General features: G+C 56.1%; 439 protein-coding genes, 13 tRNA genes, 2 other RNA genes, 5 pseudogenes, 1 riboswitch and 1 other annotated feature (2 of these 461 cut by a window edge). Of the genes and pseudogenes, 244 read left to right on the top strand and 215 right to left on the bottom strand.

Annotated features, from left to right (window positions below; translation table 11 throughout):
- Positions 1-570 carry the beginning of a muropeptide MFS transporter AmpG gene (gene ampG / locus I6L58_RS07560; RefSeq protein ID WP_006176903.1) on the bottom strand. 906 nt of this gene lie to the left of the window's left edge, so 570 of the gene's 1,476 nt are visible here — the first part of the coding sequence; the start codon lies at positions 568-570; its stop codon lies beyond the left edge, outside the window.
- A 46-nt stretch (positions 571-616) separates the two neighbouring features.
- Complete coding sequence (locus tag I6L58_RS07555) at positions 617-1,195, bottom strand: lipoprotein (RefSeq protein ID WP_042320819.1); 579 nt, start codon at positions 1,193-1,195, stop codon at positions 617-619.
- A 305-nt stretch (positions 1,196-1,500) separates the two neighbouring features.
- On the opposite strand from I6L58_RS07555, the gene bolA reads away from it, so the two are divergent.
- From bolA to I6L58_RS07510, 9 genes are all read left to right on the top strand, one after another.
- On the top strand, positions 1,501-1,818 hold the full coding sequence (gene bolA, locus I6L58_RS07550; RefSeq protein WP_006176905.1) for a transcriptional regulator BolA: 318 nt from the start codon (positions 1,501-1,503) through the stop codon (positions 1,816-1,818).
- A 332-nt stretch (positions 1,819-2,150) separates the two neighbouring features.
- Positions 2,151-3,449 (top strand): trigger factor, encoded by a 1,299-nt coding sequence (gene tig, locus I6L58_RS07545; RefSeq protein ID WP_006176906.1) that lies wholly within the window; start codon positions 2,151-2,153, stop codon positions 3,447-3,449.
- Between the two features lie 259 nt (positions 3,450-3,708).
- Positions 3,709-4,332, top strand: a complete 624-nt coding sequence (clpP, locus tag I6L58_RS07540; protein WP_014069126.1) for an ATP-dependent Clp endopeptidase proteolytic subunit ClpP — start codon at positions 3,709-3,711, stop codon at positions 4,330-4,332.
- Between the two features lie 126 nt (positions 4,333-4,458).
- Positions 4,459-5,733, top strand: coding sequence for an ATP-dependent protease ATP-binding subunit ClpX (gene clpX, locus I6L58_RS07535; RefSeq protein WP_006176908.1), 1,275 nt, complete (start codon positions 4,459-4,461; stop codon positions 5,731-5,733).
- A 184-nt stretch (positions 5,734-5,917) separates the two neighbouring features.
- The gene (lon, locus tag I6L58_RS07530) at positions 5,918-8,272 is read left to right on the top strand and encodes an endopeptidase La (RefSeq protein ID WP_006176909.1); all 2,355 of its coding nucleotides are present in this window, start codon (positions 5,918-5,920) and stop codon (positions 8,270-8,272) included.
- 210 nt (positions 8,273-8,482) lie between these two features.
- Positions 8,483-8,755: a nucleoid-associated protein HU-beta gene (gene hupB, locus I6L58_RS07525; RefSeq protein ID WP_002444653.1), complete on the top strand. Its 273-nt coding sequence runs from the start codon at positions 8,483-8,485 to the stop codon at positions 8,753-8,755.
- Between the two features lie 212 nt (positions 8,756-8,967).
- Positions 8,968-10,842: a peptidylprolyl isomerase gene (ppiD, locus tag I6L58_RS07520; RefSeq protein ID WP_088207844.1), complete on the top strand. Its 1,875-nt coding sequence runs from the start codon at positions 8,968-8,970 to the stop codon at positions 10,840-10,842.
- Positions 10,843-10,990: 148 nt separating this feature from the next.
- A complete protein-coding gene (locus tag I6L58_RS07515; protein WP_088207843.1) occupies positions 10,991-11,371 on the top strand; it encodes a helix-hairpin-helix domain-containing protein in 381 nt (126 codons plus the stop codon).
- A 99-nt stretch (positions 11,372-11,470) separates the two neighbouring features.
- Positions 11,471-11,869 (top strand): YbgC/FadM family acyl-CoA thioesterase, encoded by a 399-nt coding sequence (locus I6L58_RS07510; RefSeq protein WP_006176913.1) that lies wholly within the window; start codon positions 11,471-11,473, stop codon positions 11,867-11,869.
- A 62-nt stretch (positions 11,870-11,931) separates the two neighbouring features.
- Here I6L58_RS07510 and queC read toward each other — a convergent pair whose 3' ends face one another.
- A complete protein-coding gene (gene queC / locus I6L58_RS07505) occupies positions 11,932-12,627 on the bottom strand; it encodes a 7-cyano-7-deazaguanine synthase QueC (protein WP_088207842.1) in 696 nt (231 codons plus the stop codon).
- Between the two features lie 66 nt (positions 12,628-12,693).
- A complete protein-coding gene (locus I6L58_RS07500) occupies positions 12,694-14,394 on the bottom strand; it encodes an SgrR family transcriptional regulator (protein ID WP_088207841.1) in 1,701 nt (566 codons plus the stop codon).
- 101 nt (positions 14,395-14,495) lie between these two features.
- Here I6L58_RS07500 and cof point away from each other — a divergent pair, with 101 nt between their 5' ends.
- A complete protein-coding gene (gene cof / locus I6L58_RS07495; protein WP_088207840.1) occupies positions 14,496-15,314 on the top strand; it encodes an HMP-PP phosphatase in 819 nt (272 codons plus the stop codon).
- 41 nt (positions 15,315-15,355) lie between these two features.
- Here cof and I6L58_RS07490 read toward each other — a convergent pair whose 3' ends face one another.
- Entirely contained in the window at positions 15,356-16,402 is a 1,047-nt protein-coding gene (locus I6L58_RS07490) for a PLP-dependent cysteine synthase family protein (protein WP_088207839.1), read from the bottom strand.
- A gap of 115 nt (positions 16,403-16,517) precedes the next feature.
- Between I6L58_RS07490 and I6L58_RS07485 the strand changes: the two genes are divergently transcribed.
- The 5 genes from I6L58_RS07485 (at position 16,518) to amtB (ending at position 22,434) form a co-directional block, all read left to right on the top strand.
- Positions 16,518-16,976, top strand: a complete 459-nt coding sequence (locus tag I6L58_RS07485; RefSeq protein ID WP_006176918.1) for an Lrp/AsnC family transcriptional regulator — start codon at positions 16,518-16,520, stop codon at positions 16,974-16,976.
- Positions 16,977-17,006: 30 nt separating this feature from the next.
- Positions 17,007-18,779, top strand: coding sequence for a SmdA family multidrug ABC transporter permease/ATP-binding protein (locus tag I6L58_RS07480; protein WP_088207838.1), 1,773 nt, complete (start codon positions 17,007-17,009; stop codon positions 18,777-18,779).
- Positions 18,772-20,553 (top strand): SmdB family multidrug efflux ABC transporter permease/ATP-binding protein, encoded by a 1,782-nt coding sequence (locus tag I6L58_RS07475; protein ID WP_006176920.1) that lies wholly within the window; start codon positions 18,772-18,774, stop codon positions 20,551-20,553. Before I6L58_RS07480 ends, I6L58_RS07475 begins: the two co-directional genes overlap by 8 nt.
- Positions 20,554-20,774: 221 nt before the next feature.
- Entirely contained in the window at positions 20,775-21,113 is a 339-nt protein-coding gene (glnK, locus tag I6L58_RS07470; RefSeq protein WP_006176921.1) for a P-II family nitrogen regulator, read from the top strand.
- Positions 21,114-21,147: 34 nt separating this feature from the next.
- The gene (gene amtB, locus I6L58_RS07465) at positions 21,148-22,434 is read left to right on the top strand and encodes an ammonium transporter AmtB (RefSeq protein ID WP_088207837.1); all 1,287 of its coding nucleotides are present in this window, start codon (positions 21,148-21,150) and stop codon (positions 22,432-22,434) included.
- A gap of 95 nt (positions 22,435-22,529) precedes the next feature.
- Here amtB and tesB read toward each other — a convergent pair whose 3' ends face one another.
- Positions 22,530-23,390 carry an acyl-CoA thioesterase II gene (tesB, locus tag I6L58_RS07460; protein ID WP_006176923.1) on the bottom strand — a complete coding sequence of 287 codons (861 nt, stop codon included), beginning with the start codon at positions 23,388-23,390 and terminating at the stop codon, positions 22,530-22,532.
- 205 nt (positions 23,391-23,595) lie between these two features.
- Between tesB and I6L58_RS07455 the strand changes: the two genes are divergently transcribed.
- Positions 23,596-24,126, top strand: a complete 531-nt coding sequence (locus tag I6L58_RS07455) for a YbaY family lipoprotein (protein ID WP_006176924.1) — start codon at positions 23,596-23,598, stop codon at positions 24,124-24,126.
- A 33-nt stretch (positions 24,127-24,159) separates the two neighbouring features.
- Here the strand turns inward: I6L58_RS07455 and I6L58_RS07450 are convergent, their stop codons facing one another.
- Positions 24,160-24,471, bottom strand: coding sequence for an MGMT family protein (locus tag I6L58_RS07450; RefSeq protein ID WP_088207836.1), 312 nt, complete (start codon positions 24,469-24,471; stop codon positions 24,160-24,162).
- Positions 24,472-24,650: 179 nt separating this feature from the next.
- Between I6L58_RS07450 and ffs the strand changes: the two genes are divergently transcribed.
- From ffs to I6L58_RS07435, 3 genes are all read left to right on the top strand, one after another.
- Positions 24,651-24,747: signal recognition particle sRNA small type (ffs, locus tag I6L58_RS07445), an RNA gene on the top strand.
- 277 nt (positions 24,748-25,024) lie between these two features.
- Positions 25,025-25,276 carry a hypothetical protein gene (locus tag I6L58_RS07440; RefSeq protein ID WP_006176926.1) on the top strand — a complete coding sequence of 84 codons (252 nt, stop codon included), beginning with the start codon at positions 25,025-25,027 and terminating at the stop codon, positions 25,274-25,276.
- Complete coding sequence (locus I6L58_RS07435; protein ID WP_006176927.1) at positions 25,273-25,488, top strand: hypothetical protein; 216 nt, start codon at positions 25,273-25,275, stop codon at positions 25,486-25,488. Before I6L58_RS07440 ends, I6L58_RS07435 begins: the two co-directional genes overlap by 4 nt.
- 72 nt (positions 25,489-25,560) lie before the next feature.
- Here the strand turns inward: I6L58_RS07435 and yczR are convergent, their stop codons facing one another.
- Positions 25,561-26,982, bottom strand: a complete 1,422-nt coding sequence (yczR, locus tag I6L58_RS07430) for a MocR-like transcription factor YczR (protein ID WP_042321407.1) — start codon at positions 26,980-26,982, stop codon at positions 25,561-25,563.
- 87 nt (positions 26,983-27,069) lie between these two features.
- Here yczR and yczE point away from each other — a divergent pair, with 87 nt between their 5' ends.
- The 3 genes from yczE (at position 27,070) to I6L58_RS07415 (ending at position 32,016) form a co-directional block, all read left to right on the top strand.
- Complete coding sequence (gene yczE, locus I6L58_RS07425) at positions 27,070-27,672, top strand: membrane protein YczE (protein WP_006176929.1); 603 nt, start codon at positions 27,070-27,072, stop codon at positions 27,670-27,672.
- 77 nt (positions 27,673-27,749) lie between these two features.
- Complete coding sequence (locus tag I6L58_RS07420) at positions 27,750-28,820, top strand: LacI family DNA-binding transcriptional regulator (protein ID WP_088207835.1); 1,071 nt, start codon at positions 27,750-27,752, stop codon at positions 28,818-28,820.
- A gap of 103 nt (positions 28,821-28,923) precedes the next feature.
- Complete coding sequence (locus tag I6L58_RS07415) at positions 28,924-32,016, top strand: beta-galactosidase (protein ID WP_088207834.1); 3,093 nt, start codon at positions 28,924-28,926, stop codon at positions 32,014-32,016.
- 33 nt (positions 32,017-32,049) lie between these two features.
- Here the strand turns inward: I6L58_RS07415 and I6L58_RS07410 are convergent, their stop codons facing one another.
- Complete coding sequence (locus I6L58_RS07410; protein ID WP_088207833.1) at positions 32,050-33,618, bottom strand: EAL domain-containing protein; 1,569 nt, start codon at positions 33,616-33,618, stop codon at positions 32,050-32,052.
- Positions 33,619-33,849: 231 nt separating this feature from the next.
- On the opposite strand from I6L58_RS07410, the gene I6L58_RS07405 reads away from it, so the two are divergent.
- Together I6L58_RS07405 and ykgO are read left to right on the top strand one after the other, a co-directional pair.
- On the top strand, positions 33,850-34,110 hold the full coding sequence (locus I6L58_RS07405) for a type B 50S ribosomal protein L31 (RefSeq protein WP_006176933.1): 261 nt from the start codon (positions 33,850-33,852) through the stop codon (positions 34,108-34,110).
- Positions 34,111-34,112: 2 nt separating this feature from the next.
- Positions 34,113-34,253 (top strand): type B 50S ribosomal protein L36, encoded by a 141-nt coding sequence (gene ykgO, locus I6L58_RS07400; protein WP_003859006.1) that lies wholly within the window; start codon positions 34,113-34,115, stop codon positions 34,251-34,253.
- Here ykgO and I6L58_RS07395 read toward each other — a convergent pair.
- Positions 34,250-34,960 carry a GNAT family N-acetyltransferase gene (locus I6L58_RS07395; RefSeq protein ID WP_088207919.1) on the bottom strand — a complete coding sequence of 237 codons (711 nt, stop codon included), beginning with the start codon at positions 34,958-34,960 and terminating at the stop codon, positions 34,250-34,252. The two genes, ykgO and I6L58_RS07395, sit on opposite strands and share 4 nt — an antisense overlap.
- A 101-nt stretch (positions 34,961-35,061) precedes the next feature.
- Between I6L58_RS07395 and pdxR the strand changes: the two genes are divergently transcribed.
- Positions 35,062-36,522, top strand: coding sequence for a MocR-like pyridoxine biosynthesis transcription factor PdxR (pdxR, locus tag I6L58_RS07390; protein ID WP_088207832.1), 1,461 nt, complete (start codon positions 35,062-35,064; stop codon positions 36,520-36,522).
- Here pdxR and I6L58_RS07385 read toward each other — a convergent pair.
- From I6L58_RS07385 to acrA, 6 genes are all read right to left on the bottom strand, one after another.
- Positions 36,473-36,961: a YlaC family protein gene (locus I6L58_RS07385; protein ID WP_042320836.1), complete on the bottom strand. Its 489-nt coding sequence runs from the start codon at positions 36,959-36,961 to the stop codon at positions 36,473-36,475. The two genes, pdxR and I6L58_RS07385, sit on opposite strands and share 50 nt — an antisense overlap.
- Positions 36,962-37,077: 116 nt before the next feature.
- Entirely contained in the window at positions 37,078-37,629 is a 552-nt protein-coding gene (gene maa / locus I6L58_RS07380) for a maltose O-acetyltransferase (RefSeq protein WP_088207831.1), read from the bottom strand.
- Positions 37,630-37,834: 205 nt separating this feature from the next.
- Positions 37,835-38,053 carry an HHA domain-containing protein gene (locus I6L58_RS07375; RefSeq protein ID WP_006176938.1) on the bottom strand — a complete coding sequence of 73 codons (219 nt, stop codon included), beginning with the start codon at positions 38,051-38,053 and terminating at the stop codon, positions 37,835-37,837.
- 27 nt (positions 38,054-38,080) lie between these two features.
- Entirely contained in the window at positions 38,081-38,455 is a 375-nt protein-coding gene (gene tomB, locus I6L58_RS07370) for an Hha toxicity modulator TomB (RefSeq protein ID WP_006176939.1), read from the bottom strand.
- A 510-nt stretch (positions 38,456-38,965) separates the two neighbouring features.
- Positions 38,966-42,112, bottom strand: coding sequence for a multidrug efflux RND transporter permease subunit AcrB (gene acrB / locus I6L58_RS07365; RefSeq protein ID WP_088207830.1), 3,147 nt, complete (start codon positions 42,110-42,112; stop codon positions 38,966-38,968).
- Positions 42,113-42,134: 22 nt separating this feature from the next.
- On the bottom strand, positions 42,135-43,328 hold the full coding sequence (acrA, locus tag I6L58_RS07360) for a multidrug efflux RND transporter periplasmic adaptor subunit AcrA (protein WP_088207829.1): 1,194 nt from the start codon (positions 43,326-43,328) through the stop codon (positions 42,135-42,137).
- Positions 43,329-43,469: 141 nt separating this feature from the next.
- On the opposite strand from acrA, the gene acrR reads away from it, so the two are divergent.
- Together acrR and mscK are read left to right on the top strand one after the other, a co-directional pair.
- Positions 43,470-44,123 carry a multidrug efflux transporter transcriptional repressor AcrR gene (acrR, locus tag I6L58_RS07355; protein ID WP_006176942.1) on the top strand — a complete coding sequence of 218 codons (654 nt, stop codon included), beginning with the start codon at positions 43,470-43,472 and terminating at the stop codon, positions 44,121-44,123.
- A 118-nt stretch (positions 44,124-44,241) separates the two neighbouring features.
- Positions 44,242-47,589, top strand: a complete 3,348-nt coding sequence (gene mscK / locus I6L58_RS07350) for a mechanosensitive channel MscK (protein ID WP_088207918.1) — start codon at positions 44,242-44,244, stop codon at positions 47,587-47,589.
- On the opposite strand, the pseudogene rsmS reads toward mscK, so the two are convergent.
- Positions 47,586-47,775: pseudogene (gene rsmS, locus I6L58_RS07345) on the bottom strand (pleiotropic regulatory protein RsmS). The gene mscK and the pseudogene rsmS overlap by 4 nt on opposite strands.
- A gap of 12 nt (positions 47,776-47,787) precedes the next feature.
- A complete protein-coding gene (gene priC, locus I6L58_RS07340) occupies positions 47,788-48,315 on the bottom strand; it encodes a primosomal replication protein N'' (protein ID WP_088207827.1) in 528 nt (175 codons plus the stop codon).
- A gap of 50 nt (positions 48,316-48,365) precedes the next feature.
- Between priC and I6L58_RS07335 the strand changes: the two genes are divergently transcribed.
- The 9 genes from I6L58_RS07335 to I6L58_RS07295 all read left to right on the top strand — a co-directional run bounded on the left by I6L58_RS07335 (position 48,366) and on the right by I6L58_RS07295 (position 57,754).
- Positions 48,366-48,743 carry a DUF454 family protein gene (locus I6L58_RS07335; RefSeq protein ID WP_006176946.1) on the top strand — a complete coding sequence of 126 codons (378 nt, stop codon included), beginning with the start codon at positions 48,366-48,368 and terminating at the stop codon, positions 48,741-48,743.
- A gap of 151 nt (positions 48,744-48,894) precedes the next feature.
- Positions 48,895-49,446, top strand: coding sequence for an adenine phosphoribosyltransferase (gene apt, locus I6L58_RS07330; protein ID WP_006176947.1), 552 nt, complete (start codon positions 48,895-48,897; stop codon positions 49,444-49,446).
- Between the two features lie 88 nt (positions 49,447-49,534).
- Positions 49,535-51,460 (top strand): DNA polymerase III subunit gamma/tau, encoded by a 1,926-nt coding sequence (gene dnaX / locus I6L58_RS07325; protein ID WP_088207826.1) that lies wholly within the window; start codon positions 49,535-49,537, stop codon positions 51,458-51,460.
- Positions 50,790-50,854, top strand: a sequence feature (DnaX frameshifting element). It overlaps the preceding gene by 65 nt.
- 53 nt (positions 51,461-51,513) lie before the next feature.
- Complete coding sequence (locus I6L58_RS07320) at positions 51,514-51,846, top strand: YbaB/EbfC family nucleoid-associated protein (protein WP_003858972.1); 333 nt, start codon at positions 51,514-51,516, stop codon at positions 51,844-51,846.
- The gene (gene recR, locus I6L58_RS07315) at positions 51,846-52,451 is read left to right on the top strand and encodes a recombination mediator RecR (RefSeq protein ID WP_006176950.1); all 606 of its coding nucleotides are present in this window, start codon (positions 51,846-51,848) and stop codon (positions 52,449-52,451) included. Before I6L58_RS07320 ends, recR begins: the two co-directional genes overlap by 1 nt.
- Before the next feature lie 111 nt (positions 52,452-52,562).
- A complete protein-coding gene (gene htpG / locus I6L58_RS07310; RefSeq protein WP_088207825.1) occupies positions 52,563-54,437 on the top strand; it encodes a molecular chaperone HtpG in 1,875 nt (624 codons plus the stop codon).
- A gap of 218 nt (positions 54,438-54,655) precedes the next feature.
- The gene (gene adk / locus I6L58_RS07305) at positions 54,656-55,300 is read left to right on the top strand and encodes an adenylate kinase (protein WP_088207824.1); all 645 of its coding nucleotides are present in this window, start codon (positions 54,656-54,658) and stop codon (positions 55,298-55,300) included.
- 124 nt (positions 55,301-55,424) lie between these two features.
- Positions 55,425-56,387 carry a ferrochelatase gene (gene hemH / locus I6L58_RS07300; RefSeq protein WP_006176953.1) on the top strand — a complete coding sequence of 321 codons (963 nt, stop codon included), beginning with the start codon at positions 55,425-55,427 and terminating at the stop codon, positions 56,385-56,387.
- Positions 56,388-56,449: 62 nt separating this feature from the next.
- Positions 56,450-57,754, top strand: coding sequence for an inosine/guanosine kinase (locus I6L58_RS07295; RefSeq protein WP_006176954.1), 1,305 nt, complete (start codon positions 56,450-56,452; stop codon positions 57,752-57,754).
- 81 nt (positions 57,755-57,835) lie between these two features.
- On the opposite strand, the gene ybaL is transcribed toward I6L58_RS07295, so the two are convergent.
- A complete protein-coding gene (gene ybaL / locus I6L58_RS07290) occupies positions 57,836-59,512 on the bottom strand; it encodes a YbaL family putative K(+) efflux transporter (protein WP_088207823.1) in 1,677 nt (558 codons plus the stop codon).
- 231 nt (positions 59,513-59,743) lie between these two features.
- On the bottom strand, positions 59,744-60,964 hold the full coding sequence (locus tag I6L58_RS07285; protein WP_006176956.1) for an MFS transporter: 1,221 nt from the start codon (positions 60,962-60,964) through the stop codon (positions 59,744-59,746).
- A 164-nt stretch (positions 60,965-61,128) separates the two neighbouring features.
- On the opposite strand from I6L58_RS07285, the gene ushA reads away from it, so the two are divergent.
- A complete protein-coding gene (ushA, locus tag I6L58_RS07280; RefSeq protein WP_088207822.1) occupies positions 61,129-62,781 on the top strand; it encodes a bifunctional UDP-sugar hydrolase/5'-nucleotidase UshA in 1,653 nt (550 codons plus the stop codon).
- Between the two features lie 120 nt (positions 62,782-62,901).
- Here ushA and ybaK read toward each other — a convergent pair whose 3' ends face one another.
- The 3 genes from ybaK to copA all read right to left on the bottom strand — a co-directional run bounded on the left by ybaK (position 62,902) and on the right by copA (position 66,925).
- A complete protein-coding gene (ybaK, locus tag I6L58_RS07275) occupies positions 62,902-63,381 on the bottom strand; it encodes a Cys-tRNA(Pro)/Cys-tRNA(Cys) deacylase YbaK (protein WP_058609274.1) in 480 nt (159 codons plus the stop codon).
- 200 nt (positions 63,382-63,581) lie between these two features.
- On the bottom strand, positions 63,582-64,376 hold the full coding sequence (locus tag I6L58_RS07270; protein WP_088207821.1) for a TraB/GumN family protein: 795 nt from the start codon (positions 64,374-64,376) through the stop codon (positions 63,582-63,584).
- A 50-nt stretch (positions 64,377-64,426) separates the two neighbouring features.
- Positions 64,427-66,925 (bottom strand): copper-exporting P-type ATPase CopA, encoded by a 2,499-nt coding sequence (gene copA / locus I6L58_RS07265; RefSeq protein ID WP_088207820.1) that lies wholly within the window; start codon positions 66,923-66,925, stop codon positions 64,427-64,429.
- A 108-nt stretch (positions 66,926-67,033) separates the two neighbouring features.
- Here copA and cueR point away from each other — a divergent pair, with 108 nt between their 5' ends.
- On the top strand, positions 67,034-67,444 hold the full coding sequence (gene cueR / locus I6L58_RS07260; protein WP_088207819.1) for a Cu(I)-responsive transcriptional regulator: 411 nt from the start codon (positions 67,034-67,036) through the stop codon (positions 67,442-67,444).
- Here cueR and I6L58_RS07255 read toward each other — a convergent pair.
- The 6 genes from I6L58_RS07255 to I6L58_RS07230 form a co-directional block, all read right to left on the bottom strand.
- Positions 67,423-68,145, bottom strand: a complete 723-nt coding sequence (locus tag I6L58_RS07255) for a DUF3142 domain-containing protein (protein ID WP_088207818.1) — start codon at positions 68,143-68,145, stop codon at positions 67,423-67,425. The two genes, cueR and I6L58_RS07255, sit on opposite strands and share 22 nt — an antisense overlap.
- Entirely contained in the window at positions 68,115-70,262 is a 2,148-nt protein-coding gene (locus I6L58_RS07250) for a hypothetical protein (RefSeq protein WP_088207817.1), read from the bottom strand. Before I6L58_RS07250 ends, I6L58_RS07255 begins: the two co-directional genes overlap by 31 nt.
- A 19-nt stretch (positions 70,263-70,281) precedes the next feature.
- A complete protein-coding gene (locus I6L58_RS07245; protein ID WP_088207816.1) occupies positions 70,282-70,740 on the bottom strand; it encodes an NfeD family protein in 459 nt (152 codons plus the stop codon).
- The gene (locus I6L58_RS07240) at positions 70,737-71,651 is read right to left on the bottom strand and encodes an SPFH domain-containing protein (protein ID WP_006176963.1); all 915 of its coding nucleotides are present in this window, start codon (positions 71,649-71,651) and stop codon (positions 70,737-70,739) included. The genes I6L58_RS07245 and I6L58_RS07240 overlap by 4 nt, the downstream gene beginning before the upstream one ends.
- A gap of 155 nt (positions 71,652-71,806) precedes the next feature.
- Positions 71,807-72,661 (bottom strand): hypothetical protein, encoded by an 855-nt coding sequence (locus I6L58_RS07235; RefSeq protein WP_088207815.1) that lies wholly within the window; start codon positions 72,659-72,661, stop codon positions 71,807-71,809.
- 449 nt (positions 72,662-73,110) lie between these two features.
- Positions 73,111-74,667 (bottom strand): hypothetical protein, encoded by a 1,557-nt coding sequence (locus I6L58_RS07230; protein ID WP_088207814.1) that lies wholly within the window; start codon positions 74,665-74,667, stop codon positions 73,111-73,113.
- A 387-nt stretch (positions 74,668-75,054) separates the two neighbouring features.
- On the opposite strand from I6L58_RS07230, the gene fetA reads away from it, so the two are divergent.
- On the top strand, positions 75,055-75,732 hold the full coding sequence (gene fetA / locus I6L58_RS07225) for an iron efflux ABC transporter ATP-binding subunit FetA (protein WP_088207813.1): 678 nt from the start codon (positions 75,055-75,057) through the stop codon (positions 75,730-75,732).
- The gene (gene fetB / locus I6L58_RS07220; RefSeq protein ID WP_058609956.1) at positions 75,719-76,501 is read left to right on the top strand and encodes an iron efflux ABC transporter permease subunit FetB; all 783 of its coding nucleotides are present in this window, start codon (positions 75,719-75,721) and stop codon (positions 76,499-76,501) included. Before fetA ends, fetB begins: the two co-directional genes overlap by 14 nt.
- A 46-nt stretch (positions 76,502-76,547) precedes the next feature.
- Here fetB and I6L58_RS07215 read toward each other — a convergent pair whose 3' ends face one another.
- From I6L58_RS07215 to tesA, 3 genes are read right to left on the bottom strand one after another with little or no spacing between them, the layout of a single operon-like run.
- A complete protein-coding gene (locus I6L58_RS07215) occupies positions 76,548-77,402 on the bottom strand; it encodes a co-chaperone YbbN (RefSeq protein WP_006176970.1) in 855 nt (284 codons plus the stop codon).
- Between the two features lie 58 nt (positions 77,403-77,460).
- The gene (locus I6L58_RS07210; protein WP_006176971.1) at positions 77,461-78,270 is read right to left on the bottom strand and encodes an SDR family oxidoreductase; all 810 of its coding nucleotides are present in this window, start codon (positions 78,268-78,270) and stop codon (positions 77,461-77,463) included.
- Entirely contained in the window at positions 78,260-78,883 is a 624-nt protein-coding gene (gene tesA, locus I6L58_RS07205; RefSeq protein ID WP_042320869.1) for a multifunctional acyl-CoA thioesterase I/protease I/lysophospholipase L1, read from the bottom strand. The genes I6L58_RS07210 and tesA overlap by 11 nt, the downstream gene beginning before the upstream one ends.
- Between tesA and ybbA the strand changes: the two genes are divergently transcribed.
- From ybbA to I6L58_RS07190, 3 genes are all read left to right on the top strand, one after another.
- Positions 78,854-79,540, top strand: a complete 687-nt coding sequence (gene ybbA / locus I6L58_RS07200) for a putative ABC transporter ATP-binding protein YbbA (protein WP_088207812.1) — start codon at positions 78,854-78,856, stop codon at positions 79,538-79,540. The two genes, tesA and ybbA, sit on opposite strands and share 30 nt — an antisense overlap.
- Positions 79,537-81,951 carry a putative ABC transporter permease subunit YbbP gene (gene ybbP / locus I6L58_RS07195; RefSeq protein ID WP_088207811.1) on the top strand — a complete coding sequence of 805 codons (2,415 nt, stop codon included), beginning with the start codon at positions 79,537-79,539 and terminating at the stop codon, positions 81,949-81,951. The genes ybbA and ybbP overlap by 4 nt, the downstream gene beginning before the upstream one ends.
- 182 nt (positions 81,952-82,133) lie before the next feature.
- Positions 82,134-83,279: a porin gene (locus I6L58_RS07190; protein WP_088207810.1), complete on the top strand. Its 1,146-nt coding sequence runs from the start codon at positions 82,134-82,136 to the stop codon at positions 83,277-83,279.
- Positions 83,280-83,367: 88 nt separating this feature from the next.
- Here the strand turns inward: I6L58_RS07190 and mnmH are convergent, their stop codons facing one another.
- The 5 genes from mnmH to ppiB all read right to left on the bottom strand — a co-directional run bounded on the left by mnmH (position 83,368) and on the right by ppiB (position 87,436).
- Positions 83,368-84,438 (bottom strand): tRNA 2-selenouridine(34) synthase MnmH, encoded by a 1,071-nt coding sequence (gene mnmH, locus I6L58_RS07185; RefSeq protein ID WP_088207809.1) that lies wholly within the window; start codon positions 84,436-84,438, stop codon positions 83,368-83,370.
- 84 nt (positions 84,439-84,522) lie between these two features.
- The gene (purK, locus tag I6L58_RS07180; protein WP_088207808.1) at positions 84,523-85,590 is read right to left on the bottom strand and encodes a 5-(carboxyamino)imidazole ribonucleotide synthase; all 1,068 of its coding nucleotides are present in this window, start codon (positions 85,588-85,590) and stop codon (positions 84,523-84,525) included.
- Positions 85,587-86,096, bottom strand: coding sequence for a 5-(carboxyamino)imidazole ribonucleotide mutase (purE, locus tag I6L58_RS07175; RefSeq protein WP_006176978.1), 510 nt, complete (start codon positions 86,094-86,096; stop codon positions 85,587-85,589). Before purE ends, purK begins: the two co-directional genes overlap by 4 nt.
- A gap of 119 nt (positions 86,097-86,215) precedes the next feature.
- Positions 86,216-86,938 (bottom strand): UDP-2,3-diacylglucosamine diphosphatase, encoded by a 723-nt coding sequence (gene lpxH / locus I6L58_RS07170; protein WP_058609960.1) that lies wholly within the window; start codon positions 86,936-86,938, stop codon positions 86,216-86,218.
- Positions 86,939-86,941: 3 nt separating this feature from the next.
- Positions 86,942-87,436 carry a peptidylprolyl isomerase B gene (gene ppiB / locus I6L58_RS07165; protein WP_006176980.1) on the bottom strand — a complete coding sequence of 165 codons (495 nt, stop codon included), beginning with the start codon at positions 87,434-87,436 and terminating at the stop codon, positions 86,942-86,944.
- Between the two features lie 174 nt (positions 87,437-87,610).
- Between ppiB and cysS the strand changes: the two genes are divergently transcribed.
- Entirely contained in the window at positions 87,611-88,996 is a 1,386-nt protein-coding gene (gene cysS, locus I6L58_RS07160) for a cysteine--tRNA ligase (protein WP_088207807.1), read from the top strand.
- Positions 88,997-89,086: 90 nt separating this feature from the next.
- Here cysS and I6L58_RS07155 read toward each other — a convergent pair whose 3' ends face one another.
- The 5 genes from I6L58_RS07155 to folD form a co-directional block, all read right to left on the bottom strand.
- On the bottom strand, positions 89,087-89,608 hold the full coding sequence (locus I6L58_RS07155) for a metal-dependent hydrolase (protein WP_088207806.1): 522 nt from the start codon (positions 89,606-89,608) through the stop codon (positions 89,087-89,089).
- A 73-nt stretch (positions 89,609-89,681) separates the two neighbouring features.
- Positions 89,682-90,698, bottom strand: a complete 1,017-nt coding sequence (malI, locus tag I6L58_RS07150) for a Mal regulon transcriptional regulator MalI (RefSeq protein WP_088207805.1) — start codon at positions 90,696-90,698, stop codon at positions 89,682-89,684.
- An 83-nt stretch (positions 90,699-90,781) separates the two neighbouring features.
- Positions 90,782-92,281 carry a PTS transporter subunit EIIC gene (locus tag I6L58_RS07145; RefSeq protein WP_042320878.1) on the bottom strand — a complete coding sequence of 500 codons (1,500 nt, stop codon included), beginning with the start codon at positions 92,279-92,281 and terminating at the stop codon, positions 90,782-90,784.
- A 356-nt stretch (positions 92,282-92,637) separates the two neighbouring features.
- Positions 92,638-92,850 carry a ribosome-associated protein YbcJ gene (ybcJ, locus tag I6L58_RS07140; protein WP_088207804.1) on the bottom strand — a complete coding sequence of 71 codons (213 nt, stop codon included), beginning with the start codon at positions 92,848-92,850 and terminating at the stop codon, positions 92,638-92,640.
- Position 92,851: 1 nt separating this feature from the next.
- A complete protein-coding gene (gene folD, locus I6L58_RS07135; RefSeq protein WP_058609965.1) occupies positions 92,852-93,718 on the bottom strand; it encodes a bifunctional methylenetetrahydrofolate dehydrogenase/methenyltetrahydrofolate cyclohydrolase FolD in 867 nt (288 codons plus the stop codon).
- A 308-nt stretch (positions 93,719-94,026) separates the two neighbouring features.
- Here folD and fimA point away from each other — a divergent pair, with 308 nt between their 5' ends.
- The 6 genes from fimA to sfmF all read left to right on the top strand — a co-directional run bounded on the left by fimA (position 94,027) and on the right by sfmF (position 100,056).
- Positions 94,027-94,590, top strand: a complete 564-nt coding sequence (fimA, locus tag I6L58_RS07130; protein WP_006176987.1) for a type 1 fimbrial major subunit FimA — start codon at positions 94,027-94,029, stop codon at positions 94,588-94,590.
- 68 nt (positions 94,591-94,658) lie between these two features.
- Complete coding sequence (gene fimI / locus I6L58_RS07125) at positions 94,659-95,201, top strand: type 1 fimbrial protein subunit FimI (RefSeq protein ID WP_006176988.1); 543 nt, start codon at positions 94,659-94,661, stop codon at positions 95,199-95,201.
- A gap of 34 nt (positions 95,202-95,235) precedes the next feature.
- The gene (gene fimC, locus I6L58_RS07120; protein WP_006176989.1) at positions 95,236-95,928 is read left to right on the top strand and encodes a type 1 fimbria chaperone FimC; all 693 of its coding nucleotides are present in this window, start codon (positions 95,236-95,238) and stop codon (positions 95,926-95,928) included.
- A 14-nt stretch (positions 95,929-95,942) separates the two neighbouring features.
- Entirely contained in the window at positions 95,943-98,504 is a 2,562-nt protein-coding gene (locus I6L58_RS07115) for a fimbrial biogenesis usher protein (RefSeq protein ID WP_088207803.1), read from the top strand.
- Positions 98,505-98,511: 7 nt separating this feature from the next.
- Entirely contained in the window at positions 98,512-99,522 is a 1,011-nt protein-coding gene (gene fimH, locus I6L58_RS07110) for a type 1 fimbria D-mannose specific adhesin FimH (RefSeq protein ID WP_390881727.1), read from the top strand.
- A gap of 9 nt (positions 99,523-99,531) precedes the next feature.
- Positions 99,532-100,056 carry a fimbria assembly protein gene (gene sfmF, locus I6L58_RS07105; protein WP_088207801.1) on the top strand — a complete coding sequence of 175 codons (525 nt, stop codon included), beginning with the start codon at positions 99,532-99,534 and terminating at the stop codon, positions 100,054-100,056.
- A 51-nt stretch (positions 100,057-100,107) separates the two neighbouring features.
- Here the strand turns inward: sfmF and fimZ are convergent, their stop codons facing one another.
- The 3 genes from fimZ to I6L58_RS07090 form a co-directional block, all read right to left on the bottom strand.
- A complete protein-coding gene (gene fimZ, locus I6L58_RS07100; protein ID WP_058609967.1) occupies positions 100,108-100,740 on the bottom strand; it encodes a fimbria biosynthesis transcriptional regulator FimZ in 633 nt (210 codons plus the stop codon).
- Positions 100,741-101,547: 807 nt separating this feature from the next.
- On the bottom strand, positions 101,548-102,267 hold the full coding sequence (locus tag I6L58_RS07095) for a helix-turn-helix domain-containing protein (RefSeq protein WP_006176995.1): 720 nt from the start codon (positions 102,265-102,267) through the stop codon (positions 101,548-101,550).
- 24 nt (positions 102,268-102,291) lie between these two features.
- Complete coding sequence (locus I6L58_RS07090; RefSeq protein WP_088207800.1) at positions 102,292-102,990, bottom strand: EAL domain-containing protein; 699 nt, start codon at positions 102,988-102,990, stop codon at positions 102,292-102,294.
- A 277-nt stretch (positions 102,991-103,267) separates the two neighbouring features.
- Here I6L58_RS07090 and I6L58_RS07085 point away from each other — a divergent pair.
- Positions 103,268-103,344 (top strand) — tRNA-Arg (locus I6L58_RS07085).
- Between the two features lie 71 nt (positions 103,345-103,415).
- On the opposite strand, the gene I6L58_RS07080 is transcribed toward I6L58_RS07085, so the two are convergent.
- From I6L58_RS07080 to I6L58_RS07035, 11 genes are all read right to left on the bottom strand, one after another.
- Positions 103,416-103,607, bottom strand: coding sequence for a helix-turn-helix transcriptional regulator (locus I6L58_RS07080; RefSeq protein WP_047063480.1), 192 nt, complete (start codon positions 103,605-103,607; stop codon positions 103,416-103,418).
- 8 nt (positions 103,608-103,615) lie between these two features.
- The gene (locus tag I6L58_RS07075) at positions 103,616-103,762 is read right to left on the bottom strand and encodes a hypothetical protein (protein ID WP_088207799.1); all 147 of its coding nucleotides are present in this window, start codon (positions 103,760-103,762) and stop codon (positions 103,616-103,618) included.
- Positions 103,759-103,983 (bottom strand): hypothetical protein, encoded by a 225-nt coding sequence (locus I6L58_RS07070; RefSeq protein WP_088207798.1) that lies wholly within the window; start codon positions 103,981-103,983, stop codon positions 103,759-103,761. Before I6L58_RS07070 ends, I6L58_RS07075 begins: the two co-directional genes overlap by 4 nt.
- Positions 103,984-104,406 (bottom strand): hypothetical protein, encoded by a 423-nt coding sequence (locus I6L58_RS07065; RefSeq protein WP_088207797.1) that lies wholly within the window; start codon positions 104,404-104,406, stop codon positions 103,984-103,986.
- A complete protein-coding gene (locus I6L58_RS22910) occupies positions 104,403-104,621 on the bottom strand; it encodes a ParE family toxin-like protein (protein WP_088207796.1) in 219 nt (72 codons plus the stop codon). Before I6L58_RS22910 ends, I6L58_RS07065 begins: the two co-directional genes overlap by 4 nt.
- On the bottom strand, positions 104,593-104,847 hold the full coding sequence (locus I6L58_RS07060) for a hypothetical protein (protein ID WP_088207795.1): 255 nt from the start codon (positions 104,845-104,847) through the stop codon (positions 104,593-104,595). The genes I6L58_RS22910 and I6L58_RS07060 overlap by 29 nt, the downstream gene beginning before the upstream one ends.
- Positions 104,840-105,205 (bottom strand): hypothetical protein, encoded by a 366-nt coding sequence (locus tag I6L58_RS07055; RefSeq protein ID WP_088207794.1) that lies wholly within the window; start codon positions 105,203-105,205, stop codon positions 104,840-104,842. Before I6L58_RS07055 ends, I6L58_RS07060 begins: the two co-directional genes overlap by 8 nt.
- On the bottom strand, positions 105,198-105,413 hold the full coding sequence (locus tag I6L58_RS07050) for a hypothetical protein (RefSeq protein ID WP_088207793.1): 216 nt from the start codon (positions 105,411-105,413) through the stop codon (positions 105,198-105,200). The genes I6L58_RS07055 and I6L58_RS07050 overlap by 8 nt, the downstream gene beginning before the upstream one ends.
- Positions 105,414-105,604: 191 nt before the next feature.
- A complete protein-coding gene (locus tag I6L58_RS07045; protein ID WP_254082151.1) occupies positions 105,605-105,940 on the bottom strand; it encodes a hypothetical protein in 336 nt (111 codons plus the stop codon).
- Complete coding sequence (locus I6L58_RS22905; RefSeq protein ID WP_254082150.1) at positions 105,937-106,338, bottom strand: hypothetical protein; 402 nt, start codon at positions 106,336-106,338, stop codon at positions 105,937-105,939. The genes I6L58_RS07045 and I6L58_RS22905 overlap by 4 nt, the downstream gene beginning before the upstream one ends.
- Before the next feature lie 166 nt (positions 106,339-106,504).
- A complete protein-coding gene (locus I6L58_RS07035; RefSeq protein ID WP_088207792.1) occupies positions 106,505-107,182 on the bottom strand; it encodes an XRE family transcriptional regulator in 678 nt (225 codons plus the stop codon).
- Between the two features lie 150 nt (positions 107,183-107,332).
- Between I6L58_RS07035 and I6L58_RS07030 the strand changes: the two genes are divergently transcribed.
- The 6 genes from I6L58_RS07030 to I6L58_RS07010 all read left to right on the top strand — a co-directional run bounded on the left by I6L58_RS07030 (position 107,333) and on the right by I6L58_RS07010 (position 112,503).
- Entirely contained in the window at positions 107,333-107,572 is a 240-nt protein-coding gene (locus I6L58_RS07030; protein ID WP_072057506.1) for a transcriptional regulator, read from the top strand.
- Between the two features lie 26 nt (positions 107,573-107,598).
- The gene (locus tag I6L58_RS22900) at positions 107,599-107,892 is read left to right on the top strand and encodes a hypothetical protein (protein WP_088207791.1); all 294 of its coding nucleotides are present in this window, start codon (positions 107,599-107,601) and stop codon (positions 107,890-107,892) included.
- A gap of 372 nt (positions 107,893-108,264) precedes the next feature.
- Complete coding sequence (locus I6L58_RS07025; protein ID WP_254082160.1) at positions 108,265-109,842, top strand: DEAD/DEAH box helicase; 1,578 nt, start codon at positions 108,265-108,267, stop codon at positions 109,840-109,842.
- On the top strand, positions 109,839-110,810 hold the full coding sequence (locus I6L58_RS07020) for a DUF7146 domain-containing protein (protein WP_088207789.1): 972 nt from the start codon (positions 109,839-109,841) through the stop codon (positions 110,808-110,810). The genes I6L58_RS07025 and I6L58_RS07020 overlap by 4 nt, the downstream gene beginning before the upstream one ends.
- Entirely contained in the window at positions 110,810-111,667 is an 858-nt protein-coding gene (locus I6L58_RS07015; RefSeq protein ID WP_088207788.1) for a helix-turn-helix domain containing protein, read from the top strand. The genes I6L58_RS07020 and I6L58_RS07015 overlap by 1 nt, the downstream gene beginning before the upstream one ends.
- Positions 111,667-112,503, top strand: coding sequence for an antitermination protein (locus tag I6L58_RS07010; RefSeq protein WP_088207787.1), 837 nt, complete (start codon positions 111,667-111,669; stop codon positions 112,501-112,503). The genes I6L58_RS07015 and I6L58_RS07010 overlap by 1 nt, the downstream gene beginning before the upstream one ends.
- Positions 112,504-113,018: 515 nt before the next feature.
- On the opposite strand, the gene I6L58_RS07005 is transcribed toward I6L58_RS07010, so the two are convergent.
- Genes I6L58_RS07005 through I6L58_RS06995 form a run of 3 tightly spaced genes read right to left on the bottom strand, consistent with a single transcriptional unit; the run spans position 113,019 to position 113,945 of the window.
- Positions 113,019-113,309, bottom strand: coding sequence for a hypothetical protein (locus I6L58_RS07005; RefSeq protein WP_047345198.1), 291 nt, complete (start codon positions 113,307-113,309; stop codon positions 113,019-113,021).
- A 37-nt stretch (positions 113,310-113,346) separates the two neighbouring features.
- Positions 113,347-113,757 carry a coiled-coil domain-containing protein gene (locus I6L58_RS07000; RefSeq protein ID WP_047345199.1) on the bottom strand — a complete coding sequence of 137 codons (411 nt, stop codon included), beginning with the start codon at positions 113,755-113,757 and terminating at the stop codon, positions 113,347-113,349.
- 2 nt (positions 113,758-113,759) lie between these two features.
- The gene (locus I6L58_RS06995; RefSeq protein WP_047345200.1) at positions 113,760-113,945 is read right to left on the bottom strand and encodes a hypothetical protein; all 186 of its coding nucleotides are present in this window, start codon (positions 113,943-113,945) and stop codon (positions 113,760-113,762) included.
- A 53-nt stretch (positions 113,946-113,998) separates the two neighbouring features.
- Between I6L58_RS06995 and I6L58_RS06990 the strand changes: the two genes are divergently transcribed.
- The 34 genes from I6L58_RS06990 (at position 113,999) to I6L58_RS06830 (ending at position 138,784) form a co-directional block, all read left to right on the top strand.
- Positions 113,999-114,304, top strand: coding sequence for a hypothetical protein (locus I6L58_RS06990; protein WP_052954575.1), 306 nt, complete (start codon positions 113,999-114,001; stop codon positions 114,302-114,304).
- Positions 114,304-114,834 (top strand): lysozyme, encoded by a 531-nt coding sequence (locus I6L58_RS06985; protein ID WP_047345201.1) that lies wholly within the window; start codon positions 114,304-114,306, stop codon positions 114,832-114,834. The genes I6L58_RS06990 and I6L58_RS06985 overlap by 1 nt, the downstream gene beginning before the upstream one ends.
- A complete protein-coding gene (locus I6L58_RS06980; protein ID WP_088207786.1) occupies positions 114,831-115,376 on the top strand; it encodes a hypothetical protein in 546 nt (181 codons plus the stop codon). The genes I6L58_RS06985 and I6L58_RS06980 overlap by 4 nt, the downstream gene beginning before the upstream one ends.
- 61 nt (positions 115,377-115,437) lie before the next feature.
- Complete coding sequence (locus I6L58_RS06975) at positions 115,438-115,845, top strand: hypothetical protein (RefSeq protein WP_140418798.1); 408 nt, start codon at positions 115,438-115,440, stop codon at positions 115,843-115,845.
- 68 nt (positions 115,846-115,913) lie between these two features.
- On the top strand, positions 115,914-116,918 hold the full coding sequence (locus I6L58_RS06970; RefSeq protein WP_088207784.1) for a tyrosine-type recombinase/integrase: 1,005 nt from the start codon (positions 115,914-115,916) through the stop codon (positions 116,916-116,918).
- A 246-nt stretch (positions 116,919-117,164) separates the two neighbouring features.
- Complete coding sequence (locus I6L58_RS06965) at positions 117,165-117,767, top strand: hypothetical protein (RefSeq protein ID WP_088207783.1); 603 nt, start codon at positions 117,165-117,167, stop codon at positions 117,765-117,767.
- A gap of 198 nt (positions 117,768-117,965) precedes the next feature.
- Positions 117,966-119,579, top strand: coding sequence for a TerL protein (locus I6L58_RS06960; RefSeq protein ID WP_088207782.1), 1,614 nt, complete (start codon positions 117,966-117,968; stop codon positions 119,577-119,579).
- A 5-nt stretch (positions 119,580-119,584) separates the two neighbouring features.
- Entirely contained in the window at positions 119,585-121,036 is a 1,452-nt protein-coding gene (locus tag I6L58_RS06955) for a DUF1073 domain-containing protein (protein ID WP_058690844.1), read from the top strand.
- Positions 121,037-121,106: 70 nt separating this feature from the next.
- Complete coding sequence (locus I6L58_RS06950; RefSeq protein WP_032629703.1) at positions 121,107-121,640, top strand: phage head morphogenesis protein; 534 nt, start codon at positions 121,107-121,109, stop codon at positions 121,638-121,640.
- A gap of 261 nt (positions 121,641-121,901) precedes the next feature.
- Complete coding sequence (locus I6L58_RS06945) at positions 121,902-123,104, top strand: DUF2213 domain-containing protein (protein WP_058690845.1); 1,203 nt, start codon at positions 121,902-121,904, stop codon at positions 123,102-123,104.
- 3 nt (positions 123,105-123,107) lie between these two features.
- Positions 123,108-123,602, top strand: a complete 495-nt coding sequence (locus I6L58_RS06940) for a structural cement protein Gp24 (RefSeq protein WP_088207781.1) — start codon at positions 123,108-123,110, stop codon at positions 123,600-123,602.
- A gap of 13 nt (positions 123,603-123,615) precedes the next feature.
- Positions 123,616-124,557: a DUF2184 domain-containing protein gene (locus I6L58_RS06935; RefSeq protein ID WP_058690847.1), complete on the top strand. Its 942-nt coding sequence runs from the start codon at positions 123,616-123,618 to the stop codon at positions 124,555-124,557.
- Between the two features lie 42 nt (positions 124,558-124,599).
- Positions 124,600-124,881, top strand: a complete 282-nt coding sequence (locus I6L58_RS06930) for an STY1053 family phage-associated protein (RefSeq protein WP_058690848.1) — start codon at positions 124,600-124,602, stop codon at positions 124,879-124,881.
- The gene (locus tag I6L58_RS06925) at positions 124,850-125,266 is read left to right on the top strand and encodes a DUF4054 domain-containing protein (protein ID WP_058690849.1); all 417 of its coding nucleotides are present in this window, start codon (positions 124,850-124,852) and stop codon (positions 125,264-125,266) included. The genes I6L58_RS06930 and I6L58_RS06925 overlap by 32 nt, the downstream gene beginning before the upstream one ends.
- Complete coding sequence (locus tag I6L58_RS06920) at positions 125,266-125,772, top strand: hypothetical protein (protein WP_088207780.1); 507 nt, start codon at positions 125,266-125,268, stop codon at positions 125,770-125,772. Before I6L58_RS06925 ends, I6L58_RS06920 begins: the two co-directional genes overlap by 1 nt.
- Positions 125,772-126,176, top strand: coding sequence for a hypothetical protein (locus I6L58_RS06915; protein ID WP_032666025.1), 405 nt, complete (start codon positions 125,772-125,774; stop codon positions 126,174-126,176). The genes I6L58_RS06920 and I6L58_RS06915 overlap by 1 nt, the downstream gene beginning before the upstream one ends.
- On the top strand, positions 126,169-126,714 hold the full coding sequence (locus I6L58_RS06910; RefSeq protein WP_088207779.1) for a phage neck terminator protein: 546 nt from the start codon (positions 126,169-126,171) through the stop codon (positions 126,712-126,714). The genes I6L58_RS06915 and I6L58_RS06910 overlap by 8 nt, the downstream gene beginning before the upstream one ends.
- Before the next feature lie 3 nt (positions 126,715-126,717).
- Positions 126,718-127,863, top strand: a complete 1,146-nt coding sequence (locus I6L58_RS06905) for a DUF3383 family protein (RefSeq protein ID WP_088207778.1) — start codon at positions 126,718-126,720, stop codon at positions 127,861-127,863.
- Positions 127,864-127,874: 11 nt separating this feature from the next.
- The gene (locus I6L58_RS06900) at positions 127,875-128,315 is read left to right on the top strand and encodes a DUF3277 family protein (RefSeq protein WP_000257260.1); all 441 of its coding nucleotides are present in this window, start codon (positions 127,875-127,877) and stop codon (positions 128,313-128,315) included.
- A 3-nt stretch (positions 128,316-128,318) separates the two neighbouring features.
- Positions 128,319-128,771, top strand: a complete 453-nt coding sequence (locus I6L58_RS06895; RefSeq protein ID WP_088207777.1) for a phage tail assembly chaperone — start codon at positions 128,319-128,321, stop codon at positions 128,769-128,771.
- 23 nt (positions 128,772-128,794) lie between these two features.
- Complete coding sequence (locus tag I6L58_RS22895; protein ID WP_023229521.1) at positions 128,795-128,959, top strand: DUF6889 family protein; 165 nt, start codon at positions 128,795-128,797, stop codon at positions 128,957-128,959.
- Positions 128,949-130,958 (top strand): transglycosylase SLT domain-containing protein, encoded by a 2,010-nt coding sequence (locus I6L58_RS06890; RefSeq protein ID WP_088207776.1) that lies wholly within the window; start codon positions 128,949-128,951, stop codon positions 130,956-130,958. The genes I6L58_RS22895 and I6L58_RS06890 overlap by 11 nt, the downstream gene beginning before the upstream one ends.
- Positions 130,958-131,545 carry a phage baseplate protein gene (locus I6L58_RS06885; RefSeq protein ID WP_016247449.1) on the top strand — a complete coding sequence of 196 codons (588 nt, stop codon included), beginning with the start codon at positions 130,958-130,960 and terminating at the stop codon, positions 131,543-131,545. Before I6L58_RS06890 ends, I6L58_RS06885 begins: the two co-directional genes overlap by 1 nt.
- Entirely contained in the window at positions 131,545-131,847 is a 303-nt protein-coding gene (locus I6L58_RS06880) for a phage baseplate plug family protein (RefSeq protein WP_088207775.1), read from the top strand. The genes I6L58_RS06885 and I6L58_RS06880 overlap by 1 nt, the downstream gene beginning before the upstream one ends.
- A gap of 2 nt (positions 131,848-131,849) precedes the next feature.
- Positions 131,850-132,914, top strand: coding sequence for a hypothetical protein (locus tag I6L58_RS06875; protein ID WP_088207774.1), 1,065 nt, complete (start codon positions 131,850-131,852; stop codon positions 132,912-132,914).
- Between the two features lie 2 nt (positions 132,915-132,916).
- Entirely contained in the window at positions 132,917-133,264 is a 348-nt protein-coding gene (locus I6L58_RS06870) for a hypothetical protein (protein ID WP_088207773.1), read from the top strand.
- 88 nt (positions 133,265-133,352) lie between these two features.
- Positions 133,353-134,105 carry a hypothetical protein gene (locus I6L58_RS06865; protein ID WP_088207772.1) on the top strand — a complete coding sequence of 251 codons (753 nt, stop codon included), beginning with the start codon at positions 133,353-133,355 and terminating at the stop codon, positions 134,103-134,105.
- A 1-nt stretch (position 134,106) separates the two neighbouring features.
- Positions 134,107-134,517: a hypothetical protein gene (locus tag I6L58_RS06860; RefSeq protein ID WP_140418797.1), complete on the top strand. Its 411-nt coding sequence runs from the start codon at positions 134,107-134,109 to the stop codon at positions 134,515-134,517.
- A 59-nt stretch (positions 134,518-134,576) separates the two neighbouring features.
- On the top strand, positions 134,577-135,230 hold the full coding sequence (locus I6L58_RS06855) for a Gp138 family membrane-puncturing spike protein (protein ID WP_088207771.1): 654 nt from the start codon (positions 134,577-134,579) through the stop codon (positions 135,228-135,230).
- 2 nt (positions 135,231-135,232) lie between these two features.
- Positions 135,233-135,586, top strand: coding sequence for a thioredoxin domain-containing protein (locus tag I6L58_RS06850; RefSeq protein ID WP_088207770.1), 354 nt, complete (start codon positions 135,233-135,235; stop codon positions 135,584-135,586).
- Positions 135,587-136,786, top strand: coding sequence for a baseplate J/gp47 family protein (locus tag I6L58_RS06845; protein WP_088207769.1), 1,200 nt, complete (start codon positions 135,587-135,589; stop codon positions 136,784-136,786).
- Positions 136,783-137,463 carry a DUF2612 domain-containing protein gene (locus I6L58_RS06840; RefSeq protein WP_088207768.1) on the top strand — a complete coding sequence of 227 codons (681 nt, stop codon included), beginning with the start codon at positions 136,783-136,785 and terminating at the stop codon, positions 137,461-137,463. The genes I6L58_RS06845 and I6L58_RS06840 overlap by 4 nt, the downstream gene beginning before the upstream one ends.
- A complete protein-coding gene (locus I6L58_RS06835; RefSeq protein ID WP_088207767.1) occupies positions 137,463-138,392 on the top strand; it encodes a glycine-rich domain-containing protein in 930 nt (309 codons plus the stop codon). The genes I6L58_RS06840 and I6L58_RS06835 overlap by 1 nt, the downstream gene beginning before the upstream one ends.
- On the top strand, positions 138,389-138,784 hold the full coding sequence (locus I6L58_RS06830; RefSeq protein ID WP_254082149.1) for a tail fiber assembly protein: 396 nt from the start codon (positions 138,389-138,391) through the stop codon (positions 138,782-138,784). The genes I6L58_RS06835 and I6L58_RS06830 overlap by 4 nt, the downstream gene beginning before the upstream one ends.
- A 45-nt stretch (positions 138,785-138,829) precedes the next feature.
- Here the strand turns inward: I6L58_RS06830 and I6L58_RS06825 are convergent, their stop codons facing one another.
- The 4 genes and pseudogenes from I6L58_RS06825 to I6L58_RS06810 form a co-directional block, all read right to left on the bottom strand.
- The gene (locus tag I6L58_RS06825; protein WP_088207766.1) at positions 138,830-139,972 is read right to left on the bottom strand and encodes an acyltransferase family protein; all 1,143 of its coding nucleotides are present in this window, start codon (positions 139,970-139,972) and stop codon (positions 138,830-138,832) included.
- 210 nt (positions 139,973-140,182) lie between these two features.
- Positions 140,183-140,449 carry a DinI family protein gene (locus I6L58_RS06820; protein WP_088207765.1) on the bottom strand — a complete coding sequence of 89 codons (267 nt, stop codon included), beginning with the start codon at positions 140,447-140,449 and terminating at the stop codon, positions 140,183-140,185.
- Positions 140,450-140,507: 58 nt separating this feature from the next.
- Entirely contained in the window at positions 140,508-141,737 is a 1,230-nt protein-coding gene (locus I6L58_RS06815) for a tyrosine-type recombinase/integrase (protein WP_047064173.1), read from the bottom strand.
- 205 nt (positions 141,738-141,942) lie between these two features.
- Positions 141,943-142,468: pseudogene (locus I6L58_RS06810) on the bottom strand (tyrosine-type recombinase/integrase); the annotation flags it as partial.
- Between the two features lie 513 nt (positions 142,469-142,981).
- Between I6L58_RS06810 and I6L58_RS06805 the strand changes: the two are divergent.
- Both I6L58_RS06805 and I6L58_RS06800 read left to right on the top strand, forming a co-directional pair.
- Positions 142,982-143,437, top strand: coding sequence for an acyltransferase family protein (locus I6L58_RS06805; RefSeq protein WP_088207764.1), 456 nt, complete (start codon positions 142,982-142,984; stop codon positions 143,435-143,437).
- Positions 143,389-144,141: a right-handed parallel beta-helix repeat-containing protein gene (locus I6L58_RS06800; RefSeq protein ID WP_140418796.1), complete on the top strand. Its 753-nt coding sequence runs from the start codon at positions 143,389-143,391 to the stop codon at positions 144,139-144,141. The genes I6L58_RS06805 and I6L58_RS06800 overlap by 49 nt, the downstream gene beginning before the upstream one ends.
- 29 nt (positions 144,142-144,170) lie before the next feature.
- Here the strand turns inward: I6L58_RS06800 and I6L58_RS06795 are convergent, their stop codons facing one another.
- From I6L58_RS06795 to I6L58_RS06785, 3 genes are read right to left on the bottom strand one after another with little or no spacing between them, the layout of a single operon-like run.
- Positions 144,171-145,652, bottom strand: a complete 1,482-nt coding sequence (locus tag I6L58_RS06795; protein WP_088207763.1) for a hypothetical protein — start codon at positions 145,650-145,652, stop codon at positions 144,171-144,173.
- Complete coding sequence (locus I6L58_RS06790) at positions 145,649-146,590, bottom strand: glycosyltransferase family 2 protein (RefSeq protein WP_088207762.1); 942 nt, start codon at positions 146,588-146,590, stop codon at positions 145,649-145,651. Before I6L58_RS06790 ends, I6L58_RS06795 begins: the two co-directional genes overlap by 4 nt.
- Positions 146,587-146,949, bottom strand: a complete 363-nt coding sequence (locus I6L58_RS06785) for a GtrA family protein (protein WP_088207761.1) — start codon at positions 146,947-146,949, stop codon at positions 146,587-146,589. Before I6L58_RS06785 ends, I6L58_RS06790 begins: the two co-directional genes overlap by 4 nt.
- A 112-nt stretch (positions 146,950-147,061) precedes the next feature.
- Between I6L58_RS06785 and I6L58_RS22890 the strand changes: the two are divergent.
- Positions 147,062-147,297, top strand: a pseudogene (locus tag I6L58_RS22890) (hypothetical protein).
- A 65-nt stretch (positions 147,298-147,362) separates the two neighbouring features.
- Positions 147,363-147,620 (top strand): hypothetical protein, encoded by a 258-nt coding sequence (locus I6L58_RS06780; RefSeq protein WP_302054646.1) that lies wholly within the window; start codon positions 147,363-147,365, stop codon positions 147,618-147,620.
- A 61-nt stretch (positions 147,621-147,681) separates the two neighbouring features.
- Here I6L58_RS06780 and I6L58_RS06775 read toward each other — a convergent pair whose 3' ends face one another.
- From I6L58_RS06775 to I6L58_RS06765, 3 genes are all read right to left on the bottom strand, one after another.
- On the bottom strand, positions 147,682-148,512 hold the full coding sequence (locus tag I6L58_RS06775; RefSeq protein ID WP_088207760.1) for an EAL domain-containing protein: 831 nt from the start codon (positions 148,510-148,512) through the stop codon (positions 147,682-147,684).
- A gap of 48 nt (positions 148,513-148,560) precedes the next feature.
- Positions 148,561-150,498 (bottom strand): methyl-accepting chemotaxis protein, encoded by a 1,938-nt coding sequence (locus I6L58_RS06770; RefSeq protein ID WP_254082147.1) that lies wholly within the window; start codon positions 150,496-150,498, stop codon positions 148,561-148,563.
- A gap of 141 nt (positions 150,499-150,639) precedes the next feature.
- Entirely contained in the window at positions 150,640-151,080 is a 441-nt protein-coding gene (locus tag I6L58_RS06765; protein ID WP_006176999.1) for a winged helix-turn-helix domain-containing protein, read from the bottom strand.
- 574 nt (positions 151,081-151,654) lie between these two features.
- On the opposite strand from I6L58_RS06765, the gene I6L58_RS06760 reads away from it, so the two are divergent.
- The 9 genes from I6L58_RS06760 (at position 151,655) to I6L58_RS06720 (ending at position 163,832) form a co-directional block, all read left to right on the top strand.
- Positions 151,655-152,452: a winged helix-turn-helix domain-containing protein gene (locus tag I6L58_RS06760; protein WP_088207758.1), complete on the top strand. Its 798-nt coding sequence runs from the start codon at positions 151,655-151,657 to the stop codon at positions 152,450-152,452.
- The gene (locus I6L58_RS06755) at positions 152,439-152,903 is read left to right on the top strand and encodes a hypothetical protein (protein ID WP_088207757.1); all 465 of its coding nucleotides are present in this window, start codon (positions 152,439-152,441) and stop codon (positions 152,901-152,903) included. The genes I6L58_RS06760 and I6L58_RS06755 overlap by 14 nt, the downstream gene beginning before the upstream one ends.
- 276 nt (positions 152,904-153,179) lie before the next feature.
- Positions 153,180-154,259, top strand: a complete 1,080-nt coding sequence (locus I6L58_RS06750) for a YncE family protein (protein ID WP_088207756.1) — start codon at positions 153,180-153,182, stop codon at positions 154,257-154,259.
- Between the two features lie 53 nt (positions 154,260-154,312).
- The gene (locus I6L58_RS06745) at positions 154,313-156,499 is read left to right on the top strand and encodes a TonB-dependent receptor (RefSeq protein WP_088207755.1); all 2,187 of its coding nucleotides are present in this window, start codon (positions 154,313-154,315) and stop codon (positions 156,497-156,499) included.
- Between the two features lie 100 nt (positions 156,500-156,599).
- Positions 156,600-157,988, top strand: coding sequence for a phenylalanine transporter (gene pheP / locus I6L58_RS06740; protein WP_006177004.1), 1,389 nt, complete (start codon positions 156,600-156,602; stop codon positions 157,986-157,988).
- A 1,382-nt stretch (positions 157,989-159,370) separates the two neighbouring features.
- Positions 159,371-160,609: an MFS transporter gene (locus I6L58_RS06735; RefSeq protein WP_042321419.1), complete on the top strand. Its 1,239-nt coding sequence runs from the start codon at positions 159,371-159,373 to the stop codon at positions 160,607-160,609.
- A 15-nt stretch (positions 160,610-160,624) separates the two neighbouring features.
- Entirely contained in the window at positions 160,625-161,650 is a 1,026-nt protein-coding gene (locus tag I6L58_RS06730) for a sugar phosphate isomerase/epimerase family protein (RefSeq protein WP_088207754.1), read from the top strand.
- Positions 161,643-162,785: a Gfo/Idh/MocA family protein gene (locus I6L58_RS06725; RefSeq protein WP_088207753.1), complete on the top strand. Its 1,143-nt coding sequence runs from the start codon at positions 161,643-161,645 to the stop codon at positions 162,783-162,785. The genes I6L58_RS06730 and I6L58_RS06725 overlap by 8 nt, the downstream gene beginning before the upstream one ends.
- 75 nt (positions 162,786-162,860) lie before the next feature.
- Positions 162,861-163,832 carry a LacI family DNA-binding transcriptional regulator gene (locus tag I6L58_RS06720; protein ID WP_006177011.1) on the top strand — a complete coding sequence of 324 codons (972 nt, stop codon included), beginning with the start codon at positions 162,861-162,863 and terminating at the stop codon, positions 163,830-163,832.
- On the opposite strand, the gene I6L58_RS06715 is transcribed toward I6L58_RS06720, so the two are convergent.
- Both I6L58_RS06715 and I6L58_RS06710 read right to left on the bottom strand, forming a co-directional pair.
- On the bottom strand, positions 163,833-165,077 hold the full coding sequence (locus tag I6L58_RS06715) for a mechanosensitive ion channel family protein (protein ID WP_006177013.1): 1,245 nt from the start codon (positions 165,075-165,077) through the stop codon (positions 163,833-163,835).
- Positions 165,078-165,143: 66 nt separating this feature from the next.
- Positions 165,144-166,580 carry an MFS transporter gene (locus I6L58_RS06710; RefSeq protein ID WP_088207752.1) on the bottom strand — a complete coding sequence of 479 codons (1,437 nt, stop codon included), beginning with the start codon at positions 166,578-166,580 and terminating at the stop codon, positions 165,144-165,146.
- Between the two features lie 107 nt (positions 166,581-166,687).
- Between I6L58_RS06710 and I6L58_RS06705 the strand changes: the two genes are divergently transcribed.
- From I6L58_RS06705 to I6L58_RS06690, 4 genes are all read left to right on the top strand, one after another.
- Entirely contained in the window at positions 166,688-167,557 is an 870-nt protein-coding gene (locus I6L58_RS06705; protein WP_006177015.1) for a helix-turn-helix transcriptional regulator, read from the top strand.
- On the top strand, positions 167,554-168,588 hold the full coding sequence (locus tag I6L58_RS06700) for a glycosyltransferase family protein (RefSeq protein ID WP_088207751.1): 1,035 nt from the start codon (positions 167,554-167,556) through the stop codon (positions 168,586-168,588). The genes I6L58_RS06705 and I6L58_RS06700 overlap by 4 nt, the downstream gene beginning before the upstream one ends.
- 138 nt (positions 168,589-168,726) lie before the next feature.
- Positions 168,727-169,065, top strand: coding sequence for a type II toxin-antitoxin system RelE/ParE family toxin (locus tag I6L58_RS06695; RefSeq protein ID WP_088207750.1), 339 nt, complete (start codon positions 168,727-168,729; stop codon positions 169,063-169,065).
- Positions 169,037-169,324, top strand: coding sequence for a helix-turn-helix domain-containing protein (locus tag I6L58_RS06690; protein ID WP_088207749.1), 288 nt, complete (start codon positions 169,037-169,039; stop codon positions 169,322-169,324). Before I6L58_RS06695 ends, I6L58_RS06690 begins: the two co-directional genes overlap by 29 nt.
- A gap of 49 nt (positions 169,325-169,373) precedes the next feature.
- Here the strand turns inward: I6L58_RS06690 and nfsB are convergent, their stop codons facing one another.
- From nfsB to I6L58_RS06675, 3 genes are all read right to left on the bottom strand, one after another.
- Positions 169,374-170,027, bottom strand: a complete 654-nt coding sequence (nfsB, locus tag I6L58_RS06685) for an oxygen-insensitive NAD(P)H nitroreductase (RefSeq protein ID WP_006177019.1) — start codon at positions 170,025-170,027, stop codon at positions 169,374-169,376.
- Between the two features lie 120 nt (positions 170,028-170,147).
- Complete coding sequence (locus I6L58_RS06680; RefSeq protein ID WP_088207748.1) at positions 170,148-170,516, bottom strand: MmcQ/YjbR family DNA-binding protein; 369 nt, start codon at positions 170,514-170,516, stop codon at positions 170,148-170,150.
- Positions 170,506-171,096 (bottom strand): TetR/AcrR family transcriptional regulator, encoded by a 591-nt coding sequence (locus I6L58_RS06675; RefSeq protein WP_042320908.1) that lies wholly within the window; start codon positions 171,094-171,096, stop codon positions 170,506-170,508. Before I6L58_RS06675 ends, I6L58_RS06680 begins: the two co-directional genes overlap by 11 nt.
- Before the next feature lie 191 nt (positions 171,097-171,287).
- Here I6L58_RS06675 and I6L58_RS06670 point away from each other — a divergent pair, with 191 nt between their 5' ends.
- The 3 genes and pseudogenes from I6L58_RS06670 to I6L58_RS06660 form a co-directional block, all read left to right on the top strand.
- Positions 171,288-172,391 carry an MBL fold metallo-hydrolase gene (locus tag I6L58_RS06670; protein WP_088207747.1) on the top strand — a complete coding sequence of 368 codons (1,104 nt, stop codon included), beginning with the start codon at positions 171,288-171,290 and terminating at the stop codon, positions 172,389-172,391.
- Positions 172,392-172,424: 33 nt separating this feature from the next.
- Positions 172,425-172,766, top strand: a complete 342-nt coding sequence (locus tag I6L58_RS06665; RefSeq protein ID WP_088207746.1) for a RamA family antibiotic efflux transcriptional regulator — start codon at positions 172,425-172,427, stop codon at positions 172,764-172,766.
- A 117-nt stretch (positions 172,767-172,883) separates the two neighbouring features.
- Positions 172,884-173,110: pseudogene (locus I6L58_RS06660) on the top strand (enterochelin esterase); the annotation flags it as partial.
- On the opposite strand, the gene I6L58_RS06655 reads toward I6L58_RS06660, so the two are convergent.
- A complete protein-coding gene (locus tag I6L58_RS06655; protein WP_006177025.1) occupies positions 173,096-173,344 on the bottom strand; it encodes a DUF1158 domain-containing protein in 249 nt (82 codons plus the stop codon). The pseudogene I6L58_RS06660 and the gene I6L58_RS06655 sit on opposite strands and share 15 nt — an antisense overlap.
- A gap of 485 nt (positions 173,345-173,829) precedes the next feature.
- On the opposite strand from I6L58_RS06655, the gene I6L58_RS06650 reads away from it, so the two are divergent.
- The 3 genes from I6L58_RS06650 (at position 173,830) to I6L58_RS06640 (ending at position 180,822) form a co-directional block, all read left to right on the top strand.
- Positions 173,830-176,538: a cation-transporting P-type ATPase gene (locus I6L58_RS06650; RefSeq protein WP_088207745.1), complete on the top strand. Its 2,709-nt coding sequence runs from the start codon at positions 173,830-173,832 to the stop codon at positions 176,536-176,538.
- Positions 176,539-176,652: 114 nt separating this feature from the next.
- A complete protein-coding gene (locus I6L58_RS06645) occupies positions 176,653-177,717 on the top strand; it encodes an efflux RND transporter periplasmic adaptor subunit (RefSeq protein WP_006177027.1) in 1,065 nt (354 codons plus the stop codon).
- Positions 177,718-177,726: 9 nt separating this feature from the next.
- Entirely contained in the window at positions 177,727-180,822 is a 3,096-nt protein-coding gene (locus tag I6L58_RS06640) for an efflux RND transporter permease subunit (RefSeq protein WP_088207744.1), read from the top strand.
- On the opposite strand, the gene I6L58_RS06635 is transcribed toward I6L58_RS06640, so the two are convergent.
- Positions 180,812-181,933, bottom strand: a complete 1,122-nt coding sequence (locus tag I6L58_RS06635; protein WP_088207743.1) for a YbdK family carboxylate-amine ligase — start codon at positions 181,931-181,933, stop codon at positions 180,812-180,814. The two genes, I6L58_RS06640 and I6L58_RS06635, sit on opposite strands and share 11 nt — an antisense overlap.
- A 231-nt stretch (positions 181,934-182,164) precedes the next feature.
- Here I6L58_RS06635 and I6L58_RS06630 point away from each other — a divergent pair, with 231 nt between their 5' ends.
- Positions 182,165-182,482, top strand: coding sequence for a YebG family protein (locus tag I6L58_RS06630; protein ID WP_006177030.1), 318 nt, complete (start codon positions 182,165-182,167; stop codon positions 182,480-182,482).
- Positions 182,483-182,591: 109 nt separating this feature from the next.
- On the opposite strand, the gene I6L58_RS06625 is transcribed toward I6L58_RS06630, so the two are convergent.
- The 3 genes from I6L58_RS06625 to I6L58_RS06615 all read right to left on the bottom strand — a co-directional run bounded on the left by I6L58_RS06625 (position 182,592) and on the right by I6L58_RS06615 (position 186,340).
- Complete coding sequence (locus tag I6L58_RS06625) at positions 182,592-184,424, bottom strand: glycoside hydrolase family 15 protein (protein ID WP_006177031.1); 1,833 nt, start codon at positions 184,422-184,424, stop codon at positions 182,592-182,594.
- A 246-nt stretch (positions 184,425-184,670) separates the two neighbouring features.
- The gene (locus I6L58_RS06620) at positions 184,671-185,258 is read right to left on the bottom strand and encodes a DUF4142 domain-containing protein (RefSeq protein WP_088207742.1); all 588 of its coding nucleotides are present in this window, start codon (positions 185,256-185,258) and stop codon (positions 184,671-184,673) included.
- Between the two features lie 200 nt (positions 185,259-185,458).
- On the bottom strand, positions 185,459-186,340 hold the full coding sequence (locus tag I6L58_RS06615; RefSeq protein WP_006177034.1) for a LysR family transcriptional regulator: 882 nt from the start codon (positions 186,338-186,340) through the stop codon (positions 185,459-185,461).
- Between the two features lie 103 nt (positions 186,341-186,443).
- Here I6L58_RS06615 and budA point away from each other — a divergent pair, with 103 nt between their 5' ends.
- The 5 genes from budA (at position 186,444) to I6L58_RS06590 (ending at position 191,114) form a co-directional block, all read left to right on the top strand.
- Positions 186,444-187,223 (top strand): acetolactate decarboxylase, encoded by a 780-nt coding sequence (gene budA, locus I6L58_RS06610; RefSeq protein ID WP_217060254.1) that lies wholly within the window; start codon positions 186,444-186,446, stop codon positions 187,221-187,223.
- A gap of 57 nt (positions 187,224-187,280) precedes the next feature.
- Positions 187,281-188,915, top strand: a complete 1,635-nt coding sequence (alsS, locus tag I6L58_RS06605; RefSeq protein WP_006177036.1) for an acetolactate synthase AlsS — start codon at positions 187,281-187,283, stop codon at positions 188,913-188,915.
- 20 nt (positions 188,916-188,935) lie between these two features.
- Positions 188,936-189,706 (top strand): (S)-acetoin forming diacetyl reductase, encoded by a 771-nt coding sequence (locus I6L58_RS06600; RefSeq protein WP_042320920.1) that lies wholly within the window; start codon positions 188,936-188,938, stop codon positions 189,704-189,706.
- A 130-nt stretch (positions 189,707-189,836) separates the two neighbouring features.
- Positions 189,837-190,310, top strand: coding sequence for a cold-shock protein (locus I6L58_RS06595; RefSeq protein ID WP_042320923.1), 474 nt, complete (start codon positions 189,837-189,839; stop codon positions 190,308-190,310).
- 108 nt (positions 190,311-190,418) lie between these two features.
- Positions 190,419-191,114: a GNAT family N-acetyltransferase gene (locus I6L58_RS06590; RefSeq protein ID WP_088207741.1), complete on the top strand. Its 696-nt coding sequence runs from the start codon at positions 190,419-190,421 to the stop codon at positions 191,112-191,114.
- A 51-nt stretch (positions 191,115-191,165) separates the two neighbouring features.
- On the opposite strand, the gene I6L58_RS06585 is transcribed toward I6L58_RS06590, so the two are convergent.
- From I6L58_RS06585 to I6L58_RS06540, 10 genes are all read right to left on the bottom strand, one after another.
- Positions 191,166-191,384, bottom strand: a complete 219-nt coding sequence (locus tag I6L58_RS06585) for a YgdI/YgdR family lipoprotein (RefSeq protein WP_006177040.1) — start codon at positions 191,382-191,384, stop codon at positions 191,166-191,168.
- 196 nt (positions 191,385-191,580) lie between these two features.
- Positions 191,581-192,540 carry a glycyl-radical enzyme activating protein gene (locus tag I6L58_RS06580; RefSeq protein WP_088207740.1) on the bottom strand — a complete coding sequence of 320 codons (960 nt, stop codon included), beginning with the start codon at positions 192,538-192,540 and terminating at the stop codon, positions 191,581-191,583.
- Complete coding sequence (gene cutC / locus I6L58_RS06575; RefSeq protein WP_088207739.1) at positions 192,503-194,884, bottom strand: choline trimethylamine-lyase; 2,382 nt, start codon at positions 194,882-194,884, stop codon at positions 192,503-192,505. The genes I6L58_RS06580 and cutC overlap by 38 nt, the downstream gene beginning before the upstream one ends.
- 11 nt (positions 194,885-194,895) lie before the next feature.
- Entirely contained in the window at positions 194,896-195,222 is a 327-nt protein-coding gene (locus I6L58_RS06570; protein WP_072208917.1) for a DMT family transporter, read from the bottom strand.
- A 15-nt stretch (positions 195,223-195,237) separates the two neighbouring features.
- Entirely contained in the window at positions 195,238-195,573 is a 336-nt protein-coding gene (locus I6L58_RS06565; protein ID WP_088207738.1) for a DMT family transporter, read from the bottom strand.
- Between the two features lie 102 nt (positions 195,574-195,675).
- Complete coding sequence (locus I6L58_RS06560) at positions 195,676-196,479, bottom strand: PhzF family phenazine biosynthesis protein (RefSeq protein ID WP_006177046.1); 804 nt, start codon at positions 196,477-196,479, stop codon at positions 195,676-195,678.
- Positions 196,469-197,137 (bottom strand): helix-turn-helix transcriptional regulator, encoded by a 669-nt coding sequence (locus I6L58_RS06555; RefSeq protein ID WP_088207737.1) that lies wholly within the window; start codon positions 197,135-197,137, stop codon positions 196,469-196,471. Before I6L58_RS06555 ends, I6L58_RS06560 begins: the two co-directional genes overlap by 11 nt.
- Before the next feature lie 1,029 nt (positions 197,138-198,166).
- On the bottom strand, positions 198,167-198,316 hold the full coding sequence (locus I6L58_RS06550; RefSeq protein ID WP_171007391.1) for a hypothetical protein: 150 nt from the start codon (positions 198,314-198,316) through the stop codon (positions 198,167-198,169).
- Between the two features lie 107 nt (positions 198,317-198,423).
- Complete coding sequence (locus I6L58_RS06545; RefSeq protein WP_088207735.1) at positions 198,424-198,846, bottom strand: DUF2000 domain-containing protein; 423 nt, start codon at positions 198,844-198,846, stop codon at positions 198,424-198,426.
- Between the two features lie 45 nt (positions 198,847-198,891).
- Entirely contained in the window at positions 198,892-199,056 is a 165-nt protein-coding gene (locus tag I6L58_RS06540; protein WP_153681403.1) for a hypothetical protein, read from the bottom strand.
- Positions 199,057-199,766: 710 nt separating this feature from the next.
- Between I6L58_RS06540 and I6L58_RS06535 the strand changes: the two genes are divergently transcribed.
- Genes I6L58_RS06535 through I6L58_RS06525 form a run of 3 tightly spaced genes read left to right on the top strand, consistent with a single transcriptional unit; the run spans position 199,767 to position 203,709 of the window.
- Positions 199,767-200,741 (top strand): GGDEF domain-containing protein, encoded by a 975-nt coding sequence (locus I6L58_RS06535; protein WP_088207734.1) that lies wholly within the window; start codon positions 199,767-199,769, stop codon positions 200,739-200,741.
- On the top strand, positions 200,734-203,301 hold the full coding sequence (locus I6L58_RS06530; RefSeq protein ID WP_176399411.1) for a bifunctional diguanylate cyclase/phosphodiesterase: 2,568 nt from the start codon (positions 200,734-200,736) through the stop codon (positions 203,299-203,301). Before I6L58_RS06535 ends, I6L58_RS06530 begins: the two co-directional genes overlap by 8 nt.
- Positions 203,302-203,352: 51 nt before the next feature.
- Positions 203,353-203,709 carry a hypothetical protein gene (locus tag I6L58_RS06525; RefSeq protein WP_006177056.1) on the top strand — a complete coding sequence of 119 codons (357 nt, stop codon included), beginning with the start codon at positions 203,353-203,355 and terminating at the stop codon, positions 203,707-203,709.
- A gap of 39 nt (positions 203,710-203,748) precedes the next feature.
- Here the strand turns inward: I6L58_RS06525 and betA are convergent, their stop codons facing one another.
- Genes betA through betI form a run of 3 tightly spaced genes read right to left on the bottom strand, consistent with a single transcriptional unit; the run spans position 203,749 to position 207,500 of the window.
- Positions 203,749-205,413, bottom strand: coding sequence for a choline dehydrogenase (gene betA / locus I6L58_RS06520; RefSeq protein ID WP_006177057.1), 1,665 nt, complete (start codon positions 205,411-205,413; stop codon positions 203,749-203,751).
- Positions 205,414-205,426: 13 nt separating this feature from the next.
- Positions 205,427-206,899: a betaine-aldehyde dehydrogenase gene (betB, locus tag I6L58_RS06515; protein ID WP_088207732.1), complete on the bottom strand. Its 1,473-nt coding sequence runs from the start codon at positions 206,897-206,899 to the stop codon at positions 205,427-205,429.
- 13 nt (positions 206,900-206,912) lie between these two features.
- Complete coding sequence (betI, locus tag I6L58_RS06510; protein WP_042320939.1) at positions 206,913-207,500, bottom strand: transcriptional regulator BetI; 588 nt, start codon at positions 207,498-207,500, stop codon at positions 206,913-206,915.
- A 128-nt stretch (positions 207,501-207,628) separates the two neighbouring features.
- Here betI and betT point away from each other — a divergent pair, with 128 nt between their 5' ends.
- The 7 genes from betT (at position 207,629) to I6L58_RS06475 (ending at position 214,117) form a co-directional block, all read left to right on the top strand.
- The gene (betT, locus tag I6L58_RS06505; protein WP_006177060.1) at positions 207,629-209,662 is read left to right on the top strand and encodes a choline BCCT transporter BetT; all 2,034 of its coding nucleotides are present in this window, start codon (positions 207,629-207,631) and stop codon (positions 209,660-209,662) included.
- A gap of 138 nt (positions 209,663-209,800) precedes the next feature.
- A complete protein-coding gene (locus I6L58_RS06500) occupies positions 209,801-210,187 on the top strand; it encodes a type II toxin-antitoxin system RelE/ParE family toxin (protein WP_088207731.1) in 387 nt (128 codons plus the stop codon).
- A gap of 2 nt (positions 210,188-210,189) precedes the next feature.
- Entirely contained in the window at positions 210,190-210,474 is a 285-nt protein-coding gene (gene nadS / locus I6L58_RS06495) for a NadS family protein (protein WP_088207730.1), read from the top strand.
- 235 nt (positions 210,475-210,709) lie between these two features.
- Complete coding sequence (locus I6L58_RS06490) at positions 210,710-211,621, top strand: metal ABC transporter substrate-binding protein (protein WP_088207729.1); 912 nt, start codon at positions 210,710-210,712, stop codon at positions 211,619-211,621.
- A gap of 2 nt (positions 211,622-211,623) precedes the next feature.
- Positions 211,624-212,427: an iron/manganese ABC transporter ATP-binding protein SitB gene (gene sitB, locus I6L58_RS06485; protein WP_088207728.1), complete on the top strand. Its 804-nt coding sequence runs from the start codon at positions 211,624-211,626 to the stop codon at positions 212,425-212,427.
- A complete protein-coding gene (sitC, locus tag I6L58_RS06480; protein ID WP_006177065.1) occupies positions 212,424-213,281 on the top strand; it encodes an iron/manganese ABC transporter permease subunit SitC in 858 nt (285 codons plus the stop codon). The genes sitB and sitC overlap by 4 nt, the downstream gene beginning before the upstream one ends.
- Positions 213,278-214,117 (top strand): metal ABC transporter permease, encoded by an 840-nt coding sequence (locus I6L58_RS06475; protein WP_088207727.1) that lies wholly within the window; start codon positions 213,278-213,280, stop codon positions 214,115-214,117. Before sitC ends, I6L58_RS06475 begins: the two co-directional genes overlap by 4 nt.
- Here I6L58_RS06475 and entD read toward each other — a convergent pair.
- On the bottom strand, positions 214,080-214,748 hold the full coding sequence (gene entD / locus I6L58_RS06470; protein ID WP_088207726.1) for an enterobactin synthase subunit EntD: 669 nt from the start codon (positions 214,746-214,748) through the stop codon (positions 214,080-214,082). The genes I6L58_RS06475 and entD overlap by 38 nt on opposite strands.
- Before the next feature lie 240 nt (positions 214,749-214,988).
- On the bottom strand, positions 214,989-217,238 hold the full coding sequence (locus tag I6L58_RS06465) for a TonB-dependent siderophore receptor (protein WP_006177068.1): 2,250 nt from the start codon (positions 217,236-217,238) through the stop codon (positions 214,989-214,991).
- A 250-nt stretch (positions 217,239-217,488) separates the two neighbouring features.
- On the opposite strand from I6L58_RS06465, the gene fes reads away from it, so the two are divergent.
- From fes to entF, 3 genes are read left to right on the top strand one after another with little or no spacing between them, the layout of a single operon-like run.
- Complete coding sequence (fes, locus tag I6L58_RS06460; RefSeq protein ID WP_088207725.1) at positions 217,489-218,691, top strand: enterochelin esterase; 1,203 nt, start codon at positions 217,489-217,491, stop codon at positions 218,689-218,691.
- A gap of 10 nt (positions 218,692-218,701) precedes the next feature.
- Entirely contained in the window at positions 218,702-218,914 is a 213-nt protein-coding gene (locus tag I6L58_RS06455) for an MbtH family protein (RefSeq protein ID WP_088207724.1), read from the top strand.
- Positions 218,911-222,768 (top strand): enterobactin non-ribosomal peptide synthetase EntF, encoded by a 3,858-nt coding sequence (entF, locus tag I6L58_RS06450; RefSeq protein ID WP_088207723.1) that lies wholly within the window; start codon positions 218,911-218,913, stop codon positions 222,766-222,768. Before I6L58_RS06455 ends, entF begins: the two co-directional genes overlap by 4 nt.
- 82 nt (positions 222,769-222,850) lie before the next feature.
- On the opposite strand, the gene fepC is transcribed toward entF, so the two are convergent.
- From fepC to fepD, 3 genes are read right to left on the bottom strand one after another with little or no spacing between them, the layout of a single operon-like run.
- Positions 222,851-223,645 (bottom strand): iron-enterobactin ABC transporter ATP-binding protein, encoded by a 795-nt coding sequence (fepC, locus tag I6L58_RS06445; RefSeq protein WP_006177072.1) that lies wholly within the window; start codon positions 223,643-223,645, stop codon positions 222,851-222,853.
- A complete protein-coding gene (fepG, locus tag I6L58_RS06440) occupies positions 223,642-224,631 on the bottom strand; it encodes an iron-enterobactin ABC transporter permease (protein ID WP_088207914.1) in 990 nt (329 codons plus the stop codon). Before fepG ends, fepC begins: the two co-directional genes overlap by 4 nt.
- Positions 224,631-225,635, bottom strand: coding sequence for a Fe(3+)-siderophore ABC transporter permease (gene fepD / locus I6L58_RS06435; RefSeq protein ID WP_058610628.1), 1,005 nt, complete (start codon positions 225,633-225,635; stop codon positions 224,631-224,633). Before fepD ends, fepG begins: the two co-directional genes overlap by 1 nt.
- 108 nt (positions 225,636-225,743) lie before the next feature.
- Here fepD and entS point away from each other — a divergent pair, with 108 nt between their 5' ends.
- Positions 225,744-226,979 (top strand): enterobactin transporter EntS, encoded by a 1,236-nt coding sequence (gene entS / locus I6L58_RS06430; RefSeq protein ID WP_088207722.1) that lies wholly within the window; start codon positions 225,744-225,746, stop codon positions 226,977-226,979.
- Positions 226,980-227,062: 83 nt separating this feature from the next.
- Here the strand turns inward: entS and fepB are convergent, their stop codons facing one another.
- Positions 227,063-228,022 carry a Fe2+-enterobactin ABC transporter substrate-binding protein gene (fepB, locus tag I6L58_RS06425; RefSeq protein ID WP_088207721.1) on the bottom strand — a complete coding sequence of 320 codons (960 nt, stop codon included), beginning with the start codon at positions 228,020-228,022 and terminating at the stop codon, positions 227,063-227,065.
- A 187-nt stretch (positions 228,023-228,209) separates the two neighbouring features.
- On the opposite strand from fepB, the gene entC reads away from it, so the two are divergent.
- From entC to entH, 5 genes are read left to right on the top strand one after another with little or no spacing between them, the layout of a single operon-like run.
- Positions 228,210-229,385: an isochorismate synthase EntC gene (gene entC, locus I6L58_RS06420; RefSeq protein ID WP_006177078.1), complete on the top strand. Its 1,176-nt coding sequence runs from the start codon at positions 228,210-228,212 to the stop codon at positions 229,383-229,385.
- A 9-nt stretch (positions 229,386-229,394) separates the two neighbouring features.
- A complete protein-coding gene (entE, locus tag I6L58_RS06415; RefSeq protein WP_088207720.1) occupies positions 229,395-231,005 on the top strand; it encodes a (2,3-dihydroxybenzoyl)adenylate synthase EntE in 1,611 nt (536 codons plus the stop codon).
- A gap of 10 nt (positions 231,006-231,015) precedes the next feature.
- Complete coding sequence (locus I6L58_RS06410; RefSeq protein ID WP_006177080.1) at positions 231,016-231,870, top strand: isochorismatase; 855 nt, start codon at positions 231,016-231,018, stop codon at positions 231,868-231,870.
- Positions 231,870-232,625, top strand: a complete 756-nt coding sequence (gene entA, locus I6L58_RS06405) for a 2,3-dihydro-2,3-dihydroxybenzoate dehydrogenase EntA (protein ID WP_006177081.1) — start codon at positions 231,870-231,872, stop codon at positions 232,623-232,625. Before I6L58_RS06410 ends, entA begins: the two co-directional genes overlap by 1 nt.
- Position 232,626: 1 nt before the next feature.
- Positions 232,627-233,040 carry a proofreading thioesterase EntH gene (gene entH / locus I6L58_RS06400; RefSeq protein ID WP_006177082.1) on the top strand — a complete coding sequence of 138 codons (414 nt, stop codon included), beginning with the start codon at positions 232,627-232,629 and terminating at the stop codon, positions 233,038-233,040.
- A gap of 92 nt (positions 233,041-233,132) precedes the next feature.
- Here the strand turns inward: entH and I6L58_RS06395 are convergent, their stop codons facing one another.
- Positions 233,133-234,245, bottom strand: a complete 1,113-nt coding sequence (locus tag I6L58_RS06395; RefSeq protein WP_088207719.1) for a M20 family metallopeptidase — start codon at positions 234,243-234,245, stop codon at positions 233,133-233,135.
- Positions 234,246-234,533: 288 nt separating this feature from the next.
- Between I6L58_RS06395 and cstA the strand changes: the two genes are divergently transcribed.
- Positions 234,534-236,639 carry a pyruvate/proton symporter CstA gene (gene cstA / locus I6L58_RS06390; RefSeq protein ID WP_088207718.1) on the top strand — a complete coding sequence of 702 codons (2,106 nt, stop codon included), beginning with the start codon at positions 234,534-234,536 and terminating at the stop codon, positions 236,637-236,639.
- Between the two features lie 60 nt (positions 236,640-236,699).
- Entirely contained in the window at positions 236,700-236,897 is a 198-nt protein-coding gene (locus I6L58_RS06385) for a YbdD/YjiX family protein (RefSeq protein ID WP_006177086.1), read from the top strand.
- On the opposite strand, the gene I6L58_RS06380 is transcribed toward I6L58_RS06385, so the two are convergent.
- The 4 genes and pseudogenes from I6L58_RS06380 to I6L58_RS06365 all read right to left on the bottom strand — a co-directional run bounded on the left by I6L58_RS06380 (position 236,894) and on the right by I6L58_RS06365 (position 239,298).
- Complete coding sequence (locus I6L58_RS06380; RefSeq protein WP_014069279.1) at positions 236,894-237,298, bottom strand: helix-turn-helix domain-containing protein; 405 nt, start codon at positions 237,296-237,298, stop codon at positions 236,894-236,896. The two genes, I6L58_RS06385 and I6L58_RS06380, sit on opposite strands and share 4 nt — an antisense overlap.
- The gene (locus I6L58_RS06375) at positions 237,279-237,575 is read right to left on the bottom strand and encodes a type II toxin-antitoxin system RelE family toxin (protein WP_058610637.1); all 297 of its coding nucleotides are present in this window, start codon (positions 237,573-237,575) and stop codon (positions 237,279-237,281) included. Before I6L58_RS06375 ends, I6L58_RS06380 begins: the two co-directional genes overlap by 20 nt.
- 184 nt (positions 237,576-237,759) lie before the next feature.
- Positions 237,760-238,128, bottom strand: a pseudogene (locus I6L58_RS06370) (SDR family oxidoreductase); the annotation flags it as partial.
- A gap of 81 nt (positions 238,129-238,209) precedes the next feature.
- Positions 238,210-239,298, bottom strand: coding sequence for an oxidoreductase (locus tag I6L58_RS06365; RefSeq protein WP_088207717.1), 1,089 nt, complete (start codon positions 239,296-239,298; stop codon positions 238,210-238,212).
- A gap of 158 nt (positions 239,299-239,456) precedes the next feature.
- On the opposite strand from I6L58_RS06365, the gene I6L58_RS06360 reads away from it, so the two are divergent.
- The 4 genes from I6L58_RS06360 to I6L58_RS06345 all read left to right on the top strand — a co-directional run bounded on the left by I6L58_RS06360 (position 239,457) and on the right by I6L58_RS06345 (position 244,332).
- Complete coding sequence (locus I6L58_RS06360; protein ID WP_088207716.1) at positions 239,457-240,959, top strand: sugar ABC transporter ATP-binding protein; 1,503 nt, start codon at positions 239,457-239,459, stop codon at positions 240,957-240,959.
- Positions 240,956-241,951, top strand: a complete 996-nt coding sequence (locus tag I6L58_RS06355; protein WP_006177090.1) for an ABC transporter permease — start codon at positions 240,956-240,958, stop codon at positions 241,949-241,951. The genes I6L58_RS06360 and I6L58_RS06355 overlap by 4 nt, the downstream gene beginning before the upstream one ends.
- Positions 241,952-241,962: 11 nt before the next feature.
- Complete coding sequence (locus tag I6L58_RS06350) at positions 241,963-243,027, top strand: sugar ABC transporter substrate-binding protein (RefSeq protein ID WP_088207715.1); 1,065 nt, start codon at positions 241,963-241,965, stop codon at positions 243,025-243,027.
- A gap of 63 nt (positions 243,028-243,090) precedes the next feature.
- A complete protein-coding gene (locus I6L58_RS06345) occupies positions 243,091-244,332 on the top strand; it encodes an LVIVD repeat-containing protein (protein WP_088207714.1) in 1,242 nt (413 codons plus the stop codon).
- A 100-nt stretch (positions 244,333-244,432) separates the two neighbouring features.
- Here I6L58_RS06345 and mtnK read toward each other — a convergent pair whose 3' ends face one another.
- Positions 244,433-245,632, bottom strand: coding sequence for an S-methyl-5-thioribose kinase (mtnK, locus tag I6L58_RS06340; RefSeq protein WP_088207713.1), 1,200 nt, complete (start codon positions 245,630-245,632; stop codon positions 244,433-244,435).
- A gap of 104 nt (positions 245,633-245,736) precedes the next feature.
- Here mtnK and mtnA point away from each other — a divergent pair, with 104 nt between their 5' ends.
- Positions 245,737-246,753: an S-methyl-5-thioribose-1-phosphate isomerase gene (gene mtnA, locus I6L58_RS06335; protein WP_088207712.1), complete on the top strand. Its 1,017-nt coding sequence runs from the start codon at positions 245,737-245,739 to the stop codon at positions 246,751-246,753.
- 42 nt (positions 246,754-246,795) lie between these two features.
- A complete protein-coding gene (locus I6L58_RS06330; RefSeq protein ID WP_058610639.1) occupies positions 246,796-247,266 on the top strand; it encodes an SRPBCC family protein in 471 nt (156 codons plus the stop codon).
- Between the two features lie 60 nt (positions 247,267-247,326).
- Here I6L58_RS06330 and I6L58_RS06325 read toward each other — a convergent pair whose 3' ends face one another.
- Positions 247,327-247,596 (bottom strand): helix-turn-helix domain-containing protein, encoded by a 270-nt coding sequence (locus I6L58_RS06325; protein WP_088207711.1) that lies wholly within the window; start codon positions 247,594-247,596, stop codon positions 247,327-247,329.
- Between the two features lie 106 nt (positions 247,597-247,702).
- On the opposite strand from I6L58_RS06325, the gene I6L58_RS06320 reads away from it, so the two are divergent.
- A complete protein-coding gene (locus tag I6L58_RS06320; protein ID WP_088207710.1) occupies positions 247,703-247,927 on the top strand; it encodes a helix-turn-helix transcriptional regulator in 225 nt (74 codons plus the stop codon).
- A 104-nt stretch (positions 247,928-248,031) separates the two neighbouring features.
- Here I6L58_RS06320 and I6L58_RS06315 read toward each other — a convergent pair whose 3' ends face one another.
- Genes I6L58_RS06315 through I6L58_RS06305 form a run of 3 tightly spaced genes read right to left on the bottom strand, consistent with a single transcriptional unit; the run spans position 248,032 to position 249,871 of the window.
- Positions 248,032-248,574: a 1,2-dihydroxy-3-keto-5-methylthiopentene dioxygenase gene (locus I6L58_RS06315; RefSeq protein WP_088207709.1), complete on the bottom strand. Its 543-nt coding sequence runs from the start codon at positions 248,572-248,574 to the stop codon at positions 248,032-248,034.
- Complete coding sequence (mtnC, locus tag I6L58_RS06310) at positions 248,571-249,260, bottom strand: acireductone synthase (RefSeq protein ID WP_088207708.1); 690 nt, start codon at positions 249,258-249,260, stop codon at positions 248,571-248,573. Before mtnC ends, I6L58_RS06315 begins: the two co-directional genes overlap by 4 nt.
- Complete coding sequence (locus I6L58_RS06305; RefSeq protein ID WP_088207707.1) at positions 249,257-249,871, bottom strand: methylthioribulose 1-phosphate dehydratase; 615 nt, start codon at positions 249,869-249,871, stop codon at positions 249,257-249,259. Before I6L58_RS06305 ends, mtnC begins: the two co-directional genes overlap by 4 nt.
- 126 nt (positions 249,872-249,997) lie before the next feature.
- Between I6L58_RS06305 and I6L58_RS06300 the strand changes: the two genes are divergently transcribed.
- Positions 249,998-251,158 carry a pyridoxal phosphate-dependent aminotransferase gene (locus I6L58_RS06300; protein ID WP_088207706.1) on the top strand — a complete coding sequence of 387 codons (1,161 nt, stop codon included), beginning with the start codon at positions 249,998-250,000 and terminating at the stop codon, positions 251,156-251,158.
- Here I6L58_RS06300 and I6L58_RS06295 read toward each other — a convergent pair whose 3' ends face one another.
- The 3 genes from I6L58_RS06295 to citR form a co-directional block, all read right to left on the bottom strand.
- Positions 251,159-251,785, bottom strand: coding sequence for an IbrB-like domain-containing protein (locus I6L58_RS06295; RefSeq protein WP_088207705.1), 627 nt, complete (start codon positions 251,783-251,785; stop codon positions 251,159-251,161). It abuts the gene before it with no gap.
- Positions 251,770-252,993: a phosphoadenosine phosphosulfate reductase gene (locus I6L58_RS06290; protein ID WP_042320951.1), complete on the bottom strand. Its 1,224-nt coding sequence runs from the start codon at positions 252,991-252,993 to the stop codon at positions 251,770-251,772. Before I6L58_RS06290 ends, I6L58_RS06295 begins: the two co-directional genes overlap by 16 nt.
- A 175-nt stretch (positions 252,994-253,168) precedes the next feature.
- Positions 253,169-254,068, bottom strand: a complete 900-nt coding sequence (gene citR / locus I6L58_RS06285) for a DNA-binding transcriptional repressor CitR (protein WP_088207704.1) — start codon at positions 254,066-254,068, stop codon at positions 253,169-253,171.
- Positions 254,069-254,736: 668 nt separating this feature from the next.
- Between citR and ahpC the strand changes: the two genes are divergently transcribed.
- The 6 genes from ahpC to I6L58_RS06255 all read left to right on the top strand — a co-directional run bounded on the left by ahpC (position 254,737) and on the right by I6L58_RS06255 (position 261,471).
- A complete protein-coding gene (ahpC, locus tag I6L58_RS06280) occupies positions 254,737-255,300 on the top strand; it encodes an alkyl hydroperoxide reductase subunit C (protein ID WP_006177103.1) in 564 nt (187 codons plus the stop codon).
- Between the two features lie 241 nt (positions 255,301-255,541).
- Positions 255,542-257,107, top strand: a complete 1,566-nt coding sequence (gene ahpF, locus I6L58_RS06275) for an alkyl hydroperoxide reductase subunit F (RefSeq protein ID WP_088207703.1) — start codon at positions 255,542-255,544, stop codon at positions 257,105-257,107.
- Between the two features lie 293 nt (positions 257,108-257,400).
- Positions 257,401-257,877: a TorD/DmsD family molecular chaperone gene (locus I6L58_RS06270; RefSeq protein ID WP_254082146.1), complete on the top strand. Its 477-nt coding sequence runs from the start codon at positions 257,401-257,403 to the stop codon at positions 257,875-257,877.
- On the top strand, positions 257,874-260,150 hold the full coding sequence (locus I6L58_RS06265) for a molybdopterin-dependent oxidoreductase (RefSeq protein ID WP_088207701.1): 2,277 nt from the start codon (positions 257,874-257,876) through the stop codon (positions 260,148-260,150). The genes I6L58_RS06270 and I6L58_RS06265 overlap by 4 nt, the downstream gene beginning before the upstream one ends.
- Complete coding sequence (locus I6L58_RS06260) at positions 260,147-260,704, top strand: 4Fe-4S dicluster domain-containing protein (protein WP_042320954.1); 558 nt, start codon at positions 260,147-260,149, stop codon at positions 260,702-260,704. The genes I6L58_RS06265 and I6L58_RS06260 overlap by 4 nt, the downstream gene beginning before the upstream one ends.
- The gene (locus I6L58_RS06255; protein WP_088207700.1) at positions 260,704-261,471 is read left to right on the top strand and encodes a dimethyl sulfoxide reductase anchor subunit family protein; all 768 of its coding nucleotides are present in this window, start codon (positions 260,704-260,706) and stop codon (positions 261,469-261,471) included. Before I6L58_RS06260 ends, I6L58_RS06255 begins: the two co-directional genes overlap by 1 nt.
- Positions 261,472-261,510: 39 nt before the next feature.
- On the opposite strand, the gene uspG is transcribed toward I6L58_RS06255, so the two are convergent.
- Positions 261,511-261,939 carry a universal stress protein UspG gene (gene uspG / locus I6L58_RS06250; protein ID WP_088207699.1) on the bottom strand — a complete coding sequence of 143 codons (429 nt, stop codon included), beginning with the start codon at positions 261,937-261,939 and terminating at the stop codon, positions 261,511-261,513.
- Between the two features lie 181 nt (positions 261,940-262,120).
- Between uspG and I6L58_RS06245 the strand changes: the two genes are divergently transcribed.
- A complete protein-coding gene (locus tag I6L58_RS06245; RefSeq protein ID WP_006177110.1) occupies positions 262,121-263,359 on the top strand; it encodes a zinc-dependent alcohol dehydrogenase in 1,239 nt (412 codons plus the stop codon).
- A 10-nt stretch (positions 263,360-263,369) separates the two neighbouring features.
- Here I6L58_RS06245 and yldA read toward each other — a convergent pair whose 3' ends face one another.
- Together yldA and rnk are read right to left on the bottom strand one after the other, a co-directional pair.
- Positions 263,370-263,459: a small membrane protein YldA gene (gene yldA, locus I6L58_RS23045; RefSeq protein WP_366928102.1), complete on the bottom strand. Its 90-nt coding sequence runs from the start codon at positions 263,457-263,459 to the stop codon at positions 263,370-263,372.
- A gap of 146 nt (positions 263,460-263,605) precedes the next feature.
- Positions 263,606-264,016: a nucleoside diphosphate kinase regulator gene (gene rnk, locus I6L58_RS06240; RefSeq protein WP_006177112.1), complete on the bottom strand. Its 411-nt coding sequence runs from the start codon at positions 264,014-264,016 to the stop codon at positions 263,606-263,608.
- A gap of 254 nt (positions 264,017-264,270) precedes the next feature.
- Between rnk and I6L58_RS06235 the strand changes: the two genes are divergently transcribed.
- The 3 genes from I6L58_RS06235 (at position 264,271) to I6L58_RS06225 (ending at position 266,649) form a co-directional block, all read left to right on the top strand.
- On the top strand, positions 264,271-265,101 hold the full coding sequence (locus I6L58_RS06235) for an alpha/beta fold hydrolase (RefSeq protein WP_088207697.1): 831 nt from the start codon (positions 264,271-264,273) through the stop codon (positions 265,099-265,101).
- Between the two features lie 89 nt (positions 265,102-265,190).
- Positions 265,191-265,805 (top strand): flavin reductase family protein, encoded by a 615-nt coding sequence (locus tag I6L58_RS06230; RefSeq protein ID WP_088207696.1) that lies wholly within the window; start codon positions 265,191-265,193, stop codon positions 265,803-265,805.
- Positions 265,795-266,649 carry an AraC family transcriptional regulator gene (locus I6L58_RS06225; protein WP_088207695.1) on the top strand — a complete coding sequence of 285 codons (855 nt, stop codon included), beginning with the start codon at positions 265,795-265,797 and terminating at the stop codon, positions 266,647-266,649. Before I6L58_RS06230 ends, I6L58_RS06225 begins: the two co-directional genes overlap by 11 nt.
- 3 nt (positions 266,650-266,652) lie before the next feature.
- Here the strand turns inward: I6L58_RS06225 and ptsP are convergent, their stop codons facing one another.
- The 7 genes from ptsP to dcuC all read right to left on the bottom strand — a co-directional run bounded on the left by ptsP (position 266,653) and on the right by dcuC (position 275,348).
- Positions 266,653-269,148 carry a phosphoenolpyruvate--protein phosphotransferase gene (ptsP, locus tag I6L58_RS06220; RefSeq protein ID WP_088207694.1) on the bottom strand — a complete coding sequence of 832 codons (2,496 nt, stop codon included), beginning with the start codon at positions 269,146-269,148 and terminating at the stop codon, positions 266,653-266,655.
- Positions 269,149-269,170: 22 nt separating this feature from the next.
- On the bottom strand, positions 269,171-270,211 hold the full coding sequence (gene ypdE, locus I6L58_RS06215; protein ID WP_058610650.1) for an aminopeptidase: 1,041 nt from the start codon (positions 270,209-270,211) through the stop codon (positions 269,171-269,173).
- Positions 270,211-271,296 carry an aminopeptidase gene (gene ypdF, locus I6L58_RS06210; protein ID WP_088207693.1) on the bottom strand — a complete coding sequence of 362 codons (1,086 nt, stop codon included), beginning with the start codon at positions 271,294-271,296 and terminating at the stop codon, positions 270,211-270,213. Before ypdF ends, ypdE begins: the two co-directional genes overlap by 1 nt.
- Positions 271,297-271,308: 12 nt before the next feature.
- Positions 271,309-272,553, bottom strand: coding sequence for a PTS fructose transporter subunit IIC (locus I6L58_RS06205; RefSeq protein WP_088207692.1), 1,245 nt, complete (start codon positions 272,551-272,553; stop codon positions 271,309-271,311).
- 24 nt (positions 272,554-272,577) lie between these two features.
- Complete coding sequence (locus tag I6L58_RS06200) at positions 272,578-272,904, bottom strand: PTS fructose transporter subunit IIB (protein WP_058610653.1); 327 nt, start codon at positions 272,902-272,904, stop codon at positions 272,578-272,580.
- Between the two features lie 173 nt (positions 272,905-273,077).
- The gene (gene rna, locus I6L58_RS06195; RefSeq protein ID WP_006177122.1) at positions 273,078-273,887 is read right to left on the bottom strand and encodes a ribonuclease I; all 810 of its coding nucleotides are present in this window, start codon (positions 273,885-273,887) and stop codon (positions 273,078-273,080) included.
- Positions 273,888-273,980: 93 nt separating this feature from the next.
- Positions 273,981-275,348: an anaerobic C4-dicarboxylate transporter DcuC gene (gene dcuC, locus I6L58_RS06190; RefSeq protein WP_042320960.1), complete on the bottom strand. Its 1,368-nt coding sequence runs from the start codon at positions 275,346-275,348 to the stop codon at positions 273,981-273,983.
- Between the two features lie 737 nt (positions 275,349-276,085).
- Between dcuC and pagP the strand changes: the two genes are divergently transcribed.
- Both pagP and cspE read left to right on the top strand, forming a co-directional pair.
- Positions 276,086-276,703, top strand: coding sequence for a lipid IV(A) palmitoyltransferase PagP (gene pagP / locus I6L58_RS06185; RefSeq protein WP_006177126.1), 618 nt, complete (start codon positions 276,086-276,088; stop codon positions 276,701-276,703).
- 190 nt (positions 276,704-276,893) lie between these two features.
- Positions 276,894-277,103: a transcription antiterminator/RNA stability regulator CspE gene (gene cspE, locus I6L58_RS06180; protein WP_006177128.1), complete on the top strand. Its 210-nt coding sequence runs from the start codon at positions 276,894-276,896 to the stop codon at positions 277,101-277,103.
- A 216-nt stretch (positions 277,104-277,319) separates the two neighbouring features.
- On the opposite strand, the gene crcB is transcribed toward cspE, so the two are convergent.
- Complete coding sequence (crcB, locus tag I6L58_RS06175; protein WP_042320967.1) at positions 277,320-277,706, bottom strand: fluoride efflux transporter CrcB; 387 nt, start codon at positions 277,704-277,706, stop codon at positions 277,320-277,322.
- A 67-nt stretch (positions 277,707-277,773) separates the two neighbouring features.
- Here crcB and I6L58_RS06170 point away from each other — a divergent pair, with 67 nt between their 5' ends.
- A complete protein-coding gene (locus tag I6L58_RS06170) occupies positions 277,774-278,562 on the top strand; it encodes a deaminated glutathione amidase (protein WP_088207691.1) in 789 nt (262 codons plus the stop codon).
- A 128-nt stretch (positions 278,563-278,690) separates the two neighbouring features.
- On the top strand, positions 278,691-278,894 hold the full coding sequence (tatE, locus tag I6L58_RS06165) for a twin-arginine translocase subunit TatE (protein WP_006177131.1): 204 nt from the start codon (positions 278,691-278,693) through the stop codon (positions 278,892-278,894).
- Between the two features lie 81 nt (positions 278,895-278,975).
- Here the strand turns inward: tatE and lipA are convergent, their stop codons facing one another.
- The 14 genes from lipA to leuS form a co-directional block, all read right to left on the bottom strand.
- The gene (gene lipA, locus I6L58_RS06160) at positions 278,976-279,941 is read right to left on the bottom strand and encodes a lipoyl synthase (RefSeq protein WP_006177132.1); all 966 of its coding nucleotides are present in this window, start codon (positions 279,939-279,941) and stop codon (positions 278,976-278,978) included.
- A 195-nt stretch (positions 279,942-280,136) separates the two neighbouring features.
- Complete coding sequence (locus I6L58_RS06155) at positions 280,137-281,090, bottom strand: YbeF family transcriptional regulator (RefSeq protein WP_058610656.1); 954 nt, start codon at positions 281,088-281,090, stop codon at positions 280,137-280,139.
- Positions 281,091-281,380: 290 nt separating this feature from the next.
- Positions 281,381-282,022, bottom strand: a complete 642-nt coding sequence (lipB, locus tag I6L58_RS06150; protein WP_006177134.1) for a lipoyl(octanoyl) transferase LipB — start codon at positions 282,020-282,022, stop codon at positions 281,381-281,383.
- A gap of 94 nt (positions 282,023-282,116) precedes the next feature.
- A complete protein-coding gene (gene ybeD / locus I6L58_RS06145; protein WP_006177135.1) occupies positions 282,117-282,380 on the bottom strand; it encodes a DUF493 family protein YbeD in 264 nt (87 codons plus the stop codon).
- A gap of 106 nt (positions 282,381-282,486) precedes the next feature.
- The gene (gene dacA, locus I6L58_RS06140) at positions 282,487-283,698 is read right to left on the bottom strand and encodes a D-alanyl-D-alanine carboxypeptidase DacA (RefSeq protein WP_006177136.1); all 1,212 of its coding nucleotides are present in this window, start codon (positions 283,696-283,698) and stop codon (positions 282,487-282,489) included.
- 139 nt (positions 283,699-283,837) lie between these two features.
- Positions 283,838-284,977, bottom strand: a complete 1,140-nt coding sequence (rlpA, locus tag I6L58_RS06135; RefSeq protein ID WP_088207690.1) for an endolytic peptidoglycan transglycosylase RlpA — start codon at positions 284,975-284,977, stop codon at positions 283,838-283,840.
- A 16-nt stretch (positions 284,978-284,993) separates the two neighbouring features.
- Complete coding sequence (mrdB, locus tag I6L58_RS06130) at positions 284,994-286,106, bottom strand: peptidoglycan glycosyltransferase MrdB (RefSeq protein ID WP_006177138.1); 1,113 nt, start codon at positions 286,104-286,106, stop codon at positions 284,994-284,996.
- Between the two features lie 3 nt (positions 286,107-286,109).
- Positions 286,110-288,011 (bottom strand): peptidoglycan DD-transpeptidase MrdA, encoded by a 1,902-nt coding sequence (gene mrdA / locus I6L58_RS06125; protein ID WP_088207689.1) that lies wholly within the window; start codon positions 288,009-288,011, stop codon positions 286,110-286,112.
- Positions 288,012-288,039: 28 nt separating this feature from the next.
- Complete coding sequence (rlmH, locus tag I6L58_RS06120; protein WP_003858701.1) at positions 288,040-288,507, bottom strand: 23S rRNA (pseudouridine(1915)-N(3))-methyltransferase RlmH; 468 nt, start codon at positions 288,505-288,507, stop codon at positions 288,040-288,042.
- 3 nt (positions 288,508-288,510) lie between these two features.
- Positions 288,511-288,828 carry a ribosome silencing factor gene (gene rsfS, locus I6L58_RS06115; protein WP_006177142.1) on the bottom strand — a complete coding sequence of 106 codons (318 nt, stop codon included), beginning with the start codon at positions 288,826-288,828 and terminating at the stop codon, positions 288,511-288,513.
- A gap of 269 nt (positions 288,829-289,097) precedes the next feature.
- Positions 289,098-289,763 carry a nicotinate-nucleotide adenylyltransferase gene (nadD, locus tag I6L58_RS06110; RefSeq protein ID WP_088207688.1) on the bottom strand — a complete coding sequence of 222 codons (666 nt, stop codon included), beginning with the start codon at positions 289,761-289,763 and terminating at the stop codon, positions 289,098-289,100.
- A complete protein-coding gene (holA, locus tag I6L58_RS06105) occupies positions 289,756-290,787 on the bottom strand; it encodes a DNA polymerase III subunit delta (protein WP_088207687.1) in 1,032 nt (343 codons plus the stop codon). Before holA ends, nadD begins: the two co-directional genes overlap by 8 nt.
- Positions 290,787-291,356, bottom strand: a complete 570-nt coding sequence (lptE, locus tag I6L58_RS06100; RefSeq protein WP_042320977.1) for an LPS assembly lipoprotein LptE — start codon at positions 291,354-291,356, stop codon at positions 290,787-290,789. Before lptE ends, holA begins: the two co-directional genes overlap by 1 nt.
- A 14-nt stretch (positions 291,357-291,370) precedes the next feature.
- Positions 291,371-293,953, bottom strand: coding sequence for a leucine--tRNA ligase (gene leuS / locus I6L58_RS06095; RefSeq protein ID WP_176399410.1), 2,583 nt, complete (start codon positions 293,951-293,953; stop codon positions 291,371-291,373).
- Positions 293,954-294,167: 214 nt separating this feature from the next.
- On the opposite strand from leuS, the gene I6L58_RS06090 reads away from it, so the two are divergent.
- Positions 294,168-294,650: a zinc ribbon-containing protein gene (locus I6L58_RS06090; protein ID WP_006177147.1), complete on the top strand. Its 483-nt coding sequence runs from the start codon at positions 294,168-294,170 to the stop codon at positions 294,648-294,650.
- Positions 294,651-294,702: 52 nt separating this feature from the next.
- Here the strand turns inward: I6L58_RS06090 and rihA are convergent, their stop codons facing one another.
- From rihA to miaB, 10 genes are all read right to left on the bottom strand, one after another.
- Entirely contained in the window at positions 294,703-295,638 is a 936-nt protein-coding gene (gene rihA / locus I6L58_RS06085; RefSeq protein WP_042320981.1) for a pyrimidine-specific ribonucleoside hydrolase RihA, read from the bottom strand.
- A gap of 119 nt (positions 295,639-295,757) precedes the next feature.
- Complete coding sequence (locus tag I6L58_RS06080) at positions 295,758-296,483, bottom strand: amino acid ABC transporter ATP-binding protein (protein ID WP_006177149.1); 726 nt, start codon at positions 296,481-296,483, stop codon at positions 295,758-295,760.
- Positions 296,483-297,157 (bottom strand): glutamate/aspartate ABC transporter permease GltK, encoded by a 675-nt coding sequence (gltK, locus tag I6L58_RS06075; protein WP_006177150.1) that lies wholly within the window; start codon positions 297,155-297,157, stop codon positions 296,483-296,485. Before gltK ends, I6L58_RS06080 begins: the two co-directional genes overlap by 1 nt.
- A complete protein-coding gene (gene gltJ / locus I6L58_RS06070) occupies positions 297,157-297,897 on the bottom strand; it encodes a glutamate/aspartate ABC transporter permease GltJ (protein WP_058610663.1) in 741 nt (246 codons plus the stop codon). Before gltJ ends, gltK begins: the two co-directional genes overlap by 1 nt.
- Positions 297,898-298,053: 156 nt before the next feature.
- Positions 298,054-298,959, bottom strand: coding sequence for an amino acid ABC transporter substrate-binding protein (locus I6L58_RS06065; RefSeq protein ID WP_042320989.1), 906 nt, complete (start codon positions 298,957-298,959; stop codon positions 298,054-298,056).
- A gap of 397 nt (positions 298,960-299,356) precedes the next feature.
- Entirely contained in the window at positions 299,357-300,895 is a 1,539-nt protein-coding gene (gene lnt / locus I6L58_RS06060; RefSeq protein ID WP_058610664.1) for an apolipoprotein N-acyltransferase, read from the bottom strand.
- Between the two features lie 5 nt (positions 300,896-300,900).
- Entirely contained in the window at positions 300,901-301,779 is an 879-nt protein-coding gene (gene corC / locus I6L58_RS06055; protein WP_006177155.1) for a CNNM family magnesium/cobalt transport protein CorC, read from the bottom strand.
- Positions 301,780-301,868: 89 nt separating this feature from the next.
- Positions 301,869-302,336 (bottom strand): rRNA maturation RNase YbeY, encoded by a 468-nt coding sequence (gene ybeY / locus I6L58_RS06050; protein WP_006177156.1) that lies wholly within the window; start codon positions 302,334-302,336, stop codon positions 301,869-301,871.
- Positions 302,333-303,379, bottom strand: coding sequence for a PhoH family protein (locus I6L58_RS06045; protein ID WP_006177157.1), 1,047 nt, complete (start codon positions 303,377-303,379; stop codon positions 302,333-302,335). Before I6L58_RS06045 ends, ybeY begins: the two co-directional genes overlap by 4 nt.
- 171 nt (positions 303,380-303,550) lie before the next feature.
- Complete coding sequence (gene miaB / locus I6L58_RS06040; RefSeq protein WP_006177158.1) at positions 303,551-304,975, bottom strand: tRNA (N6-isopentenyl adenosine(37)-C2)-methylthiotransferase MiaB; 1,425 nt, start codon at positions 304,973-304,975, stop codon at positions 303,551-303,553.
- Between the two features lie 135 nt (positions 304,976-305,110).
- On the opposite strand from miaB, the gene ubiF reads away from it, so the two are divergent.
- Positions 305,111-306,286: a 3-demethoxyubiquinol 3-hydroxylase gene (gene ubiF, locus I6L58_RS06035; RefSeq protein WP_006177159.1), complete on the top strand. Its 1,176-nt coding sequence runs from the start codon at positions 305,111-305,113 to the stop codon at positions 306,284-306,286.
- Positions 306,287-306,377: 91 nt separating this feature from the next.
- On the opposite strand, the gene I6L58_RS06030 is transcribed toward ubiF, so the two are convergent.
- From I6L58_RS06030 to nagB, 12 genes are all read right to left on the bottom strand, one after another.
- A tRNA-Gln gene (locus I6L58_RS06030) sits at positions 306,378-306,452 on the bottom strand.
- 36 nt (positions 306,453-306,488) lie between these two features.
- A tRNA-Gln gene (locus I6L58_RS06025) sits at positions 306,489-306,563 on the bottom strand.
- Positions 306,564-306,607: 44 nt separating this feature from the next.
- Positions 306,608-306,684, bottom strand: a tRNA-Met gene (locus I6L58_RS06020).
- 17 nt (positions 306,685-306,701) lie between these two features.
- A tRNA-Gln gene (locus tag I6L58_RS06015) sits at positions 306,702-306,776 on the bottom strand.
- A 33-nt stretch (positions 306,777-306,809) separates the two neighbouring features.
- Positions 306,810-306,884, bottom strand: a tRNA-Gln gene (locus I6L58_RS06010).
- A gap of 23 nt (positions 306,885-306,907) precedes the next feature.
- Positions 306,908-306,992 (bottom strand) — tRNA-Leu (locus I6L58_RS06005).
- A 9-nt stretch (positions 306,993-307,001) separates the two neighbouring features.
- Positions 307,002-307,078 (bottom strand) — tRNA-Met (locus I6L58_RS06000).
- Positions 307,079-307,301: 223 nt separating this feature from the next.
- On the bottom strand, positions 307,302-308,966 hold the full coding sequence (gene asnB, locus I6L58_RS05995) for an asparagine synthase B (RefSeq protein WP_088207685.1): 1,665 nt from the start codon (positions 308,964-308,966) through the stop codon (positions 307,302-307,304).
- Between the two features lie 249 nt (positions 308,967-309,215).
- A complete protein-coding gene (gene nagD, locus I6L58_RS05990) occupies positions 309,216-309,968 on the bottom strand; it encodes a ribonucleotide monophosphatase NagD (RefSeq protein WP_006177161.1) in 753 nt (250 codons plus the stop codon).
- A 46-nt stretch (positions 309,969-310,014) separates the two neighbouring features.
- Entirely contained in the window at positions 310,015-311,235 is a 1,221-nt protein-coding gene (gene nagC, locus I6L58_RS05985) for a DNA-binding transcriptional regulator NagC (protein ID WP_088207684.1), read from the bottom strand.
- Positions 311,236-311,243: 8 nt separating this feature from the next.
- Positions 311,244-312,392, bottom strand: coding sequence for an N-acetylglucosamine-6-phosphate deacetylase (gene nagA / locus I6L58_RS05980; protein ID WP_006177163.1), 1,149 nt, complete (start codon positions 312,390-312,392; stop codon positions 311,244-311,246).
- Positions 312,393-312,447: 55 nt separating this feature from the next.
- Positions 312,448-313,248, bottom strand: coding sequence for a glucosamine-6-phosphate deaminase (gene nagB / locus I6L58_RS05975; protein ID WP_006177164.1), 801 nt, complete (start codon positions 313,246-313,248; stop codon positions 312,448-312,450).
- Positions 313,249-313,573: 325 nt separating this feature from the next.
- Between nagB and nagE the strand changes: the two genes are divergently transcribed.
- From nagE to chiQ, 4 genes are all read left to right on the top strand, one after another.
- Entirely contained in the window at positions 313,574-315,523 is a 1,950-nt protein-coding gene (gene nagE, locus I6L58_RS05970) for a PTS N-acetyl glucosamine transporter subunit IIABC (protein ID WP_088207683.1), read from the top strand.
- Positions 315,524-315,696: 173 nt separating this feature from the next.
- A complete protein-coding gene (gene glnS / locus I6L58_RS05965; RefSeq protein ID WP_006177166.1) occupies positions 315,697-317,364 on the top strand; it encodes a glutamine--tRNA ligase in 1,668 nt (555 codons plus the stop codon).
- A gap of 447 nt (positions 317,365-317,811) precedes the next feature.
- Positions 317,812-319,209: a chitoporin ChiP gene (chiP, locus tag I6L58_RS05955; RefSeq protein WP_006177167.1), complete on the top strand. Its 1,398-nt coding sequence runs from the start codon at positions 317,812-317,814 to the stop codon at positions 319,207-319,209.
- A gap of 42 nt (positions 319,210-319,251) precedes the next feature.
- Positions 319,252-319,581, top strand: a complete 330-nt coding sequence (gene chiQ / locus I6L58_RS05950) for a ChiQ/YbfN family lipoprotein (protein ID WP_006177168.1) — start codon at positions 319,252-319,254, stop codon at positions 319,579-319,581.
- A gap of 142 nt (positions 319,582-319,723) precedes the next feature.
- Here the strand turns inward: chiQ and fur are convergent, their stop codons facing one another.
- From fur to ybfF, 4 genes are all read right to left on the bottom strand, one after another.
- A complete protein-coding gene (fur, locus tag I6L58_RS05945; RefSeq protein ID WP_006177169.1) occupies positions 319,724-320,170 on the bottom strand; it encodes a ferric iron uptake transcriptional regulator in 447 nt (148 codons plus the stop codon).
- Positions 320,171-320,461: 291 nt separating this feature from the next.
- Entirely contained in the window at positions 320,462-320,992 is a 531-nt protein-coding gene (fldA, locus tag I6L58_RS05940; protein WP_003858653.1) for a flavodoxin FldA, read from the bottom strand.
- A 155-nt stretch (positions 320,993-321,147) separates the two neighbouring features.
- Positions 321,148-321,435, bottom strand: coding sequence for a LexA regulated protein (gene ybfE / locus I6L58_RS05935; RefSeq protein ID WP_006177171.1), 288 nt, complete (start codon positions 321,433-321,435; stop codon positions 321,148-321,150).
- Positions 321,436-321,564: 129 nt separating this feature from the next.
- Entirely contained in the window at positions 321,565-322,338 is a 774-nt protein-coding gene (ybfF, locus tag I6L58_RS05930; RefSeq protein ID WP_088207682.1) for an esterase, read from the bottom strand.
- Between the two features lie 183 nt (positions 322,339-322,521).
- On the opposite strand from ybfF, the gene seqA reads away from it, so the two are divergent.
- Positions 322,522-323,070 carry a replication initiation negative regulator SeqA gene (gene seqA / locus I6L58_RS05925; protein WP_006177173.1) on the top strand — a complete coding sequence of 183 codons (549 nt, stop codon included), beginning with the start codon at positions 322,522-322,524 and terminating at the stop codon, positions 323,068-323,070.
- Positions 323,071-323,094: 24 nt separating this feature from the next.
- The gene (gene pgm / locus I6L58_RS05920) at positions 323,095-324,735 is read left to right on the top strand and encodes a phosphoglucomutase (alpha-D-glucose-1,6-bisphosphate-dependent) (protein WP_006177174.1); all 1,641 of its coding nucleotides are present in this window, start codon (positions 323,095-323,097) and stop codon (positions 324,733-324,735) included.
- 144 nt (positions 324,736-324,879) lie between these two features.
- Here the strand turns inward: pgm and potE are convergent, their stop codons facing one another.
- The 9 genes from potE to kdpF form a co-directional block, all read right to left on the bottom strand.
- Positions 324,880-326,193 (bottom strand): putrescine-ornithine antiporter, encoded by a 1,314-nt coding sequence (gene potE / locus I6L58_RS05915; RefSeq protein ID WP_088207681.1) that lies wholly within the window; start codon positions 326,191-326,193, stop codon positions 324,880-324,882.
- Positions 326,190-328,388 (bottom strand): ornithine decarboxylase SpeF, encoded by a 2,199-nt coding sequence (gene speF / locus I6L58_RS05910; protein WP_088207680.1) that lies wholly within the window; start codon positions 328,386-328,388, stop codon positions 326,190-326,192. Before speF ends, potE begins: the two co-directional genes overlap by 4 nt.
- A gap of 253 nt (positions 328,389-328,641) precedes the next feature.
- A complete protein-coding gene (gene speFL / locus I6L58_RS05905) occupies positions 328,642-328,746 on the bottom strand; it encodes a leader peptide SpeFL (protein ID WP_003858645.1) in 105 nt (34 codons plus the stop codon).
- A gap of 291 nt (positions 328,747-329,037) precedes the next feature.
- Positions 329,038-329,715: a two-component system response regulator KdpE gene (gene kdpE, locus I6L58_RS05900; protein ID WP_088207679.1), complete on the bottom strand. Its 678-nt coding sequence runs from the start codon at positions 329,713-329,715 to the stop codon at positions 329,038-329,040.
- Positions 329,712-332,399, bottom strand: a complete 2,688-nt coding sequence (kdpD, locus tag I6L58_RS05895; RefSeq protein WP_088207678.1) for a two-component system sensor histidine kinase KdpD — start codon at positions 332,397-332,399, stop codon at positions 329,712-329,714. The genes kdpE and kdpD overlap by 4 nt, the downstream gene beginning before the upstream one ends.
- Complete coding sequence (gene kdpC, locus I6L58_RS05890; RefSeq protein WP_058610541.1) at positions 332,400-332,975, bottom strand: potassium-transporting ATPase subunit KdpC; 576 nt, start codon at positions 332,973-332,975, stop codon at positions 332,400-332,402.
- Between the two features lie 12 nt (positions 332,976-332,987).
- Positions 332,988-335,036: a potassium-transporting ATPase subunit KdpB gene (gene kdpB / locus I6L58_RS05885; RefSeq protein ID WP_088207677.1), complete on the bottom strand. Its 2,049-nt coding sequence runs from the start codon at positions 335,034-335,036 to the stop codon at positions 332,988-332,990.
- A gap of 16 nt (positions 335,037-335,052) precedes the next feature.
- Complete coding sequence (kdpA, locus tag I6L58_RS05880) at positions 335,053-336,732, bottom strand: potassium-transporting ATPase subunit KdpA (RefSeq protein ID WP_088207676.1); 1,680 nt, start codon at positions 336,730-336,732, stop codon at positions 335,053-335,055.
- Positions 336,732-336,821 carry a K(+)-transporting ATPase subunit F gene (gene kdpF / locus I6L58_RS05875; protein ID WP_015386886.1) on the bottom strand — a complete coding sequence of 30 codons (90 nt, stop codon included), beginning with the start codon at positions 336,819-336,821 and terminating at the stop codon, positions 336,732-336,734. The genes kdpA and kdpF overlap by 1 nt, the downstream gene beginning before the upstream one ends.
- Positions 336,822-337,129: 308 nt before the next feature.
- Between kdpF and I6L58_RS05870 the strand changes: the two genes are divergently transcribed.
- From I6L58_RS05870 to nei, 7 genes are all read left to right on the top strand, one after another.
- Positions 337,130-337,336 carry a YbfA family protein gene (locus I6L58_RS05870; protein WP_088207675.1) on the top strand — a complete coding sequence of 69 codons (207 nt, stop codon included), beginning with the start codon at positions 337,130-337,132 and terminating at the stop codon, positions 337,334-337,336.
- 611 nt (positions 337,337-337,947) lie between these two features.
- Positions 337,948-339,360, top strand: coding sequence for a deoxyribodipyrimidine photo-lyase (phrB, locus tag I6L58_RS05865; RefSeq protein ID WP_088207674.1), 1,413 nt, complete (start codon positions 337,948-337,950; stop codon positions 339,358-339,360).
- Between the two features lie 10 nt (positions 339,361-339,370).
- A complete protein-coding gene (locus tag I6L58_RS05860; RefSeq protein WP_042321437.1) occupies positions 339,371-340,114 on the top strand; it encodes a type 2 GTP cyclohydrolase I in 744 nt (247 codons plus the stop codon).
- A 14-nt stretch (positions 340,115-340,128) separates the two neighbouring features.
- A complete protein-coding gene (pxpB, locus tag I6L58_RS05855; protein WP_042321000.1) occupies positions 340,129-340,785 on the top strand; it encodes a 5-oxoprolinase subunit PxpB in 657 nt (218 codons plus the stop codon).
- Positions 340,779-341,711, top strand: a complete 933-nt coding sequence (gene pxpC / locus I6L58_RS05850; protein WP_006177187.1) for a 5-oxoprolinase subunit PxpC — start codon at positions 340,779-340,781, stop codon at positions 341,709-341,711. The genes pxpB and pxpC overlap by 7 nt, the downstream gene beginning before the upstream one ends.
- Positions 341,698-342,435, top strand: a complete 738-nt coding sequence (gene pxpA / locus I6L58_RS05845) for a 5-oxoprolinase subunit PxpA (protein ID WP_088207673.1) — start codon at positions 341,698-341,700, stop codon at positions 342,433-342,435. The genes pxpC and pxpA overlap by 14 nt, the downstream gene beginning before the upstream one ends.
- 21 nt (positions 342,436-342,456) lie before the next feature.
- Positions 342,457-343,248: an endonuclease VIII gene (gene nei / locus I6L58_RS05840; RefSeq protein WP_088207672.1), complete on the top strand. Its 792-nt coding sequence runs from the start codon at positions 342,457-342,459 to the stop codon at positions 343,246-343,248.
- Between the two features lie 95 nt (positions 343,249-343,343).
- Here the strand turns inward: nei and I6L58_RS05835 are convergent, their stop codons facing one another.
- Complete coding sequence (locus tag I6L58_RS05835) at positions 343,344-344,627, bottom strand: citrate synthase (RefSeq protein ID WP_006177190.1); 1,284 nt, start codon at positions 344,625-344,627, stop codon at positions 343,344-343,346.
- Positions 344,628-344,831: 204 nt separating this feature from the next.
- The gene (locus I6L58_RS23115) at positions 344,832-344,882 is read right to left on the bottom strand and encodes a hypothetical protein (protein ID WP_419181536.1); all 51 of its coding nucleotides are present in this window, start codon (positions 344,880-344,882) and stop codon (positions 344,832-344,834) included.
- Positions 344,883-345,266: 384 nt separating this feature from the next.
- Here I6L58_RS23115 and sdhC point away from each other — a divergent pair, with 384 nt between their 5' ends.
- From sdhC to sucD, 8 genes are all read left to right on the top strand, one after another.
- Positions 345,267-345,671 (top strand): succinate dehydrogenase cytochrome b556 subunit, encoded by a 405-nt coding sequence (sdhC, locus tag I6L58_RS05830; protein ID WP_006177191.1) that lies wholly within the window; start codon positions 345,267-345,269, stop codon positions 345,669-345,671.
- Complete coding sequence (gene sdhD / locus I6L58_RS05825) at positions 345,665-346,012, top strand: succinate dehydrogenase membrane anchor subunit (protein ID WP_006177192.1); 348 nt, start codon at positions 345,665-345,667, stop codon at positions 346,010-346,012. The genes sdhC and sdhD overlap by 7 nt, the downstream gene beginning before the upstream one ends.
- Positions 346,012-347,778, top strand: coding sequence for a succinate dehydrogenase flavoprotein subunit (gene sdhA / locus I6L58_RS05820; protein WP_006177193.1), 1,767 nt, complete (start codon positions 346,012-346,014; stop codon positions 347,776-347,778). Before sdhD ends, sdhA begins: the two co-directional genes overlap by 1 nt.
- A 15-nt stretch (positions 347,779-347,793) precedes the next feature.
- Positions 347,794-348,510, top strand: a complete 717-nt coding sequence (locus I6L58_RS05815) for a succinate dehydrogenase iron-sulfur subunit (protein ID WP_058610547.1) — start codon at positions 347,794-347,796, stop codon at positions 348,508-348,510.
- A gap of 260 nt (positions 348,511-348,770) precedes the next feature.
- The gene (gene sucA, locus I6L58_RS05810; protein ID WP_006177195.1) at positions 348,771-351,578 is read left to right on the top strand and encodes a 2-oxoglutarate dehydrogenase E1 component; all 2,808 of its coding nucleotides are present in this window, start codon (positions 348,771-348,773) and stop codon (positions 351,576-351,578) included.
- Between the two features lie 14 nt (positions 351,579-351,592).
- Positions 351,593-352,807 carry a 2-oxoglutarate dehydrogenase complex dihydrolipoyllysine-residue succinyltransferase gene (gene odhB / locus I6L58_RS05805; RefSeq protein WP_088207670.1) on the top strand — a complete coding sequence of 405 codons (1,215 nt, stop codon included), beginning with the start codon at positions 351,593-351,595 and terminating at the stop codon, positions 352,805-352,807.
- Positions 352,808-352,921: 114 nt separating this feature from the next.
- Entirely contained in the window at positions 352,922-354,088 is a 1,167-nt protein-coding gene (gene sucC / locus I6L58_RS05800) for an ADP-forming succinate--CoA ligase subunit beta (protein WP_058610549.1), read from the top strand.
- Positions 354,088-354,957 (top strand): succinate--CoA ligase subunit alpha, encoded by an 870-nt coding sequence (gene sucD, locus I6L58_RS05795; RefSeq protein ID WP_006177198.1) that lies wholly within the window; start codon positions 354,088-354,090, stop codon positions 354,955-354,957. Before sucC ends, sucD begins: the two co-directional genes overlap by 1 nt.
- An 83-nt stretch (positions 354,958-355,040) precedes the next feature.
- Here the strand turns inward: sucD and I6L58_RS05790 are convergent, their stop codons facing one another.
- From I6L58_RS05790 to I6L58_RS05775, 4 genes are all read right to left on the bottom strand, one after another.
- Positions 355,041-355,811: a hypothetical protein gene (locus tag I6L58_RS05790; RefSeq protein ID WP_088207669.1), complete on the bottom strand. Its 771-nt coding sequence runs from the start codon at positions 355,809-355,811 to the stop codon at positions 355,041-355,043.
- Between the two features lie 10 nt (positions 355,812-355,821).
- The gene (locus tag I6L58_RS05785) at positions 355,822-356,745 is read right to left on the bottom strand and encodes a transporter (RefSeq protein WP_088207668.1); all 924 of its coding nucleotides are present in this window, start codon (positions 356,743-356,745) and stop codon (positions 355,822-355,824) included.
- Positions 356,746-356,803: 58 nt separating this feature from the next.
- Positions 356,804-358,759 carry an alkyl/aryl-sulfatase gene (locus tag I6L58_RS05780; protein ID WP_088207667.1) on the bottom strand — a complete coding sequence of 652 codons (1,956 nt, stop codon included), beginning with the start codon at positions 358,757-358,759 and terminating at the stop codon, positions 356,804-356,806.
- Between the two features lie 349 nt (positions 358,760-359,108).
- On the bottom strand, positions 359,109-359,825 hold the full coding sequence (locus I6L58_RS05775) for a GntR family transcriptional regulator (protein WP_006177203.1): 717 nt from the start codon (positions 359,823-359,825) through the stop codon (positions 359,109-359,111).
- A 172-nt stretch (positions 359,826-359,997) separates the two neighbouring features.
- Here I6L58_RS05775 and mngA point away from each other — a divergent pair, with 172 nt between their 5' ends.
- The 21 genes from mngA to pnuC all read left to right on the top strand — a co-directional run bounded on the left by mngA (position 359,998) and on the right by pnuC (position 377,060).
- Positions 359,998-361,905 carry a PTS 2-O-a-mannosyl-D-glycerate transporter subunit IIABC gene (gene mngA, locus I6L58_RS05770; RefSeq protein WP_088207666.1) on the top strand — a complete coding sequence of 636 codons (1,908 nt, stop codon included), beginning with the start codon at positions 359,998-360,000 and terminating at the stop codon, positions 361,903-361,905.
- Between the two features lie 23 nt (positions 361,906-361,928).
- A complete protein-coding gene (gene mngB / locus I6L58_RS05765; RefSeq protein ID WP_088207665.1) occupies positions 361,929-364,562 on the top strand; it encodes a mannosylglycerate hydrolase in 2,634 nt (877 codons plus the stop codon).
- 682 nt (positions 364,563-365,244) lie between these two features.
- The gene (cydA, locus tag I6L58_RS05760) at positions 365,245-366,813 is read left to right on the top strand and encodes a cytochrome ubiquinol oxidase subunit I (protein ID WP_042321014.1); all 1,569 of its coding nucleotides are present in this window, start codon (positions 365,245-365,247) and stop codon (positions 366,811-366,813) included.
- A gap of 15 nt (positions 366,814-366,828) precedes the next feature.
- Positions 366,829-367,968, top strand: a complete 1,140-nt coding sequence (gene cydB, locus I6L58_RS05755) for a cytochrome d ubiquinol oxidase subunit II (protein ID WP_006177207.1) — start codon at positions 366,829-366,831, stop codon at positions 367,966-367,968.
- 14 nt (positions 367,969-367,982) lie between these two features.
- The gene (gene cydX / locus I6L58_RS05750) at positions 367,983-368,096 is read left to right on the top strand and encodes a cytochrome bd-I oxidase subunit CydX (RefSeq protein WP_006177208.1); all 114 of its coding nucleotides are present in this window, start codon (positions 367,983-367,985) and stop codon (positions 368,094-368,096) included.
- Entirely contained in the window at positions 368,096-368,386 is a 291-nt protein-coding gene (gene ybgE / locus I6L58_RS05745) for a cyd operon protein YbgE (protein WP_006177209.1), read from the top strand. The genes cydX and ybgE overlap by 1 nt, the downstream gene beginning before the upstream one ends.
- A gap of 149 nt (positions 368,387-368,535) precedes the next feature.
- Positions 368,536-368,940, top strand: coding sequence for a tol-pal system-associated acyl-CoA thioesterase (gene ybgC, locus I6L58_RS05740; protein WP_042321018.1), 405 nt, complete (start codon positions 368,536-368,538; stop codon positions 368,938-368,940).
- Positions 368,937-369,629 (top strand): Tol-Pal system protein TolQ, encoded by a 693-nt coding sequence (gene tolQ / locus I6L58_RS05735; protein ID WP_072208909.1) that lies wholly within the window; start codon positions 368,937-368,939, stop codon positions 369,627-369,629. Before ybgC ends, tolQ begins: the two co-directional genes overlap by 4 nt.
- A gap of 3 nt (positions 369,630-369,632) precedes the next feature.
- Entirely contained in the window at positions 369,633-370,061 is a 429-nt protein-coding gene (gene tolR / locus I6L58_RS05730) for a colicin uptake protein TolR (RefSeq protein WP_003858589.1), read from the top strand.
- A gap of 28 nt (positions 370,062-370,089) precedes the next feature.
- Positions 370,090-371,361 (top strand): cell envelope integrity protein TolA, encoded by a 1,272-nt coding sequence (tolA, locus tag I6L58_RS05725; protein WP_088207664.1) that lies wholly within the window; start codon positions 370,090-370,092, stop codon positions 371,359-371,361.
- A gap of 129 nt (positions 371,362-371,490) precedes the next feature.
- Entirely contained in the window at positions 371,491-372,783 is a 1,293-nt protein-coding gene (gene tolB / locus I6L58_RS05720; RefSeq protein ID WP_042321022.1) for a Tol-Pal system beta propeller repeat protein TolB, read from the top strand.
- Positions 372,784-372,818: 35 nt separating this feature from the next.
- A complete protein-coding gene (gene pal / locus I6L58_RS05715) occupies positions 372,819-373,340 on the top strand; it encodes a peptidoglycan-associated lipoprotein Pal (protein ID WP_006177214.1) in 522 nt (173 codons plus the stop codon).
- 9 nt (positions 373,341-373,349) lie between these two features.
- Positions 373,350-374,138 carry a cell division protein CpoB gene (gene cpoB / locus I6L58_RS05710; protein WP_006177215.1) on the top strand — a complete coding sequence of 263 codons (789 nt, stop codon included), beginning with the start codon at positions 373,350-373,352 and terminating at the stop codon, positions 374,136-374,138.
- A gap of 161 nt (positions 374,139-374,299) precedes the next feature.
- Positions 374,300-374,375 (top strand) — tRNA-Lys (locus I6L58_RS05705).
- Positions 374,376-374,402: 27 nt separating this feature from the next.
- Positions 374,403-374,478: transfer RNA gene (locus I6L58_RS05700), tRNA-Val, on the top strand.
- Between the two features lie 3 nt (positions 374,479-374,481).
- A tRNA-Lys gene (locus I6L58_RS05695) sits at positions 374,482-374,557 on the top strand.
- 145 nt (positions 374,558-374,702) lie between these two features.
- Positions 374,703-374,778 (top strand) — tRNA-Lys (locus I6L58_RS05690).
- Positions 374,779-374,808: 30 nt separating this feature from the next.
- Positions 374,809-374,884 (top strand) — tRNA-Lys (locus I6L58_RS05685).
- Positions 374,885-374,913: 29 nt separating this feature from the next.
- Positions 374,914-375,039: non-coding RNA, RtT sRNA (locus I6L58_RS05680), on the top strand.
- Positions 375,040-375,274: 235 nt separating this feature from the next.
- Positions 375,275-376,318 carry a quinolinate synthase NadA gene (gene nadA, locus I6L58_RS05675; RefSeq protein ID WP_088207663.1) on the top strand — a complete coding sequence of 348 codons (1,044 nt, stop codon included), beginning with the start codon at positions 375,275-375,277 and terminating at the stop codon, positions 376,316-376,318.
- A gap of 22 nt (positions 376,319-376,340) precedes the next feature.
- Positions 376,341-377,060, top strand: coding sequence for a nicotinamide riboside transporter PnuC (pnuC, locus tag I6L58_RS05670; protein ID WP_006177218.1), 720 nt, complete (start codon positions 376,341-376,343; stop codon positions 377,058-377,060).
- Here the strand turns inward: pnuC and zitB are convergent.
- Both zitB and I6L58_RS05660 read right to left on the bottom strand, forming a co-directional pair.
- A complete protein-coding gene (zitB, locus tag I6L58_RS05665; RefSeq protein ID WP_088207662.1) occupies positions 377,057-377,989 on the bottom strand; it encodes a CDF family zinc transporter ZitB in 933 nt (310 codons plus the stop codon). The two genes, pnuC and zitB, sit on opposite strands and share 4 nt — an antisense overlap.
- A 108-nt stretch (positions 377,990-378,097) precedes the next feature.
- Positions 378,098-378,484 carry a protein YbgS gene (locus tag I6L58_RS05660; protein WP_042321027.1) on the bottom strand — a complete coding sequence of 129 codons (387 nt, stop codon included), beginning with the start codon at positions 378,482-378,484 and terminating at the stop codon, positions 378,098-378,100.
- Positions 378,485-378,789: 305 nt separating this feature from the next.
- Here I6L58_RS05660 and aroG point away from each other — a divergent pair, with 305 nt between their 5' ends.
- Positions 378,790-379,842 carry a 3-deoxy-7-phosphoheptulonate synthase AroG gene (gene aroG / locus I6L58_RS05655; protein WP_006177222.1) on the top strand — a complete coding sequence of 351 codons (1,053 nt, stop codon included), beginning with the start codon at positions 378,790-378,792 and terminating at the stop codon, positions 379,840-379,842.
- Between the two features lie 61 nt (positions 379,843-379,903).
- Here the strand turns inward: aroG and gpmA are convergent, their stop codons facing one another.
- A complete protein-coding gene (gpmA, locus tag I6L58_RS05650) occupies positions 379,904-380,656 on the bottom strand; it encodes a 2,3-diphosphoglycerate-dependent phosphoglycerate mutase (protein ID WP_006177223.1) in 753 nt (250 codons plus the stop codon).
- Positions 380,657-381,041: 385 nt separating this feature from the next.
- Here gpmA and chbC point away from each other — a divergent pair, with 385 nt between their 5' ends.
- From chbC to chbG, 4 genes are read left to right on the top strand one after another with little or no spacing between them, the layout of a single operon-like run.
- Entirely contained in the window at positions 381,042-382,400 is a 1,359-nt protein-coding gene (gene chbC / locus I6L58_RS05645) for a PTS N,N'-diacetylchitobiose transporter subunit IIC (RefSeq protein ID WP_088207661.1), read from the top strand.
- 12 nt (positions 382,401-382,412) lie between these two features.
- Positions 382,413-383,222: a transcriptional regulator ChbR gene (chbR, locus tag I6L58_RS05640; RefSeq protein ID WP_088207660.1), complete on the top strand. Its 810-nt coding sequence runs from the start codon at positions 382,413-382,415 to the stop codon at positions 383,220-383,222.
- A gap of 22 nt (positions 383,223-383,244) precedes the next feature.
- On the top strand, positions 383,245-384,591 hold the full coding sequence (locus I6L58_RS05635) for a 6-phospho-beta-glucosidase (protein ID WP_088207659.1): 1,347 nt from the start codon (positions 383,245-383,247) through the stop codon (positions 384,589-384,591).
- Between the two features lie 10 nt (positions 384,592-384,601).
- The gene (gene chbG, locus I6L58_RS05630) at positions 384,602-385,357 is read left to right on the top strand and encodes a chitin disaccharide deacetylase (protein ID WP_088207658.1); all 756 of its coding nucleotides are present in this window, start codon (positions 384,602-384,604) and stop codon (positions 385,355-385,357) included.
- A 39-nt stretch (positions 385,358-385,396) separates the two neighbouring features.
- Here the strand turns inward: chbG and galM are convergent, their stop codons facing one another.
- The 6 genes from galM to modE form a co-directional block, all read right to left on the bottom strand.
- A complete protein-coding gene (gene galM, locus I6L58_RS05625) occupies positions 385,397-386,437 on the bottom strand; it encodes a galactose-1-epimerase (RefSeq protein ID WP_088207657.1) in 1,041 nt (346 codons plus the stop codon).
- Positions 386,431-387,579: a galactokinase gene (gene galK / locus I6L58_RS05620; RefSeq protein ID WP_088207656.1), complete on the bottom strand. Its 1,149-nt coding sequence runs from the start codon at positions 387,577-387,579 to the stop codon at positions 386,431-386,433. Before galK ends, galM begins: the two co-directional genes overlap by 7 nt.
- Positions 387,580-388,629 carry a galactose-1-phosphate uridylyltransferase gene (gene galT, locus I6L58_RS05615; RefSeq protein ID WP_088207655.1) on the bottom strand — a complete coding sequence of 350 codons (1,050 nt, stop codon included), beginning with the start codon at positions 388,627-388,629 and terminating at the stop codon, positions 387,580-387,582.
- 9 nt (positions 388,630-388,638) lie between these two features.
- A complete protein-coding gene (gene galE, locus I6L58_RS05610) occupies positions 388,639-389,655 on the bottom strand; it encodes a UDP-glucose 4-epimerase GalE (RefSeq protein ID WP_042321030.1) in 1,017 nt (338 codons plus the stop codon).
- Positions 389,656-389,853: 198 nt separating this feature from the next.
- Entirely contained in the window at positions 389,854-391,326 is a 1,473-nt protein-coding gene (gene modF, locus I6L58_RS05605; RefSeq protein ID WP_088207654.1) for a molybdate ABC transporter ATP-binding protein ModF, read from the bottom strand.
- A gap of 67 nt (positions 391,327-391,393) precedes the next feature.
- Complete coding sequence (gene modE / locus I6L58_RS05600) at positions 391,394-392,182, bottom strand: molybdenum-dependent transcriptional regulator (protein WP_006177231.1); 789 nt, start codon at positions 392,180-392,182, stop codon at positions 391,394-391,396.
- 128 nt (positions 392,183-392,310) lie between these two features.
- Here modE and I6L58_RS05595 point away from each other — a divergent pair, with 128 nt between their 5' ends.
- The 4 genes from I6L58_RS05595 (at position 392,311) to modC (ending at position 395,162) form a co-directional block, all read left to right on the top strand.
- Positions 392,311-392,460: an AcrZ family multidrug efflux pump-associated protein gene (locus I6L58_RS05595; protein WP_042321036.1), complete on the top strand. Its 150-nt coding sequence runs from the start codon at positions 392,311-392,313 to the stop codon at positions 392,458-392,460.
- Between the two features lie 178 nt (positions 392,461-392,638).
- Positions 392,639-393,415, top strand: a complete 777-nt coding sequence (modA, locus tag I6L58_RS05590) for a molybdate ABC transporter substrate-binding protein (RefSeq protein WP_088207652.1) — start codon at positions 392,639-392,641, stop codon at positions 393,413-393,415.
- Positions 393,412-394,101, top strand: a complete 690-nt coding sequence (gene modB, locus I6L58_RS05585) for a molybdate ABC transporter permease subunit (RefSeq protein WP_006177237.1) — start codon at positions 393,412-393,414, stop codon at positions 394,099-394,101. The genes modA and modB overlap by 4 nt, the downstream gene beginning before the upstream one ends.
- 2 nt (positions 394,102-394,103) lie before the next feature.
- Positions 394,104-395,162 carry a molybdenum ABC transporter ATP-binding protein ModC gene (gene modC, locus I6L58_RS05580; protein ID WP_088207651.1) on the top strand — a complete coding sequence of 353 codons (1,059 nt, stop codon included), beginning with the start codon at positions 394,104-394,106 and terminating at the stop codon, positions 395,160-395,162.
- Here the strand turns inward: modC and I6L58_RS05575 are convergent, their stop codons facing one another.
- Complete coding sequence (locus I6L58_RS05575) at positions 395,163-395,981, bottom strand: pyridoxal phosphatase (RefSeq protein ID WP_088207650.1); 819 nt, start codon at positions 395,979-395,981, stop codon at positions 395,163-395,165.
- Between the two features lie 140 nt (positions 395,982-396,121).
- Between I6L58_RS05575 and pgl the strand changes: the two genes are divergently transcribed.
- Positions 396,122-397,117, top strand: coding sequence for a 6-phosphogluconolactonase (gene pgl, locus I6L58_RS05570; RefSeq protein ID WP_006177240.1), 996 nt, complete (start codon positions 396,122-396,124; stop codon positions 397,115-397,117).
- Between the two features lie 57 nt (positions 397,118-397,174).
- Here the strand turns inward: pgl and I6L58_RS05565 are convergent, their stop codons facing one another.
- Positions 397,175-398,458, bottom strand: a complete 1,284-nt coding sequence (locus I6L58_RS05565; protein ID WP_006177241.1) for a putative acyl-CoA thioester hydrolase — start codon at positions 398,456-398,458, stop codon at positions 397,175-397,177.
- A gap of 224 nt (positions 398,459-398,682) precedes the next feature.
- Between I6L58_RS05565 and hutI the strand changes: the two genes are divergently transcribed.
- The 5 genes from hutI (at position 398,683) to hutH (ending at position 404,924) form a co-directional block, all read left to right on the top strand.
- Entirely contained in the window at positions 398,683-399,906 is a 1,224-nt protein-coding gene (gene hutI / locus I6L58_RS05560; RefSeq protein WP_088207649.1) for an imidazolonepropionase, read from the top strand.
- Entirely contained in the window at positions 399,903-400,841 is a 939-nt protein-coding gene (hutG, locus tag I6L58_RS05555; RefSeq protein WP_088207648.1) for a formimidoylglutamase, read from the top strand. Before hutI ends, hutG begins: the two co-directional genes overlap by 4 nt.
- 17 nt (positions 400,842-400,858) lie before the next feature.
- On the top strand, positions 400,859-401,593 hold the full coding sequence (locus I6L58_RS05550; protein ID WP_088207647.1) for a histidine utilization repressor: 735 nt from the start codon (positions 400,859-400,861) through the stop codon (positions 401,591-401,593).
- Positions 401,594-401,718: 125 nt separating this feature from the next.
- Positions 401,719-403,407, top strand: a complete 1,689-nt coding sequence (hutU, locus tag I6L58_RS05545) for a urocanate hydratase (RefSeq protein WP_006177247.1) — start codon at positions 401,719-401,721, stop codon at positions 403,405-403,407.
- Positions 403,404-404,924 (top strand): histidine ammonia-lyase, encoded by a 1,521-nt coding sequence (gene hutH / locus I6L58_RS05540; RefSeq protein WP_006177248.1) that lies wholly within the window; start codon positions 403,404-403,406, stop codon positions 404,922-404,924. The genes hutU and hutH overlap by 4 nt, the downstream gene beginning before the upstream one ends.
- An 84-nt stretch (positions 404,925-405,008) precedes the next feature.
- Here the strand turns inward: hutH and I6L58_RS05535 are convergent, their stop codons facing one another.
- Both I6L58_RS05535 and bioA read right to left on the bottom strand, forming a co-directional pair.
- Positions 405,009-405,485, bottom strand: coding sequence for a kinase inhibitor (locus tag I6L58_RS05535; RefSeq protein ID WP_058610573.1), 477 nt, complete (start codon positions 405,483-405,485; stop codon positions 405,009-405,011).
- A 48-nt stretch (positions 405,486-405,533) separates the two neighbouring features.
- Positions 405,534-406,841, bottom strand: coding sequence for an adenosylmethionine--8-amino-7-oxononanoate transaminase (gene bioA, locus I6L58_RS05530; protein ID WP_088207646.1), 1,308 nt, complete (start codon positions 406,839-406,841; stop codon positions 405,534-405,536).
- 68 nt (positions 406,842-406,909) lie between these two features.
- Between bioA and bioB the strand changes: the two genes are divergently transcribed.
- From bioB to uvrB, 5 genes are all read left to right on the top strand, one after another.
- The gene (gene bioB, locus I6L58_RS05525) at positions 406,910-407,950 is read left to right on the top strand and encodes a biotin synthase BioB (protein WP_071599723.1); all 1,041 of its coding nucleotides are present in this window, start codon (positions 406,910-406,912) and stop codon (positions 407,948-407,950) included.
- Complete coding sequence (gene bioF / locus I6L58_RS05520) at positions 407,947-409,104, top strand: 8-amino-7-oxononanoate synthase (protein WP_088207645.1); 1,158 nt, start codon at positions 407,947-407,949, stop codon at positions 409,102-409,104. Before bioB ends, bioF begins: the two co-directional genes overlap by 4 nt.
- The gene (bioC, locus tag I6L58_RS05515) at positions 409,088-409,843 is read left to right on the top strand and encodes a malonyl-ACP O-methyltransferase BioC (RefSeq protein ID WP_088207644.1); all 756 of its coding nucleotides are present in this window, start codon (positions 409,088-409,090) and stop codon (positions 409,841-409,843) included. Before bioF ends, bioC begins: the two co-directional genes overlap by 17 nt.
- On the top strand, positions 409,836-410,525 hold the full coding sequence (bioD, locus tag I6L58_RS05510; RefSeq protein ID WP_176399409.1) for a dethiobiotin synthase: 690 nt from the start codon (positions 409,836-409,838) through the stop codon (positions 410,523-410,525). The genes bioC and bioD overlap by 8 nt, the downstream gene beginning before the upstream one ends.
- 547 nt (positions 410,526-411,072) lie before the next feature.
- On the top strand, positions 411,073-413,088 hold the full coding sequence (gene uvrB / locus I6L58_RS05505) for an excinuclease ABC subunit UvrB (protein WP_088207642.1): 2,016 nt from the start codon (positions 411,073-411,075) through the stop codon (positions 413,086-413,088).
- 86 nt (positions 413,089-413,174) lie between these two features.
- On the opposite strand, the gene yvcK is transcribed toward uvrB, so the two are convergent.
- Positions 413,175-414,083, bottom strand: a complete 909-nt coding sequence (yvcK, locus tag I6L58_RS05500) for a uridine diphosphate-N-acetylglucosamine-binding protein YvcK (RefSeq protein WP_058610577.1) — start codon at positions 414,081-414,083, stop codon at positions 413,175-413,177.
- A 226-nt stretch (positions 414,084-414,309) separates the two neighbouring features.
- A riboswitch (molybdenum cofactor riboswitch) is annotated at positions 414,310-414,444 on the top strand.
- Between yvcK and moaA the strand changes: the two genes are divergently transcribed.
- From moaA to I6L58_RS05470, 6 genes are all read left to right on the top strand, one after another.
- Positions 414,432-415,421 carry a GTP 3',8-cyclase MoaA gene (gene moaA, locus I6L58_RS05495; protein WP_042321047.1) on the top strand — a complete coding sequence of 330 codons (990 nt, stop codon included), beginning with the start codon at positions 414,432-414,434 and terminating at the stop codon, positions 415,419-415,421. It overlaps the preceding riboswitch by 13 nt.
- Before the next feature lie 24 nt (positions 415,422-415,445).
- Positions 415,446-415,958, top strand: coding sequence for a molybdenum cofactor biosynthesis protein B (gene moaB, locus I6L58_RS05490; protein WP_006177264.1), 513 nt, complete (start codon positions 415,446-415,448; stop codon positions 415,956-415,958).
- 3 nt (positions 415,959-415,961) lie between these two features.
- Positions 415,962-416,447 (top strand): cyclic pyranopterin monophosphate synthase MoaC, encoded by a 486-nt coding sequence (gene moaC / locus I6L58_RS05485; RefSeq protein WP_088207641.1) that lies wholly within the window; start codon positions 415,962-415,964, stop codon positions 416,445-416,447.
- Positions 416,440-416,685 (top strand): molybdopterin synthase sulfur carrier subunit, encoded by a 246-nt coding sequence (moaD, locus tag I6L58_RS05480; RefSeq protein ID WP_006177266.1) that lies wholly within the window; start codon positions 416,440-416,442, stop codon positions 416,683-416,685. Before moaC ends, moaD begins: the two co-directional genes overlap by 8 nt.
- 1 nt (position 416,686) lies before the next feature.
- A complete protein-coding gene (gene moaE / locus I6L58_RS05475; RefSeq protein WP_006177267.1) occupies positions 416,687-417,139 on the top strand; it encodes a molybdopterin synthase catalytic subunit MoaE in 453 nt (150 codons plus the stop codon).
- A gap of 58 nt (positions 417,140-417,197) precedes the next feature.
- Positions 417,198-417,905 (top strand): Bax inhibitor-1/YccA family protein, encoded by a 708-nt coding sequence (locus tag I6L58_RS05470; protein WP_006177268.1) that lies wholly within the window; start codon positions 417,198-417,200, stop codon positions 417,903-417,905.
- A gap of 102 nt (positions 417,906-418,007) precedes the next feature.
- Here the strand turns inward: I6L58_RS05470 and I6L58_RS05465 are convergent, their stop codons facing one another.
- From I6L58_RS05465 to I6L58_RS05455, 3 genes are read right to left on the bottom strand one after another with little or no spacing between them, the layout of a single operon-like run.
- Positions 418,008-418,970, bottom strand: coding sequence for a lysylphosphatidylglycerol synthase domain-containing protein (locus tag I6L58_RS05465; protein WP_006177269.1), 963 nt, complete (start codon positions 418,968-418,970; stop codon positions 418,008-418,010).
- Entirely contained in the window at positions 418,970-420,208 is a 1,239-nt protein-coding gene (gene clsB / locus I6L58_RS05460) for a cardiolipin synthase ClsB (RefSeq protein ID WP_088207640.1), read from the bottom strand. Before clsB ends, I6L58_RS05465 begins: the two co-directional genes overlap by 1 nt.
- Complete coding sequence (locus I6L58_RS05455; RefSeq protein WP_006177271.1) at positions 420,205-420,966, bottom strand: endonuclease/exonuclease/phosphatase family protein; 762 nt, start codon at positions 420,964-420,966, stop codon at positions 420,205-420,207. Before I6L58_RS05455 ends, clsB begins: the two co-directional genes overlap by 4 nt.
- A 133-nt stretch (positions 420,967-421,099) precedes the next feature.
- On the opposite strand from I6L58_RS05455, the gene I6L58_RS05450 reads away from it, so the two are divergent.
- On the top strand, positions 421,100-421,510 hold the full coding sequence (locus tag I6L58_RS05450; RefSeq protein WP_006177272.1) for a YbhQ family protein: 411 nt from the start codon (positions 421,100-421,102) through the stop codon (positions 421,508-421,510).
- Here I6L58_RS05450 and I6L58_RS05445 read toward each other — a convergent pair.
- Genes I6L58_RS05445 through cecR form a run of 5 tightly spaced genes read right to left on the bottom strand, consistent with a single transcriptional unit; the run spans position 421,472 to position 427,166 of the window.
- Positions 421,472-422,584, bottom strand: coding sequence for an ABC transporter permease (locus I6L58_RS05445; RefSeq protein WP_088207639.1), 1,113 nt, complete (start codon positions 422,582-422,584; stop codon positions 421,472-421,474). The two genes, I6L58_RS05450 and I6L58_RS05445, sit on opposite strands and share 39 nt — an antisense overlap.
- A 57-nt stretch (positions 422,585-422,641) precedes the next feature.
- Positions 422,642-423,775: an ABC transporter permease gene (locus I6L58_RS05440; protein ID WP_042321052.1), complete on the bottom strand. Its 1,134-nt coding sequence runs from the start codon at positions 423,773-423,775 to the stop codon at positions 422,642-422,644.
- The gene (locus I6L58_RS05435) at positions 423,765-425,504 is read right to left on the bottom strand and encodes an ATP-binding cassette domain-containing protein (RefSeq protein ID WP_006177275.1); all 1,740 of its coding nucleotides are present in this window, start codon (positions 425,502-425,504) and stop codon (positions 423,765-423,767) included. The genes I6L58_RS05440 and I6L58_RS05435 overlap by 11 nt, the downstream gene beginning before the upstream one ends.
- Complete coding sequence (gene hlyD, locus I6L58_RS05430) at positions 425,497-426,492, bottom strand: secretion protein HlyD (RefSeq protein WP_088207638.1); 996 nt, start codon at positions 426,490-426,492, stop codon at positions 425,497-425,499. Before hlyD ends, I6L58_RS05435 begins: the two co-directional genes overlap by 8 nt.
- Complete coding sequence (cecR, locus tag I6L58_RS05425; protein ID WP_088207637.1) at positions 426,489-427,166, bottom strand: transcriptional regulator CecR; 678 nt, start codon at positions 427,164-427,166, stop codon at positions 426,489-426,491. The genes hlyD and cecR overlap by 4 nt, the downstream gene beginning before the upstream one ends.
- Positions 427,167-427,402: 236 nt before the next feature.
- Between cecR and rhlE the strand changes: the two genes are divergently transcribed.
- Together rhlE and dinG are read left to right on the top strand one after the other, a co-directional pair.
- On the top strand, positions 427,403-428,776 hold the full coding sequence (gene rhlE, locus I6L58_RS05420; protein ID WP_088207636.1) for an ATP-dependent RNA helicase RhlE: 1,374 nt from the start codon (positions 427,403-427,405) through the stop codon (positions 428,774-428,776).
- 722 nt (positions 428,777-429,498) lie between these two features.
- The gene (gene dinG / locus I6L58_RS05415; protein ID WP_058610588.1) at positions 429,499-431,676 is read left to right on the top strand and encodes an ATP-dependent DNA helicase DinG; all 2,178 of its coding nucleotides are present in this window, start codon (positions 429,499-429,501) and stop codon (positions 431,674-431,676) included.
- Here the strand turns inward: dinG and I6L58_RS05410 are convergent.
- The 5 genes from I6L58_RS05410 to I6L58_RS05390 form a co-directional block, all read right to left on the bottom strand.
- Complete coding sequence (locus tag I6L58_RS05410) at positions 431,663-432,166, bottom strand: fimbrial protein (protein WP_006177280.1); 504 nt, start codon at positions 432,164-432,166, stop codon at positions 431,663-431,665. The genes dinG and I6L58_RS05410 overlap by 14 nt on opposite strands.
- Before the next feature lie 6 nt (positions 432,167-432,172).
- Positions 432,173-433,162: a fimbrial protein gene (locus I6L58_RS05405; RefSeq protein WP_058610589.1), complete on the bottom strand. Its 990-nt coding sequence runs from the start codon at positions 433,160-433,162 to the stop codon at positions 432,173-432,175.
- A gap of 21 nt (positions 433,163-433,183) precedes the next feature.
- A complete protein-coding gene (locus I6L58_RS05400) occupies positions 433,184-435,751 on the bottom strand; it encodes a fimbria/pilus outer membrane usher protein (RefSeq protein ID WP_140418795.1) in 2,568 nt (855 codons plus the stop codon).
- Positions 435,752-435,774: 23 nt separating this feature from the next.
- Positions 435,775-436,449, bottom strand: coding sequence for a fimbrial biogenesis chaperone (locus I6L58_RS05395; RefSeq protein WP_088207635.1), 675 nt, complete (start codon positions 436,447-436,449; stop codon positions 435,775-435,777).
- A gap of 63 nt (positions 436,450-436,512) precedes the next feature.
- Positions 436,513-437,049 carry a fimbrial protein gene (locus I6L58_RS05390; protein ID WP_006177284.1) on the bottom strand — a complete coding sequence of 179 codons (537 nt, stop codon included), beginning with the start codon at positions 437,047-437,049 and terminating at the stop codon, positions 436,513-436,515.
- A gap of 248 nt (positions 437,050-437,297) precedes the next feature.
- Between I6L58_RS05390 and ybiB the strand changes: the two genes are divergently transcribed.
- Positions 437,298-438,260, top strand: a complete 963-nt coding sequence (ybiB, locus tag I6L58_RS05385) for a DNA-binding protein YbiB (protein WP_088207634.1) — start codon at positions 437,298-437,300, stop codon at positions 438,258-438,260.
- A gap of 117 nt (positions 438,261-438,377) precedes the next feature.
- On the opposite strand, the gene ybiJ is transcribed toward ybiB, so the two are convergent.
- From ybiJ to mcbA, 3 genes are all read right to left on the bottom strand, one after another.
- Positions 438,378-438,638 (bottom strand): DUF1471 family protein YbiJ, encoded by a 261-nt coding sequence (ybiJ, locus tag I6L58_RS05380; protein ID WP_006177287.1) that lies wholly within the window; start codon positions 438,636-438,638, stop codon positions 438,378-438,380.
- A gap of 285 nt (positions 438,639-438,923) precedes the next feature.
- On the bottom strand, positions 438,924-439,190 hold the full coding sequence (locus tag I6L58_RS05375; protein ID WP_006177289.1) for a DksA/TraR family C4-type zinc finger protein: 267 nt from the start codon (positions 439,188-439,190) through the stop codon (positions 438,924-438,926).
- A 134-nt stretch (positions 439,191-439,324) separates the two neighbouring features.
- A complete protein-coding gene (mcbA, locus tag I6L58_RS05370; protein ID WP_042321058.1) occupies positions 439,325-439,591 on the bottom strand; it encodes a DUF1471 family periplasmic protein McbA in 267 nt (88 codons plus the stop codon).
- A gap of 243 nt (positions 439,592-439,834) precedes the next feature.
- On the opposite strand from mcbA, the gene rlmF reads away from it, so the two are divergent.
- Positions 439,835-440,746, top strand: coding sequence for a 23S rRNA (adenine(1618)-N(6))-methyltransferase RlmF (gene rlmF / locus I6L58_RS05365; RefSeq protein WP_176399408.1), 912 nt, complete (start codon positions 439,835-439,837; stop codon positions 440,744-440,746).
- 47 nt (positions 440,747-440,793) lie between these two features.
- Here rlmF and ybiO read toward each other — a convergent pair whose 3' ends face one another.
- From ybiO to rhtA, 6 genes are all read right to left on the bottom strand, one after another.
- Positions 440,794-443,010, bottom strand: coding sequence for a mechanosensitive channel protein (ybiO, locus tag I6L58_RS05360; RefSeq protein ID WP_058610594.1), 2,217 nt, complete (start codon positions 443,008-443,010; stop codon positions 440,794-440,796).
- Positions 443,011-443,140: 130 nt separating this feature from the next.
- On the bottom strand, positions 443,141-443,863 hold the full coding sequence (gene glnQ, locus I6L58_RS05355) for a glutamine ABC transporter ATP-binding protein GlnQ (RefSeq protein ID WP_006177294.1): 723 nt from the start codon (positions 443,861-443,863) through the stop codon (positions 443,141-443,143).
- Positions 443,860-444,519: a glutamine ABC transporter permease GlnP gene (gene glnP, locus I6L58_RS05350; RefSeq protein ID WP_010428919.1), complete on the bottom strand. Its 660-nt coding sequence runs from the start codon at positions 444,517-444,519 to the stop codon at positions 443,860-443,862. The genes glnQ and glnP overlap by 4 nt, the downstream gene beginning before the upstream one ends.
- Positions 444,520-444,618: 99 nt before the next feature.
- Positions 444,619-445,362, bottom strand: a complete 744-nt coding sequence (gene glnH, locus I6L58_RS05345) for a glutamine ABC transporter substrate-binding protein GlnH (RefSeq protein ID WP_006177296.1) — start codon at positions 445,360-445,362, stop codon at positions 444,619-444,621.
- Between the two features lie 360 nt (positions 445,363-445,722).
- A complete protein-coding gene (dps, locus tag I6L58_RS05340) occupies positions 445,723-446,226 on the bottom strand; it encodes a DNA starvation/stationary phase protection protein Dps (protein ID WP_006177298.1) in 504 nt (167 codons plus the stop codon).
- Between the two features lie 300 nt (positions 446,227-446,526).
- Positions 446,527-447,414 (bottom strand): threonine/homoserine exporter RhtA, encoded by an 888-nt coding sequence (gene rhtA, locus I6L58_RS05335; RefSeq protein WP_042321066.1) that lies wholly within the window; start codon positions 447,412-447,414, stop codon positions 446,527-446,529.
- Between the two features lie 354 nt (positions 447,415-447,768).
- Here rhtA and ompX point away from each other — a divergent pair, with 354 nt between their 5' ends.
- Complete coding sequence (gene ompX, locus I6L58_RS05330) at positions 447,769-448,287, top strand: outer membrane protein OmpX (protein ID WP_006177301.1); 519 nt, start codon at positions 447,769-447,771, stop codon at positions 448,285-448,287.
- A gap of 657 nt (positions 448,288-448,944) precedes the next feature.
- Here the strand turns inward: ompX and I6L58_RS05325 are convergent.
- Entirely contained in the window at positions 448,945-450,528 is a 1,584-nt protein-coding gene (locus I6L58_RS05325; RefSeq protein WP_088207632.1) for a phosphoethanolamine transferase, read from the bottom strand.
- Positions 450,529-450,807: 279 nt separating this feature from the next.
- Positions 450,808-450,936 (bottom strand): manganase accumulation protein MntS, encoded by a 129-nt coding sequence (mntS, locus tag I6L58_RS05320; RefSeq protein ID WP_042321071.1) that lies wholly within the window; start codon positions 450,934-450,936, stop codon positions 450,808-450,810.
- 182 nt (positions 450,937-451,118) lie between these two features.
- On the opposite strand from mntS, the gene mntR reads away from it, so the two are divergent.
- From mntR to I6L58_RS05295, 5 genes are all read left to right on the top strand, one after another.
- A complete protein-coding gene (gene mntR / locus I6L58_RS05315) occupies positions 451,119-451,592 on the top strand; it encodes a manganese-binding transcriptional regulator MntR (protein ID WP_042321075.1) in 474 nt (157 codons plus the stop codon).
- Positions 451,589-452,698 (top strand): anion transporter, encoded by a 1,110-nt coding sequence (locus I6L58_RS05310; protein WP_088207631.1) that lies wholly within the window; start codon positions 451,589-451,591, stop codon positions 452,696-452,698. The genes mntR and I6L58_RS05310 overlap by 4 nt, the downstream gene beginning before the upstream one ends.
- A gap of 100 nt (positions 452,699-452,798) precedes the next feature.
- Positions 452,799-453,893 carry an HlyD family secretion protein gene (locus I6L58_RS05305; RefSeq protein ID WP_058610598.1) on the top strand — a complete coding sequence of 365 codons (1,095 nt, stop codon included), beginning with the start codon at positions 452,799-452,801 and terminating at the stop codon, positions 453,891-453,893.
- Positions 453,890-455,461, top strand: a complete 1,572-nt coding sequence (locus I6L58_RS05300; RefSeq protein WP_088207630.1) for a DHA2 family efflux MFS transporter permease subunit — start codon at positions 453,890-453,892, stop codon at positions 455,459-455,461. Before I6L58_RS05305 ends, I6L58_RS05300 begins: the two co-directional genes overlap by 4 nt.
- Positions 455,461-456,157, top strand: partial view of an efflux transporter outer membrane subunit gene (locus I6L58_RS05295; RefSeq protein WP_058610599.1) — the 5' end (the start) only. The gene runs 827 nt beyond the window's last position; only the first 697 of its 1,524 coding nucleotides appear in the window; the start codon lies at positions 455,461-455,463; its stop codon lies off the right edge, out of view. The genes I6L58_RS05300 and I6L58_RS05295 overlap by 1 nt, the downstream gene beginning before the upstream one ends.

Genomic DNA, 456,157 nt, shown 5'->3' with positions numbered 1-456,157 from the left:
CGCGATGATGCAGGGGATCAGCAGGGCGGCCATCAGCCAGTACATGCCCTGCCAGCCAAGGTAGCGGTCGGCCAGCCAGAGCGCCAGCCCACCGGACACGAGCATCCCCAGCCGATAACCCAACACGCTGATGGCGGCTCCCGCCCCACGTTCTTCGGCAGGTAAGACGTCCGTTTTCCAGGCATCAAAAACGATATCCTGCGACGCGGAGCAGAAGGCGATAACCACCGCCAGCGCGGCCATCCAGCGCAGCTGCGTTGTCGGCTCCAGGAAGCCCATACCGGCGATGGCCAGCAGCAGCAGAATCTGAGTGATGACCAACCAGCCGCGACGACGCCCCAGGAACGGTGGCGTATAGCGGTCCATGACCGGCGACCACAGGAATTTAAACACGTAGGCCTGGCCCACGAGCGAGAAGAAACCAATGGTTTTAAGATCGATGTTCTCAACGGTCATCCAGGCTTGCAGCGTGCCTGACGTGAGCGCGAGCGGTAAACCGGAGGCGAAACCGAGGATCAGCAAGATAGCTGATTTAGGCTGCTGGAAAATGCGTAAGTAGTGACTCGACATGTTCTTCTAAGTCTGACCCGGCTAACCGCCGGGTCAGTGGGCAGGATTAACGTGCGTTCTGCTTGATAAACTCGTGGATGCTGGTGTCCTGAGCCATATCGGCAATGGTGTCAGTCAGCACGCTGTTAACCGCGTCAGCAATGTTTTTGTTGGAGGCCTGGAAAGCGCCTTCAACGGAGTAGCTGGCACGGTAGTTTTTGTTCAGCTTGTTGCCATTCTTCGCCGTTGCGATGATCGCGATGTCAGCTTTGGTGGCAATGTTGTAGCGCACGTTCCCCTGGGAAACGTCAGCGTACAGGTTGTTCACGATGATCTGCAGATCCACCGCGCCGCTTGGGCCAACCATGTAACCGCGTGCGGTCATCTGCTTCTCAAGCACTTCCTGCAGCAGGAAGCGCAGGTCGCGGGAGGCGGTCAGCGTAACCTGCTGGTTATCACGGGTCACTTTCGCCAGGGCTTGATCCTGACGCTGGTCGGCACCGTTAATGCTGATCGTCACGCCCATCAGGCTCGGGTCTTGCTGAGGAAGGGTAATTTTTGGCGTCACATCAATGGTCGTTGGCGGGGTTGCGCAGCCTGCCAGCATGAAAAGTGCTACCAACGGAAAGAAGATTTTTTTTAACATTTTGAGGTTCTCAACGGATCGTAAGCATTTAGAGAGAGAATTTGTCGCCATCATAACATTGCCAACGGCGAGGGGAAGTGGTCAACGCATGTAAATTCATCGCCTTGTCCGAAAACTAACCGGCCCACCGCTTTTCTCCGCCCGTTATGGGCAAATCGCATGAGTCTCATCGTTAACTTCATTCGTTTGACTGAGAAAATCGGATGAAAGCTAAATATTTGTTGTCAAGGTGTAATGGAAACGGTAAAAGCGGCTAATATTTAAAGGGATGGGTGACATCTTAGCGTTGTCGGAGGAGTAATTTCATGATGATACGTGAACAGATAGAAGAAAAACTAAGGGCAGCGTTTAACCCTGTGTTCCTCGAAGTCGTCGACGAAAGCTATCGTCATAACGTACCGGCAGGTTCTGAAAGCCACTTCAAAGTGGTGTTGGTGAGCGATCGTTTCACGGGAGAGCGCTTCCTGAATCGTCATCGCTTAATCTACAGTACCCTGACGGATGAACTCTCCACAACCGTACATGCGCTGGCATTGCACACCTATACCATTAAGGAATGGGAAGGCCTGCAGGATACGGTCTTTGCCTCACCTCCCTGTCGCGGTGCGGGCAGCATAGCCTGATAAATCGGATTTGCAACCGCTGGAGTTTTTCCAGTATGTTGCTTAAAGATTTCGTCAAAACGGCCTTCGGGCCGTTTTGTTTTGTCTGAGTTTTGAGCGCATGGCGCATTTTTAAGGCTAAAAATAGCCTTAAAGTGTGAAAAAAGCCGCAGCAACATGCCCCAACCGTTCTCGACTCACCTAAGTGATGCCGCTATAATGCCGCGTCTTATTGAATGTCTTCGGGATGATTCTGGCGACAGGGAATGTAAATCTGCACATTGAGAGAGCATCCCGGTAAAACAGACAGATTCAGAGTTGACCGAGCACTGTGATTTTTTTGAGGTAACAAGATGCAAGTTTCAGTTGAAACCACTCAAGGCCTTGGCCGCCGTGTAACGATTACTATCGCTGCTGACAGCATCGAAACTGCTGTGAAAAGCGAGCTGGTCAACGTAGCAAAAAAAGTACGTATTGACGGCTTCCGTAAGGGCAAAGTACCAATGAATGTTGTTGCTCAGCGTTATGGCGCTTCCGTGCGTCAGGATGTGCTGGGTGAACTGATGAGCCGCAACTTTATTGATGCCATCATCAAAGAAAAAATTAATCCAGCCGGTGCGCCAAACTACGTGCCAGGCGAATACAAAATGGGCGAAGACTTCACCTACTCCGTAGAGTTCGAAGTGTACCCGGAAGTTGAGCTGAAAGGTCTGGAATCCATCGAAGTTGAAAAACCGATCGTTTCCGTGACTGACGAAGACGTTGACGGCATGCTGGATACCCTGCGCAAGCAGCAGGCGAACTGGAAAGACAAAGAAGGCGCAGTTGACGCTGAAGACCGCGTAACCATCGACTTCACCGGTTCCGTAGATGGCGAAGAGTTTGAAGGCGGCAAAGCCTCTGACTTCGTACTGGCAATGGGCCAGGGTCGTATGATCCCAGGCTTCGAAGACGGTATCAAAGGCCACAAAGCGGGCGAAGAGTTCACCATCGACGTGACCTTCCCGGAAGAATACCACGCTGAAAACCTGAAAGGGAAAGCAGCGAAGTTCGTGATCAACCTGAAGAAAGTTGAAGAGCGCGAGCTGCCAGAACTGACTGAAGAATTCATCAAACGTTTCGGCGTGGAAGATGGTTCTATCGCGGGTCTGCGTGCCGAAGTGCGTAAAAACATGGAACGCGAGCTGAACGGTGCTGTACGTAACCGTGTGAAATCTCAGGCTATCGAAGGCCTGGTGAAAGCGAACGAAATCGACGTTCCTGCTGCCCTGATCGACGGCGAAATCGACGTTCTGCGCCGTCAGGCTGCACAGCGCTTCGGTGGCAACCAGCAGCAAGCGATGGAACTGCCTCGCGAACTGTTCGAAGAGCAAGCGAAACGCCGCGTTGTTGTTGGCCTGCTGCTGGGCGAAGTGATTCGTACCCACGAGCTGAAAGCTGACGAAGAGCGTGTGAAAGGCCTGATCGAAGAGATGGCTTCCGCGTACGAAGATCCATCAGAAGTTGTTGAGTTCTACGGTAAGAACAAAGAGCTGATGGACAACATGCGCAACGTCGCACTGGAAGAGCAGGCTGTTGAAGCGGTACTGGCGAAAGCGAAAGTAACCGAAAAAGAGACCTCTTTCACCGAACTGATGAACCAGCAGGCGTAATTTCGCCTCAACGTTTAAAGTTTGAACAAAAAACCCGTTGCCTCACGGCGGCGGGTTTTTTTTATCGCAGCGATAGGCCAGGAAGAGTGCGAAAACGCCCTTTCAGTGATAGCGTATCAACAAAAGGTTGTTATGCTTGAAATAGAGCACTGCGAACCCCATAAGTATGTAATCACGATCAATGAGACTGGCTGATAATCCGTCCATGAGGTTACAATCAGTACAGCAGGTGTTTTCAATTTAGATCCAGGAGACGGACATGTCATACAGTGGCGAACGAGATAACTTTGCACCCCATATGGCTCTGGTGCCAATGGTTATTGAACAGACCTCACGTGGTGAGCGTTCTTTTGATATCTATTCCCGTCTGCTCAAGGAACGCGTTATCTTTCTGACCGGCCAGGTCGAAGACCATATGGCTAACCTGATCGTGGCGCAGATGCTGTTTCTGGAAGCGGAAAACCCGGAAAAAGACATCTACCTGTACATTAACTCGCCTGGCGGGGTTATTACGGCGGGGATGTCCATTTATGACACCATGCAATTTATCAAGCCGGATGTAAGCACCATTTGTATGGGTCAGGCAGCATCCATGGGGGCATTCCTGCTCACCGCGGGTGCCAAAGGTAAGCGTTTCTGCCTGCCAAATTCCCGCGTAATGATCCACCAGCCGCTGGGCGGCTACCAGGGTCAGGCAACGGATATTGAAATCCACGCCCGCGAAATTCTGAAAGTAAAAGCGCGCATGAATGAACTTATGGCGCAGCATACGGGTCAATCTCTTGAGCAGATCGAGCGCGATACCGAGCGCGATCGCTTCCTCTCTGCACCAGAGGCAGTTGAGTACGGCTTAGTCGACTCCGTTTTGACCCATCGTAATTGATGCCTGCGACGCGAGTGTGCCGCTATACTAAGGTAGGGCGGCACGCTGCTGTAAACAGCTTGCGTCTGAGAATGGCATTTGCGTCGTCATGTGCGGCACAAAGAACTTAAAAAGAGGTTTGGACTCATGACAGATAAACGCAAAGATGGTTCGGGCAAACTGCTGTACTGCTCTTTTTGCGGCAAAAGCCAGCATGAAGTGCGTAAACTGATTGCGGGGCCGTCCGTGTATATCTGCGACGAATGTGTCGACTTATGTAACGACATCATTCGCGAAGAGATTAAAGAAGTAGCGCCTCACCGTGAACGCAGCGCACTGCCAACACCGCATGAGATTCGTCATCATCTTGACGACTATGTCATCGGTCAGGAGCAGGCTAAGAAAGTGCTGGCCGTTGCGGTGTACAACCACTATAAACGTTTGCGTAACGGCGACACCAGTAATGGTGTTGAACTGGGTAAAAGTAACATTTTGCTGATCGGGCCGACGGGTTCTGGTAAAACGCTGCTGGCTGAAACGCTGGCACGCCTGCTGGATGTTCCTTTCACCATGGCCGATGCTACCACGCTGACCGAAGCCGGTTACGTGGGTGAAGACGTTGAAAATATCATTCAGAAACTGCTGCAGAAGTGCGATTACGACGTGCAGAAAGCACAGCGCGGGATTGTCTACATCGATGAGATCGACAAGATCTCCCGTAAGTCAGATAACCCGTCTATCACCCGTGACGTATCGGGTGAAGGCGTACAGCAGGCTCTGCTGAAGCTGATCGAAGGCACCGTTGCCGCGGTTCCACCGCAGGGTGGACGTAAACATCCGCAGCAGGAGTTCCTGCAGGTTGATACCTCCAAGATCCTGTTCATCTGTGGTGGTGCGTTCGCCGGTCTGGATAAAGTGATCTCTCACCGTGTTGAAACCGGCTCCGGCATTGGTTTTGGCGCGACGGTGAAATCCACGTCCGAAAAACCGAACGAAGGCGAGCTGCTCTCACAGGTTGAACCAGAAGATCTGATCAAATTTGGTCTGATCCCTGAGTTTATTGGTCGTCTGCCGGTTGTCGCCACGCTGAACGAGCTGAGCGAAGACGCGCTGATCCAGATCCTGAAAGAGCCGAAAAACGCCCTGACCAAGCAGTATCAGGCGCTGTTTAATCTGGAAGGCGTTGAGCTGGAGTTCCGTGACGAAGCGCTGGACGCGATTGCGAAGAAAGCCATGATCCGTAAAACCGGTGCCCGTGGTCTTCGCTCTATCGTCGAAGCGGCGCTGCTCGATACCATGTACGATTTACCGTCCATGGAAGATGTCGAGAAAGTGGTGATTGATGAGTCAGTTATCGGCGGTCAAAGCAAACCGTTACTGATTTACGGTAAGCCGGAAGCGCAGCAGGCATCTGGCGAATAATTCGCCAATTCATACAAGCAGTTAATCAAAAAGGGGGGATTTTATCTCCCCTTTATTTTTTCCTTATTCATGGCGTTGAATGTATGGAATACATCCCCATATACTGGATTACATGTTAATGGTTGTGTGAAGCACAGTTACATGACCAGTTTACCTGGCGGACACTAAACTAAGAGAGAGCTCTATGAATCCTGAGCGTTCTGAACGCATTGAAATCCCCGTATTGCCGTTGCGCGATGTGGTGGTTTATCCGCACATGGTCATACCCTTATTTGTAGGGCGGGAAAAATCTATCCGTTGCCTCGAAGCCGCCATGGATCATGATAAAAAAATCATGTTGGTTGCCCAGAAAGAAGCATCAACGGATGAGCCGGGTGTAAACGATCTTTTCACCGTCGGGACCGTGGCCTCTATTTTGCAGATGCTGAAGCTGCCTGACGGCACCGTTAAGGTGCTGGTAGAAGGGCTGCAGCGTGCGCGTATTACCACTCTGTCTGACAATGGCGAGCATTTCTCTGCGAAGGCAGAGTACCTTGATTCGCCACAGCTTGATGAGCGCGAGCAGGAAGTGCTGGTGCGCACCGCGATTAGCCAGTTTGAAGGCTATATCAAGCTGAACAAGAAAATCCCACCAGAAGTGCTGACGTCGCTGAACAGCATTGACGATCCTGCACGTCTGGCTGACACCATCGCAGCGCATATGCCGCTGAAGCTGACGGACAAACAGTCCGTGCTGGAGATGTCCGACGTTAATGAACGTCTGGAATATCTGATGGCGATGATGGAGTCTGAAATCGATCTGCTGCAGGTTGAGAAGCGCATTCGCAACCGCGTGAAAAAGCAGATGGAGAAATCTCAGCGTGAGTACTATCTGAATGAGCAAATGAAAGCCATTCAGAAAGAACTGGGCGAGATGGACGACGCGCCGGACGAAAACGAAGCGCTGAAGCGTAAAATCGACGCGGCGAAGATGCCGAAAGAGGCGAAAGAGAAAGCCGAAGCAGAACTGCAGAAGCTGAAAATGATGTCTCCAATGTCGGCTGAAGCGACCGTTGTGCGTGGCTACATTGAGTGGATGGTACAGGTTCCGTGGAACGCCCGCAGCAAGGTCAAAAAAGACCTGCGTCAGGCGCAGGAAATCCTTGATACCGACCACTACGGCCTGGAACGCGTGAAAGACCGCATTCTTGAGTACCTCGCGGTACAGAGCCGTGTAAACAAAATCAAAGGGCCAATCCTGTGTCTGGTTGGGCCGCCAGGGGTAGGTAAAACCTCTCTGGGCCAGTCCATCGCGAAAGCGACCGGACGTAAGTATATCCGCATGGCATTGGGCGGCGTACGTGATGAAGCGGAAATCCGCGGTCACCGTCGGACCTATATCGGCTCCATGCCGGGTAAACTGATCCAGAAGATGGCGAAAGTGGGGGTTAAAAACCCGCTGTTCCTGCTCGATGAAATCGACAAGATGTCCTCGGACATGCGTGGCGATCCGGCGTCTGCACTGCTTGAAGTGCTTGATCCAGAACAGAACGTGGCGTTCAGCGATCACTATCTGGAAGTGGACTACGACCTGAGCGATGTGATGTTCGTGGCGACCTCCAACTCCATGAATATTCCGGCTCCGCTGCTGGATCGTATGGAAGTGATCCGTCTGTCCGGTTATACCGAAGATGAGAAGCTGAACATCGCTAAGCAGCACCTGCTGCCGAAGCAGATTGAGCGTAACGCCCTGAAAGCCAACGAGCTGACAGTTGATGACAGCGCGATTATTGGCATCATTCGTTACTACACCCGTGAAGCGGGCGTGCGTAGCCTTGAACGTGAAATCTCTAAGCTGTGCCGTAAAGCGGTGAAACAGCTGCTGCTGGATAAGAGCCTGAAGCACATTGAGATTAACGGCGACAACCTGCATGCGTACCTTGGCGTTCAGCGCTTCGACTACGGTCGTGCCGACAACGAGAACCGCGTGGGCCAGGTTACTGGTCTGGCATGGACGGAAGTGGGTGGCGATCTGCTGACCATCGAAACCGCCTGTGTACCGGGCAAAGGCAAGCTGACCTATACCGGCTCGCTGGGTGAAGTGATGCAGGAATCCATTCAGGCAGCGCTGACCGTGGTGCGTGCGCGTGCGGAGAAACTGGGCATCAACCCTGATTTCTACGAAAAACGCGACATCCACGTTCACGTTCCTGAAGGGGCAACGCCGAAAGACGGCCCAAGCGCCGGTATCGCGATGTGTACCGCGCTGGTCTCTTGCCTGACGGGTAACCCGGTGCGTGCCGATGTGGCGATGACGGGTGAAATCACCCTGCGCGGCCAGGTTCTGCCAATCGGTGGATTGAAAGAAAAACTGCTGGCGGCGCATCGTGGTGGGATCAAAACCGTATTAATTCCGGACGAAAATAAACGTGACCTGGAAGAGATTCCGGACAACGTTATTGCCGATCTGCAGATCCATCCGGTGAAACGCATTGAGGAAGTTCTGACTCTCGCACTGCAGAATGAACCCTCCGGAATGCAGGTTGTAACCGCAAAATAGTGACCTCGCGCAAAGAGCGTCAATAAAAACAAGGCTGGTAAGTCATTTCGTACTTGCCAGCCTTTTTTTGTATAGCTAATTTAGATTGCTGATCGGGCCAGCCATCAACAACGGGTGTTGTAAGGTCATGGCAGGCCTGATATAACTGCTGCGCGGTCGCGTTGTGAAGGATTCAGACGCGATATAAATTATAAAGAGAGGAAGAGAACAGTGAATAAATCTCAACTGATTGACAAAATTGCTGCTGGTGCTGATATTTCTAAAGCTGCAGCTGGACGTGCGTTAGATGCTTTAATTGCTTCTGTTACTGAATCTCTGCAGGCTGGGGACGACGTTGCACTGGTTGGTTTCGGTACTTTTGCTGTTAAAGAGCGTGCTGCCCGTACTGGCCGCAACCCTCAAACCGGTAAAGAGATCACTATTGCTGCCGCTAAAGTGCCGGGCTTCCGTGCAGGTAAAGCGCTGAAAGACGCAGTAAACTGATTGCTTTCCCGCTTAAGGGAAGCCGAAAAGTATAAGGGCGCATCATTCGATGTGCCTTTTTTGTTTGTCCAGGCCTGATTTGTGCGAGTTTATGCGAGTTGTGGGCTGACAATCGCACTGGTTTCTTGTCACAATACGCCTTTACGCGCAGCGGTCAGGATTTTCCGTTAGCGTCAGGTAACCAGTCACATACAGCGGAGTGTTGTTACACCATGATGGACAGCTTACGCACGGCTGCTAACAGTCTCGTGCTCAAGATTATATTCGGTATCATTATCGTGTCGTTCATATTGACCGGCGTGAGTAGCTACCTCATCGGCGGTGGCGCCAACTATGCCGCAAAAGTGAATGGCCAGGAAATTAGCCGTGGGCAGTTTGAGAATGCTTTCGCCGGTGAACGTAACCGTATGCAGCAACAGCTGGGCGATCAATTCTCTGAACTGGCTGCAAACGAAGGCTACATGAATAACCTGCGCCAGCAGACGCTGAACCGTCTTATCGATGAAGCGCTGCTTGACCAGTATGCCAAAAATCTGGGGCTGGGGATCAGCGACGAGCAGGTTAAAAAAGCGATCTTCGCGACGCAGGCATTCCAGTCTAACGGTAAATTTGATAACGCCCGTTATAACAGCATCGTTAATCAGATGGGGATGACGGCAGACCAGTACGCGCAGGCGCTGCGTAACCAACTGACCACCCAGCAGCTCATCAATGCCGTTGTGGGCACGGATTTCATGCTCAAAGGTGAAACGGACGAACTGGCTGCGCTGGTGGCGCAACAGCGCGTTGTGCGTGAAGCGACTATCGACGTCAACGCCCTGGCTGCGAAGCAGCAGGTGAGCGACGCCGAAGTGAACGCCTGGTACGAGCAGAACAAGAATTCCTTCGTTGCGCCTGAGCAGTTCCGCGTAAGCTACATCAAGCTGGATGCTGCCGCTCTGCAGGGGAATGCCTCAGATGCGGACATTCAGTCTTACTACGACCAGCACCAGGATCAGTTCACCCAGCCGCAGCGTAACCGCTACAGCGTGATCCAGACCAAAACCGAAGCCGATGCCAAAGCCGTTCTCGACGAGCTGAACAAAGGTGCCGATTTCGCGACGCTGGCGAAAGCAAAATCCACCGACATCATCTCTGCCAAAAATGGTGGCGATATGGGCTGGCTGGAAGCGGCAACGACCCCGGACGAACTGAAAAACGCCGGTCTGAAAGACAAAGGCCAGCTGTCTGGCGTGATTAAATCCTCCGTTGGTTTCCTCGTGGCGCGTCTGGACGATGTTCAGGCCGCGAAAACCAAGCCGCTGGCTGAGGTGCGCGATGAGATCGCGGCCAAAGTGAAGCAGGAAAAAGCGCTGGATGCCTTCTACGCCCTGCAGCAGAAAGTGAGCGATGCCGCGAGCAACGATAACGAATCTCTGGCGGGTGCAGAGCAGGCCGCGGGTGTGAAAGCCGTTGAGACGGGCTGGTTCGGCCATGACAACCTGCCGGAAGAGCTGAACTTCAAGCCGGTTTCTGATGCCATCTTCAACGGTGGTCTGGTGGGCGAAAACGGTGCGCCGGGTAGCAACTCAGACATCATTACCGTCGACGGTGACCGTGCCTTCGTGCTGCGCGTGACCGAGCATAAAGCTGAAGCGGTGAAACCGCTGGCTGAGGTGAAAGACCAGGTGATTGCCCAGGTTAAACACAGCAAAGCCGAGCAGCAGGCGAAACTGGACGCTGAAAAACTGCTGGCCGCTCTGAAGGCGGGCAAAGGTGATGAAGCACTGAAAGCTGCGGGTCTGAGCTTCGGTGAAGCGAAAACGCTGAGCCGTACCGGTCAGGACCCTGTCAGCCAGGCGGCGTTCAGCCTGAGCCAGCCAGCCAAAGGCAAGCCAGGCTACGGCACTGCAACCGATATGCAGGGTAACGTGGTTCTGCTGGCGCTGGATGAAGTGAAAGCGGGAACGCTGCCGGACGCACAGAAAAAAGCGATGGTTCAGGGTATCACCCAGAACAACGCTCAGATCACGTTCGAAGCGATGATGAGCAACCTGCGTAAAGAAGCCAAAATTAAGCTCGGCGACGTCATCACGCAGCAGCAATAATTACGTCGCTGCTCGCAGATTTTCGTAACGCTCTGCAAAACCTAAAGGCCGCTTTCGCGGCCTTTTCCATTTCTGTTATCTGCCGTTTGTGCCTGTTTTCCCTTGTCGCTATCGTGATGTGGCTGTCAACAAACAAGGAGAAAACAGCATGAAACGTGGAATCAAAGCACTGCTTATTACACTGGCTATTGCCACCACCGGGATGAGCGCAGGCGCGCTGGCGACAACGCCCGCAGCTAAAACGCAGGCTGCCCAGAGTAAATCTGATTCAACCGCACAGGCGCAGGGGCAAATGAAAGCCATTGACGCGGGTAAAAGCGCGGAGGATGACGGCACGCGAGTGAGCATCAATTCGGCATCGGCAGAGGATCTTGCCCGCGCGATGAACGGCGTCGGCCTGAAAAAAGCCCAGGCGATCGTCAGCTACCGGGAAGAGTACGGTCCATTTAAAACGCTCGACGATCTGAAACAGGTCCCGGGCATGGGGAGCTCGCTGGTTGAGCGCAACCTCTCACACCTGACGTTGTAATCACACAATAACTTGCACGGCGGCAAAAATTTGCCAGGATAAAGAGGTCATACCAGTTATGACCTCTGAACCTATAACTACAGTAAAGGCTTTTGCGCTATGCAGACAAAAATCAAAGTACGCGGTTTCCATCTTGATGTGTACCAGCACGTCAATAACGCTCGCTATCTCGAATTTCTGGAAGAGGCTCGCTGGGATGGCCTGGAAAACAGCGACAGTTTTCAGTGGCTGACCGCACACAACATCGCGTTTGTGGTCGTCAATATTAATATCAACTACCGACGTCCGGCCGTGCTGGGCGATGTCCTGACCGTGACCAGCCAGGTCCAGCAGCTTAACGGAAAAAGTGGTGTACTAAGCCAGGTGGTGACGCTGGATCCAGAAGGGCAGGTGGTAGCGGATGCCCTGATCACCTTTGTGTGCATCGATCTCAAAACGCAAAAAGCGCTGCCGCTGGAAGGGGAGTTACGTGAAAAGCTGGAGTTGATGATCGTGTAAGGTGAGATAGATATCACCGTGCTGTCGGCGCTAACGTGGCGGCAGCACGGTGTAATGCCTGGTTATTTCAGGCCGGTCTTTTGCTTCATGGCGGCCATCACGCCGGGTTTATCGTCCAGGTAGTGATTCAGGCCATTAGCACGCAGGTTACAGGCCGCACACTGGCCGCACCCGTCGCCTTTGATGCCGTTGTAGCAGGTCAGGGTTTCGCTGCGCACCAGGTCCAGTTTGCCCCAGTAGTCTGCCAGCGCCCAGGTTTCGGCTTTGTCGAGCCACATCAGCGGCGTTTCGAAGCGCGTCTCTTTCGCCATGCCAAGGTTTACCGCGTGGTTCAATGCCTTGACGAACTCATCGCGGCAATCCGGATAGCCTGAAAAATCGGTTTCACACACGCCGGTGATCACCGCTTCGGCTTTAACCTGGTATGCATAGATCGCGGTTAAGGTCAGAAAGAGGATATTGCGGCCCGGCACAAAGGTGTTCGGGATGCCGCTGGCGTCAGGTTTGTAATCAGGAACCGGAATACTGTCGCGGGTGAGGCTGCTCACGGCCAGTTCGTTTAACAGGTTAACGTCCAGCACCTTGTGCGCACGTGCGCCCAGTTTCAAGGCCAGTTCGCGCGCAACGTCGATTTCTGCGCGATGGCGTTGACCATAATCGAAAGTGACACAGTGAACTTCATCGTACTGATGAAGGGCCTGAATCAGGCAGGTAGTGGAATCTTGTCCTCCGCTGAACACGACGACGGCACGTTTCATAAATCATCTCGACAGTTACGGTAAAAACGTTATGTTACCGCCTGGCTATGGCGGCGACCAGCCCCTTCACGATTTGAGGGCCGGAAGCCAGGCTTCGGTGAAGTCAAACCAGCCCCGGGTATTCAACCGTATCCCGTTGACGCCCGGCGGGGCGCTGATCCGGTACTGATAGTTAAACAGCGGCGTCAGCACCGCATTTTCCATCAGCTGGCTGAATATCGCTTTAAGCCCGGCGTGCCGTGCCTGCTCATCCACCTGCGTTTGCACCGCGTCCAGCGTCGCCTGCAGGTGCGAATACTGCGGCGCGCTTAACAGATGCGGCCACAGCGGGTCGCAGCGTAACCACTGTTCGAGCGTATATTCCGGCGCTTCGCCAATCAAACGATCGCCCATCATGATGTCGGCCTGCGCCAGGGCCGGGCATCCATCCCAGTTTTTGGCGTCATGAAAAATCAGGGTCAGCTCACAGCCTTGCCGGGAAAGATACGCTTTCAACTGGTTCGCCATGGTGTGTAGCTCAACGGGAAGATGGTAAACCAGCGTCAGCGTTTGCGGCAGCGGCACGTCGGTGAGGTCCGGCCACTCGGGAATGTGCCACCCGGGAAGCAACTCCTCTGTAGGGGTGATTAACCCCTCGTCCAGCGGAAGGGTGTGCAGGAGCGTGGAAAGGTGGATGATATTGACCAGCCGTTTCGCCTGGCGTTCGCTGAGGCGGCCGCCCTGTTTAAGCGTGAGATAGCAAAAGCCGAGGCTGGTGCTGTTACTCACCAGCCGCAGACTGGCCAGCTCGTCCGGCTCGCCAATGGCGATTTGAACCGGGTGACGGCAGCTTGTTCCCAGCCCGGAATCGAAAAGCTGTGGGGTGATCCAGAACTCGATCGCTTTCAGCAGCGGATGGCTCAAGTGGTACTGCTCATGGCTTTCAAGACGGACCAGCTCCGCATCATACAGGGTAAGCCTGAACGGACCGCAGCCCGTCATCGGCTGGTCAGGGTGCGCAAGCCGGCTGCAGTAGGTTGCCAGCCGGTGCGCCAGCCAGTAATCCGGGCGATGCAGCATAAACGTCAGGCACTGAGGATGCGTCACTTCAACGCGCAAAACGCTCTGAAACAGCTTTTGCAGGGCGGGCATGGTCAGCAGCCCCAGCAGGCTTTGCTGCAACTGGGCGGTGTCGACTTTATCGCCGTTGTGCCAGTGTAGCGTGGAGCGGATATAAAAATGCCAGCGCAGCCCGTCGGGAGAGACCTCCCAGTGGTGCGCCAGATCGCCCGCCGGTTCATTGCTGCTGTCGTGAAAGCGGGTTAATCCGCAAAAGACCTGGCTTGCCAGATGCTGCTCCGCCCGGCCGGGCAAAAAGCCGGGCGTTAGCGGGTCCAGTGAGCGGTAGTAGGGGATGCGCAACACGGGCGTATCGTTCTCCCAAAGGCCACCCATAAACGGATGCAGCAGGGCGCGCAAATCCTCAGGCGCAAGCTGCGCCAGTTCGAGCGCATTATGCTGCTGCCCGCTTTTCAGCGCCTCTTCCATCATCGTATTACGCAGGGACTCCGGGGTGACGTGGAACGTCAGTTCACCGCGCTTGCCGCGGCCGGACTGCGCACGCCAGCTTAGCCAGCCCGCCTCCTGCGCCTGGCGCAACAGCGTACGCACGTGCCGCTCGCTGCAAAAACAGCGGCCAGCAAGCTCGTTGACGGTGACCTGCTGTGGCGCACCACCGGAGGGCTGCCACAGGCGTTGATACTGATTGAGACGGTTAAGCAGGCGCATAAGAAACCCGGAACAATAATTATCATCTATTCACTATTACTTCCGTATATCTCACGCAATACTGATGCACAAGTTAATTGCATCTTTTTTCAGGAGTACTCATGGCTCGGCTCGCAGCATTCGATATGGACGGCACCTTGTTAATGCCGGATCACCGTTTAGGGGAAATCACCCTGAACACGCTGAAGCGTCTGCACGAGCGTGATATCACTCTGACATTTGCCACCGGTCGTCATGTTCTGGAGATGCGCCATCTGATGGGCGCGTTTTCCCTGGACGCGTTTTTGATCACAGGTAACGGGACGCGGATCCACTCCGTCGAAGGCGATGTGCTGCACCGCCAGGATCTCAACCCGGAAGTGGCGGACATTGTGCTGCACAGTACCTGGGATACCCAGGCCAGCGTACATGTCTTCAATGATAACGGCTGGTTTACCGGACAGGCGATCCCCGATCTGCTGCACGCTCACGTTTATAGCGGGTTCAGCTATCAGATCGTCGATCTGCGCCGCCTCCCCGCGCATGCGGTGACCAAGATCTGTTTCTGCGGCGATCACGACGATCTGCGCCGCCTGCGCGTGCAGCTTAACGAAGCGTTAGGGAACCGCGCGCATTTGACCTTCTCGGCGGTGGACTGTCTGGAAGTGCTGCCGGTGGGCTGTAACAAAGGCTCGGCCCTGGCGGTGCTGAGCGACCACCTGGGCTTAACGATGCAGGATTGTATGGCGTTCGGCGACGCCATGAACGACCGCGAGATGCTGGGCAGCGTCGGTCGCGGTGTGATTATGGGGAACGCGATGCCGCAGCTGATTGCTGAGCTACCTCATCTGCCGGTTATCGGACACTGCCGTAACGAAGCCGTGTCCCATTTTTTGACTCATTGGCTGGACAACAACAACCTCCCGTATTCCCCCGAATAGTGAGACCCTTCCAGCAAGCCAGACTTCGGTCTGGCTTTTTTTTATTTCAGCATCCCGGCAATTTGCGCTTTCCATGGCGCAATGTCACCGATATTGGCCTGCACCCACCCGGTGTTGTAATAGGTATCCAGATAGCGCTCACCGCTGTCGCACAGCAGCGTCACGATAGAGCCTGTTTTCCCGGCCTCGCGCATGCGCACCGCCAGCTGTAGCGCGCCCCACATGTTGGTCCCGGTGGAGGCACCGACCTTACGGCCAAGCTGTGTCTCCAGCCAGTGGGCCGTCGCCACGCTGGCCGCATCCGGTACGCGGAGCATCTCGTCCACCACGTCAGGAATAAACGACGGCTCTACGCGCGGGCGACCAATCCCTTCTATTTTGCTCCCCACCGGGCTGCGCAGCCCGGCATCACGGCTCTGCCAGTAGTCGAGGAACACCGAGTTTTGCGGGTCAACCACCATCAGCTGCGTATCGTAGCCCTGACAGCGGATGTAGCGTCCGATTGTCGCCGAGGTGCCGCCGGTGCCTGCGCTCATCACAACCCAGGAGGGTACCGGATGAGGCTCGTGGGCCATCTGGCGGAAAATACTGTCGGCAATGTTGTTATTGCCCCGCCAGTCGGTCGCACGCTCGGCAAAGGTGAACTGATCCATGTAATGGCCGTTCAGCTCGCGGGCCAGCATCTCCGATGCGGCGTAGATTTCGCAGGCGCTTTCCACAAAGTGGCAGCGACCGCCGTAAAATTCGATCTGCTCGATTTTGCGTTTGGCGGTGCAGGAGGGCATCACGGCGATAAACGGCAGGCCAAGCAGGCGGGCAAAGTAGGCCTCTGAGACCGCCGTTGAACCGGATGAGGATTCAATGATGGTGGTGCCTTCTTTAATCCAGCCGTTACATAACCCGTATAAGAATAGCGAACGCGCCAGGCGGTGCTTCAGGCTACCGGTAGGATGGGTGCTTTCATCTTTCAGATAGAGCTGAATGCCCGCAAAGCCGGGCAGCGAAAGGCGGATCAGATGGGTATCAGCCGAACGCTGGTAATCGGCATTGATTTCGCTGATGGCATGTTTAACCCAGTTGCTATTCATCGTATTTATCCGTTTGTCATTTTGTGCCCAGCATAGCGAAAAGCACAGAAAAAATTGTTGCTATCTGGCCTTTAAAATAGAATGTAAGGAGAAAAATTTTCTCTGTGAGGTGGGTATGCTAGATAAAATTGACCGCAAGCTGCTTTGCCTGCTGCAAAACGACTGCACCCTCTCTTTGCAGGCGCTGGCAGATGCCGTTAATCTGACCACCACACCCTGCTGGAAGCGCCTGAAAAAGCTGGAAGATGACGGCGTCCTGCTGGGGCGCGTGGCGCTACTGGATCCCGAAAAACTGGGGCTGGGGCTGACCGCCTTTGTCCTGATAAAAACGCAGCATCACAGCAGTGAATGGTATTGCCGTTTCGTTAACCAGGTTTCAGATATGCCTGAGGTGCTCGGTTTCTGGCGCATGGCCGGTGAGTACGATTACCTTATGCGCGTCCAGGTGGCTGACATGAAGCGCTACGACGACTTTTACAAGCGGCTGGTCAACAGCGTGCCGGGCTTGTCGGACGTCACCTCCAGCTTCGCGATGGAACAGATTAAATACACCACTGCGTTACCTATTGAATAACTTCATACAATACCTTCAGGAACAAACCGCGTGCGATTATTTGCCCAATTGAGCTGGTACTTTCGTCGGGAGTGGCAACGCTACCTCGGTGCAGTCTGCCTGCTTATTATTATTGCCATTCTGCAGCTGCTCCCGCCGAAAGTGGTGGGATACGTCGTGGACGGCGTGACCGAGCAGCATTACACCGCCGCACGGGTGATGATGTGGGTGGGAACGCTGGTGCTGACCGCGGTTATTGTCTACCTGCTGCGCTACGTGTGGCGCGTGCTGCTGTTCGGGGCGTCCTATCAGCTGGCCGTTGAGCTGCGCGAAGATTTTTACCGCCAACTGAGCCGCCAGCATCCTGAATTTTACCTGCGCCATCGCACCGGGGATCTGATTGCCCGCGCGACCAATGACGTCGACCGCGTGGTCTTCGCCGCCGGGGAAGGGGTGTTGACCCTGGTCGATTCCCTGGTGATGGGCTGCGCGGTTCTGATCGTCATGTCGACCCAGATCAGCTGGCAGCTCACCCTGCTCGCGCTGCTGCCGATGCCGCTGATGGCGCTCGCCATCAACCGCTACGGCGAAAAGCTGCATGAGCGCTTCAAGCTGGCGCAGGCGGCGTTTTCCTCCCTGAACGACCGCACGCAGGAGAGCATGACCAGCATCAGGATGATCAAAGCCTTTGGTCTGGAAGACCGTCAGTCAGCCCTGTTTGCCGCCGATGCCGCCGATACCGGGGCGAAAAACATGCGCGTGGCGCGGATTGACGCCCGGTTTGATCCCACAATTTATATCGCGATCGGTATGGCGAACCTGCTGGCCATTGGCGGCGGCAGCTGGATGGTGGTGCAGGGAACGATGACCCTCGGGCAACTCACCAGCTTTGCCATGTATCTGGGGCTGATGATCTGGCCGATGCTGGCTCTGGCATGGATGTTTAACATCGTGGAGCGCGGTAGCGCGGCCTATAGCCGTATCCGCGCCATGCTGGCTGAAGCGCCGGTCGTCAATGACGGCAGCGAAGCGGTTCCGCAGGGGCGTGGCATCGTGCAGGCGGACATCCGCGAGTTTCGCTATCCGCAGACGGAACATCCGGTGCTTGAGAACGTCACCTTTACGCTTGAACCGGGTCAGATGCTGGGGATTTGCGGCCCGACCGGGTCCGGCAAAAGCACGCTTCTGTCGCTGCTCCAGCGCCATTTCGATGTGACAAAGGGGGACATTCGTTTCCACTCTCTTCCGCTGAGTAACCTGCTGCTGGACGAGTGGCGCAGTCGCCTGGCGGTGGTCAGCCAGACGCCGTTTTTATTCTCTGACACCATCGCCAATAACATCGCCCTCGGCTGCCCTTCGGCGACGCAGGAAGACATTGAGCATGTGGCGCGCTTAGCCAGCGTTCACGAGGATATTCTGCGCCTGCCGCAGGGTTACGAAACGGAAGTGGGCGAGCGTGGCGTTATGCTGTCTGGCGGGCAAAAACAACGTATCTCCATTGCCCGCGCGCTGCTCCTGAACGCGGAGATCCTGATCCTTGATGACGCCCTCTCCGCCGTTGATGGCCGAACGGAACATCAGATCCTGCACAACCTGCGCGAGTGGGGGGAAGGACGCACGGTGATCATCAGCGCGCACCGTTTGTCGGCGCTGACGGAGGCCAGTGAAATTCTGGTGCTGCAGCACGGGCACATTGCTCAGCGCGGGCAGCACGAGCAGCTGGCTGAATCGCCCGGCTGGTATCGCGATATGTACCGCTATCAGCAGCTTGAGGCGGCGCTGGACGATGCGCCGGAACCGGAAAAGGAGGCGTCTGATGCGTAAATTTACCGCCCAGTGGCCGACGCTAAAACGCCTGCTGGCCTACGGTTCGCCGTGGCGAAAACCGCTGTCCATTGCCGTGGGGCTGTTGTGGATTGCGGCCATTGCCGAAGTGAGCGGTCCGCTACTCATCAGCTACTTCATCGATAATATGGTGGCGAAACGCGATCTGCCGCTGGGGCTGGTGGCGGGACTGGGCGTGGCCTATATCGGGCTTCAGTTAACGGCGGCCGGGCTGCACTATGCCCAGTCGCTGCTATTTAACCGCGCGGCCGTTGGCGTCGTGCAGCAGCTGCGTACGGATGTTATGGATGCGGCGCTGCGCCAGCCGTTGAGCGAATTTGATACCCAGCCGGTCGGGCAGGTGATCTCGCGCGTGACTAACGATACCGAGGTGATCCGCGATCTTTACGTCACCGTGGTCGCAACCGTCTTGCGAAGCGCGGCGCTGATTGGCGCGATGCTGGTGGCGATGTTTAGCCTCGACTGGCGGATGGCGCTGGTGGCGATAACCATCTTCCCGGCCGTCCTGACGGTAATGGTTATCTACCAGCGCTACAGCACGCCTATTGTTCGCCGGGTGCGCGCCTATCTGGCGGACATCAACGATGGCTTTAACGAAGTGATCAACGGCATGAGCGTTATTCAGCAGTTCCGCCAGCAGGCGCGCTTTGGCGAGCGGATGGGGGAAGCCAGCCGTTCGCACTATATGGCGAGAATGCAGACGCTGCGCCTCGACGGTTTTCTGTTACGCCCGCTGCTGAGCCTATTCTCGGCGCTGGTGCTGTGTGGTCTGCTGATGCTGTTTGGCCTGACAACCCAGGGGACCATTGAGGTTGGGGTGCTGTACGCCTTTATCAGCTACCTTGGCCGCCTCAACGAACCGCTGATTGAGCTGACCACGCAGCAGTCGATGCTCCAGCAGGCGGTCGTCGCCGGGGAACGCGTTTTTGAACTGATGGACAGACCGCGTCAGACCTACGGTGATGATGACCGCCCGCTGCAAAGCGGCAGCATTGCCTTTGATAACGTCTCCTTTGCCTATCGCGATGACCGGCTGGTGCTGCAGGACATCACCCTGGATATCCCGTCGCGCGGCTTTGTGGCCTTAGTGGGGCATACCGGCAGCGGCAAAAGCACGCTCGCCAGCCTGCTGATGGGCTACTACCCCTTAACGCAGGGAGAAATTCGTCTCGACGGGCGTCCTCTCGCATCATTAAGTCACAACACGCTGCGTAAGGGCGTCGCAATGGTGCAGCAGGATCCGGTCGTGCTGGCCGATACCTTCTTCGCCAACGTGACGCTCGGCCGACCCTTTACTCAGGAACAGGTCTGGGACGTGCTGGAAAAGGTGCAGCTGGCAGACCTGGCGCGGGGGTTTAGCGACGGGATCAACACCAAACTGGGCGAGCAGGGCAACAATCTGTCCGTTGGGCAAAAACAGCTTCTGGCGCTGGCGCGGGTGTTAATCGACACGCCGCAGGTGCTGATTCTGGATGAAGCCACGGCGAGCATTGATTCCGGCACCGAACAGGCGATCCAGCAGGCGCTGGCGGCCGTACGCGATCGTACGACGCTGGTGGCGATCGCCCACCGTCTTTCAACGATTGTGGATGCTGACATTATTCTGGTGCTGCACCGTGGACAGGTTGTGGAGCGCGGCACGCACAGAGAGCTGCTCGAAGCGAAAGGGCGCTACTGGCAGATGTATCAGCTGCAACTGGCCGGTGAAGAGCTGGCCGCCAGCACCCGTGAGGAAGCGTCCCTGAACGCCTGATGCACCATAATCAGGCATTGCGCCGACGGGCATATCCGTTGGTGCAAAAATGAAACGCACCGTGCACTGCCATGGTGCGTTTTTTTTCGCCTGTTAAATGACAATCCCCGTCCTGCGTTCACCGCGCCGCTTTTTCCTCGCTTTTTCAATTCTGGCATACCGCTTGCAATAGCCTCTTCGTGCAGCTACGGCCAATACCGAATTCTGACTGGAGGGGATTTATGAAGCTCGTTACGGTGATTATTAAACCATTCAAACTTGAGGACGTGCGTGAAGCCCTGTCTTCCATGGGTATTCAGGGGCTGACGGTCACCGAAGTGAAAGGCTTTGGGCGTCAGAAAGGGCATGCCGAGCTTTATCGCGGCGCGGAGTACAGCGTTAACTTCCTGCCAAAAGTGAAGATTGATGTCGCAATCGCAGACGATCAGCTTGATGAAGTGATTGATATTATTAGCAAAGCTGCCTATACCGGCAAAATTGGCGACGGCAAAATTTTTGTTGCTGAACTGGAGCGCGTCATTCGCATCCGTACCGGCGAAAACGACGAAGCGGCTCTTTAATTAACGCCTGCATACAGTGATAGGGATCGAGAAAATGAAGATAGCAACGATTAAAACGGGTCTGGGGTCACTGGCGCTGCTGCCGGGCCTCGCCATGGCTGCCCCTGCTGTGGCAGACAAAGCAGATAACGCCTTTATGATGATCTGCACCGCGCTGGTGCTGTTCATGACTATCCCGGGCATTGCGCTGTTTTACGGCGGCCTGATCCGCGGCAAAAACGTCCTCTCTATGCTGACGCAGGTGGCCGTGACGTTCGCGCTGGTCTGCATGCTGTGGGTAGTGTACGGCTACTCGCTGGCCTTCGGGGAAGGCAACGCCTTCTTTGGTAACTTCAACTGGGCGATGCTGAAAAATATCGAGCTGACCGCCTTAATGGGCAGCTTCTACCAGTATATTCACGTGGCTTTCCAGGGATCGTTCGCCTGTATCACCGTCGGGCTGATTGTCGGCGCGCTGGCCGAGCGCATTCGTTTCTCGGCGGTGCTGATTTTTGTGGTGGTCTGGCTGACGCTCTCCTATGTGCCAATTGCGCACATGGTCTGGGGCGGCGGTCTGCTGGCCTCCCACGGCGCGCTGGACTTTGCGGGCGGTACCGTTGTGCACATTAACGCTGCGGTGGCGGGCCTGGTCGGCGCATACCTGATCGGCAAACGTGTGGGCTTTGGCAAAGAAGCATTCAAGCCGCATAACCTGCCGATGGTGTTTACCGGTACGGCAATTCTCTATTTTGGCTGGTTCGGCTTCAACGCCGGTTCAGCAAGTGCGGCTAACGAAATCGCGGCGCTGGCCTTTGTGAACACCGTGGTGGCTACCGCGGGCGCAATCCTCTCCTGGGTGTTTGGTGAGTGGGCGGTGCGCGGTAAACCTTCCCTGCTGGGTGCCTGTTCAGGTGCGATTGCCGGTCTGGTTGGTATTACCCCGGCCTGTGGGTACGTGGGCGTTGGCGGCGCGCTGCTGATCGGCATCGTGGCGGGTCTGGCCGGTCTGTGGGGCGTTACGGCCCTGAAGCGCGTACTGCGCGTGGACGATCCTTGCGACGTGTTTGGTGTGCACGGCGTCTGCGGCATTATCGGCTGTATCATGACGGGTATCTTCGCCTCAACGTCGCTCGGTGGCGTGGGCTACGCGGAAGGCGTGACCATGATGCATCAGGTGCTGGTCCAGCTGGAAAGTATTGCCATCACCGTGGTGTGGTCTGGCGTAGTGGCCTTTATCGGCTACAAGCTGGCGGACATGACCGTGGGCCTGCGCGTACCGGAAGAGCAGGAGCGCGAAGGGCTGGACGTCAACAGCCACGGCGAGAACGCTTATAACGCGTAACCAGAGTCCATTGCCCGGTGGCGCTGCGCTTACCGGGCCTGTGATTTTGCTTTTGTAGGCCGGGTCAGGCGAAGCCGCCACCCGGCTTTTTTACGTCAACCGCGATTACGCATTACCCCTTCCTGCACCGTTGAGGCCACCAGCACGCCATCCTGGGTATAGAACTCGCCCCGCACAAACCCGCGGGCGCTGGATGCCGACGTACTCTCCACGCTGTAAAGCAGCCAGTCGTTCATGTCGAACGGACGATGGAACCACATGGAGTGGTCAATGGTTGCTACCTGCATCCCTTTTTCCAGGAAGCCAACACCGTGCGGCTGCAACGCGACTGGCAGGAAATTAAAATCAGAGGCATAGCCCAGTAAATACTGATGCACGCGGAAATCTTCCGGCACGCTGCCGTTGGCGCGGATCCACACCTGGCGTTTTGGCTCGGCGACGTGGCCCTTCATCGGGTTATGGAATTCGACGGGGCGGATCTCGAGCGGCTTATCGCAGAGAAACTTCTCTTTCGCCTGAGGCGGCAGCAGGTGCGCCAGCGAGCGGGCGATGTCCGTCTCAGATTTCAAATCATCCGGTGCAGGCGCTGGCGGCATGGTCTTCTGATGCTCGTAGCCCGGTTCGGGTGCCTGGAATGAGGCGGTCATGTAGAAGATCGGCTTGCCGTGCTGGATGGCTGCCACACGGCGGGCGCTAAAACTGTTGCCATCACGCAGGACTTCAACATCATAAACAATGGGTTTTGCGCTATCGCCCGGGCGCAGGAAGTAGCTGTGAAAGGAGTGCACCAGACGGTCCGTCGGGACGGTTTCCTTTGCGGCGTACAGCGCCTGGCCAACCACTTGCCCCCCGAAGACCTGGCGTAAACCTAAATCTTCGCTCTGTCCGCGATAGAGTCCTTCCTCGATTTTTTCCAGGTTCAGTAACGTCAGCAAATTGTTCAGTGCTTGACTCATAATTGTCCTCAATATAACGCCGTGGCGAAAGATACGCTGAGTATAACGCAGAAATCTAAGTGGTCCGATGGGTAGATTAGTCTGAATATCCAGTCAAAATTAGGCATTAATCAGTGATTTGTGCCACACTTAAAAACGTTATGTGAATGTAAACGACATCGGATGGGATCGATCCCGCTGGTGCATTGATGATAAGGAGACTTCAATGAAACTCGTGCCTATGCTAAGTGGTCTTGCGATGGCGGTTGCGCTATCAGCCTGTGCCGATAAGAGCGCCGATGTAGCCGTTCCAACCGCTACCCCGGGTGGAGTAAGTACACTTTCGCAGCAAACCATTAAGCAGCCGAATGTTTCTGGTACGGTATGGATCCGTCAGAAAGTGGCTTTACCGCCTGATGCAGTCCTGACGGTTACGCTTTCCGACGCGTCTATGGCCGATGCCCCGTCTAAGGTGCTGGCACAGCGTGCGGTACGTACCGAGGGTAAACAGGCGCCGTTCAGCTTCGTGCTGCCGTTTAACCCGTCAGAGGTTCAGCCTAACGCGCGTATCCTGCTGAGTGCCGCGGTGACGATCAACGATAAGCTGGTCTTTATCACTGATACGGTTCAGGAAGTGATCAACAAAGGCGGCACCAAAGCCGACCTGACGCTGGTGCCTGTCCAGCAGACCGCCGTGCCGGTCGCGCCGCAGGCAAATCAGCCTGCGATGCCAACAAACCCTCCTACCCAGCTTTAATCGGCCTTTCGCCCTCTCTTTCGGGAGAGGGCGCTAATAGCGCCAGCGATACTTCTGTATATCAATCTGCCCTTTTCCTGACACCTGTACCCCTTCTGCGAGCAGCGCCTGACGCTGACGCTGTAAATCCGGCCCCGTGAGCGAGATGGCGCCGTGGCGGTTCACCACCCGGTGCCACGGAAGCGTGCTGCCTTCCGGCAGACGTTTAAGCACGCCGCCTACCTGTCGCGCAGCACGCGGTGATCCCGCCAGCCTGGCGACATCGCCATAGGTGGTGACAAACCCCTCCGGGATGGAGGCCACAATCTGCCACACGCGCTGCGGGAAAGAGTCGTGTCTGTCCATTACTGCTCCTGTCGGAATTGCGATTCTGGCGTTCAGAGGCCTGAAAAGGAGATAATACCTGATATTAAAGGGAAGTTTGCGCAATAAACCACCATCCAGTTGCGGGCGGCTTGCAATTAGGGTGCTGCATGGGGATAATGCGCCAGCGCGTTGGTTATCAACGCTCTCAATGGGGGCTCTGTTGGTTCTCCCGCAACGCTACTCTGTTCACCAGGTCAGGTCCGGAAGGAAGCAGCCAGGGCAGACGACGTGTGTGCCGGGATGTAGCTGGCAGGGCCCCCACCCATTTCTGCTCTCCAGACATTCTCACTCTTTCCTCCCTGTCGCGTTGACCCTGGAAACGGAATTAATCCACACATTTATTAAGCCTAAATTTTGCCATGTAATATATCTTTCATTCCCCTGAAATAATATTGTCATAAACCTGTAATAATAGACTGGCATTTTATTATTGGGCGTCTTTTTTCTGTCATAAGCAAAAAATATATATCTGGATAAGACTTACAACTTCGTGTATTAAATAAATAACTTATTGCGAAGGGATGTAACCATTATGGCTACTGCGGTATTAAACGTTAAAATTGATGAAGCGCTAAAAGAAAGACTTCGCCACTATGCCGAAGTGAATAATGAGAACCTGAGCGTGACCACAGAGAAACTGCTACTGCTGGCATTCGAAGCGGTAGAAGAGGCGGGAGTATCGGAAGAGGATATTGATAATCAGCATACGGAAGAAGAGAGCGTTTCTCCTTTTACTCCTAAAGAAATCAAAGCCCTACGTAAACTTCTGAAGAAGAGAAAATGAAACAACAACCCTCGACTGCCAGTGACTACAAAGAGGCCTGCGATCTGTTGCGTTCAGGCTATGTAAAACATGTTCGTCTTGGCTGGAATGTGGAAAGTGATGAGTTCTTTCGTATTGCGTCTGACTGGTGCGACACCGGCGCAAAAATAAAGAAAGAAGGTGAAAGTTTCGTTATTTCACTGAAAGGTTTCCCTATTCCTCCTCAGCACTAAATCCTGACCTGTGAAAACTGCTGACTGTTGCATGACAGTCAGCAGTTTTTATTATCCGCTTCGCTTAACCAATTATACCGGGCTTTGCTTCACGGGCGGCGTGGTGCCGTTTAGCGCCAGCCACAGCGGCTTAATTCTCAGCAGCGCCTGCTCAAGCTCCGCCGAATCGAGTGAAAAGGGCATACGGAGATAGCGGTCGAAGGCCCCTGAAAGCCCGAATCGCGTACCTGTTCCCAGATTAATGCCCAGCGCCTCCGCCCGGGCGGCAAGCTGTGTTGCCAGCATGCCGGGCAACTCAACCCAGTAGGAAAGCCCGCCCTCCGCTTCATTGAAGGTCCACTGCGGAAAATGCTCGCGCAACAGCTCGCCGCAGCGGTCGCGGCGTTTCGCCAGCATGGCCCGGCGTGCGGGCAGAAAAGTCTCACTGTTTTCGATAAGCCACACCGTGGCCAGCTGTTCCAGCAGGGGAGAGCCCAAATCCAGCGTGTCGCGAGTCTGAACGAGGGTGGCAATCGTTCGCGACGACGCGCGGATCCACCCGAGCCGCAATCCTCCCCAGAAACTTTTTCCTGCCGAACCGAGCGTAATGACCGTGGCCTCGGGGTTGAACGCGGCCAGCGGCGGTGGCGGCGGGGCATCGAACCACAGATCGACCATGGTTTCGTCCACCACCAGCGGAGTGCGGGTTTTGGCGGCAATATCGGCTATCGCCTGGCGCGTTACGTTATCCATGCAGCGTCCGGTCGGGTTATGGAAGTCCGGCATCAGGTACGCCAGACGCGGCGCGGTTTGCGCAAGCGTGGCGGCAAAACCGTCGGTGTCCCAGCCGGTTTCAGGCAGCGAGACGCCGACCGGCCTGCACAGCGCGCCCTGAATGGCGGCTATCGCCAGCGGGTACGTCGGATGATCCACCACCACGCGGTCGCCGGGGCCGGTCATCATGCGCAATACCAGGGCAAAGCCGCTAACCGCACCGTTGACCACCATCACCTCATCCGCACGGGTGGGTAGCCCCCGCGCGGTGTAACGTGCCGCGATAGCTTCGCGCAGGGCAGGTAACCCCAGCTGATCGTATCCGGTTAAGGTCAGGTGCTGGGCGATGGCCGTCAGCGCATGGGTGTAGGCCTGGTGAAGTTCAGGCCCGGCGCTGAGGGCGGCCGTTGACAGATCAAGCGCGACGCTTGCGGTGGAAAGCGTCGGAACGGCGCGGGTGTCCGGCAGGATCGCGCGCGAGCCGCTGCCGTGGCGGCTTTCCAGGTAGCCTTCTTCCCGCAGATGCGCCAGCGCGCTGCTGATGGTTGTCCGGCTGACGTTAAGCGAGGTCGCCAGTTCGCGCTCCCCCGGCAGGCGCGTATTGAGCGCCAGCCTGCCGTCAAGAATGAGCAGACGTAACGCATCAGCCAACTGTCGCCAGAGCGGGGTGCGTGAGGAGGGTTGCTGCCAGTGGCCTAACAGGCGCACTAAAGACTGGCTGCCGAAGCGGCGTGATGACATATGCAGTCCACTATTTGAAAACTGGACATTAATCATAGTGCCATTTTCCGCCATGATGAACGCCTGATTCTTTGTAGAGAGCAAATAATGGTACGTCGTCTGGTTCAACTTTATATCGGGCTGGGGCTGTATGGCCTGTCGACCGCGATGTTTATCCGTTCGGATCTGGGTGTCGATCCGTGGGATGTGTTTCACCTCGGGGTCGCGCTTCAGCTGGGAATGACCATCGGTACGGTGATCATCCTGACCGGGGCGGCGGTCCTGCTGCTGTGGATCCCGCTTCGGCAGCTGCCCGGGCTTGGGACGATCAGCAACGTGATCTGTATTGGCCTGGCGGCGGATGCTTCAATGGCGCTGATCCCGGAACTGACGTCGCTGCCGATCCGTATCGCCCTGCTGGTGGCTGGCATCGTGGTGAATGCCCTTGCAACCGGGATGTATATCGGCGCGGGCTTTGGCGCAGGCCCGCGTGACGGGCTGATGACCGGTATGCATGCGCGGTTTGGCTGGTCAATCCGGGTGGTGCGCACGGTGATTGAAGTCTCGGTGCTGGTGATTGGCATCGCGCTGGGCGGAACCTTTGGTGTCGGCACGGTGCTGTACGCATTATCCATTGGCCCGCTCATTCAGCTCTGTATGCCGTGGTTTCGCCAGAAGCCGCGAGTAGGTAAGCCCGCGCGGGTGGTGTAATAATGCGAAGCGCTCACAGGTATTCATAAGGCCGATGTGCCAGAATAGCGGCATCTTTTTTAACGATGTCAGAGTGCATGAAAGCGATCACCCTTTATGACGTAGCCCGCCTTGCGGGGGTTTCTTATCAGACGGTGTCCCGCGTCATTAACGAGGCAGAGCATGTCTCTGCCCGGACGCGGGAAAAGGTCCTGCGGGCCATGGCGGAGCTGCATTACGTCCCGAACCGCGGGGCGCAGCAGCTGGCCGGAAAGCGCACCCGCACGCTGGGGCTGATAACCACCGACCTTGCCCTCCACGCCCCGTCACAAATTGCCTCGGCGGTAAAATCCCGCGCGGGCGAGCAGGGGGCGAGCGTACTGATTTCGATGGTTGAACGCCCTGAGCAGTGTCAGGCCGCCCTGCAGGAGTTACTGGCGCAGCGCGTGGATGCGCTGCTGGTCAACGTTCCGCTCGACGATCCGTACGCGGAATTGTTGCAGTCGATGGCCTCGCCTGTGCCGATTCTGTTCCTTGATGTTGCCCCTTCTGCAGAGGTTAACAGTCTGGTCTTTGATGCCGGGCAGGGCGCGCGACTCGGGGCTGAGCATCTTCTTGCCCTCGGACACCGGCGGATTGCGCTGCTCAGCGGGCCCAACGATGCCGTCTCGGCGAAGGCGCGTCTCGCGGGCTGGCGCGACGTGCTGGCGCAGGCGGGTCTTCAGCCTGCTGGCGAAGCCTGCGGCGACTGGAGTGCTGCTTCGGGATACGAAAAAGGCCATCAGCTGTTATCGGGCGCGGAATTGCCCGAGGCCATCCTTGTGGCAAACGATCAGATGGCGCTGGGCGTGATACGCGCCTGTGCAGAAAAGGGGGTTGCCGTCCCCGGACAGATCGCGATCGTGGGGTTTGATGACACGGCCGACAGCGCCTGGTTCACGCCCCCGCTCACCACCATACGTCAGGCCTTCCGCGAGGCGGGCGAGCAAAGCGTGGAGTGGCTGCTGGCCCCGACGCGGGGCGAAACGCGCTGGCAGAAGCAGCTTCCCGTCACCCTGATTACCCGACAGTCCAGCGCCCCGCGCGCGCCTTTGCAGGCCGAACGTGAAGATCTGGCCCGGCAGCTAAGAAGCCTGGCCGTGCTGGCCGAGAAAATCGCGCGCGGGTAGATCTTTTGTGATCTGGCCCGCTTCCTTGCCGTCAGGTGCTTTACCCCCGCATGTTGCCAGGGCATGTTGACTAAAATTGTGAGCGCTTCGCAACGAGGTTATTATGTCCAATATACAGCCGCTGACCCTCAGCGCACTTCTGGCGCGTCGGGACTGGGAAAATCCCGGCGTTACGCGGTGGAATCGTCTGGCGGCCCATGCGCCGCTTCATAGCTGGCGCGACGAGCGGTGCGCCAGAGAGGACGAATATTCGCCGGGCAGGCGGTCACTGAACGGCGAATGGCGGTTTGCACTGTTCCCGGCCCCTGAGCAGGTTCCCGAGGCGTGGGTGACGGACGAACTGCCTGATGCCGTCGCGATGCCCGTGCCGTCTAACTGGCAGATGCAGGGGTTCGATACGCCCATCTACACCAACGTCACTTACCCTATCGCCGTCAATCCGCCGTTCGTTCCGGCTGAAAACCCCACGGGTTGTTACTCGCTCACATTTACTCCGGATGACGCCTGGCTGGAAAGCGGTCAAACCCGCATCATCTTCGATGGCGTGAATTCGGCGTTTCATCTGTGGTGCAACGGGGAGTGGATCGGTTATTCACAGGACAGCCGCCTGCCCGCTGAGTTTGATCTCTCCACCGCGCTGCGTCCCGGGGAAAACCGCCTGGCGGTGATGGTGTTACGCTGGTGCGACGGGAGCTATCTCGAAGACCAGGATATGTGGCGCATGAGCGGTATCTTCCGCGACGTGACGCTGCTGCATAAGCCCGGGACGCAGATTGCCGATTATACCGTGGCGACCGATCTGAACGCCGAGTGTGACCGCGCGGTGCTGAAGGTTGACGTCGCATTGGCCGGTGCCCGCTATGCGGATTGCAGCGTGGCGTTAACGCTGTGGCGCAACGGCGAACCGTGCGCCAGCGCCTGCCAGCGTCCTGGCTCCGCTATCGTGGATGAACGTGGCCGCTGGGATGAGCGGCTGACGGTGTCGATGCCTGTCGATGCTCCCGCCCTCTGGAGCGCGGAAACCCCCGAGCTGTATCGTCTGACGCTTGCGCTCCAGGATAGTGAGAGCAAGGTGCTGGAGGTGGAGGCCTGCGATGTCGGCTTTCGTCGGGTTGAAATCAGCAACGGTCTGCTGAAGCTAAACGGCAAACCGCTGTTGATCCGCGGCGTGAACCGCCATGAACACCACCCTGAGCGAGGGCAGGTGATGGATGAAGCCACAATGCGCCGCGATATTGAATTGATGAAGCAGCACAATTTTAATGCCGTACGCTGCTCGCACTATCCGAACCATCCGCTGTGGTACTCCCTGTGCGATCGCTATGGGCTGTACGTGGTCGACGAGGCCAATATCGAAACGCACGGCATGGTGCCGATGAGCCGCCTCGCTGACGATCCGCGCTGGCTTCCCGCCATGAGCGAGCGCGTGACCCGCATGGTGCAGCGCGATCGCAACCACCCGTCGATCATCATCTGGTCATTGGGCAATGAGTCCGGGCATGGGGCCAACCACGATGCGCTGTATCGCTGGATCAAAACCACCGATCCGACGCGTCCGGTGCAGTATGAAGGCGGCGGGGCAAACACGACGGCGACGGATATTGTGTGCCCGATGTACGCCCGCGTTGATTGCGATCAGCCGTTCCCGGCGGTTCCTAAGTGGTCGATTAAGAAATGGATCGGTATGCCGGATGAAACGCGTCCGCTGATCCTCTGCGAATACGCCCATGCGATGGGCAACAGCTTCGGTGGCTTCGCCAAATACTGGCAGGCGTTTCGTGACCATCCGCGCCTGCAGGGCGGGTTTGTCTGGGACTGGGTTGACCAGGCGCTGACCAAAAAAGACGAAAACGGTAACGCGTTCTGGGCCTACGGCGGCGATTTCGGCGATAAGCCAAACGACCGGCAGTTTTGCCTGAACGGGCTGGTTTTTCCGGATCGTACTCCGCATCCGGCGCTGTATGAGGCCCAGCGCGCCCAGCAATTCTTCACGTTCAGGCTGGCGAGCACCTCCCCGCTGGTGGTTGAGGTGCAAAGCGATTATCTGTTCCGCGACACCGATAATGAGCATCTGAGGTGGTCCATTGCGCGTGATGGCGAGGTGCTGGCCTCCGGCGAGATAGCGCTGTGCATCGCGCCGCAGGGCACGCAGCGTCTGGCGATCGACCAGCCTGCGCTAACCGCGTCGCCGGGCGAGGTCTGGCTTAACGTTGAGGTCGTCCAGCCGCGGGCGACGCCATGGTCACGGGAAAACCATCGTTGCGCCTGGGATCAGTGGCCGCTTGCGGCTCCGCTGTACATCCCGCCGTCAAAACCCAAAGGCAGTGCGCCGGTTCTGGTGACGCGCGATGATCGACTTGAAATTACGCACCGGCATCAGCAGTGGCTGTTTGATCGCGTCTCAGGGCACCTGTCCGGGTGGCGGAACCGTGGTGCGGAAACGCTGCTCACGCCGCTGACGGATAACTTTACGCGTGCCCCGCTGGATAACGATATCGGCGTCAGCGAAGCCACGCGCATCGATCCGAATGCCTGGGTCGAGCGCTGGAAGGCGGCGGGAATGTACGATGTTACCCCGCGCCTGCTGCACTGCGAGGCGGAACAACGGGCTGGCGAGGCGGTCGTGACCACGCGTCATGTCTGGGAGCATCGCGGCAAGGGGTTATTCCTGAGTCACAAGGTCTGGCGGATTGATGATGAAGGCATCCTGCACGGCGAGGTCCAGGTGCAGGTTGCGGCGGATATTCCCGAGCCGGCGCGGATTGGCCTGAGCGTTCAGCTTGCGCAGACGCCTGAAACCGTACAGTGGCTGGGGTCAGGACCGCTGGAAAACTACCCGGACCGTAAGCTGGCGGCACAGCAGGGGCGCTGGACGTTACCGCTGCACGCCATGCAGACGCCGTACATCTTCCCGACGGAAAACGGCCTGCGCTGCGACACGCGCGAACTGGATTTCGGCGCGCACGCGCTGCGGGGGCGTTTCCACTTCTCCGTCAGCCGTCATAGCCAGAAGCAGCTTCGTGAGACAACGCACCAGCATTTGCTGCGCGATGAGCCGGGCTGCTGGCTGAGCCTCGATGCTTTCCATATGGGCGTGGGGGGCGATGATTCGTGGAGCCCGAGCGTGTCACCGGAATTTATCCTGCAACACCGCCAGCTGCGCTATAGCTTTAGCTGGCAACAACGCGACCGTTAACCTGCACGACGCGGCCACCCAGCGTGGCCGCACTTACTCAGGCTGAGGCGGGTCGAGATTGCGTTCGGCCCACAGAATAAACTCCATCTTTGGCAGCGCCTTGCTGTAGTACCAGCCTTGTCCATACTGCACGCCGTGACGATGCAGCCACGCAAGCTGGCCTTCTGTTTCAATCCCTTCCGCAACCATCGCCAGCTTCAGCGATTTTGCCATTTCGATGATGTGCGGCGTGACGTTTTTGTACTCCAGCGCATCGACAAAGGATTTGTCGATCTTGAGCGTATCGACGTCCAGATCCTGCAAATAACTCAGGCTGGAGTAGCCGGTACCAAAATCATCGATATAGATAGCATGCCCTGAACGGCGGAATGCGGCGATGGCCGGGGCGCTGACGGTGGGATCGGCAAAGCCGCGTTCGGTCAGCTCCAGGGCTATCTGCCGGGGATGAACCTCCCATTTGTTCAGCAGGCTGTGCAGCAGCGGGGGGATCTTGCCTGAGGTCAAATCCGCAGGCGCAAGGTTAATCGAAATATGCTGGTCAGGATGCAGATGAAGCCAGTGGCCCATGTCCTCGAACACCTTTTCGATAACCAGTTGGGTCAGCTGTGAAATAAGGCCCGTCTGCTCGGCCAGCGGCACAAAGATATCCGGTGACAGGCTGCTGCCGTCAGGCTGGGGCCAGCGGCTCAGCGCTTCGGCACCGACGACTTTACCGCTGTCCAGGTCCACAATAGGCTGGTAGTGAACCACAAAATCGCGGCTGTTAAGGGCATCCTGCAGACGGTTCTTCGGAGACTGAAGACGGCGCAGGATCCGCAGGACAAACAGCGCCGCGAGCAGGCTGACCAGTATCCCGAAGGGAAGCCAGACAAGAAGCTGCCGGTGCCAGGACGCTTCCAGCGGTTTTAACGCCGCCCACGTCACCACCGTAACGCCCAGGTCGGGAACCGATTTCGCAACGTACATCGAACCGTTGAACTGCAAACGTGCAGGCCTCAGCGTTTCCAGCTGATGACGAATCTGCGGCTCGAGCGTGTCGCTGCTGGCAAAGACAATGTGATTATCGTGACCAATCAGAGCCGCATCCATACGCACGGCACCAAAGGGGATCACATCGACCAGCGATTCAGGATCGATCATCACCAGATAATTTCCCTTTCCCATCACCGCCATGTAGTGATTAAAGCCCAGATCGTTTTGCGTGGTCAGCCAGGCGTCATAGCCATCATGCGTGGTGCGTATTGGCGGTGGAAAGGGGGCGGCGGCGCTGGTCTGTTCCAGAGAGGAGCAGCGTGGCTTCAGGTTCTCAGCGTAAATCACTTCCTGGATATAACGTAAGGAGAAGGCAACCCGCCGCATTTCACGCAGATGCAGACGGCTGCACGGGGGATAGGGCAGGGTCTGAAGCTGTGAAAGCGCGTCTTTCGCCTGCTCAACCACTTTATCCGTGCGCAGCAGCACGCGCGATGCATAACCGTCGAGCGCGTCCACAAATTTCTCTTCCGCCTGTCGGTGCGCCAGCCAGATGCTGAGGCAAATGGGGACCAGCACCGAAAAAATCAGTATACCTGTTACCAGACTGACCAGATGTCGGGTTCTCATGCGGTTGTATCCTTCCTCATATGCCCGCTCCGGGGCGCTGAGTAAGCCCTTCAGAAGAGAAAGACGTTATCGTCAAATAATACCGTATAGCGCGTCAAAGCGATTGATTTTAGCTCAGAAAAGGGGATGCAGGACAGATCGCTGTCAACGTGATGCGTGATTGAGGGTTGTTTTTGCGCCAGCGCTCGGATATCATTTTGTTATGTTATAACAATACATGAAGAGTCCACGATGAAACCAAATATCCATCCTGCCTATCGCACCGTTGTGTTTCATGACACCAGTGCCAACGAATACTTTAAGGTCGGTTCGACCATCAAAACGGACCGCGAAATTGAACTCGACGGTGAAACCTATCCGTATATCACCATCGAGGTCTCTTCAAAATCGCATCCATTTTATACCGGTAAGCAAAAAACGTTCTCGACGGACGGCAGCGCAGCACGCTTCCGCAAGCGTTTTGGCGGCTTTCTTAATGCGAAGCGAGGTTAACCATGCAGGTACTTAACTCGCTGCGCAGCGCCAAACAGCGCCATCCCGACTGTCAGATCGTCAAACGCAAGGGACGTCTGTACGTTATTTGCAAATCTAACCCGCGCTTTAAAGCGGTACAGGGACGCAAAAAACGGCGTTAGAGGCGCGCATCTCGCCACTTTTCCAGGGATCTTATCTGCTTGCCATCGGCGCTGAAATTGTCGGTGGCAAGCCATTTCTCAAAGGCGGCCACCAGCCCGGGCCACTCTTTATCAATGATTGAAAACCAGTCAGTATCCCGGTTATGGCCTTTCGTGACCAGCGCCTGACGAAAGCGTCCTTCATACTGAAAGCCCAGACGCAGCGCCGCTTTGCGGGATGGCTCGTTAAGGCTGTTGCACTTCCATTCGTAGCGTCGATAGCCCAGCGTATCAAAGACATAACGCATCAGCAGAGCGTGCGCTTCGGTGGACATTACCGTGCGGCAGAGCAGCGGTGAAAAATGCACATGACCCACTTCGACAACCCCGTTGGCGGGATCGATACGCATCAGCGCCAGCGTGCCGACCGGAGACTGGGTCTGATTATCAATCACCGTGAAATGCATGGGATCAGAGAGCTCACAGACGCTTTCGACCCAACCGGCAAACGCGTCGGCGGTGGCATCGGGTTCGCGCAGCAGCCACGTCCAGCTGCGCGTATCTTCCGCCAGCTGATAGGCGGAAAACAGCGCCTGTGCGTGCCCGACGCATAAAGGTTCAAGCCGACAATAGCGGCCCGTCAGTACCACTCGCTCTGGATGGGGGCGTGGCTGCCAGTCTTCCAGTGCATCGCCCATCGGTTGTCCAAACGCATTGATTGTATTCATTGTTTTCCCCGTCATCGTCAGTAGACCCTCAGAGTAGATAAGTTTTGGTTCCTTAAAAAGCACCACTGAGTTATGTTTTCGTGGTACCACGGGAGAGAAAAATGAATATACCTGGCGATGAATTTCATGCCCTGTTTAGGGATGCGCTCGACACGCGTGAAGACGAGACGCTGCAGCGCACCCTGTATCTGACGCTGCGGGAGGCGATTTTGGGCGGCAGGCTGCGCGCCGATAGCCGCCTGCCGGGCTCACGCACCGTTGCGCAGCAGCTTCACCTTTCGCGCAACACCGTCAATGCGGCCCTGGAGCAGCTCACGCTCGAAGGGTATTTGCTGCGTAACCGTCAGGGAACGCGCGTGGCGCAGCTGGCTCCCCGCGCTATCGCCAGGGATTTACCCGAGCCTGCGGTCACGCTTGCAAAACGTGTGACCCTGCTGCCGACACCCACGCCCCGCGACACGCCGGTTATGGCACTGACCCCCGGCACGCCCGCTATCAATTATTTCCCGCTGCCTTTGTGGCGACGCCTGTACGATCGCGTCTTGCGGGAGGAGGGCAGCGCCCTGCTGGGCTATGGCGACCCGGCGGGTGAACCGGCGTTGCGCGAGGCCATCGCCCGTCACCTGGCCCTTTCTCGCGGGATTAACTGCGAGGCCAGCCAGATAGTCATCACCGAGGGGGCGCTGGAGGGCGTTAACCTCTGCACCCAACTGCTCAGCGAGCCAGGCGACGTCGCCTGGGTGGAGAACCCCGGCTATGCCGGAGCAAAAAGCGCGTTTGCCAAATCCGGCTTAAGGATGGTGGGTATGCCGGTGGACGACGAGGGAATGCGCTGGGAAGCACAGCCCGCGCCTGCCCCGTCGCTGATTTTTACCTCGCCTTCCCATCAGTTTCCCTACGGGAGCGTGCTTAGCGCGCGCCGGCGCCTGGCGCTGCTTGCGCTGGCGCAGCACCACAAGGCGTGGATCATTGAGGATGATTACGATAGCGAGTTTCGTTACGCCGGTGAGCCGGTTCCGGCAATGCTCGGGATGATAAAAAACGCGCCGGTGGTTTATCTCGGGACGTTCAGTAAAACGCTTTTTCCGTCGCTGCGGATTGGTTTTATGGTTCTCCCGCCTGCGCTGGCAAGGGCCACGGGACACGCTATCGGCTCGTTGCTGCGCGGCGGTCATCGCGCCGAGCAGCGCACGCTGGCGCTGTTTATTGAGGAGGGGCATTATGCGCGGCATCTTGCGGCGATGCGCAGGCTCTACCGCAAACGCTACCGACAGCTTCGCGAGACGCTAAGCGCTGAACTGCACGTTGAACATGGCGTACTGGCGGGAGAGGGGGGGATGCATCTTACCGTGGCGATTGAGGGCATCGACGACAGCGAAATAGCCCAGCAGGCGAGAGCCTTCCAGCTGGCACCGGCGGCGCTGAGCGGATACTACCTTGAGACGAAGCAGGGGCAAACCGGCCTGGTGCTGGGGTACGGTAATACCTCTGCCTCGCAGTTCACACCCGCAGTCAGGCGTTTACAGCAGCTGATTGTGCAGCAGCGGGGCGGGAAAGGGTGAACACGTCGTAGAAAGAGAGCTGTCCCTTGGTCGAGACCATTTTTTGCAGCTGCTCTTTTTGCCTGATATCGACCGACGGCGAATGAAGAATGTTGTCGATCAGCTCCGACGGCACATAGCGCGTGTTATACCATTCGCCGTTATAGCAGACCCGGAAATCAAGCACGTCGATATCTTCATAGCGATAGCGCGGATTAACGTCAAAAAAGAAGAACGCGTTAAACACCACAAAGAGCACCACCAGAAGCCAGACCGAGTCGGCAAGCGTTGCGGAGGTCATCATGACAACCAGCGTGGCCAGCCAGGCGGCGTACATGGCAACAAACAGTCCCGGATGTTTGCGGATAAAGCTGATGCTAAAGCGCGGGCGATTGTCGCGCTTTTCACGGGTGTTGAGATCGTCGATGGTGGCGGTGAGCAGGCGCTGTATCTCTGTCATTTTTTGCCTTCATGAATCGTGAAAATACAGGGGATCTGCTCATTTTAGGGGAGCGGCCGGGGGGAGGAAAGTAACAGTTATGGGGTGAAAAGCCATAACAGTTACGTCTGGCAGGCTTACAGCATCTTAATGATCTTCGCCGGGTTACCGCCCACCACGGCATTCGCCGGAACGTCTTTAACCACGACTGCGCCGGAGGCGATCACCGCGTTATCGCCGATCGTCACGCCAGGGTTGATTACCGCGCGTCCGCCAATCCAGACGTTGTTGCCGATGGTCACCGGTTTGCCATATTCAGCCCCGCTATTACGCTCTGTCGGATCCAGCGGGTGGGTGGCCGTATAGATATGCACGCCCGGTGCAAGCATACAGTTATCGCCAATATGGACAGGGCAGACGTCTAACATCACGCAGTCAAAGTTGGCGTAAAAATCGTTGCCCAGAAAAATGTTGTAGCCATAGTCACACCGAAAGCTCGGCTCTATATATGCGCCTTCGCTTTGCCCCAGCAGTTGCTTCAGCAAGGCCGTGCGTTCTGCTTTCTCATCAGGTGCGGTGTGGTTATAACGATGCAGCAGATGACGCGCGCGCAACCGATCGGCCCGTAGCGTTTCATCGCCAGGGCGATACAGCTCGCCCGCAATCATCTTTCGTTTTTCTTCACTCATGGGAACCTCTCAGCATTTGTTGATGACCTTAAGGTAAAAGGAATTCAACATAAAGGGAACGTTCCCAAAAGGCAGGTGTGACGATAGTCACAACATTGTTGTGAGTGATTCTTCACACGGGGACCTGTGTGTCACACAGGGGGGCGTAACGCGAAAGGGAATCCCACTAACATTGACGTAGACACTCTACAGCCAGGTACAAAAATTAACGGACAAATTTCCATACGGAAGACGGTATTTTGTCGTAAAGCTTATTCATGGTTAACTCGGCCAGGCGATGATCCGCTGCTGAGTAAAATACAGCCAGTTCGTTATCAGAAAGCTCATATTTATTTTTTTCGATAACACGTTCAAGCGTGTCCAGTGACTGACAACGTCGCAAGCGCATCAAATAATCGATCTTGGTTAATGGTTTTTCAGACATAAATTCACCTTAGTCATTGTAATAATTTTAACAGGAAAGGCTAACAGGATTAGCTCGACTTGCATTGATGAAACAACGGAATAGCCGATTTCCTGATTTACGCCATTTCTGCAAATCCTGTGCGTTAATGCCGTAACTGCTGAACAACATAAAGGTGTCATCCAGATATTCATCAATTTGCTCAATCAGCTTATTATCTTCATTGTACTTAATTTTATAATTAAGTGCGAAGGTGGCGATATGCTCTATCAGCTCATTAAGCTGCAAATTGATGGCCGAGGTGGGGTCGTTAACCCACCCATGGTTACTTTCATCAAGATTGGCAAGACAGTCATGGTACAAGGATTCGCAGAGAAATTTCAACTGCGCGATATCATGCCTTTTTGGCGAGTACTCGTCCATAGCGCATCCCCTTTTGAGTGATTTCTTACTCACCGAACAACATTGTCGGGATGGATACAACTCACTTAGCCACGCGGGTGCTGTGTTCCTGATATCTCTAACTATAAGCCACTCTGATCAAGATTTCACCGCGCTATTACGAAAAATTACAATTAAAAGCGGCCTCTGCGATCCTCTACGCAAATGTGCGTTCGGGCCGGCATTTTTTTATCCCGATAACCTTATTTTTTCAGGGCTTCCTTATGTTTCATTGAGTTAGCTTAACGCCATTAGATGTCCAGATTCAGACTTCTCTCTCTCTTGCACAAAAAACCAGGAATGTTCCTAATAATGTATGCGAAGAAATAGAAATAAAAAAATTCTAAATTCGCCTGTTAAATTTTCAGTTAATTATGATATGCCTTTTCACGATGGCGGAAAATATACAAAACCGCAATAAGCGTAATTTCTGATTTTAATCAGAAAGAAAAAAGGCCGCAAATGCGGCCTTTTTATCAGGTGAAACCGGTATCAGTGACGTTCTACCGGGTGACTATGCTCAACATCTTCATTCTTGCGGCTGAAGCGGCGGCGTACCACCACGAAGAACACCGGCACGAAGAAGATCGCCAGAACGGTCGCGGTCACCATCCCGCCCATTACGCCCGTACCTACGGCGTTCTGCGCGCCGGAACCGGCACCGGAACTGATAACCAGCGGCAGCACCCCGAGGATGAACGCCAGCGAGGTCATCAGGATGGGACGCAGACGCATACGTACGGCGTCAAGCGTGGCTTCAATCAGGCCTTTACCCTCTTTCTCCATCAAATCCTTGGCGAATTCAACGATAAGTATCGCGTTCTTCGCCGACAGCCCAATGGTTGTCAGCAGGCCCACCTGGAAGTAAACGTCGTTGGTTAACCCGCGGAACGTAGCGGCCAGCAGCGCACCGATAACCCCCAGCGGAACCACCAGCATAACCGAGAACGGAATCGACCAGCTCTCATACAGCGCCGCCAGACAGAGGAAGACCACGATCAGCGAGATGGCGTACAGGGCAGGGGCCTGGTTGCCGGACAGACGTTCCTGATAGGACATGCCGGTCCAGTCATAGCCGATACCCGCTGGCAGTTTGCTGGCAAGCTGCTCCATCATCGCCATCGCTTCACCGGTACTCTTACCTTCTGCAGCCTGACCGAGGATTTCCATCGATGGCAGGCCGTTATAGCGTTCCAGACGCGGTGAACCGTATTCCCAGTGCGAGGTAGAGAAGGCGGAGAACGGCACCATCTGACCATCGCTACCACGAACGTACCAGTTGTTGATATCGTTCGGCAGCATACGGTATTTCGCTTCCGACATGACGTACACTTTCTTCACGCGACCGCGGTCGATGAAGTCGTTGACGTAGCTACCGCCCCAGGCTGCACCCAGCGTGGTATTAATGTCGCTGATGGATACACCCAGCGCCTGCGCTTTTTCCTGATCGACGTCGATCTTGTACTGCGGCGTATCTTCCAGGCCGTTAGGACGCACGCCGGTCAGCAGGTCAGGGTGTTTCGCAACTTCCCCAAACAGTTGGTTACGCGCCTGAGTCAGTTTCTCATGGCCTAAACCGCCCTGGTCAATCAGCTGGAAGTCGAAGCCGGTTGCCGTACCCAGCTCAACGATTGCCGGCAGGTTGAACGCGAACACCATCGCATCTTTGATCTGCGAGAAGGTGCCCATCGCACGGCCGGTAATTGCTTCTACCTTGTTCTCTTTACCCGGACGCTCGGACCAGTCTTTCAGAGAGACGAAGGCAATACCGGTGTTCTGACCGCGATCCGCAAAGCCAAAGCCGTTTACCGCAAACACGGATTCAACGTTGTCTTTTTCCTTGGTCAGGAAGTAGTCGGTCATCTCATCCAGCACCTTCTGGGTACGCTCTTGCGAGGCACCTGCAGGAAGCTGAGCCATACTCAGGAACACGCCCTGGTCTTCGTCTGGCAGGAACGAGCTTGGCAGACGAACGAACAGGAAGGCCATGCCTACCACGATGATGATATAGAGCAGCAGGTAACGACCGGTGCTGCGCAGGATGCTGCCCACGCTGTCGGTGTAGTGGTTCGTGCTCTTGTCAAACATGCGGTTGAACCAGCCGAAGAAGCCTTTATGCTCGCCGTGTCCACCTTTCTGGACCGGTTTCAGCATGGTGGCACACAGGGCAGGCGTCAGGATCAACGCCACCAGCACCGACAGGGCCATCGCGGAAACGATGGTGATCGAGAACTGGCGATAAATCGCCCCGGTGGAGCCACCGAAGAAGGCCATCGGGATAAATACCGCAGACAGTACCATCGCGATACCGACCAGCGCGCCCTGGATCTGGCCCATCGACTTACGGGTTGCTTCCTTCGGCGGCAGGCCTTCTTCCGCCATCACACGCTCGACGTTCTCGACCACCACGATGGCGTCATCCACCAACAGGCCGATGGCGAGCACCATCCCGAACATCGTCAGGGTGTTTATCGAGTAGCCAAATATCGCAAGGATCGCGAAGGTCCCGAGCAGTACAACCGGCACGGCGATGGTTGGGATCAGCGTTGCACGGAAGTTCTGCAAGAACAGATACATGACCAGGAACACGAGGATGATCGCTTCAACCAGCGTTTTCACCACTTCGTGAATGGAGATTTGCACGAACGGCGTGGTGTCATACGGGTAAACGATTTTCAGACCTGACGGGAAGAAAGGTTCCATCTTCTTCAGCTCTGCACGGATCGCTGCCGCGGTGTCCAGGGCGTTAGCGCCGGTTGCCAGTTTGATACCCAGACCGGAAGCCGGTTTGCCGTTGAACTTGGCGATAACGTCGTAGTTTTCACCGCCCAGTTCCACTTTCGCCACGTCGCGCAGGCGAACCTGAGAACCGTCCGGATTCACTTTCAGCAGAATTTTGCCGAACTCATCCGCAGAGGTCAGACGCGTTTGCGCAATGATCGAGGCGTTAAGCTGCTGGCCTTTCACCGGCGGCGTACCGCCTAACTGACCGGCGGCAACCTGGGCGTTCTGCGCTTTAATGGCGCTGATCACGTCAACCGGCGTCAGCTGGAAGTTGTTCAGTTTGTTCGGATCCATCCAGATACGCATCGCGTACTGGGAGCCGAACAGCTGCACGTCACCCACACCGGACGTACGGCTGATCACGTCCTTCATGTTGGCGCCTACGTAGTCGGAAATATCCTCCTGCGTCATGGTGCCGTTGGTGTTGATAACGCCAACAACCATCAGGAAGCTACTGGACGATTTCTCGACGCTCACACCCTGCTGTTGTACTTCCTGCGGCAGCAGCGGCATCGCCAGCTGCAGTTTGTTCTGCACCTGAACCTGCGCGATATCGGCATCAGTGCCTGACTCGAAGGTCAGGGTGATCTGAACCGTACCGGTTGAGTCACTGTTTGAGGACATGTACATCAGGTTATCGATACCGTTCATGTTCTGTTCGATAACCTGTGTCACGGTGTCCTGCACCGTTTTGGCATCAGCCCCTGGGTAGGTTGCGGAGATCGTCACTGCCGGTGGCGCAATCGTTGGATATTGCGCGACAGGCAGCTTCAGGATCGCAAGTCCCCCGGCTAGCATGATGATAATGGCGATCACCCATGCAAATATGGGGCGATCGATAAAGAAATTAGGCATGTCTTAACGGCTCCTGTTTAAGTTAAGACTTGGTTTGTTCTGACTGGCCACCGGCTGCGGCTTGCTGTTTATCGTCAGATTTGACTTCCTGCGCTTTCACCTGCGCGCCAGGACGTACTTTTTGCAAACCAGTAATAATCACGCGATCACCCGCTTTCAGGCCATCCGTTACCAGCCACTTGTCGCCAATCGCCTGCGTGGCGGTGATGTTGCGTGTTTCTACTTTGTCATCAGCACCGACAACCAGCGCGCTCGCATCGCCACGCGGCGTACGGGTCACACCCTGCTGTGGTACCAGCAGCGCATTAGGATTGGTCCCTTCTTCCAGACGGGCGCGCACGAACATACCTGGCAGCAGATTTTTGTCAGGGTTCGGGAAAATCGCACGTAAGGTGATGGACCCGGTGGTCTGGTCGACGGTCACATCAGAAAATTCCAGTGTGCCTGCTTGCGGGAACTTGATACCGTCATTGGACACCAGCTCCACTTTGGCTTTGCCGTTTTCCTGTTTCAGCGTGCCGTTAGCCAGCTCTTGCTTCAGGCGCAGGAAATCGTTGCTGGACTGCGTGACGTCAACGTAGATCGGATCAAGCTGCTGCACCGTAGCCAGCGCATTGGTTTGACCGTTCTGCACCAGCGCCCCTTCCGTAACGGAAGATTTACCAATGCGACCGCTGATAGGGGAGGTCACTTTGGTATAGGCGAGGTTGATACGTGCCGTCTCAACGGCCGCTTTGGCCACTACAACGGCCGCGTTCGTCTGCTGCGCATCGGCCAGGGCTGTGTCGTAATCCTGTTGGCTGATGTACTGCGTGCCGAGCAGCTTTTTGTAGCGGTTCAACGTCAGCTGAGAGATCTTGGCTGCTGCTTCTGCTTTCGCCAGATCGCCTTTTGCGCTCTCATAAGACGCCTGATAGGTTGCTGGATCAATCTGATACAGAGACTCACCTGCTTTCACGTCACCGCCTTCGGTGAAGTTACGTTTCAGGATGATGCCGCTTACCTGTGGACGCACTTCCGCAATACGGTAAGCGCTGGTTCGGCCCGGTAATTCGGTGGTCATCTGCAGAGGTTCGGATTTGAGCGTCACGACACCCACTTCTGGCATCTGCTGAGCTCCTTGTTCTGCCTGTTTGTCGTCACATCCTGTAAGCGCTAAGCTGCCTGAGAGCATCAGAACGACCGCCAGAGGCGTTAACCCTCTGTTTTTGTTCATATGTAAACCTCGAGTGTCCGATTTCAAATTGATCAAGGGTCCTGAGTTTAAAAACCCATTGCTGCGTTTATATTATCGTCATGCTATGGTACATACATTCACAAATGTATGTAAATCTGACTCCTGTAAATTCACTGACGTATGGCACGAAAAACCAAACAACAAGCGCTGGAAACCCGACAACACATTCTTGATGTGGCAATGCGTTTGTTTTCACAGCAGGGTGTTTCGTCAACCTCGCTGGCGCAGATTGCTCAGGCCGCGGGTGTCACGCGGGGAGCGATTTACTGGCATTTTAAAGACAAGTCAGATCTGTTCGGTGAAATCTGGGAGCTATCAGAGTCCAGCATTAGCGATCTTGAGACTGAGTATCGGGCAAAATTCCCCGACGATCCACTCTCAGTATTAAGAGAGATATTAGTATATATCCTTGAAGCAACGGTAGTTGAAGAGCGCCGTCGCCTGATGATGGAGATCATTTTTCACAAATGTGAGTTTGTTGGCGAAATGGCCGTTGTCCAGCAGGCGCAGCGCAGCCTGTGTCTGGAGAGCTATGACCGCATAGAATACACGTTAAATCAATGCATGCAGGCAAAATTGTTGCCCGCCAATTTACTGACCCGCCGCGCGGCGATCCTGATGCGCAGCTATATTTCCGGGCTGATGGAAAATTGGCTTTTCGCGCCCCAGTCTTTTGACCTGAAAGCGGAAGCGCGCAGCTACGTCGCCATCCTGCTTGAAATGTGCCAGTACTGCCCAACGCTTCGCGACGATTCCGTACCGTTGTCTGCCTGAACCCTTCAGCCGTATTCTGCGCGGGAGTGAGAATGTTCGCGCTATTCTGCGTCTGACGGGCGTGATATCCTTCACGCCGGACTATTTTCGGTCATCCTCAGACATCATATTCATGACTATGCTGCACACCTATCGCTCGCAAGACGCTGTTATTGCTTTACTTTTTGCCATCCTGATTTTTTTCACGGTTGCGCCTTTCGCGCATGCTCGTGCAGACAATTCCAGTGATATTCCGACGCGTGCCGACATTCAGTCGCAGCTGGAAACCCTCAACAAACAAAAAGAGTTATCGCCTCAGGAGAAGCTCGTTCAGGGCGATCTGACGGAGACGCTGGAAACACTGGACAAAATCGAGCGCGTCAAAGCCGAAACGACCCAGCTGCGTCAGAAAGTGGCGCAGGCACCGGACAACATGCGCAAAGCGATGGATGCCCTGAGTGCGCTGAGCGACGTGGATAACGATGACGAAACCCGCAAAACGCTCGCCTCGCTCTCACTGCGTCAGCTTGAATCGCGCGTGGCGCAGCTGTTGGACGACCTGCAAACGGCGCAGTCCGATCTCTCGACCTATAACAGCCAGCTTGTCTCGCTGCAAACCCAGCCTGAGCGCGTGCAAAATGCGATGTACTCCGCCTCGCAACAGTTGCAGGAGATCCGCAACCGTCTGAACGGCACCACCGTGGGCGAAGGGGCGCTGCGTCCCACTCAGCAAACGCTGCTGCTCATCCAGCAGAATTTGCTCAACGCGGAGATTGAACAGCAGCGTAAAAGCCTGGAAGGGAACACGGTGCTGCAGGACACCCTGCAAAAACAGCGGGATTACGTCACGGCCAATATCAACCGCCTTGAACACCAGCTCCAGCTGCTGCAGGAAGCAGTGAACAGTAAGCGCCTGACGCTGACGGAAAAAACGGCGCAGGAGGCGGTATCGCCAGACGAAACGGCCCGCATTCAGGAAAATCCTCTGGTGAAGCAAGAGCTGGAGATTAACCATCAGCTCAGCCAGCGCCTGATTGTGGCAACCGAGAGCGGCAACACGCTGGTGCAGCAAAATATCCGAGTCAAAAACTGGCTCGATCGCGCCCTGCAGGCCGAACGTAACATCAAAGAGCAGATCGCGGTGCTGAAAGGCAGCCTTCTGCTCTCGCGTATTCTCTACCAGCAACAGCAGACGTTGCCGTCCGCCGACGAGCTGGAGGACATGACCAACCGCATCGCCGATTTACGTCTGGAGCAGTTTGACGTGAACCAGCAGCGCGACGCGCTTTTCCAGAGCGACGCGTTCGTCGCCAAAGTGGAAGAAGGGCACTCCGCAGACGTTAACGGCGAAGTACACGATGCGCTGTTGCAAGTGGTGGATATGCGCCGCGAGCTGCTCGACCAGCTCAACAAACAGCTTGGCAACCAGCTGATGATGGCCATCAACCTGCAAATTAACCAGCAGCAGCTGGTGAGCGTTTCGAAAAACCTGCAGGAGATTTTGACCCAGCAGATTTTCTGGGTGAACAGCAACAAGCCGATGGACTGGGAGTGGGTTAAATCCTTCCCGGAAAGCCTGAAGACCCAGATCAAGAGCATGAAAATTACCGTCAACTGGGAGAAAGCCTGGCCCGCGGTGATGATTGCTTTCCTGGCGGGGTTGCCGCTGCTGCTGATTGCCGGATTAATTCGCTGGCGTCTGGGCTGGCTGAAAAAATACCAGGCGAAGCTGGCATCCGAAGTGGGGCAACTGCGCAACGACAGCCAGCTGCACACCCCGAAAGCGATCCTGATTGACCTTATCCGCGCGCTGCCGGTCTGCCTGTTGATTCTGGCGGCCGGGCTGATCCTGCTCACCATGCAGCTCAATATCAGCGACCTGCTGTGGGCATTCAGCAAAAAGCTGGCGCTGTTCTGGCTCGTGTTTGGCCTGTGCTGGAAGGTGCTGGAAAAAGACGGCGTGGCGGTGCGTCACTTCAACATGCCGGAGGCGCTCACCAGCCACTGGCGTCGCCAGATTGTGCGCATCAGCCTTGCGCTGCTGCCGCTGCACTTCTGGTCGGTCGTGGCCGAGCTTTCCCCGCTTCATCTGATGGATGATGTGCTGGGGCAGCTGGTCATCATGCTTAACCTGCTGCTGATTGCCGTTCTGATGTGGCCGATGTGCCGCGACAGCTGGCGCGATAAAGAGTCGCACAACCTGCGTCTGGTCACCGTCACGGTGCTGGCGATTATTCCGCTGGCGCTGATGGTGCTGACCGCAACGGGCTACTTCTACACCACGCTGCGCCTGTCGGGCCGCTGGATTGAAACGGTGTATCTGGTGATTCTCTGGAACCTGCTGTTCCAGACCGTGCTGCGTGGCCTGAGCGTGGCGGCGCGGCGTATCGCCTACCGTCGTGCTATCGCCCGTCGCCAGCATCAGGTGAAGGAGGGGGCGGAAGGCGCTGAACCGCAGGAAGAACCGACCATCGCCCTGGAGCAGGTTAACCAGCAGACCATGCGTATTACCATGCTGGTGATGGTGGCGCTGTTTGCAGTGATGTTCTGGGCCATCTGGTCTGATTTGATCACCGTGTTTGCCTATCTCGACAGCATCACGCTCTGGCAGTACAACGCGACCGAGGCCGGCGCCACGGTGATGAAGAGTGTGACCATGGGCAGCCTGCTCTTTGCGCTGGTCTCGCTGGTTATCGCCTGGGCCTTGATTCGCAACTTGCCGGGGTTGCTGGAGGTGCTGGTCCTGTCGCGGCTCAACCTGCGCCAGGGGGCATCGTATGCCATCACTACCATCCTCAACTACGTGATTATCATCGTGGGTGCCATGACCGTCTTCGGCTCCCTGGGGGTGGCGTGGGATAAACTGCAGTGGCTGGCAGCGGCGCTCTCGGTCGGTCTGGGCTTTGGTCTGCAGGAGATCTTCGGTAACTTCGTCTCCGGCCTGATTATCCTGTTTGAACGTCCGGTGCGCATTGGCGATACCGTCACCATCGGCACCTTCTCCGGTACCGTCAGTAAGATCCGTATCCGTGCGACCACCATCACCGACTTCGATCGCAAAGAGGTGATTATCCCGAACAAAGCGTTCGTCACCGAGCGCCTGATCAACTGGTCACTCTCCGATACCACCACCCGCGTGGTGATCCGCCTCGGCGTGGCCTACGGATCCGATCTGGATAAAGTGAAAGAGGTGCTGTTGAAAGCGGCGGCCGATCATCCGAAAGTGATGCACGATCCTGCGCCGGCGGTGTTCTTCACCACCTTCGGGCCGAGCACCCTGGATCACGAGCTGCGTCTGTACGTGCGCGAACTGCGCGATCGCAGCTACACCGTGGACGAACTGAACCGCGCCATCGATCGCCTGTGCCGTGAAAACGACATCAATATCGCCTTCAACCAGCTTGAGGTTCACCTGCGCAATGAAAAAGGTGAGGAATATACGGAAGTGAAGCGCGAGATGAAGGGTGACGACCCCACTCCCGCTTAACATCTGCTGATGTTTACCCCCTCTCCCTCAGGGAGAGGGCCGGGGTGAGGGTAATTTTCCCTCAAAATCCCGCTTAACAATCTCCAGCGCCTTCAGCACCGTCTCTGCCGGAATAGCGTGATCCTCCAGCAGCATAATCAAATCCACGGCCAGCTTGACCTCATCGGGTGCATTCTCGAGTGACATGTCCTGCTCCTGTTAGCGGGTCAACCGTTCAATGACGCGTTCAATCTCGTCCAGCGCCTGACGACAGCGGACGATACGCCCTTCCAGCGCGGTAATTTCGCGCATCAATAACTGCTGTTCTTCAAGCGTTTCGGCGGCGTTAAGCCGCGTCTCGCGCTCGCGTTTCATCTCAAACAGACGGCGCTCGAACTCCTGGTTCTCCAGCCGCTTGCGCTGCCATTTTCCGAGGCCCGGGGAGGCGGTGTCCCAGACGCGCAGCGGCCAGGCGGCAATTTCACGGTGCAGGGCGGTGATTTGCTCGGTAAGATGCGCCGCAAGCCAGGCCACCTGTTCATGCTGCCCGCTCTCTACAGCATGGCGCAGCTCGTCGAGATGGGTCTGGGATTCCGCGAGATAATCCTGAATTAAGGTGCTGCGGGTACGAAAGAGCTGCCTGTCAAAGCGCGGCTTCAGCGTGGCATGGCCCATCAGCGGCGTGGCCTGAGCCCGCAGGGCCGTCAGCTGATTTTGCAGCGTCTCCAGAAGCAAGGCTGTTTTCAATACGCTCTCCAGTGGTAAAGTAGCCGTTCAGTTTGATAACGATTCGCATTATGCAGCGTACTATTTTAATCATCATTGGCTGGCTCGCGGTAGTCCTCGGCACGCTGGGCGTGGTTTTGCCCTTGCTCCCGACGACGCCGTTTATCCTGCTGGCGGCCTGGTGCTTCGCCCGCTCGTCGCCGCGTTTTCACCACTGGCTGCTGTATCGCTCGTGGTTTGGCGGCTATCTGCGTCACTGGCAACAGCACCGCGCAATGCCGCCCGGGGCCAAGCCGCGCGCGATTGCGGTCATTCTTGTCACCTTCGCCATTTCACTGTGGCTGGTCAACATGCTGTGGGTGCGCATCCTGCTGCTGGCGATCCTCACCTGCCTGCTGATCTTTATGTGGCGGATCCCCGTGGTTGATGAAAAGCAACAAAAGCACTGAACCCTTATCCTTGCTGTTGCAATTATTGTCCGCAGCCAGTAAATTCGACCGTTTTCGAGCACAGGCACGCCTGGTTAAAGGTTAAACAATTGTTACCTTGACCGACTCTCTGCGCGCCGTGAGTAACACTGTTTCATTTAGGCACAAACCGATGACCGCAACTGCACAGCAGCTTGAATATCTGAAAAACAGCATCAAAAGTATCCAGGATTATCCAAAGCCTGGCATTCTTTTCCGCGATGTCACCAGCTTGCTGGAAGACCCGAAAGCGTATGCGCTCAGCATTGAACTGCTGGTCGAACGTTATAAAAACGCCGGGATCACCAAAGTCGTAGGGACTGAAGCCCGTGGCTTCCTGTTTGGCGCACCGGTTGCGCTGGCGATGGGCGTAGGCTTTGTGCCGGTACGTAAGCCGCGCAAACTGCCGCGTGAAACTATCGCAGAAAGCTACGAGCTGGAATACGGCACCGATCAGCTGGAAATCCACGTCGATGCTATCAAGCCCGGCGATAAAGTGCTGGTGGTGGACGATCTGCTGGCAACCGGTGGCACCATCGAAGCAACCGTGAAGCTGATCCGTCGTCTGGGTGGGGAAGTGACCGACGCGGCCTTCATCATCAACCTGTTCGATCTGGGTGGCGAACAGCGCCTGGAAAAACAGGGCATTACCAGCTATTGCCTGGTGCCTTTCCCGGGTCATTAATCCCGGTTCTCACAGCCTCGCTCAATGGGTGAGGTTGTGATAGCATTCCCCTCCATAAATCCACCTTCCAGCGTTGCAGAGCCTGCCCATGAGTTATCAGGTGTTAGCCCGTAAATGGCGACCACAAACCTTTGCTGACGTTGTCGGTCAGGAACATGTGCTGACGGCCCTGGCGAACGGCTTGTCGCTAGGTCGCATCCATCACGCCTATCTTTTTTCCGGCACCCGCGGCGTCGGTAAAACCTCTATTGCCCGTCTGCTGGCAAAAGGACTGAACTGCGAAACCGGGATCACCGCCACGCCGTGCGGCGTGTGCGATAACTGCCGTGAAATCGAGCAGGGACGTTTTGTCGATCTGATCGAAATCGACGCCGCCTCGCGCACGAAAGTCGAAGATACGCGCGATCTGCTGGACAACGTCCAGTACGCGCCGGCGCGCGGTCGCTTCAAGGTCTACCTTATCGATGAAGTGCACATGCTGTCGCGCCACAGCTTTAACGCCCTGCTGAAAACGCTGGAAGAACCGCCTGCGCATGTGAAATTCCTGCTGGCGACCACCGATCCGCAAAAGCTGCCGGTGACGATCCTGTCCCGCTGCCTGCAGTTCCACCTGAAGGCGCTGGACGTTGAACAGATCCGCGCCCAGCTCGAACACATTCTCGACGAAGAGAAGATCGTCCACGAACCTCGCGCCCTGCAGCTGCTGGCGCGTGCGGCGGACGGCAGCCTGCGCGATGCATTAAGCCTTACCGACCAGGCGATCGCCAGCGGTGATGGCAAACTCTCGACCGACGCGGTCAGCACCATGCTCGGCACGCTGGACGACGATCAGGCGCTGTCTCTCATCGAGGCGATGATTGCCGCCAACGGCGAGCGCGTGATGTCGCTGGTGAACGAAGCCGCCGCGCGTGGCGTGGAGTGGGAATCGCTGCTGGTGGAGATGCTCGGCCTGCTGCACCGTGTGGCCATGCTGCAACTTTCTCCGTCGGCCATCGGGGCGGACATGGCGACCATCGAACAGCGGATGCGCGAGCTGGCTCGCACCGTGCCGCCTGCCGATGTCCAGCTTTACTATCAGACGCTGCTGATTGGCCGTAAAGAGCTGCCGTTCGCGCCGGACCGCCGCATGGGCGTTGAAATGACGCTGCTCCGTGCGCTGGCGTTTCACCCGCGCATGCCGCTGCCGGAGCCGGACGTTCCGCGGCAGTCCTTTGCGCCCGTAGCCCCTACCGCGGTGATGTCGCCGCAGCAGGTGCCACCGCAGCCGACGCCACCGCCGCAAAATGTGCCGCTGTCGGATGCCACCAGTTCGGTACTTGCCGCCCGCAGCCAGTTGCAGCGCGCGCAGGGAGTAACCAAACCAAAAAAGAGTGAACCGGCAGCGCCTTCAAGAGCGCGGCCGGTGAACAACGCCGCGCTTGAACGACTGGCCTCGGTAACGGAGCGCGTTCAGTCGCGCCCTGTGCCGTCCGCGCTCGAGCAGAAAGCCCCGGTGAAAGAAGAGGCTTACCGCTGGAAAGCAACCACGATCGCGCAAGAGGTCAAGGTTGAGGTTGCCACGCCAAAAGCGCTGAAAAAGGCGCTGGAGCACGAAAAAACGCCGGAGCTTTCCGCGAAGCTCGCCGAAGAATCGATTGAGCGCGACGCCTGGGCCGCCGAGGTCAGCAAACTGCAACTGCCGAAGCTGGTAGAGCAGGTCGCGTTGAACGCCTGGAAAGAGCAGGACGGCAATCAGGTGCGTCTGCATCTGCGCCCTGGTCAACGCCACCTCAATTCCCCTGGCGCGCAAAAAGCGCTGGCGGAAGCGCTCAGCGCATTACAGGGTTCGCCGGTTGAATTGACTATCATTGAAGATGATAATCCGGCAGTAAAAACGCCGCTGGAGTGGCGACAGGCAATTTATGAAGAGAAGCTCGCGCAGGCGCGCGAGTCGATTGTTGCGGATAACAACATCCAGACCCTGCGCCGGTTCTTCGACGCGGACCTGGATGAAGAGAGTATTCGCCCCATTTGATCGTGAGTCTGACTTACGGTTTTAATCATTAATCGTGAAAGAGAGAGAAGCCTATGTTTGGTGGAAAAGGCGGTCTGGGTGGCCTGATGAAGCAGGCTCAGCAGATGCAGGAAAAAATGCAGAAGATGCAGGAAGAGATCGCTCAGCTGGAAGTCACGGGTGAATCTGGCGCAGGTCTGGTCAAAGTGACCATCAACGGTGCGCACAACTGCCGCCGCGTTGAAATCGACCCAAGCCTGCTCGAAGACGACAAAGAGATGCTGGAAGATCTGGTGGCAGCTGCGTTTAACGATGCCGCGCGCCGTATCGACGAGACTCAGAAAGAGAAAATGGCCTCTGTTTCCAGCGGTATGCAATTGCCGCCGGGCTTCAAGATGCCATTCTGATGCAAACCAGTCCGCTGCTCACGCAGTTAATGGAAGCGCTGCGCTGCCTGCCGGGCGTTGGCCCGAAGTCGGCCCAGCGCATGGCGTTCACGCTCCTGCAGCGCGACCGCAGCGGCGGGATGCGCCTGGCGCAGGCTCTGACCCGCGCCATGTCGGAAATTGGTCACTGTGCGGACTGCCGTACTTTTACCGAGCAGGACGTGTGTAACATCTGTACGAACCCGCGTCGTCAGGAAAACGGTCAGATTTGCGTGGTGGAGAGTCCGGCGGACATCTACGCCATTGAGCAAACCGGGCAGTTCTCTGGCCGCTATTTCGTGCTTATGGGCCATCTTTCCCCGCTGGACGGCATTGGCCCGGACGATATTGGTCTGGACAGGCTCGAACAGCGTCTTGAATCGGAAACGATCAAAGAGGTGATCCTCGCCACCAACCCAACGGTGGAAGGCGAGGCAACCGCTAACTATATTGCCGAGCTGTGCGGGCAGTATGGCGTTGACGCCAGCCGTATCGCCCACGGCGTGCCGGTGGGCGGTGAGCTGGAGATGGTCGATGGCACCACGCTGTCGCACTCTCTGGCCGGTCGTCACAAGATTAATTTCTGACCAAACGGAGGCGGCGTTCGTCGCCTTCGCTTGAAAATTCCCCCCCTTATCCCCATCTCTGACTCAACGTTTTTACAACCCCATTAAATGGCATTGTTGAGGTCGACTTAGATGAAAGGACAAGAAACCCGCGGTTTCCAGTCAGAAGTAAAACAGCTTCTGCACCTGATGATCCATTCCCTGTATTCCAATAAAGAAATCTTCCTGCGTGAGCTGATTTCCAACGCCTCGGATGCGGCGGACAAGCTGCGCTTCCGCGCGCTGTCCAACCCGGACCTGTACGAGGGCGACGGCGAACTGCGTGTGCGCGTCTCGTTCAACAAAGAGAACCGTACCCTGACCATCGCCGATAACGGCATCGGGATGAACCGTGACGAGGTGATCGACCATCTCGGGACCATCGCCAAATCCGGTACCAAAGCGTTCCTGGAGTCCATGGGCTCCGATCAGGCGAAAGACAGCCAGCTGATCGGCCAGTTCGGCGTGGGCTTCTACTCGGCGTTCATCGTGGCGGATAAAGTCACCGTGCGCACCCGCGCGGCAGGCGAAAGCGCTGAAAACGGCGTGCTCTGGGAATCTAAAGGCGAAGGCGAGTACACCGTTGACGACATTACCAAAGCGGATCGCGGCACCGAGATCACCCTGCACCTGCGCGAAGGCGAAGATGATTTCCTGAACGACTGGCGCGTGCGCTCGATCATCAGCAAATATTCCGATCACATCGCGCTGCCGGTTGAGATTGAAAAGCAGGAAGAGAAAGACGGTGAAACCGTTGTCTCCTGGGAAAAAATCAACAAGGCGCAGGCGCTGTGGACGCGCAACAAGTCTGAAATTAAAGACGACGAGTACAACGAGTTTTACAAGCACATCGCCCACGACTTTACCGATCCGCTGACCTGGAGCCATAACCGCGTAGAAGGGAAGCAGGAGTACACCAGCCTGCTGTATATCCCGGCGCAGGCACCGTGGGATATGTGGAATCGCGATCACAAGCACGGCCTGAAGCTGTACGTGCAGCGCGTATTCATCATGGACGACGCCGAGCAGTTCATGCCGAACTACCTGCGCTTCACCCGTGGTCTGATTGACTCCAACGACCTGCCGCTGAATGTCTCCCGTGAGATCCTGCAGGACAGCACTGTGACCCGCAACCTGCGTAACGCGCTGACCAAACGTACGCTGCAGATGCTGGAAAAACTGGCGAAAGACGACGCGGAAAAATACCAGACCTTCTGGAAACAGTTCGGCCTGGTGCTGAAAGAAGGCCCGGCGGAAGACACCGCCAACGTTGAAACGATCGCTAAACTGCTGCGCTTTGCCTCCACGCATACCGACTCCTCCGCGCAGACCGTGTCGCTGGAAGAGTACGTCTCCCGCATGAAGGAAGGGCAGGAGAAGATCTACTACATCACCGCCGACAGCTACGCCGCAGCGAAGAGCAGCCCGCACCTGGAACTGCTGCGTAAGAAAGGCATTGAAGTTCTGCTGCTGTCTGACCGCATCGACGAATGGATGATGAACTACCTGACCGAGTTCGACGGTAAATCCTTCCAGTCCGTTGCGAAAGCTGACGAGTCTATCGACAAACTGGCAGACGAAGTGGACGAAAGCGCGAAAGAAGCTGAGAAAGCGCTGGAGCCGTTCATTGAGCGCGTGAAAACTTTCCTGGGCGATCGCGTCAAAGAGGTGCGCTTTACCCACCGCCTGACCGACACCCCGGCGATTGTCACCACCGACGCCGACGAAATGGGTACCCAGATGGCAAAACTGTTCGCGGCAGCGGGCCAGGCGATGCCGGAAGTGAAATATATCTTCGAGCTGAACCCGGATCACCCGCTGGTGAAACGCGCGGCGGATACCCAGGACGAAGCACGCTTTGCCGAGTGGGTTGAGCTTCTGCTGGATCAATCCCTGCTGGCCGAACGCGGTACGCTGGAAGATCCTAACCTGTTCATTAAACGTGTGAATGCGCTGCTGCTGGCGTAACAATTTCCCTCACCCCCGCCCTCTCCCACAGGGAGAGGGTGTAAAAGTTCCCTCTCCCTGTGGGAGAGGGGTAGGGTGAGGGCAACAGACCACACTCCGCCAAATAATCTCCCCCGTTAACCGTTTCAGCCGTCCCGCCTTCCTTGAGCCACATCCGTTCTGATGGTATTGTTTAGCGCTTTTGAAAAATTGAACCAACTTTTGAGGGGATTTTCGCAATGCGTATTATTCTGCTTGGCGCTCCGGGCGCGGGTAAAGGAACTCAGGCTCAGTTCATCATGGAGAAATACGGTATTCCGCAAATCTCTACCGGTGACATGCTGCGTGCCGCTGTTAAATCTGGCTCCGAGCTGGGTAAACAGGCGAAAGACATCATGGACGCGGGCAAGCTGGTCACCGACGAGCTGGTTATCGCCCTGGTGAAAGAGCGCATTGCGCAGGAAGACTGCCGCAACGGTTTCCTGCTGGACGGTTTCCCGCGCACCATTCCACAGGCTGACGCCATGAAAGACGCTGGCATCACCGTGGACTACGTTCTGGAGTTCGACGTACCGGACGAGCTGATCGTTGACCGTATCGTTGGCCGTCGCGTGCACGCTGCCTCTGGCCGCGTTTATCACATCAAATTCAACCCACCTAAGGTTGAAGGCAAAGACGACGTGACTGGCGAAGAGCTGACCACCCGTAAAGATGACCAGGAAGAGACCGTGCGTAAGCGCCTGGTGGAATACCATCAGATGACCGCGCCGCTGATCGGCTACTACTCTAAAGAAGCGGAAGCGGGTAACACCAAATACGCGAAAGTTAACGGGACTCAGCCTGTTGCTGACGTGCGTGCAGAGCTGGAAAAAATCCTCGGCTAAGTGCACTTTTCTCACCCGGCTCTCCGGGTGAGAAAAATTCTCATCCCACCTATTACAGCAATGGGTTTCGTTTACCCACATTTCCGCTACAATTGACCCCTATTCAAATGGTTAAGAGGCGTGAATGAGTCAGGCGAAAACCGGCATCCTGCTTGCCAATCTTGGCACTCCAGAAGCACCCACTCCGGACGCGGTAAAGCGTTACCTGCGCCAATTTTTAAGCGACACGCGCGTCGTGGATACCCCAAGACTGCTGTGGTGGCCGCTGCTGCGTGGTGTCATTCTGCCGATTCGTTCCCCGCGCGTGGCAAAGCTGTACCAGTCCGTCTGGATGGAAGAAGGCTCGCCGCTGATGGTCTACAGCCGTCGTCAGGAGAAGGCCCTGGCCGCCCGTCTGCCGGATATGCCCGTTGAGCTGGGGATGAGCTACGGCAAACCCTCCCTGAAAAGCGCCGTCGATGCGCTGCTGGCCCAGGGCGTTGAGCACATTGTGGTGCTGGCCCTCTATCCGCAATACTCCTGTTCCACGGTGGCTGCCGTCTGGGATGAGCTGGCGCGCATCCTGGCAACCCGCCGTCGCATTCCGGGCGTGACCTTTATTCGCGACTACGCTGATAACGAACTGTACATTAAGGCGCTTGCCAGCAGCGCGCGCGCGTCGTTTGAAAAACATGGCGAGCCGGACCTGCTGTTGCTCTCCTATCACGGCATTCCCCAGCGGTTTGCCAACGAAGGGGACGACTACCCGCAGCGTTGCCGCGATACCACGCGCGAGCTGGTCTCTGCGCTTGGCCTGCCGCCCGAGAAGGTGATGATGACCTTCCAGTCGCGCTTTGGCCGCGAGCCGTGGCTGACGCCGTACACCGACGAAACCCTCAAAATGCTTGGCGAGAAAGGCGTGAAGCATATTCAGGTGATGTCGCCGGGCTTTGCGGCGGACTGCCTGGAAACGCTCGAGGAAATTGCGGTACAAAACCGCGAATTCTTCCTTGAAGCCGGGGGGACAAAGTACGAGTACATTCCGGCACTTAACGACTCGCCGGAACACATCGAGATGATGGCCTCGCTGGTGACTCAAAGCCGCTGATCGCGCTGAAGGCCGGGTTTGTGCTACCATTCCCGGCCCATAATCCTTGCACAGTTCAGACCATGAAATTTCCCGGTAAACGTAAATCCAAACACTACTTTCCCGTCAACGCCCGCGATCCGCTTTTGCAGCAAATTCAGCCGGAAACCGAGACCAGCGCAGCCTGGGTGGTCGGTATCGATCAGACGCTGGTGGACATTGAAGCCAAAGTGGATGATGCGTTTGTCGCGCGTTACGGTCTGAGCGCCGGACACTCGCTGGTCATCGAAGATGACGTCGCCGAGGCGCTGTACCAGGAGCTGGTGCGTGAAAATCTCATCACCCACCAGTTTGCCGGGGGCACCATCGGCAATACCATGCACAACTACTCCGTGCTGGCCGACGACCGCTCGGTGCTGCTGGGCGTGATGTGCAGCAACATCGAAATTGGCGGCTACGCCTACCGCTACCTGTGCAACACCTCCAGCCGCACCGATCTGAACTATCTGCAGGGCGTCGACGGGCCAATTGGCCGCTGCTTCACGCTGATTAGCGACTCCGGCGAGCGTACGTTCGCCATCAGCCCGGGGCACATGAACAAGCTGCGCGCAGAAAGCATCCCAGAAGCGGTGATTGCGGGCGCGTCCGCGCTGGTGCTTACCTCCTATCTGGTGCGCTGCAAGCCCGGTGAGCCTATGCCGGAAGCGACCATGAAGGCGATCGAGTATGCCAAAAAATACAACGTGCCGGTTGTCCTGACGCTGGGCACGAAGTTTGTGATTGCCGATAATCCGCAGTGGTGGCAGACGTTCCTGAAAGAGCACGTCTCGATTCTGGCGATGAACGAAGAAGAGGCCGAAGCGCTGACCGGCGAAAGCGATCCGCTGCTGGCGTCGGATAAAGCGCTGGACTGGGTGGATCTGGTGCTCTGTACCGCCGGGCCGGTTGGGCTGTATATGGCGGGCTTTACGGAAGAAGAGAGCAAGCGTAAAACCCAGCATCCGCTGCTTCCGGGCGCGATTGCCGAGTTCAACCAGTACGAGTTTAGCCGCGCGATGCGCCACAAAGACTGCGTTAACCCGCTGCGTATTTTCTCCCATATCGCGCCGTATATGGGCGGACCGGAGAAAATCATGAACACCAACGGCGCGGGCGACGGTGCGCTGGCGGCGCTGCTCCACGATATTACCGCCAATGCCTACCATAAAACCAACGTGCCGAACTCCAGCAAGCACAAGTTCAGCTGGCTGACCTATTCGTCGCTGGCGCAGGTGTGTAAGTACGCGAACCGCGTGAGTTATCAGGTGCTCAACCAGCACTCCCCGCGCTTAACGCGTGGCCTGCCGGAACGGGAAGATAGCCTCGAAGAGGCGTACTGGGATCGTTAATTGCTAAAAGAAAACCCCGGTGGCGCTACGCTTACCGGGGCTACCTGTAGGCCTGCTTAGCGTAGCGCCAGCAGGCTTTTTTTAACCCGTCACCGCCTCTTCAATCGGCGGTTTCTCCAGCAGCGTGAACATCGTATTGGCAATCTCACGCTCGCCCATCACCACCTGATTAGCCCCGCGCTCGGTAATATAATCCACTTCGTCATCATAGTGGGCGCGCGCGATTATCTCGATGTTCGGGCATTTTTCACGGGCGGTGGCGACAATCTCACCCGCTTCGTAGCCGTTAGGGATGGTCAGCAGCAGCCAGCGGGCGCAGTCCAGATGCGCCAGGTTCATGATCTCTTCATTGGCTGCATTGCCCAGCACGGCGCGGATGCCGCGCTCGCGCAGCTCATCAACCCGCGTACGCGAGGTTTCAATCACCACCAGCGGAATGCCCTGATCCATCAGCTTCTCGCCGAGCAGGCTGCCGACGCGGCCAAAGCCGACCAGCAGGGCATGGTTACAAATATCCACCGGGATCTGCTTCTCTTCTTCCGTGGCCTCTTCGAACGTCTGTTCTTCCAGCGTTTCGGTTTTCTCGAGGTATTTTTCGAGCAGCGCGAACAGCACCGGGTTGAGCATTATTGAGAGGATGGCCCCGGCCAGCACCAGATTTTGCCCGGCCTGCGGCAGCAGATTCAGCGCCATGCCAAGGCCGGCAAGAATAAAGGCGAACTCACCGATCTGCGCCAGGCTGGCGGCAATGGTCAGCGCCGTACGCGGCGAGTGGCCAAACATCCGTACCAGGAAGAAGGCTGCAACCGACTTGCCGAAGATGATAATCGCCAGGGTGCCGAGGACGGCCAGCGGCTGGTCAATCAGGATCAGCGGGTCAAACAGCATCCCGACGGAGACAAAGAACAGCACCGCAAACGCGTCGCGCAGCGGCAGCGTGTCATGCGCCGCGCGGTGGCTCAGCTCGGATTCGTTCAGCACCATCCCGGCGAAGAACGCGCCCAGCGCAAAGGAGACGTCGAACAATTCGACGGCGCCAAAGGCAATCCCCAGCGCCAGCGCGAGCACGGACAGGGTAAACAGCTCGCGAGACCCGGTTGCGGCGCTGCGGGACATGATCCACGGCACCAGGCGGCGGCCCACGACCATCATGATGGCGATAAACGCCACAACCTTACCGATGGTTATACTCATATCCAGCGCCAGCGAGGCGAAGCCGACGTTATCTTTTTCCATCATTCCGGCGACGGCAGGCAGCAGAACCAGCGTCAAGACCATCACCAGATCTTCCACAATCAGCCAGCCAATGGCGATCTGCCCGCGCTGGCTGTCTATCAACTGCCTCTCTTCAAGCGCGCGCAGCAGCACCACGGTACTGGCGGTTGAGAGACACAGTCCGAATACAATGCCGGTCATCAACGACCAGCCAAGCACTGCCGAAAGCGCCATCCCCAGCAGCGTTGCCACCCCTATCTGGGCGATCGCTCCCGGTATGGCGATAGACTTTACCGCCATGAGATCTTTCAGTGAGAAGTGCAATCCCACGCCGAACATCAGCAAAATCACGCCCAATTCCGCCAGTTCAGGTGCCAGTTTGGTATCCGCCACAAAACCTGGCGTAAAGGGTCCCGCCAGCACACCCGCCAATAAATAGCCTACAAGAGGAGAAATACGAAGTTTGTTGGCAATCATGCCAAGAATAAAAGCGAGCACAAGTCCACCTACAATGGTGGTGATAAGCGGTGTGGCGTGGTGCATTCCGTCTCCTTTCGTCGTGGGTGTTCCATTTCTGGCGTAAATACCAAAAAGCCGAGTAATAGTTTATGACAATTTTCGCGCTTATGTTTATGAATAATTGTTGAAATTTGAATAAAACAGCAATAAGCGTGAAAAAAAGCAGATTTTGATAAATTCGCCGGGGGAACAGGAGGGAAGCCTTACAGCATCAGGAAGTGTGGCCGCCAAAGTTTAACTTTGGCGGCCGATAAACTACGCTTTGTGGCGGTTGTCAGGCAGGAATATGGTCAACATCCCCAGAAGTGGGAGGAAAGCACAGATTTTATAGACCAGGAAGATGCTGGTATGGTCCGCAACCATCCCCAGTACCGCAGCACCCAGGCCGCCCATACCGAAAGCGAAACCGAAAAACAGCCCGGAAACCATACCGATACGCCCCGGTAACAGCTCTTGCGCGTAGACCAGAATCGCCGAGAAAGCCGATGCGAGGATAAAACCAATGATAACGGTTAAAATCCCGGTCCATTCCAGGCTTGCGTACGGTAAAACAAGCGTAAAGGGCGCAACGCCGAGGATAGAGCCCCAAATCACATATTTACGCCCGATTTTATCGCCAACAGGCCCGCCAATTACCGTGCCGGCAGCCACCGCAAACAGGAAGGCAAAGAGGTGGAACTGGGCGTTTTGTACCGATAATCCGAATTTTTGCATCAGATAAAAGGTGTAATAGCTGCTGATGCTCGCCATATAGAAATATTTGGAGAATATCAGCACCAGAAGTACCGATACGGCCAGGATGACCTTATTGCGCGGCAGAGGGTTAACCACTTTCGCGACGGGCTTGCCCTTGTTCACGCGATGCTGAGCGGCATACCAGCGGCTGATCTGCGCCAGCACAACGATCGCCAGCAGCGCGGCGAGCACAAACCACGCCACGTTACCTTTACCGTAAGGGGCGATGATCACCGCGGCCAGCAGCGGGCCTAGAGAGCTGCCAAAGTTTCCGCCGACCTGGAACAGCGACTGCGCCAGCCCGTGACGGCCGCCAGAGGCCATACGCGCCACGCGGGACGATTCCGGGTGGAAGACCGACGAGCCGGTACCCACCAGCGCGGCGGCTATCAGCACCGCCTCGAAGCTGCCCGCCATCGCCAGCAGTACCAGCCCGCTTAACGTAAAGCACATGCCAATCGGCAGTGACCACGGCATCGGGTACTTATCCGTCCAGTAGCCCACCACCGGTTGCAGCAGCGACGAGGCCAGCTGGAAGGTGAGGGTGATCATCCCGATCTGTACGAAGGTTAATGAGAACTCAGACTGCAACAGCGGATAGATCGCCAGAATCAACGACTGGATCATGTCGTTGAGCAGATGAGAAAGACTGATTGCGCCTAATACTTTAAAAGAGGTGCGCGAGGCTGGCGGCGACGCCGGAGCGCCCGTCGCGGGCTGGGTTGATTCACTGATTGCCATAAATACCACGTCGTTTTGTTATTAGAAATGCAGGGTGTAATTATTATCCGACTAACATACCCGTCCCCGACATTTGAAGAAAGTCGCAATTCTGAAAACATATTTGTCTATTCTGATTACTCATTGTAATTTTTGCGTTTGTCTATGGGTCAGGGAGAGAGAAGATGAAGTTTATTAAACGTGGCGTCGCGCTGGCGCTGCTTGCCGCGTGGGGCATGGCAAGCCTGCCCGCGCAGGCGTACGAACAAGACAAAACCTATAAAATTACCATCCTGCATACTAACGATCATCACGGCCATTTCTGGCGCAGTGAATACGGTGAATATGGCCTGTCTGCACAAAAAACGCTGGTGGATGGCATTCGTAAAGAGGTGGCGGCTGAGGGCGGAAGCGTGCTTCTGCTGTCGGGCGGGGATATTAATACCGGCGTGCCGGAGTCGGATTTGCAGGATGCCGAACCCGATTTCCGCGGCATGAATTTAATCGGTTACGACGCGATGGCCGTCGGTAACCATGAGTTTGATAATCCGCTGACCGTGCTGCGCCAGCAGGAAAAATGGGCGAAATTCCCGTTCCTCTCCGCCAATATTTACCAGAAAAGTACCGGCGAACGTCTGTTTAAACCCTGGGCGCTGTTCAAGCGTCAGGGTCTTAACATCGCGGTGATTGGCTTAACGACCGACGATACGGCGAAAATCGGCAATCCTGAATTCTTTACCGATATTGAATTCCGCAAACCGGCGGACGAAGCGAAGCTGGTTATCCAGGAACTGCAGCAGAACGAGAAGCCGGATGTGATCATCGCCACGACCCATATGGGCCACTACGACAACGGTGAGCACGGTTCCAATGCGCCGGGCGACGTAGAGATGGCGCGCAGCCTGCCCGCCGGCTCGCTGGCAATGATTGTGGGCGGTCACTCACAGGACCCGGTGTGCATGGCCTCAGAGAACAAAAAACAGGTGGATTACGTGCCGGGCACGCCGTGCGCGCCAGACCGTCAGAACGGCATCTGGATTGTCCAGGCGCATGAGTGGGGAAAATACGTGGGCCGCGCGGACTTTGAATTCCGCAACGGTGAGATGAAGCTGGTGCACTACCAGCTGATCCCGGTCAACCTGAAGAAGAAAGTGACCTACCCGGACGGGAAAAGCGAGCGCGTGCTCTACACCCCGGAAATCCCGGAAAACCAGCAGATGCTCTCCCTGCTGACGCCGTTCCAGAGCAAGGGCAAAGCGCAGCTGGACGTTAAGATCGGCACCCTCAACGGTCGCCTGGAAGGGGATCGCAGTAAGGTCCGCTTCGTGCAGACCAACATGGGCCATCTGGTGCTGGCGGCGCAAATGGCGCGGACCGGGGCAGACTTTGGCGTCATGAGCGGCGGGGGCATTCGTGACTCTATCGAGGGCGGCAATATCACCTATAAAGACGTGCTGAAGGTTCAGCCGTTTGGCAACATCGTGGTTTATGTCGATATGAGCGGCAAAGAGGTGACAGACTACCTGACCGCCGTGGCGCAAATGAAACCGGACTCTGGCGCCTATCCGCAGTTTGCCAACGTCAGCTTTGTGGCGAAAGACGGCAAGCTTAACGATCTCAAAATCAAAGGCGAGCCGGTCGACCCTGCTAAAACCTACCGTATGGCGACGTTAAGCTTTAACGCCACCGGCGGCGACGGCTATCCGCATATCGATAACAAACCAGGCTATGTGAACACTGGCTTTATCGATGCGGAAGTGTTGAAGCAGTTTATCGAGCAAAATTCACCGATTGACATGAACGCGTACGAGCCGAAAGGCGAGGTAAGCTGGCAGTAGCGTTGTGCGGCCTGATGCCCTCACCCCAACCCTCTCCCACCGAGAGAGGGCGCGAACACAAAAAACGGTAACACCTGTTACCGTTTTGCTTTTACCTCGTAGCCGCCACCCGGCTTTTTTTTACTCCCTGCGCGCAATATCCGCAAACTTCGCGTCGAGCATTTTTGCCAGATCGCTCGCCGCCAGTTCAATATCCAGCCCGCGCTTGCCGCCTGAAATGTAGATGGTGTCAAATTCCTGCGAAGGGGCATCGATCAGCGTGGGCAGGCGTTTTTTCTGCCCGAGCGGGCTGATCCCGCCGACCAGATAGCCGGTGGTGCGTTGCGCAACCATCGGGTCCGCCATATCGACCTTTTTGGCCCCCAGCGCTTTGGCGACCTTTTTGAGATCCAGTTGACCGGCCACCGGCGTCACCGCCACGGCGAGGTGCTTCATGTCACCATTCATCGCGACCAGCAGCGTTTTGTAAACCTGGTCCGCGTTCAGCCCCAGTTTACGCACCACTTCATCACCAAAATTGGTTTCGTTCGGATCGTGATCGTAAGTATGGATCCGGAAAGTAATCTTGTTTTTTTCGAGTAATTTAACGGCGGGAGTCATAGCTATCCTTCTCACATCAGACATTTCATGCTGGCAGCATACGCCTGACGGTTGTCTAAAAAATAGCACCATCTTGCGCAATAGTGTTGGCAGTGATGGTCACTTTGAGCGACAATCGGCTCAACCGAAGGTCTCCTTCGGCATAATAAAAACGATGAAATTCCTCTTTGACGGGCCAATAGAGATATTGGCCATTTTTTTTATTTCAGCAGCGACGGCAAGTTTCCCTCACCGTATAAATGCAGCGCGCCGACCGCGACGACGTATCGCCCGGCGGGCAGCGCATGCAGCCTTTCGCGCCATGCCTGGTTACGCGCGTTCATCAGCACATCGTACAACGACTCGCTAAAGGTCGAAGGCAGCGCCAGCGTGCTGTCCGCAGGCGGGGCATTAAGCCACCAGCCTATCATCGTTTGCAGCAGACGGGCGTTAGTGTGCCAGTGGGTCAGCGTATCATCCAGCAGCATCAGGCCATCATCGGGAAGCTGGCGAAGCAGGGCGATCTGGCTGTCCGTACCTTCCAGCTCGATAATGGCGAGACGGCGCGCGCGGGCCGCGTTCAACAGCTGATAATCGATGCCGTAATCCCCGCGCAAACCGAGACGCTGCGCCTGGGTAGCCTGAAGCACCATGGCAATTTGCCACAGCGGCAGCGTATCCAGCATCGTCAGCGACACGCCGGTTTCATTTGCGATACGCTCCAGTTCCGCCAGCTGCGTCGCATTCAGTCGCGCAGCCAGAGGGGTATCGCTTTCCAGCCCGGCAAACGGCGACTCCTGACCTGAGATATCCGCCTCAACGACCAGCGCGTCGGCATTTTTCAGCAGTTTAAGCAGGCCGGAGGGCAGGGGAGACATATCCTGCGTGCCCATATGAATACTGCCAACCAGGTGCAACTGTTGGCCGCCCGGGAGGGCAATATCCATACCGGGCCAGGCATAACGGCGGGGAAACAGGGCGCGAAACGATGCTTTTATACGATGAATCAGACTCATACGCGCTCCATGAACGGAAAGGTTCATGCTAGCGCGTACGAGTACAAGGTTCAATCCTTCGGTGTAAAACGCAGCAGCCGGTTGGCGTTGCTCACCACGGTGATGGAAGAGAGCGCCATGGCGGCCCCCGCCACGACCGGGTTCAGCAGCGTGCCGGTCAGCGGCCACAAAATCCCGGCGGCAATCGGAATGCCGAACGCGTTGTAGATAAACGCCCCTAGCAGGTTCTGCTTCATGTTGCGCAACGTGGCTTTTGATATCGCCAGCGCGTCCGCAACGCCGGTCAGGCTGTGACGCATCAGCGTAATCGCCGCCGTCTCAATGGCGACATCGCTCCCGCCGCCCATTGCAATGCCCACTTCCGCCTGCGCCAGCGCCGGGGCGTCGTTAATGCCGTCGCCGACCATCGCCACCTGACGCCCCTGCGCTTGCAGCGCCTTGATAGCATCGGCTTTGCCGTCCGGTAGCACGCCCGCAATCACCTCATCAATACCCGCCTCTTTGGCGATTGCACTGGCGGTTGTGGGGTTATCGCCGGTCAGCATCACCAGGCGATAGCCCGCGCGATGAAGGCGCTGGAGTGCTTCTACGCTGTCCGGACGCAGCGGATCGCGAACGGCAAACAGCGCCGCCGCTTTGCCATCCACCGCCAGCAGTACCGGAGTGGCCCCCTGAGACGCCTGCGCGTTCAGTTCACTCTCAAGCGCGGAGGTATCCACGCCGTTTTCATTCAGCAGGGCCTGATTGCCCAGCAGCAGCGCGCGCCCTTCGGCTTCACCGCTCACGCCCAGCCCGCGCAGGGTACGGAATTGACTGACGTCAGGCAGCGCGGCGCTTTCCGCCTTATCCAGAATGGCGCGGGCCAGCGGGTGGCTGGAGCCTTGCTCCAGCGCAGCGGCCAGGCGCAGCGCGTCTTCCTGGGCGAGTCCAGGGGTATGGACCGCCACCACCTGCGGTTTGCCCTCGGTCAGCGTCCCGGTCTTATCGAACACCAGGGTGTCGAGCGTGCTGGCGCGCTGTAGCGCATCAGCGTCACGCACCAGCACGCCAAATTCGGCGGCGCGGCCCACGCCGGAGATAATCGACATCGGCGTTGCCAGGCCCAGCGCGCAAGGGCAGGCGATGATAAGCACCGTGGTGGCGATGGTCAGGGTGTAAACAATCTGCGGAGCCGGGCCAAAGAGGTACCAGATGGCCCCGCTCAGCAGGGCGATACAGACCACCACCGGGACAAAAATGGCGGAGATTTTATCGGCAAGCTGCCCTATTTCAGGCTTGCTGCTCTGCGCCTGCCGTACCAGCCGAATAATGCGCGACAGCGTAGTGTGGTTGCCGACCGCACGGGCGCTGAACAATACGCTACCGTCCTGGACAACCGTCCCGGCGTGCACGACATCGCCCAGTGATTTTTGCTGCGGGATGGGTTCGCCGGTCAGCATGGCTTCATCCAGCCAGGCTTCTCCCTGTACGATCTCACCGTCGACGGGAACGCGATCGCCCGTGGTCAGGCGCAGCGTCATGCCGGGCTGCACCTCCGCCAGCGGTACGCTCCGTTCGCCGTCGTCGGTTACCACGCGTGCCGTCGGCGGGGTTAAATCAAGGAGTCGCTCCAGCGCTTTCGAGGAGCGCTGACGCGCGCGGGCTTCGAGCATATGGCCTAAGTTGATCAGGCCGATGATCATCGCGCTCGCTTCGTAGTAAAGGTGCCGGGCCTCCATCGGGAACCACTGGGGCCAGAGGTTAACGCTCATCGAGTAGAGCCACGCCGCACCGGTGCCGAGCGCGACCAGCGTATCCATTGTTGCCGTGCGGTTTTTCAGGCTTTTCCAGGCGCTGGAATAGAAGTGACCGCCCGCAAAAACCATCACCGCCAGCGTGACCAGACCAATCACCAGCCACAGCGTACGGTTATCCTCGGTGACCATCATGTTGTCGCCGAGCATGCCCCACACCATCACCGGAACACCAACCAGCAGGGCGACAATCGCCTGCCAGCGGAAGCGCTTCATGGTTGCGATGGCGGTTTCCTGCTGGCGTTCGCGGCGTTCGGCATCGTCTTCGATCGCCTCTGCGCCGTAGCCCGCTTTTTCAACCGCCTGCACTAATTCTGCGGCGGAGGCACTGCCCATAACCAGCGCAGTCCGCTCCGCAAGGTTTACCCGTGCCTGTGCAACGCCCGGTACGGCCTGTAAGGCATTTTGTACCCGGGAGACGCAGCTGGCGCAGCTCATGCCGTTGATCAGCAACTGCTGGCTGTCATCAACGTCATCCGCTACCGGAAGCTCAGGAGAGACCGCTGTCAGTGCTTCCGACGGGGTTGATGACTCTGTCAGCGGTTTAGCCTTTGGGTGGCTCAGCTCCGCCCCGTAACCGGCCTGTTTAATGGTGTCGATGAGCGCGTCGGCGCTGGCGCTGCCAATCACGGCTGCATGGTCGATGGTCACGTCAGCACTTTCCACATCAGGGCGCTGCTCCAGGCTTTCTTTAACGCGTTTGACGCAGTGGCCGCAGGAGAGGCCATCCAGCGTCAGGTCAATAGTGTGAGACATAACAAAACTCCCGTATAATGTTTTGGTCAGTTGTTGACCGGAGTAACGCTTTTCGTTAGCTGTTATAAAGGTTAAACCTTCCATCAAGGGGAAGGTCAAGGGGGAAATGTGAATATCAGTGATGTGGCGAAAAAAACCGGATTAACCAGCAAAGCGATCCGCTTCTACGAAGAGAAAGGGCTGGTGACGCCGCCGCTGCGCAGCGAGAATGGCTATCGCAGCTACACCCAGCGGCACCTCGATGAGCTGACGCTACTGCGACAGGCAAGGCAGGTAGGATTTAACCTTGAAGAGTGCGGCGAGCTGGTGAACCTGTTTAACGATCCGAAACGCCACAGCGCCGACGTCAAAAAACGCACGCTGGAAAAAGTGGCGGAGATCGAACGGCATATTGTTGAGCTGCAGACGATGCGTGAGCAGCTGCTGCAGCTGGCGAATGCCTGCCCGGGAGATGACAGCGCCGACTGTCCGATTATCGACAATCTTTCCGGCTGCTGTCATCGCAAAATTCCCGTCTGACGGGGCGTTAACATGAATACCACCGTGCCGCGATACCACCTGGAGTGAAGCGGGGCACGTTGCTCATCCCACTCGCCGTGCTGGACCACGCCAATTTTGAACGGGATGCGTATCTTATTCAGCGCGGGGAGGTAGTCGGCATACTGCGTAACGGTTTTACGCCCCTGATAGGTTTGCACAACGAGCTCATCGACAGGCAGCGCATTGATTACATCCACCTCGCCCGTTTTAGCCCAGTCCAGTAAGCCCGTTACGCCTAACGCATAATCTCGCGGTATTTCCGCTCTCAGACGGTGCAGGAAGGCAGCATACTGGTCTAATCGTTGTGTTGCCGCATCAAAATCAACCTGTAGCCCTGTCACCTGATTTCCGGCATTACGCCAGTTTTCCAGTAGTCGCGCCAGCCGTTGCAGAACAGGTGTTGGCACATCAAGCGTGGTAAAGCGGACGGTTAACCAAAGTGCAGGAAAATGAAGTTTACTGACCGGTAAACCCATCTTTTGAAAGGTCACCCTGTTTCCACCTGCATTGATCTCTCCCTGGTGAAGATACACCGTATGGGCATTTTTCATTTCAGGCGTCGGCGTGACCCCGGACCAGAGCCAGAACGCCTGATAGTGAGCGGCATTAACACCGGCGCCAGCGCCGGATGTTAATAACAGCGCGACAATTACCAGTAGTATTTTAGCTGTTGCGCCCATGGGCTTCCGGGATACTGGGTTTTGAGCTGGTTAAACCACCCTTTACGCTGGAGTATATCTACGTCCTCTCCGCCACAATCGTTATAGCCGGAGGGGCTATAGCACATGATTGCGCGATAAAGCGCGAAGCTTTTGTCTTCATGTTCAGCTTTTGGATCGGTGATAATCTGTTGGTAATAGCTCTGACGCCCCTCTGTCCCCGGGGGATCGGCTTCATAAACAGCGTCATCAAGGACATCGTTGCCGTATAATTCTGACCTTAGATCTATTTGTACGCGCGTTGTGCGGAAAAATTCTCCCAGACAATTAAGCGCGTGTGCATCCTGAGGCTTTTTACTTAACGTAATGACCGTCTCTTTCAGCGCAGGGCAGAAATAATTTTCTTCCGCATCCGTGCCATCCCAGTCAAATACCGCGGGATTCACATCAGAAAAATTCTTTGCGATAACCGGCTGGAGAATATGGCTTTGTAACGCGATGTCATCAAGCCATTCTTTATACTTGCCGTTGATTAAATCTTTTAACAGCAGAGTGTGTAAGGCAATGGTCTGCTCTTCTTTATTGGGACCTTGTTTGGCCTGCTGACGCAAAAGTTGTGGTGAGGCGACGGTTTTGAGCACCAGGGAGCGATAGCGAAGGTTCGTAACGTGGCTGTCCGGCATAAAGATGCGATCTGTGTGATTATCATACACTTCCGTTGCCGCCAGGTTAGCCTGCAGATACTGCTGCTGCTCAAAGCCCGGGTTCAACGCCAATAAATTTAGCCAGTGCTTGCGTGCTGTTGGCCATTGATTGAGCATCATCAACGCTTTGCCATACAACACTTGCTCACTAAAGCTTAATAACGTTTCTGACGGTGCTGTCGCCGGTACGATTGCGTCAACAATGGACTGATAATTTTGTTGAAAATAGTGCTGGCTGAGAACGAGATAATTCCAGAGCGGCAAGTTTTGACTGGCCTCAAAGTCTGGTTTGATCTTCTCAAGCAATGCATCATCTACAGGGACCGCATCGTCACCCCGAGCTTGTTCACGCAACAGGCGTAATATCTGGGTAAAGGTAATGACAGGCGCTCCCGGGGCGCTAATAAATAGCGCCTGCTGCTGGGTGAGATCTTTACTTTGCAGTTTGGCGTCATTTTCTGCCACAAGCGCAACGAGCTGCTCTGCCGTTTTCGCCTGCTGCATTTCCGTTTCATACAGTTTAGCGAGCGAATCCCAGTCCTTCAGATACCAGTTTATGCGACGTAAAAGCCCGCGGGTCGAGGCTGCATATTTCCCGTCAGGCCATTGTTTAAGGTACACATCAGCCCAGCTAAGTGCCTCAAGTGCTGCATCTCCGGCAATATTGTTCACATCAAACTCCCCATAATGCCCATTGGCATGCGCACTGCTCTGATTGAGAGCAGTGCGCATCAGCATGTAGGTGGCGGTTTCTGCCAGCCAGGGGTGTTTTGCGTCCTTTAGCTTTGTGAAAAACTCTGTTGCAGTGAGATAAGTGCCTGTATAAAAACTGTTTGCACCCAACAGATAATCTCGATACTGAGCAGAAACGGAATTCTCAGGCAGCGGGAGTTCGGAAATGCGCTTTTGATTGTAGTCATTGCCCGTCGCCAGCAGTCTGGCTTCTGCCAGCACGGTACGTTGTTCTGACGTCAGCGCGTCGTCCGCGAGGATGGCGGCAAAAAATGGCGAGAAAGCATCGATGTTATTTGATGCAAACCGATCGGATGAGTCATCATCCCTGAATTCAGCAGCGCTGAGCATGTCATTGGTAAGATTCAGCGCTTTTAACTGCTCATCAAGTACAGGGTTTAAGGCGGGTTCGGCATCCTTTGTGTAAGGATGGGAATACCAGTCGTCAAGGTGAAAAGCGAAATAGTAGTCGCGACTACGTGAAATGTCGGTCGGTTCTGTCTGCGTGGTTATGGCTATATGCGCTCTGTCCGCGGTGAGGCGGAGTAAATTATCGCGCGTATCATTAGCCATCGAGAGGAAAGGGGGACTTGTCAGGACACAATTTTCTGTCCCCCAGGGGCAATAATCCATCTCCACAGATGCGAATGCATGGGTACTGAATAACAGCGTCAGTAACATCCCTGTTTTACGTATTAACATATCCCTGCCTAAAAAAACGTTATCCCTGATACGCCCTGACCCGCAGCGTTATCCCTTCTACTGCTATGACCTCTACCTGCGTTCCGGCAGCGAGGTCTGCATCGGCCACGACCGGCCACGAGCTGTCACCCACGCGCATGTGGCCGCGGCCATTCACCAGGGTGGTATCGAGCGTAAAACGCCTGCCGACGATCTGCTGCCCGCGCTGGTTAAGGTGGGCATCCGCGGGTTTTTGCTCGCTCACCCGCTTGTTAAGCCAGCGCCACCACAGCCACGCGGCAACGAGAGTCAGAACCGCGAACAAGACGCCTTGTCCTTCCCAACCGACCGGCAGCAGCCAGACGACAAGCCCGGTGATCACGGCAGCGACGCCGCTCCAGAGCAGATAACCGTTGCCCCCCAGCATCTCGGCGGCGAGCAATAAGCCCCCGAGGCTAAGCCAGAAGGCATGAGGATGGGCGACGATAAGCTCAATCATCTTTTACGCTCGTTTCCGCTGTCTTTGATCAGTTCGGTGATACCGGCGATAGAGCCCATCAGGCTGGTGGCATCCAGCGGCATCATCACCACCTTGCTGTTGTTCGCCGAGCCAATCTCTTTCAGCGCGTCCGTGTATTTCTGCGCAACGAAGTAGTTCACCGCCTGAATATCCCCGGCGGCAATCGCCTCGGATACCATTTGCGTCGCACGGGCTTCTGCTTCTGCCGAACGCTCACGCGCCTCGGCCTGCAAAAATGCCGACTGACGCTCGCCCTCGGCTTTCAGGATCTGCGACTGCTTTTCCCCTTCCGCTTTTAGGATTTCTGCCTGACGTACGCCTTCAGCTTCCAGGATATAGGCGCGCTTGGTACGTTCCGCTTTCATCTGGGCGTTCATGGAGGAAATCAGTTCTGCCGGAGGGCGAACGTCGCGGATCTCAATACGGGTGACTTTGATCCCCCACGGATTGGTCGCTTCATCGACAATGTGCAGAAGGCGGGTGTTGATGCTGTCACGCTGGGAGAGCATCTCATCCAGCTCCATCGAGCCCAGCACGGTACGGATGTTGGTCATCGTCAGGTTGACGATAGCCAGTTCCAGGTTGCTGACTTCGTACGCCGCTTTTGGCGCATCGATCACCTGAATAAAGCAGACCGCATCGATGGTCACGTTGGCGTTGTCCTTGGAGATGACCTCCTGGGACGGAATATCCAGCACCTGTTCCATCATGTTGATCTTACGACCAATTCTGTCCATGAAAGGCACAATAAGGCTCAAGCCTGGCGTCAGCGTATTGGTGTAGCGGCCAAAGCGCTCGACCGTCCACTGATAGCCCTGCGGGACAATTTTGACGCCAGCGCCGACGATGACCAGCGCAACGAAGATAAGGACTGGAATAACAATGAGCATTAAAACCTCCTGTTTTGCATGCCGAAAATAGAAAAAAAACGCGTGTGTAGTATCGGTAAGTATATCGGCTATCGGATATAAATTCGCCTCTTTAAAGAGGGGGTTTTCAGACTTGAAACAGGAAAATGCCCCGCCGGATGGCAGGGCGCGTGAGGTCAGTGTGCGGAATGGGTATAGGTAAAATCGGCGATGAAACCGTCGCCCTCGTCGGCAATGGCTTTTGAAAGCCCCTGATAGTAATTTTCCAGCCCCAGGGCTTCGATTTGCTGGATCTGCTCGCGGATAGGGGCGCAGAACAGGACCGCGTTCCCCGCTTCAACACGCTTGTTGTTTGGCGGGAGGTCGCCTGTTATGGCTTTAAACCACGTTCTGATCCCACGCTTTAAGTTCTGCGGAGCTTTGGTGAGATTTTCGCTGTCGGTCAGCACCTGCAGGGTCGGAAATTCATTGGCATAGACCGCGCGCTTCATGCGTTCAAAAAACTGGCTAAAAAGTTCGAATGAATTGAGATCGGTCACGCGCGGCTTGGTGGTTTTGCCGTTTTTATTGCCCGGTTTTCGCGGCGATTTTACCGACGCCGGGTTCGCATTCACTTTCTCAAGATCAAGGCCAAACAGCAGATTACAGTGCGCACGACGCTCTTTAAGCGGGTAGGACAGCAAAACATCAATAAACTGGGTGGCTTTTACCTTCGCGAGATTATGGTTAATCAGCCACTGCGTGCGGGAAAACTCAGCCGGAGAGACGAACCAGTCCGGTATTTCGCTAAAGCGTTTGGATTTTCCCTTGCTGTCAAATTCGATAAAGTGCGCGCCATCGTCGAAGGCAAAATAGCAATTTTTAAAGCTGCCAATCGTGGTGTTCACGATCAGCGCCTTCTTAACAAAATCGACGACCTCTGCACCGATGACAAAACTCGTGAGTTCTGAAGAATTGATGACTTCCATTAATGTTTCAACATCAGGAACGCCTGGCTTCAGGGAAGAGAACTCATAAAAGATATGTGTCATGCCGCATACTTCCTATAGTTATAAGAGTGTCAATTTGTATGCTAAAAAGTTTAACACCCCGCAATGGCATAGGCTATTAGCAGCGCATGCTGGAACCCTTTAGCGATCACAAATGGAAGATATACGTTACTTTTTAATGTCAACATGTCAAATTTGATTGACATTTTACTGACTAATAAAGGATTGAATGCGTTCTTTTCGCATCTGCATGTTACAACACTTAATACTTGCTTAAGTGAGTCTGTTTTCAGAATACAAAAAAGCCGCCTGAGTGGCGGCCCGAATGTGCAAGGGTGAGGCAAGGGAGGTCGTAGTGTGCTTAGCGCAACCCACCTGGCTACGGGTGATTAAGACCAGAACCGCGGGCAGCGTTCCTTTTATGGTGAGACGTTAATTAATAAGAAAACGTTAACAGGCCGCTTTTAGACGGCCTGCTGGATAAAATGAGATTAGAAATCGCCAGAAATACCCGCGCCTGCCATCCAGCCGCTGTCGAAGGAGCTTGATGCCTGCATGTTTACCGCAACGTGGCGGGTAATCCCTTTCTGGATCCCTGCAGCCAGCGCCGCACCGTCACCGTTAGCGGTGCCGGTTGAGAGCGCCCATGCGTTATCTGAGTGATAGTGGAGGCTGGACATCGCCGCGGCGTTATTTAGGCCACGTTTCAGTTCGTCCCGGGTGTCATCAATCTCTCTCGCGTTGCGATCGATAGCCTTGCTGTTGCTCTCGATGCGCTGGCTGTTGCTCTCGATACGCTGCGAGTTATCCGCAACCTGACGGTTATTGCTCTGGGCAACATAGTAATTGTTCACCTGATTGATCTCGGTGACGGTACCGGCAGAACCGTTTGCCTTCGCTGAAGGTTCTGTGGTGGTTGTCGTTTTCGTCGTGTTATCAATGTAAGTGACGCTACTGGTGCGAGGCGTTTGCGGATTGATCAGGGTGCCTTTTGGCAGGCCTGCCGTTGTAGTCAATACCGGGGTTTTAGCGATCAGCGTTGTAGAGGTAGACGTTCCCGTTTGAGGAAGCGGTGGCGTCTTTTGAGCAGGCAGCACGGGCTGAGGGATTTTCTGCGACACGGACTCGACTGTCAGCACCGGGGCATTCTTCGGTTGCGGGATCGCCTGTGGAATAGCCTGAGGCTGTTTCTGCGGTACAGCCTGGACGAGCAGCACAGGGGCTTTCATCGGCTGCGGGATAGCCTGCGGAATGGCCTGAGGAATAGCCTGCGGCACGGCCTGAACTTTCAGGGTAGGGGCTTTGATCGGCTGCGGGATAGCCTGCGGAATGGCCTGAGGTGCAATCTGCGGCACGGCCTGGACTTTCAGCACGGGGGCTTTGATCGGCTGCGGGATCGCCTGCGGAATGGCCTGCGGAATGGCCTGAGGTGCAATCTGCGGCACGGCCTGGACTTTCAGCACGGGGGCTTTGATCGGCTGCGGGATCGCCTGCGGAATGGCCTGAGGTGCAATCTGCGGCACGGCCTGGACTTTCAGCACGGGGGCTTTGATCGGCTGCGGGATCGCCTGCGGCGTTGCCTGAGGAATAGCCTGCGGCACGGCCTGAACTTTTAGCACGGGGGCTTTGATCGGCTGCGGGATCGCCTGCGGCGTTGCCTGAGGAATAGCCTGCGGCACAGCGTGGGATGTCGGAACGGCGTCAGGGGTTGCTGTTTTTAATGCCAGACGCGCGGCGTCCAGCTGTGTTCTGCCGAATTTGTCCTCACGGCGAGTAGCCTTGATCCGATCAATGGCATCGCTGTGTGCCTGAACGGCTGCTGTGGCTTCAGGGGAATAAACGCCGTATTGAGAAAATGCGGCATACATGGCCTGGCCGGTGACTCTCTCGTTCTGCAGCGCCGTGCTATACGATTTTCTTGCGAGATGGGAGAATTGTGCAGCGCCCAGCAAATTGGTCGCGGCTTGCTCAGTACTGATGGCGAATGCCGCCGGCGCCACAAAGCACATCGCCATGCCAGAGGCCAGCATCTTAACGGTGGTTTTCATTTTTCACTTCCTGACTATCATCATTAGGCGTCATTTCACACGTAAAGTTATCGATGACTTCGATGTGTGAGTAATAACAGTTTGCATAGGGGTTAGTTAAGGTTTGCATAGTCTTTGTATTGACTTTTGTGTGGCTGATTCTAGGTTGTGTCTATGTGTTATTTTTTGACTTAAATCATTAAAAAGTGTTTGTTAAGTGACCATTTACACTGCTGGATTCTGCTATATGGCGCGCACTTTCGAACGAAATTTGCCATTTTTGTGATCGGAAGTGGGTTCTCACTACTGCAGATATGCACAGATACAGGTGTATAAAAGTCTTAATTAAAGTATGGTTTTTGGGTTCGAATTAGACTTTTTACAGTCTTTTAAATCAAAGGGAGAATGATGGGAAACCATAACGTTCTATTGCAGATCAATGAGGTAGGCTATCGCGTGGGGGATGCCGCCATCCTGCAGCAGGTTAATTTCACGCTTACCGCCGGGGAGTTCAAGCTGATCACCGGGCCGTCCGGCTGCGGTAAAAGCACGCTGCTGAAAATTGTGGCGTCGTTGCTCAGCCCGACAGAGGGCACCGTGATGTTTGAGGGAAAGAATATTGCCACCCTTACGCCGGAAAGCTATCGGCAGCAGGTGTCTTACTGTGTGCAAACGCCGTCGCTGTTTGGCGAAACGGTTTACGACAACCTGATCTTCCCCTGGCAGCTGCGTAACAAAACGCCCGATCCGCAGCGCTTTACCGACGATCTGGCGCGGTTTGGCCTGTCACCGGAGACGCTGACCAAATCGATTAATGAACTGTCGGGCGGGGAGAAGCAGCGCGTCTCGCTGATCCGCAACCTGCAGTTCTTACCGAAGGTGCTGCTGCTGGATGAAATCACCAGCGCGCTGGACGACGTCAACAAACGCAACGTCAATGAGATCGTGCACGGCTACGCGCGTGAGCAGAACATTGGCGTGCTGTGGGTGACGCACGACGCAAACGAAATTACCCATGCGGATGACGTCATCACCCTTAAACCGCAGGGCGGGAAAATGCAGGAGGCAAACCGTGGGCGAGCATAACATTACCAACGAATCGTTGGCGTTTTCGATGCTGCTGGTACTGGTGGCGATCGTGGTCAGCTACCGGGAAAAACTGGGGCTGGAGAAAGATATTCTGTGGAGTATTTGCCGCGCGATTATCCAGCTCATCATTGTCGGCTATGTGCTGAAGTACATTTTCAACGTTAACCACGCGGTACTCACGCTGCTGATGGTGCTGTTTATCTGCTTCAACGCGGCATGGAACGCGCAAAAGCGCAGCAAGTATATTGATAAGGCATTTCTCTCGTCGTTTATCGCGATCGCCACCGGCACCGCCCTGACGCTGGCAGTACTGGTGCTGTCCGGCTCGATTGAGTTCACCCCGATGCAGGTCATACCCATTTCCGGGATGATCGCCGGCAACGCGATGGTGGCGGTTGGGCTGTGCTATAACAATCTGGGTCAGCGCTTTAGCAGCGAGCAGCAGCAGATTCAGGAGAAGCTAAGCCTCGGGGCAACGCCCAAAATGGCGTCGGCGCGGCTGATTCGGGATAGCATTCGATCATCGCTTATCCCGACGGTGGATTCGGCCAAAACGGTCGGGTTGGTCAGTTTGCCCGGCATGATGTCGGGGCTGATCTTCGCGGGGATCGACCCGGTCAAGGCGATCAAGTATCAGATTATGGTGACCTTCATGCTGCTCTCGACGGCGAGCCTGTCGACCATCATCGCTTGCTACTTAACCTATCGGAAGTTTTACAACGCGCGCCATCAGCTGGTGGTGACGCAGTTGAAAGAGACGCGCTGAGAGAAAAGGTAGGCCCGGTAAGCACAGCGCCACCGGGCTTTTTTTATCAGTAGAGCAGGGCATACAGCTGACGGCGATAGGTTGATGCCAGCGCGTCGCCGGTACCCAGCGCGGCGAGGATCTCCTGGAACATCTTACGCGCCTGGCCGTCTGCAGCACCCAGATCTTGTTTCAGATGGCCGAACAGCAGCGCCAGCGCCTCTTCGTTACGGCCCACCTGATGTAACTGCAGCGCAAGCTGGCTGGCAAGGGCAGCATCGGCCGGGTTGTCGGCAACCTGCTGTTGAAGCTGCTGGATCTCAGGGGTATCTGCCGCCTGTTTCAGCAGCTCGATCTGCGCCACCAGTCCCTGATAGCGGGTATCCTGGTCCTGCAGTGGAATGGTTTTCAGCACCGCTTCGGCGTCTTCTGAACGGTGCAGGGCAATCTGCGTTTCCGCCAGCAGCAGGCCAATCTGGCTCTCCTGGTTCGACAACTGCCACGCCTCTTTCAGCAGCGGCAGCGCCTCGTCGTATTTGCCGTCCTGCATCAGCGCCATGGCTTCCTGCGCTTTCAGCTCTTCTTCACGCGGCAGCACTTTATCCAGCAGGGCGCGGATCGCCTCTTCTGGCTGCGGGCCCTGGAACCCGTCAACAGGCTGGCCGTTCTGGAACAGATACACCGTTGGGATCGCGCGCAGGCCAAACTGTGAGGCCACCATCTGCTCTGCGTCGCAATCGAGTTTTGCCAGAATGAACTGACCATTGTACTGCGCGGCGAGACGCTCAAGGACAGGCGTCAGCTCAAGGCAGTGCTGGCTGCGTTCAGACCAGAAGTAGAACAGCACCGGTTTAGTCATCGACTGTTCGAGCGTCTGGTGCAGGTTTGCTTCAGTAATATTGACGATATTCTGTACGGACATACGGCATTCTCTTTTATCGGTTTGTACTTTACATGGGGGTCAGCGGCGACGCTTCAACTCAGCCGTGTAAAATTTTGTCCATCATTCGGCCCGGCAGCAGGCGTTTTAACCAGCCAACGGCGTGTGTCACCAGCGTTACCGGATAGCGCATTTTCGGTCTGTCACTCTCAAAAGCATGGCGCACTTTCGCGACAACCGCTTCCGGCCCGAGCGTAAAACGTGCGGCGATCCCGGGGTTTTCGACCGGTTTATCCGACTGCGTCTGGTTAACGTTATCGGTAAAACGGGTGCGGATGGGGCCTGGCTCGATCAGGCTGACCTTGATCCCGCTGTGGCGCAGCTCCATGCGCAGCGCATCGGACCAGGCTTCCAGCGCATATTTGCTGGCGGCGTAGGCGCCACGTCCGGGGGTAGATATCAGCCCCATCACCGAGGAGGTCATCACGATGCGACCCTCCCCGTGCGGCAGCATTGCCGGAAGCAGGCGCATTGTCAGCTGATGTATGCCGAAGAAGTTGGCGGAAAATTGCTGCTCGAGCTGTTCGCGGGAAATGGTCTGCAGCGGGCCGTAAACGCCGTAACCGGCATTATTGAACAGGCCGAACAGACGGTTGTCGGTCAGGGCGATTACGTCATCTGCGGCACGTTCAATGCTCTCGGGGGAGTCCAGGTCCAGCAGAATGCCGGTCAGTCCCATGCCTGTCATCCGTGCTACGTCCTCAGGTTTGCGGCAGGCGGCCAGCACCCAAAATCCCTGGCGCTTCAGTTCGAGCGCGCTTTCAAGGCCGATTCCGCTGGAACATCCTGTAATTAAGACCGATTTTTGCATAACTTTACCTGTCAGGATCTCCGCTGAATTAGGAGTCATGTTTAACTAAAGGAGCCAGTCGCGTTGCCATCCAGTCGGCAATAAACGGCTGAGCATCGCGATTGGGGTGAATACCGTCGTCCTGCATCCATTGGGGTTTGAGATAGACCTCTTCCATGAAAAATGGCAGCAGCGGAATATCAAACTCTTTGGCAAGCTTAGGGTAAATCGCGCTAAAGGCTTCATTATACCGACGACCGTAGTTTGCGGGCAGGCGAATTTGCATCAGCAGGGGTTGGGCGTTAGCCGCCTTGATCTCCTGCAGAATGGTGCGCAGGGTGTGTTCCGTCTGCTGAGGCTGGAAACCGCGCAGACCATCGTTGCCGCCCAGCTCCACCAGCACCCAGCGCGGCTGATGCTGTTTGAGCAGCGCGGGCAGGCGCGACAGCCCCTGCTGTGAGGTATCGCCACTGATGCTGCCGTTCACGACGGTGGTCTGACTCTGCCATTTGTCATTGAGCAGCGCAGGCCAGGCCGCACTGGCCGCCATACGATAGCCTGCGCTCAGGCTGTCACCCAGAATAAGTAATGTGTCCGCTGCCGCCGCGCGGAAGGTCAACAGAATCAAAAACAGGAAGGGCAAATGCCAGCGGAAAACATTGTTGAAGTTCATCGTCTTGAGAAGTCCGTCGGTCAGGGGGAACACGAGCTTTCCATCCTTACCGGAGTTGAACTCGTTGTCAAACGCGCTGAAACCATCGCGCTGATTGGCGAATCCGGTTCCGGTAAGTCCACGCTGCTGGCGATTTTAGCCGGGCTGGACGACGGCAGTAGCGGTGAGGTCAATCTGGTTGGGCAGCCGTTGCACCAGTTTGATGAAGAGGCGCGCGCCGCGCTGCGTGCCCGGCATATCGGGTTTGTCTTTCAGTCCTTCATGCTTATCCCGACGCTGAACGCCCTGGAAAACGTCGAACTGCCGGGGCTGCTGCGTGGCGAAAACACCCGCGAGAGTCGCGATCACGCCAAAGCGCTGCTTGAGCAGTTGGGGCTGGGAAAACGTCTCGATCATCTTCCGGCCCAGCTTTCCGGCGGTGAACAACAGCGTGTCGCCCTGGCGCGCGCCTTCAACGGTCGCCCGGAGGTGCTTTTTGCCGATGAACCGACCGGCAACCTGGACCGCAAAACCGGGGACAAAATTGCCGATCTGCTTTTTTCGCTCAACCGTGAACACGGCACGACCCTGATTCTGGTGACGCACGATCCGCAGCTGGCCGCGCGCTGCGACCGACGCCTGCGTCTGGTGAACGGTATTCTTCAGGAGGAAGCATGATTGCCCGCTGGTTCTGGCGCGAATGGCGCTCGCCGTCGCTGCTGATTGTCTGGCTGGCGTTAAGCCTGGCGGTGGCGTGCGTGCTGGCGCTCGGCAGCGTCAGCGACCGCATGGAAAAAGGGTTAAGCCAGCAAAGCCGCGAATTTATGGCGGGCGACAGGGCGCTGCAAAGCTCGCGCCCGGTCTCCTCCGCATGGATTGACGAAGCGCGCAGGACAGGGCTGAAGGTTGGCGAGCAGATCACTTTCCAGACCATGACCTTCGCGGGCGATACCCCGCAGCTCGCCAGCGTCAAAGCGGTGGATGATATCTATCCGATGTACGGCGAGTTGCAGACCAATCCGCCCGGGCTCAAACCGACGCCCGGTACGGTGCTGCTCGCCCCGCGCCTGATGGCCTTACTGAATCTGAAAACCGGCGACAGCATTGACGTAGGCGATGCCACGCTGACCATTGCCGGGGAGGTGGTCCAGGAGCCTGACTCCGGCTTTAACCCGTTCCAGCTTGCGCCGCGCCTGCTGATGAGCACCGCGGATGTGGCGAAAACCCACGCCGTTCAGCCGGGGAGCCGCGTCACCTGGCGCTACAAGTTCGGCGGCACGCCTGCCCAGCTTGAGGCCTATGAAAAATGGCTGTTGCCGCAGCTCAAGCCGGAACACCGCTGGTACGGGCTGGAACAGGACGACGGGGCGCTGGGTAAATCCCTCGAACGTTCCCAGCAGTTCCTGCTGCTTTCGGCGCTGTTAACCCTGCTGCTAGCCGTCGCGGCGGTTGCCGTGGCGATGGGGCACTACTGCCGCAGCCGTTACGATTTAGTGGCGATCCTCAAAACATTGGGGGCGGGCAGGGCGCAACTGCGCAGGCTGATCGTCGGCCAGTGGCTGATGGTGCTGGCGCTGTCTGCTGTTACCGGCGGGGCAATAGGCCTGCTGTTTGAAAAGCTGCTGATGGTGCTGCTCAAACCGGTGCTGCCAGCCGCGCTGCCCCCCGCCAGCCTCTGGCCGTGGCTGTGGGCCATTGGCGCGATGACCGTGATTTCCCTGCTGGTGGGGCTGCGTCCGTACCGGCTGCTGCTTGCCACTCAACCGCTGCGCGTGCTGCGCCGCGATGCGGTGGCGAACGTCTGGCCGCTGAGGTTTTACCTGCCGGTGATCATCGCCGTGGCGGTTGGCCTGCTGGCCTGGCTGATGGGCGGCAGCACGCTGCTGTGGGCCGTTCTGGCGGGCGCGGTGGTGCTGGCGCTGCTGTGCGGTGTGGTGGGCTGGCTACTGCTGAAGGTAATGAAAAAACTCACGGTAAAATCCCTGCCAGTGCGGCTGGCGGTTAACCGTCTGCTGCATCAGCCGTGGTCCACGCTCAGCCAGCTGTCGGCATTTTCGCTGTCGTTTATGCTGCTGGCGCTGCTTTTGGTACTGCGTGGCGATCTGCTGGATCGCTGGCAGCAGCAGCTTCCGCCGGAAAGCCCGAACTATTTCCTGATCAACATTGCCCCCGAGCAGGTGACGCCGCTGAAAGGCTTCCTCGCTGAGCATCAGATCGTGCCGGAGGCGTTCTACCCGATCGTTCGCGCGCGTCTGACGCAAATTAATGGTCAGTCGACTGACGGCAATAAGGATGAATCGCTTAACCGCGAGCTGAACCTGACCTGGCAGGATAAACGCCCGGACCATAACCCGATTACCGCCGGCACCTGGCCGCCGAAAGCGGGCGAGGTGTCGATGGAAGAGGGGCTGGCGAAGCGCCTGAACGTGAAGCTGGGGGATCGCGTGACCTTCACCGGCGACACGCAGGACTTCAGCGCCAGCGTGACCAGCCTGCGCAAGGTCGACTGGGAAAGCCTGCGGCCCAATTTCTTCTTTATCTTCCCGACGGGTGCCCTCGACGGTCAGCCGCAGAGCTGGCTGACCAGCTTCCGCTGGGAGAATGGCAACGGCATGCTGACCCAGCTTAACCGGGAGTTCCCGACGGTGAGCCTGCTGGATATCGGTGCGATCCTTAAGCAGGTAGGGCAGGTGCTGGAGCAGGTGAGCCGTGCGCTGGAGGTGATGGTGGTGCTGGTGACGATTTGCGGCGTGCTGTTGCTGCTGGCCCAGGTGCAGGTCGGCATGCGCCAGCGGCATCAGGAGCTGGTAGTCTACCGCACGCTGGGGGCCGGTAAGCGGCTGCTGCGCGCCACGCTGTGGAGCGAGTTCGCCTTGCTCGGACTGGTGGCCGGGCTGGTGGCGGCCATCGGCGCGGAGACGGCGCTGGCGGTGCTCCAGACCAGGGTCTTTGATTTCCCCTGGGAGCCGGACTGGCGTTTGTGGGTCATCCTGCCCCTGAGCGGTGCGATCCTGCTTTCATTGTGCGGTGGCTGGCTCGGGACGCGGCTGCTGAAAGGCAAGGCGCTGTTCCGCCAGTTTGTCAGTTAGTTTAGCGTTGTGATGATTACGCACCGGTTTATATGCTGGTGTGTAATCATTTGGTAGCACGAAACGATAATACCCACGCATTTAGTAGCACAAATCATTAAAAACCTGCCCACACAGCTCGATTATTTCCGGTTAATATTCACCAGCTAAATATTTAGCAGCGTGTCTATCAAGGAAAAATAATGACTATAAAAAAATCAGCGCTGGCGGCAACGATCGGCGCGGCAGTGGCATTAACCACCTTCGCATCCCAGGCGGAAATCACCGTTCTTAAACAAGATCCTCAGGCGGGCGATCCGCTGAGCCGTCTGAACTTCACCGTGGGCGGCAGCATCCGTCCACAGTTCAACATGATGACCGGCGACGGTGACAAAGGTTCCTACAAGCGTAACGGCTTCGACGGCGGCACCCGTTTCCGCTTCGCAGCAGATTACTACCTGTTTGATGACATCAGCTGGGTAAGCTATTACGAGCTGGGCGTGAACATTCCTGCGCTGTTCAACTGGGACAACCACTACGCGGAAGGCGCGAACGACACCTCCCGCCGCATGCTTTACACCGGCCTGAAGAGTGATACCTGGGGTACGCTGACCTTCGGCCAGCAGAACAGCGTTTACTACGACGTGGTTGGCGCGAAAACCGATATCTGGGACTACGACATGATCGGTCAGGCACCGGGTAACGGTATCAACGGCGATTACGACGGCTCTTATCGTTCACGCAAAATGCTGAAATATAAGAAAACCGTTGGCGATGCGGATATCTATGCATCCTACCTGTTTGAAGACAGCGAATACCTGCCAGGCAACGGCCTGCGTTACAAACGTAAAGGCGGCGGTTCACTGGGTCTGGACTACCACCTGACCACCGACCTGACCTGGGGCGCGGCGTGGAACTATACCCGCGCAGATATGCGTAACCCGGACAACGGCGACAGCAAATCCTACGACCAAAACATCCTCGGCACCGCGCTGAGCTGGACGCCGGATAACTGGACCTTCTCCGCAGGCGGCGGCTGGTATCAGAACTTCCTGACCACCAAAAAAGTCTCTACCGATAACTATTTCGCGGGTGACGCGTGGGGTATTGAATACTTCGCAGGCTATAAATTCCCGGTCGGCCAGTATGCGGTGAAATCCATCCAGCCTTACTTCATGGGCGATCGCATCCAGTATGTGAATGGCCGCAACTACCAGCGCATCGACAACGGTGTGGGTATCAGCTTCCAGCTGGATTATGGTTTCCGCGTGGATTACGAACACGTGTTCACCTCCAGCACCGACGACCTGGGCGATATGAACCTGGTGCGTCTGCGTTACGATTTCTAAGCCGTCTGTTCCCCCGGTGGCGCTGCGCTTACCGGGGCGACAAAAGCAATCGTAGGCCGGGTAAGGCGCAGCCGCCACCCGGCTTTTTTCAGCGGTTCAACCAGTCCGCAACCTCTGCGAACGTGCCGCGATAAACAATCTTGTCCGCTTTCTTCTCAAGCTGATAGCTGTACATCGGGTCGTAATAGTCGTTAAGCAGGGGCGCAAGCCAGCTAAAGTGAACCTCAGTGCAGCCCGTCCGATGCTGTTCAAGCAACGCGGAATCAAGCAGGGCAGTCAATTCGGCATAGCGCTGCAGCCCCAGACGACGGCGAATAGCGTAAAGCCCGTGATGCAGGTATTCGCTGTATTCTTTCCAGCCAGCTTCTTCGCCATAGGCGGCAGAGAAGTCCGCCCACATATGGTCGAAATACTCTTCGCGCAGCCGCTCAAGGCGAATATTAAACGGATCGTCCACGACGGCGATCGGGGCCTCAACCATGCGGTCGCGCAGGCACTCCGGCAGATGGTTGGAGCCAATCATCCGGCCTTCATCTTCCAGCACCCAGCGCGTGGCATCTTTTTTCAATAGCTCAACCGCAAGGTGATTTTCAAAGCTCGCCTGGGAAAGCTGCGGCGTAAGGGTGCGGCCAAATGACGAGCCGCGATGATGCGCCAGCCCTTCCAGATCGATGCCCTGCGCATGCTGTTTTACCAGCAGGGTTTTACCGTTTCCGGTACAGCCGCCGATAAGCACCATCGGTTTTTGTGACTGCTCGACCGTCGCCTGAATCGCGGCCTGACGCAGGGCCTTATAGCCGCCGCGGATCAGCGGGTAGTCGATACCCGCCTCTTTCAGCCAGGCCTGTGAAATATGCGAACGCTGGCCACCGCGCGCGCAGCAAAAATAGCCGTCAGGGTGGGCAAGGCTGGCCTCGCGCCAGGCGTTAATCCGCTCGTCGCGTGTTGCGCCCGCAACCAGACTGTGACCGAGTGCAAGCGCCGCTTCCGGCCCCTGACGTTTATAGCAGGTGCCGACGGCGGCACGCTCGTCGTCGTCCATCAAGGGCAGGTTGATGGCGGCGGGCATCGCGCCCTGGGTAAATTCGATCGGCGCGCGAACGTCGATTAAAGGGGTATCGGACGCGAGGATCGCGCGATAGTCCGTTCCATCGTTCATGGTTATTCCAGAAGAAAACTAAGCAGCAATGGGCGGGGATTGTACGCCGGGGAAGGGGAAGATCAACTCCCCGGCGCAGATGTCTTACTTAAGCTTTGATTGTGCCCAGACAATGCCGCTCGCATAGTCCGGCGGCAACAGCGGGGTAATGGCTTCCAGCGTCGCGCGCAGGCGGTCTGTATCGGAATCATTAAGGTTCAGGTGGCCGACCTTACGGCCCGGTCGAACCTCTTTATCGTACCAGTGCAGATGCACCAGCGGCAGTTTCAGCCAGTCGTAGTTCAGATCGGTCCCGATCAGGTTGATCATCACCGATGGGCTGTTCACCACCGGCTGCGGCAGCGGCAGGTCGGTAATGGCGCGCAGGTGCAGTTCAAACTGGCTAATAGACGCGCCGTTTTGCGTCCAGTGGCCGCTGTTGTGCACGCGCGGTGCCAGCTCGTTGATCAGCAGACCGGACGGCGTGATAAAGCACTCCATGGCCATCACGCCCACGTAGCCCAGCTCGTGCATGATGGCAGAGAGCATCTCTTCCGCCTGCGCCTGCTGCGCGGCGTTAGCCAGCGGGAAGGCCACGCTGGTGCGCAGAATGCCGTCCTGATGCAGGTTATGCGTCAGGGGATAGAACACCGTGCTGCCGTCATGGGCGCGAGCCCCAACCAGCGATACTTCACCGCTAAAGTTGATGCCCTGCTCAACGATGCACTCGCCGTAGCACTCTTCCGGCAGTTCAGCGGTTTCATAGGCGCGCAGTCGCCACTGGCCGCGCCCGTCGTAACCGCCCACGCGGCGCTTAACGATAGCCAGCTCGCCCAGCATCGCGAAAATGTCATTCCACTCGCGTTTGTCAGACAGCAGCTGCCACGGCGCGGTCGCCAGGCCGAGCTTATCGAACAGCTGTTTTTGCGTCAGACGGTCGGCGATGATCGGAAAAACATCGCGGTTAACGAAGGCATTATGGCGCGCCAGTTCGCGGGTCAGGGCGGTTTCCGGCCAGCGTTCAATCTCGGCGGTAATGACGCTCTGGTGGAACGGCACGGCTTCCGGTTCGGCGTCCAGCCCGACGGGCCAGACGGAAATCCCCAGCGGCTCACCGGCCTGACGCAGCATACGGCCCAGCTGACCGTTGCCGAGAACGCAAACCTGCTTCATGCCGCACCTCGTGGGTCCGGGTTATCCAGCACCTCGTCGGTCTGGGCTTTACGCCACGCAACCAGACGCTGATGCAGCGCTTTATCCTGGGTCGCCAGGATCTGTGCAGCGAGCAGGGCGGCGTTGGCCGCACCCGCTTTGCCAATCGCCAGCGTACCCACAGGAATACCGCGCGGCATCTGGACGATGGAATAGAGGCTATCGACACCGCTCAACGCCGCGCTCTGGACCGGAACGCCCAGTACCGGCACCAGCGTTTTGGCGGCAATCATGCCCGGCAGGTGTGCTGCGCCGCCCGCACCGGCAATAATCACCGCGTAGCCGTTCTCTTCTGCGCCTTCGGCGAAGCTGAACAGCTTATCGGGAGTACGGTGTGCGGAGACCACTTCAACGTGGTGCGGAACGTCCAGGATTTCGAAGATTTCGGCGGCGAACTGCATGGTAGCCCAGTCGCTTTTGGACCCCATCACGATGGCGACACGCGCCGGATTATTGCGGGAAGACATGCGTCTTAAAACTCCTGTGGTGCGGAACACACTGCTTTCGAGGGCACAGAGAATAGCATGTAATATCGGCAAGGAAAACGGTTGCGCGGGTAAACTTGCCGCAAAATTACGCGGGAAAATCAGAACGGAAAGGCGATCAGTTCAACGCCGTCGGGGGTGACCTTGACCATCGAACCTTCGCTGTGCCATGCGCCTAATACCACGCGATGCGCGGGTTCGCCGTTGGCGATAAGGTTGTGCACGTCAGGACGATGGGTATGACCGTGGATCAACCACTGGACGCGGTGTTTTTCCATCACGTTAACCACTGCCTGCGGGTTAACGTCCATGATGGTCATCGATTTGCTGCTGTTGGCGGCTTTACTGCTCGCGCGCATTTTGGCCGCGATACGGCTGCGGATAAACAGCGGCAGGGCGAGGAACAGCGTCTGGATCCAGGGCGTATGCACTTTGGCGCGAAACGCCAGGTAGCCGGTATCGTCGGTGCAGAGCGTATCGCCGTGCATGATCAGCACCTTGCGGCCATAGAGATCGAGCACCTGCTCTTCCGGCAGCAGCGTCATGCCGGATTCGCGCGCGTAGCGTTTGCCCAGCAGGAAATCACGGTTGCCGTGGATAAAGGCGCAGGGCACGCCGGAATCCACCAGCGTCTTAATGGCCTCAGCCACTTCACGGTGCAGCGGGGTGGGGTCGTCGTCGCCAATCCAGGCTTCAAACAGATCGCCCAGAATATACAGCGCATCGGCGCTTTTCGCTTCACCGCGTAAAAAACGCAGAAAACCGGCGGTGATCGCCGGTTCTTCTGTTTGCAGATGCAGATCTGCAATAAAGAGTGTCGCCACGAATTACTCGCTGACGGTCACGCTTGTGATGATAACGTCTTCTTTAGGAACGTCCTGGTGCATACCGCTGCGGCCAGTGGCAACGCCTTTAATCTTATCAACCACGTCCATCCCTTCAACCACTTCTGCGAATACGCAGTAGCCCCAACCCTGCAGGCTTTCGCCAGAGAAGTTCAGGAAGTCGTTGTCAGCCACGTTGATGAAGAACTGCGCGGTTGCAGAGTGAGGAGCCTGAGTACGCGCCATCGCCAGCGTACCACGGGTGTTTTTCAGCCCGTTGTTCGCTTCGTTTTTGATCGCTTCTTTCGTCTCTTTCTGGTTCATGCCAGGTTCGAAACCGCCGCCCTGGATCATAAAGCCGTTGATCACACGGTGGAAAATAGTGTTGTTGTAGAAACCTTCGCGGCAGTAGTCCAGGAAGTTTTTAACTGTTTCAGGCGCTTTGTCATCAAAGGTCTTGATTACGATATCGCCATGATTAGTGTGGAAAGTAACCATTTTTGCATCCTGTTCCGTTATTGTGGTACGTCGACCCGTGCTCGGGTCACATATAGGGGCTTGTTATAGCATAACCACAAGGCGCGATCACCTTGCATTGTGTGCTGCTTCGGGTTTGAATTACGGGTAGAATAGTCGGTTTTCGTCCACACACGTGTTTACATGGAATCTTCGATGTTAAAAATCTTTAATACAATGACGCGCCAAAAAGAGGAATTTAAACCTATCCATGCCGGGGAAGTCGGCATGTACGTGTGTGGTATTACGGTTTACGACCTCTGTCATATCGGCCATGGCCGTACCTTTGTCGCTTTCGACGTGGTTTCGCGTTACCTGCGTTTTTTGGGCTACAACCTGAAGTACGTGCGCAACATCACCGATATCGACGACAAAATCATTAAGCGCGCTAATGAAAATGGCGAAAGCTTTGTGGCGCTGGTCGATCGCATGATCGCCGAAATGCACAACGATTTTGATGCGCTGAACATCCAGCTCCCGGACAGCGAGCCGCGCGCAACGCACCATATTCATGAAATTATCGATCTCACCGAAAAGCTGATCGAACGTGGCCACGCCTATGTTGCCGACAACGGCGACGTGATGTTCTCCGTGCCGACCGACCCCACATACGGACAGCTCTCCCGTCAGGATCTGGAGCAGCTTCAGGCCGGTGCGCGCGTTGATGTGGTTGACGTGAAGCGTAACCCGATGGACTTCGTGCTGTGGAAGATGTCCAAAGCGGGCGAGCCAAGCTGGCCGTCTCCGTGGGGCGAAGGCCGTCCGGGCTGGCACATTGAATGTTCCGCGATGAACTGCAAACAGCTGGGCAAACACTTCGATATTCACGGCGGCGGATCGGACCTGATGTTCCCGCACCATGAGAATGAAATTGCACAGTCTACCTGCGCCCACGGCGGCGAATACGTCAACTACTGGATGCACTCCGGCATGGTGATGGTTGACCGTGAGAAGATGTCGAAATCGCTGGGCAACTTCTTTACCGTGCGCGACGTGCTGAAGTATTACGACGCGGAAACCGTGCGCTACTTCCTGATGTCCGGTCACTACCGCAGCCAGCTGAACTACAGCGAAGAGAACCTGAAGCAGGCGCGCTCGGCGCTGGAGCGTCTGTACACCGCGCTGCGCGGCACCGATAAGTCAGTGCCGGCTGCGGGCGGCGAGGCATTTGAAGCCCGCTTTGTTGAGGTGATGAACGATGACTTCAACACGCCGGAAGCCTACTCCGTGCTGTTCGACATGGCGCGCGAAGTGAACCGCCTGAAGTCTGAGGACATGGCCGCCGCGAACGCGCTGGCATCGCACCTGCGTAAGCTCTCCTCCGTGCTCGGCCTGCTGGAGCAGGAGCCAGACGCGTTCCTGCAGAGCGGTGCCCAGGCAGACGAGGGTGAAGTGGCTGAGATTGAGCAGCTTATCAAGGCGCGTCTGGAAGCACGTCAGGCGAAAGACTGGGCGGCCGCAGATGCAGCGCGTAACCGTCTGACCGAGATGGGCATTATTCTGGAAGATGGCCCGCAGGGCACGACCTGGCGCCGTAAGTAAGTGCGTCATGCCCGGTGGCGCTTACGCTTACCGGGCCTACAAATCCAGACCGTAGGCCGGGTAAGGCGCAGCCGCCACCCGGCTTTTCTTTTACCTCCGCCTCCACCACAGCACCCCCAGCACCACCACCCCCGGCAGCCACACCCACAGCAGTTCTGAAAGTATCACCTGATGCCCGTACGGCGTGGCGTAGCGCGACAGCGCAAACGGCGCGACCTTAATCACCTGCCACGGTGCGAAGAACCGTTCATCCGACCACGGCCACAGCCAGCCGACGCCTTTTCCGCCTGTGGTTATTGAATCCAGCAGGCTGTGCGACAGCAACGATACGGTGAGAAACAGCCAGCAGCGGGTCAGGCTTGCCCTGAACCAGCGTCGGCCAATGAACACACAGAGAAGGGGCACCACAAAGGCAAACAGCAGTGAATGGGTAAAGCCTCGGTGGCCGAAGATGTTGCCATAGGCCACGCCGAACTTAAACGCCAGCACGTCGGCGTCCGGCAGCATGGCGAGGACAACACCCGCAAACAGCAGGCGCGGAGGGATAACCTTTGTTCCCAGCCCTAAACCCAGGCACAGCGGAACGGCAGCGTGAGTGATAACGGTCGGCATCGGTATATTCCAGGCTAAAGCAGGGAAATATAGCAGCGAATGCCGGCAAAAAGAGCGGGGTTAAATTCTGATTTTACGCCGATTCGCGGGCGATAAGCTGGCCGGATAGGGTGATACGCTGGGTTTGCAGCTCCGGCTCTTTGAGCTTGCGGATCATCAGCCCGGCGGCCTGCCGTCCGGTCTCTTCACTGGCCGAAGAAACATAGGTGAAAGACGGCGAGGTAAGGTTCACATGCAGCATATCTTCAAAACCCACCAGCGCGACCTGCTGCGTCAGAAACACGTCTTTACCGACGGTGCGCCCCACCTGGTGGATGCCGGAAACAGAGCCGATCATCGCATCCGGCGAGTGGCAGAGCAGGGCGGTGATGCTGTTGTTTTTTTCCAGCAGATGACGGGTGGCGTAACCGGCCGCCAGCGTATCATCGCTGCAGGCCGGGGAGAACTCCTCCCGCCAGACCAGCCCGTTCTGCGTCAGCGCGCTGCGAAACCCGAGCAGACGCTGTTCGCGGATATGACAGCCTTCACGCCCGCCAATATAGGCGATAGCGCGATGACCACGCTCGATAAGATAGCGCGCGGCAAGGTTCGCCGCCTGGCGGTTGTCGCGCATCACCAGGTTGCATTTTTCATCCAGCAGAGACTGAGACACCACCACCAGCGGCAGCGGACACTGACGAATGTGCTCCGGCAGAGCGGCGGTACGGGTATCGGAGGCAAGATAGATCACCCCCGCCACCCCCTGCTGCTTAAACGACAGCAGGCAGCGCGCCAGCCGATCGCCATCGTTCAGCGGCTGGCCGAGAAAAACCATGTAGCCCTGTTTCTCCAGCTCCTGAACAATGCTTGCCATCACCTTGATGGAAAAGCTGTCGCTGAAGTCCCGCAGAATCAGGCCGATAAGATTGGAGGTGTTGGCGCGAAGATTGGCGGCAGCGACGTTATGAACATAGCCGAGCGCAGTGATGGCAGCATTGACCTTCCCGATCGTGGCCTCTGAGATTTTCCCTTTCTGGCGTAGCACCAGCGACACGGTAGAAACCGAGACCCCCGCATGCTTTGCGACATCAATAATGCTGACTTTCTTCAAAACCGCTCCCTGAAATTTACCGATTATCAGCCAGATATGACACGTCTCCCAGCGTACAGGAGACGTATCGTTCAGGCATCTTATTATTTGCCGATCATCGTGGACATGGTCTGGGCGATAAACTGTGCTCTGGCACCGAAAATCACCTGAATCCCGTTGTCGCCAACGAAGACAACGCCGCGTGCGCCGAGTCCGTTCAGGCCGTCTTTATCCACCGCCTCGCTTTTCGCCACTTCCAGACGCAGGCGGGTGATACAGGATCCCACGGAGTTGATATTCTGCGCGCCGCCCAGCAGGCCGATGATATCGGTTGCCAGCTCGGAATCGGATTTGTCATCCGCATTGGCGGTCACTTCGGTACGGCCCGGCGTTTTCACGTCAAAGCGACGGATCACGAAGCGGAACGTGAAGTAGTAAATCAGGCCCATCGGGATGCCGATGATAATGGCGCTCAGGAAGTTGGTCTGGTAGCCGTTAAACGACGGCAAGATCCCGAACGACAGATAGTCGATAAAGCCCGCAGAGAACGACTTGGCAATATGAGCATGCATCAGGTACATGGTCATGTAGGCCAGGCCCGCCATGATGGCGTTAAAGACGTACAGAATCGGTGCCACAAAGATAAAGGTGAACTCGACCGGCTCGGTGATCCCCGTCAGGAAGCAGGTGAGGGCGGCGGAGAAGAGAATACCGGCCGCGATTTTCTTATTTTTGGTGTGCGCTTCGTGGTACATCGCCAGACACGCCGCAGGCAGCGCGAACAGCATCAGCGGGAATTCCCCCTGCATGAACTTACCGGCGTTCTGGTAGGTGTCGCTGCTGAAGGATTTCACCCCTTCTTCCAGCATCTTGAACCAGATGGTCTGGTCGCCGTGGATCACCTGGCCCGCCTGGGTGGTGTAATCCCCGAACGAGTACCAGAACGACGGGTACCAGATATGGTGCAGGCCGAGCGGGATCAGCGCGCGCTCCACCAGACCGAAGATAAAGGTCGAGGCCGCCTGATTATCGCCGTTTACCACCACTGAAAGCGCGTCGATGCCGGACTGGATATGCTGCCAGACGTACGGCAACAGCAGGCCGAGCAGGAACGACAGGAACGCCGTCGCGATCGCCACAAAACGCTTACCCGAGAAGAAGCCGAGGAACTCCGGCAGCTGCATGGTATGGAAACGGTTGTAACACCAGGCCGCGAGAATACCGCAGATAAGCCCGCCGAAGACGCCCATCTGCAGCGTCGGAATGCCGACCACCATGGCGTATTTCCCGCCCTGAGAGGCCATTTCCGGCGTGATGCTCAGCACGGTGCTGATGGTAATGTTGGTGACAAACACCGAGACCGCCGCAGACAGCGCGGCGATACCGGATTCGGACGCCAGACCCACGGCAGAGCCGATGGCAAACAGCATCGGCAGGTTATCAAAGATAACCCCGCCCGCGTTCATCATCAGCGGCAGATGAAACTTATCGCCGAAAGCCAGCAGCAGGCCCGCAGCGGGAAGCAGTGAAATTGGCAGCATTAAGGCGCGGCCAATCATCGATAACTTAGACAACGATTTAACAAACCCTGATATCAGACTCATGCTGACTTCCCCCGAGTAGCGCTTTTTTTAGCGCTGTTATTGTTAGTAGAACGTTTTAGTAGAACGTTCTACTTATCGTGAGGAAAGCCCGAAAAGCGCGCAACTTAAATTTCACAATTCGGTAAACGAAATAGTGATTCTTTGAAGTCGATCGATAATTAACCGTGATAGATGTGGGGGATAAAGTGAGAGAAGAGCGGTTTGTTCCCCTCACCCTAACCCTCTCCCCACAGGTGAGAGGGGACTGCTCGGTGCGGTCTTCTCCCTCGTCCCTGTGGGGAGAGGGCCGGGGTGAGGGGCCATATAAACTCAGTATGTAGGCCCGGTAAGCGTCGCGCCACCGGGCATCACACGGCTCAGGCGGTAACAGTCACGCTCTGGCCTTCAAAGCTCACGGTCTGGCCCGCAACGATTTTGCAGCGCTTGCGGGTTTCCACCACGCCATCGACCGTTACAAGTCCGTCGGCGATCACAATTTTGGCCTGTGCGCCGCTTTCGCTCCAGCCTTCCAGCTTCAGCAGATCGCACAGCTCAACGTGCGGGTGTTTACCTAATGAAAATGTCGCCATCTTACGCGTCCTCTACGTCGTGATACTCCTCGCAGGCCTGCAAGGTATTCTGAATTAATGTTGCTACGGTCATCGGGCCTACGCCGCCCGGAACCGGGGTAATGTATGACGCACGGGCTGCGGCATCTTCAAACACCACGTCGCCCACCACTTTGCCGCTTTCCAGTCGGTTAATCCCGACATCCACGACAATGGCGCCCTCTTTGATCCACTCACCCGGAATAAAGCCCGGCTTCCCGACGGCCACGATCAGCAGGTCGGCATTTTCGACGTGATGGCGCAGATTTTTGGTGAAGCGGTGGGTCACGGTGGTGGTGCAGCCTGCCAGCAGCAGCTCCATGCTCATCGGACGGCCCACGATATTCGACGCGCCAATCACCACGGCGTTCAGGCCGTAGGTATCGATGTTATAACGCTCGAGAAGCGTCACGATACCGCGCGGGGTGCACGGGCGCAGGCGCGGGGCGCGCTGGCACAGGCGACCCACGTTGTACGGGTGGAAGCCGTCAACGTCTTTGTCCGGCGCGATACGCTCAAGCACTTTCACGTTGTCGATGCCCGCAGGCAGCGGCAGCTGCACCAGGATGCCGTCGATCGCTTTATCGGCATTCAGGGTGTCGATAAGTTCCAGCAGTTCCGCTTCGCTGGTGGTCTCCGGCAGATCGTAGGAGCGCGAGACGAAGCCAACTTCTTCACACGCTTTGCGTTTGCTGCCGACATAAATCTGCGAGGCCGGGTTGCTACCAACCAGCACAACGGCCAGCCCTGGCGCGCGAAGACCTGCCGCTTTACGCGCCATCACTTTTTCCGCGACCTCAGAGCGCACCTGCTGCGCAATCGTTTTACCGTCAATAATTTTTGCTGCCATCAGAGAGAGGATTCCGTCTGTAACGTTCAAAAGGGGGGATTGCCTGTATTTTGTCAGAAGCGAGCGCCGCTGTCAGTCACCCTTTGCGAGAATTCCCGATCCGCGAACAAAAGCCCTGATGACGACAGGGTCAATTTCTTAGGCGCGATTAGGATGTGACCTGGCGAAATGGCAGTGTTTTGACATGTTTTAATATTCGTTCCTCGGCTACTTTGTTTCCTCCGAAATAATCTTTCATTTGATTGATTGAGCATATTTCTTATTCCCGTTTTTGCGGGAAGGGTTATTTACATTTTAAAGGAATAGACATGAAACTTAGCAACATTGCTACGACCGTTATTGCTGCACTGGCCCTGGTCGCGGGTGCCGCGCATGCAGAAGATACCACCACGCCGGTTTCCGTTAATGGCGGTACCGTGCATTTTAAAGGTGAATTAGTGAATGCGGCGTGTTCCGTAAATACCGATTCTTCCGAGCAGACGGTTAAACTCGGCCAGTACCGTACCGCGAAATTCACCAAAGTGGGTGACACCACCTCTAATATTCCTTTCACCATTGAGCTGAACGATTGCGATCCGCAGGTAGCGAAAACCGCTGCTGTTGCGTTCACCGGCCAGATCGATGCTACCGACAAAACCCTGCTGGCGGTGACGTCCGGTAACAACGACAACTCCGCGAAAGGGGTAGGTATCGAAATCCTCGACAGCAAGTCCACTACGCTGACCCCGGACGGTGCCACCTTCTCTGCGGCGCAGAACCTGATTGAAGGGACCAACATCCTGAACTTCACCGCGCGCTATAAAGCGACCGCCGCGGCGACCACACCAGGCCAGGCGAACGCTGACGCCACCTTCGTGATGAAATACGAATAAGTCTTCTGCACAGGGATGTTACTGGCCTCAGGGAGGAGGCCCTCTAACGCTAACGGCGGGAATGAAGGATGAGAAGGACAGGGACACTGCTGTTAACCCTTGCGATGGCGCTGCCGGCATTCGCCCATACCGTCATCATCGACGGCGGCAAAGTGCACCTCAGAGGGGAGTTGGTCAACGGCGGTTGTGCCGTGGCACCCGACAGCCAGAATATGCGCGTAGACATGGGGCAGTACCGCACCAACGCCTTTTCCGGTGTCGGCAGTTACTCAACGGTGAATGTGCCTTTCACCGTGCGGCTGCTGGACTGCAGCGTGGATGTCTCCCGCATCGTGGGGATCCAGTTTCAGGGCGCTACCCCTGCTGAAGATCCGCAGGTTTTCCTGGCGACATCGCGGCCAGGCGAAGCCCCGATCAGCAGCGGTTTAGGGCTGGCCCTTTTCGACGAGCAACAGCGTCAGATTATCCCCAATGCAGCGGCGGTAAGCTGGCTGCCCATTAACACCAGTGAGCTGGCGTTTCATTTCAGCGCCCGTTACCGGGCTATTTCCGAACACCTCGTGCCAGGCAATATTCAGTCGGATGTCTGGTTTACGTTGATTTATCCCTAACGCCTGCGAACGCATAATTAAAGGTACGGTTGTGATGAACATCCTAATTAAACCAGGACTGATTTTATCTTTTATTTTAATGATGGTTTCCCCCTTCGCTCAGGCTTCCGGCGGTATTGCGCTCGGGGCTACGCGCGTTATTTATCCGGCGGATGCTAAACAGACGTCGCTGGCTATCACCAACAGTAATAAACAAGAGCGTTATTTAATTAACGCATGGATTGAAAACGCCAGCGGGCAGAAAGAGAAGACCTTTGCCGTCACCCCGCCGCTGTTTGTCAGCGAGCCGAACAGTGAAAATACGCTGCGTATTATTTATGCCGGCCCGGCGCTGCCCGCAGACCGCGAGTCGCTGTTTTACATGAACGTCAAAGCCATTCCCTCGGTCAGTAAATCTCATCAGGATGGCAGCAACGTGCTGCAGCTGGCTATTTTGTCGCGCATCAAACTCTTCGTTCGCCCGGCTAACCTGGCGATGCCGCCAGAAGAGGCGCTCTCCCAGCTGCGTTTTGAACGCGTCGGAAACCACCTGAAGGTCAGCAACGCCTCGCCGTACTACGTCACGCTGGTTAACCTCAAGCTGGGGGGAAAGACGCTGGATAACCTGATGATTGCCCCTAAAAATTCCGCGCAGCAGGTGTTGCCCGCAGCCGCAGGCGGGACGCTCTCCTGGCAGAGCGTGAATGATTACGGTGCGATTACCCCCGCGCGTAGCGTCAGTCTGTGAGCAGAGTCAGGGCGATGAACACTCAATGGCGTTACTGCCCGGTTGCACTGGCACTGATGACAACGCTCTGGCCGCACACCGGCTGGAGCGAAAGTTATTTCAACCCGGCATTTTTGTCCGACGACACCGCTAACGTGGCGGATTTGTCGCGCTTTGAGCAGGGTCACCAGCAGGCACCGGGCGTCTACCGCGTGGATATCTGGCGTAACGATGAGTTCATCGGCACGCAGGATGTTCGTTTTGAGCAGGCCGAGAACACGCCGCCCGTGGCGGGCGGACTGTCGGCGTGCATTACCCGCGCAATGCTCGATCGCTTTGGGGTTAACGTTGCCGCTTTCCCTGAGCTGGCTAACGTGCAGGGAGACACCTGTGTCCCGCTAACGACGGCGATTCCGGGCAGCGAAGCGGCGTTCAACTTTGCCTCACAGCGCCTCGACGTCAGCCTGCCGCAGGTGGCGATGCAGAACAGCGCGCGCGGGTACATTCCGCCAGATCAGTGGGACGAGGGGATCCCCGCCGCGCTGGTGAACTACAGCTTTACCGGCAACCGGGGAAGCGACGATGACAGCTACTACCTGAACCTGCAAAGCGGGCTGAATTACGGTGCCTGGCGCTTGCGTAACAACGGCGCGTGGCGCTACACCCAAAGCAACGGCCAGCGCCGCAGCGACTGGCAAAATATCGGCACCTGGGCGCAGCGCACGGTCATTCCTCTCAAAAGCGAGCTGGTGCTGGGCGACAGCAATACCGGCAACGATGTGTTCGACAGCCTCGGTTTTCGCGGCGGGCGGTTGTACTCCTCCGACAGCATGTATCCGGACAGCCTGCAGGGCTACGCGCCTACCGTGCGCGGTATCGCCCGTACTCCTGCCAAAGTGGTGATCCGCCAGAACGGCTACGTCATCTACCAAAGCTACGTGCAGCCGGGCGCGTTTGCCATTACCGACCTGAACCCGACATCATCCAGCGGTGACCTTGAGGTCACGGTTGAGGAGAAAGACGGCAGCAACCAGCGCTATACCGTGCCGTACTCCACCGTTCCGCTGCTGCAGCGCGAAGGACGCTGGAAATACGATCTGGTGGCGGGGGATTACCGCAGCGGCAACAGCCAGCAGGATACGCCGTTCTTCACCCAGGGTACGCTGATTGCGGGGCTGAATGAGGGCTATACGCTGTACGGCGGCACGCAGCTGGCATCGCGTTACACCGCGCTGGCTATCGGCGCGGGGAAAAACCTGGGCGACTGGGGGGCGGTCTCGCTCGATCTTACCCACGCCCGTAGCCAGCTGGCGGACGACAGTCGCCACGAAGGGCAGTCCCTGCGTTTCCTGTATGCGAAATCCTTAAACGGCTTCGGCACCAACTTCCAGCTGCTGGGCTATCGCTACTCCACTAAAGGCTTCTACACCCTGGACGACGTGGCCTGGCGCTCCATGGAGGGCTATCAGTACGGCGACAGCAAAGACAACGACGGCGTGCCGGACGTGCAGAGCTATCACAACCTGACGTGGAATAAAAAAGGGCGCTTCCAGCTCAATATCTCTCAGTCGCTGGGGGACTATGGCTCGCTTTATGTCTCCGGCAGCGAGCAAACCTACTGGGGCACCGATCAGTCGAACCTCTGGTATCAGCTCGGCTACTCGGGCGGGATGAAGGGCGTGAGCTACTCCGTCTCCTGGTCGTGGAATAAGGCCGTCGGTATCGACGGGACGGACCGCATCGCCTCGTTTAACGTTTCTGTGCCGTTCAGCCTCTTTACCCGCCACGGCTATCGCCGCGATAGCGCAATTGACCGCGCTTACGCCACGGCGTCTGCCAGCCGCAATAGCGATGGCGATACCAGCTGGCAAACCGGGATCAGCGGAACCTTACTCAAGGATCGCAACCTCAACTACAGCGTGAGCCAGGGCCACACCAGCCATAACGGCTCAAGCGGCAGCGCCAGCGCGAACTGGCAGGCGACCTACGGCACGCTGGGCGTTGGCTACAACTACGCCCGCGACCAGCACGATCTCAACTGGCAGCTGTCGGGCGGCGTGGTCGGGCATGCCGATGGGGTGACCTTCAGCCAGCCGCTGGGCGACACCAACGTGCTGATCAAAGCGCCGGGTGCGACGGGCGTCAGCGTGGAGAACCAGACTGGGGTCAAAACCGACTGGCGCGGCTACGCGGTCATGCCGTACGCCACCGTCTACCGCTATAACCGCGTGGCGCTGGACGTCAACTCCATGAGCAACAATACCGACATCGAAAACAACGTGTCGAGCGTGGTGCCGACCAAAGGCGCGCTGGTCCGCGCCAGCTTCGATACCCGCATCGGCGTGCGTGCCTTGCTGACCGCGACGCGCAACGGCCAGCCGGTGCCGTTTGGTGCCGTTGTGCGCGAAACGCAAAGCGATGTGACCAGCATGGTCGGCGATGACGGGCAAATTTACTTAAGCGGCCTGCCGCTCCAGGGACAACTGCTCATTCAGTGGGGCAACGGCGCAAGCATGCAGTGCCGGGCGTCTTACAGCCTGCCGGAAGAGAGCCTGCAACAGGCGATTGCACAACAGGAGATCTCTTGTGATCGATAAACGAACTATTCGCCGCGGCCTGCTGGCGCTCGTGCTGGTAAGCCTTCCGGCTACACACGCGCTGGCGACGGTGTGTGTAAATGAAAACGGCGTGCCGACGGATATTTTTTACGACCTGACCGATACCTTTAACAGCTCAAATAACCAGGTGGGTCAGATCGTCACGCTGGGTCAAAAATCGCAGTGGGTAGGGGTAAACGCGGTGTGTCCTAAAGGCACGACGGGCACCACGACCAAGCGCAGCTATGTGACCCGATTCACCCCGACCTCGACCATTGATGGCTACAAGTATCTTAAGCTGAATGACTACCTCGATGGCGCGATGAAGATAACCGACAGCTATGCCGGGGCCTTTTATCCCCCGCAAAATTTTATCCAGATGGGCAGCCACCCTAATGTGGCTAAAAATAAGCCGTTTCCGGTAAAGGACTCCAACCTGGTGTTCCGGCTCAAGGTGACGCGCCGCTTCATCAATATGGTGGAGATCCCGCGTGAGACGATGTTCAGCGTTTACGTCACGACATCGTCGTCGGACCCCATCAACGGTACGCCGGTCTACACCATCAGCTACAGCGGTACCATTCAGGTGCCGCAGAGCTGCGCCATTAACGCAGGGCAAATTGTGGAATTTGACTTCGGCGATATTGGCGCGTCGCTGTTCAGCCAGGCGGGGGCAGGCAACCGGCCGCAAAAGGTTTCGCCCCAGAGCAAAACCGTTGCCATTAAATGCACCAACGTTGAGGCGAACGCCTACCTGACGATGCGTATCGAAGCGGATAGCGGCAGCGTGAACGGTAATATGCTGGTGTCCGACAACAAGGACGTGGGGTTTATCATTGCCAACGACAGCGGTACGCCATTAACGCCTAACAGCCTGAGCAGCAAAATACCGTTCCGTCTGGACGACAACGCGCAGGCGCAGGTGGGGATCCGGGCCTGGCCGGTAAGCGTGACGGGCAATAAACCGGCGGAAGGCCGCTTCACCTCGCGCGGTTATCTGCGCGTGGATTACGATTAAGGAGGCGTGATGCGGAGTGTCACCCTATATGCGGCAGCGGCTGCGCTGCTGATGTTCCACGCCAGTGCGGGGGCAAACACGGCGCTGGGGGAAATTAACATCCAGCTTTACGGCAATATCGTCGATTTCACCTGCGTGGCGGAGGGCAGCGACAGCGACAAAACCGTGCCGCTTGGCACCTGGCCGACCAAACAGCTCAGAACCACCGGCAGCCGCACGCAGCCAATGCCGTTTACGCTGAAGCTGACCGGGTGTCCGCCGGGGGCGGCGTCCATTACCTTTTCGGGCAAAGCGGACGGGAGTGACAACAGCCTGCTGGGATTAAACGAGGCGAGTGATGCCACGCATGTCGCGGTGGAGATCCGCGATCGGGATAAAACGCGCCTGGCGCTGGAGCAGGCCAGCCAGCCTGTAACCGTGGATGCGCTGGGAAATGCTGAGCTGGCGTTCTATGCCAATTATATTGCCACGGCCGATAATCCCCAGCCCGGTCGGGCGGATGCCGATGCGACCTTTATGATTAATTATAATTAGCGCTGACCGCACTCCCTGCAACTCACGTAAGTTGCAGGGAGTGAATTCAGGTTACAGCAATTCGTGCGCTTTCGCGTAATCAATTAACTCAACAATACTTTGCACGCCCAGCTTGGAATAGATATTGGATTTGTGGGCGCTTATTGTTTTGTTGCTTAATAATAACTGCTCGGCAATCTCCTTATTCGATAATCCATTCGCCAGATAACGAAGTACCGTCACCTCACGATTTGATAATGGCATATCCACGGCAGCGCCGGTGCGCGAGCCCAAATGATTTATAAAACTCAACGTCTCTGAAGGGAAAAACGAATAGCCGTTGAGGATCATTTCTACCGCGTTGTAAATCTCACCTAAATCTTTTCGTTTACTGACAAAACCGTTTGCCCCGGCGCGAATGGCGCGACCGGCATAAAAGGCCTCGGATTTGGACGAGAGAAAAAGCACTTTGATGTTTTTGTTTAAGTTCCTGATTCTCTTAAGTAATGCGAAACCATCTGTCCCTGTAAGCTCAATGTCGAGGATCACCAGATCGATATCATGGTTACGCACGCAGTCCAGCACTTCATGGCTGTCTCCAGATTTGAGTTTGACGATGATATTACTATTCTTCTGTAGCAGGACTTCTATCGACATTCTGACGATAGGGTGTTCGTCCATAATGATAACGGATGCCGGTTTCATTTTTTATGCCTCAGATTGTTAAAAGCGTTATGCTGAGTTTTGCGAAAACTCTCGAAAAGCCGGAAGGATAAGTGTGCAGATCCTTATACGGTAGTATTTCCCTGGAAAGAGCGAAAGCATCCTTGTTAACGTAGTAAAAGAACAGTTCCTCCGTGTCGGTATCTCATTTAATGGATAATGGCAAAGAGGTTTTTCTTATTCATATTTGAAACGCGTCCTATTATACCGTGTAAGTTTTCTCCGAAAAGCCTGTAAATTAATTCCGGCATATTGATGGATATTATATTCTGGAGAGCAAGGCCAGGGATTTTAATTTTAGCGGAAATGTCCTGTTATTCCCTTTACTGCAATTTTTCATCTGTATGTAATAACAAAAAATAAAAGATACCACTATATGTTGATCGTTTGTTAAATTTTAAGGTCAAAAAACACACTCTCCCGTCAGTCCGCCAGACTCGGATTTCTTCACTTTTAGCACCATTTACCTTCGTTTGAAATAGCGAACGCCACGCCCGTAATCCCGGCGCAGTGCGCAGCAGGATCTGCTGATTTGTTAATCTTTGGCTCTCCCGGTATTACGCTAAGCTGCTTGTTTTTACATCATTATCAACTTTTTAACGTTAAATCGAATAGCTTAACGCATGGATTAAAATGCTCCTGTTTATCATTTTTGCAGTATTTAACAGTGTTTAAAGGGGTAGATTAGGAATAGTTGCAATTATTGCTCAATGGTTAAAATTAAACATTTTATTAACATTGGTGTTAAGTACTTTCTTAAAGGTCTTTAGGAATGAAGAGCTTAGTGCGTCAGTAAATCGTAACGTTGGTGAGGTTGTTAAGAAGATGCAAAAGCTGCTGACGGTGATTGAGCCCCAGTTTTGTCAGGATGCAGCTGAGACGATAAACAATGCGGCTGTAAGGGCGATTGTGCAGGAGTGCAATCTGGCGCAGCGAAAGCCCGCGCGCGAGATCCTGCAGCAGGGGCCATTCACTGCGGGAAAACCACTCTTTCTTGCTGCCGGAGAGCGGGGAAGGCTCCAGTAATTGTTTGTGCAGGGCGGTAAGCGTGAGCTGACGTTCCAGAATGTGAAAAGGGCCGGCGGCCTGGCAAAACAGACGGGCATCGTAATCATCAGCGCGGATCAGCAGGTACGGCTTAATATAAGGCGGGTAGAGGCTCAGCCTGCGCAACGGGTCCAGGCTGTCGATAAGCGTCGAGGTTTGGCTGTAAATATCCACCACCAGGCGTGCGGAGGGCCAAAGATGAAGCGCGTTCAGCGCAGCGTCCAGCGTGGTGTACTCACAGCAGTTGCTCACAGGAGACTGGCCGTGCAGAAACCCCGCGCGCAAAAAGTTATCCTCGGTGACCAGAAGCATAAAAGGGGCGTCAGTTTTGCGAGCCTGATGAATAGACTGACTCAAAAATTCGAGGCGATCGAAAAAGGGGGGAGCAAAAGGTGAGAGCGTAAATCCCAGTGAATCACTTCCTGTCCGACGACGCCTGTAGCGGCGTACTGTCATTCGCATAGCATCCCTCTCGGCGATGACCGCTTAGTCCTCCGGCCATTTCCAGGACGGCCAGCGATACCCCTGACCGAATCTTGCGCCTGCCTGTAATGCACATGCTTGATCCCTGTCTGTCTCAATCCCTTCGATAAGCACGTTGGCGGCAAGCTGCGAACACTGCGCCACCAGCGCTGCCAACGCGGGCTTTTCCCGAAGCCGCCAGAAGGCGAATTTATCGATTTTGACGCCCTGCAACGGTAGCCGACAGGATAAAAATGACCGGACTAACGCTTCATCAACATCATCCAGCCAAATACGGTGACCTTGACGCCTCAGCCGCTGCAGGCGTCGGCGGACATTCTCACGTTGCGGATCCGACAGCGTGAGGACGGTTGCCGGGTCGACGATCTCGATATTCAGGGGCGGACATCCCAGCGCGAGTAAACGCTGATATGTTTCTGCCACGGTTATGACACTTATCGGCAAATTGACGAAAAGATTGTGACAGCCGACCGCGTTTTTTAGCGCCGTCAGCTGCGCTTCCAGCAGCATAAGCGACTGCTCTGCGGTTTGATCGCGAAAAAAGGACTCATTTTGCCGGTCTCCCGCCAGTATGCTGAGCACCTCAGCGCCGACCTGACGCGAAGAAGAGAGGGCAACAACAGGTTCAAGCTTGATGCCGATGATGCAGTGGGAAAGAGGCTGAAAGCAGAAAGGGTTACGTACCGGGTTTTGCGTTGTCACTCCATTGTCCTGTTCTCTGCCTGCCACCCTGTGGCCGTGATACCAATGAACAGTGTGACGAGGTGAGGCAGCGGAAAACAGCGGGCGTTACTTAATTGCGGCCAGGACTTTTCGCAGTGATAAAAGGGGCGATGCGGGTAGGGAAATGTTGAAAAAACAGCCTTATTTACAAACCACTACGGGTTATCGGCGGATATGAGGGAAAAGGCATTGACTCACCTGCCATTGACCGTATAATTCCACGCGTTTCACCACCACGACGTGCACGCGTCTCCGTGCGCCCTTAGCTCAGTTGGATAGAGCAACGGCCTTCTAAGCCGTAGGTCGTAGGTTCGAATCCTACAGGGCGTACCAACCAAATCAGTAAGTTAGTCGGTAAATATAGGAAACCCGCTACTGCACAAGGTCAAGTAACGGGTCGAGTATCAGAAGTCGGCAGTTTTCTCTTTGTTCACCCATTCTTCGTAAACAGACTCGGGCCAACCGAGGAAAATACCGCTGGGTGTTTTCTCTGGCTTAGGAAATTCTTTCCGTTTCGCATACATCCGCCAGAGAGTTGGCTTACTTTTCCCGGTAAGCTCGCACATTTCTTTCATACCAATATATCGGGTCGCCATCTATCACCTCATACCATATTAAGGCCACGGCAGTGACACCACACTTCAAACATCCGCTTAACCACTTCCCGGCAGTAAAGCCCCTGAATATCCCGCGTCAGGTCGTAGCGGTTTCCGTATCGCTTACGAACCCACATTTCAAACGCCGTGTTCATCGTGCCGCCTCCCTGAGTACAGTTCTGTAAGCTCGCAGCGCATCGCGGTTTTTACCTGAGATAACAGTTTTCAAGATGAAGGTTCCATGCCGCGAACTGACCACGGACGGCACCAGAAACAGAGTTGTTTCTACCACCCGATTATGTTTACGGAACTCAAATACGGTGCTGGTGATAACGATATTCGCTACAGCGCCATAGTCCTGGTATTGGATTTTCATTCAGCGTACTCCGGCAGGCTTTGTCGCTTTGAGTTCGTCACGTTCTTTCACGTAGCGGTCATGCATAGCGTCCCACTTGTCACACCATTTCTGCGCTTCACGTTTATACCTGAGGATGCGGCGAAGCCGGCGAACACAGCGCTGGTGGGCGGCTCTATATTCAAGAGTGATTCCGCCACGTTGCCAGCAATTCAGATCCGGGTTCAGTGGGTGGATGGCCTGCACATCTGGGTGACGCTGCTGGAAACCAGAAATCTCGAAAGCGTGAGAGGTCATGAAGAACGCCAGATAACGGATCGCGGTATCGCGGCTAAAACATTTCTTCATGCGCCCATGACGTTCGGCGACGAACAGCGGGCCGACAGGCGTATTGTGTTTCTGAAGTGCCAGGTCAATCGCGCTGGCGGTGCGGTTGTCGATCATCTGTCTTTCTCCCGGTTATAAGTTTCATGGCTCATTACTTCCCAGCTCCGACCATCGTCTTTCGATAACAGCCTCCACCGTGAGTTAACTTTCAGGCTAAGATAGCCAGTGCGGTGCATGCGTCGTGCGTATATGCGCTTGCGTCGGTATCGCAGCAAGACCTGCACCGCCTGCAGGTGTACCCGCTCAGGAATTCGTATCGCTGTCAGTGCCACCAGCTACCTCCTCATTTCCCATATCCATTTCGCGCGCCATTTCGATAAACGTGGCCAGTGAGCAAATGTGCTCGTCGTCGAACAGCTGGCGGTCGCATATCACCCTCCCGTTCTCGATGTGCAGGACTACCCGCCCGGTAAAATCAGGGAGGACATGCAGATCCACGTTCAACACGGGGCGGGGGATCAGCACACCCTGATAGAGCATTGTTTGTTGGTTAGCCATTGCCGATCTCCGCATTAACTGGTTTCTGCTTTTTGACGAACTCAACCAGCTCTGAAATGAGCTCGTCGATTAATGCCTTTCCGCTTTCTGTCAGGAACTCACCGCTGCCATTAACATCAACAGAGCTGCTATAAATCCCCTTAATAGCTTTTACGCCTTCGACATTTCCATACTTACTGATCGCGAGCCTTTCGAATTTTCGTAATAATCCATCGAGAAGAATCTCTGTTAACTCGACCGTGTTAATGCCGCCTTTATTGAGCTTAATAACAAGGCAGTTACTGCCAGTTTTACGCTGGTGGCGTAATAACGCAGCTTTAAGAATTCGACGGCGATATGTTTCTATTAACTTATCCATCATGTTTTTCCTTCTCACTAAACCATGCGTTAATATCTCCGGAATGGTTCCAGGCTATCTCAATTAGAGCGAATCGCTGGTCGTCTTCTATCTTCAAGAAATTTTCCGATATCGCTTGCAACAAGAAATACAATTGTTCAGCGTGTACGCTCATTTCCTGTGTCGTCCAGTTACGTGCGTTTACCGTTGTTGGGATTCGTTTGCTCATATTCATACTCCATAGGCTTTGCGCATGAAAAGGTCAGATATATGGCGGTACTCCTCGCCATAGGACATAAAGAAAAGACATGCAGTTTTGTATGCTTCTTTATCTTTAATAAAAGTCATTTTTAAAACCATCCTGTTTTCAGATTGCAGGAATCCACACCAGTTAAGGCGTAATTAAATTCATTGCGTTATTTAATTAAGTTTTTCTTCGATGCTTTTTAATTCATTGCATGACTTTGCTGCATATTCATGTATCGCAGCGGCTAAATATGTTTCTTGCCTTTCATTATCTTCATCAGTGAAATATTGCTCACAATAAATACAGGAAAGCGCTTCTAACTTTCTTGCCGTAATGACGGCATCGAAAAAGAGATCGTCAATGTCGCCTATAGATGAGCGTGCATCAGCTAATAGTGTCATAACTCGATAAAGACCGTCACCAGTCTGTTTATCGTGTTCGCCATTTTCGAAAATATCAGTGATGATTTTCTCTGCTTGGTCGATTGCGTTGTTTGCGGAAATATTCATTTTTCATCTCCAGCGTATGGCGTGCTTTTTTCCAACACTTCGATATATCCATAAGCTTTTTCTCCTGTCTTGAGCATTGAACGTAGGAGACAAGACAAAGCATTATCTGTTTCACCCATATCTGGAGAGTTTCTAAATATTAATTCTAACAACGATGTATTTTCGTGAATCTCAGCAGCGAGATCTTCTAGCATTGCTGTTGCCGATTTGGGTTTTATATTCGTTTTTGTAGTTACCGGTTTTTGAGAAGATGAAATTGAGGCATCAACTAAGAGGGAGTTAATAGCCACAAGATTATCTTCGATTTCACATGGTTCGATAACTTTGTGAGATTCGATTAAAGAGACTAATACGGCCTGCGCCATTGCAATAAGTTCTATGGTGGATTTAGTACGCATATTTATATCCCCAAGCTATGTTTGAATACTTTTGTGATATCAAGTTTAACTTGATGGTTAGAGGATATGGCGAGGATATGATTTCGTCAAGTTAAACTTGATGTTTTTTTTTGGAGGAGAGATCGAAACAAAAAAAACGGGCATTGGCCCGTTATATTTCAGATGGTTAACCAAATCTGTTGATGTTAAACGGAACTGAGGAGATTACCTTGGATTGTATGTAAAGCAAGTTGAGTGCCTCTTTCTCAATGCTCCAGGGCTGATAGTTTGAATTATCTGAAAGGACTACCATTTTAGAGCCCATTTTTTGAAGACGCTTCACATAGCATTCACCATCGAAGCAGAATGCATAAATGCCATCACCATCGAAATAAGTTACAGATTTATCAAGGAAAAGTAGATCTCCCGGAGAAATGGTGGGAGTCATACTGTCGCCTCTGGCATTACCTATCTCAATATTTTTGAAAGGTCTGTTCCCAACCAGTTGGCGCGCATATTCGGGATCAAGTTCGATAGACCTGACAACATCGATGAAGTCTCCCTTTACACTGGTGCCATCGCCGCAACTAAATTCAACGTCAAGCACATTGAACCTCACGCTATCAGTATGGGGTTCATTTCTGCGCGAATTGGGAAATGTCGGGCTCTCTGACTCACCAAGAAACCATGACTGGGGGAATCCGCTGATTTCAGACAGTCTTGCAAGCCGTTTACCTCGCGGAGAAGTCTCGCCAGTAGTCCAGTATTGGACTGATTGTGCTGTTACGCCCAACTGCCTGGCTAGTTCTGCCTGACTCCATCCTTTAAGTTTTAACAGTTCATTAATTCTTTCCGCTGTCCTCATTACCCCCTCCTCGATGCAGTAGTCACAACATCAAACACCAATATGTAAAGCTAACCTTGATTTTAAGTGTACATGAGTAAATTCTATCTTGCATGTTAATTTAAACTTGATATTCTTAGTGTGTTGTCAATTTTAACTTGATGGTGTCATATGGATGAAAAAATCCGTTCTCGACTACGGAGTTCTGTCTCTCAGAGAGCGATTGCTAAGGTGCTTGGAATCTCACCTCAAGCTGTAAACCAATGGTTCTCTAAATCGGTTATCCCGCCACGTTATGTTTTAACAATATGTGAAATGACTGATTGGAAAATTGTTCCTCATGATGTTCGTCCTGATTTGTATCCATCGCCAGACGATGGGATCCCTGACTTCCTGCGGCGAAAAAGTTAAGGCTGTCTGAATTTACCGGAGGCGATATGTACCCGGATTATGTGCAGGTTGAAATGCCATCGCTTTGCAGCCAGGCAGATGCGGCTTGGATACAACAGCAATTACTGGGTTTACCTCCATCCCTGAGGCGGAAAGTCTCGCTGAAGTATGCAGAGGTTTACGAAATCACGTTTGACGCTGAACCCGTGTCATACCGCAAGGAGAACCGGGCAAGGCATGAAGCCAATGTGAGGCTTCGCCGGTTCGTTGAAACACACGGCCGTGCAATTCAGGGGTATACGGCTCTGCCACCCCTGGCTGGAACGCAACACCGCACCTGAATGATGCCGGGCTTAAAGGTGCCCGGTTGCAGTCTGACTTAAAGGTGTCAACTGCTGGTGGGGTGGTAACTCCCGGTTACCTTTTTCTGTCTCGATGTACTTGTTTGCTAGTACAGGAGTAAGGGAGAGGTAAGAGGGGGGTAAGGGGGGAGATCGGAGAGGGATGGGAATAGGCCTTTTCCAGAAGGCAGCTCCATTGGTTAGGTAGGTGCAGATCTCAGAGACTGAGCCCAAAAACGCCACTGTACTAGCAATGTGGTACGCAGTGGATCGGGTATGAAACCGGGAAGGTTTTTCCTGGAAGAGTGAAACGTAAAGGGGTTGATAATGCTGAACATCACACCGAATTTTGCACAGGAACGCGCACTCAATATGCTGCGCCGTGACTGGAAGGCATACGAATCTTTCATGATGTATATGCCGACTGGCAGCGGCAAAACAGGGCTGGCTGCTTTCGTTGCTGCTGGTCTGGTAAGCCGTGGTATGCGCGTTCTGTTTGTCGCCCCTTACACCATCCTGATTAACCAGACGGCACAGCGATTTGCTCAGTATGGCCTACCGGAAGACCAGATCAGCTTTATCTGGCGTGACCATCCGAACTATGACCCCAGCCTGCAGATTCAGATCGCCAGCGCCGACACTCTGATCCGCCGCGAATTTCCTCAGGATATCGATCTGCTGATTGTGGATGAAGCCCATCTGCGCAAACGCCGCATCCTGAAAGAGATTGAACGGATCACCACAGAAACCAAAGCGAAGGTTATTGGCCTGTCCGGTACCCCGTTTTCACCCTTCCTGGGGAATTACTACCAGCGTCTGATTAAGCCGACCACCATCGGAGAACTTATCCAGCGCGGCGATCTGAGCAATTACGAATTTTTCGCGCCAACCAAACCGGATCTGAAAGGCGTTAAGACTAAAGCATCGATGGAGTATGGCAGCGACTACGACGAAGCACAGCTGGCGGAGATTATGTGTGGCTCTGATCTGGTGGGCGATATTGTCGATAACTGGCTGCGTAATGGCCGTGATCTGCCGACGGTGGCGTTCTGCGTCAATAAGGCCCACGCCAATTACGTCACTATGCAGTTCAACAAAGCCGGTGTTAATGCCGAAGTCATGGTGGCTGAAACGCCGCACGAAGAACGCCAGTTGATGATCCACCGTTTCGAGACGGGCGCTACAAAAATCATCGTCAGCGTCGGCGTACTGGTGGCGGGCTTCGACAGTGACGTTCGTTGCATCATTTACGCCCGACCGACAAAAAGCGAAATTCGCTGGCTTCAGGCGCTGGGCCGTGGTCTGCGAACTGCCCCGGGGAAAGATGCCTGCCTTATCTTCGATCACAGCGGTACCGTCCATCGCCTGGGATTTCCTGATGCCATCGAGTACAACGATCTGCCCTCGAAAAACGACGGGATGAAAGAAGCTGCAGCCCGCGTAGCCGAAGAACGGGAGGAAAAACTCCCGAAGGAATGCCCGGAGTGTCATTTCATGAAACCTGCAGGTGTCTACGTCTGCCCGAAATGCGGATTTAAACCGCTGGTCGGCGAGGATGTGGAAACCGACACGCAACGCAATATCAAAAAGCTCAGCAAGGGCGAAAAGGTTTACACCAAATCGGACAAACAGTCCTGGTGGAGCCAGATCAAATTCTATCAGCGCCAGCGCACTTCGATGGGTAAACCCATCAGTGACGGCTGGTGTGCGCATACATTCCGCGAAAAGTTCAATGAATGGCCCAACGGGCTGAGCGATTTTCCGATGGAGATTACCCCGGAGGTAAACAACTACATCAGGCACAAACTTATCAAATTTGCGAAGGGACGGGTGAAGGCCGACAGCAAGGCGAGTGAGCCCACCGACAGCGCGGCCACCACAAACCGGATCATCAGCGCAAAACAAGAGGTTGAAAACATTCGTAGTATGCTGGGGAGAAGAACAGCGTGAAGACAGCAGAAGCGGCAAAAGGCCGCTGGACGGAAATTCTTGAACATTACGGCCTGCCGCCCATAACCGGAAAAAATCACTACAAGGGAGAATGTCCCGTATGCGGCGCGCGCAGCAAGTTTCGTATTGATGACCGCGACGGTGCCGGGACGTGGATCTGCGTATGTGGCAGCGGCGACGGCATGAAACTGCTTTCCCTCACGCAGACCGGGAAGACTTTCTCAGCACTCTGCGCGGAGGTGGATCAGCTCATTGGCAATGACTACCGCCGGGAGAAAATCCCGGTCAACAGCTCGGCGGCTAAGCTACGCCAGCGCGCCATCAGTAAATTCGCGAAGCTGCTGCCCTTGCGCGGTACCAACGGGGAAGGGTATCTGCGCCAGCGCGGGATCAACAAATTACCCTCTGAGGCGATCCGGTTCTGCGAAAAACAGCGCCATGCGGGCAGGATTTATCATGCCCTCTACGCTCTTGCCACCGATGACAAAGGTGAGTTGTGCTATCTCCACCGAACCTTACTTGAAGGGGATCGCAAAGCGCCGCTGGGGGAAAGCGCCAAACGTCAAAAATCCCTGCAGGAAGATAACTACCTCGAATATGCCCGCTCGGTAGCCATCCGTATGTTTCCCGTGTCCTCAACGCTGGGGATTGCAGAGGGTATCGAAACGGCGCTCTCCTGCTATCAGATTTATGGTGTGAATACCTGGGCGGTAATGAACAGCAATTTCATGAAAAAATTCCGGGTGCCGGCAGGGGTAAAACATCTGATCGTTTTCGCTGATATGGACAAGCATTCTGCCACCGGGCAGGCTGCGGCGTTTGAGTGCGCCCATGCCAATCTGCTGGCGAAAAATGACCTTGTGAAAGTCAGCGTACGCTGGCCGGACAACGGTGACTTTAACGATATGCTCATGAATGGCGATGAAGTTCGTGAGCTGGTCTTCTACAAGAAAAAGGTGGCTGCGTAATGCGTACTGATAACAACGAACATAAAGCACTATTCACCATCCCGACGGCAGCGCACAGCTCCGCCCTCGCAAACATCAAGCCTCTGCCCGAGCAACGGAGAATCACCGGGCATAAGCAGACTGACGCTTATCTTTGGGTGCTGGAGGTTATCCGCCTGAACGAACCCGCACATCTGGACGCAGCCGAAGCCGCGCTGGAGAAAATTAAAATCTCCCCAAAAGAGGCCGAGGAACGTTACGCGCGTTATTTGCTGGCGAATGGTGGAGATCCTTTCCAGGTTGCTTTCGGTACCATCGGCATGGATAACCCGGCCCAGGCAATCAGGAACGCCCGGGAGGACATCAAAAAAGCAGCATCAGTAAGGGCCACGTTCGGCAGCTATGAGGCAGCTCTCGAAGATGTGGAGGCCGAGCGAGTAATTAAGTCTTCCCAGAAATTTATCGACGATCATCTTTGGGGCTGGACTCCGGCCGAGAAGAAAGCTGGCAGCATTAACGGCAGCCGCATGAACGAAATTGATGAACAGCGTCGGGCATTTGTTGAGGGATATCGCGATGTGATGCCTGAGCCTTATACGCTGTCTGATGTTGTTCGTGAGTTTGTTTACTGGGACTGGCTCTACAGCGTTCGCCATAGTGCGGGAAAGGAACTCGGTTATGAATTTGGTTACTCCGAGCATCACGAATCTGTATATGACCGCGAGCGCTACCTTGAAAAATTGCTGGCAACCATCAAACCCGTAACGCGAGCTGAAGCTATCGAGGTATGCCGCTGGTTTCTGGAAAGCGGAAAGGACGAATTCATGGAAGACAACGGCGCGGCGGTCATTCTTAATCTTGTTGGGGAGTGCGAATAATGAAACTGGAGGCATCACTAAAACACTTTAGCCCTCAGGGAATGCACATCAGCGACGACGTGAAGGGAACCTCTCCGGACCGCCTTACAGGAACAGACGTAATGGCGGCGATTGGCACCACCAGCAGCCGTGCGCGCTTCGGCCTGGCTGCTTTCTTCGGCAAGGCCGGCATCAGCAAAACAGATGAACAGCTCGCAGTTCAGGCGCTGGCGCGATATGCGATGGATGTCGCACCGAAGAATGTTCGCAAAGCAGCTGGTGGGCATTTTGGATGGTGCATGCAGATGTTGGCACAATTTGCCTTTGCTGATTACTCCCGTTCGGCGGCCACCAGCGTGACATGTCACAGTTGCAGTGGTACCGGACGAACAACCCGCGAGCAGATTACCCGCAAGGTTTCGTACCCATGGGGTAAAGCTCCATACTGGGCCTGCCGCTCTCGTGCTGTTCGACCGTCTGACTGGGAGAAGTGGACGGAGGTAACAGAGGTTGTGCCGGCGGTCTGTGATGCTTGCGATGGCAAGGGAACGATCAGCGCCCGTTGCCGTTGCGGCGGTAAAGGTGAGGTGCTCGACCGCAAAGCCACAAGCGAGCGCGGCGCGCCGGTGTTTAAAACCTGCGAGCGCTGCAGCGGAAATGGATTTTCTGGGGTGCCGTCTACTGCAGCCTATAAAGCGATACTGAAGCGAGTCCCGGATTTGCACGTCAGAACGTGGACACGTAACTGGAAACCGTTTCTGGAGGGACTTGTCGACGTCTGCTACAGAGAAGAACAAAAAGCAGACTCCGCGTTTCAGGACGCAACGAACTTTCGTGATGATGTGAACAAAATTTAGCAAATTAGCGACTTTAAGCTTGATTTTGTCCGAACTTGTCATGTATGCTTCAAATCGTAGGTTATTGCGCCTGCATGAAATCAAACCCGCCTCTGAGCGGGTTTTTTGTTGATTTTAATTAACCAATAAACACCATAGTCCACGTATTGTTAATGTGTGAGCCTTACTAAAGGCATAGAAGCAAAGACTTGAATGGTGATTAGGCATGAGCGTTGTAATAATCTTAGAGGGTGGCTATAGGGATTCTCCGTCGCATCTATTGGGGGTGTTTTCTTCCGTAGAAAATGCGAAGCAAAGAGCAAGAGAGATTGTTGGCCTACCCCGTAACACTTGCTACCACGACTATTTTTCCATCTACAGGGTAATAGTGGATATTGGTGAGCCAATTCATATAGAAACCTTTGACACTGAAGACATTTTTAAGAAATGATCATCAAGCCCTGCGGTTAACCCCGTGGGGCTTTTGCGTTGTTTGCCCCAAAAAAAAACCCCGCATCATCACGGGGTTTGCTTTGCTAAATGTCTTTAATTTTATGATAGATGCTTATGGCACTGTGGTACATCAGCCTCATCTCGCTAAAATTTGACCCCTGAGATGTGTCAGTATTTTCACCCGCGCCGTAGACCGCCTCGATACAGTCTCCGATCTCTCTAATTGTTGCGGCTGGGTCATCTGAGTGTTTGATCATTAAAGCCAAAAGAAATGCCGACTTCTCATTCATTGGCCCCATGGCTGAGAGCATCAAGTCAATCTTTTTCTCACGCATTTCTTTATTGTAATTCTGTGGGTCAAGCATGCTGCTCATAAATAATTCTCCAGAGTTGTGATAGTTATCATTGGTACTACGGAAGAGTTTTCATCACGTTATCAATTTCCCTTCCTTCAAATCGTGAAGTCCAGCCGCAGGAGCCGCAATGGTAAGGAAAGTCATCGAACCCGCTACCGACCTGTTTAAGACAGTTGGGACAATAAACCGCGCTGATATACCCACCCGCGGGATTTTTTCTAAAGGCCGCGCCCATGTGCTCGACAAACTCATCCTTTGCCCGGTAAGCCGCTACTTCCTTCGTAAGTTCTACGCACTTGGCCTTCGCCTCGGCAAGTTCTTCTATGGTGGCAGCATGGGCTTTTTGAAGTACGTCGATCTGCTCTCCAATGAAAGCGATGCGCTCGCGCAGGACCTCGTTACTCTGCACAGCAGAAAGCGCGCCGATCCCGTTTTTAAGGGACGCGATAAGTAATCCTACATCCATGGTTATTCCCTAATTGTCTGTGGAATAAACAATTTAGCAATTTCCTTTGCCTGTGGAAAGCTGGGAAACCACGCGCCGGGCGTGGATAAAAACCCCGGCATTAAAATTTCTTTAGGCTGCCGATTGGCGGCCTTTTTCTTTTTCAGGCTCCGGTAACCCTCACCGATGAGCTTCATCGTTAAATTCATACCGAGAGCCTGACCCCTACACACAGCACCCGCACACTGCGAGGTGAGAGAACATGAAAATGAACGATCACTCAGGGAACATATTCACGCAGTTCTTTGCGTGGTTGGGAACACTTGCCGCTGCACTGGGCTTCACAACTCAGGACATGGTTTACATGTTCTTCGGGGCGGTTGGCCTGATTATCTCGCTGGTGTCTTACGTCAATGGGCGTCTTGATGCGCGCCGGCGCAGAAAAGAGGATGAAAAGCGAACGAAGATGATTCGCGATTATCTCGATGGAGTTAGTGATAAACCAAAATCCGAGCGTCCGGCAGCGGTCAGCGTTGTCGCGGATGCACTGACAAAGGCAGGTGAATAATGGCCCAACTGGCTAAAAAAGGCGGCGCAGTTGGCGCTATTTGTTCTGTTGCAGCGATTATCGCCATAGTGCTGGGCAATGGTAACGTCCGAACGAATGAGCGTGGTCTGGAGTTAATCGGTAATGCGGAAGGTTGTCGCCGTGATCCATATCTTTGTCCGGCTGCAAAACTCACTGATGGGGTTGGCAATACTCACGGTGTAAAAACTGGCGTGCGAAAGACAGATGCGCAGATTGCTGCTGACTGGGAACGAAATATTCTCGACGCTGAACGCTGTGTTAACTCATACGGTAACGGGGGAAATCTCAGTGATGACACGTTTTCGGCGGTGACGTCCATTACGTTCAACATCGGCTGCGGGACAATGCGTAAATCGACACTTTATGCATTCCTGCGTGAAGGTCCAAAAGCCTGGCCCTCAGCATGTAACCAGTTCCCCCGATGGGTATACGCTGGGAAAACAATCTTGCCAGGGCTGGTAACTCGTCGTGAGGCAGAGAAGCAGCTCTGTATGGATGGTCTGCAATGATCAACTTTGCCGATATTAAATCCGTATGGCGTTGGATAGTGCTGGTGGCCGTGGTGATTGTTACTGCTGTATTGTGCATCCTGCTGGCAAACAGCCGCTCTGACGTTGCTACGCTGAAGAGTGATAATGACGTTCTGCGCAGTGACAATAACCTGCAGGGGACGGTTATCGCTGCTCAAGCTTTCAACTTCAACCGGTTTAACCAGGTGGCCGAAAACGCCAGCCGACTTAACTCACTTATTGATGTCAGCTCCGATAGCACGGTTATCGAATATAGGGAGATTCTCCATCGTGAAAAAACCTGTAATCTACCTGTTCCTGCTGATGTCGCTGGTGGGCTGCTCAGCTACGCGAACAGTTTACGTGCCAGCGCAATGCTCACCGATTCCGGGAACGCTGACGCAGCCGGTGATAGCACCACTACCGCCAGCGCGCTGACGTATTGCCAGGCTGTTCTCTGGATCAAGCCGCTGCTGGCCGCTATCGAAAAAGCGAATAACCAACTGGCTGGAATACGCCAAATCGAGCAGGACCGGCAGTGATGTTTATCCCTTTATGCGGATAAGTAACCATAAATCCCCTTTAGGGGATAAAGAGATTAATGTGATGAAAAAAATAACAGTCACTGTATCGGGACTTTCTCCATTTGAAATGGAAGTGGACTATCGTCCGGAAAAAAGTGAATTAGGTAATATTCTTCGCGCTCTTTCATGCGCAACTGAAATTGCTGCAAGAGAGGCGGTGAAAATCGGCGAGGAAATATCCGTGGATATACTTCGTGAAACTGAATCATCCTATCATTTAACAGATTGTGAGCCTGCCGATACTGGGGGAACCGTTTATGAGGCAGTTTTTGAGCTGAATGATGGTAAAAAAATCCTCGGCTATTCGGATCAAGACCAACCGAAGGCGAACGGAGATTATTACCACTGTTCAGCTACCAAAGATCTGAAAGGGCGGGTTATCGTGGTGGCTAAATATGTCACTAATTTCCGTTTTACTCCTCTATGAAGTTGATATTACAGGAGCCCTTTACCGAGGGGCTTCGATAATGTTTTTTTGTGTGAGGATTGTTCAGCATGGCTTCGATAAAAGAATCCACTGATGCCAATGGACAATCAAAATATTACGTCCACTGGAAGGATGAAAAATTCGGTCATGGACGCCGCCGCATTTTTAAGAATATTGATGATGCCGCACATCTTTTCTGGCAAAAACAGAATATCGAGCTGGATTGTCGAACCGCCAGCTGGAGCGGAATAGACTATTCCTGGACTTTCCGAAAGTTAATTCTGTTTTATTTGGGATATCAGGCCAGCAAGCTGGAAAAAAATATCATACGGCTATCGTCATATACGAAATGCCGTCACGATCTCCTCGCTGTAGACGGGCCGATACTGGAAAAACATATTCTCCTTATCAGCCATCGCGATATCGTTGATTCGGTTCGCACCGGCTGCCATCGCTGGATTCGTTCGGCTTTCTTCCTGCTGGTGGAAAAGCGGCTCATCACTTTTAACCCTGTTGACCGTCCCGCGCGCCGGAAGCGTCGACCCATCACCATACCGCCATCATCATCGGTCAGGGAGTTACTGAATAACGCGCCAGTTCGTGAGCGTATCGCGTGCTGGCTCGGGATTTGTGGCCTGCGCATCGGTGAGGCTCTGGCGGTTACTTATAACGACGTGTCAGCCGACTGGATCGACATCCGGGGGCATGTTGTTGACGGCGTTATACATGAGGGGCTGAAAAGAGGCGTGGAGCGCCGGGTAAGGATGCCACGTGAGCTTTTCGCGTTGCTGGATAAAAGTAAACTCGGTACCTCTGAGCCTCTTATCTGCAATCAGTTTACCGGCGCATGCCTTGCTACCAGCTACGGCACTCAGGGCGTTCTCGTCAGAACCCTGAACGACTATGGCATTAAGCGATTCCATCATCTTCGCCACTTTGCTGTATCTCGCCTGGCAAACAAAGGCGTCGATATTCTGAAGGTTTCCCGACTTATTGGGCATTCGAACATCAAAACCACAATGGATGTTTACGGTCACCTGTTCGGTGAAGTGGTGGAGATGGATTTGGACTGAGTTATCCACATAGTGGAAATATTAGGGCGATCCACTATCTCCCCATTCTGCGCGGCCTCCGGGCATTAAATCGCAGTTTTTACGGAAAATCGATAACTCCGCATTTTTTGACGTTTTTAATTCCGCACTTAAACCCAGAAGGCTTGCGGCCTCGGAGCAGATTTTTTCTCAGAATTATTCCGCACACAAAATGCGGAAAAATGATTTTGAACAAAATATGAACAGCACTCGATTTCAGGTAAGCGTATGGCCCGTAAAAATAGCTTCAAGAAGGCCTACGTCGGTATCGTTATTGATATGGCTTTGGCCCGTAACAAGATCTCAAACCGTATGGTTGCCCAGCGACTGGAAATTGACGAGGCGACTATCCGCAACTGGCGCAAGGAACATGCCGACTTTAATCGTGCCTTTACCGAGGCTCGCGAAGTTCTGATGGAAAAAATTAACAACGTTGCAGCTAAAAGCCTGGACGTTCGCAAGCGAAAGATTGTCACCAAATCCTCGGATGGACTGAAAACAACCGTCGAGGATGTTTTACCAACGCACAATGATGTTGCGGTGTTTGCCAAAGCTCTTGGACTCGGCCGCAGTGTTTATGGGGAAGAAGACCGTCAGCGTGATGTGCTTCGTGAGGTGATGAAGCACAAGGTGGCCGGGAAATACTCCGCGCTGGAGGCGGCGCAGCTGCTTGAGGCTGAGGGGGTAAAAGTTCCGGCAACCCTGCTTATGGAGCTGGGAGCACCGAAGATTTTCGAATCGTTCAACAATATGGACGAGGCAGCCAAAGCCGACGCGGCGAACCTGACCCCGCAGGAAGCAGCAGATATCTACAAAAAATACCTGGGCTGAAAATTGCAAAAACAGGCGTTTCGAACCGTAAAAACGCTATGCACTTTTTGACCCGTTTTATGCACGTTTTATTCATCCCGATTTGACCACTTTTCTGTTCAAAACAGAGGCTTCACGCGGTTTGCGTGATGGGTGCTGTTGCGCCAGTGCGGGTAACGACCATTATGTTAAATCGGGGCGTTTTTGAGGAATTTTTCTGTGCCGATCCCGTTCCCCTTTGACTTCCGCAAACCGGACTATACCGCCGTGTTTGAGTGGAGAATGGAGAGGCTGGAGCGGATCAGGAAAGCGCCTGAAATGCTTCCGGCACTCCGTGAGTTTTACCGCACTAACCCGGCCCAGTTCATCATCGACTGGGGCATGACGACGGACCCGCGTAACCTCGATTATGGCCTGCCTGCCACCATCCCGTTTTTGCTGTTCCCCCGCCAGGAGGAATGGATTCACTGGATCATGGACAGGCGCGCCAATCTTGAGCATGGACTGACAGAAAAAAGCCGCGAAATGGGGCTTAGCTGGACCTCTATCGGTCTGGCCTGTTCGCTTTGCCTGTTCAATAAAGAAATGGTAATCGGGTTTGGTTCCCGTAAAGAGGAATATGTCGACAGTACCGGCGACCCGAAAGCACTGTTCTGGAAAGCGCGTAAGTTTGTCGAGCTGCTGCCGGTTGAGTTTCGCGGTTCATGGAATGACAAAAAGCACGCACCTTACATGCGCGTGGAGTTTCCGGAAACGGGCGCGGTCATTAAGGGTGAGGCAGGCGATAACATTGGCCGTGGTGACCGTACCACGCTTTATTTCGTGGATGAGTCGGCATTCCTCAAACGGCCATTAATCATCGATGCTGCGCTCTCTCAGACGACCCGCTGCCGTATAGACCTCTCATCCGTTAACGGCATGAATAACCCCTTTGCACGTAAGCGCCACAGCGGAAATATCCCGGTGTTTACGTTCCACTGGCGCAGCGACCCGCGCAAGGATGATGAGTGGTACCGCAACGAATGTCTGAAAATTGATGATCCGATTATCGTTGCTCAGGAACTGGACCTGAACTACAGCGCATCCACAGAGGGGATTCTCATTCCTTCTGAATGGGTGCAGGCTGCCGTCGACGCGCATATCAAACTGGGTATTCAGCCCAGCGGCCAGCGCCTCGGCGCAATGGATATCGCAGACGAAGGGAAAGACAAAAACGGCTTTTCTTGCCGCTATGGCTTCCTTCTGCAGAACGTTCACGAATGGTCTGGCATTGGCAGCGACATCTACGCTTCTGTCGTTAAATCGTTTGGGTACTGTGACGATTACGGTCTGGATGAGTTCCGTTTCGATGAGGACGGTCTGGGTGCTGGTGCGCGTGGCGATGCTCGCGTGATAAACGAGCTCAGGCAGGCTGAAGGCCGGGGAACAATCACAGCTACGCCTTTCCGTGGTAGCGGTAGCGTATTCGATCCGGAAGATGAAGCCGTTCCTGGTGATAACGGTAAAGCGGCGCGCCTGAATAAAGACTTCTTCGCGAACGCGAAAGCACAGAGCTGGTGGCATCTTCGCAAGCTGTTTCGTAACACCTTCCGCGCGCTGAACGGAATGGACTACAACCCTGACGAAATCATTTCTATAAGCAGCGAGATAGAAAATATTGACCGCCTGCTGATGGAGCTTTCACAGCCTACGTGGTCGAAAAATGCCGTCGGTAAAATCCTCGTGGATAAACAGCCTGAAGGCACAAAATCGCCGAACCTCGCAGACGCCGTGATGATTAACTACGCGCCGATGGATTCCTCTCTCGATATCTGGTCTAAGCTCGGAGCATAAAAGCTATGGCGAAAAAAACAGGAAGAGTCGCCACAGCCGACTCTTACGATAACTTTGTCGCGCGAGTTGGCATGCAGCAGCCAAATCAGCATGCAGCGTCAACTTATCGAGCTAATTACACCAGCCGTAATCGTCTGCTGTTGGAATGGGCTTATCGTTCTTCGTGGATCATCGGCGCAGCTGTCGATGCAAAGCCAGACGATATGACAAAAAAAGGTGCCAGAATAACCAGCGAAATTGACCCAAAGAGGCGGGGGATTCTGGAGGCCAGATTCGAAGAGCTAAAACTCTGGGAACGGCTGAACCTGATACTGAAATGGTCCAGGCTGTATGGTGGTGCCGTTGGATTAATCCTCATTGAGGGTCAGGCACCCCTGACGCCTCTGGTGCTGGATAAAGTGGGAAAAGGCAGCTTTAAAGGCCTCGCTGTTCTCGATCGTTGGATGATTAACCCTAATCTCGGGCGACGCATCAAGACACTCGGGCCTGAGCTTGGTAAACCCGAAACTTACGAAATCGTTACTTCTGCACAGGGTATTCCTCCCTGGACGGTGAATTACAGCCGGCTGATTCGTATGGATGGGATAACCCTACCGTACCAGCAAGCTCTCACAGAAAACGAGTGGGGAATGTCCGTTGTAGAGCGTATCTTCGACCGCCTGACATCGTATGACAGTACGAGTGTTGGTGCGGCACAGCTCGCTTACAAAGCGCATCTGCGCACGGCAAAAATCAAGGAACTGCGCAAAATTATTGCGATGGGTGGAAAACCATACGAAGCGCTGCTCAAACAAATGGATATGGTGCGCCAGTTCCAGACCAATGAGGGGATGTCTCTCTTTGATGCTGAAGATACCTTCGAAACGCACTCCTACTCGTTCGCCGGGTTATCTGATCTGCTGAGCGAGTTTAAGGAGGATATTGCTGGAGCCGTCGGCATTCCCCTGGTTCGCCTTTTTCGCCAGTCGCCGAAAGGGTTTTCAACGGGCGATTCGGATCTGGCTAACTACTACGATGACGTGGGTGCCGCGCAGGAAAATACGCTACGTGGCCCAGTTCGTCTGCTCTATGACGTGCTACACCGCTCGGAGTTTGGGGAGCCGCTGCCGGACGATTTTACGTTCGAGTTTAACCCCCTCTGGCAGATGTCAGACGTTGACCGTTCAACGGTGGCTACCAACACCACTACCGCACTGGCGACCGCTGTGCGTGAGCTGGGGATGCCTCCCGCCGCCGCGTTAACCGACCTCAGGGAAACGGCGCGTGTAACGGGCATCGGTGCATCCATTACGGACGAGGATATTGACCATGCGAAGGCCCAGTGGGAGGAGGATGAATCTGAAACCATCCCTCCGCCGACGATCGGAAATACAGTACCGCAAAAGCCTGTTGGCGATAGCAAACCAGATAGGGCAGATCGTCGATGGTACCTACGATGGTTCACAGGCCAGCGCTGACAGCATTTCGAAAACGCTGGTGGACTATTCCGAGGTAATCAGCGACTGGGCAGAGCATGTCGGGCGAAGGATGTTTGCCCAGGTCGAGCAGGAGGAATGGAATCAGTGGAAATCGGTATCAGAGGAAATCGGCGCTGGCCTGCGCGATGTGGTGGGTAATACCCCCGTCGGGCAGGTGGCGCAGGATATCGTGTACCGCCAGATTCAGCTGATGAAGTCCCTGCCGCTGGAAGCAGCCGATCGCGTGATGGACATACAACAGCGCGCAATGCAGGCGGTTATCACTGGTGAACGTCCGGACGAGCTCTACGAGATGATCATGGCCTCCGGTGACGTGGCCGCCAGCAGGGCGCAACTGATTGCCCGTACAGAGATTGGACGAGCTACCGGCGCGCTGACGCAGGCCAGAGCCCTTTCGGTTGGATCAGAGGGCTACTGGTGGCGCATCGAGGGGGCCGGAACGCGTGATTCTCACCGCAAGATGAAAGATAAATTTGTGCGCTGGGATAACCCGCCGACGCTGGACGGTATGACCGGACACGCCGGATGTTTGCCGAACTGCAAATGCTGGCCTGAAGTACAGATTCCTGCACCGAGAAAATGAAAAATACGGCTTTGAGCATTCATTCCATGCGAACTGCAATACCCGCGAAATGTTATGAAAATGTTGTATTCGAAAAGGCCGATTTTCAGCCCAGTTAATCGCTACTTTTACGGCTTTAAGGGGACATTTTAATCGAGTCCATTTTCGTCGGTGCGGGTAAGAACCCTTATGTTAAATAGCCCGTTATTTCGAACATTTTTCCCATCTCACAAGGTCGCCACTGGGCGGCCTTTTTGTTGCCCGTAATCAAGCAGGTAACCAATGAAATATTTCTTTAAAACCCGTCTTGGGAACACACGTTTTCAATTGGCCGATGGTTCGATTCTTTTCAAAGACGTACCTATCGGTCGAACCGGAGAACAGGTTTATGGCGCGCAAGAGCTGCCTGAATTAACCCCTGACAGCGACGGGCTGATTATTGTCCGCCGAACGCCTGAAGAGGTATTTAGTGAACGCACTATCGCGTCGTTCGAGGGGATGAACGTCACTATAGGCCACCCGAAAGACTTCGGCGGCAACATCATTTTTGTCACGCCGGAAAACTGGCGCAGGTTGGCAAACGGTCACATTCAGAATGTCAGACGTGGAGAGGGGGCAAACTCTGATCTGCTGCTGGCTGATGTCATCGTCAAGACGCCGGAAGCTATTCAGGCGGTTGAAGACGGAGACGATGAGGTTAGTTGTGGCTATGACGCCGACTACCGTCAAATCTCGCCGGGTGTCGCAGAGCAATATGCGATCACCGGTAATCACCTGGCCTTAGTCCCTAACGGGCGGGCTGGTTCACGTTGTGCACTGGGAGACGCTATGCCGAGCACTACTAAAAACTGGTTTACCCGGCTTTTAAAGGCCCGTAAAACCAACGACGCCGCCGAAATGGCGAACTTGATCGATAACCCACCAGAAAATATGACTGGTGATAACGACGATGTGACGTCATCCATGACCCCTGGGGGGGTGGTTATCAACCTCTCACCTCAAAACCCCATGCCTGCGCCAACGCTGCCTGTCACGACTGATGCGCAAGAAGATATCCCTGCGTGGGGTAAAGCGCTCATTGAGGCCGTGGCAAAACTCACTCCATCCAATCCAGCGACGGTTGATGAAGATGAAGACGAAAAGGGTGAGGAGGAGGGGGCGGTTACTGGCGATGCTGCTTATCGCGCTGATCTGATTCAGCCAGGCATCCAACTCCCGGCGAAGGCGAAACCAACTGCGTTTAAACGTCAGGTTCTGGCCTCTGCCGATCAGATGCTGGTTCGTTCCATCGTGGGCGATGCTGATGTTAAAAAGTTGAAAAAAGCCACTGTTGATATGGCATTCAATGCCGTTTCTGAGCTGGCTAAAAACCGCAATACCGCCGCGAAGACTGTAGACAGTTTCCGCACGATGACCACCAACACCACAAAATCTATTGCGGAAATCAATAAAGCCGCGAAAGAACTCTGGGCTAAACGAGGCTAAAACATGACTAACACCATTCTGTACCGGATGTCTGCGGGCATTGCCGGGGGTATTTCACGCCCACAGGATTTAACCGTAGAGCCGCATATTCTCGATGCGACTAAACCATTCCCGGCGTATGGGCTGGGCGGGAAGATTGTCGGGGGTAAGTTTGTTCCCATCGAGGCAGCTGACCCGGTGACAGTATTGGCGGGGATTTTTGTTCGCCCTTACCCGACGGCTTCGCAGCCCGACAAGATTCGCCAGGTTGGCACCGGCTACAACTTTGCCGGCGACAACCTGAAACGCGGTTATGTCACGGTCAATATCGGTGGTGACGCCTCTGCTGTTGCTCTCTATGCCCCGGTATTTATGCGCGTCGGCACTCCGACCGCAGCAAGCCCGCTGGGCGCTTTCCTCGCGGCTGCGGACGATACAAACACCGTTCAGATCACCAACGCCTATTTCAATGGTCCCGGCGACGCCGACGGCAACATTGAACTGGCATATAACATTTAAGGGAGCATGACAAATGCCAATGACCTTTGATCAGGCAACAGTCGACAGCACTGGTGCTTTTCTGGTTCACGAGCTGGAGCGACTCGACCAGACGCTGAACCTGCCGCTGACCTCCCAGACGTGGAGCCGCGATATCGAACTACGTGAAGACGTTTCTATCGCGGACGAGATGAGCTCTTTCACCAACACCACGTTTGCGGCCGCTGGCTCTCCTAACGCAAACGGTAAGAACTGGATCAACCAGTTAGCTACTGCCATTTCCGGGCTGAATGTCGATATCACAAAAACAGGCTTTCCTCTGGAACTGTGGGGGATGGAGCTGGGCTGGACCGTGGTTGAACTCGCAGCCGCCGCTCAGGTTGGCCGTCCGATTGACACCCAGAAGTACGACGGCATGCAGCTCAAATGGAACATGGACACGGATGAGCAGGTGTATATCGGAGACGCTGCAAAAGGTGCAAAGGGGCTTTTGAACCTGTCTCAGGTAACCCCAACGAACGCGGCGAAAACTTGGGCGACTTCTACCCCTGACGAAATCCGCGCCAGCATTAACCAGGTACTGAGCAATGCGTGGACCCGTTCCGCATATTCAAAAGTCCCAGAAGACTTGCTGATCCCGCCAGACCAATATTCTTTCCTGGCAAGCACTATCGTTTCATCTGCAGGTAATCAGTCACTGCTGACCTATCTGGAAACCAACACAATTGCTTTTCACCAGAACGGCAAGCCGCTGAATATCCGCCCTGTGAAATGGGCCATCGGCCGTGGCGTTGCAAACAAAGATCGTATGGTCGCATACACGAACGACAAAAAGTTTGTGCGCTTCCCTATGGTCCCCCTGCAGAGCGTGCCCATCCAGTATCGCGGTATCTACCAGCTCGTAACCTACTACGGAAAGCTGGGTGCTGTTGAACCGGTCTATCCGGAAACCCTTAACTACATGGACGGCATTTAAGCCAGTAGCCCCCGGAAACGGGGGCTTTCCTGAGGAACTGCTATGAAAAAAATCTATGTGCTGTCGGCGTTTAACTTTAACGATGGAGCCAGCATCAAGGCTTTTACCCCCGGGTTTCATGACGTTGAAAATGACGTTGCTGATCACTGGTTTGTGAAAGCACATTGCTCGCCCGATGGCGAAGCCCCTGCGCTGGCGGATGATCCGCGTATTGCAGAGCTGGAAGCGCTGGTGGCAGTGCAGACAACCCGCATTGCTGAGCTTGAGGAGCAACTTGCAGAGGCTAAAGCCAATGGCAAAAAACAAAAGCCTGCCGACGCCTGAGAAATTCCGCACTGATTTCCCGCAATTTGCTGATGAAACCAAATTTCCCACCGCGATGATACAGCCCCGCCTCGCTCTGGCAGATGTTTTGATGAGCGAGTCACGGTTTGGGGAGGATATTTTTCCCTATGTCGTTGAATTGTTCGTGGCGCATTACATGACACTTTATGCCGCTGACATGCGCTCTTCGTCCGTAGGGGGCGCTGGTGGTGCTAACAGTGGTGTTCAGACATCAAAGTCGGTGGATAAGGTTTCTGTCAGCTATGACGCCAGTGTGACGCTTAATCCTGATGCCGGGTTCTGGAATAACACTCGCTACGGTTCCGAATTCTGGGAATACCTCATGATATTCGGTGCGGGAGCGATACAACTGGGGACACCATAATGAAAAGCGGGTTAACGGTTCGTGCTGATAACGCCGTGGCTGTTCTGGAATCCCTCCGGCAGCTATCCGGAATGGATGTGCTGGTGGGAATACCTGAGGACAAGGCAGGGCGTGAGGATGGCTCCCCGATTAATAACGCGGAACTGGGCTACCTTCACTCGACGGGCGCAACGGTGGAAATCGACGGTACAACGGTCACATTTCCCCCGCGTCCTTTTCTGGATATGGGGATCGAGGATTCAAAACCCCGAACCACTGCGCACCTGAAGGCAGCGGCAACCGCCGCGCTGGAGGGGCAGACTGAAGCAGCAGTGCGTGAGCTGGAGAGCGCCGGACAGATTGCCCGTGATGCTGCAAAAGCTGTTATCGGTGCTGGCGACCGACTGCACCCGCTTTCTGAGAAAACCCTCGAACGCAGACGCGCCGAAGGCATTCCCGGCGACAAGCCGCTGTATGCCCACGGTTACCTGCTGCGCTCAATTAACTACGTCGTGAGGAAAAAATAATGCCTCTTCTCGATGTGAGCGATGTTCTTCTCGATCCCGACTTCATGGACACCAGTCTGGTGTGTCACCGGCAGGTTCAGACGGTGGATGAGGACAATTTCACGAAAAACACCGCTCAGGATATTCCATTCTCTGGCGTGGTGACGGTTGACCGTTCCCTGGAAGCCAGGCGAATGGAAGCAGGACAGAACATAAGCGGCGCGATCCTCATCGTGACGCAGTTCAGATTAACCCAGGGCCAGCCCGGTTCAGACAGCTCCCCGCGACTTGATGCAGATATCGTGACCTATAGCGGACGCGACTATCGCGTGACGTTCGTCGACCCGTACACCCGTTACGGTGCCGGATTCGTCCAGGCACATTGTGAGCTGGTGGACTTTAACGGAGGGACGCCAGTTGAGTAACGACAGCACCGCGCGCGGTTATCTGACGCCTGTTGGGGATCTCCCCCAATACGATGAGGCGCTGGAGCGTGAAATCAGCCGGTGGATTCGTGGTGTTTCTGGCCTGCCGGCTGCGCTTGTTTTCCCCCGATGGACTGACCCGCAGCCGCAGACCCCCAACAACGGGGTGACGTGGTGCGCCTTCGGTATCACTACTGTTCCCCAGCCGTTAAGTCAGTCCGATGTTCAGGTTTCGGAAGAACAGTCCGAGCAATGGACATGGGAGCAGGTCACGGTGATTTGCTGCTTTTACGGCCCTCTGGGGGCCAACATTGCATCAACTTTCCGCGCGGGAATATTCGTCGAGCAAAACAACGCCGAGCTGAATCGCTCGGGGCTTTCGCTGGTGGAGGCTGGGACTATCTACAACCTGCCAGAGCTCATTAATAACCAGTGGGTGAGGCGCTATGACCTCACCATCACGTTGTCCCGCAAAAACATTCGTACCTACAACGTCCGGACGCTGCAAGATGCGCCCGTCTCATTTTTCGGAGACTAAATTATGCCGCAGGGATTACCTGTATCAAACGTCGTCAATGTCGACGTGATCATTGGGCCGCGTGCGGCTACTGGTCGAAACTTTGGTTCGCTGCTCATTCTCGGGAGCTCAACGGTTATTCCGGTTACTGAGCGTATTCGCCTTTACTCATCCCCCGAAGATATCGGCACAGATTTCGGTGTTGATAGCCCGGAATATGAAGCCGCTACGGTGTATTTCTCGCAATCACCGAAGCCTCAGCAGGTATATGTCGGCCGCTGGGCGAAAACGCTGGCATCGGCCGAAAACGGTTCGACGGAAACGCTGCTGCAGGCCGTGAACGCTGTACTGAATTACACGAACTGGTACGGTCTGGCCGTGGCTGACGATGAAGATATCGACGATGCCGACTGGCTGAGTGTGGCCGCAGCGATCGAGGCTTCCAGTCTCAGCCGCATTCTGGCGATTACCACTGCAGACCCGGCCTCAGTTGATGCGACATCGACAACCGATCTGGCTTACAAGCTGAAGGCTGCAAAATACGCTCGCACGTTTGTGCAGTATTCCACCAGCAGCGAGTACGCCGCGCTGTCGGCGTTTGGCCGCGCGTTTACCGTGAATTTCAACGGCAGCAACACCACCATTACCCTGAAGTTCAAACAGGAGCCGGGGATCACATATGAAACCCTGACCACCAATCAGGCGGCGGCGCTGGATGCCAAGAACTGCAACGTGTTTGTGTACTACCAGAACGATACGGCAATCCTGCAGCAGGGCGTCATGTCCAGCGGTGATTTCTTCGATGAACGCCACGGGCTCGACTGGCTGCAGAACTACGTTCAGACCAACCTGTATAACCTGCTCTACACCAGCACAACCAAAGTCCCACAGACCGATGCTGGCGTTACGCGCCTCCTTTCCAATGTCGAACAGTCGATGGATCAGTCTGTCACAAACGGGCTGGTGGCTGCTGGTGTATGGAACGGTGGCCCTATTGGGCAGCTGGATTCCGGCGACACGCTGACAAAAGGCTATTACGTCTACGCGCAGCCGATTTCCGAGCAGGCGCAGGCAGACCGTGAAGCACGTAAGGCACCGGTTATTCAGGTGGCCTGTAAGCTGGCGGGTGCGGTTCATTTCGCTGATGTGCAGATCAACGTCGTTCGCTAAGGAGAACATGAATGGCTACTTATTCTTTTATGGACGTTACGGCGTCCCTCTCCGGCCCGACCGGCGAGATTGATCTGGGCTACGGTTCCGCCAGTTCAGAGGAGGGGATCACCGTTGCAATGGGCGGCCCCAAAAACACCATGACCATCGGTGCTGACGGCGAAGTGATGCACAGCCTGCACGCGGATAAAAGCGGCACGGTAACCGTCAACCTGCTGAAAACCTCGCCGACAAACAAAAAGCTGTCGCTGGCGTACAACGCGCAGAGTCAGTCCTCAGGCACCTGGGGGAACAACGTCATTGTGATCCGAAACAAGGTGAGCGGAGACATCATCACGGCGCGCAGCGTGGCGTTCCAGAAACAGCCGGATAACGCCAACGCTAAGGCCGGTAATACGATGCCCTGGGTGTTTGACTGCGGCAAAATCGACCAGGTACTCGGAGAGTTTTAACAGATGGAATGCTCAATCAAAGGCCACGATTACCGCGTGGCAAAACTCAGCGTTTTTGACCAGCTGAAAGTGACCCGTAAGCTGCTGCCGGTGCTGGCGGGCATGATGTCAGATTTCGGGAGCATTCGCTCCCTGCTGCCTGCTGATGGCAAAATCGACACCGTGAAATTCGATCAGCTGAAACCGGTATTTGAAACCCTGCTTCCGCGTATCGCTGAGGAACTGTCTTCCCTGACCGAAGAAGACACCAACGCGATTATTCATCCGTGCCTGGCTGTAGTGTCACGTAAGCACATGGACGGATGGACGCCGGTATTTAATAGCGGTCAGCTGATGTTCGATGATATCGACTTGCTAACCATGCTGCAGCTGGTGGCGCGGGTGGTCGCCGATTCGCTGGGAAATTTTTTGCCCGCGAGCCCTACCAGCGCGACGGCGGACCAGCCTCAGGGCTAACCCTCAACAGCCTGCCTGACGGGCTGTCTTATCTCCTTGACCCGGTTGACGCCGGGTTAATCCCTTATTACGCGCTGAAGGATGGATCTGTCGATCTGTGCGATATCGCGCTGATGAATGACCACCTGGCCGTTAAGGCTGACAACCAGCGCCGTATAGAGAAATGGAGAGAGGATAATGAACGCTGAGACTATTAAAGATTTCCTCGTCTCGCTCGGTTTTGATATCGACGAAGCAGGCGCGGAAAAGTTTGATTCAGTCCTCGCCGGCACGACCGCAAACGCCATCAAAATGGGGCTGGCCGTCGAAGGTGCCGCGCTTACCGTAGTGGCCTTTACGGCTAAGATCGCCTCCGGGCTCGATAACCTCTACTGGGCGTCACAGCGCACCGGCGCGACGGTTCAGGGGATTCAGTCTATTGGCTATGCGGTTTCGCAGGTGGGCGGCAGCGTGGACGCGGCGCGCTCCTCTCTGGAAAGCCTCTCCCGGTTTGTTCGTAACAATCCCGGCGCGGAAGGCTTCCTGAATCGCCTGGGCGTACAGACCCGTGACGCCAGCGGTAACATGCGCGACATGGCCGCTATCTTTACGGGTGTCGGCCAGAAGCTCAGCAGCATGCCGTATTACCGGGCTAACCAGTATGCGCAGATGCTGGGCATTGACGAAAATACCCTCATGGCGATGCGCCGGGGTGTCGGTGGTTTCTCCGGGCAGTACAGCGCGATGGCGAAGGCTATCGGCTTCAATGCTGACGAGGCGGCCAGAAGCTCCAACAAATTCATGACCTCCCTGCGCGAGTTCGGCGCGATGGCAGGCATGGCCCGTGACAAAATTGGCTCTAATCTTGCTGGTGGCCTGGCGGGTTCGCTGGACACGCTGCGCCGTCATATCCTGGATAACTTCCCGCGTATCGAGCAGACCCTGACGAAAGCCATAAAAGGCATTCTGGCGCTCGGGGACATTATCGGGCGGCTGTTCTTCAGGCTTATTGAGGGGACATCAAGCCTTATCACCTGGTGGCAATCGCTGGATAAGCAAACGCGGGAACTGATCTCGCTGTTTGGCGCGCTGACGATTGCGCTGCGCATTCTGAACAGCACGTTCTGGATGTCACCTGTCGGCCTTATTACCGCGCTGGCAGCGGGTATTGCCCTCCTGTGGGAAGACTATCAGACCTGGAAGGAAGGCGGGGATAGCCTGATTGACTGGGGCAAGTGGAAACCGGAAGTCGACGCTGCGCTGAAGATGGTTCGTGACCTCAAAACGACCGTTAACGACCTGGCGAAAGCGCTGGCGAAGCTGCTCAATATTGACCCCAAATCATGGTCCCTGAAGTGGGATTTCAGCAACTTCATCGACCAGATGGGCGAGTTCAGCAAAATGCTGAACATGATCGCCGACCTGCTTAACGCCATTAAAGATGGCCGCTGGGCTGATGCCGCCAGCATCGGCAAACAGATGCTCAATCAGGGCAGCGAAAATCCGTCAGCGATGCCAATGGTAACAGACAGCGCCAACGGCACCGCCGACTGGATTAAAGAGCACTGGGGATTCGATCCTCGCAGCGTGGGCCGAACGGTGCGCGGCTGGTTTGGTGAGGATGACCCTGAACAGCTCGGCCAGTCAGTAAAGCGGCCTCAGCCAACCAAAGCGGGCTCTGAGTTGTTGGGATGGATGCAGCCGATGCTTACCAACCTGGAACAGCTCTACCGGCTTCCGGAGGGGTTATTGCGCAGTGTGGCCATAACGGAATCGGGCGGTAATCAGTTCGCCGTTTCAGGCGCTGGCGCTAAAGGTCTGTTTCAGTTTATGGACGGCACGGCGCGCGACATGGGGCTGCGCGGGAATGATGTTTTCGACCCGGAGAAGGCCGCGCAGGCAGCCGCAAAGTATCTCTCACAGCTGCTGCAGGCGAACGGCGGTGACCTGAGCAAGGCGCTGGCCTCTTATAACTGGGGGATCGGGAACGTGCAGAAGCACGGGATGGCCCTTATGCCTCAGGAAACCCGCAACTACATTCCGAAGGTGTTAAGCAACATGCCAGCGCCCGGGGCTCAGGTGCAGCAACAGAACACCTATCACATTTACGGTGGCGGTGATCCGCACTCAGTGGGGAATCAGGTAGAACGTCGACAGCAATCTGCAAATGCCCAGCTCATGCGCAGCAATCAAACGAAGGTGGGTTAATGGATATTCTCTCTACGCTCTTTCAGCAGCAGAGCCGGAAAATAGGGATGATCGTCCCCAGTGTGGTTGTTTCTGAGAAGCATACCGACACGCTGGAGATAACAGAGCACCCTGTAGAGGTCGGGGCCGCCATCGCCGACCACGCCTACAAAAAACCGTCTGAAGTGGTGATGGAGGTCGGTTTCGCAGGTGGCGGATCGTTGCTGGATTTTGCCAGTAACCTGACGGCTACCAGCCTGCTCGGGCTGAGTCCCCAGCAGACGTATCAGGAGATACTCGACCTGCAGGCGAGCCGTATTCCTTTCGATGTGGTGACCGGCAAACGGCTGTACAGCAACATGCTGATCCGCGCGCTGGAAGTGACGACAGACAAGACAACCGAAAACGTCCTGTCTGCCGTCCTCACCCTGAGGGAGGTTCTTATCTCGCAGACGCAGCAGATCACCGTCGCGGATAAAACCAACATGAAGGACGGGGCCAGCACATCGGCGGTACTGAATACCGGCAACAAAACCACAAAGCCGCCAAATACCTCGCTGCTGAAAAGCATCACGGGTAACGCGGCGTCATTACTGGGGCTCGGCTAATGGCAATTCAGGAAATCCCGCTGACAGCGGATAACCAGCAATTCAGCATCATCCTGGCAGGTACCACCTGGCGGATTAGCATCACCTGGCGCGATCTGTACTGGATTTTGGACCTGCAGAACGACAGAGGGGAGCCGGTAATCTCCGGTATTCCTCTCGTAACGGGGGCTGACCTGCTGGCGCAGTACGGCTATATGGGGCTCGGCTTTAAGCTGGTGGTGGTCTGTGACGACAGCACACAGGATTATCCGACGAAAACCGACCTGGGCGGCCGCAGTCATTTACTGGTATCAATGGAGTAAGCATGTCACAGAACTGGATGAGACATTTCGAGCTGCAGCTCGTGGACGAGAACGGGCAGGGTATTGAGCTCAGCGATTTTAAAGTGACCTTTACGATCGACTGGTTCAACATCAGCAGCGCGTCACGGGTGGGAACATTCAAAATCTACAACCTCTCGGCAGATACGGTGAACCGCATCACCGGGCAGGAGTTTTCGAAAGTGCGGCTGATTGCCGGTTACGACGGTATCGCACCGGAGGTATCGGCCAGCGACGTCGGGACCGTGCGGGAAGTCGACGCGGCGGACGTGGGCCAGAGTGATGGCCGGAACTACGGGCTTATTTTCAGCGGCGAAATTCGCTACTCGGTCACCGGTAAAGACAGCCCTATTGATTCCTATGTCCTGATTCAGGCAGCCGATACGGATCTGGCGTTTGCCACCAGCATAACCTCGCAGACGCTGGCAGCCGGTTACACGGTCGCAGACGTGAACCGCGCGCTGATGAAAGACTTCGAGGCCAAAGGCGCGACCGAAGGCCTGACGCCTGAAATGCCTGCTACCGTCTTCCCACGGGGCCGGGTGCTGTTCGGCATGACACGGCATCTTATGGATAACGTGGCCGGACAATGTGGCGCAACATGGCAATTCGTGGACGGTCAGCGCCAGATGGTAGCGAATAACGAATATGTTCACGAAGCTATTGTGCTCAACAGCGCCACCGGGCTTATCGGCATGCCGCAGCAGACCATCGGCAACGGCGTTAACGTCCGCGCGCTGATTAACCCGAACATCCGGGTTAACGGGCTCATTCAGCTGGATCAGGCTTCGGTATTCCGCACCGCGCTGTCGAACAACGATATCGCGATGGCCGGCGGGCAGATCACCGACCAGAACACGGACGGAAATATCACGCTCAGCGGTACCACCGCGCAGCCTGCCAGCATCGCAACGGATGGCGTTTATATTGTGCGCGGGATTATGTACACTGGCGACACAAGGGGCCAGGCGTGGTACATGGATATGATGTGCGAAGCGCGTGGCGCGCAGGATATGCCATCGAGCACTGCATTGCAGAGGGGGTTATAGAAATGAAACGATGGATTTTTTCATTGCTGGCGTTAGCGTCTGTTGGCGCAAGTGCAAACACTATAACGATGCAATGTGGTAACTTTCGTATGGACGCGATCCCTGACTCATTGTTTAAAATCAATGGCGAAACCGTAACATCCCAAAAGGTTAAAATGTTGGGCAAAGACGGTACAGGCATGCAGATCAAAATGGGTCTAATGCCTGCTAAAGATGGCAACAACTATGGGTTTGAGTATATCCATCGCCCTGGTACCGAAACGCGTTTCCTGAACGTCCAGCTACTGCAGAACAGTATGGACGCGCCGAAAATCATCGGATCTTTCCCGTGTAAAAAGGTGCCTGATTGAGTCATAATTTGTACAGACTTATGTACATAAGGCCAGGTTGATGCTGTCTACGAGGTAAGCTAGCATTTGAAAAAGGGAGATTTATCATATGCCAGCTGCTTCACCAAAACTTATAACCGATCAGCTTTTTGAGAAACTTTCGCCTTCGATTGAAAAAGGGGAAAATCTTTTAGGCGAATTTGAACTCTTTAGCATCATTCGCGATGCAAAAAAAATTCCTGTAGAAGATGAATCTTTAGCGATTCAGGGGTTAGCATGGATTGTATTTGGAGATCTTAAAAAAGGTTGCGACCTTTGCGAGGCTGCAATCTCAATAAATCCCTCTGAAAGCGCCTTATGGGGGAATTATGCAATCGCAGTCGGACAAAAGGGCAACCATGCGTTACAGCGAAATATTTTAAAGCGTAGCGTTGTAATCCGTAATCCATCTTTATTAGTATTCAATTTTATAGTTTCTTCGTTCTGGGCTGATTACAATGAAATGGCTAGAGTGGTTGGGCTTTTTCAGCGCCTTGGAACCGTAGAATTAACTGAAAAACAACAAGGGGATTATATGAGCGCGGAAGCTATCTATAATACCTTAGGTAAACTCCCGGGAAATGAACGTGAAGATTTGTCAAAAATGGCAAATCTTGCAATGGACATAATGATGGGGCATAACTTAAGCGCTAAAAACTCCGGTCAGTATGTTGCCCCAGACGGAATGTTGTCATTCAACTATGACTTATTCAATGTATCGCCTGATTTTATAGTTATGTTGAACGATGAGCTTGCTACCAAAATAGTTGAGCATGAGCTGCATAATGCAAAAGCAATAGTTCTTTTTACTCCGGGGGATTGAAATGCCCATAGATAGCATTGAGTTTATAAAGATTGCCCAGGATAATCTGGATAGGGATTATGGTGAAATAGGGTGCAGAACTGCTGTTAGCCGTGCTTATTATGGTATGTATCATTCTTGCTTAGAGTTAACAGGTCCCGTGCCGCGACAGCACCCTCTGAACGGAGTATTTAAGGGAGGCTCTCACTCGCGTCTTGCTCAGTACATGACTGAGTGCGCAGAATTGATTTCTCCAGTTAATAATATGGTAATACGGAAGCTTGGAGTTAAACTTAAGATGTATCATAAATATCGCTGTGATGCTGACTATGAATTAAATAAAACCGTTACACGTAAATCAGCTGAAATAATTATCTCTGAAACAAAAAGTTTAGTTAAACTCGTTAGTACGGTAAAATCTTCCGCAGCTTAATTCTATAGAATCAATATTAACCCGCTTCGGCGGGTTTTTTGCTTTCTGGAGCCAACTAAATGGCAGTATCTGATCAGACCCGCAGCGGCGACCTTGCCGAAACATTCAAATCTGAGCGGGACACAACAAAAAACCAGATCCGCGTCGCTTTGCCTGGCATCGTTCAGTCATTCGATCCTGGCGCGGTGACGGCGGTTGTGCAGCCTGCGATCCGTTCGGTTGAAACTAATAACGACGGCAACCGCGTTACCAAAAATTATCCGCTGCTGGTGGATGTGCCGGTGATATTTCCGCGCGGCGGCGGCTGCACGTTAACTTTCCCGGTGAAATCCGGCGATGAATGCCTGGTGATTTTTGCCGATCGCTGCATCGATTTCTGGTGGCAGAACGGCGGGGTACAGGAGCCTGTCGACGACCGGGTGCATGATTTATCGGATGCGTTCTGTATCGTCGGGCCACAGTCGCAGGCACAGAAAATCAGCGGCATCAGCACCAGCGCGGTTGAGTTACGTAGCGACGATGGCGGAACCAAACTGAGCCTTAATCCTTCAAGTGGGGCGATAGCCGGTACCGCGCCGGGAGGTTTCAACCTCAATGGCCTGAAAATTCTGCCTGACGGCCGCCTGCAGCTGGTGGATGGATCAATCGTTGATAAGCATACGCATGGCGGCGTTGAAAGCGGCGGCAGCAATACAAAACCTCTGGGAGGGTAATTATGAGATACCGACGTGAGGACGACGACGGCGATTACACTTTTGGCAGCGGCGATGATACCTGGCTGATTAACTCACCGGAGGCCGTCGCGCAGGCTGTGAAAACGCGATTCGAATTGTGGTATGGGCAGTGGTTTCTCGACACCACAGAGGGGACACCGTGGATTCAGTCCGTACTCGGTAAGCAGAAGCCGGAAACCTACAACCTGGCGATCCGTAAGCGCATCCTCCAAACTCGGGGCGTTAAATCCATCCTCTCTTTCAATACGACAGTGAACACGACAACGCGCCGCGTCCAGTTCTTCGCTGAAATCGACACCATCTACGGAACAACGACAGTAACCAGCGAGGCATAAATGGCCCTCAATTTGGACACACTCGGCTTATCGGCAACGGTAACCGCTGAGGGGATCAGTGCGCCTGATTACCAGACGATACTCGATACCCTGACAAGCTATTTCCAGCAGATTTATGGCAGTGACGCTTATCTGGAGCCGGACAGCAAAGACGGCCAGATGGTGGCGCTGGTGGCGCTGGCTATTCACGATGCCAATAACACGGCCATCACCGTTTACAACTGCTTCTCACCTGCTACGGGTTACGGCGCAGCGCTGACCAGTAACGTGAAAATTAACGGTATCGCGCGCAAAGGGGCGACGAACTCCACCGTGGATCTGCTGCTCACCGGCACCGCAGGGACAACCATCACGAACGGTACCGCAAAAGATACTAATAACGTGATCTGGCGTCTTCCTGCCTCTGTAGTGATTGGCGTTGACGGTACGGTGACGGCCACTGCCACCTGCTCAAACAGCGGCGCTGTCGCAGCGCTGGCGGGGACAATTACTGCCATCAACACGCCGACCCGAGGCTGGACATCGGTAACTAACCCGGCGGCGGCCACCGTAGGCGCACCGGCAGAAACCGATGCAGAGCTGCGCATCAGGCAGGGGCAGAGCGTCGCGCTACCCTCTATCACGCCGTTTGAGGGCGTTGACGGTGCGATTGCTAACGTTGCTGGCGTGACACGTCACAAGCTCTACGAGAATGATACTGGCGCGACCGATAGTAACGGGCTGCCGCCACACTCTATCTCAGCCATCGTGGACGGCGGGGACGTGACCGACATTGCCCAGACTATCCGGGGTAATAAAGGGCAGGGAACGGCAACTTACGGTACGACTTCTGTCACGGTACCCGACACCTACGGCAATCCACACGTGATCAGTTTTTCGCGTTCGACTGATGTTCCGATTTACGGGCATATCACACTGAAAGCCTTTACGGGTTACACGTCGCAAATTGGCGTACAGATTCAGCAGGCCGTCGCGGATTACATCAACGGGCTGACGATCGGTGATTCTGTTCTGCTGAGCCGCATTTACTCCCCGGCGAACCTCGGCGTGGTGAGTGGTGGCAGTGCACGCTATTACGACATTCAGGAGCTACTGATTGGAAAATCTGCCGGAACGGTAGCGGCGGGGAATATCAATATCGCATACAACGAATCAGCGTCCTGTAAACCGGAAAATATTGTTCTAACGGTGACGTCATGAGTAAGTACACCGACTTAATCACCAACTACCACGCCACCAGACCGAAATACTTTGATCACATCGACCTGAGCACCCGGCCGCTGATTGATATCACATCAGCCACACGGGGGCTGGTTAGCGCGTTTGACATTGATACGGCGGTAGGCGTCCAGCTTGATACCCTCGGACTCTGGATCGGACGTAGCCGTATAGTCAGCCAGCCTATTACGGGTGTCTATTTCAGCTGGGACACCGACGGGCTCGGATATGACCAGGGCGTCTGGCAAGGGCCGTATGATCCGGATTCAGGCTATACGTCGCTGAGCGATGACACCTACCGCATCATTCTGAAAGCAAAAATCGCTATCAACAACTGGGACGGCCGCAACGGCTCGCTGCCACCCATTCTTGACGCTGCGACAGCAGACTCTGGCCTGAAAATGCAGATCGTCGACAACCAGGACATGACGATTTCGGTCTGGGTATTTCCCGAGACAGATATTGCTGATGTGTCCCTCGAGCTGATCGCCGCGATTAAACAGGGCTATTTGACAGTAAAAGCTGCCGGCGTTTGGGCCGGGGATGTTGAAACGCCTTCGATTGAAACACCGTCCGAGGGCTCAAAATTCTTTGGGTTTGATTTGGAAAACGAATACATCGGCGGGTTCGATGTTGGAGCATGGGGGAAATTACTTTAATGGCTACAAATAACTTTAAACCTTTCGCTACGGGTGCGGGCGCTAACGTCATGTCGCAAGCAGACTGGGAAGCCTTAACTGCACTGCTTACAGGATTTCAGTCCGGTAAAGCTGCGAGTGCGCAGGTGAATAAAGCCCTTCGTCAGGGAACAGTGATGGCAAGCGTTATCGGACAGTTCATCGCAGACAGTACCGGCCAGGACGTTCTTGATAACGGAAACACGTCAGTGCTTCTGACTAATTTTCTCAATGCCCTGAAAGCCAATACAAACGGGCGCCTGCTAAATGTGCGAACTTTCACTGCGAGCGGAACGTATACGCCAACAACCGGAACCAAGAAAATCAGGGTTCGTCTAGTTGGTGGTGGTGGGGCCGGAGGTGGTGCTGCTGCATCTACGGTTACAGGGAACGTTGCCGCCGGACATGGTGGGACGGCTGGGACCTACGGTGAAACAGGGCTGATAGATGTCAGTTCGGTATCTTCCGTGGCTGTTACAGTTGGGGCTGGTGGTAATGGTTCCTCCGGTGGGAATGGAACAGCGGGAGGTGTTTCAGCTTTCGGAACCTATATTTCTGCGCCGGGAGGTCAGGCGGGAGCTGCGGGAAGTTCTACAGCAACCACACAGACAATAGTTTCTGATCACAGTAATGGCAGTCCTTGCACTGGCGCAAACGTGCTTGTATCTATCCCAGGGCAAGGAGGTTTTGGGCAGGTTTCATTGAATGCGAACACTGTGAAAGGTGGTCAGGGGGGATCATCAGTTCTTGGCCTGGGGGGCGGGGCTTATACAACAAATGCAACCCCAAACCCTGGCACGGGATATGGTGGCGGTGGCGCAGGGTCTGTTACCACAGTATCAGGTGGATCGACAGCTACAGCTGGAGGGAATGGATCTCAGGGTATCGTTATTATTGAGGAGTATGCATGATGTCTACTTATGCACTGATCAAGGATGGACAGGTTATGAATACTGTCCTGTGGGATGGTGAGGGTGATATTTTCGAGGGCTATGAGACTGTCAAAATTGACGGTCTTGGCGTGGGTATCGGCTGGACATATGATGGTAAGAAATTTACTGCGCCGCCTGTACCGGAACCCACTCACGAAGAGCTCGTTCAACAAGCTGAGATCCAGAAGCAGGCATTAATCAACGACGCCAATAATCACATCGATAGCAACCAGTGGCCCTCAAAATTGGCACTTGGACGCCTGTCTGATGCAGATAAGCAATCATTCAATGAATGGCTGGATTATCTTGACGCATTAGGAGCAGTTGATACATCAACAGCTCCAGATGTCACATGGCCTAATAGACCTTAAGTAATTTATGTATATGTCCGTGACGATATACCACGGACATATATGTTATTTGAATGTCATGCCTTTAAAATTATTTCTATTCTTTACTTTAAATCCATTCATAAATGGACGCTCAATGAAGTGAAAGGTAAGGGAAGAAATAAAACAGATCAATACATAAGAGGAGGTAAAAATTATCATTGACTTAATATCTAATGTAAAATCATTTTGATGGCTAAAATATAAAGACACTGGGAATAAAATTAAACCCTGAGTTAAATATAAACTGTAACTAATCGCGCCTAGTCTCTTTGATGCAGTTGTGGTCAACAGCCCAAAGAGATTAGCGCCAGAAACTATTGCGAAGAAAATTGTTATTAAAAAAAACTTCTCTGGAGACCTAAAGATCTCTGGTTGAGCCAATAATACTAATAATATAGTGGCAACCAACAATATGTTTGCTTGATTCTTGGTGAGTTGAATTTTTTCTTTCAACTCCCTGCATAACATTCCCGCAAAGAAATACGACCAAAGATAAGCGTCGCGGGTAATGTCCGGAAGGAAATAGATGGAGAAACCAAACAAAACTATTGCTAACTCTATAGACCATTTATTAAACATGAACAACAATGGGAGAGTAAAATAAAAAATCCATTCCCATCTTAATGTCCAGGTGACACCTGCCAACGCCATCCATGATTTATCAAAAGTGGTTACTGCGGGCTTGCTATTCCAAAGACCGCCATCAAACCAAGCCAGGGAATTAGATATAATTTCAAAAGATAAAGGCTTACTCTCAGTAAAAGAAAAAAGCATGATTAATGCTATCATCGAGCAAAAAAAGGCAAGTGGAACGATTCTAAAAAAACGTTTTTTGTATAATTCCACCCAATCAACAGATTGAGAATTCCTGACTTTACCCCAAAAAAGGAACGCTGTAGTCATAAAGAAAAGTGCAACACCATACTTACCCATGTAAACCAACCATTCAGAAGTAGGTCTCCACTTCCCGGTTGTTATGTAAGTGTAAGCACAATCTAAGTGATGAAAAACAACAAACGACGCCAGGAAGAACCGCATACCGTCAAGGCTGTTTGATCTCGCTTTAATCGTGTCTTCATCAATGAATCGAAATATGGGAAGGCTGAAAAGAGCAAGCGCAATGGTTAGGCATGCAGTGAATAGACACAGTGAGTAATAAACACTCATCTTATAATCCTTAGAGAAACATGCATTTTATAAATTGATTATCAATGCGGCATTGTTCGACAAATCTGGGAGTAGACTGATTGACTAGTGTCGCACTCTAGATTCGGTACTATAGCATTGCGTAAACGCATGGTCGAGAATATGGAAGAATTCTGTGTATTCAAAAAGGTAGGCCGACAGTCTAAAGATTTACCATGGGCCTACATGACATCATCTACCAACTTGGCGTACTGATGGGAACTCAGATACCAGCCACATATCGGCCTCTTCAAACATTTCCTCCAGCATGCGGTTCAGCTTTTCCCGATCGCTTTTGCTGGCGTCGCTATTCAGCCCGTTCGCCTGCATCGGTTTCACCTTCACTTCGGCATTAGGGAAGATCTGGTGCACTCGCTTCGTCAGCTCAGCCAGGATGATCTCTCTGGCCCCCTCCAGTCCTGCAACATTACGCTTGTCATAGACGAGTTCAACGAACATATAAACCTCATTCACTGGTTGGATATACAGTCATTTTTATCTGTATATCCAACCAGTGTCAAGGTGCTTGCCGCAGAGACAAAAGCCGCAGCTCCCACTCTTCGATTATTTCCCTTTTCTCTTTAAGATAGTCATAGCGGTCATAGTGCTTTGCTGACACTCCTGGCCGCTTATGGTTCTGCAATCGGTCGCGCATCTCGGTGCTTATACCCATATCTCCGGCCAGTGTTTTAAAGGTGCGGCGTATATCCCTTGGCGTAAATTTATTAAATGGTTCGCGTTCACAGAATTTTCGTAGCTGCTTTCCGTATTCGGCAGAAAGTAGGTGTCCTTCAGCTGTTTCCGCAGGGAAAAGAAAATCAGATTCAGGATATCGTTTTTCCATCTCTTCAAGAATGCTGGTAGCTGTAGCGCTTAAAGGGATGACGTGATAATCACCAGTTTTGGAGATTTCAGGTGGAACCGTCAGCACTTTTCCTTTCTTATCCCAATTGCTTTTGGTATTCGTCATTATCTCCCAAGGGCGTTGTCCTGCTGTATGGATACAACAGAGTAAAAGCTGGGCAAAATCGCTGTTCATGGGAACTGACGATGCAGGTCGATGAAGGATGTCCAACAACTCGGACAATTCATCCCAGGGAAGAAATCTATCCAGTGCCTTATCGACCCCACGCTGGGCCGGAACGACAGATACCGGGTTGCGTTCAAGCCCGTATATGGTCTTGTTGTCAATGTTTGCCGGATCGTTGTCAGCAAATAGGCCAAAGTTAAAAATTGCATGAAGATTGGCTCGAACCTTGTTTGCTCCGGCTTTGGCTCCCCGGGAGATGAACTCTGATAACACTCGTTTTATGTGGTCAGGGGTGACATCTCGCGCAAGCATTCCTGGATCAATGTGCTCGCTGTCCAAAACTTGGTTAATTCGGTTCTGCGTTTTTTCGTATGAACGTTTCCCACGGGCTTTCTGATCTTCTATATAATCGTCGAAAAGTTGTTTAATGGAAGAAAGGTCGGTTACGGCTTTAACTGGCTCAGAAATATTCTTGGCGGCGGAACTTGCTTTTTCTATCGCCTCGGCAAGTGCCACAGATGGGAAATCACCAAGATTGACGAATTTCTCTTTACCATTGAGGAAGTATCGGTAAACGAAGGTCTTGCGGCCCGATGGGTATGTCTTCACACCAAGCCTTCCTGTTCCTCTGGTGGCTGATGCCTGCCAGGTGTAGAACGCAGATTTTTTAGGCTTCAGCCCACGTATTTTACTGTCTGTCAGAAGAGTACTAGCCATAGATTTAGGGTCAAGTTACGGGTCAAGTTATGGTGATATGGTATGAAACCAAGTGACAGCAATCAACACCTAAAAATCCTTTATAATCAGCGTTGTGAAATCGTGTGAAATCTACGGAAGTTTAAAGAAATCGTCTGTTTTCGCCCTTCTAAGCCGTAGGTCGTAGGTTCGAATCCTACAGGGCGTACCATTCGATATCAGTAACTTACGCCAGTTTCAAACCCGCCTGATTTTCTCCTTGTGTCGTATTTGTGTCATGGTTGCCAAAAATGACATCTATTTTCCGTGCTTGTTCGCTTAAATGGTTCGGTGCCAGGTGAGCATATCGAAGTACCCATTTGATGCTTCTTATACTCCCATTTTCTGCAGCACGGACAGCGGCACGCCGGACTGAATTAACCAACTCGCCCAGGTATGGCGAAGGTTATGAAACCAACACCGGTCTTCTTATGCACGAACATCCATTTATGATGATTCTCAAGCTGATCGCGCAGCACCTTAAAGCCGTATCATTCAGCGCTACGCCAATAGCTCTTGTCTTCAGGATTTACCCAGGCAACACGACGCTGCATGTCGATTTGTTGCCATTCCGTATTGATGATGTTCGAACGATGAAAGTCGGTTGCCAGAGTAAACTTAACAACCGACTTCAGTGGTTCAGGACATTCCTCGATAAGTCTCTTCGCTTCCTCGTGCTCCAGCCAACGCACCCGCTTACGCGGCCAGCGTGGATGGAATCATATTACGTCAGCAATAACAGGTAACACCGTGCTTAATTTAGTGAATTACACTTGCGATGGTGACGGTAGGATAGCCCTGGTAACTGGTTCAACGCTAACGGTAAGAATGTCTAACTGTCGCCGTATTAACGATACTGGCGCTCAGACTGCTTTTTTGCCAGCGGCGGATCTGTCATTCTGTCTGGTTGTACTGAGATCGGGTTGAACACTATCGGCACAAACTCTTGGGGTGTAATTAAAACAACGCCAGGTGTTCACAATATCCCTTGTAACGTTGATCTTCTTACCATCCATGGATGGAGCGAGCGTGCATAATCTCAATGCATTGCTTGCCTGCGGAGTTGGATGGGTTTTGGTGCAAACTAAGGTATGGAAAAACCTTTTTCTGCTGCTACATATACCATCAGCATTTGATGATCTGGTCACATGGATGTGATTATCATTTGATAAGATAGGCAAACATTTGTAGCATCATCAGACGATTCTTAAATTGGTGATCATAAAATGCGCAATAATGCATTGGATGCAGCGAAACTTCTTGCCTGTTTCTTTATCATAGTGGTCCACGTGGGTAATTTCACAGAAATGCCACAGCCTTTTGGTGAGTTATTCCGCGCATCTTCAAGATGGGTGCTACCTTTCTTCTTTCTTGCCTCTGGTTACCTGATGGGTGCCTCTACGCACGATGATATTGGGAAAAAGCTTAATAAGCTCGTTAGTATTCTTTTCTGGTCATCAATATTATATATCCCTATTTTATACAGAATGATGCAGGGCGATACATGGAGGACCATTGGGAAGGTCGTATCTAACGACACTCTTCACGGCGGAACATTTTTCCACTTGTGGTTTTTAAATGCATTGATTCTTGGCGTTATATTGACAAATTATTTTAAAGTGATAGCCAGGGCATCTCTGCGGCAGCTCAATTTCATCTTACAACTACTGGTAATATTGTAATAAACTTTGTTGATAATGGGATAGACCATCAAAACTGCTTTGGACTTCTTATAACAAATAATCAGATCGCAGGCTGCAAAGATGCTGTATTCATCGGTGATAGATCTTGCGGAAGGATTATTATCTCACATAATAATATAGAGGGTTGCCAACAAAGTGTAAGATATTATAACCCATCATCAAATCCTTTTACTGGACAGACGTTCTCTGATGTTATTATATCTAACAACTCAATTCTTGGTTCTCTCAATTACGGCATATGGGTTATTATGGCTGGTACATCAAGCGCCAACTACAATACAAATATTGTCAATAATATTGTAGATGGGAATGGTTCAGGTGGCCTTGGTATTGTTCTTGAAAATGTGCAACAGGGAACATGTAGCCAAAACACAGTAAGAAGAGTTAACGGCCATGGAATTTCAGTAGCAACATGCGAAAGCATAAAGCTAATGGGGAATACCATTACTGATGCTGGATTTGGTACTTCCGGGACATACAATGGAATCAACATATCAAGCAGTAATAGGTGTCAGGCAATAGGCAATAGCGCAACAGGAACAACAATGCTTTACGCTATCGTTCTTGGTGCTGGTTCATTCAATATGGCACATATGAATGAGGCGCGATCTACAACAGGAGCAACAGCGGTCAACATATCAGGTGGCACAGGAAACGTGGAGTCACTTAATATCAAGTCATAGTTAATGCGCCCCATTAGGGGCGCAGTAATTTAAATTGGCATCCCATATTTGGAATTCATTTCTCTATCTGGCTGGATTTTTATCTCAATGTTACGTGGTATCAATCCATTTGATTTAAGAGTTTCTGATATGGCCTTTCCTCTTGTGACCGGGAAAGGCCAGTTATCGTTATTGTCACCCTTAGGAACATGCAATGTAATAGTCCTCTGGTTGCTTTCAACAGCTCTCTGAACCTGATCTATCATGTCTTGTCCGACCGCATTTGCTACTGAGAAAGGAACGTTTCCGTTGTGAGACTCTCGCAAAGAATGAGATTGGTCTGTAGCCTTGTTAACCAAGCAAAGTAAAACTATTGGGGCAATATATTGAACGGTCTTAAAGCGCTCAATGAAGTAACCAAGTCCAATGCTAGCTGCTACTATCAGGTACATGAACGAACCCCACATTGCTACAGGTCGAGTCGCATAGTTAGCGCTAGCCTTTGCGCATACCAGAATAAGGGCTAATGTGGTAATGGCTCCAGAAATCACTGATACCCAGAAAGCGTATCTTTTACCTTCAGTTGTCTCATCTGATTTTCTTCTTAGCAAGAACACCACGCCGCAAACCAATCCAACAGCCAGCACAACGAAGAAGGTGCGATCTGTTAATTTAAGCAGTGAGTAAAATGCATTGACTGTACCTGAAATATCCAGATGATCTTTTGCCATGCGATCTGCTCTTCCCCCGTTCATTTCAAATATAGCGGAAATAACCCACATCGCCAAAGTGATGCAGTGGAAAGGGTAAGCCTTAATCGTCTCAACAATTTTAAATCTGTTGCTAATGAGGTTCAGAAGAAGTACCACACCGCACATTACTGCAAGCACAACACTGGCAAAAATGTTCGAAAATACACATAGGTAAATGGCGAATATCAGCATGCCAGAAAAGATCGCTCTTTCGTAAAAGAAGGGCTTTAATGTTGCCGACATTCTTAAAACGTAAAGTGCCAGCGTGCCGTTTATGAGGGCTGGAACAATATAGTGATAATAACAAGTAAGATTTTGCTCCCATAAAAGGTATGGACTGTTGTTATTATTGAGAGTCCTGAACAGGCCAAACATGCACAGTAGGTATAAGATAACCATGACTGAGCTAGTGTATGTTGACAACCCTGCGGTTTCTCTCATCAAAACATAGAATTGATAAAGAAACGCCACAACAAGAATCGCAACTAAAACCGCTGTCAAATAGGCGATAGCTTCAAGGAAAGTAAATCCAAGTGGCATTACGACCGATGAGGCAATGTTACCAAAGAGTGGGAAAGCCACCTCAGGCACAACCTTAATTGGATTAAAACCTCCCCACTGTGGATACGCCTGCCTTCCGGAAGAAAGATTGATCCACTCATCACCAGAGATAATTGTCACCGGATGGATAGCAGTAAAAAACACAGCCACTACAGCGAAAACAAAAGTGAATAACACCCACTTTAAATGAGTTTCTTTTTCCAAAGCCTGACTAATCATTTATCTTCCTTCCGATTATCCTTGAGATCGTTTTTGATGATGTAACGAGGTCTTCCCTTAACTTCAACATAAATCCTGCCGATATACTCCCCAAGCACACCTATACCTATCAACTGAACTCCGCCAAGGAAAAGTATTGAAACCAGCATTGATGGATAGCCACGAACCGGATTGCCGAACGCTAACGTGTCGACGATCATCCATGCGCCATAGATGAAGGCCAGGCCAGCAACGAACAAGCCAATATACGTCCACATGCGCAGCGGGAATGTTGAGAAGCTTGTGATACCTTCAAGTGCAAGATTCCATAGCTTCCAGCCATTAAATTTAGAATCACCAGCGACACGCTCTGCGCGAGCATACTCAACAACATCAGTGCGACCACCAACCCAACTCAAAACGCCTTTCATGAAAAGGTTGCGTTCAGGCATTAGCTTGATGTTTTCAACAATTTCGCGAGACATTAGGCGGAAGTCGCCGACGTTTTCCTCAATCTTCGGATTGCTGATTTTGTTGTGTAGCTTATAGAACCACTCAGCTGTTTTGCGTTTGAGGCGGCCATCTGTAGAGCGATCGGAGCGCTTAGCCAGAACCATGTCCGCACCGGCCTGCCACCTTTCGATGAGATGAGGAATGACTTCGATAGGGTCCTGCAGGTCAACGTCAATCGGAATGATTGCCTCACCGGTTGCATGGTCTAGGCCAGCGAATAGCGCAGGCTCTTTACCGAAATTGCGGGTAAATGAAAGAGGAATGACGTGCGGGTCGGCCACAGCAAGCGCGTTTATGATTGATTCTGTAGCGTCTTTACTGCCATCGTTGATAAAGACTATCTCTACTTCATGCTGTTGTAGCTCTTCAAATTCCCGCACGGTCTTATAGAAGATAGGAATTGCTTCCTCTTCATTAAAAACCGGAACGACCAGAGAAATTTTCATTTCGCATCCCTAAAGACAATGAATTTTGAGTATATAAATCCGGCAACAAGACTAAATGCCGAGAAAACTATGAGAGTTACAACTGGTGGGGCACCAATCAAATCTGCAACGCATCCGGTTAGAGCGGCCATAATGCCCATGAAAAATACGAATGCGACATAGCGCCCAGATGTAGCCTGAGAATTGAATGTCCACGTAGCATTTGCAAAAAAACTGAACGTCACAGCAATGCAAAACGCAATTACGTTTGCAACGGCCTGCGTAGCCCCGAAAAAATGCATGAGTGCACCGAAACACAACCAATGTAGGGCTGTATTAATCACCCCCACCGAAACATAGCGAGTAAATATCTTTAACATTATAGAAATCAGTTAATTCTGAAAGGTAGGAAGTGTAGCACCACTATGAAGCTTGATCGACTCTCATATTTAGCGAAACTGTCTATGAATACAGTAATTTCGTGAGGTAATCATGCCACGCACAGCAGACATCCACGCTGCCTTCGTGGCGGCCATACAGTTCAACCCCAAGGGTTACCGCTAACTGAGCACAGACAGCTTCGTTGAGAGGTTGCGGGAGTTCAACTGGCACTACACGCGCTAAGATGAGTACGCATGGATAGAGCGCTATCAAGAAGATTTCGCCGACAAACCACCGACGGAAGCGATAACCGCTATTGGATCCTACGCAACATAAGGGTTCAGTAATGGGATTTGCATCATCCGCGAACGGTTATGTTGAGCGCTAGCTATCGCCAGAAGTGATCTGCAATATGGATGCTGAGAGTAGGGTTCTCGAAACTGATGTTGGCTTTGCCGTCATTGAGCTGACAGCTAAAAGTGTGCCCGGCGATGTGCTGCTCATTTTATGTGAAGGCCGGACCCAGTTCGCCAGGCTTATGAGTCAAGCTCTCATCACCGGCGACGGCGAAGCTATAGAAGGCGTCGCCCTGGAAGAGGTTGAGGTGCTGGGCCGGGTATTGTTCTTTATAAATCGCGCATTCAACGATGACGGTTGCCCGGTGATGTGATGTGGAAAAACCGCAGCTATGCCCGGCGGCATGGCTGTGCATTCTCTGTGTAATAGATGTGTCATGCCCGGCTGACCAAACTCACCAGCTCATCAATTTGCACCGGTTTGCAGAAGTAATAGCCTTGCAGGTAATCACAGTTTTTTACGCGCAGATAATCGGCCTGAGCCTGCGTCTCCACCCCTTCTGCAATGATCCGCAGATCCATATTTTTAGCCAGATTGATGAGGCTATCCAGAAGGCGGGTGTCGCCGTTCTCGCGGATCTGACCGACGAACAGTTTGTCGATCTTGATGAATTCCGGTTGCAGGGCGTGGATGTATGACAGGTTCGAATAGCCCGTGCCGAAGTCATCCAGCGCGATGGCGATACGGGACTGACGCAGCGTGGCAAACCACTCGCTTAGCTGCGGGGTGAAATGCAGCGGATGCCTTTCGGTGATCTCAACCACCACCTGCACCTGGCTGGCGGCGAGGGCATTTAACAGATCGAGCGAATCCGTTTTGAAATGCGGGTCGAGGCAGTTATGCGGGCTGAGATTAAGGCTGATGTAAAGCCCCTCAGGGAAGAGAGGGATCGGCTGGCGAAGCTCGGCAATGACCTGCTGGATCAGATAATGGGTCAGGGGTGCAATCAGATCATGCTCCTCCGCCAGCGGGATAAAAATGTCCGGCGCAACGTTGCCGTACAGCGGGTGCCGCCAGCGGGCCAGCACTTCCACGCCCGCGATGTTGCCCGTCTGGCTGTCGAAGAAAGGCTGATAAACCGGAACGATCTGGCGCTGATGAATGGCGACGCTCAGCGCTTTTTCGGGCGCCGGAGGAAAAAGACGGGCCAGCAGCGTGCTGACCCCGGAGAGCAGGGTAGAGGGTGATTTAGTTACGGTAGTCATGGTGGCCTTCAATGCGCGGTCACCCTCAGGGCAACCGCGCGGGAGTTATCAGAATTTGACCCAGTCGTCCTGGTCGCTGGCAGCGGGACGTTTCATCGTGGTCGCCGTGGCGGTGCTGGCGCCATTTACCCGGCGTTTTTCCGCACGCCCGGCGTTATCTTTCGAGACGCGGAAAATCGACACCACTTTCTCCAGCTGTACGGCCTGGTCTTCCAGCGAACTTGCCGCCGCAGAGGACTCTTCCACCAATGCAGCGTTCTGCTGCGTGGTGGTGTCCATCTCCGCCATGGCCTGTGCAATCTGCGAAATACCGCGGCTTTGCTCATCGGTGGCGGCGGCGATTTCGCTCATGATGTCGCGCACCTGCGCCACGGAGGTCTCAATGCGCGACATGGCATCGCCCGCGCTTTCTACCAGGTTAAAGCCGGTATCGACGTGCACCACGGACTCGTGGATCAGGTTTTCAATCTCTTTGGCGGACTGCGCGCTGCGCTGGGCGAGCGTACGCACTTCGGCTGCCACCACCGCAAAGCCTTTGCCCTGATCGCCCGCGCGAGCGGCTTCCACTGCGGCATTCAGCGCCAGGATGTTGGTCTGGAAAGCGATGCTGTTAATCACGGTGGTAATCTCTGAAATACGGTGCGAACTGCTGCGCACGTTTTTCATGGTGTCGATCACCTTTTGTGAGATGGCGCTGCCTTCGGTCGCATTTTGTGAAGCTTCCTCTGCCAGCAGCCGCGCATGGTTGGCATTTTCCGCGTTAAGCGCGACGGTGGAGGTCAACTCCTCCATGCTGGCGGCGGTTTCCACCACGGCCGCGGATTGTTGCTCGGTGCGCGCCGAAAGATCCATATTGCCGGCCGCAATTTCCGACGAAGAACGCGCCACGCTATCCACCCCATCCCGAACGTCGTTAATGATGTTTTTCAGGTTGGTGTTCATGGTATCAACCGCCTGCATTAACAGGCCCGGTTCGTCACGACGCGTGCTGGTCAGGGTGCTGGTCAGGTCGCCTTTGGCAATCTGCTCTGCCACGCGCAGGGTTTCGTTCAGCGGACGCGTAATCGAGCGGGTAATGGCGAGAGCCAACAGCATACCTAGCGCGATCCCAATGGCCGCGACCAGAACCATCTGCATCTGGATATGATCAACGGTATCAAACACTTTCTGCTGCTGGCGGGTGAACATCGTCTGAATAGCCTGCGTTAATGTTGCGGCCTTCAGGCTCAGGTCATCCGATAATGTAGATTGATTCGACCAGACGCCTTCATAGTGATCCAGTTCGCCACCGATACGCTTCGTATCCGAAAGACTGGCGAGTAACCAGCCCTTCTGCGCTTCAGGCACGAACGGCACCAGCTGCTCAGCGTCGTTTTTAGCGCTTTGCAGGCGTGAAACGATTTTCTGCTTTAACGCATCACTCGGATGCTGTTTGAACAGCGTCACCTGCGAATCGATATCGCTCATGGTGAAGGCCACCTGAGCGGCCGTCAGCGCCTGCTGCGCAGGCAGGCTACCGTTGCGGCTCAGGGCAGTAGCAAGCCCGGCGTTGTCGCACAGGCTCTGGGTGTTGAGCTTCGCCTCGCTCGCCTTCTTTTCAACCAGCGCTTTCGTAAACAGGGACAGCGTCTCAACGTAGCTGTTTACGGCGTTGGCAGTGTTATCAACGGTTGATTGGCCGTCGGCCGTCCAGTCGTACTTCTCCAGCTGAGCAACCGTCGCCTGCATGCTCTGCGCGGCGGCGTTGGTCTGGTCGAGATATTTTTGATCCAGCGTATATTGATAGCTGGTCCGGTTGAGGCGCACGGCCGACAGGGCGTTAAAGAGATCGGTGGTATGCCCGTTTTTTTCTACCTTGTCCTGAACGTTAAACAGACCAAATAATCCGGTGGTCAGAATGGCTGCTGTGATCAACAGGACAGCGGAGAATCCGAAGAATAATTTTTTACTGACTTTTAAATTAATAAAGCTATTTAATATCTTCATATGTTTTTTCCAGCGTCGGCTATAACCGAGCAACAGTGCTATCGTCACCAGCATTAATGGGGGTAATTTATAATTATGAGGAAGTAACATAAAAAAATGCCCCTCACACTTGCGTGTTCAGGGCAAACACCTGAAGTGACATCACTCATTCAGGGTATCTGTCTTCTCCTCTTTTTTAACAGAGTGAGCCGGGAGTTCGCTCATTCTGTAATAAACGGGGATTACATCAGGGTAATTAACGATGTAACCACGCCCTTTAATATTGCGAATAAAATCGTCGGGCAGTCCAAGCATGCGTAGCTTATTATTGAGATTGTGCAGAACCTGCCATAATCGCTGTGTGGAGGGGCTGAGATTATGCGCCTCCCAGACCTCTTCAAAAAGTTCTTCTTTGCTGACCGGTTTCGTTCTGCCATTTTGCAGCAGATAAAGAAACAGCCTTAACATCGTTTCGTTAAAATAGATTGACGCGAAAGCGATGCTTTTCTCGGTATGACTGCCCGTAAGCCGGTATAGCCTGCGATTAGCAATGTCGAAATGAATTTCATCACCAATCATAAATCCGTATAGACGATAGCCCATATCATGTACCTGTATTAAATAAAGACGAGCACGCACACCTACATATAAGCGTCGAAAATATCCATACCGTTTGTGTGGAGGATTATATGGCTGCTATGAATGCTTTCCAATACACAACCCTATGCGCTATGTAAAACCGACGGGAAGCCCCTCTGTCATAGAGTCTTTGTCGAGATAAGTCGTATTTTTGGAATAATGCTCTGTCTAGTGGCTTTTCGGCGTTGTTTTGGTCTGAAATTGCATATCCGATCGACACCTCAAGATTTAAATGCATATTTTGACTTATACATAGCATATTTCTCTGTCATGGCCTGGTGTAAAAGCCCGCTGCGACAGGTTTTATGCCATGACCCTGACATTACGTTTTCGCGGCAAAAAACAGGAGTGAAGTTAAATGATTTATACTGATTCAGGAGAGGGGCCCCGGTGCGCTGGAAAGTGGAATGGCCGCGCTTTATAAAATGCAGTTGATTGATAAGTAACAACTAAAATCTGAATCAGACTGTTCTAACGGAAAGGGCATCATAATTCTTATGAATGTATCGCGCGTTTTTTTACCCGTTGCGGGGTCGCCATGAGGCCAGTTTTTCTGATCAATGACTCGGTGCTGTTTGAGCCAGACAAACGTCGGCTGTGCCCGCGTGACGGCTACCTCGATCGCGCGGTGCTGCTGCACGGCCCGGTCAGCGAGTGCCTGCTCCTGCTGCTGGAACACAACGGCGAGGTCCTGACCCAGCGTTATCTGTTTTCGGCGGTGTGGGAAAAGCAGGGGGCGATTGTCACCACCAATGCGCTCTACCAGACGATTGCCTCCATCCGCAAGGCGCTTAAATCCGTGGGCCTGGCAGAAAATATCGTCCAGACCGTGCCAAAGGAGGGATTTAAGGCAGTTGCAGCTCTGCAGTCCGGTACGCTCGAAGAGTTTATTTTGCCTGTTGCAACAGCCCCGAAAGACGGCCAGCCTGAGGAAGAAAAGGCGTATTTACCCGCGCCCGTTGTACGCCCGCGCAAAAGCCTGTTTTCATCCAAAATAGCCTACGGCATTGCTGCCCTTCTTTTTCTGGTCAGCTGTTTCGTTCTTTATCAGCAATTAAAACCGGGTGATGCACCGTTTGCAGACTATCATTTTATCGGCAACGTCGAGGGGTGTGACGTTTATTCCTCCCTGCATGACAAAATGCAAAGCCAGAATAAATTCACCTCGCTGGTTAAGCGCTACCCGGTTCAGTGCAGCGCCGGAGGGCGGGTTTATATCACACTCAATCATTATCAGCAGGGCACGTCGGTAATTGTCTGCGATAAAATGGCTGAGGCGGCAGGGGCGCAGTGTGAATCGATATTGTACCGGGAGCAATATTATGAAAATGACTAACCTCACCGCGCGCTGGTTGGCCATTATGCTGGCGATTGTTGCCCCGCTGCTGTATGCAGGCTACCTGCATTATCAGCAGAATAATTTTTCCTGTGAGGGGAACTTAATTATCGTGGAAAACAGCGCATGGATAGACACCGTGATGACGTTTTCTTTTCATAATGGCACGGGCGATTATGATTCCACGGGAGAATACCGTCAGGCAGGGCAGTCTCCGATAACCGTCAGTAATAAAGTGGCTTTCCGTTTCTGGCGTGAAGATGAACGCGTTATTCTGATCTCCAGCGATACGAATGAATTACCGAAAAAAGACGAAGCCTATCGTCATTATATCCCCGACTTCTTCCATCACCGCGATCGTGGCCTTAGTCTGGAAATTATTCCGATGAACGCCTCCAGCTATCTTTTTCGTTTTGGGAGTTCCCCGGTGTTTTACTGCACCAAAAACTGAGGGGGATTCTCTCATCCCGGCATTCCTTTTAATTGAAGCCGTTACGCAGATTTACACTTGATCATAAAAGTATAATGAGTATAGTTCTCATTCTCTTTAGTGTTTGCGGGCGCAGACGGACTCTTCCCGCATAAACAGTGAGCAGGCCTCACACGGAACACTGAGTACAACGGTGGATCCTGCTCTGGCCTTACAGCCTGCCTACATCACCCAATCGCAGCCACATGCGACGCAGATCCCCGCCCGCTAATCTTTGAACGGTAAAGGATGTTCCTGATGACCAAAAAAATGTCTGCGCTGGCGCTGCTCGTCGCTGCTTCTCTTTCCGGCTGTGCAGCGCAGAAAGCGGCCACACCCGCCCCGGCTCCTGAGAAAACCGTTACCGCCCCGGCGCAAACGGGCGTGTTAAAACGCGACCTGGCTGATGGCCTGTACGAGATGGTGCTTAACCCGAAAGGCGATGCGCTGTTCGTTGCCAGCGCGGAAGGGTTCAAGGATGTGCAGGGTGGCGTGATCTATAAGCTTGATCCTGCCACGCTGAAAACCCTCGGGCGCAGCCATACCGATCTGAAAAACTTTGCGATGACGATCTCCCCGGACGGGCAGACCCTGTACGTGACCAACTCGCTGGACGGTGGCATTAGCGCCATCAGCACCGCGGACGGCAAAATCCAACAGCGCCTGATGTTCACCGAGCGCAACAAAGAGGGATTCCCGTTCGGCGCGCGCGAAATCATGCTCCACGACGGCACGCTGTACGTTGGCGGCGTGGGCGATCCGGGCGTGATTTGGGTGGTTGATGCGAAAACGCTGAAGCTGAAAAAAACCATCAAAAACGCCGGACAGTGGGTGACCGGGCTGCTGTGGTCCGAACAGACGGACCGGATTTACGCGGCTAACGGCGGCGGCGAGATCCTCGTCATCAACCCGCGCAGCAACAAAATCGAAAAACGCTGGAAACCGCTGGGCGACAAGCCTGCGCTGCTGCTGAACCTGGCGGAAGATACCGCCACCGGTCGTCTGTTTGTTACCGACAACTCCAAAGCCAAAACCACGCTGGTGGTGAATATCCGCACCGGTGAGCTGATCAAACAGCTGGAAGTGGGCGATTCGCTGGCGGTGAAATTCAACGCCAAACGCAATGAGCTGTACATCACTCAGCGTGAAAGCGGAAAACTGCTAAGCCTGGACGCCACCACTTTTGCCGTGAAGCATTCGTGGGATCTGCCGCCGAATCCGAACAGCCTGCTGCTCTCGGCCGATGGTCAGACCCTGTTCGTCACCGTTAAACAGCCTTTCAATAAAGATCACTCCACTAACGGGCCGGACAGCGTCGTTCGCATTTCGCTTAACTAAATTCTAAGGCCCGGCGACGGGCCAATCTTGCGCGCACTTTTGATGAGTTATTTATGAACAACACCACAATGCATAAAACGCTGCTGGCGCTCGCTATCGGCGCGGCTACGCACTCCGCCCTGGCGGCGGATACCAAAAAAGAGGACACCATCGTCGTCCAGTCATCCGCCGCCAGCGATTTTAAGCCCGGCGGCGACCAGCTGGTGCCCGCCTTCCTTGACGGACAGGTTGCCAATGGTGGACGCATGGGGATGCTCGGCCAGCAGAACGCCATGGACGTACCGTTCAACATCATCAGCTACACCTCGAAGCTGGTGGAAGACCAGCAGGCGAAAACTATCGCCGACGTGGTCGCTAATGATGCGGGCGTGCAGTTTGTGCAGGGTTACGGTAACAGCGCGGAGAGTTTCCGTATTCGCGGGCTGAAATTCGACGGCGATGACATGACCTTTGGCGGCCTCTCCGGCGTGCTGCCGCGCCAGGTTGTCGACGCGCAGATGGTTGACCGGATTGAGATCTTCAAAGGGGCCAACTCTCTGATGAACGGTGCCGCCAGTTCCGGCGTCGGAGGGATGATCAACCTTGAGCCGAAACACGCGGGCGACACGCCGCAGGCCAAAGTCGGCGTGGACTACACCTCGGATTCCCAGGTAGGGACAACTCTGGACGCAGGCCGTCGCTTTGGCGACAACGATCAGTTTGGTGCACGCGTAAACCTGGTTCACCGTGAAGGGGAAACGCCTGTCGCCAACGATCGCCGCCGCACCACCTTGCTCTCGACCGGGCTGGATTACAAAGGCGACCAGTTCCGCACCTCGCTGGATCTGGGATATCAGAAGAAAACCTTCCACGGCAGCCCGACCAGCGTCAACATCTCGGCGGTGGATTTCGTGCCGGAGCCGCCGAAAAACGACCGTAACTTCTCCCAGAAGTGGGCCTACAGCAATATCGAAAACGAATTCGGCATGTGGCGCAGCGAGTACGATATCACCGACAGCTGGACGGCCTACACCGGCCTGGGCGCACAGCACGCGCATGAAGAAGGGCTTTACAGCGCGCCGAAGCTGCTGGACAAGAGCGGCACGGCCACGGCCAGCCGGCTCGATACCAATCGCATCAGCGATTCCGTCAGCGGGATGGCGGGCATTCGCGGCAACTTTGATACCGGCTTCGTGTCGCACAAGGTCAACGTCGGGTATTCCGCGATGACCAAAAACGAGAAAATTGCGTGGAAAATGTCGGCTGCGGCAGATAATCCGTACACCAACATCTATCACAATACCGGCGTGGACGCGCCGGACAGCACTAACTTCAACGGGTCTGGCGGGAAATACAGCGATCCGTTGACCAGCGGGCGCACCCGCACACAGGGCTGGCTGCTGAGCGATACGCTGGGCGTGCTGGACGACAAACTGCTGTTCACCGCCGGAGCGCGTCATCAGAAAGTGGTTATTCGCGGCTACAACAAAATCACCGGGGCGGAAAATGCGGCAGACAGTTTCGATGGCAGTCGCTGGATGCCCACCTACGGCGTTGTTTACAAACCCTGGGATGAGATCTCTCTTTACGCCAACCACACCGAAGCGCTGCAGCCGGGCGAAACCGCGCCCAACACCGCTGTTAACTACGGCCAGAGCACCGGTATCGTGCACTCTAAGCAGAACGAAGTGGGCGTGAAGGCCGACTTTGGCCGCGTGGGCGGCTCCCTGGCGTTGTTCGAAATCAAAATGCCGTCGGCGATCCTCGACAGCGAAACCAAACGCTACGGGCTGGATGCAGAGCAGCGCAACCGCGGCGTCGAGCTGAACGTCTTCGGTGAGCCGATGCTGGGGATGCGCCTGAACGCCAGCGCCACCTGGCTGCAGGCGGAATTAACCAAAACCAACAACGGCCTCAACCAGGGCAACGATGCGATCGGCATTCCAAACTTCTATGCCGTACTGGGCGCGGAATACGACATCAAGCCTATCGATGGCCTGACCGCGACCGCGCGCGTGAACCACTCCGGCACGCAGTACGCCGACCTGGCTAACAGCAAAAAGCTGGACAGTTACACCACGCTGGATCTCGGCATGCGCTATCGCTTCGCCGTTAACCACAATGAAAACCAGATGACCGTTCGTGCGGGTATCGACAACGTGACCAATGAAAATTACTGGACCAGCGTTGACGATTCCGGCACTTACGTCACTCAGGGCGAACCGCGCACCTTTAAGGTGTCGGTAGGCTACGAGTTCTAGGTTCCACCTCGTTATCGGGGCAGGGATGCCCCAATCCCTTGCTACCTCCAGCATGAAGTGTTAAAACGTGCCCCTTCTAAAAAAGAGACAGGGGTAGGACGTGAAAGACGCGTCATCCGCTTCAGGCAACGACAGCCCTGAAGCCTCGTCGGATCAGCATCCGACGCTGCAACGTGGTTTGCAAAATCGACATATTCAGTTAATTGCCCTGGGCGGCGCGATCGGCACCGGGCTGTTCCTCGGGATAGGTCCCGCCATTCAGATTGCAGGTCCTGCGGTATTGCTGGGCTACGCCATCGCCGGGATCATCGCCTTCCTCATCATGCGCCAGCTCGGCGAGATGGTTGTCGAAGAGCCGGTTTCAGGGTCGTTCGCCCACTTTGCCTACAAATACTGGGGGCCGTTCGCGGGGTTCCTCTCCGGCTGGAACTACTGGGTGATGTTTGTGCTGGTAGGCATGGCTGAACTGACCGCCGCCGGCATCTATATGCAGTACTGGCTCCCGGACGTCCCGACGTGGATTTGGGCCGCCGCCTTCTTCATCATCATTAATGCGGTTAACCTGGTTAACGTGCGCCTGTACGGTGAAACCGAGTTCTGGTTTGCGCTGATCAAAGTGCTGGCGATTATCGGTATGATCGGCTTTGGCCTGTGGCTGCTGTTCTCCGGTCACGGCGGCGAGCGCGCCACGATCGACAACCTCTGGCAGCACGGCGGCTTCCTGGCGACGGGCTGGAAGGGGCTGATCCTGTCCCTGGCGGTGATCATGTTCTCCTTCGGCGGTCTGGAGCTTATCGGTATTACCGCCGCCGAAGCGCGCGATCCGCATAAAAGCATCCCGAAAGCGGTCAACCAGGTGGTGTACCGTATCCTGCTGTTTTACATCGGCTCGCTGGTGGTGCTGCTTGCGCTCTATCCATGGGTGGAAGTGAAATCCGACAGCAGTCCGTTCGTGATGATTTTCCACGATCTGAACAGTAACGTGGTGGCGTCTGCGCTGAACTTCGTGATCCTTGTGGCATCCCTGTCGGTCTATAACAGCGGCGTGTATTCCAACAGCCGTATGCTGTTTGGCCTCTCCGTGCAGGGTAACGCACCGAAGTTCCTGACTCGCGTCAGCCGTCGCGGCGTGCCGGTGAATTCGCTGCTGCTCTCCGGCGCAATCACCTCGCTGGTGGTGCTGATCAACTACCTGCTGCCGAAAGAGGCGTTCGGCCTGCTGATGGCGCTGGTGGTGGCCACGCTGCTGCTGAACTGGATCATGATCTGCCTGGCGCACCTGCGTTTTCGTTCGGCAATGCGACGTAAGGGCCGCGAGACGCAGTTTAAGGCGCTGCTCTACCCGGCGGGGAACTACATCTGTATCGCCTTCCTGGCGATGATCCTCGTGCTGATGTGCACCATCGACGACATGCGTTTGTCCGCCATGCTGCTGCCGGTGTGGGTGGTCTTCCTGTTTGTGGCGTTCAAGCTGTCACGTAAAAAGTGATGCGTGTTTTCTCCCTCTCCCTGTAGGAGAAGGATGGGGTGAGGGCACCAGACCGCACGTAACCCCTTGCCCGGTAGCGCTGCGCTTACCGGGCCTACACGTAGTAGGGGGTTGCCCCTCTCCCTGTGGGCGAGGGTTGGGGTGAGGGCACCAGACCACACGTAACCCCTTGCCCGGTGGCGCTGCGCTTACCGGGCCTGCACGTGGTAGGGGGTTGCCTCCCTCTCCCTGTGGGCGAGGGTTGGGGTGAGGGCATCAGACCGCACCTAACCCCTTGCCCGGTGGCGCTGCGCTTACCGGGCCTGCACGTGGTAGGGTTTTCTCCCTCTCCCTGTGGGAGAGGGTTGGGGTGAGGGCACCAGACCGCACGTAACCCCTTGCCCGGTGGCGCTGCGCTTACCGGGCCTGCACGTGGTAGGGTTTTCTCCCTCTCCCTGTGGGAGAGGGTTGGGGTGAGGGCATCAGACCACACGTAAGCCCTTGCCCGGTGGCGCTGCGCTTACCGGGCCTACACGTGGTAGGGTTTTCTCCCTCTCCCTGTGGGAGAGGGTTGGGGTGAGGGCATCAGACCGCACGTAATCCCTTGCCCGGTGGCGCTGCGCTTACCGGGCCTGCACGTGGTAGGGTTTTCTCCCTCTCCCTGTGGGAGAGGGTTGGGGTGAGGGCACCAGACCACACGTAACCCTTTGCCCGGTGGCGCTGCGCTTACCGGGCCTGCACGTGGTAGGGTTTTCTCCCTCTCCCTGTGGGAGAGGGTTGGGGTGAGGGCACCAGACCGCACGTAATCCTTTGCCCGGTGGCGCTGCGCTTACCGGGCCTACGCGTGGTAGGGTTTTCTCCCTCTCCCTGTGGGAGAAGGCTGGGGTGAGGGCACCAGACCGCACGTAATCCTTTGCCCGGTGGCGCTGCGCTTACCGGGCCTACGCGTGGTAGGGTTTTCTCCCTCTCCCTGTGGGAGAAGGCTGGGGTGAGGGCACCAGACCACACGTAACCCCTTGCCCGGTGGCGCTGCGCTTACTGGGCCTGCACGTGGTAGGGTTTTCTCCCTCTCCCTGTGGGAGAGGGTTGGGGTGAGGGCACCAGACCGCACGTAACCCCTTGCCAGGTGGCGCTGCGCTTACCGGGCCTACACGTAGTAGGGGTTTGCCTCCCTCTCCCTGTGGGAGAGGGTTGTGGTGAGGGCACCAGACCACACGTAACCCCTTGCCCGGTGGCGCTGCGCTTACCGGGCCTGCACGTCATTACCTAACCAGCAAACGCGTTTCCTTTATCGTGACCCCTCTCCCAAATCCGTCTCGATCCCCAGGATCTTTATTTTGTAATCGATTACTTTTTAGGTGAACTGTTTTGTAATCGATTACTTTCTCTGGGTGAGGCTTATCATGGTGTCAACAACCGAAAGTCGTGGACAGGCGATAGGGCAGCACCGGCTGCTGGTGCCGCGTTTGTCGCTGATGATGTTTCTGCAGTTTTTTATCTGGGGCAGCTGGTCGGTCACGCTCGGCCTGGTAATGACCCAGCACAACATGTCTTTGCTGATTGGCGATGCGTTTTCCGCCGGACCAATCGCCTCCATTCTCTCGCCGTTTGTACTTGGCATGCTGGTGGATCGCTTCTTTGCCTCGCAGAAGGTGATGGCGGTGATGCACCTCGCGGGCGCGGCGATCCTGTGGTTCGTTCCCGGCGCGCTTATTGCACAAAACGGCGCATTGCTGATTGGCCTGCTCTTTGGCTATACGCTCTGCTACATGCCGACGCTGGCGCTGACCAACAACATCGCGTTTCACAGCCTGGCGAACGTCGATAAAACCTTCCCGGTGGTGCGCGTGTTTGGCACCATCGGCTGGATCGTGGCGGGGATATTTATCGGCGTGACCGGCGTGGCCTCAAGCGTCACCATCTTTCAGGTGGCGGCGGCCAGCTCCGTGCTGCTGGCGCTTTACAGCCTGACGCTGCCGCACACGCCCGCGCCAGCGAAAGGCCTGCCGGTTAAAGTGCGCGATCTTTTCTGCGCGGACGCCTTTGCGCTGCTCAAAACGCGCCACTTCCTGGTCTTCTCCGTTTGCGCGATGCTGATCTCCGTACCGCTCGGTACCTATTACGCCTACACCGCCTCGTATCTCGCAGATGCGGGCATTGCCGACGTCAGCACCGCCATGTCCTTCGGGCAGATGTCCGAGATCTTCTTTATGCTGGTGATCCCGCTGCTGTTCCGCCGTCTGGGCGTGAAATACATGCTGCTCATCGGCATGCTGGCGTGGTTTGTGCGTTACGCCATGTTCGCGATGGGCGTCAGTGAAGAGGGGCGCATCCTGCTCTACCTCGGCATTCTGCTCCACGGCGTCTGCTACGATTTCTTCTTTGTGGTGGGCTTTATCTATACCGACCGCGTGGCGGGCGAAAAGGTTAAAGGTCAGGCACAGAGCATGATCGTCATGTTCACCTACGGTATCGGGATGCTGCTCGGCTCGCAGATATCCGGCGCGCTGTATAACCGTCTGGTAGCGGGTCAGCCTGTGCCGCAGGCGTGGGTTACATTCTGGTGGATCCCGGCGGTGGCTGCCGCGGCGATTGCACTCATTTTCCTTTTCACGTTCAGGTATGACGATGACAAGGCGTAAGGCTCAGGAGGTGGTATGAGGACGATAAAAGGACCCGGGATTTTTCTGTCGCAGTTTATCGGCGGGGACGCGCCGTTTAACTCGCTTGACGGGCTGGCAAGCTGGGCAGCAGGGAAGGGCTACAAAGCCCTGCAAATTCCCTGCAACCATCCGCACATTTTTGACGTGGAGAACGCGGCTGAAAGCCAGGCCTACTGCGACGACATTACCGGTAAGCTGGCGGAACACGGGCTGGTGATAAGCGAGCTGTCGACCCATCTTGAAGGCCAGCTGGTTGCGGTGAGCGATGTTTACAGCGACGCGTTTGACCACTTCGCCCCGGCCAGCGTGCGCGGTAACGACGCGGCGCGCCAGGTCTGGGCAACGGAGAAACTCACACAGGCGGCGGTGGCCTCCGCCAGGCTGGGGTTAAAGGCGCACGCGACGTTCTCCGGCTCGCTGGCCTGGCCGTTTTTCTATCCGTGGCCGCCGCACAACGCGCAGCGTTTTCAGGCGGCGTTTCAGGAACTGGCAAACCGCTGGCGGCCCATTCTCGACGCTTTTGATGAACAGGGCGTGGACGTCTGTTTTGAGTTGCATCCGGGGGAAGACCTGCACGACGGCGTAACCTTCGAGCGTTTCCTGGCGCTGCTTGATAACCATCCGCGCTGCAACATTCTCTACGATCCCAGTCACATGCTGTTGCAGCAGATGGATTACCTGACCTTTATCGACATCTACCACGCGCGCATCAAAGCGTTCCACGTCAAGGATGCGGAGTTTCGCCCCAACGGGCGCAGCGGCGTATACGGCGGCTACCAGCCGTGGATCGATCGCGCCGGGCGTTTCCGTTCGCTCGGCGACGGGCAGATCGACTTTAAGGGTATCTTTAGCAAGCTGACCCAGTACGACTACGACGGCTGGGCGGTGCTGGAGTGGGAGTGCTGCCTGAAGGATGGCGATACCGGTGCCCGCGAAGGCAGCGAGTTTATCCGCCGCCATATCATTCCGGTTTCCGGGCGGGCGTTCGATGATTTCGCCGCAGGAGGCAGCCATGATTAACGTCGGTATTATCGGCAGCGGCTTTATCGGCCCGGCCCATATTGAGGCGCTGCGCCGTCTCGGTGTGGTGCAGGTTGTCGCGCTGTGCGACAGCTCGCTCACGCAGGCGCAGGAAAAGGCGCGCGCGCTTAACGTCCCCCACGCCTATGGCCGCGTGGAGGATCTGCTTGCGCACCCGGATCTGCACGTGGTGCACAACTGCACGCCAAACCACCTGCACGCCGCGATTAACCGCCAGATTTTACGCGCAGGTAAGCATCTGTTTTCCGAAAAACCGCTGTGTATGACGCCGGACGAGGCGCGCGAGCTGGTGGCGCTGGCGGAGCAGGCGGGTGTAATACACGGCGTAAGCTTTGTCTATCGCCAGTTTGCGATGGTGCGTCAGGCGGCGAGCATGATGCGCGCGGGCAGCCTCGGGCGACTGTTTGCTGCACACGGCAGCTACCTGCAGGACTGGATGCTGCTGGAAACCGACTACAACTGGCGGGTGGACGCCGCGCTCGGCGGCGCATCCCGCGCGGTGGCGGACATCGGCTCTCACTGGTGTGACACCGTGCAGTTTGTGACCGGGCGGCGTATCACCGAGGTGATGGCCGATCTCTCTATCGTCTGGCCGACGCGCAAGGCCAGCGTGGCGGGAAATCAGACCTTCAGCCACGATCCACACGCGGCGTATGAGGACAAACCGGTCACCACCGAAGATTTTGGCTCCGTGCTGATCCGCTTCGACGACGGCAGCAAGGGCAGTTTTAGCGTCTCGCAGATCAGCGCCGGGCGTAAAAACCGCCTGATGCTGGAAATCAACGGCAGCGAGATGTCGGTGGCGTGGGATCAGGAGGTGCCGCAGCAGCTGTGGGTGGGGCATCGCGCGCAGGCAAACCAGATCCTCACCGACGACCCCGGTCTGATGAACCGCGACGTGGCCGACAGCGTCCACTTCCCCGGCGGTCATATCGAGGGCTGGCCGGATGCCTTCAAAAACATGATGGCGCAGTTCTACCGCGCCGTGCAGGCGGGCAGCATGCCCGCGCAGCCGCTGTTTGCGACCTTCCACGACGGCGCAGACGTCATGTACATCATTGATGCCATTGTAAAAAGCCATCAGCAGCAGCGCTGGGTGAGGGTGGAACGATGACGTGCTGCCCGGTTCGCCGGGCCGCGAAATTATGATAGCCTGCATAAAACGCTAACCGCAGGATGTGTCGTCGCTATGTCAATTCAGAAAATCGCTCAACTGGCCGGGGTGTCCGTGGCGACGGTTTCTCGTGTGCTGAACAACAGCGACACGGTTAAAGCGAAAAACCGCGAGCGCGTCCTGCAGGCGATCCGGGAGAGCAACTACCAGCCGAACCTGCTGGCGCGCCAGCTGCGCACCGCCCGCAGCTATATGATTCTGGTGATGGTTTCGAACATCGCCAACCCGTTCTGTGCCGAGGTGGTCAAGGGCATCGAAGAAGAGGCCGAAAAGAACGGCTACCGCATTTTACTCTGCAATTCCGGCTCGGACATCGAACGCTCCCGCTCGGGGTTAAGCCTGCTGACGGGGAAAATCGTCGACGGGATTATCACCATGGATGCGTTCTCGAAGCTGCCGGAACTCTCCGCGCTTATCGGCAACGCGCCGTGGGTGCAGTGCGCGGAATACGCCGATGCCGGGGCGGTGTCCTGCGTCGGCATTAACGACGTCGATGCTTCTCAGCACGTCGTCAGCCAGCTTGCCGAACGCGGGTGCACGCGCATTGCGCTGATCAACCACGACCTCAGCTACAAATATGCCCGCCTGCGCGAGCGCGGCTACAAGAGCGTGATCCACCTGCGCGATCTCGATTATCAGGCGGTTGAATACGCCAGCGATCTCAGTTCCGGCGCCGGGATGGCGGCGATGCAAAAACTGTTGAAGGAGGATCCGCCGGACGCGGTATTCGCGGTTTCCGATACTCTGGCGGCAGGCGCGCTGCGCGCTATTCAGCAGGCAGGGCTGCGGGTACCGGAGGATATTGCAGTGGTGGGGTTTGACGGTACGGAGCTGGCGGAGATGATCTCGCTTACCACCATCGAACAGCCGTCGCGGGATATCGGGCGCAAGGCCGTCGATCTGCTATTAAATAAGATCGACAACCCCGATGCGCCCACGGAAAGAGTGATGATGGACTGGCGCTTTATTTCCCGCGCCAGTGCCTGATTAGTTTGCTGAAACAACCGCCAGCGAGCGAATATCGTTCCCGGTTGGCGACTGATGGATCCGCAGACCAAACTCATCCACCACGGCAAAAATATGGTCGAAGATATCGGCCTGGATATCTTCATATTCCGCCCAGACCACCGTATTGGTGAAGGCATATATTTCTATGGGCAGACCGTTGGCGTCCGGCGCGAGCTGGCGCACCATCAATGTCATATCTTTACGGATGCGCGGGTGGTTGCGCAGATATTCATTCAGATAGGCGCGGAAGGTGCCGATATTGGTCATCTTGCGCAGGTTTAATACCGATTCCCCTTCGCCGTTTTGCTGATTCCACAGGTTAATTTCCTCATGACGCGCGGCCAGATAAGGTTTCAGCAGCTTCGCCTGAATCAGTTTCTGCTGCTCCTGCTCGTCGAGGAAATGAATGCTGGTGGTATCAATATTCAGGCTGCGCTTAATGCGGCGGCCGCCCGAAGCTGACATGCCGCTCCAGTTGATGAACGCGTCGGACACCAGCGCCCACGTCGGAATGGTGGTGATGGTGTTATCGAAATTACGCACCTTCACGGTGGTCAGGCCGATGTCCGTCACCGTGCCGTTAGCGCCATATTTCGGCATCTCCAGCCAGTCACCGAGCTTGAGCATATCGTTAGCCGAAAGCTGAATGCCCGCCACAAGGCCAAGGATCGGGTCTTTAAACACCAGCATCAGGACCGCGGCCATGGCACCCAGGCCACTAATCAGGATCGCGGGAGACTGACCGATCAGCAGGGAGATAATCAAAATCCCGACCAGAATGGCGCTCACCAGCTTAACGCCCTGGAAAATGCCTTTCAGCGGCAGCTGGGACGCGGTCGCCATTTTTTGCGACAGATTAAAGATCACGTCCAGCAGCGAGAAGAAGGACAGCAGGGCATACACCATCACCCACAGCTTCGCGCAGGTGGTGAGTATTTCCGCCGCTTCACTGCCTTTTTGTAACCACAGCGCCGCCTGAACGTTGACGATTATCCCCTGAATGGTAAAGGCCAGACGGTGAAATAACTTATTCTGGGTAATGATTTGCAGCCACAAATGGCTGCTGGCCTGCGCACGCTTTTCAAAGGCGCGCAGCACCAGTTTGTGCAATATAAAATGCACGATAAGGGCAGTCAGAAAAATAATACCAAAGATAATCACCAGCGAGGTGGTGTGATTAATTTCAATCCCTAACTCTTCAACCTGAGCAATTAATTCCTGCATAACATCTCCTGTATTGTTGCAGCCCCATAATGGCGGCTGCGGATATATTATGCAAATTCTGGCGCATTACTTCGTCGCGTGGCAGGTCGTGATCACCGGCAGGCACAGGCGATGGCGCATACGCACCGTTGCCAGCGCAAGGGCAATCATCATTGCCGTTTCCACCATCAGGAAGACGTTGACCGCCTGCGTGTAATCCCCGTGGTGGCTTTGCAGCGCGTGCAGCAAAATCGCGCCGAAAATCGCCGGGCCAAGCCCCAGCGCCGCCTGTTGAAGCGTACTCAAAATGGCGCTTGCTGCGCCCGCGTCGTCCGGCTGGATATCGCGCATCCCGATACGGTAGAAGCTGTTCACAATCAACGCCTGCCCGTAACCGACCAGCCCGGTCGCCGGTGCCAGCGTCAGGGCAGTGTTGTTCATCCCCCAGTGGCGGAAGGTGGCGATCAGCGCCAGCAGGCCGAGGATCTGGATCGCCAGGCCGCTCAGCAGAAGGGTGCTGGTGCGGTAACGGGCAATCAGGCGCGGGGCAAACCACGCGGAGACAAAATAGGTCACCCCCAGCGCGATGAAGCTGTTCCCCGACTGCCACGGTGCCATGCCAAGACCGGTCTGCATGGTCAGCGCCATACAGAACATAAAGCCGGACCAGACGCTGAAAAAGAGCATCGCGATCAGCACGCCAAAGCGGATGCTCGCAAGCTGCATCAGGCGCGGCGGGATCAGCGGGTGGGCATCTTCGCGCTCTTTTTTACGCGCATTCAGCACCATCAGCCAGGCCAGCGGAATAATAGCAATCAGTGCAGCCTTCAGCGGCCACGACCAGTGCCACTGCGGACCGAGCGCCATCGGGAACAACAGGCAGCAGAGGATCATCGCCAGCAGCGCGGTGCCCGTCCAGTCGATGCGCGACGGCGTTTCGCGGCGGGTTTCCGGCACATACCGGCGGCTTAACGCCAGCACCACCAGACAAATGGGGACGTTGATGAAGAAAGCGTTGCGCCAGCCCAGCCCGGCGATATCCGCCGATACCAGCCAGCCGCCGCCCATCTGGCCGACGATAAAGGCTATCCCGCCGATACCGCCGAACAGGCTAATGGCTTTGGCGTGCGCCGGCCCTTTTAACGTCACATGCAGCGTGGCGAGAATTTGCGGCACGATCAGCGCCGCCCCGGCACCCTGAACGATGCGCGCGGCGAGCAGTTGTTCGATGTTGCCCGCCATCCCGCACAGCAGCGAGGCCAGTCCAAAGCTCGCCACGCCCCACATAAACAGACGACGGCGACCGTGGTTATCCCCGAGCTTGCTGCCGAGCGCCAGGCAGACGGCGAAGGCCACGCCGTAAAGCGCGACAATCAGCTCCAGTTCTGTGGCGGTGGCGTGCAGCGAATGGGTGATGGAGTCCAGCGCGACGTTGGTGATTGAGGTATCGATAAGCGGCAGCATTTGCCCGGTTAACAGCAGTATCAGGCCTGCACGACCTGGTGAAATAACTGACCTGTTCATGGTAACTCCATTGCGTCAAACGGCGTAGAGACGTAGCATCGTCTATCTGATAAACGGGTACCAGTTCTTGCTTATACTGGTACTGGCACTACCATGCAGGGGGATTTATGGCGCTGATGTCTGAACCTGTCACCTCGCTTCAGGATGACACCCGAAAACAGCTCGGGGCATTTTTACGCGCACGGCGCGAAAGCCTCGACCCGCAGCGTCTCGGCTTGCCGCGCAGCGGGCGTCGCCGCACGCCGGGCTTGCGCCGTGAAGAGGTGGCGATGCTCGCAGACGTGGGCGTAACCTGGTACACCTGGCTGGAGCAGGGCAGGGACGTCAATCCGTCGAGCGCGGTGATGGCAGCTGTTGCTAAAGCGCTGCAATGCACCCCGACCGAAGCCCGCCATCTTTTCGTGCTGGCCGGATTACCGCCGGGTGAAGCGCCGCAGGCGGTCTGCTGCGAGGGGATCAGCGAAGGCACGCGCCGCCTGCTTGATACCCTGATGCCAAAGCCCGCCAGCATCCAGAAACCAAACTTTGATATCGTGGCGTGGAACGACAGCTTTGGTCATTTGATGGGCGTCGATTTCAACGACATCCCGCCGGAAGATCGCAACTGTATTTACCTGTTCCTCACCCATCCGGCGTGGCGCGCAAGGCTGGGCAAGCGCGACGACGTGCTGCCGATCTTCGTCTCCTACTTCCGCGCGGCAATGGCCGAGCACCGGGGCGATCCGCAGTGGGAAGCCAAACTGGCGCGCTTTTTTGCGGTTTCAGATGAGTTTCAAACCCTGTGGCACCAGCGCAACGACGTGCGCGGTGTGGAAAACCAGCTCAAGCTGTTTACCCATCCTGAGCTGGGGGATTTTCATTTACAGCAGATGTACTGGTACTCAGCGCCGCGCAACGGCTCGCGGCTGCTGGTGTACCTCCCGGTGGACGAGGCAGGGGAGAGAGTCATGGATTGGCTGGCGGAGCAGGCAAAATGAACGTGACGCGCAAGCAGGAGCGGGTTTTACGCCGGGCGCTCGCGGCGTGGGAGCAGGATGGCGCATTAACCCCCGACGAACATCAGCGTCTGGCCGGAACCCTGAGGCGCGTAACGATGGACTGGCAGCGGCTCAGCCGCTACGCCTTCTGGACCGCGCTCGCCTGCGTGATCATCGCCATCGGCAGCCTGTTTGCCGACAGTGAGTTGATGGCGCGCATTATCGCATTTTTCTCTTCTTCCTTTATCGCCCGCATTGGTCTGCCTCTGCTTGCCGCCGTGCTGTTTTACCTGTGGGGCTTCAGCCGCCAGCGGCGAGAAACCCCGTGGCACTACAGCACGGAAGCTATCCTGTTCCTCGGGGTGTTCTTTACCGCCATTGCCCTGTGGCAGCTTGGTGAACGTCTTGATAACGGCAGCGGCCACATTGCGCCGTTGTTCCTGGCCGGGTGTGCGGTGTACGGCCTGGTTGGCTATTTCGGGCGCTCGGGGCTGGTCTGGCTCTTCTTTTTGCTTTCGCTCGGCAACTGGTTCGGTGCCGAAACGGGCTATATGTCCGGCTGGGGAGCGTACTGGTTGGGCATGAGCTACCCGGTGCGCTTTATCGTCTTCGGCGGCGTGCTGTTGGCGCTGTGCTATGTCCTGCGCGGCGTACTGCAACCCCGCCACCTCTATACCACCAGTAAGGCGATGGGGCTGACGTATCTGTTTGTCGCCCTGTGGATCCTGTCGATTTTTGGCAACAACGACATCGACAGCTGGTACGGCGTCACGCAGGCATCGCTGCTGCCGTGGGCGCTGCTCTTCGCCGTGGCGGCGGTGCTGTGCATCTTCATTAGCCTGAAAACCGACGACGGCATGCTGCGCGGTTTTGGCCTGACCTTTCTCGCCATCAATCTCTATACCCGCTATTTCGAATATTTCTGGGAGGGGATGAACAAGGTCGTGTTCTTCCTGATTCTGGCGGCATCGCTGGCGGTGATTGGTCGCTATGCGGAAAAAATCTGGCATGCCGGGAGCAGGGAAAAATAGTTTTTTGCGAGGGGCTTTCAGGGAATAAGCGAGAGTCCAGCATCTCCTGAATGATGCAGGTAAGGTAAATCACGAAAGGCAAAATTAGCCTTTAATGCAAATTGCCTTATATGTTAATATTTTCAGGGATGAATAAAGATGTTCAGACTCATCGTCCATGAGGCCGTGAGGGAAGAGATCCTCGCGTTGCCCGCCGTGGTTCAGGCGAAACTGATTCGCCAGCTTGATAAATTACGCGCTAATCCGACGGTTTTGCGTGAGCCTGACAGCAAGCCATTGCCGCATGGCTTGTTTGAAATACGCACCGTCGGGCTTATCCAGAGCCGTGGGATATACGTCTACCAGCGTGAGAGAACCCTTTTTCTTTTGCGCGTGTTTATCATGAAGACGCAGAAAACGCCGTCTGCGGAGATAAGTCTGGCACTGAAACGGCAACAGGAGATGTTGGATGAGCAAGAAAATAATCGACTGGGATGAGTTGAGAACCGAGCTGTTAAGCCACGAAGACGTGCAGGCCGCATTTAACGCAGAAGAGCGCAAAGCGCGTCTGCAGGAGATGCTGGCGCAGTGGCGAAGCCATGCAGGCCTGACGCGTGCACAGGTTGCGGAACGGATGGGGGTCAGTGCGCCAACGGTGTCACGAATGGAAGCCAACATCACGCGAGCGAGCCTTGATACGTTAACGCGTTATGCGCTGGTATGCGGAGTGAAGCATCCGCAGATTACGCTGTATTGAACCCTGTTCAACCTACTTGTAATGGGCCGCTACGCGCGGCCCATGGTTACTAGCACTCGGTCACAATGGTGCTCAGCGGCAGGCGAGATTTTGGCAGCGTGGCGTTGAAATCTTCCACGCTGTGGTGGCCAACCGGTACCACCACCAGGCTGGTGAAGCCTTTCTCTTTCAGGCCAAACTCTTCGTCGAGGATCGCCGCGTCGAAGCCTTCAATCGGCACCGCGTCCAGACCCATCGCGGCCACGCCCAGCAGGAAGTTACCCACGTTCAGGTAAACCTGTTTTGCCATCCACTGGTCGTCATCTTTCAGATCCACACGGTGCATGTCTGCAAAGTAGCAGCGGCCTTTGTGGTTTGCAGCTTTCGCTTCCGGCGTGGCGAAACGCCCGTCAGCTTCTTCCTGATCCACCACGCGCTCCAGCCATGCATCGTCCATCGCAGTTTTGGCGCAGAACACCACCACATGAGAGGCATCCAGCATTTTGCGCTCGTTGAACACATAGGTACCCGCAGCAGATTTCGCCACGCGCGCTTTGCCTTCCTCAGTGCTGGCAACAATAAAGTGCCACGGCTGGGAGTTCGTGCTGGACGGGCTGTACTGCAGCAGGGTTTTGATTTTTTCCGCTTCTTCTGCGGTCAGTTTTTTGCTTGCGTCGAACGCCTTGGCAGAGTGGCGTTTCAGGGCGACAGAAATGATATCCATAACAACTCCTGGTAGTAAAAATCGCCCGCATGTGGGCGCGAAAGGAAAGCAGATTACAGGGCGACGCGGAAAAAGATAAGTGCGATTCGAGCGCTTATTCTGTTCGTCTCAGACGAACAATCAGACGGGGCGTATCCGCTTCTGGTCCTTCTTCGCCAGCTTATCGACGACCAGATGCCACGAATCGTGGATGAAATCGGTCACCACGTCGGGCGTGATATCGTCGGTGCCGTAGAGCGAAATCCAGTGCTTTTTATTCAGGTGATAGCCCGGCTCCACGCCGCGGTAGATCTGCTGATTGAGCAGCGATTTTTCCGGATCGGATTTCAGACTGACGTGCGGACGCCCGTGAGCGACCGCGACAAGCATAAAAATCTTGCCGCCGACTTTAAACACGTCGAACTCCGGGCCGAACGGCCAGCAGTGCTCGGTGAACGGCAACTCCAGCGCCACGCGCATCGCGTGTTCCTGTAATGATTTACTGTCCATCGGTGTTCTCTATGGCGAGCGCGCGCCACATGGCCTCAAAGCCGAGCGCTTTAAAATCCACGGCACGGGACGGATCGCGGGTGGCGAATTCCATGGTGGTCTCGGCCAGCGACAGGAAGATGGCATCGCCGAAGGTTTTAAATTCGTCGGACATAAATACCGGGCGCACCGAGCGGCGGCACAGTTCATTCAGCTCCGGAAACATGTCGTGAACGGCCTGTTCGGTCTCAGTGGAAATTTTCTCGCTCACACCAAGCTGGCGGATCGCCCCGTGAGCCGCCGGGTTACGAATCCCCCAGTCCACATAGCTGTTCCAGATGTTGCGGGTATGCTCTTTTGGCAGGGTGATCGAGCGGTCAAGGTTCGCCATCATGGTCTGGCAGAGATCCTGCTTCAGGTGCAGGTAGAGGGCATTCAGCAGATCGTCTTTGGTAGCAAAGTAGCGAAACAGCGTGCCTTCGGCGACCCCGGCACTACGGGCGATGGTCGCCGTTGAGGCGGCAATGCCTGACTGTGCAAATGCAGCGGTTGCTGCCTCCAGTAAGGCCTGTTTTTTATCTTCACTCTTCGGACGTGCCACCAAATTCTCCTCTTTGTCAATTGTAAAAAAACGTATTGAATCATGCGCGTCAGGCTGCTGCAACGCGGAATGTCAAAGATCGAAAACATCTTGACGATATATTCATCGTATCTATAATGAGTGCTTACTCACTCATAATCAAGTGTCATCCGCGCAAACCATTGGAAGGGGCGCGTCGGCGAGTCGGGAAAATGAAAAAGCCTCTATTCATCTGCGTGGTGTTTGTCATGATTATTGCTTCAGCTGCAAGTTTACCCTTTGTCCTGAACGCCGGATTTGGCCAGCCGCCGCAGGGAGAACAGCTCTCCGGGTTGCAAGCTTCGCCCCAGTATCGCGACGGGGCGTTTCACAATGCACTGCCGACGCCGGGCTACAACGGCGACAAAAATATGCTGGTGGCGATGTGGGAGTTTCTGACGAAAAAAACCGAAAACGCCCGTCCCGCGCAGCCGCTGCCGCTGGTCAACACCGATCTCGCCAGCCTGCCGCTGGCGCAGGATACGCTGGTGTGGCTGGGGCACTCGTCCTGGTATCTGCAGTTAGCGGGGAAACGCATCCTGATCGATCCGGTCCTGGGCAACTACGCCGCGCCGTTCTCGTTCCTCAACAAAGCCTTTGAGGGGGACTACCCGTGGTGTGCCGCGAGCATGCCCGAGATCGACCTGCTGATCATTTCGCACGATCACTACGACCATCTGGATTACGCCACCATCAAAGCGCTGCTGCCGAAGGTGAAGCGCGTGGTCACGCCGCTTGGCGTGGGTTCACATCTGCGCTACTGGGGGATGGACCCGACGATTATCGACGAGCGCGACTGGAACCAGTCGGTACGCATCAGCGAGGCGCTAACCGTGCACGTTCTGCCTGCGCGCCACTTCTCCGGGCGCGGCATCAAACGCAACCAGACGCTGTGGGGCAGCTTTATGTTCGTCACGCCTGAACAGAAGGTGTACTACAGCGGTGACTCCGGCTACGGGCCGCATTTCCGGGATATTGGCGAGCAGTTTGGCGCAGTCGATCTCGCGATCATGGAAAACGGCCAGTATGACCAGGACTGGAAGTACATTCACATGCTGCCGGATGAAACGGCGCAGGCCGCCGCGGATCTCAATGCCAAAGCGGTGGTGCCGGGCCATAACGGACGGTTTGTGCTGGCGAAACATACCTGGAACGATCCGCTGATCCAGCTCGCAAAAGCCAGCCGCGACAAAGGCTATCGGCTGTTAACGCCGGAACTGGGCGAGCCGGTCCGCGTGAATGATACCGCTCAGCAATTTCGCCCGTGGTGGGAATAAATGATGAATCAAAGAGCAGAAGGAGAGCGCAACATGACTATTTCCGCTCAGGTTATCGACACTATCGTCGAATGGATCGACGACAACCTGCATCAGCCGCTGCGCATAGAAGAGATCGCCCGCCACGCGGGTTACTCGAAGTGGCATCTTCAGCGGCTGTTTATGCAGTACAAAGGGGAGAGTCTGGGGCGCTATATTCGCGAACGCAAGCTGCTGCTGGCGGCGCGCGACCTGCGCGAATCGGACGAGCGGGTGTATGACATCTGCCTGCGCTACGGCTTTGACTCGCAGCAGACCTTTACGCGTATTTTCACCCGCACGTTCCACCAGCCGCCCGGGGCTTACCGCAAGGAAAATCATACCCGGGCGCATTGAAAATAATTCCCATTTGCATTAGCGTGAGTGCAAATTTTATCTGGGAACACGCGGTAATGAAGAGCGCATGGAGTGGATTGTTATTAGGGATCGGCGCGCTGCTGCTCCGTGCAGGCGGTGGCGTTGCGCTATCCGCGGCTGTTTGGCAATGTGCTGAGCCTGTCTGGCTCCTACTGGTGGGCACCGAAAGGGGAAGCGCCCGGCTGGCTGACGCGTCAGTATCAGCAGTCGCCGCTTTACCCGGTGCGTTTCTGGCTTCAGGCCGGCGAGTTTGAACAAGCGGGGCCTGGTGTGAAGCGCTGATCCACGGCATGCGCGATTTCACCGGCTTACGACGCCAGTGAAAACCAGCGGCGCCAGACGAAACGCAGGATAACGAATTCGATGGCGCCGAGCAGCAAGAACCACAGACAGAAGAGAATGGTGTAAAGCTGGTTCAAATCGACCATGTGGAAGGTGACCACCAGCTTTTGCGCCAGCACCAGCCCCAGTGAAGGCGCAGGCAGCAGCAGGCAGGAGAGCAGGGCCAACAATAAAATGCCGCCTGCGGTTAGCAGCGATTCTAACGGGTGTTTCATGATAATGTTAATCGTCAGTTAAAAATGTCATTGTCCGGCATCCTCGAACGTAAAGCAATATAAACCCCGTCAGCGATTTTTAATTAAAACGCTGCTTTTAGCCGCAAATAAATTCCTCCGGAAGAATAAATAACGGCCCGCAATTCAATTATTATCGCGTTCTGTAAATAAACGTCTGTATTACGAAAATAATTTTACAAAGCTATAGGTGCTGTAGCCAATTAACGTAGCAATAACAATGGCTGCGACAATGTATAACGCCAGGCGGCGACCGCGATAAATACCAAACATGCTTCCTCCTCGTTTAATGTTGGTTTAGAAATATTTTGTAAAAATCAGCTTATCGAAATAGTTTTAAACAGTTTTGAATAACCCGGCAGTAATTATATTGCGGTAGATCAAATTAACCCGCAAGCATTAAAAATGAATTTATTAAGCCAGAAAGGAATTCAGGCTTCCGTCCACCGGAAATTAAAGGAAAGAAAATGACCAAAAAAAATATTTCTCAGAACATGCCGCCCGCGGGCAACAACGCTTTTCAGCAGACTGTCGAGCAGGTGCTGGCGCACCAGCAGACGCAGCCGCAGGGGCTGGATCGCGCTGAAGCGCAGGCGCGCCTGCAGAAAGTGGGGCCAAACGCGCTGCCTGAGAAAAAGGGCAAGCCGGGCTGGCTGCGTTTTCTGGCACACTTTAACGACGTCCTGATCTATGTCCTGCTGGCGGCAGCCGTATTAACGGCGGTCATGGGCCACTGGGTCGATACGCTGGTTATTCTGGGCGTGGCGGTCATCAATGCCTTAATTGGCCACATTCAGGAAAGTAACGCGGAAAAATCCCTGCAGAGTATTCGAAATATGCTCTCCAGCGAGGCGCGCGTTATTCGCAATGGTAATCACGAAACCATCCCGACCACCGACCTGGTGCCGGGCGATATTGTTGTGCTGCGCGCAGGCGATCGTATTCCGGCGGATATGCGTCTTATCGAAGCGCACAATTTACGCGTTGAAGAGGCTATTCTCACCGGTGAATCAACGGTGGTGGATAAACACACCCAGCCGCTGAGCGGCGAATTACCGCTGGGCGACCGCACCAACCTGGTCTTCTCGGGGACAACCGTTAGCGCGGGCGGTGGCGTCGGCGTGGTCATTGCCACCGGGCAGGAGACCGAGCTTGGTCACATCAACCAGATGATGGCGGGCATTGAAAAACACCGCACGCCGCTGCTGGTGCAGATGGACAAGCTGGGCAAAGCGATCTTCGTCATTATTCTGGCGATGATGGCCGCGCTGTTTGTCTTCAGCCTGGTCTTCCGCGACATCCCGATGGGCGAGCTGCTGCTCTCCCTGATTAGCCTGGCGGTTGCTTCTGTACCAGAAGGTCTGCCGGCGATTATCTCCATTATCCTTTCTCTGGGCGTGCAGGCGATGGCGCGTAAGCGGGCAATCATCCGCAAACTGCCAACGGTGGAAACCCTGGGGGCAATGACCGTGGTCTGCTCGGATAAAACCGGTACCCTGACCATGAACGAAATGACGGTGAAAGCGATCATCACCGCCGACACCTGCTACCGCGTGGACGGCAACAGCTACGAGCCGGTAGGTAACATCTATCTGGAAGGCAGCGACGAGCCGGTGCAGATCCAGCCGGGGACCGTGCTGGAGCAGTACCTGCGCACCATCGACCTGTGTAACGACAGCCAGATGATTCAGGATGAGCGCGGCCTGTGGGCTATCACCGGGGGGCCAACCGAAGGCGCGCTGAAGGTGCTGGCGGCGAAAGCCAACCTCGCGCCGGTAATGACGACGCTGGTCAACAAAATCCCGTTCGACTCGCAGTACAAGTACATGAGCACCCACTACCAGATTGGTAGCGAGGAGCAGATCCTTATCACCGGTGCGCCGGACGTGATTTTCGCCCTGTGCGAGCAGCAGCAGACCCGCAACGGGACCGAAGCGTTCAACCGCGCGTACTGGGAAACCGAAATGGAGCGCTATGCCCGTCAGGGGCTGCGCATGGTTGCCGCAGCGTTTAAGCCAGCCAACGGCGAAACGGCGCTCACGCACGACGACCTGAATACCGGCCTGATCTTCCTCGGTATCGCCGGAATGATGGATCCGCCGCGTCCGGAAGCCATCGATGCCATTCATGCCTGCCAGCAGGCGGGGATCCGCGTCAAGATGATTACCGGGGATCACCCGCAGACGGCGATGAGCATCGGCCAGATGCTGGGGATCACCAACAGCGAGCAGGCGGTTACCGGCTATCAGCTGGAGAAAATGAGCGATGCCGAGCTTGCCGATGCGGCGGTGAAATATGACATCTTCGCCCGTACCAGCCCGGAGCATAAGCTGCGCCTGGTGCAGGCCCTGCAGGACAAAGGTGAGATTGTCGGCATGACCGGCGACGGTGTGAACGATGCCCCGGCGCTGCGTCAGGCGGACGTCGGTATCGCGATGGGCATCAAAGGGACGGAAGTCACCAAAGAGGCGGCGGATATGGTCCTGACGGACGATAACTTCGCCACCATCGCCAGTGCGGTGAAAGAGGGGCGTCGCGTGTACGACAACCTGAAAAAGACCATTCTGTTCATCATGCCGACCAACCTGGCGCAGGGGCTGTTGATTGTGATTGCGCTGCTGGCGGGGAACATTATTCCGCTGACGCCGGTCCTGATCCTGTGGATGAACATGGCGACCTCCGCCACGCTCTCCTTCGGCCTGGCCTTTGAAGCCGCCGAGCGCAACATCATGCGCCGTCCGCCGCGTCAGACCGGACAGCACGTGATGGACGCCTACGCCGTCTGGCGCGTGGCCTTCGTCGGCACCATGATTGCGATTGCGGCGTTTGCCCTGGAAGCCTGGCTGGCCCCGCGCGGCCACAGCGCGGAGTTCATCCGCACCGTGCTGCTGCAGATGCTGGTGTGTGCGCAGTGGGTGTACATGATTAACTGCCGTAACACCGAAGGGTTCTCCCTGAACCGCGGTCTGCTGGCGAACAAAGGCATCTGGCTGGTCACGGGCGTGCTGTTCCTTCTTCAGGCGGCCATCATCTACCTGCCGTTTATGCAGATGCTGTTTGGCACCGAAGCGCTGCCGCTGCGCTACTGGTTCGTGACGCTGGCGGTTGCAGGGGTGATGTTCTTCATCGTTGAAATCGAGAAGCGACTGACCCGCAGGTTCCGTAAGGCTGCATAACCTAAAACCTGACCCCTCACCCTGCCCTCTCCCCAAAGGGGAGAGGGTATAAATGTTCCCTCTCCCCTTTGGGGAGAGGGTTAGGGTGAGGGGAAAATCCCTGAGGTACTCCCCATGAAACTCCCACTCCTGTTCGCGCTTCTCGCCTGCACCCTGCAACCCGCTTTTGCCGCCGCCATTCCCGTGCGCGTGGCCGCCGTAGAGCAGACCGCCCACGCCGCCGAGCGGCAGATCCCTGGCCGCATCGAGGCTATCCACACCGTGGAACTGCGCGCCCGTACGGAAGGGGTGATCACCAACATCCACTTTCGCGACGGGCAGTACGTAAAAAAAGGTGACGTGCTGTTCGAGCTGGACGACGCCGAGCCGCGTGCCGCCGTGCGTCTGGCGCAGGCCGAGGTGACCAGCGCCGAAGCCACGCTGCGTCAGGCGCAGCAGCAGCTTTCCCGCTTCGAAAGCCTGGGCAGCAGCAACGCCATCAGCCGTCACGACGTGGATAACGCCCGCATGCAGCGCGACGTTGCCCGCGCGGCGCTGGAGCAGGCAAAAGCCCGGCTCGAAACCCGCAACGTCACCCTGGCCTACACCCGCATCATCTCGCCGATTGATGGCCGCGTGGGCCACAGCCAGTTCCACGTGGGCAGCCTGGTCAACCCCGGTAGCGGCGTTCTGGTGGAGGTGGTGCAGCTTGACCCGATCCGCATCGCGTTTGCGCTGGAAGAGGGGGCGTTTGCCACCAAGGCCGGGCAGCACGCCGATATCAGCGCCATGAAGCGTGCCTGGCAGGCGCTGATCGACAGTAACGGCCAGCGCGTTCTCGGGGAATTAACCTCCGTGGACAACCGTATCGACCCCCGGACCGCCAGCGTGATGTTGCGCGCCGAGTTCGCCAACCCGCGCCATCAGCTGCTGCCCGGCGGTAATGTGAACGTTTACCTGCGCCCGGCAAGCGTTCAACCGGTTATGACGCTGCCCGCCGCGGCGGTCCAGCAGAACGGTGACGGATTCTTTGCCTGGGTAATAAACGCCGATGGCAAAGCCGAAAAACGCCCGCTGACCATCGCCGGGCAGATGGGCCAGCAGTTCCAGATTACCTCCGGCGTTAAGCCGGGTGAGCGAGCGATTACTGACGGCGCGCAGCGCGTACAGCCTGGCGCTGCCGTCCAGATACTGAACTAAGGAGCCATCATGCTGACGTTTTTCATCAAACGCCCGCGCTTTGCGATGGTGATTGCGCTGGTCATCACCCTGCTTGGTGCCATTGCGCTGCGCATTATTCCGGTGGAACAGTATCCGCAGATCACGCCGCCGGTGGTGAATGTCTCCGCGAGCTGGCCCGGTGCCAGCTCGGCTGACGTGGCGGAAGCCATCGCCACGCCGCTTGAGACCCAGCTTAACGGCGTGGATCACATGCTTTACATGGAATCCACCAGTTCGGACGAGGGCAGCTATAGCCTGAACATCACCTTTGCGGCAGGCACCGACCCGGATCTGGCCGCCATCGACGTGCAAAACCGCGTGGCGCAGGCCCTGGCGCAACTGCCCGCCGAGGCGCAGCAAAACGGCGTGCAGGTGCGCAAGCGCGCCACCAACCTGATGATGGGGGTAAGTCTTTACTCACCGAACAACACCCACACGCCGCTGTTTGTCAGCAACTACGCCAGCACCCAGGTGCGCGAGGCGCTGTCCCGCCTGCCGGGGGTCGGTCAGGTGCAGATGTTTGGCGCGCGTGACTACAGCATGCGCATCTGGCTGCGTCCGGATCGCATGAACGCCCTTAACGTCACCACCGACGACGTGGCGCAGGCATTGCGCGAGCAAAACGTCCAGGGCGCGGCGGGCCAGGTCGGCACGCCGCCGGTGTTTAACGGCCAGCAGCAGACCCTGACCATCAACGGGCTGGGGCGCTTAAGTCAGGCCGGGGATTTTGCCGACGTGATCATACGCGCGGGGGAGATGGGGCAACTGGTGCGCCTGAAGGACGTGGCGACCATCGAGCTTGGCTCGCGCAGCTACAGCTCCGGCGCGCAGCTCAACGGGCATGACTCCGCCTACCTCGGTATTTATCCCACGCCGTCCGCCAACGCCCTGCGCGTGGCCGATGCGGTACGCGCCGAGCTGGAGCGGCTCTCAACGCGCTTCCCGGACGACCTCACCTATGAGGTGAAATTCGATACCACCTCCTTTGTGGCCGCCACCATCAAGGAGATCGGCGTCTCGCTGGCGCTGACCATGTTGGCCGTGGTGGTGGTGGTCTCCCTGTTCCTGCAGAGCTGGCGCGCAACGCTGATTGTTGCCCTTGCGATCCCGGTGTCGCTGGTGGGGACCTTTGCGGTGCTCTACACGCTCGGTTACTCCGCCAACACGCTGAGCCTGTTCGCCATTATTCTGGCGCTGACCATGGTGGTGGATGATGCCATCGTGGTGGTTGAGAGCGTCGAAACGCTGATGGCGGAAGGGCAGAGCCGCACGGCGGCGACCGCGCTGGCGCTGCGCCAGATTGCCGGGCCGGTGATTGCCACCACCCTCGTGCTACTGGCGGTATTTGTGCCGGTGGCGCTGCTGCCGGGCATCGTCGGCGAGCTGTACCGTCAGTTCGCGGTCACGCTCTCTACCGCCGTCACGCTCTCAAGCCTGGTGGCGTTGACGTTAACGCCCGCCCTGTGCGCCATGCTGCTGCGTCCGCGCCCGGCGCATCCGGCCGCCATTTTCCGCGGCTTCAACCGCGGGCTGGATGCCACGCGCAATGCTTACACCCGCATGGTGAGCGCGCTTAACCTGCGCCCGTGGCTGGCGGTGCTGGCAACCGCAGGGGCGGCGGCCATCGTCGTGTTCAGCTTTATGTCGATGCCAAAAGGCTTCCTGCCGCAGGAAGATCAGGGGTACTTCTTCGCCAGCGTCCAGCTGCCGGAGGCGGCGTCGCTTGAGCGTACCGAGGCGGTGATGACCACCGCGCGCGAGCTGATCGCCAAAAACCCGGCGGTGGAGGATGTGATTCAGGTCTCCGGGTTTAACATTCTTAACGGCACCAGCGCCTCTAACGGCGGCTTTATCTCCATCATGCTGAAGGACTGGAGCGAGCGCCCGCCGCTGGACGAGGTGATGGGCACTTTGCAGCGCCAGCTTCTGGCCCTGCCGGAAGCAACCATCATGACCTTCGCGCCGCCGACGCTGCCGGGGCTGGGCAACGCCTCCGGCTTCGACCTGCGTATTCAGGCGCAGGCGGGGCAAAGCCCGGCGGAGCTGGAGCGCGTAACCCGCGAGGTGCTGGCGAAAGCGAACCAGCACCCGCAGCTGAGCCGCGTGTTCACCACCTGGAGCAGCAACGTGCCGCAGCTTACGCTGACGGTCGATCGCGAGCGTGCGGCCCGTCTCGACGTGCCGGTCTCGCGCATCTTCAGCAGCCTGCAAACTGCGTTCGGGGGGACGCGCGCCGGGGACTTCAGCGTGAACAACCGGGTCTACCACGTGGTGATGCAAAACGAGATGCAGTGGCGCGAGCGCGCAGAGCAAATCAGCGAGCTGTTTGTGCGCAGCAACGGCGGCGAACGCGTGCGCCTGAGCAACCTCGTCACCATCACGCCGAGCGTCGGCGCGCCGTTCCTGCAGCAGTACAACCAGTTCCCGTCCGTGTCGGTGAGCGGCTCGGCGGCAGACGGGGTGAGCAGCAGCACGGCGATGGCGGTGATGGGCCAGATCCTGGCCGCGAACCTGCCCGCCGGGTATGACTACGCCTGGAGCGGCATGTCGTATCAGGAGCAGCAGACCGGTAATCAGGCGATCTGGATCGTGCTGGCGGCGGTGGTGATGGCGTGGCTGTTCCTCGTCGCCCAGTATGAGAGCTGGACGCTGCCCGCGAGCGTGATGCTGTCGGTGCTGTTCGCCATCGGCGGAGCGCTGGTGTGGCTGTGGATCGCCGGATACGCTAACGACGTGTACGTGCAGATTGGCCTGGTGCTGTTGATCGCGCTGGCCGCCAAGAACGCCATCCTGATCGTTGAGTTTGCCCGCGCGCGGCGCATGGACGGAATGGCGATTGTCGATGCGGCGCGGGAAGGGGCATCACGCCGCTTCCGTGCGGTAATGATGACCGCCGTGTCCTTTATTATCGGTGTCCTGCCGATGATGCTGGCGAGCGGGGCAGGTGCCCAGAGTCGACGCATCATCGGTACCACGGTGTTCAGCGGCATGCTGGTGGCGACCGTGGTCGGCATCCTCTTTATTCCGGCGCTGTTTGTGCTGTTCCAGCGCCTGCGTGAGTGGGGGCATCGCCTTACGGGCTAGTGGCCCACAGTTCGCTGTGTTTCTGCACTAAGGAGATGAGCGAGCCACCGTCTGCAATGAAGTCCCGCATGCGCTGCGCCTCGCTCTTGCCCTGTTTCAGCATCAGGGCAATTTCTTTTATCGCGCTGGTCGCGCCGAGCTTCTCGGCCGACGGCGCAACCTGCTCCAGCAGCCAGGCAATATCTTGCGCCACGGTTTTGTGCTCCCCGGTATGCACGTCCGTCAGGATCCCTTCCAGCCCGTAACGGCACGCCTGAAAACGGTTGAAGCGGTACAGCAGAAAATCTTTTTCCTGATGCTTATAGGGCCGCGTGGTCAGCAGCCAGTGCGACGTCGCCTGAATCAGCCCGGCGATGTTGATCGCATGACCGAGCGTCAGCGGCGTATCCATCACCCGCACCTCAACGGTGCCAAAGTGCGGGCTGGGGCGGATGTCCCAGTGCAGATCTTTAATGCTGTCGATCATGCTGGTGCTGCTCAGGCGGCGGAACAGCCCTTCAAACTCCTGCCAGCTGTTGACCCACGGCATCTGACCGTTGTCCGGGAAGCCCGAGAAGATATTCAGGCGCGATGAGGCAAATTTAGTGTCCGTTCCCTGCATGTAGGGCGATGAGGCCGCCAGCGCGATAAAGTGCGGCACAAAACGCGACAGGCCGTGCAGCAGGTAAATGGCGTCATCCCCGGTCCGGCAGCCCACGTGCACGTGCTGGCCAAACACCGTGGCCTGCAAAATCAGATAGCCAAAGCGCTCCAGCGTGACGTTATAGCGCTCGTCGTCGCACACTTCCTGACGCTGCCACTTCTGAAAAGGGTGCGTCCCGCCGCCGCAAATCTGAATGTGCTGTTCTGCCGCCGCACGCAGAATGCTCTGCTGCATCACTGAAAACTGCGCCGCCGCCTGGTCGATGTTATGGCACACGCCGGTGGCAATCTCGAGCATGCTCTCGGTGATGTCGTGTTTGACCTCGCCGCCTTTGATGTCGTGCTCAACGGCGGCGATAAGGGCGGAGGAGTCCTGGCTCAGGTCGTAGCCGGGCGGGTTGACCACCTGGAGTTCAAGCTCAATGCCAAGGGTATAAGGATCAGAGGAATGAAAGTCGGGTAAAGGCATGGTGCACTCCGTTGTCTGGTTTTCAGTGAGTATAGACAACGAAGCCGTTTCTCCCCGCAAGCGAAGCCTTAGCGAAAACATTAGCGAAAGCCGACGCGTTACTGTACGCGGCCAAACGCGCGGGTAAAAACCGGGTCTGTACCCGCGGTGATTCCTGAGGTCAGCACATTTTAGCTGCAACAAAAATCCGGAACTGCTATACTGTATATAATTACAGTATGGAGGTGCAGAATGGCTGTTGAAACAAAATTCGTTGTCGTTAGAAAAGGTGAAGAGAAAATGACATTTGCCAGTAAGAAAGAGGCTGACGCTTACGACAAAATGCTCGACATGGCAGATGCGTTCACCGACTGGCTGTTACAAAGCGAAATGCAGTTGGATGAAACGCAGGCTGAAAATCTGGGGCTGTATCTTGCCGAGCAGAAAGAGGCCGTGCAGCATATTCTGCGTACCAGCAAGCTGCCCGACCTGAAGGCGGCCACTGCAACAGATAACCCTGAGTCAGAGGCGGCTGGCAGTAAAAAAATCAGAGCCGTGAAAGCAGCCTGAGCGCCAGACCAAAACGCTGAACCTGCCGCCGCGAGCTGTTAACCGCTCGCGGCGTTTTGTTGCGCGCCGGGAGCCACCACGGCGTTGCCTGCGCCCGGGATGACGTTGGTTAATCGGAACCGTGATGCTCGCTGATGGCCTGCGCCGCGCAGATAAGGGCGAGATGGCTCAGCCCCTGGGGCATATTGCCCACCCATTCGCCGGTGCGGGTATCAAACATCTCATTGAAGGTTTCGACATTGCCGCGATGGCACAGCGTCTTCAGAATCTCCTCCATGATCTCTTCGGCCACCGCCGGATCGCCCATCGACGCCCAGGCCTCTGCCAGCCAGAATGAGCAGGCGATAAAAGTGCTTTCCTCCTGCTCAACGCCGCTGTAGCGGTAGACCATCGCGCTGTTATGACCCAGCTCGCGCGCAATAGCCTGATAGGTCAGCTTCATGCGTTTCGGGTTGACCTTCACACCGTAGCGCGAAACCAGGGCAAGTGAGGCGTCCAGCTTCCCGCCGTCCCCGACGTAAAAGCAGTAGGACTGATGGGCTTCGGACCAGCAGTGCTCTTCAACCCAGTCGCGGATGCGGTCCCGCTCGCGTTTCCAGCGCGCCTTCCAGGTAGGTTCGATGTGGCTGGCCTCCGCCAGCACCACGGCGCAGTCCAGCGCCAGCCAGCAGGACATTTTAGAATGGGTGTAATGCTGCTCGTCCGGCAGCTCCCAGATCCCGGAGTCCTTCATGCGCCAGCGGTCGGCGCACTGATTGGCAAGGTGCCCGAGGAAGCGTGACGTGCCCGTATCCAGAATATGGCCCGCCTCAACAAACAGCTTTGCCACCCCAAGCATATCGGCATACATGCTCAGCTGGCGCTGGTTACGGGCGTTATTGCCAATGCGCACCGGCTGCGAATTGCGGTAGCCCTGCAGTTCTGCGTACTGCTCCTCCGGGACCAGCTCGCCTTCGAGGGTGTAACAGGCCCGCATCTCCGGGCCGTGTTTGATAATGGTTTTCGACAGCCAGGAAAACGCTGCCTTACACTCTTCAAGGGTGCCCAGATAGGTAAAGGCTTTGATGATCAGGCAGGCATCCCTGACCCAGGCAAAGCGATAGTCATAGTTTTTTTCGCCGCCGATCCCTTCCGGCAGGGAGGTAGTGGCCGCTGCGGCCAGCGCGCCGGTTGGCGAATACCAGAGGAACTTCAGCGCCAGCGCAGAGCGGATAACGTGATCTTTGTACAGACCGTCATATTTAAGCCCGTTCACCCAGTCCTGCCAGGCGGTGTGGCTGGTTTCGATACGGTTATCAATGGCCTGAATGTCCGGCACGGCCAGCGGTTCGCTCTGGGTCACGAGCAGGGCGACTACCTCCCGGCTTCCCTTCTTCAGGGTGATCTCCGCTTCGATCTCCTCGTCATCGGCACGGGTGATGACAACGTTTTCGCTGGTGTGCAGCATCGCCATGAGATCGCCGATATGGTAAACGCTGCCCTTAAAGGTGTCTGACCGCCAGGGCGATCGCGTTTCGATCATCGTGCCGAACCGCAGATGCAGCCGGAAAGGGACAGTCCCGCGCACGCCCTCGAGCCGCCGCGCCAGTTCACTCCAGGGCAGTCGTCCTGCCAGGGTGCTGTTGATCGATTCCGTTAACAACACCGCGCCGTCATCCGTCTCAAAGCGGGTTTCCAGCACGTTGCTGTCCTCGCGATAAGCGCGAGTGACGGTGTAATCAACCGCGGGTGTCAGGCTGAAAAAGCCGCCAATGGTCGGGTCCAGCAGGCGATCAAAAAGGGGCGGCGAGTCGAGATTCGGTGCGCCCCACCAGTCGATCGAGCCATCCGGCGCGATGAGCGCCACGGAGCGGCCCTCACCGATCGCGGCATAATCCCCCAGACCAATAAACCCTTCCTCGCGTAACGGCATTGTGTATTTTGCATTTTTCAAATGAGTCATCCCTTATGTCCGGCACAGCAGACCGCGTTGTCGTCACGTTGTGATGGTGCCCATAAAGCCTGGCATACTGTGATGAATATCGCGCTTTCAGGAGGAGGATTTGAGCATTGAGCGGGGTGGAGAGGGGGAGAAGACAGCATGTACCCTGGGCCTGGCGGTAGCCAGAAGCGGTCCTTCGCATTGTGTGCGCCATGCTGCCTGGTGGGCGTTCAGGACGCAGCACCCTGCGCCCGGTGAACGACCCGTTTACTTATCTGCGGACAACTTCATCTTTTCTGCAGACTCGAGATGCTGCTCAACAACCGGAGTGTGCGCGTCGGCCAGAGCCTTCACGTCCGGGTCCTTGATATTTTTGGCGTCGCTCTGCAGTTTTGACAGCACCATCTTGTGATCTTTAGTACCGGCGTTTTCCATATACATTTTGTCAAAGGCGCTGCCGTTCTCTTTTTCCAGCTTGTCGGCCATCGCCTTGTGGCTGGCATCTGGCTCGGTTGGCAGGGTGACGCCTTTTTGTTTAGCGACTGTCTCTACTTTTTCCAGCGCGCTGCCGTGATCGTCAACCATCTTCTGCGCGAAGGCTTTCACCTCGCTGCTCTGGGCCTTGTCCAGCGCGATTTTGGCCGCGGCGACCTCATTGATATTGGCCTGCGCCATGTCCTTGAGCGCTTTTTCGTCGCCGGAACTGAGCTTACCCATCGATCCCGTTGAGCTGGTCTGGGCGGAGGCGTCACTCTGCGCGGCGCTCGTTGTCTGGGCATACGCGCCGAAAGTGCTGAACATCGCGGCTACAGTTGAGGCAACGAGCAGCCCTTTTACGGTTTTACACTTTTGCATGTCGTTCTCCTGATGGTCATGGGTAGGGTTGATGTCAGGTAAAGAGTCGTGCAATGGTCAGTATAGTGTATTGACAGGGGGCGGCAGCAGATTGCGCTTTGATCCTGGTAGAAGGGCGGAAGAAATGACTGATGCAGGGGAGCTTTCGCCATGCCTGATGCGGCGAAACAAACCCAGCTCATGCAAGCGCCGCACCGCCGTTACGCCGCGCTCAGCATCGCCAGAAATCGTTTTACCGTGCGGGAACGTTCAAACCGCCGCCAGCAGATGGCGATATCGGTAAACAGGTCGGGGGTGGTCAGCGCGTGATAGGTCACATCCGGCGGAGAAATTGCCGCCATTGACTGTGGCACCAGCGCGAATCCGCCGCCTGCCGCAACCATACTCAGGGAAGAAGAGAGCTGCGAGGCCTGCAACGTGGTGTGCATATTGATGCCCGCGCGTGCGCAGTAGTTGTAAACCCGGTCGTACAGCCCCGGCGCGACCTCCTGCGGAAACAGAATCACCGGCGTGTCCCGCAACGCCTCCAGCGCCAGCGCATCACGGTCTGCCAGCGGATGGGCGCGATGCAGCGCCACCACCATCGGCTCCCGATCGAGGATTTTCAGGTCAAACGCCTTGCTGCTGTCGCACGGAAGACGCACGAAGGCGATATCCAGCTCCCCCTCCGCCAGCATCGCCATCAGCGATGCCATATTGGCTTCCACCTGGTGAACCGTTACCGCCGGGTTCTGCACCTGATACTGGCGGATCAGGGTGAAGATTTTGGGGTGAAAGGCATCTGAACTGGTGATGCCAATCGACAGGCTGCCGTTCAGCCCGCGTGCGATCCCCCGTGCTTTTTCCAGCGCGGCGTCGCTCATCGCCAGAATTTTACAGGCGTCCTCGTAGAAGGCTTCCCCCGCTTCGGTCAGCTCAACGCCGCGCGTGAGCCGCCGGAACAGCGGGGTGCCCACTTCCTCCTCCAGCCGCTTGATCTGCTGACTCAGCGGAGGCTGCGAAATGCCCAGCGCGTTGGCCGCTTTGGTGAAGTGTCGCTCGCGTGCAACCGCGACGAAATAGCGCAGATATCGAAGTTCCATATCAAAAACGTCTCAAACCAGCATGGTTTCTATATTGGAACTCTCTGCTGAATCGGGTCAACATTTATTTAACCTTTCTAATAAAAGTTGAAGAGGACGCATGATGACTCATTCATCTGCCTGCGACTGTGAGGCCAGCCTGTGCGAAACCCTGCGAGGGTTCTCCGCGCAGCATCCTGACAGCGTGATCTATCAAACATCGCTCATGAGCGCCCTGTTGAGCGGCGTTTATGAAGGGGAGACCACAATAGCCGATCTGCTCCGGCACGGCGACTTTGGGTTAGGCACCTTTAACGAACTGGACGGTGAAATGATTGCCTTCAGCAGCCAGGTCTACCAACTGCGCGCCGACGGCAGCGCCCGGGCCGCGAAGCCCGAGCAAAAAACGCCGTTCGCGGTGATGACCTGGTTCCAGCCACAGTATCGTAAAGTCTTTGATACCCCCGTGAGCCGTCAGCACATTCACGACGTCATCGACCAGCAAATCCCCTCCGAAAACCTGTTTTGCGCCCTGCGTATCGACGGCAATTTTCGCCACGCGCACACCCGTACCGTGCCGCGCCAGACGCCGCCGTACCGCGCAATGACCGACGTGCTGGACGACCAGCCGGTGTTCCGCTTTAACCAGCGCAAAGGTGTGCTGGTCGGGTTCCGTACGCCGCAGCATATGCAGGGCATCAACGTGGCGGGCTATCACGAGCACTTTATCACCGACGACCGCCAGGGCGGCGGCCATCTGCTGGACTACCAGCTTGAAAACGGTGTGCTTACCTTCGGGGAGATCCACAAGCTGATGATTGACCTGCCCGCCGACAGCGCGTTTTTACAGGCCGACCTTCACCCCAGCAACCTTGATGCAGCGATCCGTTCCGTCGAAAACTAACAGGAGAACACCGTGAACAGTGATAAACAGTCACGTCAGTGGGCGCATGGCGCCGATATGATTGTCGCCCAGCTGGAAGCGCAGGGCGTGAAGCAGGTTTTCGGCATCCCAGGCGCAAAAATCGACAAGGTTTTTGATTCTCTGCTCGACTCCTCCATTGAGATCATCCCCGTTCGTCATGAGGCAAACGCGGCGTTTATGGCCGCGGCGGTCGGGCGTCTCACCGGCAAGGCCGGGGTGGCGCTGGTCACCTCCGGGCCGGGCTGTTCGAACCTGATCACCGGTATTGCCACCGCGAATAGCGAAGGCGACCCGGTGGTGGCGCTGGGCGGGGCGGTGAAGCGTGCGGACAAAGCGAAGCTGGTGCACCAGAGCATGGACACCGTCGGCATGTTCAGCCCGGTCACGAAATATGCCGTTGAGGTGAACTCGTCCGAAGCCATTGCCGAAGTGGTCTCAAACGCCTTCCGCGCCGCCGAGCAGGGCAGGCCGGGTGGGGCGTTCGTCAGCCTGCCGCAGGATATTGTCGATCAGCCCGTTACCGGGGCGATTTTACCTGCCAGCACCGCCGCGCTGATGGGGCCGGCACCGGCGTCTGCCATTAACGACGTGGCGAAGCGTATTCAGAGCGCCAAAAATCCGGTGATCTTGCTGGGCCTGATGGCCAGCCAGCCCGCCAACAGCGCCGCGCTGCATAAGCTGCTTGAGAAAAGTCGTATCCCGGTCACCAGCACCTATCAGGCCGCCGGGGCGGTAAATCAGGAGCACTTCACTCGCTTCGCGGGCCGCGTGGGTCTGTTTAATAACCAGGCGGGCGACCGGCTGCTGCATCTGGCGGATCTGATCATCTGCATCGGCTACAGCCCGGTGGAATACGAGCCGTCGATGTGGAACCGCGGCGACGCGACCCTGGTGCACATTGACGTGCTGCCTGCCTATGAAGAGCGCAACTACGTGCCCGACCTCGAACTGGTGGGGGATATCGCCGAAACGCTAAACCTGCTGGCCAGCCGCATCGATCGCAAGCTGGAACTCAGCCCGCGCGCGACCGAGATCCTCGTCGATCGCCAGCATCAGCGCGATCTCCTCGACCGCCGCGGCGCGTCGCTCAACCAGTTTGCCCTCCATCCGCTGCGCATCGTGCGTGCGATGCAGGACATCGTGAATAATGACGTGACGCTCACCGTTGATATGGGCAGCTTCCACATCTGGATCGCCCGCTATCTCTACAGCTTCCGGGCACGTCAGGTGATGATCTCCAACGGCCAGCAGACCATGGGGGTGGCGCTGCCGTGGGCGATTGGCGCCTGGCTGGTCAACCCGGGCCGCAAGGTTGTTTCCGTCTCCGGCGACGGCGGGTTCCTGCAGTCGAGCATGGAGCTGGAAACCGCCGTGCGCCTCAACGCCAACGTGCTGCACATCATCTGGGTGGATAACGCCTACAACATGGTGGCGATCCAGGAAGAGAAAAAATACCAGCGGCTTTCCGGCGTCGAGTTCGGCCCGGTCGATTTTAAAGCCTACGCCGACGCCTTTGGCGCGAAGGGCTTCGCCGTGGAGAGCGCCGACGCGCTGGAGCCGACGCTGCGTGCAGCAATGGATGTCGAGGGGCCAGCCGTGGTGGCGATCCCCGTCGACTATAGCGATAACCCGCTGCTGATGGGCCAGCTCCATCTCAGCCAGATTTTGTGAATCACGATAAGGATACAGATATGCAAAAAGTGGCTCTCGTCACCGGCTCCGGCCAGGGGATCGGTAAAGCAATCGCGCTTCGTCTGGTGAAAGACGGTTTTGCCGTTGCCATTGCGGATTATAACGAAGAGACGGCGAAAGCCGTCGCCGAAGAGATTGTCCGCAGCGGCGGGAAAGCCGTCGCCGTGAAGGTGGACGTGTCGAACCGCGAGCAGGTCTTTGCGGCGGTGGAAAAAGCGCGTACCGCCCTGGGTGGATTCAACGTTATCGTTAACAATGCGGGCGTGGCACCCTCGACGCCGATTGAGTCCATCACGCCGGATATTGTCGACAAGGTTTACAACATCAACGTGAAAGGGGTGATCTGGGGCATCCAGGCCGCGATTGACGCGTTTCGCAAAGAGGGGCATGGCGGCAAAATTATCAACGCATGCTCGCAGGCGGGCCACACCGGGAACCCTGAGCTGGCGGTCTACAGCTCCAGCAAGTTCGCAGTGCGTGGGCTGACCCAGACCGCCGCGCGGGACCTCGCGCCGCTCGGGATCACCGTTAACGCCTACTGCCCCGGTATCGTCAAAACGCCAATGTGGGCCGAAATCGACCGTCAGGTTTCCGAGGCGGCGGGTAAACCGCTCGGCTACGGAACGGAAACCTTCGCCAAACGCATCACCCTTGGCAGGCTTTCCGAGCCGGAAGACGTGGCGGCCTGTGTCTCCTACCTCGCCGGGCCGGATTCCGACTACATGACCGGCCAGTCGCTGCTGATTGACGGCGGGATGGTCTTTAACTAATAACATTATGCTCTGACATGAGTTTCCCCTGCCTGAAGGCAGGGGCTTTTTTTTGTCTGTACGGCCATTGTGCATTACACTGCGCGCTGCAAAAATTGAGTTAACGATCGACAGACAGGCGGAAGCAGCAATGAACGGTACAATCACCACGTGGTTTAAAGATAAAGGCTTTGGATTTATCAAAGATGAAAACGGCGACAACCGCTATTTTCACGTGATTAAGGTTGCCAACCCCGATCTGATCAAGAAAGACGCGGCGGTGACCTTCGAGCCGACCACCAACAACAAAGGCCTTTCCGCCTATGCGGTGAAGGTGATCCCGGAAAGCAAACACCTCTATATCGCGGGCGAGCGCGTGAAGCTCACCTCGATCAAATCTTTCGTGGTGTTCAGCGAAGAAGAGCCGGTTGAGACCAAAATCGACAAAGAGAATGCGGTGCTGTCGGTAGGGCTGCTGATGAACAGCATCAAACCGAAATCCGACAAAAAACCGGGCGAGATGCGTTCGGTGAAGAAGCTGGCGATCACCACCTTCCAGAACACGACAATGATTTTCACCGAAGATGAAATTGACATCGACGCCACGGTGAAACTGCTGAAGTAATCTTTTTGCCGGGTGACGTTAGCGCTTTACCCGGCCCCCATTTCTGGTCTTTTCGTTCTCTTTTTATCCTGCTATAACCATTCCCTTACCTTTCAGGGAGTCAACGCCGTGCCCGAAATCAATCAATATGGTCAAACCGTTAACGATATCGTCCCCGACTGGAAATGTGCGCGGGCGCTAACCCGCACGCCGCTGGTGGGCCAGTATTGTCGCCTGGAGCCGCTGGATGTAGACCGCCACGCGGCGGATCTGTTTGAGGCCTACGCGCTGGGTGATGAAAGCGACTGGACGTGGCTTGCCAGCACCCTGCCTGCCAGCGTGGAGGCCACCGCCCACTGGATCCTCGGTAAAGTGCTGGATGACGACCTGGTGCCTTTTGCCGTCATTGATTTACACACCGGGCGCGCGGTGGGGCTGGTGAGCTATATGGCGATTGAGCGGATGCAGGGGTCGGTGGAGATCGGCCACGTCACCTGGTCGCGCAAGATGAAAGGCACCCGCATCGGCACTGAGACGGTATGGCTGCTACTGAAAAACGCCTTCGAACACCGCTACCGACGGCTGGAGTGGAAGTGTGATTCGATGAATACCGCCTCGCGCCATGCGGCTGAACGGCTGGGCTTCGTCTGGGAAGGGAGACTGCGCCAGAAGCTGGTGCGCAAAGGACGCAACCGCGACAGCGATATGCTTTCGATCATTGACCGCGAATGGCCGTCGCGTGACGCGGCACTGCGCGCGTGGCTGGCGGCCGAGAATTTTGACGCGCACGGGCGGCAGCGTCAAAAGCTGGAGGCGTTTCGCTAGCTAAAAGATACTCGGGGGCAGCGCAGTAATCGCCTGCGCTGCCCGTCGGGCTTATTTCTCAATCATCTGCACAATCTGGTCCCGGTTAATAGCGTGCTCATTACCGGCAACGTCTTCATAGGTAATTAACCCGTTGTCATCATCTACCTCGGGTTTCCCGTGGGTGATAATCATCTCCCCGTTTTTCTTCTGTAAAACATAATCGCTGGAACACCCTGCAATGCTGAGGGTGATAAATGCCAGACTCATAATTGCGACAACTTTTTTCATCTTAATACCTGTTGTAATAAGGCCTGTCGTGGCCGAATGCGTGAATAACTTTCTGGTTAGCGAAATTGCGTGAACAGCAATACGCCATAGATGACCAGGATAAAAAACAGCGAGCCTGCGACAACGCGCCGCTCAAGTGTGGTGACCTCTTTTTTTGGATGACTTTCTGATGTTGGTAACACAGACATTTTCCCCTTTATCCGGCCAGCGTACCTGATACCCGTACGGGCAGGCCGATATGTTGAGCAATGCGCAGGACGTTATCCAGATTTGCGGAATAACAATTCCACGCGTATTCCCTGTTGAGTAATGTGTATTTCCCTGTCCCAAAGCGATGGTAAGGCAATAATTCAACGCCCAGTACGTTGTCCCGTCCGTGGATTAAAGAATAAATAAGTGTCAATAATTGCTCTGCTGATTCCGGCGCGTCATTAAAATCGGGGATGACCGGGATACGAATAATTATCTTGCGCCCCTCGTCAATGAGTCGGACCAGATTGCGCACGATGATTTTATTGCTGACACCGGTAAAGCGCTGGTGAAGCGCGTCATCCGCGCTTTTAAGATCGTACAGAATAAGATCGCAGCCCGACGTGACCTGATGGAGCGCACGCCAGGAGGCATAACCCGCCGTTTCAATCGTGGTGTGAATATCTTCGGCCTTGAGCCGGGCGATCAGCGCCTGGGCAAAATCCGGCTGGGTAGCCACTTCGCCGCCGCTCAGCGTTACGCCCCCGCCAGACTGCCGAAACCAGATCTCATCAGCCATCACCCGGTCGAACACCGTTTCAACGCTGAGCGGTTCGCCAACCACGTTGAGGGCGGCGGCGGGGCAGCGTTCTTCGCACAGCCCACAGCCCGTGCAACTGCGGTCGCGGTTCAGGCTGTGCAGCCCGTCCTGCCAGCTGTGCAGCCCTGTCGGGCACAGCTGCGCGCATTGTCCGCAGTGCAGGCAGCGTTCGGCATGGAAAAAGATCTCCCGATCGGGGTGAAGCCCTTCGGGATTTGCACACCAGGCGCAGCGCATCTGGCACCCCTTGAAAAAGACGATACTGCGGATCCCCGGCCCGTCATGTAATGAAAACCGCTGAATGTGGGTGATCCAGCCGGTGACCTGTTCAGAAGTGCCGTTGCGTGGTTCGGCTGATAATTTCATCCTGCACCTCCTTACTCAGCTCCACAAAGAAGGCGCTGTACCCCGCCACCCGAATCATCAGATTGCGATAGTCGCCGGGGTTCTGCTGGGCCTGGCGCAGGGTGTCGTCGTCCACATAGCTGAACTGCAGCTGGGCGTTCCCGAGGATGCTGGCCGTGCGCAGCAGGTGGATGAGGCTGTTCTGGCCCTCCGGGGTTTCCAGCATGCCGTACATCAGCTTGATATTGTGCACCATGCCAATATCCATCTCCTCGACGTTGATCCGGCTGACGGAGTTGATGATGGCCGTCGGCCCCAGATAATCCGTCTGTTGAGAGGGGCTGATCCCATCGGCCAGCGGCTTGCCCGCCAGTCGGCCCGAAGGCAGCGCACCGGTGATAAGGCCAAACGGCGTGTTATTCGAGATAGAAAGCGTGCCGAAGGCAAAAGGCGCATACAGCATCCGGTACTGACGGTGCTCCTGCTCCAGGAAACGCACCAGCTCGCGGGCGATCTCATCCACCGCGCGAATGTCATTACCGTATTTGGGCGCCCGCAGGCAGGCGGTCAGAATGTCGTCGTGGCCGACAAAGTTGTGTTCGAGCGCGTCCACCACCTGCTGCAGCGTAAAGCGTTGGGTCTCAAAAACCAGTGTCCTGATGGCCATCAGTGAGTTAACGCAGTCTGCCAGCCCGGTCCAGATCAGCCCCGGCCCGGCGTTGAGCACCGCGCCGCCCTGGGTGACGTCTTTGGCTGTCGCCATGCAGCCGTCGATCAGGCTCGACATCAGCGGTTTTCGGGCGTAATCGGCATGCAGCTTTTGCACAATCAGCGTGGCCTGCGCGGCTTTCCTGACGATGGCGGAGAGTTGCGTGCGAACGGCACGCTCCACGTCGTCATAGCAGCTGAACGCGGACACCTCACCCGTTGCCGGACCACAGGGTTTACCGGCTGACGATCGCCCGTTACGCAGCGCCAGTTCGATGGCGGCGGTGAAGGTGGTGTAACCCACCGACGTCCACTGATACATTTTGCCTGCCTTCTGTGGCTCAACGCAGCCCATCAGGCAGTAGTCGCGGGCATCCTCATAGCTGAAGCCTTTGTGCAACATCATCCGGATATGCGCATCGTCGAAATGGCAGGCCGGGAAACCCATTCCGCTGCGCACCACATCGACCACCTTGCGCATAAAGGGCTGAGGCGACTGGTTGTGGATCCGCACGGCCAGGCCGGGCTGATAGATTTTTAACTGCGCCGAGCAGTCCATGATCATCAGGGTCAGCGGATTGGTGGCATCGCCGCCCTCACGCTTCTGGCCCCCGACCACGAGGTTGATAAACGGCTGATAGCCGGCGAAATACATCGCCGTAGATTCACTGCAAATCCACAGGGTCTCCGCCATCTTGATCAGCCAGCAACAGAGCAGCTCTTCTGCCTGCGCGTGCGTCAGTACGCCGTCATTAAGATCCCGCTCCAGCAACGGCCAGAGGTATTGATCGACGCGGCCCAGGGAGATACCGGTTTGGTTTTCTTCCAGGGTAAAAAGAGAATGGACGAACCAGATAGCCTGCAATGCATCGTGAAAATGGCGCGGCGGCTGTTCCGGTACGCGACGGCAGATGTCCGCCAGATGCCGCAGCTCGTCCTGGCGAAGCGGGTCGCCTTCGGTTTCAGCCAGCTCGCTCAGCCGGGCCGCGTAACGGTGGGCATAGGTCAGCACGCCATCGCAGGTGTGCAGCATCGCCGTGTAAAAGTTGAACGCCTCTGCGCCTTCCGGTGACGCCGGATCAACCGCGGCAAGCCGGGCTGCCGCCTCTTCACGGATCCCTTTTATCCCTTTAGTGAGCAGGATATTGTCGTACCCGGGGCAGGAGTCACCTCCGCCGTTTTGCGTCTTGATGGTCACATCGCAAATGCCGTCGTCGTGACACCACTCCCACAGCCCCAGAACCTGTAGCTGCGTTTGCGCCATCTCATCCAGCGAGCGGCCTTCCCAGTAGGGGAACACCTCTTCGCGAAGCAGGCGCTTTGTTTCGTCATCAATCTGATACGGATCCTGCGCCCGCTGCGGGAGGGTATCCAGCTCGTCGGCGACCCAGCGCCAGCTGATTTCCGGCGATATCTCGCCGCCGCGTGCCCCTCCGGCCGGATGGCTCACGATCAGTTCATTGTCGGCCACATACAGGGGCGCATTCTCACAGGCGCGGCGAAAAGCCAGCGCCCGGAGGAGCGTGTTATCCATGCCCGGGTTTTCTTTATAAACCCGGGTCACGCTGATCGCCCGCCGGGCAGAGACAAAGGGTTTGGCCTGCAGGTAGTTATCGCGAAGCTGGCGCACCCGAAGTGAAAGCGCATCGATTTTCATATTTTCTCCCGTTAAACCGCTATCACAATCAGACCGGCCACGATGCAGCAGATCCCCACCTTTTCCAGCACGCTGCTGCGCATTTGATAAAAGATGCTGCTCATCAACGCGATCATGACAATGCCAAAACCTGACCAGACGGCATAAGCGACGACCGGTGTTACCGCATCCATCAGCATTGACAGGGCATAAAAGGACATGACGTAACAGACCATGCATAAAAGCGTCACGGATTTATTTTTAAAGTTATCCGTTTGGGGTAGCAGTAGCGTACCAATAACTTCCATGGTGACTGAAATAATCAGCCAGAAGAGGTAAGTCAATAGTGTAAACATCATGATTCGTCGCGTGATTTATTTTTGTTTAATGGCCAGGTTTAAAATTACCGTGCCGCTTATCACAAGGCAGACGCCGATCCATGCGCTCTGCGTCAGAATATAATCGAAGCAGCGCGTCTGAATATAGGTAATACTGAGTATGCCCACCGCAGACCAGATGGCATATGCTACGCCAATGTGAATTCTGCGTAACGCGACGGATAAGAAATAATAACTTATGCCATAAAACAGTATTGCCGTCATGCCAATGGTAGGGCGCTGAAAACTATTTGATAACGATAATAACGTTGTGGCAATAATTTCTATGGATACCGCAGCAATAAGCGCGGTAACGCTTTTGGATAACGTCACGGAATAATTCTCATGCTGATTAATAATGGGTTATGTCTTTTTTGCTAAAAAAATAGTAATTCGTCTTTAATAATAATAAAGAAAAAACACACGTCCGTGTGTTTACAAAATATACGCGCCTTCGATAATCAGACATGCCTCACCGGAGAGTGCGACGCGTCCGTTATCTTTTATCTCGCAGGTCAGCTCACCTTTGCGGCTGCCGCCCTGTTGCGCATGAAGCGTTTTTTTCCCGAGCTTCTCACTCCACAGCGGGGCGAGGAAGGTGTGTGCGGAACCCGTGACCGGATCCTCGTTCACGCCAACCTGCGGGCCAAACCAGCGGGAGCGGAAATCGACGTCGCGTGACGCTACCGTGACCACAACGCCGCGGGTATCGAATTTTTCCAGCGCGTTGAAATCCGGCTTCAGCAAATCCAGCGAGTTTTCATCATTAATAACCACGATAAGGTCGGATGCCTGCCAGACTTCGCCCGCGTCCTCGTGAAGCCCCAGCGCCGCGAACAGGCCTTGCGGCGGGGCGATCCTGACGGGCGTCACAAGCGGAAAATCGAGTGTATAAACGCCGTTACAGGCGGTGACGGTCAGCACGCCGCTGCGCGTATGAAAGCGCATCCGCTCGCCCGCCTCGTTACGGCTCAGCAGGACGCTGGCCGCCGCGAGCGTCGCATGGCCGCAGAGATCCACCTCTACCGCGGGCGTAAACCAGCGCAGCCCGAAATCGTCGCCCTGTTTAATGACAAACCCGGTTTCAGAAAGATTGTTTTCCGTGGCGATGCGCTGCAGAACTTTGTCATCCGGCCACGCATCCAGCAGGCAAACCGCCGCCGGATTGCCCGTAAAAGGCCCGTTAGAGAACGCGTCTACCTGGTAAAACGGAATGCGTTGCTGCCCGTTATTTTTCACCCAATACCTCGAGATCGTTATAAACCGTATAACGTGTTATGCCCAAGGCCTGGGCCGCGTGCTGAACGCCGCCCCGCATTTTAAAAATGCCTTTAGCGTGCATTTCAGCAACGATTTTAAGCCGCTGTGCTTTCTGGATTTTCTTACCCGGAACCGAATGCTTATCAATAATTTCCTGAATAGACTGCTCAATCAGGCCGCCGAGATTAATATCCTGTGCGTCGGAGTCAGGGCGCGCGCAGGCCATCACGGCGTCCAGGCTTTTGCGCATTTGTTCATACGGCGAGGTATCGACGTTGATGCAGAAGGCCATCAGGGGAATACCGTCTTCGCTGAAATAGAGCGTCGAGGCGCTGTTGAGGATCTTTCCTGATAACGTCGCGGTTTTATAATCTTTTACCGTGACCGGGGTACTGTCCTGGCGGTTTTTAAGCAACAGGGCGAACCCTTTGTCCTTCTCAGGGCCGGACAGGAGATTGTCACCGGCCTTTCTGCCGCTAACGTGGCCGTTGATGATTTTGACAACCGAGCACTCCGGCCTGGTGAGGTTATGCAGCACCACCTCCTGATTGGCCGATAATGTGCTTGCCAGCGCGTCCATTGCCGCTTCCAGCGGCCCGGAAATCAGTTCAATCTCTTTGGCGTAATCTGATTTCATTTTTACTCCCTCGTATGCAGCGTTGTCAGATGACAGTGTAGACCTTCATGTTGATCGCCATCCCGTACGGTTGAAGGAAATCAGAAAAGCCTGGTCAGGGTAAATTATACGCTCTATGTGTAATAATCAACAAAAAGTTGTATTTGGATATTGCGGCATAAAGCCTTACGGCAAGGGCATGTCGATGGGGACAGAAGGGCGTAAACAGAGGCTGGAGGGCAAACGCGGGACGAATTGTTGAATAATGCTAATCAATGCATTGAGGAGGCCAGAAGAAACAGGCCTCTGCAAGAGAGGCAGACTGATGAACAGGTTGTGATTAACCTATGCGCTTACGGGCTTCACTTTGCCGTGAGGGCAGGTAGTAAAGATACATCGCGCTGTGGAGGTACAGTGCATGTTCTCGGGTTCGGTGTCGCCTGGGCAGCTGGACATGTTCTGCATTACCCGCCAGAGCGTGGCGCTATGCTTATCTATCTGGATGATATTGATTTGCCGTAACTGGTCGGCAATAAGAAAGCCGCTGTTACAGACTTTAATCAAGTCGCCGGTTTTAATGAGATAGTCGCCCTTGTACCAAAGTACATATTTATGATTATGCTGAGTAATGATTGTCGTAAAAAATGTTCCAGTAATTGGACTGACAATGGAGCCTAAAGAAATCCAATTTTTCGACGTTACCATTAATTTACCTTTAATTAAAAACATGCTCTTTTTTAACAGGTTATCTATATTGGTAAAACGTGCAAAATAGTTATCCCCTATCAATTTGATTCTATTGTAAAAGCATCTGGCGGGCATCCTGTCAAATATTTACTCTCAGAAATGCAATAATAAAAAATTAAGTGGAAAAATTAACAAAATGAAGAGCGTATTCACAACATTTCGTTGGTTTTTTTACATGATGGAATAGGTTCACCGACCCGGGCGGATAATAAATGATCAGTGCAATGTGCTTCTTTCTTTCGGGTAGTGCAGCGTTATCGTTGCAATGTCGAGAGCGCTTAAACGAGAAATGCTCTAGCCTGGTTAGTTTTCATCCCAAATTGTTAAAACTTCCTCAACGTTCCTCACGCCGTCCCGGAAATAATTGACGTGGTTTTTTTCCATAAGCACGATTTCAATGCAGGCGATGATCAGAACGATCAGCAGAGAAAAGGTGACAATCTTTTTAATCATAGTGGTGTTCCGTAAAACAAAATCGGTTTATCAACTGAAGAACGGTGCCGCAGGGCGTAACCTGTCACCCTGTGCACCATGCGCAGGATGACATTGTTTCTGGCGACTTAGGCCTGCTTATAGAGAGAGAATTTTTTGGTCACACATGCCATTGAGTCGGTATCGCCGTAAAGCGCGATAGCCACAAACTCGAGCGAATCCAGGGCGGCTTTTTGCGTGTCGCGGATCTGAATTTCGCTGGAAGGCCCCAGCATGGTGGTGGTAAAGAAATTGGTTTCTATGCCCGCCTCCTGACACTTAAGCAGCGCTGTTTTTAATTGATTGCTATTTTTTGCCTGCAGGATCACCACCGGATAGTGGCTAAGCGAGGCACGCAGCCCGCTCTCTGCATTCGGATAATCATTAAACAGCACGTCTTCGGCTTTGCGCATGATACCGGCCGCGACATGGGCGGTGGCATTCAGAAGCAGTGCCGGATCCTGTTGACGATTGACAATGATGTAGAGCTTTTTTTGGTTGTCTTCAAACATACTCCATCCCCGATAACGATGTTCTGATACGCACTGGCCTGGCCATCAATGATGGTGATGGTAGCCATGATAATGTGAGGACTCATGGTGCCAGGAATGATGGTCCGGGTGATGGCGATCGTGGGAAGCGTGCCCGCCGATCACACAGCCACTGAGCATCAGGCTCATGGAAAACAGAGTGGCCTTCAGCAGGGCCTTAACGTTCAGCATTCTTTCTTTACCTCAATGACGGTCCGGATTGCGAAGAAAATACTAACAAAAAGTTGTGTTTTCAACAAATGATTGATTGTAGTTTGACCTGTAACAAAGTGAGTGGTTTTTAGATATCCCGAAGGGGTAGAGAAAATGGTCACCGTAAGGGCAGTGGTAGAGAAGAGGGGTCATGCGACATTTATTACTGAATGACGAGCAGTCGCCGAAATAAAAGAATCAGCTGACGGTGTATTATTATTTTTTTCCTAGTAATAAATGACCATCAAATATAAAAAGGTAAGGGAACGTGAAACGATATTTAACGGAAAGGTGACATTATCCTAAAGCTAAAATTTAGTTTAATTATGCACATTTAGTTGAATTCAGGAGTCGGATTTCCGTTGTTTCGCGCGTTTTATCGCCACTTGCTGTTGCTGGTAGTAAGTATTGTTAAATATTGAGTAACAATTATGAAATATTTAATCATTACATTTAAAATGTATTTATCACTTCAGTCATTCCTTCAATTAACTACTTTTTCTTATTAACAATAATCAAAAATAATAGCGAAATTAATGTGTAAATTCGCAGGGATGACTATTGTTACGGGTAACGCAAAGGTATAGAGTTTTCGACCTGCCAGGGAGATCCGCCTCTCTGGCTAAAAAGATATGACTCTCAACGCGCTCTTTTTGTGAGTTTATATATTGCATATACAGGTTAATGAAATGACGCCACGATTACAGTTCATAATTTCATTTATTATCTTTATTCTTAGCCCGATGTGTCTGTTCATAGGCTATAAAAAAACAGACAAAGAGATGAATGACACTGAGCAAAAAATCAATATCCTGATAAAGAAAAATGCGCTAATCGAGGCGATAGGCGAGGATTTCCTGTACTCTTCCACCCCCAATCCCAATCAGGGGGGAAAGTTGCGCACTACCTATCAACACTATATCACTGCGCTTAAGAGCAGTGCGCTGCCTGCGTCTATCGTTAGCCCTGAACTTGATAAAACGAAGGCGATGATGCTGGCCGCGAGCCGGCATAATATCGCTAAAATGAGGACGTACTTTGCAACGGATAACTTTGCCAGGGAAATTCAATCTGTTAACCAGCGTTCTACCCGCAGAACGACCTGGATTAAGCTATCACTGCTGCTTTGCCTCCCGCTGTTAATTTCCCTGGTGCGGACGGTTTATCATTATTACCTCACCACCCGGTTCAAGTTACTGGCAAAGGATTATTATCGGGACTCGCTGACCAAAGTATATAACCGGAATTATCTGGACGTGGCGTTGAAATCGCACCAGTCGTCACATCTGCTCATCGTAGACGTTGATGATTTCAAACGGGTCAATGATAAATATGGCCACTACACGGGAGATGTGGTTCTGGCGGAAATTGCCCGCAATATCTCTCAGTCCGTCAGGAGTCATGACATTGTCATTCGGTTTGGCGGCGATGAATTCCTGGTCATGCTGCATGACACCACGCTCGAAGAAGCCAAAAAGATCGCGCGCAGAATCGCCAGGCCGGAAAAAAAGACGCTGATGGTGAACCGGGAAGAAATCACCCTGCCGACCGTTTCTATCGGTATGGCTGACTTTAATGATTCATTCGTCAACAGTTTTAATTTAGCCGATAAAGCTATCTATAAAATGAAAAATAATGGCAAGGGAGGGGTATATCATGAGTAATGCGTTTAACGCCAGGATCTATCCTCTGACATTGTTGCATACCATTCTGCTGTTTTTAGCGATCACCTTCGCGACGGTTTTCTGCACCGTGTTCTTTATGCTTAAACATGCCAGTCAGGACATACTGAACACCATGAGCGATAAGATCATCAGCTCAAAGGGGGAAACGATAAAAAATACCATCAATTACTATATTGATACCCCGCGTCAGGTGAATTCCATTATTACGCATGCGCTGCAAAAGAATACCCGCGAGCATGTCGATCTGGTGAAGGTCCGTTCCGAACTGCTCAACGTCATGGAAACCGTTTTTGCAGATAACTATTACTTAAGCTCAACGGCATTTGGATCGGTTGAGGGCGACTATGTCGGTATCGCCAGGGAGTTAAGCGCACAAAACAAAGAATACCTGACGCAAAAGTCAAAAAGCACGGGTAATAACCTGACTTTTTATAGCGGCACCTCGGAAGCCTCAGGCATTGATGATGTGATTTCAGGCTATGATATGTTTCAGCGGCCGTGGTATGCCCAGGTGTATAAAGAGAAAAAATCGTCCTGGACCAATGCCTACCGCGACATGAACTCGACCAGCGCGGTAAGTATCTCTTACAGTTCACCCACCTACGATCTCAACGGGAAGTTCATCGGTGTGGTTTCAAGCGATCTTCGCTTAACGGAGCTCAATAAGTCTCTTGAGAAGATCAAACCCTTTGACGGCAGTATCCTGATCGTGGTGAATGAAAATAATCAGATTGTGGCCGCCTCTGACAGCTCTTTAACCCGGGGAGACAAACATGGGCGATTAACCGATCAGCACGGTTTTGATATCCCCTATTTGAAGGACTCCTCCCTGCCGGTGGTAAAAAAGGTAGGGCAGTTAATTGACCATAAACTACCGGCGCGTGTATCACGTATCAGTGTAAACGATTCGCAGTATTTTGTTCTGGTACTGCCATTAATGGATAATAACCATCTGTTGAACTGGAAAAGCGTGATTATTGTTCCTGAGAAAATCATGCTTAAAGAGCTGGAGAACTTTAAATACCTCGGCTTTTTAGGCTTGTTCGGGATATTTTCGCTTGGGTTAATACTCATACTCGTTGTGGTATCAAAAGTGATATCCCCGCTTCGCGCGATATTAAATAAAACAGATGAACTTACCAGCTACCGCTGGACGTTACCGGAAGATAAGTGGGTTTTTCCCGAAATTGCCCAGCTTGAGCAATCCTTCTGGAAGCTGTCTCGTCACCTGGCGAAAAGTTTCGACGCGCTTGAAAAGCAAATCAACCTGGATGCCACCACGGGACTGCTCACGCGTGCAGGCTTAACCAGTAAAGAGGAAACCTTTGCGCAAAGGAATCTCCTGGCGGTTATCAGTGTTGATAATATGAACGCGATTACAAACTCCCTTGGATATGAGTATGGCAATGAATTTATCCGGGCGTTTATCGATAAAATGCAAACGACTTTTCCTCAGGGTACCCTGATATGTCGCGATGCGGTCGATAAATTCATTGCCATTTTCCCCGGGATGCATCAACACGCTGATGTGGAATGGTATCAACAGCTCATCACCAACCTGTTTACTGATAAATACCACCCGAAGGAGTCCCTGCCTAAGAAGTTTGTTTTTACCGGTTATGCGGGGGCTGTCCTGAGCCGGGTGACGAAAAGTACGCTGACGGAAGCGATAATGAACGCCGGGATTGCGCTCGAATACGCCCGTAAAAGCACGACCTGTCATGCCATGCTGTTTACAGAGTCCATGCACGCTCAGGAAGTCTATAACCTTCAGTTACATGAAAACTTAAGCCGGGGCATCTATAACCAGGAGTTCCATCTGGTTCTGCAGCCTATTGTCGATCTCAGCACCGGGCAATGCACTGAGGGCGAGTGCCTGATACGCTGGCATTCCAAAGAGATGGGGATTGTGCCGCCTGACAGGTTTATCGCGCTTGCGGAAGAGACGGGATTAATATTGCCTTTAGGTAACTGGATTATTGAGCGCGCCTGCCTTGAGCTGGCGGATCTGATTACGCGTGGCGCGTCAGACGATTTTAAACTGCATATTAATATTTCCGCCAGACAGCTGCTGAGCGCGGATTTCGCCTGGTTTTTACTGGACGCCATTAAATCAAACGGTTTGAAGAACCAAAATATTTGCATCGAAATCACCGAAACGGTACTGCTTCAGGAAATTGAGCGTACCCGGAAAACGTTGCAGTATCTTCGCCGACACGGCATCACTGTGGCTATCGATGATTTCGGCTCAGGCTTTTCCAGCCTCTCTTACCTGAATATTTTACCGTTTGACGCGGTGAAGATAGATCGTACCTTTACGGCGGGTGTGTTAACCGATCAAAAATGCGAGTCAATTATCTCCTCTATCGTGACGTTAACCAACGGGTTTTCCGTTCCGCTTATCGCTGAAGGCATTGAAGATGACGCTACACGGTTGAAATTAATTGACCTGGGGTGCATGAAAGCGCAGGGCTATTATTTTAAAAAACCCGCGCCGTTCAGCGACTTTGTATGCAGTAACGGCAACATTATCTTATAAAATTTTTTGCTTCTGAGTGGTTCAGGGGCGCATTACGTAACGGGAAATAACATGAGATTTGTGTGTTTGATCGTCTTCGCCACGATCCTGACGGCATGCGGCGTGCTGCATCCCTTCGGCAATTCCGCGGTGTATCAATCCTATTACGCATCTGCAGAAACGGGGCTGGAGGGGCACTATATCTGTATGCGAAATCTGCTTAGCGCCGCGGGGTATGAGGTGGAAACCATTATTCCCGAGCGGGACAGCCCTAACTTTTTTGATATTGAGAAAGGGGGCGAGCGGATTGCGCAGATAGATATGTATCAGCTGACGGGGGAGAAGGGGATTAGCATCACCCTGATTGCGGGGTCGAAACAGACCAGCGCGGACATTGACCGGACGATCGCCTCGTGCGTTAACGATTAAGCGGTAACAGGGGCCTGCGTTAGCAAGCCCCTCGGCACGTTACCGGCGCACCGGTGCGCCGTTCGCCACATAATAGGCTGCCGTGCTTTTCGCCAGCGGCTCGCGCCCGCGGATCGCATCGGCAATTTTCTCGCCAATCATAATGGTGGTGGCGTTCAGGTTGCCGGTGATGATTTGCGGCATGATCGACGCATCCACCACGCGTAACCCTTCCAGCCCGTGAACACGGCCTTCGCCATCTACCACCGCCATCTCGTCGTAGCCCATCTTGCAGGTGCCGCACGGGTGGAAGGCGGTTTCAGCGTGGTTACGCACGAACTCGTCCAGCTGCTCGTCGGTCTGGCACTCCACGCCCGGGCTGATTTCCCGGCCACGGTATTTGTCCAGCGCGGGCTGGTGCATGATCTCGCGGGTGATGCGGATCGCGTCGCGAAACTCCTGCCAGTCCTGTTCGTGGGACATGTAGTTAAACAGGATCGCCGGATGCTGATGCGGGTCGCGGGATTTGATCCGCACGTGCCCGCGGCTCGGCGAGCGCATGGAGCCGACGTGACACTGGAAACCGTGCTCTTTCACCGCGTTCGAGCCGTTGTAGTTAATCGCCACCGGCAGGAAGTGGTACTGAATATTCGGCCACGCGAACTCCTCGCGGCTGCGGATAAACCCGCCCGCTTCGAAGTGGTTGCTTGCGCCCACGCCGGTGCCGCCAAACAGCCACTCCGCGCCAATTTTCGGCTGGTTCCACCACTGCAGGGCAGGGTAGAGGGAGACCGGCTCTTTGCACTCGTACTGGAGATACATCTCCAGGTGATCCTGCAGGTTCTCACCCACGCCGGGTAAGTCATGCACCAGCGGAATGTCGAACTGCTTCAGGAGTTCAGCGTTGCCCACGCCGGAACGCTGAAGGATCTGCGGAGAGGCAATCGCCCCCGCGCACAGCAGCACTTCTTTGTTCGCCGTTGCTTTCGACGGGATAGTGCTTTCGCCCTCCAGCCACTCGACGCCCACCGCACGTTTGCCGTCAAAGATAATGTGATCGGTCATGGCGTGAGTACGGATGGTCAGGTTCGGGCGCGGTTTCGCCTGGTCCAGATAGCCGCGTGCCGTGCTGGCGCGTCGGCCCTGCGGCGTGACGGTGCGATCCATCGGCCCGAAGCCTTCCTGCTGGTAGCCATTGAGATCGTCGGTGCGCGGATAACCCGCCTGCACGCCCGCTTCCACCATCGCCTCAAACAGCGGGTTCACGCCCGGTTTGGAGGTGGTAACGCTCACCGGACCGTCGCCGCCGTGGTAGTCATTCGGCCCCACGTCGCGCGTCTCCGCCTTGCGGTAGTAGGGCAGGCAGTTGAGATAGCTCCAGTGCTCCAGCCCGGCTTCCTTCGCCCAGTTATCCAGATCCATGGCGTTACCGCGCACGTAGCACATGCCGTTGATCAGCGATGAGCCGCCCAGCCCTTTACCGCGTCCGCACTCCATGCGGCGGTTGTTCATATACGGTTCTGGCTCGGTTTCATACGCCCAGTTGTAGCGCTTGCCCTGCAGCGGAAACGCCAGCGCGGCGGGCATCTGGGTGCGGAAGTCAAAACGGTAATCCGGGCCGCCCGCTTCAAGCAGCAGTACGGTGGTGTTCGGATCTTCAGTCAGTCGTGTTGCCAGCACGTTGCCGGCAGAGCCGGCTCCAATAATGATGTAGTCAAATTGCAAATAAACCTCCCGGTTAAAATATGGACTGGAATTTACCCATCTCAACCTGGATGGACTTCACCTGGGTATAGCTCTGGAGCGTCATCACCCCGTTCTCGCGGCCAATGCCGGAGTGTTTATAGCCGCCGACCGGCATCTCCGCAGCGGATTCACCCCAGGTGTTGATCCAGCAGATGCCCGCTTCGAGCTGGTGGATTGCACCGTGGGCGCGGTTCAGATCGGCGGTGACGATGCCCGCCGCCAGGCCGTAGTCGGTGTCGTTGGCGCGACGAATGGCTTCTTCGTCAGTGTGATAGGTGAGAATGGACATCACCGGCCCGAAGATCTCCTCGCGCACGATGGTCATCTCGTCGGTGCAGTCGGTGAACACGGTCGGGGCCACCCACGCGCCGTTGTCAAAGCCTTCACCTTTCAGCACGTCGCCGCCGCACAGTACGCGCGCGCCTTCCTCTTTGCCTTTGGCGATGTAGCGCAGCACGTTGTCGCGGTGCGGGAAGCTGACCAGCGGGCCAAAGTTGGTGTTTTCATCGAACAGATCGCCCGCACGGATGCGACCCACGCGCTCGACAATTTTCTGCTCAAATGCGGCTTTGTATTTCGCAGGCACAAACACGCGGGTGCCGTTGGTGCACACCTGGCCGGAGCTGAAGAAGTTGGCCATCATGGCGATGTCTGCCGCGAGATCGAGATCCGCATCGTCGAAAATAATCAGCGGTGATTTGCCGCCCAACTCCATCGTCACCTCTTTCAGGGACGAGGCCGCCGAGTTTGCCATCACCTTTTTGCCGCTGGCGACGCCGCCGGTAAAGGAGACCTTCGCGATGCCCGGATGTTCGGTCAGGAACTGGCCGGTTTCTGCCCCGACGCCCGGCAGGACGTTAAACACGCCGTCCGGCAGGCCCGCCTCGGTGTAAATTTCGGCAAGCTTCAGGGCGGTGAGCGGGGTGACCTCGCTCGGTTTGAAGATCATCGCGTTGCCCGCCGCCAGCGCCGGCGCGGATTTCCACAGGGCGATCTGGATCGGGTAGTTCCACGCGCCGATCCCCGCCACCACGCCTAACGGCTCGCGACGGGTGTAAACGAACGAGGTGTCACGCAGTGGGATCTGGCTGCCTTCCAGCGCCGGGATCAACCCCGCGTAGTACTCCAGCACGTCCGCACCGGTGACGATGTCCACGGTGCTGGTTTCAGAAAACGCTTTACCGGTATCCAGCGTTTCGAGTTTTGCCAACTCGTCGTTACGCTCGCGCAGGATCTCCACGGCGCGGCGCAAAATGCGCGAACGCTCCATAGCGGTCATCGCCGCCCAGATCTTTTGCCCGCGCTGTGCGCTTTCTACCGCGCGATCGACATCCTCGCGACCTGCGGCCTGCACCGTCGCCAGGACGTCACCATTGGCCGGGTTGATGGTCTCGAAGGTGCGACCGCTGGTGGCGGATGTATAACCACCATTGATATAAAGCTGCTGTTCTGCCATTCGGGACATACTTTCTCCTCGGTTAATCGGTCGGTAAATGCTGGCTGATAAAGTGGCTGGTGAGCGACTGGGCCAGGGTTTTATCCAGCGGTTTGCCGCTGAGGGCAGCGCGTAGCCACAGCCCGTCGATCAGGGCCGCCAGCCCGTAGCCTGCCTCCTGCGCCTGGTCACGCGGCAGTTCACGACGAAACTCGTACACCAGGTTCGACAGCAGGCGGCGGCTGCTCACCTGCTGCAATCGGTAAAGCATCGGCTGGTGCATGCTGCTCGCCCAGAAGGCCAGCCAGGCTTTCATTGCTGCGCTGCTGACCTGGGTTTCATCGAAGTTGCCGCTGACAATTGCCTGCAAACGCTGTTCGGCGCTGCCGTGCGGCAAGGCGTGCAGGCGGTTCAGCACCGCGTCGCGCAGCTGGCCCGTGATGTCGCGCATGGTCGCTTCCAGCAGGCCGTTTTTGTCTTTGAAGTAGTGGCTGATGATCCCCGTGGATACCCCCGCCCGGCGGGCGATCTGCGCCACGGTGGCGTCGTGCATTCCCACTTCATTAATTGCTTCCAGCGTGGCGTCGATCAGCTGCCTGCGCCGGATCGGCTGCATCCCCAGTTTGGGCATTTTTGCCACTCCATTCATCAGCGTTGGTAATACATTAAAGCGGTTTTTGATTGGACGTTCAATATAAAATGTGTCTTAATTGTTGCGGATTTGGATTTCAATAGTTACAAAAACAGTGGGGATACTGGATGACAGACCTTTCACAGGACAGAGAAAAAGACAAAATCAACCCGGTCGTTTTTTATACTTCCGCCGGGCTGATTTTGTTGTTTTCCCTGACGACGATCTTCTTTCGTGATTTTTCTGCCGAGTGGATCGGGCGCACCCTCAACTGGGTGTCGAAAACCTTCGGCTGGTACTATCTGCTGGCGGCGACGCTCTATATCGTCTTCGTGGTGTGCATTGCCTGCTCGCGCTTCGGTTCGGTGAAGCTCGGGCCAGAGCAGTCAAAGCCCGAATTTAGCCTGCTGAGCTGGGCCGCCATGCTGTTTGCTGCAGGCATCGGTATCGATTTGATGTTCTTCTCGGTGGCCGAGCCGGTGACACAGTATATGCAGCCGCCGGAAGGGGCGGGGCAGACCATTGAGGCCGCGCGCCAGGCGATGGTCTGGACGCTGTTCCACTACGGCCTGACCGGCTGGTCGATGTACGCCCTGATGGGGATGGCGCTCGGATACTTTAGCTATCGTTATAATTTGCCCCTGACCATCCGCTCTGCGCTCTATCCGATTTTCGGCAAAAAAATTAACGGGCCGATTGGGCATACCGTGGATATCGCGGCGGTGATCGGTACCATCTTCGGCATCGCCACCACGCTGGGGATTGGCGTGGTGCAGCTCAACTACGGGTTGAGCGTGCTGTTTGATATTCCGGATTCGATGGCGGCCAAAGCGGCGCTGATTGCGCTGTCGGTGATTATCGCCACCATTTCGGTTACCTCCGGCGTGGATAAAGGGATCCGCGTGCTCTCCGAGCTGAACGTCGCGCTGGCGTTGGGGCTGATACTGTTCGTGCTGTTTATGGGCGACACCTCGTTCCTGCTCAACGCGCTGGTGCTTAACGTCGGCGATTACGTGAACCGCTTTATGGGCATGACGCTGAACAGCTTCGCCTTTGACCGCCCGGTGGAGTGGATGAACAGCTGGACGCTGTTCTTCTGGGCGTGGTGGGTGGCCTGGTCGCCGTTTGTCGGCCTGTTCCTGGCGCGTATTTCGCGCGGGCGCACCATCCGCCAGTTCGTGCTGGGAACGCTGATTATCCCGTTCACCTTTACGCTGCTGTGGCTGTCAGTGTTCGGCAACAGCGCGCTGCACGAGATTATTCACGGCGACGCGGCGTTTGCCCAGGAGGCGATGGCGCACCCGGAGCGCGGCTTCTACAGCCTGCTGGCGCAGTATCCGGCGTTTACCTTTAGCGCCTCCGTGGCGACCATTACCGGCCTGCTGTTCTACGTCACCTCGGCGGATTCCGGCGCGCTGGTGCTGGGGAACTTCACCTCGAAGCTGAAGGACATCAACAGCGACGCGCCAAACTGGATCCGCATCTTCTGGTCGGTCGCCATTGGCCTGCTGACGCTCGGCATGCTGATGACCAACGGTATTTCCGCCCTGCAGAACACCACGGTGATCATGGGGCTGCCGTTCAGCTTTGTTATCTTCTTCGTGATGGCCGGGCTGTACAAATCGCTGAAGGTAGAGGACTACCGCCGCGAAAGCGCCAGCCGCGACACCGCCCCGCGCCCGATGGGCTCGCAGGACCGCCTGAGCTGGAAAAAACGCCTGTCGCGCCTGATGAACTACCCCGGCACGCGTTACACCAAACAGATGATGGAGACGGTCTGCTTCCCGGCAATGGAAGAGGTGGCCCAGGAGCTGAAGCTGCGCGGCGCGCACGTCGAGCTGAAAAGCCTGCCGCCGGAAGAGGGCGAAACCCTGGGGCACCTGGATCTGCTGGTGCATATGGGCGACGAGCAGAACTTTGTCTACCAGATTTGGCCGCAGCAGTATTCCGTGCCTGGGTTTACCTATCGCGCACGTAGCGGGAAATCGACCTACTACCGGCTTGAGACGTTCCTGCTGGAAGGCAGTCAGGGCAATGACCTGATGGATTACAGCAAGGAGCAGGTGATTACAGACATTCTGGATCAGTATGAACGGCACCTGAACTTTATCCACCTGCACAGGGAAGCGCCGGGAAATAGCGTGATGTTCCCGGATGTCTAAACGGATTCTTAAAATACTTTTAGACTGTGTATAAATACAGTGGTAAGGCGCAATATGGCTCCCGGACGAGTCATATTGCAGTAAAAGCCTGATGTTGATGCATTCAGGCTTTTGCTGCATTCAGGGAAGGAATCATGAATGAGCCACGCGTTAGAATTTATCGAGACGTCACTTTTTACCCGGCAGATCAAAAGTATTGCTTCGGATGATGAATTAAAGGATCTCCAAAAGGAACTCATTGCCTGGCCTGATAAAGGTGACGTGATCCAGCATACCGGAGGCTTGCGTAAAATAAGGATGGCCGCAGGGTTAAAGGGGAAGAGAGGAGGTGCCAGAGTCATTTACTTTTTGGCCACGGAAGAGGTGATTTATCTCATCATGGCCTATCCAAAAAATACGAAGGACACTCTGACAGAGACAGAAAAAGCACAGCTTAAAAAGCTCACCTCTGTTCTTAGAAATACTGCTTCCAATGCCCTTGATGAGAGGTGTACTATGTACCCCAATCAGGTAAGTGGAGGTTGAGAATGAGTATTTTTGAAGAACTGAAATCTTCGCTTGAAGAGGCTGTTGAGATCCATAGCGGAAAAAAAACACCCTCCCGAGTCACCCGCTATGAAGTCGCCGATGTTCGTGCAATCAGAGAACAGCTTAATGTTACGCAAAGCGAAATGGCAAAGGCGCTCGGCACTAGCGTTGATACCATAAAAAGCTGGGAGTCTAAACGTCGTAACCCAACGGGGCTGGCAGCGAAAGTCCTTAATGCGATTCGTGATAACCCTGCGTTTTACAGCGCGCTTGCTGGGCAATAAACCGCTTTCTGTCGGGTGGTGACCATGATTTACCTGGCCTGAACTCCCTTACCGTAGGCCTGATAAGCGAAGCGCCATCAGGCGCAGTTAAACGCCGTCAAGACTCCCGCCTTTTCTAATCCTTTTGCTGACATAACTTTAATGATAACCATTTTCATTTAAATATAGCCTGTGCTATACAATATAGCACGGGCTAATTATGCTTTGATTTTAACCATATCAGGAGACGTCTGCGATGCACCCACTGCAAGGATTGAAAAGACTGCTGCTTAGCGCGCTGTTTACCGCCGTGACCACCACTGGCGCGGTAGCGGCTGAAAAGTTCCAGGTCATCACCACCTTTACCGTTATCGCTGATATGGCGAAAAACGTGGCAGGGGACGCCGCAGAGGTCACCTCTATCACCAAACCGGGCGCGGAAATCCATGAGTATCAGCCGACGCCGGGCGACATCAAGCGCGCTCAGAAGGCGCAGCTGATCCTCTCGAACGGCATGAACCTTGAACTGTGGTTTAAGCGCTTCTATCAGCACCTCAACGGTGTGCCGGAAGTGGAGGTGACGAAAGGCATTACGCCGATGGGCATTACCGAAGGGCCGTATAATGGTAAACCGAACCCACATGCGTGGATGTCACCCGATAACGCGCTGATCTACGTCGACAATATCCGCGACGCGCTGGCGAAATACGATCCGGCTAACGCCGATACCTATGCCCGCAACGCCGAGGCCTACAAGCAGAAAATCACCCGCACCCTTGAGCCGCTGCGCAAGCAGGTGGCGGAGATCCCGCAAGACAAGCGCTGGATGGTGACCAGCGAAGGGGCGTTCTCCTATCTCGCCCGGGATCTGGGGCTGAAGGAGCTGTATCTCTGGCCGATCAACGCCGATCAGCAGGGCACGCCTCAGCAGGTGCGTAAGGTCATCGACAGCGTTAAGACGTATCACATTCCGGCGATATTCAGCGAAAGCACCGTCTCCGACAAACCTGCACGGCAGGTGGCGCGCGAAACGGGTATCCACTACGGCGGCGTGCTGTACGTGGACTCCCTGAGCGCGGAAAACGGCCCGGTGCCGACCTATCTTGACCTGCTGAACGTCACCACCCGCACCCTGGTACAGGGCATCCGCGACGGCATGAAGGAGTAACTATGCACGAGGGGATTGTCGTAAAGGACGTCACCGTCACCTACCGCAACGGCCATACTGCGCTGCGCGAAGCGTCGTTCAGCGTACCGGGCGGGTCGATTGCCGCCCTGGTCGGGGTGAACGGGTCCGGTAAATCGACGCTGTTTAAGGCGGTGATGGGCTTTGTGCGCGCCACGGGTACGATTTCCATTCTCGGGATGACGCCCTCGCTGGCGCTGCGCAAGAATCTGGTGGCCTATGTTCCGCAATCCGAGGAGGTCGACTGGTCATTTCCGGTGCTGGTTGAGGACGTGGTGATGATGGGGCGCTACGGCCACATGGGGTTTATGCGCCGTCCCAAAGAGAACGACCGGCGCATCGTGGCGCAGGCGCTGGAGCGTGTCGATATGCTCGATCTGCGCCACCGGCAGATTGGTGAGCTGTCCGGCGGGCAGAAGAAACGTATCTTCCTGGCGCGCGCCATCGCCCAGCAGGGGGAGGTGATCCTGCTCGACGAGCCGTTTACCGGCGTGGACGTCAAAACCGAGGCTAAAATCATCGGCCTGCTCCGCGAGCTTCGCGACGAGGGCAAAACCCTGCTGGTGTCGACCCACAACCTGGGGTCCGTGACCGAATTCTGCGATTACACGGTGATGGTCAAAGGCACCGTGCTGGCGAGCGGCCCGACGGAAACCACCTTCACCGCAGAGAACCTTGAGCGCGCGTTTAGCGGCGTGCTGCGCCACGTGGTATTGAGCGGCTCGGAGGAGCGCATCATCACCGATGACGAGCGGCCCTTTGTCACGCACCGCCGGGAGGGAGCATGAACGCGCTGCTGGAACCGTTTGGCTATGAGTACATGCTCAACGCGATGTGGGTCTCGGCGATGGTGGGCGGGCTGTGCGCGTTTCTCTCGTGCTACCTGATGCTCAAAGGCTGGTCGCTGATCGGTGATGCGCTGTCGCACTCGATTGTGCCGGGCGTTGCGGGAGCGTATATGCTCGGGCTGCCGTTTTCGCTCGGGGCATTTTTATCCGGCGGGCTGGCGGCGGGCAGTATGCTGTTTCTTAACCAGCGCAGCCGCCTGAAGGAGGATGCGATAATCGGCCTGATCTTCTCTTCCTTCTTCGGGCTGGGGCTGTTTATGGTGTCTCTGAACCCCACCTCCGTGAACATCCAGACTATCGTGCTGGGCAATATCCTCGCCATCGCGCCGGAAGATATCCTCCAGCTGTCGATCATCGGCGTGGTATCGATGCTGGTCCTGCTGTTCAAATGGAAGGATCTGATGGTCACCTTTTTCGATGAGAACCACGCGCGGGCGATCGGCCTGCGTCCGGAACGGCTGAAGATTTTGTTCTTCACGCTGCTGGCGGTCTCGACGGTGGCGGCGCTGCAAACCGTCGGCGCATTCCTGGTTATCTGCCTGGTGGTGACCCCCGGCGCGACGGCGTGGCTGCTCACGGACCGTTTCCCGCGGCTGCTGATGATTGCGGTTGCCATCGGGAGTATCACCAGCTTCCTCGGCGCGTGGGCGAGCTATTATCTCGACGGCGCGACCGGCGGCATTATCGTGGTGGCGCAGACCCTGCTGTTTCTGCTGGCGTTTGTCTTCGCGCCGAAGCACGGCGTACTGGCTAACCGCCGACGGGCGCGTGCGGCGCTGGAGGTACAGCCATGATGACCCTGTTATTAGAACCCTTCCAGTTTGCGTTCATGAACAACGCATTGCTGATTTCGCTGATGGTCGCCGTTCCCTGCGCGCTGCTATCGGTGTTCCTGGTGCTGAAGGGCTGGGCGCTGATGGGAGATGCCATGAGCCACGCGGTCTTCCCCGGAGTGGTGCTGGCGTGGATGGCCGGTATGCCGCTGGCGGTCGGGGCTTTTGTCGCCGGGTTGTTCTGCGCGGTAGCAACGGGTTATCTCAAGGACAACAGCCGCATCAAGCAGGACACCGTGATGGGCATCGTCTTTTCCGGTATGTTCGCCGCCGGGCTGATTTTGTACATAGCCGTGAAGCCGGAAGTGCACCTCGACCATATTCTGTTTGGCGATATGCTGGGCATTAACGGGGCGGACATGCTGCAAAGCGGCATCGTCGCCGCGCTCATCGCGCTGGTTATCGGCGTGAAGTGGCGGGAGTTTCTGCTGTTTTGCTTTGATTATCAGCAGGCGCAGGCCAGCGGATTACGCACGCGCTGGCTGCACTACGGCTTGCTGTGCATGGTCTCGCTGACCATTGTCGCCACGCTGAAAGCGGTGGGGATCATCCTGTCGATTTCACTGCTGATTGCCCCGGGGGCGATTGCGGTGCTGCTCACCCGACGCTTCCACGTCGCACTGCTGGTGGCGGTGGCGGTCTCCGGGCTGGTGTCGGTCAGCGGGGTATATCTCTCGTTCTTTCTCGACAGCGCGCCCGCGCCGACCATCGTGGTGCTGTTCGCGCTGGTGTTTATTGTCACCTTTGCGGCAACCAGCGTTAGCGCGAAGCGGCGGGAACGGGCGGGAGCAGTGTGATCAGCGTGTTGCCGTCGCGCAGCCAGTACAGCATGAAGGCATCATCCTGCGCAAACCCCGCCAGCGGGCGGGTCAGCGCCAGCGTCAGGCTCGTCTTGTCGAGCGCCGTGACGCGGGCGCTCTCAAAGCCCATCATCGCGTGAACCTGTGAAAACAGCGCCTTAAAGAGGCTCTCTTTGGCGCTAAACGCCAGCGTCAGCGCCTGCGCAAACGGCAGGGCGGTGTGGCGCAGCAACGCGTCCTCGGCGGGACTCACTATCCCGTCTTTGATCTCTTCCGCTTCGTCATCCGCGAGGATGATTTCCCCGTCGATACCCGTAAGCCCGCTTTGCGTGACAATGGCCAGCGCCCGCGTGGCCGTATGGCTGATGCTGCCCGTCACGCCGACAGGCCACAGCGGCTCCCCGCTGCTGCCGATAGCCGGTATGGATATGATGCCGTAGTCCCGCAGGGCATGGGCGGCGGCGAGGCGGCCGGCCAGGTGTTCGGCTTTCCGTTTGGGCGCGGCGTGAGCCAGCGTATTGTGATGGGGGAGCCAGAGAAGATCGGCGTCGGTGACGGTTGCAGGGTTGAAGATGATTTGATGGACCGCGTGTCCGGCAAGACGAAATGTGGAGTGGGTGGTGCGCATATTTTTGTCCTGACGTTGTGGAATAGTGCGGCCTGATGCCCTCACCCCGACCCTCTCCCACAGGGAGAGGGAGAGGGAGAGAAACGAAACCCCGCTCGCTCTATCAACTCCCTCTCCTCTTAGGGGAGAGGGTAGGGGTGAGGGGGAACATGCGGCCTGATAGCGCCACCCGGGCACTCTCCCTCAAAAACAAGAGCAAAAATTAAAAACGGCAACCGAAGTTGCCGTTTTGCGTTCACCTTAGAAGTGCGTATTCACGCTCATGTACCAGGTTCGGCCTGGTTCATTATACGTATAGGCACCCGCCCCGTACATATACGCCCCGGTAGTGGCGTTGCCGGTAGTCTGGGCATTCCCCGCGCGCCACTGGCGCTTGTCGAACACGTTATCCACGCCGCCGGTCAGGCTGACGTTTTTGGTCACGTCCCAGGTCGCGCTCAGGCCAACAATGCTGTACGGGCTGACTTCGTCTTTCTCAGACCCGGTAACCGGCTGGCCTTTATAATTGTACTTCTTCGGCTGCTGCTTGCCGTACCAGGTGAAGGTCGACTGCAGGGAGACGTCCTGACGCACCTGCCAGCTCAGCGTAGAGTTCAGCGTGTACTCCGGGATAATCGACAGACGGTCGCCGGTCTCTTTGTTCTTACTCTGCAGCATGTAGGTAATGTTGTTGGTCCAGTTGATCGTGTCGCTGACCGGCACGTTCAGGGAGCCTTCAAGACCTTCTACCACCGCTTTCGGCACGTTTTCCCACTGATAGATATCGGTGGTCACTTTGCTGGTGGATGTCTGGCCGATTGGTGCATAGCCCGCTTCAATCTTGTCGCGGTAGTCGTTGCGGAACCAGGTCACACCGGCCAGCCAGCCGTCGTGTTTCCACTCAAGGCCAATCTCTTTGTTGATGCTGGTCTCGGCTTTCAGATCGTCGTTACCCATCATGTAGCAGCCCACGCCGTCGGAACTTGCGTAGCAGCCCTGGCCTTTACTGTACAGCAGGTAGTTCGGGTTGGTCTGATACAGGCTCGGGGCTTTATAGGCGCGCGCGATACCCATCTTCAGGGTGAAGTCGTCGCCCAGACCTTGCGACAGGTTCAGGGACGGGCTCCAGTTGTTGCCAACGATGGTGTGATGGTCGAAGCGCAGCGCCGGGGTCAGCATGGTGCTGTCGGTCAGCTCCATGTTGTTCTCGGCAAACAGCGAGAAGATCTCCGCCGAGGAGTACGGGCTGCGATCGTCGCTCATGCCGGGAATGGTGCCGCCCTGCTGGGCCTGCGTATTAGAGGTCGAGTCCTTCATACGCTGCTGGTTCCACTCGGTGCCGAGCGTCAGGTTCTGGTTGACGAGGAAATCAATTGGCAGGTTGATCTCACTGTGCAGCATCACGTCGGCCAGGTCGGTGTCGGTGAATTTATTGCTGTTGAACAGACCTTCAAGGCCGCCCGCCAGGCCTTCACCCAGACGCGAGTTGCGGGTGTGCTCGTACTGCGCCCAGTTGCTGGTGGTAATGCCGTTATCCCAGCCGCCGTTCCAGGTCACCGCGAAGTTCTGGCGATAAATACGGTTAGTCTCTTTACCGTAGTTTTTCTTCACCAGGCCGCTTGAGCTGTTGTCGTTGTTGGTGTTCTGGGTGTCGCCGGCGTAAAGGTTGTTCTGGCGGCTGTAGCCCGCCTCAAACTCCAGGGACTGCATAGGCGCAAAGTCCCAGCGCACCACGCCGTTGATGTCTTTGTTCTCGACCCCTTCACGGCCTGCCGGCAGCGTGTCGGCGTAGGCACCGGTACGGTCGGACTGATGGCCCTGGTTAATGTCCCATGCATCGGCCTGGGTTTTATCGAGGTTACCAAACATGCGGAAGCTGAAGTCGCCGCCCAGTGGGCCGCTCAGGCTGAAGTTGGTGCGCTTGGTAGACCCTTCGTCCTTGTGTTCCGGGGCGTTCAGGTAGGTGTTCCAGGAGCCATGCCACTGGTCATCGAATTTTTTGGTGATGATGTTCACCACGCCGCCTGCCGCACCGTTACCGTAGCGGGCTGCAGCCGGGCCGCGGATCACTTCGATACGTTCGATCATCTCTGGCGGCACCCAGCCGGTGTCACCGCGGGTATCGCGCTCACCGCGCCAGCCGAGTCGGATCGAGTTGCGGCTGGTAACGGGCTTGCCGTCGATCAGGATCAGGGTGTTTTCCGGCCCCATGCCGCGAATGTCGATCTGACGGTTGTTGCCGCGCTGGCCGCTGGTGGAGTTACCGGTCAGGTTGACGCCCGGCATGGTGCGGATGATTTCGGCGACGTCGCGAGCGGGCGGGTTTTTACGGATTTCATCAGCCGTGATGGTTGATACGCCGGGTGCCTGCAGGTTCTGCTCTGCGGCGGTGATCACCATCGTGTCTTCGTGCTGCGCGCTGGCGGCGGTGTCGTCAGCCAGCGCAGGCATCGCGACGCCGTAAATCCCTAAGTTGACCAGCAAGGCCAGGGAGTGAATCTTCTTATTCATTGTACGTCCTGCTTTTCGCGCCGCATCCCCTGGTCTCCGTTCCCGAAAGGGAGAGGAGGCGGCATGTTGTCACCCGCCATTGCGTAAGCAGCCCTGTCCTCGAGCGCACACAATTCGTGGCATGATTAATTTATGAGCGCGCTTCCCACAGCGCGGGCACTACGCTATTGCAAATGCAAATAGTTATCAATAATATTATCAATAATTTTTGTCTTACAACAAAAAATGACTCGTTAAACATGAGGTTATAGTGACGGCGTTAACAACGGGAAGTGAAGCCTGGTGGCAGTCGAAAACCGGGCCGGAGTGGGTTCGCGACGGGGAGAAGTATCGCGTCACGTTCTGGTGGCGCGATCCGGCGGGCACGCAGGCCACATCGGCGACGCAGCGCGTCTGGCTTTATATCACTGGCGTCACCGATCACCATCAAAATGCTCGTCCGCAGTCTCTCGAACGCCTTCCCGATACCGATGTCTGGCAGTGGCAGGGTGAGTTCAGCCGCGAATGGCGCGGCAGCTACTGTTTTATCCCTTCTGATAACGAACACGATTTTGCCGATGCGGTGTTTGCAGGCGAACAGCCGGACCGCATGGCGCTGCGTGAAGGCTGGCGCAAGCTCCTCCCGCACGCGGTATCCGACCCGCTGAACCCGCAGAGCTGGCGCGGCGGGCGCGGTCACGCCGTCTCGGCGCTCGAAATGCCCGAGGCCCCGCTACAGCCGGGCTGGAACCATCCTGAAACGCCTTATACCCAGCCTGTATGTATCGAATGGAACAGCGCGCAGCTGGGCAACCGCCGCCGCGTCTGGATTTTTACCACCGGTGACGCCAGCCCCGAACGCCCGCTGGCGGTGCTGCTCGACGGCCAGTTCTGGGCCGAAAGTATGCCCGTATGGCCTGCGCTGACGGCGCTTACCGCGGCACGCCAGCTGCCGCCTGCGGTTTACGTGCTGATCGACGTCATCGATACCGCGCACCGCAGCCGCGAACTGCCCTGCAACCCTGCGTTCTGGCTGGCCGTGCAGGAAGAGCTTCTCCCGCAGGTGAAAGCCATGACACCCTTTAGCGACCGAGCCGAGCGTACCCTGGTGGCGGGGCAGAGCTTCGGCGGGCTTTCCTCCCTTTATGCGGGCCTGAACTGGCCGCAGCGGTTTGGCTGCGTGCTCAGCCAGTCCGGCTCCTTCTGGTGGCCGCACCGTGGCGCGCAGCAGGACGGGCTGCTTATCGAACAACTCAAAGCGGGTGAAAAAACCGCACACGGGCTGCGCATTGTCCTTGAGGCCGGGCGCAACGAGCCGCTTATCTTCCGCGCAAACCAGGCGATTTACGCCGAACTACAACACACACAGCAACCGGTTATCTGGCGTCAGGTTGACGGCGGACACGATGCGCTTTGCTGGCGCGGTGGGCTGACGCAGGGGCTCATGACCCTCTGGCAGCCGCTTATTCACTAACGGAGTCTGTATGGAATTCAGCAATCCTTTCGATAATCCGCAGGGACAGTTCGCCATTTTGCGTAACGACCAGGCGCAGTACAGCCTGTGGCCGCAGCAGTGCGATCTGCCCGCAGGCTGGCACGTGGTCTGCGAGCCGCAGTCTCAGGAAGCGTGCCAGCACTGGCTGGCCGAACACTGGCAAACCCTTATGCCGTCTCATTTTGCGAAGGAGAGCGTATGAACCGTCTTCCTCTCGTCGCTGCCCAGCCCGGCATCTGGATGGCAGAGCAGCTCTCCTCCCTGCCAAACGCCTGGAGCGTGGCACACTACACCGAGCTTAAGGGCGACATCGACGCGCCGCTGCTGGCAAAAGCCATTGTCGAGGGCATGATGCAGGCCGATACCCTGCGCACGCATTTCACCGAAGATAACGGCGAAGTGTGGCAGTGGGTCGATGAATCGATGATTTTAGCTGCACCGTCCGTAGTGCGCGTCGGTTCGCATGACGAAGCCGTGGCGCTGATGGAGGCCGACCTTCAGCAAAACCTGCGCGTGGACGGCGGCCAGCCGCTGGCGTTTCATCAGCTGATTCAGGCAGGCGAGGGGCATTGGTACTGGTATCAGCGCTATCACCACTTAGTGGTGGATGGCTTCAGTTTCCCGGCCATTACCCGCCAGATCGCCGCGATTTATCGTGCCTGGAAAAACGGTGAAGCTACCCCAGCCTCGCCGTTCACGCCGTTTGCCGAGGTGGTGGAAGAGTATCAGCGCTATCGCGACAGCGACGCATATCAGCGCGACGGTGCCTTCTGGGCCGAACAGCGCAGGCAACTGCCGTCTCCGGTCTCGCTTTCCGCCGCGCCGTTGCCGGGTCGGGCGGCCACCACTGATATTCTGCGACTGAAAATGGTTGCTGACCGCCACGCGTTTAGCCAGCTTGCGCAGGCCGCAGGGCAGGTGCAGCGTACCGATCTGGCGCTTGCGCTGGTGGCCCTGTGGCTGGGCCGCCTGACCGGGCGACTGGACTACGCCGCCGGGTTTATCTTTATGCGCCGCATGGGATCCGCAGCGCTTACCGCCACCGGGCCGGTGCTCAACGTGCTGCCGCTGGCGGTAAATATCGATCCGCAGGCGCGCTTGCCGGAGCTGGCGCTGCGCCTGGCGAACCAGTTAAAAAAAATGCGCCGTCATCAGCGCTACGACGCCGAGCAGATTGTCCGCGACGCCGGGCGTGCGGCGGGAGACGAGGCGCTATTTGGCCCGGTATTGAACGTCAAGGTGTTCGATTACCAGCTGAATATCGACGGCGTGGAGGCCACCACCCACACGCTGGCGACCGGCCCGGTTAACGACCTTGAACTGGCGCTGTTCCCGGACGAGCAAGGGGGGCTGAGCATTGAGATCCTCGCCAATAAACAGCGCTACGATGAGGCGACGCTTAAGCGCCACGTCGCACGCCTGAACGCGATGCTGGCCCAGTTTGCGGCCAATCCGGACCTGCGCTGCGGTGAGGTCGAGACCGTTTCGGAGCCAGAGTACGCACAGCTCGCGCGCATCAACGACACCGGGCATCACGTACCGGCAACCACGCTGGCAGCGCTGGTCGCGGAGCAGGCGAGCAACACGCCGGACGCCCCGGCGCTGGCGGATGCGCACATTGAACTGAGCTATCGCCAGATGCGCGAGCAGGTCGTCGCGCTGGCGAAACTGCTGCGTGAACGCGGCGTGAAGCCGGGCGACAGCGTGGCGGTTGCGCTGCCGCGCTCGGTGTTCCTGACCCTGGCGCTGCACGGCATCGTCGAAGCAGGCGCCGCATGGCTGCCGCTCGATACCGGCTACCCGGACGATCGCCTGCGGATGATGCTGGAGGACGCGAAGCCGTTGCTGCTGATTACCACCGACGAGCAGCTGGCGCGCTTTAGCGATCTGCCCATTGCCTCCTTTAGTTACAACACACTATTGCCGGGCACGGATGTTGAACCTCTGCGGCTGGCGACGCCGGAGCAGACCGCGTACATCATCTTTACCTCCGGTTCGACAGGCCGCCCGAAAGGGGTGATGGTGGGGCATACCGCCATCGTCAACCGCCTGATGTGGATGCAGGATCACTACCCGCTGACCGCGCGCGACGTGGTGGCGCAAAAAACGCCGTGCAGCTTTGACGTGTCGGTGTGGGAGTTCTGGTGGCCATTTATCGCCGGGGCGAAGCTGGTGATGGCCGAGCCGGACGCGCACCGCGATCCGCAGGCGATGCAGCGCTTTTTCGCGCGCTACGGCGTGACCACCACCCACTTTGTGCCGTCTATGCTGGCGGCGTTTGTCGCCTCGCTGACCCCGGAAACCGCTGGCTGCTGTAAAACGCTCGATAAGGTGTTCTGCAGCGGCGAAGCGCTGCCAGCCGGGCTGTGCCGTGAGTGGGAGCAGCTTACCCACGCGCCGCTGCATAACCTCTACGGCCCCACGGAAGCGGCGGTGGACGTGAGCTGGTATCCGGCGTTTGGCCCGGAACTGGCGGCGGTCGAGGGCAACAGCGTGCCGATTGGCTTCCCGGTCTGGAACACCGGGCTGCGTATTCTGGATGCGATGATGCGCCCGGTGCCGTTTGGCGTGGCGGGCGATCTCTATCTTACCGGCATCCAGCTGGCGCAGGGCTATCTTGGCCGCCCGGACCTCACCGCCAGCCGCTTTATTGCCGACCCGTTTGCCCCCGGCGAGCGGATGTACCGCACCGGCGACGTCGCCCGCTGGCTGGAGAACGGCGCGGTGGAATATTTGGGGCGCAGCGACGACCAGCTGAAAATTCGCGGGCAGCGTATTGAGCTGGGCGAAATCGACCGCGCGATGCTGTCGCTGCCGGACGTGGCGCAGGCCGTGGCGCACGCCTGCGTGATCAACCAGGCGGCGGCCACGGGCGGCGATGCCCGTCAGCTGGTGGGCTACGTCGTTTCTGAATCCGGCCTGCCGCTGGATCGCGATGCGCTGCTGGCAGCGTTGAAAGCGCAACTGCCGCCGCACATGGTGCCGGTGGTGCTGCTGCAAATCAGCGCGCTGCCGTTAAGCGCCAACGGCAAGCTGGATCGCAAGGCGCTGCCGCTGCCGGATCTGACCCGTACCGCCTCTGGCCGTGCACCCGAAACGGCAACCGAAATCGCCGTTGCCGAGGCGTTCTCTGCGCTGCTGGGCTGCGAGGTGAACGATATCGAGGCCGATTTCTTTGCCCTCGGCGGACACTCGCTGCTGGCAATGCGCCTGGCGGCACAGCTGAGCCGCACGTGTGAACGCAAGGTCACGCCGGGGCAGATCATGGTTGCCTCGACGGTCGGCAAGCTCAGCGAACTATTGGGATCGCAGATGAGCGACGAGCAGGCGCAGCGTCTGGGGTATGAAACCCTGCTGCCGCTGCGCGAAAGCGACGGCCCGACGCTGTTCTGCTTCCATCCGGCGTCCGGTTTTGCCTGGCAGTTCAGCGTGCTGGCGCGCTATCTCAGCCCGCGCTGGTCGATTATCGGCATTCAGTCCCCACGCCCGAACGGGCCGATGCAGCAGTGTGCGGATCTGGACGGCGTGATTGAACATCACCTGAAGACGTTGCGTAAGCAGCAGCCGCAAGGGCCGTACTACCTGTTTGGCTACTCGCTGGGTGGCACGCTGGCGCAGGGCATTGCCGCGCGCCTTTGCGAGCAAGGTGAAGCGGTGGCGTTCCTCGGCCTGCTCGATACCTGGCCGCCGGAAACCCAGAACTGGGCGGAGAAAGAGGCCAACGGTCTGGATCCGGACGTGCTGGCTGAAATCGAGCGCGAGCGCCAGGCGTTTATCGCCGCGCAGCAGGGGCAAGGCTCCAGCGAACTGTTTAACGCCATTGAAGGCAACTACGCCGATGCGGTGCGGCTGCTCACCACGGCGCACAGCTCGCGGTTTGATGGCAAAGCGACGCTGTTTGTCGCCGAGCGCACGCGAACGATGGATCCGCAGGTCGCCTGGGCACCGTGGGTGGGTGAGCTGGAGGTCTACAGCCAGGACTGCGCCCACGTGGATATCATTTCACCGCAGGCGTTTGAGGGGATAGGACCGGTGTTGAAGGGGATATTGGGGTAGAGCATATGCCCGGTGGCGCTGTGCTTACCGGGCCTACGGGGGAAAAATGTAGGCCGGGTAAGGCAAAGCCGCCACCCGGCGTTTACCGCCGACCCAGCGGCACCACCAGCGGCGTACCCGCCACCGGATCCTCAATAATCATGCAGCGCATGCCGTAGATCCGCGCGATCAGATCCGGCGTCACAATCTCTTTCGGCGCGCCCTGCGCCACGATCTCGCCGTCGCGCAGCGCAATCAGGTGCGTGGCGTAGCGGCATGCCTGATTCAGGTCGTGCAGCACCGCCGCCAGGGTATAACCCTGCGTGCGGTTCAGATCGCTCAACAGCTCCAGCAGGTCAATCTGATGGCTGATATCCAGCCACGTCGTCGGTTCGTCCAGCAGCATGATCGACGTCTCCTGCGCGAGAACCATCGCAATCCACGCGCGCTGGCGCTGGCCGCCGGAGAGGGTATCCACGCTCTGCTGAGCAAGATCGGTGATGCCCGTTGCGCGCATGGCCCGGTTGACCGCGTCGTCATCCTCTTTGCGCCAGCGGGTGAACAGCGGCTGGTGCGGGTAGCGCCCGCGCGAGACCAGCTCCTGCACCGTGATGTCGCCCGGCGTCGTCGCGTTTTGTGCCAGCAGCCCAATGCGTCTGGCCACTTCTTTGCTGGCGAAGCGCTGGATCTGCTCCCCATCGAGGAACACGCTGCCCGCCACCGGCGTCATCAGGCGGCTGAGGGTGCGCAGCAGGGTCGATTTACCGCAGCCGTTGGGGCCGATAATCGCCGTAAAGTGACCGTCCGGAATGGCGACGGTCAGGTCCCGGGCAACGATCTTTTTGCCATAGCCGAGGGTTAAATTTTCGCCGCGCAAGCGGGGGGTTGAGTCTGTCATTTCTTGCGTGACTCCTGAACGAGCAAGACGATGAGGTAAATCCCGCCAAGGCTGACGGTCACTACCCCCACCGGAAGTTGATACGGCATAAACAGCTGCTGGGCGCAGAGATCGGCGGCCAGCAGCAAAAGCGATCCGCACAGCGCTGCCTGGGTTAAGCCCCAGCGCGCGGTGCCGCTGACGCGCCGCGCTATGTGCGGGGCCACCAGCGCGATAAACGAAATCGGCCCGGCGATGGCGGTGGCGGCGGCGGTGAGCAACACGGCGACCAGCATCAGCAGCAGGCGTGAGCGCTCGACGCCCACCCCGAGTGCGCTCGCGGTGTCGTCGCCCATCTCCAGCAGACGCATACGCCGCACCAGCAGCAGCGCGCCGATGAACATCAGTAAAATCAGCGGCGCGGCGGGCCAGACTTTGCCCCACGTCAGGCCGTTAAGCGAACCGGCGTACCACAGCCCGGCGGAGACCGCGGTCTCCAGCGAGGCCTGTAACAGCAGCCAGGTGTTGAACGCCATCAGCATGGCGCGGATGCCGATGCCGATGATGATCAGCCGGAAGGTGTCGATGCCGTTGCGCCAGGCCAGCGCCCAGATAAGCAGCGAGGTTAAAATCCCCCCGGCCATTGCCGTAAAGGTGATGGCCGTCAGGTGCTGACCAAACAGCACCATCGCTACCAGCACGCCGCTCCACGCCCCGGTATTAAGGCCCATCACGTCCGGGCTGCCGAGGGGGTTGCGCATCAGCGACTGGAAAATCGCGCCGCTGACTCCGAGCGCCGCGCCGACGAGGATCGCCATCGCTACCCGCGGCAGTCGCCACTCCGTGACCACCATCGTGATATTCCGCGGCGCGCTGCCGAACAGGGCATGTAAGACCTGTGTGAAATCGAGCGTCACCGCGCCGCTGCGCAGGCTCCAGGCCGCAAGCAGCACGATGGCGACCGCCAGCAGAGACACGCTGACCGTTAAACGACGGGACGGGGCCATCATGCGCCACCTCCGCGCCTGCGGCGGACAAGGAATATCAGCACCGGCGCGCCGATAAAGGCGCTCACCACCGAAACGCGCAGTTCGCCGGGCACCAGTACGCGCCCCAGAATATCGGCGAACAGCAACAGGGCCGGGGTTGCCAGCAGGGTGACGGGCAACGACCAGCGGTGATCGGCCCCCACCAGCCAGCGCGCCATGTGCGGCATCATCAGGCCGATAAAGGCAATCGGGCCGACCACCGCCGTGGCGCTACCGCACAGGACGGTAATCGCCAGTAAGCCGATTAACTGCGTGCGCGCCACGCGGTTGCCAAGCGCGGTTGCGGTGTCGCTGCCAAGACTCAGGCTGTTCAGCGCCCGGCTTAAAAATAGCGCCACGGCGGCGGCAATGATCACCGGGATCACCACCACGCTGAGCGTTTCCAGGGTGCGGATATCCAGCGAACCAGCCTGCCAGAAGCGTAATTGATCGTAGACGTCGGGGTTAAGCAGGGCGATGCCGTTAGATAACCCTTCCAGCACCGCCGCCAGCGCCACGCCTGCAAGGGTTAAGCGCACCGGGCTAAGCTGGCCGCCGCCCTGGCTGCCGGTAAAGGCGACCACCAGCGAGGCCGCCAGTGCGCCGCAAAAGGCCATCACCAGCTGTTCTGACGGTGAAGTGAAGCCGAACAGCGCCGCGCCAAGCACGATGGCAAAGCTGGCACCGGCGTTCACGCCGAGAATACCGGGGTCGGCTAATGGATTACGGGTAAGGGTTTGCATCAGGGCACCGGCAAGGCCGAGGGCGCCGCCCGCCAATAGCCCGGCAAGGGTGCGGGGTAAACGGGCATCAAGCACGATAATGCAGTCGGCGCTCTGACAGCTGCCGGACAGCGCATCAACAATCACCGACGCGGGAAGCGGCTTCGCGCCGACCAGCAGGCTGAGTGCCATCGCGAGGAGTAACAGCAGCAATAAAACGGGCACGGCAATGGCGCGCACCGCAGAAGAGGAAAACGACATAGCAACATCCATGATTTGATAATGATAGTAATTATCGTTATCTATCTTATTTGGCTATGTTAGCATGTGCCGCCATGAAATTGGTAGAAATACACTCAAGGCCTTGTCATGAATCAAAAATCCTGGCTGCTCAATCTAAGCCTGCTGAAGACTCACCCGGCGTTTCGTGCCGTCTTTATCGCCCGCTTTATCTCGATTTTATCTCTCGGCCTGCTCGGCGTGGCCGTGCCGGTACAGATCCAGGCCATGACCCACTCCAGCTGGCTGGTGGGGTTGTCCGTCACCTTAACCGGCGGGGCGATGTTTATCGGCCTGATGGTCGGCGGCGTGCTGGCGGACCGCTACGAGCGTAAAAAGCTGATCCTGCTGGCGCGCGGGACCTGCGGGGTGGGGTTTGTCGGGCTGTGTCTGAACGCCATGCTGCCGGAGCCATCGCTGATCGCGATTTACGCGCTGGGGCTATGGGACGGCTTCTTTGCCTCGTTAGGCGTGACGGCGCTGCTGGCGGCCACGCCTGCGCTGGTGGGGCGCGAGAATCTGATGCAGGCCGGGGCGATCACCATGCTTACCGTGCGTCTCGGTTCGGTAATTTCGCCAATGGTGGGGGGATTATTGCTCGCCACCGGCAACGTGGCATGGAACTACGGGCTGGCAGCGGCGGGGACCTTTATCACCACGCTGACGCTGCTGCGTCTGCCGCAGTTGCCGCCGCCGCCGCAGCCGCGCGAGCACCCGTTGAAATCGCTGATGGCGGCGATCCGCTTTCTGTTCAGCAACCCGCTGATTGGCGGCATTGCGTTGATTGGCGGCCTGCTGACGATGGCGAGCGCGGTGCGTGTGCTGTATCCGGCGCTGGCGGGCGAGTGGCAGATGAGCGCTTCGGAGATGGGTATATTATATGCGGCGATCCCGCTCGGCGCGGCCTGTGGCGCGCTGACCAGTGGAAATCTGGCGCACAGCGCGCGGCCAGGGCTGATCGTGCTGCTGGCGACCCTGGCGGCGTTTATCGCGATTGGCTTCTTCAGCCTGATGCCGGTGTGGGCGCTGGGCGTGCTGTGTCTGGTCATTTTCGGCTGGCTTAGCGCAATCAGTTCGCTGCTGCAGTACACCCTGATCCAGACCCAGACGCCGGAAGGGATGCTGGGCCGCATCAACGGCCTGTGGACCGCGCAGAACGTGACGGGCGATGCGATTGGCGCGGCGATCCTCGGGGGATTAGGCTCGATGATGACCCCGGTGGCGTCGGCGAGCAGCAGCGGGTTTGCATTAGCCCTTGTTGGCGGGATTTTAGTGCTGGCGCTGGTGGAGTTGCGGCGGTTCAGGCAGGAGAGTGCTCCGGCGTGATTTGCCGGGTGGCGGCTTCGCCTTACCCGGCCTACATTTTGCACCCGCAGGCCCGGTAAGCGAAGCGCCACCGGGCGCAGGCATTACCCAAAAATTGCCTCTAAACGCTGCAACACCAGCATCGCGCTGTAATAATCCAGGCGGAATGTTTCCGTGCCCAGCGCCCAGACGCGCTTGTTTTTCACCGACGGTAAATGGGCCAGCAGCGGATTGGCGTAAATCGCCTCTACATCCTTCTGGTCACCGGCAAACAGGAATAACCCTTCACCGTTCAACCCCGTCGCCAGGTTTTCTCCCCCCAGCTGAATAATGTCGTGGCGTTTACCCTGGCTTTTGGAGGTTTGCAGCCCGGCGGGGAGGTCGGCCAGCGTAAAGCCCAGCTGGTGCAGCAGCTTGCCCTGCGCGGATTCCGGGGTCCACAGGTTGGCGCTGTGCGCGGCGGCTGTGTAAACGATGGCGTTCACCGGCTGCGGCGGCAGCGTCATCTGCTGTTTCACCTGCGCGAGCTGTTTATCAAACGCGGCGATGCGTCCGGCGGCCTGCTTTTCCTGACCGGTAATGGTCCCCAGCTGTGTCAGCAGTTCCTGCCAGCTCTTGTCGTCGTAGTTAATGACAAGCGTCGGCGCGATGGCGGAAAGCTGGTCGTAAAGCGCCAGCGCGGAATCCCCGCCGGTGGCGCTGATCAGGATCAGGTCCGGCATCTGGGCCGCTATCGCTTCGGCGCTCGGCTCGCCAATGTATAACCGCGCGAGCTTACGTTGTCTGGCGACATCCCCCCACTGACGCAGAAAGCCCTGCGCATCGGCCACGCGGTTGTTTGGCGTAGTGGCTCCGCTGGCAACCACCGGCGCGTCAATCGCCAGCAGGGAGCCGGTTAAGGTCACGCTGGTAGAGACAATGCGCGTTGGTTTGCTCTCAAGGGTGTGAACGCCGTGGCTGTCGCTCACTTGACGAGGCCAGTCGGCGGCGGCAGCTGAGGTTAGTCCTAAAACAAAAAGTGCTGTTAAAAGAAGGGTATTACGGCAAATGGCAGGGAATTTCACAACGCGGCATCCTGTTTTTGTTGAAGTTAATGCTTCTCATTTTCATGATTGCGCGAGAGGGATGCAAGCGTTAGTCGCACAAGTTGCTTGCTCTGCGGTTGACACCGGGGCGCTGTGCGATTAGGTTAGCCGTCGAAAATATAAATGATAATCATTATTACTGCTTTTATCATTTTAGGAGGATGATATGGATACGTCATTGGCTGAGGACATCCAGCACACCGCGACCACGCTGCAATCAGACAGCTTTTTCTTTATGTCGCCTTATCGCAGTTTTACCACCTCAGGCTGTTTTGCCCGTTTCGCTGAGTCTGCCGTCGGCGGCGACGATCCGGCAGGCCATTTCCAGCAAAAATTAGCCCAGGCTTTCGGGCACGCAAAAGCCAGCGGCATTGCCCATCCGATCATGGTGGGTGCCATCCCGTTCGATACCCGCAAACCGTCGTCCCTGTTTATCCCACAGCGCTGGCAGACCTTCTCTCGCCCGGCGCGCCAGCAGTCTTCCCGCTATTTCTCCGGCGCACAGACGCTGAACGTGGAAAAGCGCACCGAGATCCCTGCTCAGCCCGTGTTTGAAGAGATGGTCGCCCGCGCTGCGGCGCTAACCGCGACCCCGCAGGTGAATAAGGTCGTGCTGTCGCGCCTGATTGATATCGAGACCGACAAAACCATTGATAGCGGTGCGCTGCTTGAGCGTTTGATCGCACAGAACCCGGCAAGCTTTAACTTCCACGTTCCGCTGGAGGACGGCGGTGTGCTGCTTGGCGCCAGCCCGGAGCTGCTGCTGCGCAAAGAGGGCGCGCACTTTAGCTCGCTGCCGCTGGCAGGCTCCGCGCGCCGTCAGCCGGACGATGTGCTGGATCGCGAGGCGGGCAACAAGCTGCTGGCCTCTGAAAAAGACCGCCACGAGCACGACCTGGTAACCCAGGCGATGAACGCCATTCTGGCACCGCGCAGCCATCAGCTGACCATGCCGTCTTCTCCGCAGTTGATCACCACGCCGACGCTGTGGCACCTGGCTACCCCGATTGAAGGCGAAGCGCGTGAAAACGAAAACGCCCTGACTCTGGCCTGCCTGCTGCACCCGACCCCTGCGCTGAGCGGTTTCCCGCATCAGGCGGCTAAACAGCTGATCGCCGAGCTGGAGCCGTTTGACCGCGAGCTGTTCGGCGGCATCGTTGGCTGGTGCGACAGCGAAGGTAACGGCGAGTGGGTGGTGACCATCCGCTGCGCGCGCCTGCATGAAAATACCGTTCGCCTGTTTGCCGGTGCGGGCATTGTGCCTGCCTCCTCGCCGGTGGGTGAGTGGCGTGAAACCGGAGTGAAACTCTCCACCATGCTCAACGTATTTGGCTTGCACTAAGGACGCATCATGACCATTCCCTTTACCCGCTGGCCCGAGGATTTTGCCCGACGCTACCGTGAGAAAGGCTACTGGCAGGATCTGCCGCTGACCCACATCCTGACGGATCAGGCCAACAATGACGCCGTGGCCATCATTGACGGCGAGCGTCGGCTGACCTATCGCGCGTTCAATCAGCAGGTCAACAACCTGGCCTCTGCGCTACAGGCTCAGGGGATCGTGCGCGGTGAAACGGCGCTCGTTCAGCTGGGCAACGTGGCTGAGTTTTACATCACCTTCTTCGCCTTGCTGCAAATCGGCGTTGCGCCGGTTAACGCGCTCTTTAGCCATCAGCGCAGCGAGCTGAACGCCTACGCCGCGCAGATTAAACCGGCGGTGCTGATTGCCGATCGCCATCACCCGCTGTTTGCCGATGAAGCGTTTCTCAATACCTTCGTGGACGAACACCGCTCGGTCCGCGTGGTGCTGCTGCGCGGCGATAAAGGCGAACATGCGCTGGAAACGGCGATTGCGCGCCCGGCGGATAATTTCATTCCGACCCCGACGCCTGCCGATGAGGTCGCGTTCTTTCAGCTCTCCGGTGGTAGCACCGGCACGCCGAAGCTGATCCCGCGTACGCACAACGACTACGATTACAGCATTCGTCGCAGCAACGAGATTTGCGGCATCACCGCCGATACCCGTTACCTGAACGCGCTGCCCGCGGCGCATAACTACGCCATGAGCTCGCCGGGATCGCTCGGCATCTTCACCGCTGGCGGCTGCGTGGTGCTGGCAAATGACCCAAGCGCTACGCTCTGTTTCCCGCTGATTGAACAGCATCAGATCAACGTCACCTCGCTGGTTCCGCCTGCGGTCAGCCTGTGGCTACAGGCGATTGCCGAAGGGGCGGGGAATGCGCAGCTGCGGTCTTTAACGCTGTTACAGGTTGGCGGCGCTCGTCTGTCTGCCACCCTTGCCGCGCGTATCCCCGCCGAAATTGGCTGCCAGCTTCAGCAGGTGTTCGGCATGGCCGAGGGGCTGGTGAACTACACCGCGCTCGACGATACGCCGGAGCGCATCATGAATACTCAGGGCCGCCCGATGTGCCCGGACGACGAAGTGTGGGTGGCGGACGAGCACGGTAATCCGTTGCCGCGCGGAGAAGTCGGACGTTTGATGACGCGCGGGCCGTACACCTTCCGCGGCTATTTCAACAGCCCGGAGCACAACGCCAGCGCCTTTGACGCCGACGGTTTTTACTGCTCCGGCGACCTGATCGCCATCGACGAACAGGGCTATATCACCGTGCAGGGGCGCGAGAAAGATCAGATCAACCGCGGGGGCGAGAAGATCGCCGCTGAGGAGATCGAGAACCTGCTCCTGCGCCACGAGTCGGTGATCCACGCAGCCCTGGTGAGCATGGAAGACAGCCTGCTCGGCGAGAAAAGCTGCGCGTATCTGGTGGTCAAACAGCCGCTGCGCGCGGTCGAGGTGCGTCGCTTCCTGCGCGAGCAGGGCGTTGCCGAATTCAAACTGCCGGACCGCGTGGAGAGCGTTGACGCGCTTCCGTTAACGCCGGTCGGTAAAGTCGATAAGAAACAGCTGCGCCTGTGGCTCGCGGAACGCGCACAGGGCTGAGGAAAAAAATATGGCTATCCCAAAATTAACCGCTTACGCGCTGCCAACCGCCGCAGACCTGCCGAACAACAAAGTGAACTGGGCCTTTGAGCCAGAGCGCGCCGCGCTGCTGATCCATGATATGCAGGAATACTTCCTGAACTTCTGGGGCGAAAACAGCGCAATGATGGCGCAGGTGGTGGCGAACATCGCGAGACTTCGCGATTACTGCAAAGAACACAACATCCCGGTTTACTACACCGCCCAGCCGAAAGAGCAGAGCGACGAAGACCGTGCCCTGCTGAACGACATGTGGGGGCCGGGCCTGACCCGTTCGCCGGAGCAGCAGCGAATCGTCGCTGAACTGACGCCGGATGAAGCCGATACAGTGCTGGTGAAGTGGCGCTACAGCGCGTTCCACCGCTCGCCGCTGGAGCAGATGCTCAAGGAGACCGGCCGCAACCAGCTGCTGATCACCGGCGTTTACGCGCACATCGGCTGCATGACCACCGCCACCGACGCGTTTATGCGCGACATCAAGCCGTTTTTCATCGCCGATGCGCTGGCAGATTTCACCCGTGACGAGCACCTGATGTCGCTCAGGTATGTGGCAGGGCGTTCCGGTCGCGTGGTGATGACCGACGAACTGCTGCCGTCCGTTCCGGCTTCGAAAGCCGCGCTGCGTGAGCTTATCCTGCCGCTGCTGGACGAATCCGACGAGCCGATGGATGACGAAAACCTGATCGACTACGGCCTGGACTCGGTGCGCATGATGGCGCTGGCGGCGCGCTGGCGCAAAGTGCATGGCGACATCGACTTCGTGATGCTGGCGAAAAACCCGACCCTTGATGCCTGGTGGGCGTTGCTTTCCCGCGAGGTGAAGTGATGGCGGGATTTGATTTTACCGGCAAAACCGTCTGGGTTACGGGCGCGGGTAAGGGCATTGGCTACGCGACGGCGCAGGCCTTCGCGGAGGCCGGCGCACAGGTTACCGGGTTCGATCTGGCGTTTACCCGGACGCATTATCCGTTTGCCACTGAAACGCTGGACGTGGCCGACGCCGCGCAGGTTAAAGCGGTGTGCGGACGGTTGCTGCAGAGCACCGCGCGTCTTGACGTTCTGGTGAACGCCGCCGGGATCCTGCGCATGGGCGCGACTGACCAGCTCTCGCAGGAGGACTGGCAGCAGACCTTCGCGGTCAACGTCGGTGGTGCGTTCAACCTGTTTCAGCAGACGATGGACACGTTCCGTCGCCAGCAGGGCGGGGCGATTGTCACCGTAGCGTCTGACGCGGCGCACACTCCACGCATCGGAATGAGCGCCTACGGTGCCTCGAAGGCGGCGCTGAAAAGCCTGGCCCTCACCGTCGGGCTGGAACTGGCGGGCAGCGGCGTGCGCTGTAACCTGGTTTCCCCAGGCTCCACGGATACCGATATGCAGCGCACCCTGTGGACCAGCGACGATGCTGAACGCCAGCGTATCCGTGGCTTTGGCGAGCAGTTCAAGCTTGGCATTCCGCTGGGTAAAATCGCCCGTCCGCAGGAGATCGCCAGCACCGTGCTGTTCCTGGCGTCCGATGCCGCAAGCCATATCACCCTGCAGGATATCGTGGTGGACGGCGGCTCCACGCTGGGGGCGTAAGATGATCTGGAAACGTCATTTGTCGCTTGAGGCACTGAACGCCACCAGTCAGAACACGATGGTGGCGCATCTGGGCATTGTCTATACCCGCCTTGGTGATGACAGCCTGGAAGCTGAGATGCCGGTGGACGCCCGCACCCATCAGCCGTTTGGCCTGCTGCACGGCGGAGCCTCCGCTGCGCTTGCGGAGACGCTCGGTTCTATGGCCGGGTTCCTGATGACCCGCGACGGGCAGAACGTGGTGGGAACGGAGCTGAACGCCACGCACCACCGCGCCGTGGCGCAGGGCAAGGTGCGCGGCGTGTGTCAGCCGCTGCATCTGGGGCGCACCAGCCAGAGCTGGGAAATCGTGGTGTTCGACGAGCAGGGACGGCGCTGCTGTACGTGCCGGTTGAGCACGATGGTGCTGGGGTAGGGTTGGGCCTGAATTGCCGGGTGGCGGCTTCGCCTTACCCGGCCTCCATGCAGAGGGTAGGCCCGGTAAGCGAAGCGCCACCGGGCGGTGCCTTACAGCATCGAAACAACCCGTTTCAGCAACCGGATCCGCGGCTCAATCGACGCTTTATCCAGCCACTCCGCCGGGCTGTGGAAGCCTGCGCCAATCGGCCCTAAGCCGTCGAGCGTCGGAATGCCGAGCGCCGCGGTATGGTTGGCGTCGCTGCCGCCGCCGACCGCCTGCCAGGTGATGGCGATGTTTTCTTCTTTCCCCGCGTTCTCAACGAGTTGCATCAGCTGCTGAGTTGACTCCCCGGCCGCCATGGCTGGCTTATGATTCACGCGGCTTAGGGTGGTGGTCACGCCCTCTAAAAAGCCTTTTTCGCACAGCGCTTCAAGCGCCTGATTCACCCGGTCGTATTCATCGTTTTCCCAGAAACGCACGTCGAGTTCAGCCGTGGCGCTGTCGGCCACCACGTTGGCCGCGCTGCCGCCGTTAATAACCCCGACGTTCAGGGTGGTGCCGCGCGTCCATTCGGTGAGCGAATTTATTGCGGTAATCGCGTGTGCCAGCGCGGTGATGGCCGAGCGGCCTTTTTCCGGATCGTTACCCGCGTGCGCCGCCACGCCGCTAAAGGTGAGGTAATAGCCCGCCATGCCTTTGCGCGCCTTCACCAGCGAGCCGTCGGCGCGGGCCGCTTCGCACACCAGCACGCAGCGAGCGCGTTTTGCCAGCCCGCCGATCCATTCATGGGAATAGACCGAGCCGGTCTCTTCGTCCGGGTTCATCGCCACCGCAATCGACAGACGATCCTTGTCCGCCGCGTCCAGCGCGCGCATTGCCCACAATATATTCAGAAGACCGCTCTTCATATCCGATACGCCGGGGCCGTACAGCCGCGTCTCATCCTCGCGCATCGGGCGTTCGGCCACGGTGCCGGGGGCAAACACGGTATCGAGATGGCCAACCAGCAGCACGTCAAACTGCTCCGCTCCGGGACGGTTGCTGACAAACACGCCGGGGCCGACCTTGTCGCCCAGATTAACCTGCTCGGTGTGCCAGCCTTCGCGCTGCCAGAGCGCCTCAATAATGCCTGCCACGGTGGCGACCCCGGCGACGGTCTGGGTGCCGCAGTCGACGTTTACCAGGGTTTTCAACTCTTCAATGTATTGGTCAAGATTCATGTTCACGTCCTGTTCAGAAATGATGTGCATCAGCAGCTCGGTAAAAACGTTGCGTCATTCTGGCCGGGTTACGTGCAAAAAAAATGATACAAATCATCCCGTAATAACGCGCCTGGCTGAAAAAGGTAAAAGTGTGACCGCTGACGGCGCGAAAGTGATCGGCTTAACACTGTGGTGTAAATGTCTGGTATGACCCCACATTATTGCGTTTCAGAGTTGTTAAATTTTGGCGGGTGTTCTAGAAACAAAATGTAACATCTCACTGTTTCACAACAACGGACACCAACTATGAACAACTCAGGGAAATACCTTCTGTGGGCAGGGCTCTCCGTTGTGGGAGCCTTTGCCCTGGGCTATATCGCCCTCAATCGGGGGGAGCAGATCAACGCGCTGTGGATCGTCGTCGCCTCCGTCTGCATTTATCTGATCGCGTATCGTTTTTATGGCCGCTATATCGCTAAAAACGTGCTGAGCGTGGACAGCACGCGCATGACACCAGCGGTGCGCCATAACGACGGGCTGGACTACGTGCCGACCGACAAAAAAGTGCTGTTTGGTCACCATTTCGCGGCCATTGCCGGGGCAGGGCCGCTGGTGGGGCCGGTGCTGGCGGCGCAGATGGGCTACCTGCCAGGGATGATCTGGATCCTCGCGGGCGTGGTGCTGGCCGGGGCGGTGCAGGACTTCATGGTGTTGTTCGTCTCTACGCGCCGCGACGGACGTTCGCTGGGCGAGCTGGTGAAAGAGGAGATGGGAGCCACTGCCGGGGTGATTGCCCTGGTGGCGACCTTTATGATTATGGTGATCATCCTGGCGGTGCTGGCGATGATCGTGGTGAAAGCGCTGACCCACAGCCCGTGGGGAACCTACACCGTGGCCTTTACCATTCCGCTGGCGCTGTTCATGGGGATCTACATTCGCTATCTGCGCCCGGGGCGAATTGGCGAAGTGTCGGTGATTGGCCTGGTGTTCCTGGTGTTCGCCATTATCTCCGGCGGCTGGGTAGCGGAAAGCCCCACCTGGGCGCCGTGGTTTGACTTCACCGGCGTGCAGCTGACGTGGATGCTGGTGGGCTATGGCTTTGTGGCGGCGGTGCTGCCGGTGTGGCTGCTGCTGGCCCCGCGCGACTATCTCTCCACGTTCCTGAAAATCGGCACGATTGTCGGGCTGGCGATCGGCATTCTGATTATGCGCCCGACCCTGACCATGCCCGCATTAACCAAATTCATCGACGGTACCGGCCCGGTCTGGACCGGCAACCTGTTCCCGTTCCTGTTTATCACCATTGCCTGCGGAGCGGTGTCGGGCTTCCATGCCCTGATTGCCTCCGGCACCACGCCGAAGATGCTGGCGAATGAAAATCAGGCCTGCCTGATTGGCTACGGCGGTATGCTGATGGAGTCCTTCGTGGCGATCATGGCGCTGGTCTCCGCCTGTATTATCGACCCGGGCGTTTACTTTGCGATGAACAGCCCGATGGCGGTGCTGGCCCCTGCCGGAACCGTGGACGTGGTGGCTTCTGCTGCGCAGGTAGTCAGCGGCTGGGGCTTTGCGATTACCCCTGAAACGCTGACGCACATCGCGAATGAGGTGGGGGAACAGTCGATCATCTCCCGAGCGGGCGGCGCACCGACGCTGGCGGTGGGGATGGCCTACATTCTGCACGGCGCGCTGGGCGGGCTGATGGATGTCTCGTTCTGGTATCACTTTGCGATCCTGTTTGAAGCGCTGTTTATCCTGACCGCGGTGGACGCAGGCACGCGCGCGGCGCGCTTTATGCTGCAGGATCTGCTGGGCGTGATTTCGCCGAACCTGAAGCGTACCGACGCCCTCCCGGCCAACCTGCTGGCGACGGCGCTGTGCGTGCTGGCGTGGGGCTACTTCCTCCATCAGGGAGTGGTCGATCCGCTGGGCGGGATTAACACCCTGTGGCCGCTGTTCGGCATCGCCAACCAGATGCTGGCGGGGATGGCGCTGATGCTCTGTGCGGTGGTTCTGTTCAAAATGAAGCGCCAGCGCTATGCGTGGGTGGCCCTCCTGCCAACCGCGTGGCTGCTGATTTGTACCCTGACGGCAGGCTGGCAGAAAGCCTTCAGCCCGGATAACAAGGTAGGCTTCCTGGCGATTGCCAACAAGTTCCAGGCGATGATCGACAGCGGTAAAATCCCGGCGCAGTACACCGAATCGCAGCTGTCGCAGCTGGTGTTTAACAACCGTCTGGACGCCGGGCTGACCATCTTCTTTATGGTGGTGGTTGTGGTGCTGGCGTTGTATTCTCTGAAAACCGCGCTGGCGGCCCTGAAAGTGGACAAGCCGACGGCGAAAGAGACGCCGTACGAGCGGATGCCTGAGAACCTGGATGAGATTGTGACCCAGGCGAAAGGGGCGCATTAACCTGTGTGCCGGGTGGCGGCTCCGCCTTACCCGGCCTACATTTCCTGTGAGACCAGAATAATGTTCGACACCCTCTCCAAAGCTGGTAAGTACCTGGGCCAGGCCGCCAAAATGATGATTGGCGTGCCGGACTACGACAACTACGTCGAGCATATGCGCGTCACCCATCCGGACCAGACGCCGATGACCTACGAAGAATTTTTCCGCGATCGTCAGGACGCCCGCTACGGCGGCAAGGGCGGGGCGAAGTGCTGTTAACCCTCTTTCGGTAAATAGAGGCTGATCTGCTCCTGCTTACAGCCGTAAATGGCCGCCAGCTTTTCGCGGGTGCGCTTTTGCGGGCGCGAGTCGATGGCCTCAAGCTGCGACACGGCGGACTGGCTGATGCCGAGTTTCTCCGCCACCTCCTGCTGTGATAACCCGCAATGGATGCGCCACGCGGCCTGCAGGCTGACGTTCTGCCAGGTCATGATGCTGCACACTTCACCGGGCAATTCAACGTCATCCAGACTATCGTGTTCGACTTCAATATCCTCCAGATCGTCGTCGGTTTCGTCGTCAATCTCAGCCATCTGCAAGCACATGCGGAAGTATTCGTGATAAGGAATAACCACGTACTGCGTTTTACCGTTATCGTCCTTAATTAGCTGAACAGCCATAGGTGGCTTTCTCCTCGTGCAGGTAAGTTGTTGATGTTCTGCGTTTGATGGCCAGAACATAACAATGGTCATCGGGATCGTCCCGAAGCGTATAGATGATGCGGTAATCGCCAACGCGAAGCCGGAAATGATTTTCTGCCGTCGATATTTTTTTGATATCGGGCCGGGGAGCCGAGCTGTCATCCAGTTCGGTAAGCTTTACCTCAATGCGGCGCTGATACCGCTCGTCAATTCTGGAAAAAGCCTTTTTTGCACCATTAGACCAGACAATCTTCATCCGTACCTCCACTGTACGCCCACACAAAATATAAGGAAATAATAAGACTATTAGATAAATTCCGAATTTCTTATGGGAGCACTGTAGAGCGGAGCGCTGGCGGGATAAAGCGGCAAAACGCGAACCGTCGAGGCGGCTCGACAAAGCCTCTGCCGGGCGACAGAGGCGTGCAGAAAATATGCGATCAGGCGTTCAAACCGCCGTCCACGTCCAGACCGATGCCGGAAATTTGCCCCGCTGCCGGGCTGGCGAGGAAGGTGATCGCCGCAGCCACGTCTTCCGGCTGGCCGTAATGCCCCACTGCGATAAGCTGTCGCTGCGAGTCGGCCTGCTCACCGTCTTCCGGGTTCATGTCGCTGTTGGTCGGGCCGGGGTGAACGAGGTTTACGGTGATCCCGCGCGGGCCTAAATCGCGGGCCAGACCACGGGTCAGGGAGTTGAGTGCAGATTTTGTCATCGAGTAGACGGCAATTCCCGGCTGCGCCACGCGGTTCGCCAGACAACTGCCGATGTTGATGATACGCCCGCCGTCGGACATGTGGACCAGCGCCTTCTTACCTGTTAAATCGATCTGCATGATGACCTCGTTGCGAGAGTGGTGAGAATCATCATTAGGTATAGACGGTCGGCGCGTTTAGCGGGGGAATGTTTCCACCTTCTCAAACGCAGCGCGCAGCACATCCGGGCTGAGCGTAACCGGCAGGTAGTGAATCGACTCGACCGGGCGCAGGGTATGGGCAATCACCTTGTCCAGCTCGTCACGGTTGTTGATATCCACCTCCAGTTCACGCAGGGTGGTCGGCAGGTTAAAGCGCTGATAGGCCGCCACCAACTGCGCCAGCACCTCATCCTGACCGAGCAGCGCGCTTTGCACCAGAATGCCGTAGGCCACTTTGGTGCCGTGCAGGTATTTTTCCGTCTGCGGCAGCACCGTTAAGCCGTTGTGTACCGCATGCGCGGCGGCCACGCGGGTAAAGCGTTCGCCAAGACCACCAACCATCCCGCCTCCGGCGATGATGGCATCCACCACGTCGCGGAACGCCTGCGTCTGTTCACCACGCTGCTGGTCGGCCAGCGCCTCCTCGCTGCGCGCCAGCAGCACATCGCGGATTGCCAGTGCGCCGTTAATGCCCAGCCGCACGGTCAGCGGCAGCGCCTCCGGCTGCGGGGCGAGGACCACCGCCTCGTACCACTTCGCCAGCGTGTCGCCGATGCCCGCCAGCAGGTATTCCGCCGGGGCGTTGAGGATGATTTGCGGCTCCACCAGCACCAGAAAATTGGCGTCGTCGAAAATCTCGAACTGAAGCGCCTGACCGGCATCGTTGTACCAGACGGAGAGCGGCGTCCACGCGGCGCAGGTGGCAGCGATGGTCGGCACCGCCACGACAGACACGCCCAGACGGCGCGCCACGGCTTTGGCGGTATCAAGCAGCGCGCCGCCGCCCACCCCAATCACCACGCTGGCGTCGTCGCCGGCCTGGCGAACCAGGTCTGTCACGTCGCGCTCGCTGCAGTGGCCTTTAAATAACAGGCGTTTTGCCCCCGGGGCGTTAAAGCTTTCCGGCAGGAACGGGCGAGCGCCTTCGATGGCGCGTTCGCCGTAAAGCCACACGGCGCGGGAAAGCTGCTCCGGGGTAAAAAATTCGCTCAGGCGCGCAAGGCTCCCGGCGTGAGAGAAGTAGTTCGCCGGGCCGGGTACGACGCGGATATCGGTGTTGCTCATGGTGTTGTCCTTTTTCGCAAGCGCTAACCCGATGTTATGTCTGGACATCCGGATGGCTAATAATATTTCGCTTTATCTTATGCCTTTTCCGTCGTTGTCAGTCAACCGGAGCTGTGAAAAATTCGCTAAATCAAAAGAGTAATGAAGGATTTACGCAGATGGTTTCCAGTCGCCTTGAAATGCGCGGTATCAGCCTGGCCTTTTCCGGCTTTCAGGCGCTGACGCGCGTGGACTTTACGCTGGCGGGCGGCTCGGTACATGCGCTGACCGGCGCAAACGGCGCGGGGAAATCGACGTTGATGGCGGTGCTGTGCGGAACAAACGATCGTTATGAAGGCGAGATATGCATTAACAACCAGCCGGTGACGATCCGCGAGCCGCTGGATGCCAAACGTCTGGGGATCCACCTTGTTCAGCAGGAGGTGGATGTGGCGCTGGTGCCGGGGTTGAGCATTGCCGAAAACATTATGCTCGACCAGCTGGCGCAGCCGGGACACCGCTACCGCTGGCGCACCATTCGCCAGCAGGCGAGACAGGCGCTGGCGCAGCTTGACGTCTCGCTGGACGTCTGCCGCACCATCGACGGCTGTACGCTTGCCGAAAAGCAGCAGATTTTGCTGGCGCGGGCGCTCTCGCACCACTGCCGTTTTCTGATCCTCGATGAGCCTACCGCGCCGCTCGACGCCCACGAAAGCGAGCGCCTGTTTGCGGTGGTGAGACGTCTGCAACAGCAGGGCATCGGCGTGGTGTTTATCTCGCACCGTATCCACGAGCTGAAGGCCATCTGCGACACCCTGACGGTGCTGCGCGACGGCAGGCTGATTGAGTCCGGCCCGATGGCCGATCTCAGCGGTGAGGCGATCGTCGAGAAGATGCTCGGCCATGTGTTGAGCGATATCTATCCGCCCGCGCGTCCGCCGCACGGTGACGAGACGCTGCTGCGGGTAGAAGGGCTGCACGACGAGGCCCTGCTAAAAGATATCTCTCTGCACCTGCGCAAAGGCGAAATTCTCGGCATTGCCGGGCTGGCGGGGGCGGGTAAAACCGAGCTGTGCAAGGCGCTGTTTGGTGCAACCAAAAGCCGCATCGATCGCGGTGAGTTGAACCATCAACCCTGGCAGCCGCGCGACCCGGCGGACTCGGTGCTGCGCGGTCTGGCGCTGGTGCCGGAGGAGCGGCGCAAAGAGGGCATTTTTATTGATGAACCGATCGGCATGAACCTGGCGGTGACGGCGGACAAGACGTTTTCGCGCTGGAGCCTGTTCGGCCATCGTCAGGCGTGGCGCTGGGCAGAGGAGGTGATTGCCCGGGTTGGCGTGCGTGCGCGTGGGCCGGGGCAGGTGCTGCGCCGCCTGTCGGGCGGTAATCAACAGAAGGTCGCCATTGGCAAATGGCTGCGCAACGACGCCAGCGTATTGATTTTCGATGAGCCGACCAAGGGCGTCGACGTGAAGGCCAAAACCGATCTGTTTCAGCTGATCGACGGCCTGGCGCGCGAGGGCAAAGGGGTGATTTACGCCTCCGGTGAGTTCGCCGAGCTGGTCGGGCTGTGCGACCGCATCTGCGTACTGTGGGACGGGCGCATCGTGGCGGAAATTGCCGGGGCCGAGGCCCGCGAAGAGACACTACTTTATTATTCAACCGGAGGAACGGCGACGTGAGCAAGGCCCTTTCAGTGACCGCGGCGGCGTCGGGCCGCCAGCAGATTTTCGATTTTCTCTACCGGTGGGGCATGCTGTTGACCGTCGTCGCGCTGGTGGCGTTCTTTGGCCTGGCGTCAGACAGCTTCCTCGACCCGAACAACATCATCAATATCCTGCGCGCAATTGCCATCGTGACGGTGATTGCCGTGGGGGTGTCGATTTCCCTCACCGTCGGCGGGTTTGATCTGTCGGTGGGGTCAACGGCCTCGCTGGCTAACGCGCTGGTGATTTCACTTTTCGTCTGGCACGGCTTCGGCACCACCACGTCGATCCTGATTACCCTCGCGCTCTGTACGCTGGTGGGGCTGTTTAACGCCTTTCTGATCGTCATCCTGCGTATCCCGGACATGCTTGCCACGCTTGCCAGCCTGTTTGTGGTTCAGGGCGTGGCGATGACCTACAGCTACGGCGGGTCGATTACCGAAAACATGGTGCTGCCGAGCGGCGACATGGCCCAGGGGACCCTTCCGGCAGCGTTCAGCCTGCTCGGGCAGGTGCCGACCATCGTGATTGTCATGCTGGTGGTGACCGTGCTGGCGCAGCTCGGGCTGTCGCTGACTACCCATGGCCGTCGGATGTACGCCATCGGCGGTAACCCGGAGGCGGCGCGCCTTTCGGGCATTCGGACCACGCGCTACAAGGTGGCGGCCTATGTGATTGCCTCGCTGCTGGCCGGGCTGGGCGGCATTTTGCTGGCTTCGCGCATTGGCTCATCGCAGGTGAATGCGGGCGGCGGCTATCTGATGGACGCGGTAGCGGCGGCGTGGATCGGCTTTTCGCTGGCTGGATCCGGGAAACCAAATGCGCTGGGCACCCTGGTGGGCGCGGTGATTCTGGGCGTGCTGTCGAACGGCCTGGTGATGCTCTCCGTGCCGTACTACGCGATGGACATTATAAAAGGACTGGTGCTCGCCGTGGCGCTGGCCATTACCTACATACAAAAACGTTAAGGGATAGCACAATGAAAACAGTGACACGCGCTGTGGTGGCGCTCGGCTTTCTGACCTCGCTGCCGGGCTTCGCGGCAACGCCCGCACCGCTTCCGGCGGCCATTGCCAGCCATGACGGACCCATCCGCATTGCGGTGATCCGCAACCTCGGTTCCGATGACAACACCACCCAGTTTGTCGCCGGAGCCATCCAGCAGGGTAAAAAGCTCGGCTTTAAGGTCAGCACCTTCTTAAGCAACGGCGATGATGCCAAATTCCAGGACTTCGTTAATCAGGCGATCAGCCAAAAGTATGACGGGATTATTCTCTCGCAGGGGCGCGATCCGTATTCAACCGCGCTGGTGAAAAAAGCGGTGGAGGCCGGGATTAAGGTCTCGGTATTTGATACCGCCGTAAACGGTGACATTCCGGGCGTGACCGTGACCCAGCAGGATGACGCCTCCCTGACCAACCTCTCTTTCGGCCAGCTGGCGAAAGATTTCAACGGCAAAGCCAACATCGTCAAGCTGTGGGTGGCGGGCTTCCCGCCGATGGAACGCCGTCAGGCGGCCTATCAAGCGCTGCAAAAGCAGTACCCGGGCATCAAAGAGCTGGAGTCGATTGGCGCGGTCTCTTCTGACGTGCAGGGCGATACCGCCAACAAGGTGGGCGCGATCCTGGCGAAATACCCGAAAGGCAAAATCGACGCCATCTGGGGGACCTGGGACGCGTTCAGCCAGGGGGCATATAAGGCGTTGAAAGAGAATGGCCGGACCGAAATCAAACTCTACAGCATTGATATCTCTAACCAGGATCTCCAGCTAATGCGCGAGCCGGGCAGCCCGTGGACGGTGAGCGTGGCGGTGGATCCGAAACTCATCGGCGCGACCAACGTCCGCCTGATTGCCAACAAGATTGCCGGAGAAACCACGCCTGCAACCTACGACTTTAAAGCGGCGGCGATCCCGCAGGCATTGCTCACCGCCCAGCCTGGCGCGGTGAACGTGGCTACGCTCGGGAAAATCATTCCGGGCTGGGGCCAGACCGACGATTTTATCGCCCCGTGGTTTGCGACGCTGGAAGCCAAATCTAAATAATGCCCGGTGGCGCTTTTGTAGGCCGGATAAGGCGCAACTGCCATCCGGCGAAAGGACGAAAATATGTCTGCATTACCTCAACCCGAATACAGCCGCAATATGCGGCTGATAGGTCATAGCGACCAGGGCGGCCGGCCGGACGGCGTACAGCTGATGGTCCATCGCGGCTTTGCTTACATCGGCCATATGGTGTCGCAGGGTTTTTCAATTGTTGACGTGCGCGACCCGAAAAACCCTAAAGCGGCAGGGTATGTGCCCGCGCCACCCGGCACCTGGAACGTCCATCTGCAGGCGCACGACGATCTGCTGCTGGTGATTAACGCCCGCGATCTGTTTGCCGATGCCCGTTTTGCCGACGAAAAGGTGTACTACACCCGGCAGGTGGGCGAGACCGTGCGCGACGTGCAGGACACGGGCTGGAGCGCCGGGCTGCGCGTGTTTGATATCTCCACGCCGGATGCGCCGCGTGAGATCGGTTTTCTGTCGCTGAACGGCATTGGCATTCACCGCATCTGGTACGTGGGCGGGCGCTGGGCATACGTATCGGCGCTGATCGACGGCTTTACCGATTATATCTTTCTGACCATCGACCTGGCCGACCCGCGCAAGCCCGAGGTGGTGGGGCGCTGGTGGCTGCCGGGGATGAACCAGGCCGACGGCGAACAGCCGACCTGGCCCGAAGGCAAACGCTACGCGCTGCACCACGCGATTATCGCCGGGGATACCGCGTACGGCAGCTGGCGCGACGGCGGGCTGACCCTGCTGGACGTTAAGGACAGAGCGAATCCGACGCTGATTAGCCATCGCAACTGGAGTCCGCCGTTTGGCGGCGGTACGCACACCGCGCTGCCGTTGCCGGACCGCGATCTGCTGGTGGTGCTGGACGAGGCGGTGCTGGATAACCAGGAAGATGGCGAGAAGCTGATTTGGCTGTTTGATATCCGCGAGCCGTCGAACCCGGTGAGTATTTCCACCTTCCCGCAGCCTGAAGAACGCGATTACGTGGCGAAGGGGGCGCACTTTGGCCCGCATAACCTGCACGAGAACCGGCCGGGGAGCTTTGTCAGCTCCACGCTGATTTTTGCGACGTATCAGAATGCGGGCGTGCGGGCGTACGACATTTCCAACCCGTATCGCCCGGTGGAAACCGGCGCGCTGGTGCCCGCCGCGCCGCAGAAGATGATGGATACGCGGCCCAACCGCCCGCAGGTGATCCAGTCGTGCGATGTGTTTGTGGATGCGCAGGGAATTATCTACAGCACGGATTATAACGGCGGGTTATCGGTGATTGAGTATCTGGGGTGAGTGCGGTTCGATGCCCTCACCCCGGCCCTCTCCCACAGGGAGAGGGAGAAAATCAGGATCGTAGGCCGGGTAAGGCGAAGCCGCCACCCGGCAAAAGCACTCAGCTGTACTGCCGCACCCGCGCCACCAGCTCTTCCGCGCTGTCGATGCGATCGGCAATCACAATCAACGCTTTGCCGAGCGTGATGGCGTGACGCAGGCATTCGTGGCGCATCGCCTCGTCCCGAATGGTGTCGATATCCGCCACGTGCGACAGCCCCACGCTGCGGCGAATCAACTCGGTGCCGCAGAAGCCAATCGCGTCCTGCCAGACTTTTTTCAGGAATTCCGTGGCGTAGCCCGGTGCACTCAGCGCGGCGTCGCGCGTTTTCTCGTGTGCCAGCGCCTGGAAGCGTTCCGCAAAGGTGTGCCACAGCGTCTGGATATCGGTCAGACGCTGCTCGCGGGCGGCGGCGGCATCGCGAATGCCCAGATGACCCGGCAGGCCGCAGAAGTTCAGCAGCAGGTTGCCGATGGCGGTACCCATGTCGAAGCCAATCGGCCCAAAGTAGCCGAATTCGGCGTCAATGGCTTTCAGGCTGCCTTCCGCCACGAAAATCGAGCCGCTGTGAATATCGCCATGCAGCAGGGCTTCGGCCTGCGAGAAGAAGCGGTGCTTCAGGGACGCCACCGCAATTTTCAGTTGGGCGTCTTCACGCAGGGCGGCCACGTCATTTTCCAGCTCGGCAGGGTAGTTATTGCGCGCGTGGATCTGGTACGGATCGTTAAAGAACAGATCTTCGGTGATCTCGCACATCTCCGGGTTGATGAACTGCGCCACCCGCGCTTTTTTCTCGTGGGGATGCAGGTAAAAATCGCTGGTGTGAAACAGCGTGTGGGCGAGATATTCCCCCAACTGGCTCGCTGCCTGCGGGTAGGATACGTTACCGATCAGCTCGCCGCGCCAGATGCGATGGCTGGAGAGATCTTCCATCACCATCACCGCCAGCGCCGGATCGAAGTGGTGGATTTTCACCGTATGCTGCGGGCTGTGTTTGTAATGCTCGATCAGCGTTTGCGCTTCCAGGCGGGCGCGGTCCAGCGTCAGCGGCCAGGATTCGCCCACGCAGCGCACGTAGGGCAGCGCCTGCTTGACGATGATGCGGCTTACGCCTGCGCTGTCAAAAATTTTAAAGACCAGATTGAGGTTGCCGTCGCCCACTTCCTGCGCCTCTACCAGCGTTGAGGGATCATCAAGGCCCCCGAACTGCTTTGCATACTCCACGGCGTCCTGGGCGGTAAAGGTACGGTATTGCGACATCGCTGTTCCTCACGAGAATGACTAATTAAGACATGTAGACGTCTATACATCTGGATTTCATCCTGACACAATGTGCTACAACAACGCAACAGGGAATTAACGACATGCAGACATTACAGACGACCAGCCTGCGGGTGGCGGATAATCAGCTCTTTATTCTCGACCAGCAGGCGCTTCCGCAGGAGAAACGCTGGCTGGATGCCTCCAGCGTAGAGGCGCTGGTCGGGCACATTCACAGCCTGCGGGTGCGCGGCGCGCCGCTGATTGGTCTTTCTGCAAGCCTGCTGCTGGCGCTGCTGGCAGAAAAGGGCGCACGTCGTGACGAACTGGCGGCGGCGCTGGCGATCCTGCGGGCGTCACGTCCGACAGCGGTCAACCTGATGAACAACCTCGACCGCATGACGCTGGCGCTCGACGAGGCGGATTTTGTCCCGGCGCTGGTAGCCGAAGCGCTGCGCCTGATTGACGAAGACAAACAGCTCTGTGAGGCGATCGCGAAAGCGGGCAGCGCGCTGGTTAAGCCTGGCAGCCGCCTGCTGACCCACTGCAACACCGGCGGGCTGGCGACGGCGGGCGTCGGCACGGCGCTGGGCGTCATTGCCCGCGCGCATCAGGAAGGTAACGTGACCAACGTCTGGGTGGATGAAACCCGCCCGCTTCTGCAGGGCGGCAGGCTCACCGCATGGGAACTCGGCGAACTGGGCGTGCCGTATCAGCTGATCACCGATTCGATGGCCGCCAGCCTGATGGCAAAAGGACAGGTAGACGCCGTGTGGGTGGGGGCTGACCGCATTGCTGCCAACGGCGACGTGGCGAACAAAATTGGCACCTATTCGCTGGCGGTACTGGCGAAATTCCACGGCATACCGTTTTACGTCGCCGCGCCGCACACCACCCTCGACCGCGACTGTCCGAACGGCGAGGCGATCCCGATTGAGCAGCGCGCCGCCAGCGAAGTGACAGGCGTCGCCGGAAGCTTCGGCGCGGTCCAGTGGGCGCCGGAGAACGCGCAGGTCTACAACCCGGCGTTTGACGTTACGCCTGCCTCGCTGATTAGCGGCTGGGTGCTGGATACGGGCGTGGTTACGCCGAAAGAGGTGGCAGAAGGGAGATTTGCCTGATTCCGGCTATCCTTTAAGGGGTTCCCTTACGAGGACGTTATCATGACGCTCGATCCTGATACTGACTTAAAACTGGAACGCGTGGTGGATGCACCGCGCGATCTGCTGTGGCTATGCTGGACCACGCCAGAGCACATCAAAAATTTCTTCATTCCTGCTCCCCACACAGTAACCGATTGCGATCTCGACCTGCGCGTGGGCGGACGGTTTAACACCGTGTTTGAGGTGGACGGGCAGCGGATGGACAACCGGGGTGTGTTTCTTGAAATCGATCCCGGTAAAAAGCTGGTTTTTACCGACGGCTATACCGAAGGCTGGAAACCCGCCGAGAAGCCCTTTATGACTGCAATTCTGTTGCTGGAAGACGTCGGGGAGGGTAAAACCCGCTATACGGCGATTGCGCGCCATCCAACAAAAGAAATCCGGGAACAGCATGAGCAAATGGGTTTCCACGAAGGGTGGGGGATAGTGCTGGATCAGCTGGTGAGGTATGTGAAGGAATTGAAGCGGTAGTGCTTTTAGACCCCCTCTCCCTTGAGGGAGAGGGCAGGGGTGAGGGGGAAACGCCGCTGATCATGTTAAACAGGTTTTTTTCCTTGTCGCTCTCATCTGACGAAATATTGGCTCCCCCTTTTCATCAATGTATCTTTCGGGCCATATCACATCCGGTGGAACGTTCAGCGCCTGAGCGATGATTAATTCTCCTTTAGGCCATGGACGCGATAGTGCGTTTGCCAGTGTGGAAGATGAAAGGCCAGCCTTGCGTGACAACGCAGACAGGCTTGTACCCTGTTTCTTGAGTGCGGCGATGATATCGGCAGGATGCCAGTTCTGATGACGCATTGTGTCCTCCTTACATGTGTTTGTTACGCGATTAATTATCCTATTTTGGGATAAAAACGCAAAGAGAGGATATTCGATTTCAGGATATTTGTATGGAATCGGAATAATGGCCTCAGTTTACTCGGATCAATACCAGCGCGTTATCAATGCGTTGAAGAAAGCTCGCAAAGAAAAGGGAATCACTCAGGCGCAGCTTGCGGAGGCATTGGGCAAACCGCAGTCGTTTATTGCGAAGGTGGAAAACGGTGAGCGTAGGTTGGATGTGGTGGAGTTTGTGCATCTGGCGAGACTGGTTGGCGCTGATTTGCAGAGGATTATCGCCAGCATTTAATCAACGTTGCAAAAAAGGTTTATCAGCGCGCGGTTTCCCCTCACCCTCTCCCCGGAGGGGCGAGGAGACTGATCTACGCTCACCCAGCCGAATAGCGATAAAAATCAGGCCAGCCGTGGATACGCATCCGCAATCGCATCGCCCGTAAACTGCGCAATCCATCCTTCCGGGTTATCGAAAATACGGATGGCGGTAAAATTCGGCTCGGACCCCATATCAAACCAGTGCGGTGTACCGGCGGGGACGGAAATCAGGTCGTTTTTCTCACACAGTACCTGATACACCTCGTCGCCGATGTGCAGGCAGAACAGCCCGGCGCCCTCGACGAAGAAGCGTACTTCGTCTTCACCGTGGGTGTGTTCGTTGAGGAACTTCTCGCGTAGCGCCTCTTTCTGCGGGTTATCGGCGCGCAGGCTGATGACGTCCCAGCTCTGATAGCCTTTTTCCGCCACCAGTTTGTCGATCGCATGTTGGTAAGCGTCGATCACCGCGTCGGGGGTTGGATCGTGGCCTAAATCACGATCCGCCGCCCAGCGTTCAAACCGCACGCCTTTGGCGTTGAGCTGCCGGGCGATCTCGTCGGCGTCGGTGCTGTGCCACAGGTGCTGGTGCGGATCGTTAACAGAATAAAGGGTTAATGCGCTCATGAGGGGATCTGCTCCGGATTTATCTCGTCAAACTGGTGGACCTGATGGTGGTGGCTCGCGCCATCGTCATCGCCGCGAATCAGTTGCAGGGTGCGAAAACCCGCCTGTTCAGCGGCGTCCAGCTCCTGGTGAATGTCCGACAGGAACAAAATTTGCGACGCAGGGATACCCGTCTGCGCGGCAATGTTCTGATAGGACTGCACCTCGCGCTTGGCACCGATACGCGTGTCAAAGTAGCCGCTGAACAGATGAGTAATATCACCTTCATCGCTGTAGCCAAATAACAGTTTCTGCGCCGCCACGGAGCCTGAAGAATAAACATAGAGATCAACCCCTTGCGCTTTCCATTTTTCCAGCGCGGGCAGGACGTCCGGGTAGAGGTGGCCGGTAAAGTCGCCGTTGACGTAGCCGTCGTGCCAGATAATACCCTGCAGCGCCTTCAGCGCCGTGGATTTACGATCCTCGTCCATAAAGCCATACAGGGCATCAATAAGCTCGCTGACGCTGGCGTGCGGATGACCGGTTTCATCGCGCAGGTTGTCCAGAATCGATTTGACCGGCTCGGCGTACTGCTGGGCAGTCACGAAGGCCGCCAGCCGCTCACGCGCGTAGGGGAACAAAACCTCATGGACAAAACGAATATCGCTGGTGGTCCCTTCAATATCCGTCACAATCGCGCGAATCATACTCTCTCCCATTGGCGTAAACGCATTTCGCATTCAAATAAGAATTCTAATCCTTCCAGATGACGGCGGGCTTCTGCCACGTCGCGTCCCCAGCAGGTTAAGCCATGGCCGCGAAGAAGAAAACCATAATTCAGCGGGCGCTCGCGGGCGTAATGGGCGATGCGCGAGGCAAGAGCGTCGATATCCTGGTCGTTATCAAATACCGCAATGGCCACCGTATCCTCATGCGTGGTCTGTCCGGTGAGCGATTTCTGCATCTCAAAGCCGCTGATTTTCAGCTCGATATCGCGAACCAGACGTGAGAGCACGGTGGCGTTGACGGTGTGAACGTGCAGCACCGCGTTAGCCTCCGGGAACAGACGGTAGAGTAAGGTATGCAGCCCGGTTTCTGCTGAGGGCCTGCGGCCAGACGGCGCGCGGTTGGTGGCGATCTCCACCTGCAGAAAATCGTCCGTCGTGAGGCTGCCCTTATCTTTGCCGGATTCGCTGAGCCAGCACAGGTGCTCATCCTGACGTACGGACATGTTGCCGCCGGTGGCGGGTGCCCAGCCTTTGGAACCAATCCAGCGGCAGGCGTCGACCAGATGCGTGAGTTGCAGGTTGTCTGTCATTTTCCTTTTACCCTCTCGTCAGGCAGGAATATTCATATGGTTTAGACGTCTAAGCGTCTTGATTGCCAAAGACTAACATCGTGTTATAGTGTCAGCAACATAAGTATTACACGCAGGCACAACGCAATGAGCAATAACCCCTTGATTCCGCAAAGTAAACTTCCCAGTCTCGGCACCACCATCTTTACGCAGATGAGCGCGCTGGCACAGCAGCACAACGCCATTAACCTTTCCCAGGGATTCCCGGATTTTGACGGCCCGGCTTATCTGCAGGAGCGCCTGGCGTACCACGTTGCGCAGGGGGCGAACCAGTACGCGCCGATGACCGGCGTGCAGGCGCTGCGTGAAGCCATTGCGGATAAAACGGCGGCGCTTTATGGCTACACGCCGGATGCCAACAGCGAAATCACGGTGACAGCAGGGGCCACCGAAGCGCTGTATGCGGCCATTACCGCCCTGGTGCGCACCGGGGATGAAGTGATTTGCTTTGATCCGAGCTACGACAGTTACGCCCCCGCCGTTGCGCTTTCTGGCGGTGTGGTAAAACGCGTGGCGCTTCAGCCGCCGCATTTCCGCCCGGACTGGCAGGCCTTTGCCGCGCTGCTGAGTGATAAAACGCGCCTGGTTATCCTGAACACGCCGCACAATCCGTCCGCGACGGTATGGCATCAGGCGGATTTCGCCGCCCTGTGGCAGGCCATCAGCGAACGCGAAATTTACGTGCTGAGCGATGAAGTGTATGAGCACATCTGTTTTGCGAAAGAGGGGCATGCCAGCGTGCTGGCGCATCCGCAGTTGCGCGAGCGCGCCGTTGCGGTGTCGTCATTTGGCAAAACCTACCATATGACTGGCTGGAAAGTAGGCTACTGCGTGGCGCCGGAGGCCATCAGCGCGGAGCTGCGCAAAGTTCATCAATACCTGACCTTTGCGGTCAATACGCCCGCCCAGCTGGCGCTGGCGGACATGGTGCGCCATGAGCCGGCGCATTACCGCGAGCTGCCGGAGTTTTATCGCGCCCGCCGGGATCTGTTTGTGGATGCGCTTAGCAAAAGCCGGCTGAAGATTTTGCCGGGGGAAGGCACTTACTTCCTGCTGGTGGACTACAGCGCGATTTCCGATCTGGACGACGTGAGTTTCTGCCAGTGGCTGACCAAAGAGGCGGGCGTGGCGGCCATTCCGCTGTCGGTATTCTGCGCCGATCCCTTCCCGCACAGGCTGGTTCGCATCTGCTTTGCGAAACAGGAATCGACGCTGTTGGCCGCGGCGGAGCGCCTGAACGCCCTCTGATTATTTCACCGTCCAGGCTTCGGAATAACGGCGGTCTGCAAACAGCTCCAGCAGGCCGTTAATCTGCTTCAGACGCAGCACTTCGTCACAGTCCATCCCCAGCTCTTTGCCGATTTTCTCGTCAGGCCAGCCAAGCTGCGCCAGTTCACGTACGATATCGGACATGGCGTTGATCTGGTGTCGACCCCGCGCACGGTTGTGGCGAATGGTGGCGGCCATCCTGTCGACCTTCTCCCGGCGATCTTTGCGCAGGCAGGTGACGGGCAAATAGCCCCGGAGCTGGCGCTTGAGCGCTGCCCGATTTTTGCCTATCTCGTGGCGGTGAAAGCCATCGACGATTTCATAGTGCCGGGATTTGCCTTCCGTCACCACGATTGGCTGGGTGAATCCATCAAGCTCAAGCGACTGCGTCAGCAGACGCTTTTCCGGAGGGGCAACGTTATTGGGGTTGTAATCATTGGCGATAATCTCGTCCTGTTTGATCCACAGCACGCAGTCGATAGGTTGCTCGCGAAAAGGACTGTCTTCATGCAGCGCCTCGCGGAATTTGTTGATCGCCTCGATTTTTTGCTCTTCCGGCAGTGACGACAGATAGCGTTTGATATCGTTGATTAATCGTTGTTGCATAAGATCCCCCACTCCTTGCGTTTTAATTTCATCCGTTCGCTGTATCGCTGGTAATGCTTTGGCTTGTTAGGGCTGAACGACAGCGCGCGACACCAGTAGTCGTTATTGAGAAGTACCTTGCAGATGCGCCGCCACGACGGGATGTCTTTTGACCCGATGTCGCCCTCCTGGGTATCGGGGATCTCTGGCATCCCCTTTTTTTGGTACCAGTGCAGGTAAACGGCAATTTTATTGCGGTAATGTTCAGAGGTGGTTTGCGGCATGCTGTCGAGCAGCAGAAGGGCGTATTCTTGCCAGGTGAGGTGCTCGGGTTTGAGTATTTTACGGTGACCGTAGAAGTGATTGTCGTGGCCCGCGTAGATCCCCCCGCTCCTGACGCCGCTGACGCGTTCGCACATTGCGGCCCACCGCTCCGGCTCCAGCACATGATAAAGCCACAGCCCCTGACGTTGCTCCGGGCCGAAGGGTTCACAGATGCGCATATAGCGCGGCGGCACCCCGGCCTGGTACATCAAATCGTACAGCGGGTTATAGCAGGAACCGGTTTTGGCAAACCACGTCCAGATGTCAGCCGTTTTCCAGTCATAGAGCGGGTAGACATACCAGGCATGCCCGCCGGGGGCGACGGTGGTCCAGGGTTTATCATCGGCAAAACGCTGCTTGCGCGCGTTGGCGATGGTCAGAAAGCGGTTGTAGGACTCATCGGCGCGAATACCGATCATCACGGTGGCAGGGCGGTTTTGAGCAAACCAGTCGGAAAAGGCGCGAACAAACGCCTCAAACGTCATGCCCTGCTGGTAAAAATCAAAGTAGCCGGGATCGGTAATGGCATCGGGCGGCGGCTGGCGCACCCACTTCGCGCCCGGCTCCCAGCATTGCCATTCGGGCTGAAATTGAGAAAGGGCATTTTGCGTGGTCAGCGGCAGTGCAACCCACCAGAAATTATCGATGACGTCACAAAACTGGGCTCGCATATTTTCGACATGCTGGATGGTTGTGGAAAATTGCGCTTCCCAGTCGATGAACAGGACGTCAATTTTACGCTGCATCTTGCGCGCGCATTCACACGCCAGGTAGAGCATGACCGTGGAGTCTTTCCCGCCAGAAAATGACACACATACTCGGGAGAAATTTTCCAGCGTCCATGCAATGCGCTCCTGCGTTGCGTTCAGGACATTTTGGTTAAGGGGGAGCTTATATAATGACATATTCTTCCTCATCCTGAGTAAGTTACGCTGTGTCAGCACGGGCCAAACAGCGTGAAGAATAATATCATTATTTTTTCAATGGGTTAGCTGAAAAATTGTGAATATTTGAAAACGGTAGCGTGGAACCTGTTCTTATTGCCCCCGGCTGCTTTAAAGAAAGCAGCCGGAAGGGGGGTTATAAAACCGGTATTTCCTCAATGAAACTCGAAAATACCGAGCTATTAAGCGCCGAGCGGTTGTACAACATATAAATATCAACGGTAGGAAGAACAATATCTGTTTCCAGCGCTTTCAAACCCAACGCATCGCCGTATTGCCTGAAGGCATTTTCCGGTACAACGCCCACTAAATCGGAAACGGTAAGCATCGATAATATTGTCAGATAAGAATCGCTTCTGAAACTGACCGTTCTTTCCGGCAGTGCGTGTTCAATTTTTTCCTGAAACGTTTTTACGCCAGAACCGTCGCTTAAGTAAGCGGCAAATTTCTCATTAAGAAGATCCTGGCGAGTAGGCGATACGCTCAGTCGTGGATGCCCCTTGCGGCAGACGAGGTTCATCTGCAATTTGTGAAACATGTTGCAGGCGAGCGAGCGGTTGTTCACCGGCGCGATAGCAAAAACCAAATCGGCCTTACGGTAGGCCAGCAGGTTTTCTGCGGAGTCCGGCGAGACCATGACGTCATGCAGTTCGATCTCGTAATTATGCTTATCCATGAGAAGCTTAATCGGGTTGAGAAGGATGTTGGGCGTCAAAATTTGCGGGCAATAGATCACAAAGTTTTTCTTTAGCCCTGAGCTGTGCATAATGTTGATGGTCTGCTCAAGCTGGTTCAGGTTTTGTTCCAGATGATGATGCAGATTTACCCCGACAGTGGTAGGCGTGATGCCTTTACCCGAACGGATAAAAAGGGGATCATTAAGCTGGTTGCGCAGACGCTGCAGAGACTGGCTTACGGCTGACGGCGTAATGTAAAGCGTTTCTGCGGCCTTGCTGATGCTCAGATTCTGATAAATGCACTCAAAAATAACTAAAAGATTTAAATCAAATTTTTTGAGATCGTAGAGGTTAGCCATGTTTCGTCCTGATGTTGCTTCGTTGTCATGTTGTTAGTGCATTTGTATTAACTATAGATTGAAGCGAACCATTTACAATCCTTGTGGTTAGCTTACTTAATGCCACATTAAAACGTGCTTAATATATCACGCCACCAGATAAATGAAATAGTTCTGAAACGGAACTTAAGATATTATTATCTTTGAAAGGTTGACGTTTCGATTTAAAAAAACTTGAACTATTTTTTTTACGTATTCAACGTTTTTATTTGTTAAATTTCATGGGTGAAAATAGTGAACATCATTCATGCCATAAATAAAACTGCCTGCCTCCTATTCGTTATTCGATCAAACCTATCGCAGCCATAGGCAGTAACGCGGCCAGACCGATTGCCCTGAGCAGGGGCGGGTGCTTTAATCACTTTGCTGTTACGACCTTGATATTACGGTTTGTAGAGCGCAACGCAACGCCAGCGTCTGCTGGCACTGAAAGTTCCTGTGGGAAGTTCAGGTATCAGGGCCGCCCAATGGGCGGCCTTTTTACTTTCAGGCTTAGCTTCTTTTAGGTTCACCACCCTTTGAAGTGCGTTTGTAAGGTATCGCTGATTGATTTGATAAAGTAAACGCATTAGCCCGTTCAGCGAAAGTTCGATACCTTACATCTCAACGAAAACACGGAGGAAGTACAGATGTCCTTGATTAACACCAAAATTAAACCTTTCAAAAACCAGGCGTTCAAAAACGGCGAATTCGTAGAAATCACTGAGAAAGACACCGAAGGCCGCTGGAGCGTGTTCTTCTTCTATCCGGCTGACTTTACCTTCGTTTGCCCAACCGAACTGGGCGACGTGGCAGACCATTACGACGAACTGCAGAAGCTGGGCGTAGACGTTTACTCTGTCTCTACTGACACCCACTTCACCCACAAAGCGTGGCACGGCAGCTCTGAAACCATCGCAAAAATCAAATATGCGATGATCGGCGACCCAACCGGCGCCCTGACCCGTAACTTCGACAACATGCGTGAAGATGAAGGCCTGGCCGACCGTGCCACCTTCGTTGTTGACCCGCAGGGCATTATCCAGGCCATCGAAGTGACCGCTGAAGGCATCGGCCGCGACGCATCTGACCTGCTGCGTAAAGTGAAAGCAGCCCAGTACGTTGCTTCTCACCCAGGCGAAGTGTGCCCGGCGAAATGGAAAGAAGGCGAAGCGACCTTAGCGCCATCTTTGGATCTGGTCGGTAAAATCTAAATTTCCGTCGTCTTTCACGCCATAGCTGCGTTGGCGTCGCCTGCTCACCCCGGTCACTTACTTCAGTAGGCTCCCGGGGATCCACAGGCTAGCCGCCTTGCTCTGACGCGAAATACTTTGGAAATTGTTTCAGTTATGGGCGCACCCGCGCCCATTTTATCCCGGCACCATGATGCAAGTTGCATTCAGGTTGCCCGTTTAAGGCAATTTGCATGATGACGTCTTAAGAGAGGGAAGAACAATGCTCGACACCACAATGAAAAGCCAGCTCAAGGCGTACCTTGAGAAATTAACGAAGCCTGTTGAGCTGATTGCCACGCTGGACGACAGCGCAAAATCGGCAGAAATCAAAGAATTGTTGACCGAGATCGCTGAACTGTCGCCAAAGGTGACCTTCAGAGAAGATAACGCGCTGCCCGTTCGCAAGCCGTCATTCCTGATCGCTAACCCAGGCTCTGACCAGGGGCCGCGCTTTGCCGGTTCTCCGTTGGGGCACGAATTTACCTCACTGGTGCTGGCCCTGCTGTGGACCGGTGGTCATCCGTCGAAAGAGGCGCAGGCGCTGCTGGAGCAGATCCGCGATATCGACGGTGATTTTGAGTTTGAAACGTACTACTCGCTCTCCTGCCACAACTGCCCGGACGTGGTGCAGGCGCTGAACCTGATGGCAGTGCTGAACCCGCGCATTAAACACACGGCGATTGACGGTGGCACCTATCAGAACGAAATCACCGAACGCAACGTGATGGGCGTTCCGGCGGTCTTTATGAACGGTAAAGAGTTCGGTCAGGGCCGCATGACGCTGACGGAAATCGTTGCCAAAGTGGACACCGGTGCAGAAAAACGTGCGGCAGACGCGCTGAACAAACGCGATGCGTATGACGTGCTGATCGTCGGCTCCGGCCCTGCGGGCGCAGCGGCGGCGGTGTACTCCGCACGTAAAGGCATTCGTACCGGTCTGATGGGCGAACGTTTCGGCGGCCAGGTGCTGGATACGGTAGACATCGAAAACTACATCTCTGTGCCGAAAACCGAAGGCCAGAAGCTGGCCGGCGCACTGAAGGCGCACGTTAGCGATTACGACGTGGACGTCATCGACAGCCAGAGCGCCAGCAAGCTGGTCCCTGCGGCAGTGGAAGGCGGTTTACACCAGATTGAAACGGCCTCCGGCGCGGTACTGAAAGCGCGCAGCATTATCATTGCCACCGGCGCAAAATGGCGCAACATGAACGTGCCGGGTGAAGATCAGTACCGTACCAAGGGTGTGACCTACTGCCCGCACTGCGACGGCCCGCTGTTTAAGGGTAAACGCGTGGCGGTGATCGGCGGCGGTAACTCCGGTGTGGAAGCGGCCATTGATCTGGCGGGTATCGTTGAACACGTTACGCTGCTGGAGTTTGCCCCGGAAATGAAGGCCGACCAGGTGCTGCAGGACAAAGTGCGTAGCCTGAACAACGTCGACATCGTGCTGAACGCGCAGACGACGGAAGTGAAAGGCGACGGCAGTAAAGTGACGGGCCTGGAATACCGCGACCGCGTAAGCGGGGATGTGCACAGCGTTCCGCTTTCCGGCATCTTCGTGCAGATTGGTCTGCTGCCAAACACCACCTGGCTGGACGGGGCGATTGAGCGCAACCGCATGGGCGAAATCATCATCGATGCCAAATGCGAAACCAGCGTGAAGGGCGTGTTTGCGGCGGGCGATTGCACCACCGTTCCGTACAAACAGATCATCATCGCCACGGGCGAAGGTGCGAAAGCGTCGCTGAGTTCCTTCGACTACCTGATCCGCACCAAAACAGCATAATAAAAGAAAGTAAGACTACACCTGCATACCGCCTCATCACGAGGCGGTTTTTTTATTTCCACGCTTTTTTAATATTATTTTCCGCGCAAAATATTTTGCATCCCGAACCGACAGCCTGCCTTGATCAAAGAAATTGCCGAATATGTTGATAATATCTGCCAGATTTTCGTTGCAGATAATTATTTATATTTCCTATGAAAGATAAAAATACATTCGCAAATTCAATATATGACAATCTGTCATTATTTGAATTAACCGGGTTAGCCTTACGCGATTTTTTTAGCGCCGCAGAAATGACGGCACGACAGCGGGCGTTGCGTCAGCTTTATCCGCAGTGTAAAGCATGGGACGACAGCGCCTGGCTGGAGATGGAGTACGATTTCAGCGCGCTGTTTGTCGGGCCGATGGCACCGCTGGCCGCGCCTTACGCCTCGGTCTGGCTCGACGAGGAGCCGCTGGTTATGGGGCCGACAACCCTTAACGTACGCGAATTCTTAGACAGCGTGGGTCTGGTGGTGGGGGAGGACAGCGCGGCACCGGACGACCATATCAGCATCGAGCTGGAGCTGGTGGTTATGCTCTGTGCCCACGCTCGTCATTTACCGCAATATCATGACGCTTTGACCCGCTTTATAACGGGCCATCTGGCGCTGTGGCTGCCCGCATTTATCGACAACATTAATAACAATGCGAAAACATCTGCAATAAGAGATGTCGCCCTGCAACTTACTAATTGGTTAGATGAATTAAAAACGAGAGTAATATTATGAGCATTGATAAAGGACAGCTAAACCGGCGCTCCTTTTTAAAAGGTCTGATTGCATTAGGTACCGTTGCGGCACTGCCTGGCGGGTTATTATCTTCCCGCTGCGCGATGGCCCAGCCGCCGATTCCGTTTAACCCTAAAACCTACAAAATCTTTCGCAATGCCTGTCCGCGTAACTGTTATGACACCTGCAGCCTGAAAACCTGGGTGAAGGACGATGTCATCACCTTCGTGGAGGGGGCGAGCGAATCGACCTACACCCACGGCGCGCCGTGCGTGAAAGGCTTGACCTATCCGCGACGCGTTTATTCCCCGGACCGTATTAAGTATCCGATGATTCAGGACGGACGCGGCAGCGGTAAGTGGCGACGCATCTCCTGGGATGAGGCGATGCAGCGCATTGCCAGCAAAATGCTGGAGATCAAAAAGAAAGATGGCTCCCTGCTGGGCCTGGCGCTGACCAAATACTCCGGCAACCTCGGCGTGATGAGTTACGCCGTGGAAGGGATGATGTCTTCTCTGGGATACACCACCCGCTTTGCCGGTACCCCGTGCTGGCCTGCCGGGATTGACGCCCAGCATTACGATATGGGCGACATGTGGTGTAACGACCCGGAAGATATGGTGAAGGCCAAATACATCATTCTCTGGGGCGCGAACCCGGCCTGGTGCTCCATGCACTCGATGAAATACATCTATCAGGCGCGCGAGAAAGGGGCGAAGGTCGTGGTTATCGATCCGCTGTTCTCGCAAACCGCCGCAAAAGCCGATCTCTATCTGCGCGTGCGTCCCGGCTCTGACGGCGCGCTGGCGCTGGGCATGGCACGTCACCTGCTGGATTTAGGCCGCGTTGATCAGGAATTTGTGACCCAGTTCGCCCACGGCTATCCCGAGTTTGAGCAGTACCTGCGCAACAACATTACGGTGGAGTGGGCGTCCGAAATTTGTGGGCTGGCCCCGGACGTTATCCGGCAGCTGGCGGACGAGTTTACCGCCGTTAAGCCCGCCACCGTCTGGATCGGCTACGGCATGCAGCGTCACGTCAACGGCGGGGCGAACGTGCGCGCCATCGATGCCTTTGTGGCGATGACGGGTAACATCGGGGTTGAAGGCGGCGGGGCGCGCTACGGCCATCTGCAAACCTGGGGCTATAACTACCATGCGATGGCGCAAAAGCCACCGGCTGGCTCCGTCGGTATGACGGGTGCCGCGGGTCCGGTTGGCGAGTTTGTCAGCGACAGCGGCGAGAAAAGTCAGTATTCAGACCGCGCGCTGAACCTGAACCAGACCGCACAGAGCATTCTTGACGCTAACGATCCGCCGGTTCGCATGCTGTGGGTCGCCTGTAAGAACCCGTTCGCGCAGGATTTCGATCGCAACAAAATGGAAAAAGCGTTCGAGAAGCTGGAGATGGTGGTGTGCGTGGATCAGTTCTTTAACGAGACGGTACAGCACGCCGACATCGTTCTGCCTGTCACCACGACCTTTGAGCACTGGAGCGCCTCGTCCTCTTACTGGCACTACTGGCTGACGGTGAACGAACCGGCCATCAAGCCGATGTACGAATGCAAGAGCGACCTGGATATTGCCGTGCTGCTCTCGCGCACCATCAACAAAATGGAGCCGGGTTCATGCACCTTCCCGCAGGATGTCGATCAGAAAAAATGGCTGGACCTCGAGTTTAACGACGGGCTGGCGAAACAGTTCGGCATCAGCTCGTGGGACGACCTGCTGGACGGCCCGGTGAAGGCCAAAATGCCGAGCAGCGCCGCCTGGTACGATCGCAAATTCAAAACGCCGTCCGGCAAGTACGAGTTCCTCTCTGAGCTGTGCGAGAAAAACGGCCACAAGGCGCTGCCGGAATATCTGCCTGCCGCCGAGGGTAAACTGCCGTTCCACCTCTTTACGCCGCATCTGCAGTACGGCCTGCACTCGCAGTTCGTCAACCTCGACTGGATGCAGGTCTTCTGGCCGGAGCCGTTCGTCTATATCCATCCCGTCGCCGCGAAGAAAAAAGGCATCCGCGATCTGGCTACCGTCCGGGTATTTAACGAGATCGGTGAAGTTGAACTGCGCGCGAAGGTCACCACCAACGTGCCGGAGGATTTCCTGGTGATGTATGAATCCTGGTTTAACAAGCTCAGTTACAACGTGCAAAACGTGGTGAAAGACACCCCGGCCGATATGGGCCTGATGGCAACCGGCGCGCCCGGTGCGGCCATTCATGACCAGTTTGTTGACATTGTCCTCATTGCAAATGAAGGAGTAGAGGCATGAGACGCGCATTTTTAGTGAACAGTGATAAGTGCATTGGCTGCCGTGGGTGCGCGATGGCCTGTAAAAGCTTTAACCAGCTGGAGCCGGACCGCTTCTGGCGCTATGTCTATCCGCTGGATAAAGCCATTTACCCGCACGAAGAGCGCGCGTTTTTCTCGCTGGCCTGTAACCACTGTGAAAATCCGGCCTGCCTGGCCGCCTGCCCGGTGGAAGCCTACACCAAACGTGATGACGGCGTGGTGGTGCATAATCCTGAGCGCTGCATTGGCTGTAAAAACTGCATTCGCAACTGTCCTTACGGCGCGCCGCGCTTTAACGAAGAGACGCAAAAAGCCGAGAAGTGCAGCATGTGCTACGAACGTCTGGATATCGGCATGAATCCGGCCTGCGTGAACGCCTGCCCGGTAGGGGCGCTGACGCTTATCGACCTGGACGCCGATCCGCTGCCGAACAACGCGGTGCAGTATCCGCCGGGCTTCCCGCATATGCCGCAGCTTAATCCGGGTACGCGCTTTATTCTTGCCCGTCAGCCAAAACAGCCGGGGGATAAATAATGGAAAAGTATGAACTGCCGCTGGTGATTTTTACCGTGCTGAGCCAGATGTCTGTGGGGATGACGTTACTCCTCACCTGGCGGACGCTGCGCGGCGAGATCGAAGGTAACCGCCTGTACTGGCTGATCACCGGTGCGATCCTTGGGGTAGCGTCCGTTGCGGCGATCCTGCACCTGGCGCACCCGGAACACGCCTATAACGCGCTGATCAACCTGAAACACGCCTGGCTGAGCCGTGAAATTCTCGGCGCGACGATCTACGGGGGGACCATCGGCCTGGCCTTCCTCACCAAAGGCAATAAAGGCGCTGCGCTGCTGGCGTCCCTGTTTGGGGTGTTGCTGGTGGTTGTGCAGGGCATGACCTATGCCGCGCCCGCCATGCAGGCGATTGCCAACGGCATCACCATGATGCTGTTTTTCGCTACCGTCTGGGTGATGGGCTGCGCCGCCACGCCGCTGCTCGGGCTGCAATCCTCCCATCGCGCTCTGCAACAGGGTGTTATCGCCCTGATGGCACTGATGATCGCCGCGCCTGTTATCTGGCTGAGCGGCGGCACGGTGGTGAAGATGACGGCGCAGGCGTGGTTAAGCTCACCGCTCTATCTGGGTAGCCTGGTCTGCTGCCTGCTGGGATGTGGATTAACGCTGACGCGCCAGCCGAAGCAGAAAGCGATCTTCGCGATTCTGCTGGTGGGGGTCGTGCTCAGCCGCCTGACCTTCTTCGGTGATACAGTCAGCACCATCGTGAACATCGGACACCTGTACTGATAAAACTAACCCCGCATCAGCGGGGTTTTTTACGGGCGTTTAGCGCACCACCATCACCGGGATATGGGTGTGGCGGATCACGCTTGAGGCGTTGGACCCCAGCAGGTGCGTGGTAATCGAAGGATTGCGCGAGCCGATCACCACCACGTCAGCTTTCAGTTCGTCGGCCAGCTCGTTAACCACATCACGCACGCTGCCAAACCTGACGTGGGTTTTGATGCGGGAGGGATCGATGCTGAAGTGCCCGACCATGGTCTGCAGCCGCGTTTCGGCCTCGTGCTGTAAGTGTTCCTCAAAGCGACGCACGTCGGCGGCAAAGCGGTGCAAACTCAGGCTCGCCGAGCCGGGCAATACGTGCAAAAGGTGAATAATCCCGTCCTGCTGCGCCAGGAACTCGGCGTGGCGAACGGCTTTGTCGCTTAGCTCCATCTCAAAAACATCAACCGGCATAATGATTGTCTGATACATACCCGTTTCTCCTTGTTTATTAACGCTGAAATCATTCAACCATAAAATAGTTATGCTTTCTGTAACCTCAACAGCACTTTTTTATATCACCAGGATAAATCTCAAAAGGTGCGGATTTCGGGGGGATGCCCGAGAGGTAGCTACCCTTTTAGTAGCTTACCCACATCCTTTCGGAGGTCGTATGAAGGCATTGACGTATCACGGTCCGCACAATGTTCGCGTTGAGAATGTCCCCGATCCTGTCATTGAGCAGCCTGACGATATCATCCTGCGCGTGACGGCCACCGCCATCTGCGGCTCTGACCTGCATCTCTATCGCGGGAAGATCCCTAAGGTGGAACATGGCGATATCTTTGGTCATGAATTTATGGGCGAAGTGGTTGAAAGCGGGCGGGACGTGAAGAACCTTCAGAAGGGCGACCGCGTAGTGATCCCCTTTGTCATTGCCTGTGGCGACTGCTTCTTTTGCCAGATGCACCAGTACGCCGCCTGCGAAAAAACCAACGCCGGGCAGGGCGCTGCGCTGAACAAAAAGCAAATCCCCGCACCCGCCGCGCTGTTTGGCTACAGCCATCTTTATGGCGGCGTGCCGGGCGGGCAGGCGGAGTACGTGCGCGTGCCGAAAGGCAACGTGGGGCCGTTTAAAGTGCCGCAGCTGCTCTCCGACGACAAAGCGCTTTTCCTGTCTGACATTTTACCTACCGCCTGGCAGGCGGTGAAAAACGCGCAGGTGGGTAAAGGTTCAAGCGTTGCCGTTTTCGGGGCGGGGCCGGTGGGTCTTCTCACCATTGCCTGCGCGCGGCTGGCAGGCGCTGAGCAAATCTTTGTGGTGGATCATCACCCGTACCGCCTGCGGTTTGCGCAAGAACGTTACGGCGCCATCCCGATCAACTTCGACGACGACAACGATGCGGCGGAGAAAATCATCGAACAGACGGCGGGCCAGCGCGGCGTGGATGCGGTGATTGATGCTGTCGGCTTTGAAGCGAAGGGCAGCACCACGGAAACTATCCTGAGCAACCTCAAAATTGAGGGAAGCAGCGGTAAAGCGTTGCGCCAGTGCATTGCCGCAGTGCGTCGTGGCGGCGTGGTGAGCGTACCCGGGGTATATGCCGGGTTTATTCACGGCTTCCTGTTTGGCGATGCCTTCGATAAGGGCATTACGTTCAAAATGGGCCAGACGCACGTCCATGCCTGGCTGGGCGAGCTACTGCCGCTTATTGAACAGGGGCTGCTTACCCCGGAAGAGATTGTGACGCACTATCTGCCGCTGACCGATGCCGAACGTGCCTACAAAATTTTCGAAAAACGCGAAGAGGAGTGCCGGAAGGTTATCCTGGTGCCTGGCGCAGACACGCCGGAGGCGGCAGAGCAGAAGGTGAAAGGGCTGGTGAACGCCTTTCCCGGCGGGGTCGTGTAACCCGGCTCGCTTACCAGTGACGTTCCAGGTAAAGCACGGCCATGACGATGACCGCCAAAAAAACCAAATAAACCAGTGTGATGGACGCTATTTCACCCATAAGCGTTTCCGCGCGACGCAAACAGATTAAGCGTGGATGACGGCGTTTTTCGGCGATATAGGACGTTTGGGTGAAATGCGTAAAAAGCGGAAAGAGGATGCCTGGCATCCTCTGTGCAAAGCGGACAGGCGCTTGTTCAGAAGGGATTAACGCAGGTAATCACCGGCGGCTTCTGGCTGGTAGAGCAGGGCGAGCACTTCCAGATGGGTAGACGCACCGCCCGGAAGGTCCCAGTGAATGGTATCACCGGTACGCAGACCCAGCAGCGCCGCGCCGACGGGGGCCAGAACCGAAAGCTGCGTGGCGCTGTCGGTCATCTGCGCCGGGTAGACCAGCGTACGGGTCAGTTCTTCACCGGTGGTCAGGTTGCGGAACGTCACCTGGCTGTTCATCGTCACTACGTCATGCGGCATGGACTCAGGCGTACACATCTGCGCACGATCAAGCTCCTCGTTGAGGGCGTCGGCAACCGGGAGTGAGGCGTATTCTGGTTTTTCCAGAAGGCGGTCGATACGTTCTGCGTCGAGCTCATTAATGATAATTTTAGGTCTGGACATTTCTTACTCCATGTCGTGAATGCTGCGTGTTACGCAGAAACCAATCCAAAAGAAAACCCTCGCCGTCTGGCAGCGAGGGTTTAACTCTCCTGATGATACTGGCTGAAGACGCAAGTTTGAAGTGATGAAGGTCACATTCATACGCCATATGAATTTTTGGCGAAAAACGTGCTGCCTTGCCAATTTGCATTATTCTTTTTAAGCGCCCTTTGTGGGCGACTATCCGCCTTCCGTGTTTCCTGTCAGGAGATTTCATGAGCAATTACGACAAACTTACCCTGAAAGACGGCAGTTATTTGCATTTTAAGGACTGGGGCAGCGGGCAGCCGATTGTCTTCAGCCACGGCTGGCCGTTAACCGCCGATGCCTTTGAAGATCAAATGTTGTATCTGGGGTCGAAAGGATTTCGCGTTATTGCCCACGACCGCCGCGGTCACGGGCGCTCGGCGCAGCCGTGGGACGGGCATACGATGGATCAGTACGCGGACGACTTGGCCGAGCTGACCGCGCACCTTAACCTGAAAGAGGCGGTGCACGTTGGGCATTCGACGGGCGGTGGGGAAGTGGCGCGCTATATCGGCCGCCACGGCACCGATCGCGTCGCTAAGGCGGTGCTGATTGGGGCCGTGACGCCGATTATGATCAAAACCGATTTTAACCCGGACGGCGTGCCAAAAGAGGTCTTTGATGGTATTCGCGAAGGGGTAGTGAACGACCGGGCGGCCTTCTTCTACGAGCTGACCGCTGCGTTTTATGGCTACAACCGCCCGGGGGCAAAAGAGTCTAAAGCGGTACGTGAAAGTTTTGTGGAGCAGGGGCTTCAGGGGTCGATCAAGGCGCTGTACGACTGCGTGAAAGCCTTCTCGGAGACGGACCTGCGCGAAGATCTGAAGAAGATGACCATCCCTACGCTGGTGATCCACGGCGATGACGATCAAATTGTGCCGATCGACACCTGCGGGCGCGTGGCTGCGGAGATCCTGCCGAACGCGGAGCTTAAGGTGTACGCTGGCGGCTCTCACGGCATTTGCACTACCCATAAGCATCAGATTAATGACGATTTGCTGAAATTTATTCAGTCCTAATTTCGTGCGGATTGCGTTACGCTGAGTGTCCTGAATCAGGGCACTGAGCGAAGCGTCATTCGTATCTGCCCCACCAGTGAGAGAGCCTCATGTATTTTTATCAACCTTCTCAGGGGCACGGCCTGCCGCATGACCCGTTGAATGCCATTATTGGTCCGCGTCCGATCGGCTGGATCGCGTCGTGCGACCGCGCCGGTCAGCGAAACCTTGCCCCTTACAGCTTCTTTAACTGCTTTAACTATCGTCCGCCGATCATTGGGTTTTCCAGCAATGGCTGGAAAGACAGCGTTCGCAATATTACCGAAACGGGTGAGTTCGTGTGGAACCTGGCAACGCGCAGTCTGGCCGAAGCGATGAACGAAACGTCCGCGACGCTTTCGCCCGGCGAGGATGAATTTGCGTTTGCCGGGCTGACGCCAGCCGCCAGCCAGCTTGTCAGCGCGCCGCGCGTGGCGGAAAGTCCGGTCAACTTTGAGTGTCGCCTGTCCCAGTGTATTCAGCTCACGGGGGCCGAAGGTACGCCGATTGACACCTGGCTGGTGCTGGGCGAAGTGGTCGGGGTGCATATTGCCGAAACGCTGCTGGAGGAGGGGATTTACCAGACGGCGAAAGCGCAGCCGATCCTGCGCGCGGGCGGGCCAACGGCCTATTACGCAATCAGCGATACCCATCGCTTCGACCTGGTTCGCCCGGATGCGCGATAACAGCCTGCCTGCCGATCAACAGTTCTTTGCCGACCTGTTTAGCGGGCTGGTCCTCAATCCCCAGCAGCTTGGACGTGTCTGGTTTGCCCATCGCCCGTCATCCACCTCCTCCGGGACCGTGGCCCTCGAATGGCCGCGGCTCGATGTGGTGTTGCGCGGCGAGTACGGCAACCTGCTCATTGCCGAGCAAAAAGCGATTCGCCAGGGGGAGATGCTGTTTCTCCCGTCACGCACCGTCTGTTCGCCAACGTTTGCCCGGCCAGTTATGCTGCTGAGCATTATTTTTGCCCCGTCGTGGCTTGGGCTGGCATTTCAGGATGCCCGCAGCGGGCAGGCCGTAGAGCCGCAGCGAAAAGTAGAGCTTCCGCATCCGGAAAGGGGGGAGTGTGCGGCCATGCTGACGGCGCTTACCCATCTCAGTGCCTCCCCGCAGGACCAGGATATTATCCAGCCGCTGGTGCTGGGCCTGCTGAACTGGTGCCGTAAACGGGTCTCTTCTCTGCCCGAGCCAGGGATGTCGCGCGGCGATTTTCTCTATCAAAGCATCTGCAGCTGGATCCAGGTCAACTATGCGGGGGCGTTGACCCGTGAAAGCGTTGCCGCCCTGTTTAACATCTCGCCCAACCATCTCTCGCGCCTGTTTTCGCAGCAGGGCACCATGAGTTTTGTGGACTATGTTCGCTGGGTGCGTATGGGAAAAGCGCGGACGATCCTGCAAAAATATCACCTGCCGGTGGGGGAAGTGGCGAAGCGCTGCGGCTATCCCGACAGCGACTACTTTTGCCGTCTGTTCCGGCGTCAGTTTGGCCTGACGCCGGGGGAGTACCGCACGCGATTTCAGTAGCGGTCAGAAGGTGATTTCAGCATTGAGCAGGTCAAGCATGCTTTGCGGCGAGTCGGCCGCAAAAAGCGACGCGCGAAACGCCTTGTTGACCAGTTTTCTGGCCAGCTGAGAGAAGACCTTGACGTGGTTGTTTCCTTCCTGAGTACCCAGCGTCAGCATGATCACCAGCTCGACCTCTCCCATATCCGACTCCCAGTCAATCGGCTTCTCCAGACGGGCAATGCTAATGCTGGAGTGGCGTATCCACTGGGATTTGGTATGCGGGATCGCCACCCCTAACCCGACGGCGGTGGTGACAATCTCTTCCCGTTGCCAGAGATCTTCTTCAAGCTCGAGCGGGTGTTCTGTGCGTCCGTGGATAGCCAGATTGCCGCATAAAAATTGCAGCACCTGCTCTTTGGAAGCCAGCGGTTCGTTGAAGACGATTGTCTCCTGCGCCAGCAGTGGACGCGGCGGCTCTTCAGGGGTGAATTCCGCCAGAAGCGCTTCGATCTCCTCTGCGCTGCGGCACTCGCAGGCACGTTCTGCCAGGGTCTGACACGCGCTTAGCTCAAGCTGGCGGAGCAACGTTTTCACGTCAGGGATGCGCGGCCCGCTCATGCTAAATTCATCGATGTCCAACCCCAGAAGCAGAGGCAGATAACGACGTTCGCCGCCGAGTTCGCCGCAGATCCCAACCCATTTTCCGTGGCGATGGGCAGCGGTGACGATCTGGCGCACCATGCGTAAAAATGACGGTGTGATCGGGTTATACAGCGGCGAGACACGCGGGTTATTACGGTCGACGGCGTAGAGGTACTGGGTCATGTCGTTTGAGCCAATACTGAAAAAATCCACCTCGTCGCAGAAGTGATCGATGATAAAGCAGACGGACGGGACTTCCACCATGATGCCCAGCGGCAGGTCCGGGGTGTGACGCAGCCCCTGTGACGTCAGCTCCTCGCGGACGTTTTGCAGCTCTTGTTTTACCCACAGAATTTGGTCGAGGCTGTGGACCATGGGGATCATCAGCAGGGCATTTCCGCTGGCGCCAGCGCGTAAAATCGCCCGCAGCTGGGTACGGAACAGGTGAGCAAATTCAGGGTAGATGCGTACCGCACGATAGCCGAGGAAGGGGTTCTCCTCCTGCGGGATATTGAGATACGGGATCTGTTTATCGCCGCCGATATCCATGGTGCGGAAGATCACCGGTTTACCCTGAGCCGAGAGCAGCACCTGCTGATAGGCTTCAAACTGTTCCTGCTCATCCGGGGCGGTATCGCGATCCATGTAGAGCATTTCGGTACGGAACAGCCCAACGCCCTGCGCGCCACAGGCGAACGCGCCGGGGGCTTCCAGGGCGCTGCCGATATTAGCGGCAATATCCACGGCAACATTGTCCCGGGTCAGCGCAGGACGCCCGGCGTCTTTGAGCTGCTGCTGGTGGCGTTTATCGGCAAGCCGCTGCGCCACGCTGTAGTAGTGATTCACCGCCTCATCAGGCTTCACCACCAGTACGCTGCACACGCCGTCAAGAATGACCTCGTCGCCGGTAAACGGTGTCAGGGAGGAAATGGTTACCCCGCTGAGTACCGGAATGGAAGCGGCGCGGGCCAGGATCAGTGTATGCGACGTTCGCCCGGTTTTTTCCAGCACCATGCCTTTCAGATAGCGGGTATCAAGGCTTAAAAACTGGCTCGGGGTTAAATCTTCCGCCATCAGAATCGTGGGCGCATCCAGCGTAAATACGGATGCTTGCTGAAGCTCAGGCCAGGTAATGCTCAGCAGTTGTTCGCTGATATCACGGATGTCGCTGACGCGCTCGCGAAGGTAATCGCTGGCCGAATGGGAGAGCTTGTCGCAAATCTGCTCCATGTTGCCAATGATCGCCTCTGCAAGGCTCAGCCGTTCTTCGCCGATCAGACGGCGAATATTGCCACCAAACTCGTCGTCCTGAATCAGCGACAGATGAGCGCTGATAATGGTTTTACTTTCACCCCCCAGCCCGCGCAGGCGCTGGTTAAGCTGCTCCGCCAGCGTGGCGAGGCTGTGCTCCAGACGGGTGATATCCTCCGGCGAGGCCGGTATCTGACGATAGCGATGGAGATTATCACTCTGCCAGGCCCGCAGCGTTCCGCTACCGATGCCGCTGGCAAGCGTAATGGCGTGCTGCAGCTGCGGATTAAGCCGCATCAGCGAACGGGGCAGAGGATGTGCGACGTGCGGCGCATCCCCTGACGGAATGCTGTCGCTGTCGATGAACGACGTGTTTACATACTGTTCAAGCACGCGTCTGGCCTGCTCTTCGTCGCTGCCGCTGATTTCGAGCACGCAGCTGTCGTTAAACAGCGTGCCGGTGCTGATCAGCGCCAGCGAGCTTTTGGCATCCGCCTGGGTGTTAAGCCGGTTATTGATAAAACGGATATCGCTGCGCCAGACGCTGCACTGCTCTTTAAGCGCCCACGCCGGACGGGCGTGCAGGCCGTTGGGCAGCGGGCAGGAAAATTCAATAGAAATCATACGCTCTCCTTAACGCGTGAGATCAGCACCTGAAGTCCGTCAGGTGAGCCACGGTCTCACGATTCATACACGCCACCAGGGCGACAAGCAGTTGATGAGTTTGGTTAATGTCTTTTTCGTCGGCGATCGAGGCCGCGCAGTGCCCGTGTCGGGTTGGCGGGCCTAACACCACCGCGGGAACGCCCGTCCCGGACAGGTGAATGGCGCCGCCGTCGGTGCCGCCGTTGCTGAACATATCTTTTTGCAGCGGGATCCCCAGCGGACGCGCTACCGATTCAATAAACGCGGTCAGTTTCGGTGGGGCGATAAGCGTTTTGTCGTACAGCACCAGCATCGGGCCAGCACCGATTTGACGGTGGTTCGCGTTACCGTAGTCAAAGTTTTTCGACCAGCAGGCGGTATCAAGGACCAGCGCAATATCAGGTTGAATGGCCTGGGCTGCGGTGCGCCCTCCGCGAAGCCCAACCTCTTCGCTGGAACTGGCTACCAGCCACAGTTCACAGTCGAGCGGGGCCTGATGCAACTCGCGCAGCAGGGTGATCAGCAGATAGCACCCGAGGCGATCGTCGAAAGCTTTTCCCATCACCCGGTTATGGGGAAGCGTCTGGAAAGGCGTATCGAACGTCACGCGGTCGCCCGCATCTATGCCCGCAGCGTAGACCTCCTCGGCTGAGGTTGCGCCAATATCCACGCGCAGGTTGTCTACGGTTTCACCTTTCAGATCGCCGTCCAGCAGGCCCGGGATTTTTAGCCCGTTGCGGGTGGTGATGCGTACGGGCTGAAGCGTGCGGGCCATCATGCGGACGTTGCCAATCGGCAGGACATCAATGGCTCCTTCACGCGAAATACTGCGTACGATAAAACCGACTTCGTCCATGTGGGCGCAAATCATCACCTTTGGCCCGTTGCTCTGATTCACACGAATGAGCACCGAGCCGAGGCCGTCGAACTGAACGTCTTTGTGATAGCGGTGTGCTTCGTTAATCAGGATGTCGCGCACCTCTTGCTCCGACGCGGCAATGGCATCGGCTTCGCTTAACGCGCGCAGTAATTCCTTGTCCATCAGTGTTCTCCCGTCATCAGTAGCGTTTTGTCCATGGTGTAGAGCACCTCGGCCCCGGTGTGCGTGACCAGCACCACGTCTTCAATCCGCACGCCGCCCACACCGTCAAGGTAGATGCCAGGCTCCACGGTCAGGAGCATGCCGGGTTTGAGCAGCGTGGCGTCTGTGGGGGAAAATCGCGGATTTTCATGGACATCAATACCGATAGCGTGCCCGGTGTTGTGACCGAACTGCGGGCCGTAGCCTGCGCGCGCGATTGTCTCCCGGGCAGCAGCATCCACCGCATGGCAGGGGACGCCGGGACGAATGGCATTGATGGCCGCAAGCTGCGCCGCCAGCACGGTCTGGTAAACCGCGTAGAGCGGATGCGCCTCGGGTGTCTGGCCTTGTCTGGCGACAAGGAAGGTCCTCGTCATATCCGAACAATATCCCTGGTGTTGGGCGCCAAAATCGAGGGTGACCATTTCGCCCGCGTCGATGATCTTATCGGAGGCTTTGCCGTGCGGCATTGCGCCGCGTGGCCCGCTGGCAACGATAGTATCGAAGGAGGGCTTATCTGCGCCCTGCTGCTTCATAAACCACTCCAGCTCGGCGGCGACCTCGCGCTCGCGCAACCCCGGCTGAATGAAGCGGCGGATATGATGCGCGGCGTCGTCGGCGATGCGGCACGCCGCGCGGATCCGGGCGATTTCGTCCGCGGTTTTAATCTGTCGCAGGGCGTCGAGAGAGATCCCGCACAGCGTCGCATTCAGCGCGTCGCGCCACTGGCAGGCGGTGTGCCAGCTGACGTGTTCGCCTTCAAAGCCCAGCCGCGAAAGCCCTTCGTCGGCAATCAACTGGTTCACCACCCCGGCAAACGAATGCTCCGCATCAAGCAAGTGCATCCGGTAGCCTTCCGCACGTGAGGCGATGTCGTGGTAGTAGCGAAAATCCACCAGAATATGCGCGGCGGTTCGCGTAACCAGCACATAGCCCGAACCGGTGGACAAGCCCAGATGGGGCTGTTTGTTCTGCCGTGAGGCAATCAGCACGCCATCCAGCTTTTCGGCCTTCAGCCAGTGGCGAAGCGTTGTGAGTAAATCCATCTCGTTATCCCGTTACAGCGTATCGACGGAGAGTTTTCCGCGTTTATGCATGTGGTTACGGATAGTCACCACCAGCAGGGCCGTAATGACCGCGCCGACCAGAATGCTGAGCATATACGCACCCAGATTGGTCACCAGCGGCCATGCCCAGATGGCAGATTCCGGGAACCATTGCACGGCACCCAGGGCGGTGGCGGTCATCGCGCCCGCTATGGCACCGATCATGTACGCTGGCAGCGTCGCGAGCGGGTTTTCCAGCAGGAACGGGATTGCCCCTTCGCTGATCCCCATAAAAGCGAGGAACATGGCGGTTTTGCCCTGCGGATAAAGCTGTGGGCTAAACAGGCGTTTGCCGGTCAGGCGGCGGTCAATCAGCGTTGCCAGCCCCAGACCAATCGGTGGGATAACGATCGCCACCGCGCGGGAGGTTATCGGCAAAACGTGATCGGTCGTCAGCCCCAGCCCGACGAACCCGGCCGCTTTGTTGATCGGGCCGCCAAGGTCAATTGCCGTGGCCGCAGCCATGCCGATGGCATACATCATCGAGCCTGCTTCACCGGCGGCGAGAAGCAGGGCGCGCATCCCGGCGTTGAGCCAGCCGCCAATCGGGGTGATGACGTAATACATCGCCAGCATCACAAACAGGGCGGAGAGAATCGGGATCAGGAAGGTGCTTTTGAACGCCAGCAAATACTGTGGGAGGTTGATGCGGGTGTTCAGCCATTTCACCAGGTAGCCTGCGGCAATGGCGATAATCAGCGCGCCGATAAAGGTCGACGGCACCGGTTTGGTGGCAAGCCAGGTGAGTTTTTCAGGATCGAAATTCAGCACCAGCGTAGGCTGGGTGGCGACAAGACCGCCGATAAAGCCGGCCGGGAAGGCCAGTTTGCCGCCGATGGAGTTGGCGACGAACGCGGCGAACATCGGGATGGCGAAGCTAAACAGCAGCCCGCCAAAGGACTCGGTCAGATAACCGAATTTCAGCACCGACAGGTTAAACCCGGTGAATTTGCCCGAGTTAAGCGCGTCAAGAATACCGGTGTCTGGCGGGATCTCCAGCCAGACGTAGGCGATCAGCTGCGAAATAGCGAGGATTACCCCGCCCATGATGAGCGTTGGCACCATGCGGGAAATGCCCGACATAATGTGCTGAGGCAGCTCTTTCCAGAACGTATTGCCTGCCGCGACGGGTGCCGGCTTAATGGCGAGCGTATCGCCCTCTACCGGGCGCACCGCACTGCGTTTTTTTAATGCCATGACGAAAACCCCTGAGGTTGAGGATTATTGTTGTTCTGCAGCAATCAACTCTTCGATCTCTTTCAGGGTGCCAGCCGCATTTTTAATAGCATCCTGAAGCGTAATTTCGTAAACGTCGCGCGTTTCAAAGCGTTCGTTATCTTCCGGCGTAATGGCGATGGCGTGGATAATGATGTCAGCTTCGGCAATGTCCTGCGCCGTTAAGCGGTTCTGAATGCCGTCCGCGCCCTGCGTTTCAATTTTGACCTCATAGCCCGCTTCCACCGCCGCTTCTTCCAGCGCCTGTGCGGCCATAAAGGTGTGTGCCAGGCCCATTGGGCAGGCGCAAAGTGCAATCAATTTTTTAGCCATGTGTAATTCCTCCTGTAGGTAACGCCTTGATTATGGCGGGGAGGATCTGGCGCTGTTTACCGGATAAATAATGCATTGGCTGGAAAAATGATGCGTATAGCCGGAAGTGTGACGCGGGTCGTCATATAAGGGAAAGGAATGAATTGCCGGGCAGAAGCTGCCCGGCAGGAGGGTCAGTAGCCGACTTTATCGATAATAAACTGTTTGCCGCAGTTACCGGGATGCGGGCGTGGCGCGAAGGAGGCCGCCGCGAGCGGATTGTTAATGGTGCTGGCGTTCAGCGAGATTTGCATTTCCGTCAGATACGCCGGGTTGCCATTACAGGTGAGCTTGATCGCCTTCACGCTCTCTTTGCCCCAGCTTTTAGCCACTGCGTCATCAAAGGCGCTGCGGTTAACGGTTTTGCCGTAGTTCCCGGCGAGGAATGTCCCCAGGGCACTGCTTTTGACCTCCTGAGTCATACGGACCATGGTGCCGAAATAGGCGTCGGGATCGAAGCCAAAACAGACTCCATGCCGGGCGTACTCATACCGTTCGAGGCAGGACGTGCCGCCCGCGCCGGGCATCACGCTGTTCAGCTTTGCGGCAGCAGACAATGAAAGCCCTGTCTCGGCTGCGGCACATTTGCGGCTGGCTTTTGCTTCCGGCATGTCTGGAATGGGGCGGGTGGCGCAGCCGAAACGTATCCAGCGGCGTTCGTCCACGCCACGCGCGGCGACAGACTTAGGCAAGCCGGGCCATAGCCCGTGAACGGTCAGGAAATCGGTTTTATTCGCGCTCTCTTTTTGCAGGCGGCACTCCTCCGGCTCGTTGCGGTTGCGCTCAGCCATGCTCTGACAAAAACCGGTTTGCCAGGAGAGTGCCAGAACGTAGCGATCGAAATCGCCATACTGTGTGGCCTTGAGCGGTTCTGCGTGTGCGCTGAGTGCGCAGAGTGCGAGCGCCATAGCGCCAGCCGGGATAACGATATCCTTCCTGAACATGTGATTTCCTGATCGGTGAGAGCGAAATATTTCTGGAAGTTATTAAAGCATAAAAAGCGCCCGCAGGCGCTTTTTTGGCAACAGGCAGGAGGCTCAGGCGGCGCCTGGCACCAGTACCTCCGTCGCAATAATCACGATGATAAGCCCGACCAGGACCGGCACCGACGTGCGTTTCACCACTTCGAAAGGCGAGATTTTTGCCATCCCGGCCACCGCAACCACGACGCCGGAAACCGGGGAAATGGTGCGCCCCAGGTTGGATGCCTGCAGCATCGGAATGGAGAGGTACGCCGGGTTGATACCGGAGGAGTGCGCCAGTTTTGGGATCATCTCAACGAATGCATAGAACGGCGCGTTACCGGAGCCGGTGGTCATTGCCGCCAGCATGGTCAGCACGACCAGCACCAGCATCAGAATAATGCTGGCTGAGCCGAACGACGTCGCAATGGAGATGAGGCTCTGAATAAAGCCGATGGTGCTCAGCCCCTGCGCAAACACGCCTGCGGCCACCAATAGCATCACGACCCCGGCAAAGGCATCTGCCATTCCGCGATACGCCACTTCAAGGCCGGAGAACACTTTCTGTGTATTGAAGCCTCGCACAAACTCCAGCAGAGCGGCCAGCAGCATGCAGATCACGAGGATGGTGATAATGTGCAGCTGCGGGCCCCATTTGCCGTCAAAAATCAGCACGCCAATAATCGGCGTGAACGGCAGAATGGAGTAAAACGCCGGGGCGGTTGTGGTGATTTCACTCACATCCAGCATTTCGTGGTTAATGTTCTCTTTTTTATCGAGATAGCGCTGCCAGAAGAAATGCGTGATGCCCATGCCAACGATAGCCACAATCGAAATGGGCAGCGTTGTTTTAAAGGCAAAGTCGATGAGCGACATTTCCGCCGCTTTTGCCGCCAGCACAACGTCGCCGGAGGTTGGGGAGAGAATGATTGCCGCTGGCGAGGCGCAGATTGCCGCGGCTGCACCACGACTGATCCCCACGTTGACCATAATGGGGAACAGCGTTGCCATCAGCAGCACTCCAAGCCCGGTCGCCGATGACACCGCGAGCGACATCAGGCATGCCAGGAAGTAGGCCGCCACCATCAGCAGGTAAGGGGAGTTAATGTACTGCAGGGGTTTAGAGGCCAGCTTGACCACCATATCATTGGCACCGATATGGGTCATATAGGCAGCAAAGCCACACAGCATCATAATCATCATGCCCAGATCGCCGCCGCGGCTCATAAGCAGAATCTTAATATATTCCACGATATCGGTAGCGGTATAGCCGGTGCTGGCCTCGCTGGCGGGCAGAACCTGATGGCCCATCAACGCGCTGATAATCAACAGCGTCAGGCCACCGACAAACAGCACGCCCGTCGCTGAATACCCTTTAATGATGTAGCGCGCTACACCGACGATGACCACGACCCCAATAAGGAGCTCGATAAACGTAAGCATGATTTCCCCTGTATCCTTGCTGCCCAAAAGTAAGATAATCAATAAAAAAGAAGCATGAAATGTGCCGAATTAATGGCCTGCCCTTGCTGATTAAAATCAAAGAAGAGACGACTTGAGGCAGTATCGACGATTTTTTTGCCACCGCACTGGCATTTCTGTCTCGTCGTCATTGACTGCATGAATACTTATTATATGCCCTGGCACCCGGAAAATGGGTAGTTTTGTATTATCTTCGGGCGTTTCGCCCACGTCTCCCTGTGATTTTCACCTGTCTGAGTTTGCTGCGCAAACGTAAAAGATAGGATTTATGCATCACGGAGTTAAGATTGTATATGCCCATAATTCCTGAATAAAAATACGGGAATTATTTTTTTAGTTAATTAATTACGCCGCGTTTATGGGGTGGCGTGAATATATGTTTTCCCTAACCGCTCTCAACGGACCAGTCGCGCGTGCAGGCGTCGGCGTTATCGCGCTTTGCGCATTTGACTGAACAGGAGGGTGAGGGCGAAAGCCCAGCGCTGATGCGGTCCTGCGCGAGAGGGGACGATTAATAAATCCACGATGATATGAGGGGAGGATTATTCTGGTCTTCATTATAATGTTAAATTAACGTTAAAAAACTAATATTATGAGGTTATTCATAAAAGCTCAGATGTTTTCTCAGAATATTCTCAGCACAGAAAAGAATAATTAGGAACAGAGACGATTTTGTTAAGACTTCGTTCAACTATTCTATGGTAAGCTTCGCCTCGTATACTAAGAATGGTAATGGTATTGTGACTTTACGTAATAAGATTTTTATCATATTAGCCTTTATTTTCGGCCAGTTAAGTTTCGCCTGCGTTGCAGGTGCGAACGACAATGTAAGCGAGAAAGGGTGGTTCTCCACCTTTAAAGATAATGTGGCGCAGACGTGGAACGAGCCGGAGCATTACGATCTGTATATTCCGGCCATCACGTGGCATGCCCGCTTTGCGTATGACAAAGAGAAAACGGATCGCTACAACGAGCGCCCATGGGGTGCCGGCTTTGGTCAGTCCCGCTGGGATGAGAAAGGGAACTGGCACGGCCTCTATCTGATGGCGTTTAAAGATTCCTACAACAAGTGGGAACCGATTGGCGGCTACGGGTGGGAGAAAACCTGGCGTCCGTTATCGGATGATAATTTCCGCCTGGGGCTGGGGTATACGGCAGGTTTTACCGCGCGTGATAACTGGAAGTACATCCCGGTGCCGGTTCTGCTGCCGCTGGCCTCCATCGGCTATGGTCCTGCGACGTTCCAGATGACCTATATCCCAGGGACCTATAACAACGGTAACGTTTACTTCGCCTGGATGCGTTTTCAGTTTTAACTAAAAATGCGCTCCCTTCTGGCGAAAAAATGGGCAGGCCTTGAATCGTAAAGGATAAAAATCCGGCAGTTAAAATTAACGCGACTTTTGTCACTTTTTATCAAAGATCCGCTGGACAAAACGTTCCACAATTGATGTACTGATACCCGACACAGCATTTGTGTCGTTTTTTAATGTAAAGGTAATTTTGATGTCTAAGATTAAAGGTAACGTTAAGTGGTTTAATGAGTCCAAAGGATTCGGTTTCATTACTCCTGAAGATGGCAGCAAAGATGTGTTCGTACACTTCTCTGCAATCCAGTCTAATGGTTTCAAAACTCTGGCTGAAGGTCAGCGCGTAGAGTTCGAAATCACTAACGGTGCCAAAGGTCCATCTGCTGCTAACGTAATGGCTCTGTAATACAGACTCGTCAGCAAGAATTTCAAAACCCGCTCATCGAGCGGGTTTTTTTCGTCTGCAATCAGCCCATCAGATAGATTTTCAGGAAGCTGGCAACGATCGCGACGCTCAGCAAAACCATACCTGCGCTCATCAAACTCTCTTTCATGCTGTCACCCTCGTTCAGTATTGCGCTCAGAGTGACAGATAAAAATTAAGCTAACATTAACGCTGCGATCAGGAATGCGCGCTGGCGGAAGAAACGAGCCAAAATGCGAACCCGGTCATCGCAAATGAGCCGAGCATGTTAACCGCTATGTTGCCCAGCGCCCAGACGATGCGCCCTTCCTGAAACAGGAAGACCGTTTCGGCCGAGAAGGTGGAAAAGGTCGTTAATCCGCCGCAGAAGCCGGTGGTGATTAAGACTTTCCACATCGGGTCGATATCGGTCATGCGATTAAACCAGGCTAACCCCATTCCGATGATAAACGCCCCAATCAGGTTTGCAGCCAGTGTTCCCAGGGGGATAGCCTGATGCACCGGGTTAAACCGCATGCTTAACAGCCACCGTGCAACGCTACCTGTTCCTCCACCAATAAAAACGGCTAAAAGTAGTTGTAACACTGTAGATTCCTGCTATTTGATAGTTAAGAACATCGAGTGTAACGCTGTTTATGAGCAGGGGACAATTATGTATGTGGCCGTAGGACAGTTTGCCGTCACGCCAGACTGGCAGGTGAATGCGCAAAAATGCGTGTCTCTGATGGCACAGGCGCAGCAGAAGGGCGCAGCGATGCTGGTGCTGCCAGAGGCGTTGCTGGCGCGTGATGATAATGACCCGGACCTGTCGGTAAAGTCCGCGCAGTCGCTTGAGGGGCCGTTCCTGAAACGTCTGCTGGCCGAAAGCGAGGGCAATGCGCTCACCACCATCCTGACGATCCACGTCCCGTCCACGTCGGGCAGGGCGGTGAATACCCTGGTGGCTATACGCGCTGGAGAGGTGATTGCCAGCTACGCCAAGCTCCATCTCTACGACGCCTTTAGTATCCAGGAGTCACGGCTGGTTGATCCGGGGGATCGCGTCCCGCCAATGATTGATATTCAGGGTGTTAAGGTCGGGTTGATGACCTGCTACGATATCCGCTTCCCGGAGCTGGCGTTAAACCTGGCGCTGCAGGGGGCTGATGTGCTGGTGCTCCCCGCCGCATGGGTTAAAGGACCGCTTAAAGAGCACCACTGGGCCACGCTGCTGGCCGCCCGCGCGCTCGATACCACCTGCTATGTTGTGGCAGCAGGGGAGTGTGGGAATAAAAATATCGGGCAGAGCCGGGTTATCGATCCGTTGGGGGTGACCATCGCCGCAGCGGCAGAGGCACCCGCTTTGCTGTTGACGGAAGTAAATTCAGAGCGAATAGCGCTTGCGCGGCAGCAATTACCTGTTCTACGCAACCGACGTTTTGCGCCACCGCAATTATTATGATGTTTTTTTCATCAGTGCTTGATTCACCTTGTTACAGATTGCTATTGTGTGCGCGCGCCAAATGACCGTTAATACCATCAGGTTTTTTCGGTGCTGAATACAGCCTGTTTTATGTAAAGAAGGTATCTATGGGTGAGATTAGTATTACCAAACTGCTGGTGGTTGCCGCACTGGTCGTCCTGCTGTTTGGTACCAAGAAGTTACGCACACTGGGTGGCGATCTGGGTGCAGCCATCAAAGGCTTTAAGAAAGCGATGAACGATGATGACGCGGCGGCGAAGAAAAGCGCCGAAGATGGCGTTCCTGCAGAGAAGCTTTCTCACAAAGAGTAACGGCAATGCCTGTTGGCTTGCGAAAAAAAACCGGCTCATGAGGCCGGTTTTTTTGTATTACTGTAACGGTTTATTACAGCATTATTTAACTTCTTCGCCTTTCGCCTGCATGTCGGCGTGGTAGGAAGAGCGAACAAATGGCCCGCACGCTGCGTGGGTAAAGCCCATCGCCATCGCTTCGGCTTTCATTTCATCGAACTCATCCGGGCTGACATAGCGCTGTACCGGCAAATGGTGACGGCTTGGCTGCAGGTACTGGCCCAGCGTCAGCATAGTCACGCCGTGGCGACGCAGATCGCGCATCACTTCAATGATTTCAGCGTTGGTTTCGCCGAGACCCACCATCAGACCAGACTTGGTCGGGATATGCGGATGGGCTTCTTTAAAGCGCTCCAGCAGCTTCAGGGACCAGTTATAGTCGGCACCTGGGCGCACCTGGCGATAGATACGCGGCACGTTTTCCAGGTTGTGGTTGAAGACGTCCGGCGGGGTCGCCGTCAGAATGTCCAGCGCGCGGTCCATACGGCCACGGAAGTCAGGGACCAGCGTCTCAATCTTAATGCTTGGGCTTTTCTCGCGGATAGCCGTAATGCAGTCCGCAAAGTGCTGAGCACCGCCATCGCGCAGATCGTCACGGTCAACAGAGGTGATAACAACGTAACGCAACGCCATGTCAGCAATGGTCTGCGCCAGTTTCTGAGGTTCGTTCGCATCTGGCGCAACAGGGCGGCCATGGGCAACGTCACAGAATGGACAGCGGCGGGTACAGATTGCACCCAGGATCATAAAGGTTGCGGTACCGTGATTGAAACATTCAGCAAGGTTAGGGCAAGAGGCTTCTTCACACACAGAGTGAAGACCGTTTTTGCGCATCGCTGCCTTGATCCCCTGAATACGTGAAGAGTCGGCCGGAAGTTTAATTTTCATCCATTCCGGTTTTCTTAACAGCGCTTCGCGCTCTGTAGCCACGTTTTTAACCGGGATAAGGGCCATTTTATCGGCATCGCGGTATTTAACACCGCGTTCCATCACAATGGGTTTACTCATAGCGTGCGTGTTCCAGTTGCGAATAACGAAGGAAAGCGTTTCAATTCAAGGGAATGTTGTATTTATCAACTATTTTTGAACGAACGACAGGCAGTATATCATTGATAAGGGCCATAAAGCAGCCTGTCAGGTCGCCAAATTGTAAAATAGTTGTTGTTTTGTGCGTTATGGCCTGCAGGCTGCTGGGTTCGTCTGTCAGAAGGCCTGACGGATGATATTGATGACATTTTCCAGTACCGGATCGCGCAGACTCAGCTTGTTGTAATGCAGCGAAATGTCGAGGGATTCGCCATTCAACTCGCTCAGGGCGAGACGCTCCAGCGGCCAGCATTTGCGCAGCAGGGTAAACAGCCGCGAAGGCATGACGCACAGCATGTCGCTCCCGCCAATCAGTGACGCTACGGTAAACATATTGTAACTGCTAAAGCTAATCTGGCGGTCCGGGAAGAGCTCATCAAGACGCTGACGTAGCGGGGCAGAGCCTTGTCCCTCGGCCATGAAAGAGGCATGTTCGTAAAGGCGCAGGTTCTCAAGCGTGGCGGGCTGGCTGAGTGCCGGGTGGTGCTGGCGACACACCAGTACCAGCGCATCGGAATAAAGCACGTTTTGCCCCAGGGCTCTGGCACTGAAACTATTGATGTCGATAATCAGATCGGTCTGGAACTGCGCCAGCTGCGCTTCAGGTTCGTGAACGGGAACGTTGCGGATGAGTAACTGCGGCGCGTGCTGCCTGATGGCCTGATAAATTGCTGGCATCACCAGCACGCCAAGAGAGGCAGAGGCACCAATGGTGATGGTTCGCTGCTTGTCATAGCTCCCGGTTAAGTCCAGCGCGCCGAGTATCGATTCCAGCCCCTGGCTGATGTACTCATGCAGGTGCGTGGCGTAAGCGGTTGGCGTTACGCCCTGGCCTTTACGAATAAATAAGGGATCGGGAAATATGGCGCGCAGTTTTTGAATTGACTGGCTAATTGCGGAGGGCGTGAGATTAAGAATTTTCGCAGCATTAACGATACCCTTGTGGACATATACTGCCTCAAAAATAGTCAGCAAATTGAGATCAATATTACGTAAAGTCCGAAAAATTTGCGGCTTATCCTCGCCACCGGGTTCATTCAGGCGTTTAGCTGGTAAATTATTAGACTCCACGCGTTCACTCCGTATTCATTCACAATATGAATGATAGTTGAATTTATTTATTATGCCTGTAGAGATTCGTAAAGTGTTACCCGCGCCTCACTTGTTTCGCGAAAACAAACAGTTGGGTGATTATCACGCCGGTAACATGCACTCTGCAGCAGGGACTATTAGGGAACAAAATAATATGTAACGCTAATATGCGGGCGCTTCGAAAATATAGAATATGGGGATTATTGTAAAGCGTAAAAGCGGGAAATAAGCAGTGGCTCGACAAATAGTGAGCCACCGGGCGAAATATATTAAGCAGTGATATATTCGTGAGGAGGATTGTTAAGCAGCGCTAAAAAGTTGTTTAGAAGTACAGGGCGAATTATTTCAGGCGTCGCGTTCTCGACCCACTGGCGCATTTGCGTCATTTCCATCCCGGCATAGCCGCACGGGTTGATACGCAGGAATGGGGTGAGATCCATATTAATATTCAGCGCCAGCCCGTGGAATGAACAGCCCTTGCGAATACGCAGCCCCAGCGAACAAATTTTCATCTCTCCCACGTACACGCCGGGCGCATCAGCGCGGGGATGTGCATCGATATTGTATTCCGCCAGGGTACGCACCACCGTTTGTTCAAGCAGCGTGACCAGCTCGCGCACGCCCAGCTTTCTGCGTTTTAAATCCAGCAGAACGTACATCACCTGCTGTCCCGGACCGTGGTAGGTCACCTGCCCGCCGCGATCGCTTTGAATAACCGGAATATCACCGGTCATCAGCAGATGTTCAGCTTTTCCAGCCTGCCCCTGAGTAAACACGGGAAGGTGCTCTACCAGCCAGATTTCATCCGGTGTAGTTTCATCGCGTGAATCCGTGAAATCATGCATAGCCTGGGAGACAGGTTCGTAAGGTTGTAGCCCGAGATGGCGGACAAGAATGTTATCCTGGTACAAAACGACGACTCCGAAGAGGGACGAGAAACGATGTCAGGGAGTATATCACAGCGGGGAGGTGGGTTACCCGGCCAACCGGGTAACCGCGAGGGGACTACAGCACCATGCGAACGATTTCGATATTGCCGAGTTCTTCGTACAGCGTCTCAACCTGCTCAATGTGTGTCGCAGTGATAGTGATAGAAACCGAGTGGTAGTTGCCTTTGCTGCTTGGCTTAACCGACGGAGAGTAGTCGCCCGGCGCATGGCGCTGTACCACTTCAACCACCTGATCAACCAGCTCAGGTTTCGCCAGACCCATTACTTTGTAAGTAAATGAGGTAGGGAATTCAAGCAGTTCGTTAAGTTTGGTTTTCATGTCAGCTCCGGCGTAACGTCAAAAAAGAATAACTCCCACATCGGGTGGGAGTTATCAGGATACTTAGTATATGGGGATCAAAATCACACTTTCAAGTGTTCAATTTTTAGCCGAACCAGTGATGGAACATCAATTTAATGTAATCAATGATTTTGCCGAAGAAGTTGCCTTCCGGGATCTCATCCAGAACCACAAGCGGACGCTGATCGATGGTTTTACCATCGAGCTGGAAGTTGATCGTCCCCACAACCTGGTTTTTCTGCAGCGGTGCGTGCAGTTCGGAGGTGTTCAGCACGTAGCTGGCTTTCAGATCTTTCATGCGTCCGCGAGGAATGGTCAGATAGAGATCTTTGTCCACGCCCAGAGAAGCACGGTCGTTGTCGCCGAACCAGACCGGCTCGGAAGCAAACTCTTTGCCTGCTTTAAGCGGGTTCACCGTTTCGAAGAAGCGGAAGCCCCAGGTCAGCAGTTTTTTACTTTCGGTTTCACGGCCCTTGAAGGTTCGTCCGCCCATCACGGCTGAGATCAGACGCATCTGGCCTTCGGTAGCCGAAGCGACCAGGTTGTAGCCGGCTTTTTCGGTATGACCCGTTTTGATGCCGTCAACGTTCAGGCTGTTGTCCCACAGCAGGCCGTTACGGTTGGTCTGGCGAATACCGTTGAAGGTGAACTCTTTCTCTTTATAGATGGTGTACTCGTTCGGCACATCGCGGATCAGCGCCTGGCCGATCAGCGCCATGTCGCGCGCGGAGCTGTACTGGCCTTCAGCATCCAGGCCGTGAACGGTCTGGAAGTGGCTGTTTTTGAGACCCAGCGCAGTAACGTAGCTGTTCATCAGGCCCACGAAAGCGTCCTGGCTGCCCGCCGCAAAATCGGCCATGGCGACGCAGGCGTCGTTTCCGGACTGCAGGTTGATACCACGGATCAGCTGAGAAACAGGCACCTGCATGCCAGGTTTCAGGAACATCAGCGATGAGCCTTTGAAGACCGGGTTACCGGTGGCCCAGGCATCGTTACCAATGGTCACCAGATCGGTTTCTTTGAACTTGCCTGCCTTCATTGCCTGACCGATAACGTAGCTGGTCATCATTTTGGTCAGGCTCGCCGGATCGCGGCGGGCATCGGCGTTCTGTTCTGCCAGAACCTTGCCAGAGTTGTAGTCGATCAGGATGTAGGATTCCGCGTCGATCTGCGGAACGCCAGGGATCATGGTCTTGATGTTCAGGTCATCGGCATGCGCCGCGGAGAGAGCCGCTGCACAAAGGGCCGTGGTCAGCGCCATGCGCTGCACAAAACGAGCAGAAAAAGTGGTCTTCATGGTCAGAACTACGACATCCGTGATGGAATTAAAAAAAGTGCCTTACTATAGCAAAAGCTATACAGGCAGGCATCCGACTTTAAGCATGAGTTTGTGAATGTGTTTTACACAAATTGACATTTCGGATACCGCCGAATCATTATTTTGCAACAACGATGAACGACTGCAACTGCGCTTCGCTTTGCAGACGCTGTTGCAGGGCCGCTGCCTGCGATTTGCTGGCAAACGGTCCCATCTGAATGCGCCACACCGCACCGTTTTGCTCAACGCGGCCCGGCACGCTGAACTGCTGGCTCAGGCGTTGCTGGTACTGCTTCGCGCGAGCCTGATCGCTTACGGCACCGACCTGAACCACAAAGCCACCGCTGGAAGCCGCGGGTGCGGCAACCGGCGCGCTTTGCGCTGTGCCCGGTGCGGTAACAGGCGCGGGCTGAGTGACGGGTGCAGTCACTACAGGTTCAGTCACCGCAGGCGCAGCGACAACAGGCGCTGGCGTTGGCTCGCTGCCTTCCAGCACGCCCGACGCTAAGGTCGTTGGTGCGCCAAGGAAACCGCTGCTTTTAACCGGGGCGCCCGTGCTGTCATCACTCTGTAAGGTATCGTTGCTGATAGCGCGTACTTCACCCTGCGGCTGAGCAGGTTCAGCTGGCGTGGATGCGCCCCCCATACCGCCGCTCAGGTCAGGACGCGGGGGAAGGGCGTAGGTCTGTTTGGCGACCGTCGTACAGGCGGTACCCGGGCCGGAGAGCGTACCATCCTGCGCCACAATGATAGGATCGATGCGTACTTTGGTATTGTTCGAGGTGTTCAGACGGTCAGCTGCCGCGCGCGACAGGGAGATCACCCGGTCGTTACCGTACGGGCCCCGATCGTTAATACGCACCACAATCATGCGCCCATTGGCCAGGTTGGTGACGCGGGCATAGCTCGGGATAGGCAGCGTGGGATGCGCCGCGGTAATTTGCATCGGATCGAACGTTTCACCAGACGCCGTCAGGTTACTGCCTGGTTCAGCGTCATAGATGGCCGCTAAGCCTGCCTGGCTGAAGCGGGACGGGTCCTGAACGATTTTGTAGCTTTTACCGTCGCGCTGGTAATCCTGATTCGCGCTGGCGTTAAGCGGTTCATAAACAGGATCGGCACCGCTGATCTCAACTATCGGGCCATTACAGACCGCTGGCTGCGGCGGCGCGACAGTTGCCTGTTGCTGACCATCATCACTCGTACAGGCTGCAAGTAAACTTGCGGCGATACAGATCCCCAGCCACTGCTTACGCATTGCGATCCCCTTATTTTTATACGCTTTTGGACAACATTTTTCTGTGGGTATGGATCGACATGACGATACCAAACCCGGCCATCAACACGATCAGTGCCGAGCCCCCGTAACTGACCAGCGGGAGCGGGACGCCAACAACGGGCAGAATACCACTCACCATACCAATATTTACGAAGACATAAACGAATAAAATCAGCATCAATCCACCGGCCATGACGCGGCCAAAGGTGGTTTGCGCCCGTGCGGCAATCCACAGCCCGCGCATGATCAGCAGCACATAGAGCGCCAGCAGGATGAGGATGCCGACCAGTCCCAGCTCTTCGGCCAGGACCGCAAAGATAAAGTCGGTATGGCGCTCCGGCAAGAACTCCAGCTGTGACTGGGTCCCGTGAAGCCAGCCTTTACCGCGCAGACCGCCGGAACCGATGGCGATCTTGGACTGAATAATATGATAGCCCGCGCCCAGCGGATCGGTTTCCGGATCAAGCAGCATCATCACGCGCTGGCGTTGATAATCATGCATCAGGAAGAACCACAGGATCGGGATAAAGGCCGCCACCAGCACCACGGCAATGCCAATTAACCGCCAGCTCAGGCCAGACAAGAACAATACAAACAGGCCGGACAGCGCGATAAGGATGGAGGTGCCGAGGTCCGGCTGCGCCGCCACCAGCAGCGTAGGCAGGAAAATCAACACCAGCGCAATCGCGGTATTTTTCAGTGAAGGCGGGCAGACGTCGCGGTTGATAAAGCGCGCCACCATCAGCGGAACGGCGATTTTAGCGATTTCCGAAGGCTGGAAGCGGACGATCCCGAGGTCCAGCCAGCGCTGCGCCCCTTTGGAGATTGCCCCGAAGGCATCTACGGCCACCAACAGCACGATACAGAAGATATAGAGGTAGGGCGCCCAGCCTTCGTAAACACGCGGCGGGATTTGCGCCATAACCACCATAATGACCAGCCCCATCGCAATCTGGCCGACTTTACGCTCCATCATGCCAATGTCCTGGCCGCTGGCGCTCCAGATGACCAGCGCGCTGTAGACCAGCAGCGCCAGGAGAATCAGCAGCATAGCGGGGTCGATGTGAATCTTATCCCACAGCGATTTTTTGTTCGGATTATCCGTCATGATTTATTGGTCCTCCGCCGCAGCGGCTGCCGGGTTTTCAGCAGGCAGTTCGGTGTTGTTATCACCCAGCATGATATGGTCGAGGATCTGGCGCATGATTGTCCCCACTGCCGGACCCGCACCGCCGTTTTCCAGGATCATCGCGACCGCAACCTGCGGGTTATCGTAAGGGGCAAACGCCGTCATCAGCTTGTGGTCACGCAGGCGTTCGGCAATACGGTGCGCGTTGTAGGTCTCGTTCGCTTTCAGGCCAAATACCTGCGCCGTACCGGATTTCGCGGCGACTTTATAAGGCGCTCCGGCGAAATATTTGTGCGCGGTACCGTTAGGCCGGTTTGCTACGCCGTACATGCCGTCTTTGGCAATTTCCCAGAATCCGGAATGGATATCGCCCACCGGCGGTTCGTGCGGCTGGATCCACGGGACTTTTTTACCGTCTTCAACCGTACTTTGCAGCAGGTGCGGAACTTTCACCACGCCATCGTTGATGAGGATCATCATCGCTTTATTCATCTGTATCGGCGTTGCCGTCCAGTAACCCTGGCCGATACCGACCGGAATGGTGTCACCCTGATACCAGGGTTTTTTAAAGCGTTTCTGCTTCCATTCACGGGTTGGCATGTTGCCCGAACGCTCTTCGGAGAGGTCAATGCCGGTGTAGTGCCCATAGCCGAACTTGCTCATCCACTCGGAGAGGCGGTCAATCCCCATGTCATAGGCGACCTGGTAGAAGAAGGTATCCGCAGATTCTTCCAGCGATTTGGTGACGTTCAGATGACCATGTCCCCACTTCTTCCAGTCACGGTAGCGTTTTTCAGAACCCGGCAGTTGCCACCAGCCGGGGTCGAACAGGCTGGTATTGCGGTTGATCACGCCCGCGCTCAGGGCAGAGACGGCGACATAAGGTTTCACCGTGGATGCAGGAGGGTAGACGCCCTGCGTAGCGCGGTTAACCAGCGGCGTGTTCGGATCATTCAGCAGGCCGGAATAATCTTTGCTGGAGATACCATCCACGAAAAGGTTCGGATCGTAGCTGGGCATGGAAACCATTGCCAGGATCCCGCCGGTTCGCGGGTCGGTGACGACGACAGCGGCGCGACTGCCGGTCAGCAAGGTTTCGATATACTGCTGCAGTTTGAGGTCGAGCGTCAGATAGACGTCGTGGCCCGCCTGGGGCGGTACCTCTTTCAGCTGGCGGATCACGCGGCCACGGTTGTTGACCTCAACCTCTTCATAACCGGTCTGGCCGTGCAGAACGTCCTCGTAATAGCGCTCTATCCCAAGCTTACCGATATCATGCGTCGCGGCGTAGTTAGCCAGCTTGCCGTCTTTATCGAGGCGGTCGACGTCTTTATCGTTAATTTTGGACACATAGCCAATTACGTGCGTCAGCGCAGAGCCATAAGGATAGTAACGACGCTTATAGCCTTTTACTTCAACGCCGGGGAAGCGATACTGGTTCACGGCAAAACGGGCGACCTGCACTTCGGTGAGGTTCGTTTTAACCGGAATAGAGGTGAAGCGGTGCGAGCGGGCGCGCTCTTTTTTAAAGGCAGCGATGTCATCGTCGGTGAGATCGACCACGTTTCGCAGCGCGTTCAGCGTGTCCTGCACATTGTCGACTTTCTCCGGCATCATCTCGATTTGATAGATGGTGCGGTTCAACGCCAGCGGCGTACCGTTACGGTCGTAAATGATGCCGCGGCTTGGCGCAATAGGGACAAGCTTGATGCGGTTTTCGTTTGAACGCGTCTGGTAATCGGTATAGCGGACAATTTGCAGATTATAGAGGTTGGCGATCAGCACGCCGGTCAGCAGCAAAATCCCCAAAAAGGCGACCACTGCCCGGCGCACAAACAGCGCGGACTCAGCCGTATAGTCGCGAAAAGAATTCTGTAGTTTCATCCGCTGCTTAATCTACCCTGGTCAGTCATTACTCGCGGTGATAGGGGTGGTTGGTAGTAATGCTCCACGCGCGATACAGGCTTTCGGCCACCAGCACCCGAACGAGGGGATGGGGAAGCGTCAGCGCGGAGAGAGACCAACTTTGTTCTGCCGCCGCTTTGCAGGCAGGGGAGAGACCTTCCGGGCCGCCAATCAACAGACTGACGTCACGTCCATCCTGCTTCCAGCGCTCCAGTTCGTGCGCCAGCTGCGGCGTATCCCAGGGTTTACCCGGGATATCGAGGGTCACGATGCGGTTTTTGCCTGCGGCTGCCAGCATCAGCTCTCCCTCTTTATCGAGAATACGTTTGATATCGGCGTTCTTGCCGCGCTTTCCTGCCGGGATCTCCACCAGTTCGAACGGCATATCTTTTGGGAAACGACGCAGATACTCAGTAAAACCGGTTTGTACCCAGTCCGGCATTTTGGTGCCGACGGCGACCAGTTGCAACTTCACGCATTAACCCCAGAGTTTTTCCAGCTCATACAGGCGACGGCTCTCGTCCTGCATGACGTGGACAATCACATCGCCGAGATCGACAACCACCCAGTCAGCGGTCGCTTCACCTTCAACGCCAAGCGGATAAAGCCCTGCTGCGCGTGATTCCTGAACGACATGGTCGGCAATGGAAGCAACATGGCGAGTGGACGTGCCGGTGCAGATGATCATGCAGTCGGTGATGCTGGATTTACCCTTAACGTCGATAGCGATGATGTCCTGACCTTTCAGGTCATCAATTTTGTCGATAACAAAATCCTGGAGTGCTTTACCCTGCAAGTTTTCCCCCTGGGTGAATGAGATTGTACAACTGTGAATTCGTGGCCAGACAGTATACCTGAACTGACGCCAGTATCGGGACAAATGTCACCGGCCGGGCTTTTGAAGGCGGGTATCATCCCACCCCCCGCCTGAGATTGCATCGCCATTTTTGTAAAACAATTTCTGTAAAGCAATGTCTGGCGGGAAAGTCTGGCAGCGGAGGATAACAGTATGGCTTACCCTGTCAAGGCGGGATAATCAATAAGCCCGGTTTTCGTGTGCCAGCATTATGCGTCTGTACTTTTCTGATACAGCCCGTGCTGATGAATATAGTCCAGCACGGCGGCGGGCATCAGTTCGTCGCAGGATAATCCCTGCTGCAGGCGCTCGCGGATGAGGGTCGCCGAAATATCAAACCATGGCGTATCGGCCAGATAAATCTTCCCGGCAGGCAGGTTATGCAGATCCTCAACGTTGTTCGTCAGGTGGGTATCCAGCCACTGCTGATGCTGCTCTTCGCGCATGGTCAGGGGGTAGCCCGGACGGCGGGTTACAATCAGATGGCTGTTGTTCAGGATGGTTTCGTACTGATGCCAGCTCGGGAAATTCAGCAAGGAATCCTGCCCGATAATGAATGCCAGCGGCGCGTGCGGCCCTTGCTCATCGCGCCACTCCTGCAGCGTTTGCGATGTCCAGGAGGGGGCGTCGCGCTGCAGTTCACGCTCGTCGAGGGTAAAGAGCGGCTTATCGGCAATGGCCAGGGCGAGCATCGTTTTACGCTGTTCGCTGGTTGCCTCAGGCTGCGGGCGATGCGGTGGAACATTGTTGGGCATGATAATGACGCGCTGCAGGCCAATCAGGTTAGCCAGAATTTCTACCGGCTTAAGATGCCCGTAATGGACCGGATCGAAGGTGCCGCCATACAGCGCCTGAAGAGAATGCATATTATCCATCAATAAAAACGTCGGCGAGCGCCTTGTGGCAAAGCAGCAGAGAGAGGCTTTCCAGCTCCGCCCATATCGACTGCCCATAATCCTGCTTCAGCGTCAGCTCGGCGCGCATCAACAGTTGCACTCCCTGGCGCAGTTGCTCATGGCTCAGGCGCTGTACCGCTTCGGTGGTCATCGCCCGGCGATTCTGCCAGACACGGTGTTTATCAAACAGCGATCGCAGGGGAGCGTGTGCAGACTGGCGCTTGAGCGTAATCAGCAGTAACAGTTCACGCTGAAGCGTACGCAGCAAGATGACCGGTTCACTGCCTTCCAGCCTGAGCTGCTGCAAAATATGCAGAGCGCGCTTGCTCTTTGCCGCAAGCAGGGCATCAACCCAGTGGAAGGGGGTGAAGTGGGCGGCATCGTTAACGGCTTGTTCAACGCGGGGTAGGGTCAGTTTGCCATCAGGCCACAGCAGGGCGAGGCGATCCAGCGCCTGGGCCAGGGCCAGCAGGTTGCCTTCATAGCAGTAGCACAGCAGCTGATTCGCGGCGTCATCCAGCTGGAGATTATGCTGCTTTGCCCGCGTGGCAACCCATTTTGGCAGATGCGCCTGTTCCGGCGTCTGGCAGGTAACCAGCACGGCGTTTGTCGCAAGCTGGGTAACCCATGCCGCGTTCTCCTGCGCTTTGGTGAGCTTATTGCCGCGCACGATCAGCAATAAATCGCTGTGCAGCAGGCTGACCAGCGTCGCGAGTTGCTCATTGATGGCCGCATTTGGGCCGTTTTCTGGCAGCAGAAGCTGGATGGTCTGACGTGACGCAAACAGGCTCATCGCCTGACACACTGAAAAGAGGGCGTTCCAGTCAGTGCTGTTATCAAGCTGGAAGGTGTGGTGTTCATCAAAACCCTGAGTCGCCGCGACGTGTCGAACGGCATCAAGGCTTTCCTGAAGTAAGAGCGGATCGTTGCCCAGTAACAGATACGCCGCGCGCAGCCCTTCATTGAGCTGCGCGCGGAGTTGTTCAGGATACAACCTGATCATCAGTTACCCATCGAGGTGGTCAGCGGCGGCGAGTTTGCCTCCGGCTGGTCGATGATGTCTGAGCCCGGTTTCGTCGACGCGGCAATGCTTGGCAGCTTACGGATCAGCTGCTCGGCTGCCTTGTCATACATTTCGTTGATGATAATCGCCTGCTCAGCATCTTTCGCCAGCGCAGTTTGCGGGTTATCAAAGAACGAACGGTAGACCTTGGTGCTGATCGGATAGATATCTTTACCCGGGATCAGCACGGCTGCGTTAACCGACATGACCATCTGATATTCCGCCGTACGCCCATCCTGGAAGATAGAGGCGGTATCTTTACTCAGCGTCGAGCCGGTGACGCGGAATGACGGTACATCCTGGCGCAGCGTGTCTTTTTCGATAATCTCAACGCCATTCAGGCGCAGCTGGTTGCGGATCGCCCGGCTGAGTGGGCCATTCGGATCGGATGAATCAAAGATCATCGTTTTCATGTTAGCAGGCACTGCCGTAGTGTTGCGCAGATGCCAGCCACAGCCTGCGGTGACAAGCACCGCCAGGGATAAGAGTATTGTTGCCAGTTGTCGCACGTTTCCTCCCGCGCTTAGCCAACGACCAGATTGAGCAGTTTGCCCGGTACGTAGATCACTTTACGCACGGTAACGCCCTCAAGATATTTCGCCACCAGAGGTTCCTGGCCGGCACGCTCGCGAACCTGTTCTTCGGTGGCATCGACAGCCACGGTAATTTTACCGCGCACTTTGCCGTTGACCTGCACAACCACCAGCGTGGTGTTTTCCACCATGGCTGATTCATCGGCTACTGGCCACGGTGCGTTATCGATATCACCTTCGCCTTTCAGCTCCTGCCACAGGGTGAAGCTGACGTGCGGAGTGAACGGGTTCAGCATGCGAACCACAGCCAGCAACGCTTCACGCATCAGGGCACGATCCTGCTCGCCTTCCTGCGGGGCTTTTGCCAGCTTGTTCATCAGTTCCATAATAGCCGCAATTGCGGTATTGAAGGTCTGACGACGACCAATATCATCGGTCACTTTCGCGATGGTTTTATGAACATCACGACGCAGTGCCTGCTGATCTTCAGTCAGTGCCGCTACGTTCAGCGCCGGCGCATCGCCCTGTGAGGTGTGCTCGTAAACCAGTTTCCAGACGCGTTTCAGGAAGCGGTTTGCCCCTTCAACGCCGGACTCCTGCCATTCAAGCGTCATGTCTGCCGGAGAGGCAAACATCATGAACAGACGCACGGTATCCGCGCCGTAACGCTCAACCATCACCTGCGGGTCAATACCGTTGTTTTTCGACTTGGACATCTTGCTCATGCCGGTATAAACCAGCTCATGACCTTCGGCGTCTTTTGCCTTCACGATACGGCCTTTTTCGTCGCGCTCAACGATGGCATCAACCGGAGAGACCCAGTTACGCTCGCCGTTAGCACCCACGTAGTAGAACGCATCCGCCAGCACCATACCCTGACACAGCAGCTGTTTCGCCGGTTCATCAGAGTTCACCATGCCTGCGTCGCGCATCAGCTTGTGGAAGAAGCGGAAGTAGAGCAGGTGCATGATGGCGTGCTCGATACCACCGATGTAGATATCCACCGGCAGCCAGTAGTTTGCCGCGTCAGCGTCCAGCATGCCTTCCTGATACTGCGGGCAGGTGTAGCGCGCGTAGTACCATGATGACTCCATAAAGGTGTCGAAGGTGTCGGTTTCACGCAGCGCAGGCTGACCGTTAACGATGGTTTTTGCCCACTCAGGATCGGCTTTGATCGGGCTGGTGATGCCGTCCATGACCACATCTTCTGGCAGGATCACCGGCAGCTGATCTTCCGGTGTGGGCAGCACGGTGCCATCTTCCAGCGTCACCATTGGGATTGGCGCACCCCAGTAACGCTGACGGGAAACGCCCCAGTCGCGCAGACGGAAGTTCACTTTACGTTCGCCAACGCCCAGAGAGGCCAGTTTATCGGCAATGGCGTTAAAACCGTCTTCGAAGCTCAGGCCGCTAAACTCGCCGGAGTTGAACAGCGTGCCTTTTTCGGTCAGCGCGTGTTCGGACAGGTCCGGTTCAGAACCGTCAGCAGCCAGGATAACAGGCTTGATGTCCAGACCGTATTTGGTGGCAAACTCGTAGTCGCGCTGATCGTGACCCGGAACGGCCATCACGGCACCCGTGCCGTACTCCATCAGCACGAAGTTTGCGGCCCACACCGGGATCGCTTCGCCAGTCAGCGGATGCTTAGCGTAGTAACCGGTCGCAACGCCTTTCTTCTCCATCGTCGCCATGTCGGCTTCGGCCACTTTGGTGTTGCGGCATTCGTCGATGAAGGTCGCCAGTTCCGGATTGTTTTCTGCCGCTTTCTGCGCCAGCGGGTGACCTGCGGCCACGGCCAGGTAGGTCGCGCCCATGAAGGTATCCGGACGGGTGGTGTAAACGGTCAGCGGCCGATCGTAGTTGTCCACGTTGAAGGTGATCTCTACCCCTTCAGAACGGCCAATCCAGTTGCGCTGCATGGTTTTAACGGTGTCTGGCCAGTGGTCAAGCTTGTCCAGATCGTTCAGCAGCTCGTCAGCGTAGGCGGTGATTTTGATAAACCACTGCGGGATCTCTTTACGCTCAACTTTGGTATCGCAGCGCCAGCAGCAACCGTCGATAACCTGTTCGTTCGCCAGAACGGTCTGATCGTTCGGACACCAGTTAACGGCGGAGGTTTTTTTGTAGACCAGCCCTTTTTTATAGAGCTCGGTGAAGAATTTCTGCTCCCAACGGTAGTATTCCGGGGTACAGGTCGCCAGCTCGCGGCTCCAGTCGTAGCCGAAGCCCAGCATTTTGAGCTGGTTTTTCATGTACGCAATGTTGTCGTACGTCCACGGCGCAGGTGCCGTGTTGTTTTTAACCGCCGCACCCTCAGCAGGCAGGCCGAACGCATCCCAGCCGATCGGCTGCAGAACGTTTTTGCCAAGCATTCGCTGGTAGCGAGCAATCACATCGCCAATGGTATAGTTACGCACGTGGCCCATGTGTAGTCGACCAGAAGGATAGGGAAGCATCGACAGGCAGTAATACTTCTCTTTGCTCTCGTCTTCGGTTACTTCAAAGGTACGCTTCTCGTCCCAGTGTTGCTGGACTTTTGATTCTATCTCTTCCGGGCGGTATTGCTCTTGCATGGCAGCCAGTGGTCCTGTTTTCAATACAGCTACAAATGTAGCCAATGGATGTGGTAATTCAGATCCGCATAGCATAGCCCAAACGCCCGCGTCAAAACAGCCTTTCGCACAAATGCACTTTGCAGGAATTTACCGGGTCTGTGGCGCGCCTGACAAAGCGGCGGCGAAATAAGGTCTATTATTAGAGTTAGTTACTTACCCGGGAGGCAAAAGGATGAACAAGGTTGCTCAATTTTACCGCGAACTGGTGGCGACACTGACGGAGCGGCTGCGTAATGGCGAGCGTGATATCGATGCGCTGGTCGAACAGGCGCGCGCAAAGGTGACGCAAACGGGTGAGCTAACGCGAACCGAAGTTGAAGAGGTGACTCGCGCAGTGCGCCGCGATCTGGAAGAGTTTGCGCGCAGCTACGAAGAGAGCCAGGACGAGGTGGTCGACAGCGTCTTTATGCGGGTGATCAAAGAGAGCCTGTGGCAGGAACTGGCGGACATCACCGATAAAACCCAGCTGGAGTGGCGCGAGGTATTTCAGGATCTCAACCACCACGGCGTGTACCACAGCGGCGAAGTGGTGGGGTTGGGCAATCTGGTCTGCGAGAAGTGCCATCATCACATTGCGGTCTATACCCCCGACGTACTGCCGCTGTGCCCGAAATGCGGGCACGATCAGTTCCAGCGCCGGCCCTTTGAACCCTAGGTAAAAGCGAAGTAACATTCCCTCTCCCTGTGGGAGAGGGAGAATCGCGGGCCTACCTGTAATAAGCCAGTCTCTCTGCCAGCAAATCCACAAACGCTTCCCGGTCGATATCCACCATCACCGTCGTATTCGGCGCATTTCCCGTCAGCGAATAGTAGTCCACCACCGTCATCCCCTGCGTGTATTTCCCCTGCGTCTCCACACCGACCCAGCGGTCCACCGTGGTAAACATCTCCGGCTTCAACAGCCAGGCGATGGTGCAAGGGTCGTGCAGCGGCGCGCCGCTAAAGCCCCATTTTTCGGCTTTGTGATACTCCATAAAGAAGTCGAGCAGCTCCGCCACCGTCGTCGCAACCGGGTTCCCCACAGAACGGAACCGTTCGATGTCCTGGGCCATAATTTGCGCCCGGTGAGTCACGTCAAGCCCCGCCATGACGATCGGCAGGCCAGACTGGAAGACAATCTCCGCAGCTTCCGGATCAACAAAGATGTTGAATTCGGCCGCAGGCGTCCAGTTTCCCAGCCCCATCGCGCCGCCCATAATCACGATTTGGGCAATGTTGCGGTGCAGCTCAGGGTGGCTGTTGAGCAGCAGTGCGACGTTGGTCTGCGGACCGGTTGCCACCAGCGTCACGGGCTCTGCGCTTTCACGCAGTACCTTCGCCATCAGCTCAACGGCGGTGCAGGGTTGCGGCGCAAATGCTGGCTCTGGTAATGCCGGGCCGTCCAGCCCGCTTTCGCCGTGAACGTTGTCGGCAATGATCAGTTCGCGCATCAGCGGTTTTAGCGCGCCGCCAGCGACCGGGATATCGGTGCGCTTTAACAGCGTCAGCATCCGCAGGACGTTGCGCAGGGTTTTCTCTGGCGTCTGGTTCCCCGCAGACGAGGTGACGGCTTTGACGTCAAGCTCGGGGGAGGCGAGGGCAAGGACGAGGGCGATCGCGTCATCATGACCCGGATCGCAATCGAGAATAATGGGCTGTGCCATAGGGTTCTCCATTACTGGCGTTATTGTGTGACAAGGTTAACGCTGCACTGTCGCGCCGACGAGAAGAAGAGAGGCAAAGCGTGAAGCGGAGCGCAATCCGCAGATTGCGCTCCGGAAAATTAATGCAGAATTTTGGCGAGGAAGTCTTTTGCGCGTTCGGATTTCGGATCAGCGAAGAATGCCTCTTTCGGGGAGTCTTCCACGATTTTGCCTTCGTCCATGAAGATCACGCGGTTAGCCACTTTGCGGGCGAAGCCCATTTCATGGGTAACAACCATCATGGTCATCCCTTCGTGCGCCAGTTCGACCATCACGTCCAGCACTTCGTTGATCATCTCCGGATCGAGCGCCGAAGTCGGTTCATCGAACAACATCGCCACCGGATCCATGCACAAGGCTCGCGCAATCGCTACGCGCTGCTGCTGTCCGCCGGATAGCTGTGCCGGGAATTTATCGGCATGGGCCGTCAACCCGACGCGTTCCAGTAATTTCAGCCCTTTCTCACGCGCCGCTTTTTTATCACGCTTAAGCACTTTCACCTGCGCCAGGGTCAGGTTCTCAATAATTGAGAGATGCGGGAACAGCTCAAAATGCTGGAACACCATGCCGACGTGAGAACGCAGCTGAGCAAGGTTCGTTTTCTTGTCATTGACCTTCGTGCCGTTGACCACAATTTCACCCTGCTGCACCGGCTCCAGGCCGTTGACGGTTTTGATCAGCGTCGATTTACCGGACCCGGACGGCCCGCACACGACCACCACATCGCCTTTTTTCACTTCAGTGGAGCAGTCGGTCAGCACCTGAAAGTGCCCATACCATTTAGAAACATTTTTCAGGGAAATCATTATACCGTCCTTTTCTTCAGCCAGCTGACCAACAGCGACGCGCTTAAACTAATCACAAAATAGACCCCGCCCGCGAAGAGGACCATCTCAACCTGCGTACCGTCACGTTCGCCGATGGTGGATGCGGTACGGAAGAAGTCCGCCAGGCTCAGAACGTAGACCAGCGACGTATCCTGGAACAGGACGATGCCCTGCGTCAGCAGGAGCGGAACCATGGCGCGAAACGCCTGCGGCAGAATAATCAGCTTCATGGACTGCCAGTGCGTCATGCCCAGCGCCAGCGCCGCGCTGGATTGCCCGCGGGAGATGCTCTGAATACCGGCGCGAATAATCTCGGAGTAGTACGCGGCCTCGAACATGGAGAACGCCACCATGGCGGAGATCAGCCGGATATCGGTTTTTGGCGACAGCCCCAGTACGTTTTGCAGAAAACCGGGAACGATCAGGTAAAACCACAGCAGCACCATCACCAGCGGGATAGAGCGGAAGACGTTAACGTAGGCCGTTGCAAACCAGGCGAGCGGCTTAAAGCTCGACAGGCGCATCACTGCCAGCAGGGTGCCCCAGACAATCCCGACGATAATGGCAATCACGGTGATCTTTAACGTGATCGCCAGGCCATCAAGCAGGTAAGGCAGGGAAGGAACGATAGAACTCCAGTCAAACTCGTACATTATTTACCCCCCAGATTGCCCGGCAGGCGAGTTTTGCGTTCAACCAGGTTCATCACCAGCATGATGAAAGCGTTTATCAGAACATAGGCGAGCGTAATGGCCGTAAAGGATTCCCACGCATGGGCGGAATAATCCAGCAGCTTGCCCGCCTGCGCGGCCATATCCACCAGACCGATGGTCGAGGCGATGGCCGAGTTTTTCACCAGGTTCATCATCTCTGAGGTCATCGGCGGCACGATGACGCGATAGGCGTTAGGCAGCAACACGTAGCGGTAGGCCTGCGGCAGGGTCAGCCCCATTGCCAGGGCCGCATTCTTTTGCCCGCGTGGCAGCGACTGAATGGCGGCACGCACCTGCTCGCACACGCGCGCAGCGGTAAACAGGCCCAGACACAGCATCGAGGAGACGAAGAACTGCACGTTCGGATCCAGCTCGGCCTTGAACCACATGCCGATGTTTTCCGGCAGCAGTTCCGGGATAACCAGATACCAGGTAAAGAACTGCACAATCAGCGGAACGTTACGGAACAGTTCCACATAGAGCGTGCCAAGAGAAGAGAGGAAACGGTTGGGGACGGTGCGCAGAATACCGAACAGCGAACCGATAAGAAACGCGATGATCCACGCCGTTATCGATAGCGCCACGGTGACCTGAAAGCCGCTCCACAGCCAGCCAAGATAGGTGGTGTTGCCGAACGGGGCTTGCTGTAGAAAGATGCCCCAGTTCCAGTCAATTGACATAATAAACTCCAGAAAAAAAAGGGTAGCAGCGCTACCCTCGAAGATTGGTGAGAAGCTCATTTTTCGCGCTGAGTGGGGAACGAGCCACTCAGCGTAGAGTCTGTCCATGCTTCCCGACAATCGAGAGGGCAGGAGATCCCGCCCCTGTATTTCTAATTAGTTAAGAGCTTTGTCGTTTGGTGATTTGAACAGCGCTTTCATGTCGTCAGACAGTTCAAAGTTCATGTTCAGGTTTTTCGGTGGAATCGGGTTCTTGAACCACTTGTCGAACCATTTTGCCGCTTCGCCGGAGGTCTGCGCCTGCGCGATGGTGTCATCGATCAGTTTTTTGAAGTCCGCATCGTCTTTACGCAGCATACAGCCGTAGGCTTCTTTTGACTGCGCGGTACCGACGATCTCCCAGTTGTCTGGTTTCTTCGCCTTCGCACGTTCACCCGCCAGCAGAGCGTCATCCATCATAAACGCGACGGCACGACCGCTTTCCAGCGTACGGAAGGAGTCGCCGTGGTCTTTCGCGCTGATGATGCGCATATCCATTTTCTTGTCGTCATTCAGCTTGTGGAGCAGCACTTCTGAAGTGGTACCGGAGGTCACGACAACCGCTTTACCTTTCAGATCCGCGAAATCTTTAATGTCGCCGCCTTTCTTGGTCAGCAGACGAGTGCCCACGACGAAGATGGTATCGGAGAAGGCGGCCTGTTTCTGGCGTTCCAGGTTGTTGGTGGTGGAACCGCATTCAAAATCAAAGGTGCCGTTTTGCAGCAGTGGGATACGGTTCTGCGAGGTGATTGGAATCAGCTTCACCTGCAGGTCTGGTTTGTTCAGCTTTTTCTTCACAGCTTCAACGATGGCGTTGGAGTAGTCCTGTGAATAGCCCACGACTTTTTGCGTGTTATCGTAGTAAGAGAACGGGACGGAAGATTCACGGTGGCCGACCACGATCACGCCGTTTTTGGCAATCTTGGCGAGGGTGCTTCCGGCAGCCGGCGCGTCTTCAGCGTGAACGACGCCTGCGGACATTCCCATAACCAGCATTGCTGTGGCCAGTTTACGTAATTGCATACCCAACTCCTTTCTTATCAGCGCCAGTGACGCATTGATACCCATTGTGATGTTGTTATATCTCGCGCAACGCGAGTGCAGTGTTATGCAAGCTTGTTAACATTTAGTCTGGCTTAATGTAAAGATTTTGCTGCGTTATTGTTTATTTTTGCGAAGCGCGCCGCACCATTCAGAGGCAAAAATCTCTCATTGCACCGTTTCGGTGCCAGGGACGCTCAGTGCTGGTGCGGTCAGGTGCACGTTAAGCCAGATTGCGTTTGCGTGGAGAAATAAAAGCAATAGACGTGCCAGAATTGGAGTAGTGAGGGGATTGTCGGGTGGCGGCTACGCCTTCAGAAGCGAAATGGAGAAAGTAGGCCGGGTAAGCGTCAGCGCCACCCGGCAGGAAGAATTGAGATTATCGACGACGCTGACGAAGGCCCATCAGCACGGCGCCAAAACCAAACAGCGCGGTCAAAATCCACAGCGGCCAGTTGCCGGTGCGGGCGTATGGCGTCAGGCCGGTGGCTGGCGTCACGGTCGTGGTCAGCACGTCGCGGGTAAACTGCGGGATCATGGCCTGAATGTCCCCCTGCGGACCAATCACGGCGGTAATGCCGTTGTTGGTGCTGCGCAGCAGCGGACGCGCCAGCTCCAGGGAACGCATACGCGCCATCTGGAAGTGCTGCCACGGGCCAATCGACTTACCAAACCACGCATCATTCGAGATGGTCAGCAGATAGTCGGTATCCGGGCGGAAGTTATCGCGTACCTGCTCGCCGAGGATGATCTCATAGCAAATGGCCGCCGTGAGGGCAAAGCCGTGCGCGTGCAGCTGCGGCTGAACGTACGGGCCGCGGCTGAATGAAGACATCGGCAGATCGAAGAACGGTGCCAGCGGGCGCAGAATTGACTCCAGCGGAACAAATTCGCCAAACGGCACAAGGTGGTTCTTGTTGTAGCGATCGGTCGAGGTGTAGCTGTACTCGCTGTCTTTGCCAAGCGTGATGATGGTGTTGTAGGTGTCATAACGGTTTTGCGTGTTCAGACGCGCGTCTACAATCCCGGTGATCAGCGTACTGCCGTGTGCGCGCAGCAGGGCGTCCATCATCTTCAGGAACGGCTGCTGGTTGATTTCCAGATCGGGAATCGCGGATTCCGGCCAGATAATCAGCTGAGATTTACCCATCACCTTCTCGGTGGCTCCGGCGTAAATTTTCAGGGTGTTGATCAGCTGGTTCTCATCCCACTTCATCGACTGCGGGATATCCCCCTGCACCAGAGAAACCTGCGTCGCGCGCTCGGGCACGAGGTTATACCACTGGATATAGCGCAGCGGGAAAGGCAGGGCGAACAGTACGAGGGCGGCGACTAGCGCTTTCCAGTTGCGGGTTACCAGCGCCAGCACCAGCAGGCCGCTCACCACCATCAGCAGGAAGTTTATCGCCTCAACGCCCATTACCGGTGCCAGCCCTTTTAGCGGGCCGTCGATCTGGCTATAGCCGAACTGCAGCCACGGGAAGCCAGTCAGCACCCAACCGCGCAGGAACTCGGTAATTTGCCAGACAACCGGTGCGGCGATGGCAACGCGCAGCCAGCTCGTTTTCGGCCACAGGCGAGAGAGAATGCCGGCAAACAGGCCGGTATACAGCGAAAGGTAGGCGGCGAGCAGGACCACCAGGAAGACGTTTACCGGGCCCGGCATTCCGCCAAACTGAGCGATGCTGACATACACCCAGTTAATGCCGGAACCGAACAGCCCAAGACCCCAGAAATAGCCAATAGCAGCGGCTTGCACCGGGCGGCGATTCAGGGTTAACCCCTGTAATCCCATCAGGGAGAGGAGGGCAGCAGGCCAGATGTCGTAAGGAGAAAAAGCCAGCGTACCGCTGGCTCCGAGCAACAGCGCTAGTAGCAAACGGACGCGCTGGCGTTCAAGCAATGGGGCAAATGCCATTTACATTAATCTTCCAGTTTTGGCACCGGTGAGTCGTCCGGCGTTCTGACGTGAACCTGAATAATACGTCGGCTGTCGGCCATGGCGACTTTGAATTGGTAACCGTCGATGTCAACGGTCTCGCCGCGCGCCGGAAGATGACCAAAGGCCTGCATCACCAGCCCGCCAATGGTGTCCACCTCTTCATCGCTGAAGTGCGTGCCGAATGCATCGTTGAAGTCCTCAATCGAGGCCAGCGCGCGCACCGTCCAGGTGTGGCGGCTGAGCTGACGGAAGTCAATATCTTCTTCTTCGTCATACTCGTCTTCGATTTCGCCCACGATAAGCTCAAGGATATCTTCGATAGTGACCAGACCGGACACGCCGCCAAACTCATCAATCACAATCGCCATGTGGTAACGCTGAGAGCGAAACTCTTTCAGCATCCGATCCACACGTTTACTTTCCGGCACAACCACGGCCTGGCGTAACACTTTTTCCATGCTGAAGGCTTCGGCATCGCTGCGCATAAACGGCAGCAGATCTTTTGCCATCAGGATCCCTTCGATGTGATCTTTATCTTCGCTGATGACCGGGAAACGCGAGTGGGCAGATTCGATGATCACATCGAGGCACTCGTCCAGCGTCTGGTTGCGTTTCAGGGTGATCATCTGCGATCGGGGGATCATGATATCGCGGACGCGCTGGTCGGCAATGTCCATGACGCCTTCGAGCATTTCGCGCGTATCGTCGTCGATAAGGTCGTTTTGCCCGGAATCACGGATCAGCTCCAGCAGTTCATCACGGTTTTTTGGTTCACCGTGGAAAAGCTGGCTCAGGATGAGGGAGAAAAATCCCTTTTTAGTGTTGGTGTTGTCGCTACTGTGTGAATTGTCGTCGCTCATGGCGTTTGTTAAGGGTTCTCTTGTTAGTTCAACGTTTACCGCCGCGCTATATCCCTGCGCGGCAGCATGTGAGTCGGTCAATGGACTGACTATTCTTTCTCGGCAATGTACGGATCCTCATAGCCCAGAGCAAGCATTATCTCTGTCTCGAGGGACTCCATCTCTTCCGCTTCGTCATCGTCGATGTGGTCGTAGCCCAGCAGATGCAGACTGCCGTGCACCACCATATGCGCCCAGTGGGCGTCGAGCGGCTTCTGCTGCTCTTTCGCTTCCTGCTCAACCACCTGACGGCAGATGATCAGATCGCCCAGCAGCGGCATTTCCATGCCCGGTGGCGCTTCAAACGGGAAAGAGAGTACGTTGGTCGGCTTATCTTTCCCACGGTAGGTCAGGTTAAGTTCGTGGCTTTCCGCTTCGTCCACCAGGCGAATCGTAACTTCTGATTCTTCCTGAAACTGGGGGATAACGGCGTCCAGCCACGTCTGAAACTGTGCCTCATCTGGCATGCCGGAATTATCTTCACAGGCCAGCTGTAAATCGAGGATCACCTGACTCATTTATGTTCTTGCTCCTGCGCGTCGCGCTTACGTTCTGCGGCCAGTTCGGCCTTGCGCTTCTGATCGGCCTCTTCCCAGGCCTCATAAGCGTTTACAATGCGTGCCACGACAGGGTGGCGCACAACATCTTCACTGTGGAAGAAGTTAAAGCTGATTTCATCGACCTCTGCCAGCACTTCAATTGCGTGGCGCAGGCCAGATTTGGTGCTGCGCGGCAGGTCAATCTGCGTGACGTCACCGGTAATCACCGCTTTTGAGTTGAAGCCGATACGCGTCAGGAACATCTTCATCTGTTCGATGGTGGTGTTCTGGCTTTCATCAAGAATGATGAACGCATCGTTGAGCGTACGGCCACGCATGTAGGCCAGGGGCGCCACTTCAATCACGTTGCGCTCAATGAGCTTTTCGACTTTCTCAAAGCCCAGCATCTCGAACAGCGCGTCGTACAGCGGGCGTAGATACGGGTCAACCTTCTGGCTCAAATCGCCCGGCAGGAAGCCCAGCTTTTCACCCGCTTCCACGGCAGGGCGCGTCAGCAGAATGCGGCGAACGTCCTGGCGCTCCAGGGCATCCACCGCCGCGGCGACGGCAAGATAGGTTTTACCCGTACCCGCCGGGCCGACGCCGAAAGTAATATCATGGTCGAGGATATTGGCGATGTACTGCGCCTGGTTCGGCGTGCGTGGTTTGATGACGCCGCGCTTGGTCTTGATGTTGATCGCCTTGCCGTAGTCCGGCACGCTTTCCGCGCTTTGTTCAAGCACGCGCGCCTCTTTGATGGCGAGGTGGATCTGTTCCGGTTCGATGTCCTGCGTTTCGCCGCGCATCGGGGCGGTATCAACATACAGACTACGCAGAATATCCGCCGCCGCGTTAACGCAGATGGGGCGGCCGGTGAGTTTGAAATGATTATCGCGACGATTGATTTCGATACCCAGACGTCGCTCCAGTTGTTTGATGTTGTCATCAAACGGCCCGCACAGGCTCAGCAGGCGAGCGTTGTCTGCGGGCTCAAGGCTAATTTCACGCGTGTCTATATTCAAACCGTTCCTCTTTGATTGTTCAGAAGGCCCGTTAGCTCATCACCGAGGGGCATCATAAAACCGTCATTAATGAAATTATTCACGCCATAGAATAAAGGCGCAAGCATTGCTATGCATATTGGGGGTGAAGAAAGGAATTACAAGGCCTGCCGGAAAGGCAGGCCAGAAGGATTAGGGCTGGTAAATGCCCACGCCAGAATCGTTTACTTTGCGGGTACGCGAGATAACAGACTCAGGCGTCTCGGCAATGCGCAGACCCATTTCGTCCTCGGTACGCACCACCTTCGCACGCAGGGAGTTTGTCAGCACGTCGACAATTTCGACATCCACAAATTTACCGATCATGTCCGGCGTGCCTTCAAAGTTCACCACGCGGTTATTTTCGGTACGACCGGACAGCTCCATGATGCTCTTGCGCGAGGTGCCTTCCACCAGAATACGCTGAACGGTGCCGAGCATACGGCGGCTCCAGGCGTTGGCCTGCTGGTTGATACGCTCCTGCAGAATGTACAGACGCTGTTTTTTCTCTTCTTCCGGCACATCGTCAACCATATCGGCTGCAGGCGTGCCAGGACGCGCGGAGAAGATGAAGCTGTAGCTGACGTCAAAATTCACTTCGCCGATGAGCTTCATGGTGCGCTCGAAATCATCAGCCGTTTCGCCAGGGAAGCCAACAATAAAGTCGGAGCTGATCTGAATATCCGGGCGCGCTTCGCGCAGCTTACGGATGGTGGATTTGTACTCCAGCACCGTATGCGGACGACCCATCAGGTTCAGCACGCGGTCAGAGCCACACTGAATCGGCAGGTGCAGGAAGCTCACCAGCTCCGGCGTATCGCGATAGACATCAATGATGTCATCGGTAAATTCCATCGGATGGCTGGTGGTAAAGCGAATACGGTCGATGCCGTCAATCGCGGCCACCAGACGCAGCAGTTCAGCAAAGCTGCCGGTGGTGCCATCGTAGTTCTCACCGCGCCAGGCGTTAACGTTCTGGCCCAGCAGGTTGACTTCGCGTACACCCTGGGCGGCAAGCTGCGCGATTTCAAATAAAATATCGTCTGCCGGGCGGCTGACCTCTTCACCGCGCGTATAAGGCACCACGCAGTAAGTACAGTATTTGTTGCAACCTTCCATGATAGAGACGAAAGCGGTCGGGCCATCCGCGCGCGGCTCTGGCAGACGGTCAAATTTCTCGATCTCCGGGAAGCTCACGTCGACAACCGGGCTACGATTGCCGCGAACCTGGTTGATCATCTCTGGCAGGCGGTGCAGGGTCTGAGGGCCAAAGACGATATCCACATAAGGGGCTCTCTGGCGGATCAGCTTACCTTCCTGCGAGGCTACGCAGCCACCGACGCCGATGATCAGGTCCGGATTTTTTCGTTTGAGAAGTTTCCAGCGGCCTAATACGTGAAAGACTTTCTCCTGCGCTTTTTCACGAATTGAACAGGTGTTAAGCAGCAACACGTCGGCTTCTTTCGGATTTTCAGTCAGCTGGTATCCGTGGGTGGTATCCAGCAGATCGGCCATCTTCGATGAATCGTATTCGTTCATCTGACAGCCCCAGGTTTTTATATGGAGTTTTTTAGTCATCGACTTGCTCAGCTCAGGATTGCAAGCCGCGTATTGTAATGCTTTGGTGCGGTTGTGACCAGTATGAAGGTTGTCACCCTCACGCGCCCAAAAATCCGGTAAACTTAAGGTATTCTCCAATAAGGACAATTGACCATGACACTCCAACAAACCGAAGTTGCCGTTGTCGGCGGCGGTATGGTCGGCGCCGCGCTGGCGCTGGGGCTGGCGCAGCAGGGATTTGAAGTAACGGTAATCGAGCAGGCTGCGCCTCCGGCATTTGACCCGACCGCCAAACCGGACGTGCGCATTTCAGCCATCAGCGCCGCGTCCGTTGACCTGCTTCGCGGGCTGGGCGTGTGGGATGCCGTGCTGGCGATGCGCGCCCATCCGTATAACCGGCTGGAAACCTGGGAGTGGGAAAATGCCCATGTGACATTTGACGCCGCCGAGCTGAAGCTGCCGCGCCTGGGGTATATGGTGGAAAACAGTGTGCTCCAGCAGGCACTCTGGCAGGCGCTGGAGGGGCACCCTAATGTGACGCTGCGTTTGCCCGCCTCTCTCAAGGCGCTACGCCGCCACGATAGCGGCTATGTGCTGACCCTGGATAATGATGACGAGCTGGCCGTGAAGCTGGTGGTCGGCGCAGACGGTGCGAATTCGCAGGTCCGGCAGATGGCGGGGATCGGGATCCATGCCTGGCAATACGCGCAGTCCTGCATGTTGATCACCGTTCAGTCAGAGAATGCACCCGGTGAGAGCACCTGGCAGCACTTTACCCCGAATGGCCCCCGTGCGTTCTTGCCCCTGTTCGATAACTGGGCATCGCTGGTGTGGTACGACAAACCGGCGCGCATTCGCCAGCTTCAGGGGCTTTCGATGGAGCAGTTGCAGCGTGAAATCAAGCAACACTTCCCGAGTCGTCTGGGCAACGTGACGCCGGTTGCCGCGGGGGCCTTCCCGCTCACGCGCCGCCATGCGTTGCAGTATGCCCTCGAAGGGCTGGCGCTGGTGGGCGATGCGGCCCACACCATTCATCCGCTGGCGGGGCAGGGTGTGAATCTCGGCTACCGCGACGTGGATGCCCTGCTGGACGTGCTGGGCAATGCCCGCGCGCATGCTGAACCCTGGTCGGGTCTGCAGGTGCTGAAGCGCTACCAGATGCGACGGATGGCGGATAACTTTATCATGCAGTCGGGGATGGATCTGTTCTATGCCGGTTTCAGCAATGAGCTGGGACCTGTGCGTATTTTGCGCAATATTGGATTGATGGCCGCGGAGCGTGCCGGTGGGCTGAAACGTCAGGCCCTGAAATATGCCCTGGGACTGTAATCTTTTTTCCCTCTCCCCGTGGGAGAGGGCATCAGGCCGTACAGACAACAAAAACAAATAAGCCCGCATAGCGGGCTTATTTGTTTTTAAATGGCTGGGGTGCAGGGATTCGAACCCCGGAATGCTGGTATCAGAAACCAGTGCCTTACCGCTTGGCGACACCCCAATTGCGTTAAACATGCTGCTTAACGACTTTTTAAATTGGCTGGGGTACGAGGATTCGAACCTCGGAATGCTGGTATCAGAAACCAGAGCCTTACCGCTTGGCGATACCCCAACAATTTTTTCTAGTCTACCGAATAAATCGACAGATGACTAATATGGTGGCTACGACGGGATTCGAACCTGTGACCCCATCATTATGAGTGATGTGCTCTAACCAACTGAGCTACGTAGCCAGTACTGCAATCTTCGATGGCTGGGGTACCTGGATTCGAACCAGGGAATGCCGGTATCAAAAACCGGTGCCTTACCGCTTGGCGATACCCCAATAACCGCGGAGAACCGCAAAATCGAAGAAATATGGCTGGGGTACCTGGATTCGAACCAGGGAATGCCGGTATCAAAAACCGGTGCCTTACCGCTTGGCGATACCCCATCCGTGCAACGCTTATCTGGAAATGGTGCGGGAGGCGAGACTTGAACTCGCACACCTTGCGGCGCCAGAACCTAAATCTGGTGCGTCTACCAATTTCGCCACTCCCGCAAAAAAAGATGGTGGCTACGACGGGATTCGAACCTGTGACCCCATCATTATGAGTGATGTGCTCTAACCAACTGAGCTACGTAGCCATCTTTTTTTCGCGTTACCTTATCGGCGTTGCGGGGCGCATTATGCGTATAGACCCTTGCAGCGTCAACACCTTTTTCAACGAAAATGTCCTGAATGTGACTGTTTGGTTAGGTTGCGAACAGCGTGGCCGAATAATCGGCAATTATTGGTTATTAATCGTTTTTGTACCGTTAAATTCAGGGCAAAAAAAAGACCCCGCAGGGTCTTTTTTGGTGCAGGGGATCATTTATACGCAGACTGGTGAACGCCTACCGCACGCCCTGACGGATCGTTCATCGATTTGAACGATTCATCCCACTCGATCGCTTTCGCCGACGAGCAGGCCACGGACGGGCCGCCTGGTACGCATTCAGCAGCGCTCGGTACCGGGAACAGCTCTTCGAAGATCTCGCGATAGAGATACGCTTCTTTCGAACCCGGCGTGTTGTACGGGAAACGGAAGCTCGCGGTTTCCAGTTGCTGATCGGAAACCTGTTTCGCCGCCACCTCTTTCAGGGTGTCGATCCAGCTGTAACCCACGCCATCGGAGAACTGCTCTTTCTGACGCCATGCCACGCTTGCCGGCAGGTAAGATTCAAAACATTCGCGCAGGATATGTTTTTCCATTTTACCGTTGCCGCACATTTTATCCTGCGGGTTGATACGCATCGCGACGTCGAGAAATTTTTTATCGAGGAACGGGACGCGGGCTTCAACGCCCCAGGCCGACATCGCTTTGTTGGCGCGGGCGCAGTCAAACATGTGCAGCGCCTGCAGCTTGCGCACGGTCTCTTCATGCAGTTCTTTGGCGTTCGGCGCTTTGTGGAAGTACAGGTAGCCGCCAAACACTTCGTCAGATCCTTCCCCGGATAGCACCATCTTAATGCCCATCGCTTTGATCTTACGGGACATCAGGTACATCGGCGTGGAGGCGCGAATCGTCGTCACATCATAGGTTTCGATGTGATAGATCACATCGCGGATCGCATCCAGACCTTCCTGCACGGTGAAGTGAATTTCGTGGTGGACGGTACCAAGATGATTTGCCACTTCCTGCGCGGCTTTCAGATCCGGTGCCCCTTCCAGGCCGACGGCAAAGGAGTGCAGCTGCGGCCACCAGGCTTCCGAGCGCTCCTGATCCTCGACGCGACGTGCGGCGAACTTCTTGGTGATCGCGGAGATCACGGAGGAGTCCAGCCCGCCGGAAAGCAGTACGCCATACGGCACGTCTGACATCAGGTGGCTTTTCACGGACTCTTCCAGCGCCTGACGCAGTTCGGCTTTATCAGTGACGTTGTCTTTAACCGCGTCATAGTCAAACCAGTCGCGATGGTAATACGGGCGGATCTCGGCGTCCTGGCTCCACAGGTAGCTGCCCGCCGGGAACTCTTTGATGGTGCGGCAAACCGGCACCAGGGCTTTCATTTCAGAGGCGACATAGAAGTTACCGTGTTCATCGTGCCCCATGTACAGCGGGATAATACCGAGATGGTCACGCCCAATCAGGTAAGCCTCTTTTTCGCTGTCGTACAGCGCAAAGGCAAACATGCCCTGCAGATCGTCGAGGAATTCAGGTCCTTTCTCCTGATACAGCGCCAGGATCACTTCGCAGTCAGAACCGGTCTGGAAGGCGTAGCGGTCGCTATATTCAGCGCGCAGGGCCTGATGGTTGTAAATTTCACCGTTCACCGCCAGCGCGTGCGTTTTATTCTCGTTATACAGCGGCTGTGCTCCGGCATTGACGTCAACAATGGACAGACGCTCGTGCGCAAGGATGGCTTTATCGCTGGCGTAAACGCCGGACCAGTCCGGGCCGCGATGGCGCATCAGGCGGGACAGTTCGAGTGCTTTTTTACGCAGTTCACCCGCGTCAGTTTTAATATCCAGTACGCCAAAAATTGAACACATAACCTTCTCCGTTAACCCTGTTGCATTGTGATGTTGCTTGCTTATGAAAATGCCGCAAAGGGGCAGGGCGCGCAAGGGTTTTACGGGCTAAAACGCAAATAGTGCAATGACAATTGCAGAATGTTGAAAAACACGTATCTCAAACGTGCTTTTATTGAGGATTTCTCAATGAATTGCGCTTTTTATTAGGTGGGGTGAGGTTTTCAGGCGCTATAAATGAAAAACCACGCCCTGAGGCGTGGTCCGACGTCAGATAATGTCGATTTCATTGACCGAAGGGTAAATCCAGCTTGGCCGAAACGGCATACTGTCGATGTCATCAATGGTCGACACGCCGGAAAGCACCAGGATGGTCTCAAGACCAGCCTGAAAACCGGCCAGGATATCGGTGCGCAGGTTGTCGCCGACAATGACGGTCTCTTCAGAGTGCGCCTGCATGGTGTTCAGCGCCGCGCGGATGATCCACGGGCTAGGTTTGCCAACATAGAACGGTTTACGGCCCGAGATTTTTTCGATACCGGCGCACAGCGCGCCGCAGGCCGGGTAAAACCCACGACCATGAGTATCCGGATTGGTGGCGATAAACCGCGCGCCGTTGGCGACGAAGTAGGAAGCTTTGTGCATCATCTCCCAGTTGTAGGAACGGGTTTCACCGACGATCACAAAATCCGGATTCACATCGGTGATGGTAAAGCCCGCCTTGTACAGCTCGTGGATCAACGCCCCTTCGCCCACGACGTAGGCTTTTTTCCCTTCCTGACGCTTCAGAAAATCAGCCGTTGCCATCGCAGAGGTGTAAAACACGCTGTCCGGCACGTTAACGCCCGCGGTAGCAAAGCGGTTCGCCAGGTCCTGACCAGTTTGAGAAGGGTAGTTCGTGAGAAGAACCAGTGGCATTCCTTTGTCGATGATACGGCCAAGAAACTCCGCAGCACCCGGCACGGCAACGTTGTCGTGCATCAGCACGCCGTCAATATCACAAATTACGTTCTTAATGGTCATGGACAATCCGACATCACAAAAGAGAGGGCATTACTATAAGGTCCGATCAGCTTTCCAGCAAATGCTGGAGCAGAATACCGTTGAGCATGGCGCGCTTCACCAGCGCAAACGCGCCGATCGCTGAGCGGTGATCCAGCGTGGAACGCACGACCGGCAGGTTCTGACGAAATGCCTTCAGCGCCTGGGTGTTAATGCAGCCTTCAATCGCGGGCAGCAGCACTCTTTCGGCTTCGACGATTTCACCGGCAATGACCACTTTTTGCGGGTTAAACAGGTTGATGGCAATGGCAATGGTTTTGCCCAGATGACGACCGACCTGCTCAATCACCTCGCAGGCCAGCGCATCGCCTTTATTCGCGGCTTTGCAAATCGCCCCGATTTTACAGTCATCCAGCGTGACGCGGCTTTGATAGCCCTGCTCAAGCAGATGGCGAACGCGGTGTTCAATCGCAGCGTTGGCGGCAACGGTCTCAAGGCAGCCAAAGTTACCGCAGTGGCAGCGTTCGCCAAGCGGTTCCACCTGGATATGACCGATTTCACCCACGTTGCCGTTGCGGCCAATAAAGATACGGCCATTGGAAATAATGCCTGCCCCGGTTCCACGGTGAACGCGCACCAGAATAGAGTCTTCGCAGTCCTGACTCGCACCAAAATAGTGCTCTGCCAGCGCCAGAGAACGGATGTCGTGGCCGACAAAGCAGGTCACGTTGAACCGTTTTTCGAGCGCATCGACCAGCCCCCAGTTCTCTACCTGAATGTGCGGCATATACCGGATCACTCCGCTTTCGGGGTCGACGAGGCCGGGTAAAATCACAGAGATGGCAATGAGTTCACGGATCTTGCGCTGGCAGCTTTCCATAAACAGCGCAATGGTGTTCAGCAGCGCATGTTCCAGCGTCTCCTGCGTGCGCTCGGGCAGCGGATAGTGCTCTTCAGCAATCGCTTTGCTGCTCAGATCGTAAAGGGTCAGCGTGGTGTCATGACGGCCAAGACGGACGCCGATGGCCTGAAAGTTGCGGGTTTCGGTGACGATAGAGATAGCGCGGCGCCCCCCGGTGGAGGCCTGCTGATCGACTTCTTTGATCAGACCGCGCTCAATAAGCTGACGCGTGATTTTTGTCACGCTGGCAGGCGCAAGCTGGCTTTGTTCGGCTATCTGAATTCGAGAGATTGGCCCGTGCTGGTCAATCAGGCGATAAACTGCCGCGCTGTTAAGTTGTTTAACGAGATCGACATTACCGATTTGAGCTTGTCCGCCTGTTGTCATACTTTTACTTACTCAGTGACGACCTCGTTACCATTAACGATGGTCTTAATAATTTTATAATCGTGTGTGAAGGCCGTCAGGTTTGCCACCATACCCGGTGCAATCCCGCCCAGTTGTTTATCCACGCCGATTGCACGCGCCGGATAAAGCGTGGCCATCCGCAGCACTTCATCAAGTGCAATGCCGCAATGCTCTACGAGGTTACGGACCCCTTCAATCATTGTCAGGGAAGACCCGCTCAGCGTGCCGTTTTCATCCACACACAGTCCATTACGGTAGTATATTGTTTTACCAGCAAAAATGAACTGTTCAATATTTGCCCCTGCCGGTGCGGTAGCATCGGTGACCAGACACAGCTTATCGCCCTTCAGGCGTTTCGCATTACGGATATTGGTGTAATCAACGTGCAGGCCGTCGGCAATAATGCCGCAGTAAACGTCTGGCTCGTCCAGAATTGCCCCGACGAGACCCGGTTCGCGACCCGTAATATACGGCATGGCGTTATAGAGGTGCGTCGCAAAGGTAATGCCCGCGCGGAAACCGGCTTTCGCCTCTTTCAGCGTGGCGTTGGAGTGACCTGCGGACACCACAATCCCGGCGGCGGCCAGTTTGCTGATGACCTCAGTACCGGTCATTTCAGGCGCCAGCGTCACTTTGGTGATCACATCGGCGTTCGCGCACATGTAGTCAACCAGTTCGGCATCCGGCTTGCGGACATAATCCGGGTTGTGCGTGCCTTTCTTGACCATGTTCAGCCATGGCCCTTCCAGGTGCAGACCCAGCGCCTGGTTAGGGTGTTTCGCCAGGTAGTCGCGCATCACGCGGATACCCTGCTTCATCAGGTCATCGCTGCTGGTAATCAGCGTAGGCAGATAGCTGGTACAGCCCGATTTCTCGTTGGCTTTCTGCATGATTTCCAGCGTCTCGACCGTAACGGCCTCTGGCGTGTCGTTAAACTGCACGCCGCCGCAGCCGTTGAGCTGTACATCAATGAAACCGGGGGAGATTATTGCTCCGTTGAGTGAGCGCTGTTCTATCTCCGGCGGCAACTCAGCCAGCGGACAAACACGTTCAATCAGGCCATTAGCGATCACAATCGCATGGTCATCCAGAATTTCATGGCCGGTATAAATCCGACCGTGGGTTAAAGCGTACATATCGACCCCCGGTTTAAAAAAACGACCGCCCCTGCGTAACGGGGCGGTGATAAAATTACAGACCTTTAATGTTTTCTGCTTCTAGCTCGTTGAAGTATTTCAGCGTTTTGACCTTCAGTTCCATCGTGGACGGTTCGTCACACACGATCACTGATTTCGGGTGCAGCTGCAGGCAGCTGATGGTCCACATATGGTTAACGTTGCCTTCAACGGCTGCCTGGAGCGCCTGCGCTTTCACGCCGCCCAGCACCAGAATCATGACCTCCTCGGCATCCAGCAGGGTACCTACGCCCACGGTCAGGGCGAATTTTGGTACCTGGTTAACGTCGCCATCAAAGAAGCGAGAGTTTGCCACGCGGGTGTCATGGGTCAGGGTTTTAATACGAGTACGGGAAGCCAGAGAAGAGGCTGGCTCGTTAAACGCGATGTGACCATCGTTACCCACGCCGCCCATAAACAGGTGAATTTTGCCGTAAGAGCGGATTTTTTCTTCGTACTGGCGGCATTCTGCGTCAATATCGGGCGCGTTACCATTCAGCAGATTAATGTTTTCAGCTGGAATATCAACGTGGTCAAAGAAGTTACGGTGCATGAAGCTGTGGTAGCTTTCCGGATGCTCCTTCGGCAGGCCCACATATTCGTCCATATTAAAGGTTACAACATGCTTGAAGCTAACCTGGCCCGCTTTGTGCATTTCAACCAGCGCTTTGTATGCCGTCAGCGGGGTGCCGCCGGTAGGCAGGCCCAGAACGAAAGGACGATCTGCCGTTGGTTTGAACGCGTTAATGCGGTTAACGATATGACGTGCAGCCCATTTACCGACCTGTTCAGCTGTTGCCAGGGGAATCAGTCTCATTGTTCACCTCTAAAGTTAAAGTAATAAAGTGGGCGGATGATTAGGGAGCCTGAACTAAGCGTAACCTGGAAACTTCAGGCCGGATCAATCCGTCTTGATTTTTTGAATGATAAAATAAGTTTTCGCTGTTAGCCAGTGAAAGGGAGGGTGGTTAACGATATTTGGTGACAAAAATCACAAAAAATAGGTGTTTAATTTGCGATACGAATTAATTTTTCACACACTCACCATGCCAGTGAATCATCAACGGTATCTATCGTTGTCGACACAATAAAAACATAGTTTACGTGCGAGTCTTCACAAAGGGTCTCGTAGGGGGAATAGGATGAATATTTTAGGTTTTTTCCAGCGCCTCGGTAGGGCTTTGCAGCTCCCTATCGCCGTGCTACCGGTTGCAGCGCTGCTGCTGCGATTCGGGCAACCCGATCTTCTTAACGTGCCGTTTATTGCCCAGGCTGGCGGCGCAATTTTTGACAACCTGGCGCTGATTTTCGCCATCGGTGTGGCGTCAAGCTGGTCAAAAGATAGTGCTGGTGCTGCGGCACTGGCAGGGGCTGTAGGTTACTTCATCCTCACCAAAGCGATGGTAACCATCAACCCTGAAATCAACATGGGTGTCCTGGCGGGTATCATTACCGGTCTGGTCGGTGGTGCCGTCTATAACCGCTGGGCTGGTATCAAGCTGCCTGACTTCCTGAGCTTCTTTGGCGGTAAACGTTTTGTACCGATTGCGACGGGCTTCTTCTGTCTGATCCTCGCCGCCATTTTCGGCTACGTATGGCCACCAGTTCAACACGCTATCCATGCGGGTGGCGAGTGGATCGTTTCTGCGGGCGCACTGGGTGCGGGTATCTTCGGTTTCATCAACCGTCTGCTGATCCCAACGGGTCTGCATCAGGTACTGAACACTATCGCCTGGTTCCAGATTGGTGAATTCACTAACGCCGCTGGCGCGGTATTCCACGGTGATATCAACCGCTTCTACGCAGGCGACGGCACCGCGGGCATGTTCATGTCTGGCTTCTTCCCTATCATGATGTTTGGTCTGCCTGGTGCTGCGCTGGCAATGTACCTGGCTGCGCCGAAAGCGCGTCGCCCAATGGTTGGCGGTATGCTGTTGTCCGTTGCGATTACGGCCTTCCTGACCGGCGTAACCGAGCCACTGGAATTCCTGTTCATGTTCCTGGCTCCGCTGCTGTATCTCATGCACGCTATCCTGACCGGTATCAGCCTGTTCGTTGCCACCCTTCTGGGTATCCACGCTGGCTTCTCCTTCTCAGCAGGCGCCATCGACTATGTGTTGATGTACAACCTGCCGGCGGCAAGCAGCAACGTCTGGATGCTGGTGGTGATGGGCCTGATCTTCTTCGTTATCTACTTCGTTCTGTTCAGCGCGGTTATTCGTATGTTTAACCTGAAGACGCCGGGCCGCGAAGATACCAAAGACGACGTTGTGACCAGTGAAGCAAACAGCAATACCGAAGAAGGTTTAACCCAGCTGGCAACCAACTACGTTGCCGCTGTGGGTGGTACCGATAACCTGAAAGCCATTGATGCCTGTATTACCCGTCTGCGCCTGACCGTGGCCGACTCCGCGCGCGTCAGCGATGCAATGTGCAAACGCCTGGGTGCGTCTGGTGTGGTGAAACTGAACAAACAAACCATCCAGGTTATCGTGGGTGCGAAAGCCGAATCTATCGGCGATGAAATGAAAAAAGTGGTTGCCCGTGGGCCGGTAGCTGCCGCCTCAACGGATAGCGCGCCAGTGGCTGACGCTCCGGTGGTGAAACCGCAGGCTGTGCCAAATGCGGTAACCATCGCTGCCCTGGTCTCTCCGGTGACCGGTGAAGTGGTAGCGATTGAGCAGGTGCCAGACGAAGCGTTCGCCAGCAAAGCGGTCGGTGACGGTGTCGCTGTTAAACCAACGGAAAAAACCGTGGTGTCTCCGGCAGCTGGTACTATCGTGAAAATCTTCAACACCAACCACGCGTTCTGTCTTGAGACCGAAAACGGCGCGGAGATCGTTGTCCACATGGGTATCGATACCGTGGCGCTGAACGGCCAGGGCTTTACTCGCCTGGTGGAAGAGGGGGCTGAAGTGGTCGCAGGCCAACCGATTCTGGAAATGGATCTGGACTACCTGAACGCCAATGCGCGCTCGATGATTAGCCCGGTGGTTTGCAGCAACATCGACGACTTCAGCGGCCTGGTCATTCAGGCGAAAGGTCAGGTCGTTGCGGGCCAAACCCCACTGTATGAGATTAAAGGCAAGTAATCGCTCCTGAGTAGAGTCATGCCTTAAGCGGCGGGGGGATAACCTCCGCCGCTTTTTTTTGCGGTTATTGTCCCCATTATTTTATTCTGAATAGACGTTTTAAAGGTTGTCACTACGTCCGGCTTATAAGATCATATGCCGTTATACGTTGTTTATGCTTTGAGGAATCCACGATGAGTGAGGCAGAAGCCCGCCCGAGTAACTTTATTCGTCAGATCATTGATGAAGATCTGGCCAGTGGTAAGCACACCACGGTTCATACGCGTTTCCCGCCGGAGCCAAACGGCTACCTGCACATCGGCCACGCGAAATCTATCTGCCTGAACTTTGGTATCGCACAAGACTACCAGGGACAGTGCAACCTGCGTTTCGATGACACTAACCCTGCAAAAGAAGACATCGAATACGTTGAGTCCATCAAGAACGACGTGCAATGGCTGGGCTTCAACTGGTCGGGCGATATCTGCTACTCCTCTAACTATTTTGATCAGCTGTTCGCCTATGCGGTTGAGCTGATCAATAAAGGTCTGGCATATGTGGATGAGCTCTCTGCTGACGAAATCCGTGAATACCGCGGCTCGCTCACCGCACCGGGTAAAAACAGCCCGTACCGCGACCGCAGCGTAGAAGAGAACCTGGCGCTGTTTGAAAAAATGCGTGCCGGTGGCTTCGAAGAAGGCAAGGCCTGTCTGCGTGCCAAAATCGATATGGCCTCGCCATTCATCGTCATGCGCGACCCGGTGCTGTACCGCATTAAGTTCGCGGAACACCACCAGACCGGGAACAAGTGGTGCATCTACCCGATGTACGACTTCACCCACTGCATCAGCGATGCGCTGGAAGGCATTACGCACTCCCTGTGTACTCTCGAGTTCCAGGACAACCGTCGTCTGTACGACTGGGTGCTGGATAACATCACCATCCCTGTGCACCCGCGTCAGTACGAGTTCTCTCGTCTGAATCTGGAATACACGGTGATGTCCAAGCGTAAGCTGAACCTGCTGGTAACCGACAAGCATGTAGAAGGCTGGGATGACCCGCGTATGCCGACCATCTCTGGTCTGCGCCGCCGGGGTTACACCTCTGCCTCTATCCGCGAGTTCTGCAAACGTATTGGTGTGACCAAACAGGACAACACCATTGAGATTGCCTCTCTGGAATCCTGCATCCGTGAAGATCTGAACGAAAACGCTCCGCGCGCGATGGCGGTGATCGACCCGGTTAAACTGGTTATCGAAAACTACCCGCAGGGCGAGAGCGAGATGGTGACGATGCCGAACCATCCGAGCAAGCCTGAAATGGGCACACGTGATGTGCCGTTTAGCGGTGAGATTTGGATCGATCGCGCGGATTTCCGCGAAGAAGCCAACAAGCAGTACAAGCGTCTGGTGCTGGGCAAAGAAGTCCGTCTGCGTAATGCGTACGTGATTAAAGCCGAGCGCGTTGAAAAAGACGCGGAAGGCAACATCACCACCATCTTCTGCTCTTACGATGCCGAAACGCTGAGTAAAGACCCGGCGGATGGCCGTAAAGTGAAGGGCGTTATCCACTGGGTGAGCGCATCGCACGCGCTGCCGGTTGAGTTCCGCCTGTATGACCGTCTGTTCAGCGTGCCTAACCCAGGCGCTGCGGAAGACTTCCTGTCAACGATTAACCCGGAATCACTGGTGATCAAGCAGGGCTTTGCCGAACCGTCGCTGAAAGCCGCACAAACCAGCAAAGCGTTCCAGTTTGAACGTGAGGGTTACTTCTGCCTGGACAGCCGCTACAGCACTGCGGAAAAACCGGTATTTAACCGTACTGTCGGTCTGCGCGATACCTGGGCCAAAATCGGCGAATAATATCGCTGCACTGGTCAATGAGAAACAAACGCCGCTAATTGCGGCGTTTTTTTATTTAATGATCATGCCATTAAAGAACGCTTTTAATAAGGGAAGTCAAAATAACTGGTCAATGCGGTGCTACTTATTTTTTTTAATAAAGTTTGTATATACCCTAAAACAGTAAAGAGGAATTAACAGACAGGTTTTTTAACCCTTAGCCATTGAAAAATCGCGCTTCCCCCCGCCATTACTCGCTTCGGCGTAAATGTTACAAAGCACTACTAATTATGTGCACTTCGTCATAATCCTGAGTTTTGCCCACGAAAAAGCATTGATAATTCGCGTCGCGAAAAATAACCTAAAGACGGTAGTTAATTCGAGGGTATTTCTAACTACCCCTGACCATTAGGTCTTTTATATTTTTCGCCGTTCAGGCGTTTTTAATTCGTCAAAGAGGAATAATCTATGCGTACGTTCAGTGGCAAACGTAGTGCGCTGGCGCTGGCTATTGCCGGTGTGACAGCAATGTCGGGCCTGGTGATTGCGCCAGAGGCTAAAGCAGAAGGTTTCATTGATGATTCAACCCTCACGGGCGGAATTTATTACTGGCAGCGTGAGCGTGACCGTAAAGACGTCACTGAAGACAAATACAAAACCAACCTTTCTCACTCCACCTGGAACGCCAACCTGGACTTCCAGTCGGGTTATGCCGCGGATATGTTTGGCCTGGATATTGCGGCGTTTACCGCAATTGAAATGGCGGAAAACGGCGACAGCGGTCACCCGAACGAAATCGCATTCTCCTCCAGCAATAAAGCCTATGACGAAGACTGGTCCGGGGATAAGAGCGGCATAAGCCTCTATAAGGCTGCGGCGAAATTCAAATACGGCCCGGTATGGGCGCGCGCAGGTTATATTCAGCCAACCGGACAGACGCTGTTAGCCCCACACTGGAGCTTCATGCCGGGTACCTATCAGGGCGCAGAAGCGGGGGCCAATTTTGACTACGGCGATGCCGGGGCGCTGAGCTTCTCCTATATGTGGACCAACGAATACAAAGCGCCGTGGCACATTGAGATGGATAAGTTCTACCAGAACGATAAAACCACTAAAGTGGACTACCTCCACTCCCTGGGTGCGAAGTATGACTTCAAAAACGACCTGGTACTGGAAGCCGCCTTCGGACAGGCTGAAGGCTATATCGATCAGTATTTCGCGAAAGCCAGCTACAAATTCGACGTTGTGGGCAGCCCGCTGAGCACCAGCTATCAGTTCTATGGCACGCGTGATAAAGCCAGCAACGGCACCGTTAACGATATCTACGACGGTACCGCATGGCTGCAGGCGCTGACCTTCGGTTACAAGGTGGGCCAGGTTGACCTGCGTCTGGAAGGGACGTGGGTGAAGGCGGAAGGGCAGCAGGGTTACTTCCTGCAGCGTATGACCCCAACTTATGCATCATCAAACGGTCGTCTGGATATCTGGTGGGATAACCGCTCTGACTTCAACGCCGACGGTGAAAAAGCCGTCTTCTTCGGTGCAATGTATGACCTGAAAAACTGGAATCTGCCAGGCTGGGCGGTCGGTGCTTCTTATGCTTACGCGTGGGACGCGAAGCCTGCTGATATGGCAACCCCGGATGCGTACTACGATCCTAATTACCGCCTGAAAGAGTCCTCCTACAGTCTGGATGCGAGCTACACCCTGCAGGACGGGCGTGCCAAGGGCACCATGTTCAAACTGCACTTCACGCAGTATGACAACCACTCCGATATCCCAAGCTATGCGGGCGGTTACGGCAACATCTTCCAGGATGAACGTGACGTGAAATTCATGGTCATCGCGCCATTCACTATTTTCTGATGAAACCCCGGCGGGCGTGGCCCGCCGAAACGGAGACGGCAGATGAAAAGAAAAGTAGTCATGGTCGCGATGCTGGCAACAGGGCTGGTGGCCTGTGCGCAGCCTCAGGCCCCGAAAGAAGATTCGCGTCTGAAAGAGGCCTACAGCGCCTGTATCAATACCGCGCAAGGCTCGCCGGAGAAAGTTGAAGCCTGCCAGAGCGTGCTGAATGTGCTGAAGAAAGAGAAAGCGCATGAGCAGTTCGCGACGCAGGAGAATGTCCGCGTGATGGATTACCAGGCCTGTATTCAGGCGCGTCAAACCGGTAACGATCAGGAAGTCGAGAAGCGTTGCGATAAGATCTGGCAGGAAATTCGTAATAATAACCAATAGCGCTGTTTGACGCCCGGTGGCGCTGCGCTTACCGAACCTACAGAGGTGTCATCGCCCGTAGGCCCGGTAAGCGCAGCGCCACCGGGCTTTTTAAGGCAAAAAAAAGCCAACCTTGCGGCTGGCTCAGAGTATGAAAGTTTGCTTATTTCGCGTCGTGCGCGTGCTCATCTTCGCGGCAATCGCCTTCCGCACAGTGTCCATACAGGTACAGGCTGTGGTTAGTCAGACGGATACCGTGGCGCGCGGCAATTTCACGCTGGCGTGATTCAATAGAATCATCGCTGAACTCAATGACCTTGCCGCAGTCGAGGCAGATCAGATGATCGTGGTGGTGTTGCTGGGTCAGCTCGAAAACAGATTTACCGCCTTCGAAATTATGACGGGTAACAATGCCCGCGTCATCAAACTGGTTCAGCACACGATAAACGGTTGCCAGCCCAATTTCTTCGCCCATGTCGATAAGACGCTTGTAAAGGTCTTCCGCACTGACATGGTGATTGTCTGGCCCCTGAAGCACTTCAAGGATTTTTAACCGAGGAAGCGTTACTTTCAGGCCAGCCTTCTTTAATGCGGTATTGTTGTCGGTCATGCGGAATCTGTCCTGTTGCTAAACGTTTCACTTCAAAAGAAGAAGTGACAGAAAATGCACCTGGGATAATGCGTCTCATTATAGAACTGCCATGGCTAAATGAAAACTGCAAGTCTCAGGCAAAGTATGCTTATAAAAACGTGGTATCACCAACAAACTTGTTCGATGGAGCCCACTTTTTATCAGGGGGATATTGTACAGGTCTGAGCGAAAAAGTTAAAAGTTTGTAGCAATTAATTTAATCGGTTTTACCTGGCATGCGGGCGCAACCGCAGTTGCGCCGCAGGAAAATCAGGCGTTAAGAATGTCGTCGAGGTTCAGTTCTTCACGGACCTGCTTCACCCATTTTTCGACACGCTCAGCGGTCAGTTCTGGCTGGCGATCTTCGTCGATAGCCAGACCCACGAAGTGATCGTCGTCTGCCAGGCCTTTGGACGCTTCAAAGTGGTAGCCCGCCGTTGGCCAGTGGCCGACAATCGCCGCGCCGCGTGGCTCAATGATGTCGCGGATGGTGCCCAGCGCATCACAGAAGTATTCCGCGTAGTCTTCCTGGTCGCCGCAGCCAAACAGGGCAACCAGCTTGCCGTTGAAGTCCACTTCTTCGAGCGTCGGGAAGAAATCGTCCCAGTCGCACTGCGCTTCGCCATAGTACCAGGTCGGTATACCCAGCAGCAGGATGTCATAACCTTCGAGGTCTTCTTTGCTGCTTTTGGCGATGTCATGTACATCGGCAACGTCTTTACCGAGCTGTTTTTGAATGTTTTTTGCGATGTTTTCGGTATTGCCGGTATCACTGCCGAAGAAAATGCCGATGATTGCCATGAGTAAAATAACCTCTTGAAACTTAATGGTATGGTGGCGCAATTTGTCCACGGATAAGGGCAATAATAGCAGAACTGGCAACCCTGCGGAAACAGCTATCGCGCAGGACTGCACTCTGTGCTACATGAAAAGGGAAATACGGGGGTTTTTCAGACTTATGCCTTGCTGCGTAACGCGTTGAGCTGAGCGAGCAGCATCTCTTCAATCAACTCGCTGCGGCTGATATCACGGGCGGAGGCCAGCTCGTTTAGCGCATCGACAGCGTCAGCGTTGAGCTTCAGTTCGACACGCTTAAGCCCACGATTTTTATCGCGTTTAAGCTGGTTGCGTTTATTGATACGCAGCTGTTCATCACGCGAAAGCGGATTCGTCTTGGGTCGTCCCGGGCGACGCTCATTCGCGAACAGGTCTAGTGTCGTACGGTCCGTTTGTTCTTTGGCCATGATTCAGAGACTTCGGGGGAAAACAAGCCGCCCTGTTAATGCCCGGGCGATAAGCGCGCCATCATACATCACCGAAAACGACACGCCAACGACTGGAAGCCCTCTGTCTTCCAGTCGCTCTCTTTTTAATCAATTCGCCGTATCAGTAAGATAGCGGCGGATAGCGCGCAGGACCGCCTCCGGTTTTTCTGCATGAACCCAGTGGCCCGCCCCGGCGATGACGTGCGCGCGAGCCTGTGGGAACTGCGCCAGCAGTGCGTCGCGGTACGCCTCGGTCACGTAGGGTGAATTGCCGCCGGTAATAAAGAGGGCAGGGTGCTGCCAGGCGGGAACCGGCTGCCAGCCGACAATGTGAGTATACTGATCCCAAAGTACCGGGACGTTAAAACGCCACTGACCGTCGACAAAGGATTTAAGCAGGAACTGCACCACGCCTTCCTCATCGAGGTGTTCACGCATGACGGCTGCGGCCTGCTGACGGGTAGACACGCCAGACTCCGTGACCGCATTGATCGCCGCGAAAATCTCGTCGTGGCGACGTACGTCGTAATCCACGGGGGCCACGTCAACCACCACCAGACCAGCAATACGTTCCGGTGCCAGCGCCGTCAGCGCCATCACCGCTTTGCCACCCATGGAATGCCCGACTAAAGTGACCTTCTCAAGTTGATGGGCATCCAGCGTATCCAGCAAATCCTGCGCCATCGCCGCATAAGTCATGTCAGGCGAACGCCCGGAAAGGCCATGATTACGCATATCGACCTGCAAAATGTCATGATCGGCAACCAGATCGCGCGCCAGTATGCCCAGGTTATCCAGGCTACCAAACAGGCCGTGAACCAGTACGATGGGAGAATTATTGTTCGGCGATTGTGCAGATTGCGCTCGGGTATTCAATTTCATGGCAAAGTTCTTTTTTTACGTATGTCAGGTTAGGGTATCATGTTGTCCATTCTGCCGCCCGGCTGCAAGGATCCAGTTTAATCCGACTTTTGCCGCCAACCTGGTTTGACGCTATCCGCTGTTGGGATTTGCTCCTATAATCCCAACGACTTGTATTCAGATAAGATATCGCACTGGATTAAGATGAAAACAATCGAAGTTGATGACGAACTCTATCAGTATATTGCCAGCCAGACGCGGCATATCGGGGAGAGCGCGTCCGACATTTTACGGCGTATGCTCAAAATTTCCGCCGCCGCACAGCCTGCTACCCCAGCCACTAAAGATGTCGTCTCTCAGCCGAGTGTTACCGCACAAGCAAAACCTGCCGTCGCGCCGGTGAAAGACAAAGTGCGCGCGATGCGCGAGCTGCTGCTGTCAGATGAGTATGCAGAACAGAAAAAGGCGGTTAACCGCTTTATGCTGGTGCTGACTACACTTTATTCACTGGATAACACCGCGTTTGCTGAAGCGACCGAGTCGCTGCATGGTCGTACCCGCGTTTACTTCGCGGGCGATGAGCAGACGCTGCTGCAAAATGGCAATCAAACCAAACCTAAACACGTCCCGGGCACACCGTACTGGGTGATCACCAATACCAATACGGGCCGCAAGTGCAGCATGATTGAACACATCATGCAGTCCATGCAGTTCCCGGCGGAATTGATTGAAAAGGTTTGCGGTACAATTTAACCCTTGCATCAGAAGGACCAGGCAATGGCAAATCACAGCCGTGCAGGCCAACCTGCACAACAAAGCGATTTGATTAACGTCGCTCAACTGACCGCCCAGTACTACGTGCTGAAGCCGGTGGTGGGCAACGCAGAACACGCAGTGAAGTTTGGTACATCTGGCCACCGCGGCAGCGCGGCGCGCCACAGCTTTAACGAGCCGCACATTCTGGCCATTGCCCAGGCCATCGCGGAAGAGCGCGCCAAAAACGGCGTCACCGGTCCGTGCTATGTTGGGAAAGATACGCACGCCCTGTCTGAACCGGCCTTCATTTCCGTACTGGAAGTGCTGGCGGCGAACGGCGTCGACGTGATTGTTCAGGAGAACAACGGCTTTACGCCAACGCCTGCGGTGTCCAACGCCATTCTGGTGCACAACCAGAAAGGGGGCGCGCTGGCAGACGGGATTGTGATTACGCCATCCCACAACCCGCCGGATGACGGTGGCATCAAATACAACCCGCCTAACGGTGGCCCGGCAGACACTAACGTCACCAAAGTGGTGGAAGACCGCGCCAACGCGCTGCTCGCAGACGATCTGAAAGGCGTTAAGCGCATCTCTCTGGATGCGGCCATGGCCTCTGGCCACGTGAAAGAGCAGGATCTGGTGCAGCCATTCGTGGAAGGGCTGGCGGAGATCGTCGACATGGCGGCGATTCAGAAAGCGGGCCTGACGCTGGGCGTTGACCCGCTTGGCGGTTCCGGTATCGAATACTGGAAACGTATTGCCGAGCACTACAAGCTGAACCTGACCATCGTGAACGATCACGTCGATCAGACCTTCCGCTTTATGCACCTGGATAAAGACGGCGCGATCCGTATGGACTGCTCGTCAGAGTGCGCAATGGCCGGCCTGCTGGCGCTGCGCGATAAATTCGATCTGGCGTTTGCTAACGACCCGGATTATGACCGTCACGGTATCGTCACGCCTGCTGGCCTGATGAACCCGAACCACTATCTGGCGGTGGCGATTAATTATCTGTTCCAGCATCGTCCACAGTGGGGCAACGAGGTGGCTGTCGGTAAAACGCTGGTCTCTTCTGCGATGATCGACCGCGTGGTCGACGCGCTGGGCCGCAAGCTGGTGGAAGTGCCGGTAGGCTTCAAATGGTTTGTTGACGGTCTGCACGACGGCAGCTTCGGCTTCGGCGGCGAAGAGAGCGCGGGGGCTTCCTTCCTGCGCTTCGACGGCACGCCGTGGTCAACCGATAAAGACGGCATCATCATGTGTCTGCTGGCAGCGGAAATCACCGCTGTCACCGGTAAAAACCCGCAGGAGCACTATAACGAGCTGGCGGAGCGTTTTGGCGCGCCAAGCTACAACCGTCTCCAGGCGAGCGCGACCTCTGCGCAGAAAGCGGCGCTGTCTAAGCTTTCGCCAGAAATGGTCAGCGCCAGCACTCTGGCCGGTGATCCGATCACGGCTCGCCTGACGGCCGCTCCGGGTAACGGCGCGTCTATCGGCGGTCTGAAGGTGATGACCGAAAACGGCTGGTTCGCCGCGCGTCCGTCCGGCACGGAAGATGCGTACAAAATTTACTGTGAAAGCTTCCTCGGCGCTGAGCACCGTCAGCAGATTGAGAAAGAAGCGGTAGAGATTGTCAGCGAAGTGCTGAAAAACGCGTAAGTGCTGGTGTGTTGCGGGCTGATGCCCTCACCCCGACCCTCTCCCACAGGGAGAGGGAGAAAACACTAAAAACGGCAACCCCAGGGTTGCCGTTTTACATTGATTTTGTAGGCCCGGTAAGCGCTAGCGCCACCGGGCTTTTTTTTAGCTGTGTTTGTTCGTCAACTCAAAACGCGGTGAAACCAGCCCGTACAGCGTCCAGCCCATAAACGTGACCATTGCGCCGTAGAGCATCGCTTCCTGACCGGAGGAGTAGAGCGCATAGAAGCTGTAGATGGCCCCAATCAGCGCCACGATATTCGCCGCTTTTGCTTTGCGCGGTTCGACCTTCGCCACCTTCTGAATGATCACCAGCGCTGCCATCGACAGGATATACGGAATGATATTGGTCACCACCGCCAGGTTGACCAGCACGTTGAACTGGCTGTTCAGCGACGGGCTGATGGTCATCAACGACAGACCGCTCTGGAAAATCACAATCGCCAGCATTCCCTGCACGGGCGCATCGGCTTTGGTCACGCGGGAGAAGATTTTCGGAAAGTAGCCTTCATCCGCCGAGGATTTAAACACCTGCGCGATGGTGAACTGCCAGCCGAGCAGCGAACCACAGCAGGACATCACCATCAGTCCCATAATCACTTTCCCGACTTCCGGGGTGAACATTTGCGCGAAGGCCAGACCGAACGGCGCGGTAGAGCTGGCAAGATCCATATTTGGGACGATCCCGGCAATCACGTTGGTCGAGAGGATGTAAATCACCGCCGCCCCCAGCGTACCGCCCAGCACCGCAATCGGCACGTTCTTCTCCGGGTTTTCCACCACGTCGGCGTTGGCACAGGCCGATTCCAGGCCCAGGAAAGCCCACAGCGTCATGGCGATGGACGAACCTACCGCGGTAAAGAACGGCACATGGTGCGGGTTCCACGAGTTGGCGTACAGCGTCGGGCTAAACCAGAACCAGCCGATAACGCACAGCCCGACTACCGGGATAATCACCCCCCAGACGGTAATGCTGCTGAGCTGTCCGGTGATGCGCGCGCCGCCGAAGTTGGCGACGGTGCAGATCCACAGCACGCCGATGGTCGCCAGCCCAATTTGCACCGGACTCAGCGTGGCGCCAAACAGCTCCGTGCCGTAACCCACCGCTGAAATGGCAATCGCCACGTTAGCGATGAGCAGCGACACGCCGTAGGTGTAGTTCGCCATAAAGTTGCCGGACTTGCCGAACGCGTATTCCGCATAGCCTCCCATGCCGCCTGACTTGCGGCTAAACATCCCACACTTGGCAAACGCCCAGGCCAGCGCCATCGAGCCAACGGCGGTCACCAGCCAGGAGATGATAGAGATGGTCCCGACCTCGGCGAGCTTGGTGGGCAGCATGATAATCCCGGACCCCATCATGTTCACCATGGTGAGGATGGTCAGCTGCACCACGCCCATCTTGTTCGACTTGCTCATAATGCTTCTCCTTTCAGCAGCGCGGGCTGGTCAGCAGACCGTTTGATGACGTAGCAGCGAACCTGCTTACGACCGTCACACTCCTCGACGTACACACCCTGGAGTTCCGGTGCGAAGCCCGGTAACAGGTTGATCCCTTCTTCCAGCGCCGCAAAGTAGCGCAGTACCGAACCGCCCCAGACTTCACCGGGAACCACGCACAGCACGCCCGGTGGATAAGGGAGCGCGCCTTCGGCGGCGATACGTCCTTCAGCATCGCGCAGCGAAACCAGCTCAACCTCGCCGCGCAGATAGGCGTAGTTCGCCTCCTGCGGGCTCATCATCACGCGCGGGAAGTGAGATTTACGGAACATCTCTTTTTGCAGCTGTTTAACGTTATTGCGGGCGTACAGGTCATGCATCTCCTGGCAGATTTGCCGCAGGCTGTAATCCGCATAGCGATCCGGATGCTGTTTATAGAGTGACGGCAGCACCTCTTTTAAAGGCGCATCGCGCTGGAGCAGCTTTTCGAAGCGCACCAGTTGGGCGACCAGCTGCTGCAATTTGCCCATATCTTCCGCAGGCGTCAGCAGGAACAGGATCGAGTTGAGGTCGCATTTCTCCGGGATGATGCCGTTTTCGCGCAGGAAGTTGGCGAGAATGGTGGCGGGTACGCCGAAATCCTCATACTCACCGCTGCTGGCGTTGATCCCCGGCGTGGTCAGCAGCAGTTTGCAGGGGTCGATGAAGTACTGGTGCTCGGCGTAGCCGTCAAAGGCGTGCCAGCGTTCGCCCGGCACGAAGTGGAAGAAGCGCAGGTCGGTGGCTATTTCCGCCGTATCCCAGCTCTCCCAGGGGCGTCCATCGACCTGTTCAGGCACGAACGGGCGGATAAACCGGCAGTTTTCCAGAATGAGCTTGCGCGCTTCAATGCCGTTTACCACGCAGTCCATCCACATATTGCGTCCACTCTGGCCCTCGTGCATGCGGGCGTTAATATCCAGCGCGGCGAACAGCGGGTAAAACGGGCTGGTGGAGGCGTGCATCATGAAGGCGTTGTTGAGGCGCTTGTGGGGCACATAACGCGGCTGGCCTTTAATGTGGCTGTCCTTCTTGTGGATCTGCGAGGTTTGCGAGAAGCCGGCCTGCTGTTTATGCACGGATTGAGTGACCAGAATGCCCGGGTCGTTTTCGTTCAGCTCCAGAAGCAGCGGCGAGCAGTCGGCCATCATCGGAATAAACTGTTCGTAGCCCACCCAGGCGGAGTCAAACAGGATGTAGTCGCACAGATGACCGATCTTATCCACGACCTGACGGGCGTTATAAATGGTGCCGTCATAAGTACCAAGCTGGATCACCGCGAGGCGAAACGGGCGCGGTGCGTGCGTGCGATCGGGTGCCACGTCGGATATTAACTCGCGCAGATAGCGCTCTTCGAAGCAGTGCGCATCAATCCCGCCGATAAAGCCATACGGATTACGCGCGGTCTCCAGATAGACCGGCGTTGCGCCCGCCTGTAGCAGGGCACCGTGATGATTAGATTTGTGGTTGTTGCGATCGAACAGCACCAGGTCGCCCGGCGTGAGCAGGGCATTGAGCACCACTTTGTTTGACGATGAAGTGCCATTCAGCACGAAGTAGGTCTTATCGGCGTTAAAGACGTTAGCCGCATGCTGTTGGGCGATGCACGGCGCGCCTTCGTGGATCAGCAGATCCCCCATCGCCACGTCAGCGTTGCACAGGTCGGCGCGGAACAGGGTCTCGCCAAAGAAATCCACGAACTGATTTCCGGCAGGATGACGGCGGAAGAACTGGCCCCCCTGGTGCCCCGGGCAATCAAATTCGCTGTTGCCCTGCTCAACGTAGTCCACCAGGGCGCGGAAGAACGGCGGGCGCAGGTGGGTTTCGTACTTCTGTGCCGCCGCTTCCAGTTGGCGTCCGTAAAAATCATTGCTGGTGTCTGAACATTCAAAAACGCCATGAATGCGCGACAAATAGTCTGCCGGGACAATCTCGTCTTTCTGGGTGGCAATAAAGACAGGAATGCCAAAGCCTGTCGCCTCAATTTCTTCTATCGCGCCTGTATATATATCCTGGGTGGCCAGAACCACGGCGGCGACGTCAATATAATCGGTTGTGCTGACATCTACCGTCTCGCGATGTGTGGTAAAACAGTCGGGGCAGGTACGGCTGATGGCAATTTTTAAATTTTTCATCTTTCACTCTTTATTTTAGGTAATAGCAGTCCCTCGATTTCTTTAAAAAAGAAATCGAACGTTATCCGGAAAAAAGCAAACGGTGGCCGCTGATTGAAAATCAGTGGATTGCTTTTTGCAGAATACGATTCAGTCCGCCCGGTAGCGGATGAGTCTGAATCAGGAGAAATGAACGCAGGTGTTCACAGGCAAACGCCTGTAAGAGAAGGTGTTTTAAAACAACCTGTCAACAGATGCGCCAGAAGTCGAAGGACTACCGGGCGTTAAAGAGATGAAAGTCGAAGCAGTTACGATGCGCAAACATCATAATATGAGTTGTTCGCCTTATATGCGGCATTAAACGGTTGTTGTTTTCCATGCTTATTTTCCTTTCAGTAATTGAAAGCACGGCCATTTTATCCTGGAAAATGGGTTTAACTGTGAAGCAGATCACCATTAAACGATCATTTCAGAAATAAATATGCGCTTTTGATGAATATAGCAGATCAAAATGCTGTTTTGTGAATTTTATGTTATTTTTGTGTTTTGGAAATGTGTTTTGGAAATGTGTTTTGATGGCGGAAAATAAGTAAGGCACTGCCTTTCGGTTTATTTTCTCATTATTACCGGCGGGTTTTTGTTTTTATTTGAAATTAATGTGAATAACTATTCAAAGCATAAACCGATAACCGATACCGGTTTCAGTTAATAAATGGCGGGGGCGTGCGGGATCAACTTCAAGTTTTTGACGAAGGTGGCCCATATAAATGCGTAAATAGTGACTATGTTCGACGGCATTAGGTCCCCAGACCTGACTTAACAGCTGGCGCTGGGTCAGAACTTTGCCGTGATTGTTGAGCAGCACCGCCAGCAGGCGGAACTCGATCGGCGTGAGGTGGATCTCCTCGTCACCGCGAAGGATGCGCCGCACGGCGAGATCGACCTGGATCTCGCCAAAAGTATATACCGGGTCGCTGGGGGAGGGGGCACTGTGCCGACGCAGCGCCACGCGTAGCCGCGCCTGCAGCTCGCCAATACCAAAGGGTTTGACCAGGTAATCATCCGCTCCGGCATCGAGGGCGGCAATTTTATCCGTCTCTTCGGTGCGGGCAGAGAGCACCAGAATGGGCATCTGGCTCCACTGGCGCACCTCACGAATAAAATCGATGCCGTCGCCATCCGGTAGCCCTAAATCCAGGATCACCAGGTCCGGCTTGCGGGTCGCGGCCTCGATCAGCCCGCGCTGTAGCGTACCGGCTTCGTGGACGCGTAAGCCGTCGCCTTCCAGCGCGGCGCGCAGAAAACGGCTAATGGCGAGCTCATCTTCAACAATCAGGACGTTAATCACAAATCCTCTGGTAATTCATCAAGTTCGGGCGGGACATCAAGAGGAAGTGTAACACAAAAACGTGCGCCACCTTCCGGGCGGTTGGCTGCCGAAAGGGTACCGCCATGCACCTCAACGATGGCCTCGCAAATCGCCAGCCCAAGCCCGACGCCGGGAATGGCTGACTCTTTATTGCCGCGCGCAAACTTCTCAAAAATGGCCTGCTCCTGACCCTGCGGGATGCCCGGCCCCGTGTCCCACACCTCCAGGCGCAGCGCCTGTTCTTCCACGAAAGCATTCATGCCAATCTGCGCCTTCGGCCCCGCATATTTACCGGCATTTTCCAGCAGGTTGATCAGCACACGTTCGAACAGCGGGCCGTCAACATGGATAAGCGTAAGCGGCTCCGGCATATTCAGCGCGATATGGCGGCCGCCGAGACCCGGCTCCAGCATCTTCAGCGCGCTGCCAACCACTTCTTCCAGCGTCAGCCACTCTTTTTTAAGGTTAAACCCGCCGGACTGGATGCGCGCCATATCGAGCAGGTTGTTCACCAGGCGCGTCGTGTTCAGCACGTGCTCGCGGATCTCGCTGGCCTGCATCGCGTGTTTAGACCCTTCAGCAGCGAGATCCAGCGTCAGGATCTCAGACTGACCAAACAGGACGGTGAGGGGCGTGCGCAGGTCGTGCGAGAGCGCCGCCAGCAGCGAATTACGAATGCTTTCCCGCTCGCTCGCCAGCCGGGCCTGCTCCTCGCTGGCGGTGAGGGCCAGCCGCTCAAGCGCGCTGGCAACCAGCAGCGTGAAGGTCTCCAGCAGCCGCTGCTGCTCGGGGATCATCAGCTGGCGCAGGTTGGACGGCTCGACAATGACCAGCCCGTGATTTTTATCCGCGCTGCGCAGCGGCAGGATCTGATACGGCACTCCCGGCAGGGTATCCGTGCCCGCACCTGCCGGTAAGCCCTTGTCAAAACTCCAGCGCGCGATGGCTTCATCCCAGGGCGTCATGCCCGAGGTCGATGTCAGCGGGCGCAGTTTGCCGTGCTCATCAGGAAGCAGGATCAGGCTGCTGGCGTGAAAGGTCGAGCGGATAAACTGCTCGCTGGTCTGGACGATATCTCGCGGCGTGCGGCCGACCGCCAGCGATTTGGACATCTCGTATAAATGCCGCGTGCGTTGTTCGCGGTAGCGGGCAATACGCGCCTGATAGCGCACGCCTGCCGTCAGGTTCCCGATAACCAGCCCGACGGTAAGCATCACCCCAAAGGTGAGAATGTACTGCACATCCGAGACGGCGAGCGTCCCGCGAGGGGCAATAAAAAACAGATCGAAGCTGACCACGTTGAGAACCGTTGCCAGCACCGACGGCCAGCGTCCGTAAAACAGCGCCACGACAACCACGCCGAGCAGGTAAATCATCACCAGGTTGGCGGCATCGAAGGCAATCAGCCACTGGCTGGCAATCAGGGTGATCAGGGCGCAAAGTACCGCGGCCACCAGACAGCCGCGAAGCTGGATGCGCCACTTTTCACTAAACGTGCGGGCGTCTGGCGTTCGGCCAGGAAGGGGGGTGGGTTTATCATCCAGCGCGACGATCACCAGGTCCAGATCCGGCGCGCGGCGCGCCAGCCTGTCGGCGAAGGACTCCCGGCTCAACCAGCGACGCTGCTGACGGCGGCCAATCACAATCTTGCCGAGGTTGTGCTCGCGGGCGTAGCGCAGGATGGCTTTATCTTCCTGCGGGTCGGAGAGGGTGGCCGTTTCCGCCCCCAGCTCCTGTGCCAGCCTGAGCGCGCTTAAAATCGCGCGCCGCTGCTGTTCAGGCAGGGCGTGAAGCTGCGGCGTTTCAACGTACACCGCGTGCCAGACGCTGCCGAACTTCGCGGCGAGGCGGGCGGCGGTACGGATAAGCTTCTCATTCCCGCTGCTGTGACCAATGCACAGCAGAATGGCGTCCCGGGTATGCCAGACTCGCTCCTGTCCCTGCAGATCGCGCCAGGCGCGCATCTGGTCATCAACGCGATCCGCCGTGCGCCGCAGGGCCAGCTCGCGCAGGGCGATTAAATTGCCTTTGCGGAAAAAATGTTCGATGGCACGCTCGGCCTGCCCGGCAATATACACTTTTCCTTCGTGCAGGCGCTGGCGCAGATCGTCCGGCGGCAGGTCGACCAGCACCACTTCGTCGGCGGCGTCAAAAAACGGATCGGGAACCGTTTCCCGTACCTGTATGCCGGTCACACCGCTGACGACGTCGTTGAGGCTCTCCAGATGCTGAACGTTGACCGTGGTGAATACGTCGATGCCGGCTTCCAGCAGCTCTTCCACGTCCTGCCAGCGTTTAGGGTGGCGGGAGCCTGGCGCATTGCTGTGCGCCAGTTCATCCATCAGAATCAGAGCAGGACGGCGGGCGAGGGCCGCGTCAAGGTCGAACTCGGTGACCAGCCGCCCACGGTGGTTGATGCGGCGAGCCGGCTGCACGGCAAGCCCCTCCAGCAGCGCCGCCGTCTCTTTACGACCGTGCGTTTCGACAACACCGATAAGAATATCAAGCCCCTGCGCCCGCAGCCGCTGCGCTTCAGTGAGCATCGCGAAGGTTTTTCCGACCCCCGCGCAGGCCCCGAAGAAAATTTTCAGCTTGCCGCGATGGGCTTCCGCCGTCTGTTCGAGCAGCCTGTCCGGATCCGGGCGCATCGGCTCGTCGGTCATTTAGTTTTTCCTTAGCGCGTCCAGCGCCAGATTGAGCTCAACAATATTTACGACAGGCATGCCGATAAAACTGACCAGCGGTGTATGGGTATGTTCTGTGACCAGCTGACTCACCTGTTCCACCGTCAGGCGACGCGCGGCAGCGACGCGTGGAACTTGCCACGCGACGGCCTCCGGCGTCAGGCTGTAATCCAGCCCGCTGGCGGACGCGGTGACCAGCTCCACCGGTACCTCACGGCTTGCCTGCGGGTTCGCGGCTCGCAGCGCGGCAACGCGTTCGGCGATGGCGGTATCCAGCGCCGGGTTGCTGCCCGCGAGGTTGCTCCCCCCGGATGCCATGGGATTATACGGGCTTTCGGCGGTGGCGGAAGGGCGTCCCTGGAAGTAGCCAGCGGCGGTAAAGTGCTGGCCGATCAGCCGCGAGCCGCGGGTTTCGCCGTCTTGTATGATCAGCGAGCCGTTGGCCTGGTCAGCAAACCACCACTGGCCCAGTGCGGTCGTCATCAGGGGATAAAGCCCGCCGGTTATCAGCGCCAGCAGAATAAACAGAAGTATAGCGGGACGTAACATCATCATGAGATTCACCTTTTAAACCAGCCCGAACAGGGTTAACAGCAGGTCGATCGCCTTGATCCCGATAAAGGGAACGATCAGCCCGCCGAGACCGTAAATCCACAGATTGCGGCGCAGCATCGCGGCAGCGGTCAGCGGCTTATAGCTCACCCCTTTTAGCGCCAGCGGGATCAGAAAGACAATAATCAGCGCGTTGAAGATCACCGCGCTGAGAATGGCTGACGCCGGGGAGTGCAGGTGCATCACGTTCAGCGCATCCAGCTGCGGATAGGTGGCGGCAAAGGCCGCCGGAATAATGGCGAAGTATTTCGCCACATCGTTGGCGATACTGAATGTTGTCAGCGAGCCGCGCGTCATCAACATCTGCTTCCCGATGTGTACCACTTCAATCAGCTTGGTCGGGTTAGAGTCGAGATCGACCATGTTGCCCGCCTCTTTTGCCGCCTGCGTACCGGAGTTCATCGCAACCGCCACGTCGGCCTGCGCGAGGGCTGGTGCGTCGTTGGTGCCGTCTCCGGTCATCGCCACCAGCCGACCTTCGGCCTGATACTGGCGGATCAGCGCCAGCTTGGCTTCCGGCGTCGCTTCGGAAAGGAAATCGTCGACGCCCGCTTCGGCCGCAATGGCGGCTGCGGTAAGACGGTTATCGCCAGTGATCATCACCGTTTTGATGCCCATCTGGCGCAGCTGAGCGAAGCGCTCTTTGATCCCGCCTTTGACAATATCTTTCAGGGCAATCACCCCGAGGACGTGCGAACCTTCAGCCACCACCAGCGGCGTGGCCCCCTGACGGGCGACGCTCTCGACCAGCGCGTCGACTTCTGGCGGGAAGTGGCCACTGTTGGCTTCAATGTGGCGACGGATGGCGTCGACGGAGCCTTTGCGGATCATCCGGTCCTGAATGTTGATCCCGCTCATGCGGGTCTGAGCGGTGAAGGGGACAAAGGTGGCGTGCAGGCTCTGGACGTCACGCTGGCGCAGGTTAAAACGCTGTTTGGCAAGAATGACGATACTGCGGCCTTCTGGCGTTTCATCTGCCAGAGACGAGAGTTGCGCCGCGTCGGCCAGCGTTTTTTCATCCACGCCGGGGGCCGGTAAAAATTCGGAGGCCTGACGGTTACCGAGCGTGATCGTCCCGGTTTTGTCCAGCAGCAGGACGTCAACATCCCCGGCGGCCTCTACGGCGCGCCCGCTGGTGGCGATCACGTTCGCACCAAGCATGCGGCTCATCCCGGCCACGCCGATGGCCGACAGCAGGCCACCGATGGTGGTTGGGATCAGGCACACCAGCAGGGCGACCAGCACGGTAATGCTTACCGCTGTTCCGGCGTAGGCAGAGAACGGCCACAGGGTGGCGGTGGCGAGTAAAAAGACCATCGTCAGGGCGATCAGCAGAATGGTCAGGGCGATTTCGTTCGGCGTTTTGCGACGCTGTGCGCCTTCCACCATGGCGATCATCCGGTCGAGGAAGGTCTCGCCCGGGTTGACGCCGCACTGGATCACCAGCCAGTCCGAAAGAATGCGCGTTCCGCCGGTCACAGAGGCGAAGTCGCCGCCCGACTCGCGGATAACCGGCGCTGACTCCCCGGTAATGGCGCTTTCGTCTACCGATGCGCCCCCTTCAATCACTTCGCCATCACAGGGGATAATGTCCCCGGCTTCGACCAGCACCACGTCGCCTTTGCGCAGCTCGTCTGCTGGCACCTGGTCCATCTGCGCACCGTATTTCGGCTCACGCAGTTTGCGCGCAAAGGCGGTCTTTTTCACCCCTTTCAGGCTGTTGGCCTGCGCCTTACTGCGGCCTTCCGCCAGCGCTTCGGCAACGTTGGCGAAGAGCACGGTAAACCACAGCCACAGGCTGATGGCTCCGGTAAACAGGGCGTTCCCCGGGAGATGCCCCGTTCCCATGGCAATCGCCAGAGCGGTGGTCAGCACGCTGCCGATCCAGACGATAAACATCACCGGGTTGTGCCACTGCACGCGTGGGCTCAACTTTTTCACCGCATCCATGAGGGCCTGGCGAACTAACGACGGTTCGAACAGGGCCAGTTGTTTACGACTCATGACAATTCTCCGCAAATCAGCGTAAAGAGAGGGTTTCCGCGACCGGGCCTAACGCGAGGGCGGGGATAAAGGTCAGGGCACCGACAAGCAGGACGGTGCCAATCAGCAGCCCGGTAAACAGCGCGCCGTGGGTAGGCAGCGTACCGGTGGTCGTGGGTTGGATTTTTTTATTCACCAGCGAACCTGCAATCGCCATCACCGGCACAATTACGCCGAAACGCCCAACGAACATGCAGAAGGCCAGCAGGCAGTTCCAGAACGGTGAGTTGGCGCTCAGGCCCGCAAAGGCGCTGCCGTTGTTATTGGCGGCAGACGAGACGGCGTACAGCACTTCGCTAAAGCCGTGGATACCCGGATTAAAAATGCCGCTGCGTCCGGCAACGGTCATTAGCGCCAGCGCGGTGCCGAGCAGCACGAGGGCAGGCGTAACCAGAATAGCCAGCGCGGTCAGCTTCATCTCGCGCACGTCGATTTTTTTACCCAAATACTCGGGGGTACGGCCAATCATCAGACCGGCGATAAACACCGCCAGCAGCACGAAAAGCAGCATGCCGTACAGCCCCGAGCCAACGCCGCCAAACACCACTTCACCGATCTGCATCAGCCACATCGGGATCATGCCGCCGAGTGCCGTAAAGGAGTCATGCATCGCATTCACCGCCCCGCACGAGGCCGCCGTGGTGACCACGGCATACAGGCTACTGGCGAGAATACCGAAGCGGCTCTCTTTGCCTTCCATATTGATATTGCTGCTGGCGCCTAATGGCATAAGGTGGCCATTGCCGTGCCATTCGGCCCACATCACCAGCGCAACGCAGACCACGAAGATTAACGACATGGCCCACAGCAACGTCCGTCCCTGACGGCGGTCATTAACCACCTCGCCAAACGCAAAGCACAGCGCCGAAGGGATCAGGAAGATGGCCAGCATCTGGACCAGGTTGGTCAGCGCCGTTGGGTTTTCAAATGGATGGGATGAGTTAGCGTTGAAGAACCCGCCGCCGTTAGTCCCGAGCATCTTGATGGCCTCCTGCGACGCGACAGGTCCCATCGGCAGAAGCTGCTGTGCCCCTTCAAGCGAGGTATAAGGGGTGTAAGGGTGCAGGTTTTGCAGGGTGCCCTGCTGGATAAAGAACAGGGCAATGATCAGTGCGATGGGAAGCAGGATCCACAGGGTAATCCGGGTCAGGTCGACCCAGGCGTTGCCCAGCGTGTTGACATTCTGACGCGCAAACGCCCGCGTCAGGGCAAAAATCACCGCGATACCGCTCGCCGCAGAGAGAAAGTTTTGTACCGTCAGTCCCGCCATCTGGCTGAAGTAACTGAGCGTGGTTTCACCCGCATAGGATTGCCAGTTGGTGTTACTGACGAAGCTGACCGCCGTGTTCAGGGCCAGGTGCCAGGACAGGCCGGGCAGCTGCTGCGGATTCAGCGGCAGGCTTCCCTGCAGCATCAGCATGGCAAACAGGACCGCCAGACCGATAATATTCAGCAGCAAAATGGCCAGCAGATACTGCCGCCAGGTCATCTCCCGATCGTGTGTTCCCAGAAGCCGCCACAGCGCGTTTTCAACGCCTGCCGTGCCCGGTAACGCCACGTTGTTGATCATCCGCGCGAGTAAGGAACCCAACGGCCTTGCCAGTAAGAACAGCACCAGCAGGAAGCTGGCAATAAGCAAAAACGCCTGAGCAGCCATCAGAATGCCTCCGCATTAATCAGGGCATAAACCAGATAACCCAATAACAGGAACACCAGCACGATGCCGGTAATCAGACCTGCACTCACAATTCACCTCCGGGTGACAGTTGTACTGGTGCTAACGGTAGGATTTACGGCGCAAAGATTTCGCAAAAATCAGAAGGGAAGGTGTAAAAAAAGTATAAAAATGGCAAAGCCACAATTTAACTATTGATAAGTAAATCGTTAACTTTTTTGTAACTTTGTTACGGCGTGAATGTAAATATTCCCTAAATGGCGAGAAATGAGTGGTCGGATGAGTAGTAAAATTACAAACAAAACGATATTATTTTATCCAGGTCACAGATTTCACATTTTCCGGATGACGTTTCCGGCCAACTACAGGGGAGAAAAATATGGATCTTTATAAAGAGTATCCGGCTTATATCGTTTTCATGCGTCGCACTTTCGCCGTAGTGGCTGGCGTGCTGGCACTGCCGGTGATGCTTTTCTGGAAAGACCGCGCACGTTTTTACAGCTATCTGCATCGCGTCTGGGCGAAAACCAGCGAGAAGCCGGTGTGGATGGATCAGGCCGAGAAAGCGACCTGCGATTTCTACTAAAAAAGAAAGATGACGCACAGTGATAAAAAAACCGCCAACAGCAATGTGGCGGTTTTTTTGTCCCTCGGGATTCGCGGTCCGTTGGGATAGATGGTTTTTCAAGCTCTCACCAGAGGTCTGCGATCTTACTGCTCAGCACTGAAGAATCAAACGTTGTGTCTCTAAATATAATCTTAAAAGGCCGTAGAGCGGATTCCAGTCCATATCAATGCCGACTACCATGCGTCGTCCCTTTCCGCCATCTCGCACATGGGCACCGGTCCCGGGAAAGGTGTAACCACAACCGTGAGTCAGGCTCTCACCAGAGCTTGTGTCCACCGACTTATCACCGGTGGTGAACGGTGGAGCGGTTAGCTGCAGGGACCGCATAATGAAACGCTATTTTTGCATTGCGTTCATTGTCGCCAGCGTACTCGTCGTTAAGAGTGATGAACCTTCCGCGTTCATTGCGTTAACCACGATAGCGCAGGACAAGTAGCGTTAAGGCCGCCCCGGGCGGCCTTTTTTATTTCATCGCGTCTACACTTCATGGCAAAGTACATAAAAGCCTGCCCCCTTTTTCCTTTGGTGGCATGCCCTTACGGACATAATGGACAATTGCCTGGAGTTTTATGCCCACCCATCTGGTTTGGTTTCGCGCGGATCTGCGCGTTCACGACAACATCGCCCTGGCGGCAGCCTGCCGCGCCAAAGACGCCCGCGTGCTGGCACTGTTTATTGGGACCCCCGAGCAGTGGCAGCAGCATGATATGGCACCCCGACAGGCGGCCTACCTCTGCGCGCATCTGAACGAACTGCAGCGCTCGCTGGGCGAAAAAGGTATTCCGCTGATCTATAAAGAGGTGAGCGATTTCTCTGCGCAACTGCAGGCGGTGCAGGCGATATGTGACGAGCATGATGTCACGCACCTTTTTTATAACTACCAGTACGAATTCAACGAGCAGCAGCGGGACCGTCAGCTGGAAAACCGGTTAGACACCGTGGTGTGTCAGGGATTTGATGACAGCGTTATGCTGCCGCCGGGCAGCGTGATGACCGGCAACCACGAGATGTATAAAGTGTTTACCCCGTTCAAAAACGCTTTTATCAAACGCCTGAAAGAGGCGCTGCCGGAGTGCGTCGCCGCGCCCGCCGCAAGGGGCGAAGCCTTAACGGATCTCCCCGAGCTGACGTTTGATTATCCTCAACAGGCGTTTGATGAAACTCTCTTCCCCGCCGATGAAAAAGCGGCCATCACGCAGCTGCGCCACTTCTGCAAACAGGGGGCGGCTGAGTATGAAAGTCAGCGGGATTTTCCCGCCGTCGAGGGAACCAGTCGGTTGTCGGCCTGTTTAGCACTGGGCGTGCTCTCTCCACGCCAGTGTCTGCATCGTCTGCTGGCTGAGCAGCCGCAGGCGCTGGACGGTGCGGCAGGCGCCGTGTGGCTCAACGAGCTTATCTGGCGCGAGTTCTATCGCCATCTGATGACTTATCATCCTGATTTATGTAAACATCGACCTTTCATCCGCTGGACTGAAAACGTCAAGTGGCAGCAAAACGACGATCGGCTCCGCGCCTGGCAAAACGGCATGACGGGCTACCCGATTGTCGATGCCGCGATGCGTCAGCTCAATGCAACCGGGTGGATGCATAACCGCCTGCGCATGATTACTGCCAGCTTTCTGGTAAAAGATCTGCTTATCGACTGGCGCGTCGGGGAGCGGTATTTTATTTCTCAGCTGATCGATGGCGATCTGGCTGCCAATAACGGCGGCTGGCAGTGGGCGGCCTCTACCGGTACCGATGCGGCACCGTATTTCCGCATCTTTAACCCGACAACCCAGGGGCAACGGTTTGACGCCGACGGCGAGTTTATCCGCCACTGGCTTCCGGAGCTTAACGAGGTGCCGGCTAAAGCGATCCATGAACCCTGGACGTGGGCGGATAAGCAGGGCGTAACGCTCGATTATCCTCGCCCCCTCGTCGACCATAAACAGGCGCGCGTCGCCACGCTGGCGGCGTACGAAGCGGCCCGTAATGCGTAAGAGAATGATGATGAACAACCACGAACTTGAACGACTGATTAACGAGAAGCTCAACACCGCCGCCTTCAGCGACTACGGCCCGAACGGCCTGCAGGTTGAAGGGCGCGATAAGGTGCAAAAAATTATCACCGGCGTGACGGCAAGCCAGGCGCTGCTGGATGAGGCGGTACGCCAGCAGGCGGACGCCGTGATCGTCCATCACGGTTACTTCTGGAAAAACGAAGCGCCGGTTATTCGCGGTATGAAGCGTAACCGGCTAAAAACGCTGCTGGCGAACGACATCAACCTCTACGGCTATCATCTGCCGCTGGACGCGCACCCGGAACTGGGAAATAACGTGCAGCTGGCGCAGCTGCTGGGGATCACCGTGAAGGGGGAAATCGAGCCGCTGGTGCCGTGGGGCGAGCTGGCGATGCCGGTTCCGGGGCTGGAGCTGGCCTCGTGGATTGAAGCGCGTCTGGGGCGTCGTCCGCTGTGGTGCGGTGACACAGGGCCGGATCTGGTGAAGCGCGTCGCCTGGTGTACCGGCGGTGGTCAGGGCTTTATTGATAGCGCGGCACGTTTTGGCGTTGATGCCTTCATTACCGGCGAAGTCTCCGAGCAAACCATCCACTCCGCCCGCGAGCAGGGGCTGCATTTCTACGCGGCGGGGCATCATGCAACGGAGCGCGGCGGCATTCGCGCGCTCGGGGAGTGGCTGACAGAAAATACCGATCTGGATGTGACCTTTATAGATATTCCTAATCCGGCCTGATGAGAGGTAGTTAAGTGCAGCGAGCGCGTTGTTATCTTCTGGGCGAAACCGCCGTGGTTCTGGAACTTGAACCACCGGTGACGCTTGCCACGCAAAAGCGTATCTGGCGGCTGGCCCAGCGTCTGCCGGAGATGCCGGGGGTGGTTGAAGCCATTCCGGGTATGAATAATATCACCGTGGTGCTGCGTCACCCGCACACGGGGGCGCTGGATGCCATTGAACGATTGCAGCGCTGGTGGGAGGAGAGCGAGGCGCTGGAGCCGGAGTCCAGATCCATTGAAATCCCGGTGGTTTATGGCAGGGAAGGCGGGCCGGATCTTGGTGTCGTGGCGCAACACAGTGGTTTAACCGAGAAGCAGGTGGTTGAAATGCATGCTTCGGTAAATTACGTGGTCTGGTTCGTTGGCTTCCAGCCAGGTTTTCCGTATCTGGGCGGGCTGCCGTCAGAGCTGCATACCCCCCGTCGCGCCGAGCCGCGCCTGAGCGTACCCGCGGGGACGGTGGCGATCGGCGGTGAGCAGACCGGCATCTACCCGCTTGCCTCGCCCGGCGGCTGGCAGCTTATCGGACACACGTCCACCCCATTATTTGAACCACGCCAGGATGCGCCAATACTTCTGCGTCCCGGCGACACCCTTCGCTTTATCCCGCAGAAGGAGGGGGTATGTTAACGCTTATTCGCGCCGGGCTTTACACCTCGGTACAGGATGCCGGGCGCTTTGGCATGCGCCAGTCCGGCGTGAGCTATTGCGGCGCGCTCGACCGGCCTGCGCTTGAAATTGCAAACGTGCTGGTGGGCAACCCCGGCAGCACGGCGGCGCTGGAGATTACGCTCGGACAGTGCGTGATTGAATTCGGCCAGGAGACCTGGTTTGCGCTTACCGGCGCAGGCTGCGATGCAACGCTTGACGGTAAAGCGGTCTGGACGGGCTGGCGTCTCAGGGCGCAAGCGGGCCAGCGACTGACCCTCAACCGTCCTTCGCACGGCGTACGCAGTTACCTTGCCGTCGCCGGAGGCCTTGACGTGCCTGACGTCCTTGGCTCGTGCAGTACCGACGCAAAAGCGGGCATTGGCGGGCATGAAGGACGCTTGCTGCGCGACGGCGATCGCCTGGCTATCAAGCCTGCGGATCGGCATTTTTCCACCGCCCAGGGCGTGAAGCAGCTGCTGTGGGGAAATCAGATCCGCGCTTTGCCAGGGCCGGAATATCATGAGTTCGACGCGGCGTCTCAGGCATCCTTCTGGCGCTCGCCGTGGAAGATCAGCCCGCAAAGTAACCGCATGGGCTATCGCCTGCAGGGGCAGCCGCTGACCCGCACAACCGACCGCGAGCTGCTCTCGCACGGCCTGCTGCCAGGCGTGATTCAGGTTCCACCGAACGGGCAGCCTATCGTGCTGATGAACGATGCGCAAACTACCGGTGGATACCCGCGTATTGCCTGCATTATTGAAGCCGATCGCTACCATCTGGCGCAGATCCCGCTTGGTCAGCCGATCCATTTTGTACAATGTACGCTGGAAGAGGCGCTCAAAGCCCGGCAGGATCAGCAGCGCTACCTGGAGCAACTGGCCTGGAGGCTGGATGGCAAAGATTGATTTAAACGCCGATTTGGGCGAGGGCGGCAGCGCGGATGACGCGCTGATGACGCTGGTCTCTTCGGTCAATATCGCCTGCGGTTTTCATGCGGGCGACGCGCAAACCATGCTGACAAGCGTGCGCAATGCCATCAAACACGGCGTGGCGATCGGGGCGCACCCGGGTTTTCCTGACAGGGCCAATTTTGGCCGAACGGCGATGGAGCTGCCGCCGGAGACGGTCTATGCCCAGATGCTCTATCAGATTGGCGCGCTGGACGCGATTGTCCGTGCGCAGCAGGGGGTGCTGTGCCACGTGAAGCCGCACGGCATGCTTTACAACCAGGCGGCAAAAGAGCCTGCTCTGGCGGATGCCATCGCGCGGGCGGTGCGGGACTATAATCCGCATTGCATTCTGGTCGGCCTGGCCGGCAGTGAGCTTATCCGCGCCGGCGCGCGTCTGGGCTTAACTACCCGCCAGGAAGTCTTTGCCGACCGGGGATATCAGGCTGACGGCAGCCTCGTCCCCCGCACGCAGCCGGGCGCGCTTATCACTTCTGAACCGCAGGCGCTGGCGCAGACGCTGGAGATGGTACGCCTGGGGCAGGTCACGACGATTGACGGCACAACGGCAAAGGTCCAGGCTGATACGGTCTGTTTACACGGCGATGGTGAGCATGCGCTGGCATTTGCGCGCCGCCTGCGGGCGGCCTTTGCAGAGCAGGGTATTCTCGTCAGCGCCTGACATCGCAATAAGGACAACACCATGCCAGAAGGTCCGGAGATCCGCCGCGCGGCGGATAACCTGGAGGCGGCGATAAAAGGCAAACCCCTGACCCGTGTCTGGTTTGCTTTTCCGCAACTCAAAAAATATGAATCAATGCTGGTGGGCCAGACGGTGACCCACATCGACACGCGCGGCAAGGCGTTGCTGACGCATTTCTCCCATAACCTGACGTTATATAGCCATAACCAGCTATACGGCGTATGGCGCGTGGTGAATGCCCACGAACAGCCAGAAACCACCCGCGTGCTGCGCGTCAGGCTGCAAACGGCAGATAAAGCCGTTCTGCTTTACAGCGCGTCGGATATCGACATGTTAACGCCGGAGCAGTTGCTTACGCACCCGTTCCTGCAACGCGTGGGGCCGGACGTGCTGGATATGCGCCTGACGGCCAGCGACGTGAAAGCCCGGCTGTTATCGCCCAAATTCCGCAACCGGCAGTTCTCCGGCTTATTCCTCGATCAGGCGTTTCTGGCGGGGTTAGGAAATTATCTGCGGGTGGAAATTCTGTGGGACGTTGGGCTGGCGGCGCAGCATAAAGCCTCACAGCTGAGCGACGCGCAGCTGGACGCCCTGTCCCACGCGCTGCTGGAGATACCGCGCCTGTCCTACAACACGCGAGGCAGGGTGGATGATAAAAAGCACCACGGGGCGCTGTTCCGGTTCAGGGTGTTTCATCGGGCGGGAAAAAAGTGCGAACGCTGCGGCGGGATAATTGAAAAGACAACGCTCTCGTCCAGACCGTTTTACTGGTGTCCGGGGTGCCAGAGGTAAAAGCAAAACGGCAACGAAAGTTGCCGTTTTTAATGTTTTCACCCTCTCCCTGTGGGAGAGGGCCGGGTGAGGGCATCAGGCCGCACCCAACGTTGTTAGCGCTTAATATCAGACTTAAAATCACGCTGCTCGTAGCCGGTATACAGCTGACGAGGACGGGCGATTTTCATGCCTTCGCTGTGCATTTCGTTCCAGTGCGCAATCCAGCCTACGGTACGCGCCATCGCGAAGATCACGGTGAACATGGAAGACGGAATACCCATCGCTTTCAGGATGATACCGGAGTAGAAGTCGACGTTCGGGTAGAGTTTCTTCTCGATGAAGTACGGGTCGTTCAGCGCGATGTGTTCCAGCTCCATCGCCACTTCCAGCAGGTCATCTTTGGTACCCAGTTCTTTCAGCACTTCGTGGCAGGTTTCACGCATCACGGTGGCGCGCGGGTCGTAGTTTTTGTACACGCGGTGACCGAAGCCCATCAGACGGAAGGAGTCATTCTTGTCTTTCGCGCGACGCACGAACTCAGGAATGTGCTCAACGGAGCTGATCTCTTCCAGCATCTTGAGCGCCGCTTCGTTCGCGCCGCCGTGCGCCGGTCCCCACAGGGAGGCGATACCCGCTGCGATACAGGCGAACGGGTTCGCGCCTGAAGAGCCTGCGGTACGGACGGTAGAGGTAGAGGCGTTCTGTTCGTGGTCAGCGTGCAGGATCAGAATACGGTCCATGGCGCGTTCCAGCACCGGGTTCACTTCGTACTCTTCGCACGGCGTGGAGAACATCATGCGCAGGAAGTTACCGGCGTAGGAGAGGTCGTTACGCGGATATACAAACGGCTGGCCGATAGAATATTTGTAGCACATCGCCGCCATGGTCGGCATTTTGGACAGCAGGCGGAACGCGGCAATATCACGGTGACGTGGGTTATTCACGTCGAGGGAATCGTGATAGAACGCGGCCAGCGCACCGGTGATCCCGCACATTACCGCCATCGGGTGAGAGTCACGACGGAACGCATGGAACAGACGGGTAATCTGCTCGTGGATCATGGTGTGACGGGTAACGGTGGTCCGGAATTCATCGTATTCCGCCTGGGTCGGCTTTTCGCCGTTCAGCAGGATGTAGCACACTTCCAGATAGTTGGATTCGGTGGCTAACTGATCGATGGGGAAGCCGCGATGGAGCAGGATGCCTTCGTCACCGTCGATGAAGGTGATTTTGGATTCGCAAGATGCGGTAGAGGTAAATCCAGGGTCAAAGGTGAAAACACCTTTCGAACCCAGCGTACGGATATCAATAACATCCTGACCGAGCGTGCCTTTTAGCACATCCAGTTCAATAGCAGTATCACCCCCGAGGGTGAGCTTTGCCTTTGTATCAGCCATTTACGGTCTCCTTAGCGCCTTATGCTTAAGACTGCTGTTCACCGGATTTGCCTTCAGCTGTTAATCACCGTTACCAGATTGTTATTTGGCTTACCGCTCAGCTCACGAGGCATAACCAGGGTACAGAGCTATGGCGCCTTGCAGGTAAACGAATGAAATATCAGTGAAATAACAGCAAATCAGTGTTTCAGCGGTCCGAATTATTCAAACCTGTATACCACTAATAACTGTCCTGATAACTTCGGTCAATACCATCACACTGTTACATAACTATTTGTCAGGTGAAAGAGAGACCTCATAACTTTTGCGCATTATATGCCTTTTCTGATGACGTTTGTAACAATATTGTTTAACATTTGTCAAATCAGATGATTAAAAATTAAAAAGATGTTGTTATCGTGACCCGGATCACTGTTCCAGAGAAAACCCGACAAACTGTATGTAGGTTAATTGTAATGATTTTGTGAACGGCCTATACTGCCGCCAGGTCTCCGGAACACCCTGCAATCCCGAGCCACCCAGCGTTGTAACGTGTCGTTTTAGCATTTGGAAGCAATGTTTTGCATGACGCGCAGTTATAGAAAAGGAACGCTGTCTGACCCGCATCGCAGTCCGGAGGAAGGAAACAATAAGAACAGCATGTGGGCGTTATTCATGATAAGAAACGTGAAAAAACAAAGACCTGTCAATCTGGATCTCAAAACGATCCGATTCCCTGTAACAGCAATAGCGTCCATTCTGCACCGCGTATCCGGTGTGATTACGTTTGTGGCGGTCGGTATTTTGCTGTGGCTACTGGGAACCAGCCTCTCGTCTCCTGAAGGATTCCTCCAGGCCTCCGCCATTATGAACAGCTTCTTCGTGAAATTTATCATGTGGGGCATTCTGACCGCGCTGGCATACCACGTCGTAGGCGGCGTACGCCATATGCTGATGGATTTCGGCTATCTGGAAGAGACCTTCGAGGCCGGGAAACGCTCCGCTAACATTTCATTTGTATTGACTGTCGTGCTTTCAATTCTTGCAGGAGTTCTCGTATGGTAAGCAACGCCTCCGCATTAGGACGCAACGGCGTACATGACTTCATTCTGGTCCGCGCTACCGCCATCGTCCTCACGCTTTACATCATCTATATGATCGGTTTCTTCGCGACCAGCGGCACGCTGACGTGGGAGCTCTGGAGTGGTTTCTTCGGATCGGCCTTCACCAAAGTGTTTACCCTGCTGGCGCTGTTCTCCATCCTTATCCATGCCTGGATTGGCATGTGGCAGGTGTTGACCGATTACGTTAAACCTCTGGCCATTCGCCTCCCTCTGCAGCTGGCAATTGTCGTTGCACTGGTGGTTTACGTTATTTATGGATTCGTTGTGGTGTGGGGTGTGTAATGAAACTGCCAGTCAGAGAATTTGATGCTGTCGTGATTGGTGCTGGTGGCGCAGGTATGCGCGCAGCGCTGCAAATTTCCCAGAGCGGCCAGACCTGTGCGCTGCTCTCTAAAGTGTTCCCGACCCGTTCCCATACCGTATCAGCCCAGGGTGGTATCACCGTGGCGCTCGGTAATACCCATGAAGATAACTGGGAATGGCACATGTACGACACGGTAAAAGGTTCCGACTACATCGGTGACCAGGATGCCATCGAATATATGTGTAAAACCGGCCCGGAAGCGATTCTGGAGCTGGACCACATGGGCCTGCCGTTCTCCCGTCTGGAAAATGGCACCATCTATCAACGTCCGTTTGGCGGTCAGTCGAAAGATTTCGGCGGCGAGCAGGCGGCACGTACCGCAGCGGCGGCGGACCGTACCGGCCACGCGCTGTTGCACACTCTGTATCAGCAAAACCTGAAAAACCACACCACCATCTTCTCTGAGTGGTATGCGCTGGATCTGGTGAAAAACGCCGATGGCGCAGTCGTGGGCTGTACCGCACTGTGCATCGAGACCGGTGAGGTCGTCTACTTCAAAGCGCGTGCAACCGTGCTGGCTACCGGCGGTGCAGGGCGTATTTATCAGTCAACCACCAACGCCCACATTAACACCGGTGACGGCGTGGGGATGGCTATCCGCGCGGGCGTGCCGGTGCAGGATATGGAGATGTGGCAGTTCCACCCAACCGGTATCGCCGGCGCGGGGGTTCTGGTGACGGAAGGCTGCCGTGGTGAAGGTGGCTACCTGCTGAACAAACACGGCGAGCGCTTCATGGAGCGTTATGCCCCGAATGCGAAAGACCTGGCGGGTCGTGACGTGGTGGCGCGTTCCATCATGATCGAAATCCGCGAAGGCCGCGGCTGCGATGGCCCATGGGGTCCACACGCGAAGCTGAAGCTCGACCACCTGGGTAAAGAGGTACTGGAATCTCGCCTGCCGGGCATTCTGGAGCTGTCCCGCACCTTCGCCCACGTTGACCCGGTTAAAGAACCTATCCCGGTTATCCCAACCTGCCACTACATGATGGGCGGCATTCCGACCAAAGTGACCGGTCAGGCGCTGACCGTGAACGAGCAGGGCGAAGACGTGGTGATCCCTGGCCTGTTTGCCGTCGGCGAAATCGCCTGCGTGTCGGTACACGGCGCTAACCGTCTGGGCGGCAACTCCCTGCTGGACCTGGTGGTGTTTGGCCGTGCGGTGGGCCTGCATCTGCAGGAATCCATTGCCGAGCAGGGCGACCTGCTTGACGCTACCGACGCTGAAATCGATGCCTCCCTCGAGCGCCTCAACCGCTGGAACGGCAACCGTAACGGTGAAGATCCGGTGGAAATCCGTAAAGCGCTGCAGGAATGTATGCAGCACAACTTCTCGGTATTCCGTGAAGGCGACGCGATGGCGAAAGGCCTTGAGCAGCTGAAAGCGATCCGCGAGCGTCTGAAAAATGCCCGTCTGGATGATACCTCCAGCGAGTTCAATACCCAGCGCGTTGAGTGTCTGGAGCTGGATAACCTGATGGAAACGGCCTACGCCACTGCGGTGTCGGCAAACTTCCGTACCGAAAGCCGTGGCGCGCATAGCCGCTTCGACTTCCCGGATCGTGATGACGAAAACTGGCTGTGCCATTCCCTGTATCTGCCAGAGTCGGAAACCATGACGCGTCGTAGCGTTAACATGGAACCGAAACTGCGTCCGGCATTCCCGCCGAAGATTCGTACTTATTAATGCGGAGACAGGACAATGAAACTCGAATTCTCAGTTTATCGTTATAACCCGGATGTAGACGATGCGCCGCGTATGCAGGATTACACCCTGGACGCGGAAGAAGGTCGTGACATGATGCTGCTGGATGCCTTAATGCAGCTGAAAGAAAAAGATCCGACACTGTCGTTCCGCCGTTCCTGCCGTGAGGGGGTGTGTGGCTCCGATGGCGTGAACATGAACGGAAAAAATGGCCTGGCCTGTATTACGCCAATTTCAGCGTTGCAGCGTCCTGGTCAGAAAATTGTTATCCGTCCTCTGCCAGGCCTGCCGGTCGTGCGCGATTTGGTGGTAGACATGGGGCAATTCTATGCACAATATGAGAAGATTAAGCCTTACTTGTTGAATAATGGGCAAAATCCTCCTGCTCGTGAGCACTTACAGTCACCCGAGCAGCGTGAAAAACTCGATGGATTGTATGAGTGTATTCTCTGTGCATGTTGCTCGACGTCGTGCCCATCGTTCTGGTGGAACCCGGACAAATTTATCGGCCCGGCTGGTCTGCTGGCTGCCTATCGCTTCCTGATCGATAGCCGCGACACCGAAACCGATAACCGTCTGGAAGGATTAAGTGACGCTTTCAGCGTATTCCGCTGCCATAGCATCATGAACTGCGTCAGTGTGTGTCCTAAGGGGCTGAACCCGACGCGCGCCATCGGCCATATTAAGTCGATGCTGCTGCAGCGCAGTGCGTAAGTCATAAGAGGGGGCGCTGTTCCCCTCACCCTAACCCTCTCCCCAAGGGAGAGGGAATAGATTGCAGGAAATCTTTAAAAACTGCCGACGACATTCCCCCTCTCCTATGGGAGAGGGTCGGGGTGAGGGGAAACCCTTAAGACAGTTTCTAAAGGTTCCTTCGCGGGCCAGAAAGAGCTCGCAGGTGAACCCCGGCACGTACGTGTTGTACGTGGTAGTTTCTACGGCGAAAGTAAGCATAAAATGCTTAAGGGATCACGATGCAGAACGGCGCAATGAAAGCCTGGCTGGACTCTTCTTACCTCTCTGGTGCAAACCAGAGCTGGATAGAACAGCTCTATGAAGACTTCTTAACCGATCCTGACTCAGTGGACGCAAACTGGCGTTCCATGTTCCAGCAGTTGCCTGGTACAGGGGTCAAACCGGATCAATTCCATTCCAAAACACGTGATTATTTCCGTCGTCTGGCGAAGGATGCCTCACGTTACTCTTCTGCGATTTCCGACCCTGACACCAATGCGAAGCAGGTTAAAGTCCTGCAGCTTATTAACGCTTATCGCTTCCGTGGTCACCAGCATGCGAATCTCGATCCGCTGGGACTGTGGCAGCAAGAACGTGTGGCGGATCTCGATCCGGCCTTCCACGATCTGACCGAGGCCGATTTCCAGGAAACCTTTAACGTAGGTTCGTTTGCCATCGGCAAAGATACGATGAAGCTGGGCGAGTTGATTGACGCGCTCAAGCAGACTTACTGCGGCTCCATCGGCGCGGAATATATGCACATTACCTCCACCGAAGAGAAGCGCTGGATCCAGCAGCGTATCGAATCCGTGGCGGGGCACGCCACCTTCTCTCATGAAGAGAAAAAGCGCTTCCTGGGTGAGTTGACCGCAGCAGAAGGGCTTGAGCGCTATCTGGGCGCAAAATTCCCGGGCGCAAAACGCTTCTCGCTGGAAGGCGGCGATGCGTTAGTCCCGATGCTCAAAGAGCTGATCCGCCATGCGGGCAAGAGCGGCACCCGTGAAGTGGTGCTGGGCATGGCGCACCGTGGTCGTCTGAACGTGCTGGTCAACGTGCTGGGCAAAAAGCCTCAGGACCTGTTCGACGAATTCGCGGGTAAACACAAAGAACATCTCGGCACCGGTGACGTGAAGTACCACATGGGCTTCTCGTCAGATATCGAAACCGAAGGCGGTCAGGTTCACCTGGCGCTGGCGTTTAACCCGTCGCACCTCGAAATCGTAAGCCCGGTCGTCATTGGTTCGGTGCGCGCGCGTCTGGATCGTCTTGACGAGCCGAGCAGCAATAAAGTGCTGCCGATTACCATTCACGGTGATGCGGCGATTACCGGTCAGGGCGTGGTTCAGGAGACCCTGAACATGTCCAAAGCGCGGGGTTACGAAGTGGGCGGTACCGTTCGCATCGTGATCAACAACCAGGTGGGCTTCACTACCTCTAACCCGCTGGATGCGCGTTCTACGCCGTATTGTACCGACATCGGTAAGATGGTGCAGGCGCCAATCTTCCACGTCAACGCGGACGATCCGGAAGCAGTGGCCTTCGTCACCCGTCTGGCGCTGGACTACCGTAATACCTTCAAACGCGACGTGCTGATCGACCTGTTCTGCTACCGCCGTCACGGCCACAACGAAGCTGACGAGCCAAGCGCAACCCAGCCGTTGATGTACCAGAAAATCAAAAAACACCCAACGCCGCGCAAAATTTATGCCGACCGGCTTGAAGCCGAAAAAGTGGCGACGCTGGAAGATGCGACCGAGCTGGTCAATCTTTACCGTGACGCGCTGGATGCAGGTGAATGCGTTGTGAAAGAGCTGCGTCCGATGAACATGCACTCCTTTACCTGGTCGCCGTACCTCAACCACGAGTGGGATGAGAGCTACCCGAACAAGGTCGAGATGAAGCGCCTGCAGGAGCTGGCTAAACGCATTAGCACCGTGCCTGACGCTATCGAGATGCAGTCTCGCGTAGCAAAAATCTATGGCGATCGCCAGTCCATGGCGGCAGGTGAGAAGCTGTTCGACTGGGGCGGGGCGGAAACGCTGGCCTATGCCACGCTGGTTGACGAAGGTATCCCTGTTCGTCTTTCCGGTGAGGATGCGGGTCGCGGTACCTTCTTCCACCGCCACGCGGTTGTGCATAACCAGACCAACGGTTCAACCTATACCCCGCTGCAGCACGTGCATAACGGTCAGGGCCAGTTCCGGGTCTGGGACTCCGTGCTGTCTGAAGAAGCGGTTCTGGCATTCGAGTACGGTTACGCGACCGCAGAACCTCGCACCCTGACCATCTGGGAAGCGCAGTTTGGTGACTTCGCCAACGGTGCGCAGGTGGTTATCGACCAGTTCATCTCTTCTGGCGAACAGAAGTGGGGCCGTATGTGTGGCCTGGTGATGCTGCTGCCACACGGTTACGAAGGGCAGGGACCGGAGCACTCCTCCGCGCGTCTGGAGCGTTATCTGCAGCTCTGCGCCGAGCAGAACATGCAGGTCTGCGTACCATCGACCCCGGCTCAGGTTTACCACATGCTGCGTCGTCAGGCGCTGCGCGGTATGCGCCGTCCACTGGTGGTGATGTCGCCGAAATCGCTGCTGCGTCATCCGCTGGCGGTGTCCAGCCTCGACGAACTGGCGAACGGCACCTTCCTGCCGGCCATCGGTGAAATCGACGAACTGGATCCGAAGGGCGTGAAGCGCGTTGTGATGTGTTCTGGTAAGGTTTATTACGACCTGCTGGAACAGCGCCGCAAGAACGATCAGAAAGATGTCGCCATCGTGCGTATCGAACAGCTTTATCCGTTCCCGCATCAGGCGATGCAGGAAGTGCTGAAACAGTATGCTCACGTCCATGATTTTGTCTGGTGCCAGGAAGAGCCGCTCAACCAGGGCGCATGGTACTGCAGCCAGCATCATTTCCGTGAAGTGATTCCATTTGGGTCTGCCCTGCGTTACGCAGGTCGCCCGGCCTCCGCCTCTCCGGCGGTAGGGTATATGTCCGTTCACCAGAAGCAGCAACAAGATCTGGTCAATGACGCGCTGAACGTCGATTAATTAAAGGATACATAATGAGTAGCGTAGATATTCTTGTTCCCGACCTGCCTGAATCCGTAGCAGATGCGACTGTTGCCACCTGGCATAAAAAACCGGGCGATAGCGTTAAGCGTGATGAAGTGCTGGTAGAAATCGAAACTGACAAAGTGGTACTGGAAGTACCGGCATCGGCGGATGGCATTCTGGACGCAGTGCTGGAAGATGAAGGTACAACCGTCACCTCTCGCCAGATCCTCGGTCGCCTGCGTGAAGGCAACAGCGCGGGCAAAGAGTCGAGCGCCAAAACGGAAGAGAAAGCCTCTACCCCGGCGCAGCGTCAGCAGGCTTCTCTGGAAGAGCAGTCTAACGACGCGCTCAGCCCGGCGATCCGTCGTCTGCTGGCCGAGCACACTCTCGACGCGTCCGCCATCAAAGGCACCGGCGTGGGTGGTCGACTGACCCGTGAAGACGTTGAGAAGCATCTGGCGAAAGCGCCTTCTGAAGCGAAAGCGCCTGCGACTGCACCAGCAGCACAGCCTGCTCTGGGTGCCCGTAGTGAAAAACGCGTGCCGATGACCCGCCTGCGTAAGCGTGTGGCCGAGCGTCTGCTGGAAGCGAAAAACTCTACCGCGATGCTGACCACCTTCAACGAAGTGAACATGAAGCCCATCATGGACCTGCGTAAGCAGTACGGTGACGCGTTTGAAAAACGTCACGGTATCCGTCTGGGCTTTATGTCCTTCTACGTGAAGGCGGTGGTTGAAGCGCTGAAACGCTACCCGGAAGTGAATGCCTCTATTGATGGCGACGACGTGGTTTATCACAACTACTTCGACGTCAGCATGGCGGTATCGACCCCGCGTGGTCTGGTCACGCCGGTTCTGCGCGACGTAGACACCCTGGGCATGGCAGACATCGAGAAGAAAATCAAAGAGCTGGCCGTGAAAGGCCGTGACGGCAAGCTGACCGTCGACGACCTGACCGGCGGTAACTTCACCATTACCAACGGCGGCGTATTTGGTTCGCTGATGTCCACTCCAATCATTAACCCGCCACAGAGCGCGATCCTCGGCATGCATGCCATCAAAGATCGTCCTATGGCGGTAGACGGTAAAGTTGAGATCCTGCCGATGATGTACCTGGCACTCTCTTACGATCACCGTCTGATCGACGGCCGCGAGTCCGTGGGCTTCCTGGTCGCCATTAAAGAGCTGCTGGAAGACCCAACGCGTCTGCTGCTGGACGTGTAGTAGTTTTGCATCACCTGCCCTGTAGGCCGGATAAGCGTAGCGCCATGCGGCGCTCAGAACGCGCCGGTCTACAGGTTAAAAGATAACGATTACCCTGAAGGATGGATAGAACACATGAACTTACATGAATATCAGGCCAAACAGCTGTTTGCCCGGTATGGCTTACCGGCTCCGGTGGGTTATGCCTGTACTACTCCGCGTGAAGCAGAAGAAGCCGCTTCCAAAATTGGCGCTGGCCCGTGGGTAGTTAAATGTCAGGTTCACGCTGGTGGCCGTGGTAAAGCGGGCGGTGTGAAGGTTGTTAAGAGCAAAGAAGAGATCCGCGCGTTCGCTGAACACTGGCTGGGCAAGCGTCTGGTGACGTACCAAACGGATGCCAACGGCCAGCCGGTAAACCAGATCCTGGTTGAAGCTGCGACCGATATCGCAAAAGAGCTGTACCTGGGCGCGGTTGTTGACCGTAGCTCCCGTCGCGTGGTGTTCATGGCGTCTACTGAAGGCGGCGTGGAAATCGAAAAAGTGGCGGAAGAGACCCCGCACCTGATCCACAAAGTGGCTATCGATCCGCTGGCAGGCCCTATGCCTTACCAGGGACGTGAGCTGGCGTTCAAACTGGGTCTGGAAGGCAAGCTGGTCCAGCAGTTCACCAAGATCTTCATGGGTCTGGCGAATATCTTCCTCGAGCGCGACCTGGCGCTGATCGAAATCAACCCGCTGGTGATCACCACGCAGGGCGACCTGATCTGCCTCGACGGCAAGCTGGGTGCAGACGGCAACGCGCTGTTCCGCCAGGCCGATCTGCGCGAAATGCGCGACCAGTCTCAGGAAGATCCGCGTGAAGCGCAGGCTGCACAGTGGGAACTGAACTACGTGGCGCTGGATGGCAACATCGGCTGCATGGTTAACGGTGCGGGCCTGGCAATGGGCACCATGGACATCGTTAAGCTGCACGGTGGCGAACCGGCAAACTTCCTCGACGTGGGCGGTGGCGCAACCAAAGAGCGCGTGACCGAAGCGTTCAAAATCATCCTCTCTGACGACAACGTGAAGGCCGTTCTGGTGAACATCTTCGGCGGTATCGTTCGCTGCGACCTGATTGCCGACGGCATTATCGGTGCGGTGGAAGAAGTGGGTGTTAACGTGCCGGTGGTTGTGCGTCTGGAAGGTAACAACGCTGAACTTGGCGCGAAAAAACTGGCTGACAGCGGCCTGAATATTATTGCAGCGAAAAGTCTGACGGATGCAGCTCAGCAGGTTGTTGCCGCAGTGGAGGGGAAATAATGTCAGTTTTAATTAATAAAGATACCAAGGTTATCTGCCAGGGCTTCACCGGTAGCCAGGGGACTTTCCACTCCGAACAGGCGATTGCCTACGGTACGCAGATGGTTGGCGGCGTGACGCCAGGTAAAGGCGGCACCACGCACCTGGGCCTGCCGGTATTTAATACCGTGCGTGAAGCGGTAGAAGCGACGGGCGCGACCGCGACCGTGATCTACGTTCCGGCACCGTTCTGCAAAGACTCCATCCTGGAAGCGATCGATGCGGGTATCAAGCTGATTATCACCATCACCGAAGGTATCCCGACGCTGGATATGCTGACCGTGAAGGTCAAGCTGGATGAAGCGGGCGTGCGTATGATTGGCCCGAACTGCCCAGGCGTCATCACCCCGGGTGAATGCAAAATCGGCATCATGCCAGGCCACATTCACAAGCCGGGCAAAGTGGGCATCGTTTCCCGCTCTGGTACCCTGACTTATGAAGCCGTTAAGCAGACCACCGACTACGGTTTCGGCCAGTCCACCTGTGTGGGCATCGGCGGTGACCCGATCCCTGGCTCTAACTTCATCGACATCCTGAAGCTGTTCCAGGAAGATCCGCAGACCGAAGCGATCGTGATGATCGGCGAGATCGGCGGAAGCGCGGAAGAAGAAGCGGCTGCTTACATTAAAGAAAACGTGACCAAACCGGTTGTGGGCTATATCGCAGGCGTGACTGCGCCGAAAGGCAAACGTATGGGTCACGCAGGGGCGATTATCGCCGGCGGTAAAGGGACCGCAGACGAGAAATTCGCAGCACTGGAAGCCGCAGGCGTGAAGACCGTTCGCAGCCTGGCGGATATCGGTGAAGCACTGAAATCCATCATTAAGTAAATCCTCTCTGCTCTCTGAATGGGGAGCTTGATATAACAAAATGTCCGTTTCGACATGGTTGGCCGCTGAAAAGCGGCCTTTTTTTACATTACAACGCTGACGCCAGCAAAAAACGTCAGCTCGGGCTGATAATCGCCTTTATGCGCCACCGTCCACTGCGGCTCAAGGAACGCGCTCACCACATTTGATCCCACGCTCCAGGCTCGCCCTCCGCCAAGCCCCACGGGAATGGCGTAGTCATCAGTCTCCATGTTCCAGGTCCAGATCCCCGACGTACGCAGATACCAGCCCTCCGGCATTTTGAGGACCATGATCGGCTGAAACGTACCGGTTTGGACGTCGTCGCGATCGCTGTCGCCCGCCACGCTCGTTTGCCACTGGACAAGCGTGCCCGCCATCCAGACGGGCGTCGATTTGATGGCAATGGCCGAGAGGCCCGCCTGCCACTTGCCGGTGCCGGTATCGTCGTGCGCAGCGGAGTTGGCGGTTAACAGAGGGCCGATGCCCAGCTTAATGCCGTCCTGCTTGAGCAGAAAAATGTCAAAGAGGTTGATATCGCCGAGTCCCGTTGCGTAGCCGCCACCCGGCTGCGGTCGTGTGGCAAGCGGCACCGTCATGCGTAAAATCTGCGGTACCGGCACCAGATCGTTCGCTGCAACGGGCGTGGTCATCCGGAAAAGGGTGTCGTTGGTATGACGGTCGCTGCCGTAAAGCTCAGGCGTGTAGTAGTCCTGTAACGCCACGGAGGTGGAAAGGTGCAGCGGATTAGTGGCCTTTTCTATCGCGTCATCGGTGGCGGCACCGCTTGATAGCGGTATAAGAAGCGCGACGAGGCAAGGAAAGAAATAGCGCATCGTCTTCTCCTTACCAGAGATACTGGAGTCTGAATGTCCAGGTAGCGACATCCGGCGACCCCTCACGCCGATCGACGGTATCGGTATACGCCACCATGCCGCCAAAATGCGGGCTAAGCATAAAGCCCACCGTTCCACCAAGCAGAACGTTTTCCTGCTCATCGTCCTGAAGCACGCCGTCTACGCGCGTTTCGCCGCCTTTGGCCCAGCTGCCGTCCAGTGAAAGCCAGAACGCAGGGGAGAGAGTGTAGCTCCAGTGCCCTTCCAGTGCGTACAGCGGACGCTGTTCAAGCCTGCTGTTTTGCTGATACTCCTTGTTATCCGTATAAAAATTGATCCAGCTGTTTAGCTCGATCCAGCTGTGACCAACAGGGGTGCCGAACGCCAGTTCGGGCTTAAAGCCCCAGCGGTTAGCGCCAATGTTAATTGTATTATTACGGTCATAATCCCCGGTGGGCAGCGTGAGCCAGAACGCCGCGCTGAGGAAGGTCTCCGGCTTCCACTGACGGAACTGTTCTTCACTAAGCGCGGGCGCGCCAAACAGGTTATGGGCGAAAATAACCTGCGTATCGCCGATATTTTCATGCTCCAGCGAGCCGGTGAAATAGCGGGAATTATCCAGCGAGGCGCTCACGCTGGCGTAAGGCTGAATGATCTGGATGGCGGAAATGCGCCCGTCAATGTCAAACGTGCGCGCGTAACGGAATATATAAACGTCCGCATCCACGCTAACGCCATCGACCGGCAGGGCACTACTGATATCGGTGTTGCTTTTAACGTTATTGTAATAGCCAAAAATAAGGTTTTTATCCTTCGGTAAATTTTGCCAGTCGCGCGCATTATCAGCCTTCGCAACCAGCGGCAATAAAATGAGGAGTAAACCACATAATAAAACTATCAGTGCGACAATCAGACTTTTACTGGAGCTTCGCATAGCGCCTCCTTATTTATAAAAAAACCTCCCGCGTAGTTAAGGCGGGAGGTGCCAGAGGTTAAGGGGTCACAATATTAAACATGGAAGGGAATACGTCGATCAGGGAAAGCAGTTGTTCACAGGCATCCGGGTTGCCCTTTAATTCAACCGATTTATTACGCATAGCCTCATTTAGCGAAGTGGCTTTCGTGAGCAGATGCGAGAAATTGACGACGTCAGAAGTCAGGGTAAAGGCCGGGTCGTTAAATGGCTTATTTTTGTGATAAACAATAACGCTATTATTTAACGCGATCCCATAGGTTGAACCCTCTGAAACCTGCCAGTTAAAGTGCAGGGTTTTATTGTTGGCTTTCGGTCCATTAAGCGCAACGCCCATATAATCCAGCAGCGCTTCAGGTTCAATGCGCGCCGTCAGTTCGCTGTCGAGCGTACTTGAGACCGGAATAGCCGGAACGCCATCACGCAACTCTTTCGCCCCTGAGAGATACTCATTGCGCCAGATAGCGTTTTCACTCTGGTAAGCAAGCTGGGTGAAGACCTCTGCCTGCAGCGCTTTGGCCTGCTTGTTATCCGGCTCGGCGAAAATGAGGTGATTCAGCAGCTGCGCGGCCCAGCGATACTCGCCGCTGGACATCGCCTGTTTGGCACCCTCAAAGACCTTTTTCGCGCCGCCCATCATGTGGATATAGCGAGGGGCGGATTTCACATCGGGTAGGGGCTGAAGTTTTGCCGGATTGCTGTCATACCAGCCCATATAGTAAATGTACATGGCTTTGGCATTGTGGCTGAGTGAGCCGTAATAACCGCGGTTCTTCCAGCTTTTTGCCAGCGAATCAGGCAGCGTCATGTTCTCGGCGACTTCCTCCATGTTGTAGCCTTTGTTGATGAGGTTAAGCGCCTGGTCATTGATGTATTTATACATATCGCGCTGAGCCGCGATGTAAGATTTCACCCGGGCATTGTTCCATACCGGCCACAGATGCTGACTGACGGCGATCTCCGCTCTATCGCCATATTTATCGAGCACATAATTGAGCGCTTTCCACCAGTTAACCGCGCTGCGGGCCTTCGCGCCGCGCAAGGTGTATAAGTTGTGCATCGTGGCGTTGAAGAGTTCTGAACCATTCAGAACTTTCATTTGCGGGAACCAGAGCATCATCTCTGACGGTGCCTCGGTGCCGGGGGCTAAAATAAACTCCACCTCCACGCCGTCGATAGTGACCCGTTTACCCGATTCGTTAACAATATAGGTGGGGGGGATGAGCGAGTTGCGCCCAATGGCAATGCTTTTACCGATGCCGTCGTCAACGTGCCCCTGTGGACCCTGCTTCACCATCATGCCGTACATAAACAGCGCCCGCCGGCTCATGGCGTTCCCGGCCAGCAGATTCTCGCTGGAAGCCTCCTCCATAAAACCTTCCGGGGCGAATATTTTCACTTTCCCCGCGTTGACGTCGGCTTCCGACACAACACCTGTCACACCGCCAAAGTGGTCAAGATGGCTATGAGAGTAAATGACCGCGACCACTGGCTTTTTCGGGCGATGCTGATAATAGAGTTCAAGCGCAGCGCGCGCTGAATCCGGTACGACAAGCGGATCGATAATAATAAGCCCGCTGTCGCCCTCGATAATGGTCATGTTGGAGATATCCAGCCCGCGGATCTGGTACATCCGGTCGGTAACCTTAAACAGGCCGGCAATGTTCGTGAGCTGGGCGTGCCGCCACAGCGACGGGTTAACGGTGTCCGGGGCTTCGCCTTTTAAAAACGACCAGTTGTCGAGATTAATTACGGTTTTGCCCTGGTCGTTTTTAATCATTTGCGGGGACAGCGAGGCGATAAATCCCCGTTTTGCGTCTTCTATATCCTGTTTATCGTTGAAGTCGAGCTGCTGATATACGGCGGCGTTCATCTCTTTCGTGTAGGCCGAAGCGGGTGGGGCGGTGTCTTCGGCATACAGGTAACCGCTCCCAATCAATCCAGCGACTAATAAAGCCATTTTTCCATATTTCATTTCTCTTTTCCTTTTACGTGGAGATAACACCGTCAAGGATAAGAAATGCAAATGTCGCTGAATGGAAATTATATCGCGAGAGTAGAATGGATTGTCTGGCGGAAAAAGAAAAGAGGCTAAGATATCATCGTGTTGAATATATTACCGCAACGCAGGCGGGGCAGTAAATGTTGGCTTGAAATAATCGGCCTGGTGGAAATAAAATGTGATGGGCTTAGCGTAAAATATATTGTCTGGATGAATGTCTAAACTTTGTTGTTTTACAAAAGGCTACACAAAGAAATAATTTAAGCCGAAAAATATTAAAGCGTTGTGTTGTTATTGCTAACTAACGTCAACGCTCAGGGTGCTAATGCAAACGCTTTGCTACCAATGTGAAATGATAGTCATCGCTATTAAAGATATTTCGGCTGTATTCAAACAGACGTCCGTCCTGTAAAAAGCCGCGGGAAATTTTTTCCAGAACCGGTTTATGCGGATCGATTCCCAGAAGCCTGACGGTCTCCGCGTCGGGGACGATCGGCACGATTTCCTGCTCGCTGCGATCGATCACCATCTTTTTGACCTGCTCGATATAATGATATTTGGAGTTTTCCATCACCTCCCAGGTCAGATCGGCAAACAGTGCCAGCGGCATCCAGGTTTCTTCGAGATTCACCGGTTTATGTTTGATAAAGCGCACGCGTTTGACGTGCCAGACTTTCTCTTCAGGCATCAGATCCAGTTTTTGGGCCAGCCAGGCATCGGCTTTTATCACCTCAAAAATTTTGACGTCGCTGTGCGTGGCAATGTTTCTGTCGGCCAGTTTCTCGTAAAAGCCCGTGAGCTGGTAGATATCGTAATTGACGCGCTCCTCTTTCACATACGAGCCGCTGCCCTGAATGCTTTCGATGATGTGCTCTTCGGTGAGGAGCTTCAGGGCCTGCCGGACCGTAACCCGGCTGACGCCAAAGGTCTGCTGGAGAGCTGACTCCGTCGGTAGCGCATCGCCTGGCTTCAGCTCACCGCTGGCGATTTTTTCACGCAGCGCGTCGGCTATCTGCCGGTACATCGGTTTAGTGCCCATTTTGATTGATCCAATCAATACCTTTTCAAGGAATTATGCCTTCCGGCAAAAAATTGTAAATAATACAACTTAAATACAAATTATCAGGGTTAGTGAAAATGATCACATAAATGTATTGTTATGTCTGCCACAATCGATCCTCACCAATGACAACATGAGTGTGAGGATCTTTATGGACCTGACGACCCTGACCCATCCCGAGGCAATCTGCGTGCAAAAGCGCTTTGCCAGCCGCGATGAAGCCATACACCAGCTCACGGCGCAGCTGGTGGCGCTGGGCAAGATCACCGATGGTGATGCCTTTTTAGCGGAAGTTTTCCACCGGGAATCGCTTGGCCCCACCGCCCTGGGCGAAGGGCTGGCCGTTCCCCACGGTAAATCGTCCGCGGTGAAAGAGGCCGCTTTTGCCGTCGCAACGTTAAGTGAACCGCTGGAGTGGGAAGGGGTGGACGGCCCTGAACAGGTTAAGCTGGTTTTCCTGCTCGCCATCCCGCCTGCGCAGGCAGGATCCACGCATATACAGCTTTTAACCGAGCTCACCTCCCGCCTCGCGGATGATGCCCTTCGGGCACGGGTGATGGCAGCAAAGACGGCGGTCGCGGTGATTGCCGCCCTCGAAGATGCGCCGCAGGACGATGAGCGCGCCGCGCCGGTGAATGCGCCGACCATCGTGTGCGTAACTGCATGCCCGGCAGGCATCGCGCATACCTATATGGCTGCGGAATATCTTGAAAAAGCAGGGCGTAAGCTCGGCATTAATGTGGTGGTAGAGAAGCAGGGGGCGAACGGCATAGAGGGGCGGATTACCGCGCAGCAACTGCGGGAAGCGCAAGCCTGTATTTTTGCGACAGAAGTGGCGGTCAAGGAGAGCGAACGATTCAACGGCATTCCGGCTATTTCCGTGCCGGTGGCAGAACCGCTGCGCCATGCCGAAGCGTTAATCGAGCGCGCGCTGACCTTGTCATCTTCGTCTGCTGCGCAGACTGTCCAGGCAGAAAAAAAGAGCGTTAAGACCGAGCTGAAGCAGGCGCTTCTCAGCGGTATCTCGTTTGCTGTACCTCTGATTGTTGCCGGAGGAACGGTGCTGGCCGTTGCGGTACTGCTGGCACAAATGCTTGGCTTGCAGCATCTGTTCGATCAGGAAAACTCATGGCTGTGGATGTATCGAAAGCTCGGCGGCGGCATGCTCGGGATTTTGATGGTCCCGGTGCTTGCCGCATACACCGCCTTTTCGCTGGCCGATAAACCAGCTCTGGCACCGGGGTTTGCTGCCGGTCTTGCCGCCAACATGATCGGCTCCGGCTTTCTGGGGGCCGTCGCGGGCGGTCTGATCGCCGGCTACCTGATGCGCTGGGTGAAACAGCACATTCGCCTTGGTAACCGCTACAACGGTTTTTTAACCTATTACCTCTATCCGGTTATCGGCGTGCTGGGCGCGGGCAGCCTGATGCTGTTTGTGATTGGCGAGCCGGTGGCGTGGATCAACAACTCGCTGACGGCCTGGCTTAATGGCCTGTCCGGGGCAAATGCCCTGTTGCTGGGCACGCTTCTCGGCTTTATGTGTTCCTTTGATTTAGGCGGCCCGGTCAATAAAGCAGCCTATGCGTTCTGTCTCGGGGCGATGGCTAACGGCGTCTATGGGCCTTACGCCATTTTCGCCTCGGTCAAAATGGTCTCGGCTTTTACCGTGACGGCCTCCACGGTGTTAGCTCCCTCACTCTTTAAACCCTTTGAAATTGAAACCGGTAAATCCACCTGGCTGCTCGGGCTGGCGGGGATTACCGAAGGGGCTATCCCGATGGCGATAGAAGATCCGCTGCGGGTGATTGGCTCGTTTGTTCTTGGCTCAATGGCAACGGGGGCCATCGTCGGGGCGATGGGCGTGGGGTTATCTACGCCGGGAGCGGGCATTTTCTCCCTCTTTTTACTGCACCCTGCCGGACTGGGCGGCCTGATGGCTGCGGCAGGCTGGTTTGGCGCAGCGCTGGTGGGCACCGCTATCTCGACCGTTGTGTTGCTGCTCTGGCGACGCCAGGCAGTGAAAAAGGGTCACTACACCGTTGAAGACGTCACGTCATAACCACGCATAAACAGGAAACGAAGATGAAAGCTGTATCTCGTGTTCACATCACGCCGCACATGCACTGGGACCGTGAGTGGTACTTCACCACGGAAGAGTCACGTATTCTTCTGGTCAATAATATGGAGGAGATCCTGACGCGTCTCGAGCAGGACGATGCCTGGAAATATTACGTCCTCGACGGCCAGACCGCGGTACTGGAAGACTACTTCGCGGTGAAGCCGGAAAACCGCCCTCGGGTAAGGGCGCTGGTACAGGCGGGTAAGCTGATTATCGGCCCGTGGTATACCCAAACGGATACCACCCTCGTCTCTGCCGAGTCGATTGTGCGTAACCTGATGTACGGCATTCGCGATTGCATGGCCTTTGGTGAGCCGATGAAAATTGGCTATCTGCCGGATTCGTTTGGGATGTCAGCGCAACTGCCGCACATTTATAACGGATTTGGTATCACCCGGACCCTGTTCTGGCGAGGGTGCTCGGAACGTCACGGCACCGATAAAACCGAATTTCTCTGGCAGAGCACGGACGGCAGCGAAGTCACGGCGCAGGTGCTGCCGCTGGGCTACGCGATTGGTAAGTACTTACCGGAGGACGAAGCCGGACTGCGAAAACGTCTCGACAGCTACTTCGAGGTGCTGGAGAAGGCCTCGGTCACCAAAGAGATTTTACTGCCTAACGGCCACGACCAGATGCCGCTCCAGCAGAATATTTTTGCGGTGATGGATAAACTGCGTGAGATCTACCCGCAGCGTGAATTTGTGATGAGCCGGTTTGAGGAAGTTTTCGATCGCATTGATGCCCATCGTGACCAACTGGCAACCCTGAAAGGTGAGTTTATCGACGGTAAATACATGCGCGTACACCGGACTATCGGCTCCACGCGGATGGACATCAAAATCGCCCATGCCCGGATTGAGAATAAAATCGTTAATATTCTTGAGCCGCTGGCGACGCTCGCCTGGAGTCTGGGATTTGAGTATCACCACGGCTTGCTGGAGAAAATGTGGAAGGAGATCCTCAAAAACCATGCTCATGACAGCATCGGGTGCTGCTGTAGCGATAAGGTCCATCGCGAAATTGTCGCCCGGTTCGCGCTGGCCGAAGACATGGCCGACAACCTGACGCGGTTTTATATGCGCAAAATCGTCGATAACATGCCGCAACGCGATCAGGACAAGCTGGTGATGTTCAATCTGATGCCCTGGCCGCGAGAGGAGGTCATTAACACCACTATCCGCTTGCGCGCCCGTCAGTTCCGTATTGTGGATGATAAAGGCAACGACATCCCTTATTTCCTTCGTAGCGCACGCGAAATCGATCCGGGACTCATCGACCGGCAAATCGTCCATTACGGCAACTACGACCCGTTTATGGAGTTTGACATCCAGCTCAGCCAGATCCTCCCGTCAATGGGGTATCGCACGTTCTTTATTGAACCCCATGTTGCCGGGAGCGTGCGCCCTGCGCAGAACGCCCCCCAGGCGCTGCTGGAAAATGCGTTCTGGCAGATCGATATCAATGACGACGGGACGCTGCGCCTGCGGGATAAAGAATCCGGGCTGGTTTATGACCGCGCGCTGGAGATCGAAGAGAGTTCCGATGACGGGGATGAGTACGATTACTCTCCGTCTCGTGAAGAGTGGCGACTCACATCGGCGCAGGGAAAGCATGACGTTGAGGTGACGCATGAGGGCTGGCAGAGCAGGGCGGTGATCCGGCATCAACTGTCGGTACCGGCAAACCTGGCCGAGCGCTCGGCGCGCCAGCGAAGCGGCTCGCTCACGGCTGAAGTTGAGATCACGCTCAGCCACAACAGCAGGCGGATTGATGTGGCGGTTCGCCTGGATAACCAGGCTGACGATCACCGTGTCCGCGTACTGATCCCCACGCCGTTTACCACGCAAGAGGTGCTGGCTGACACGCAGTTTGGCTCGCTGACCCGCCCTGTGCAGGATGCCGCGATGGCCAACTGGCAGGCGGAGGGATGGAAAGAGGCGCCGCTGCCGGTCTGGAATATGCTGCATTACGCCGTCCTTCAGGCGCAGCGTAATGGCATGGCGCTCTTTACCGAGGGGCTACGGGAATTCGAAATCGTGGGTGACGATACCAAAGCCTTCGCCCTGACGCTGCTGCGCGGCGTAGGGGTGCTCGGTAAGGAGGATTTACTGCTGCGCCCGGGACGGCCTTCTGGGATCAAGATGCCGGTGCCGGACTCACAGCTGCGGGGCAAGCTGGACTGCCGCTTTAGCCTCTTCAGTTTTAGCGGCACACCGGAAAGCGCCGGCGTCGCTCAGCAGGCGAAGGCATGGCTTACGCCGGTGCATTGCTACAATAAAATCCCCTGGGATGCGATGAAACTTAACCGTGCGGCGTTTACCACACCGGAGGGCTACAGCTTGTTGACCCTGTCGCCCACAGGCTGCGTCCTGAGTGCGCTGAAAAAGGCAGAAGACCGCGAGTCACTTATTCTCCGCCTGTTCAACCCCTCAGAAACCACCTCTTGCGACGTAACGTTATCGATGAATCGGCCAATAGCGGCATGTAACGAAACGGACCTGAAAGAGTGTCTACGGGAAGGGGAGGGCAATGCAGACGGGATCACTGGTGCTTTCAGACCGGGTCAGTCACGAACGTTTGACCTTAGCTTAGCCTGACATCACATCCTCCAATAACCAAGGCCGCAGACTGTGCGGCCTTTTGCTTTATAAATAGTCACAATGAGGTGTTAATTTTGTGACTATTAAAAGTAAAATTAATGTAATTATCAGGCTTAACAGATCCCGCGTAAAATACTGTGAGGTGGATAACACTCTATGTTTGCCGTCAGATTACAGGTTGCGCTCCGCACTGGTTAAATAAAATCACAGCTGTTTATATTATTATCTGTGATTGATAACTATTATCCTCCCGCAATGCACATATCGTTAACATGGGTTTTACCATTCTCACCACAATTAAACATGTTTAACAATGCCGTCTGTTTTTGATTTAAATCAATGTTTAATCCTTGGAAAAAGACATCAAAAGGCGTTAAATTGTCCGCGATCAAAATGGTCGAAAACCGGTAGATTTGCTATAAATTGATCACCGTCGAAAAACGTAAAAGTGATTCATTAAAAACCTGTTTATTGTAAGGGTTTTGCAGCGTATTATATTTGCGGGATCAATTTGGGTTTTTTATTAACGTATTTGTAACCTTTCATCACTGCTTTTTCCCGTCGAGGAGAAAAAGCAGCGAAGAAGGGGAGCAGATTACTTTGTATTGGGGCATGCGTGTGAATCCGTTTATGACGGGCTTCACTCTCGGAGTCTTCATGCGATGAGCAAGGAGTCATGATGTTAGATATAGTCGAACTGTCGCGCTTACAGTTTGCCTTGACCGCGATGTACCACTTCCTGTTTGTGCCACTGACGCTCGGTATGGCGTTCCTGCTGGCCATTATGGAAACGGTCTACGTCCTCTCCGGCAAACAGATTTATAAAGATATGACCAAGTTCTGGGGCAAGTTGTTTGGTATCAACTTTGCACTGGGCGTGGCAACCGGCCTGACCATGGAGTTCCAGTTCGGGACTAACTGGTCTTACTATTCCCACTATGTAGGGGATATCTTCGGTGCGCCGCTGGCCATTGAAGGTCTGATGGCCTTCTTCCTCGAATCCACCTTTGTAGGTCTGTTCTTCTTCGGTTGGGACCGTCTCGGTAAGGTTCAGCACATGGCTGTGACCTGGCTTGTCGCATTAGGGTCTAACCTGTCTGCACTGTGGATCCTGGTGGCGAACGGCTGGATGCAGAACCCTATCGCCTCTGATTTCAACTTCGAAACCATGCGTATGGAGATGGTCAGCTTCTCTGAGCTGGTCCTGAACCCGGTGGCACAGGTTAAATTTGTTCACACTGTGGCCTCAGGCTACGTGTGCGGCGCGATGTTTGTCCTGGGCATCAGTTCTTACTATATGCTGCGCGGTCGTGACTTTGCCTTCGCAAAACGCTCCTTTGCTATCGCAGCCAGCTTCGGTATGGCGGCGATTCTCTCCGTTATTGTTCTGGGTGATGAATCCGGCTACGAAATGGGCGACGTACAGAAAACCAAACTGGCGGCAATTGAAGCCGAGTGGGAAACGCAACCGGCGCCGGCTGCCTTTACCCTGTTTGGTATTCCTGACCAGGATGCGCAGGAAAACCGCTTCGCGATTCAGATCCCTTATGCACTGGGTATCATCGCTACGCGTTCCGTCGATAAGCAGGTTACCGGCCTGAAAGATCTGATGGAGCAGCATGAAGAGCGTATCCGTAACGGTATGAAAGCCTACTCGCTGCTGGAACAGCTGCGCGGTGGTTCTACCGACCAGAGCGTTCGCGACAGCTTTAACGACGTGAAGAAAGACCTGGGCTACGGTCTGCTGCTGAAACGCTATACCCCGAACGTCTCCGACGCGACGGAAGCGCAGATTCAGATGGCGACCAAAGACTCGATTCCACGCGTTGCGCCACTGTACTTCGCGTTCCGCATCATGGTGGGCTGCGGCATTATCATGCTGCTGATCATCGCGGCCTCCTTCTGGAGCGTGATTCGTAACCGCATCGGTGAGAAAAAATGGCTGCTGCGCACCGCACTGTACGGTATTCCGCTGCCGTGGATTGCCATCGAATCCGGCTGGTTCGTCGCAGAATATGGCCGTCAGCCGTGGGCGATTGGTGAGGTGCTGCCAACTGCGGTAGCGAACTCCTCCCTGACAGCGGGCGACCTGATCTTCTCCATGCTGCTGATCTGTGGTCTTTACACCCTGTTCCTGGTGGCTGAACTGTTCCTGATGTTCAAGTTCGCGCGCCTTGGCCCAAGCAGCCTGAAAACCGGTCGCTATCACTACGAGCAGTCCACTGCGACTACTCAGCCGGCACGCTAAGACAGGAGTCATCAAATGATCGATTATGAAGTATTGCGTTTTATCTGGTGGCTGCTGGTCGGTATTCTGCTGATCGGTTTTGCGGTCACCGACGGGTTCGACATGGGGGTGGGCATGCTCACCCGTTTCCTCGGTCGTAACGACACCGAGCGTCGTATCATGATCAACTCCATCGCCCCGCACTGGGACGGTAACCAGGTGTGGCTGATCACCGCAGGCGGCGCGCTGTTCGCTGCCTGGCCGATGGTCTACGCGGCGGCTTTCTCCGGTTTCTACGTGGCGATGATTTTAGTGCTGGCCTCTTTGTTCTTCCGTCCGGTCGGTTTCGATTACCGCTCCAAGATTGAAGACACCCGCTGGCGCAACATGTGGGACTGGGGCATCTTCATCGGTAGCTTCGTTCCACCGCTGGTGATTGGCGTGGCGTTTGGTAACCTGCTGCAGGGCGTGCCGTTCCACATCGACGAGTACATGCGTCTTTACTACACAGGTAACTTCTTCCAGCTGCTGAATCCGTTTGGTCTGCTGGCGGGCGTGGTCAGCGTGGCGATGATCATTACTCAGGGCGCAACCTATCTGCAGATGCGTACCGTGGGTGAACTGCACCTGCGCTCCCGCGCAACGGCGCAGGTTGCTGCGCTGGTAACGCTGGTTTGCTTCGCACTGGGTGGTGTTTGGGTGGTTTACGGCATCGATGGTTACGTGGTGACCTCGGCTATTAACCATGCCGCACCGTCTAACCCGCTGACCAAAGAAGTGGCGCGTCAGGCAGGAGCATGGCTGGTTAACTTCAACAACATGCCTGCGCTATGGGCTATCCCGGCTCTGGGTGTACTGCTGCCGCTGCTGACCGTGCTGACCTCTCGTCTGGAAAAAGGCGCACTGGCATTCGTGTTCTCTTCCCTGACCCTGGCGTGCATTATCCTGACGGCGGGTATCGCGATGTTCCCGTTCGTGATGCCATCCAGCACGATGATGAATGCGAGCCTGACCATGTGGGATGCGACCTCCAGCCAGCTGACGCTGAACCTGATGACGTATGTGGCCTGCGTGTTCGTTCCGATCATCCTCCTCTACACCTCCTGGTGTTACTGGAAAATGTTCGGTCGTATCACCAAAGAGCATATCGAAAGCAACACTCACTCTATGTATTAAGTTAGGAGCTGAATATGTGGTATTTCGCATGGATTTTAGGGACGCTTCTTGCTTGTGCATTTGGTGTCATCACTGCCCTGGCGCTTGAGCACGTCGAAGCGTCAAAAGCAGGTGAAGAGAAGCACTGATGAATATCATTGCGACACTTTACCGTGTCATGGATAAGCGCCCGTTACGGGCGCTTTCTTTAGTGATGGCATTACTGCTGGCAGGCTGCATCTTCTGGGACCCGTCGCGCTTTGCGGCAAAAACCAGCGAGCTGGAGATCTGGCACGGCTTCCTGATGATGTGGGCCGTCTGTACGGGCGTGATCCACGGCGTAGGCTTTCGTCCGAAAGCGCTGCACTGGCAGGGGATCTTCTGCCCGCTCATTGCCGATCTGGTGCTTCTTGCAGGCCTGATTTTCTTCTTCTTCTGAATAAGAAATGTCCGTTAACCTTATGGGCTTACCCGAGCCCATAAAAATTTACTCTCCGTTTACTTTCCCCCATTCCAAACCATCATTCCCGCGCGTATAGTAGCGAAGTTTAAAAGCTCTCTCTATTTGTTGCATTACTGGGATGTAAAGTGAATACAACGCTGTTTCGATGGCCGGTACGTGTCTACTATGAAGACACCGACGCCGGTGGTGTGGTCTACCATGCCAGCTACGTTGCTTTTTATGAACGGGCACGCACAGAGATGCTGCGACATCATCACTTTAGTCAACAGGTGCTGTTGGCTGAGCGAGTTGCCTTCGTGGTACGCAAGATGACGCTTGAGTATTTTGCGCCTGCCAGACTCGACGATATGCTCGAAGTCCAAACTGAAATTACATCTATGCGCGGGACCTCGCTGGTGTTCACGCAGCGGATAGTTAATGCTGACAACACCGTACTGAACTCAGCTGAAGTACTGATTGTCTGTGTTGATCCAACCATAATGAAGCCTCGTGCGCTTCCTAAGTCTATTGTCGCGGAGTTTAAGCAGTGACTGACATGAATATCCTTGATTTGTTCCTGAAGGCTAGCCTTCTGGTTAAACTTATCATGTTGATTTTGATTGGTTTTTCAATCGCATCCTGGGCCATCATTATCCAGAGAACCCGTATCCTCAATGCTGCCAGCCGCGAAGCTGAAGCCTTTGAAGATAAGTTCTGGTCGGGTATCGAACTGTCTCGCCTGTATCAGGAAAGCCAGGGGCGCCGTGATAACCTCGCTGGCTCCGAACAGATTTTTTACAGCGGTTTTAAGGAGTTTGCGCGTTTACATCGTGCTAACAACCATGCGCCGGAAGCGGTCGTTGAAGGGGCGTCGCGTGCGATGCGCATTTCCATGAATCGCGAACTGGAAACGCTGGAAACGCATATTCCGTTCCTCGGTACCGTCGGTTCCATCAGCCCGTATATCGGTCTGTTTGGTACGGTGTGGGGGATCATGCACGCCTTTATCGCCCTGGGCGCGGTGAAGCAGGCGACGTTGCAGATGGTCGCACCGGGTATCGCAGAAGCGCTGATCGCAACCGCGATTGGTCTGTTTGCGGCGATCCCGGCGGTTATGGCGTATAACCGTCTGAACCAGCGCGTGAACAAACTGGAGCTGAACTACGACAACTTTATGGAAGAGTTCACTGCGATTCTGCACCGTCAGGCGTTTACCAGCACCGAGAGCAACAAGGGGTAAACCATGGCCAGATCGCGTGGACGAGGTCGTCGCGAACTCAAGTCCGAAATCAATATCGTTCCACTGCTGGACGTACTGCTGGTACTTCTGCTGATCTTTATGGCAACGGCACCCATCATTACGCAGAGCGTGGAGGTTGATCTGCCGGATGCGACAGAATCGCAAGCGGTGAGCACCAATGACGATCCTCCGGTCATCATTGAGGTTTCCGGAGTAGGGCAGTACAGCGTGGTGGTTGAGAAAGATCGTATGGATCAGTTGCCGCCAGAGCAGGTGATTGCCGAAGCGCAACGGCGTCTGGAGTCAAATCCGAAAACGGTCTTCTTGATCGGAGGCGCTAAGGATGTGCCCTATGATGAAATTATTAAGGCGCTGAACTTGCTACATAGTGCGGGCGTTAAGTCGGTTGGCTTAATGACTCAGCCTATTTGATCATCTGCGTAGTTTTTGGGAACCGATAGTGTCAAAGGCAACCGAACAGAACGACAAGCTTAAACGAGCGATAATCGTCTCCGCTGTGCTGCACGTGATTCTTTTTGCAGCACTGATCTGGAGTTCGTTCGACGAGCATATTGATGCATCAGGCGGCGGTGGGGGATCCTCCATCGACGCCGTTATGGTGGATCCCGGTGCGGTCGTTCAGAACTATAATCGCCAGCAACAGCAGCAGGCGAGTGCGAAACGTGCTGAAGAACAGCGTGAAAAACAGGCGCAACAGCAGGCTGAGGAGCTGCGTGAAAAGCAGGCCGCAGAGCAGGAGCGTCTGAAACAGCTGGAGAAAGAGCGTTTGCAGGCGCAGGAAGCGGCGAAAGAGCAGGCGGAACAGCAAAAACAAGCGGAAGCGGCAGCGAAAAAAGCGCAGGAACAGCAGAAGCAGGCGGAAGAGGCTGCAGCCAAAGCGGCCGCAGACGCGAAAGCACAGGCTGATGCTCAGGCGAAACAGGCGGCCGACGCCGCGAAGAAAGCCGCTGCGGATGCCCAGAAAAAAGCGGAAGCAGAAGCTGCGAAGAAAGCCGCTGCCGATGCTCAGAAAAAAGCGGAAGCGGAAGCTGCGAAAAAAGCCGCTGCTGATGCTCAGAAAAAAGCTGAAGCGGATGCTGCGAAGAAAGCCGCTCAGGAAGCCGAGAAAAAAGCGGCGGCTGACGCTGCGAAGAAAGCGGCTGCTGCCGAGAAGGCCGCGGCTGAAAAAGCGGCTGCCGCTGAAAAAGCTGCGGCTGATAAAAAAGCGGCTGCCGAGAAAGCTGCCGCAGATAAAAAAGCTGCAGCCGAAAAAGCCGCTGCCGATAAGAAAGCTGCTGCTAAAAAGGCCGCTGCTGAAAAAGCTGCCGCTGAAGCTGCCACCGCCGACGATATCATTGGCGACCTGAGTTCAGGTAAGAATGCACCGAAAGCGGGCGGCGGGGCGAAAGGGAACGGTCAGCCGTCTAAAGACAGCGGGACTTCCGGCGCCCACGGCGGTGCAACGGGGGCAGATATCAGCGCTTATGCGAAGCAGATTCAGGTGGCGATCCAAAGCCGTCTGTTTGATGCGGGCCTGTATCAGGGCAAACAGTGCGTGCTGCATATCAATCTTGCCCCGGATGGACGGTTGAAAAGCGTCACTTCCGAAGGGGGCGATCCTGCGCTTTGTCAGGCAGCGTTAGCCGCAGCAAGATCGGCGAACATTCCTAAACCGCCGAGTGAGGCTGTTTACGATAAGATAAAAGATGCCAAACTAGACTTTAAGCTGTGATCGTCTTTCCTTTGGGAAGTATGGAAAACCGACTATTGTCATAGCCAGGACCGTGTCGTTTTTATATTTGGGTTTGTTAACATTCTGCTAAATTATCGTGGGTAAGGTTACCCGGATAAGGGAGATATGATGAAGCAGGCATTACGTGTAGCATTTGGTTTTTTAATGCTGTGGGCAGCTGTGCTGCACGCAGAAGTACGTATCGAGATCACCCAGGGGGTGGACTCGGCGCGCCCGATCGGCGTTGTTCCGTTCCAGTGGGCGGGGCCGGGTGCCGCGCCTGAAGATATCGGTGGCATCGTTGCGGCTGACCTGCGTAACAGCGGAAAATTCAACCCGTTAGATCGCTCTCGTCTGCCACAGCAGCCGGGCACCGCGCAGGAAGTACAGCCTGCCGCATGGTCTGCGCTGGGCATTGATGCCGTTGTTGTCGGTCAGGTAACGCCTGCTCCGGACGGTGGCTATAACGTTGCTTACCAGCTGGTGGATACCGGCGGTGCGCCGGGTACCGTTCTGGCTCAGAACACTTACAAAGTGAACAAGCAGTGGCTGCGCTACGCGGGTCACACGGCAAGTGACGAAGTGTTCGAAAAGCTTACCGGGATCAAAGGTGCATTCCGTACGCGTATCGCTTACGTCGTTCAGACCAACGGCGGTCAGTTCCCGTATGAACTGCGCGTCTCTGACTACGATGGCTACAACCAGTTCACCGTTCACCGTTCTCCACAGCCGCTGATGTCTCCGGCCTGGTCTCCGGACGGCTCGAAACTGGCCTACGTGACCTTCGAAAGCGGTCGTTCAGCGCTGGTGATTCAGACGCTGTCTAACGGTGCTGTGCGTCAGGTTGCGTCGTTCCCGCGTCACAATGGTGCACCGGCATTCTCTCCGGACGGCACAAAACTGGCGTTCGCCCTGTCGAAAACCGGCAGCCTGAACCTGTACGTGATGGACATCGGCTCGGGTCAAATTCGCCAGATCACCGATGGTCGCAGCAACAATACCGAACCAACCTGGTTCCCGGACAGCCAGAACCTGGCCTTTACGTCTGACCAGGCCGGTCGTCCACAAGTTTATAAAGTGAATATCAACGGCGGAGCAGCGCAGCGTATTACCTGGGAAGGTTCACAGAACCAGGATGCTGATATCAGTGCCGATGGTAAAACGATGGTAATGGTCAGTACTGCGGGTGGTCAGCAGCACATTGCCAAACAAGATCTGGTTACGGGTGGCGTGCAAGTTCTCTCGTCAACGTTCCTGGATGAAACGCCAAGTCTGGCACCTAACGGCACTATGGTAATCTACAGCTCTTCTCAGGGGATGGGATCTGTGCTGAATCTGGTTTCTACAGATGGGCGTTTCAAAGCGCGTATTCCGGCAACTGATGGACAGGTCAAATCACCTGCCTGGTCGCCGTATCTGTAAATAATAATTAATTGATTACTAAAGGAATCTTAGAAATGCAACTGAACAAAGTGCTGAAGGGGCTGATGATCGCTCTGCCTGTAATGGCAATCGCAGCGTGTTCTTCCAACAAGAACGCAAGCAATGACCAGAGCGGCGAAGGCATGATGGGTGCCGGTACTGGTATGGACGCTAACGGCAATGGCAACATGTCTTCTGAAGAGCAGGCGCGTCTTCAGATGCAGCAGCTGCAGCAGAACAACATCGTTTACTTCGATCTGGATAAATACGACATCCGTTCTGACTTCGCTGCGATGCTGGATGCTCACGCTAACTTCCTGCGTAGCAACCCGTCTTACAAAGTCACCGTAGAAGGTCATGCGGACGAACGTGGTACGCCAGAATACAACATCTCCCTGGGTGAGCGTCGTGCTAACGCCGTTAAAATGTACCTGCAGGGTAAAGGCGTTTCTGCTGACCAGATCTCCATCGTTTCTTACGGTAAAGAAAAACCTGCAGTACTGGGTCATGACGAAGCGGCTTACGCCAAAAACCGTCGTGCCGTACTGGTTTACTAAGAGAATTGCATGAGCAGTAACTTCAGACATCAACTGTTGAGTCTGTCGTTACTGGTTGGAATAGCGGCCCCCTGGGCCGCTTTTGCTCAGGCACCAATCAGTAGTGTCGGCTCAGGCTCGGTAGAAGACCGGGTCACCCAACTTGAGCGTATCTCTAACGCTCACAGCCAGCTTTTAACGCAACTCCAGCAGCAGCTTTCCGATAACCAAAACGATATTGATTCCCTGCGTGGTCAGATCCAGGAAAGTCAGTATCAGCTTAATCAGGTTGTGGAACGTCAGAAGCAAATCCTGCAGCAAATGGATAGCCTGAGCAGCGGCGGTGCAGCAGCACAGCCTGCGACAGGTGACCAGAGCGCTGCTGCCACGACGACGCCTGCTCCGGACGCTTCAGCCTCAACAGGCGCGCCTGTACAGAGCGGTGACGCGAATACGGACTACAACGCGGCCATTGCCCTGGTACAGGACAAATCGCGGCAGGACGACGCTATCGTGGCGTTTCAGAACTTCGTTAAGAAGTACCCTGATTCCACTTACCAGCCAAACGCCAATTACTGGCTGGGACAGTTGAATTACAACAAGGGTAAAAAAGACGATGCGGCGTTTTATTTTGCCTCTGTAGTGAAAAATTACCCGAAATCGCCTAAAGCGCCGGATGCGATGTTTAAAGTCGGCGTAATCATGCAGGACAAAGGCGACACTGCGAAGGCCAAAGCGGTTTATCAGCAGGTGGTTGCAAAATTCCCGGGCACCGAAGGTGCCAAACAGGCGCAAAAACGTCTGAATTCGATGGGATGATTAACGCATGACCAGAAATCGTGTTATTTCTGGTCGTGCAGCATGATTACTAAGCAGTTAAGTGATCTTCATCGAAATTTTTGTTGCGCAGAAATCTTAAACCAGTAATATATGCCGCCGTTGCCACGGGATATCAAACAACGTGAAAGCAGCGCAAAAGTGGGTCGTTAGCTCAGTTGGTAGAGCAGTTGACTTTTAATCAATTGGTCGCAGGTTCGAATCCTGCACGACCCACCACTTAAAGCAGTTCCGGTAGTTCAGAGTGGGTGATTAGCTCAGTTGGTAGAGCATCTCCTTTACACGGAGGGGGTCGGCGGTTCGAGCCCGTCATCACCCACCACTCGGGTCGTTAGCTCAGTTGGTAGAGCAGTTGACTTTTAATCAATTGGTCGCAGGTTCGAATCCTGCACGACCCACCAATTTAATGTCTTACTCAGATATTAAACGTGAAGGATAACGTTGCTTTAGCAGCGGCCCGAAGGGCGAGGCGAAGCCGAGTCATCCTGCACGACCCACCAATCTTTTGATTGGTACCGAGTAAAATCTTCGAAGTCAGCACCACTCGGGTCGTTAGCTCAGTTGGTAGAGCAGTTGACTTTTAATCAATTGGTCGCAGGTTCGAATCCTGCACGACCCACCACTTCGAAGACAAAGCAGTAAATCCCGCAAGGGGTCGTTAGCTCAGTTGGTAGAGCAGTTGACTTTTAATCAATTGGTCGCAGGTTCGAATCCTGCACGACCCACCAATGTAAAAAAGCGCCCTAAAGGCGCTTTTTTGCTTTCTGCGATTTGTATGATTCGAACCTGCAGCAGGTTTGAGCCGAACGCAGTGAGGCACCGGAGCCGTTTACGGCGACGGCCCGAAGGGCGAGCGAAGCGAGTCATCCTGCACGACCCACCAATGTAAAAAAGCGCCCTAAAGGCGCTTTTTTGCTTTCTGCAATTCCCGAAGAGTTATCCCTGTAGGTCGGGTAAGGCGAAGCCGCCACCCGACAAATGCTGCACGCATCTATTTCCGATGACTTTTCTTCGCACATTCGCTATCTTGTTTAGTATATAAAACACATTGCCGCTCATTTTGCTCTCTCCTGCAAAACAAGGGCAATATTGTTAAGCCAGTAAAACGAGAAGCCATAATGAGCGTGATGTTTGATCCAGAAGCCGCAATCTATCCCTTCCCGCCAAAGCCCGCTCCGCTGAGCCGGGACGAAAAACAGTTTTACCGCGAGAAGATCAAAGGTCTTCTTAAAGCGCGCGACGCGGTGATGGTGGCGCATTACTACACCGACCCGGAAATCCAGCAGCTGGCGGAAGAGACGGGCGGCTGTATCTCTGATTCCCTGGAAATGGCACGTTTTGGCGCGAAGCATCCTGCTTCTACGCTGCTGGTGGCTGGCGTGCGTTTTATGGGCGAAACGGCAAAAATCTTAAGCCCTGAAAAAACCATCCTGATGCCCACCCTGAATGCCGAATGCTCCCTCGACCTCGGCTGTCCTGTCGATGCGTTCACAGCCTTCTGCGACGCGCATCCGGACCGGACCGTGGTGGTGTACGCCAATACCTCCGCAGCGGTTAAAGCGCGTGCCGACTGGGTCGTGACTTCAAGCATTGCCGTTGAGCTGATTGAGCATCTCGACAGCCTCGGTGAGAAGATCATCTGGGCACCCGATCGCCATCTTGGACACTATGTTCAGAAACAAACCGGCGCGGATATCCTCTGCTGGCAGGGGGCCTGTATTGTTCATGACGAATTCAAAACACAGGCGCTGATGCGGATGAAGGGCCTCTATCCCGAAGCGGCTATTCTGGTGCATCCGGAGTCGCCACAATCCATTGTGGACCTCGCCGATGCCGTCGGTTCAACCAGCCAGCTGATTAACGCTGCGAAAACCCTGCCGCATAAGCAGCTTATAGTGGCGACCGATCGCGGCATCTTCTACAAAATGCAGCAGGCCGTGCCTGACAAGGAGCTGCTCGAAGCTCCAACCGCCGGGGAAGGAGCGACCTGCCGCAGCTGCGCCCATTGTCCATGGATGGCGATGAACGGCCTGAAGGCCATTGCCGAAGGGCTGGAAAACGGGGGGGCTGCGCATGAAATCCACGTTGACCCCGCGTTGCGTCAGGGCGCATTAATTCCGCTTAACCGCATGCTGGATTTTGCGGCTACACTACGAACTTAATTCATTACGTCTCGGGGAAAAGATGGATTTTTTTAGCACACAGAACATCCTGGTTCATATACCGATTGGTGCGGGTGGCTATGACCTGTCATGGATTGAAGCCGTTGGCACGCTGGCGGGATTGCTTTGCATCTGGCTGGCAAGCCTTGAGAAGATTGTTAACTACGCTTTTGGGCTAATAAACGTCACGCTCTTTGCAATTATTTTCTTCCAGATCCAGCTTTATGCCAGCCTGCTTTTACAGCTGTTCTTTTTCGTGGCGAATATTTACGGCTGGTACGCCTGGTCGCGTCAGAACAGCCAACAGGAGGCGGAGCTGCAAATCCGCTGGCTACCCTTGCCAAAAGCGATTGCCTGGCTTGTGGCCTGCGTAGTGGCGATTGGTTTAATGACGATCTATATCAACCCGGTATTCGCCTTCCTGACCCGTGTGGCGGTTTCCGCAATGTCTGGCCTCGGGTTGAACGTCACCATGCCAGCGCTTCAGCCGGATGCCTTTCCGTTCTGGGATTCCTGCATGATGGTCTTGTCGATTGCAGCCATGGTCCTGATGACCCGGAAATATGTTGAAAACTGGCTCCTGTGGGTCATTATCAACGTAATAAGCGTGGTGATCTTTGCGTTGCAGGGTGTCTACGCGATGTCGCTGGAGTATCTGCTCCTGACGTTCATCGCGCTGAACGGCAGCCGGATGTGGATCAAGAGCGCGCGCGAGCGAGGCTCCCGCGCGCTGTCGCATTAATGGTGATGATGGTGTGAATGGCCAGGCTGCGCCTCATTCAGGTCGCAGTCTGGTCCGCTACACGGCTGATACTCCATCTGAATGGTGGCGTGTGCGATGTCGTAATGATGCTCCAGAAAGTGCTGAATACGCCCTAGCAAAGCATCATGATCATGAGGGGGGATCACCTGAACATGCAGCGTCATGATCGGTTTCTCGCCCACCAGCCAGACGTGAACATGGTGAACGTTACGCACTTCGGGTATTGAGCGGCTCAGGTTGCGCTTAAGCTCGCCGATGTCCAGCGATGTCGGCGCGCCTTCCAGCAACTCGTTCACGCTCTCTTTCAACAGCTGCCAGGCGCTGCGCAGGACCAGGCATGACACCAGAACGGAAAGTATCGGGTCGATTGGCGTCCACCCTGTGCCCATGATAATCAGCGCCGCCACGATGGCACCCACAGAGCCAAGCAAATCGCCCAGCACGTGCAGCGCCGCGGCGCGTACGTTAAGGTTCTTTTCGCTGCTGCCCCGATGCAAAATCCAGAATGCCAGAAGATTCGCCAGCAAACCGGCAATCGCGATGACCATCATAGTCGCGCCCGCGACGGGCTGCGGGTGTCTGAAGCGCTGGAACGCCTCCCAGACAATCAGGATGGTAATCACCACCAGCGCAATGGCATTCACAAACGCAGCAAGGGTGGTCAGCCTGAGCCAGCCAAACGTATGGCGCGCGTTGGCAGGGCGGCGGGCAAAATGAACGGCCAGCAGGGCAAAGAGCAGGGCGGCAGCGTCGGTGAGCATATGCCCGGCATCGGCCAGCAGCGCCAGGGAACCGGAAACCAGCCCGCCAATAACTTCAATGACCATAAACGTCGCGGTGACGCCAAAAGCCAGCAACAGCCGTTTAGCGTTATCGTCACCGGCGGTATGGGAATGGGAGTGCGCCATGGGATCGTTCCTGATACGTTGGGATAAGTAAGCGTCGATTTTTTAATATTTTGCACAAAAAAGAAAGGAGAGCCGAAGCTCTCCTTTCATATTTGCGTTTACTCAATGTTACTGAGTTGTACCGTCAGTTTTGGTGTTAGCGTCGCTACCCACTTTGTCATTCGGGTCTGGACATTTGCCGTCTTTACACATTGAGTTTTTATGCACTTCATCTTTGGTCATGCCGTCGTGAGACATGGTGCCGTTTTGATGCTGCATGGTACCGTCGGTCGTGCCAGTGGTATTGGTATTCGTGTTGCCGGTGTTGATATTGCTGTTATCAACGTTGTTAGGGGCGATATTTTGCTTAGCGTCCGGGGCAACCTGGCCTGCCGCGGCGGCTGCGTTTGCATCGCCGTTGCTGTCAGATGAGCCCGTCTCGGCCGCAAGGGCGCTGGCGCTAGCCATTGAGAGAGTAGCCGTCAGGAAAAGTGTAGCCAGTTTCGTCATTTTCATGATGTTGCTCCTGTTTTTGGTCGTTATGCTGAATAACATTTCCAACTTGTGCATCACGTTGTGTGGCGAAAGATTCCACTAACCGAACTTATGGCGATATGGAATCGCGTTTAAGCAAACAAATTTAGTTGTTACAATTAAAAAGTTTAGGTCAGATCTCATTTTTCGCTATTTTGTGGCGTTTTTTTGGCTCATTCCAGGAATTATCTGCCTGAAGTGTAAAAGCCCGTTTACACTTCCCGGTCGACGAGATAGATTGAAAGGATTGCATTCCTTACAAAAGATATGGCAGAGCTGGAAAAGAGATGAACTATCAGAACGACGATTTACGCATTAAAGAGATCAATGAGTTATTACCGCCTGTAGCACTCCTTGAAAAATTCCCCGCCACGGAGAATGCCGCCAACACGGTGTCCCATGCGCGCAAAGCGATCCACAAGATTCTGAAAGGTAATGACGATCGTCTGTTAGTGGTGATTGGTCCGTGCTCTATTCACGATCCAGCAGCCGCCAAAGAGTATGCCGCACGCTTGAAAACTTTGCGTGAAGAGCTGAAGGACGAGCTGGAAATCGTCATGCGCGTCTACTTTGAAAAACCCCGCACCACCGTGGGCTGGAAAGGGCTGATTAACGATCCGCATATGGACAACAGCTTCCAGATTAACGACGGCCTTCGCATTGCCCGTAAGCTGCTGCTGGAGATCAACGACAGCGGTCTGCCCGCTGCCGGCGAATTCCTCGATATGATTACGCCACAATACCTGGCGGACCTGATGAGCTGGGGCGCAATTGGCGCGCGTACCACCGAATCTCAGGTTCACCGCGAGCTGGCCTCTGGCCTCTCTTGCCCGGTTGGGTTTAAAAATGGCACCGACGGCACCATCAAAGTGGCTATCGACGCCATCAACGCAGCGGGTGCGCCACACTGTTTCCTGTCAGTGACCAAATGGGGCCACTCCGCCATCGTGAACACCAGCGGTAACGGTGACTGCCATATCATTCTGCGCGGCGGTAAAGAGCCGAACTACAGTGCAAAACACGTGGCAGAGGTGAAAGCCGGTCTGGAAAAAGCCGGCCTGGCACCGCAGGTAATGATCGATTTCAGCCACGCCAACTCCAGCAAGCAGTTTAAAAAGCAGATGGACGTCGGGGCCGACGTTTGTCAGCAGATTGCCAACGGTGAACACGCGGTGATTGGGGTGATGATTGAGAGCCATCTGGTCGAAGGTAATCAGAACCTGGAAGGCAGCGAGCCGCTGGTTTACGGCAAGAGCGTAACGGATGCCTGCATTGGCTGGGAAGACACCGACGCGCTTCTGCGCCAGCTGGCGAATGCGGTAAAAGCCCGCCGCGGCTGAGCCATTCAGGGCAAATAAAAAAGCGTGGATTGCTCCACGCTTTTTTTATGGCTTGCGAAACTTACTTCGCTTTACCCTGGTTCGCTACGGCCGCCGCTTTTGCCGCGATCTCGTCAGCGTTGCCCAGATAGTAGTGTTTGACAGGTTTGAAGTTTTCATCGAATTCATACACCAGCGGTACGCCCGTTGGGATATTCAGTTCGAGGATCTCATCTTCACCCATATCGTCCAGGTATTTTACCAGCGCACGCAGGGAGTTACCGTGAGCGGCGATGATCACGCGCTCGCCGCTTTTCAGGCGTGGCAGGATGGTTTCGTTCCAGTAAGGCACAACGCGATCGATGGTCAGCGCCAGGCTTTCAGTCTGCGGCAGTTCTGCATCGGTCAGTTTTGCGTAGCGTGGGTCATGGCCCGGGTAGCGCTCGTCATCTTTGCTCAGCTCTGGTGGCGTGACCGCGAAACCGCGACGCCACTGCTTAACCTGCTCGTCACCGTATTTTTCAGCGGTTTCCGCTTTGTTCAGGCCCTGCAGCGCACCGTAGTGACGTTCGTTCAGTTTCCAGGATTTCTCAACTGGCAGCCAGGCCTGATCCAGTTCGTCCAGCACGTTCCACAGGGTATGGATGGCACGTTTCAGCACAGAGGTGTAAGCAAAATCAAAGCTGAAGCCTTCTTCCTTCAGCAGTTTACCTGCTGCTTTTGCTTCGCTTACGCCTTTCTCGGACAGATCAACGTCGTACCAACCGGTGAAGCGGTTTTCGTTGTTCCACTGGCTTTCGCCGTGGCGTACCAGGACCAGCTTAGTTATAGCCATCTCTTACTCCTCATAAGCTTTATTGAATGATAAAGATTCTCATTATATTGCTGTGGCTGTGCCAGCAGCAACGCTTATGCAATACAATAGCGAAAATCTCTGCTCTATGTAAGACACTTGTAAACGAGTCGTTGCCTGGGATTGTTAGGACGTTGAGCCTTTGTCGAAAATTGCTGCCAGCAGAAAAAGGTGCGCCGCAAAAATTATACGATTTGTGAAAAACATCAATCTCTCAGGTCAATCAGCCATCATTCGCGTTACTCATCCGTTATCGGCTAGCAGGCCGCTCAGTTATGCTAAACACCATTCTGATGATGTAAGAGCAACGCTTTTTTAGGGATGCACGCAGGGTAAATTCCCCATCAAAAATGTGAGGATATCTATTATGGCTGGTTTTGTCGGCTCGCTGGAGCGCGTGATTTTGCCTGTGGCAATCACACTGGGAAAACAAGTGCACGTAAATGCGATAAAAAACGGCTTCATTCGCTTAATGCCTTTAACCCTGGTCGGGGCAATATTTGTTCTGATTAATAATGTATTGCTTAACTTTGAAGAGGGGTCATTTTTCTACTCAATGGGTATCCATCTGGATACCGCAGCGTTAAGTACACTCAATGATTTAAAAGCTACAGGTAACAGCGTTTATAACGGTACGTTAGGGATCATGTCCTTGATGACGCCTTTTTTTATCGGCATGGCGCTGGCAGAGGAGCGCAAGGTCGACCCGCTTGCCGCAGGATTATTATCTATTGCCACTTTTATGACCGTCACGCCATTCAAAATAGGGGAAATAAATGCCATTGGCGCCAACTGGCTGGGCGGGGCCAATATTATCTCAGGTATGATTATTGGTCTGGCGGTGGCCGAGGCGTTCACCTTTATTATCCGGCGAAAGTGGGTAGTGGTTCTGCCTGACAGTGTGCCGGAGTCTGTGTCTCGTTCATTTACGGCGCTGATCCCGTGCTTTATTATTCTATTTCTTGCAGGGCTGACCTCCTGGGGGCTTTCTCTGGCAGGCATCCATTTTCACCAGGTAATAATGAATTCCATCTCCAGTCCGTTGGCGTCGCTTGGTGCGGTTGTGGGCTGGGTGTATGTTATTTTTAACGCCTTATTATGGTTCTTTGGCGTCCATGGAGGACTGGCGCTCACTGCTTTAAATAGCGGTATTCTTGGCCCATGGGGGCTGGAAAATATGGCGACGTACACGGAATATGGATCCGTTGAGGCGGCGTTGGCGGCGGGGAAAACATTCCACTTCTGGACTGGACCCATGCTTGAATCCTACGTATACCTGGGCGGGACAGGCGCAACCCTTGGCCTGATTATTGCAATTTTCATTGCCTCCCGTCGCGCGGACTATCGTCAGGTAGCAAAAATGGCGTTGCCCTCTGGGCTATTCAATATTAATGAGCCCATTTTATTTGGCCTGCCCATTATTATGAACCCGGTATTGATGATCCCCTTTGTTATTATTCAACCGATCCTCGCCGGATTGGCTCTGGTAGCCTGGTCGCTGAATATTATTCCACCTTCAACAAACTTCGCGCCATGGACTATGCCACCGGGACTTGGGGCCTTCTTTAATAGCAACGGTAGCGTACCCGCGTTCATCCTCGCCCTCGTAAACCTTACCGTCGCTACGCTGATCTATCTGCCGTTTGTCGTCATTGCCAATAAAGCGCAAGGCATTATCGAAGAAGAAGAGAGCGAAGAAGAGATCGCGAATGCGTTAAAATTTTGAAGAGGGTCGGTCATGGAATTCCATACCGTACATGAAAGCCAGTTTTTGAAGGGAAAGGATTTCTATTTTTTCATTCTTGATAAAACAGAAAGTATGAGTGGCTTACATGAACATGATTATTACGAATTTACGCTTATTTTGAATGGACTATGCAGCCAGAATATAAATGGTAAAAGGGTCGAATTGTCCAGAGGGGATTTTGTCTTTATTCCAATTGGATCCCATCACCAGACGTATTATGACTATGGCGTGACCCGGATACTTAACATGGGGATCGGCAAATGTTATTTTGAGGAGTATTATCTGCACATGTTGCCACCCTGTTTCGTGGCATCGCAGCGTTATTCGGTTTCGGCAGATTTTTTAAACTATATCGAATCCACGCTCGCAACGCTGAATACCCATCCTGGTGAATTTGATGAGTTCAATAAGCTTTTAACTTTTTACATCGTTAATCGATTATACCATTACGATAATTCACAAGATGAGAGTCAATTTCCTGGATGGCTTACCCGGCTGATTCGGCAGATGCATAATAAATCTCTTTTTGCAGAGAATGCTCTGGAAAATATGGTTCGGCTTTCAGGGAAAACACAATCTTACCTGACGAGAGCTACGAATCGCTATTATAAAAAAACACCCGGGCAACTCATAAACGAAATCTGCATTAATTACGCAAAACAGCAACTGGAAACCACAAATTTCTCAGTCACGGATATTGCTTTTGATGCGGGTTTCAGCAGTCCGGGCATGTTTATTAATAATTTTAAGAAGCTAACCTCCGTCACGCCGGGTCACTATCGGCGGCGACTGGTAAATTAAATTCTTCAACGTGAGACACAGGATGAAAAAATTAAAAATCGTAACGATAGGGGGAGGTAGCAGTTATACCCCTGAGTTAGTCGATGGATTTATTAAGCGTTTCGCTGAACTCCCGGTCAGTGAACTGTGGCTGGTGGATGTGCCGGAGGGCGAAGAAAAGCTAAATATTATTCACGCGCTCTGCGAGCGAATGGTCGCGAAGGCAAATCTGCCGATTAAGATTTATAAAACGCTCAATCGGCAGGAGGCGCTGGTCAACGCGGATTTTATCACCACGCAGTTCCGTGTGGGCCAGTTAAAGGCGCGCGAGCTTGACGAATGCATTCCGCTGTCTCATGGTTTTTTGGGGCAGGAGACAAATGGTGCAGGCGGGCTATTCAAAGGCTTACGTACCATACCCGTTATATTTGACATTATCCGCGATGTGCAGGCGATCTGTCCCCAGGCCTGGATCGTGAATTTCACCAATCCGGCAGGGATGGTGACCGAAGCTGTCTTTCGACACACTGACTTTAGACGATTCATTGGCATCTGTAATGTGCCGGTCGGAATGAAGATGCTCATTCAGGATATCCTGGCGCTCACGCCGGAAGATACGCTTTCCATAGATCTGTTCGGGCTTAATCATCTGGTATTTATTAAAGAGGTGCAGGTCAACGGCCAGTCGCGCTTTGCTGAAATACTTGATCTTGTCGCATCGGGCACAATAAGTGGTAGTACCGTCAGAAATATTTATAGCCTGCCATTTAGCGAAGGATTTATTCGTGCATTGAACCTGATCCCCTGTTCTTATTTACTCTATTACTTTAAGAAAAAAGAGATGCTGGCGATAGAGTTGGGCGAGTATCACAAAGGTGGTGTTCGTGCGCAGGTAGTGCAAAAACTGGAGAAACAGCTTTTCGATATCTATCGCAGCCCGCAAGTTAATACTAAACCCCCGGAACTGGACGCGCGTGGCGGAGCATATTACTCCGACGCAGCGTGTGAAGCGATCAACGCCATCTACAACGATAAACAGACCGAGCATTATATTAATATTACACATCGTGGTCACGTTGAGAATATTCCAGCAGAGTGGGCAGTTGAAATGACCTGTCTGTTAGGAAAAGAGGGGGCCACGCCTCATCCGCGAATAAGACATTTTGATGATAACGTTCTGGGGTTAATTCACACTCTGAAAGCCTTTGAAATTGCTGCAGCACGCGCGGCGCTAAACGGTGATTTCAACGATATTTTACTGGCGCTGAATCTTAATCCACTCATTGGCTCAGACACCAGCGCGGAATGCCTGGCGAAGGAGCTGCTGCTGGCCCACCAGGCGTATCTGCCGCAGTTTGCTGATGCCGTGCGCGCGCTTAATCACCAATAAGGAAAAGCGAATGTCAATGCGGGTTATTGTGAATGCGGATGATTTTGGACTGAGTCCAGCCATTAATTACGGCATTATTGAAGCGCATCGTCACGGCGTCGTGACGTCAACGACGGCGATGATGAATGCCAACGCCATTGAACACGCGGCCAGCCTGAGTGCAGATTTGCCCGGGCTAGGGATCGGACTGCATTTTGTGCTGAGTTTCGGCGTGCCGCTTACCGCCATGTCTTCGCTTGCGCGGGAAGGGAAGCTCGGTAAATGGATATGGGACACAGCGGAACAGGGGCTGTTGCAGGATGGAGACATTGCCGCCGAACTACATGCGCAGTATGAGCGCTTTATTGTCCTGTTTGGCCGGCAGCCAACCCATATTGACAGCCACCATCACGTTCATTTTATTCCGCAAGTATGGCGGCAGGTGGAACGTTTTTGTCGCGAAAAGGGGTTGCCCATCCGCATGGACGGCAAGACCACCTGCACCAGCCCTATGCCTGCGCCTGTACGCGGACCGGAGAGGTTTAATGGCGATTTTTATGGGCAAAATGCCACTATCGCCTTTTTCATCGATGCGCTGCAAAAGGCCAAAGAAGAAGGGGCAACATCTCTAGAGATGATGTGTCATCCCGGCTTTGTCGATAATGTGGTTCGCCAGAGCCACTACTGCGAGCCCAGGCTCGAAGAGCTGGAAACTCTCACCTCACCTGAGTTAAAACAAGCCCTGCTTGAACAGGGCTACCAACTGGCGACCTACCGCAATCTCTGAACCCACGCTCACCCTTTGCGGTGGGCGTATTGGTTATTTTCAGGCAGGGATAAAATGATAAACCGTCACGCTGACGTACTCTTCACCCGGACGCAGCACGCAGTCGGGCTGCGGCCATTCCGGGTGGTTAGGGCTGTCGGGCAAGTATTCACTTTCCAGCGCCACGCCCTGCCAGTTACGGTATTCATCCCCCTCGCGCGCCGCAGTACCGTTGAGGTAATTGCCCGAATAAAACTGCAGGGCCGGGGCGGTGGTGTAGACCGTCATCTGCAGTTTCTCATCGGTTGACCACAGTTGTGCACCAGGCTGGCGCAGATCGCCTTTCGCCTGGAGCAGGAAGGCGTGGTCGTAGCCATTCACCTTACGCTGGTCGTCATCGCTCAGGAAATCCTGGCCGATGGGCTTAGCCGTGCGGAAATCGAAGCTGTTGCCGCTTACGGCTTTCAGCCCCTGATACGGGATGCCCATCTCATCTACCGGCAGGTATTCATCGGCCAGTATCTGCAGCTTGTGCTGGCGCACGTCGCTGGTGTTACCGTCCAGGTTGAAGTAGGCATGGTTGGTGAGATTAACCGGACAAGGTTGATCCACCGTCGCGCGATACTCAATGGCAATGCGGTTATCGTCGGTCAGGGTAAAGCGTGCCGAGGCAGAGAGCGCGCCCGGGAAACCCTGGTCGCCATCGGGCGAATCCAGCGAAAACAATACTTCCCCGTCGTTCTGCTGAACGATTTTCCAGCGGCGTTTATCGAAGCCTTCCGGCCCACCGTGCAGCTGATTGTCACCCTGGCTTGGCAGGAGGGCATACCCGACGCCGTCGAGTTCGAAGCGGCTCTGCGCAATGCGGTTGGCATAACGGCCCACCGACGCGCCAAGGTAGGCCGTCTGGGTAACATACTGTTCCGGTGATGCGCAGCCGAGCAGGGTTTCGCGCACGCTGCCATCCGGCATCGGCACGCGGGCGGAGAGCAGGGTAGCGCCCCAGTCCATCAGCGTCACCACCATCCCTGCTTCATTGCGCAGGGTTAACAGGCGATACGGCAGTCCATCCGGTGCGAGGTTTGGCGTCTCTTTTAGCACTGTCCGGCTCCTTGTGAGGCTTTACAGACATAGAATGTCTCTTTGATGCCCGTTTTGGCTTCGTACTGCTTCGCCACGGCGTCCTGGACCACTGGCACCAGGTCTTCAGGGATTAGCGCCACGATACAGCCACCAAAACCGCCACCGGTCATGCGCACGCCACCGTTATCGCCGATAGCCGCTTTAACAATCTCAACCAGGGTGTCGATCTGCGGAACGGTGATTTCGAAATCATCGCGCATGGAGGCGTGAGATTCAGCCATCAGCTCACCCATGCGTTTGAGGTCACCTTTTTCGAGCGCGCAGGCGGCTTCAACGGTACGCGCGTTTTCCGTCAGGACGTGACGCACGCGTTTTGCCACGGTCGGGTCCAACTCGTGCGCCACCTTATTGAACTCGTCGAGTGTGACATCGCGCAGCGCGGGCTGCTGGAAGAAGCGGGCCCCGGTTTCGCACTGCTCGCGGCGGGTGTTGTACTCGCTGCCCACCAGCGTGCGTTTGAAATTACTGTTAATAATCACCACCGCGGCGCCCTTCGGCAGCGGTACGGCTTTGGTGCCGAGAGAGCGGCAGTCAATCAGCAGGGCATGCTCTTTTTTGCCCAGCGCGGAGATAAGCTGATCCATAATGCCGCAGTTACAGCCCACAAACTGGTTTTCTGCTTCCTGGCCGTTAAGGGCAATTTGCGCCCCGTCCAGCGGCAGATGGTAAAGCTGCTGGAACACGGTACCGACCGCCACTTCCAGCGAGGCCGACGAGCTTAAACCCGCCCCTTGCGGAACGTTGCCGCTGATGACTAAATCTGCGCCGCCAAAATTTTTGTTACGCTGCTGCAGATGCTTCACCACGCCGCGCACATAGTTCGACCACTGTTGTGTGTCGTGGGTCACGACAGGGGCATCGAGAGAAAACTCGTCGATCTCATTGTCGTAGTCTGCCGCGATCACGCGCACGGTGCGGTCGTCGCGTGTGGCGCAGCTGATCACCGTCTGGTAGTCGATGGCGCAGGGCAGAACAAATCCGTCGTTATAATCGGTATGTTCCCCGATAAGGTTCACGCGCCCGGGGGCCTGGATAACGTGGGTGGCAGGGTAGCCAAATTTTTCAGCAAACAGGGACTGTGTTTTATCTTTCAGACTCATTTATTCGACTCCTGATTCGCGGTAGTGGACATCGCTCACGGCACGCAGACGCTCTGCCGCTTGTTCTGCCGTCAGGTCGCGCTGGGTTTCCGCCAGCATTTCGTAGCCCACCATAAATTTACGCACCGTCGCGGAACGCAGCAGCGGCGGATAGAAATGGGCATGCAGCTGCCAGTGTGCATTCTCTTCACCGTTGAACGGTGCCCCGTGCCAGCCCATGGAGTACGGGAAGGAGCACTGGAAGAGATTGTCGTAACGGCTGGTCAGCTTCTTCAGCGCCAGCGCAAGGTCATCGCGCTGGGCATCGCTGAGATCGGTGATGCGCTGAACGTGCGCTTTTGGCAGCAGCAGCGTTTCAAACGGCCACGCCGCCCAGTAGGGCACTACCGCCAGCCAGTGTTCGGTTTCGACCACGGTGCGGCTGCCGTCGGCCAGCTCGCGCTGGGTATAGTCCACCAGCATCGGCGAGCCGTTTTCGGCAAAATAGGCTTTTTGCAGGCGATCTTCGCGCTCGGCTTCATTCGGCAGGAAGCTGTTCGCCCAGACCTGGCCGTGCGGATGCGGGTTGGAGCAGCCCATGGCCGCGCCTTTATTTTCAAACACCTGCACCCACGGGTAGGTTTGGCCCAGCTCTGCCGTCTGCGCTTGCCAGGTGCTGACCACCTCTTTAAGCGCCTCAACGCTCAGCTCCGGCAGCGTTTTGCTGTGATCCGGCGAGAAACAGATCACGCGGCTGGTTCCACGGGCGCTTTCGCAGCGCATCAGCGGATCGTGGCTTTCCGGTGCATCCGGCGTGTCGGTCATCAGCGCGGCAAAATCGTTGGTAAAGACGAAGGTGCCTGTATAGTCCGGGTTTTTGTCACCGGTCACGCGCGTATTGCCCGGACAGAGGAAACAGTCCGGATCGTGCTGGGGCAGCGTCTGTTTTGCAGGCGTCTCTTGCGCCCCCTGCCAGGGGCGCTTGGCGCGATGCGGAGAGACCAAAATCCATTGCCCGCTGAGCGGGTTAAAACGACGATGCGGGTGATCGACGGGGTTGAATTGCGTCATGACAAATCCTTAGTCCGGATAGCCTTGCGGGTGGCGTGACTGCCAGTGCCAGGTATCTTGTGCCATTTCATCGAGCGTGCGGGTGACACGCCAGTTAAGCTCTTTATCGGCTTTGGTGGCATCCGCCCAGTAAGCGGGAAGGTCGCCGTCGCGGCGTGGAGCAAAGTGGTAATTCACCGGCTTCCCGCAGGCTTTGCTGAAGGCATTCACCACGTCGAGCACGCTGCTGCCGACCCCGGCACCGAGGTTATAAATATGCACACCCGCTTTGCCAGCCAGCTGCTGCATGGCCGCCACGTGGCCGTCGGCCAGGTCCATCACGTGGATATAGTCGCGCACGCCGGTACCGTCTTCGGTTGGATAGTCGTTGCCAAAAATGGCCAGCGATTCGCGACGGCCAACGGCAACCTGGGCGATGTACGGCATCAGGTTATTGGGAATACCCTGCGGATCTTCGCCCATATCGCCTGATGGATGCGCGCCGACCGGGTTGAAATAGCGCAGCAACGCAATGCTCCACTCCGGCTGTGCTTTCTGTAAATCAGTCAGGATCTGCTCGACCATCAGCTTGCTTTTGCCATACGGGCTTTGCGGCGTGCCGGTCGGGAAGCTTTCAACGTAAGGGATTTTGGGCTGATCGCCGTAGACGGTCGCGGATGAGCTGAAGATGAAGTTTTTAACGTTCGCCGCGCGCATCGCCGAGATTAACCGCAGCGTGCCGTTGACGTTGTTGTCGTAATACTCCAGCGGTTTTGCCACCGATTCGCCAACTGCTTTCAGGCCAGCGAAGTGGATCACGGTTTCAATCGCGTGATCGTGAAGGATCTCGGTCATCAACGCTTCGTTGCGGATGTCGCCTTCCACGAAAGTGGGTTGTTTACCGCCAAGACGTTCAATCACAGGCAGCACGCTGCGCTTACTATTGCACAGGTTGTCGAGGATGATGACATCATGACCGTTTTGCAGCAGCTGCACGCAGGTATGACTTCCTATGTAACCGCTACCACCTGTTACCAGAACTCGCATATTTCGCTCCATTGGGCTTATGGTATGAATTAACCATAGCATAACAGAGACGACAAAAGTGTGACATGGGATAAAATAGTGGAATCGCTTACACTGGTTTTCACGCGCCTGTTCGGGGGGCCAGAGGGCATTATAGATCAAAGAGATAGATTTAGTGCTGCAGGTAGTCTGAAAAGAGGAGGGCACCGCCCTCCGGGGTCAGTCGATCTTGCTGAGAAGGTAACGGTAGCACTCGCCGTCTGGCACAAATTCCAGCCGATGGGTGATGCAGGCGGGGGCGTCTTCCGCATGGTGGGAGACAAACAGCAGCTGCGTCTCGCCTTCGCTAATCAGCACATCCACAAAGCGGCGGATCAGCTGGCGGTTGAGCGGGTCCAGCCCCTGCAACGGCTCGTCCAGGATCAGCAGCGTCGGGTGTTTTACCAGCGCGCGAACGATCAGCGCCAGCCGTTGCTGGCCCCACGAGAGGCTGTGAAAAGGGGCATCCGCCACGCGGTTATCCATCCCCAGAATATCCAGCCACTGCTGCGCCAGCTTGTGCTGTTTATCCGACACCGCCTGATAAATGCCGATGGAGTCAAAAAAGCCCGAGAGGATCACGTTGCGCACCGTCGTGCTGACGCGATAATCCAGATGGAGGCTGCTGCTGACGTAGCCAATATGCTTTTTGATATCCCAGATGGTTTCGCCGCTGCCGCGACGGCGGCCAAACAGCGTAAGATCGTTACTGTAGCCCTGCGGATGATCGCCGGTAATCAGGCTTAACAGCGTGGATTTCCCCGCGCCGTTAGGGCCGACAATCTGCCAGTGCTCACCGGGGTTTACCGTCCAGCTCAGATGATTAAGGATAGGGCGATCGTCGTACGACACCACACCGTCGCGCAGTACAATGCGCGGCTGGTGGGGGTCCAAATCGTGGCGCGCGGAAAGGGTATCCGGTTCCGGAAGCGCAATACCGTCCAGTTTCTCGCTGTGGGCCAGCTGAGCAATCAGCGCCTGTTTGAGCAGGGTGGATTTCTCACCGGTTTCGGTCAGGTTACAGTCGGCCAGCACGCCTGCGTTTTGCACAAAGTCCGGGATCTCATCAAAGCGGTTCAGCACCAGCACGAGCGTGTAACCCTGCTGATTGAGCCTCTCCAGCAGGGTCGCCAGCTGGGCGCGGGACTGCACGTCCAGCCCGTCAAACGGCTCGTCGAGGATCAGCAGGTCCGGCTCGCTCATCAGCGCCTGGCACAACAGCGTTTTGCGCGTCTCGCCGGTAGAAAGGTATTTAAAGCGGCGCCCGAGAAGGGCTGTGATGCCAAACTGCTCCGCCAGGTGCCTGCAGCGCGCGTCGTCTTTGACCGTATCCTGAATGATCTCCCCCGTGGTGCGGCCAGTATCTTCTTCTCCGGGGCTAAGCAGATCGGTGTTGTTGCGCTGCCACTCATCGCTGACCAGCTTTTGCAACTGTTCGAACGAGAGGCGCGTCAGGCGGGTAAAGGTACAGCGGCGTTCACCCTTGAGCTGGGTAAGCTCTCCGGCCAGCGCGCGGGCAAGAGCCGATTTTCCGCTGCCGTTTGTGCCGACAAATGCCCAGCTCTCACCGGCTCGCAGCGTTAAATCAGGAAGCGACAGCGTTCGGGTATCGCTAAGACGAAACGTGCCTTGCGAAATATGCAATGATGACATGATTTATCCCATTTTTTGCAGCAATATATGTCAGGGATACCCACTGTCGGCACGATTGTCAATGCGCTTAGCATAATGTGGCGATAATCACCCGGTCCGCGTTGAAATATGCGGTGACTTCAGCACCTTCCTCCAGATCCGCCGCGTCGTGCAGGGGGACCGTGGCGCAAAGCATCTGCCCGTCGGGCAACGTCATCAGCACTTCGCACTGCTCCGCGCCGCGTTCAATATGGCTAATGGTGCCCTGCAGCTGATTATCCGCCTCTTTAGCCTGCTCCGGCTGGCGGGTCATGCTCACCCAGGGGGCTTTGAGTAACACCAGCACCTCTTTGCCTTCTTCCAGCCCCAGGCGCTGGCCGCTTTGCGCGGTGATGGCGGCCTTAAGGCGGGTGGTGCCGTCGGCAAGCAGGATCTCAATATGCTGCTGAACCTGCGAATTATCACGCGCCGTGACCGTGCCGAACCACTGATTGCGGGCGCTGGTTTGCAGCGAAAAGCGCGAAATAGCTCCCAGCAGGCTGTCCAGCGGAACGTTGTCGTCGTCGCTCAGCACGTCAAACGCTTTCTGCTGGATTTGGGCCAGCAGATCGTAAAGCTGGATCAGGCGTTGCCCGTAGCGGGTAAGCACCGCGCCGCCACCGCCTTTTCCGCCCGTCGCCCGGTCAACCAGCGTTTGCTCGCTCAGGGTGTTCATCTCGTTGATGGCGTCCCAGGCGCTTTTGTAGCTGATGCCTGCGTTTTTCGCCCCCTGGCTAATTGAACCAGTCTGTTCTATTTGTTTAAGCAGGGCGATGCGTCGTGGATCGGCGAAAAGCTTCTGCTGAAGACGGAGAGTGAGGAGAATTTCGGCCTGCATAACAATGTCCTGGCAAAAAGGGTATTGTGACCCAAATGGCGCAGCGCGCAAAGCGCACCGCACAAAAGGGGATGTTTTTCTTACCGTTCAGGGTAGAATAAAGCGGTTCACACAATCTGGAGAAAACCATGTTAGAGTTGTTGAAGAGTCTGGTATTCGCCGTGATCATGGTACCAGTAGTGATGGCTATCATCCTCGGTGCCATCTACGGCCTGGGTGAAGTGTTCAACGTCTTTTCGAACATCGGTCACAGAGACCAGCCTAAAAAGCAGCAATAATTCCCCTCAGAACGCCCGGCCAGCCCGGGCGTTTTGCTCTCAAGTTTTTCCCCTTTCCGCCGATAGTTATTTCTGCAGTAGCCGGGTTTACTCATTAATCGGTACGATTTAACGCTAGGATATCCCTGCGGTTATCGTTATATTTATATGTATATAACGAAATGCACAGGAGCTACAAATGGCAGGTACATGGGTACGCCTTTTCGCAGGGGCAACGCTGACGCTTTCTCTGGCCGGACACGCGCTGGCTGACGAGGGTAAAATCACGGTTTTTGCGGCTGCATCGCTCACCAATGCTATGCAGGATATCGCGACCGCGTATAAGAAAGAGAAAAACGTTGATGTGGTCTCCTCGTTTGCCTCGTCGTCCACGCTTGCCCGCCAGATAGAAGCGGGTGCGCCTGCGGATCTGTTTATCTCCGCCGACCAGAAGTGGATGGATTATGCGGTAGAGAAAAAATCCGTTGATACCGCCACCCGCGAAACGCTGCTGGGCAATAGCCTGGTGGTAGTGGCACCAAAAGACAGCGCGCAGGGCGACATTAATATCAGCAAAGAGACCCCGTGGATACGCCTGCTGAACGGTGGTCGACTGGCCGTTGGCGATCCGGCGCATGTCCCGGCCGGGATTTATGCCAAAGAGGCGCTGCAGAAGCTGGGCGCGTGGGCGTCACTCTCGCCAAAACTGGCCCCGGCTGAAGATGTCCGCGGCGCGCTGGCGCTGGTTGAGCGCAACGAAGCGCCACTGGGCATCGTCTACGGCTCTGATGCCGTCGCCAGCAAAGGGGTAAAAGTCGTTGGCACCTTCCCGGAAGACTCGCACAAGAAAGTGGAATATCCTGTTGCGATTGTTGACGGGCACAAAAATGCGGCGGTAACGGCCTTTTATGATTACCTGAAGGGGCCGGAAGCGTCAGCCATCTTTAAACGTTACGGATTTACGACTCACGAATGATGTTGACCGATCCTGAATGGCAGGCCGTGCTGCTGAGCCTTAAAGTCTCCTCCCTGGCAGTTGTACTGAGTTTACCCTTCGGGATCTTCTTTGCCTGGCTACTGGTTCGCTGCCGGTTCCCAGGCAAAGCCCTGCTCGACAGCGTGCTTCATCTCCCGCTTGTTTTACCGCCCGTGGTCGTTGGCTATTTGCTACTGATCTCGATGGGGCGACGCGGTTTTATCGGCGAACGGCTGTACGACTGGTTCGGCCTGACGTTTGCCTTCAGCTGGCGCGGTGCCGTGCTGGCGGCAGCGGTGATGTCATTCCCGCTGATGGTCAGGGCCATTCGCCTGGCGCTGGAAGGCGTTGATATCAAACTGGAACAGGCTGCCCGCACGCTGGGCGCGGGGCGCTGGCGGGTCTTTTTCACCATCACGCTGCCGCTTACCCTGCCGGGCATTATCGTTGGCACCGTGCTGGCCTTCGCGCGATCGCTGGGCGAATTTGGTGCCACCATTACCTTTGTCTCTAACATTCCTGGCGAGACGCGGACTCTCCCGTCGGCGATGTACACCCTCATTCAAACCCCTGGCGGGGAAGGCGCGGCGGCGCGGCTGTGTATTATCGCCATTGTGCTGGCGCTGGCGTCGCTGCTGGTGTCTGAGTGGCTGGCGCGCCTTAGCCGTGAGCGGATGGGGAAATAATCATGCTGGAACTTCATTTTACCCAGACGCTGGGAAGCCACTGCCTCACGCTCAACGAAACGCTGCCCGCGAGCGGCATCACCGCCATTTTTGGCGTGTCGGGCGCCGGGAAAACCTCGCTCATCAATGCCATTAGCGGCCTGACGCGCCCGCAGTCCGGGCGCATCGTGCTGAATAACCGCGTCTTAAATGACGTGGAAAACAAGATTTACCTGGCACCCGAAAAGCGGCGGATCGGCTACGTGTTCCAGGACGCGCGGTTGTTCCCGCACTACAGCGTGCGCGGTAATCTGCGCTACGGCATGGCGAAAAGCATGTCCGGGCAGTTTGATAAGCTGGTGGCGCTGCTGGGGATTGAACCGCTTCTCGACCGGCTGCCGTCGGCGCTTTCAGGCGGGGAGAAACAGCGCGTGGCGATTGGCCGTGCATTGCTGACCGCGCCGGAGCTGCTGCTGCTCGACGAGCCGCTGGCCTCGCTGGACATTCCGCGCAAACGTGAACTGCTGCCGTATCTCCAGCGTCTGGCGCGCGAAATCAATATTCCGATGCTGTACGTCAGCCATTCGCTGGATGAGATCCTGCATCTGGCAGATAACGTGCTGGTGCTGGAAAACGGCAGCGTCAAGGCGTTTGGCAATCTGGAGGCGGTCTGGGGCAGCAGCGTGATGCACCCGTGGCTACCCAAAGAGCAGCAGAGCAGCATTCTCAAGGTCAACGTGCTTGAGCACCATCCGCACTATGCCATGACCGCGCTCGCGCTGGGTGACCAGCATCTTTGGGTCAACAGGATCGATAAACCGTTGCAGTCTGCGCTGCGTATTCGTATTCAGGCCTCGGACGTCTCGTTAGTGCTGCAGCCGCCGCTACAAACCAGCATCCGCAATATTTTGCGTGCGAAGGTGGCAGAGTGTTTAGACGATAACGGGCAGGTCGAGGTGAAGCTCGAGGTGGGCAGCAAGACGCTCTGGGCGCGGATCAGTCCGTGGGCCAGGGATGAACTCGGCATCAAACCCGGCCTGTGGCTCTATGCGCAAATCAAGAGCGTCTCGATCACCACCTGATTACAGCAGGTGGGTATAAATATATTGCGCGATGCTGTCGACGGTGTTGTCCCCAATCACCACGTTAGCACGCGCTTTTACCGCGTCATCGGCATTGCCCATCGCCACGCCCGTACCGGCAGCTTCCAGCATGCTGATGTCGTTGTAGTTGTCGCCAAAGGCAATCACGTCCTGCATTGACCCGCCCTGAGATTCGACGTACTGCGTCAGGCGCTTGCCTTTGCTGTTGCCTTTACGCGCAATGTCCACCTGGTCATGCCAGGACCACTCGCACTCCAGCCCCAGGGCCTGCTCTACGCGGCTGGCGAAGGCGTTCAGTTTTCCGGTGTCTTCATCCGTCAGGGCAAATTTCCAGATTGCGTTAACCTCCTGAGCCGCCTGACGCAAAGAAGATACCTGCGTGAAGACCGGGCGCTGCGCTTCCGGCAGCGACAAAGCCCACTTGCTGGTGCGGATCACGTGGCCGGTTGCGCGCTCGTACATCATGGACTCGTCCACGTACATCAGGCCGTGCACGTCGTGCTCATCCAGCAGGTCAATGAGTTGCAGCGCGCTATCGACGGGAAGCGGATCGGATTCCAGGACCTTTTTTGCCTGATAATCATACAAATAAGTGCCATTACAACAAATTGCAGGTGTATCTAAGCCCAGTGCCTGATAAAAAGGATGGATGGCAACGTGATGTCGACCCGTTACGATCAGGAGTTGATAACCCACTTCCTGCGCGCGCTTGAGCGCGTCGACAGAAGAGGGGAGCAGGGTTTTCTGAGGAGTAAGCAGTGTTCCGTCTAAATCCAGTGCAATCACACGCGAGGTCATTTGTTCTTCCGGGTTAATGTTGAATTTAAGGTCTCAGGGGATGGTACACCGAGAGCAGATCGCTGCAAAATTCCGGACTACAATTCAGCATTCGCCGTTAAAAATAATCACTTTCACGCGCAGTGAGGAAAGGAGTATTCATGAAACAAACCGTTTATACCGCCAGTCCTGAAAGTCAGCAGATCCACGTCTGGAGTTTGAATGCCGAAGGTTCGCTCACGTTGGTGCAGGTTGTTGATGTCCCGGGACAGGTCCAGCCGATGGTGGTCAGCCCGGATAAACGTTTTCTCTACGTTGGCGTGCGCCCGGAGTTTCGCGTGCTGGCGTACCGCATTTCGCCAGATGACGGCGCCCTGACCTATACCGCCGAAGCACCGCTGCCGGGAAGCCCTACACACATCTCAACCGATCGCAAAGGCAACTTTATCTTCAGCGGTTCGTATAACGCCGGCTGCGTAAGCGTGACGCGTCTTGAGGACGGCATTCCGGTTGAAACGGTGGACGTGGTGGAAGGGCTCGAAGGTTGCCACTCGGCCAATATCTCCCCGGACAACCGCACCCTGTGGGTACCTGCGCTGAAGCAGGATCGCATCTGCCTGTTTACCCTGAGCGACGATGGTCACCTGGTGGCGCAAACCCCCGCTGAGGTCACCACCGTTGAGGGCGCGGGCCCGCGTCACATGGTCTTCCACCCGAACCAGCAGTATGCGTATGTGGTGAATGAGCTGAACAGCTCCGTGGACGTGTGGGAACTGAGCGATCCGAACGGTCAGATTGAGTGCGTACAGACGCTGGATATGATGCCGTCTGACTTCGCCGATACCCGCTGGGCGGCGGACATACACATCACCCCGGACGGACGCCATCTGTATACCTGCGACCGTACCTCGAGCCTGATCACCGTGTTCAGCGTCTCCGAAGACGGCAGCATCCTTTCTCTTGAAGGCTTCCAGCCAACGGAAACCCAGCCGCGCGGCTTTAATGTCGATCACAGCGGTCGGTTCCTGATTGCCGCAGGGCAGAAATCGCACCATATTGCGGTGTATGAAATCAAAGGCGTGCAGGGACTGCTGGAAGAAAAAGGGCGCTATGCCGTCGGCCAGGGGCCAATGTGGGTGGTCGTTAACGCGCACTGACGGGCATAAAACAAAAAACCTCGCAAATGCGAGGTTTTTTTATGTCTGGAATCAGACTTATTGCTTCGGCTCTGCAACCACTTTGCTACCCAATCCGCGGTTGTTGTATTCCCACATGCGGTTGAAGTTTGCGTCGTTCAGGTTGCGCTGCACGTTGCCTTTATCATCCACGGTACCGGTATTGCCGGAGAAGGGACGTTTAGAGATGGCGGCATCGGCCCAGGGTTTCGCCACGTTGAAACCTTCGCCGATCACGCTGTCGCGGATCACGACCTGGCCGTTGGTGGCCGCGTCGACATCCAGAGAGCGGCCCAGCTGTGCCACACCGTCACCGGAGGCGTTGAAACGGCTGTTTACCGCCAGGAAACCGTAGAACAGGTTGGACTGTGTCGCCGGCGCAAACACGTAGCCTTCCTGCTGGGTACGGGAATTCACCACGCGGAAGTCGGTGTTATCGAAGACCACCGCACCGCGACCGGACACCAGATCCACATCGCCTTCAACGTAGCTATTGGTCACCAGCGTGCGCGTCAGACGGTTATTCTGCAGGGTGTTCTGCACGCCGCTGTTGGTCACGAAGAAGGTGTTCTGACGGCCCAGAATATTCACGTTGTTGATCTGCACCTTGTCGCCATCGCTGCGCAGCGCCACGGCCTGATGGTTGCCCGCATCCACGCTGTCGCCCAGGGTGTTCTGAATGGTCAGGTTTTGCAGCTGCAGACCGTTGTTCTGAGACCAGACAACGGCGGAGCACATCACGCCCACGGTTGCGGTGCGTTTGCTCTGGCAGTTATCAAACATGTACCACGCAGGTTTACCCGGCATGTATTTTCCGGCAGGGTTCACGAGGTGGCGCCAGGTGGTGGTGTCGATTTCAGAATCAATCGCCAGACCAATTTTCACATCAATGGCTTTTTCGCCCAGACCATACAGCGTCACGCTGCCCGGCGCGGCGGGTACGTAAACGGTACCTTCGTATTCACCCGGCATGATCGCGATGTACTGACGCGACGCGCTGTGTTTGGTGATCGCCGCATCGACTGCAGCCTGGATGGAGGTGTGCGTCACGCCCTGCGCACCTGCCGGGCCGACCACGAAATCGGGCTGCTTAGGCAGGTTAATAGAAGACGGAGTCCAGGGGGCGGCATTCGGATCCATTGCCGTGAAGTAGCGCGCCTGGCTGAAGTTTTTCGCTTCATCCGCAGAGAGGATTGGGCGGGAGGCGGTTCCCGGCGCAACCTGCTCAGAAGGCTGTTGGTCCGGTGGTGTTGAACTGCATGCGGATAACGTCACGCCAAATGCGAGTGCCAGCGCCAGACGGGAAATCCTGGAAATGTTCAAGGTAAAGCTCCTGGGTATGCAAGTCTTAACGGGATAGACGAAATAGCCTGCTTTTTTATACTAAGTTGAGCGAAACGGGAAGATAAAAACGGTAAAAGTTGCATTTTTCCGCCGGGCGAGGCGGGTAAGTCGTCACAAATAGATAACATTTTCCTCGAAGTCGGTTGACAGTCGCCGCCAGATGAAAATAAATGTCTATACAACCCATGACAAGCGGAAGCCCCATGCAGCAGATTCATCCTGACGATGTGATTTGGCGTAATGCGCGCCTGGCAACAATGGATCCTGACCATCCCGCCCCCTATGGCCTTACCGACAACAGCGCGCTGGTGGTTCGCGAAGACACGCTCCTGGCGGTCATTCCTGATGAGGATGTTCCTGCCGACCACCCTGGCTGCATCGATCTTGAAGGGCGTCTCGTAACGCCCGGGCTGATCGACTGCCACACCCATCTGGTGTTTGGCGGCGACCGCGCGGCGGAGTGGGAGCAGCGCCTGAACGGCATGGCATACCAGACGATTGCCGCCCAGGGCGGGGGAATAAACGCCACCGTCACGGCCACACGCGGCAGCTCGCAGGAGACCTTACTGCAACTGGCCCAACAGCGCTTGCAGCGTTTGATGCGCGAAGGCGTGACAACTCTTGAAATCAAGTCAGGATATGGACTCAACGCCGACGCCGAAGAGAAGATGCTGCAGGTGGCGCGCCAGCTTGCCCGTGACAATCCGGTTGAGATCGGGTCGACGCTGCTGGCCGCCCACGCGGTACCGGCGGAGTTTCGCGGCGATCCGGACGCTTACCTGACGCTGGTCTGCGAGCACATCATGCCCGACCTGTGGCAAAAAGGGCTGTTCGAAGCGGTGGATGTATTCTGTGAGAACGTCGGGTTTACGCCCGCGCAGACCGAGCGCCTGTTTCAGGCGGCCACGGCGCTGGGCATTCCGGTGAAAGGGCATGTCGAGCAGCTCTCGAATCTCGGCGGTGCGGCGCTGGTCAGCCGCTATCACGGGCTCTCCGCCGATCATATTGAGTATCTGGATGAAGAGGGTGTGCAGGCGATGGCGCACAGCGGCACGGTGGCGGTGCTTCTGCCCGGTGCATTCTATTTTCTCCAGGAGCGCCAGCGCCCGCCGGTTGAACAGCTGCGACAGCAGGGCGTCCCGATGGCCGTCGCGACAGATTACAACCCCGGCACCAGCCCCTTTGCCAGCATGCATCTGGCGATGAATATGGCCTGTGTTCAGTTTGGCCTGACCCCGGAAGAAGCCTGGGCCGGTGTCACCCGTCATGCGGCGCGGGCGCTTGGGCGCGGAGAAACCCACGGGCAGCTTAAAGCCGGTTATGTGGCCGATTTCATCATCTGGGACGCGCGGCATCCGGTGGAGATGGTGTACGAACCGGGGCGCAACCCGCTGTATCAACGCGTATTTCGGGGGAAAGCATCATGACGCTGTGGCAGCCCGCACAAGGGCAGGTCTGGCAGGGGCGCGACGACAGCGCCGAGGCCAGCAACGCAAAACGTATTTTCCAGACCATCGATCTGAGTGAGCCGTTTACGCCGCAGGCGTCAGGTATCGCGTTGATTGGCTTTGAATGCGATGAGGGTGTCAAACGCAACCGCGGCAGGCCCGGGGCGGCGCAGGCTCCTGATGTGCTGCGTGCGGCGCTGGCCAATATGGCCAGCCATGCCGGGCATGAACGCCTTGCGGATGCGGGCAACGTTCAGGTTGCAGGCGAGGCGCTTGAAGCCGCTCAGCAGACGTTAAGCGATGTGGTAACCTTATGCCAGCAATCCGGCATGCGCACGCTGGTGTTCGGCGGTGGACACGAAACCGCGTGGGCGCACGGGCGCGGCGTGCTGGATGCGTTCCCGGACGAGCGCGTGGCGATCGTCAATCTGGACGCGCATCTTGACCTGCGCAACGCCGAGCGCGCCACCTCCGGCACGCCGTTTCGACAGCTTGCAGGCTACTGCGCCGCGCAGTCGCGGGAATTTCAGTACGCCTGTCTGGGGGTAAGCCGTGCGGCAAACACCCAGGCGCTGTGGGATGAGGCGGAACGGCTCAAGGTCACGCTGGTGGAAGATCTCTGTTTTCAGCGCGATGCGTTATCCTCGCTGGAAAAGGTGCTGGCTCAGGCCGATCGGGTCTATCTCACGATTGACCTGGACGTGCTGCCTGCCGCCGAAATGCCCGCCGTCTCGGCGCCCGCGGCGTTAGGGGTCTCCGCGCGGGATCTGATGCCCGTCATCGAACGGATCTGCCGCAGCGGAAAACTGGCGGCGGCGGACCTGGTTGAATTTAACCCGCACTACGATCGCGACGGGCAGGGCGCGCGGCTTGCCGCCCGACTGGCCTGGCAAATTGCTCACTGGTGGGCATAACACTATAAGGAATCACCATGTTTTCACGCTCATCGCAGGAACCACCCAGCCCTCCTGCCCCGTTTTATGAAAAGGTGAAGCAGGCGATCAGCGAAAAAATCGCCACGGGGGTGTGGCAACCGCACGACCGCATTCCGTCCGAGGCCGAGCTGGTGGCGCAGTTTGGCTTTAGCCGGATGACCATCAACCGGGCGCTACGCGAGCTAACCGACGAAGGGCTGCTGGTGCGTCTGCAGGGAGTCGGTACCTTTGTCGCCGAACCCAAAGGGCAGTCCGCCCTGTTTGAAATCCGCAGCATTGCGGACGAAATCGCCGCGCGTAACCACCAGCACCGCTGCGACGTGCTGATACTGGAAGCGACGCAGGCCAGCGCGGAGCAGGCCGTGGAGCTGAACGTTAAGGAAGGTACGCGGATTTTTCACTCGGTGATGGTGCATTACGAAAATGACGTTCCGGTGCAAATCGAGGACCGCTGCGTCAACGCCGAGCGCGTGCCGGAGTACCTGGAGCAGGATTACACCCAAACCACGCCGCATGCCTATCTGTCACGCGTGGCGCCCTTAACCGAGGGAGAGCACATCGTCGAGGCCGTTCGCGCCACGCCGCAGGAGTGCGAGCTGCTGCGGATTAAAGAGCAGGACCCGTGCCTGCTTATCCGGCGTCGCACCTGGTCCTCCTCGCAGATTGTGTCCCAGGCGAAGCTGCTGTTCCCGGGAAATCGCTACCGGCTGCAGGGCCACTTTATGTCATAAGCAAAAAGCGTGATAGCTAACGCAATATAACAAAATTGTATCTTTTTTGTTAAATCCAGCCTTGTGTGAGCTTGTCTATACAAGTATATCTGAATACATCATCTGTCCTGTATGAGGAGCACACAATGTCGTCAGATAAATATCGCCAGCAGGATGTCCGCGCCCCGCGCGGCACCACGCTAACTGCCAAAAGCTGGCTCACCGAAGCCCCGCTGCGCATGTTGATGAATAACCTCGATCCCGAGGTGGCGGAAAATCCCCACGAGCTGGTGGTGTATGGCGGTATTGGCCGCGCCGCGCGTAACTGGGAATGCTATGACGCCATTGTGAATTCCCTGACCCATCTGGAAAGCGACGAAACCCTGCTGGTGCAGTCCGGCAAGCCGGTCGGCGTCTTTAAAACCCATAAAAACGCGCCGCGCGTGCTGATCGCCAACTCCAACCTGGTACCACACTGGGCCACCTGGGAGCACTTTAACGAGCTGGACGCCAGAGGGCTGGCAATGTACGGCCAGATGACGGCGGGAAGCTGGATCTACATCGGCAGCCAGGGAATTGTGCAGGGCACCTACGAAACCTTCGTTGAAGCCGGTCGCCAGCACTATAACGGTTCCCTGAAGGGCCGCTGGGTTCTGACCGCCGGGCTGGGCGGCATGGGCGGCGCGCAGCCGCTGGCTGCAACCCTCGCTGGCGCATGCTCGCTCAATATTGAATGCCAGCAGAGCCGTATCGATTTCCGTCTGCGCACCCGCTACGTGGACGAGCAGGCGAACGATCTGGATGACGCGCTGGCGCGTATCCAAAAATATACCGCCGAGGGGAAAGCGGTTTCGATTGCCTTGTGCGCTAACGCGGCGGATATCCTCCCTGAACTGGTGGCGCGCGGTGTGCGTCCCGATCTGGTCACCGACCAGACCAGCGCGCACGATCCGCTGCACGGCTATCTGCCGAAAGGCTGGCGCTGGGAAGAGTATCAGCAGAAAGCCGAAACCGACCCGGAAGGCACGGCGCTGGCCGCCAAACGCTCGATGGCTGAACACGTCTCTGCCATGCTCGCGTTCAGTGAGCGCGGTATCCCGACCTTCGACTACGGCAACAACATCCGCCAGATGGCTAAAGAGATGGGCGTGGCAAACGCCTTTGACTTCCCGGGCTTTGTCCCTGCCTATATCCGCCCGCTGTTCTGTCGCGGCATCGGGCCGTTCCGCTGGGTGGCACTCTCCGGGGACCCGGAAGACATCTATAAAACCGATGCCAAAGTGAAAGCGATCGTGGCCGACGATGAACATCTGCATCGCTGGCTGGACATGGCGCGCGAGCGTATCAACTTCCAGGGCCTGCCGGCGCGCATCTGCTGGGTGGGGCTGGAATGGCGGCAAAAACTCGGTCTGGCGTTCAATGAAATGGTGCGCAGTGGGGAAGTCTCCGCGCCGATTGTCATTGGTCGTGACCATCTGGATTCTGGCTCTGTTGCCAGCCCAAACCGGGAAACCGAAGCCATGCGCGACGGGTCCGATGCGGTCTCCGACTGGCCGCTGCTCAACGCCTTACTGAATACCGCCAGCGGCGCCACCTGGGTCTCTTTACACCACGGCGGCGGCGTGGGGATGGGCTTCTCCCAGCACTCGGGCATGGTCATCGTCTGTGACGGAACGGATGAAGCCGCCGCGCGTATCGCGCGCGTCCTGCACAACGACCCGGCAACCGGCGTGATGCGTCACGCGGATGCGGGTTACGAGATTGCGATTGACTGTGCCAGAGAGCAGGGGCTCAACCTGCCGATGGTCCCTGCCACACAAGGAAAGCATCAATGAACGCCTTAACACTCACTCCTGGCTCGCTGACGCTGAAGCAGCTGCGTCACGTCTGGCGTCAGCCGGTGACCCTTTCGCTTGATGAAAATGCCCACGCGGCAATTAACGACAGCGTGGCCTGCGTCGAGGCCATTGTGGCCGAAGGGCGCACCGCCTACGGTATCAATACCGGTTTTGGCCTGCTGGCCCAGACCCGTATCGCAACGCATGACCTTGAAAATTTACAGCGCTCGCTGGTGCTTTCCCATGCGGCAGGCGTCGGCCAGCCGCTGGACGATAATATTGTCCGCCTGATGATGGTGCTCAAAATCAACAGCCTGGCACGCGGGTTTTCCGGCATTCGTCTGAGCGTGATCCAGGCCCTGATGGCGCTGGTGAATGCCAATGTTTATCCGTGGATCCCGGCGAAAGGCTCGGTTGGCGCCTCCGGCGATCTCGCCCCGCTGGCGCATATGTCGCTGCTGCTGCTGGGCGAAGGGAAGGCGCGCTGGCAGGGGGAGTGGCTTCCCGCCAAAGAGGCGCTGCAAAAAGCCGGATTAACGCCGATTACGCTGGCGGCCAAAGAGGGGCTGGCGCTGCTCAACGGCACGCAGGCCTCCACGGCCTTTGCGCTGCGCGGCCTGTTTGAAGCGGAAGACCTTTTCGCCTCTGCGGTGGTCTGCGGCGCGCTGACCACCGAAGCGGTGCTCGGCTCTCGTCGTCCGTTTGATGCGCGTATTCATGACGTGCGCGGACAGCGCGGGCAGATTGATGCGGCGGCGATGTACCGCCATCTGCTGACCGACTCCAGCGACATCGCGGAATCTCACCACAACTGCGACAAGGTGCAAGACCCGTACTCGCTGCGCTGCCAGCCGCAGGTGATGGGCGCCTGCCTGACGCAGCTGCGCCAGGCGGCAGAGGTGCTGCTGGTCGAAGCCAACGCCGTGTCGGATAACCCGCTGGTGTTTGCCGAAGAAAACGAGGTGATTTCCGGCGGCAACTTCCATGCCGAACCCGTGGCGATGGCGGCAGATAATATTGCGCTGGCGATTGCCGAAATCGGTGCCCTCTCCGAACGGCGTGTTGCGCTGATGATGGACAAACACATGTCCCAGCTGCCGCCGTTCCTGGTGCGTAACGGCGGGGTAAACTCGGGCTTTATGATCGCCCAGGTCACCGCCGCCGCGCTGGCAAGCGAGAATAAAGCGCTGTCGCATCCGCACAGCGTGGACAGCCTGCCAACATCAGCCAATCAGGAAGACCATGTTTCGATGGCCCCCGCCGCCGGACGCCGCCTGTGGGAGATGGCGTCCAACACCCGCGGCGTGCTGGCGGTTGAGTGGCTGGCGGCATGTCAGGGGATCGATCTGCGCGAAGGGCTGAAATCCAGCCCGCTGCTGGAGCAGGCGCGGCACGAATTACGCGAACATGTCACGCATTACGACGACGATCGCTTCTTTGCGCCGGACATTGATAAGGCGATGGCGCTGCTGGAAGAGGGCAGGCTGGTGGGGCTGGTGCCTTCGGTGTTGTGATTTTTTGCCCGGTGGCGCTGCGCTTACCGGGCCTACATCTGTGCCACGTAGGCCGGGTAAGGCGTAGCCGCCACCCGGCTTTTTTTACGAATACATCGCCGTGATCGACGCACTGCCCAGCGTATGGAAATGCACGTTAAAGCCCACCATCGCACCGCTCGCACCTTCATCCACCTCAATGCGATCCACGTCGAGGGCATGCACCGTAAAGATGTAGCGATGCGTCTCCCCTTTTGGCGGAGCCGCGCCGCCGTAACCCGCTTTGCCAAAGTCTGTGCGCGTCTGAATAGCGCCCTCTGGCAGGGCGACCAGATCAGAGCCGGAACCTTGCGGCAGCACGCGGGTTTCTGCAGGCAGGTTAGCCACAATCCAGTGCCACCAGCCGGAGCCGGTTGGGGCGTCCGGGTCGTAGCAGGTGACGACAAAGCTTTTGGTTCCCGCAGGCACATCATCCCAGGCCAGATGCGGGGAGATATTATCCCCCTGATAGCCCATGCCGTTGAAAACGTGACGTTCCGGCAGTTTCTCGCCGTCGCGCAAATCTTTACTGATGATTTTCATACGGTTTACCCTCGTTAATCACTCGTTCACGAAGTGTAACCTATAGGGTTAAATCGTGAAATGCGCGTGAATGTTAACAGCGGTAACGACCGCGGTAGTTAATTTACGTAGCTGATCCTGGGTAATGATATACGGCGGCATCAGGTAGATCAGCTTGCCGAACGGTCGTACCCAGACGCCGTGCTCAACGAAGAAGCGCTGTAGCACCGCCATGTTCACCGGGTGCGTGGTTTCAATCACACCAATCGCCCCGATCACCCGCACGTCGGCGACGAACTCTGAATCCGAAGCGATGTGCAGTTCCTGTTTGAGCTGCGCCTCGATTGCCGCCACCTGCGTTTGCCACTCGCCGCTCTCCAGCATCGCGAGGCTTTCGCTTGCCACCGCACAGGCCAGTGGATTGCCCATAAACGTGGGGCCGTGCATAAAGCATCCCGCTTCGCCATCGCTGATGGTGTCCGCGACGTGGCGGGTGGCAAGCGTCGCGGACAGCGTCATGGTCCCGCCGGTTAAGGCTTTGCCCAGGCACAGAATGTCCGGCGTGATCCCCGCGTGGTCACAGGCGAACAGTTTGCCGGTGCGACCAAAGCCGGTGGCAATTTCATCCGCGATCAGCAGAATGCCCTCGCGATCGCACATCTTACGAATGCGCTTGAGCCACTCCGGGTGATAGATGCGCATTCCGCCCGCGCCCTGAACAATCGGCTCCAGAATAACCGCGGCGATCTCATGGCGGTGCGCTGCCATCAGACGCGCAAAACCCACTATGTCCGCCTCGTCCCACTCACCGTCGAAACGACTCTGCGGCGCGGGGGCAAACAGGTTTTCCGGCAGGTATCCCTTCCACAGACTGTGCATGGAGTTATCCGGATCGCAGACCGACATCGCCCCAAAGGTATCGCCGTGATAGCCGTTACGGAAGGTCAGGAAGCGCTGGCGCGGCTCGCCCTTCGCATGCCAGTACTGCAACGCCATCTTCATCGCCACCTCTACGGACACGGAGCCGGTATCGGCGAGGAAAACGCACTCCAGCGCGTCGGGGGTCATCGCCACCAGACGACGGCAGACATCCACCGCCGGCTGATGGGTAATGCCGCCAAACATGACGTGCGACATGCGGTCAATCTGCGTTTTCATCGCCGCGTTCAGGCGCGGATGGTTATACCCATGGATCGTCGCCCACCAGGAGGACATACCGTCGACCAGCACGTCGCCGCTGGCGAGATGCAGCTCGCATCCGTGAGCAGACGCAACCGGGTAAACGGGCAGGGGGCGGGTCGTGGAGGTGTAAGGGTGCCAGATATGCAGCTTGTCGAAGTCGAGATCGTCCTGGGTCATAATTGACTTGTAAACCATTTTGAAAAGAATTAGGTTTACAAGTATAAACCGAACCCACAATTAACAAAACCCTTTGGAGACGCTAAATGGCTCACCATCCACGCTGGACGATGTCGCAAGTCACTGAGTTATTCAACAAACCCTTCCTGGAGCTGATGTTCGAAGCGCAGCAGGTACACCGTCAACACTTTGACCCACGCCATGTGCAGGTCAGCACGCTGCTGTCGATCAAGACCGGCGCATGCCCGGAAGACTGCAAATATTGCCCGCAGAGCGCCCGCTACAAAACCGGTCTCGAAACCGAGCGTCTGATGGAGGTAGAGCAGGTGCTCGACTCGGCGCGTAAGGCCAAAAATGCAGGCTCCACCCGCTTCTGCATGGGCGCGGCATGGAAGAACCCGCACGACCGCGATATGCCCTATCTGGAGCAGATGGTGAAAGGGGTGAAGGAGATGGGGCTGGAAGCCTGTATGACGCTGGGCACGCTGAACGACGAGCAGGCACAGCGCCTGTCTGCGGCCGGGCTGGACTACTACAACCACAACCTCGACACCTCGCCGGAGTTTTATGGCAACATCATCACCACGCGCACCTATCAGGAGCGACTGGATACCCTGGACAAGGTGCGTGATGCGGGCATCAAAGTGTGCTCGGGCGGGATCGTGGGGCTGGGCGAGACGGTGAAAGATCGTGCCGGCCTGCTGCTCCAGCTTGCTAACCTGCCGACACCGCCGGAAAGCGTGCCGATCAACATGCTGGTGAAGGTGAAAGGGACGCCGCTGGCGGATAACGACGACGTGGACGCCTTTGATTTTATTCGCACCATCGCCGTTGCGCGCATCATGATGCCGACCTCGTACGTGCGCCTCTCGGCGGGACGCGAGCAGATGAACGAGCAGACGCAGGCGATGTGCTTTATGGCCGGCGCCAACTCCATTTTCTACGGCTGCAAGCTGCTGACCACGCCAAACCCGGAAGAGGACAAAGACGTCCAGCTGTTCCGCAAACTCGGCCTGAGATCGCATCAGACCGAGGTGCTGACGGGGGATAACGAACAGCAGCAGATGCTGGAGCGGCAGATTTTCAACGCCGACACGGAACAGTTTTACAACGCGGCCTCAGTATGACCTGGCAGGCACGTATCCAGTCCGCGCTCGACGAGCGTCGGGCGGCGGAGGCGTTGCGCGTGCGCTGCGTGGTGGAGAACGGCGCAGGCCGTTTTCTCACGCGTGATAACCAACGCTTTTGCAATTTTTCCAGCAATGATTATCTCGGCCTCAGCCAGCACCCACACGTCATCCGCGCGTGGCAACGCGGGGCGGAGCGATACGGTGTGGGCAGCGGCGGTTCGGGCCACGTCAGCGGCTACACCACGGCGCATCAGACGCTGGAAGCGGAGCTGGCCGACTGGCTGGGCTACCCGCGTGCGCTGCTGTTTATCTCTGGCTTTGCCGCGAATCAGGCGGTGATTGCGGCAATGACGGGCAAAGAGGATCGGATTGTCGCCGACCGCCTAAGCCACGCCTCGCTGCTGGAGGCGGCGGGGTTAAGCCCGGCGCAGTTGCGACGCTTTACGCATAACGACGTCGGGCACCTCCACGCCCTGCTTCAGAAACCTTGCGCCGGCCAGCAGCTGGTGGTCACGGAAGGGGTGTTTAGCATGGACGGTGACAGCGCACCGCTGCGCGCCCTGCATGACGCGGCCCGGAAGCATAACGCCTGGCTACTGGTCGACGATGCCCACGGCATCGCGGTAATGGGCGATGAGGGGCGCGGAAGCGCATATCAACAGCGCGTCAGGCCGGAACTGCTGATCGTGACGTTTGGCAAAGGCTTCGGCGTGAGCGGGGCGGCGGTGCTGTGCAGCGATCCGGTGGCGGATTATTTCTTACAGTTTGCCCGGCACCTGATCTACAGCACCAGCATGCCTCCGGCACAGGCCGTGGCGTTATCGGCATCGCTGTCGGTGATCCGGTGCGCGGAAGGGGCGGAGCGCAGGCAGCGTCTGGCTGAACATATTGCGCGTTTTCGCCGGGGTTTAGGCTCGCTTCCCTACAGGATAGCCGAGTCTCAAAGCGCCATTCAGCCGGTGATCGTGGGGGAAAACAGCCGGGCGCTGAGCCTGGCGCAGACGCTGCGCGATCGCGGAATGTGGGTCACCGCCATTCGGCCTCCCACCGTTCCGCCGGGCACCGCGCGGTTGCGCTTAACCCTCACGGCGGCCCACGAGTCGCAGGATATCGACGCACTGCTGGAGGCGCTCGATGACGCCAGTCAATAAGCAGGCCATCGCCGCCGCGTTTGGCCGGGCGGCGCAAAGCTACTCGCAGCACGACGAACTGCAGCGCCAGAGCGCACAAGGGCTGCTGGCCGCGCTGGGAGGCGGTCAATTTGCGCAGGTCCTGGATGCGGGATGCGGGCCGGGCGCGAACAGCCGCTACTGGCGGCAGTCGGGAAGCACGGTGACAGCGCTCGATCTTTCGGAGCAGATGCTCAACGAGGCGCGCCAGCAGCAGTCGGCTGACCGCTATCTGGTTGCCGATATTGAAGCCATCGCGCTGCCTGACGGGCAATTCGACCTGGTCTGGAGCCATCTGGCGGTGCAGTGGTGTAGCAGCCTGCCGCACGCGCTGGGGGAGCTTTATCGCGTGGCGAAACCAGGCGGCAAGGTGGCGTTTACCACCCTGCTCGACAGTTCTCTGCCGGAGCTTAATCAGGCCTGGAAAGCCGTGGACGATCGTCCGCACGCTAACCGCTTCCTGTCGCACGACGAGGTGCTGAGGGCGCTGGCAGGCTGGCGTTACCGAAGCAGGGTACAAACGGTCACGTTGGACTTCCGCGATGCCCTCAGCGCCATGCGCTCACTCAAGGGCATTGGCGCAACGCACCTGCACGCCGGGCGCGAGCAAAAACCGCTCACGCGCGGTCAGTTGCAGCGCCTGGGGCTGGCGTGGCCACAGCAGCGGGGCGCGTTCCCGCTCTCTTATCAACTTTTTCATGGGATTATCGAACGTGACTGAACGCTATTTTGTGACCGGTACGGATACGGAAGTGGGCAAAACGGTTGCCAGCGCGGCACTGCTGCAGGCTGCCCGTCGGCTGGGAAAAAAGACCGCGGGGTTTAAGCCTGTGGCCTCCGGCAGCGAGATGACGCCGGAAGGCCTGCGTAACACCGACGCGCTGGCGCTCCAGCGTAACAGCAGTATCGACCTGGCCTATGCGGCGGTGAATCCCTATACCTTCGCGGAGCCAACCTCACCGCACATCATCAGCGCGGACGAGGGGCGTCCGATTGCGTTTGACGTACTCTCGGCCGGGCTGCGTGCCCTGGAAGAACAGGCGGACTGGGTGCTGGTGGAAGGGGCGGGCGGCTGGTTTACGCCACTCTCAGAGCAGCAAACTTTTGCCGACTGGGTTGAGGCTGAGCGGTTGCCGGTAATTCTGGTGGTCGGCGTTAAGCTTGGCTGTATCAACCACGCGGTGTTGACCGCGCAGGCCGTGCAGCAGGCAGGCCTGCGTCTGGCTGGCTGGATCGCGAACGATGTGGTCGCACCGGGCAAACGTCATCCGGAGTATCTGGCAACGCTTAAGCGAATGCTGCCCGCGCCGCTTCTGGGGGAGATCCCGTGGCTCAGCGGCAACGCAGAAAATGCTGAAACCGGGAAATACCTTGACCTTAGCGCATTGCAGAAATGTGATTAAGATCTCGCCAGTCCATAAGGATAAACCTCGCGCTTGCGCGTCAAAAAAGGGTGATAAAATTTTTTTGCAGCCGCTTCGTGGGAAAAACCGGGACGTTGCCGAGCGGCGGTCTGTATGGGCTGCACGCAGTTATCCACTATTCCTGTGGATAACCTTGTGTATGAGAGTTAGAAAACACGCGATAAGCGAGAGAATACGCGGCTTAAGCCTGAATTGATGCGAAACGCGGCTTTCGGAAATATCCTCTGTTAATCAACTTGTTAGATAAAAGCAATTGCCGTCACTAAACTGTCATCCACTGCCATAAAACTTTCATTACGTAGCTTGACAAATGTTAAAAAAGGAAAATTTTTGGGGATAACCGCGAACGCTGGTGTTTTATCTCGTCCCTGTCGAAATTTCGACCGGGTTTACGCTCATCATCCGGCTGCTATGCTAAATATCCTGACATGCTACTGGTTTTTCATCCAGTGTTTTTTACTGGCAATCCTGGCAACAAGGAGTAAAATTACACGTCTGCCGCTAAATCCGTCATCAGGTCGTTGCCATGAGTAAACCGTTCAAATTGAATTCCGCTTTCCGTCCATCGGGGGATCAGCCTGAGGCGATTCGCCGCCTGGAAGAGGGGCTGGAAGATGGGCTTGCACACCAGACGCTGCTGGGGGTGACCGGCTCGGGTAAAACCTTTACCGTCGCCAACGTGATTGCCGACCTGCAGCGCCCAACCATGGTGCTGGCACCCAACAAAACCCTCGCGGCACAGCTTTACGGCGAGATGAAAGAGTTCTTCCCGGAAAACGCGGTGGAGTATTTCGTCTCTTACTACGATTACTACCAGCCGGAAGCCTACGTTCCCAGCTCTGACACCTTTATCGAAAAAGATGCCTCAGTGAACGAACACATCGAACAGATGCGTCTGTCGGCCACCAAAGCGCTGCTTGAGCGGCGTGATGTGGTGGTGGTCGCGTCGGTCTCGGCCATCTACGGCCTGGGCGACCCGGATCTGTACCTGAAGATGATGCTTCACCTCACGGTGGGGATGATTATCGACCAGCGTGCGATCCTGCGCCGCCTGGCAGAGCTGCAGTACACCCGCAACGACCAGGCTTTCCAGCGCGGCACGTTCCGCGTGCGCGGCGAGGTAATTGATATCTTCCCGGCGGAATCGGACGACATGGCCCTGCGCGTGGAGCTGTTCGACGAAGAGGTTGAGCGGCTGTCGCTGTTCGACCCGCTGACGGGGCACATTGAATCAGTAATCCAGCGCTTTACCGTCTACCCTAAAACGCACTACGTCACGCCGCGCGAGCGTATCGTGCAGGCGATGGAAGATATCAAGGTCGAGCTGGCAGACCGCCGTAAGGTGCTGCTGGCGAACAATAAGCTGCTCGAAGAGCAGCGTTTAAGCCAGCGAACCCAGTTTGACCTGGAGATGATGAACGAGCTGGGCTACTGCTCAGGCATCGAAAACTACTCGCGCTACCTCTCCGGGCGCGGGCCGGGCGAAGCACCGCCGACGCTGTTTGACTATCTTCCTGCGGATGGCCTGCTGGTGATCGACGAATCCCACGTCACCATCCCGCAAATCGGCGGGATGTATCGCGGCGACCGCGCGCGTAAAGAGACGCTGGTGGAGTATGGCTTCCGCCTACCGTCGGCGCTGGATAACCGCCCGATGAAGTTTGAAGAGTTTGAGGCCCTCGCGCCGCAAACCATCTACGTGTCGGCAACGCCGGGCAACTACGAGCTGGAAAAATCCGGCGAGGATGTGGTTGATCAGGTGGTGCGTCCGACCGGGCTGCTCGACCCGATTATCGAGGTGCGTCCTGTCGCCACCCAGGTGGACGATCTGCTCTCGGAGATCCGTATCCGCTCCGCTATTAACGAGCGCGTACTGGTCACCACGCTGACCAAACGTATGGCCGAAGACCTGACCGAATATCTGGAAGAGCACGGCGAGAAGGTGCGGTATCTGCACTCGGACATCGATACCGTTGAGCGTATGGAGATCATCCGCGACCTGCGCCTTGGCGAGTTTGACGTGCTGGTGGGGATCAACCTTCTGCGAGAAGGCCTGGACATGCCAGAGGTGTCGCTGGTTGCGATCCTCGACGCCGACAAAGAGGGCTTCCTGCGTTCTGAACGTTCACTCATTCAGACCATTGGCCGTGCCGCCCGTAACGTTAACGGTAAGGCCATCCTGTACGGCGATAAGATCACCCCGTCAATGGCGAAAGCGATTGGCGAAACGGAACGTCGCCGCGAGAAGCAGCAGCGCTACAACGAAGAGCACGGCATCACGCCTCAGGGTCTGAACAAGAAAGTGGTGGATATTCTGGCGCTGGGTCAGAACATTGCGAAGACCAAAACCAAAGGGCGCGGGAAAGCCCGTCCAGTGGTGGAAGAGGATACCGTCGCGCTGACGCCGAAAGCGTTGCAGCAGAAGATCCACGAGCTGGAAGGGCAGATGATGCAGCACGCGCAGAATCTGGAGTTCGAGGAGGCCGCGCAAATCCGCGACCAGCTGCATCAGCTGAGGGATCTGTTCATCGCGGCATCGTAAGTGGTTTTTGCCCGGTGACACTGCGCTTACCGGGCCTACTTTTTCCCTCTCCCGGTGGGTGAGGGCATCAGGCCGCAAAAACGTACCTAACCTAACGCCTGAATCGCCTTTTCCAGCGCGTCGCGCAGCAGGTGGCGGTCGTGGCGATATTTGATATCGCTCGCCTCCAGCGGCTCCTGCACCACCACGCGATCGCCAATGCCGGAGACATCCACTTTTGGCCCCACCACCACGCCGTCGATGATTTTCTTGCCGACGTACTGCTCCATCAGATCCAGTTTGTCCCCCAGCGACAGGCTCGCTGCCGCCGGACTGAGTTCGCGGCCTAAGTTACCGATATACACCATCGGTGCGGGCGTTCTGCGCAGCGCCTGGGCCAGCTCCTTCACCAGTAACAGCGGCATCAGGCTGGTGTAAAAACTGCCGGGGCCAATCAGGATAAGATCCGCTTCGCCAATCGCCTCGACGGCTTCCCGCGTGGCCGGCACGCTGGGGTAGGTCATGAGCTCTTTTGGCGGCAGCAGAAGCTGGTCGATATTTACTTCGCCATACACTTCATGTCCTTCAGCATCGATCGCCATTAAATCGACCGGTTGCTCTGACATGGGGATCAGAAACGCATCCACTTTCAGCAGATTACGAATCAAATTGATCGCTTCGAGAGGGCGCACGCTCAGGTGGTCCAGCGCCTTTAACATCAGGTTTCCGAGGTTATGCCCCGAAAGCTCGCCATTTCCACCAAAACGGTACTCAAACATGGCGGACGCCACGCTGGGTTCGGTGATTAACTGATTCAGACAGTTGCGCATATCGCCCCAGGCAATCCCGCCTTCCGCACGGCGGATCCGTCCCGTCGAGCCTCCGTTATCCGTCGTTGTCACTATCCCTGTCAGCCGCGAGCCGAGTGAGGATAATGAGGACATGACCCTGCCCAGGCCGTGGCCTCCGCCCAGAGCGACCACCCGGTCAAGATCGGCAAAAGTGCGATTGCGCATTTATTTTCCTTATGAGGTTCTGACCGCGTAACAGTAACCCAACTACCTCGAAAAGACGATTGCTGACCCGATGCATAATGACGTAAATCAATGCGAAATTGCGGTTTTTAGGTATTCTGTCGTTAAAATGCACGATCGTGACGTTATGTAGAGAATTATATAGCGAAAAGCGAGAATGGCGAAGTGGTGATTTACGCGCTACTATCGCCTTAACCACGTTTTCAAATTTGAAAACATACACTCTAGCCTTAGCGCCTGTGTCGAACAGATATGGCGCTCTGGCCGTGGCGGATTGCCACCAGGGTACAGAAAGAAATGACTGTGCCTCCCGTATCTGGAAAGGTGTACATGGCTTCACAACTTACTGATGCTTTCGCGCGTAAGTTTTTCTACTTACGTCTGTCGATTACCGATGTGTGCAACTTCCGTTGCACCTACTGTCTGCCTGACGGCTACAAGCCGGGCAGCGTCACCAATAACGGTTTTCTCTCCGTCGATGAAGTGCGTCGCGTTACGCGCGCGTTCTCAGAACTCGGTACTGAAAAAGTCCGTCTGACCGGCGGTGAGCCTTCTCTGCGTCGCGATTTCCCCGACATTATTGCCGCCGTGCGCGAAAATGAGCGCATCCGGCAAATTGCCGTGACCACTAACGGCTACCGTATGGCCCGTGACGTGGCGGCCTGGCGCGATGCGGGCCTGACGGCGATTAACGTCAGCGTGGACAGCCTCGACGCGCGCCAGTTTCACGCCATCACCGGACAGGACAAGTTCCGTCAGGTTATGGACGGCATTGACGCGGCGTTTGCAGCCGGTTTCGATAAAGTCAAAGTCAACACGGTTCTGATGCGTGATGTGAACCATCACCAGCTGGACACCTTCCTGGCGTGGATCAAACCGCGCCGCATTCAACTGCGTTTTATTGAGCTGATGGAAACCGGCGAAGGCAGCGAACTGTTCCGCCGCCATCATATTTCCGGCATGGTGCTGCGCGACGCGCTGCTGCGACGCGGCTGGATCCACCAGATCCGCCAGCGCAGCGATGGCCCGGCGCAGGTCTTTTGTCACCCCGATTACGAAGGGGAAATAGGGCTTATCATGCCGTATGAAAAAGACTTCTGCGCCAGCTGCAACCGCCTGCGCGTCTCGTCCATCGGCAAACTGCATTTGTGCCTGTTCGGCGACGGCGGTGTGGATCTGCGCGATCTGCTGGAGAACGATGCTCAGCAGGAGGCGCTTGAAGCGCGTATTTCCGAGGCGCTGACGCACAAAAAGCAGACCCACTTCCTGCATCAGGGCAACACCGGTATTACTCAGAACCTGTCCTACATTGGCGGGTAATCAGCTTTAAGAAGGAACCAGAAGATGAGTCAGGTAAGCGCAGAATTTATCCCGACACGCATTGCCATTCTTACCGTTTCCGAGCGCCGTGGCGAAGAGGACGACACCTCCGGCCACTGGCTGCGCGACGCGGCGCACGACGCCGGGCACCAGATCGTGGATAAAGCCATTGTGAAAGAGAACCGCTACGCCATTCGCGCGCAGGTGTCACAGTGGATCGCCAGCGATGAAGTGCAGGTGGTGCTGATTACCGGCGGCACCGGTTTCACCGCGGGCGACCAGGCCCCGGAAGCGTTGCTGCCGCTGTTTGACCGCGAAGTAGAAGGATTTGGTGAAGTGTTCCGTATGCTCTCGTTTGAAGAGATTGGCACCTCCACGCTGCAGTCCCGCGCCGTGGCGGGGATCGCCAATAAGACGCTGATTTTCGCCATGCCAGGCTCGACCAAAGCCTGCCGTACCGCGTGGGAGAACATCATCGCGCCACAGCTTGATGCCCGTACCCGTCCGTGTAATTTCCATCCTCATTTGAAGAAATAAGCTATGTCGCAACTGACCCACATTAACGCCGCTGGCGAAGCGCATATGGTCGACGTCTCTGCCAAAGCGGAAACGGTGCGCGAAGCGCGTGCCGAAGCCTTTGTCACCATGCTGCCAGACACCCTGGCAATGATCATTGACGGTAGCCACCACAAGGGCGACGTCTTTGCCACCGCCCGCATTGCCGGTATTCAGGCGGCAAAACGCACCTGGGAGTTAATCCCGCTCTGCCACCCGCTGATGCTCAGCAAGGTTGAAGTCAATCTGCAGGCGCAGCCGGAACACAGCCGCGTGCGCATTGAGTCGCTTTGTCGCTTAACCGGTAAAACCGGCGTGGAGATGGAAGCGTTGACGGCGGCCTCCGTTGCGGCGTTGACCATCTACGACATGTGCAAGGCCGTGCAGAAAGATATGGTTATTGGCCCGGTTCGCCTGCTGGCGAAAAGCGGCGGCAAATCCGGTGATTTTAAGGTGGACAGCCATGATTAAGGTGCTCTTTTTTGCGCAGGTTCGTGAGCTGGTTGATACCGACAGTCTGACGCTTGATACCCCCTTTGAAAACGTAGCCGCGCTGCGCGCGCACCTTGCGGCACAGGGCGATCGCTGGGCGCTGGCGCTGGACGAAGGCAAGCTGCTGGCCGCCGTTAACCAGACGCTGGTTGAGTTTAGCCATCCGCTGACGGCGGGTGATGAAGTGGCGTTCTTCCCGCCCGTCACGGGGGGCTGATATGGACGACACCCGAATTCTGGTCAGCCCCGACCGCTTTAACGTCGGCACGGAATATGCCTGGCTGGCCGAGCGCGATGAAGATGGCGCTGTCGTCACCTTTACCGGCAAAGTGCGTAACCATAACCTCGGCGACAGCGTCAAGGCGTTAACCCTGGAGCACTATCCGGGCATGACCGAGAAATCCCTCGCGGAGATCGTCGTTGAAGCGCGGGGCCGCTGGCCGCTCGGGCGCGTCACGGTTATCCATCGCATCGGCGAAATGTGGCCGGGCGAAGAGATTGTGTTTGTTGGCGTGACCAGCGCACACCGCAGCAGCGCCTTTGCGGCGGGGGAGTTCATTATGGATTACCTCAAAACAAAAGCCCCGTTCTGGAAGCGTGAAGCGACGCCGGAAGGCGACCGCTGGGTAGAGTCGCGCGACAGCGACAAACAGGCCGCCAGCCGTTGGTAACAGGTTGACGCAGATGTGTTAGTCTTAACGTGTGTCTCTACTTAATCAGGAGTGAATCATGGACCGATTTCCGCGTTCCGATTCGATAGTACAGCAGACCCGTAGCGGCCTGCAGACGTATATGGCTCAGGTTTACGGCTGGATGACGGTCGGCCTGCTGTTGACCGCGTTTATCGCGTGGTATGCGGCAAACACACCCGAGCTGATGATGTTTATCTTCTCCAGCAAAATCACCTTCTTTGGGTTGATTATCGCGCAGCTGGCATTGGTATTCGTGCTTTCAGGGCTGGTGCATAAGCTCAGCGCTGGCATGGCGACCACGCTCTTTATGCTCTATTCGGCGCTGACGGGGCTGACGCTCTCCAGCATCTTCATCGTTTATACCTACTCTTCCATCGCCAGCACCTTCGTGGTGGCCGGGGGAATGTTCGGTGCGATGAGTCTTTACGGTTACACCACCAAACGTGACCTGAGCGGTTTAGGCAGCATGCTGTTTATGGGGCTGATTGGGATTGTGCTGGCGTCGCTGGTCAACCTGTGGCTCAAAAGCGAGGCGCTGATGTGGGCCGTGACCTATATCGGCGTGGTGGTCTTTGTGGGGCTGACGGCGTACGACACGCAGAAGCTGAAAAACATTGGCAACCAGATTGACGTGCGCGACGGCACCACCCTGCGCAAATACTCCATTCTTGGCGCGCTGACGCTGTATCTGGACTTTATCAACCTGTTCCTGATGCTGCTGCGTATTCTGGGGAATCGTCGATAAGTTTTTCACGGGTGACGGTGCGGTCTGATGCCCTCACCCTGACCCTCTCCCACGGGAGAGGGAACACACACTAAAAACGGCAACAAGGTTGCCGTTTTGCTTTTATTTCGCCATCGCCTTCTCGTTTTTCGCCCGCAGCTTCTTCGCACGACTTTCCAGAGCCAGATAGCACACCGTGGCCAGCGCCAGCGGCAGGAAGTAGTAGATCATGCGATACGCAAGCAGGGCGGCAATAATGGCTCCCTGCGAGACATGCTCTCCGGCAAGCAGCGCAATAAACACCGCCTCCAGCACGCCGATCCCGGCGGGAATGTGCACGATAACCCCGGCAATACTGCTCACCAGCAGCACGCCGAGCACGAAGAAGTAATTCACGTCTTCGCCAATCAGCAGCCAGATAATGGCCCCCATCGCCATCCAGTTCGCGCTGGAGACCGCCATTTGCAGAACCGCAAATTTCCACGACGGCAGCACCAGCTTTTGCTTTTTGATGGTGATATGGCGACGTTTGGCAAATGCGCAGGCCCAGAGATACACGGCAATGATCAGCAGCAGCACTACACCCAGAATACGCAGCGTGGCTTCGTCGATATACCAGTGCGCCGGGAGCTGCACCACGCCGACAGTGAATATCACCCCGCCGAGCAGAATATAGCCCAGCCAGTTGGTGGTAATACTCAGCGAGAAAATGCGGGTGATGGTGCCGCCCGGCAGCCCGAGGCGCGAGTAAAGGCGATAGCGCATGCCAATCCCACCGACCCAGGTGCTGAGCGTCAGGTTAAAGGCGTAGCAGATAAACGACACCAGCATCACCTGGCGTTTGGCCAGCTTATGGCCGCAGTAGGCGCGTCCTAGCAGGTCATAGCAGCCGTACATCAGATAACTCACAATCACCAGCCCGACGGCGCTCAGCAGCACCATGCGGTTATAGTTGCGAATTACCTTCCAGACCTCTTCCCAGTCAACTTTCTGGGCATACACGACCAGCAGCACGGCGACGGCAATAAAGAACAGCCAGGTGAGGATCTTCTTCGCCAGACGCCAGCGGGGATGGGATTTTGACATCAGGTTTTCCCTCCATTTTCCGCTTCTACGCGGTCCTGGGTTTCCATTTCGGGCTGCACCGGTGGGTCCACCAGTTCAAGTTTTGGGGTATGCGCAGGCAGCCAGCCTACCATGGCCGGGAAGTGGCGCAGGAAGTGGAACACCACCACGCCGATGCCCAGGTTCCACCATGTGCGTTTGGGCACCATGGTTTCATCCACCCGCACACAGTCGTTGACGATAAGTCCGTGAAGGTTCTCTCGCAGGGTGTGGTTAAACTGACGGTCGTGGATGATCAGGTTGGCTTCCAGGTTAAGGGACAAACTCAGCGGGTCGAGGTTGCTGGAGCCGACGGTCGCCCAGTGATCGTCCATGAGTGCCACCTTGCCGTGCAGCGGTCGGCGGCGATATTCGTATATCTGCACGCCGCCTTTCACCAGATAGTTATAGAGCAGGCGCGCGCCCACCTTCACAATCGGCATATCCGGCTCGCCCTGAACGATTAGCTTCACGCGTACCCCACGGCGTGCGGCGCTGCGCATAGCGTGCAGCAGGCGGTAGCCGGGGAAGAAGTAGGCGTTGGCGATAATCACCTCGCGCTTCGCGTTCGCCAGCATCTTCAGGTAGTGGCGTTCGATATCGTCCCGGTGCTCGCCGTTATCGCGCCAGACAAACAGCGCCTGGGCCTCGCCGGGATGGCGGTTCTCTTCCGGGCGATGACGGCGTCGCCACCAGCGGCGCACTGCCTCTTTTCCGGGCAGGTTCTCCAGTTCAAACAGCAAAATATCCTGCACCACCGGGCCTTCGATCCGAATGGCATAGTCCTGCTTGGCCTCAGGACCGTAGTCCGACATGTGCTCGGCGGAGTAGTTAATGCCGCCGACAAACGCCACGGTCTCATCGATCACCACAATTTTGCGGTGCATACGGCGGAAAAGGTTGGTGCGCATGCCAAACAGGCGCGGGCCGGGATCGTAGTAACGGAATACCACCCCAGCGGAGGTCAGTTCGCTGACAAACTCTTTGCTGAGGTCGGGCGAACCGTAGCCGTCGAGCAGCACTTCGATTTTGATACCGCGCTGGGCGGCGCGCAGCAATACGCTGTGCAGTTGCTTGCCAACGTCGTCTTCGAACCAGATAAAAGTTTCAAGGATCACCCTCTGCCGGGCGCGATCGATAGCCTCAAAGACGGCCGGATAATAGTTATCACCATTTTCCAGCAGCGTAATACGGTTTCCTTCCTGCCATGTACATTTCATAGGTGTATCTCCGCGCTGAGCGGGGCATGGTCAGACAGATGTCGCCAGTTAAGAAGCGCCAGCGCGGTTGGGCTGCTGGCGTGAGCATTTTTTACGTAGATGCGGTCAAGGCGCAGCAGGGGAAAGCGCACCGGGAACGTGCGCGCTGGCCTGCCGTGGGCGCGGGTGAATATCTCCTCCAGCCCGGCTTCGGCCTTCAGCGGATGATTCGCCCGCTGCCGCCAGTCGTTGAAATCGCCCGCGACCACCACCGGCTCGCCTTCCGGCAGGGCGTTGGTCCACTCGGCGAGCATCTGCAGCTGCGCCTGGCGGTGCGCCTCCCGCAGGCCGAGATGCACACAGCCTACGTGGATGGGGAATGTCAGATCCGGCGGGGCGATACGGCAGTAAAGCAGCCCACGTTTTTCACTTTCACCGACGGAGACGTCGCGGTTTTCGTAATGCTCAATGGGAAAACGCGACAGCACCGCATTGCCGTGATGCCCTTCCGGGTAAACCGCGTTGCGCCCGTAGGCGTAATCGCTCCACATAGTATCCGCCAGAAATTCGTAGTGGGGCGTATCGGGCCAGTTTTCTACGTGCATCGGATGCACTTCGTGCGCGCCCATCACCTCCTGCAGGCAGACAATATCCGCGCTGACGGTGCGTACAGCGTCGCGCAGTTCCGGTAAAATGAAGCGGCGATTAAATGCTGTGAAGCCTTTATGAATATTAATCGTCAACACCTTAAGTGAGAAATGCTGTTTTTTATTGGTCATACACTCCTGCCAGCGTCACTATCCTGATGAAAATAAAGTGTAGTCGTCGTCACAAAAAGATGCGGCGTTACGGAATTTTCCGTAAAGTGCGGTAGTCTGAATTAGCAGAGAAAAATCCTTCAGGAGAGAAGCCATGAAGTGGCAACAACGCGTTCGTGTCGCAACGGGACTGAGTTGCTGGCAGATAATGTTGCATTTACTGGTCGTGGCCGTACTGGTGATGGGCTGGATGAGCGGTACGCTGGTGCGTGTTGGCTTAGGCCTGTGTGTGGTTTACGGCGTGACCGTGCTGTCGATGCTGTTTTTGCAGCGTCACCATGAAGCACGCTGGCGCGAAGTGGGTGATGTGCTCGAGGAGCTGACCACCACCTGGTATTTTGGTGCGGCGATGATCGTCCTGTGGCTGCTGTCGCGCGTGCTGCAAAACAACCTGCTGCTGGCCCTGGCGGGTCTGGCAATCCTCGCAGGGCCTGCGGTGGTCTCGTTACTGACCAAAGAGAAAAAGCTACGCGATGTTTCGTCTAAACATCGCATAGGCCACTGAACCCGTCGTGGCCGCGATGACCAGTAGCGGCCATAAACTTCCCCAGACAATGTCCAGACTCGCATCCTTCAGGTAGATCTGCTTGGTGATATCCGTAAAGTGTCGAATCGGGTTTATCCACGTCAGATCCTGTAACCAGACCGGCATGTTCTCTACCGGTGAGACGTACCCCGAAAGCAATATCGCCGGCATCATAAAGACGAATACCCCGATAAACGCCTGCTGCTGCGTGGAGCAGAGCGCCGAGATGAGCAGGCCAAACCCGACCAGCGACAGCCCGTAAATCACCATGGTGAAGTAAAACAGCGCCAGCGATCCGGCGAAGGGGATCTGGTATGCCCAAATCCCGACGCCCAGCACAATGGTGGCCTGGAAGGTGGCAACAATCAGCGCCGGAATCGCTTTGCCGACGAAGATTTGCCAGGTTGCCAGCGGTGAGACCAGCAGCTGATCGAGCGTGCCTTGCTCGCGCTCGCGCGCCACGGAGAGCGAAGTGACGATCATCACGCCGATGGTGGTGATCATGGCGATCAGCGACGGCACCACAAACCATTTGTAGTCGAGGTTCGGGTTATACCAGTTCCGAACCACCAGCTCGCTGTTGTTGGGTTTGGGTTTGGGTTTGCCCGCCATCAGCTCCTGCTGATAATCCTTCACCACCTGCTGCAGATAATTGGCCGCAATCTGGGCGCTGTTGGAGTTGCGCCCGTCGAGGATGAGCTGCATCGGCGCGGTCTGGAAGGTGTCGAGATTGCGCGAGAAGTCGGCCGGGAAACGCACCAGCAGCAGCGCTTTCTGGGTATCGATGGTCGGCTGGATCTCCTGCGGGCTTTTTAGCAGCAGCACGTGCGTAAAGGCTTTCGCGCGGGCGAAACGCTGGGTCAGCTCAATGGAATGTTTGCCGCTGTCCTCGTTATAAATCGCGATGGTGGCGTTGGTCACTTCAAGCGTGGCGGCAAACGGGAACAGCAGTACCTGAATTAATACCGGCAGTACCAGTATCGCGCGCGTCTGCGGCTCGCGCAGCAGCGACTGCAGCTCTTTGCGGATCAATGTCCATAACCGGTGAAACATTGTGTCGTCCTCCTGTCGGGTGGCGCGTACGCTTACCCGACCTACAAAATCCGTTGGCTAATCTAATCGCCGTTTGGTCTTCATCCACGTCAGGCCGATGAACATCACGGCCGACCCCATCAAAAACAGGATGTTGATAATCAGCACCGCCGGAATATTCCCGGCAAGGAACAGGCTCTGTAAGGTACTCACGAAGTAGCGCGCCGGAATGATATAGGTCACCACCCGGATGGCCGCAGGCATGCTGTCTATCTGGAAGATAAAACCGGACAGCATAATCGACGGCAGGAACGCGGCGTTCAGCGCCACCTGCGCGGCGTTAAACTGGTTGCGGGTGACGGTGGAGATCAGCAGTCCCATGCCGAGCGTGCTCAGCAAAAACAGGCTGGTGATCAGGAACAGCAGCACCAGCGAGCCGCGGTATGGCACGCCGAGGATAAAGACTGACACCAGCATACAGAGCAGCATCGCCAGCATGCCGAGGAAATAGTAGGGGATCAGCTTGCAGAGCAGCAGCTCCACCCGCGTGACCTCGGTTGAGAGCAGCGCCTCCATGGTGCCGCGCTCCCACTCGCGGGCAATCACCAGCGAGGTGAGGATCGCGCCAATCACCGTCATGATGATGGTCACCGCACCGGGAATAATAAAGTGCTGGCTGATGGCGGCGGGGTTAAACCAGTAGCGTGTCTGCACGTCGATCAGGGGCTCGAACGTTTCGCCGCGATCCTCGGCGCGCTGCATTTGCCACAGCTGCCAGATCCCCTCCGCGTAGCCCTGCACGAAGTTGGCGGTGTTAGGCTCGCTGCCGTCGGTAATCACCTGGATGGGCGCCTCGGTTCCGGCGCGCGCCATGTTGGCGGCAAAATCCACCGGAATGACGATCAGCCCGCGTATTTTCCCGGCCTGCATCTTCTGGATCAGTTCCTGGCGGTTGTCGCTAATCGTCGCGTCAATGTAGGGCGAGCCGGTCAGGGCGTGGGTAAAATCCAGCGCCTCTTTGCTCTGCTGCTCCAGCAACACCCCGACCCGCAGCTTGCTGGAGTCGAGGTTAATTCCGTAGCCAAAGATAAACAGCAGCAGCAGGGGGATCACCACTGCAATGAGCCAGCTGCTCGGGTCGCGCACAATCTGCCGCGTCTCTTTGACGCACAGCGCGCGCACCCTGCGCCACGAAATGGCGTTACTGCGCATGAGCATTCTCCTTATCCCAGTCGTGGATGAGGGTGATAAACGCCTGCTCCATGGTCGGGTCCGGGACGTCATCATCGGCGGCCTGCGCTTTGAGATCGTCCGGCGTGCCGTGAGCGATGAGCTTGCCGCGATAGACCAGCCCGATACGGTCGCAATACTCCGCCTCGTCCATAAAGTGGGTGGTGACCATCACCGTCACGCCTTTTTCCACCATGCTGTTGATGTGCAGCCAGAACTCGCGGCGGGTGAGCGGGTCAACGCCCGACGTCGGTTCATCGAGAAACAGAATATCCGGCTCGTGCATCAGCGAGCAGGCCAGGGCGAGGCGTTGCTTAAAGCCGAGCGGCAGTTCGTCGGTGGCGTGGGAGGCAATGCTGGTCAGGCCAAACGCGTCGCGCATGCGGCTGATTTTTTCGTTCTGCGCCCGTCCCCGCAGGCCATAGACGCCGGAGAAAAAGCGCAAGTTTTGCTCGACCGTCAGGTTGCCGTAGAGCGAAAACTTCTGTGCCATATAGCCGAGGTGCTGGCGCGCCTTGCCGGAACTGACCTTGAGGTCCATATCCAGCACCAGCGCTTTGCCGGAGGTAGGCACCAGCAGGCCGCACATCATTTTAAAGGTTGTGGATTTTCCCGCGCCGTTTGGCCCCAGCAGGCCAAAAATCTCGCCACGCTTCACCGTGAAGTTAACGTTATCCGTCGCGGCAAAATCACCGAATTTTTTGGTGAGCGATTTCGCCTCGATCACCGTTTCACCCGCCGTGCCCTCGACCGTATGCAGAATAGCGGCCAGCGGGGATTCCGACGTTCCCGCACCGCCGAGCAGGTCGATAAACGCATCCTCGAAGCGTGGGGCGGTTTCGTTTATCTCAATCTCGGGCATGCCCTGGGCCTGGCGGATATCGTCGGGAGTCGCCTCTTTTTTGAGGATCACGCGCACCGAACGACCCTGAATCATGCCGTCGCTGACCTGCGGCAGTTTCAGGACCCGCTGCAGCAGCTGGCGGTTGGTCTCCTGCGGGCTGTGCAGCAGAAAGCTGCGCCCGGCCATGCTCTGCGTCAGCGCGGTGGGCTCGCCCTGATAGAGCAACTCTCCCTCGTTCATCAGCAGCACGTCGCGGCACTGCTCGGCTTCGTCGAGGTAGGAGGTACTCCACAGGATTAACATGCCGTCGCCCGCCAGCTCATGCACCATCTGCCAGAGCTCACGGCGCGAGATCGGGTCGACGCCGACGCCGGGCTCATCAAGCAGCAGCACCTTCGGCTCACCTACAAGGGTACAGGCCAGCCCAAGCTTCTGCTTCATCCCGCCGGAGAGTTTCCCCGCCAGACGGTCGGTAAACGGCCCGAGCGAGGTGAACTCCAGCAGACGGGCGAAGGTTTTCTGCCGGGTGTCACCGGTCACGCTGCGCAGGTCGGCGTACAGATTAAGGTTCTCCATCACCGTCAGGTCTTCATACAGACCGAACTTTTGCGGCATATAGCCCAGCATGGCGTGGAGCGCACCGTCGTCGTTAATCGGATCGAGGCCGAGCACGCTGGCCGAGCCTTCATCCGGCTTCAGCAGGCCCGCGAGCATGCGCATCAGCGTGGTTTTACCCGCGCCGTCCGGGCCAACCAGCCCGGTGACGTAGCCTTTTTGCAGCGTGCAGTTCAGCGGCGCGACGGCGGGTTTATCCATTCCGGCGAAGCGCTTGACCAGATTATTGAGCTGGATAACCGCGTCATTCATGTCGTTCCCCGTCGGTGAGTTTTACGGTCACGGGCATGCCCTGGCGCAGCGCATCGTCTGCATCGGTCACGATGATGCGCAGGCGGTAGACCAGATCGGTGCGCAGGTCCGGCGTTTCAACGGTTTTCGGGGTGAACTCGGCGGTGGGGGAGACAAAGCCGACCTTCCCGTGGTACGGCTTGTCCGGGCGGCCATCGGTGTACAGCAGCAGTTCGCGGCCCGGCTGCATCTGGCTGAGATTCGGCTCATCAATATAGGCGCGTACCCACACCGGGCGGGTCAGGGAGAGCGTTAAGACGGTGCTGCCCGCGCTCAGCATGCTGCCAGGCTCCACGGCGCGGGTCATCAGCGTGCCGTCGGACGGGGCAACCAGGGTGGTGTCGCGCAGATCCAGTTCCGCCTGTGCCAGCTGCGCCTGCGCCTGCTCGAGGCTGGCTTTTGCCTGGGCGATATCCTGCGGGCGGTTACCGGTGCGGTACTGGCTCAATTTATCCTGCGCCGATTTCAGCGTCGCCTGAGCCTGATCGCGGGACGAACGCGCGTTTTCCAGGTCGTTGGCAGAAATCGTGCGGCTTTTCCACAGCCCCTGCTGGCGGTTATAGAAGTTCTTCGCGTAGTCATACGCCGCCTGCGCCTGTCTGACGGCGGCGGTGGCCTGGGCGATCTCTTCATCACGATAGCCAGCCTGCATCAAATCATACTGCGCCTGCGCGACGGAGACGCCCGCCTTTGCCTGCATCAGGGCGTTCTCGAAGGGCGCTTTATCCAGCATCCCCAGCGTCTGGCCGGTTTTGATGGCGTCACCTTCATCCACGTTGAGTGAGGCAAGTCGCCCCCCGACGCGGAAGCTCATATTCACGGTGCGAATATCTACGTTGCCGTAGAGCGTCAGGCCGCGATCCTGCTGGCTTTGATACCACAGCCAGCCGCCGATGCCCGCAGCAAGCAGAACAACGACCACCAGAATGATGGCGACAGGTTTTTTCATGACTTCAGGCTCCTTTGCGTTAAACCCTGCAGGATCAGGTCAACATGACAGGTAATGACCTGGCTTATCTGTGCGGCTTTATCCTCATCGAATTGTGTCCAGCCGGTACGTAGCAAAATGGTTTCTCGCCCCAGACGAAACGCGAGCACTTCGCCCAGCAGGGCGTGGGTATGCAAAATGGTGTTGGTGTCGTGCGCATCCTGACCGGTATAGGCGGCGATCAGGCGGGTTAAATGGCCGTGCATCGGGTCAATCACCTGGCTGTGCACCAGCTGGTAGGCGGCAGTGGGGGAGAGCTGCTCGCGGGAGATAAATTTGCTCAGGCTTAGAGTGTCGTCGTGCGTCAGCAGGCGGATCATATTGTGGCAGGCGTTGAGGATCAGCTGGCGGATAGCGGCCCGGTCGGGTGAGGGCTGGCTGAGCAGCGCACTTGCCTCCTCAACGTGTGGGCGGAAATTCTCGCCGATGAAATCGGCGATCCACTGCGCACAGGCGAGATAAAGATCCTCTTTTGAGCCAAAATAGTAGGTAATGGCCGCGATGTTTTGTCCGGCCTGCGCGGCGATATCCCGCGTGGTGGCGTGGAGTCCATACTCGCCAAACTGCGCCAGCGCGGCGGCTATGAGCTGGCTTCTGGCCTGTTCACCTTTGGTGGTGGTCGGAATCGTATTCATGGCGGTTTTAAAAATTAATCAATCGATTGATTAAGATTATGCCCGGTTACGGGGTTTGTCCAGCTAACTTCCCCAAAGAAAAGGGCTGTCGAGGCGCGGCTAAGGGATATTTTATGCGCCACGTCACAAAAGCTGCTACACTGCGCAACTTCACGACATTGTGGTTTTTGTCCTCCCTATTCGTAATATCTCCCTGAAAACTACACCAGTGACGGTCGGGGCGGTTCGGAGTTTTTATGTCTTTTGATTCCCTTGGCCTGAACCCGGAAATTCTGCGCGCAATCGCAGAGCAGGGCTACGTCGAGCCAACCCCTATTCAGCAGAAGGCGATTCCTGCCGTGCTGCAGGGCCGTGACCTGATGGCCAGCGCCCAGACCGGTACCGGAAAAACCGCGGGCTTTACCCTGCCGCTGTTAGAGCTGCTGGTAAAAAACCAGCCGCACGCTAAAGGCCGTCGCCCGGTCCGTGCGCTGATCCTGACCCCAACCCGCGAGCTGGCCGCGCAAATTGGCGAGAACGTGCGTGATTACAGCCGCTATCTCAACATTCGCTCGCTGGTGGTTTTCGGCGGGGTGAGCATCAACCCGCAGATGATGAAACTGCGCGGCGGCGTGGACGTGCTGGTGGCAACGCCGGGCCGTCTGCTGGATCTCGAACACCAGAACGCGGTGAAGCTCGATCAGATTGAAATTCTGGTGCTGGATGAAGCTGACCGCATGCTGGATATGGGCTTTATCCACGACATTCGCCGCGTGCTGGCTAAACTGCCTGCACGTCGTCAGAACCTGCTCTTCTCCGCGACCTTCTCAGACGAGATCAAGGCGCTGGCTGAAAAGCTGCTGCATAACCCGCTGGAAGTGGAAGTGGCGCGCCGCAACACCGCCTCCGAGCAGGTGACGCAGCATGTTCACTTCGTGGATAAGAAACGCAAGCGCGAGCTGCTCTCCCAGATGATCGGGCAGGGCAACTGGCAGCAGGTGCTGGTCTTTACCCGCACCAAACACGGCGCCAACCACCTGGCGGAACAGCTGAATAAAGACGGCATCCGCAGCGCGGCAATCCACGGCAACAAGAGCCAGGGCGCGCGTACCCGTGCGCTGGCGGACTTTAAGTCTGGCGACATTCGCGTGCTGGTGGCAACGGACATCGCCGCCCGCGGTCTTGACATTGAAGAGCTGCCGCACGTGGTGAACTACGAGCTGCCAAACGTGCCGGAAGATTATGTTCACCGTATCGGCCGTACCGGTCGCGCGGCGGCGACCGGCGAAGCCCTCTCTCTGGTTTGCGTCGATGAACACAAACTGCTGCGCGATATTGAGCGTCTGCTGAAGAAAGAGATCCCGCGCATCACCACCGAAGGCTACGATGTCGATCCGTCTATTCAGGCGGAGCCGATTCAGAATGGCCGTCAGCAGCGTGGCGGCGGCGGTGGTCGTGGACAGCAGCAGCCGCGCCGTTCGGAAGGCGGCGCGCCGAAAGCATCCGGTAAACCGCCGCGCCGAAACGGCGAAGCGAAATCCGGCGGCGAGAACCCGTGGCGCAGCGGTGAAGCCCGGCCAGCAGGGGAAGGGCAGCGTCGACGCCGCCCGCGTAAACCTGCCAGCGTGTAGTTTTCTGGGATGATTGTCTGTTGGTTATAATTGAAGGTTACGTTCACCTTAATATCCACAGAATATAATACGTTCATTACCCGTGAACGTGACAAGGGGGCCACCGCGGCCCCCTTGTCAATCCCCGCGGCCCGCCATGAAATCGGTGCTTCGCACTGCGCTCACCTCCCGACCGTCTCCCTGCGGTCGGCTCGACTCGACGTCCTGTCTCGTTTCGCCTCTGGCCGCCATCCATGGCGTCCAGCCCTTGTCATCCGGTCTCCGGTTCGCCGATTTCTGCGGGACTCAACGGCGGTGCCACATTCAGGCGGCATAAAAGGTTGAGGGAGCGAGAGTCCGGCTGAAAATCGCCGAAGCGTTTCCTGAAGGCCGGGGCGACGCGCAGGGATGCGCGGCGAGGGCATAGCCTGCAGGGATGCAGGCTGGTGCCCGACCCGAAAGCCGGAAGGAATAAGCTGAGGGCACCGCGAAGCGGCGATTTTCTCTGCCGGGAGCCGGGATTGCTAAGGGGGCGGCGGTAGCCCCCTTAGCACGTTCACCGCAGAGAAATGACCAGGTAGCAGGATAGTTAAAGTGAACGGAACGATGCCACTGAAATAACAAAGAGCCTTTGTGTAGATTCGCTGCGAGGCTCTTGTCCTTACATCTGGACTTTTTCTTTTTGCGGCATCCGCCGGAAAGTGCCACAATAGTGGCTGTTTATACAGTATTTCAGGTTTACGATGGCTTTAACCGCGGCGCTCAAAGCGCAAATTGGCGCCTGGTATAAGGCGCTACAACAGCAGATCCCCGACTTTATTCCCCGAGCGCCTCAGCGGCAGATGATTGCTGATGTGGCAAAAACGCTCGCCGGGGACGACGGGCGGCATCTGGCGATTGAAGCCCCGACGGGCGTCGGGAAGACCCTGTCGTATCTTATCCCCGGCATTGCGATTGCGCGGGAAGAGCAAAAAACGCTGGTGGTGAGTACCGCCAACGTGGCGTTGCAGGATCAAATCTTCAGCAAAGACCTGCCGCTGCTGCGCAAAATTATCCCCGATCTCCGTTTTACTGCCGCCTTTGGCCGTGGTCGCTACGTCTGCCCGCGTAACCTGGCGGCGCTCGCCAGCAGCGAGCCTGCGCAACAGGATCTGCTGGCGTTTCTTGATGATGAACTGACGCCGAACAACAAGGCCGAGCAGGAGCGGTGCGCCAAACTGAAAACCGATCTCGACGGCTATAAGTGGGACGGACTGCGCGACCACACCAGCGAGGCCATCAGCGACGATCTCTGGCGCAGGCTGAGCACCGATAAAGCGAGCTGCCTGAACCGCAACTGCCACTATTACCGCGAATGCCCGTTCTTTGTCGCCCGCCGCGAGATTCAGGAAGCGGAAGTGGTGGTCGCAAACCATGCGCTGGTGATGGCGGCGCTTGAGAGCGAAGCTGTGCTGCCGGAGCCGAAAAACCTGCTGCTGGTGCTGGATGAAGGACACCATCTGCCGGACGTCGCGCGCGATGCTCTGGAGATGAGCGCCGAAATTACCGCCCCGTGGTTCCGCCTGCAGCTCGATCTGTTCTGCAAGCTGGTGGCAACCTGCATGGAGCAGTTCCGCCCGAAAACCACGCCACCGCTGGCGGTGCCTGAACGCCTCAACGAGCATTGCGACGAGGTGTACGGGCTAATCTCGTCGCTGAATAACATCCTCAACCTGTATTTGCCGCAGACCCAGGAGGCGGAACACCGCTTTGCCATGGGCGAATTGCCGGACGAGGTGATGGAGATTTGCCAGCAGCTGGCGAAGCACCTTGAGAAGCTGCGCGGGCTGGCGGAGATGTTCTTAAACGACCTGAGCGAGAAAACCGGCACCCACGACGTGGTGCGCCTGCACCGTATTTTGTTGCAGATGAACCGCGCGCTCGGCATGTTCGAGGCGCAAAGCAAGCTCTGGCGGCTGGCCTCTCTGGCGCAGGCGTCCGGCGCGCCGGTCACCAAATGGGCGACCCGGGAAACGCGGGACGGGCAGGTGCACCTCTTTTTCCACTGCGTGGGTATCCGCGTTGCCGATCAGCTGGAAAAGCTCATCTGGCGCAGCGTGCCGCATGTCGTCGTCACGTCAGCCACGCTGCGTTCCCTGAACAGCTTCTCCAGGCTGCAGGAGATGAGCGGCCTCCGGGAGAAAGCGGGCGACCGCTTCGTGGCGCTGGATTCGCCGTTTAACCACTGCGAGCAGGGCAAGCTGGTGATCCCGCGTATGCAGTACGAGCCGCTTATCGACAACGAAGAACAGCATATCGCCGAGATGGCGGCCTACTTCCGTGAGCAGCTTGAGAGCAAAAAATTCCCTGGCATGCTGGTGCTGTTTGCCAGCGGGCGCGCGATGCAGCGCTTCCTTGAACACGTCACCGACCTGCGGTTACTGCTGCTGGTGCAGGGCGATAAGCCCCGCTACCGGCTGGTCGAGCTGCACCGCCAGCGTATTGACGGCGGCGAGCGCAGCGTGCTGATCGGCCTGCAGTCGTTCGCGGAAGGGCTGGATTTGAAGGGGGATTATTTAACCCAGGTGCATATCCATAAAATCGCCTTCCCGCCTATCGACAGCCCGGTGGTGATCACCGAGGGCGAATGGCTGAAAAGCCTGAATCGCTATCCGTTTGAGGTGCAAAGCCTGCCGGCGGCGTCGTTTAACCTGATTCAGCAGGTGGGGCGCTTGATTCGTAGCCACGGCTGCTGGGGCGAGGTGGTGATTTACGATAAACGGCTGCTGACCAAAAATTACGGCCCGCGGTTGCTGAACGCCTTGCCCGTGTTCCCGATTGAACAGCCCGACGTGCCCGAGGTAAAAAAACGCCCGGCGAAAGTGATTGCCGGGCGTAAAAAAAGCATCCGTGCTAAGGGGCGCGGTCCTACTGGTAAGTGAATGTCACCTGCACAACGCTGTTAAACGTACCGGCGCTGACGGGCGTGGAGGTTGCATAGTAGCGGGCGGCCAGGGGGAACTCTGCCGTATGGTCGCTTTTGTTAATCACCACGTTAAAACTGGCCTGCGGCGAAATCAGGATGTTGTCCTGCCGGTCGGCCAGTTCAAGCGCAAGGCCTTTTGCGCTGCCGGTATTGGCAAATTTCGTCGGGTGAACGCTGTCGGGCTGGCCGTAAAAAAAGGCGTTCGACAGCGTCAGGCTTGACGGACAATGCGACACCTTCAGGGAAAATTCTTTCCACTCTCCCGTATCGCCCACGCTTTTAAAGCTCGTTGCGGTTGCCTGGCCCAAATCGACGGTCAAATTTCGGCTGGCGCTGTCCACGACGCAGGTGTTGGCATAGATATGTCCCGTTATCTGGAGATTAATGTCATCTGCATGGGCGCTCGTCATCAGCCCCAGCAGCGTTAACAACATGATTTTTTTCATCTGAGATCACTTATAGGCAAGCGTGACGGTGGCGACGGTGTTGGCAGGGCCAGGGGTCACAAGGGCAGCAGTTTGTTCGTAGCGCAACTCCAGCGGAATGCGCAGCGTCTGGTTGGCATAGGCTTCGGTCCCCAGCGACTCATATTCACCAAACGTCGGGATCATGCCGTCCACCAGCATTCTGACGCCGATGCCCGTGGCGACGCCGCTCTCCTGGGTAAGCTTAATCACCCCGGGGAACGCGCTCTCGTAGCCGTTGCCGCTGGTAACCTTCATTTGCGGCTGGACTGTCGTGTCGCAGTTAACGTTGACGTAGACCGTTTGCGCCGGATCGGAGAGCGTGCCGGTACCCACAAAATCACTTAACGGGAAATCGCCCAGATTCACGGTCAGATCTTTTGGTGACACCGAGCAGGTCACCTGGTGGAGGATCACGTTGCCGGAGTAGGCGATATTGTTAGGGTTGCCGATGCCTTCATGGGCAAAGACGCCGATGCCAAATCTGGTTTGCGACTGCACAAGCGTCCCGGAGATGACGTTATCGCTGGTCTTTACCAGCTCCAGGGTGACGTTGAAGCTGAACGACTGTTTGCCGTCGGTCGAGATATAGCCAATCGGCGTTTCCCGGGAGTCACACTGTACGCCGCCCGCGCCTCTGATGCGCTGACCTTGTTCGTTCATCAGGGCGACGCCAATGCCCTCAACACCCGAATCATACACCCCCCTCATGCCGGGAATTTCTGAACCGGTGCCGTAGTAGCAGGAGACAATCTCAAGGCCGCTGTCGACGCTTTCATCGCAATTGCCCGCGACGTGAACGGTCTGCTCGGTGCCTGGAATGGTTTCCCCCACCGGCAGGGTTGTCGGCACGGAAACCGAGGCAACGTTGATCATCTTCGGCATGTCCGGCGTCGTACAGGTGGCCTTTGCATGAGGCATAAAGAACGATGCCGTGCCCAGAACGAGAAGAAAGAAGAACGATTTAACGAGTTGCATATGCTAAGCCTTCACGATGGATTAGTGACACTGCGCAGCAGCGTTAATAATGTTGGTTTTATTTTTCTCGTCCGTAAGTACGTAATTTGCGACACAGTGCTCGCTGGCGTCCTGCCCCCATGACACGTCGAGCTTGCCGCGCCTCGGCAGCCCGGAGAGATAGGTCTGGCCGTCAACGCCCACGATAAACTCGCTGTCTTTATCTTCCGTGGTAACCGTTGCGCCGAACGGCAGCGGCTTACCGCCGTGCGTCAGCGTCATCAGCACCCGGTTGCCCACGCGGGTGTTGAAGGTGGCGCGCACCACCGCGCCGCGGGTGGGGGTGACGATTTGCGCCGCGTGCGTCACGTCGGCATCGTCCGGCAGCGTTTCGGTATCCAGCTCGATGGTGTTGTGTCGGTATGCGGTCACAAACGGCACCACGGTATAGCCGCGGAAGTCGGTCTCAACGCCGGTCTGGTTGGCGATGTGCGTCCCGTGCGTGCCCGGCGCTTTCACCAGGGCGATGGTTTCGCCCAGCGGCTGGCTCAGGGTGATGCCGTTGGCATGGGCGATAACCCCGCCCTGCAGGCCCACGTTGGCGGTGCGCTGGTTTTTATCCTGGCTCAGGCCGCCGCTCAGTTCGCCGTAGGTGGCCTTATAGTCGGCGTTCATGCTGGTTGAGTTGCCGTTACCTGAGGAGTCCAGACCTTCCTGAACGTTCCAGTTAAGGTTGTTCTCCTCCAGCGCCGTGCCGTTTACCCCGAGGTTCTGTACGGTGCCGTCCTTGCTGTTGTTCATGTTGTAGGTAGCCCAGGTGTTGTGCATCCAGCGGTCGAGCGGAACCGAAACGCTCAGCGCGAACAGATTATCGTTGCTGACCGACTCGCCGTTTTCATCGCTGTCGTTGGTATTTTTGTTCAGGCTGTAGCTCAGGCTGTAGGTGATGCCCTTCCAGCTGTTGTTGTAGCTGACGCTCATGGAGGTCATGTCCTGGCTCTGGGTCCAGTAGGTCTCTTTCACCAGGCTCAGCGTGACCGACCCCCAGCCTTCGCCCAGCGTCTGATCGATGGTGGCCTCGGTACGGGCGCGACGCTGCTGCGGTGCCGACCAGTCGCTGGCATGGGTGTACGACTCCATGGTGTCTTCCAGGGTGTAGAACCCTTTACTGTTGTAGCGATAGCCTGCCAGCGAGAAGTTGGTACCCGTGCCGGCAAAGTCTTTGCTGTAACGCAGGCGCCAGGATTGGCCTTTGCTGGCTTTCTGTTTCTTGAGCAGCGCTTTGGCGCGAGTGACGTCAATGGAGAACGCCCCGAGATCGCCAAAGTTTTTCCCGGTGCCGAGCGCCGCGGAGTGGTAATGGCTGCTTTGCTGCAGGCCGCCGTAGGCGGTGAAGCCGTACGGTAAACCATAGATGGCGCTGCCCTGGGCAAAGGGCGTTTTCTCGACGTCTTTATCGTAGGAACGATAGCGGCCCGCGGTTGCGCTGTACTTCAGGTGCTTTTCACGCTGCAAAACGGGGACAGAGGCGTAAGGCACCACAAAGTGGCGCTCGCTGCCGTCCGTCTCTTTTACGGTGACCTGTAAATCACCGCTGCTGCCGGTGGGGTACAAATCGTTAATTTCGAACGCGCCCGGCGCCACGGTGTTCTGATAAATGACGTAGCCGTTCTGGCGGACCACCACCTGCGCGTTGCTGTGCGCGGTCCCGCGAATGATAGGGGCGTAGCCTCTTTCGCTGTCCGGCAGCATGTCGCTGTCGGAGTTAAGCTGCACGCCGGTGTAGGGCACGCTGTCAAAGACGTCGGCCGGGGAGCTGCTCTGGCCCAGCGTCACATCGCTTTTCATCGCCACGATATCGCGTTGGGCATAGGTGTAAACCGACGAGAATTTCTGCTGCTCTTCGTGGCCGGTGGTGCTGCGGTTCCAGGTGGAATAGTTACGGATGCGCCACGCGCCAATGTTCAGGCCGGGGCGAAGATTCACGTACTGGCTGCTGCTGTCCTGCATGCCGGGCTGGCGGGCCTGCGTCTGGCTGGCGGTGGCGCTGTAGTTGAGTATTCCGGCGGTGATCCCCTCATCAAATTCTTTCGGGTCGATATAGCCGCGCGGCATCTGGCCCAGCGCGGATTGCGGAATGCTCAACAGCAGCTGCTGATTGCTGACGCGAAACGTGGCCGAGGCCGCCGGAATGGCGTGCAGGTTGGCACATTTCCCCGCGCCCGCCAGCGCAGGAAACGATTTGGTTTTAATGCCGAGGCTCTTTAACTCGTCCAGACTAAAACAGGGCTGAAGCGAAGTCTCGCCCGACGCCGCTTTTTGCAGCGTAAAAGTGACGTCGCGGGTATCAATTTTATTGTTATTGATATAAATGGCGACCTGATATTTTCCAGGCGCCTGACCTGGTCCTTTTTCATAAATAGACAGGTCAGTTTTTTCCTGCTGTGGATTATCGACGTCAAGCAGCGCCGGGTTAAAATAATCATCTGCCCGCGTTTTTTGCGAAAAACCAATCACTGCCAGACCGCATATCAGGGTCAGCAGAGTCAGTAATCGGTAAACGGAAGGCAGCCTGAACGGCCTTCCTGGGGTAGAGGTATAAATAACCATTCAATCCACTGTTTGGCTGTCGATTAATGAACGGATGTAGACCAGCTTTTGCTGATGCTGCCGTAGTCAGTAATAATTGACCAGGTGACGTTAGAGCCGCCGGTATGAGCAGGCAGTGCGATGCGCGTTTGCGTTTCTGGCACGGCCCAGCCGGCTTTATCAATTTTGTGGCCGTTCAGCGTGACGCTCTGGAAATTCATATAAAATGGCGTTGGGTTATTAACCACCAGGTCGTTGCCCTCGCGGTGCCATTCCAGCTTATCGGCCACGTCTTCCGGTTTGCCTTTAACCGATGACGGGCGATAAAGTAATTTAATGCGCGTGTTGATGGCGATTTGCAGCGTATTCACGCCCTCAACGCGTTTTGATGAGGGAATGGCTTTAATATTCAGCCAAAAAAGCGACTCGCGATCTTCAGGTAAATTTCCGCCGGTGCGGACAACGCGCAATACGTTATCTTCTTTGGCATCCAGGCGAAAAAGGGGAGGCGTAATCAGAAACGGCGCTTTCGCCAGATTTTTACCGCCAGAATCCGCCCAGGACTGCACCAGATAATCTGTTGCATCCGGGTTTGAAATACCGATTGAGGATTCCTTTTTCCCTCCCTGGTAAATAAGGCGCGTGCCGTTAATAATCACCCCCGCATGTGCGGTCGCTGCAACCAGTAAAAGTGTGCTCAGTAAATAACCGTGACGCATAGCTGTTTCTCAAAATAAGGAAGGACTATTGATCACACGAAAAATAGTCCTTGAAGGATGATATCAGTTATAAATAACGGTGAATGTGGAGACGGAGTTTGCCGGGCCTGCGGTGACCGCTGCCTGGGTTTGAATATAACGTGCACCAAATTCAAGATCGTTAACGGCGGTTCCGGAAGCCAGAGGGTACTCTTTGGACGGCGTGTATAAGCTCACGGGTTGTTCAGAAGAGTCGAGCAGCTGGATCGCCACGCCGCTTGCCGCATCCGCATCCGGGGTCAGCGCCAGCGTCGTGTTGTTATTCGCATCTGGCGTACCGCCAAAATTGATGGACGCCGAGGTAACGGTTTCCGGGCAGTTTTTCAGCTCAATATCAAATTTCGTGGCGGTGCTGGTGGAGCCTGCACCGGTAAAGACCGTTTTCGAGACCTTGCCTAAGGTCACGTTCAACGGATTACTTAAACCATTTACAACCTGACACGCGGAATCAATGATTTCGCCCGTAAAGTTGATTTGTCCTTCTCCGTCCGTTGCCGCAAAAGCGGAGGCCGAGCAGCCCACAACGGATGCGACGAAGAGACCTAACGCAATCTTATTCATAATTAATCCTGATGTAGGGCGGAGACCTTGCCTGGAAGTTTCCGCCGTTGTTCCTCACTAACTTCGGTCGATATTTAAACAAAATCCGGGCGGAGAAGATTCTTGTATTCAGCTCACAAATAATTGAACTTTTTCTTGCATTATTTTTTATGTTCAAAAACGCGGGCGCTGTTTTCGGGGATAAAAGGCTATCTGGCGGGACTTCATCAGGGCTATAGTGAGAGCACTATGCAGGAAGGAGAAATGTCGTGGATTATCGCAAAATTATCAAAGAAGTAGGGCGCGGGAAAAACCACGCTCGCGACCTGGATCGTGAAACTGCCCGCGCGCTCTACAGCCATATGCTGATCGGCGAAGTACCCGATCTGGAAATGGGCGGCATACTGATTGCCCTGCGGATCAAGGGGGAAGGGGAAGCCGAAATGCGCGGTTTTTACGACGCCATGCAGGCGCAGACAATCCGCCTGACGCCACCGGTGGCAAAACCAATGCCGATTGTTATTCCCAGCTATAACGGCGCGCGCAAGCAGGCGAACCTGACGCCGCTGCTGGCGATCCTGCTGCACAAGCTCGGTTTTCCGGTGGTGGTGCACGGGGTGAGTGAAGATCCTACGCGCGTTCTGACCCAGACCATTTTTGAACAGCTGGGGATTGAGCCGACCCTGCACGCCGGCCAGGCGCAGGCAAAGCTCGACAGCCATCAGCCCGTGTTTATTCCGGTGAAAGCGCTCTGCCCGCCGCTGGAGAAGCAGCTGGATATGCGCTGGCGAATGGGGGTGCGTAACAGCGCCCACACCCTGGCAAAGCTGGCGACGCCGTTTGCGGAAGATGCCGCGCTGCGTCTCTCCAGCGTGTCGCATCCGGAGTATGTCACCCGCGTAGGCACCTTCTTTGACGCGATCGGCGGCAGGGCGTTACTGATGCACGGTACGGAAGGGGAGGTGTATGCCAACCCGCAGCGCTGCCCACAGCTGGTGCTGATCGACGCACAGGGCACGCGCGCGCTGCTTGAGCGCGGCGAGGAGAACACAGACGTTATCCTGCCTGCGGCGAAAGATCCGCATACTACCGCGCGCTGGATTGAACAGTGTCTGGCAGGCAATGTCCCCGTACCGCGCGCGATAATGCTGCAGATGGCGTGTTGTCTGCTGGCGACGGGTGAGGTGGCGACGCTGGACGCAGGGCTTGAGCGCGTGGCGCAGGCGTTTTAGGCAAAAAAAAGCCCGTCCAGTGGCGGACGGGCAAACAAAGGGTAACAACAACAGGGTCAATGAGGGTTGGAGCATCTCACCAGAGGGTAAGGTGAGGGTGGAGCATAATGCGTTCGCTTATTTGTAGATAACCGCGGTACCGCTTAACTTGTTATTGTTGTTCGCGGAGGTGATGGTGTATCCACTTGCGCCGGCAGCCGCTGCTTTCTCAGCCAGTTTTGCTTCCAGGCCGTCCAGCGTGGTAGCGCCTTCAGCACTGACCACACCGATTTTGTTCATGTTCTGCGCCTGAGTGGCGGAGACAGGCTCTGCGGCGAAAGCGCCAAAGGACAGAGCGGAAAGGGCAACAGCGGCAACAGCATATTTGATGGTTTTCATGATTATTCTCTCGCAGATGATTCTGTTAAGGGGACGATGTTCCGTCGATGTGATAAGTATCACGGTTTTTTGCGGAGGATAAAATCGAAGAGAATTGACGTGGTTGCTCAAAAAAATTGAATGACAAATAACATATTGAATAGTAATAAATTCAGCGAAGCGATTTACGTTTCTTGCCGCTGCGCTTTACAGAAGTCGCGTGAAGGGCACGATTTGCTACGCGGTTCGCTGAAAAGCGTGAGCGTAAAGGAAACCGCTTTCGTCGTGAATTTGCGTAAAGCCAGGTCAACGTAACTGGCTGTCTTTCGATCCTCTGCGATTATATCCTGCGTGTGAGGTATTATGCGAATCTTTATCCTGCTGGCAGGTGATGCATAACCGCACGCCGGGGATGGCTTTTCGCCGCGCCTCGGGAATGGGATCGCCGCACTCTTCACATTCATACAAACTCTCACCGCGCGGAATTTCACCGCGAGCGCGGGCAACAGCATCTTCAATGGTACTGTTGATCTGTTCGTTTACTGCGTCGTCATTTGCCCAGCCGGAAGCCATGGCATCCTCCAGTGTCGTGTTTATATAAGTGGTGTTTATATAAAGTATAGGATCGATATGGGGTTAAAAGGTGAACGTACAAGGCGCGGTAGGGTGAAACTGCATCTGTTGCCCAGATGCAGTCGGGGGGAACGTTATTTATAGATAGTGGCTGTGCCGTACATATGGTTATCGCCACCGGCGGCGTTCACCACAAAACCTTTCGCACCTTCTTCACGGGCTTTTTCAGCCAGCTTGCTCTGAAGATCGTCAAGGTTGCTTGCGCGGCTGACGGAGACAGTACCGGCAGGGCGCAGCTGGCTGGTGTCGTTGCTGGGGGTGAGAGGCTCTACAGACCAGGCAGAAAATGAGGCGGTCGCGAGTGCTCCGGCGATGACAGCGAGGGACAAGTATTTTTTCATAATCACATCCTCCGGGAGAAACAACGGGTGATTCCAGTTAAGTTTAGATGCCCTGAGAGTGTGATTTAGCGCAAAAATTTGATGATGATCTGCTTATTTTTTGAACGATGTTAATTGACAAAACGCTGACAGATCATAGACATACACGCCGTTGATTTTTGTCTATTTTTTGTTCGCCTCACAGAAATATTTACCGTTGGGTCAGCAAAGGGTATCTTACGCCGCTGTTTAAAGGAGAACGCCATGACTTCCCAAAAGCCCGGATTGCACCCCCGTAATCGCCACCGCAGCCGTTATGACATGAATGCCCTGTGCCAGAGCTGCCCGGAGCTAAAGACTTTTATCGTCCAGACCCCGGCCGGTGAGCCCTCGGTTAACTTTGCCGATCCGCAGGCGGTAAAAGCGCTGAACAAAGCGCTGCTGGCCCATTTCTACGGCGTGACGCACTGGGACATTCCTGAAGGCTTTCTCTGCCCGCCCGTACCCGGCCGTGCCGATTACGTTCACCACCTTGCCGATCTGCTGGCCGACGATTGCGACGGCGTGGTTCCCGCGCAGGCAAGCGTTCTGGATATCGGTACCGGGGCGAATCTGATCTACCCGCTTATTGGCGCGCATGAATACGGCTGGCGTTTTACCGGCAGTGAAACGGGCGCAGAGGCGTTCTCAAGCGCGCAGGCCATCATCAACGCCAACCCGGGGTTAAGCCGCGCGGTTCGCCTGCGTCGCCAGAAAGATGCGTCGTCGATTTTCAACAGCATCATTCATAAAAACGAACAGTACGATGCCACGATGTGCAACCCGCCGTTCCATGACTCCGCGGCAACCGCCCGTGCGGGCAGCGAGCGCAAGCGTCGCAATCTGGGCCAGGCGCAAGATGCGGCGCTGAACTTTGGCGGCCAGCAGCAGGAGCTGTGGTGTGAAGGCGGTGAAGTGGCGTTTATCCTGCGCATGATTGATGAGAGCAAAGCCTATGGCCGCCAGGTGAAGTGGTTCACGACGTTAGTCTCACGCGGCGACAACCTGCCGCCGCTGTACCGTGCCCTGACCGATGCGGGCGCGGTAAAAGTGGTCAAAAAAGAGATGGCGCAGGGGCAGAAGCAGAGCCGATTCATCGCCTGGTCGTTTATGGACGATAACAAACGCCGCAAATAATGTGTCCCGCAGGCCGGGTAAGGCGAAGCCGCCACCCGGCAACCAGGCTACAGCGTCGGCTCCTGCGGCGGCAGCGGTGTGGCCGAAGGCGGAGAGACGACCTGATACGTCTGCACCGGCATCCGCACATCCGCCAGATCGAAATGTTTCTTCACCATGCTGTCGAGCGCGAAGCGCACCGTCCACTGCTTCAGCGGCTGGGTGGTGAACGACACGCGTAGCGTAAAGGCGGTGTTCGTCAGCCCGACAATGCCCGCAAACGACGGCTCGCCAATCACCAGCCCGCGAATGTTCTCCATCTCCATCAACTCCGCTACCGCATCCTGCAGCGCCTGCTTCGCTTTATCGGCATCTTCATGGCGATCCACATCGTAATTCGCCACGACCGAACCAATCCCGCGCACGAAGTTGGCGAAGGTGGTGATCGAGGACCAGGGAATGATGTGGTATGCGCCGGTATCCTGACGCACGCCCACGGAGCGAATCGACATCCGCTCCACCGTGCCGGTGAGCGGCCCGATGGTCACCAGGTCGCCGGTGTTCATCCCGTTCTCAAACTGGATGAAGATACCGGTGATGATGTCCTTCACCAGCGTCTGGGAGCCGAAAGAAATAGCCAGCCCCAGGGCACCGGCACCTGCCAGCAGCGGTGCGATATTCACGCCGATTTCAGAGAGCACGATCATGATGGTGATGGTACTGATAATCACCGCCAGCGCGTTGCGAAACAGGGTCAGCAGCGTGCGGGCGCGGGCGCTTGGCAAGGGCCTGCCGTGAATATCCGAAACCAGACGGTTTTCGATCAGGCTCGCCAGCAGCGTCCAGCCTACGGCAGAGAAGAACAGAATCAGCGCAATGCGGATCAGAATATCGACGGTCTTTTCCCCCGCGCCGTTGTGCAGCCAGTTCCAGAAATCGAACAACCCCCAGGCGTTCAGGAGCAACATAATGGCGACGCACACCGTCAGAATGCGCGCCACCTTCAGGGATACCGACATCCAGCCGTTAACCCGTTTTTGCAGCTCCGGATAGTTGCGCTGAACGTGCGGGGAGAGGGTGATGGTTTTCGAGATCCAGCGCGACAGCAGGCCCGAGACAAACGCCGCGATGCCGATAATTGCCAGGCTTTTGAACGTCGCCCCCATCATAAATTTCAGGCTATTACCCGGATCAAACAGCGAGAAGAAGCACAGCACAATAAAGTACGCGCTTGCCAGCCAGTGCCAGACCAGCGCGAAGGCGCGAATAAACAGGCTGAAGAAGGAGAGGGAGCGGTCGGCCAGATGCAGCAGACTCTCGGTAATGGCTTTTTTATTGTGAAAGATAAGGTACAAGGCCCAGACGGTGATGCAGATCATGATCAGCACGTTCGCCAGCGCGCCGAACTGCACGTTCACCTGGTTGGAGATAATCGGCACGGCGACCAGCAGACCGTAGCCAATCAGGCCGCTGAGCACGCTCAGACGTAAGGCCCAGTATTTTGCGGTGCGTTCCTGAATCGAAAAGGGGCGCAGCTCCGGGACGTGTGGGCAGAAGAGTAAACGCAGCAGCGCTTTGAAAAATTCGATCAGAGCGAAGGCGTTAAGGAAAAGCGCCTGCTGAAAGGCGATGGTTTTATTGCCCGTATTGAGACGATCGGCAAGCACCTGGCCGATAGACAGGGTCAGCGCCAGCAGCAGTAAGTCGATGATAAACGCCAGGGCGATCATCGCCGGCAAATGTAGCCAGCTGCTTTTCTCGCGGTTCTTTTTACGTCCCCATTGGCCCATCTTGCGATACAGCGGCCAGGCGCACAGGCGCACCAGCGAGTAAAAAATGAATACCGTGCCTGCCAGGATGAGAAATTGCGTGGCGGCGGCAGAGAAGGTTTGGGGATTGAACGGCTTATGGGGAGAACCAATCAGGTTGCGGTAGAGCTGGGCAAAACGTGAAGCCAGGGCATCGCCGTAGTGGCGGCTGACGTCGGTGACATTCTCCAGCACCGTTTTTTGTTCTTTCTCATCGGGCGGGGCGATCGCCGGGACATCTTCCTGCGGTGGCGTTGCCGCGACTTTACGCAGTTGACCTATTAATTCCTGCCGGGACGCATCATTTTCAAGCACGTCGGCCAGCGCGCTGTAGGCGGCTTTCTTCTGTTCGGCGTCCGGTTCCGGTGGGGGCGTATTTTGCTGTGTAGCGGCGGTTCCGGTTGTTACACCTGGTATCGCAACGGCAAGCGAGGGAGCACTAAAAAGGCTAATCAACAGCAACAGGATCCACGGCACGGCGTCCTCCGGCGAAAATGTCCAGCAAAATGATAAGTATAGAGTGCGGGGAACCGGGGGGGATTTTTGGGAACAATCTGGCGTAAAAAAGCCGGGCATGCCCGGCTTGATGTTTAACGGCCAGCCGTCTTCAGGAGACGTGCTGCAGGAATTCCTGCAGGCGCTGGCTTGGCGGGTTGGCAATCAGCTCCTGCGGGTTGCCGTCTTCGGCAATGCGGCCTTTATCGATGAAGATCAGGCGAGACGCCACTTTCTCCGCGAAGCCGATTTCGTGGGTCACGATCACCATCGTCATCCCTTCTTCGGCCAGGTCCTGCATGACTTTCAGCACTTCGTGACGCAGCTCGGGGTCAAGCGCAGATGTCGGCTCATCGAACAGCATCATCTTGGGTTTAACCGCCAGCGCGCGGGCAATCGCCACGCGCTGCTGTTGACCACCGGACAGCTCGGACGGGTAGTGATGCGCCCGCTCGGCGAGTCCCACTTTGGCGAGCAGATCTTTTGCCAGCGCTTCGGCTGCCGCTTTATTGGCACCGCGCACGCGCAGGGGGCCAAACATCACGTTTTCCAGCGCCGTGAGGTGCGGGAACAGGTAGAACTGCTGGAACACCATCCCGGCTTCCTGGCGGATCAGTCGCTCGTCAACCTTCGGATCGTTGACCTTCAGGCCATCGACAACCAGATCGCCGCTGGTGATCTCTTCCAGCTTGTTGATGCAGCGCAGCAGGGTTGATTTACCGGAACCGGACGGCCCGATAATGACCACCACTTCACCCTGTTGAATGTTGAGGTCAATATTGTGCAGCACCTTCGTCGGGCCAAAGTGCTTGGAAACGTTTTTAAATTCAATCACAGGATTTTCATCCTTCTTTCAAGACGACGCAGAACAAAGCTCAGAACCAGGGTGATGATCAGGTAGACGACGGCTACCGCACTCCAGATTTCCAGCGCACGGAAGTTGCCCGCGATAATCTCCTGGCCCTGACGGGTCAGTTCGGCTACCCCGATAACAATAAACAGCGACGTATCTTTAATGCTGATGATCCACTGGTTACCCAGCGGCGGCAGCATGCGGCGCAGCGCCAGTGGCAGGATAACGTGACGAATGGTTTCGCGACGGGAAAGCCCCAGCGCCAGACCTGCTTCGCTGAAGCCCTTATGGATCGACAGCACCGCGCCGCGGGTAATTTCCGCAATGTAGGCACCGGAGTTGATCATAATGGTGACAACGGCGGCGCTGAACGGGTCAATGCGCAGGTCGTTGAAAGCCATGGGCAGGGCGAAGTAAATGAACATAACCTGCACGACAATTGGCGTGCCGCGGATCACTTCGATGAAAACCAGCGCGATGTGGTTAGCAATCCAGCCGCCGTAGGTGCGGGCGAAACCGGCAACAAGGCCGATAATCAACCCGCCAACCAGACCGAGGACCGAAATCCACAGGGTCATTTTGGCGCCTTCAAGCAAGAGAGGAATGGCAGGCCAGATGGCGCTCCAGTCAAACTGCATGATGTATTCCTGTATACCGTGGTGAAAAACAAAAAACGAAAAACGTAGGCCCGGTAGGCGTTAGCGCCACCGGGCGTACAAACCTGATTTCAGGTGAAATTATTTAGGCTCGGTACCGAACCATTTTTTGTAGATTTCGTTATAGGTGCCGTTCTCTTTCAGGGTTTTCAGCGCGCCGTTCACTTTAGTGCGCAGGTCGTCGCTGCCTTTCGGGAACGCAATACCGTACTGCTGTGCTTCAAGAGAATCGCCTACCGCTTTGAACTTGCCGTTGCCCGCGGTTTTGATGAAGTACAGGATGTTTGGCGTGTCGTGCAGAACCGCATCCGCGCGGTTGGTGCCCAGTTCCATGTAGGCATTGTCGATGTTCGGGAACTGACGCAGGTCTTTCGTTTTGATATTCGCTTTTGCGTAATCAACGGAGCCAGTACCGCCTTTCACTGCCACTACTTTGCCGTCGAGATCTTTCACGCTTTTCACATCGTTATTGTCGGCTTTAACCATCACCAGCAGGCCGCTTTTGTAGTAGCCGTCAGAGAAGTCGATCGCTTTTTTACGTTCGTCGGTAATGGTGATACCCGCCAGCGCCAGGTCAACGTTTTTGGTCTGCAGCGCAGGGATGATGCCGCTGAAGTCCATTGGCTTCAGGGTGTAATCCAGTTTGAGTTCTTTCGCAATAGCAGCCCACAGATCCACGTCGAAACCAACGTATTTATCACCCTGTTTGAATTCAAACGGAACGAAAGCCGTGTCAGTTGCCACAACCAGTTTGTCGGCGGCCTGAGAAGACACCGCAAAAGCCAGGGTAAGTGCAGCCAGTGAAACTTTTAATACAGACTTCATAGCATTTCCTTTTATATCCACGGGGCGATCCCCTGCGAGAACATCTGGCACAATGAAAAAATCATGCCAACTTTACAAGTTGTTGTTTTGCATAGGGGATGAAGACACGCGCTGCACGCTATTCGTGGCAACGCGCTTGTTTTGCACCAAGATGGAGCACCGTTTTGGTGCGCTTCGTTTTGGTTAACTGACGGGATGATATTTAGCGCAATTTCAGACCAAAAAACAATCTTCCATTAACCGTTGTGTGAGGTGATTATTACATTTTATTCACTTTTGCAGGTGGTTTAGAAAAAGTGACGCACCATAAACGTGCAAAACCCCCGCCGGGGCGAGGGTTTGATTGGAACTTCGTATGGATTATTCGATGTTAGATTCGATAAACCAAAGGAATTGATCCAGGTCGCGAGACGCGGCGGTGAAGATATCCGCAGTGTCTTCGTCTTTCGCTTCACTAATGGCTTTACGCACATCGTTAGCCACGACGGCGTAACGGTCAGCCAGCTCTTTCAGGTGATCCTGTACGCTGTGGATATCCAGCGGGTAGCTTTTCAGCGCGGTCTTGCTGTTAATGACCTGCGTGGTACCCAGCGCCACACCGCCGAGCTGCACGGCACGTTCTGCCATGGTATCGAGGTGGGTGACCAGTGCGGTGCGGAATCCATCCAGCATTTCATGAACGGCAATAAAGTTTGCACCGCGCATATTCCAGTGGGCCTGTTTAGTGATCAACGACAGGTCGATGAACTGGATCACCTGGCGATTCAGCAACTCAATCGTCGCTTTTTTATCGCTGTCTGATACATCGTTACGGGTATAAAGCAGATTAGACGCTTTCGTTTTCACCAGTTTAGCGGTACTCATAATCTCATATCCTCTTGATGTTAATGTCCCAGGTAATTACCGAGAAACAGTATAGCACCTGATTTTTACTGTGGGGGTCAGGTCTTGCCTATTGGTTTAATAGTAAGAAGAGTTTTGTTTTTTTATTTTGTTGTTTTTTAAGGGATTTGTAATATTTGTCACGGGGCGTGAGATTTTTGAAATAACACGTGAGGCGTTGCGGGAATAATCTGGAATTAACACAAAAGTGTGAATGAATAATTCAGGTGAGAATTCTGGCCGATATTCTGCATGGCTATGCAGCCATGCAGAATAAAGCAATCAGTTTATATCGAGCTTTTCAACCTTCGGCTCCCGGCGCATCGTCAGCGTGGACCCCATTGAGGCCGCGATGATTGAGCACAACGCCAGCGTCTGCGTGAAGGTCAGGGTTTCCCCGAGGAAAATCATCCCGGAGATCGCCGCCAGGGCAGGCTCCATGCTCATCAGCGTGCCGAAGATACGCGTAGGCAAGCGCGTCAGGGCAATCATCTCCAGCGAGTAGGGGAGTGCGGTCGAGAGAATGGCGACGGCCAGACCGATCGGCATGACCGACCACTGCCATATTGATTCCGTGGCTTGCGCCATGCCGAGCGGCACAAAAATGATTGCCGCAATCAGCGAACCCAGCGCCACGGTGGCCGGACCGTGTTCCTCCCCGGCGCGCTGACCAGAAAGAATATAGATCGCCCAGCAGGCTCCCGCGCCCAGCGCCAGCGCGGCACCGGTCAGGTCGATCTGCGAAACACTCTGACCCAGCGGCAGCAGGAACCATAATCCCAGCACCGCCAGCACCACCCAGATAAAGTCAACCGGACGGCGGGAAGAGAAGAGGGCAACGGCCAGCGGGCCGGTAAATTCCAGTGCAACGGCAATGCCAAGCGGGATGGTTTGTATTGAGAGGTAGAACATATAGTTCATCGCGCCCAAAGACAGTCCATAATAAAGCAGAGGCAAACGCTGCTCTTTTTTAAACCGCAGTCGCCAGGGTTTGAAGATGACCACGAGGATCAGGGTGCCTAACGCGATTCGAAGCGCCGTGACGCCGGGTGCCCCCACGATGGGGAAAAGAGATTTCGCCAGCGATGCACCACTCTGGATGGACATCATGGCGATGAGTATGACGGCAACCGGCATCCAGACCGACGACGTACGGGATAAAGCAGGCATCCTTTCTCCTGTCAATTTATGTCAAGTGAGGTAAAAGCGGCAGTGTAATAGAAATATGCTGCATCGGTTGAGGTTCTGTTGAAAAAAATCCGCGCAAAACACGTAAAATGCTGATGAGTTGATGGATTTATAGACACTCAGATTAGGAATAATCTGGATGAATGTAGCGGAACTGACGCGCAATATTAGCGTTTTGTAGCGAAAATTTTATGTTATTTTAATAAGATAGCTGCTGTTGGAAATGTTCTGTTACAGGAAAATCTTAGTTAGACATCACGAATCACAAAGAGTTTCAGAAGATTTTTTGATATATTTAAAACTTACGGACTTACTTGAAGCACATTTGAGGTGGTTATGAAAAAAATTGCATGTCTTTCAGCACTGGCCGCTGTACTGGCTGTTTCCGCAGGTACTGCTGTAGCTGCTACTTCTACCGTTACCGGTGGTTACGCTCAGAGCGATATGCAGGGCGTAATGAACAAAACTAACGGTTTTAACCTGAAGTATCGTTACGAGCAAGACAACAACCCGCTGGGCGTGATCGGTTCTTTCACCTACACTGAGAAAGATCGTACTGAAAACGGCGCTTATAACAAAGGTCAGTACTACGGAATCACCGCTGGTCCTGCTTACCGCCTGAACGACTGGGCAAGCATCTACGGTGTTGTAGGTGTTGGCTACGGTAAATTCCAGCAGACCGAAAACGAAGGTCTGAACCGCACTGCAAGCAACAGCGACTACGGCTTCTCCTATGGCGCTGGTATGCAGTTCAACCCAATCGAAAACGTTGCTCTGGACTTCTCTTATGAGCAGAGCCGTATCCGCAACGTTGACGTTGGCACCTGGATTGCAGGCGTAGGTTACCGCTTCTAATCACTTCGGTGAGCCAGTAAAAAATCCGCCCAATGTGGCGGATTTTTTTTGCATTAAAAAGCAGCTATCGTTACTACGCTGATCGGTTAAGTAAAGTGGCAGGTTCCGTTCACCTCAATATGTGCAGAATATACTGTGTTCAGAACCTGTGAACGTAATAAGGGGGCCACCGCGGCCCTCTTATCGATCCCCGCGGCCCCGCAGAGAAATCGGTGCTCCGCACTGCGCTCACCTCCCGACCGTTTGCCTGCGGTCGGCTCGACTCGACGTCCTGTCTCGTTTCGCCTCTGGCCGCCATCCATGGCGTCCAGCCCTTGTCCTCCGGTCTACGGTTCGCCGATTTCAGCGGGGACTCAACGGCGGTGCCACATTCACGCCGCAGAGGCGGTTGAGGGAGCCCGGATTGTTAAGGAGGCGGCGGTGAGCCTCCTTAACACGTTCACAAGTTCTATGGTTACAGAGTAGCAAGGCTCGTAAAGTGAACGGAATAACCACCACAGCCGTATGTTCCCCCTCACCCCAGCCCTCTCCCTGAATGGAGAGGGAGTATTCTGCGCCAGGCTGTAATTTCTGGGGATTCCTCAGCCCCAATGGGGCGAAGAGATTAATTACTGCGCATTAATTTGTAGAGACTCCTCAGGCGTTGAGGGCGCGCTCTTACTTACTCTTAATATCAAAGATATCCGTCCCCAGATGGTTGTAGTCAACTTTCTGTAACTTAAAGTTGGTAACGTACACTGGGGGAGCTTTCTTGTTCGAGATAAACGTATACGCATTTTTTATCTCTTTCGCTGAAATCCCCGTCCACTGCGAGAAGAAGGTCAGGAAATCATTCGCCGAACGGCGCGCGTTAATGATGCGATGCGATTTGTCGTCGCTGGACAGCACCATAAACGGCACCTGGAAGTTTTGCTGGAACTTATCGTCATGCGCCAGATACTGCACCTCTTTCCCGCGCTCTTTGAACGCCAGCCCGTGATCCGAGAAATAGACCAGCGAGAAACTGTCGCCCGAGTTACGAAGCTGCGCGTACAGCTTGCTTAACAGATCGTCGGTTTGCGTCATGGTGTACAAATAGCAGGACGTCTCTTTGGACTGCACAAACTCCGCGTATTTTCCCTGGGTACGATCGCAGGCCTGCGGGTGAGAACCCATGAGATGCAGGACAATCAGCTGCGGCTGAGTGCGCTGTGTGGCAAAGACCTGCGCCGTCATCTTCAGCAGCGCTTCATCTTTGGTGTTTTTATCCGCTTCAAAGTCGCCACTTTTCAGGAACTGAACCTCATCAGCCCGTTTCGCGATGCTGGCGATGGCCGTATCGTATTCCCCAATCTGGCCCTGATTCGAGAACCACCAGGTCTGGAAACCGGCGCGGTTTGCCAGGGTAATCACGTTATCCTGATACTGAGGTTTGCCATCGACCACGCGGTTTAACGTCAGGCCGAGTGACTTTTGGGTCGAGCCGCTGGCGGCAATGTAGTCAGTAAACAGCGTGCCATTTACCGAGCTGGCAAACGGCGTATTGTCCCAGTGGCCACCAAACGCCCCCAGCGCGTCGCGTCGGGCGCTTTCGCCGATCACCATCACGTAGGTGTGGTACTTCGGCTTCACGGCCAGCACGTTCCAGGTATCTTTCATATTGGACAGCTCGGCCATGCGCGTCTGTTCGTCGAGCACTTCCTGGTTATTCACCACCACATCTTTTACAAAGCGGAAGACCGGATAACCCGTATCTTTAAGCTTAAAGACGCCACCCCAGGCCAGGTTTTGCACCGGCGCGACAAAAAAGGCAGCCACGCTCACCGCCAGACACAGATGCTCAATTTTCCCCCACGGCTTCTTGCCGTCGGGTTTACGACGCACGGCGATCGCGCCAAGCGCAAAGATGAAGAGCCCGACGACGTAGCTGTACCACGGGAAGATCGTCAGGATCTCGGTAGACTCTTCCATATTGGTGGAGTGCAGCGCCAGCAGGGTATTGAAGTTTGGCGCGCCATAGGCCTGACCAAACGGAAAATAGAGTGCTGCAATCAGGGAGCAGATCCCGACGAGGATTTTCTGCGCCCGCGGCGCGGTGCGCCACAGCAGATGGAGTATGCAGGTGAACGCGACGGCATAAAGCAGGCTAAACGGATAGCCAAGCGCAAAGTTAATCAGCAGAGATTGCAGAAAGTAAAATCCCGTCCACGGGCTTAAGGCCCGACTGCGGGTAACAAGCGTTTCTTTCAGGGTTACGTTCATAGGTCACTATCATGAAAACGCCATGTGCTCACCCTGGCGCCAAGGGTCAAAGCCTGCCTGACAGTGCGTGGAGAGGGAATGAGGGTCCGCTTCAGCGAGCCGCAAATGGTGCAGGGCTGCAAGAAGATAGTGCGCGCGCGAAATAAGGTCAACAGTTGCTACAGCGATGTTTTGCGAAGAGGGTTACAAAACCGCGAAAAAGATCGGGAAATAGAGGGCTGAAGGCCAGTGTACAGCGGAAAGATGACGGAAAAATGAAGCGGCGTACCGCGACGCCGCTTAGTGGGAAGGTTTGTCGTCCTGGTGCGGTTTGTTGCTAAACATATCGCACAGCATGTTCAACAGCATTAAGCGCACTTTGAAAGGAGAGTGGGTAAACACGTTCATACACCTCTTGAATTCGTTCATGTGACCTCCTGATTTCTGATCCCTTCGATCCGTGAAGGGTGACTGCATTACATACAGATATAGCACAGGCTATATTGTATAGCTATGGCTAAATCGTTAATTTTTTGTGGTTGTAGAGCTATGGTTTACAATGTGCGCTCCGTTACAGGGCGCTGGAAGCGTCAACCCATTGAGGAAGCACAATGAACCGTCGCGCAGGTAAGCCAACAACAAAAAAAATGACGCAACTGGTGAACGTTGAGGAGCACGTAGAAGGGTTCCGCCAGGTGCGTGAGGCGCACCGTCGCGAACTGATTGATGACTATGTGGAGTTGATCTCCGACCTTATCCGTGAGGTAGGGGAAGCGCGCCAGGTTGACATGGCCGCACGACTGGGCGTGTCCCAGCCTACGGTTGCCAAGATGTTAAAACGCCTGGCGACGGTGGGGCTGATCGAGATGATCCCGTGGCGCGGGGTCTTTCTGACGCCGGAAGGGGAAAAGCTGGCGCAGGAGAGCCGCGAGCGGCATCAGATCGTCGAGAACTTTTTACTGGTGCTGGGCGTAAGCCCGGAGATTGCCCGTCGGGACGCGGAAGGGATGGAGCATCACGTTAGTGAAGAGACGCTGGTGAAGTTCCGCGAATTTACCCTTAAATATGGTCCCTCCGCTGAATGAAGATCCCCGGACTGCAGGCTCTTGCACGCGATCGTTTCTTTCATCTGTTAATTATTACTGGAATCGGGCTGAGTCTTTTTGTGCCGTTCGCGCCGCAGGCCTGGCCGGCGGCGATTGACTGGCGCACCATCATTACCCTGAGCGGTTTGATGATGCTCACCAAAGGGGTTGAGCTGAGCGGCTATTTTGACGTGCTGGGGCGCAAAATGGTGCGCCGCTTTGCCACCGAACGCAGGCTGGCGCTGTTTATGGTGCTGTCTGCGGCAGTGCTGTCGACCTTTCTCACCAACGACGTGGCGCTGTTTATCGTTGTGCCGCTGACCCTTACGCTGCGTAAGCTGTGCGAAATCCCGGTCACCCGGCTGATCATTTTCGAGGCGCTGGCCGTCAATGCCGGTTCACTGCTCACCCCCATCGGCAACCCGCAAAATATTCTGCTGTGGGGGCGCTCCGGCCTGTCATTTGCTGCCTTTACCTGGCAGATGGCCCCGCTGGCGCTGGTGATGATGGCCTCGCTGCTGCTCGTCGCCTGGTTCGCCTTTCCAGCCAAAAAACTTCAGTACCACAGCGGCACCCCCGGCCCGCAGTGGCAGCCGCGTCTGGTCTGGAGTTGCCTGGGGCTGTATATCGTTTTCCTGACGGCGCTGGAAATGAAGTTCGAACTGGCGGGCGTGCTGCTGGTGGCCGGTGGGTTCCTGCTGCTGGCAAGACGCGTGCTGGTGAGCGTCGACTGGACGCTGCTGTTGGTCTTTATGGCGATGTTTATCGATGTGCATCTGCTGATCCAGCTGCCGGTGCTACAGCACGTTCTGCACGGCGTCAGCGGCCTGTCTCAGCCGGCGCTGTGGCTGACGGCAATTGGGCTGTCGCAGTTTATCAGCAATGTCCCGTCCACCATTCTGCTGCTTAACTACGTTCCCCCAACGGCGCTGCTGGCCTGGGCGGTCAACATCGGCGGCTTTGGGCTGCTTCCCGGCTCGCTCGCGAACCTCATTGCCCTGCGGATGGCGAACGATCGCCGCATCTGGTGGCGCTTCCACCTGTGGTCGATCCCCATGCTGGCCTGGGCAGCGGGGATCGGATTCGGACTATTCCTTCTCATATAGTGCGTTATTTGTCAGTTTATCCTGGCAAATGTATAGCAACGTCCTAGCTTTAGTGAACGGCATAGTGTGATGCCGCTCACTGACAGGACCGTTGCTGACCATGGCAGAAGAACAAAATCCCCCTGCTGACGAGCAGGAAAAAAACAATAAAGAACGCAAGCGCCCCGGCAAAAAACCGTTAATTATCCTCGGCATCGTTGTCGTGGTGATGGTTGTGGTGGCGCTGGTCTGGTGGTTTTTAACCCGTAACGAAGAGACCACGGACGACGCCTTCACCGACGGCGACGTGGTGACCATCGCCCCCAAAACGGCGGGCTATGTCACCGAGCTGCGGGTGCGCGATAACCAGCGCGTAAAGAAAGGTGATGTGCTGGTGGTTATCGATCCGCGCGATACCGCCGCGCAGCGCGACCAGGCGCAGGCCCAGCTTGGGCTGGCCGTGGCACAGCTGCATCAGGCGCAGGCCCAGCTGGCGCTCTCGAAGGTGCAGTATCCTGCCCAGCGCGACGAAGCCAAAGCGCAGGTGCTCAAGGCGCAGGCAGATATGGCGAACGCCCAGGCCGAGTATCGCCGCCAGCGCGGCGTTGACCCCCGAGCGACCACCCAGCAAAGTATCGATTCCGCTAATGCCCAGCTGCGTAGCGCTCAGGCTGGCCTGGCCAGCGCGCAGGCGCAGCTTGAGGTGGCGGAGCAGGTTCAGCTGCAGATTCGCCAGCAGGAGACCAACGTCGAAGCGCGTGAACGTCAGGTTGACCAGGCGAAAGCGCAGCTCGAAACCGCCAATCTCAATCTTTCGTACACCGAGGTGCGCGCCCCGTTCGACGGCTTTGTCACCAAACGTAACGTTCAGCCCGGCACGCTGGTGCAGGCGGGAACGGCGCTGTTCTCGCTGGTCTCCCCGAACGTGTGGGTGGTTGCGAACTTCAAAGAGTCGCAGCTTGAGCGCATGAAACCAGGCGACAAGGTCAGCGTCTCTGTGGATGCCTGGCCAGATATGGCGCTTGAAGGCCATATCGACAGCATCCAGCAGGGCAGCGGATCGCGCTTCTCGGCCTTCCCGTCGGAAAATGCCACCGGTAACTTTGTGAAAATCGTCCAGCGCGTGCCGGTGAAAATCGTCATTGATAAAGGTCTGGATCCGAACAAACCGCTGCCGCTGGGGCTGTCGGTTGAACCGAAGGTGACGGTGGAATGACGGACCACAGCCACGACAACTGGAAGCCTGCCAGCAACCCGTGGGCGGTGGCGATTGTAGTCACGCTGGCGGTGTTTATGGAGATCCTCGACACCACCATCGTCAACGTGGCGCTGCCGCACGTCGCCGGGTCGCTCTCGTCAAGCTATGACGAATCCACCTGGGTGCTCACCAGTTACCTGGTCGCCAACGGCATCGTGCTGCCTATTTCCGCCTTCCTGAGCCGGGTGTTTGGCCGCAAGCAGTTCTTTCTGATCTGCATTGTGATGTTTACCGTCTGTTCGTTCCTGTGCGGCATTGCCACCGAGCTGTGGCAGATCATTCTGTTCCGCATCATGCAGGGCTTTTTCGGCGGCGGGCTACAGCCTACCCAGCAGTCGGTGTTGCTCGATTACTTCAAGCCGGAGGATCGGGGTAAAGCCTTTGGCCTCTCGTCCATCGCCATTATCGTCGCGCCGGTGCTCGGCCCGACGCTGGGCGGCTGGATCACCGACAACTACTCCTGGCGCTGGGTATTTTTCATCAACATTCCCGTGGGGATCATTACGGTGCTGGCGATCTACCAGCTTCTGGAAGATCCGCCGTGGGAAAGTAAATCCAAAGAGAAGCTTTCCGTTGACTGGACCGGGATCGGCCTGATCGCCCTCGGGCTGGGCTGCCTGCAGGTGATGCTCGACCGGGGTGAGGATGACGACTGGTTCTACTCAAACTTTATCCGCACCTTTGCGGTGCTGACGCTTATCGGCATTATCGGCGCGATTTACTGGCTGATGTACGCCAAAAAGCCGGTGGTTGACCTGCACTGCATGAAGGATAAGAACTTTGCGGTCTCGAGCCTGCTGATGGCGGGCATGGCGATGATCCTCTACGGCAGTTCGGTGGTGATCCCGCAGCTGGCGCAGCAGGATCTGGGCTATACCGCCACCTGGTCGGGCATGGTGCTTTCGCCGGGCGCAATTTTGATTGTGTTGACCATACCGCTGGTGCTGAAGCTGATGCCGGTGGTGCAGACGCGCTGGATCATCGCCTTCGGTTTTACCTGTCTGGCGGTGTCGTTCTTCTGGTCGCGCACGCTGACGCCGGATATTGATTTCGAAACGCTGGTGCTGTTCCGCAGCGCGCAGTCGATCGGGCTGGGGTTCCTGTTTGTGCCCCTGACCACCATTGCGTTTATTTCGATTCCACGGCAGCTCAACGCCGACGCGGCGGCGCTGTTTACCATGTTCCGCAACGTCGCAGGCTCGATTGGCATTTCGCTCTCGACGGCAGCGATTACCGAGCGCTCTCAGGCCCACAGCGCGCATCTGGCGTATCACGCCTCGCCGTTTAACGAGCAGTTCCAGCTGGCGATCCGCGAAAGTGCCCAGGCTATCCAGAACTTCACGACGCAGGTGGGCGACCCGACGGGTATCGCCACCGGGCGGATGTACCAGACCATGATCGAACAGTCGCGCTTCCTGGCCTATATCGACGTCTTTACCATTCTGAGCGCGGTGGCCTTTTTACTGATTCCGTTTTGTTTGTTGCTCTCGCCGGTTAAGAGCGAGGGGAGTGCAGGAGCACACTGATGATACACAGACGTTTACACCCCCTGATGATAATGATGTTGCTGGTTGGCTGCGCCGTCGGGCCGGACTACCAGCAGCCCGCACCGCCACCCTCCAGCCACTGGAATGACAAGGGCGACGGCGAGGTGAAGTCGAAAACGGTTTCAGCCGCGACCAACCCGCGCTGGTGGAAAACCTTTGGCTCGCCGCAGCTCGACAGCCTGGTTGAACGCGCCATCGCCGGAAATTTATCGCTGCAGCAAACGGTGCTGCGCATCGCCGGCGCGCGTGAGCAAATTAATCAGGCGGGCGGCGCGTTTTATCCGGCGGTTAACGGCAACCTGCAGGCAACGCGCCAGCAGCTTGGGCTGGAGGGGGAGCTGAAATCTCACGGGGTGTACGACCAGCTTGATAATGTCGACCCGCAGCTGCGAGGCGCGTTAGGCCCGCTGACCCAGCCGATCAATCTTTACCAGGGCAGCTTTGACGCCCAGTGGGAAATCGACCTGTGGGGCAAGGTGCGCCGTCAGGTTGAGGCCGCCGAAGCGCAGCAGAAGGTGGCCATTGAGCAGCGTAACGATGCGCTGGTGTCGCTGGAGGCGGAAGTGGCGCGGGCGTGGCTACAGCTGCGCGGCGCGCAGAGCATTATCGCCACGCTGAATACCCAGATTGAGAGCGCACAGCAGACGCTGGAGCTTACCGACAGCCGTCAGCGCG

The organism is Enterobacter cancerogenus, from assembly GCF_019047785.1.
Taxonomy (GTDB): Bacteria; Pseudomonadota; Gammaproteobacteria; order Enterobacterales; family Enterobacteriaceae; genus Enterobacter; species Enterobacter cancerogenus.
Note: the sequence above shows the minus strand (reverse complement) of the source record. Positions and strands in the feature narration are given on the sequence as shown.

What these genes read in the sequence shown, in the direction of transcription:
- I6L58_RS07555 (WP_042320819.1), bottom strand. Translation starts at nt 1,195, where the DNA reads ATGTTAAAAAAAATCTTCTTTCCGTTGGTAGCACTTTTCATGCTGGCA.
- bolA (WP_006176905.1), top strand. Translation starts at nt 1,501, where the DNA reads ATGATGATACGTGAACAGATAGAAGAAAAACTAAGGGCAGCGTTTAAC.
- tig (WP_006176906.1), top strand. Translation starts at nt 2,151, where the DNA reads ATGCAAGTTTCAGTTGAAACCACTCAAGGCCTTGGCCGCCGTGTAACG.
- clpP (WP_014069126.1), top strand. Translation starts at nt 3,709, where the DNA reads ATGTCATACAGTGGCGAACGAGATAACTTTGCACCCCATATGGCTCTG.
- clpX (WP_006176908.1), top strand. Translation starts at nt 4,459, where the DNA reads ATGACAGATAAACGCAAAGATGGTTCGGGCAAACTGCTGTACTGCTCT.
- lon (WP_006176909.1), top strand. Translation starts at nt 5,918, where the DNA reads ATGAATCCTGAGCGTTCTGAACGCATTGAAATCCCCGTATTGCCGTTG.
- ppiD (WP_088207844.1), top strand. Translation starts at nt 8,968, where the DNA reads ATGATGGACAGCTTACGCACGGCTGCTAACAGTCTCGTGCTCAAGATT.
- I6L58_RS07515 (WP_088207843.1), top strand. Translation starts at nt 10,991, where the DNA reads ATGAAACGTGGAATCAAAGCACTGCTTATTACACTGGCTATTGCCACC.
- I6L58_RS07510 (WP_006176913.1), top strand. Translation starts at nt 11,471, where the DNA reads ATGCAGACAAAAATCAAAGTACGCGGTTTCCATCTTGATGTGTACCAG.
- queC (WP_088207842.1), bottom strand. Translation starts at nt 12,627, where the DNA reads ATGAAACGTGCCGTCGTCGTGTTCAGCGGAGGACAAGATTCCACTACC.
- I6L58_RS07500 (WP_088207841.1), bottom strand. Translation starts at nt 14,394, where the DNA reads ATGCGCCTGCTTAACCGTCTCAATCAGTATCAACGCCTGTGGCAGCCC.
- cof (WP_088207840.1), top strand. Translation starts at nt 14,496, where the DNA reads ATGGCTCGGCTCGCAGCATTCGATATGGACGGCACCTTGTTAATGCCG.
- I6L58_RS07490 (WP_088207839.1), bottom strand. Translation starts at nt 16,402, where the DNA reads ATGAATAGCAACTGGGTTAAACATGCCATCAGCGAAATCAATGCCGAT.
- I6L58_RS07485 (WP_006176918.1), top strand. Translation starts at nt 16,518, where the DNA reads ATGCTAGATAAAATTGACCGCAAGCTGCTTTGCCTGCTGCAAAACGAC.
- I6L58_RS07475 (WP_006176920.1), top strand. Translation starts at nt 18,772, where the DNA reads ATGCGTAAATTTACCGCCCAGTGGCCGACGCTAAAACGCCTGCTGGCC.
- glnK (WP_006176921.1), top strand. Translation starts at nt 20,775, where the DNA reads ATGAAGCTCGTTACGGTGATTATTAAACCATTCAAACTTGAGGACGTG.
- amtB (WP_088207837.1), top strand. Translation starts at nt 21,148, where the DNA reads ATGAAGATAGCAACGATTAAAACGGGTCTGGGGTCACTGGCGCTGCTG.
- tesB (WP_006176923.1), bottom strand. Translation starts at nt 23,390, where the DNA reads ATGAGTCAAGCACTGAACAATTTGCTGACGTTACTGAACCTGGAAAAA.
- I6L58_RS07455 (WP_006176924.1), top strand. Translation starts at nt 23,596, where the DNA reads ATGAAACTCGTGCCTATGCTAAGTGGTCTTGCGATGGCGGTTGCGCTA.
- I6L58_RS07450 (WP_088207836.1), bottom strand. Translation starts at nt 24,471, where the DNA reads ATGGACAGACACGACTCTTTCCCGCAGCGCGTGTGGCAGATTGTGGCC.
- I6L58_RS07440 (WP_006176926.1), top strand. Translation starts at nt 25,025, where the DNA reads ATGGCTACTGCGGTATTAAACGTTAAAATTGATGAAGCGCTAAAAGAA.
- I6L58_RS07435 (WP_006176927.1), top strand. Translation starts at nt 25,273, where the DNA reads ATGAAACAACAACCCTCGACTGCCAGTGACTACAAAGAGGCCTGCGAT.
- yczR (WP_042321407.1), bottom strand. Translation starts at nt 26,982, where the DNA reads ATGTCATCACGCCGCTTCGGCAGCCAGTCTTTAGTGCGCCTGTTAGGC.
- yczE (WP_006176929.1), top strand. Translation starts at nt 27,070, where the DNA reads ATGGTACGTCGTCTGGTTCAACTTTATATCGGGCTGGGGCTGTATGGC.
- I6L58_RS07420 (WP_088207835.1), top strand. Translation starts at nt 27,750, where the DNA reads ATGAAAGCGATCACCCTTTATGACGTAGCCCGCCTTGCGGGGGTTTCT.
- I6L58_RS07415 (WP_088207834.1), top strand. Translation starts at nt 28,924, where the DNA reads ATGTCCAATATACAGCCGCTGACCCTCAGCGCACTTCTGGCGCGTCGG.
- I6L58_RS07410 (WP_088207833.1), bottom strand. Translation starts at nt 33,618, where the DNA reads ATGAGAACCCGACATCTGGTCAGTCTGGTAACAGGTATACTGATTTTT.
- I6L58_RS07405 (WP_006176933.1), top strand. Translation starts at nt 33,850, where the DNA reads ATGAAACCAAATATCCATCCTGCCTATCGCACCGTTGTGTTTCATGAC.
- ykgO (WP_003859006.1), top strand. Translation starts at nt 34,113, where the DNA reads ATGCAGGTACTTAACTCGCTGCGCAGCGCCAAACAGCGCCATCCCGAC.
- I6L58_RS07395 (WP_088207919.1), bottom strand. Translation starts at nt 34,960, where the DNA reads ATGAATACAATCAATGCGTTTGGACAACCGATGGGCGATGCACTGGAA.
- pdxR (WP_088207832.1), top strand. Translation starts at nt 35,062, where the DNA reads ATGAATATACCTGGCGATGAATTTCATGCCCTGTTTAGGGATGCGCTC.
- I6L58_RS07385 (WP_042320836.1), bottom strand. Translation starts at nt 36,961, where the DNA reads ATGACAGAGATACAGCGCCTGCTCACCGCCACCATCGACGATCTCAAC.
- maa (WP_088207831.1), bottom strand. Translation starts at nt 37,629, where the DNA reads ATGAGTGAAGAAAAACGAAAGATGATTGCGGGCGAGCTGTATCGCCCT.
- I6L58_RS07375 (WP_006176938.1), bottom strand. Translation starts at nt 38,053, where the DNA reads ATGTCTGAAAAACCATTAACCAAGATCGATTATTTGATGCGCTTGCGA.
- tomB (WP_006176939.1), bottom strand. Translation starts at nt 38,455, where the DNA reads ATGGACGAGTACTCGCCAAAAAGGCATGATATCGCGCAGTTGAAATTT.
- acrB (WP_088207830.1), bottom strand. Translation starts at nt 42,112, where the DNA reads ATGCCTAATTTCTTTATCGATCGCCCCATATTTGCATGGGTGATCGCC.
- acrA (WP_088207829.1), bottom strand. Translation starts at nt 43,328, where the DNA reads ATGAACAAAAACAGAGGGTTAACGCCTCTGGCGGTCGTTCTGATGCTC.
- acrR (WP_006176942.1), top strand. Translation starts at nt 43,470, where the DNA reads ATGGCACGAAAAACCAAACAACAAGCGCTGGAAACCCGACAACACATT.
- mscK (WP_088207918.1), top strand. Translation starts at nt 44,242, where the DNA reads ATGCTGCACACCTATCGCTCGCAAGACGCTGTTATTGCTTTACTTTTT.
- I6L58_RS07335 (WP_006176946.1), top strand. Translation starts at nt 48,366, where the DNA reads ATGCAGCGTACTATTTTAATCATCATTGGCTGGCTCGCGGTAGTCCTC.
- apt (WP_006176947.1), top strand. Translation starts at nt 48,895, where the DNA reads ATGACCGCAACTGCACAGCAGCTTGAATATCTGAAAAACAGCATCAAA.
- dnaX (WP_088207826.1), top strand. Translation starts at nt 49,535, where the DNA reads ATGAGTTATCAGGTGTTAGCCCGTAAATGGCGACCACAAACCTTTGCT.
- I6L58_RS07320 (WP_003858972.1), top strand. Translation starts at nt 51,514, where the DNA reads ATGTTTGGTGGAAAAGGCGGTCTGGGTGGCCTGATGAAGCAGGCTCAG.
- recR (WP_006176950.1), top strand. Translation starts at nt 51,846, where the DNA reads ATGCAAACCAGTCCGCTGCTCACGCAGTTAATGGAAGCGCTGCGCTGC.
- htpG (WP_088207825.1), top strand. Translation starts at nt 52,563, where the DNA reads ATGAAAGGACAAGAAACCCGCGGTTTCCAGTCAGAAGTAAAACAGCTT.
- adk (WP_088207824.1), top strand. Translation starts at nt 54,656, where the DNA reads ATGCGTATTATTCTGCTTGGCGCTCCGGGCGCGGGTAAAGGAACTCAG.
- hemH (WP_006176953.1), top strand. Translation starts at nt 55,425, where the DNA reads ATGAGTCAGGCGAAAACCGGCATCCTGCTTGCCAATCTTGGCACTCCA.
- I6L58_RS07295 (WP_006176954.1), top strand. Translation starts at nt 56,450, where the DNA reads ATGAAATTTCCCGGTAAACGTAAATCCAAACACTACTTTCCCGTCAAC.
- ybaL (WP_088207823.1), bottom strand. Translation starts at nt 59,512, where the DNA reads ATGCACCACGCCACACCGCTTATCACCACCATTGTAGGTGGACTTGTG.
- I6L58_RS07285 (WP_006176956.1), bottom strand. Translation starts at nt 60,964, where the DNA reads ATGGCAATCAGTGAATCAACCCAGCCCGCGACGGGCGCTCCGGCGTCG.
- ushA (WP_088207822.1), top strand. Translation starts at nt 61,129, where the DNA reads ATGAAGTTTATTAAACGTGGCGTCGCGCTGGCGCTGCTTGCCGCGTGG.
- ybaK (WP_058609274.1), bottom strand. Translation starts at nt 63,381, where the DNA reads ATGACTCCCGCCGTTAAATTACTCGAAAAAAACAAGATTACTTTCCGG.
- I6L58_RS07270 (WP_088207821.1), bottom strand. Translation starts at nt 64,376, where the DNA reads ATGAGTCTGATTCATCGTATAAAAGCATCGTTTCGCGCCCTGTTTCCC.
- copA (WP_088207820.1), bottom strand. Translation starts at nt 66,925, where the DNA reads ATGTCTCACACTATTGACCTGACGCTGGATGGCCTCTCCTGCGGCCAC.
- I6L58_RS07255 (WP_088207818.1), bottom strand. Translation starts at nt 68,145, where the DNA reads ATGGGCGCAACAGCTAAAATACTACTGGTAATTGTCGCGCTGTTATTA.
- I6L58_RS07250 (WP_088207817.1), bottom strand. Translation starts at nt 70,262, where the DNA reads ATGTTAATACGTAAAACAGGGATGTTACTGACGCTGTTATTCAGTACC.
- I6L58_RS07245 (WP_088207816.1), bottom strand. Translation starts at nt 70,740, where the DNA reads ATGATTGAGCTTATCGTCGCCCATCCTCATGCCTTCTGGCTTAGCCTC.
- I6L58_RS07240 (WP_006176963.1), bottom strand. Translation starts at nt 71,651, where the DNA reads ATGCTCATTGTTATTCCAGTCCTTATCTTCGTTGCGCTGGTCATCGTC.
- I6L58_RS07235 (WP_088207815.1), bottom strand. Translation starts at nt 72,661, where the DNA reads ATGACACATATCTTTTATGAGTTCTCTTCCCTGAAGCCAGGCGTTCCT.
- I6L58_RS07230 (WP_088207814.1), bottom strand. Translation starts at nt 74,667, where the DNA reads ATGAAAACCACCGTTAAGATGCTGGCCTCTGGCATGGCGATGTGCTTT.
- fetA (WP_088207813.1), top strand. Translation starts at nt 75,055, where the DNA reads ATGGGAAACCATAACGTTCTATTGCAGATCAATGAGGTAGGCTATCGC.
- I6L58_RS07215 (WP_006176970.1), bottom strand. Translation starts at nt 77,402, where the DNA reads ATGTCCGTACAGAATATCGTCAATATTACTGAAGCAAACCTGCACCAG.
- I6L58_RS07210 (WP_006176971.1), bottom strand. Translation starts at nt 78,270, where the DNA reads ATGACTCCTAATTCAGCGGAGATCCTGACAGGTAAAGTTATGCAAAAA.
- ybbA (WP_088207812.1), top strand. Translation starts at nt 78,854, where the DNA reads ATGCCAGCGGAAAACATTGTTGAAGTTCATCGTCTTGAGAAGTCCGTC.
- tesA (WP_042320869.1), bottom strand. Translation starts at nt 78,883, where the DNA reads ATGAACTTCAACAATGTTTTCCGCTGGCATTTGCCCTTCCTGTTTTTG.
- ybbP (WP_088207811.1), top strand. Translation starts at nt 79,537, where the DNA reads ATGATTGCCCGCTGGTTCTGGCGCGAATGGCGCTCGCCGTCGCTGCTG.
- I6L58_RS07190 (WP_088207810.1), top strand. Translation starts at nt 82,134, where the DNA reads ATGACTATAAAAAAATCAGCGCTGGCGGCAACGATCGGCGCGGCAGTG.
- mnmH (WP_088207809.1), bottom strand. Translation starts at nt 84,438, where the DNA reads ATGAACGATGGAACGGACTATCGCGCGATCCTCGCGTCCGATACCCCT.
- purK (WP_088207808.1), bottom strand. Translation starts at nt 85,590, where the DNA reads ATGAAGCAGGTTTGCGTTCTCGGCAACGGTCAGCTGGGCCGTATGCTG.
- purE (WP_006176978.1), bottom strand. Translation starts at nt 86,096, where the DNA reads ATGTCTTCCCGCAATAATCCGGCGCGTGTCGCCATCGTGATGGGGTCC.
- ppiB (WP_006176980.1), bottom strand. Translation starts at nt 87,436, where the DNA reads ATGGTTACTTTCCACACTAATCATGGCGATATCGTAATCAAGACCTTT.
- cysS (WP_088207807.1), top strand. Translation starts at nt 87,611, where the DNA reads ATGTTAAAAATCTTTAATACAATGACGCGCCAAAAAGAGGAATTTAAA.
- I6L58_RS07155 (WP_088207806.1), bottom strand. Translation starts at nt 89,608, where the DNA reads ATGCCGACCGTTATCACTCACGCTGCCGTTCCGCTGTGCCTGGGTTTA.
- I6L58_RS07145 (WP_042320878.1), bottom strand. Translation starts at nt 92,281, where the DNA reads ATGAGTCTGATATCAGGGTTTGTTAAATCGTTGTCTAAGTTATCGATG.
- ybcJ (WP_088207804.1), bottom strand. Translation starts at nt 92,850, where the DNA reads ATGGCGACATTTTCATTAGGTAAACACCCGCACGTTGAGCTGTGCGAT.
- folD (WP_058609965.1), bottom strand. Translation starts at nt 93,718, where the DNA reads ATGGCAGCAAAAATTATTGACGGTAAAACGATTGCGCAGCAGGTGCGC.
- fimA (WP_006176987.1), top strand. Translation starts at nt 94,027, where the DNA reads ATGAAACTTAGCAACATTGCTACGACCGTTATTGCTGCACTGGCCCTG.
- fimI (WP_006176988.1), top strand. Translation starts at nt 94,659, where the DNA reads ATGAGAAGGACAGGGACACTGCTGTTAACCCTTGCGATGGCGCTGCCG.
- fimC (WP_006176989.1), top strand. Translation starts at nt 95,236, where the DNA reads ATGAACATCCTAATTAAACCAGGACTGATTTTATCTTTTATTTTAATG.
- I6L58_RS07115 (WP_088207803.1), top strand. Translation starts at nt 95,943, where the DNA reads ATGAACACTCAATGGCGTTACTGCCCGGTTGCACTGGCACTGATGACA.
- sfmF (WP_088207801.1), top strand. Translation starts at nt 99,532, where the DNA reads ATGCGGAGTGTCACCCTATATGCGGCAGCGGCTGCGCTGCTGATGTTC.
- fimZ (WP_058609967.1), bottom strand. Translation starts at nt 100,740, where the DNA reads ATGAAACCGGCATCCGTTATCATTATGGACGAACACCCTATCGTCAGA.
- I6L58_RS07095 (WP_006176995.1), bottom strand. Translation starts at nt 102,267, where the DNA reads ATGCGAATGACAGTACGCCGCTACAGGCGTCGTCGGACAGGAAGTGAT.
- I6L58_RS07080 (WP_047063480.1), bottom strand. Translation starts at nt 103,607, where the DNA reads ATGGCGACCCGATATATTGGTATGAAAGAAATGTGCGAGCTTACCGGG.
- I6L58_RS07075 (WP_088207799.1), bottom strand. Translation starts at nt 103,762, where the DNA reads ATGAACACGGCGTTTGAAATGTGGGTTCGTAAGCGATACGGAAACCGC.
- I6L58_RS07070 (WP_088207798.1), bottom strand. Translation starts at nt 103,983, where the DNA reads ATGAAAATCCAATACCAGGACTATGGCGCTGTAGCGAATATCGTTATC.
- I6L58_RS07065 (WP_088207797.1), bottom strand. Translation starts at nt 104,406, where the DNA reads ATGATCGACAACCGCACCGCCAGCGCGATTGACCTGGCACTTCAGAAA.
- I6L58_RS07060 (WP_088207795.1), bottom strand. Translation starts at nt 104,847, where the DNA reads ATGGCTAACCAACAAACAATGCTCTATCAGGGTGTGCTGATCCCCCGC.
- I6L58_RS07055 (WP_088207794.1), bottom strand. Translation starts at nt 105,205, where the DNA reads ATGGATAAGTTAATAGAAACATATCGCCGTCGAATTCTTAAAGCTGCG.
- I6L58_RS07050 (WP_088207793.1), bottom strand. Translation starts at nt 105,413, where the DNA reads ATGAGCAAACGAATCCCAACAACGGTAAACGCACGTAACTGGACGACA.
- I6L58_RS07045 (WP_254082151.1), bottom strand. Translation starts at nt 105,940, where the DNA reads ATGAATATTTCCGCAAACAACGCAATCGACCAAGCAGAGAAAATCATC.
- I6L58_RS22905 (WP_254082150.1), bottom strand. Translation starts at nt 106,338, where the DNA reads ATGCGTACTAAATCCACCATAGAACTTATTGCAATGGCGCAGGCCGTA.
- I6L58_RS07035 (WP_088207792.1), bottom strand. Translation starts at nt 107,182, where the DNA reads ATGAGGACAGCGGAAAGAATTAATGAACTGTTAAAACTTAAAGGATGG.
- I6L58_RS07030 (WP_072057506.1), top strand. Translation starts at nt 107,333, where the DNA reads ATGGATGAAAAAATCCGTTCTCGACTACGGAGTTCTGTCTCTCAGAGA.
- I6L58_RS22900 (WP_088207791.1), top strand. Translation starts at nt 107,599, where the DNA reads ATGTACCCGGATTATGTGCAGGTTGAAATGCCATCGCTTTGCAGCCAG.
- I6L58_RS07025 (WP_254082160.1), top strand. Translation starts at nt 108,265, where the DNA reads ATGCTGCGCCGTGACTGGAAGGCATACGAATCTTTCATGATGTATATG.
- I6L58_RS07015 (WP_088207788.1), top strand. Translation starts at nt 110,810, where the DNA reads ATGCGTACTGATAACAACGAACATAAAGCACTATTCACCATCCCGACG.
- I6L58_RS07010 (WP_088207787.1), top strand. Translation starts at nt 111,667, where the DNA reads ATGAAACTGGAGGCATCACTAAAACACTTTAGCCCTCAGGGAATGCAC.
- I6L58_RS07005 (WP_047345198.1), bottom strand. Translation starts at nt 113,309, where the DNA reads ATGAGCAGCATGCTTGACCCACAGAATTACAATAAAGAAATGCGTGAG.
- I6L58_RS07000 (WP_047345199.1), bottom strand. Translation starts at nt 113,757, where the DNA reads ATGGATGTAGGATTACTTATCGCGTCCCTTAAAAACGGGATCGGCGCG.
- I6L58_RS06995 (WP_047345200.1), bottom strand. Translation starts at nt 113,945, where the DNA reads ATGAATTTAACGATGAAGCTCATCGGTGAGGGTTACCGGAGCCTGAAA.
- I6L58_RS06990 (WP_052954575.1), top strand. Translation starts at nt 113,999, where the DNA reads ATGAAAATGAACGATCACTCAGGGAACATATTCACGCAGTTCTTTGCG.
- I6L58_RS06985 (WP_047345201.1), top strand. Translation starts at nt 114,304, where the DNA reads ATGGCCCAACTGGCTAAAAAAGGCGGCGCAGTTGGCGCTATTTGTTCT.
- I6L58_RS06980 (WP_088207786.1), top strand. Translation starts at nt 114,831, where the DNA reads ATGATCAACTTTGCCGATATTAAATCCGTATGGCGTTGGATAGTGCTG.
- I6L58_RS06970 (WP_088207784.1), top strand. Translation starts at nt 115,914, where the DNA reads ATGGCTTCGATAAAAGAATCCACTGATGCCAATGGACAATCAAAATAT.
- I6L58_RS06965 (WP_088207783.1), top strand. Translation starts at nt 117,165, where the DNA reads ATGGCCCGTAAAAATAGCTTCAAGAAGGCCTACGTCGGTATCGTTATT.
- I6L58_RS06955 (WP_058690844.1), top strand. Translation starts at nt 119,585, where the DNA reads ATGGCGAAAAAAACAGGAAGAGTCGCCACAGCCGACTCTTACGATAAC.
- I6L58_RS06950 (WP_032629703.1), top strand. Translation starts at nt 121,107, where the DNA reads ATGTTTGCCCAGGTCGAGCAGGAGGAATGGAATCAGTGGAAATCGGTA.
- I6L58_RS06945 (WP_058690845.1), top strand. Translation starts at nt 121,902, where the DNA reads ATGAAATATTTCTTTAAAACCCGTCTTGGGAACACACGTTTTCAATTG.
- I6L58_RS06940 (WP_088207781.1), top strand. Translation starts at nt 123,108, where the DNA reads ATGACTAACACCATTCTGTACCGGATGTCTGCGGGCATTGCCGGGGGT.
- I6L58_RS06935 (WP_058690847.1), top strand. Translation starts at nt 123,616, where the DNA reads ATGCCAATGACCTTTGATCAGGCAACAGTCGACAGCACTGGTGCTTTT.
- I6L58_RS06930 (WP_058690848.1), top strand. Translation starts at nt 124,600, where the DNA reads ATGAAAAAAATCTATGTGCTGTCGGCGTTTAACTTTAACGATGGAGCC.
- I6L58_RS06925 (WP_058690849.1), top strand. Translation starts at nt 124,850, where the DNA reads ATGGCAAAAAACAAAAGCCTGCCGACGCCTGAGAAATTCCGCACTGAT.
- I6L58_RS06920 (WP_088207780.1), top strand. Translation starts at nt 125,266, where the DNA reads ATGAAAAGCGGGTTAACGGTTCGTGCTGATAACGCCGTGGCTGTTCTG.
- I6L58_RS06915 (WP_032666025.1), top strand. Translation starts at nt 125,772, where the DNA reads ATGCCTCTTCTCGATGTGAGCGATGTTCTTCTCGATCCCGACTTCATG.
- I6L58_RS06905 (WP_088207778.1), top strand. Translation starts at nt 126,718, where the DNA reads ATGCCGCAGGGATTACCTGTATCAAACGTCGTCAATGTCGACGTGATC.
- I6L58_RS06900 (WP_000257260.1), top strand. Translation starts at nt 127,875, where the DNA reads ATGGCTACTTATTCTTTTATGGACGTTACGGCGTCCCTCTCCGGCCCG.
- I6L58_RS06895 (WP_088207777.1), top strand. Translation starts at nt 128,319, where the DNA reads ATGGAATGCTCAATCAAAGGCCACGATTACCGCGTGGCAAAACTCAGC.
- I6L58_RS06890 (WP_088207776.1), top strand. Translation starts at nt 128,949, where the DNA reads ATGAACGCTGAGACTATTAAAGATTTCCTCGTCTCGCTCGGTTTTGAT.
- I6L58_RS06885 (WP_016247449.1), top strand. Translation starts at nt 130,958, where the DNA reads ATGGATATTCTCTCTACGCTCTTTCAGCAGCAGAGCCGGAAAATAGGG.
- I6L58_RS06880 (WP_088207775.1), top strand. Translation starts at nt 131,545, where the DNA reads ATGGCAATTCAGGAAATCCCGCTGACAGCGGATAACCAGCAATTCAGC.
- I6L58_RS06875 (WP_088207774.1), top strand. Translation starts at nt 131,850, where the DNA reads ATGTCACAGAACTGGATGAGACATTTCGAGCTGCAGCTCGTGGACGAG.
- I6L58_RS06870 (WP_088207773.1), top strand. Translation starts at nt 132,917, where the DNA reads ATGAAACGATGGATTTTTTCATTGCTGGCGTTAGCGTCTGTTGGCGCA.
- I6L58_RS06865 (WP_088207772.1), top strand. Translation starts at nt 133,353, where the DNA reads ATGCCAGCTGCTTCACCAAAACTTATAACCGATCAGCTTTTTGAGAAA.
- I6L58_RS06860 (WP_140418797.1), top strand. Translation starts at nt 134,107, where the DNA reads ATGCCCATAGATAGCATTGAGTTTATAAAGATTGCCCAGGATAATCTG.
- I6L58_RS06855 (WP_088207771.1), top strand. Translation starts at nt 134,577, where the DNA reads ATGGCAGTATCTGATCAGACCCGCAGCGGCGACCTTGCCGAAACATTC.
- I6L58_RS06850 (WP_088207770.1), top strand. Translation starts at nt 135,233, where the DNA reads ATGAGATACCGACGTGAGGACGACGACGGCGATTACACTTTTGGCAGC.
- I6L58_RS06845 (WP_088207769.1), top strand. Translation starts at nt 135,587, where the DNA reads ATGGCCCTCAATTTGGACACACTCGGCTTATCGGCAACGGTAACCGCT.
- I6L58_RS06840 (WP_088207768.1), top strand. Translation starts at nt 136,783, where the DNA reads ATGAGTAAGTACACCGACTTAATCACCAACTACCACGCCACCAGACCG.
- I6L58_RS06835 (WP_088207767.1), top strand. Translation starts at nt 137,463, where the DNA reads ATGGCTACAAATAACTTTAAACCTTTCGCTACGGGTGCGGGCGCTAAC.
- I6L58_RS06830 (WP_254082149.1), top strand. Translation starts at nt 138,389, where the DNA reads ATGATGTCTACTTATGCACTGATCAAGGATGGACAGGTTATGAATACT.
- I6L58_RS06825 (WP_088207766.1), bottom strand. Translation starts at nt 139,972, where the DNA reads ATGAGTGTTTATTACTCACTGTGTCTATTCACTGCATGCCTAACCATT.
- I6L58_RS06820 (WP_088207765.1), bottom strand. Translation starts at nt 140,449, where the DNA reads ATGTTCGTTGAACTCGTCTATGACAAGCGTAATGTTGCAGGACTGGAG.
- I6L58_RS06815 (WP_047064173.1), bottom strand. Translation starts at nt 141,737, where the DNA reads ATGGCTAGTACTCTTCTGACAGACAGTAAAATACGTGGGCTGAAGCCT.
- I6L58_RS06805 (WP_088207764.1), top strand. Translation starts at nt 142,982, where the DNA reads ATGCGCAATAATGCATTGGATGCAGCGAAACTTCTTGCCTGTTTCTTT.
- I6L58_RS06795 (WP_088207763.1), bottom strand. Translation starts at nt 145,652, where the DNA reads ATGATTAGTCAGGCTTTGGAAAAAGAAACTCATTTAAAGTGGGTGTTA.
- I6L58_RS06790 (WP_088207762.1), bottom strand. Translation starts at nt 146,590, where the DNA reads ATGAAAATTTCTCTGGTCGTTCCGGTTTTTAATGAAGAGGAAGCAATT.
- I6L58_RS06785 (WP_088207761.1), bottom strand. Translation starts at nt 146,949, where the DNA reads ATGTTAAAGATATTTACTCGCTATGTTTCGGTGGGGGTGATTAATACA.
- I6L58_RS06780 (WP_302054646.1), top strand. Translation starts at nt 147,363, where the DNA reads ATGGATGCTGAGAGTAGGGTTCTCGAAACTGATGTTGGCTTTGCCGTC.
- I6L58_RS06775 (WP_088207760.1), bottom strand. Translation starts at nt 148,512, where the DNA reads ATGACTACCGTAACTAAATCACCCTCTACCCTGCTCTCCGGGGTCAGC.
- I6L58_RS06770 (WP_254082147.1), bottom strand. Translation starts at nt 150,498, where the DNA reads ATGAAGATATTAAATAGCTTTATTAATTTAAAAGTCAGTAAAAAATTA.
- I6L58_RS06765 (WP_006176999.1), bottom strand. Translation starts at nt 151,080, where the DNA reads ATGGGCTATCGTCTATACGGATTTATGATTGGTGATGAAATTCATTTC.
- I6L58_RS06760 (WP_088207758.1), top strand. Translation starts at nt 151,655, where the DNA reads ATGAGGCCAGTTTTTCTGATCAATGACTCGGTGCTGTTTGAGCCAGAC.
- I6L58_RS06755 (WP_088207757.1), top strand. Translation starts at nt 152,439, where the DNA reads ATGAAAATGACTAACCTCACCGCGCGCTGGTTGGCCATTATGCTGGCG.
- I6L58_RS06750 (WP_088207756.1), top strand. Translation starts at nt 153,180, where the DNA reads ATGACCAAAAAAATGTCTGCGCTGGCGCTGCTCGTCGCTGCTTCTCTT.
- I6L58_RS06745 (WP_088207755.1), top strand. Translation starts at nt 154,313, where the DNA reads ATGAACAACACCACAATGCATAAAACGCTGCTGGCGCTCGCTATCGGC.
- I6L58_RS06735 (WP_042321419.1), top strand. Translation starts at nt 159,371, where the DNA reads ATGGTGTCAACAACCGAAAGTCGTGGACAGGCGATAGGGCAGCACCGG.
- I6L58_RS06730 (WP_088207754.1), top strand. Translation starts at nt 160,625, where the DNA reads ATGAGGACGATAAAAGGACCCGGGATTTTTCTGTCGCAGTTTATCGGC.
- I6L58_RS06725 (WP_088207753.1), top strand. Translation starts at nt 161,643, where the DNA reads ATGATTAACGTCGGTATTATCGGCAGCGGCTTTATCGGCCCGGCCCAT.
- I6L58_RS06720 (WP_006177011.1), top strand. Translation starts at nt 162,861, where the DNA reads ATGTCAATTCAGAAAATCGCTCAACTGGCCGGGGTGTCCGTGGCGACG.
- I6L58_RS06715 (WP_006177013.1), bottom strand. Translation starts at nt 165,077, where the DNA reads ATGCAGGAATTAATTGCTCAGGTTGAAGAGTTAGGGATTGAAATTAAT.
- I6L58_RS06710 (WP_088207752.1), bottom strand. Translation starts at nt 166,580, where the DNA reads ATGAACAGGTCAGTTATTTCACCAGGTCGTGCAGGCCTGATACTGCTG.
- I6L58_RS06705 (WP_006177015.1), top strand. Translation starts at nt 166,688, where the DNA reads ATGGCGCTGATGTCTGAACCTGTCACCTCGCTTCAGGATGACACCCGA.
- I6L58_RS06700 (WP_088207751.1), top strand. Translation starts at nt 167,554, where the DNA reads ATGAACGTGACGCGCAAGCAGGAGCGGGTTTTACGCCGGGCGCTCGCG.
- I6L58_RS06695 (WP_088207750.1), top strand. Translation starts at nt 168,727, where the DNA reads ATGTTCAGACTCATCGTCCATGAGGCCGTGAGGGAAGAGATCCTCGCG.
- I6L58_RS06690 (WP_088207749.1), top strand. Translation starts at nt 169,037, where the DNA reads ATGAGCAAGAAAATAATCGACTGGGATGAGTTGAGAACCGAGCTGTTA.
- nfsB (WP_006177019.1), bottom strand. Translation starts at nt 170,027, where the DNA reads ATGGATATCATTTCTGTCGCCCTGAAACGCCACTCTGCCAAGGCGTTC.
- I6L58_RS06680 (WP_088207748.1), bottom strand. Translation starts at nt 170,516, where the DNA reads ATGGACAGTAAATCATTACAGGAACACGCGATGCGCGTGGCGCTGGAG.
- I6L58_RS06670 (WP_088207747.1), top strand. Translation starts at nt 171,288, where the DNA reads ATGAAAAAGCCTCTATTCATCTGCGTGGTGTTTGTCATGATTATTGCT.
- I6L58_RS06665 (WP_088207746.1), top strand. Translation starts at nt 172,425, where the DNA reads ATGACTATTTCCGCTCAGGTTATCGACACTATCGTCGAATGGATCGAC.
- I6L58_RS06655 (WP_006177025.1), bottom strand. Translation starts at nt 173,344, where the DNA reads ATGAAACACCCGTTAGAATCGCTGCTAACCGCAGGCGGCATTTTATTG.
- I6L58_RS06650 (WP_088207745.1), top strand. Translation starts at nt 173,830, where the DNA reads ATGACCAAAAAAAATATTTCTCAGAACATGCCGCCCGCGGGCAACAAC.
- I6L58_RS06645 (WP_006177027.1), top strand. Translation starts at nt 176,653, where the DNA reads ATGAAACTCCCACTCCTGTTCGCGCTTCTCGCCTGCACCCTGCAACCC.
- I6L58_RS06640 (WP_088207744.1), top strand. Translation starts at nt 177,727, where the DNA reads ATGCTGACGTTTTTCATCAAACGCCCGCGCTTTGCGATGGTGATTGCG.
- I6L58_RS06635 (WP_088207743.1), bottom strand. Translation starts at nt 181,933, where the DNA reads ATGCCTTTACCCGACTTTCATTCCTCTGATCCTTATACCCTTGGCATT.
- I6L58_RS06630 (WP_006177030.1), top strand. Translation starts at nt 182,165, where the DNA reads ATGGCTGTTGAAACAAAATTCGTTGTCGTTAGAAAAGGTGAAGAGAAA.
- I6L58_RS06625 (WP_006177031.1), bottom strand. Translation starts at nt 184,424, where the DNA reads ATGACTCATTTGAAAAATGCAAAATACACAATGCCGTTACGCGAGGAA.
- I6L58_RS06620 (WP_088207742.1), bottom strand. Translation starts at nt 185,258, where the DNA reads ATGCAAAAGTGTAAAACCGTAAAAGGGCTGCTCGTTGCCTCAACTGTA.
- I6L58_RS06615 (WP_006177034.1), bottom strand. Translation starts at nt 186,340, where the DNA reads ATGGAACTTCGATATCTGCGCTATTTCGTCGCGGTTGCACGCGAGCGA.
- budA (WP_217060254.1), top strand. Translation starts at nt 186,444, where the DNA reads ATGACTCATTCATCTGCCTGCGACTGTGAGGCCAGCCTGTGCGAAACC.
- alsS (WP_006177036.1), top strand. Translation starts at nt 187,281, where the DNA reads ATGATTGTCGCCCAGCTGGAAGCGCAGGGCGTGAAGCAGGTTTTCGGC.
- I6L58_RS06600 (WP_042320920.1), top strand. Translation starts at nt 188,936, where the DNA reads ATGCAAAAAGTGGCTCTCGTCACCGGCTCCGGCCAGGGGATCGGTAAA.
- I6L58_RS06595 (WP_042320923.1), top strand. Translation starts at nt 189,837, where the DNA reads ATGAACGGTACAATCACCACGTGGTTTAAAGATAAAGGCTTTGGATTT.
- I6L58_RS06585 (WP_006177040.1), bottom strand. Translation starts at nt 191,384, where the DNA reads ATGAAAAAAGTTGTCGCAATTATGAGTCTGGCATTTATCACCCTCAGC.
- I6L58_RS06580 (WP_088207740.1), bottom strand. Translation starts at nt 192,540, where the DNA reads ATGAAATTATCAGCCGAACCACGCAACGGCACTTCTGAACAGGTCACC.
- cutC (WP_088207739.1), bottom strand. Translation starts at nt 194,884, where the DNA reads ATGAAAATCGATGCGCTTTCACTTCGGGTGCGCCAGCTTCGCGATAAC.
- I6L58_RS06570 (WP_072208917.1), bottom strand. Translation starts at nt 195,222, where the DNA reads ATGATGTTTACACTATTGACTTACCTCTTCTGGCTGATTATTTCAGTC.
- I6L58_RS06555 (WP_088207737.1), bottom strand. Translation starts at nt 197,137, where the DNA reads ATGAAATCAGATTACGCCAAAGAGATTGAACTGATTTCCGGGCCGCTG.
- I6L58_RS06550 (WP_171007391.1), bottom strand. Translation starts at nt 198,316, where the DNA reads ATGATTAAAAAGATTGTCACCTTTTCTCTGCTGATCGTTCTGATCATC.
- I6L58_RS06545 (WP_088207735.1), bottom strand. Translation starts at nt 198,846, where the DNA reads ATGTTTGAAGACAACCAAAAAAAGCTCTACATCATTGTCAATCGTCAA.
- I6L58_RS06540 (WP_153681403.1), bottom strand. Translation starts at nt 199,056, where the DNA reads ATGCTGAACGTTAAGGCCCTGCTGAAGGCCACTCTGTTTTCCATGAGC.
- I6L58_RS06535 (WP_088207734.1), top strand. Translation starts at nt 199,767, where the DNA reads ATGACGCCACGATTACAGTTCATAATTTCATTTATTATCTTTATTCTT.
- I6L58_RS06530 (WP_176399411.1), top strand. Translation starts at nt 200,734, where the DNA reads ATGAGTAATGCGTTTAACGCCAGGATCTATCCTCTGACATTGTTGCAT.
- I6L58_RS06525 (WP_006177056.1), top strand. Translation starts at nt 203,353, where the DNA reads ATGAGATTTGTGTGTTTGATCGTCTTCGCCACGATCCTGACGGCATGC.
- betB (WP_088207732.1), bottom strand. Translation starts at nt 206,899, where the DNA reads ATGTCCCGAATGGCAGAACAGCAGCTTTATATCAATGGTGGTTATACA.
- betI (WP_042320939.1), bottom strand. Translation starts at nt 207,500, where the DNA reads ATGCCCAAACTGGGGATGCAGCCGATCCGGCGCAGGCAGCTGATCGAC.
- betT (WP_006177060.1), top strand. Translation starts at nt 207,629, where the DNA reads ATGACAGACCTTTCACAGGACAGAGAAAAAGACAAAATCAACCCGGTC.
- I6L58_RS06500 (WP_088207731.1), top strand. Translation starts at nt 209,801, where the DNA reads ATGAGCCACGCGTTAGAATTTATCGAGACGTCACTTTTTACCCGGCAG.
- nadS (WP_088207730.1), top strand. Translation starts at nt 210,190, where the DNA reads ATGAGTATTTTTGAAGAACTGAAATCTTCGCTTGAAGAGGCTGTTGAG.
- I6L58_RS06490 (WP_088207729.1), top strand. Translation starts at nt 210,710, where the DNA reads ATGCACCCACTGCAAGGATTGAAAAGACTGCTGCTTAGCGCGCTGTTT.
- sitB (WP_088207728.1), top strand. Translation starts at nt 211,624, where the DNA reads ATGCACGAGGGGATTGTCGTAAAGGACGTCACCGTCACCTACCGCAAC.
- sitC (WP_006177065.1), top strand. Translation starts at nt 212,424, where the DNA reads ATGAACGCGCTGCTGGAACCGTTTGGCTATGAGTACATGCTCAACGCG.
- I6L58_RS06475 (WP_088207727.1), top strand. Translation starts at nt 213,278, where the DNA reads ATGATGACCCTGTTATTAGAACCCTTCCAGTTTGCGTTCATGAACAAC.
- entD (WP_088207726.1), bottom strand. Translation starts at nt 214,748, where the DNA reads ATGCGCACCACCCACTCCACATTTCGTCTTGCCGGACACGCGGTCCAT.
- I6L58_RS06465 (WP_006177068.1), bottom strand. Translation starts at nt 217,238, where the DNA reads ATGAATAAGAAGATTCACTCCCTGGCCTTGCTGGTCAACTTAGGGATT.
- I6L58_RS06455 (WP_088207724.1), top strand. Translation starts at nt 218,702, where the DNA reads ATGGAATTCAGCAATCCTTTCGATAATCCGCAGGGACAGTTCGCCATT.
- entF (WP_088207723.1), top strand. Translation starts at nt 218,911, where the DNA reads ATGAACCGTCTTCCTCTCGTCGCTGCCCAGCCCGGCATCTGGATGGCA.
- fepC (WP_006177072.1), bottom strand. Translation starts at nt 223,645, where the DNA reads ATGACAGACTCAACCCCCCGCTTGCGCGGCGAAAATTTAACCCTCGGC.
- fepG (WP_088207914.1), bottom strand. Translation starts at nt 224,631, where the DNA reads ATGGCCCCGTCCCGTCGTTTAACGGTCAGCGTGTCTCTGCTGGCGGTC.
- fepD (WP_058610628.1), bottom strand. Translation starts at nt 225,635, where the DNA reads ATGTCGTTTTCCTCTTCTGCGGTGCGCGCCATTGCCGTGCCCGTTTTA.
- entS (WP_088207722.1), top strand. Translation starts at nt 225,744, where the DNA reads ATGAATCAAAAATCCTGGCTGCTCAATCTAAGCCTGCTGAAGACTCAC.
- entC (WP_006177078.1), top strand. Translation starts at nt 228,210, where the DNA reads ATGGATACGTCATTGGCTGAGGACATCCAGCACACCGCGACCACGCTG.
- entE (WP_088207720.1), top strand. Translation starts at nt 229,395, where the DNA reads ATGACCATTCCCTTTACCCGCTGGCCCGAGGATTTTGCCCGACGCTAC.
- I6L58_RS06410 (WP_006177080.1), top strand. Translation starts at nt 231,016, where the DNA reads ATGGCTATCCCAAAATTAACCGCTTACGCGCTGCCAACCGCCGCAGAC.
- entA (WP_006177081.1), top strand. Translation starts at nt 231,870, where the DNA reads ATGGCGGGATTTGATTTTACCGGCAAAACCGTCTGGGTTACGGGCGCG.
- entH (WP_006177082.1), top strand. Translation starts at nt 232,627, where the DNA reads ATGATCTGGAAACGTCATTTGTCGCTTGAGGCACTGAACGCCACCAGT.
- I6L58_RS06395 (WP_088207719.1), bottom strand. Translation starts at nt 234,245, where the DNA reads ATGAATCTTGACCAATACATTGAAGAGTTGAAAACCCTGGTAAACGTC.
- cstA (WP_088207718.1), top strand. Translation starts at nt 234,534, where the DNA reads ATGAACAACTCAGGGAAATACCTTCTGTGGGCAGGGCTCTCCGTTGTG.
- I6L58_RS06385 (WP_006177086.1), top strand. Translation starts at nt 236,700, where the DNA reads ATGTTCGACACCCTCTCCAAAGCTGGTAAGTACCTGGGCCAGGCCGCC.
- I6L58_RS06380 (WP_014069279.1), bottom strand. Translation starts at nt 237,298, where the DNA reads ATGGCTGTTCAGCTAATTAAGGACGATAACGGTAAAACGCAGTACGTG.
- I6L58_RS06375 (WP_058610637.1), bottom strand. Translation starts at nt 237,575, where the DNA reads ATGAAGATTGTCTGGTCTAATGGTGCAAAAAAGGCTTTTTCCAGAATT.
- I6L58_RS06365 (WP_088207717.1), bottom strand. Translation starts at nt 239,298, where the DNA reads ATGAGCAACACCGATATCCGCGTCGTACCCGGCCCGGCGAACTACTTC.
- I6L58_RS06360 (WP_088207716.1), top strand. Translation starts at nt 239,457, where the DNA reads ATGGTTTCCAGTCGCCTTGAAATGCGCGGTATCAGCCTGGCCTTTTCC.
- I6L58_RS06350 (WP_088207715.1), top strand. Translation starts at nt 241,963, where the DNA reads ATGAAAACAGTGACACGCGCTGTGGTGGCGCTCGGCTTTCTGACCTCG.
- I6L58_RS06345 (WP_088207714.1), top strand. Translation starts at nt 243,091, where the DNA reads ATGTCTGCATTACCTCAACCCGAATACAGCCGCAATATGCGGCTGATA.
- mtnK (WP_088207713.1), bottom strand. Translation starts at nt 245,632, where the DNA reads ATGTCGCAATACCGTACCTTTACCGCCCAGGACGCCGTGGAGTATGCA.
- mtnA (WP_088207712.1), top strand. Translation starts at nt 245,737, where the DNA reads ATGCAGACATTACAGACGACCAGCCTGCGGGTGGCGGATAATCAGCTC.
- I6L58_RS06330 (WP_058610639.1), top strand. Translation starts at nt 246,796, where the DNA reads ATGACGCTCGATCCTGATACTGACTTAAAACTGGAACGCGTGGTGGAT.
- I6L58_RS06325 (WP_088207711.1), bottom strand. Translation starts at nt 247,596, where the DNA reads ATGCGTCATCAGAACTGGCATCCTGCCGATATCATCGCCGCACTCAAG.
- I6L58_RS06320 (WP_088207710.1), top strand. Translation starts at nt 247,703, where the DNA reads ATGGCCTCAGTTTACTCGGATCAATACCAGCGCGTTATCAATGCGTTG.
- I6L58_RS06315 (WP_088207709.1), bottom strand. Translation starts at nt 248,574, where the DNA reads ATGAGCGCATTAACCCTTTATTCTGTTAACGATCCGCACCAGCACCTG.
- mtnC (WP_088207708.1), bottom strand. Translation starts at nt 249,260, where the DNA reads ATGATTCGCGCGATTGTGACGGATATTGAAGGGACCACCAGCGATATT.
- I6L58_RS06305 (WP_088207707.1), bottom strand. Translation starts at nt 249,871, where the DNA reads ATGACAGACAACCTGCAACTCACGCATCTGGTCGACGCCTGCCGCTGG.
- I6L58_RS06300 (WP_088207706.1), top strand. Translation starts at nt 249,998, where the DNA reads ATGAGCAATAACCCCTTGATTCCGCAAAGTAAACTTCCCAGTCTCGGC.
- I6L58_RS06295 (WP_088207705.1), bottom strand. Translation starts at nt 251,785, where the DNA reads ATGCAACAACGATTAATCAACGATATCAAACGCTATCTGTCGTCACTG.
- I6L58_RS06290 (WP_042320951.1), bottom strand. Translation starts at nt 252,993, where the DNA reads ATGTCATTATATAAGCTCCCCCTTAACCAAAATGTCCTGAACGCAACG.
- citR (WP_088207704.1), bottom strand. Translation starts at nt 254,068, where the DNA reads ATGGCTAACCTCTACGATCTCAAAAAATTTGATTTAAATCTTTTAGTT.
- ahpC (WP_006177103.1), top strand. Translation starts at nt 254,737, where the DNA reads ATGTCCTTGATTAACACCAAAATTAAACCTTTCAAAAACCAGGCGTTC.
- ahpF (WP_088207703.1), top strand. Translation starts at nt 255,542, where the DNA reads ATGCTCGACACCACAATGAAAAGCCAGCTCAAGGCGTACCTTGAGAAA.
- I6L58_RS06270 (WP_254082146.1), top strand. Translation starts at nt 257,401, where the DNA reads ATGACGGCACGACAGCGGGCGTTGCGTCAGCTTTATCCGCAGTGTAAA.
- I6L58_RS06265 (WP_088207701.1), top strand. Translation starts at nt 257,874, where the DNA reads ATGAGCATTGATAAAGGACAGCTAAACCGGCGCTCCTTTTTAAAAGGT.
- I6L58_RS06260 (WP_042320954.1), top strand. Translation starts at nt 260,147, where the DNA reads ATGAGACGCGCATTTTTAGTGAACAGTGATAAGTGCATTGGCTGCCGT.
- I6L58_RS06255 (WP_088207700.1), top strand. Translation starts at nt 260,704, where the DNA reads ATGGAAAAGTATGAACTGCCGCTGGTGATTTTTACCGTGCTGAGCCAG.
- uspG (WP_088207699.1), bottom strand. Translation starts at nt 261,939, where the DNA reads ATGTATCAGACAATCATTATGCCGGTTGATGTTTTTGAGATGGAGCTA.
- I6L58_RS06245 (WP_006177110.1), top strand. Translation starts at nt 262,121, where the DNA reads ATGAAGGCATTGACGTATCACGGTCCGCACAATGTTCGCGTTGAGAAT.
- yldA (WP_366928102.1), bottom strand. Translation starts at nt 263,459, where the DNA reads ATGGGTGAAATAGCGTCCATCACACTGGTTTATTTGGTTTTTTTGGCG.
- rnk (WP_006177112.1), bottom strand. Translation starts at nt 264,016, where the DNA reads ATGTCCAGACCTAAAATTATCATTAATGAGCTCGACGCAGAACGTATC.
- I6L58_RS06235 (WP_088207697.1), top strand. Translation starts at nt 264,271, where the DNA reads ATGAGCAATTACGACAAACTTACCCTGAAAGACGGCAGTTATTTGCAT.
- I6L58_RS06230 (WP_088207696.1), top strand. Translation starts at nt 265,191, where the DNA reads ATGTATTTTTATCAACCTTCTCAGGGGCACGGCCTGCCGCATGACCCG.
- I6L58_RS06225 (WP_088207695.1), top strand. Translation starts at nt 265,795, where the DNA reads ATGCGCGATAACAGCCTGCCTGCCGATCAACAGTTCTTTGCCGACCTG.
- ptsP (WP_088207694.1), bottom strand. Translation starts at nt 269,148, where the DNA reads ATGATTTCTATTGAATTTTCCTGCCCGCTGCCCAACGGCCTGCACGCC.
- ypdE (WP_058610650.1), bottom strand. Translation starts at nt 270,211, where the DNA reads ATGGACAAGGAATTACTGCGCGCGTTAAGCGAAGCCGATGCCATTGCC.
- ypdF (WP_088207693.1), bottom strand. Translation starts at nt 271,296, where the DNA reads ATGGATTTACTCACAACGCTTCGCCACTGGCTGAAGGCCGAAAAGCTG.
- I6L58_RS06205 (WP_088207692.1), bottom strand. Translation starts at nt 272,553, where the DNA reads ATGGCATTAAAAAAACGCAGTGCGGTGCGCCCGGTAGAGGGCGATACG.
- I6L58_RS06200 (WP_058610653.1), bottom strand. Translation starts at nt 272,904, where the DNA reads ATGGCTAAAAAATTGATTGCACTTTGCGCCTGCCCAATGGGCCTGGCA.
- rna (WP_006177122.1), bottom strand. Translation starts at nt 273,887, where the DNA reads ATGTTCAGGAAGGATATCGTTATCCCGGCTGGCGCTATGGCGCTCGCA.
- dcuC (WP_042320960.1), bottom strand. Translation starts at nt 275,348, where the DNA reads ATGCTTACGTTTATCGAGCTCCTTATTGGGGTCGTGGTCATCGTCGGT.
- pagP (WP_006177126.1), top strand. Translation starts at nt 276,086, where the DNA reads ATGGTAAGCTTCGCCTCGTATACTAAGAATGGTAATGGTATTGTGACT.
- cspE (WP_006177128.1), top strand. Translation starts at nt 276,894, where the DNA reads ATGTCTAAGATTAAAGGTAACGTTAAGTGGTTTAATGAGTCCAAAGGA.
- I6L58_RS06170 (WP_088207691.1), top strand. Translation starts at nt 277,774, where the DNA reads ATGTATGTGGCCGTAGGACAGTTTGCCGTCACGCCAGACTGGCAGGTG.
- tatE (WP_006177131.1), top strand. Translation starts at nt 278,691, where the DNA reads ATGGGTGAGATTAGTATTACCAAACTGCTGGTGGTTGCCGCACTGGTC.
- lipA (WP_006177132.1), bottom strand. Translation starts at nt 279,941, where the DNA reads ATGAGTAAACCCATTGTGATGGAACGCGGTGTTAAATACCGCGATGCC.
- ybeD (WP_006177135.1), bottom strand. Translation starts at nt 282,380, where the DNA reads ATGAAAACCAAACTTAACGAACTGCTTGAATTCCCTACCTCATTTACT.
- dacA (WP_006177136.1), bottom strand. Translation starts at nt 283,698, where the DNA reads ATGAAGACCACTTTTTCTGCTCGTTTTGTGCAGCGCATGGCGCTGACC.
- rlpA (WP_088207690.1), bottom strand. Translation starts at nt 284,977, where the DNA reads ATGCGTAAGCAGTGGCTGGGGATCTGTATCGCCGCAAGTTTACTTGCA.
- mrdB (WP_006177138.1), bottom strand. Translation starts at nt 286,106, where the DNA reads ATGACGGATAATCCGAACAAAAAATCGCTGTGGGATAAGATTCACATC.
- mrdA (WP_088207689.1), bottom strand. Translation starts at nt 288,011, where the DNA reads ATGAAACTACAGAATTCTTTTCGCGACTATACGGCTGAGTCCGCGCTG.
- nadD (WP_088207688.1), bottom strand. Translation starts at nt 289,763, where the DNA reads ATGGATAATATGCATTCTCTTCAGGCGCTGTATGGCGGCACCTTCGAT.
- holA (WP_088207687.1), bottom strand. Translation starts at nt 290,787, where the DNA reads ATGATCAGGTTGTATCCTGAACAACTCCGCGCGCAGCTCAATGAAGGG.
- leuS (WP_176399410.1), bottom strand. Translation starts at nt 293,953, where the DNA reads ATGCAAGAGCAATACCGCCCGGAAGAGATAGAATCAAAAGTCCAGCAA.
- I6L58_RS06090 (WP_006177147.1), top strand. Translation starts at nt 294,168, where the DNA reads ATGAACAAGGTTGCTCAATTTTACCGCGAACTGGTGGCGACACTGACG.
- rihA (WP_042320981.1), bottom strand. Translation starts at nt 295,638, where the DNA reads ATGGCACAGCCCATTATTCTCGATTGCGATCCGGGTCATGATGACGCG.
- I6L58_RS06080 (WP_006177149.1), bottom strand. Translation starts at nt 296,483, where the DNA reads ATGATTTCCCTGAAAAATGTTTCTAAATGGTATGGGCACTTTCAGGTG.
- gltK (WP_006177150.1), bottom strand. Translation starts at nt 297,157, where the DNA reads ATGTACGAGTTTGACTGGAGTTCTATCGTTCCTTCCCTGCCTTACCTG.
- gltJ (WP_058610663.1), bottom strand. Translation starts at nt 297,897, where the DNA reads ATGTCAATTGACTGGAACTGGGGCATCTTTCTACAGCAAGCCCCGTTC.
- I6L58_RS06065 (WP_042320989.1), bottom strand. Translation starts at nt 298,959, where the DNA reads ATGCAATTACGTAAACTGGCCACAGCAATGCTGGTTATGGGAATGTCC.
- lnt (WP_058610664.1), bottom strand. Translation starts at nt 300,895, where the DNA reads ATGGCATTTGCCCCATTGCTTGAACGCCAGCGCGTCCGTTTGCTACTA.
- corC (WP_006177155.1), bottom strand. Translation starts at nt 301,779, where the DNA reads ATGAGCGACGACAATTCACACAGTAGCGACAACACCAACACTAAAAAG.
- ybeY (WP_006177156.1), bottom strand. Translation starts at nt 302,336, where the DNA reads ATGAGTCAGGTGATCCTCGATTTACAGCTGGCCTGTGAAGATAATTCC.
- miaB (WP_006177158.1), bottom strand. Translation starts at nt 304,975, where the DNA reads ATGACTAAAAAACTCCATATAAAAACCTGGGGCTGTCAGATGAACGAA.
- ubiF (WP_006177159.1), top strand. Translation starts at nt 305,111, where the DNA reads ATGACACTCCAACAAACCGAAGTTGCCGTTGTCGGCGGCGGTATGGTC.
- asnB (WP_088207685.1), bottom strand. Translation starts at nt 308,966, where the DNA reads ATGTGTTCAATTTTTGGCGTACTGGATATTAAAACTGACGCGGGTGAA.
- nagD (WP_006177161.1), bottom strand. Translation starts at nt 309,968, where the DNA reads ATGACCATTAAGAACGTAATTTGTGATATTGACGGCGTGCTGATGCAC.
- nagC (WP_088207684.1), bottom strand. Translation starts at nt 311,235, where the DNA reads ATGACAACAGGCGGACAAGCTCAAATCGGTAATGTCGATCTCGTTAAA.
- nagA (WP_006177163.1), bottom strand. Translation starts at nt 312,392, where the DNA reads ATGTACGCTTTAACCCACGGTCGGATTTATACCGGCCATGAAATTCTG.
- nagB (WP_006177164.1), bottom strand. Translation starts at nt 313,248, where the DNA reads ATGAGACTGATTCCCCTGGCAACAGCTGAACAGGTCGGTAAATGGGCT.
- nagE (WP_088207683.1), top strand. Translation starts at nt 313,574, where the DNA reads ATGAATATTTTAGGTTTTTTCCAGCGCCTCGGTAGGGCTTTGCAGCTC.
- glnS (WP_006177166.1), top strand. Translation starts at nt 315,697, where the DNA reads ATGAGTGAGGCAGAAGCCCGCCCGAGTAACTTTATTCGTCAGATCATT.
- chiP (WP_006177167.1), top strand. Translation starts at nt 317,812, where the DNA reads ATGCGTACGTTCAGTGGCAAACGTAGTGCGCTGGCGCTGGCTATTGCC.
- chiQ (WP_006177168.1), top strand. Translation starts at nt 319,252, where the DNA reads ATGAAAAGAAAAGTAGTCATGGTCGCGATGCTGGCAACAGGGCTGGTG.
- fur (WP_006177169.1), bottom strand. Translation starts at nt 320,170, where the DNA reads ATGACCGACAACAATACCGCATTAAAGAAGGCTGGCCTGAAAGTAACG.
- fldA (WP_003858653.1), bottom strand. Translation starts at nt 320,992, where the DNA reads ATGGCAATCATCGGCATTTTCTTCGGCAGTGATACCGGCAATACCGAA.
- ybfE (WP_006177171.1), bottom strand. Translation starts at nt 321,435, where the DNA reads ATGGCCAAAGAACAAACGGACCGTACGACACTAGACCTGTTCGCGAAT.
- ybfF (WP_088207682.1), bottom strand. Translation starts at nt 322,338, where the DNA reads ATGAAATTGAATACCCGAGCGCAATCTGCACAATCGCCGAACAATAAT.
- seqA (WP_006177173.1), top strand. Translation starts at nt 322,522, where the DNA reads ATGAAAACAATCGAAGTTGATGACGAACTCTATCAGTATATTGCCAGC.
- pgm (WP_006177174.1), top strand. Translation starts at nt 323,095, where the DNA reads ATGGCAAATCACAGCCGTGCAGGCCAACCTGCACAACAAAGCGATTTG.
- potE (WP_088207681.1), bottom strand. Translation starts at nt 326,193, where the DNA reads ATGAGCAAGTCGAACAAGATGGGCGTGGTGCAGCTGACCATCCTCACC.
- speF (WP_088207680.1), bottom strand. Translation starts at nt 328,388, where the DNA reads ATGAAAAATTTAAAAATTGCCATCAGCCGTACCTGCCCCGACTGTTTT.
- speFL (WP_003858645.1), bottom strand. Translation starts at nt 328,746, where the DNA reads ATGGAAAACAACAACCGTTTAATGCCGCATATAAGGCGAACAACTCAT.
- kdpD (WP_088207678.1), bottom strand. Translation starts at nt 332,399, where the DNA reads ATGACCGACGAGCCGATGCGCCCGGATCCGGACAGGCTGCTCGAACAG.
- kdpC (WP_058610541.1), bottom strand. Translation starts at nt 332,975, where the DNA reads ATGATGATGTTACGTCCCGCTATACTTCTGTTTATTCTGCTGGCGCTG.
- kdpB (WP_088207677.1), bottom strand. Translation starts at nt 335,036, where the DNA reads ATGAGTCGTAAACAACTGGCCCTGTTCGAACCGTCGTTAGTTCGCCAG.
- kdpA (WP_088207676.1), bottom strand. Translation starts at nt 336,732, where the DNA reads ATGGCTGCTCAGGCGTTTTTGCTTATTGCCAGCTTCCTGCTGGTGCTG.
- I6L58_RS05870 (WP_088207675.1), top strand. Translation starts at nt 337,130, where the DNA reads ATGGATCTTTATAAAGAGTATCCGGCTTATATCGTTTTCATGCGTCGC.
- phrB (WP_088207674.1), top strand. Translation starts at nt 337,948, where the DNA reads ATGCCCACCCATCTGGTTTGGTTTCGCGCGGATCTGCGCGTTCACGAC.
- I6L58_RS05860 (WP_042321437.1), top strand. Translation starts at nt 339,371, where the DNA reads ATGAACAACCACGAACTTGAACGACTGATTAACGAGAAGCTCAACACC.
- pxpC (WP_006177187.1), top strand. Translation starts at nt 340,779, where the DNA reads ATGTTAACGCTTATTCGCGCCGGGCTTTACACCTCGGTACAGGATGCC.
- pxpA (WP_088207673.1), top strand. Translation starts at nt 341,698, where the DNA reads ATGGCAAAGATTGATTTAAACGCCGATTTGGGCGAGGGCGGCAGCGCG.
- nei (WP_088207672.1), top strand. Translation starts at nt 342,457, where the DNA reads ATGCCAGAAGGTCCGGAGATCCGCCGCGCGGCGGATAACCTGGAGGCG.
- I6L58_RS05835 (WP_006177190.1), bottom strand. Translation starts at nt 344,627, where the DNA reads ATGGCTGATACAAAGGCAAAGCTCACCCTCGGGGGTGATACTGCTATT.
- sdhC (WP_006177191.1), top strand. Translation starts at nt 345,267, where the DNA reads ATGTGGGCGTTATTCATGATAAGAAACGTGAAAAAACAAAGACCTGTC.
- sdhD (WP_006177192.1), top strand. Translation starts at nt 345,665, where the DNA reads ATGGTAAGCAACGCCTCCGCATTAGGACGCAACGGCGTACATGACTTC.
- sdhA (WP_006177193.1), top strand. Translation starts at nt 346,012, where the DNA reads ATGAAACTGCCAGTCAGAGAATTTGATGCTGTCGTGATTGGTGCTGGT.
- I6L58_RS05815 (WP_058610547.1), top strand. Translation starts at nt 347,794, where the DNA reads ATGAAACTCGAATTCTCAGTTTATCGTTATAACCCGGATGTAGACGAT.
- sucA (WP_006177195.1), top strand. Translation starts at nt 348,771, where the DNA reads ATGCAGAACGGCGCAATGAAAGCCTGGCTGGACTCTTCTTACCTCTCT.
- odhB (WP_088207670.1), top strand. Translation starts at nt 351,593, where the DNA reads ATGAGTAGCGTAGATATTCTTGTTCCCGACCTGCCTGAATCCGTAGCA.
- sucC (WP_058610549.1), top strand. Translation starts at nt 352,922, where the DNA reads ATGAACTTACATGAATATCAGGCCAAACAGCTGTTTGCCCGGTATGGC.
- sucD (WP_006177198.1), top strand. Translation starts at nt 354,088, where the DNA reads ATGTCAGTTTTAATTAATAAAGATACCAAGGTTATCTGCCAGGGCTTC.
- I6L58_RS05790 (WP_088207669.1), bottom strand. Translation starts at nt 355,811, where the DNA reads ATGCGCTATTTCTTTCCTTGCCTCGTCGCGCTTCTTATACCGCTATCA.
- I6L58_RS05785 (WP_088207668.1), bottom strand. Translation starts at nt 356,745, where the DNA reads ATGCGAAGCTCCAGTAAAAGTCTGATTGTCGCACTGATAGTTTTATTA.
- I6L58_RS05780 (WP_088207667.1), bottom strand. Translation starts at nt 358,759, where the DNA reads ATGAAATATGGAAAAATGGCTTTATTAGTCGCTGGATTGATTGGGAGC.
- I6L58_RS05775 (WP_006177203.1), bottom strand. Translation starts at nt 359,825, where the DNA reads ATGGGCACTAAACCGATGTACCGGCAGATAGCCGACGCGCTGCGTGAA.
- mngA (WP_088207666.1), top strand. Translation starts at nt 359,998, where the DNA reads ATGGACCTGACGACCCTGACCCATCCCGAGGCAATCTGCGTGCAAAAG.
- mngB (WP_088207665.1), top strand. Translation starts at nt 361,929, where the DNA reads ATGAAAGCTGTATCTCGTGTTCACATCACGCCGCACATGCACTGGGAC.
- cydA (WP_042321014.1), top strand. Translation starts at nt 365,245, where the DNA reads ATGTTAGATATAGTCGAACTGTCGCGCTTACAGTTTGCCTTGACCGCG.
- cydB (WP_006177207.1), top strand. Translation starts at nt 366,829, where the DNA reads ATGATCGATTATGAAGTATTGCGTTTTATCTGGTGGCTGCTGGTCGGT.
- cydX (WP_006177208.1), top strand. Translation starts at nt 367,983, where the DNA reads ATGTGGTATTTCGCATGGATTTTAGGGACGCTTCTTGCTTGTGCATTT.
- ybgE (WP_006177209.1), top strand. Translation starts at nt 368,096, where the DNA reads ATGAATATCATTGCGACACTTTACCGTGTCATGGATAAGCGCCCGTTA.
- tolR (WP_003858589.1), top strand. Translation starts at nt 369,633, where the DNA reads ATGGCCAGATCGCGTGGACGAGGTCGTCGCGAACTCAAGTCCGAAATC.
- tolB (WP_042321022.1), top strand. Translation starts at nt 371,491, where the DNA reads ATGAAGCAGGCATTACGTGTAGCATTTGGTTTTTTAATGCTGTGGGCA.
- pal (WP_006177214.1), top strand. Translation starts at nt 372,819, where the DNA reads ATGCAACTGAACAAAGTGCTGAAGGGGCTGATGATCGCTCTGCCTGTA.
- cpoB (WP_006177215.1), top strand. Translation starts at nt 373,350, where the DNA reads ATGAGCAGTAACTTCAGACATCAACTGTTGAGTCTGTCGTTACTGGTT.
- nadA (WP_088207663.1), top strand. Translation starts at nt 375,275, where the DNA reads ATGAGCGTGATGTTTGATCCAGAAGCCGCAATCTATCCCTTCCCGCCA.
- pnuC (WP_006177218.1), top strand. Translation starts at nt 376,341, where the DNA reads ATGGATTTTTTTAGCACACAGAACATCCTGGTTCATATACCGATTGGT.
- zitB (WP_088207662.1), bottom strand. Translation starts at nt 377,989, where the DNA reads ATGGCGCACTCCCATTCCCATACCGCCGGTGACGATAACGCTAAACGG.
- I6L58_RS05660 (WP_042321027.1), bottom strand. Translation starts at nt 378,484, where the DNA reads ATGAAAATGACGAAACTGGCTACACTTTTCCTGACGGCTACTCTCTCA.
- aroG (WP_006177222.1), top strand. Translation starts at nt 378,790, where the DNA reads ATGAACTATCAGAACGACGATTTACGCATTAAAGAGATCAATGAGTTA.
- gpmA (WP_006177223.1), bottom strand. Translation starts at nt 380,656, where the DNA reads ATGGCTATAACTAAGCTGGTCCTGGTACGCCACGGCGAAAGCCAGTGG.
- chbC (WP_088207661.1), top strand. Translation starts at nt 381,042, where the DNA reads ATGGCTGGTTTTGTCGGCTCGCTGGAGCGCGTGATTTTGCCTGTGGCA.
- chbR (WP_088207660.1), top strand. Translation starts at nt 382,413, where the DNA reads ATGGAATTCCATACCGTACATGAAAGCCAGTTTTTGAAGGGAAAGGAT.
- I6L58_RS05635 (WP_088207659.1), top strand. Translation starts at nt 383,245, where the DNA reads ATGAAAAAATTAAAAATCGTAACGATAGGGGGAGGTAGCAGTTATACC.
- chbG (WP_088207658.1), top strand. Translation starts at nt 384,602, where the DNA reads ATGTCAATGCGGGTTATTGTGAATGCGGATGATTTTGGACTGAGTCCA.
- galK (WP_088207656.1), bottom strand. Translation starts at nt 387,579, where the DNA reads ATGAGTCTGAAAGATAAAACACAGTCCCTGTTTGCTGAAAAATTTGGC.
- galT (WP_088207655.1), bottom strand. Translation starts at nt 388,629, where the DNA reads ATGACGCAATTCAACCCCGTCGATCACCCGCATCGTCGTTTTAACCCG.
- galE (WP_042321030.1), bottom strand. Translation starts at nt 389,655, where the DNA reads ATGCGAGTTCTGGTAACAGGTGGTAGCGGTTACATAGGAAGTCATACC.
- modF (WP_088207654.1), bottom strand. Translation starts at nt 391,326, where the DNA reads ATGTCATCATTGCATATTTCGCAAGGCACGTTTCGTCTTAGCGATACC.
- modE (WP_006177231.1), bottom strand. Translation starts at nt 392,182, where the DNA reads ATGCAGGCCGAAATTCTCCTCACTCTCCGTCTTCAGCAGAAGCTTTTC.
- I6L58_RS05595 (WP_042321036.1), top strand. Translation starts at nt 392,311, where the DNA reads ATGTTAGAGTTGTTGAAGAGTCTGGTATTCGCCGTGATCATGGTACCA.
- modA (WP_088207652.1), top strand. Translation starts at nt 392,639, where the DNA reads ATGGCAGGTACATGGGTACGCCTTTTCGCAGGGGCAACGCTGACGCTT.
- modB (WP_006177237.1), top strand. Translation starts at nt 393,412, where the DNA reads ATGATGTTGACCGATCCTGAATGGCAGGCCGTGCTGCTGAGCCTTAAA.
- modC (WP_088207651.1), top strand. Translation starts at nt 394,104, where the DNA reads ATGCTGGAACTTCATTTTACCCAGACGCTGGGAAGCCACTGCCTCACG.
- I6L58_RS05575 (WP_088207650.1), bottom strand. Translation starts at nt 395,981, where the DNA reads ATGACCTCGCGTGTGATTGCACTGGATTTAGACGGAACACTGCTTACT.
- pgl (WP_006177240.1), top strand. Translation starts at nt 396,122, where the DNA reads ATGAAACAAACCGTTTATACCGCCAGTCCTGAAAGTCAGCAGATCCAC.
- hutI (WP_088207649.1), top strand. Translation starts at nt 398,683, where the DNA reads ATGCAGCAGATTCATCCTGACGATGTGATTTGGCGTAATGCGCGCCTG.
- hutG (WP_088207648.1), top strand. Translation starts at nt 399,903, where the DNA reads ATGACGCTGTGGCAGCCCGCACAAGGGCAGGTCTGGCAGGGGCGCGAC.
- I6L58_RS05550 (WP_088207647.1), top strand. Translation starts at nt 400,859, where the DNA reads ATGTTTTCACGCTCATCGCAGGAACCACCCAGCCCTCCTGCCCCGTTT.
- hutU (WP_006177247.1), top strand. Translation starts at nt 401,719, where the DNA reads ATGTCGTCAGATAAATATCGCCAGCAGGATGTCCGCGCCCCGCGCGGC.
- hutH (WP_006177248.1), top strand. Translation starts at nt 403,404, where the DNA reads ATGAACGCCTTAACACTCACTCCTGGCTCGCTGACGCTGAAGCAGCTG.
- I6L58_RS05535 (WP_058610573.1), bottom strand. Translation starts at nt 405,485, where the DNA reads ATGAAAATCATCAGTAAAGATTTGCGCGACGGCGAGAAACTGCCGGAA.
- bioA (WP_088207646.1), bottom strand. Translation starts at nt 406,841, where the DNA reads ATGGTTTACAAGTCAATTATGACCCAGGACGATCTCGACTTCGACAAG.
- bioB (WP_071599723.1), top strand. Translation starts at nt 406,910, where the DNA reads ATGGCTCACCATCCACGCTGGACGATGTCGCAAGTCACTGAGTTATTC.
- bioF (WP_088207645.1), top strand. Translation starts at nt 407,947, where the DNA reads ATGACCTGGCAGGCACGTATCCAGTCCGCGCTCGACGAGCGTCGGGCG.
- bioC (WP_088207644.1), top strand. Translation starts at nt 409,088, where the DNA reads ATGACGCCAGTCAATAAGCAGGCCATCGCCGCCGCGTTTGGCCGGGCG.
- uvrB (WP_088207642.1), top strand. Translation starts at nt 411,073, where the DNA reads ATGAGTAAACCGTTCAAATTGAATTCCGCTTTCCGTCCATCGGGGGAT.
- yvcK (WP_058610577.1), bottom strand. Translation starts at nt 414,083, where the DNA reads ATGCGCAATCGCACTTTTGCCGATCTTGACCGGGTGGTCGCTCTGGGC.
- moaA (WP_042321047.1), top strand. Translation starts at nt 414,432, where the DNA reads ATGGCTTCACAACTTACTGATGCTTTCGCGCGTAAGTTTTTCTACTTA.
- moaB (WP_006177264.1), top strand. Translation starts at nt 415,446, where the DNA reads ATGAGTCAGGTAAGCGCAGAATTTATCCCGACACGCATTGCCATTCTT.
- moaC (WP_088207641.1), top strand. Translation starts at nt 415,962, where the DNA reads ATGTCGCAACTGACCCACATTAACGCCGCTGGCGAAGCGCATATGGTC.
- moaD (WP_006177266.1), top strand. Translation starts at nt 416,440, where the DNA reads ATGATTAAGGTGCTCTTTTTTGCGCAGGTTCGTGAGCTGGTTGATACC.
- moaE (WP_006177267.1), top strand. Translation starts at nt 416,687, where the DNA reads ATGGACGACACCCGAATTCTGGTCAGCCCCGACCGCTTTAACGTCGGC.
- I6L58_RS05470 (WP_006177268.1), top strand. Translation starts at nt 417,198, where the DNA reads ATGGACCGATTTCCGCGTTCCGATTCGATAGTACAGCAGACCCGTAGC.
- I6L58_RS05465 (WP_006177269.1), bottom strand. Translation starts at nt 418,970, where the DNA reads ATGTCAAAATCCCATCCCCGCTGGCGTCTGGCGAAGAAGATCCTCACC.
- clsB (WP_088207640.1), bottom strand. Translation starts at nt 420,208, where the DNA reads ATGAAATGTACATGGCAGGAAGGAAACCGTATTACGCTGCTGGAAAAT.
- I6L58_RS05455 (WP_006177271.1), bottom strand. Translation starts at nt 420,966, where the DNA reads ATGACCAATAAAAAACAGCATTTCTCACTTAAGGTGTTGACGATTAAT.
- I6L58_RS05450 (WP_006177272.1), top strand. Translation starts at nt 421,100, where the DNA reads ATGAAGTGGCAACAACGCGTTCGTGTCGCAACGGGACTGAGTTGCTGG.
- I6L58_RS05445 (WP_088207639.1), bottom strand. Translation starts at nt 422,584, where the DNA reads ATGTTTCACCGGTTATGGACATTGATCCGCAAAGAGCTGCAGTCGCTG.
- I6L58_RS05440 (WP_042321052.1), bottom strand. Translation starts at nt 423,775, where the DNA reads ATGCGCAGTAACGCCATTTCGTGGCGCAGGGTGCGCGCGCTGTGCGTC.
- I6L58_RS05435 (WP_006177275.1), bottom strand. Translation starts at nt 425,504, where the DNA reads ATGAATGACGCGGTTATCCAGCTCAATAATCTGGTCAAGCGCTTCGCC.
- hlyD (WP_088207638.1), bottom strand. Translation starts at nt 426,492, where the DNA reads ATGAAAAAACCTGTCGCCATCATTCTGGTGGTCGTTGTTCTGCTTGCT.
- cecR (WP_088207637.1), bottom strand. Translation starts at nt 427,166, where the DNA reads ATGAATACGATTCCGACCACCACCAAAGGTGAACAGGCCAGAAGCCAG.
- rhlE (WP_088207636.1), top strand. Translation starts at nt 427,403, where the DNA reads ATGTCTTTTGATTCCCTTGGCCTGAACCCGGAAATTCTGCGCGCAATC.
- dinG (WP_058610588.1), top strand. Translation starts at nt 429,499, where the DNA reads ATGGCTTTAACCGCGGCGCTCAAAGCGCAAATTGGCGCCTGGTATAAG.
- I6L58_RS05410 (WP_006177280.1), bottom strand. Translation starts at nt 432,166, where the DNA reads ATGAAAAAAATCATGTTGTTAACGCTGCTGGGGCTGATGACGAGCGCC.
- I6L58_RS05405 (WP_058610589.1), bottom strand. Translation starts at nt 433,162, where the DNA reads ATGCAACTCGTTAAATCGTTCTTCTTTCTTCTCGTTCTGGGCACGGCA.
- I6L58_RS05400 (WP_140418795.1), bottom strand. Translation starts at nt 435,751, where the DNA reads ATGGTTATTTATACCTCTACCCCAGGAAGGCCGTTCAGGCTGCCTTCC.
- I6L58_RS05395 (WP_088207635.1), bottom strand. Translation starts at nt 436,449, where the DNA reads ATGCGTCACGGTTATTTACTGAGCACACTTTTACTGGTTGCAGCGACC.
- I6L58_RS05390 (WP_006177284.1), bottom strand. Translation starts at nt 437,049, where the DNA reads ATGAATAAGATTGCGTTAGGTCTCTTCGTCGCATCCGTTGTGGGCTGC.
- ybiJ (WP_006177287.1), bottom strand. Translation starts at nt 438,638, where the DNA reads ATGAAAACCATCAAATATGCTGTTGCCGCTGTTGCCCTTTCCGCTCTG.
- I6L58_RS05375 (WP_006177289.1), bottom strand. Translation starts at nt 439,190, where the DNA reads ATGGCTTCCGGCTGGGCAAATGACGACGCAGTAAACGAACAGATCAAC.
- mcbA (WP_042321058.1), bottom strand. Translation starts at nt 439,591, where the DNA reads ATGAAAAAATACTTGTCCCTCGCTGTCATCGCCGGAGCACTCGCGACC.
- rlmF (WP_176399408.1), top strand. Translation starts at nt 439,835, where the DNA reads ATGACTTCCCAAAAGCCCGGATTGCACCCCCGTAATCGCCACCGCAGC.
- glnP (WP_010428919.1), bottom strand. Translation starts at nt 444,519, where the DNA reads ATGCAGTTTGACTGGAGCGCCATCTGGCCTGCCATTCCTCTCTTGCTT.
- glnH (WP_006177296.1), bottom strand. Translation starts at nt 445,362, where the DNA reads ATGAAGTCTGTATTAAAAGTTTCACTGGCTGCACTTACCCTGGCTTTT.
- dps (WP_006177298.1), bottom strand. Translation starts at nt 446,226, where the DNA reads ATGAGTACCGCTAAACTGGTGAAAACGAAAGCGTCTAATCTGCTTTAT.
- rhtA (WP_042321066.1), bottom strand. Translation starts at nt 447,414, where the DNA reads ATGCCTGCTTTATCCCGTACGTCGTCGGTCTGGATGCCGGTTGCCGTC.
- ompX (WP_006177301.1), top strand. Translation starts at nt 447,769, where the DNA reads ATGAAAAAAATTGCATGTCTTTCAGCACTGGCCGCTGTACTGGCTGTT.
- I6L58_RS05325 (WP_088207632.1), bottom strand. Translation starts at nt 450,528, where the DNA reads ATGAACGTAACCCTGAAAGAAACGCTTGTTACCCGCAGTCGGGCCTTA.
- mntS (WP_042321071.1), bottom strand. Translation starts at nt 450,936, where the DNA reads ATGAACGAATTCAAGAGGTGTATGAACGTGTTTACCCACTCTCCTTTC.
- mntR (WP_042321075.1), top strand. Translation starts at nt 451,119, where the DNA reads ATGAACCGTCGCGCAGGTAAGCCAACAACAAAAAAAATGACGCAACTG.
- I6L58_RS05310 (WP_088207631.1), top strand. Translation starts at nt 451,589, where the DNA reads ATGAAGATCCCCGGACTGCAGGCTCTTGCACGCGATCGTTTCTTTCAT.
- I6L58_RS05305 (WP_058610598.1), top strand. Translation starts at nt 452,799, where the DNA reads ATGGCAGAAGAACAAAATCCCCCTGCTGACGAGCAGGAAAAAAACAAT.
- I6L58_RS05300 (WP_088207630.1), top strand. Translation starts at nt 453,890, where the DNA reads ATGACGGACCACAGCCACGACAACTGGAAGCCTGCCAGCAACCCGTGG.